General features: G+C 38.1%; 204 protein-coding genes, 4 tRNA genes and 2 pseudogenes (1 of these 210 cut by a window edge). 73 read left to right on the top strand and 137 right to left on the bottom strand.

The features are described 5' to 3' along the window. Window positions 1-187 (top strand): hypothetical protein (locus CYTFE_RS30955; protein ID WP_027473894.1); only part of this gene is annotated, 187 nt, incomplete at its 5' end. A gap of 267 nt (window positions 188-454) precedes the next feature. Here the strand turns inward: CYTFE_RS30955 and CYTFE_RS0123995 are convergent. From CYTFE_RS0123995 to CYTFE_RS0123915, 18 genes are all read right to left on the bottom strand, one after another. Then, a complete protein-coding gene (locus tag CYTFE_RS0123995) occupies window positions 455-1,501 on the bottom strand; it encodes a site-specific integrase (protein ID WP_027473893.1) in 1,047 nt (348 codons plus the stop codon). Continuing rightward, on the bottom strand, window positions 1,488-1,991 hold the full coding sequence (locus tag CYTFE_RS32105; RefSeq protein ID WP_052343418.1) for a tyrosine-type recombinase/integrase: 504 nt from the start codon (window positions 1,989-1,991) through the stop codon (window positions 1,488-1,490). The genes CYTFE_RS0123995 and CYTFE_RS32105 overlap by 14 nt, the downstream gene beginning before the upstream one ends. A 16-nt stretch (window positions 1,992-2,007) precedes the next feature. Next, window positions 2,008-2,478 carry a hypothetical protein gene (locus tag CYTFE_RS29195; RefSeq protein ID WP_052343417.1) on the bottom strand — a complete coding sequence of 157 codons (471 nt, stop codon included), beginning with the start codon at window positions 2,476-2,478 and terminating at the stop codon, window positions 2,008-2,010. A 3-nt stretch (window positions 2,479-2,481) separates the two neighbouring features. Then, window positions 2,482-3,726, bottom strand: coding sequence for a tyrosine-type recombinase/integrase (locus CYTFE_RS28055; RefSeq protein ID WP_161636268.1), 1,245 nt, complete (start codon window positions 3,724-3,726; stop codon window positions 2,482-2,484). A gap of 156 nt (window positions 3,727-3,882) precedes the next feature. Continuing rightward, window positions 3,883-4,053, bottom strand: a complete 171-nt coding sequence (locus CYTFE_RS30230) for a hypothetical protein (protein WP_154665725.1) — start codon at window positions 4,051-4,053, stop codon at window positions 3,883-3,885. After that, the gene (locus CYTFE_RS0123975; protein ID WP_027473892.1) at window positions 4,046-4,624 is read right to left on the bottom strand and encodes a DUF6088 family protein; all 579 of its coding nucleotides are present in this window, start codon (window positions 4,622-4,624) and stop codon (window positions 4,046-4,048) included. The genes CYTFE_RS30230 and CYTFE_RS0123975 overlap by 8 nt, the downstream gene beginning before the upstream one ends. Window positions 4,625-4,738: 114 nt before the next feature. After that, window positions 4,739-8,266 carry a DEAD/DEAH box helicase gene (locus CYTFE_RS0123970; RefSeq protein WP_027473891.1) on the bottom strand — a complete coding sequence of 1,176 codons (3,528 nt, stop codon included), beginning with the start codon at window positions 8,264-8,266 and terminating at the stop codon, window positions 4,739-4,741. Between the two features lie 205 nt (window positions 8,267-8,471). Further along, window positions 8,472-11,042 (bottom strand): SF1B family DNA helicase RecD2, encoded by a 2,571-nt coding sequence (gene recD2 / locus CYTFE_RS28050; protein WP_044213268.1) that lies wholly within the window; start codon window positions 11,040-11,042, stop codon window positions 8,472-8,474. 189 nt (window positions 11,043-11,231) lie between these two features. After that, entirely contained in the window at window positions 11,232-12,518 is a 1,287-nt protein-coding gene (locus CYTFE_RS28045) for a pectinesterase family protein (protein ID WP_161636269.1), read from the bottom strand. 227 nt (window positions 12,519-12,745) lie between these two features. After that, window positions 12,746-13,486 (bottom strand): rhamnogalacturonan acetylesterase, encoded by a 741-nt coding sequence (locus tag CYTFE_RS0123950; protein ID WP_027473889.1) that lies wholly within the window; start codon window positions 13,484-13,486, stop codon window positions 12,746-12,748. A 61-nt stretch (window positions 13,487-13,547) separates the two neighbouring features. Continuing rightward, window positions 13,548-15,254, bottom strand: a complete 1,707-nt coding sequence (locus tag CYTFE_RS0123945) for a glycoside hydrolase family 28 protein (protein ID WP_027473888.1) — start codon at window positions 15,252-15,254, stop codon at window positions 13,548-13,550. A gap of 19 nt (window positions 15,255-15,273) precedes the next feature. Further along, window positions 15,274-17,595: a pectinesterase family protein gene (locus CYTFE_RS29710; RefSeq protein WP_081736086.1), complete on the bottom strand. Its 2,322-nt coding sequence runs from the start codon at window positions 17,593-17,595 to the stop codon at window positions 15,274-15,276. A gap of 103 nt (window positions 17,596-17,698) precedes the next feature. Next, window positions 17,699-19,282: a DUF5123 domain-containing protein gene (locus CYTFE_RS0123935; RefSeq protein WP_161636270.1), complete on the bottom strand. Its 1,584-nt coding sequence runs from the start codon at window positions 19,280-19,282 to the stop codon at window positions 17,699-17,701. A 31-nt stretch (window positions 19,283-19,313) separates the two neighbouring features. Continuing rightward, a complete protein-coding gene (locus tag CYTFE_RS0123930) occupies window positions 19,314-21,086 on the bottom strand; it encodes a RagB/SusD family nutrient uptake outer membrane protein (RefSeq protein WP_027473886.1) in 1,773 nt (590 codons plus the stop codon). 18 nt (window positions 21,087-21,104) lie between these two features. Continuing rightward, window positions 21,105-22,919, bottom strand: coding sequence for a SusC/RagA family TonB-linked outer membrane protein (locus CYTFE_RS31620; RefSeq protein ID WP_235208196.1), 1,815 nt, complete (start codon window positions 22,917-22,919; stop codon window positions 21,105-21,107). A gap of 13 nt (window positions 22,920-22,932) precedes the next feature. Then, the gene (locus tag CYTFE_RS31615; RefSeq protein ID WP_200871332.1) at window positions 22,933-24,318 is read right to left on the bottom strand and encodes a SusC/RagA family TonB-linked outer membrane protein; all 1,386 of its coding nucleotides are present in this window, start codon (window positions 24,316-24,318) and stop codon (window positions 22,933-22,935) included. Between the two features lie 89 nt (window positions 24,319-24,407). Then, window positions 24,408-25,736, bottom strand: coding sequence for a pectate lyase family protein (locus tag CYTFE_RS0123920; RefSeq protein ID WP_027473885.1), 1,329 nt, complete (start codon window positions 25,734-25,736; stop codon window positions 24,408-24,410). Window positions 25,737-25,763: 27 nt separating this feature from the next. Beyond that, the gene (locus tag CYTFE_RS0123915) at window positions 25,764-26,954 is read right to left on the bottom strand and encodes a glycoside hydrolase family 88/105 protein (RefSeq protein WP_235208194.1); all 1,191 of its coding nucleotides are present in this window, start codon (window positions 26,952-26,954) and stop codon (window positions 25,764-25,766) included. 540 nt (window positions 26,955-27,494) lie between these two features. Here CYTFE_RS0123915 and CYTFE_RS0123910 point away from each other — a divergent pair. Beyond that, the gene (locus tag CYTFE_RS0123910) at window positions 27,495-31,877 is read left to right on the top strand and encodes a hybrid sensor histidine kinase/response regulator transcription factor (RefSeq protein ID WP_027473883.1); all 4,383 of its coding nucleotides are present in this window, start codon (window positions 27,495-27,497) and stop codon (window positions 31,875-31,877) included. 93 nt (window positions 31,878-31,970) lie between these two features. On the opposite strand, the gene CYTFE_RS28030 is transcribed toward CYTFE_RS0123910, so the two are convergent. The 27 genes from CYTFE_RS28030 to CYTFE_RS0123770 all read right to left on the bottom strand — a co-directional run bounded on the left by CYTFE_RS28030 (window position 31,971) and on the right by CYTFE_RS0123770 (window position 83,344). Next, a complete protein-coding gene (locus CYTFE_RS28030) occupies window positions 31,971-32,513 on the bottom strand; it encodes a hypothetical protein (RefSeq protein ID WP_052343414.1) in 543 nt (180 codons plus the stop codon). Window positions 32,514-32,518: 5 nt separating this feature from the next. Continuing rightward, complete coding sequence (locus tag CYTFE_RS28025) at window positions 32,519-33,601, bottom strand: carbohydrate-binding family 9-like protein (protein WP_052343413.1); 1,083 nt, start codon at window positions 33,599-33,601, stop codon at window positions 32,519-32,521. A 119-nt stretch (window positions 33,602-33,720) separates the two neighbouring features. After that, on the bottom strand, window positions 33,721-35,430 hold the full coding sequence (locus CYTFE_RS0123895) for a PNGase F N-terminal domain-containing protein (protein ID WP_027473882.1): 1,710 nt from the start codon (window positions 35,428-35,430) through the stop codon (window positions 33,721-33,723). Between the two features lie 221 nt (window positions 35,431-35,651). Beyond that, window positions 35,652-35,789, bottom strand: coding sequence for a SusD/RagB family nutrient-binding outer membrane lipoprotein (locus tag CYTFE_RS32100; RefSeq protein WP_407689953.1), 138 nt, complete (start codon window positions 35,787-35,789; stop codon window positions 35,652-35,654). 231 nt (window positions 35,790-36,020) lie between these two features. Next, on the bottom strand, window positions 36,021-37,388 hold the full coding sequence (locus tag CYTFE_RS28020) for a cellulase family glycosylhydrolase (RefSeq protein WP_052343412.1): 1,368 nt from the start codon (window positions 37,386-37,388) through the stop codon (window positions 36,021-36,023). A 212-nt stretch (window positions 37,389-37,600) separates the two neighbouring features. Next, the gene (locus CYTFE_RS0123880; protein ID WP_052343411.1) at window positions 37,601-38,797 is read right to left on the bottom strand and encodes an AGE family epimerase/isomerase; all 1,197 of its coding nucleotides are present in this window, start codon (window positions 38,795-38,797) and stop codon (window positions 37,601-37,603) included. Window positions 38,798-38,891: 94 nt separating this feature from the next. Next, window positions 38,892-41,018, bottom strand: coding sequence for a glycan-binding surface protein (locus tag CYTFE_RS28015; protein WP_152541774.1), 2,127 nt, complete (start codon window positions 41,016-41,018; stop codon window positions 38,892-38,894). Between the two features lie 128 nt (window positions 41,019-41,146). Continuing rightward, window positions 41,147-42,388: a glycan-binding surface protein gene (locus tag CYTFE_RS0123870; protein WP_027473880.1), complete on the bottom strand. Its 1,242-nt coding sequence runs from the start codon at window positions 42,386-42,388 to the stop codon at window positions 41,147-41,149. A 120-nt stretch (window positions 42,389-42,508) separates the two neighbouring features. Next, the gene (locus CYTFE_RS0123865) at window positions 42,509-44,206 is read right to left on the bottom strand and encodes a RagB/SusD family nutrient uptake outer membrane protein (RefSeq protein ID WP_027473879.1); all 1,698 of its coding nucleotides are present in this window, start codon (window positions 44,204-44,206) and stop codon (window positions 42,509-42,511) included. A gap of 11 nt (window positions 44,207-44,217) precedes the next feature. After that, entirely contained in the window at window positions 44,218-47,394 is a 3,177-nt protein-coding gene (locus tag CYTFE_RS0123860) for a SusC/RagA family TonB-linked outer membrane protein (RefSeq protein ID WP_044213280.1), read from the bottom strand. Window positions 47,395-47,616: 222 nt separating this feature from the next. Beyond that, window positions 47,617-50,193, bottom strand: a complete 2,577-nt coding sequence (locus tag CYTFE_RS28010) for a glycoside hydrolase family 2 protein (RefSeq protein ID WP_052343409.1) — start codon at window positions 50,191-50,193, stop codon at window positions 47,617-47,619. 22 nt (window positions 50,194-50,215) lie between these two features. Continuing rightward, a complete protein-coding gene (locus tag CYTFE_RS0123850; RefSeq protein ID WP_027473877.1) occupies window positions 50,216-50,452 on the bottom strand; it encodes an MFS transporter in 237 nt (78 codons plus the stop codon). 1 nt (window position 50,453) lies between these two features. Next, entirely contained in the window at window positions 50,454-50,855 is a 402-nt protein-coding gene (locus tag CYTFE_RS0123845) for a glycosyl hydrolase (RefSeq protein ID WP_211238198.1), read from the bottom strand. Window positions 50,856-50,950: 95 nt separating this feature from the next. Continuing rightward, window positions 50,951-51,790: a sialate O-acetylesterase gene (locus CYTFE_RS0123840; protein ID WP_027473875.1), complete on the bottom strand. Its 840-nt coding sequence runs from the start codon at window positions 51,788-51,790 to the stop codon at window positions 50,951-50,953. A gap of 214 nt (window positions 51,791-52,004) precedes the next feature. After that, window positions 52,005-56,096, bottom strand: a complete 4,092-nt coding sequence (locus tag CYTFE_RS0123835; protein ID WP_027473874.1) for a hybrid sensor histidine kinase/response regulator transcription factor — start codon at window positions 56,094-56,096, stop codon at window positions 52,005-52,007. A 46-nt stretch (window positions 56,097-56,142) separates the two neighbouring features. Continuing rightward, complete coding sequence (locus CYTFE_RS0123830; protein WP_027473873.1) at window positions 56,143-57,354, bottom strand: glycoside hydrolase family 27 protein; 1,212 nt, start codon at window positions 57,352-57,354, stop codon at window positions 56,143-56,145. 126 nt (window positions 57,355-57,480) lie between these two features. Then, entirely contained in the window at window positions 57,481-59,091 is a 1,611-nt protein-coding gene (locus CYTFE_RS0123825) for a glycoside hydrolase family 43 protein (RefSeq protein WP_027473872.1), read from the bottom strand. 379 nt (window positions 59,092-59,470) lie between these two features. Then, window positions 59,471-61,555 (bottom strand): beta-galactosidase, encoded by a 2,085-nt coding sequence (locus CYTFE_RS0123815; RefSeq protein WP_052343407.1) that lies wholly within the window; start codon window positions 61,553-61,555, stop codon window positions 59,471-59,473. 315 nt (window positions 61,556-61,870) lie between these two features. Next, window positions 61,871-62,959 (bottom strand): SGNH/GDSL hydrolase family protein, encoded by a 1,089-nt coding sequence (locus CYTFE_RS0123810; RefSeq protein WP_027473869.1) that lies wholly within the window; start codon window positions 62,957-62,959, stop codon window positions 61,871-61,873. 44 nt (window positions 62,960-63,003) lie between these two features. Beyond that, window positions 63,004-67,095: a hybrid sensor histidine kinase/response regulator gene (locus CYTFE_RS0123805; protein WP_027473868.1), complete on the bottom strand. Its 4,092-nt coding sequence runs from the start codon at window positions 67,093-67,095 to the stop codon at window positions 63,004-63,006. A 13-nt stretch (window positions 67,096-67,108) separates the two neighbouring features. Then, window positions 67,109-69,286, bottom strand: coding sequence for a glycoside hydrolase family 3 C-terminal domain-containing protein (locus CYTFE_RS0123800; protein ID WP_027473867.1), 2,178 nt, complete (start codon window positions 69,284-69,286; stop codon window positions 67,109-67,111). 19 nt (window positions 69,287-69,305) lie between these two features. After that, window positions 69,306-71,729, bottom strand: a complete 2,424-nt coding sequence (locus CYTFE_RS28005) for a glycosyl hydrolase family 95 catalytic domain-containing protein (RefSeq protein ID WP_052343406.1) — start codon at window positions 71,727-71,729, stop codon at window positions 69,306-69,308. A 265-nt stretch (window positions 71,730-71,994) separates the two neighbouring features. After that, the gene (locus tag CYTFE_RS28000) at window positions 71,995-74,856 is read right to left on the bottom strand and encodes a TIM-barrel domain-containing protein (protein WP_244880348.1); all 2,862 of its coding nucleotides are present in this window, start codon (window positions 74,854-74,856) and stop codon (window positions 71,995-71,997) included. Window positions 74,857-74,868: 12 nt separating this feature from the next. Further along, the gene (locus tag CYTFE_RS0123785; RefSeq protein WP_027473866.1) at window positions 74,869-76,554 is read right to left on the bottom strand and encodes a cellulase family glycosylhydrolase; all 1,686 of its coding nucleotides are present in this window, start codon (window positions 76,552-76,554) and stop codon (window positions 74,869-74,871) included. A gap of 78 nt (window positions 76,555-76,632) precedes the next feature. Continuing rightward, on the bottom strand, window positions 76,633-78,474 hold the full coding sequence (locus tag CYTFE_RS0123780) for a hypothetical protein (RefSeq protein ID WP_027473865.1): 1,842 nt from the start codon (window positions 78,472-78,474) through the stop codon (window positions 76,633-76,635). Window positions 78,475-78,492: 18 nt separating this feature from the next. Then, on the bottom strand, window positions 78,493-80,127 hold the full coding sequence (locus CYTFE_RS0123775) for a RagB/SusD family nutrient uptake outer membrane protein (RefSeq protein ID WP_027473864.1): 1,635 nt from the start codon (window positions 80,125-80,127) through the stop codon (window positions 78,493-78,495). Between the two features lie 19 nt (window positions 80,128-80,146). Beyond that, complete coding sequence (locus CYTFE_RS0123770) at window positions 80,147-83,344, bottom strand: SusC/RagA family TonB-linked outer membrane protein (protein ID WP_235208198.1); 3,198 nt, start codon at window positions 83,342-83,344, stop codon at window positions 80,147-80,149. Between the two features lie 644 nt (window positions 83,345-83,988). Here CYTFE_RS0123770 and CYTFE_RS0123760 point away from each other — a divergent pair. Further along, entirely contained in the window at window positions 83,989-84,861 is an 873-nt protein-coding gene (locus tag CYTFE_RS0123760; protein ID WP_027473861.1) for a DUF4861 family protein, read from the top strand. Window positions 84,862-84,958: 97 nt separating this feature from the next. Here the strand turns inward: CYTFE_RS0123760 and CYTFE_RS0123755 are convergent, their stop codons facing one another. The 7 genes from CYTFE_RS0123755 to CYTFE_RS0123725 form a co-directional block, all read right to left on the bottom strand. Beyond that, window positions 84,959-86,599: a GH39 family glycosyl hydrolase gene (locus CYTFE_RS0123755; RefSeq protein WP_027473860.1), complete on the bottom strand. Its 1,641-nt coding sequence runs from the start codon at window positions 86,597-86,599 to the stop codon at window positions 84,959-84,961. Between the two features lie 40 nt (window positions 86,600-86,639). Continuing rightward, complete coding sequence (locus CYTFE_RS29185) at window positions 86,640-87,995, bottom strand: family 43 glycosylhydrolase (RefSeq protein ID WP_052343405.1); 1,356 nt, start codon at window positions 87,993-87,995, stop codon at window positions 86,640-86,642. 79 nt (window positions 87,996-88,074) lie between these two features. Then, the gene (locus CYTFE_RS0123745; RefSeq protein ID WP_081736083.1) at window positions 88,075-90,603 is read right to left on the bottom strand and encodes a glycoside hydrolase family 95 protein; all 2,529 of its coding nucleotides are present in this window, start codon (window positions 90,601-90,603) and stop codon (window positions 88,075-88,077) included. A gap of 153 nt (window positions 90,604-90,756) precedes the next feature. After that, window positions 90,757-92,151 carry a glycoside hydrolase family 30 protein gene (locus CYTFE_RS27990; protein WP_081736082.1) on the bottom strand — a complete coding sequence of 465 codons (1,395 nt, stop codon included), beginning with the start codon at window positions 92,149-92,151 and terminating at the stop codon, window positions 90,757-90,759. Window positions 92,152-92,186: 35 nt separating this feature from the next. Continuing rightward, the gene (locus CYTFE_RS0123735; RefSeq protein ID WP_044213319.1) at window positions 92,187-93,281 is read right to left on the bottom strand and encodes a glycoside hydrolase family protein; all 1,095 of its coding nucleotides are present in this window, start codon (window positions 93,279-93,281) and stop codon (window positions 92,187-92,189) included. A 172-nt stretch (window positions 93,282-93,453) separates the two neighbouring features. Further along, window positions 93,454-96,939, bottom strand: coding sequence for a hypothetical protein (locus CYTFE_RS27985; protein WP_152541780.1), 3,486 nt, complete (start codon window positions 96,937-96,939; stop codon window positions 93,454-93,456). Window positions 96,940-96,969: 30 nt separating this feature from the next. After that, window positions 96,970-99,480, bottom strand: coding sequence for a glycoside hydrolase family 31 protein (locus CYTFE_RS0123725; protein WP_161636272.1), 2,511 nt, complete (start codon window positions 99,478-99,480; stop codon window positions 96,970-96,972). 580 nt (window positions 99,481-100,060) lie between these two features. Here CYTFE_RS0123725 and CYTFE_RS0123720 point away from each other — a divergent pair. The 3 genes from CYTFE_RS0123720 (at window position 100,061) to CYTFE_RS0123710 (ending at window position 104,124) form a co-directional block, all read left to right on the top strand. Continuing rightward, window positions 100,061-101,518: a tagaturonate reductase gene (locus tag CYTFE_RS0123720; protein ID WP_027473856.1), complete on the top strand. Its 1,458-nt coding sequence runs from the start codon at window positions 100,061-100,063 to the stop codon at window positions 101,516-101,518. Next, complete coding sequence (locus CYTFE_RS0123715; protein WP_027473855.1) at window positions 101,511-103,001, top strand: UxaA family hydrolase; 1,491 nt, start codon at window positions 101,511-101,513, stop codon at window positions 102,999-103,001. Before CYTFE_RS0123720 ends, CYTFE_RS0123715 begins: the two co-directional genes overlap by 8 nt. Before the next feature lie 67 nt (window positions 103,002-103,068). Further along, complete coding sequence (locus tag CYTFE_RS0123710; RefSeq protein ID WP_027473854.1) at window positions 103,069-104,124, top strand: substrate-binding domain-containing protein; 1,056 nt, start codon at window positions 103,069-103,071, stop codon at window positions 104,122-104,124. 60 nt (window positions 104,125-104,184) lie between these two features. Here the strand turns inward: CYTFE_RS0123710 and CYTFE_RS0123705 are convergent, their stop codons facing one another. The 10 genes from CYTFE_RS0123705 to CYTFE_RS0123660 all read right to left on the bottom strand — a co-directional run bounded on the left by CYTFE_RS0123705 (window position 104,185) and on the right by CYTFE_RS0123660 (window position 120,898). Beyond that, window positions 104,185-105,186 (bottom strand): L-rhamnose/proton symporter RhaT, encoded by a 1,002-nt coding sequence (locus CYTFE_RS0123705; RefSeq protein WP_027473853.1) that lies wholly within the window; start codon window positions 105,184-105,186, stop codon window positions 104,185-104,187. 98 nt (window positions 105,187-105,284) lie between these two features. Then, complete coding sequence (locus CYTFE_RS0123700) at window positions 105,285-106,334, bottom strand: aldose epimerase family protein (protein WP_200871342.1); 1,050 nt, start codon at window positions 106,332-106,334, stop codon at window positions 105,285-105,287. Between the two features lie 67 nt (window positions 106,335-106,401). Beyond that, entirely contained in the window at window positions 106,402-107,493 is a 1,092-nt protein-coding gene (locus CYTFE_RS0123695) for a mandelate racemase/muconate lactonizing enzyme family protein (protein ID WP_027473851.1), read from the bottom strand. An 88-nt stretch (window positions 107,494-107,581) separates the two neighbouring features. Further along, the gene (aldA, locus tag CYTFE_RS0123690) at window positions 107,582-109,024 is read right to left on the bottom strand and encodes an aldehyde dehydrogenase (RefSeq protein WP_027473850.1); all 1,443 of its coding nucleotides are present in this window, start codon (window positions 109,022-109,024) and stop codon (window positions 107,582-107,584) included. A gap of 117 nt (window positions 109,025-109,141) precedes the next feature. Then, a complete protein-coding gene (locus CYTFE_RS0123685) occupies window positions 109,142-109,912 on the bottom strand; it encodes an SDR family NAD(P)-dependent oxidoreductase (RefSeq protein WP_027473849.1) in 771 nt (256 codons plus the stop codon). Window positions 109,913-109,944: 32 nt separating this feature from the next. Next, window positions 109,945-110,958, bottom strand: coding sequence for a (R,R)-butanediol dehydrogenase (locus CYTFE_RS0123680; RefSeq protein ID WP_027473848.1), 1,014 nt, complete (start codon window positions 110,956-110,958; stop codon window positions 109,945-109,947). A gap of 345 nt (window positions 110,959-111,303) precedes the next feature. Beyond that, complete coding sequence (locus CYTFE_RS0123675; RefSeq protein ID WP_027473847.1) at window positions 111,304-113,823, bottom strand: glycoside hydrolase family 2 TIM barrel-domain containing protein; 2,520 nt, start codon at window positions 113,821-113,823, stop codon at window positions 111,304-111,306. Window positions 113,824-114,326: 503 nt separating this feature from the next. Beyond that, entirely contained in the window at window positions 114,327-115,820 is a 1,494-nt protein-coding gene (locus tag CYTFE_RS0123670) for a hypothetical protein (protein ID WP_027473846.1), read from the bottom strand. Window positions 115,821-115,831: 11 nt separating this feature from the next. After that, entirely contained in the window at window positions 115,832-117,595 is a 1,764-nt protein-coding gene (locus tag CYTFE_RS0123665) for a RagB/SusD family nutrient uptake outer membrane protein (protein WP_027473845.1), read from the bottom strand. Between the two features lie 192 nt (window positions 117,596-117,787). Then, window positions 117,788-120,898, bottom strand: coding sequence for a SusC/RagA family TonB-linked outer membrane protein (locus tag CYTFE_RS0123660; protein WP_027473844.1), 3,111 nt, complete (start codon window positions 120,896-120,898; stop codon window positions 117,788-117,790). Between the two features lie 452 nt (window positions 120,899-121,350). Between CYTFE_RS0123660 and CYTFE_RS0123655 the strand changes: the two genes are divergently transcribed. Continuing rightward, entirely contained in the window at window positions 121,351-125,010 is a 3,660-nt protein-coding gene (locus tag CYTFE_RS0123655) for a two-component regulator propeller domain-containing protein (RefSeq protein WP_027473843.1), read from the top strand. Here CYTFE_RS0123655 and CYTFE_RS0123650 read toward each other — a convergent pair. Beyond that, entirely contained in the window at window positions 124,999-126,306 is a 1,308-nt protein-coding gene (locus tag CYTFE_RS0123650) for an IS701 family transposase (protein ID WP_027470370.1), read from the bottom strand. The genes CYTFE_RS0123655 and CYTFE_RS0123650 overlap by 12 nt on opposite strands. Window positions 126,307-126,578: 272 nt before the next feature. Between CYTFE_RS0123650 and CYTFE_RS0123645 the strand changes: the two genes are divergently transcribed. The 4 genes from CYTFE_RS0123645 to CYTFE_RS27975 all read left to right on the top strand — a co-directional run bounded on the left by CYTFE_RS0123645 (window position 126,579) and on the right by CYTFE_RS27975 (window position 131,072). Then, window positions 126,579-127,016 (top strand): helix-turn-helix domain-containing protein, encoded by a 438-nt coding sequence (locus CYTFE_RS0123645; protein WP_027473842.1) that lies wholly within the window; start codon window positions 126,579-126,581, stop codon window positions 127,014-127,016. Window positions 127,017-127,195: 179 nt separating this feature from the next. Next, window positions 127,196-129,397, top strand: a complete 2,202-nt coding sequence (locus tag CYTFE_RS27980; RefSeq protein WP_052343401.1) for a T9SS type A sorting domain-containing protein — start codon at window positions 127,196-127,198, stop codon at window positions 129,395-129,397. A 216-nt stretch (window positions 129,398-129,613) separates the two neighbouring features. Beyond that, a complete protein-coding gene (locus CYTFE_RS0123635; RefSeq protein ID WP_052343400.1) occupies window positions 129,614-130,198 on the top strand; it encodes a phage tail protein in 585 nt (194 codons plus the stop codon). 223 nt (window positions 130,199-130,421) lie between these two features. Further along, window positions 130,422-131,072, top strand: coding sequence for a T9SS type A sorting domain-containing protein (locus CYTFE_RS27975; RefSeq protein ID WP_044213793.1), 651 nt, complete (start codon window positions 130,422-130,424; stop codon window positions 131,070-131,072). 195 nt (window positions 131,073-131,267) lie between these two features. On the opposite strand, the gene CYTFE_RS0123620 is transcribed toward CYTFE_RS27975, so the two are convergent. Then, window positions 131,268-133,778 (bottom strand): glycoside hydrolase family 2 protein, encoded by a 2,511-nt coding sequence (locus CYTFE_RS0123620; RefSeq protein WP_027473840.1) that lies wholly within the window; start codon window positions 133,776-133,778, stop codon window positions 131,268-131,270. A gap of 199 nt (window positions 133,779-133,977) precedes the next feature. On the opposite strand from CYTFE_RS0123620, the gene CYTFE_RS0123615 reads away from it, so the two are divergent. Then, window positions 133,978-134,739, top strand: a complete 762-nt coding sequence (locus CYTFE_RS0123615; protein WP_027473839.1) for an IclR family transcriptional regulator — start codon at window positions 133,978-133,980, stop codon at window positions 134,737-134,739. Window positions 134,740-134,924: 185 nt separating this feature from the next. Here CYTFE_RS0123615 and CYTFE_RS30220 read toward each other — a convergent pair whose 3' ends face one another. The 9 genes from CYTFE_RS30220 to CYTFE_RS0123570 all read right to left on the bottom strand — a co-directional run bounded on the left by CYTFE_RS30220 (window position 134,925) and on the right by CYTFE_RS0123570 (window position 146,190). After that, window positions 134,925-135,092, bottom strand: coding sequence for a hypothetical protein (locus CYTFE_RS30220; RefSeq protein WP_154665724.1), 168 nt, complete (start codon window positions 135,090-135,092; stop codon window positions 134,925-134,927). Window positions 135,093-135,317: 225 nt separating this feature from the next. Further along, entirely contained in the window at window positions 135,318-136,475 is a 1,158-nt protein-coding gene (locus CYTFE_RS0123605) for a CaiB/BaiF CoA transferase family protein (RefSeq protein ID WP_044213795.1), read from the bottom strand. Between the two features lie 73 nt (window positions 136,476-136,548). After that, window positions 136,549-137,694 carry a CaiB/BaiF CoA transferase family protein gene (locus CYTFE_RS0123600; RefSeq protein ID WP_027473837.1) on the bottom strand — a complete coding sequence of 382 codons (1,146 nt, stop codon included), beginning with the start codon at window positions 137,692-137,694 and terminating at the stop codon, window positions 136,549-136,551. A 282-nt stretch (window positions 137,695-137,976) separates the two neighbouring features. Beyond that, window positions 137,977-139,131 carry an extracellular solute-binding protein gene (locus CYTFE_RS0123595; protein ID WP_044213799.1) on the bottom strand — a complete coding sequence of 385 codons (1,155 nt, stop codon included), beginning with the start codon at window positions 139,129-139,131 and terminating at the stop codon, window positions 137,977-137,979. Window positions 139,132-139,211: 80 nt separating this feature from the next. Next, window positions 139,212-141,752: a beta-mannosidase gene (locus tag CYTFE_RS0123590; RefSeq protein ID WP_027473835.1), complete on the bottom strand. Its 2,541-nt coding sequence runs from the start codon at window positions 141,750-141,752 to the stop codon at window positions 139,212-139,214. Between the two features lie 126 nt (window positions 141,753-141,878). Next, the gene (aldA, locus tag CYTFE_RS0123585) at window positions 141,879-143,324 is read right to left on the bottom strand and encodes an aldehyde dehydrogenase (RefSeq protein ID WP_027473834.1); all 1,446 of its coding nucleotides are present in this window, start codon (window positions 143,322-143,324) and stop codon (window positions 141,879-141,881) included. Between the two features lie 49 nt (window positions 143,325-143,373). Beyond that, on the bottom strand, window positions 143,374-144,153 hold the full coding sequence (locus CYTFE_RS0123580) for an enoyl-CoA hydratase/isomerase family protein (protein WP_044263030.1): 780 nt from the start codon (window positions 144,151-144,153) through the stop codon (window positions 143,374-143,376). 300 nt (window positions 144,154-144,453) lie between these two features. After that, a complete protein-coding gene (locus CYTFE_RS0123575; protein ID WP_027473832.1) occupies window positions 144,454-145,674 on the bottom strand; it encodes a glycoside hydrolase family 117 protein in 1,221 nt (406 codons plus the stop codon). A gap of 258 nt (window positions 145,675-145,932) precedes the next feature. Next, window positions 145,933-146,190, bottom strand: a complete 258-nt coding sequence (locus CYTFE_RS0123570) for a hypothetical protein (RefSeq protein ID WP_152541823.1) — start codon at window positions 146,188-146,190, stop codon at window positions 145,933-145,935. A gap of 299 nt (window positions 146,191-146,489) precedes the next feature. Here CYTFE_RS0123570 and CYTFE_RS0123565 point away from each other — a divergent pair, with 299 nt between their 5' ends. After that, the gene (locus CYTFE_RS0123565) at window positions 146,490-147,140 is read left to right on the top strand and encodes a redox-sensing transcriptional repressor Rex (protein ID WP_027473830.1); all 651 of its coding nucleotides are present in this window, start codon (window positions 146,490-146,492) and stop codon (window positions 147,138-147,140) included. Window positions 147,141-147,157: 17 nt separating this feature from the next. Here CYTFE_RS0123565 and CYTFE_RS0123560 read toward each other — a convergent pair whose 3' ends face one another. Further along, a complete protein-coding gene (locus CYTFE_RS0123560) occupies window positions 147,158-148,474 on the bottom strand; it encodes a sensor histidine kinase (protein WP_244880366.1) in 1,317 nt (438 codons plus the stop codon). Window positions 148,475-148,508: 34 nt separating this feature from the next. Beyond that, the gene (locus tag CYTFE_RS0123555) at window positions 148,509-149,882 is read right to left on the bottom strand and encodes a sigma-54-dependent transcriptional regulator (protein WP_027473828.1); all 1,374 of its coding nucleotides are present in this window, start codon (window positions 149,880-149,882) and stop codon (window positions 148,509-148,511) included. A gap of 403 nt (window positions 149,883-150,285) precedes the next feature. Here CYTFE_RS0123555 and CYTFE_RS0123550 point away from each other — a divergent pair, with 403 nt between their 5' ends. From CYTFE_RS0123550 to CYTFE_RS0123505, 10 genes are all read left to right on the top strand, one after another. After that, a complete protein-coding gene (locus tag CYTFE_RS0123550) occupies window positions 150,286-150,975 on the top strand; it encodes an ABC transporter ATP-binding protein (protein ID WP_027473827.1) in 690 nt (229 codons plus the stop codon). Beyond that, window positions 150,966-153,407 (top strand): ABC transporter permease, encoded by a 2,442-nt coding sequence (locus CYTFE_RS0123545; RefSeq protein WP_027473826.1) that lies wholly within the window; start codon window positions 150,966-150,968, stop codon window positions 153,405-153,407. Before CYTFE_RS0123550 ends, CYTFE_RS0123545 begins: the two co-directional genes overlap by 10 nt. A gap of 196 nt (window positions 153,408-153,603) precedes the next feature. Next, a complete protein-coding gene (gene secDF, locus CYTFE_RS0123540; RefSeq protein ID WP_027473825.1) occupies window positions 153,604-156,606 on the top strand; it encodes a protein translocase subunit SecDF in 3,003 nt (1,000 codons plus the stop codon). Between the two features lie 104 nt (window positions 156,607-156,710). Next, on the top strand, window positions 156,711-157,130 hold the full coding sequence (locus tag CYTFE_RS29705; protein ID WP_154665723.1) for a Sec-independent protein translocase subunit TatA/TatB: 420 nt from the start codon (window positions 156,711-156,713) through the stop codon (window positions 157,128-157,130). A gap of 15 nt (window positions 157,131-157,145) precedes the next feature. Next, window positions 157,146-158,081 (top strand): calcium/sodium antiporter, encoded by a 936-nt coding sequence (locus CYTFE_RS0123530; protein ID WP_027473824.1) that lies wholly within the window; start codon window positions 157,146-157,148, stop codon window positions 158,079-158,081. A 12-nt stretch (window positions 158,082-158,093) separates the two neighbouring features. Then, window positions 158,094-158,744 (top strand): ABC transporter ATP-binding protein, encoded by a 651-nt coding sequence (locus CYTFE_RS0123525; RefSeq protein ID WP_027473823.1) that lies wholly within the window; start codon window positions 158,094-158,096, stop codon window positions 158,742-158,744. 6 nt (window positions 158,745-158,750) lie between these two features. Next, a complete protein-coding gene (locus tag CYTFE_RS0123520; protein WP_027473822.1) occupies window positions 158,751-159,512 on the top strand; it encodes a TIGR02757 family protein in 762 nt (253 codons plus the stop codon). Between the two features lie 2 nt (window positions 159,513-159,514). Next, window positions 159,515-160,225: a tRNA1(Val) (adenine(37)-N6)-methyltransferase gene (locus CYTFE_RS0123515; RefSeq protein ID WP_027473821.1), complete on the top strand. Its 711-nt coding sequence runs from the start codon at window positions 159,515-159,517 to the stop codon at window positions 160,223-160,225. Between the two features lie 4 nt (window positions 160,226-160,229). Next, a complete protein-coding gene (locus CYTFE_RS27965; RefSeq protein ID WP_235208277.1) occupies window positions 160,230-161,621 on the top strand; it encodes an MATE family efflux transporter in 1,392 nt (463 codons plus the stop codon). Window positions 161,622-161,707: 86 nt separating this feature from the next. Further along, window positions 161,708-162,424: a 2-phosphosulfolactate phosphatase gene (locus CYTFE_RS0123505; RefSeq protein WP_027473820.1), complete on the top strand. Its 717-nt coding sequence runs from the start codon at window positions 161,708-161,710 to the stop codon at window positions 162,422-162,424. A gap of 18 nt (window positions 162,425-162,442) precedes the next feature. Here the strand turns inward: CYTFE_RS0123505 and ispF are convergent, their stop codons facing one another. The 3 genes from ispF to porU all read right to left on the bottom strand — a co-directional run bounded on the left by ispF (window position 162,443) and on the right by porU (window position 168,059). Next, window positions 162,443-162,922: a 2-C-methyl-D-erythritol 2,4-cyclodiphosphate synthase gene (gene ispF / locus CYTFE_RS0123500; RefSeq protein WP_027473819.1), complete on the bottom strand. Its 480-nt coding sequence runs from the start codon at window positions 162,920-162,922 to the stop codon at window positions 162,443-162,445. 136 nt (window positions 162,923-163,058) lie between these two features. Next, window positions 163,059-164,180, bottom strand: a complete 1,122-nt coding sequence (gene porV / locus CYTFE_RS0123495) for a type IX secretion system outer membrane channel protein PorV (protein ID WP_235208278.1) — start codon at window positions 164,178-164,180, stop codon at window positions 163,059-163,061. A gap of 45 nt (window positions 164,181-164,225) precedes the next feature. Further along, entirely contained in the window at window positions 164,226-168,059 is a 3,834-nt protein-coding gene (gene porU / locus CYTFE_RS0123490; RefSeq protein WP_027473817.1) for a type IX secretion system sortase PorU, read from the bottom strand. Between the two features lie 406 nt (window positions 168,060-168,465). On the opposite strand from porU, the gene gldJ reads away from it, so the two are divergent. Both gldJ and CYTFE_RS0123475 read left to right on the top strand, forming a co-directional pair. Beyond that, entirely contained in the window at window positions 168,466-169,950 is a 1,485-nt protein-coding gene (gene gldJ / locus CYTFE_RS0123485) for a gliding motility lipoprotein GldJ (RefSeq protein ID WP_244880347.1), read from the top strand. Window positions 169,951-170,848: 898 nt separating this feature from the next. After that, window positions 170,849-172,147: a UDP-N-acetylmuramoyl-tripeptide--D-alanyl-D-alanine ligase gene (locus CYTFE_RS0123475; protein ID WP_027473814.1), complete on the top strand. Its 1,299-nt coding sequence runs from the start codon at window positions 170,849-170,851 to the stop codon at window positions 172,145-172,147. 29 nt (window positions 172,148-172,176) lie between these two features. On the opposite strand, the gene CYTFE_RS27960 is transcribed toward CYTFE_RS0123475, so the two are convergent. The 10 genes from CYTFE_RS27960 to CYTFE_RS0123420 all read right to left on the bottom strand — a co-directional run bounded on the left by CYTFE_RS27960 (window position 172,177) and on the right by CYTFE_RS0123420 (window position 182,342). After that, window positions 172,177-172,512 carry a winged helix-turn-helix domain-containing protein gene (locus tag CYTFE_RS27960; RefSeq protein ID WP_052343398.1) on the bottom strand — a complete coding sequence of 112 codons (336 nt, stop codon included), beginning with the start codon at window positions 172,510-172,512 and terminating at the stop codon, window positions 172,177-172,179. A gap of 31 nt (window positions 172,513-172,543) precedes the next feature. Continuing rightward, the gene (gene modC / locus CYTFE_RS0123465) at window positions 172,544-173,638 is read right to left on the bottom strand and encodes a molybdenum ABC transporter ATP-binding protein (protein ID WP_027473813.1); all 1,095 of its coding nucleotides are present in this window, start codon (window positions 173,636-173,638) and stop codon (window positions 172,544-172,546) included. 23 nt (window positions 173,639-173,661) lie between these two features. Continuing rightward, window positions 173,662-174,357, bottom strand: coding sequence for a molybdate ABC transporter permease subunit (gene modB / locus CYTFE_RS0123460; RefSeq protein ID WP_200871471.1), 696 nt, complete (start codon window positions 174,355-174,357; stop codon window positions 173,662-173,664). Window positions 174,358-174,364: 7 nt separating this feature from the next. Next, window positions 174,365-175,168 (bottom strand): molybdate ABC transporter substrate-binding protein, encoded by an 804-nt coding sequence (modA, locus tag CYTFE_RS0123455; RefSeq protein WP_052343397.1) that lies wholly within the window; start codon window positions 175,166-175,168, stop codon window positions 174,365-174,367. A gap of 22 nt (window positions 175,169-175,190) precedes the next feature. Then, window positions 175,191-176,426, bottom strand: a complete 1,236-nt coding sequence (locus CYTFE_RS0123450) for a porin (RefSeq protein ID WP_027473810.1) — start codon at window positions 176,424-176,426, stop codon at window positions 175,191-175,193. Between the two features lie 393 nt (window positions 176,427-176,819). Next, the gene (locus CYTFE_RS0123440; RefSeq protein ID WP_044214269.1) at window positions 176,820-177,848 is read right to left on the bottom strand and encodes a glycosyltransferase family 2 protein; all 1,029 of its coding nucleotides are present in this window, start codon (window positions 177,846-177,848) and stop codon (window positions 176,820-176,822) included. After that, on the bottom strand, window positions 177,845-178,723 hold the full coding sequence (locus CYTFE_RS0123435; protein ID WP_027473807.1) for a lysophospholipid acyltransferase family protein: 879 nt from the start codon (window positions 178,721-178,723) through the stop codon (window positions 177,845-177,847). Before CYTFE_RS0123435 ends, CYTFE_RS0123440 begins: the two co-directional genes overlap by 4 nt. Window positions 178,724-178,725: 2 nt before the next feature. After that, window positions 178,726-179,523 carry an inositol monophosphatase family protein gene (locus CYTFE_RS0123430; protein ID WP_027473806.1) on the bottom strand — a complete coding sequence of 266 codons (798 nt, stop codon included), beginning with the start codon at window positions 179,521-179,523 and terminating at the stop codon, window positions 178,726-178,728. 32 nt (window positions 179,524-179,555) lie between these two features. Next, a complete protein-coding gene (gene mtaB, locus CYTFE_RS0123425) occupies window positions 179,556-180,905 on the bottom strand; it encodes a tRNA (N(6)-L-threonylcarbamoyladenosine(37)-C(2))-methylthiotransferase MtaB (protein WP_244880346.1) in 1,350 nt (449 codons plus the stop codon). Window positions 180,906-181,019: 114 nt separating this feature from the next. Then, window positions 181,020-182,342 carry a PhoH family protein gene (locus CYTFE_RS0123420; protein ID WP_027473804.1) on the bottom strand — a complete coding sequence of 441 codons (1,323 nt, stop codon included), beginning with the start codon at window positions 182,340-182,342 and terminating at the stop codon, window positions 181,020-181,022. A gap of 91 nt (window positions 182,343-182,433) precedes the next feature. Here CYTFE_RS0123420 and CYTFE_RS0123415 point away from each other — a divergent pair, with 91 nt between their 5' ends. The 5 genes from CYTFE_RS0123415 (at window position 182,434) to CYTFE_RS0123400 (ending at window position 190,228) form a co-directional block, all read left to right on the top strand. Next, window positions 182,434-183,723 (top strand): bifunctional folylpolyglutamate synthase/dihydrofolate synthase, encoded by a 1,290-nt coding sequence (locus tag CYTFE_RS0123415; RefSeq protein WP_027473803.1) that lies wholly within the window; start codon window positions 182,434-182,436, stop codon window positions 183,721-183,723. 120 nt (window positions 183,724-183,843) lie between these two features. After that, window positions 183,844-183,918: transfer RNA gene (locus tag CYTFE_RS0123410), tRNA-Val, on the top strand. 50 nt (window positions 183,919-183,968) lie between these two features. Further along, a tRNA-Val gene (locus CYTFE_RS0123405) sits at window positions 183,969-184,043 on the top strand. 2,039 nt (window positions 184,044-186,082) lie between these two features. Then, window positions 186,083-186,259 carry a tyrosine-type recombinase/integrase gene (locus CYTFE_RS32095; RefSeq protein ID WP_407689952.1) on the top strand — a complete coding sequence of 59 codons (177 nt, stop codon included), beginning with the start codon at window positions 186,083-186,085 and terminating at the stop codon, window positions 186,257-186,259. Window positions 186,260-186,478: 219 nt separating this feature from the next. Continuing rightward, window positions 186,479-190,228, top strand: a complete 3,750-nt coding sequence (locus tag CYTFE_RS0123400) for an nSTAND3 domain-containing NTPase (protein WP_027473802.1) — start codon at window positions 186,479-186,481, stop codon at window positions 190,226-190,228. A 205-nt stretch (window positions 190,229-190,433) separates the two neighbouring features. Here the strand turns inward: CYTFE_RS0123400 and ltrA are convergent, their stop codons facing one another. Then, window positions 190,434-191,825, bottom strand: coding sequence for a group II intron reverse transcriptase/maturase (gene ltrA / locus CYTFE_RS27955; protein WP_044263028.1), 1,392 nt, complete (start codon window positions 191,823-191,825; stop codon window positions 190,434-190,436). Window positions 191,826-192,743: 918 nt separating this feature from the next. Between ltrA and CYTFE_RS27950 the strand changes: the two genes are divergently transcribed. The 6 genes from CYTFE_RS27950 (at window position 192,744) to CYTFE_RS0123355 (ending at window position 198,607) form a co-directional block, all read left to right on the top strand. After that, entirely contained in the window at window positions 192,744-193,415 is a 672-nt protein-coding gene (locus CYTFE_RS27950) for an RNA-directed DNA polymerase (protein ID WP_052343396.1), read from the top strand. Between the two features lie 179 nt (window positions 193,416-193,594). Then, window positions 193,595-194,902, top strand: coding sequence for an IS701 family transposase (locus CYTFE_RS0123380; protein WP_027470370.1), 1,308 nt, complete (start codon window positions 193,595-193,597; stop codon window positions 194,900-194,902). 59 nt (window positions 194,903-194,961) lie between these two features. Beyond that, window positions 194,962-195,600 (top strand): hypothetical protein, encoded by a 639-nt coding sequence (locus tag CYTFE_RS27945; protein WP_044214526.1) that lies wholly within the window; start codon window positions 194,962-194,964, stop codon window positions 195,598-195,600. A 129-nt stretch (window positions 195,601-195,729) separates the two neighbouring features. Then, window positions 195,730-196,338, top strand: coding sequence for an SLATT domain-containing protein (locus CYTFE_RS0123370; RefSeq protein ID WP_027473801.1), 609 nt, complete (start codon window positions 195,730-195,732; stop codon window positions 196,336-196,338). A gap of 857 nt (window positions 196,339-197,195) precedes the next feature. Continuing rightward, the gene (locus tag CYTFE_RS0123360) at window positions 197,196-197,813 is read left to right on the top strand and encodes a hypothetical protein (protein ID WP_027473800.1); all 618 of its coding nucleotides are present in this window, start codon (window positions 197,196-197,198) and stop codon (window positions 197,811-197,813) included. A gap of 11 nt (window positions 197,814-197,824) precedes the next feature. Further along, window positions 197,825-198,607 (top strand): ion transporter, encoded by a 783-nt coding sequence (locus CYTFE_RS0123355; RefSeq protein WP_027473799.1) that lies wholly within the window; start codon window positions 197,825-197,827, stop codon window positions 198,605-198,607. A gap of 306 nt (window positions 198,608-198,913) precedes the next feature. Here CYTFE_RS0123355 and CYTFE_RS0123350 read toward each other — a convergent pair whose 3' ends face one another. Next, window positions 198,914-199,135, bottom strand: coding sequence for an ATP-binding protein (locus tag CYTFE_RS0123350; protein WP_027473798.1), 222 nt, complete (start codon window positions 199,133-199,135; stop codon window positions 198,914-198,916). A gap of 176 nt (window positions 199,136-199,311) precedes the next feature. Here CYTFE_RS0123350 and CYTFE_RS32090 point away from each other — a divergent pair, with 176 nt between their 5' ends. The 12 genes from CYTFE_RS32090 (at window position 199,312) to CYTFE_RS0123280 (ending at window position 215,690) form a co-directional block, all read left to right on the top strand. Further along, window positions 199,312-199,590 carry an ABC transporter permease gene (locus CYTFE_RS32090; RefSeq protein WP_027473797.1) on the top strand — a complete coding sequence of 93 codons (279 nt, stop codon included), beginning with the start codon at window positions 199,312-199,314 and terminating at the stop codon, window positions 199,588-199,590. Window positions 199,591-200,245: 655 nt separating this feature from the next. After that, window positions 200,246-201,283, top strand: coding sequence for a PAAR domain-containing protein (locus CYTFE_RS29695; protein WP_081736080.1), 1,038 nt, complete (start codon window positions 200,246-200,248; stop codon window positions 201,281-201,283). Beyond that, window positions 201,273-204,098 (top strand): hypothetical protein, encoded by a 2,826-nt coding sequence (locus CYTFE_RS0123330; RefSeq protein WP_027473795.1) that lies wholly within the window; start codon window positions 201,273-201,275, stop codon window positions 204,096-204,098. Before CYTFE_RS29695 ends, CYTFE_RS0123330 begins: the two co-directional genes overlap by 11 nt. Then, window positions 204,085-204,771: a hypothetical protein gene (locus CYTFE_RS0123325; RefSeq protein WP_027473794.1), complete on the top strand. Its 687-nt coding sequence runs from the start codon at window positions 204,085-204,087 to the stop codon at window positions 204,769-204,771. Before CYTFE_RS0123330 ends, CYTFE_RS0123325 begins: the two co-directional genes overlap by 14 nt. Before the next feature lie 16 nt (window positions 204,772-204,787). Beyond that, window positions 204,788-205,060: a hypothetical protein gene (locus tag CYTFE_RS0123320; protein WP_027473793.1), complete on the top strand. Its 273-nt coding sequence runs from the start codon at window positions 204,788-204,790 to the stop codon at window positions 205,058-205,060. A 12-nt stretch (window positions 205,061-205,072) separates the two neighbouring features. Then, window positions 205,073-206,026, top strand: coding sequence for a hypothetical protein (locus CYTFE_RS0123315; RefSeq protein WP_027473792.1), 954 nt, complete (start codon window positions 205,073-205,075; stop codon window positions 206,024-206,026). Between the two features lie 340 nt (window positions 206,027-206,366). After that, entirely contained in the window at window positions 206,367-207,203 is an 837-nt protein-coding gene (locus CYTFE_RS0123305; protein ID WP_027473791.1) for a hypothetical protein, read from the top strand. 235 nt (window positions 207,204-207,438) lie between these two features. Beyond that, window positions 207,439-207,876 carry an ATP-dependent zinc protease family protein gene (locus tag CYTFE_RS0123300; protein ID WP_027473790.1) on the top strand — a complete coding sequence of 146 codons (438 nt, stop codon included), beginning with the start codon at window positions 207,439-207,441 and terminating at the stop codon, window positions 207,874-207,876. Window positions 207,877-207,962: 86 nt separating this feature from the next. Further along, on the top strand, window positions 207,963-208,865 hold the full coding sequence (gene rimK / locus CYTFE_RS0123295) for a 30S ribosomal protein S6--L-glutamate ligase (RefSeq protein ID WP_027473789.1): 903 nt from the start codon (window positions 207,963-207,965) through the stop codon (window positions 208,863-208,865). Between the two features lie 11 nt (window positions 208,866-208,876). Next, entirely contained in the window at window positions 208,877-209,812 is a 936-nt protein-coding gene (locus CYTFE_RS0123290) for a succinylglutamate desuccinylase/aspartoacylase family protein (protein WP_027473788.1), read from the top strand. A 123-nt stretch (window positions 209,813-209,935) separates the two neighbouring features. After that, window positions 209,936-214,951, top strand: coding sequence for an amino acid permease (locus CYTFE_RS29180; RefSeq protein ID WP_052343395.1), 5,016 nt, complete (start codon window positions 209,936-209,938; stop codon window positions 214,949-214,951). A gap of 16 nt (window positions 214,952-214,967) precedes the next feature. Next, the gene (locus CYTFE_RS0123280; RefSeq protein WP_027473787.1) at window positions 214,968-215,690 is read left to right on the top strand and encodes a mechanosensitive ion channel domain-containing protein; all 723 of its coding nucleotides are present in this window, start codon (window positions 214,968-214,970) and stop codon (window positions 215,688-215,690) included. A gap of 96 nt (window positions 215,691-215,786) precedes the next feature. Here the strand turns inward: CYTFE_RS0123280 and CYTFE_RS0123275 are convergent, their stop codons facing one another. From CYTFE_RS0123275 to CYTFE_RS0123230, 10 genes are all read right to left on the bottom strand, one after another. Next, window positions 215,787-216,734, bottom strand: a complete 948-nt coding sequence (locus tag CYTFE_RS0123275; RefSeq protein ID WP_027473786.1) for a sugar phosphate isomerase/epimerase family protein — start codon at window positions 216,732-216,734, stop codon at window positions 215,787-215,789. Window positions 216,735-216,802: 68 nt separating this feature from the next. Continuing rightward, a complete protein-coding gene (locus tag CYTFE_RS0123270; protein ID WP_027473785.1) occupies window positions 216,803-217,228 on the bottom strand; it encodes a DUF6695 family protein in 426 nt (141 codons plus the stop codon). Between the two features lie 36 nt (window positions 217,229-217,264). Further along, window positions 217,265-217,723: a DUF6695 family protein gene (locus CYTFE_RS29175; protein WP_027473784.1), complete on the bottom strand. Its 459-nt coding sequence runs from the start codon at window positions 217,721-217,723 to the stop codon at window positions 217,265-217,267. A 52-nt stretch (window positions 217,724-217,775) separates the two neighbouring features. Then, window positions 217,776-218,042: a hypothetical protein gene (locus tag CYTFE_RS27920; RefSeq protein ID WP_052343394.1), complete on the bottom strand. Its 267-nt coding sequence runs from the start codon at window positions 218,040-218,042 to the stop codon at window positions 217,776-217,778. A 181-nt stretch (window positions 218,043-218,223) separates the two neighbouring features. Next, window positions 218,224-220,170: a radical SAM protein gene (locus tag CYTFE_RS29170; protein WP_081736137.1), complete on the bottom strand. Its 1,947-nt coding sequence runs from the start codon at window positions 220,168-220,170 to the stop codon at window positions 218,224-218,226. A 450-nt stretch (window positions 220,171-220,620) separates the two neighbouring features. Beyond that, window positions 220,621-223,746 (bottom strand): glycoside hydrolase family 2 TIM barrel-domain containing protein, encoded by a 3,126-nt coding sequence (locus CYTFE_RS0123250; protein WP_081736079.1) that lies wholly within the window; start codon window positions 223,744-223,746, stop codon window positions 220,621-220,623. A gap of 184 nt (window positions 223,747-223,930) precedes the next feature. Further along, window positions 223,931-225,388 carry a sulfatase-like hydrolase/transferase gene (locus CYTFE_RS27910; RefSeq protein WP_052343393.1) on the bottom strand — a complete coding sequence of 486 codons (1,458 nt, stop codon included), beginning with the start codon at window positions 225,386-225,388 and terminating at the stop codon, window positions 223,931-223,933. A 50-nt stretch (window positions 225,389-225,438) separates the two neighbouring features. After that, window positions 225,439-227,652, bottom strand: coding sequence for a sulfatase-like hydrolase/transferase (locus CYTFE_RS29690; protein WP_081736078.1), 2,214 nt, complete (start codon window positions 227,650-227,652; stop codon window positions 225,439-225,441). Beyond that, a complete protein-coding gene (locus CYTFE_RS0123235) occupies window positions 227,645-228,790 on the bottom strand; it encodes a glycoside hydrolase family 43 protein (RefSeq protein ID WP_044212893.1) in 1,146 nt (381 codons plus the stop codon). The genes CYTFE_RS29690 and CYTFE_RS0123235 overlap by 8 nt, the downstream gene beginning before the upstream one ends. 606 nt (window positions 228,791-229,396) lie before the next feature. Then, a complete protein-coding gene (locus CYTFE_RS0123230) occupies window positions 229,397-233,437 on the bottom strand; it encodes a hybrid sensor histidine kinase/response regulator transcription factor (RefSeq protein ID WP_044212894.1) in 4,041 nt (1,346 codons plus the stop codon). A 586-nt stretch (window positions 233,438-234,023) separates the two neighbouring features. On the opposite strand from CYTFE_RS0123230, the gene CYTFE_RS0123225 reads away from it, so the two are divergent. Then, the gene (locus CYTFE_RS0123225; RefSeq protein WP_027473780.1) at window positions 234,024-235,484 is read left to right on the top strand and encodes a potassium/proton antiporter; all 1,461 of its coding nucleotides are present in this window, start codon (window positions 234,024-234,026) and stop codon (window positions 235,482-235,484) included. Window positions 235,485-235,553: 69 nt separating this feature from the next. On the opposite strand, the gene CYTFE_RS0123220 is transcribed toward CYTFE_RS0123225, so the two are convergent. Continuing rightward, window positions 235,554-239,621, bottom strand: coding sequence for a two-component regulator propeller domain-containing protein (locus CYTFE_RS0123220; protein WP_027473779.1), 4,068 nt, complete (start codon window positions 239,619-239,621; stop codon window positions 235,554-235,556). A gap of 328 nt (window positions 239,622-239,949) precedes the next feature. On the opposite strand from CYTFE_RS0123220, the gene CYTFE_RS0123215 reads away from it, so the two are divergent. From CYTFE_RS0123215 to CYTFE_RS0123140, 16 genes are all read left to right on the top strand, one after another. Further along, window positions 239,950-241,038 carry a glycoside hydrolase family 88 protein gene (locus CYTFE_RS0123215; protein ID WP_200871308.1) on the top strand — a complete coding sequence of 363 codons (1,089 nt, stop codon included), beginning with the start codon at window positions 239,950-239,952 and terminating at the stop codon, window positions 241,036-241,038. Window positions 241,039-241,064: 26 nt separating this feature from the next. Continuing rightward, window positions 241,065-242,483 carry a sulfatase-like hydrolase/transferase gene (locus CYTFE_RS0123210; protein ID WP_027473777.1) on the top strand — a complete coding sequence of 473 codons (1,419 nt, stop codon included), beginning with the start codon at window positions 241,065-241,067 and terminating at the stop codon, window positions 242,481-242,483. A gap of 60 nt (window positions 242,484-242,543) precedes the next feature. After that, window positions 242,544-243,986, top strand: coding sequence for an agarase (locus CYTFE_RS0123205; RefSeq protein ID WP_027473776.1), 1,443 nt, complete (start codon window positions 242,544-242,546; stop codon window positions 243,984-243,986). A gap of 45 nt (window positions 243,987-244,031) precedes the next feature. Beyond that, window positions 244,032-245,615 carry a sulfatase gene (locus tag CYTFE_RS27900; protein WP_052343392.1) on the top strand — a complete coding sequence of 528 codons (1,584 nt, stop codon included), beginning with the start codon at window positions 244,032-244,034 and terminating at the stop codon, window positions 245,613-245,615. 160 nt (window positions 245,616-245,775) lie between these two features. Next, window positions 245,776-247,374, top strand: a complete 1,599-nt coding sequence (locus CYTFE_RS27895) for a sulfatase (protein ID WP_052343391.1) — start codon at window positions 245,776-245,778, stop codon at window positions 247,372-247,374. 47 nt (window positions 247,375-247,421) lie between these two features. Continuing rightward, window positions 247,422-250,523, top strand: a complete 3,102-nt coding sequence (locus CYTFE_RS0123190) for a SusC/RagA family TonB-linked outer membrane protein (RefSeq protein WP_027473775.1) — start codon at window positions 247,422-247,424, stop codon at window positions 250,521-250,523. A 25-nt stretch (window positions 250,524-250,548) separates the two neighbouring features. Next, window positions 250,549-252,402, top strand: a complete 1,854-nt coding sequence (locus CYTFE_RS0123185) for a RagB/SusD family nutrient uptake outer membrane protein (RefSeq protein WP_027473774.1) — start codon at window positions 250,549-250,551, stop codon at window positions 252,400-252,402. Between the two features lie 11 nt (window positions 252,403-252,413). Further along, a complete protein-coding gene (locus tag CYTFE_RS0123180; protein WP_027473773.1) occupies window positions 252,414-255,401 on the top strand; it encodes a SusC/RagA family TonB-linked outer membrane protein in 2,988 nt (995 codons plus the stop codon). 11 nt (window positions 255,402-255,412) lie between these two features. After that, on the top strand, window positions 255,413-257,173 hold the full coding sequence (locus CYTFE_RS0123175; protein WP_027473772.1) for a RagB/SusD family nutrient uptake outer membrane protein: 1,761 nt from the start codon (window positions 255,413-255,415) through the stop codon (window positions 257,171-257,173). Window positions 257,174-257,269: 96 nt separating this feature from the next. Further along, complete coding sequence (locus CYTFE_RS0123170) at window positions 257,270-258,145, top strand: DUF1735 domain-containing protein (RefSeq protein ID WP_027473771.1); 876 nt, start codon at window positions 257,270-257,272, stop codon at window positions 258,143-258,145. Window positions 258,146-258,275: 130 nt separating this feature from the next. Continuing rightward, on the top strand, window positions 258,276-259,058 hold the full coding sequence (locus CYTFE_RS27890; RefSeq protein WP_044212924.1) for a sialate O-acetylesterase: 783 nt from the start codon (window positions 258,276-258,278) through the stop codon (window positions 259,056-259,058). Window positions 259,059-259,146: 88 nt separating this feature from the next. Further along, window positions 259,147-262,140: a CBM96 family carbohydrate-binding protein gene (locus CYTFE_RS0123160; RefSeq protein ID WP_027473770.1), complete on the top strand. Its 2,994-nt coding sequence runs from the start codon at window positions 259,147-259,149 to the stop codon at window positions 262,138-262,140. Between the two features lie 29 nt (window positions 262,141-262,169). Beyond that, the gene (locus tag CYTFE_RS0123155; RefSeq protein WP_027473769.1) at window positions 262,170-264,863 is read left to right on the top strand and encodes a glycoside hydrolase family 2 TIM barrel-domain containing protein; all 2,694 of its coding nucleotides are present in this window, start codon (window positions 262,170-262,172) and stop codon (window positions 264,861-264,863) included. Window positions 264,864-265,204: 341 nt separating this feature from the next. Further along, window positions 265,205-267,442 (top strand): hypothetical protein, encoded by a 2,238-nt coding sequence (locus tag CYTFE_RS0123150; RefSeq protein ID WP_027473768.1) that lies wholly within the window; start codon window positions 265,205-265,207, stop codon window positions 267,440-267,442. Between the two features lie 465 nt (window positions 267,443-267,907). After that, window positions 267,908-268,915 (top strand): IS110 family RNA-guided transposase, encoded by a 1,008-nt coding sequence (locus tag CYTFE_RS0123145; RefSeq protein ID WP_044262557.1) that lies wholly within the window; start codon window positions 267,908-267,910, stop codon window positions 268,913-268,915. Window positions 268,916-268,938: 23 nt separating this feature from the next. Then, on the top strand, window positions 268,939-270,099 hold the full coding sequence (locus CYTFE_RS0123140) for a hypothetical protein (protein WP_027473767.1): 1,161 nt from the start codon (window positions 268,939-268,941) through the stop codon (window positions 270,097-270,099). A gap of 163 nt (window positions 270,100-270,262) precedes the next feature. Here CYTFE_RS0123140 and CYTFE_RS31355 read toward each other — a convergent pair whose 3' ends face one another. From CYTFE_RS31355 to CYTFE_RS0123110, 6 genes and pseudogenes are all read right to left on the bottom strand, one after another. Further along, entirely contained in the window at window positions 270,263-270,502 is a 240-nt protein-coding gene (locus tag CYTFE_RS31355) for a toxin-antitoxin system HicB family antitoxin (RefSeq protein ID WP_081736075.1), read from the bottom strand. Window positions 270,503-270,544: 42 nt separating this feature from the next. Beyond that, entirely contained in the window at window positions 270,545-270,763 is a 219-nt protein-coding gene (locus CYTFE_RS0123130; protein ID WP_235208378.1) for an integrase, read from the bottom strand. A gap of 71 nt (window positions 270,764-270,834) precedes the next feature. After that, complete coding sequence (locus CYTFE_RS29165) at window positions 270,835-271,617, bottom strand: toprim domain-containing protein (protein ID WP_027473765.1); 783 nt, start codon at window positions 271,615-271,617, stop codon at window positions 270,835-270,837. A gap of 50 nt (window positions 271,618-271,667) precedes the next feature. Further along, window positions 271,668-273,179, bottom strand: a pseudogene (locus CYTFE_RS27870) (IS1634 family transposase); the annotation flags it as partial. Window positions 273,180-273,465: 286 nt separating this feature from the next. Further along, window positions 273,466-275,736: a glycoside hydrolase family 3 N-terminal domain-containing protein gene (locus CYTFE_RS27865; RefSeq protein WP_211238197.1), complete on the bottom strand. Its 2,271-nt coding sequence runs from the start codon at window positions 275,734-275,736 to the stop codon at window positions 273,466-273,468. Window positions 275,737-275,907: 171 nt separating this feature from the next. Continuing rightward, window positions 275,908-277,932 carry a glycoside hydrolase family 97 protein gene (locus CYTFE_RS0123110; protein ID WP_200871179.1) on the bottom strand — a complete coding sequence of 675 codons (2,025 nt, stop codon included), beginning with the start codon at window positions 277,930-277,932 and terminating at the stop codon, window positions 275,908-275,910. A gap of 232 nt (window positions 277,933-278,164) precedes the next feature. Between CYTFE_RS0123110 and CYTFE_RS0123105 the strand changes: the two genes are divergently transcribed. Together CYTFE_RS0123105 and CYTFE_RS27860 are read left to right on the top strand one after the other, a co-directional pair. Then, window positions 278,165-279,004, top strand: a complete 840-nt coding sequence (locus tag CYTFE_RS0123105) for an AraC family transcriptional regulator (RefSeq protein ID WP_044211818.1) — start codon at window positions 278,165-278,167, stop codon at window positions 279,002-279,004. Window positions 279,005-279,203: 199 nt separating this feature from the next. Further along, on the top strand, window positions 279,204-280,652 hold the full coding sequence (locus CYTFE_RS27860) for a glycoside hydrolase family 47 protein (protein ID WP_052343389.1): 1,449 nt from the start codon (window positions 279,204-279,206) through the stop codon (window positions 280,650-280,652). Window positions 280,653-280,722: 70 nt separating this feature from the next. On the opposite strand, the gene CYTFE_RS0123095 is transcribed toward CYTFE_RS27860, so the two are convergent. From CYTFE_RS0123095 to CYTFE_RS0123005, 20 genes are all read right to left on the bottom strand, one after another. Then, entirely contained in the window at window positions 280,723-283,851 is a 3,129-nt protein-coding gene (locus CYTFE_RS0123095; RefSeq protein WP_027473762.1) for a GH92 family glycosyl hydrolase, read from the bottom strand. Between the two features lie 88 nt (window positions 283,852-283,939). Then, the gene (locus CYTFE_RS0123090) at window positions 283,940-285,706 is read right to left on the bottom strand and encodes a class I mannose-6-phosphate isomerase (RefSeq protein WP_235207935.1); all 1,767 of its coding nucleotides are present in this window, start codon (window positions 285,704-285,706) and stop codon (window positions 283,940-283,942) included. A 167-nt stretch (window positions 285,707-285,873) separates the two neighbouring features. Further along, window positions 285,874-287,166 (bottom strand): glucosidase family protein, encoded by a 1,293-nt coding sequence (locus CYTFE_RS0123085; protein WP_200871176.1) that lies wholly within the window; start codon window positions 287,164-287,166, stop codon window positions 285,874-285,876. Window positions 287,167-287,277: 111 nt separating this feature from the next. Continuing rightward, window positions 287,278-289,455: a glucosidase family protein gene (locus CYTFE_RS0123080; RefSeq protein WP_044211814.1), complete on the bottom strand. Its 2,178-nt coding sequence runs from the start codon at window positions 289,453-289,455 to the stop codon at window positions 287,278-287,280. 201 nt (window positions 289,456-289,656) lie between these two features. Beyond that, the gene (locus CYTFE_RS27855; protein WP_052522034.1) at window positions 289,657-290,838 is read right to left on the bottom strand and encodes an MFS transporter; all 1,182 of its coding nucleotides are present in this window, start codon (window positions 290,836-290,838) and stop codon (window positions 289,657-289,659) included. 84 nt (window positions 290,839-290,922) lie between these two features. Next, window positions 290,923-291,858 (bottom strand): ROK family protein, encoded by a 936-nt coding sequence (locus CYTFE_RS0123070; RefSeq protein ID WP_044211812.1) that lies wholly within the window; start codon window positions 291,856-291,858, stop codon window positions 290,923-290,925. A 31-nt stretch (window positions 291,859-291,889) separates the two neighbouring features. After that, complete coding sequence (locus CYTFE_RS0123065; RefSeq protein WP_027473757.1) at window positions 291,890-292,621, bottom strand: GntR family transcriptional regulator; 732 nt, start codon at window positions 292,619-292,621, stop codon at window positions 291,890-291,892. Window positions 292,622-292,820: 199 nt separating this feature from the next. After that, on the bottom strand, window positions 292,821-295,457 hold the full coding sequence (locus tag CYTFE_RS0123060) for a GH92 family glycosyl hydrolase (RefSeq protein ID WP_052343387.1): 2,637 nt from the start codon (window positions 295,455-295,457) through the stop codon (window positions 292,821-292,823). A gap of 187 nt (window positions 295,458-295,644) precedes the next feature. Next, on the bottom strand, window positions 295,645-295,848 hold the full coding sequence (locus CYTFE_RS0123055; protein ID WP_027473755.1) for a type 1 periplasmic-binding domain-containing protein: 204 nt from the start codon (window positions 295,846-295,848) through the stop codon (window positions 295,645-295,647). Window positions 295,849-296,067: 219 nt separating this feature from the next. Then, window positions 296,068-296,289 carry a type 1 periplasmic-binding domain-containing protein gene (locus CYTFE_RS30210; RefSeq protein WP_027473754.1) on the bottom strand — a complete coding sequence of 74 codons (222 nt, stop codon included), beginning with the start codon at window positions 296,287-296,289 and terminating at the stop codon, window positions 296,068-296,070. 29 nt (window positions 296,290-296,318) lie between these two features. Further along, a complete protein-coding gene (locus CYTFE_RS29680) occupies window positions 296,319-296,444 on the bottom strand; it encodes a LacI family DNA-binding transcriptional regulator (protein WP_081736072.1) in 126 nt (41 codons plus the stop codon). Between the two features lie 194 nt (window positions 296,445-296,638). Then, window positions 296,639-298,954 carry a glucosamine-6-phosphate isomerase gene (locus CYTFE_RS0123045; RefSeq protein WP_027473753.1) on the bottom strand — a complete coding sequence of 772 codons (2,316 nt, stop codon included), beginning with the start codon at window positions 298,952-298,954 and terminating at the stop codon, window positions 296,639-296,641. 83 nt (window positions 298,955-299,037) lie between these two features. Then, the gene (locus CYTFE_RS0123040) at window positions 299,038-301,236 is read right to left on the bottom strand and encodes a GH92 family glycosyl hydrolase (RefSeq protein ID WP_027473752.1); all 2,199 of its coding nucleotides are present in this window, start codon (window positions 301,234-301,236) and stop codon (window positions 299,038-299,040) included. Between the two features lie 69 nt (window positions 301,237-301,305). Then, window positions 301,306-302,277 carry a glycoside hydrolase family 130 protein gene (locus CYTFE_RS0123035; RefSeq protein ID WP_027473751.1) on the bottom strand — a complete coding sequence of 324 codons (972 nt, stop codon included), beginning with the start codon at window positions 302,275-302,277 and terminating at the stop codon, window positions 301,306-301,308. Then, window positions 302,267-303,583: an MFS transporter gene (locus CYTFE_RS27850; protein WP_044211809.1), complete on the bottom strand. Its 1,317-nt coding sequence runs from the start codon at window positions 303,581-303,583 to the stop codon at window positions 302,267-302,269. The genes CYTFE_RS0123035 and CYTFE_RS27850 overlap by 11 nt, the downstream gene beginning before the upstream one ends. A 78-nt stretch (window positions 303,584-303,661) precedes the next feature. After that, window positions 303,662-306,250 carry a transglutaminase domain-containing protein gene (locus tag CYTFE_RS0123025; RefSeq protein ID WP_027473750.1) on the bottom strand — a complete coding sequence of 863 codons (2,589 nt, stop codon included), beginning with the start codon at window positions 306,248-306,250 and terminating at the stop codon, window positions 303,662-303,664. Then, window positions 306,247-307,002, bottom strand: a complete 756-nt coding sequence (locus tag CYTFE_RS0123020; protein WP_027473749.1) for a copper homeostasis protein CutC — start codon at window positions 307,000-307,002, stop codon at window positions 306,247-306,249. Before CYTFE_RS0123020 ends, CYTFE_RS0123025 begins: the two co-directional genes overlap by 4 nt. Before the next feature lie 58 nt (window positions 307,003-307,060). After that, entirely contained in the window at window positions 307,061-309,319 is a 2,259-nt protein-coding gene (locus CYTFE_RS0123015; RefSeq protein ID WP_152541636.1) for a GH92 family glycosyl hydrolase, read from the bottom strand. A 78-nt stretch (window positions 309,320-309,397) separates the two neighbouring features. Next, window positions 309,398-312,424, bottom strand: coding sequence for a GH92 family glycosyl hydrolase (locus CYTFE_RS27845; RefSeq protein WP_162150104.1), 3,027 nt, complete (start codon window positions 312,422-312,424; stop codon window positions 309,398-309,400). 114 nt (window positions 312,425-312,538) lie between these two features. Next, window positions 312,539-314,836, bottom strand: coding sequence for a GH92 family glycosyl hydrolase (locus CYTFE_RS0123005; protein WP_027473747.1), 2,298 nt, complete (start codon window positions 314,834-314,836; stop codon window positions 312,539-312,541). 525 nt (window positions 314,837-315,361) lie between these two features. Between CYTFE_RS0123005 and CYTFE_RS0123000 the strand changes: the two genes are divergently transcribed. After that, entirely contained in the window at window positions 315,362-316,213 is an 852-nt protein-coding gene (locus CYTFE_RS0123000) for an AraC family transcriptional regulator (protein WP_052343385.1), read from the top strand. 88 nt (window positions 316,214-316,301) lie between these two features. Here CYTFE_RS0123000 and CYTFE_RS0122995 read toward each other — a convergent pair whose 3' ends face one another. The 4 genes from CYTFE_RS0122995 to CYTFE_RS27840 all read right to left on the bottom strand — a co-directional run bounded on the left by CYTFE_RS0122995 (window position 316,302) and on the right by CYTFE_RS27840 (window position 325,325). Continuing rightward, window positions 316,302-318,158: a LamG domain-containing protein gene (locus CYTFE_RS0122995; protein WP_027473745.1), complete on the bottom strand. Its 1,857-nt coding sequence runs from the start codon at window positions 318,156-318,158 to the stop codon at window positions 316,302-316,304. An 18-nt stretch (window positions 318,159-318,176) separates the two neighbouring features. Beyond that, entirely contained in the window at window positions 318,177-319,745 is a 1,569-nt protein-coding gene (locus CYTFE_RS0122990; RefSeq protein ID WP_154665720.1) for a SusD/RagB family nutrient-binding outer membrane lipoprotein, read from the bottom strand. A gap of 16 nt (window positions 319,746-319,761) precedes the next feature. Next, window positions 319,762-322,842, bottom strand: a complete 3,081-nt coding sequence (locus tag CYTFE_RS0122985) for a SusC/RagA family TonB-linked outer membrane protein (protein WP_027473743.1) — start codon at window positions 322,840-322,842, stop codon at window positions 319,762-319,764. Window positions 322,843-323,333: 491 nt separating this feature from the next. Next, the gene (locus CYTFE_RS27840) at window positions 323,334-325,325 is read right to left on the bottom strand and encodes an endo-beta-N-acetylglucosaminidase (RefSeq protein ID WP_052343384.1); all 1,992 of its coding nucleotides are present in this window, start codon (window positions 325,323-325,325) and stop codon (window positions 323,334-323,336) included. Window positions 325,326-325,710: 385 nt separating this feature from the next. Between CYTFE_RS27840 and CYTFE_RS0122975 the strand changes: the two genes are divergently transcribed. Next, complete coding sequence (locus CYTFE_RS0122975) at window positions 325,711-327,996, top strand: GH92 family glycosyl hydrolase (protein WP_052343383.1); 2,286 nt, start codon at window positions 325,711-325,713, stop codon at window positions 327,994-327,996. Between the two features lie 439 nt (window positions 327,997-328,435). Here the strand turns inward: CYTFE_RS0122975 and CYTFE_RS0122970 are convergent, their stop codons facing one another. Continuing rightward, window positions 328,436-330,874 (bottom strand): DUF4982 domain-containing protein, encoded by a 2,439-nt coding sequence (locus CYTFE_RS0122970; protein ID WP_154665719.1) that lies wholly within the window; start codon window positions 330,872-330,874, stop codon window positions 328,436-328,438. A gap of 239 nt (window positions 330,875-331,113) precedes the next feature. Between CYTFE_RS0122970 and CYTFE_RS0122965 the strand changes: the two genes are divergently transcribed. After that, complete coding sequence (locus CYTFE_RS0122965; protein WP_027473740.1) at window positions 331,114-332,283, top strand: ATP-binding protein; 1,170 nt, start codon at window positions 331,114-331,116, stop codon at window positions 332,281-332,283. 402 nt (window positions 332,284-332,685) lie between these two features. Here CYTFE_RS0122965 and CYTFE_RS0122960 read toward each other — a convergent pair. The 4 genes from CYTFE_RS0122960 to mutS form a co-directional block, all read right to left on the bottom strand. Further along, window positions 332,686-332,769, bottom strand: a tRNA-Leu gene (locus tag CYTFE_RS0122960). A gap of 22 nt (window positions 332,770-332,791) precedes the next feature. Next, window positions 332,792-332,864: transfer RNA gene (locus CYTFE_RS0122955), tRNA-Gly, on the bottom strand. 168 nt (window positions 332,865-333,032) lie between these two features. Continuing rightward, window positions 333,033-334,049, bottom strand: a complete 1,017-nt coding sequence (locus tag CYTFE_RS31350; RefSeq protein ID WP_235207931.1) for a MutS-related protein — start codon at window positions 334,047-334,049, stop codon at window positions 333,033-333,035. A gap of 7 nt (window positions 334,050-334,056) precedes the next feature. After that, a complete protein-coding gene (mutS, locus tag CYTFE_RS31345; RefSeq protein ID WP_235207930.1) occupies window positions 334,057-335,655 on the bottom strand; it encodes a DNA mismatch repair protein MutS in 1,599 nt (532 codons plus the stop codon). A gap of 87 nt (window positions 335,656-335,742) precedes the next feature. On the opposite strand from mutS, the gene CYTFE_RS0122945 reads away from it, so the two are divergent. The 3 genes from CYTFE_RS0122945 to CYTFE_RS0122930 all read left to right on the top strand — a co-directional run bounded on the left by CYTFE_RS0122945 (window position 335,743) and on the right by CYTFE_RS0122930 (window position 338,223). Further along, window positions 335,743-337,164 (top strand): saccharopine dehydrogenase C-terminal domain-containing protein, encoded by a 1,422-nt coding sequence (locus CYTFE_RS0122945; RefSeq protein ID WP_027473739.1) that lies wholly within the window; start codon window positions 335,743-335,745, stop codon window positions 337,162-337,164. Window positions 337,165-337,500: 336 nt separating this feature from the next. Next, window positions 337,501-337,863 (top strand): CoA-binding protein, encoded by a 363-nt coding sequence (locus CYTFE_RS0122935; RefSeq protein ID WP_027473738.1) that lies wholly within the window; start codon window positions 337,501-337,503, stop codon window positions 337,861-337,863. Between the two features lie 9 nt (window positions 337,864-337,872). Continuing rightward, complete coding sequence (locus CYTFE_RS0122930; RefSeq protein ID WP_027473737.1) at window positions 337,873-338,223, top strand: thioredoxin family protein; 351 nt, start codon at window positions 337,873-337,875, stop codon at window positions 338,221-338,223. 208 nt (window positions 338,224-338,431) lie between these two features. Here CYTFE_RS0122930 and CYTFE_RS32085 read toward each other — a convergent pair. Next, window positions 338,432-339,052: pseudogene (locus CYTFE_RS32085) on the bottom strand (urocanate hydratase) (it continues 1,161 nt past the right edge of the window).

Here is a 339,052-nt window from a genome sequence, read left to right as displayed (position 1 = left end):
GCTACAAAAGAACCTCGAGGCCAACAACCCTTTTGATGGTGCAATTAAATATGAAATGCCTGTTAAGGTTAACCATAATGCCGGGTATACTGATATAATGCTTTGTAAGGGTAATACAAGCGTTTCAGGCTCATTGTGTCAACCAATATACCAAAGCACCACCACAGATAATAAAAGCAGCTATTAAGCTGCTTTTATTATCTTTACACATATTTTTAAAGGGACATTCCGATTTAAAAAAAGGGACATTCCGATTTTTCAATTATACTTGGTCTGCCGACGATACTCTTGTATAAATCACGGCATTATTACCTTACTTGAATTTTTCAGGGACTTTCGGTGCAAATTGTTGAAAAAGGGATAAATTGCTCACAAACTTCATTTTTAGACTTACCCTCTACAAACATACTGATTCCCTGTATTTTACACAACCCTATAACTCTTGCTCTACAACTTATTCCTTTGATAAGGACTCAAGAATCAATAAAGAAAAGGTTTCAGCGCAATCAAGTATATCCTCATTCCTTTCCCAAAGAGGAACGATTTCAGGAGAAACATTTTTATATGCTTTTTCGATGGCCTCTCGTTTCTGCTTTGAATCAGCCCTTGCATATATTTCTGTGGTTTGTATGGATACATGTCCTAATATATCCCTGATATATACTAAGTTTACCCCTGCTTGTAACAGGTGCATTGCCTTTGAGTGTCTTAGGGTGTGGCAACAAATACTTTTAGGCATAATTTCGTCATTTTCAGAGCGTGCCATCGCCGCATATTTTTTGACAATATGTGTTGTTCCACCTCGGGTTAGCTTTTCCTTTCTATTATTGGTAAATAGTGGATAAGGACGGCACTCACTTTTCAAGAGCCCATTTTCCTCCATGTAGGATAATAATATTTTCATTTGTTCTTCCAGCATCGGAACAGTTCGTATTTTCCGCCCTTTACCATGGATTGTGACGTAATATGGTTTCTCCTTGTGGAGATCTTGAACCGTCAGATCAGCGGCTTCTTGTACGCGAGCTCCGACATCATACATAACGGATAATAGGGCCAAGTCTCGACGACCTTTTCGAATCTTAGCATCCGGCATGGACAATAGCAACTTTATTCCGTCCAAGCTAAGATAGTTTACTTTACCCCGCTCGTGACGTTTGCTCTTGATAGCCAAAATTCTTTGGAACTCAAAAATATTATCAGGGTGATGATATTGAACATACTTGATGAAGGAATGGATGGCAACCAGGCGGTTATTTCTGGTGGATGCCCCCACTTTTTTCTCTTTCTGTATCCAATCCAAGAATGCAGCCACCCTGTCTCTTGTTATGGTGGATAGAGTGATCAGGTTTATGTTTATACCTTCAACTTTGTTGATATACCCAATAAGTTGGACAAAAGTGTCCCGATAAGACTTTATTGTATTCTCACTTGCCCCTCTTTCATCAACAAGGTATGTTGTGAGGAAGTCTGTTAGGTGCTTTGCAAAATCAGTCGTTCTCATAATCACATTCATTTTTTAGGCAAGGGAAGACGTTAACGAGCATGTCTTCCACATTGTGTATTAATTCTGGATATATTTCAGCCGTCAAGCGTACATAATTGTTTGTCGCTTCTATAGACTGATGACCTAGATAAGTCGATAAGATTGGTAAGGAACTGTACATGTCCATACCGTTTCTTACCATCTGTAGTAATGAACGCACAGCAAAAGTATGGCGAAGTTGATGGACATCCGGACCGTAATGATTCCCCTTAAATGGGATTCCGGATTCCTTCAGTACCAGCCTAAAGACTTTGTAAATCTGTCCACTATTACATTTTTTTCCTCTTGCAGTAATAAAGAAGTAAGGTTCGGATCTGTTTGGGTTTAGACAATCCCGGTGTGTACGATACTGCAAGAGAACATCGCAAAGTGATTTTGTAAAGGGAAGCAGTCTTTCTTTACCATTTTTCGAATCACGCAAAACAAACACTTTTTGTTTCAGGTCCATATCTTCATCCAATATGTCAAGTGCTTCCCCGATTCTCACCCCCCGTACAAACCAAAAAACGGAGTAAAGCAGGCATTACAAAACGAACAGAGTCTATTCTCATTGGTACACATATCAAACTGTCGCATATTTCCAGTATTTTATCTGTTTCAGAAACAGTATAGATATATGGAACAAAGGTTTTCCTGGGTTTGGGAACATGAGACCTTGCGGACGCTTTGCCGTTCTGGCTTAAATACAGTGCAAACTGGTTTAATGTAATACTGCGCTTATATCGATAAGCGTCAGATTCATTTTCCCGTTTTTTACTCCACGCCAAAGCCAGTTCCTTACTAATGCCAATACTTCTTTCTTTATGTTGTATGGTAAAATCGTCAAATAAACGTAGTATCTTTTCTTCTGTACAATACTTAAAACCGCAATGACGCTTAATATCAATAAAGGCTTTAATGTATTCAGCATATGTACCGTAAAAACGCATTGCCATGACTCACCACTTAAATTGTTCATAAAAACTTTCAGCTACCATATTCGTGTCCAATGGACATTCCCGTAGCGATGTCACGTCTATCCTTAAGTAATAAAGAGTTGATGTCGTATCTGCGTGCCCTAACACCTCTGATATTACAGGCATTGCCGTTTGGCTTTCCAACATTCTTGCCGCTAATGAGTGCCTTAACGCGTGTGGACCCCGACGACGTCTTCCCACGTCTATTTTTGCAGTTTTAATCGCGTTACTTGTAATGGTATAGATAGAGCCACTTTTCAATTTGACATATGGCTCCTTTGCACTTAGTACAATATATGGTAAATCAGATTTTAGACGTCCGTAACGAAGATAGTCAATAATAGCATTCCCCACTTCTGGAAGTAATGGTAGATTCAATGGGTTGGATGTCTTCACCTGTTCCAACTCAATAATGTTTTCTTCCCATTTAATATTTTCGAATCTCAAATTGCATATATCTGAGCTTCTTAGACCTAACCGTGCTCCAAGCAATAAAACAAGATAGTCTCTCTTTCCTGTTGAGTACCCTCTATCGACATTACCCAAAATCCTCGCGATCTCATCTTTAGTGTATACAGATGGGAGTTCCGATTGTTGGGTATATCTCCCACTTGGTATCATAATCGACAGATTAGACTGGATATAATGATTTTCAAACAGCCATTCTAAGAATCTCTTGATTACACTGATTGCAATGTAGGTGTTGCTTTTATGTTCAACAGGTAGATATTTTATATAACTATATAGGCAACTTGCGTTAATTGAAGTGACATCATCATTAATGAAGGTCTCTTTCTGGTATTTAAGAAAACGGGACAATTGAAGTTCATAAGTTTTAAGAGAGGATAATCTTAAATGCTCTCCTTCCTTCTTGCTGATAAACTCAAACATTCTTTGCCCGATAGAACCTGAAAAATCCGTTGTCTCAAGTGTGCTAAGGATTTTACCATCTCGGATATATTCCTGAAGTATGTTCAAAGAATAGCTCAGAGAAGTATTTTGTTCAAAATCCCCCGGAGAAGATAAAACATAATTAGAAATGAGTTTTCTAACACTCTCATAACTGTTGAAGTCAACACACACTTTCTTTGTTAGAGCAAATTCTTTGAGATTTTGCCAATTCTTGAAGTGTTTGTCAACTGTGAAACTGGAGAATTCAAGTTTCTCCGACAGGTACAGGGATGCTCGTTTAACGACATCCCATCCTCGAATCAATAAATCTTTCATAATTTCTATAAATTGGTGAGAATCAAAATATAGAAAATTACTATGTACAGTAAATGCTATTTGAAGAAGAAAATAGCGTTGATTATAAAATAGATAAAGAATCCAACTATGCATAATCATTTGCTATACATAAAAAGGTTAATGTGCATCTGCACATTAACCTTTAAATACCAAGTATTCGCCAATTTCCAACTCAAATAAAATGGAAAGTGTTTGAACAACCCACCAATCTTTTTCAACTGCAAATGCAGGAAGGTTGGTCTTTTCCCAAATCTGATTGTGTGCTACCTGTTTGTCTGCATCCGGAACACTATGCCATCTATTCATAATCTTCTTTTTTTAAGGCTTTTCTCATGATAATTCGTATCCACTCCGGGGCTAGTTTTATATCCTGTTCTAAACGATACTGCTCTTCTTTTTCTAATTGTTTTAGTACAATCTTTATTTCATCATCAGTTGCATTATCTTTTCCTATTTCTTTAAGTGCTTGTATGACTAGGCTACTAATAGCTCCAATCGTAGCAAGGTTTTTAGGAGAAGTTTTCTTGAATTTTATCGTTCGTTGCCCAATTTTAATAATCCGGGCAGAACCATCTGTCAGATAAACAATTTTTAATGGTACTTGAGTTGATAAACCAAGGGCATTTAATGCTAAAACTCCGGTAGGAACAATGCGAGCTTTATCTCTTTTAGCTATTGCATTTGCTATTTCTTCAACAGTTGGCTGAATCTCCCCAAATATTTCATGTTTCTTTAAGCGTGCATACATACCTCTGGCTACTCTGGATATTTCACCTCTCATAACAAGTCGCTCCAAAGCTTTCCCTGCTGCTTTCGACGAACCAAAGCGTAAAAAATCATCCACAAAAAACACCGAACCCCTCTTGGCTTTTTTTATTTTTCAATTATATGTATTTCAGTTGTTTTAAGCATCTATGATGTATTTTTATGTCGCAAATTTGGTGGATATTTGCGACAAAGCCATTCCTTACAAACACTCAGGCACTCAGCCTTAATCATTCATACTAACAAGGGTTTTAAGCTCTATGTTAGACAAATCTCCAATCCATTTTTCACCAGCTGAAACGGTTAAATCAGCCAAGTGTTTTTTATCCAGAAGCATTTCATTAATCTTTTCTTCAAAAGTCCCCTTGGAAATCATGCGATGCACCAATACATTTTTTTGCTGACCAATACGAAAAGCCCTGTCGGTAGCTTGAGCTTCAACAGCCGGATTCCACCACAAATCGTAATGGATAACATGATTAGCTGCGGTTAAGTTTAATCCTGTACCTCCGGCTTTTATGGAAAGGATAAATATTTTCTTATGCTTTTTAGTCTGAAAATCTTCAACCATGTCATCTCTTTTCTGACGAGAAACACCTCCATGTAAGAAAAGAGGTTGACTATCGAAAACATTTTCTAAAATGCGCACAAGAATTGTCCCCATTTCTTTGTATTGGGTAAATATCAGTACTTTTTCATCATTCTCGTAAATGGAACGAAGCAACTGAATCAACATCTCCGTTTTTCCTGATAATTCTATACGGTCATCTTCTTTCTTTAAGAATTGTGACGGGTGGTTACATACCTGTTTTAAAGCGGTCATCATTTTAAGCACCAGCCCTTTTCTTTCAATGGAGTCTTCTTCTGCATTTTCAAGCGTTTTCATCATCGAATCGACCACATTTTGATACAGTGCTGTTTGTTCTTTTGCAAGTTCAACAAAACAATCATGCTCAATTTTTTCGGGCAAATCAGATATGATTGATTTATCGGTTTTTAATCTTCTGAGGATAAAAGGTTCTGTTATTTTCCGGAACCTTTCAAGTTGTTCCTCATTATTGTCATTCTCGATAGGTGAGGCAAAAGCTTTCTTAAAATACTTTGCTGAACCCAGATAGCCCTTATTAACGAAATCAAATAAACTCCAATATTCACTTAGCCTGTTTTCAACTGGAGTTCCACTCATAGCGATTTTAACATCAGCTTTTATTTTTTTAACTGCTTTTGTTTGTTCCGTTCCCGGATTCTTTATGTTTTGAGCTTCATCAATGGCCAATACTTCCCACTTAATCTTCTGAAATTTAGATGCATCGCTACGTAACATTCCATAGGAAGTAATTACCAAATCGCATTCGTCGGTTTTAAATTCTCGTTTTGCACCATGATATATATGAGGCAACAATTGCGGTGCAAATCGTTCAATCTCCTTTTGCCAGTTAGTAATCAATGTTGTGGGAACAACAACCAATGCTTTCTTCTTATTTAAGCGACCTTCATTTTTGAATTGCAGTAATAAACTAATGACTTGCAATGTTTTTCCAAGTCCCATATCATCAGCAATAATGCTTCCAAATCCTACCTTACTGTTGTTGTATAGCCATTGGTATCCACGTTCCTGGTATGGACGCAATGTTGCATTCAATTCGGCAGGAGTTGCAATTCTGTCGCTTTGTAATAATTCATTTATCAATTGTCTTGCAGTATCTGAAAGCGATATTTTTGCTTCCTGATACTCCTCAGTCAAAGCAGACTGGAGCAATTCCGCATGAGAGAGCTGCTTACCTTCGTCAAGATTAGCGAGCAAGGTTGCCACTTCTTTTTGGTCAATTAGCACATATTCTCCCTTAATATTTACCACACCCGATGTGCCGTCAACCAACTTTTTAAATTCACTTACCGGAATGGTTTTGTCGCCAATGGCTATTTGCCATTCAAATTGCAGCATTTCGTTCAGGTTGAGATAACTTTTGCCGGATGAGTTTGAATTGTTGCTTTCTAATTTTAAAGATGCTTTAGGACGAGCCAGGCTCTTAAGTGAATTAGGCAATAAAATACGGATGCCCAGCAATTTTACTACAGGCAAGATGTTTAGTAAAACATCAGCAAAAGTATCTGAATCAAAGAATAGCTGATCTTTACCTGAGGATGATATTAATGGATTTATTGCTGTAAAATCATGCGATAAACTTGCCAATGATTGAAATAATGATGTCTTAAATTTATTATATGCTTTGTCTTTTATAAAATCAGCAAGTGATATTGGTTCCTGAATTGAATCCTTACGGTTTTCAACCCAAAGTTGAAATTCAAAGTTGTTTTCATCCTGATTATCATCAATTTTAATAAGTGGTACGTATGGCTTTTCGCTTATATAAAAACGTTGCAAGTATTGGTGAATGGCTTCCGGTATTTGTTTTTCTCCAAGATGATTAAAAGTATAGCATTCATTCCTGAAGAATAATTGTTCAATTTTTGTTTCTAAATATTGCGTTGCCCTAGCCTGAACGGAACTATTCTCTTTTATATAATGACTTAAGAAAAGTGACACGATGGTGATAGATTGCTCTCGAAATGATAAGTATTTTTGCTTTTTTGCACTAACCGACACTTTAACCAATGTCGGAGAAATACTTTGTTCAAGTGCTTCAAGTAATGCATTAACTTCTTCGTTTATGGTAGCCGGAATCCACCGTATTGCATATTCATCTTTTTTTGTTGCCAGAATTTGAGGCAAAAAAGCTCCACATTCGCCAAGTTTAACGCTTAAATACCAAGCTCTGTATAAGGTTTTTAAATCGGGTGATAGTCGTTGTTCATATTTTTTTGGCAATCGGGCTAGGAAGTTAATCAGGGAATCTATTCCATCGTCAGCTGCATTAAAAACCAAATCTCCTTTATCGGAATGGAAGCTTATTTTTTGGAAAGAGGAATCGTGATTAACCAATAGCTCCACCCTTTCAATGCTTTCAAAAACCTTTGGTTCGAACTCTACTACATCTTTATTCAGTAAGGTTTTTGCATGTCGGACAAGGGCTTTGTAATTTTTCCTGAGTAAAGGAACAAAAGGTTTATCGTAAAAAATACTTTTGGTTTCAAGCAACGACAAAAGATTTTCTGTTTGAGGTGTTACTTTTGACAAATCAAAGTGTTCATCATTTACTTCTATTGAATTGATATTTTCCAATGGACTATCCTGAAGCATGTGTTGAAAAAGCGGAATATCCATTTCACTTTCAAGGGTCATTCCGGTTTTGGTTAACTCTTTTAATATATCTAAACCATGAAGCTGAAAAATAAGGAAAGGGTTTCTGTCAATTTCAGCCGAAATCATATAAATAACCGATGCTAAATGTTTGCAGGGGACAGCCCAATCGGGGCATGAGCATTGCATGTTGAAATCAGACCACTTATTGGGGAATACGGCTATATTATGTGTTTTTGCTATTTTATTTAATTCATGTGGCAATTTCCGGTTAAGTAAATTAGAGAGCAACAAAGGGTCTTCACTAATAGCTTGTATTAACTTTTTCTTCTCGGTATCGGAAAACATTGGTACTGTAACCTGAACCGAGTAAGGTGTTCGACGACTTCCTTTAACTTTAGCTTCAATGTTGTTATTTACTATATTAATGGATGCTACATATCCATTACGAGCATAACTTCTACCTCTGGGTAATCTGTTTGAATAATCAATATCTGTAAGTGCTTTTAGGAAGTGTTCTCCCCACCACGTTTGTCCAAATTGCTGTGCCATCGCTATCTTATATTTTTATTGTTTGAAGTCAGAAGACGGAAGACAGAAGACGGAAGATGGAAGTCTGAAGCGCGGAGTTGACGAACAACCTTCCGCCTTCAACCTTCCAACTTACTTAATTCTCTTTTTGAATGCTATCATCATGTTCATTAGATTGAAAGCTTCTTCATAATAAATATTAAAGTCTTCTACTGTAATATATTCTCTATTTCCCGTCTTCCGACTTCAATCTTCTGACTTCCGACTCTCTTAATAAACTGTTCAACATCGTCTTTCTTGAACGATTATCAATATTTTTAACGGCTATCCCTAAAGCTTTTCTTGTTCCAACGAATATAGCCATCTTTTTTGCTCTTGTTAATGCTGTATATATCAGGTTTTGATATAGCATGTTAAAGTGTTGAAGTACAACCGGAATTATAACTGCATCAAACTCACTCCCCTGCGACTTATGTATGGTGATAGCATAAGCAAGGTCAATATCTAAGATATCTTGCTTCTCATAATGTATCTCCCTCGTATTATCTCCTGACGCATAGCTTATTTCCATGGTTATATTCTGACTATCAATGGATGTTATCTGTCCAATATCACCGTTAAAAACCTCAAGATCATAGTTATTACGACGCTGAATTACACGGTCGCCCGTACGAAAGGTCCTTTCACCCATTTGCAAACTTGCTTTTCCTGCATCAATGGGATTTGCTGCATCCTGAACCAGTTGATTCAGATTACGGGTCCCCATACTTCCAACAGTCATGGGAGTTAATATTTGCACCTCTGTATCACACCCTAATCGTTCTTTAATAGTTTTTACATATAGCCTGACAACCATTTCAGAAGCAGTAAAACCATAATTTAAACTTGACCAAGGATGAATACCTTTTATAATATTTTTTAAAGCCTCTGCATCACTCTCCGACTTTAATAAAGATTGAATATCTGCATGTAAGTAATTAGTAGGCACATTAAATATATACGAACGGACCCCTTTCTTTCGCAATTCTTCAATTTCTGATTCGGAGGTATTATTTATATAGATATCATTGGTCTGAGTAATGGATTTATAATGATCATCTACATCGTCAGCCCTTTGCTCACGAACAAAAGCAATGCCCTCACTCTCTATAACATAACGCATCGACTTCCTAATCTTCTTTATAAAAAGCAGTTGCTCCTTGTTGGCCTCTTCTGAATCGAGAAAAAGGCAATCGACCTTTTGATTCCAGATGTCAGGAACATGTATTGGCGATTCTATGGGAGGTATTTGTCTTCTAATGATTTGGTGGGCAAATTTTATAATCTGACTTTGATTAGCCTGACGAAAAATCTTTTCTAGATGAAAGTAAGGCACTTGCCCACTTTCTATTAAATCCTTAAGAACGTTTCCTGCTCCCACCGACGGAAGCTGATTGGGATCACCAATAAATAACACTTGAGCTGTTTCAGGTATAGCTCGTAACAAAGATGCTGATATGGAAATATCAAGCATGGAGCATTCATCAATTATAACAAAATCCGTTTCTAGAGGTTCCTCTTTGTTTTTTTTAAATTGCCCCGTATGAGGTTGCCAAACTAGCAAGCGATGAATGGTTTTTGCCTCCCTACCAATAACCTCACTCATGCGCTGTGCCGCCCGACCTGTTGGTGTAGCAAGCGTCACCCGCTTTTTCATGGCCAACAATAATTTCACCAAGGCCTTGGTGGTGGTTGTCTTTCCACAGCCAGGACCACCAGTTAATATAGAAAACGCTTGTTGACAAATCTTAAGAACCGCATTAAACTGCTCATCACTTAAGGGAAACTCTTGTTGTTCATTAAAACGGCTCAGCCAATCTTTAACCCTTTGCGAATCAACACTGATCTGTTTCGAAAGAAATGTTTTGATCGTTTCTGCAGTGTACAGCTCATCATAATAGAGCGATTTGGAATAATAACACTTAACCTGGATATCATTCTCTTGTTTCAACCTTATTTTCAGGTCGTTTCCCTCTTCCATTTGATGAACGACATCTACTAAAAGATCCGGAAAACCTTCCTTTAAAAGGGCTTCAACATCACTTTGTATATGTGGCAGCTCCAAATAACAATGACCTTGTTCTCGAGCTGCGGCAAGCACGTGGCTGACAGCTGCCTGCATACGTTTGGGGCTATCTTTTTCAACTCCCATACTCAGCGCTATCTTATCTGCCGAAAAAAAACCAATACCATAAATATCTTTTGATAGTTGATAAGGGTTATCTTTTACAATATTAATAGCTTCATTGCCATAAGTCTTGAAGATTTTAACGGCAAATAAAGTACTTACGCCGTACTCCTGTAAAAAAAGCATCACATTTCGTATTTCTCGATGTTCCGTCCAAGAAGACTGTATCTGGTCGAGCTTAGCTTGAGCTATGCCTGTAACTTCTTTCAGACGTTCAATATTATGCTCAAAAACATCCAGTGTTTCTTTTCCAAAATACTTTACAATACGTTTAGCAATCTTAGGACCAACACCATAAATCAGTCCCGAGCCTATGTATTTTTCCAATGCTGAGGCACTGGCTGGTTTACGTTCAAAAGAATTATGCGATTTAAATTGTTCACCATATTTGGGATGTTGCACCCACTCGCCCTCAAATTCAAAGGTAGCTCCCGCAAATACGTTGGCTTGATGAACGGTTACAGCTTTTAACTCATGCGGTTTATCCAACGGACTAACCTTTAATACAGTCCATCCATTTTCTTTGTTGTGATAAGTTACTCGTTGTATGATTCCGATGAGCTTTTCCATACTTGCATTAACTTCTGTACTTTATAAACTACGTTCCACTTCCACACAAACAAGGTTTATCCCCGCTTATATTTTTCCTGCACACCGTTTGTTATTCTCAAATCGCAGGACAGTAAATCCACACAACCCACAAAATTATGATTTATTTGTCATCTTTTATGGTGCAAGCAAATAATTTATATAAAAAAGTCATCTTCTATCAGTAAGCTCATTGTCTCTTTCAATAGTCACCTGCAGCACGCCAGTATCGTCACTGCTAAACAAATATTTAGCTTTAACAGTAGCCTTCACACTTTGCACATTCCCACTACATACATATACTTTACCTTGCATATCACCCAATACTTCTTCGCTATCTCTCATCAACTTCAACCTTTCGCTACCAGCTCCGGATGCATACGAATAGAGCTTCCCAAATGCTGACACCACTTTTAAATCACCCACAGGCATAACTATTTCATCAAACCACAAATACATACAATCTCCCTCATATTCCACTTTATCCAAGTATAAATTAGCTGTATCAATGGGATTCCATTGTCCATCGAAGGTCCACTCCGGGTCTATGGTATCAGGACCCAAGGAAGCCACGTTTAAATTATCAGCAAACCACGAGTAATTACCTCCTTCGCGCTTACAATGATAAAAATAATACCTATCTCCATAAAGGTAAGGCCTATTCTTTTCGGGTCGATTGGGATAGCGAACCCTTTCGATATTTTTGTCCCTTAGAAAAGATGAAAATTCACAACCAATAAAATAAAATTGGGCATCGTAGTGATGACGAGCCAAGTAAAAACTATCAAGGCCTAAAAAGCGACAAGCTTTTAATACCATTTTTTGTTTTTGGTTACCGGGGGCAGCATGCCAAATGGCGGCCGTATTTTTCAATTCATTAAAAATAGAATTAGAAATATAACACCAACCTCTGGGACAAACAAAGTCAACCGCACCCTCGAAATAACAATTGTGATGATAATACATTCCCGTTTTATGATTCCACAAAGAAACTGTATCTCCCCCATTACTGGTAACATTACAATTTACAATGATAGTTCTTGTTCCTTTACCCAGAATAGCAAAGGCATGAGGGCCTATTTTCGGTTGGGTATTCCGAATGGTCAGGTTATCCAAAATAATATCATCTGCATGAATATTAATGACTGCCGGACCAATATGATCTTTCTTTTGTTGCCAGTCTTCCCGCAATTGGGCATACTGAATAATTGTACTATCCCTGCTTTCTCCCCGAATAGTTATATAGTCACATTCCAATCTTATTTTTTCATTATAAACTCCATTTTTAACCAACACAACAATACGTTGGTAATTATAATAAGGTAAATCTTCAACAGCTTCACTGATGGAAATATAATCGCCCGACCCATCCTTTGCCACCACCATATCAGCATAAATATCAGCCCATAACGTTTGTGATAAGAATAAAAGAGTTAATACACAACAAATAAGTCTCATTATAAATATCATTTTTATTTAAGCTGTCCACAAAAGCATCCCTTCCTGCATGAAAACGAGCCAAAGAACTATTAACAAAGAGCGTTGGCGGCGTATTTTCTCCAACATCATTTACAGGCGCGGGGTAAGACGCTTCAAAACACAATCGATACGCAACAGTTATTGAACACACAATAATAAAACATGCCACAAACAGATATTTGTCTGCTCTCCTCATTAAAATACTATTAGGGGTGATTAACAATATGTTGCTTCAAATCACCAATTAACTTCCTCAATTCCTGAACCGCTAGCGCAGCTACTTTTTCAGCTCCCTGTACACTTAAGTGGGTATCATCCTGTCTCCCCTCCGGAAATAAATCACTGTTTTTTGTCCATACATACAGCACTTTGGATTTTTCACTTCCCAACGAGTCCACCAAGTGATGTGTCAATTTTTGAAGGTCAACCAACCCTACATTCAAATTCTCAGCCACTTTCCTCATGGCCTTTGGATAATCTCCATGCGTATCTATCAATTGACCATCTTCTGAAAATTTACGGCGTACTATTGAGGTCAATAAAATAGGAGTCGCTCCCTTCTGTCGACTTTCAACAACAAACTTTTTAAGGTTCCTATAATAATCACCATAAGGTTTAGTATATCGTTCTGGAGAATTATGCTTCTGGTCATTATGTCCGAACTGAATCAACACAAAATCGCCTTGCGTCAAACTATCCAACACATTTATCCACCTACCTTCAACGATAAAACTTTTAGTACTTCTACCATTTTTAGCATGATTTTTAATGATCACCGCATCATCGAAAAATGCCGACAAAACCATTCCCCATCCTGTTTCAGGCGCCACTTCTGGTTTTTTAACCGACATGGTTGAATCTCCAACCATGTATATGCATAAAGTATCTTTCTGATTACACGACAGCAAAATAACAGCCATCAACCCATACGCAAATATTTCCTTCATATGATTAAATTTAATTTTCAGCTTTTAAAAATTAGCGCAACATCACTCAGCAGAGCAAATATCAATCATTCACCACCGCTTTCACAGCACCCTCACGTACAGAATCTCCTATTTTCACCACATCCGATAATACAAGATTTGGATCAAGTTCAATGGAGACAGCATATGTTTTATCTCCACTTATTTCAAAGATACCCTCTTCTGCCCCTGTAACACTCAATCGTTGAACAACAAGGTCCTTAACATTAATAAAACTTACTGCCGGCAGCACTTCTGTTTTCAATAAGATACCATCCATTTGAACACCTTTAACATCCATGCAAAGCAAGCCGTTTTTCGCCTCCATATTAAGGTTTTTCAATGTTACATTTTCCAGGTTCATCTCAGGAAGACCTTGTAAATAAATTGCCGTTTGGGCACCTTTACATGTCACATTTTTAATATGAATATCTCTAAACTGAGGCGTTTCCTCTGTTACTTCAGGCACTTCCTCATCTTCTTCCTCATCTTCCTTCTTGGCTAAGCTCTCAGATACCGACAAGCCTCCATAATACATATTAAATGAGATGGCATTGGTAGGGATATGAATCATATCAACATCTGAGATATAGATTCCTTCCACAATTCCGCCTCTTCCTCGTGTACTCTTAAAACGCAAGCCCACATCTGTACCAATAAAAGTACATTTAGACACATGGAGATTTTTAACCCCGCCCGACATCTCGCTACCTACTGTGACTCCGCCATGTCCGTGATAAACAATACAGTTCTTGACGATTAAATTTTCATTGGAAATTCCACGCTCTCTACCATCTTTATCCTTACCCGATTTAATACAAATAGCATCGTCGCCCACATCGAAAGTTGAATTATACAAAACTGTATTTTTACAGGATTCGATGTCGATGCCATCTCCATTTTGAGAGTACCATGGGTTGCGAACATCAATATTTCTTACGGTCAGATTTTTACACATCAAAGGGTGGATATTCCAGGCCGGTGAATTTTGAAATACAGGCCCATCTAACAGCACTTTGTCACAATTTACCAGACTCACCATCACCGGGCGAAGAAAATCTCTAATTGCCTCAAACTCTTTCAACTCTTTAAAACGACGCGGCACATTCATATCGCTGATCTCGGCTCCCAATTTAAAATTCTCAGAAGGATACCATGTAGTTCCTTTATCATCAACGATACCTCCAGACGCAATCAGGTTTTTCCATTGAGAGATGGTTACCTTTGATTTCTTAACCATCCTCCACGCATCACCCGAACCGTCAATGACACCTTTGCCTGTAATTGCGATATTTTCCAGGTCTTTCCCATAAATTGGAGAATGACAACGAACGGTATTTAAACCTTCAAAATTTGTTTGAACCAAAGGATATAAATCCTTATCCGGACTAAAGACAACCAGCGCTCCTGCCTGAACATGAAGATTCACATTGCTTTTTAGCACTATCGGTCCTGTTAACCAAATACCCCTGGGTACAATAACTGTTCCTCCGCCATGAAGGACCACATCATTGATCGCCTCCTCTATGGCTTTTGTGTTCAATACCTGACCACCAGCTACGGCATTAAAGTCAACTATTGAAACCTGATAATCTCCAAACACAGGTTCAATCACCTCTGGCATTTGGAATTCAACACCATCATAAATCCATTTATTGGCTTCCTGTTTTGAATGGGGATTATTGCATGCAACCATCGTTATTAAAATCAGGTATACCAATCCACTTACCTTCTTTACTATCCCTGTCATAATTATATTGTATTAATCTTTATCTTTCAATGGGCATATGGAACACGCCTAGCTTAATCACCCCCCTATGTATGAATCCATTCTCATGGCACGTTTCATCATCTAATAAGTCATGTTCACAAGCCGGTGTCCAACCATTAAAAATATTTATCAACGTATATTCCTCGCGCTGTTTTTTAGAAAGCTGCTTCGACCAGCTCATGCGCTTTTGAGGTACAGCTCCCCTTCCTGAGTTATTATATTCAGCATAAAAAGCATTTTTTTCGGCCTCCGACTTATTCCAGTTATGCCATCCTTCATCTCTTATCACATCTCCCAGCTCACATTCAATAAAAACGGTTTTGGCATAAGGCCGCCATGGCCGGCCCAGGTACACAGATTTATCGGGTGCATTACCTGTTACTTTACAATTCAAAAAAACAAAGCCATATGGTTTCCCTTCCGGAGTAGCTGCCGCTGTAACATAACCTTTGTCCTTGCAAAATATCTCACATTTGTAAAATACAGCCGTTGCCCATCCAAATATAAAATCCACAGTACCTTCGATATAACAATTCTCATAATACTGCCTACTCTCTTTTCTATGCGGATAGAGCGTATCCTGAAATCCCAGAAAACGACAATTATAAAAACATGCTTTATCTCCATCCACACGCACAGCAACCGCCTGTCCCACTGGACCCGACGAATTTTCAAATGTTATGTTTCGTGCAGTAAATTCGTCACCAAAGACAAAAAAGCCAGACGATCCTGTTGTTCCCATCTCTTCCCCAAAACGATTTTTCTTAGCCGCAAAATCATCAAAAGTAATGATGGTAGTTCTGGCACTTTCTCCCAGGAGCGTAAGCCTGGTTTTTGAAGCCGGCAATACCAATTTCTCCTTATAAACACCATTTTTCACCCAAATGGTCGTAGTTATTTTTCTAAAATCAGGAACAGCATTTATTGCTTCCTGGACCGTAAGAAAATCGCCTGTCCCATCCTTAGCAACCACAAAATCAATACTCCTTCCAAAACAATTAAAACCAATACTATTCAGAATAAAAATAGTCAGCACAAAACATCGTTTTGCTGAATAAGAAAATACCCACATATTATTTTTTAGAGGCAAAATACCAAGGCCATTAAAGTTAGATTCAAAGGCACCCATATCAGGAGCCAAGTCATCGTACTCATATCCCAGATCCAAACCAGCATCAATCAAAGAGCTTCCTTCAGCAAGCTTAAACAGATCCAATTCAGGAAGACTACCATCAGCCTCTCTTGGTCCGGAAACACCAGTAGTATCCACACTTAAAAAATCATTCTGATCAAATGACACTCCATTCCAACTATTATTTTGCTGCTCAACAAAATTTCCCACTTTTACATTGTCGTCAATAGCTATACAGTTCTTCACCTCTGCCACATTTCCGTTGTTCAAAGCCCTGGGTATAGAATAATTACTTACCTTATTTCTAAAGGCAGTACAATTATAAAACTTCATATTACCCGTATTGTTATTTTGGTCAAAACCTTTTGATTTATTGTCAAAGGCAACACAGTTAACTAAGGTAAAATGATGTTCTAAGTCTTTATTTGAGCTACCTCCCACTTTAAATCCATTCCCATTGGCACTTTCACCTCCGTCACTACCATCCAAAAAATAACCATTCATCCAAGTCCAACAATTTTCCAACTGAGTATGAGCTTGGGTATTATCCTTCATATATCCATCCCAACCATCATCCACATTTAACCAAGCCCTGCACCCATAAAAATAATTATAATCACCCACGTCTATTTTACAAGCAAAACCATCAGCATCACCAAAATCCTCGGGGTCTGCATTCCCATAACTATCGCAATTGACAATCTTGTTATTGGAAGCCCCGTTCCCCAACTGTAAACCAGTATCCCGATTGGCAAAAAACACACAATTTTCAATCACATTATAATGTCCCGATATATGCATTCCATTATCTCCCGCCTTCATAATTTTCAATCCTTTTATTCTCCAATAATCTGCGCTTAAACTAAAGCCACGGTTACTGCTATTGAGGGACATGGGAGAAAAATCTATGACTACTTTTTCATTTTGATAATTCTCTAATCTAATGGGATTTTCTGAAGTACCATTTCGAGATATACTGATTTTAGCAGAATAAGCATATACCCCTCCTCTGATAAAAATGATATCTCCCGCTTGTGCCACTGAAACAGCCTTTGGTATTGAAGCCAAAGGAGAAGAAACACTAACTCCAGAATACTCATCACTACCTGAGGTAGACACATAATAAACAGCGGCATAGCTGTATACACAGACCACCATTAAGAAAATAAATATACTAAACTTTCGCATGTTAAATTTTTAAATTGTCCAGTGAGTTATCACTTCAACAACAACAAGTATGAGCATGGCACTAACACCATACCCATACTCTATTTGTGGTTGAAACAAATGCCTATCTCCAACGAGGATCACCAGCTGCAACAATATCCGTCACAAAACTAAAATCACCATTATCCGGATCACTCCACAAATCCATAGAACTCATCCCTAACGAATTACACATATCAACAATTGAGTAAGATGAATTTACAAAATCAGTGCATACATAAGAATCATTAACAGATAATACTATGTCATCCGACTTTCTGACACCGTAAATTGAAGCTTCATCACCATACGAAGTATTACCAAGAATACAGTTATTGATTTCCACACCATTGCTTATCACGGCATCTCTGATATCCATAAAATATCTACCTGATTTATAAGGAGCTTTATTAAAAGTACAATTTTCAACAATAATACTTTCGCAAGCTGTTGGTTTATCATACCTAATAAAATGACAGGCTAAACTATCTATGGTAGAATTACTTATTTGAACATGCGTAACATTTGTATTGGTACCCGTTCCACATAAGACACCATAGCTACCACTTGATTTACCCAGATTATGAATGATACAATCATCCAACACAAAGGCACCTACAGTTTGATCAGCACCGCCCCTCAGGCGCATAATTTGGCGTCCCATATCGTAAAGCTTACACCCTTGAAATTTCACCGATCCGATATGACATGCTTCACCTTCCATATCAAAAACGCCTCGAATTTGACCTTGAGAAGCATCATGATTTACGAATCCGCTCATATACAAATTTTCAAAAACCATAGAATCAGCAGGAGACATACTTGCTCCAATATAAAACATCCTATCGCCATCTGTAGTATAGAGCACCGGCATTTTACCATCTAATCCTTTTATCTTTATACTTTTATCTATCATATAATCTCCCACAAAACCATAACTTACACCTGCTTGTAGCAATATTACATCACCAGCAGAAGCTGCCGCAATGGCAGATGGAATATCAGCACCCTCATCTAACAAAACATCACCTTCTAAAACATAATCAATGGCTCCCCTAACCTTATCATTATTCATCAATTTAATACGATAAACAGCATTGGGCAGATCCACAAAACTCTTTAGTCCCGCAGCTATCTCATCATCCGTAACGGTATATGGCACATCACCCGAAGCCGAAGAAAACACGACTGAGGAAACTTCTTTTCCCGACTTCCAGTGAAGCGTAATAGCACCTATACCTGTCATCTCCACATCATAATTAGCAAATAAGTTTTCAGGCAGTGATTTAAAAGCCAGTGTAGCCCATTTAGAGTCATCCGCCTCACCACTGACGCCTTTTATCCTCACTGAATACTGACTATCACCAGCTGGCAACTCGTAAACATAGGGCGTTTGTTCAGGACTAAGAGATACCGAATGAATAATATTGGCAAACATCAAACTATCATCACTTATTTCCAACACATACGAATCTATTCCTTTATTAAACCCCCAATCAAATGCAACAGTGGTTTGATTACTAATTTTCGCCTCCAATTCCAACGGAGTAAAAACACGGTCAAAATCCAGCTCTTCCACAACCGGACTAATATCATCGTCACAGGCACTAAATACTAGCATAGCAATAAAGCCAGCTAAGACTCCTGTATATTTTAATATTTTAGTCATATGATTATTTTTAATATTTATTTGCATCCAACTATTCAATAGGATCGTTATTCAACATTCCGTTACTGTTATCAATAAACTCTTGCCAAATAGGCCAGAACTGGTTTTCATCCGGGTTATTGGTATAGATAGAATTTATTTTTTCATCATCTATTTTGGAAGCACTGATCCAAGTTGTCTGATAGTCGTAATCAGCTGACTTATCGTCACTCTCTCCTCTTTCCAGACCATATATATCGAGGGTTTCACCATCAGACAGATAACCATAATATATCGTAGACGGCACATCAAAATAATCACCCACCAAGTTGCGTAGCTCATCCATTTTTTGTTTGGCTTCATCCATTTTAGATTTCAGCATATTCCAACGAATCAAAGCCTGTTTTCTTTCCATTTCACCACACAATTCAAAGCCATGCTCTTTCACAATAGCCTCAAACATAGCTTCTTTAGTAGCCAACACATCCACATAAGCATCCACTTTTTCAGACCAATCAGTTGGCAAAAATGCTCTTTTTCGAATTTCTTTCAAGTAAGGAGCAGCAGCAGTTGGCCCATTTAGTTCATTTTCAATTTCAGCAGCCATTAACAATACCTCGGCATAGCGCATATAAATTTTATTTACACCATCATCATTAGTCGATGTTACATACCTTGTCATCCACTCATAGCGCCATTTTCCAAAATACCATATTTCAACCCCATCCAGCTCCTGGATTGCAGGATTAGACTTACTCCACAGATAAGGCACACAGGTTACATCCCTACGAGTATCCTTTGCATCAAAATCATAATATACATGAGGAAGAGGGCCAAATGTTCCTCCACGTGGCTGGCCTGTATATTGATCTGCTATTTGGTGCTTAACTCCATAAGTAAACAGATGACGCCCCCGGCCTTCGGAATAAGGAATTTCCCATAAAGACTCACCACCAGCAGTAATGACTTCTTCACAGTTCTTTCTCCATAAAGTTTCAAAACTACTTTCCAGCGCAACAGTATTACTTTCAATAACATCTTTACATTCCTGCAATGCAATAGGATAAAGAACCTCTGGTGCAAGTTCTGGATCCGTACTTCTGCGAATACTATTACCCCTTTGTGAAAAACCTGAAGCCATCAGGCATAGGCGCGCTCTAAAGGCCTTCACAAAGGCTTTGTTCACCATTTCAGTAGTCGAAGTTGCTTCTGTTTCATTGGGCCATGCCACTAAGCTTGCCGCTTCTTCTAAGTCAGCAATAAGCTGCTTATAAATAACATCCCTATTACTCTTGGGTAAGTAGATTGTTTCAGAAGTAATCGGTTCAAAGCGAGCCACAATATCGCCATGAGCTTTTAATAAGTCGGCATAATAAATGGCTCGTAAAGTAATGGCCTCTCCTAAAAGCTGCCCCATCTCAGTCCCAGGTTCAGGATTACCATAATTCCGTAGACCTCGAATACAGATATTAGCACGTTCAATGCCAGTATATAACATAGCCCAATACACATTACTCCTATTCATATCTGTATTGGTAGGAGAATTAATATATCTGGATAAATCTCCCCGGGCATTAGAACTTGTTGAGTTATTCCACTCAATATCGGTATTAGAACCATAATGAGTTAAGAAACGGCCTCTATATGAGTTGGTCTGTCCTATTACCTCTTTTATTCCATCAATCGCACCCTTAGCCAACTCATGTTTTGAGAATATCAAAGACTCATCCATCGTAGACTGTGTAGGCGCATCCAAGTAGTCTTCTTCGCATGATGACATGATCATTGCGAAAAATAATATTAATATATATGTTATCTTCTTCATGATTTTCAATTACTTCAATTAAAAATTAAGGTTTAAACCAAAAATAAACTGCCTGCTCTTAGGGTAAGGAGAATAATCTACTCCAGGAGTAAGCGGGGTTGACCTACGGGTTGATACCTCAGGGTCGAATCCACTATAATTGGTCAGCACAAACACATTGTTACAGGTGGCATAAAACCTCATGTTATTGATATGGACTTTTTGCGTGAGTGATTTAGGGATGGAATACCCCAGGGTTAATGTATTAAGACGAAGGAAAGATGCATCTTCAACCGCCCAATCACTCAATACATACCTATCCATGTAAGGCGACCACATGGTTGTATTTTCATTCATGGCTTCCAATTGCGCAGGATCATTAACCAGTTGTCCTTCATCATCAATATTTACCCATCTTTCACCCTCAGCCATCATATCAATCATATTACGATATGGGTATCTACTGGTGGAAGTATACTCAATTTTATTGGCATTATACACATCGTTTCCATAGCTATAGCTAAATACAGCAGAAAGATCAAAGCCATAAAAGCGACCCGCAATATTAAAACCTCCTGTTCCCAGCGGATTTACATCACCAATAATTCTCACATCATCCTGATCAACATCAAAATCGCCGTCTGTATCCTTCAGCTTCATCGATCCAGGGCGGATATCACCTATCAAATCCGTATTAGCTACGCCTTCTTTTAGCACCCACTTACCTGCCGAAGCATCATAACTTTCAAAATCGGACACCTCATATCTACCATCTGACAAATAACCTCTTATTTGTCCCACAGGAGCTCCTTTTGCAATCCAGTAATCGTTACCTATTTCGGTAGATGCCCAACCTGAGGATACTCCATAATCTTCCATCATACCAAGCGAATTAATCTGGTTACGATTCATCGCAATATTAAACCCTATACTCAAACCATATTTAGGTTGATCGATGGCGATCCAGTTGATAGATGCCTCAAAACCTTTATTTTCTGTTTCACCCATATTTCTGAACTGAGATGAATAACCAGTACCCGAAACCGGGAAGTCAATGAGTAAGTCGGTCGTGGTATTCAGGTAAGCTTCAAACGAACCATTTAGCCTATTATTAAACAAACCATAGTCTAATCCGGTATTACGTGTTACTGTTGTTTCCCACACCAAATCAGGGTTCGCCATACGAGAAGATACTGCCCAGTAAGAGTCAACATTATTAATATAAGTGGTAGAACCAGAATTGAATTCCTGCATCAACTGACCTGAAGGAATATTATTATTACCTGCTGTTCCGTAACTTAGTCGTAATTTTAGGTTACTCAGTATAGAGGCCGTGCTTTGCATAAAACCTTCCTCAGAGATTCGCCAGGCAACAGCCGCTGAGGGGAAATATCCCCAACGGTTTCCGTTTCCAAATTTACTGGATCCATCAGCTCTGAAGGTTGCAGAAAGCAAATATTTACCTTGATAACCATAATTTACCCTTCCAAAAAATGACAACAACTTATCATCTGCACTAATGATATTATCGGTACTCAATGGATTTCCCTGCGAAGTCAACCTAAACACTTCACTGGATGTAAAAAATGATGGATATCCCTGTATAATATTGGTCAATTCACTTTGTTCCGATTCTAAAAGCTCTTGCCCAATAAGTAGTTTTAAAGAATGCGTATCGTCATTTATTACATTTTTAAAATCATAATTTAAAGAGTTTGTATTTCTAAAGGAGTCTTTCTTTCTTTTGCGTATCCTAGCGGCTGGTGACCCCTGATAATCAGCCTCCACATTATTATTCACATAATAAGTACTGGTACCATAAAAACGATCTTCAGTATAGGTATAGGATTGCAGTCCCAGTTCTGTTTTAAAAGTTAATCCTTCTATGATTTCCCAAGAAAAGCTCCCCCCCCATATTCAGGGTAGTTCTTTCTTGTTTTTTATCATTATCATCAACGGCAGTAAGGGGGTTAATCATATAACTCGACACCTCCTCATCTGCGTAGTCCTCTAGTCCATTCAATGGAATTGGAGAATATATCATTGCATGCTTTACGCGAGAATCGGATGGTGTAGCCGTCGTTTGCTCAATGGCTCCTCCACCATTAATTTCCGTATCGGAATAACGCACCGAATAGGAAATTTTAATTTTCTCATTGGGCTTATGATCCAGCTTTAGGACTAAGTTTGTACGGTCAAAATCAGACCCCAACATAATTTCTTTGTTATTGACACCCGCATAGCTAAAGTTATAGGCAAATTTCTCTGATCCGCCCTTCACACTTAGGTCATTACTAAAGGTAGTTCCTGTTCGTCCATAAACCTGCTCCATCCAGTCATTCCCCTTTTGTCCATTATAAAGATCTATATCCTTATAATATCCAAAATACTTTTCATAGGAATCTAGCTCATCCATTCCATTCTTTAGCACTGCATACTCATATTGCCAACGAACAAAATCCTCCACGCTGAGCACATCCAATTCATTGGCTATTTTTTTTATACCAGTATAGGCATTATAACTCACAGAGACTTTCCCTTCTTTTCCGCTTTTAGTAGTAATAATGATCACACCATTGGCACCACGAGCTCCATAAATAGCAGTAGAGGAAGCATCTTTAAGTACATCGATGGATTGTATTTCGGAAGCAGGAATATCGGAAATTGTACTCACAGGAAAACCATCTACAATATACATAGGCGAATTATCCTGAGTAATAGAACCACCTCCACGTATACGAATATTAACTTCCGCATCAGGAGATCCTTCCGTTGTAGTGATATTAACTCCGGCCATCTGTCCGGCCATCGCCTGAGCAGCCGAAGTTACAGGTATGGCTTCCAGCGCATCACCCTTCACCGATGAAACAGAACCCGTAATATCTCTTTTCTTCACGGTTCCATATCCAACAGCCACAACTTCATCCAATTGAGTATAGGCGTCGGTCATCACTATATTAATTGTTGACCTACCATCCACGGCAATTTCTTGGGTTTCCATCCCAATAAAAGAAACAACAATTACATCTGATTTTAAATTATTTACTTTTAAAGTATACATTCCATTGATATCTGTAATTGTACCCACCGTAGAGGATCCTTTCAGCATCACCGTAACACCCGGTAACGGATCATCCTGAGTATCGGTTACCTTGCCATTTAGCACTTGTGCAAAGCCACTCATGCTGCAAAACATCAGCATCAGCCAACTAAGCATGACCATTCGGCCATTTTTCAAATGATTTTTTTTCATCTTCTTCATTTTTTGATTTAAATTTCAGTGCACAATAATTCCATAGAAATACCCAAAGGATATTGCCTAAGAATGGCATACTGTGCATTTCACTTGCTAACCAGACTGTTTAAGTAGATTTCTATATTTGTATATTCTTTATCCAGCATATAAACCGATGCATCAGATTTATCCTTTGGATTCAGATTATTCTTTATTTCCCACGAGTTTGGTATTCCGTCCTGATCGGTATCTTCTGGTGAATCAAGCGCTTCCATTACACCCCAGCCACCAGCATCTTGAGGCTTATCAATAATTCCATGGGATGTTCCATTGGCTGTTCCATTCCTAACTTCAGCAATAACTCTTTTGTCTATTTTATCCCGTACTTTACTGGCTCCTGCATATTTCAACACCCTTTCAAAGGCATGATAAGCTGACTCTATTTGATAATCAGAAGCACTCTTTATCGATTTCTTAAAATACATTGATATTGTATCTTTCTCGAGCTGTATACCTTTCAGATTATCTTTACTTACTTCATTGTTTCCCTCCAGTATATTTTTGCTAAATTGAAAAAAGGCATATGGGGCATAAGGCTCCAATAACCTGTATTTGGCCGATGCTTTTGTTGCCGGCCCGGGTTTAAAGTAATTGGCCGAAATAATATACCTTCCTTGCTCTCCCGCATACATGCACTTTGACTGCCAGTTATATATCACATTATTAACAATTTCTACATGTTCTGTTTGTGGAGAAGACAGTCTTCTGGCTCCCTGTAAACGCGGATTTCTACTGGTGTGATGGGCCAACAGGTTATGATGAAAAGTAGCTTTCATACCTCCCCATATTCCGCCATAACCATGTTTTCCTTTTGAATGGTAACTTTGATTTAAACTTTCACTGATAATGCACCATTGCACGCTCATGTTCTCATTATCATATAACGAACAAACCTCATCGGTAGCCCAGCTCAAACTACAATGATCCACGATTATATTCTTATGTCTCATACCTGTCAGTGCATCTAATTCGGTATGAGCAGCATCGCCAGGACGTATTCTTACATACCGGATGATCACATTATCAGCATTAATACGCAATCCAAATCCTCGCAAACATATTCCTTCGCCAGGGGCCGATTGCCCGGCAATGGTAACATCACCATAGTTAATATCTAACCTTGATTTCAAATCAATATAACCATTGACCGCAAAAACAATAATACGGGGCTCTTTTTTCTGTATACCATCACGCAAACTACCCGGCCCATCATCATTTAAGTTAGTAACCCTATAAACGATACCCCCTCTGCCACCTGTTGTTAATTTACCTGCTCCTTCCGCTCCGGGAAAGGCAAGTACTTCTTTATTCTTACAACAAGTAGCAGGAGGCATCAACCATAGCATCCCAAAGATGAACATTAAAAAATACTTCATTTTTTTATCATTTAACAGTAACGACCACTATCTATCTAACTCAATGGCAGCCAGAATAAATGGCGCTACACCTTTTGTATCATTGATAACTTTTTTTTCGGTGATATAATATTCAAACGAACCATCACGATATGGATCTCCGCCCAATCCACATCCCCCACATATATCTCTCATTTCGATGGTACCCTGAGGAGTATTAGCTATTAGATGCTCCACCATACCATTAAATGATTCATTCGCAAGTGCTAAAAACGCAGGTTTCAGATACCCTTTATTGGCTCCTTTGGCAAAAACATAAGTAAACATTGCTGATCCGGAGCCTTCGAGATAATTACCTTCTCTATTCGCCTGATCTAAGACCTGGTACCAAAGACCCGTTTCTCCATCCCTCACCTTAACAATGGCATCACATGTTTCTTGAAGAATACGCACGAGCTTAGCTCTATCCTCATGGTTCTCAGGCAAAAAATCCAACACATCCACAATTGCCATGACATACCACCCCATGGCTCTACTCCAAAAGTGCGGTGAGCAACCGGTATCAGGATTACTCCATTTCTGTTCTCTGCTCTCATCCCAGGCATGATAAAGCAATCCCGATGATTCATCTTTTGTTTTAGCATATATCAGTTGAATTTGAAAAGTAACCTTATCAAACCATGCAGGCTTATTAAATTCCTTGGCATATTGAGCTAAAAAAGGAGATGCCATATATATTCCATCTAACCACATTTGATAAGGATATACCTTTTTATGCCAGTAGCCCCCACTTTTTGTTTTAGGCTGTTCTTCCATTTGCTTCACCAACTGCTCAATGGCCTTTTTATACTTTTCTTTACCAGTCCTTTTATAAAGAGTTATCAAGTTCTTGCCGGGATTGATCCTGTCTATATTGTAAATCTGCTGCTTATATGTAGCAATAGAACCATCATCCCTTACAAAATAATCTATGTACGCTTCCATATAATGAGAGTACTTTTCATCTATATTACCCAATTTATCAATAGCTCCCCCAAGAAATGCGTAGTCATACTCCCACTTCACTTTACGCGGATTTAAATAATAAACCAAACTATCATATTCACACATCACGGCATCCGCCATCCTTACGGACCATTTTTCTTCAGCCATACGATGCGCATCTGTTTTTTTTGAATTAGGTTGTTGGCATCCTAACATAAATACCAAGCACGATATGTAGATTATATAATTCATCATTTAATAATTATTCTGTGTTATATTTTATGGTTTCTTATGGATATACTTTTTGCTCTCGTATTTTTATCATTGAAATAACATTTTTAAAATTATAAAATCCATAACCCTACAAGGGATATATTTCACCTAAATATAGTAGACAAATCGTCCAATATTAAGGTAGACATTTAGTCTATTCATTAATAATAAGCATGTTAACAAAATAAACACATGCCACAATACGATTCATCAACTATTAAAAATGCCATTAAATTGTTATATTTGTTTTAATCCGAATGAAGTATGAGAACTTCGTCACGAAAAGTAAAAGCACAATCAATCAATCACTTGTTGAATTGAGGTATCGCACCGCTAAGGTGGATTGAAACGAGCCAGGGGAAAGGATTTGCACATAAAGAGATCATTAATTCTGGCGAGTTCCACATGGCAACTGAGAGACAAATTATAACCATACGAAACAAGTTAGCCGGCTACTTGATGGATAGTAAATACAATACGTATTGTATTTTCTAATACATTTTTCGGGTTTAAGCAACGGATATGAGAAATATTAAAAAACAGTTTTTATTATATACTATTCTTATAATATCTTTGATAAGTAATGCACAAGATATTTACAGATTTGAACATTTTGATACCAAAGATGGACTATCACAAAGCTCCGTTTCAAGTATTTTGTGTGACAAGAAAGGATTCTTGTGGATTGGTACGCGGAATGGTTTAAACAGGTACGATGGATTTAACTTTAAAATATACAATCAACAATCTGAAGGCAAAAACAACTTCACGAACAATCGCATCATTAAATTGTGGCAAGATAGCTTAGATTATATCTGGTTAGAAACCTACGATCACTACTTCCATTCTTTTAATCCACGACGGGAAGTATTTACCAGTTTTCCTGACTACAACGATCCTGATTTTAATAAGGTAAAACAATCCTCGTTTTTCTTACAATACTCTACTAACGAGGTTTGGGTAGGTACTTCAGGAAGAGGGATCTATTATTTAAAGCATCAGCCTTCTGATGACGCATACGAACGCTTTCGTATTAGCGACAAAGGACGGTACACCATCACAAATAATAATGTTCGGTTTATTTTAGCCGATAAGGACTCAAATATTTGGGTGGGCACACAACATGGTATAAACTTGTTACCACATAAAGATTTTAGAAAAAACACCTTTAATTTCCAACACCTTTTCATTCATTATTCCTTTCATTCTGCAGTTGAAACAAACCAAGAGATATGGTTCTCCACCGAAAAATACGGCATTGTCGTCTATAATAAGAACACTTCTTCATACCGTATACTCAGTAATAGTAATAGCTCCTTTATCCAAAGCAACCATATTTTAAAACTATTTAAATCTCCTTCCCAAGATATTTTTATCGCATCTAAAAACCATGGTCTAACCATGGTACATCCATCCAACCACAAATGGAAAAACATTGATATTCATGGATATAATGTGGATAATATATATTTTGACTACTATAATAACGCATGGATTACCACCGACAAATATGGATTAACCAGGTATGATATAACCAAAGACACATCCGAAACCTATCAAATAGCAAAACACAAAGCCATTACCGACCTAGAACGTCATGTTTTTTATGAAGATAGAGATTCTAATCTTTGGATAGGCTTACATGGTGGGGCGCTTTCTTTCTACGACAGAAAAAACAACACCTTTATTAACCATTCCAACGAGCTTTCCAATGATCATTCTATAGCCTCGGACATTGTCCACTGCATTACAGAAGACAAAACTGGACTAATGTGGGTAGGCACCGGCCAATATAAGGGAGGCCTAGAAAAAGTCATAAAAAAGAATCCTGCCTTCCATCATATACTATTAAAGAAAAATATTCAACAGATCACAGACAATTTAGTAAGATCCATCACCCAAGACCCCAACGGTTGCATATGGACAGGAACCAAAAGCGGCGAATTATATGTTATTGATGAAGATTTACAAGAAGTTATTCGATACGACGCCAATAAGCCTATAGCCCCAGGCTTTACAAACACCAATATTTACACCATTTTTTTCGACAACAACCATTATGTTTGGATCGGAAGTAAAGGCCACGGTTTATTCGTAAGTACAAGTCCCTTACCCCCAAAAACAACTGACTATACGCACCTTCGGTTCATCAATTACCAGCACGCAGCCAAAAATCCTTATTCATTGTGTAACAATAACATATACAGCATCAAACAAGACCCTCTCCACAATATTTGGATAGGTACTTTTGGAAATGGCATAAGCATTACCAATGCACACACGATCAATTCACTAGAATTTGAAAACTATAATTCGAATAACAGTACCCTATCCAATAACCTGGTACGTGATATAGAAGTTGATACCGACTCTAATATTTGGGTAGCTACATCATTTGGGCTAAACGTACTACCAATGGACAGCCTTAGCAACCACAACATAAAGTTCAGGAGTTTCTTTAAGGATATCAACTCAGATAATTCTCTTAACTACAATGACATCATTGAAATATATGAAGACTCCAAAAAACGGTTATGGTTTGGCACCTCTGGAGGTGGTGTCAGCACAATCCAGTTACCCCTATGCGATTCACCTATTTTTTCAACCCTAACAAGCAAAGGCAATGGATTGTCAAACAATGCCGTTTTTGGCATCTTAGAAGACCTAAACCATAAAATTTGGTTCAGTACAGAATATGGGCTCAATAGATATGATAATGAAAAACATAGCATTGAGATTTTCAATACCAAAAACGGTCTGTCCTTTAATAGTTTCTCAGAAAACACAAGTTGCAAACTAAAGGATGGCGCATTATTATTTGGTGGCACACATGGAATAGAGTTACTGCATCCCAATATGATTGACATACCCAATATACAATGCAACATAGAATTTACTAACTTTCAATTATTCAATAAAGATGTTGTGATAGGGAAAAGCAAATCGCCACTTAACAAAAGCATTACCTTTACAAAAGAAATCCAGCTATCACATAAGCAATCCAGTTTCAGTATCCAATACAGAGCCTTGGACTTTCTGGATCCGGAAAAAACGCAATACGCCTTTATTCTTAAGGGATTCGAACACGATTGGAACTATGTAGGCAATCAAACAAAGGCTACATATACCAATCTACCCCATGGAATGTATACATTCATGGTAAAAAACACAAATAGAAACGGACAGTGGACCACCCACTATAAAACACTTACTATTGAAATATTACCTCCCTGGTGGAAAAGCTTTTGGGCATACAGCATTTATGCCATCATATTAATAATGCTGCTAATGATAGTTCGCTCCATTGTATTAAGAGTTCAAAAATACAGAAATGATTTACTACTTGAGAAAAAAATAAATGAGCTAAAACTTCGTTTCTTCACCAACATCTCCCATGAAATACGCACCCCTTTAACACTAATATTAGGGCCATTAGAAGATATTTTAGAAGAAAACACTATTGGTGAGCATATTCAAAAGCAGCTCATACTCATGCGTAAAAATACCAAAAGAATGCTACAGTTGGTGAACCAACTCCTTGATTTTAGACGAATTCAAAACAATAAGATGACCCTGAAGGTTCAGGAAATTGATTTAAACGAATTTGCACAGGATATCTACACTAGCTTTATTCCACTGGCTAAACACAATGGTATTCGATTTAAAATCAACCCATATCATGAAAGAATAAACATATGGGCAGATATCATTCAGATAGACAGCATTTTATACAATCTCATTTCCAATGCCTTAAAATACACCCCACGTGGCAAACAAGTAAGCATTACCATTTTTACAGATACAGAAGCAGATACAGCAAAAATACAAGTAATTGATGAAGGTCCGGGTATACCCAACGATCATATAGCAGATATCTTTAGTCGTTATGTTATTCTTAACAATAACAGCAATATGAGCAGTGGCATTGGACTTTCTTTGGCATTTGAATTGGCTAAACTCCATGGAGGCAATATCGAGCTAAAATCAGAAGTAGGCAAGGGTAGTACCTTTTGCTTATCACTGCCATTAAACAAGCAGGTAATTTTGGAAAAAGCAAACGTTTCTGCCATAGAAAACACAAATATAAGCCCTGTAGCAAATCATGATGAGGAACTAATCATGAATCCTCAACATCTGGAACAAAAACCTATTGATAAAAATATAGATACAATACTTATTGTGGAAGATAATACATCCATTGCTAGCTATATCAAAGATAAGTTATCATATAACTACAATTGTTTTGTCGCCGGTAACGGTATTCAAGGACTTCAACTGGCAGAAGTTCATAATCCGGATGTAATCATTACAGACATTATGATGCCTGAGTTAGATGGCATTGAGATGACTAAAAAATTAAAGGAGAATTTTAGCACTTGCCATATACCCATCATTATGATGACTGCCAAATGTGATACAAGGGACAAAATTTCGGGATTTGAAACAGGAGCAGAAGCATACATCACCAAACCACTAAATTCCAGCTACCTGAAAGCAGTTATACATAGTCTTATAAAACAACGTAAACTAGTGATCTCTAAGTTCCGAGACAACAAAACCATAGACCCTAAAACGTTAAAAGTTAATACCAAAGACGAAAAGTTTATGCAAGACTTAATGAAATACATCGAAACAAATTATTCAAAGGACTTAGGTGTTGAGGGCGTAGCAGAGCACTTTTTTGTTAGTAGAACCGTGTTTTATAACAAAGTAAAAGGCCTCACCGGTCTTAGTCCTTTGGAATACATACGGCAAGTAAAACTTAAGATTGCATTAGAACTATTACAAAAAGGATACACCGTTGCCGACGCAGCTTTTAAAATAGGATATACCGATGCCAAGTATTTCTCAAAACAATTTAAAATGATGTTTGGATACCCGCCCAGCAAAGTAAAACATCATTAATCGATTATAATTGCCTCCAAACACTAAAAACAACCTGCTCCTTTGGCTCTGTCATCCAAAACCAAAAGAGCAGTCATTTATTCATCAATGAGTCTAAAGCTCCTTGCTAAGTTTCTTAATAACCTGTTGCATCTCAATACTCAAGCCGTCAGCTGTAAATACAGACACTCCACTTGCTCCTTTTTCTTTAGCCAGGCGAATACCTTGTTCAAACGCTTTTGCATTGTTAAAGGCAGGTTCAAATAAGCCGGCAACTATAGGAAAATCCACATCATTAACAGCCTGTTCCGAAGCAAAGCCTATCCAATTGATATTCTGTCGGTAAAAATTCTGATAAAGCATTGGATAAGCAGCATCTAAATTCCAATCATTCCATGCCTGACGCACCATCTGACGTGACATCTCAGGAAAAGGAAACACAGCTGCGCTTAACTTATTGCCACTTTCATGTGCTATCACTACTAACTCATTCACTAAACGAGTAACAGCATTTAAACGATATTGGCGCCACTCGGTGCTCAGTTCTGGATTTTTCATTTCAATAGGATCAACATCAAATATCTTTTTCTCAGCGTCTTTGACAGCATTACAACTAATTAAAAGTGCCAATAAAATAGCAAAAATTGCGGCTTTCATAAAAATTAATTAATATTTAAATATCCGTTACTACTGATCACATAAGTATTTGATGGAGAAGAAATGGTGAAATAAAAATCCCCTTCTTTCTTGACATAATTTGCAGAAACATTTAAAACACCTGTTTTAATTATAAAATCTTCAGTATATCCAGAAGACTTGGCTAACAAACCTTTTAAGTCTCCAAATTGCGTCTTTCTAAATAAGGCGTAGGCCACTTGTTTATACAAAAAATCTGCATCTTTCATAAAAAAACTATCATTAGGCATTGTACTATCTGTAAACTGAACAACACCCCATTTTTCAGGTTCATGCATATTTATCACACCTTGATTACTCCAAACCCAATTATACTCCGGGAGGTATTTGCCCTTATTTTTTTTACGGTCATAACATCCATGAACGACATCAAAATCCCACTCCACACGTGAAAAATTTACTTTCCATTGTTCACCTTCTTTAGGATGATCCTCATTGCTATCTTTTAATTTCATCAATTTATCAATGGGGATTGCCATTTCAACATTCCAGCAACTATCAATATCATTGGGATTATTTAAAGTTCCGTAAATCTTCACCGCTGATACCAGCTCATTCAGATTCCAGCTATTGTCCGCATTACCTCCCACTCTGTATGGTTTATCCAGTTTCAAATCCCACACTGTATTTAACGCATTTATTTCAATCTCACCATAATGATATGTATCCATTGATGGATCTATAAACACCTCAAAATCATTATTATAAAAAATAACAGTATCACGCTGATACAGATCACCCCAAATATGTGGTTCCTGCATCGTAGAATAAACATAAAAATACTGTTCATCCCAAAGCATTTTTACTTTGGTATCAAATTTAGGTGTTTTCACACCTTCTATATCGATAAAAGAATTAGTAAACGGTACATTCTTCCATGCTTCATCATCTGCTAGACCATCAATTTTTATTGAACCTTCAGCTTTACATACAATATATTTTTGAGGAGAAATAATTTCATTACTTACATCGATCATCTTTAATTTAGATGATGTAAAATGACATGATGTTATAAAAAGGGTAGCAACTGCAAATAAAAATACTTTCATATGATTATATATTTCTTTCAATGGTCATATGAAACTCGCCAGAATTAATCACACTTCTGAGTGTAAAAAAAAACACATGGCTCGTTTCACATGTCTAAATTTATTTTTCTAAGGCTATACTATTCCTCCATCTCACCTACAAAGACACCTGATATATTCCATGCACTAAACATATTTCCTTCTGGTTCTCCCAGAGGGATATAAACTTGTATGCGATGTTTCCCTGGAGATAAACCATTTAAATGCATAAAAAATGGGTTCGCAACAGTTCCAGGACACCAACCAGATCTACTATAATCAGACGATGACATTCCATTTTTAAAATTTCCTGATGCAGGATTAAGCCTACGATAAGTTCCACAATCTACTCTCCAAGGTGTAAAGTTAAAAAAGGACTTTCCATCAAGAAATACTTTATTTTCTTTAGGAACAAATTCATCCCCCTGTTTCCAACCACCATGCCCCGTAGTTATATACTGAAATTGAATATTTTTCACACCTTTGGGCACTTCAAAATCTACGGTTAAAGTATCATTCCGAAACATAGTTCCATATTTTTGCCCAACCATTTCCATCACATTTACCGTATTAAACACGGGTTGAATCCAGTATTTTTTTTGGGCATTATTCTTTTTTTCATCAAGGTAATACTTAAGATTTAAGTTTACACAATGACCTCCCTTGGCGTAGTTACCTATATACATTCCTATCCAACATTCATCTTGTAATACAGGTAATAAATGGCTTACATCCATTTTATACACAGCAGAGTCTGCCCATTTGATTCCCACATCACGTTTCTCATTAAAGTAATTCACCCCAAAGGGAGTAAAAAAACGCATCAATTCAATCAAAGGCTCAAATTCATCATTAACAACTACCCCATGATACTTTTTACCTTCACCACTCATATATTCAGGCAAGTAATCAACACCATTCCTCAAGCCATCTAAAAAGCTCTTTTCTTTATTCACGGGTATTACGAAAACAGACCCTGTACGATCATAGGCATCACCATTTGATTTTTCTATAAGCTCTGCAAAAACCGGAGTTCCCAAAGGTACTTTGGGCAATTTCACTTTTTTAGCAAGCACTGTACCCCCGGCAAACCGATAAACAGTATCTAAGTACTCTTCATGGGCATTTTCTATTTTATCTCCCCAATTAATCACCTGATTTGAAAACAAAGAAACATCCTTTACTAAAGCATTGCGCAGGCGCTTATCAAAGTCTTGCGCATTTACTTTAACGCCCAAATTCATTGGCTCTGGGTTTATCATTTTTTTGGACTTCTTTATCTTCACATCCCTTGCTTCCCAACCATAATTCCCATTTCTAATATATTTAAGAACCAGTCCTTCTTTATGCGGAGTTCCCAGGAAAGGGGTTCCTTTTATACCAACCTCTTTAGCGACCCATATTTCTATTCTATTTGAAAATGAAGAACCTACATATTTTTGGCATTCATAACCTAATATCTTCACCAATTTACCTTCTGGTTTATACTCATCCAAATTTACAAAGTCACTTTCTTTGTAGCAAGTATCCTTTCCCTGAAATATAGCTTGCTGATACAATTTTTCATTTTCATAATCCAAATAATTAAATTTCAATGGCACCTCTGGCAACAAATCGCTATTGGTATTATCTATCCAACACTTGGCAATATCATTAGCAAACTCCAGAATAAATCTGTCTTCATGGCTTTGAACAGCTCCATTAATAAACTTCTCATACACTACCCTTCCAACATTGTTATTTGTTTTGCCCTGAGCAACAACAAATAGTTGAAATGATACAATCCATAATAATAAAATAATCTTTCTCATTTTCATACAGAACAAAGAGACCCAACACTTCGAAGGGTCTCTTACATAAACAATAATTAATAAAAATAAAACTTATTCCACATCCCAAAAGATATTTGTATCTCTGGTATCCTGGTCTTTAACTGCACTATAATTATTCGAATTATAAGATTTTTCATCATCCGGGTATAATAAGCTTGACGGGGGCAATTCATAACCCGACTTGGAGTCCTCTTCAAAAGTCAACTTAGGATACCCGTCCTTCTATACTCTGACCATGACTGAATAGACTGTAAAAAACCAAAATGAATCCACTTCTGAACATATATTTTTTCTAACCTGCCAACAGTTGAAGAAGCTGAATAATTCAAACTTGAAATAAAATTTTCTATAAAGGTTTCATTACAAAACTACAGTGACTCATAATTTTAAGCAAATGCATCTATTATCTAAAACTACTCATTTAATACGTTATTCCGTCATTCTGTAAGATTCACTAACCTTCGTATTAATGATTAATAACTTTATAACAAAAAAAGATATTCTATGATGTTCCTATCTCAAGATCTTACATTACCATTTTAATCTTTAGTAGATGTTTTAATACATTATTAATGTTCTACAATAGCATTTGCTATGTCGATATAAGCCCATTGATAAGTAGTTCTATCTATCAGTCCAAACTCACTTAAATTTCCATTATCCCACCAAATAGAAGGAATACCTCTGCTCAAACAAGCTGTGCTATAATAAGCCGCATGTCTTGTTCTATCCTCTAAATTGCCGTGATTTAAACTTCCCCACTCACCCATAACCACTGGAATTCCCTGGTCAATAAATTGATCCACCAAACGATTCAGTTCTGCATCTAGGGCTTGTTGTTCTGCCTCAGTACCCCAACTTGTAACATAATTATCCTCAGCCAAAGCAAAGGTATATGGAAAATAACTATGCACAGAAACAATAAGCCTTGTTGAAGTGGGTAACTGAAAGCTCTCAATTGCCACTTGACTCGAAGATGCAGCATAGGGCGATATCATTATATACCTACTGGCATTATTATCTCCCGTAGCCCTTATGGCTTCCACTGCCACACGATGCAGCTGATTCACACAGTCTCTCCCTTCTGCTGTTCCCCCGGTCCACTCTTGATTAGAACCGATAAGGCGCGGTTCATTCAATGTTTCAAAGATAAGTTTGTCGTCATAGGTCTTAAAATGCGCTGCAATTTGCGTCCAGACTCTTACAAGCTGCTCTTTAACATTATCCAGCCGCTCATACGTTGGAATAATCCAATCTTCATCATGGTGAATATTCACAATCACGTACATATCATTATCTAAACCATAGTTTACTACCTCTTCTACTCTGTTTAAAAAATCAGGCTCAATTACGTAATCAGGCGAACTCCCCATATTATACTGCCAGGTAACCGGCAGCCTTAATGTTTTAAATCCCTTGGCTCTTACAGCATCTATGAGCGCTTTGGTTACTGCTGGATTACCCCAGTTAGTTTTATCCTTATGTTTCGTATCCAAAGTATTACCTAAATTCCAACCCACTCCCATATCGGCCACAAATTCCATATCTTCGCTATTAGAAACATTTATTTCTTTGGTTGCAAACGAAATCTTTATATCAGTGGATAATGGCACTCCAAAAGTATTCACAACACTACCTTGAGGAATGATAATTTGATAAGTGGTATTACTTTGTAAATCGACTGTAAAAACCAATGTAGTAAATGACACTTCAACATTGGCTGCTGAATTATTAATGGTTATTCCATGATCTGGAGCCAATGTCACAACCTCATCAAATACCACTTTAACATCCGTATCCAGATAAACATCCTGAGCTCCATCCGCCGGCATGCTTGATTTAAATTCCGGTGCCGCCTTTTCTGTCTTATCGGACTTTTCACATGCCGAACAACAAGCCAGCATAACGGCCATTGTTATACAAAAAATATATTTCATAAAAATTCTAATTTCACATTAAACCTTCAAAAAATAACATTACTACTTAAAACCTATTGCAGCTCATTTTAACCCGACAAATGCATTAGAAGATCTATAACAAAGTTCTAATACATCATCCGGGTTTAATAAAAATTTCGTTTTTATCTTTCTATATTATACAGAAACAATTAAATACCTAAGATATATAACCTGTTGTTCGCGATACATCTTCATATCATACTAATGCGTCTAATGGCTTCCATAAGGGCTCTTGCGTTATGATACGGGCACTTCCAAAATCCCACTTTAGGCAGTAATCTATCTGGCACCCCCTCCTCATCCACTTTCCAAAACCATTCGCCATACTCCTTATCTCTCATATAATAAAGGATAAACACCCATACTTTTTCGACAGCTTTCAGATACTTTTCATCACTAAAATTTTGGTAAGCGTCCAAAAATCCAACCAATGCTTCGGCTTGTGGCCACCAATGTTTATCCTTATCTAAACAATTACCCTGCATCTCATAAAAAACACTACCGTCCTCATCTAAACCATCCAACATTGTAGCATTCGCTATTTTCAAGGACAGCTCCCTCACCTGAACCATCATTTCTTGATCCTGAATTACCTGAGCGGCTTCATTCAACAACCATGCGCCTTCAATATCGTGACCATAGGACACGATATTGGATTTTACCGACCAGTCCCGTTCAAAAAACAAGTTAAAATGAAATGTATTACCATCCACGATCTTATCTTTAAAAATAAACAACAAGTCTTCTATACTATTTTTCAAACGCTTACGAGGCCACACCTTATAAAGCTCCGTATAAGGTTCTATAATATGCAAGTGAGTATTCATAGATTTGGGTTCATTGGCATCCTTACTACTTAAGCGCATATCCTCCAACGGAAGCCAGTCATTTGACAAGGCTTCCATATACCCCCCAAATTCTTTATCCTTAAATTTAAATTCCAGCAATTGAAATAATCCAATGGCACATTCAAGACTTTCTTTACAACCTGTTGCTTTATAATATTCTGTAAAACCATATATACCAAAGCCCTGTGCATAAGCCTGCTTATGGTTATCGGTCACCACTCCTTTGGCATCTACCGACCAAAACAATCCTCCGTTTTTATAATCCCAGAAGTACCGAAGCAAGTAGCCATAAGCCTTTTCTGCTATTTTTAAATAAACAGATTCTTTAAAAAAGATATAAGCAGCCGAAAACGTATAGAGCAAGCGAGTATTCAACACTGCACTTTTATCAGCCTTTACATTTCTATGTCCATATGCATCCAGCTCACCTACAAAACCTTCGTTCGCAAAATCAATGGTATTTTCAGCCCAATATTTCAATATACTTCGTAGCTCTTTCTTCATATCAGGAGCTACTTTATTTTTAAAATGATCTATCATAATCCAATTTCATAAACGATGGTCATTCATGAAGCCATACATAACAAACACCAATGCCCTTTTACTACGATCTCAAGCGAACTCATCGCAACACCTACCTTTTTTCAAATCTTACATTATCGATGTCCATATGAACCTTCACAGCGCTTCCTGAAATAAATACAGCACCAAAATCTTTTGTTAGGCCCTGTAATTGAGCATCTGTAATTCCGAACTCAGTAAGTGGTATAGTTGCAGTGATCCATCCAACCGTCACAAATGAAGGATCCTCTTCCCATGGCTTATAAATAGCATTTGCGTCATAATCATCACCTCTGATGTTCAGTCGTAGTTCACCATCAAGCACAGGCTCGTGAATATTAATATCAAACTTCAGAACATCCCTATCCACTAACAAACCTTCTGTTTTAATATTATTACCTCCATTTCTCCAGAAAAAGCCTCCATCCCAGCCATAATCCGGCGTACTGTATCCGTTTATAGACCAATAAGGTGTACCATCAGCCATTGGTGCATCACTTGACACATCACTGCCCATTGCATTACCCCACCAGCTACCTTTTTCTGATCCGTTAAAATCAAAGAAAACATAGTCTGGATCGACAACTGGCTCAGTAGAACCCAAAAATATCTCCGGAAAAAAGCCCTCTTCTCCTTCATAGGTCAGCATGGTCAATCGACCGACACCCACAGGTACCTCTTCCGGAACATATACTTCTATGCGACTATCTGATTTTTCGCCATAAGCAGTAGCTGCTATACCACCCGGAAAGATTATTTTTTTCACCAAACTCAGGTTCATTCCATTAATCGTTAATATTTCTCCCGGAACTCCTTTAGCCTCACCATAAGAAGTAAATGTGGGTAGATTTTGTAGGACCTCCAAACTCGCAGAAGAAATGATTTCTGTTCCATTCACGGTTATCAAAGTGATGACACCTGTCACTGAACCCACAGGTATTGTTACCACAATTTCCGTCTCCGATTGAGAAACAATGGCCCCTTCCATATTACCCGCAAACCTAATTTTACTAACTAAATCCAAATCCATCCCGGTAATTACCACATCCACATTCGGTTTAGCAGATATCGGAGCCATATTCACAATACTAGGTTCCATCAGTACTAAATCGCCACCAGAAACCGTTTTAGCAGCTGTTGTATTAAAAATCACCTCACCGCTGATTGCAGCATCAGGCACTATAACCTTCATTTCTGTTGCGGTTCTCCCCTCTTGTATGGTTCCATTGGCTCCCCCCGCAAAAACAACCTCACTAATTAAACCAAGATCTTCTCCCGTCACCGTGAGTACAGCACCATTTTTTATGGTTGTAGGTGTCACTGAAACTGTAGGCACCACCATCACCAATTCTTCAGCTGATGTCACAATAATTCTCGAAGCCAGGTTCAACGAAACGTTGCCATCTTGGGTATTCATCGGTACAGTCAACCCGATGGCTGTACCATCTTCTTCCAAGGTAAAGTCTGTCACCTGCACATCTCCACCCAAACCTATACTTGTCACTAAATCCAAGTCTGTTCCCTTAATACGCAAGTCAGCACCTGCGACAATCGGATTTGGCGACAGTTCTGTTAATGTGGGTACCGTAACAGTTAGCTCATCCTCTGAGTAAATTACGATAGGATCATCGGCCCCATTTGACACCGCTATTTTTCCTGTTTGTGCTTGAGGAGGGACCATTAAGGTAATTTGCTTACGCGATATCGTCATAAAATCAGCACTATCAACAGCTATACGGTCTGTAAAAATCACCTCTCCAACTAAATTCAAATAATCACCTTCAATGGTCAACACCCCCCCGGGTTTAATGATTTTAGGAGTAAAAGAGCCATCTATATCTATGGGTTCTGAAAAGCCAATTTTAGTTTTTGTAGTAACAGTCACTTCTCCAGCCAACAAATTTACATACCCCTCTACGGCATCCTGAGGCACAGTAAGTTTTATACTTTTTTCAGTATGTTCCGTAAATTCAGTACTTATAACCTGCAAATCAGGAGGAAGTACTATACTACTCACCTTATCCAGATTGTCACCAATAAATCTAAGTTCAGCACCTCTTGCTATGGGCATAGGTCCATAGCTATATAATGTCACTTCATCTGCACCCTTATCTTCATCATCGCTACATGAAGCAAAAAACGTTGATAAGCTTAAAAAACCAAACAACGACAGAAGCAATAATATCTTTAACTTTTTCATGAGTTTATAATTTATTATTAAGATCACATGAAACTCACCTAAACCAACTATCCTACTGTATGTAAAACAATTACCACGACTCATTCCATGTATCTATATTTAATTTTAAATGATCATGCATCTAAGAATTACATAGGTACAATACGTATATTATCGATACACATATGAACGCTACAATCTTCACCTTCCACTCCTCCATTCCAAACAAAGAAAGTAAGACCTCCTAACATATCATTCGTTATTGCTGAACCAGCATCGGTACCGTCATGATAATAATGGAATTCAGACATGGGGATGGTTACAGTAGTCCACCCTTCGGTTCGGTAGCTACCTGACGAAGCCCAAGGTATCCACAATCCACGAGGGGTCATTCCATCTGCGATATAGCTATTTGTAGCACTAACGCTATAAGGTGTAAATATCATTTGCAATGCACTCGCCTTCCATTCTTCCACCACATAACATTCAAATTTAAGTACTGCTGCACTCAGATCACCCTCATAAAAAGGTTCATCACTTCTCCCATTAGAAGCATTCCAAAGATTAAAGCTATGAGCATCTTCGTTCCATGTTTCACCAACAGCGCCCGTCATATCACCATGAAAACGAACATAATTTCCACTAATACCAGTCGGTTCTGTACTTGCAATCACACCGGATCGCCAGCCTCCTGCTGCATCCAGATTGTCCCAATCGAGGATGTAGTTTCTATCATCACGAAAAAAGAAAGAAGAACGCGTAGATCCGTAAATACTTTTTACGGTAATTTGACCGACAGCTGCCCCTACAGGCACTTTAACAATTATTTCATCAAAATCATCACTTACACTAATCACTTCTCCTTCCACTTCTCCAGGAAAGATTACCTGCAAAGGCACATTCATGTCATCAATAAAATAATTTCCATAAATAACCGCCTCATCCCCATCTTCCACAAATTCGCAAAGCATCGACTTGGGAGCTGGAGGGGGAACAACCACATTAAAATCATAGGTGAGCGTATCTTTACCAGCCACCATGTATATTTTATCTGACACAACACCCGGAATCTCGTTAGGAATATTAACAATCAGTGCATTTGAAGTGATAAAACTCGTATTCAAATAGGCTTTTTTATCATTAAACCACATCTCGGTAATACTTCTTAAGTTCTCTCCAATAATAGTTATCGTACTATTTAGAGAAGCACTTATTATTAAAGAATCGGATTTTTCTGGCGTGGTTATCCTAATGTAATCTATCTTAGGTACACCGCCTGCCACTTCATACTCATGAGGATATTCCTCACATGATTGGAACATAAATGCCATCGCAAAGATCAACAGCAAGATATGTGTTCCACATATATTTAAGTTTCTGATAGTTTTCATGAATTTATAATTTACTTATTAAGGTTATCTGTAATGGTCAAAAAAAATGCACTCACCACCCTACATTTCAACAACATAAACACTCTTCCACGACCACCTCATATCCATCTTTGTGTAATGCTAATTATAGCCAATAGAACCAAAGTCAAAGTCAACTGGATCATCCATTAATCCCGGATTCAACGACAAGTCGACTTCAGGAAATGGAATTACAAAATCAACATCAGAAGGTGTTACAAACAACTCTCTTAGATTCAGGTTCGCATCGTTATCATTTGTATACAAATCATCAAGCCCATCCCAGGAACCCCTATTTTGAGCAGCAATCATTTGCTTAGCCTTTTCTGGTTTATAATAATGTAAACGAACCAGATCGTACCATCGGTCACCCTCGAAAGCTAACTCCAGGCGTCTTTCCTTATCTATATCATCAAAGGTAAATTCGGTTGCATCCACATGATTACCCTGAAGCGCTCTCGCTCTAACAGCATTTAGTGCACTCAGAGCAGCCGCATCTGTTGATGACGCATCATTCCCCAGGACAGCTTCAGCATATATCAGGTAAACGTCAGCCAAGCGAAGCAGATGCGTACTTAAGGGGGTATGCATACGATCCAGGTCACTATACCCCTGCGCCTTTGCATCAGCCAATCGGCCCACAATATGCTTGGCACAATTAGCTCCAGTGCCACTAACAAAGCTCAATGATCCTTTATACATACCTTCTTCTGAGCTATCCCAATTATAGATAAATCCCCCCATCTCAGTCCACCAATAATCATAAGTATCACCCACCATCATCATGGTTGCTTTGCGACGGGTATCTCTGTATTTTCGGGTAAGGCTAGTGGCATCTTCATCAAATTCATTTTGTAAATCGATGGTAGGATACACATATCCACCCCACGACTGCACAGCATCCGAAAAATTCGCCATTGACAAATCTGACTGCAAGGAATTTTGGCTTGTCCATTGTGCTCCAACGGTCCAATGCCATGCGATCAGACTCTCAGTATTAAAATTACCCTTTAATTGAAACAGCTCCTCGTATGCCGGGTGTAAAGATCTACCACTTTGGTCAATAACTAACTTTGCATATTTAGCCGCTTCAGCCAGGTCATCCTCATTGCGGGTGTTATTTTGTCCGTATCCTGCTTTAGTTAGGTATACTTTTGCCAACAAGCCACAAGCACTATATCTATCTATCCTTCCCGCATCATTACTTTCGGGCAACAGCTCTATGGCATCCTTTAATATCAAAGTAATATACTTATAAACATCCTGAATTTTATTTCTTTTTAGGGTAGTAGAAGAGTTACTGGAAATTATTTCGGCATTATCATGTATAATTGGTACAGCACCAAAACAGCGAACCAAATAAAAGTAGCTCATTGCTTTCCAAACCATTGCTTCGCCTTTAACTGTATTTTTAGCATATTGAGTTACTTCCGAACCTGATTTTGTATCAACGTTTTGTATAACGCCATTACAATAAGCGTTCACAGACCATAAAGAAGCAGAAGCATTAGCAATATCCACATCAGAATTATTCAAAGTAAAATTTGTATACCCATCCCCTACATCAAACACAATATTACCAGCCAACACATCCCCTATTTTCATAAAACCGCGTTGAAAGTCGTACCATGGGGAATTATAAATGGTATTAACCGCTTGAAACAACTGATCATCATCTTGATAGAAGCTATCAATTGTATAAGTATCTTCTGCGGCACGATCTAAAAAATCGTCACAAGACACGCCTATGCCCATTATTAAAATGGCAATTATAAAAGTCTTTATATTATATATTTTCATCACTATATATTTTAGAATGAAACATTTAAACCAAAAGTAAACACCTGAGGCGAAGGATAACGGCCATTATCTAAACCAAAGACATTAGGACTTTGAGTACTAGCTCCCACCTCTGGATCGAAGCCACTATAATCGGTAAAGGTGACCAGATTCTCTATACTCGCATACACCCTAGCATTACTGAGGTAAATATGTTTTAGCAGCTGTTTTGAAAAGGTATATCCTAGGGTAATATTCTTGATTCGTATAAAAGACCCATCTTCGATATACCTATCGGATATTCTATCATTGTCATTGGGATCAGTACCTGTTGCCCGAGGAATATGAGTGCTTGGATTAGAAACGCGAACAACACCATCCACTTCCTCTAATATGGCTCTTTTGTTCACCAGTGCTAATTGGTTATTCCATATACTTTTCATATTAGACAGGTTTATGGCTGTATAATTCATTACATCATTACCATACGAACCATTAATAAATATACTTAAATCGAAATTTCTATATGAAAAGACATTATTAAAGCCAAAAGTAAAATCCGGCATTGGAGATCCTATTTTAGTACGGTCATATGAATCAATGATACCATCCGGTTTACCGTCTGGCCCACTAATATCTTTATACTTCATATCTCCTGGATAAACCGTTGAAGCAGCATCAAATGACACTCCATCTGACGGATATGCATTTGTCCTTGGACTATTCTGAATATCATCAATATTTTGATATATACCATCCGTCACATACCCATAGAAATTAAACAAGGGATCTCCCACTTCGGATAAAGAAACCACATCACTCCATTGTCCATACCCTTCAATATGCGCAGATGGAGTTCCATCCAATGCAACTAATTTATTTTTGTTAAAGGAAATTTGAAAATCGGTATCCCATGAAAACGCATTTTTTACATTGTGTGTAGTGACTGAGACCTCCACACCTTTGTTATTGATTTCCCCATAATTTCCCCATGGGGCATTCAGCTTACTGGATTCATTTCCCCGGGTTCCCATATAAGATGGCAATTGGAGTTCCATAAGCATGTCTTTGGATGTTTTATCATATAATTCAACAACCAGATCAACTGTTTTATACAGCGACAAATCCAGACCAACATTAAGTTGCTCCTGCTTTTCCCATTGAATATAAGGGTTGGCAATATTGCTTTGGCGGTATCCTGCTCCCAGGCCCGTTTCCATTTTTGTAATACTAGCACCCCATAAATAACCATCTATATTCTGGTTTCCTACTTGTCCCCAGCCTACACGAAGCTTTGCATTATCAACAGCAGATTCAGCCCACTCCATAAATGGTTCATTGCTAATTCTCCACGACCCTGCAAAAGAATTAAAACCGGCCCATCTGTTCTCTGGTCCAAAATTCGATGAAGCATCTCTACGATGTGTATAGGTCATCATATAACGATTGTCGTAGTTATAACTAAGTCGTCCAAAAAAGGACACATTAGAAGAACTACCAAAACCATACGTGATTTGTGGAATGCCGTCACCCAGTGATGGGTTGTGTATATCATTACTGGGCAAGTTGGTATTATACACACTTTGGTAATCATATTCATTTTCCCAAGTATCCTGACCTATCATTAATGTACCACTATGTTTTCCAAAACTTCGTGCATACGTAAGGTAATTCTTTATTTGCCAATACGTATTTTTATTTTTCTGTGCCCGCATGGAGTTGATTGGTCTTTCCCAGTTTCCATAAACGACTTTAGGTCTAAATACACTGGCATTTGAAAAATCCATATTCAGCGTACCTTCGGTATGTAACACTAGATCCTTCATTATGGTAGCATCAAAGAACAGGGTACTTCCAAAAGAATTTCGTTTCAGCAAATTTTCATCATCCATGGCAATACCTATTGCATTAGGTTGACTGGTTTGTCCTTCTCTAAAGATGGTTGCATAAGACCCGTCCATATTATAGATTGGCATATCCGGAGTTGTTTGCAAAGCAATTCTGATAATTCCCGATTCAGAATCGGCCAAACCTAGATGTTCATCTGTTTGCGAGAAATTGATATTCACCCCTATTTTCAACCAATCTTTTAACTGAGCATCCAAATTGGTTCTCATCGAAAAACGCTCAAACTCAGTTCCAACAATTGTTCCCTCCTGGTTCAAATATCCCCCTGACACATAATATTTCAATTTATCACCACCGCCGGATGCACTCATCTGATGCTGTTGAATGGATGCCAATTGAAAAATCGCATCCTGCCAATCGGTTCCATGTCCTAGCAGTGAAACATCTTCAAATTCCGCACGTTCGTCATTTCTAAAAGATTCCTCGGCAACCGCCTGACTATAAGCCGCAAATTCCTTCAGATTCATCACATCAACCCGTGTATCCTGATGCTGAACGCCATAGGAACCGTTATATTCGAATTTGGCATCGCCTTTTTTTCCTCTTTTGGTGGTAATAATAATAACACCGTTTGCCCCCTGCGAACCGTAAATAGCCGTTGCAGAAGCATCCTTCAAAATCTCCATAGACACAATATCGCTTGGGTTAATTTTGGAGAGAGGTGAAACGCCCGATGTAGGAGAATTACCTAAGGCATCGGCCAATCCCAGGTCATGCCCCCCTGTTTTTGTATTTTGCATAGGTACACCATCTATCACATACAGCGGATCAGCACCAGCATTTATTGTACTCTGCCCACGTACACGAATACTCACAGCCCCTCCCGGCTGACCCGATGTAGAAACAGCAGACACCCCTGCAGCCCGTCCGGTTAATGCCTGGTCGAGATTAGCTAAACCGGCTGATTTTAATTTATCCGCATTTAATGATACGGAGGCACCAGAAAGGTCGCTCTTTTTCATCGTTCCATAACCCACCACTACCACTTCATCTATATCTGACACCTCAGGTTTTAATTGAATATTTACCTGTGTTAGCATAGTAACATCAACGCTTTGGTCGGTAAAACCAATAAAAGAAAATTGCAGCGTAACATTTCCCTGAGGAACAGCCAAACTAAAGTTACCATCTACATCAGTAATAGTACCGGTAGTAGTTCCTTCCATACGGATAGATACACCTGGCAAAGGTTCATTTGTATCATCCGTTACTGTACCAGTTATTGTTCTGTTTTGACCCACTATTACTTGGGTAATAAAAAACATCACAATAACAGTAAAGAGTCGCAGATTTGTTTTCATAAAAACTGTTTTAATTAATGATTTTACACTCTAATTGTACATGATACACTAAGTAAAATTTAAACAAGAAACACTACAACAGACACGCTTATCATCTGCTATAGTTTTTTAGATACTTTTTTTGTCCTTAAAAATATGTACTTGTCTTGCCTTAATAATATAACCAATACAATTAAGTATTCCAAAGATATGTTGCTCTATGTGAAATAGTGTGTTAATTTGTTAACGCCTTATGTACCTAAAGTTAACTCCTTCCACATCCAGTGGATTATTATGCCTTAAAACCCTGATACGCTGCACTTCACCCGGCAAGAGATCGAAATAATTATCGTCCAAAACAAAGGCCGACTGATCATCATATAAATATAAATTACGAACTAGGGTATTGGATTTCACATTTAAGTAGGTTTCCCCCTGTGCTTCTTCAATAGAAAGCTCTATTTGAGGCACATTGAGTCTTAAATCCTTAGTATGTACCAAGTAATGCAATCTGGAAGTGATCATTTCTCCATGACTCTCCAACCTAAAAACGAAGAAACACGACTCCTTATTAAAATTCTTGATTTCTTTGGTATCTAATGATAGTAACAATGCACTTGTATTCTCTTGAATAACAATATTATTATTTTTCTCATACAGCACATGCCCATCCATATCCATACATTGTATATTGAGTGTTGCTTCAACATCACTTTGTAAATCAGAAACCACATAAACAGCCACTGAATCCGATTTATTAACAGCACTAATAAGTACTGGCTCAAAGGCCTTTTTAACTGCATAATGCGCTGCTTTCCACTTATGATAGTAATCTGTACTACTCCAGCTGGCAACGGGCCAGCAATCATTGATTTGCCAGTACAAGGATCCCATACAGTAGGGCATTGCTCTGCGATGCGCTTCAATAGCCATTCCAATTCCCTTTGCCTGAAGTACTTGACTCAAATATAAAAATTCCTCAAAGTCATCCGGCACTTGATAATACCAACTCAAATAGCTTTTAATACGAAGATTACCGATACCACTGCGTTGATGAGCAGTCATCACATCTGATTCAATATCGTAATCTGCAGGAATTGCATAAGATTGTACCGACTTAAAATCAGGAAAAGACTGAAAACCATATTCGCTCATAAAGCGCGATTTATATTTATCAAAATCCTCAAAACGATGTAAAGCATGCCACACACCCCAATAATGGGTATCACCCGATGTTGATTCATAGCTGGCATGATTCTGGGGTTCATACCCTGCTTGCGGAGAAGAAGGCCAGTAATCAAGTTCAGTCAAATCTTCTACAACCTCAGGTAAAACACCATGAAAAATATCGATATATGCGTGATTCATTTCTTGTTGCTGCTCCTTTGTATAACGCTCTTTCCAGCCCCATCCTCCTGCACTATAATAATGCCAAGCCGTATTAATTTCATTATTACCACACCACAAAACGATAGACGGATGATTACGAAGTCTGGTGACATTATCGATAGCCTCCTGTTTAATATTCTGCAACATAGCATCGTTTCCGGGATACATGGAACAAGCAAACATAAAATCCTGCCAAACCATGATTCCATTACGGTCACATAAATCATAAAAATAGTCATCTTCATATATTCCTCCTCCCCATACGCGCAACATATTCATGTGGGCCTGAACGGCATCATCCACCACCTTGTCATAATCCTTTGGTGTCACCCTGGGTAAAAAAGAATCATTGGGAATATAATTGGCCCCTTTTGCAAAAACCCGGACTCCATTTAGCTCAAACAAAAAAGATTCTCCGTCCTTATCTGGTTCTCTGACTAATTTGACAGAGCGCAGGCCAACAGATACTTTCTGTGTAGAAACAGCACCTTCCTTTACTTTTACCTGCACCTGGAAATCATACATATTAGGATCTCCCAATCCATTACTCCACCACAGGTTAGGATGCAATATTTCAAAAGGAATAACAACCTTATTAAGGCCATTTTTTAACACCACCTTTGTATTGGCAGCAATAACATCTCCGTTTTCATAGCTTATACTTACTTCTGCCTCAGTTTCTTTAAGTACTTTTATATTTGTCTCCACAAGCAATTTGGCCAATTCAGAAGTAACTACCGGTTGCCGTATAAAAACAGACTCAATATTTACCCTACTCCAACTTCTCAGTTCCACTTTTCGCCAAATACCGGAGGTAACAAAGCGGGGCCCCCAATCCCAACCATAGTGATAACCCGCTTTTCGGGTAAACACGGAAATTTTCTTTTCTCCCAGGCCTCCATTTTCTGACTGATCATTATTTGCAGGATAGGCATAAGCCGACTGATCATACAGCTCTAATCCTTTTTTAATGGGCGAATGCAGGTATACCTTAAGCTGATTCTTCCCTTCCTTTAGAAAGTCTTTCACCTCCACCGACCATGTTCGGTGCATATTATTCGCCTTTAATACTAGCTTTCCGTTCAAATACACATCGGCATAAGTATCCAAGCCTTTAAAATTCAGCACAGAAACATCCTTACGAAGCGTTTCTATATCCACATCAAAAGTGGTTTTATAAATCCAGTCTTTCTTATCAATCCATTGCAAGTCCTTTTCATTGGTTCTATAAAATGGATCTTCAATCTGACCATTATGAAGTAAGTCGGTATGAATGGTTCCCGGAACCGTTGCATTACCGGTATGTGTTCCATCCACTTCTTGGTAAGTCCAACCCTTATTAATTTCCAATACAGACATAGAACCTTCGCCTTGCTGTACACAACCATTAAATAGGCATAAACAAAATACAAATACAGTAATATTCTTCATGTTAGATTTTTAGGGATTATCACTATTTACTTCTCAACTCTAAATCATTTATAATGCCTTCTACTTTTTGGTCGCTCAACGGATAAAACATGATGGCCAAACCAGACAGAAGAGCGGCTGCACCAGGCACAAAACTCATCATGTATTTAATACCCTGAATGGTATGCGCTGATTGTTCCACATTGGCCTCAAAACCATAAAAAGCCAACAGCCATAAAGTAACAGAACCACCGATGGTCCAGCCAAGCTTTTGAGACATACTAGAGGCTGAAAAAATAAGCCAACATATCCAGATCTCTTTTAAAAGCCTCATGATAAATTCCTCCCGGAATTATCTTTTCCACCACATGCTTTTCTGTACTCCACGAATCGGCTCTATCTATAACAGAGAAAGGATGCCAGCTAAAGGTATTCACTCCACCCTGCCGGAAGGCCTTCACTGCATATTTTCTAATATTCTCAAATAATACATTATCCAGATTAGCGCTTGCTCCTTTTTCAATGCCTCCCAATTCCCATCCAAACAGCGCCGGATAATCACCTGCCACGCGCTTCACATCAGATTCACCAGGAACATCATTCCAACTGATACCATAAGCATAGGTATCTTGGTGACCAAACAAAACGCCTTCACCTTTCATAGCTATCAGGAGATCGAACAATTTTTGTTTTCGCTATGTTCTTCTTGCTTTGTTTTACAACCAGCCAAGATGAATAGCACAATGTAACAAGCTAAAAATACTCTCATACGATCATTTTACTTATGTTTAGCACCCTTCAATTGCAACATCTTTTCAGCATATCTATTACCTAAAACCCGATAACCTTCGACATTAAAATGCACACTATCCGCTTTTGCTGTACATCCTCGCGACGAAACCACATGGGCGGTTTTAACCACCTCAGGTAAGGTGGCTATAATTTCGTTCATACTTGCACAGCTACCATGTTGTTCCTGGTGAACCACTTCACCTGCCAATAGTGGCACTTGTTTGGCTTTTAAATGTAAATCTTTCAACATATCATTATATATCTTTTTTACATACCAAGGCCATTGAGTATCGCCTGTGTTTGTTTCACCTTGATGAAGAAGAATTCCCTTAATAACACCATCACCTTGCGCTTGTCTCGCCAGCGATATCAGATGATGATAAGGATTCCCACCATAAGCCTGCACCTTTTCAACAAACCACTGATCGGTATAGGTACTGTCATAATTCATGTAAATATCCTTATCAAACAACCTGATATCACAGCCTCCAATGGCCACATTAATAACACCAATGGTAATATCATGAGGCAAATTATCCAGCATGGTTCGGCCAAAATAATCAACTGGCGACAATCCCGAATAGCATTGGCATAAGGGGGCTACTGCAGGATACCATTTTGCCTTTTCTCTATTTAAGTTGGAACAATCGATAGCTTGCATCACTTTAAATCGACTATTGGCCACACTATCTTGCTCTTCGATACGACCCTGACCTTCCATATTGGACTGCCCAAAACATAGATAAATGTAAAAATGAGGGTCTTGCGAAAAACCTTGTTTGTAAAAGAAAAACAGACACAATAAAACCAATACTTTAAATTTCATTTTAAATATATTTATATGAGTAATTTCAACATTCTCATCACTGTTGATGAACATCTATCCAATCATTCTACCTCCTTGTAGAATTCCTCTTGTTTTATAAACAATTCAAAAGTAAGCATGGGCAGTATATCTCAGCTGTCTATAATGTTTCTGAAGGGTGCTAATATGTTAAAAGGCGAGTTTAATCCGAAAAGTAAACGCTCAGTACTTGCGTTTATTTCTTATTGTGTGAAGGTACAGCGTGTGCTTTTACATAAGCGGTGGGTAACATTCCGTACTCTTCTTTGAAGTATTTACTAAAATAACGTGGGCTGTTAAAACCAACGGCATAGGCCACCTCTGCGATGCTCATTTGACTCTTCTCCAACAGTTGCGCACCGCGTTTTAAACGGATAATACGGATAAATTCAACGGGAGACTTTCCGGTAATTGCGGTTAGCTTTTTATACAAATGAACCCGACTCATCCCTAACTTTTTACTAAATTCTATCACACTAAAATCAGGTTCTGCTATATTTTCTTCAACCAGTTCAATGGCTTTTTTCATTAACTTCTCATCCATTGAAGTAATATGAACCTCGCTGGGATTTATTTCAATTGTTTTTTGAAATTCTTTTTGCATCTCACTTCTTTTTTGAAGCAAGCTATTAATTCTCAATATCAACAATTCCATATTAAACGGCTTGGTAATATAGTCATCTGCTCCATATTCCAATCCTCTAATTTTGTCTTCATCGGCTGTTCGGGCAGTCAACAATATCATCGGAATATGTGATGTTTTGATATCCGCTCTAAGCATTCGGCATAGGTCAAGACCATCTTTATTGGGCATCATCACATCGCTGATAATTAAATCAGGCATTTTTTGTTGCACCATTTCATAGCCAATCTCACCATCAGCGGCTTCCAATACCGTAAACTGATCATAGAGGGCATCTCTCATAAATGTTCTAAAATCATCATTATCCTCTACCAGGAGTACCAAAGGCTTTCCCTTTATACTTACATTCTTTTCTGAGTCCAGTGCGTGCTGCTCACTTTTACTCATTACATTTTCTTCGTTATCTTGGCTAATTTCAACAGGTAAACGCACGGTAAATGCAGCCCCTTCGCCTTCCGTACTTTCAACCGCAATGGTTCCTTTATGGAGCAGCACCATTTCTTTGGCAAGGTTGAGTCCAATTCCACTTCCGGACAAACCCAGTTTTTGATTATATGCCGATTGATAAAAACGTTCGAATATCTTATCCATATCCTCTTTCCTAATTCCAATACCATTGTCTTTGATGAGAATACAAACCATATTTAACTGTTGATCCACATTCAGCTTAAGCTTTACCATACCTTTAGGTGGCGTAAACTTTAATGCATTGGACAATAAATTCATGATAACCTTCTGCAGTTTATCACTATCAAAATTAAACATAAAAGAATCCTTGTCATGAAGAAACTGAAAATCAATATTCTTTTTCTCAAAAGCTTCTTGAAAATTACCAATTACACCATGCAAGAAGCTAACAATATCTCCATACGAAGGGTTATAACGCATTCCATGGAGTTCCAGTTTTCTAAAGTCCAGTAACTGATTCACAAGTCTAAGCAAGTGATGAGCATTCCGGTCTATGACCTCCAATAATTTTCGATTGGCCATTGAATTATCTTGCGCCAACAATTTATGAAGAGGAGTTAAGATAAGCGTCAAGGGGGTTCTGAATTCATGACTTACATTGGTTAAGAATCGCAATTTCATTTCATCCATTTCATGATTTTTTTTGGACAATAAGCGTTCCTGTTCAATCGAGAACTTCAGACGTTCTTTACTTAATGCTGAAAAACGATAATAAATCAGTATAAGAAAGAAGAAGAGGCCGTACATAACATAAGCGATCGGCGTTGCATAAAAAGGAGGCAATACACTAATCTTTAGCGACGTATAATCATCCCCCCATACACCATCATTGTTGGATGCTTTTACTTTAAATACATATTCACCTGCATTTAAATTCGTATAGCTCACCCTAGGCTGCACATTATTCAAGGTTAACCATTCCTCATTAAACCCTTCAAGCTTGTATTTATAATTAATCTTTTCAGGTATAAAGTAGTTCAACGCTGCAAAATCAATAGAAAACACATTCATGGAATGCTTTAATACAATTTGCTTTGTCGTGGTAATAGACTCATCCAGTAGTTTTACATTCCTGATGATATGATCTGGCAAAACATTTTGATTATACACCTGCAAACCAGTGAGCATGACTTTACACAAGGCTTTATTACTCTTGATATTCTTTGATTTAAACAAGTTGAAACCATTTACTCCTCCAAAAAGCAATTCGTTATTCTTTGTTTTATAGCCCGCATTAGGATTAAACTCATTGGCTTGAAGACCATCTGCCTCTGTAAAATGATAGATATGAAAATTATATTCCTTATCCCGGGAGGATTTATGGACAATTATTTGACTCAGACCAGTTGATTTACTAACCCAAATCGTTTGAAACTCATCTTCCACAATACAGTTCATAATATGCTCCGGCAATCCATCCTCTCGTGTAAACGCCTTAACATAAGACGAATGCGGATCAACAACGATCAACCCTTCATTCGTAGCCAACCAATATAATCCTCTTGAATCTTCAAAGACTGCATTGACCACTTTATTGACAAAGCTCAAGCCCTCGTTAAGCCCAGGAATCCTTTTATAGCGCTGTTCCTTGGTATCATACAAAAAAGCACCATAGGCAGTTCCTACTAACACATTTCCATTGGCTAGCTGATGTAAATCGGCAATATACTTAGTAGGTATATTGAACTGTCCATTATTATGCAATGGATAAAAAAGGTCCTTATCTTTATCGTAAATCTCTATTCCTCCACCATTGGTACCTATCCAAATCTGATGATCCTTATCTTCAATAATAGACCAAATATTATCATTCATTAATCCGCTATTCCAATGCGTTTTAAATTGATATCTTTTAAAATGATGCCCATCAAAGCGGTTGACACCACCGGCATATGTTCCAATCCAGAGATTTTCCTGACCATCAATAAAGAGGCTCATCACCACATTGCTACTTAAAGATAAAGTATCATACTTATTGTATTTGTAAGTCTTATAAGTATTTAATGCTCTGTTATAATAAACCAGCCCTCCTCCGTTGGTTCCAATCCATAAGTTACCAATTTTATCCTCCAGGAAACAATTTACATCATTAAAAGGCAAACTATTACTATCCGACAAAAGGTTTCTGTAATGCTGAAACTTATGGATACTCTCGTGATAATAACTCACACCGTTTTTATTGGTTGCTGCCCAAATAATATGGTTATCATCAACATACAAATCGGTAACAGAATTACCTGCTATGCTTTTGTCGTTATCTGATTGATGTTTCAGCTTCACAATTTCACCAGAGTATTTATTGATGATATTGATTCCTCCATGATCTGTAGCTACCCACATTAAGCCCTTATCATCTTGTATTACCTCATAAATAATATCACTGCTTAAGCCTCTATTTCCTTTATTCTTACTGTAATTAGTCCATTCTCCGGACAATGAATTATAATGAAAAACACCATTGTTATTACCATAAAACCAAATATCATTCTCTTTATCAACAAAGATGCCTGGTGTCAAGCTTCCTCCTTCCGCTTTACCCAATAAAAAATCGTTTGTAAATAAAAGATCAAATGTAAGCTCGTCATAGCACTCAATACGGCCATCACTAAACAGATAATAATAGGCATTGTTGGCATGTTTAAAATCTATCAATGGCGTCTCTTCCTTTATTGTTGATTGGAACTTATCCTCCAGTACATGCTTATCTCTATTCCATTTCTGGTAATAGCGTTGATGGTATGTCTTTATCCAAATTTCCTTATTACGATCACAATAAATCCCTTCTATATAAAGTGCTCCCGGCTTAATACCCAAATATTTATTGATATCCAGGCAAAATTTTTCCTTGTGAATATTATAAACAAAAAAAGCAGTTCCTGTTTGAATCAACAAGTTACCGCTGGCGTCTTCCTGAATTTTTATGATATAATTATTGGGCAATGAAGTAGAATCATTTGAATCGTGTTTATAATTAACGACCCGCACACCATCATATCTGCTTAAACCTGCCTTTGTCCCTATCCATATAAAACCTCTCGATCCTTTATGTATACAGGTAATTCGGTTACTCACCAAGCCATCAGCACTATTCACCTGTAAAAATGAATACTGCTGTTGTCCAGCTACCTCCAAAAGCAACATCAATGATATGGTGAGCGTAAGAATAAATTTATTCATAATAGCATCAACTAAGCAATACAATTCACTTTGCCCTCTAACAAACTTACTTATTATTTGGCTCAAGACGAAGCATTAACACATCATGTCCTTTAATATTTGATTTTAAAAATGACTGGGTGTTACCCAAATCCTTATGATGGTACAAATCACGTATTTTATAGATATTCTTATTTAGTTCCAGTGCCCTGCTCGACAAATCATCTTTAACAGGGTGCTTATTCCAATCGTAATTAATTTGAATATCTTTCTTAGCCATATTCACAAAAGCCAATGCCCACTCACCATTGGCTAGAGGTTTAGCCCATATCTCCATATCTCCCTCATCTGAATGACAATAGGCCTGTATACCTAAAGAGTCCTGATTAACAGCAATTACTTCTTCATTCGTTAATATCTCAATCGTTTCCTGTGCTGCAGAACGCAGATCATTACCCATGATTAAAGGTGAGGCTAGCATTGCCCACAGGCTAAAGTGCACACGATCTTCTGCAGCCGACATACCATTGCCCACTTCCATCATATCAAAATCATTCCAATGGCCAGGACCGGCATATTGACGGATATCTTTTCGTAATTTAACAATAGGCCACACGCCAAGAGACGACCATGTTCCATGACCAACCGTACAATCCCAACAATTAATAATATCGCCCGTCACACGCCACATATGCCCCATTTCTTCGCCCCATTTCCAGGGCTCATGATCGCCCCATTCACAAATACTGAATAAAATAGGTCGTCCTGTTGCATACAAAGCATCACGCATCGTTTCGTATGCACCTTTGGCATTCAGGTTTTCGGTATTACACCAGTCATATTTCAAAAAATCAACACCCCATTGTGCATATCTTTTGGCATCTTGATATTCAAAGCTTCGACTACCGGGGTATCCTGCACAGGTTTTGTTTCCGGCACAATTATAAATCCCAAACTTCAGTCTTCGAGCATGTACATAATCAACCACTTTCTTCATCCCATTGGGGAATTTATTCGGATCGGCCACCAGGTTATTATCCTCATCCCTTTCTTTGGCCATCCAACCATCATCCAGCACTAGATATTCATAACCAGCATCACGCAATCCTAAATCCACAAATGCATCTGCCATGTCCATTACCAATTGCTCATTAATTTCTGTGCCGAACGTATTCCAACTATTCCAGCCCATAGGAGGTGTTAAAGCAATATTTTGTACTTTCTGTCCCCAACCTATTAACGAACTTAACACCAACAATAAAGTAGCTATCTTTTTCATATGTTTATATTTTTCTTTCAAAAGTCATATGGAACTCGCCAGAAATAATCATCCCTCTGTGTGTGAAGCTATTCTCATGGCTCGTTTCATATGATTTTAATTAAATTTTCAATGGCCATATAGAACTCACAAACCCTTATACTCAAACCAATCAAAGATGGCCCAATTATCAGATTCTTTACCATTACTACTTGCATACATACCTATCCCAGGCCCATTGAATTGAGTATTGCCATGACCATCAGCAATCACTACTAAACTCTGCATACCTCCAATGGGTTTCAAATTATGCAACGATTTCCCTATACTAAACTGAACTTTCAAACCGCTTCCCTCCACATGCAAATAAACCTCTTTGCTTTTGTATGGCAACCGTTCTACGACTTCATTGTTTCCTTCAAAAGACTTTATGAGAACCAAACCCTCATCATCTTTCATCAACTTATAATTGTTTTCATTGGTTCTATACAAGGTAATACCTGCTTGCTCATGATGTTTGGATGTACGAAAGCTCATTTTAGTAGTCATCTCAAAGCAATGATGCTGAACACGCTGCAACAAAACAGATGAGTTAACCAAGCTATCCATCACCTGTTTTCTAAGCCTTAATCGTAATTTTCCCTCATCCACCCTATAAAATGTCTCTTGAGGAGTACGGATGGTACACCATTTCATCCCAAGAGATTCTCCTTGGAAATCATCTCTCGTCGCGTCTTCTTCCACAGGTGTCCAAGGTAAATCCGGTCGTAGTTGTTCCATTAACACCTTTCCTTCACCGGGGTTAAAAATAGGAGTTTGACCTTCAAAGATTACTTTCGAAAGGAAGGTCTCTCTACCCAAGGTGGTTTCTTTATGGATGCGACGTTTACCCAACATTATACACCACCACTCGCCATTTTGAGTCTGTATCAGGTCTCCATGCCCAATGGCATGCAACGGATAATCTTCGCCCAAATGACGATGGGTCATCACAGGATTGATATAATCAGAAACATAAGGTCCATTGATCGAATCGCTATGATGAGCTGTTAATGCATGATACAGTCCTGTTCCACCCTCCGAAACCAACAATAGATATTTGTCCTTTACTTTATATATATGTGGCCCCTCGGTATATGATGCATTATTGGCATGTCCATTCGTTAAGTAATAACGATCACCTACCAACTTCTGTTGTTGTAAATCTAATTCTTGGTTAAAAACGACCGTTTGCGTAGGCCACTCTTCCTTTTCTACTCCCGTCATGCCCGTATAGTAACAAGTACCATCCTCATCCCAATACAGCGAGGGATCAATACCCGGTGCATCAGTTAGCCATATCGGGTCAGACCACGGTCCTGCAGGATTACTGGCAGTTATATAGAAATTCATTTTACACCCCACACAGGTATTAACAATATAAAACAGACCATCATGATAGCGTATGGTTGGCGCAAACAGACCCAACTTATCAGGCAAACCATCTAAATTCACCTGATCAGGCCTATCAATAGCATGCCCTATTAATTTCCAGTTCACCAAATCTTTACTGTGATATATTGGCAAACCTGGAAACCACACAAAGGTTGAATTCACCAAATAATAATCATCCCCCACCCTACAAATAGAAGGATCAGGGTGAAAACCTGCCAGAATAGGATTCTTAAAGGTCGTAGGAAGCTCCTGCGCAGCAAGCCACCCAAGCATACACCACAACCATACGATGATCACACTCCATTTCTTTAATATCTTCTTCATTATGCTTGTATTTAATATGTTTATATTTTAATACATTGTCATATAAAACTCACCCAAACGAATCGTACTCCTGTTTGTCTAATTAGTGGCTGCAAGAAAACGACTGATTTTTCTGTCTTTGATAAGAAAGCTTCAAAGACAAGGCTTTCGATATTTTTGAAACCAAGGAGTTTACTGATTGTAAATGACTGTTTCAAAAATGAGAATAACGCAGTATTTGGAGTTTTCTTGCAAAGACTAATTATTGACACTGGCCATACTACTATCATATCATATTGTAGTCCAAAAATAGATTTAACAATTCGGTTGTACCTACGATTATGTTTTTGATATATGATCAAAATGATAAATACCATCACTTCCAGAATACCAATGATGATCATATGCCTTCATCAACCATCCACACAGCCACATCTGCTGGTTTTAGGATGCGATCTCCCACCAAATAATGACCTGCATACTGTAAAATATAGTCCTCTGAAGAATAGTTAACCGCCACCATAAAACCATCTCTATAACCTACAAGAACCCCTTCAGGATAACTTTCAACACCTACTTTACTTTGTTCATAAGCATTCCTTATCACATCCCTCTCCAGAAGGCCATCGCAAGACACCACTCCCAAATACCACACTTTTCCACGTCCTATTTCATTGGATATTACGCACGCGGTCCCCTGAAAGAACTGATCATCATAACTAGCCAGGACTCCGGCATGCTCATAAGGCCTCATATGTTCGCCCCATGCACTCCAGGAATACGCTTTACCATTCATCATGATACTACCCGTTTTTCCTTTAGGCAGCATATCAAAAGAAGTAAGCTCACCTCCAATCAGGCTATTCATAATGCCAGACAAGTTATCTTCCCACAGATGTGCATTTTTATTTTTGGCACCTGTCCGTGCACTAATAATCAGCTTTCCTCCCTGACGTACATACGCTTTCCATTTTTCCACCAAAGCCTCATCAACCATTTCATAGGCAGGAACTATTAAAAAGGGATATTCATTAAAATCATCCTGCTCTGAGATAAAAGAAACAGGAGCTCCCAGGGAATGCAAAACTTGCTGATAGCGCTGCATATGTTTCCATGTATTCCACTGATTAGTTTGTTTCTGCCGTTCCAGACTCCACAGATTATCAAAGGACCACAAAATAGCTGCTTTTCGTTGCTGTAATTTTTTCGGCATTGTCAAATGAGGTTGATACAATTCACGCAGACGTTTGATTTCCTGTATGACTTGGACATATTCCTTGCCTCCCTGACTCAAACTAAGCCCATCGGTGGAGGTAATACCATGATGATACTGTTCCGCTCCGTATAACACTTGTCGGTAACGATAAGTACAGGCAAAAGAATTGGAAGCGGCAAAACAATGCCATAACCACATACGCACAGTTCCTGGCTGAAGCAATGCATTATACTGTGCCCAATTTACCTGTCCCGGTTGCAGCTCCATAACGCCTGACGTACCATTTAGCGATGGGTAATAATCATTGGCAAACATCAATACAGAATAATCACCCAAACGAAAACCCAACTCCCCCAAGTTAGCACTTCCATAATTCGGATAAGCAGTAAAAGAAGCGAAATCCATTTGCTGGCTTCTTCCAGGATCAGACTGGCTTCCCTTTGCCACATAGTTTGTTGTGACAAATTGATATTTCGCGATATGTTTGCGCAACTCATGCGCCTGCAGATCCAGATAAGCCGCCTGTGTATCAGCCGTAAATCTTTTATAATCCAACAAAGCAATAGGATTCACACCCCACCAACCTACATTGGAGGCATTATGAATCCTAACCTCATCGATAGAAGCATAGCGCTGACTCCAAAATGCGGTTCCCCAAGCTTCATTTAATATCTCCACGGAACCATACTTATCCTTTAACCACAATCGAAAGGCTTGTTGAGCTGCTTCACTATAATCTTCCTTTGCCTCAGGCTCATTATCTATCTGCCAGCCCATTACCGTTTTACAGTTCCCATAGCGCCTGGCCATAGCCGTTACAATGCGCTTTGTATATTCCTTTACCCAAGGATTTGATAAGGATAAATTGGCTCTTGTTCCATGCTCTTTTCGCTGATAGTTGGCGTCCATCATATAAATATCAGGATATTTCTCACCTAACCAAACCGGAGGACAAGCTGTTGGCGTTCCCAATATTATTTTAAGACCATTTGCTTCAGCCAGTTCTACCATTCGATCGAGCCATGAAAAATCAAATTGTCTTTCGGTTGGTTCCATCTGCGCCCAGGCAAATTCTGCCATGTGAATAAATTCAAAACCGTGTTTAGCAATATTTTTCACATCTCGCTCCCACTGATCAGGCGACCAATGTTCAGGATAGTAATAAACCCCAACAGACATTAAGTCTTTTTTTGGAAAAAAATTCTGAGCTAATATGGAAGAACATACTCCCACCAAAAACATAGCTACTATCAACCTCTTTTTGATCATAATCATATCTTAAATCATTACAGTTCCCTACAACTCCACTGTCACAAAACTACCACTTGCACAGCAATTAAGAATGTATGTTTTGTTTACAAATTGTACAAAAATGTAAACAGCGGTGCCAATGCACCGCTGTTTAATTAGAACTTCGTTATGAGAATTGAAAAGTACCATTCATCAACGATTTATTATGAAGGATAATACCACTATGAAGAATGGGAACGAGTTAGCCGACAGGCTGCTTGGCAACAATTCTAATACGTAATAGATTTTGAAATGATTTTTCTTTTTTTGAAAACATACATTACCCAAAGCCGGTTACCATGCAATATTTTGATCAATAAAGCCAATCAATTGATTTGCCATGGCATGATGTTCATCCACCTTAGGATGCCCTCCTGTATTTTTAAAAGGGAAGAAACAGGTATACATCCGATCATCGTTTAATTGGTTCACAGCCGCCTGGATATAACCAGGCCACAAGGAACCTTCTATGGTCGCATCCATATTACCCAAAGCACAGATAATATACGATTGAGGATGTTTAGTTCGTAAAGAAGCAATAAAATTTTTATAGGCATTAATGATAAAATCCTCATTGGGTTTTTTCGTACCAAATCGACTAATAAACTGCTCATAATTAGGCCTATTAACGATCCACGAATCATTTTGAAAAAGATTTACAACCACAATATCTGGCGTATATTGAGAAAAATCCCAAACGGAGGTTGAATCAGTTGCATCTATTCTATCGAACATCTCTGACATAATCATTGGAAACCAGCTAACCGTTATCCCAATTCCACTTTTAGCAATGCAGTGATATTGCGCATTGTAATGACGAGCGGTGATAGCACCATAGGCCTCATAGTTATTCTGAAAGTATCCAAACGGACGATCTTTCCCGGTAAAATCTTCGTTGCCATATCCACAAGTAATAGAATTACCATAAAATGCCATTTTCCGTTTTTTGGGCGCAGGTGACGGCAATAGTCGTCCCCCTTTTTCTATTGTAAACCCATAAAAGAGAGTTTGACCTTTATCCCATTCTGTTCGTTTAAAAAGCTGAATTGTATGTTTGCCTTTGGGCAAACCCGAGGCCAATACATAGGCATGTTTCAAGGTGTCAATATGTATTTTAGATACCACTTCACCATCCAGAATTACATTATAATAATTGGCAGTATCCATATCCTGCAACAAGGCTGACACTCCTGTTCCTTTAAATTGCATTGTAACAGATGTTCCTGACCAAGAAAAAACAGCGGCATCCGCCCCATACTCAATCCTACCTTCATAATTCAAATCCGGATTATCAAATTGAATATTTTGTTCCTGCTCAGAACAAGAAATTAAAAAAATAAACATTAGATATATGGTAATACCTAAACTGAATCGATGTTTCATTATATATATGTTTTTAATTAAGTATCAAAATAAAGACCTATTACTCATTTATTTTGGGCTTTTGCATAAGCGGTAGGTAACATACCATATTCCTGTTTAAAATATTTAGAAAATAGTCTTGGACTATTAAATCCTACCTGATATGCCACTTCAGCAATTTGCATTTGGCTTTTCTCCAATAATTGGGCGCCTCGTTTTAGTCGTATAATACGTATAAACTCAATGGGCGACTTACCAGTGATGGCCATCATTTTCTTATACAGATAAACACGACTCATTCCCAATTCCTTACTCATATCTTCCACCGAGAAGTCGGCCTGAGACATTTTGTTCTCCACTAAAAGCACTGCTTTTTTAATAAGTTTTTCATCCATTGATGTGATCGTTACTTCGCCGGGAGATATATCTACAGTTTTCTGAAACTGCTTCTGTATCTTATTTCTTTTCTCTATCAGCTTATGGATTCTAAGCAAGAGCAATTCCATATTAAAAGGTTTGGTGATATAGTCATCAGCCCCAATTTCCAGCCCCTTTATTTTATCCTCATCGGCCGTGCGGGCAGTCAGTAGAATAATTGGAATATGCGAAGTTCTAATATCCTTTCTCAATATATCACACAATTCTAGGCCGTCCATATTAGGCATCATCACATCACTAATAATTAAATCAGGCAATATTTCATGTACCATCTCATAGGCCATTTTTCCATCCGAGGCCTCATGAACCAGGAAGTGATCTTGTAAAGTTTCTTTCATAAAAACCCGAAAATCCACATTGTCTTCAACCAACAGAATGATTGGCTTAGCATCACCTGTGGAGCTATTTCCTTCTATCTCCTTCCCTCCCTCATCCTTTCGCTCTTTCTCTGGTTCTTCCGTCATCACAGGCGTACCCTCCTGTCTTTCCACCGGCAGTGACACAATAAAGGTAGATCCTTTCCCTTCTTCACTTTCCAGACTTATTGTACCATGATGCAGCTGTACCATTTCACGCACCAAATTAAGACCGATACCACTCCCGGACACCCCTAATTTTTTATTATTTTCTGATTGATAAAAACGAACAAAAACCTTATCCTGATCCTCTTTTTTGATGCCAATACCAGTATCCTTCACTGAAATATGCACCATTTGATCATGTTTATCTTTACGCAACCAAATACTTACCTTCCCATTTTCAGATGTAAACTTTAGTGCATTTGACAAGAGGTTCATAATCACCTTATGCAATTTATCCTTATCAAAATGAAGCATATACTGTTCCATCTCACTATTAAAAGATAATTCAATCTGTTTTTTGGCAAAGGCATCTACAAAATGATCACTTATTTTTTGTAAAAACACCACAATATCGCCATAGGATGGGTTATATTTTAAGCCGTGTAACTCCAGCTTACGAAAATCGAGTAGCTGATTCACAAGGTCCAACAACTGACGCGCATTTCTATCAATCACTTCCAACAACTTACGTTCTTCCTTAGGCTTCACCAACTCCTGCAGTTTATACAAAGGAGTTAAAATAAGCGTAAGGGGAGTTCTAAATTCATGACTTATATTTGTCAAGAAGCGCAGCTTCATTTCATCCATCTCGTGATTACGTTTGGCTTGCAAGCGTTCCTGCTCCATGTCAAACTTGATCCGTTCTCTTTTCAACATCAAATAGCGAGAATAAACCAATGACAAAACAATCAAGACCAAATATAAAATATACGCAATGGATGTTGCATAAAACGGAGGCAACACTTTGATATGTAATTGGGCATAGTTATCATTCCATACGCCATCATTATTCGATGCTTTCACCTTAAAATAATAATCTCCTGCATTCAAATTGGTATAGGTAACTTTATGCGCACTATTCTCCAACATCAACCATTCATCATTAAAGCCTTCAAGCATATATTTAAACCGGTTTTTTTCCGGAATAAAAAACTCAAGAGCTGTAAAGTCAATGGTAAACACATTCATGGAATGTTTAATCTCAATTTTTCTTGTTGATGTAACAGAATTCTCTAATATTTTAATATTGCGCACCTTTGAATCGGGCGAAATACTCTGGTTGTATACCTGAAAATCGGTAAATACAACCTTTGGCAACACCTTATTATATTTTATCTCCTGAGGCTTAAACAAGTTAAATCCGTTGGCTCCTCCAAATATAAGCTCCTGATTACTGGTTTTATAACTTGCATTTGGGTTAAACTCTTTACCTTGCAGACCATCCTCTTCGGTATAATCGTAAATATAGAATGAATAGTTATTCTGAGGCGACAGCTCTTTTACTATAATCTGGCTAAGTCCGGTGGACTTGCTAACCCAAATTCTTCGGGACTCGTCTTCCTCAATACAATTAATAATATCTTGCGGTAGTCCATCCTCTTCGGTAAAACACTTAATAAAATCACTATTGGGATCAAAAACATACAAGCCCTCTCGTGTTGCTGTCCACAACAATCCTCTGGAATCTTCCAACACATCATTAACCGTTTTATTAGCTACCGGATAAGGCTTTGTGCGGTTATCAACGGGATGATATTTATATCTCTGCTCCGCAACATTATAAAATATTATTCCATTTGCGGTAGCTATAAACATGTTACCACTCGCTAATCTAGTGATTTTATTGACAAAGACTGTGGGCAGATTAACGATCCCTTTATTCGGAAGCGGCAAGAAAGTATCATCTTCTCTATGATAATAATAAATTCCTCCACCCAACGTTCCTACCCACAATTGCTGATTAGTATCTTCTACAATAGACCATATATTATTATTTCCCAAGCCCTGTGCAGAAGGACTCCCATATTGATAACGTTTAAATTGCTTACCATCAAATAGATTTAATCCCCCCGCAAAGGTACCAACCCAAAGTGCACCGTAGGCATCAATATAAAGCGATACAACCACATCGCTACTTAAAGAAACCGGATCATTTTTATCATGCCGATAAGAAGTGTAAGTGTTATTTTTTCGATCAAAATAGATGATACCTCCTCCATTGGTTCCAATCCATAGGTTTCCTTTTTTATCTTCCGCAAAACAATTCACATCACTATAAGGCAAACTGGTTTCATCAGAAAGCACATGCGTAAAATGCGGAAATTTATGTATGCTTTCATGATAATAGCTTAAGCCATTTTTGAATGTCCCAATCCATATGATGTTGTTATTATCCATATACAAATCCGTAATGGAGTTTTGCGCAACACTTTTATGATTATCTGAATGATGATAAATTTTATTTATTTGTCCTGAATACTTATTCAAAACATCCACACCACCATGATCCGTTCCAATCCAAATCAATCCCTTATCATCCTGAATGATTTTCTTTATCAAATTACTACTTAAACTGATAGGCTTACTATCTATGGTATAACGATTCCATTGACCAGACAAACTATTATAATGATAAATACCTTTATTGTTTCCATAATACCAGATATCTTTTTCCGCATCAATAAAAATAGAAGAACTCAGGCTATCTGTCCCTAACTTCCCCTGTAAAAAATCGGTCTCAAATATCCGCTTATAGCTTGAATCATTATAGCATTCTACCCTACCTGTATTAAACAGATAATAAATATTTTGATGAGTATGTACAAAGTCAACAACAAAATCATTCCCTTCCCGTTTTTCAACAAAAACATTTTTCACAGAAAAACGAAGTGAATCATATAGTCCGTAATACTTTTCCTGAAAGAACTTAATCCACAAACCTTTCTTATCACCGCAATACACACGTTCAATATCACTTCCTTTTGTATCTAGCTTAAGATACTGGCTTACATCCTTATAAAACTTTTCTTTATGAATATCATAGACCGTATAACCAAGACTTGTTTCAATCCATAGATTACCTTTAAAATCTTCCTGAATATTCACAATATAATTATCCACAATAGAGGCAGTATCCGTTGTGCTATGCTTATAATTAACAAATGAAGTGCCATCATACCGACTGATTCCGGCCATCGTACCAATCCAGATAAAACCGCGTGTATCCTTATGGATACAGGTCACCTGATTATTCACCAGGCCATCCGCATTGTCTACCTGCAAAAAAGAATATTGCTTTTGGGCAACAACAAACAGAAAACAGAAGATAAATATAAGGACTGCTAACGCTTTCTTCATTTATTAAGGATAACTAATCAATGGTTATTTTTTGTTTATATACAATATGATCCGATGAATTGCCCACATACAGCAGGTAGGAGCCTTTTTCCAACTTCCAATCCGATATACTTTCATCATAATAGGCCAGCTTACTCACAGGAATATCTATCTGAACATTCTTTTCTTGAGAAGTTTTAAGATATACCTTTTTAAATCCTTTCAGTTCTTTAACAGCCCTATCAACTTTTGATTTATGCTTACCTACATATACCTGAATCACTTCTGCGCCATCAACTTCTCCCTTATTTTTTGTACGACACATAACTCTTATCACATCATCGGGTGAATAGTTCTTTTTATCAGCACGTATATCTAAAATATCAAATTTAGTATAGGACAATCCATAACCAAAAGCAAAAAGAGGCTTTATTTTTTTTGTATCATGCCACCTGTAACCTACTAAAATATCTTCCTTATAAACCTGTTTAATACTATCTCCCGGATAAGATAGCATTCCAAAGTGATGAGCTGCATTATCGGATAACTGAACCGGATAGGAATAAGGTAGTTTACCCGATGGACTAACATCACCTGCAATAATATCAGCCAAAGCATTACCTGCTTCACTTCCATTATACCACGATTGAATCAGGGCCTTACAATCAGCAAGCCAAGGCATAGCTACAGCGTTACCGCTCACCAATACTACACCCAGATTGGCATTCACCTTTAAAAGTTTCGCAATCAACTCATTTTGACCAAAAGGCAATTCAAAATGTTTCCTATCATCACCTTCGCAATCTTGGTGATGATTTTTATTTAATCCTCCAACATACAATACCAGATCTGCTTTTTCAGCCACTTCGACCGCCGCTTGCACCAGTGAGTCCGCATCTAATTTAGAAGGGATTTCTTTTCCATAAGCCGACGGTCCAGATGCATAGCCCATAGAATAAAGAATAGTGGCATTGGCAAAACGTTTTTTAATTCCTTCCAATGGAGAAATTTCATATTTAGCTTTTAGTTCCGAAGAACCTCCCCCTACAGTTAACGACCGTGTTGCATTTTCGCCAATAACAGCTATTCTCATTTTTTTATTACTATCGAGCGGGAAAAAATCATTTTCATTTTTCAGCAGTACGATACCATCTCTTGCTACATTTCGTGCCACTTGGGCATGCTCCTGGTTATTGGCACAACCAAAACTGCGTGAGGATGCCATATTGGTTCTCAACATCAAACGCAATATTCTTCGTACTTTATCATCCAGCATCGACGTTTTAATTTCATTATTTTTCAACATTTTCAAAAACGGCTTTGCCAGATAATAATTATCATAAGCCAAATCGATAGACGATGTCAATCCGTTTGTCCAGGAACCCATTTCAATATCCAGACCATATAAGGCAGCCTCTTTTGTATCATGAGCACTTCCCCAGTCTGACACCACCACACCATCGAAGCCCCAATCTCCTTTTAAAACATCCTTGATCAACATCTTATGGTGAGTAGTATGTTGTCCTCTAAATTGGTTATAGGCACCCATAATAGCCCAGACTCCTCCCTCTTTAACTGCAGCTTTAAAAGCAGGCAAATAAATCTCATGCAAAGCGCGATCGCTAACATGCACGTCAATATGTCCACGCCAATGTTCCTGATTATTTAATGCATAATGTTTAACACAGGCAGCCACTCCATTACGCTGAACACCTTTGATATAAGGAACTACCATTTCTGATGCCAGCAAAGGATCTTCACCCATATATTCAAAGTTACGCCCATTGAGTGGTGTACGATAAATATTTACTCCTGGTCCTAATAATATATCTTTCTTACGATAACGAGCCTCCTCGCCTATGGCAACACCATAGGCATAAGATAACGCTGGATTAAATGTTGCTGCCAGACAGGTAAGAGCAGGGAAGGCGGTAATAGAATCGTTGGTCCACCCAGCATACCCCCAATTATCCCAGTTTATTTCACCCCGAACCCCATGCGGCCCATCAGACATCCATATTTCAGGTATTCCTAACCTTGGAACACCAGGAGAACTAAATTTAGATTGAGCATGGCACATAGCCACTTTCTCTTCTAATGTTAACTGACTGAGTATTTCATCAATACGCTTTTCCATATCTTGCTTATTCTGAGCTTTCAAACCCAAAGTGATCATCATAATGATGAGTAAACTAAAACTAAAACGATTCATGTACACTATTGTTATCTATCTATTTATTAATACTTAATTTAACAGGAAAGTCTGCCTGCAATGATAAAATTACACGATTATCACTAATCCTATATTTTGCGCCATCTACAACAATACCGGATAATTGAACATCACTACCAAAATCAAGGGTTATTATTTGCTGTTCTTTAGAAACAAAACAAACATCCGCTTTCTGTTCATCCCATCTAATATAGTCAAATTTCACACCTCCTCTGGCCAATACACCATTTAGCGCTCCACGATGCCACTCATCGGGCAAAGCAGCAAAAAGCGTTATATGACCCGGACGACTATTTACAATCATGCGTGTCATCAAAGAAGGAATTCCTCCACTAATATCCATATTAAAAAGTTGTCCCGGATTATGTGTGGTAGCCATAGCATTGGTCCAATAAAACTGAGACAAATATCGCAAAATTTCAACTGCTGTTTCTTTATCTTTCATGTTTACCGCTGCGAAACCCAGATGACACATCCCAAAAGCCATTTCTCCACCTTGATGCGCTTTTCTTATTTTCATCCGTTCATGGATAGTTTTTATGACGGCCTGCTGTAAGCTTTCGGATGCCAATATTTCTTTATCCGGGACTTCATACAAACCATACAGATGAGACGCGTGGCGATGCGCCTGATTGTCCGTTAAGCCTTCCCACAACCACTCCCTTAGTACTCCATCCTCACTAACTTGATAATCTGGGAGCAAACTAAAAAAAACTTCCTTTTCTTTTATCTCTTTCGCACTTAAACCTAATATTTTAGCAGCATTAATCCAATTATTTGTTAATTCCTTTATGATCATGACATCCATGGTGGCATTTATACAATTCTGCCAACGATGTTCCAGCGGGTTATTTTCAGGCGAATAGGATGGCACTATCATATATTTACCATCATCACCCATGGTTAAAAAATCCTCCCAAAAAAGCAAAGCCTCTGTCATAAAAGGAAAAGCTCTTTCCTTGAGAAAATCCCTATCTCCAGTAAACAAATAATAATCATAAAAATATGAAGCGGTCCAACCGGCACCTCCATTCCAATACTCCATACACCAAGTTTCATCGTAATGATTATTATAACCATGTGAACTGGTATGAGAAGGGATATGAATACCCCGTACTCCATACAGCTGTTTTGCATTGGTACGGTAATAAGCCATCATGCGTTCATGATAATTAAAATAAGCCATCATCAGCTCCGGCATATTGCCATTCAATAAATGAGATATAGCTACCTGTACATTACCATCATGCGTAAAATCAGAACTCCAGGGCGGCGTCCATGATCCACTCCATATTCCTTGCAAGTTGGGAGGATTGGTTCCTGTAGCGCACAATATATGGTAACGTGCCGCTTCAAACTGACGTTGCATAAATCCAGGAGTCGTATGATCTCTTATGGTAGAGACCAAAACCTCGGACGTCATCTGTTCTTCCTGTTCTGTACATGCCAAATCTAAAGATACGCTGTTATAAAGCAAACCATGTGTTTGCTTTTGCTTACTTAATAAGAAGGCATAACTATCACCTGCACTCCTCAGCCTTTCCTTTAAACGATCGATAGAAGAACTATTATCTGCTTTATAGGGCTCCATAGTCGTGAGTATCAATACTTCATCCGCATTTTTTATGGTATAAGCATCTCCTTCAACCACTTTTTCCCCACCTGTTATCATCACTTTCAGTAATCCATCGTACCCATCCGGTGAAGCAGAATGCGGCTGCCCGTATGCCACGTGATAATGCATAAAATCCTGATTAACATAAGTGTCTGATTCACTTATCAACTTATCAATAAGCTTATTTTGCTCCCATGAATGAGGATATTTTGCCAGTTGTATTTTCACTGAAACGGGTGCAGTGCCTTTAATTTGGGTTACAATAACACCATTCGGCCTTGAGGCAAATGTTTTACGTACATAGGATCCTTTTTGATCTGTCCATGCCACAATTGCTTCGGCTGTTTCATAATCTACACTTCTCTCATAAGCTTTGATGTTAGATGCTGGCATATGGATACTTAACTCGGCAGCTGGTACATAAGCATCAGTCCATTTTTTATTTCCATAACCTGCATCTCTCCATATCTGCGCACCCAGCTTTGCCACTTCACCGTATTTCCCATCCAACGATAACTTTTTTATTTGCTCCATATGAGATGCCATATCCGGAGGTATCACAGGTGCTTCAGAAGGTAGATATAACAATGCGTGATTCAGAATAATAGATTCTTCAAAGGGTTTACCCATCACCATGGCACCCATGGTACCATTACCCGTCAATAAAGCATCATCCCACTGAGCCGCAGGTAACCAGCTAACAAATCCTTTTTTAGGCGCAAGCCTATTTTGAGAAACCAAAGACAGCGCGATCCAGGAAATGAAGAATACAAACCCAAGCTTTTTATTCATCTTTAAAAAATTCATTATTCACCAAATTTTATACTCAAAGGAGTTCATGAATACTAGGTAACCACTCATGTACCCATGCATAAAATCGCTCCTATTTTAAACCCGGATGATGCATTAGAACTTACTCGTGAGCGTTAGAAGTGCCATGAAACAAGTTAGCTTGCTATTGGATTGGAAGCATTTCTATTGACTTATAGATTTTCCAAAGCATTTTTCGGGATAAATTAAATATCCCGGCAAATGATGCTTTGCCGGGATAAAATGATTCCCAATAAATAAGTTATTGGAATTGAATCACTAGTTGATCACCACGATAGGTTGCAGCCTTGTGATCAACTTCTTTAATGTCATCTATACTAATTTTATCAGGTGCAGAAACCAAAACCAATTTAAAAATACGCTCTTTTTGCATTTCTTTGTATGAACCTTTACGAGCATCTATTGTCAAAGTTTTATTTTTATCATCCCATTTAAAAGGAATCATAGTACATTCACCCTTTTCGTAGTTATAATTAAGACCTTCGTCCTCATATAAGGTAAACGAGCCGTCTGCGCCTTCATAAATAGCAATTGTAATGGCCTCGTTCAATTTCTGATCCGTATATTCAATTTCTGGTCCTACAGGTAATATTGAACCCGCTTTAATATACATTGGCATTCTTTCATAAGGTGCATCGGCTTCAATTTGCTGTCCACCTTTTATGCGTTCTCCGGTGTTGACATCATACCAATCAGTACCTTCAGGAAGATAAACCGCACGTTCCCTGGCTCCATAGGTATACACCGGACATATCATCAATGAAGGGCCAAACATATACTGATCATCCAAATTTACCACTTTTTTATCCTCGGGAAAATCCATCACCAGAGCACGCATAATGGTATAATCATCAAAATAAACCTGTCCCGCCAACGAATAAATATAGGGCATGAGTCGATATCGTAGTTTATTGTAATACAAAATACTTTGATAGGCGCTATGTGATTCTGGTGCAACATTAAACACTTCGCGATAAGGATACTGGCCATGTGCTCTAAACAAGGGAACAAAAGCACCAAACTGATACCAACGTGTGTTTAATTCGCGCCATTCCTTTAGGTCTTCACTTCCTTCTTTTGCAATTTCATAACGTTTCTCCACGCAAAAACCACCAATATCCATTGTCCAATAAGGGATGCCCGATAGGGCAAAATTCATCCCAGCAGTAATCTGTGCTTTCATATCTTCCCAACGTGTACCAATATCACCACTCCACGTAGCGGTCGCATAACGCTGCAATCCAGCAAAACCTGAACGTGTCAATAAAAATACACGTTTATTAGGATCAACACTTCTTTGTCCTTCATAAATAGCGTCTGCATTCATTAAAGCGTAGGTATTTAAATACTCAGTAGAAGAACCAATGGCTGTTGGAGTAGACAATTTTTTGCGATATTCAAGACTGGAATTGGACAAAATATCGGGTTCTGAGGCATCCATCCACCAAGCATCCATCCCATATTTATAAATGTTATTCTTCATCTGTTCCCAGAACAAATCACGTGCCTCCTGACTATAAGGGTCATAAAACGAACCCACATATCCTGGCCCAATCCAATCTTTCACACTATCTTTCACTGCCTGTTGATAAATATATCCTTTGGCATCTAATGCTTTATAATGATGGGTATTACAATAAAACTTGGGCCATACAGAGATCATACAATGGGCATTCATCCCATGGATATCATTCATCATCTTTTGTGGGTCGGGAAAGCGACTGACATCAAACTCATGACTTCCCCATTGGTCTTCTTCCCAATAGGACCAATCCTGCACAATATTATCAATGGGTATATGACGTTTACGAAACTCCGCCAACGTTTCTACAATTTCATCTTGAGTTTTGTAACGTTCGCGACTTTGCCAGAAACCATAGGCCCACCGGGGAAGTATGGTAGCTTTACCCGTTAGGTGACGATAACCACTTATTATCTTATCCATATTATCCCCATGAATAAAATAATAATCCATGTGCTGTCCCATCTCCGACCAAAGTGCTAATTTACTCTGCTCTGTTTCAGAACGTGGGCTCAGTGCTTTCAGACTAATATAAGATATTCCTCCATCAGGTTTCCAATCCAGTTTCACAGGAACCCTTTCCCCCGCTTTCAACTCAACTGTAAACTTATAGGTATTTGGATTCCAAGCTGTACGCCAACGTTCCTTCACCACCTCTTTACCACCAATTTGCACCTTGGTATAACCTGCATAATACAATTTAAAATGATACAAGCCGGTTTCTGGGGCTTCTATCTCTCCTTCCCAAACAATTTCTGCGTTGGCAAAGGGAAAATTATCAGGAAAACGCTGGATGGTTTCCAAATTTTCATAATCTATCTCAGCCTCATCCTGTTCGGTAAATACCTCACCTAAAGCAGTTATGTATTTAGCCGATAAGCCTCCCTCTTCGCCCTTACTATTATATAGTTTGAACTGCGACATTTGACCGTACTCCTCAGCATTACCAAAACGCGTCAATGAATAATTATCCCATAACAAACCATAATTTTTATTTGACACCACAAAAGGCACTGAAACCTTGGTGTTATATTGGTAAAGTTCTTCGTTTTTACTTTTATAATTCCATTCATCACTCTGGTGCTGACCTAAACCGTAAAAAGCTTCATCCTCCGGTGAATCAAATATCTGCTGAAAGGAATAACCATGATAACCATCGGCCTCTATGGGAGTAAAACTTTTGGACCTACCGTCCGCTTCTTTTAAAATAGAATGGCCATGTAAGTCATAAAATTCCACTTTACCATCTGACAAAGAGACCTGCGCCTGTATACGGGCCGTTTTTAAGGTAATAAACGCTCCCTTTTCCTCCACAGTAAAGGCCGTCTTATTTTCTTGCGGTATAACAATCAAACTCTCCCTGTTTGGAAAAGTATTTTCCGGAGTAGCACTCACCCGAATAATTTCATCAGAAATAACTTCTAGTTTGACCGTGGCCGCATCAGATTTTGTTTGCTGATCTAAAGATACCACCACTCCACTGGCTGACTTTTTATATCGTGGTTGCGAGCAGGATGCCATCGCCCCCAATATACCCAATGCAACACAAAATAAAATAAATTGCTTTTTATATATCATCATAAGTTATTTTTTCTAATTATTTGCACCTTCAATAATGGCAGCAACAGCCTCCGTATGAACAACCTCACCAGTACTGCGGTTAAACAAACCAAAACCATTGTTACCCGTACCCCCATTATCCCATATAAAAGGAACCATACCATTCATCTTGGCAGTTCGTGTAACCGTTTTTAAGTAATAATTTCTCGACGCCAAATGTTTTTCCAAGGCTTCACTCTTTAATTCGGCGCGCAACATAGCTCCATACTCTCCCAAAATAACAGGAACACCTTTATCATAAAAATGGGTCTTCATGGCACCAAACTGTTCCTCTAACCAGTCCTCCTGTCCCCAATCAGATACATCCGTATAAGCTTCACCCCACTGAGGAGTATAATCACTTTCTTGTCCACAAAAGTCCCATGGATCATAATAGTGAACTTCAACCCATAATCGATCTTCCACCATATCTGTTGGCATCTTATGATATTTAACCCCATACAAAATATTCGTATTAAATGTTTGTACAATCAAATTCCGATAAGCATTTTTACCTCCTGTGGCACGTACGGCATCCACAAAAGTTTGGTTAAAGGATTGTTGCACGCTTAAATACTCATTGGTAGGATCAGAATACACGCCTTCAACATGAACTTCGTTGGTTCCTGCAAACAACAATCGTTCATCATAATCTCTAAAAAACACAGCTATTTGCTGCCATAGAGCATACTGTTTCTCATTCACCTGATCCTGCTTATCATATGTTGGGTTATTTTCAAGCCATCCGCCATCCCAATGTATATTTAAAATCGCATACATATCATTTGTATAGCAATAGTCCACCACTTCTTTTACCCTAGCAAACCATGAATCCGAAATTTTATAGGTCTCTTGATCTACGATATAGCTATCCCATGCACAGGGAATCCGTACAGCATTGAAGCCTGCCGCTTTCACACCATCAATCAACACCTTAGAAACAATAGGGTTACCCCATCCTATTTCTCCGCCAGGCACTTCCATTGAATTACCTATATTCCATCCAGCGACCATTTTTGACGCCAAGGTCAATGCTTCACTTTCCACTCCATTTTTATCTGCCGGAATAAACAACTCTGCTCCCACTTGATTGATCACGGCTTTAGCTGTTATATCATTTAATGTAAAAGAGATATGTCCTACCCTACTTAAGAAAGAGCTATTGGCATCCACATCAAAAGAAATGGTTGAATCAGCAAGAGACTTTAGATCATTTCTTACAATCCAATCTACATCGATCGTTATTTCAAAATCATTTGATAATTGCATACCCACATTCACAGTACCCCCTTGAGCTGAAACGTCAAACGCACTTTGCTCAAGAGCCAAAAGATAATTCTCATTTTGCGTTAGCTCAAGTGTTTTACTCATATCACCTGCAGTAACTTTAATGCTTGAAGTTCTTACTTCATAAGTACTATTCTCTGACACAGTAAGCATAATCGCATTTGTTCCTGCGGATCCTGATGCAGGCACAATAGAGCACCATTCCTCTGAGCTTTCAATGGTCCAATTCACATTACTCTTAAGGTGAATCGTTTTTGTTTCTCCAGTCTGTGATACTTCAAGTTGAGCAACCGAAAGCACTAATTCCGGAGTAACACTGGCTTCATCCTTCGAACACCCTCCTAACGACATTAGGCTCATCAGAATAAACAATAACATATGATACAACTTCATAAGGTATATTTTTTTGAAAAAAAGCCAAGTTCGCCTCTATACAACGAGCCTGGCTTATCATTAAAAACAGAAATTAAACTAATACACTACAATTTTGTCAACCGTAGCAGTAATAGATGAAAGATCAGATACATCTGCGGCCAACCCTAAAACATCAACCACAAATACAACTGCACCCGTTGCAGCACCACTGGGTTCACAATAAACAGTGTAAGTACCATCGCCATTCACAGTTACTTCGCCAGGACCTGTACCATCACCCCAATAATCATACGTCCAGGTTGGATCTGAGTACGAAATAGCTGTTTGATAACTACCAACTGCACCTTCATCAAGTGCAATACCACCAAGTGTAAATGTTATTTCAATTCGTTTATTGTATACTATCGTTTCAGGATCTAATGGAGGATCTGTTACTGTACTTCCATATTCGTTATATAATTCCAACCGCAGGTTTCCCTTTTCTTCCAAGTCACCAAACACTAACTTTGAGTTATCAAATGCCAGTTCTGTTCCTTGCACTTCAGAATCTCCAGAACCAACTTGTGGAACCAATTTATAAACCATATATTCAGCTTTTTCCGGATCTCGGACACCAACCCACATACCCGTAACATGACCCGCCAAATCCTTTTCGATGGAAGTAATTCTCCATGTATTGTCAGAACTGGTATTAAGATTAACCCATGAACAAATATTAAATGATGGCGTAACACCGGTGAATGTATAAATTCCTTTTTCATCCAGTTCATAAGTTCCCGTTTCTACAGTTCCGTCGGGGGCTGTGTATTCTACCGTATTGTTTTGGGCATTCATTTTCAATGAAAAATTGGCATAAGTCGCTGGTACATCCCCATTAAAGCCTGTCCAATCCGCATATGTTTCCGGAGAAACCCAGTCTGCATTCAACAATGTACCGGATAAGTTAGCCCAATTAAAAGGCGTTTCAGCAGAGAGTACCCAATTTATATCATAACTCACAACTTTAGATACATCATCTAACCAGCCATCGGGTAATGTAGGTTCAGGATCTGGCAAATCCTCCGGCACATAATTCTCGGCATAATCATCTGATACAAAATTCCAGGCATATAAATAATCTCCTTCTTCATTGGTTCTTCTAACCCCTATCATTAATTGATTTTCTGTGAGTTCAAGAATAACCAAATCACTATTCCAGTTACTTGCATTTGCAATAAAATTATTGGACCGAAGGATGGTTGCATCGGTAGTTGTAATGGTATGGTTATCCACGTCTATTAAGAATGTTCCTACCTCATCAAGCCCTTCGGTAACCTTATGGGTAGTCATGACAGCCCCATCGATTAAACTAAAAGTCATCCTACTATCCTTATCTGCTTCTTCTATTATCCATTGATTATCACTCCACGAAGGTGCCCATCCAATAGCTGCGGTGCCTGCCTGCCACTCTGTCCATGTTGTATGAGGCTCACAATAAGTTAAAGGTCCAGCAGCCAGACCATAATCACCATAATCCAATCGCCACGTCTTTTTATTACCTACACCACCCGTTAGATATGTCCACAACTCATTATCAATAAAACCTGCATACATTTGATCAATTGAAAACCTGACTGTATCACCATACACATATCCACCTCTCGTTTGAACTCCAAACTGCACATCATATTCTCCAGCAAACGGAATTTTAAGTGTCACTTTATTTTCCTGACTTCGTCCTTGGGGATGATTCCACAGCGGAGTATACTTAGAATCCATTAGGCTAGTCAGGTATATGATATTTGGGTTATCAACATCATGTTCAATGGTATATGCAATACCCTCTACCAAATCCTCCTTACTTATATCTTTGGTTCCTAAGTCAAACTCATCCGGCGTACATGAAGCCATCAGAAACACCGCGATAAGCAATAATAATATTTTATTTATATTCTTCATTGTCTTACATTTTAACATTTATTTCCAACCTTCATTTTGCACCAACACACCATCACTTAAAGTTATTTGGGTATTCGGTATCTGCATAAATCCCTTTGTAGCAGTAATATTAGCCGATGAAATATTTACAAAATCCTCCACATTTCCACTCAACACTGAAACATTTGACTCTGCTATTTCTGTGGCAGCAAATGCTAAGCCCTGACGTAACAGATCCCAGTAACGTAAACCTTCAAAAGCAAACTCAGCTTGTCGCTCCGCCATTATATTATCTTTACTAACAGCTTTTGATTCCAAGCCAGCTCTGGCTCGCACCATATCAAAATAAGTTTGGGCATTCACACTTCCCATCTCAGCAGCCATCAACAACACATCTGCATATCGTATAACTACAAAATCCTGATATTGCGAGATCTGATTATCACCATCCCCAAGTCCTTCTACTGCTGTTGTTCCATCGGGTAGGCACATGGGCGTATACTTTTTGTTGCTATATCCAGTATACTCTCTTTGATCTTTCTTATCAAAGATATCGTCAATACCTTCAGCAGCTACATCAATAACCGAGGCCGTTTTCCTGGTATCACCAACTTCAAAAGCAGCGACTAGCTTAGGATTAACAGTACATGCGCCCCATCCTTTTCCATAAGGAGAGAAATTGGTATTTCTCATACCCATCATCACCAACCAGCGATTTCCATCCAAATTACCATTATAATCTTGGGTAAAGTTAAATTTCTGGGTAAATACAAATTCCTTATTTCCACGACCTGCCCAAGTTGTTTCAAGGCTATTCTCTTCCTCATTAGGAATAGAAGAAGCAGCTTCCCACAAATTTTTATACGCATCAACCAGACCATAACCACCATTCGCAATTACATCTTCTAATCCGGCAAGTACATAATTATGATCTACCACACCTTCAACATCTGTTGTTCCATAATACCCTGTATAAAATAAAAACACCCGCGCCAAAAGGCTCTTTGCTGCCCATTGCGTTACCATTCCGTCGTTTGCTGCCGCCCACGAAGAAGAATAAGCCTCCGCACTAATATTCTCTGCCGCGAATTTCAGATCTTCAGCAATCACTTTATAGGTTTCTGAGGCTTCAGCCTGGGGAACATTAGCGGTTGTTGGTTCCAATATTAAGGGTACTCGATTGAATAAACGCACCAAGTCAAAATATAGCTTGGCTCTCAAAAATCGTGTTTCTCCCTCAATGGTCTTCTTTTTTTCTTCATTTCCTTCCCAGTTAATACCACTCATTTTCTGAAGTAAAGTATTACATCGAAAGATGGCTGCATAATAATCACTCCATGTACCATTAAAGAGGTTATTTTCAGAAGGCGCCTGAGAAAGATCAAAACGATCCAGCAACTGATAAGAGCGGCTATCGGTATTTCCGGTACCACCAAAACAATTATCTGACAACACCTCTGAGGTTACATAAAATGCAAGATTTCCATTGGATGAAGTTCTTTGATACCCATCATAACATCCCACCAAAGCCATCTCAAAATCATCGATGGTCTGGTAAAAATTCGTATCAAAAATAGACGTTTCAGCTTCTACATCCAGAAAGGAATCTGCACAGGAAGCCAGGCCTAAGCCAACAACACCCAATGCTATAATATTTAGTTTCAACATATTCATAACAGTCATTCTTTTTTCATTAAAATTTAAGGTTTACTCCTATCAGGAAGGTTTTAGGACGAGGATAATATCCCAAATCAACACCCGATACCCAATCACTCGTTCCATATCCTATTTCAGGATCCATACCGTCATACTTTGTGAAAGTAAATGCATTTTGAACTGAGGCATATAGTCTACATTGACTAAATGGAGACCTCTTAATCAAAGAAGTAAAATCATAACCCAGAGAGATATTACTGATCCTCAAGAAATCTCCATCCTGAATATATAAATCAGAGAATTGCCAATTTATATTGGTTTCCGTTACCCGGGGCATCGCATTAGATGTACCAGTTCCTGTCCAACGATCCAGTATAGCTGATGAATAATTGGCCTGTTTGTTGGAATGATTGCGATAGGACTGTACTATTTTATTGCCAATAACACCATTGGCCGATAATGAAAAATCAAAGTGTTTATATGCCATACTTACATTCAATCCGTAAGTAATATCGGGAATACCAGAACCTAAATCCTTTTTATCATTGGCGTTTATCTCCCCATTCTTATCCTGATCCACATACTTCACGTCACCAGGCTTTACTTCAGCCTGTAGCACTCCATTTCCTGCACTGATCCAATTGGCTATATCAGCTTCACTCTGAAATATACCAGCTGTTTCGTACCCCCAGAAATATCCTATCTCGTGGCCATTTTCTGCACGATAAAATTCTTCTGAGTTATCGTATAACATATTTGTTAATCCATGGATAATTCCATCCTCTGTAGGAATACTTCCCACTTCATTTTTATTATAAGCTCCATTTATGCCAACGCTATAAGTAAAATCACCTATATTATCATTCCAGTTAAAGGCCAATTCAATACCTGTATTTTTAACATCGCCCCCATTCATATATGGAGCACCTGCTCCGGCAGTTGCTAAAATAGGTGCTTGAACCAACCAATCTTTGGTTGTTTTTATATAAAAATCGCCATTAAAACTTAAACGGCTATTCATAAAATAAGCATCAATACCAATATTGGTTTGTTCCGATGTTTCCCACTTAATATTTTCATTGGATAAACGACTTGGATAGGCTCCAGGGGTGTTTACTAACGAAGTTCCAAATACGTAATTTGCTGCAGGATCATCACCCGAATAACTGGTAGATGTATTCACTGGTGATGCATACTGAAAATTATCAATATTTTGATTACCTACCTGTCCCCAGCTTACTCTTAGCTTCAAATAATCCAACCAACTGTGCATATCTTGCATAAAATCTTCACTTGATATCAACCAACCTGCTGATACCGAAGGGAAGTATCCCCATCTATTTCCTTTAGAAAAACGGGAGGAACCATCTGCTCTGATCGTTGCATTAAACATGTATTTTTCGTTAAAACTATATCCTAAACGCCCAAAATAAGACACCTGACGCGTTTTTACAGCCGGTGCTCCTCCTACTCCCTTTGTTTCCACTACACCGGTAGCTGCACCATCATCATCTGTTTGTAAGGTAGCCTGACCTGTTGTATTATCAATATAAGCATGTGCAAAATCATCAAACTGACTTAATAAATTCCAATTAGAAGCAGAAAGATCGGTTCCTTGATAACGAATAGACTCCATACCCCCCAGTATATCAAACTTATGGCCCCCATCCAATTCAAAATGATAGCTCGCTGTATTGGTCCATGTCATGGTATGCCCCTTACTCATACTCTGATTAACAGAAGTATGATCATTATTGTATGAGTAAATCGAAAATTGATATAAAGGACTGTAGCTACGATACTCTGTTGCATAATAATTAAAACCAAAAAGTGTTTTTATTTTCAAATTCTTAAGAGGTTCTAATTCTGCATAAATATCAGCCAACATTTTTTGGGCATCATTTGCATTATTGGTGTTAGTCATCATAGCTCCATAAGGGTTTCCGTCCCCCTTAGACCATTGCGAGTTGGAGGTATCATTATAGGGACTATTGTAAATATTATTGTCGCTATATACAGGAGCTAACGGTGAGGTAGTAAAAGCACCCCTCAATGTATTGTTATATTGATTACCCACTGAAACACCATTATTTTTCACATAATTGAAATTCATATGCTGTCCAATCTTCAATACATCATCATACAAGTTCTGTTCAGTATTTATCCGAAAACCATAACGTTCATAGTTAGATACATCTGGACCTCCCACTATTCCTTCCTGACCCGTATAATTAAGTGACATAGCATACACCGATTTATCGGAACCGCCATTTATACCCAGTGAGTAATTCTCAGTCACCGCATTATCATAGAACATTTGGTCCACCCAGTCGGTGTTGGCGGCATCTTCAAATACGCTGGCATCATATAAGGCCGACCCCGAATTAAGCGCCTGTTCTTGCATTATCGTAATATATTCATCTTTATTCAGCATATCGGTAGTGCGTCCCACATTTTGAACACCATAATAGGCATCGAAAGTAATTTGAGCCTTACCCGACTTACCTTGTTTGGTTGTTACCAAAACGACTCCATTGGCGGCTTGTGAACCATAAATAGCAGCTGAAGCAGCATCCTTTAATATATCAATACTTTCAATATCCGAGGCGTTTAATAGGGTGATATCACCCTGTACACCGTCAATCATATACAAAGGAGAAGCATCGCCTACGGTACCCAATCCACGAATGGTTACCTTCATATCGGCTCCTGGCTGACCTGAAGTGGATGAAATACTAACCCCCGGCGTCTGTCCCTGCATGGCTTGTAATGGACTCGTAGTACTTTGTTTTTGAATTGCATCTCCTTTAACTTGGGTAGTGGCACCTGTCACCAGTTTCTTTTGCTGAACTCCATAACCCACCACCACAACTTCATCAAATTCTGATACATCCTCATGCATGGTAATGTACAAACTCTCCTGATCACTTATAATAACTTCCTGCGATCTGAAACCAATAAAAGAAAATAACAACACATCATTCTCCTCTACATTGATAGAATAGACTCCATCCATATTCGTTACTGTTCCATTCATCGTTCCTTTTATCAGAACATTTACACCAGGAACTGGTAATCCATCCATTGCCGAAACAACAGTTCCACGCAAGAGCCTCTGTGCCTGACCAAAAACGGGCGATGCTAATATTAATATTAGCATAATTCCACTATAGAATAGATACTGTCGTACTTTACTATACGTAGAAATTTCTTTTCTTACTTTTCTTTCATTCATAGAAAAATGATTTATAAAAACATAACTGATTTAATTCTTCACAAATCTATCTAAAGTAGCTAAAAGCCCCGTTTCGTATTGTTTTGCATATGGGTAAGAATGTTAACAAATATGGTACGCTTGTTTCCTTTATATGCAATAAATGTTAACATCCAAACAGAACTCCGCAGTATAAGTCATAGCCAACATCCTGCTTCATTCTCTTTTGGGGGAACAGGTTCCAAAATCCAGGTGTGGTATTTTGGGGATTGCATACAAAAATTTTCAGACAAGCTGAGAAATTAAATATCCACTTTATCTTAATAACGTCAACCATTGTGCCGATCTACCTGATGGTACTTGTATGGAAATCGAATATGCGTGTGCGCAAACTCAACGAGATATTTTATATATTTGTACAAATAACATTGGGCGCTCCTAATAAATTTTAACGCCCTATTAGGCATAAAAAACAAGTTTAGCGCATGAAACAAACCATGAAAATTGTTTCACACACAGGGGAATGATTAAGCTAGGCGAGTTCCATATAACCACTGAAAAATAAATATAATCATATGAAACGAGCCATGAGAGTGATCTCTCACACAGGAGAATGATTATCACGGTGAGTTCCATATGGCAACTGAAAAACAAATTATAATCATATGAAAACAACCTTATTTTTTTTCTTCATCAGCTTGCTATCGCTAGCCTTGGAGGCACAAAACAAAACCGACGCGAGTTTATTTTTGAGAATAGACTCCCTTTATGTTGATAAAATACAAGACGCTTCGGGCGATTTATACAAAAAAATCGGACATCATGGTCCTGCCATTGAGAATGAATGGATGGCATTACGATTATATTTTAATAATAAAGCCTGTGCCATTGACGTGTATAACAAACAACAACCTGGTCTTGAATTAAAAGAGGCAAAATGGTATCCCAGCGAACAAGAACAAAGAAATGGCTATGGAGCGGATTATTATAAAGCTGGATCTTCAGTAGGTTTGGGAGGAATACGATTATGGGACGGGGAAAAAATAATTCCACTTGCTCCTGTTTCAATGCGTACCGTCAAGGTCCGAAAAGAAAAATGCTATTCTCAAATGGAGATGCTCTCAGAAGACATTCCCTATAAAGGAAATAAGGTAGATATTTTGGTAAGAGTTACTTCGTATACTGGCATCCGAGAAATGAAGGTAGAGGCATTTGCTCTATGCAATGGACCCATTCAGTTTGTTACTGGCATTAACTATCATAAAGGGCAGAAAATTAAACAATCGGATCACTACATTATTTCGTGGGGATATCATCCTGAAGACGTAGCTGCCGAAAAAATTAAAGTAGGTGCTGCCATCCATATTGACCCGTCTACTTATCCAGAAAAAATAGATGACGGCACTCAATTCATTTTTATTTCAAAGCCCACCAAATACCTTAGTCATTGGGTGACTTCGACCATTGAAAAGGATAAAACAATGGGGCATTTAAAGGCATTTGAAGCCTATGTAAAACAAATCGCACAAAACAAATAAAAGCTTTCTGCACACCTCAGATTCTAAGAAAAAGAGCACTCAGTCCAGACCGATGCTCTTTTTTTCTATTTCAATAACCATTTTCATTGACTACCCACTAGTTAATCTGCTGAATCAACATAACATTCCAAGGGGCTATTTCTCTATTTATTGTAAGCCTTCCATCCTTATCTGCCACCACCGTTTCTGTTTTTAAATTTTCTGCTACATTTTTCAATACTTTGATCTGTTCACGCGTCGGAGGTTCCGGTTTTCCCATTTTCTCCCATGAGTGACACACATTACCATGATCCTTATCCAGTATTTCAATTTGAAACATCGCACCCGGTTTTAGATGCTTTAGTTCCAACTTCAATTGTTTGGATGAACCCTCACTTAAATACTCATAACTCTTATAACCAGCAGGAACCGATCCCTCATTTTCTTTGGGATAATTATAGGCCAAGGCCACAATCTTTCCATCGCCAGAATTACGACTTACGAACACAGCATCATCTTTATACAACTTTTCATCGCCCAATAAATGCAACATACGATAAGCATGGTAAGAAGGCTTTACCAATCCTTGAAAATTAATCATTCCAAATCCACCATGAAAGATACTTGCTGCACCACCCTTTTCCTCAAAAATATCAGTAAAAGTCCAAAAAGCCAAAGAATTAGTAAGGCCAATGCAATCGAGATTCGATTTTACAATATAGGCGGCTGCCGGTAATAAATCATGCATTCGGTCACGACTACTAGGGCTGGTATTCCATTCTGTTAGATGAATTTCAGCATTTGAATAGGCACTATTTTGAACGATTTTCTGCAACCACTCCAAGTCGTCTATAATAGAATGTACATGACGCGTCAGGCCTCTTCCTTTGCCGGTTTCCGGATTAAAAGCATAATCTGTGGGATATGGATGTGTACTAATAAAATCCACTGGTAGTTTTTCCTTTTCACAAAACTTCAGGAAATCCTCTATCCACACACCATGCCACTGAAGGGTATTGATATCCTCCACCTTAAAAACCTCCATCGACACCTCATTATTAATTATTTCGCCATCAAAACGAGTATCAGGGACAAAATTACTGGTAGCAGGACCTCCTATTTTCAATCGTTCATCAACCGATTTTACAGCCAAAGCAGATTGCTTATACAGCTCAAAATATTGCGATTTCTTTCCATGAAAAAAGAAAGGATATAAATTAGGTTCATTCCATACCTCAAAATACCATGTAAGCACCTCATCAATCCCATAACGATCTACAACATGTTGGGTAAAAGCCTCAATTAAGTCGTGCCATTGCGAGGCAAAATCAGGTCCAGGAGTTACTTTTGCCTCCCACCAAAACACCGTTTTTGAATCTTCTGCGGCAAACTCATTGGGAAAAAAGGCCAATTCAACAAAAGGACGTACATTCATATCCAACAAACGATCAAAAACATCATCAATATATTGCCAATTATATACCAGTTTTCCTTTTTCCCTCAATACGGGAAACATATCTTCATGGAAAAGCCCATGAAAGCGAACATACTCAAAACCGCAATTTTGTTGCACTTTCTCCATTTGTTCCAGCCAACCGGCGCGCAAAGCTTCATTCGCTCGACCCGCTCCTACACATTTACTCCAAAAATGTTCAAATTTTTCACCTTTGGTTCCCGCATCCACACGGATGCTTTTTTGCCCATAGTTAAATTGCGAAAGCACAAGAAAGCTCAGCAATACATAAAATTTACACTTCATATTTTTTATCTCTTTCAATTATTATTTATTGACAAACACACTAGTCTTCATCTTCAAACACCTGCTCCAGCTTGACATAATCAATGGCCAAATCTCCTTTCGAAGGCTTCCAATTTCGTTTGAAGATGCGTATTAAATTATCACCTTCTTTCAGTTCAACAATACCAAAATCTATTTCCCGAAAGGTCTTGGATGCAGGAAAAACAAAATCTCTATACAAATGACTATTTATCAAAACATCATGATTAGATTCTCCATCGGGTGAGGCGTACCTGACTTTAAAGCGAAATTTTGAAGGTCTTGCCACTTGAGCTAACATGGATACATGATCATACGGATTATCAAAATTAGTCACGTAGCCTTTCCCACTGTAGTCCTTGATCCATGTATCAACAATTACATTGTACAAATCACCTCCGGCAGCAAAGCCATTTTCAGCTTCCAATAATATCGTTGTTTTTGTCCGGTCAGCCAATCCTAAACCCTCTTTGGAAGGAACAATTGAAATAATATTTCCTTTTTCATCATAATTCAGATAATCAGCCATTACACAGCGTGTTTCGCTTAATCCACCCGATAGCCAGGCACTATGGTAAAACATGATATCTTTTCCTTTGTAAGTAACTGTACCGCCATGATTCGTTCCACTTTGCCCCTCAAAATCATCCATAAAACATCCTTTAAACTCATAGGGTCCTAAGGGTTGATCCGCAACACCATAAAACATTTTCTCTGGCCACTTACGAGGCGTCAGTCCCGGATAGCTTAAATAATATTTTCCTTTGAACTTATGAACCCATGGCCCTTCAAATACATATTTTAATTGAGAAGTCAGATCAACATATGTTTCCGGTTTAATAGACATAAGATCATCATTCAATGCTGCACCAAAACACTTTCTATCATGCCCCCAGAACAAATATGGGGTTTCATCATCATCGATAAAAATAGCTGGATCCTGACCAAATTCAACGCCCTTAATATAACCTAGGTCAGTAAAGGGGCCTTGCGGAACATCACTACGAGCAACTCCTGTTCTAAAAAGACCAATCCCGGCCTCTTTCATACAGTATATCAGATAGTACTTACCACGATAATAAGCGGCATCCATGGCCCAAGCATGGCTTTCTGCCCATTCCACGTTCTCCAAATGTAAGATACGACCATGATCTGTCCAATGAACCATATCTGTTGTTGAAAATGCATGATAACCCGTCATACCATAATGGTTATTAGACCCCGGCTCATCATGACTGGTATATACCCAAAGTCGGTCATCATTGGGCCACACATGAGGAGAGGGATCTGCGGTAAAAACATGTGTAAAAACCGGATTTTGAGCGTCACTCAAAACAACCATCACACTCATAATTAATACACTTATAAATATTTTCATGTACTTAGATTTAATTTCACATAGTCATTTGAAACTCACCATCTTCATCATTAAAAAAAAAGCATGGTTCGTTTTCTCATTATTTTTTTATTAAAACAAAAGATTCTCCCGGCTCTGTGGCCACATCATACAAATAAGTATCTTTCACATAAAACCCTTTAAGTTCGGCTTCATCCGAGATAATTGGTTTTTGAATATCTGGCACTTGAAAGAAAGGGTTTTCATTCACACCTTCGGCCAAAGTCAGTTCTTCTCCCCCCTTCATTGTCAGCGGAGAATAAGAACGAATTCGGCAATTTCCTCCCAATGATGATTTAATAATAACCCTTTCAATTACTCCATCCTTCCATTCCAGATCCTCTATTTCAAATCCACCACGCGCACGCAAGCCCTTTACACATCCAGCCTTCCAAACATCGGGCAAGGCAGGGATCAGATGAATCGCACCGTCATGACTTTGCAGCATCATTTCAGTTAAGCCAGCAGTAAAACCGAAATTTCCATCAATTTGGAAAGGAGGGTGCGCATCTAACATATTAGTATAAGTACCACCTCCTTTAGGAGAATCAGGCCTCCCAACCAACTTAATTTGATCTGTCATCATTTTATAGGCATGGTTACCGTCTAACAAACGAGCCCATTGATTAATCTTCCAGTTCATGGACCATCCTGTGGAAGGATCTCCACGGTAAATCAATACATTCCTGGCTGCTTCTGCTAAAACAGGCGTACGGAAAGGTGAGAATTGATTAGAAGGATGCATCCCATATAATTGAGAAATATGACGGTGCTTATCCTTGGGATCGTCCCAATCATGAATCCACTCCTGAATCTGTCCATGCTGACCAATTTGATTGGGGGCCAATTTCGGTATAGTAGACTCAATTTTTTTAACAAAGTCCTCATCCACACCTAAAAAACTGGCTGCCGCAGCTGTTTTGCTTAGCATATCAAAGATCAGTTGATTATCCATTGTGGTTCCATAAGCAATATTAACCATATTAGGATGATGTGCCGGTCTGTTTTCTGGGGAAGTAGACGGTGCAAAAATCAACCATCCATGATCGGGTTCTGGAGTCAAAAAACTCAGCACAAATTCTGCAGAACCCTTCATGGCAGGGTATACCTCTTTCAGGTAATTTATATCTCCATTGTATAAGAATTTCTCCCACAAGTGCTGGCTCAACCACAAACCACCACTGGGCCACATACCCCAAGTAGCGCCATCCACCGGACCGCAAATCCGCCAAAGGTCGGTATTATGATGGCATACCCACCCATCAGCACCATACATATCACGTGCCGTTTGACGACCTGCTTCAGATAGTTCCTTAACAAGATCTATAAGAGGTTCATGCATCTCGCCCAAATTTGTAGGCTCAGCAGGCCAATAATTCATTTCCGTATTGATATTTACCGTATAAGCACTTTTCCATGGTGGAGCCAAGTCCTTACACCATATACCCTGTAAGTTAGATGCTTGACCTCCCGGCTGTGAAGAACAGATTAACAAATAACGGCCGTACTGATAATACAGTTCAGCCAAAGCAGGATCATTTCCTTGAGCAAATTGTTGTATGCGTACATCTGTAGCATTTTTAATGGAATCAGTCTCTCCTAAATCAAGACTTACTCGATTAAAATAACCTTGATAAAATGCAGAATGATCTGCGATTAACTGTTCATAGCTTTTCTTTTCCGCTCCGGCCAAATAGGCCGTAACTCGCGCGTGCTCATCTGCACTAACATCTTGATAATTCACAAAATTAGTAGCAACAGATAAGTATAACGTTGCACTATTGGCGCCTTTTAAAACCAAAGTACTATCAGTAGCGCTTAAAGCGCCCCCTTCCGGTACAATCTTCAACCTCGATTCAAACTTCACACGGCCCTCAATAGGAGCTGCTCCTTTAGGTGTTCTTTTACTTTTTAAATCAGCTCCTTTACCCCTCATACTTAAAATATTATTCCCTTCAGTAGCTATATCTACTACTGCAGGTGCGGGACGATCCATTGCGGCAGAAAAGCTGATCTTACCTTTTTGACTGGCCGTTAATTTAATAACAATTACCTGATCAGTAAAAGAAGTAAAAATTTCTCGTTGATACTCCACTCCATCAACGATGTAAGCGGTTCTATTGACAGCATCCTCAATATCTAATTCACGGTAATAATTACTAAACGCGTCATCATGATCAAAATTTAATCTCAAATTTCCCACTGTTTCATAGTTCATTCCATGAGAAGTTTTAGAAATAATTCTCGCATTGGCCAAGTTATGGGCTTCTTTATACTTACCGTCAAACAACAATTGACGAATCTCTGGCAAAATATCTTTTGCTTCAGGGTTATCATTTCGATGTGGACCTCCGGCCCAAAGCGTACCCTCGTTTAACTGGATATTTTCTTGCACGGGAATACCGTACACCATAGCCCCCAATCGTCCATTTCCAATAGGTAAAGCTTCATTCCAGTCTGCCGCAGGTGCATCATACCAGAGTTTTAAATGACTTTTTTTTACAGGTTGGTTGCACCCACTCACAAGAAACAACATCATCATGCTTACAGAAAATAAGCACAACAATCTCCTGATAGATAGATTTTTCATATGTTTATATTTTTCTTTCAAAAGTTATATGGAATTCGCCAGAAATAATCATCACTGTGTGTGTGAAGCTATTCTCATGGCTCGTTTCATATACTTTAATTAAATTTCATTTTTAATGACTCAACGCAAAAACAAAACTACACCCACTACCTTTTAAAGTTTTACCTCGATGGCTGATAATGAATTAGCAGGCAATTGAACCTCAAATGAATCTTCATTACCCAGTTGCAACTGATGGGTTTTAGGAGTATCCTCATCATTCTGTATAAGCACATAAATACTACCCTCATTTTTCACTGAAATAATGGTTGCTCGCGAAAAATGTGCAATTCGCACCACGCCAGGTTGTAAGAATTTACTCATAAGTGCAAACACTGTAAAGTCAGGGTTATAGCTAACTGTTTTATTTTGTCGATCGATATTGATCAATGAATTTTGCTTCCAGTCCCAACCACTCTCGGTTGTTTCATTTAAAATCATATTCCAGTAACAATAATTAGTTACTCCATAATTAATATAGCTGGCCACTTCGCTTAGACGTTTCTTGGCTTGTGCCACCGTATTATTTCCGTTTTCACACCTTCCTTCGGTATGCATAATAGTGGTTGCTGGCATCAAATTTCTGATATCCTGTATATGCTGCGAAGCAGTATATTGAATACCCACACCATCAAATACATCATGATATTCTTTTTTAGCAGCAAACTCAATAGCATCCAGCTGTCCTGCTGTCCTAAAGGTTCCTGCCCATATTTCGGTGTTTATACGATCGGCATCAAAGCGTGGTTTTAGATAATTCTTCACAAATTTGCCCATTTGATCAACAGGCATCTCACACGAAGGATATTTAGTATTGGCATCATTTTCATTCTGTACTACCAAGCGATTTACCTGGATATTCTCTTTACGGTATGCTGTTATGTATTTTGAGAAATACAATGCATATGCCTTATATATTTCAGGTTCATCCTTCAAACTATTCTTGTCTGTAAATTCCACGCCTCTATCCATATAACCAGAATATTTCATCCATGCTGGAGGACTCCAAGGTGAAGCAAAAAGTTTCATTTCAGGATTATACTTATATGCCTTTTGAATATATGGAATCACTGTTTTCTTTTCTCGTTTGATGGAAAAGTGTTTCATCTCATAATCTCCTTCCTCCTCGTTATAACTGTATGCATCTATTCCGAAATCGCTGGCACCTACAGCGGTTCTGCAGAAAGAGAATCCAGCTCCATCCTGCACACTAAATATATTTTCCATCACCTCATCCTGCATTTTGGTAGGCAATGACATCAATGCTTCTCCGCCAATCTCATTAAATGCGCCTCCAATACCATCTAGTTTTTGAAATTCAATTTCAGGATATAATCTGATAGTACGAACCCGACCCTTATCTTCCAAAACCTGGGGCATATACTCTTTAATAAAGTTATTACCTACATTATTTCCCTTATTTAAATCCACATAGTGTACTTTCACACTCTTCTGAGCGGATATTGAATAAGCTATAACCATTAACACGCAGACTAGTAATATTTTCATCTTTTAACTCCTTAAGATATTTAACATATTTTTATTTATTCTTTTTTCAATGGTATCACCATATTCCAGGTTTTAGTTCCATTCCCAAAACCACCCGGACCATCCATGGTAGCGAAAAAAATATAAGTAGGCTCACCCTCTTCAACCAACACAAAAGGCCTTTCTAATTGTCCTTGTTCAATAACTTGTCCATCATCCCATTGAACAGTTCGGGTATAAGCCTGCGGACAAGCATCCAAAGTCCAATGAATCCCGTCTGAGGAATGAGCCAGCACTCCACCGTGACGACTTCCTATAATTTGACCAGTCATATCTTTAGCAATCATATGGTATCCATTTTTATCGCTCCATAAATGAGGATCTTCAACTTCACCAAATTTGTCTTTCGAGAACAAAGGCTCATTTCCAACAACCGTATAAGGTCCCTCAAAAGAAGGGGCCGTAGCCACTCCAATAAACTGACCAGTATGCGAAATACTATCCGTTTTATAACTACGTCCTTTAAACAGAAGAACCACCGATCCATCCTTTTTAATAAGAGGAGATGGATTCGAGGTTAAAAAGCTATAAAACGAGTTAGGCTTCACATCCAAAACAGGAGTATCAAGTCTGTGCCAAGGACCATCCGGACTTTTAGAAGTAGCCATACCCACGCGCTTACTCCATCTAGCGGCAATACACCACTTACTAGTAAGAGTAAGTTCACTGGCATTTTCCTGGTTTATATTTTCAAAAGGATGTGTGGATCCCATGTAATAAAGTATATATTGATCTTTATACTTTGTTATTTTGGGATTATGACACGAACGACCATCCCAAAACTGCGCACCCCGAGCACCCAAAGCCACATCTTTGAATTCATAAGGACCTTCAGGAGTATCAGATACTGCGTGGACAATTTCAGAAGCCATCATCCATCCCGGGTGAAATTTTAGATATTTAGGCCAACGCGAAGCATACATATGATATTGACCATCATCACCTTTAATCACTGAGCTACCCCATACCCAATAATCCGCCATCTCGAACCCCCCATTGACAGGCGCCTTTCCCCATTGATCAAAGATCATATTTTGGGCAGACACCTTTGAGCAACACGCCATCATCAAAAACAAAATAATATATCTCATATCTCTTACTTTAAACTCCATACAACAAACCCTAAGCCCACAGTCGTAACACAGCAATCATCATGTACAATTCGTGTTCTAACACAACAAGCCTACTAATGATGACTACCTTTTCCTACGATTCTCCATCCAAAATACAACTAAATCATCTTTCTTAAATACCCCAGATTGATCAATCACGTCTGTATTCATTGCTTTCTTCTTTGCGAATCACCTGTCCATCTTTGATTTCGGTTACAGCTACTTTTACTTGTCCATTTTTGCCTTCCATATTCGAAATTGAAATGTTTTGTATACGGCCATCCGTTAATACTACCCGCAATTCATCTGGAGATTCAGCTGTCACAGACCGAATCACCGACTCCGTTTCATAAGGCTCTATAACCGATAGATAACGAGCTTTCGAACCTGCACTTCTAACCGCCATATTTTTTAAACGAGAAGTTTCATCTCCCATTGGATAGTCACTTCCGATCTTGGCTTCGAACCGAACCACATCCAAACCAGAAAGGTCTACTGCTATTTTACCGGTCACTTTATCGTTCATCGGCATACCGGGAATTGAAAACTCCATTAATTCACCCTGAATTTTAATAGGGCCATTATAATAGTCCTTCCCTTCATGCGCTGGCAAAGCCATATTTTCATATTTTATCGGTAAAGAAGAAAGATAAATTTCGGATCCATCTTTCAGTACCACCTTGGCATTCCCCCAAAAAATGGTACGATTATTTATTTTCCCGGGTGTTCGGGTTGTCAGTTCCAATCTATTAGTTCCTTCAATATCAAGCGAAACATGTCGGCTCCCAAGAATCCAGGCTCCCGTACTATCACTAACCAAGGTATTACCATCCGCTATTACAGTATACCAAAGCTGTTTATTTACATAAAAGCTTTCATTGGAAGCCGCAATCATGATATCTTTTTTTAGAGGCCAGGCATTAAACACATCTATTTTCAATGGTCCCTCCAGACTATACGGCAAACGAACACCCGCATTATCACACCCCTCTCCCCAACACATCTCAAACTGAGTCCGTGAGGTTCCTTCTACGTTCCACCAGTCGCAATCGGTAATAAACTGAGCACTTCCCAATGGATCCGTACTTCTTTGGTTTGTATGGCGCAGATATACTTTTTTATCGGCCTCTATACCTTTAAAACCCTTGGCATTGAAAGTCCAGTCGAATTGATGTTCTTGTTCTCCTTCAAGATAATCAGCCAGCACCACATAATCATCCATGACCAACATCAAACGCCGCTGCATCACAGGCTCTGTAAAACCTGTACATTGGCCATAATCAGGCACATCCTCGGGAATAAAGATACTACGTCCTTCCTGCCACATCGCTTTTTCTAAATCATGACCTCCTCCATAAGGGGGATAGCTCCAGCGCGAATTCGTTTCTACAACTGTAGCCTGCATCATTTCACCTGCATGAAATAAAGTCCTGTAATTTTCAACCGGCTGTTGCATTTTCTCATCCACAACCACCATATTTTTATTGATGGAAGTTTGTTTTAAAAACTTATATAAATAGCTGCTATACCCATACCAATACATAAGAGTTCCATAAAAACTACGACCATAACGCATCATGCTTACCAAATTTGTACGATCAAAATGTCCATGATATCCCCCATGCGATCCATAATGCAAGGCTGCTTGAATTTGGTCTCTTTGTTCTCGGTTTTTTGTTTGAGAGCGTAACTGTACAATTCCCATATTATCAGCATAGGCCGATTGTTTCATTTTCTCTGAATTAACCTTGGGTAAATCAGGTACACCATACAATAAATCACGTTTTTCACTTCGGTTTACAATCGCTGCATATTCCGGATCACGATAGAGATAATAAGCTAACTCATAATCCTTACCTGAGAGTTTACCTTCTAAAGCATCATTGACCGCAAGCAACACCCCACGAAAATCAACAAAAGGAATAGCTGCATCCCACATATCCTTAATACCAATACTATTACGCTCAATATTGCCCCACTTTTCGAACTCCATCCCCATAATACCACTTTTTCTACGGCTTGCAAGCAAAGAGAAATGCTTTGAAGTACCCATCGGAAACTGCCTATCCTTAAAATTAATTCCCCAAGGTTGCAGCGCAATCGCTATTTCAGAAAACTCTGTAGCCACCCACGTATTATATCCCACTGCACATTCGTACCACCAGCCATCATTCATAATCCCATGTTCCAGGTGTTTATATACCCCTGTGGAAGAATTTAACAAGTGATCTATCAGGTACCAATCCTGTAAATTTAAAGCACAATAAAGTGCTGCTGTAATTTCTGCCACATTCCAATTACTAATGGCTCCTCTCGTGTTACCCTGTATCGTACGCGTAACAAATAAACGAAAGGTTTTCTCAAAGCGTTCATGATCACTTTCAGTAAGCACTTCACTGGTACGTATGAGATCGTAGGCACGTGCTGTAGCCTGCCAGAACTTTCCTTCTCCCACAAAAGAATTACTTCCTCCAACCAATCTGGCTGGATATCCCATCTTCTCATCCACCAAAGGACGCAAATATTCAATACATTTTTTTGCGTATATTTTATTCTGGGTGAGTTGATACGCTATCGCACAATTCAATATATTTTTGCTTTCTGCTTCACTCAATATGGGCTTCCCAAGAATAGATACGCCTTCCTTTTCGTTTAAATAGGCAGGTTTTCGAGGTTTCCAACGGTCAGCTTTCCCTACATAATCCATATAACTTTCTTTGGCCCAATCATATTTATCTACTTTATCTCTCACCTGCTGCCAACCTTCAACCGTAAACATGATATTTGGAAAAGGAATACGCACTGCCGTTATAAATTCCATACTTGCAAGAGAAGCTCCACTGCCATTGGAAATAGCCTTAACAAGCTGTTTTTCGCGAATACCGGCAGGTAACTTTGCGGGTATATTGACAGTTAGCCTGCATGTTTTGGTCTCGCCGGCTTCCAAATCCATCAAACTAGGCTGAATAATTGCCTCCATAGACTCCCATCCCTCGGTTTCAATTCTCAAGCTTACCCCTTGCGGTTCGGCAGTGGTATTGCTTACCTTCAATTCATAATACACAAGCGAACCTGCATGAGACGACTTTCCTTTAATGGGAGACTCCAAAGCAAGCGTTCTTCCCTTTGTCAAATACACGTTTCTAATCTGATAAATCGAATTACCCTTAGATTGAGCTGTGATTAAAAAATGCTTGACTGCAAAGAGTGTCCCCCATTTTTGTCCAGCATCTACCTCAAACATCTCCCATGGTATATACACTGAATGCCAACCGTTTCCATTCAATCTAATTTTTGCAGTGCTCACGGGGTTTTGTTCATCGTAATCAAGAGAATCCACCTTAAAAATAGCACAAACATCTGTACGCGCGTCTGACTTTAAATAAATATCAAAACAAACTCCCGAATAGGGAGTCCAGTCAGCTGCATCCCCATAATAATTCCTACCTATGTTTGGAAAGTAAGTCCTATTTTGATTGGCATAAGTATAGGATATGGTATCCCCATTGGGCATGCTTGCGCAGTTATTTTTCACCTTTGCAATTCCATTCCAATCTGAAAAATCAACCTTCCCAATACCCACTCTGCTCTGCGCCTGCGTAAAGCTTACAAGAACAATTGCGATAATTATCAACACGATCCTCATGATATATAAATCTCTAGCCAATTAAAAGTTAAATTCTATTCCTTTTCCCTTAAAAAATACTTGATGCTCTTTATCAGACCCTACCAGTTCCATCATTAATGGCATAGGGTTCCCTTGGAAATCCACATAATTTCCTCTTCCTTTTTCGATTTTCACACTCTTATCCGACTCAGAATAAGAAATCAGCAATTCTGCAAATACTCCATTTTCATAATCATAACTTTCGCTATCGTCGAAATACAAAGTATAAGAAGCATCCTTACCGGGGTAAATTTTTATGCAAGTAGGTTCATCGGTCTCTTGCGTTGCATATTGAATTTTAGGCCCCATAGGTATAATCGATCCTGCTTTTATAAAAATAGGGGTACTATTAAAAGGAGCTTCCACGGTCATAGTCACATTACCTTTGACCTTTTCATTGGTCCAGAAATTATACCAATCTCCCTCCGGTAAATAAACATCTTTAGTACGCTGCTTATATTCTGTAACAAAAGAGACCATCATAGATTCACCAAAGAAAAGTTGATCTTTAATTCCCCAGGTATTTTTATCCTCCGGAAAATAATATACCAAAGGACTCATCAACAAATGGCTCTCGTTGGTTACCTTCCATGCTTCTGAATAAATATATGGCATCAACTGATAACGCAGGTCGATAAATTTACGTGCCATCTCTTCAAATTCTTGACTATAACGCCATATTTCCGTTTCAGAAACATATCCATGAATACGAAAAACAGGGCTAAAAGTGCCGAATTGGAACCAACGTGTAAGCAGCTCAATATACTCCGAATTCGTATATTGGCTATCATATGTCGCATTAATAGATTTAGAATCTCTAAAGAATCCACCAATATCATGTGTCCAATAAGGGATTCCTGCCATGGTAAAATTTAGACCTGCTGCAATTTGTTCTGAGAATTGTTCCCATGAAGCCTCCACATCGCCAGACCAGGAGGTAGCTCCATAACGCTGTTGTCCTGCATACGCAGAACGAGTCAGGTTAAAAACACGCTCATTAGGAAATTCCTTTCTTCTCCCCTCGTACATAGCCCGGGTTACCTCCAACGAATATGGATTTTGAACCCTCTCATAGGGTCCTATGGCAGTATTCACTTTTGAATTAGTCACACCTTCTGGTTCTGTTCCATCAAGCCATATAGAATTAACACCTAGATGAAACATCGAATCACTTAACATTCTATAAAAACGTTCTCTTATTTCCGGGTCATAGATATCCACATAGTTACTACTCTCTATTTTAGCAAGTTCGTATTTTTCTTCCAGTTTGGTATTTTTCACTTCCGGCCAAACAGACACCATTAATTTAAGGTTGAGATCTTTTAACTCATCCACCATCGCCTTTGGATTGGGATACTTTTTTCTATCCCACTCGGGCCCTTTGGTTCCTTTAGGCCAGTAAAACCAATCCTGTACAATATTATCAAATGGTATTTTTCTTTTTCTCATCTCATGCGCATTCTCCAACAGCTCCTTTTGGTTATGATACCTTTCGCGACATTGCCAAAACCCATAAGCACTTTTAGGAAATAAGGGCGCCTTACCTGTTAATTTTTGGTATTGCGCTATCACCTCTGCAGGATTCTCTCCTTGTACCACATAATAATCAACTCTATTTCCCTGACTACTACTAAATACTGTTTTATTATAATCCGGTTCATTATAAAAAACACGCCCTGGTATTTTAGCCCCGGTATTTTGAAATACAACTTTATAAGACTTACCTGCTTCTAAATATTTTTTACCTGCATATCTTCGAGGCATCCAGATAGTAGAATAATTGACAATATCATCTCCATCAATGCTCAGATTGACTTCTCCACGCATACGGCCGTTGTGATCACTCAATACCTCAAAGGTATATTCTCCTGTTTGGGTAGGCGTAAAGATCGTCTCTCGTATATTTTTATCCACATTCTTTTTGATCGCATACGCTGCTACATTCTCCTTCTCTCCATCCTCTGGCACAACATGATCGTCCTCTGCTCCATTCACTGTACCTAAAGCCCCAAACGAAATCTCATTTTGTGGCTCATTAACATCCGTAAGACTATAATTATGCCAATAAATACCATACCCCTTGGTGGAAACCAAAAATGGAATGGCTATTTCCTGGTTATATTGCTGTAAACGTACAGGCACATTCTTCCAGTTCATGATACCACTTTGAAACTGTCCCAGTCCATATAAAGCTTCATCACCTGCCTCAAAGGCCTGCGAAACCCTGTTACCGACTTGCGCATCCGGTTTGATATAACTAAGCGCCCTGGTTTCTGCTAGCAAGGTCTCTCCCTTAGAATCCTGGTATTCTATTGTTCCATCACTTTTTACAATCACCCGAACTTTGTTTGTGATGATAGCCAACTGATCATTGTGCTCAACCATACTCCAATCAACATCTTGAGGATCTAAAATAGTTACATAATCAGGAATCTCATATTTAGCAATCCCTACCAATTCTTTTTCTATGTGAATGATAGATTCATCGACTATCTCAATTCTAATAGTCAAACTATCACTCTTAACAACGACTGTGTTAGCCGTCTTTTCAACATTATAAATAAACCTCTCCGCACAGGATGACAATAAAATTATCAGTCCGAAGAAACAGTACTGGATTATCCTTCTTAAATACAACATTAGGTAATTTTTTTTATTCATTCGATTGTAAAGTAGGAGTCGATACTCTCTTGTACAAAGAAAAAAAATTGCTTATACACACAATGCTAAAAAAGTCCCAAACATTGCAACGTAGGTTACATATGCCCACAACACCACTGACAGTTATAAATTACAACAAGCCCACAACTACCCACAATCACCTAATTATAAGATCGTTTCATTTAAAAAATCAACAATCACAAAAAAAGGCCAACTTCATATGATCAAACTTATCTTTCTTTGGTTCTTGGTCCACACAAGAATTGATCATCCTCCTGTGTGTGAAACAATTCCCTTGGCTCGTTTCATATATAAGATAAACTGAATCGAGCTTCGTTTCTTCCTAAAAAAATAATTGCGTGTGCGCACACTTTTTTTTTATATCTTTGTCAATAAATTACTGGATGTCTAAAAAATAAAAGATCATAACATGAATTTATTAAACAGAACAACTTACCAAAGCAAAACAAACTATCCGTTTAAGGTACTTCAGTTTGGCGAGGGTAATTTTCTTCGTGCATTTGTTGATTGGATGATTTACAAAATGAATAAGGAACTGGGAACCCCATACGGAGTAGTGGTGGTTCAACCGCTCGATAAAGGAATGGTTGAATATTTACAAAAGCAGGACAATCTATACCATGTAATACTTCAGGGCGTTAAAGATGGAACACCTATAGAAGAAAAAGAACTGGTTGACTGCATCATCGATTCGGTAAATCCCTATACCCATTATAAAAGATACCAGGAATACTTTCTCCACCCTGCATTAGAACTGGTGGTTTCAAATACCACAGAAGCAGGAATAAGCCGAATAGAAAACGAAGATATATTTGCAACACCTCCTCAATCATTTCCAGGAAAAGTATGTCAGTTACTATATCAGCGCTACTTGCACTTCAAAGGAGACAAGGATAAGGGACTTGATTTTATATGCTGCGAACTAATAGATAAAAACGCCACTCAATTAAAAGAAATAGTGCTTGAGCTCGCACTTAGCAACCATCTAGAGAAAGGCTTTATGATTTGGATAAACGACTCCTGTACCTTCTGTAGCTCACTGGTTGACAGAATTGTACCCGGGTTTCCGAAGGATAATATAGAACAAATTCAAAAAGAACTGGGATACAAGGACAATTTGGTGGTGATGGGTGAATATTTTCATTTATGGGCCATTGAGGCACCCCAACAAACCCGTGAAAAATACCCTTTTGATAAAGCAGGGCTTAACGTGGTTTGGTTAGAAGACATGACCCAATTTAGAGACAAGAAAGTCCGTATTTTAAATGGTTCACACACTGCATTGGTTCCCATTGGTTTATTAAGTGGATATGAAACGGTAAAAGAAGCCTTTGAAGATAGTAATATTTCCAGATTTATACACGACATGGTGGCATCGGAAGTAATTCCCAACATTCAGGGCTCACCAGAAACACTAAATAAATTTGCAGCTGATATCCTCGAAAGGTTTTACAATCCATATATACGTCACTTTTTAAAAGACATATCGCTTAATTCCTTATCCAAGTGGATGACACGTGATTACCCTTCCTTAATAGATGGTTATCAGGCAACAGGGAAAATACCACAAAAAATCACTTTCTCTTTGGCCGCCCTACTCATCCAATACAAAGGTGAATACAATGGAATTCCTTTTACCATTAACGACAATAACGCTCATATCACATTTATACAGGATGCCTGGAAAAACATGCAATCCTACACAGACCTTAGTAAACGTATACTAGCCAATAAGAAGATTTGGAACACAGACCTTACAACTATCAACGGACTAACAGAGGCCATCGCTACCAACATAGAAGATATCATGACAAATGGTATTCAATCAGCATTAGGTAAATTTATAAAATCCAGCAACCATGAATAATTATTTACAAATACATCCCGATGACAATGTGATAGTAGCCCTTGAACCAATCACCCAAGGATCGAGGATACAAGTGGGAACAAAAGAAATATTGGTTATTAACGATATTCCTCAAGGTCACAAAATAGCTTCATCTACCATCAAAAAAGAAGCGCACATTATAAAATATAGATATTCCATAGGTATAGCCAAAGAGGACATCACCATTGGACAGCATGTACATACGCACAATGTACGCACCGGTTTAAACGAAAATCTGGAATACAAATACAGTCCCAATGGCAAAGAACTTGCTGTAAAAAAAGAAGGATTAAGCTTTCATGGTTACCAACGTAAAAACGGAGATGTAGGAATCAGAAACGAGCTATGGGTAATACCCACTGTTGGATGCGTAAACGGCCAAGCAAAACTAATCGTAGAGCAGTTAAAAGCAGAAACAGACACCAGCCACATAGACGACATATTGGTATTGGGGCATCAGTATGGCTGTTCTCAACTGGGGGGTGACCACCTTAACACTCAAAAAGCCCTGGCAGCAGCCATCAAACATCCCAATGCCGGAGGCGTATTGGTATTAGGCTTGGGATGTGAAAACAACCAAATTTCACAATTAAAAAAAATTATAGGTCAATGGGATGAAGAAAGGGTGCATTTTCTCATATCACAAGAGGTGGAGGATGAAGTAGAGGAAGGACTGAAAATCATGAAAATGCTTAGTGAAAAGATGAAACAAGACCATCGTAGCCAGGTCCCTGTTTCCAAACTAAACATAGGCTTAAAATGTGGGGGAAGTGATGGGTTCTCAGGAATAACGGCCAATCCACTCTTGGGGCGCTTTTCAGATTGGTTAGTGGCACAAGGAGGCACCACTGTACTTACAGAAGTACCTGAAATGTTTGGTGCAGAAACCATATTGATGGAACGGGCTCAAACAGAAAACATTTTCGATAAAACCGTTGACCTGATCAATGGCTTTAAAGACTATTTCAGAACCAGTAATCAGCCCATCTACGAAAACCCCTCACCAGGCAATAAAAATGGAGGAATCACCACCCTGGAAGAAAAATCACTGGGCTGTGTTCAAAAGGGAGGTCATGCCATGGTTAGTGATGTGGTCGATTACGCAGAAAAAATAAAGACACCCGGATTAAACCTACTTTGGTCGCCAGGAAACGATTTGGTAGCCTGCTCTGCACTTGGATTTACAGGCTGCCAAATGGTGCTATTTACAACAGGAAGAGGAACGCCCTTTGGTAGTTTTGTCCCTACCATGAAGATTGCTACCAACTCTACCCTATTCAAACACAAAAATAACTGGATGGATTTTAATGCGGGTGGATTGATTGATGAAGGAAAGAGTATGGAAGCATTAAGGAAAGAACTGACCTCATTTATAATAGAAGTCGCCAGTGGAAAAAAACTAAAACATGAAATCGCTAAATTTAAAGAGATTGCTATATTCAAAAGTGGCGTCACCCTATAATAGAAGGTAAGGCATTGAAGACGGAAATTTTCTTACATCGTTTTTTTTTAGTTAATTCGGAGTTAGTATGAAGATTAGAATAGTAGACATTGCAGATAAAGCAGGCGTTTCAGCCGGAACCGTTGACCGCATCATCCACCAACGCGGAAGGTATTCTGAAAAAACGAAAGAAAAAGTAGAAAAAGCCATACAGGAGTTGGGGTACGCACCAGACATCATGGCTCGAAATCTAGCCTTAAAAAAAGAGCTTCATATTGTTTGCCTGATTCCCAACCCCAACGACACTAAATATTGGGAAAGGCCTATCTCTGGAATCCATAAAGCCATCTCGGAGTTAGCCTCATTTAAAGTAGACATAAAAACGGTTCTCTTCTTACCTAGAAAGGATGATTTTAAAATAGCTTGTGAACAAATACTCCAATCAAACCCTGATGGTGTTGTTTATGTACCCATGTTCCTACAAGAATCGTTAAGTTTCGCAGAACTTTTAAATGACAAGGGCATTCCTTTCGTTCACATCAACATACATCATTCACTGGCAAATCCACTATCCTATGTTGGACAAGATCCCATAGCAGCCGGAAAAACTGCTGCTAGTCTATGTGCGATGGCATTACAAAAAAACCATCACATTCTCATAGCATATATCTCAAAAGAAAAACAGGAATATTCACACCTCCAGGATCGAATCGACGGTTTTATCCAATACTTTGACCATAAACATTCGGACCAATCGCAGATATTCCATTTAGATATCAAGACCAATAAGGATGAGTCGGAATACGATAAACAATTGATGCAATATTTAAACAAACACCCCAATATTCAACTCATATATGTACCAAACTCCAGGGCATATAAAATTGCTTCTATTCTAAAGAAATACAAGCGAAAAGACTTTATTGTAATAGGTTTTGACACCCTCATCGAAAACATCACCTACCTCAAAGAAGGTTACATAGACCTGATCATAGGTCAACAATCCAAATCGCAAGGGTTCAATGCTGTCATGCTCTTATTCAATGCCTTGTTCCGAAAAGAAGCCGTCAATCCACAAAACCTGTTACCGGTAGATATATTAAATGCTGAAAATATAGATTTTTACGAAGGCTTGATGCAATAGACATCAAGCCTTCGTATAAGATACAGGAACAATAGAACTCGTGATGAGCCAATATTTATTTTATGCCATTCCGTTTCCTACGGCAATAATAACAACCCCAATGATCATGGCAGCCAAGCCAATATACAAAGATGATTTGGCTTTAGCCGGGGCAGTAAGCCACTCTTTGGTAATAATACCTCCAACAACAGCTACCACAACCGACATCGTATTAAATATAGCATAGCCTATTGTACCACCTTTATTTCCCAATACAAAAGCGGCATAAGCAAATAAAATAGAAGCAGTAAAATTTAACACAGCCATTAATGCCGTTAACGAAATATTTTTACCTACCCCCACTACATTAAAACTACCCCAAAGATTTTTACGAGATATTTGATAGATAAAATATGGAATTACAAACAGGCCACCGGACACATAGACAATAAACATAGAAGCAACAGAGGTTAACCAGCTCTCATTTCCATTTTGTGCCACCGCAGCAGCAATGGCATCCTTTCCAAACTCATTGGCCACATTAAAACCAGTACACAAGAGTCCACCTACGACAGCAATAACAATACCTACAGCCATTGAAGAAGCACCACTTTGTTGCGCCGACTGATGGCCTTCTCTTAAAATACCAGCACGACCATTCATGATAATACCTACCAAAATCACCAAAATACCCAATAATATAGTGATAAGAATATTCGTAGCCGGTAAGCCATGAATAAAAAATGGTAATACTGAACCAACAAACACAATGGTTCCAATAAAAATAGAGAATCCGAGAGACAAACCTATATGGTTAATTGCCTTACCCCACATGAGCATACCTATCCCCCACAAAAAACTAGGTATTAACATCTTCAGTAATATGGGCGTTCCCACATCAGCTAATACTTGTGTAAAGTTATTCACCAATGAAAACCCAATAATACAAGGCACTATCCAAAGCATAAACAAGAAACAAAAACCCCAAGTGTTCTCAAAATTAAAATTCTTCACAAACTTTTCGGGCATGGCATAAAATCCAAGCATAATTCCTGCAAAAATTGCAAACAATATTCCAATCATAAATTTAGATTTTTTTTAAAACTGATAGCTTTAGCTTTGGGCTATTATCTATCAGCTAATATTAATATTATTGATTGAGTAATAATTCCTAAATCTGGTTAATAAGCCAATTTGAATACAGTGGTACTTTTGAATACTTCATTTGGTTTTGTGAATGACCTCGGTGAGCCTTCAATGTTAGGACCGTTCTGCCAACGGTGTGTTTCGCAAGCAAAAGCACTATACTTACCGTAGATTTCGTCTTCCTTTCTTTTTAACTTATTGCTCATGTATTTGGCTGTATACAACAACATACACGGCTCTGTTGAAAAAACTTCCAGACTGCGTCCTGATGCAGGATCCTCAACCTTTGCCACTGGCTTAAGCTCTTCATGAGGATTCTCAAATATATAAAAATGCTCAAAGCCATCTCCCAGCTTTTCCTGAACATCACTAATCACTTTACCTGCACGTAAATCATTAACTGTACCACTTACATCTAAAATTTTTCCAGTACCAGCTCCTGTATGATCCATCTCCTGCAGTTTATTCGAATTTACCTGCACTTTAAAACCTTCTACACTACGTTCAAATCCTGATAAATTAAAATAACTATGATTCGTCATGGAGAGTGGTGTTGTTTGGTCAGTAGTCGCATTATAATTCAACACCAGTTCGTTGTCCTTGGTAAGCCACATCATCACAGTAGCTTCCACATTACCGGGGAATCCTTCATCACCATCTTTGCTTACCAAGTGAAATTGAACCCCTACTTTTCCTTGCGTATCAACAGGTGTAGCCTCCCATATACGCTTATCAAATCCAACTCGTCCACCATGAAGATTATTGTCTCCACAATTTTTAGCCAGCTGGTAGGATTTCCCCTCACAACTAAACTTAGCATCTTTTATTTGTGAGCAATAACGTCCAACAGTACACCCAAAATAAGGCGCATTACTCTTGTATTCATCCGAAAAATATCCATCCAAAGAATCAAAGCCACAAACAATACTGATGGGTTTCTTGTCTTTCCCCGGAATCGTAATAGAGCTAATGGTAGCCCCTAAATCCAATATTTTCACAACCATTCCGTTGTCATTTTCCAGAACAAATTGTGTTATTTCCTGATCCTGATACTTACCAAAAAAATTATGTGTAGATTTCATCATTTAGCTTTTAACTGATAACTAATGTCCACAAACTATCGTTCTGTGGACATTAGCAATAAGCAGATTTTTACTTTTCTTCATATTCTTTCAACTTATCCCATACAAACTCAACCCCTACTCCAGGAGTATCCGGAGCGACAGCCCTATGGTTTTCCACCACTAAAGGTCGGGTAGTATACTCATCTATGGGAAAACTATGTACTTCTATCCAACCGGCATTTGTTTGAGAAGAAACCAAACTCACATGAAGCTCCTGCATTCCATGAGAACAAACCGGGATATTATTTTCATCGGCCAGTTTTGCTGCTTTCAACCATCCACTCACTCCACCACAGTTAGAGGCATCCGGCTGTACAAAAGACAACTTGGCATCAGACATGGCATACTCAAACTCATGAATAGTATGCAAATTCTCACCCATGGCTAAGGGAACACCGGTTGCCTTAGCAATCTCACCAAAGCCCTTGTAATTATCTGGAATAGTAGGCTCCTCGAACCAATAAATATCATACTGCTTAAAGATATTGGCACAAGCAATGGCTTTTTCAACGCTCATGGAATAATTGGCATCTACCATGAAGATAATATCAGGACCAATAAATTCACGAACAGCCTTGATACGCTCAATATCTTCTTCCATATTTTCACGTCCAATCTTAATCTTAACAGCATTAAAACCTCTATCCAGGTAACCCTTTATATTATCCAATAATTTGGGTAAGGGAAACATCAAATCGATACCTCCACAATAGGCTTTACATGTATTATCAGATCCTCCGGCCATTTTCCAAAGAGCTTGTCCGGCTTTTTTACATCGGATATCCCAAAGAGCAATATCCACTGCTGAAATAGCAAAAGAAGCAATTCCACCACGACCCACATAATGAACATGCCACTCCATAAAGTCATACAGATGTTCAATATCATCCCCATTTTTCCCCATCAAGGCAGGCGCTAAATCATAATGAATCATTGCTTTGATAGCATGCCCCCCCTTACCTCCTGTGTATGTATAACCAGTACCGACACTACCATCTTCCAAAGTAATGGTTACCGTAATCAGTTCAAAGTGAAAATGATCACCATGCTTGGCATCCGAAAGGACTTCTGCAAGTGGCACCTTGAACAAGCGCGTTTTTATATTTTTAATTTTTGTCATTTTATCTTGGTATAAAGTATAAAGACCTAAGTATAAAGATGTGCATCCATTCGTATTATATCTTTATACTCAATACATAATTTATATATTACGCTTTAAACCTTACGTAAAAGGTCTTTTTCTCCAGGTACTGTTCAAAACCATATTTCCCGTCTTCTCCACCTGTTCCAGACATTTTATATCCGTTATGAAAACCTTGATGTAGTTCACCATGACCGCGATTAATATAAATTTCTCCAAAGTCGAGCTCGCTATTCAAACGCATCACACGATTCATATCATTGGTATAGACCATGGCTGCCAGTCCAAACTCACAATCATTGGCATATTTCACTACTTCATCAAATTCGCTGAACTTGATAACAGGAAGAATAGGTCCAAACGCTTCTTCATGCACAATCGTCATTTCTTGTTTCACATCCGTAAGAATCGTTGGCATAAACCAGTTTCCTTTCTCAAATTCCTTTCCTTCAGGTGTTTTACCACCATAAGCTAGGGTAGCGCCCTCCTTCACACTTGTCTCAACCAATTCTACCATATGCTTTAACTCGCTCTTATTCACCTTAGCACCCATATCCGATGTTGGATCAAAAGGATCGCCCACCTTAATTTCCTTTACCTTGGCCATAAATTTCTCCATAAAGACATCGTAGATCGCCTCATGGACATACATACGTTCATTACAAGTACATACCTGACCACAGTTATCAAAACGAGAATGAAGCGCTCCCGCCACTGCCGCATCGATATCACAGTCTTCGAATGCAATAAAAGGCGCCTTACCACCAAGTTCTAACTGAACATGCGCTAAGTTTTCAGAGGCTGCTTTGAAAATAGCCTGACCAGCGGGTGTACTACCTGTCATGGTTACCATCTTAGTAATTTCATTTTTACACAAGGCTGTACCCAAGGTACGACCTGGTCCGGTAACAATATTCAAAACGCCATCAGGAATACCTGCTTTTTTAGCCAGCTCCCCCAACATCAAGGTAGACATAGGTGTTTCTGTGGTTGGCTTAAGCACCATGGTATTACCAGCCACTAATGCCGGTCCCAATTTACGTCCGGCCAATGCCAATGGAAAATTCCATGCAGTAATAGCAACCACAACTCCCCTTGGAATCTTTTGTATCCAGATTTGTTCGTTTTCATTATCCGACGGTACAATATCTCCTTCTATCCTACGGGCCCACTCACAAGCATATTCAATAAAAGAACAACAAACATCCACTTCAAACTGTGCCACCTTAAACAGTTTTCCCTGTTCCTTAGTAAGTACCGTAGCTAATTCTTCACGGCTTGCTTTTATTTCCTTTACAAAAGCGTACATTAATTCAGCTCTCTTGCGCGCTGGTACCTTAGCCCACTCTTTACTTGCCGCCTGAGCAGCTTCCAATGCTATTTGGGCATCCTTTTCATTTCCATTGGCTACTGTTCCAACTACCTCATCATTAGAGGGGTTGAACACATTAGCTGTTTCGCCATTTGTGGGTTCTACCCACTGTCCGTTGATGTATTGTTTAAAATTCATATTTTTGTTGTTGGCTATTGGCTATAAAGCATTCATAATTCTTAATAATAGGAGCCATCACTGGCTCCTCTATATTTCTCAGATACAAGGCATATTCACCCTAAAACAAGGGCTAAATTATCTTCCCATCCAACCACCATCTACCAGCATAATAGATCCTTGCATATAAGCACCAGCTTCTGAACATAAGAACACGACCGGTCCACCAAAGTCTTCTGGCGTACCCCATCTTCCGGCAGGAATACGTGACAAAATTTGTTCTGAACGAACAGGATCCTTGCGCAATGCTTCAGTATTATCCGTATCAATATAACCTGGAGCTATTGCATTTACATTAACTCCTTTAGAAGCCCACTCGTTGGCAAAAGCCATTGTCATTTGGCCTATGGCTCCTTTGCTAGCCGCATACCCAGGAACAGTAATACCCCCCTGAAATGTAAGTAACGAAGCTGTAAACACTATTTTACCGGCACCACGTGCCACCATTTCCTTACCTATTTCTCGAGTAAGGATAAATTGTGCATTCTGGTTTACTTCAATCACCTTATCCCACATTTCATCGGGATGCTCAGCAGCTGGAGCACGAAGTATCGTTCCTGCATTATTAATTAATATATCAATCACAGGATTTTCGGCTTTCACTTCTTCTATAAAAGCATAAAGCGCCTTTCTATTACTAAAATCACAGGTATAAGCTTTGAACTTACGTCCCACTGCTTTTACCGCCTTCTCAACGGCACTACCCTCTTTTTCTAAAGATGCGCTAACGCCAATAATATCGGCACCTGCCTCAGCCAAAGCTATTGCCATACCCATGCCAATACCTCTTTTACATCCTGTTACCAAGGCTACTTTACCTTCTACGCTAAATTTATCTAATACACTCATTTTATATTTTGATTAATCGATCATTATAATTTTTATTGACAGTCCACCAAAAATTTCATTCCATCTGGAGTAGCATCTATACTTTCAAAAAGTTCCTGTATCTTCTCTAGGGGTTTAGTATCTGTAATAATGGTCTCAAATGGATATTTATTCTCTGTAATTAGGTCTATCGCTTCATCAAAGTCCTCTTTTTCATATACGCGGGCTCCAATCAAGGTTAATTCTTTCCAGAAATATTTAAATAAGTTGACTGGTTTAGGCTCCCCATAAATAGCCACCAACACGATACGTCCACGAATACCTACCACTTCAGTAGTAATATCCAATGAAGGTTGTACACCAGCTACCTCAAAAACAATATCAGCCATACCGCCATTTGTTTTTTTATCAACATATTCGATCAAATTCTCTTTTGCTGGATTCACAACTTCAAAGCCCATCTCTTGCGCCATTTTCACACGCACATCATTCACCTCAGAAAGTATAACATGGGCTCCTTTACTCTTGGCAACCATAGCTACCAATAAGCCAATAGGACCTCCACCTGATACCACAGCTGTTTCTCCGGCTTTCAAGGCACCTCGTCGTACATCATGACATGCCACCGACAAAGGTTCTATTAAGGCTGCCAATTTCAAATCGGTAGTATCCTTTAACTTATGCAATGTAAAGGCAGGAACGTTCCAATATTGCTGAAAAGCACCTGTACTATCGATACCTATAAATTTTAGCTTCTTAGCAATATGACTATGTCCTTTATCAGAAGGTTCTTCTAATCTGTTATCCAAAGGGCGAACTGTTATTTTATCACCTACTTTAAAACCAGAAACTCCTTCACCAAGAGCATCGATGGTTCCAGACATTTCATGTCCAATAGTTTCAGGAATATTCACTCTATTGTCCATCATTCCGTGATAAACATGCATATCAGTACCACAAACGCCACAGTACGCCACTTTAACACGCACCTCTCCAGCCTTAGGCTCCTCTTTTTCTTTTTCTACTACTGTGAAGGTCTTATTTCCTTCGTATAATGATGATTTCATATGTATAGTTTAAATATGTATTTCAATTTTGAAGCTACAATTACATGTGCCTTACTCATTCTACATGGGTATAGATCTGGTACCTAAAAGCAATTATTAACTGGTTCGCACTTGTGCTGAATATATGATGGTGCAGGCAGGTCAATCCTGTAATTTGATATCAAACTTAGGGTGAATATGATAAAACTTAGGGGTGTAAAATCTAAAAAACGAGATTTCAGCAAAGCAGCAAAAAACAACACATTAACCACCATATCAAACACTTACAAAATATGTTCAGTATTTGTTGAGTGAATCATTTACCACTAACCAGTCCAAAAGCTAAAATCTTATCTCTGATTCTGTTTATTCCACCTCTATATGAAGCTCCTCCGACTTCAAACTTCCTGATTTCACCTTTATGGTACCCATGCCCACTTGATCACTCGCCTGCACAATCATCAATGCTTTCCCCTTATGGGTAGTGATCTTATTTGAATGAAATGCTTGTACATTTTCTGGATTTCCATTATCCACTCCTAAACTCTTAAGAGAACCAGACACCTCAAACTCAACCACTTGCTCTGTATTAGTAACCGGATAACCTGCTTTATCAACCACCTGAACAACAATATGAGCCACATCATTTTTACTTCCCTCCAACTTATCATGATCCATATGTGCCTTGATAGCGTATGCTTCACCTGCCGTATAAATTTCAGCCGTACAATCTTCATCTACAGCTTTGGCCTCCAACCTTCCCGCTTCAAAGGGAAGTGCCCACTTATAAATACGATCCGGAAAGTCAGCCAATTTTTTAACACCCAGAGAATGGCCATTCAACAACAGTTCAACTTGAGGAGCATTAGAAATAACTTCTACAATGACGGGTTCCCCATTTTTATAATTCCAATGTTCATTGACATTGTACCAAAACCACAAAACATGTTCCCATGCACCTGGCTTTTTCTCCACCACTTTCCCCTTTACCTCGTGATATGACGATTGCTCTAATGTATTGGAGCATATATAAATATGCGGCTCATCAGACCATAAGGTTTTGTACATATGATAGGCTGGTTTAGGAAAGCCCGCTAAATCAAATAAGCCACTAGGTGTGGCCTTACGTGGCCATTTATCATTGGACTCACCCATATAATCAAAACCCGTCCAAAGAAAAGTACCTGAAATATGAGGGCGTTCTACAATCGCCTTCCACTCATGCCATTGGGGAACATTCTCAGTACCCATAACTATCTTATTCGGATAATATTCCTTTGCATAATCATACATGACCCTTCGGTAACTATACCCCACCACATCAAGCACATCCGCATAGCCACTCTCAAAGCTGGCCGAGGGAAGTATACAGTTCGCTATCACCGGACGTGATGTATCTAATGCTCTGGTCCAGGCAGCCAATTTATGTGCTGTCTTTCCTATTTCGTACGTCTGCTTAGGCAGGCTTTCATATTCTTTTCTAATTCTTTCCGGCGAGTAAGGAGGGCGCGACCAAAAATAGTTACCATCCCAGTTCATATTATCAAAAAAACCCGTAGCCTTTGCATTACGCGGATAAGTCCATTCTATTTCGTTCCCAATACTCCACTGAATGATACTTGGATGATTACGGTGTGCCAACATGGTATTTGTCAGATCTTTTTTTGCCCATTCCTGAAAATGCTCATTATATCCCCTGGTTATATAATCATTGTGACGCTCATTCATATTTAAGCGTTTATCTTTTGGGTAATCCCATTCATCAAAGAACTCGTCTTGCACCAGAAAACCCATCTCGTCACACAAGTCCAAAAACGCATCGGAACTTGGATTATGAGCTATTCTGATGGCATTACACCCCATATCCTTTAACAGTTGTAACCTACGCTTCCAAACACCATTAGGTACTGCTGCACCAACCAATCCTGCATCATGATGCAAACAAACACCTTTGATTTTCATATTCACCCCATTCAAGAAAAAGCCTTCGTCTTTATCAAATTTTATGGAGCGAATACCGAAGGTAGTAATATACTGATCAATGACTTCACCCTTATGAAGGATTGAAGACTTTGCCCTATACAGTTGTGGCTTATGAACATCCCAAAGCTGCGGCTTATTTAAGGATAGTTTTTGATGAATAACAGAGAGTCCTTCTTTTGAAAAACACTCTTCATCCACCATCCTTCCCACAACGGAACCAAGGGGATCTATAATTTCAGTAATAACATTACATGTTTGTGGAATGCCTGTGGTATTATTCAGACTTATACTCAAATGAATATCTGCGTTATCTTTTGTGACACTGGGAGTAGTAACAAAAGTTCCCCAAATGGGTATATGAAGTTTATGAACCTTTACCAGTTTTACATTACGATATATTCCAGAACCAGTGTACCAACGACTGTCTGCATAACGAGATCGATCCACCTTTACTACTAACTCATTCGTGATTTCATGTGAATTAAGGTGATTGGTTAAATCGAAATAAAAAGGTGAATAACCATACGGGTGTTCTCCTAACTTCTGACCGTTAATCCAATATTCGGAGTTATTATAAACACCATCAAACCATATATAAAGTCTTTCATCATTCTTCAAATCGACATTAAAAACCTTTTTATAATAACCAATACCTCCTGGCAGATACCCAGTACACCCCTCTCCGTTAACAGAGTCAAAAGGAAATTCCACACTCCAGTCATGTGGCAATTGAACAGTTTTCCAATCGGCTGTTTTTAAATCTATAGTGCTTGAGGTACTGTCTGTACTTAAAAAGAACTGCCAACCCGAATTAAAACACATATCTCTTTGTAAATTACGCTCATTTTTACAAGAGGAAACCAAGATTATAACTACGAGATATAAAACACTTTTGTACATCATCCTATTTTTTATGATTTTTACCCTATAATGACATTTCCACTAGGCTAAACCGCACTCAAACTTTAACCCAATACATTTTTTATCAGGTAGATTACTTAAAACCTCCATCCATTAAAACTTCTATCTCGAAATTCAATCAGCTCGCCAAAGGCCAATTCTACTGCAGAAATAAAATTATCATCATCCCTTAGCGTCCTTTATTGGACGGAATGGTGATAAACTTATTTCGTAACAATGACCTAACCTTGATGGTGTAATCTACGTCAACAAGCAAGCTGCTCATACATATCCGAATGATAAGCTCAGTGGATTTACAAGAAAGCTATCTTAGTCCATCCGTTTAGTGATTACTAAAAAAGCTTTATCTATAATGGGATGGCTACAATAGCCATCCCATGAAATAAATTTCCACCATAAAATTATGGTCGCTCAGTAACCTCTCTCACGGTGATATCATCGATATATACAACCACAGGAGCAGTACCTGCAGAATTTGTGAGTCTCTAATTAATAGTTTGTTCGCCACCTGAACCAAATGACTGGTTCCATCTACGATACACCCACTTACCCGTAGGGAATGTTGATGAATAGACACTACCACCAGCACCCCAATCGGTTTCTGGGAAGGTATAGAAACGCAAATCGGACAGGTTTACACCATCACCAACACTCTCAACATAAGACCACATTCCAATTTCGTATGTTTTACCGGCCTCAGCTGTAAACAAGGCAATATTACCGTTTCTATTCAGGATAGAGCCCTCACCAGCTCCCATTTCTATTTTCAGACTTGTAGAACCTGATTTCGCATGCGTATTACTAAGCTCCCATAGTACACCATCATCCCATGGAGCACCCCAGTTTCCAGCTGTCCAGTCCCCTATCGCAGTAGATTCAAAACTTCCATCAAACAAAGTATTGATTACATTATCCAACTCAAAGAATCCTTGCACATTATCATAATCAGGTGCTTCCATAAAATCAAGCGTTACTAAGTTACCTTTAGAAGCATCATATGACAATGTAAAGTCATCTGAACTATAGATTGGCGCACTTAAGGTTAGTACCACTTCGTTAGGTACCAATGGGTCTGTGGCCACTTCGGTTACATGAATACCCAGATCCATCGGCTCAATGGTAGAAGGCTGGGCTACAAAGATATCAAAGGCTTCAGGATCACATCCTGAGGCATCCTCCATGGCGCGACTGAACACAATACGAGCCTCATTCTCCGACAATACGATTTCATTAATCAATAACGGTTTACTAGAAGGACCCACCTCAAAAAGTTCAGTATAGCTGATTGTATCGGCATAATTTTCATTGAGGGTAGTTCTTGTAGGAACATAAGTAACATCATACTTACCCATTAAAATAAAATTATACACACCATTATTTTGCTCGTTGACAGTAAACTCACTTACCTGGCCTGATTCTGTATGGCGAAAGAAATAAGTCAAAACCGAAGGCGAGCCGTCGCTCATGTCAGTAAATGTGATATCAGATCCAGCTTCCACTAGGTGAAGAGCTCCATTTTCCTGGGTAAGGATTGTACCACTCTCATCAGAAACCTGAAATCCGGCCTTTATCTCATCTACAACCTCAAAACTAATGCTACCCTCATAAATACTTGTTTCAGAAACTTCCCCATTAAGGTAATATAATTCTCCAAAATCGATGGTCACTTTAGCCTCATAGGAACCCGGGTTACCAAAAGCAACCTTTGCATGTCGTTCGTTGGTTGTTAAAATGGTAGGATCCGATTCTTCAGGAAAAGACCAAGTGGTTTCCTCACCTCCCGATGAAAAATCATCAAAATACATCTCCACACCTTTCTGAATTGCTATGTCTTTACCAATACCAAATGAGGTACTTAAAAACACATCATTTCCCTCTGTTGCATCACTTGGCATTTCATAATCCTCTGTACACGAGAATGTAATCAATGCCACAGCCACAACTGCTATAAATACATTATATTTAAATATTCTTCTCATTACTCTATTTTTTATTCGTTAGCCAATGGGTTTGTTTGAATCTCTACATCAGGTATACCTAAAAAATCATGCTCTTCAGGGATATAATTTGCTGCAGGTCCTGCATATTGCGTTCTCACATACTCTTCAATATACCATGGATACACTACACTTTCTTTGTCGCTATCAATAGCTTGACTTACAGGATCCTCGGTACATAACTTACTAATCATCACCAATTCATCGGCGCGACGTGCTTTAAACACATCCTCCGTAATACCCCATCTTCTTAAATCGTGCCATCTATGTCCTTCAAAACAAAGCTCAAGCGGTCTCTCAACCATTTGAATATGTGTCATGATAGACGCAGCATTTACTTCGGTAAATGATCTTGAAGAAGGATCGTCACTATTAAAGCGCGATAGGTGTAATTGAGGGATCATACCCCCATTATCTGCCTGATATTGAGCCAAGGTTATTACACCAGCCCTTGCCCGCACTTTATCGATATACTCAATCGCAGTGGCTACATCGCCATTATCATTCAAGACAGCTTCGGCATACATCAAATAAATATCAGCCAAACGAATCACCTTATAGTTAACACCACATCCTGATCCCAAGCCTTGGTTCAAAGGACCGTCATTGGTATCCCAAGGAATGAATTTTTTAATTTTTGATGCCCATCCATATCGAAAAGCTGCATACGTTCCAGGATCGTCAGATCCAAAGTAGGGCCCTAATCCTTTTTCTGTTACAATAGAAGCATAGGTTCTTCTGGAATACACATTACTGCCCCATTTACCATAATTAGGATCTTTCTCGTCGGAATCAATAAACATCTCTTCAAGCCAATAAGTAGGCAAGCACGAATTATATCCACCTGCCTCATAACCAGCAAAAGAAACACCAATATTACTGGCTTCAGAACCTGTCCGGTCAGAATAATCATCTACAATACTGGCAAGGTTGTTTTCTTTGTAATTAAGGGTATAGTTTATCTCAAAAATAGACTCACTATTATACTCACCGGCCAATACAAAATTCTCCACAGGATCGCTCGCCAACGAATATGTTCCTGACTCAATCACCTCCAACAAAAGAGAGGCTGCTTTAGACCACTCCTTTTCATACAGGTAAGTTTTTGCAAGCAGTGATTTAGCTGCTCCTGTAGTAATCCGGCCTTTTTCTGACCACTCAACAGGTAAATTTTCTATGGCATACTCTAAATCTGGTATCACAACCTGAGAAAGAACATCTTCCTTACTCGAAGGAGCCTTTGTAAAATCTTCTATTTGCGATACAATATCTGTATGTATTATCGCTTTCCCATAATTATAAGCAAGCTGCCAATAAAAAAATGCTCTTAAAAATTTAGCCTGTGCTTCTACTTGATCTCTTTCTTCTTGGGTAAAATTATCATCAGCAACATTAGGTAAGTTAGACAACACCTGATTAGCTCTGTAAATTCCTACATAACAATCAGACCACAATAAGGGAATCGTCCCTGTATTGTTATTGTAAATAAATTCGTTGAATTGAGTATAGTCACCTCCCCAAATAGTCGTTGTGGTAACAATGTCTGACCGGGTTAATAATTTGGCACCCGCTGCTCCCCATATAGATTTAAACTGCAAAGCTGCATAAGTTGCATTTAATCCTTTCTCAAAATCCGATTCATTTTTCCAGAACGTATCAGCGGTTAAAGCACTCGGGTTGCTTTGATCCAGAAAATCATCTTCACAGGCACTCAGGCCCAGTAAAAGAATAAATAATAATAATATATAATTTTTCATCTGTTTAAATTTATTTTTATTTGTCAGATGGAACTTACCTGAATTAATCATTCCCCTATGTGAGAAACATTTTATCATGGCTCGTTTCATATGTCTATAATTTTTCTTTGAATGAACACTCCAAACGCGCTGCAAGATCATTTCTCCTATAAGAAATACTTTATCATAGCTCGTTCACACTCATCCTATAAATTAAAAATCAATTTGCACACCAGCAGTAAATGTTCTAGCGATAGGATATTTTCCAATATCAAGTCCTCTATCAAAAGGTCTACCTTCAGAAGCTCCCACCTCTGGGTCATAACCTTCGTACTTAGTAAAGGTGAATGGATTTTGTGCAGTGGTGTAAATTCTCACTTTCTCCACATTGCTATTCAACAGATTCTTAAAGGTATATCCCAAGGTTAAACCTCTTACTCTTAAGTAATCAGCATCTTCCAAATAATAGTCGGACCATGATCTATAGTTATTATGCTCAGAGGAACTTCTGACGGCAGGGATATTGCTATCTGTATTGGACTCTGAAAAAGCATAGTACATATCTTTATGTCTTCCTGTACCATAGGCAAACATTTTTGTTCCGTTATATACCTTTCCACCATGCGCATATAATAATTGAGCCGAAAAGTCAAATCCTTTGTAGTCGGCCGACAAAATCAAACCAGCTTCCCACTTAGGTTCGGCCGAACCACTATATACCCGGTCATCATCATTAATGGTACCATCCTCGTTTGTATCCAGGTATTTCACATCACCCAAGGCAGCACTTGGCATATAAGACTGCACTTCGGCTAGTTCTTCTTGGGTCTTAATGATTCCGTCTGTGGGTATCAAATAAAAAGCTCCGGCAGGCTTACCAACCACCATATATTTCACCGCGGACTGCTGAACTCTTCGCCAGTTGGCTGGTATTGCATCTGCTATAATCACCTTATCTTCACCTCCAAGACTGGTTACTTCATTGTCATTCATGGCAAAGGTACCAGTTGTTGTAAGGTTTAAACCCATTTTAGTTCTATGTTTATAAGTCATTGATAATTCAACTCCCTTATTTACCATATTACCTAGGTTTCTCACTACCGAATTAAACTGTGTATATGTAGAGCCATTGGTTGTTGGTGAAGTACCTGAAGAACTTGGAATACTTTGATTAAAAAGCATATCTTCCTTACTATTCTTGTATAAATCGAGGGTCATAGTCAACTTACTTCTAAACATAGATAAGTCAACACCTATGTTTCGGGATATATTGGTCTCCCAACCAATATTTTCATCCACGTACATTCTTTGTATGGCGCCATAACCTAGCTGATCATCACTTTCTGCGCCATATACATAATCGATATTGGCATCCACATATGGAGAATATTGATACGGAAGAATTCCCTCATTACCCACTTCGGCATAACTGATTCTTAATTTAAGATTATCAACATTCGTTAGGCCACTCATAAAAGGCTCCTCGCTAATATTCCAACCTAACGATGCACCCGGAAATGTTCCATATTTGCTACCCTCTTTAAACTTAGATGATCCATCATACCTGACACTTCCCGAAAACAGATATTTATTTTTATAATTATATTGCGCTCTAAACATTTTACCCGTTAAGGTATTTTCTCTGGAATAACCATTAATACCCACCATTGACGTCATCACATTAAAATCTCTAAGACTATTGTCTATTCCATCTTGTTTTGTGATATCAGTATATTCTTGGTTTGATTTCTCCATTGAATACACTGCGGTTAGTTTAATGCTATGCTCCCCAAATTTCTTATCATAATTAAGTACTGTCTCGGTTGTCCACTTTTCATAATCCGTTGAAACAATTCTTCTTTGAGAGAATAGTTGACTCGTTGTTCCTGGCTCGGTGGCACCTTGACTATAAAGCAACAATTTGGGTGTCCAGCGATCGTCATCCTGATTATTCACATAAAAGCCAACATTCTCTGCAATGGTTAAACCATCTATTATCTCGAATTTAAAATTACCACTTGTATTATAGGAGTCATTAGCTATTTCTCGCTCAAGACTCATTTGCTTGGCAAAATATCCATATTGCTCAATAAGAGCGGCTTCTCCATCGATATAAATCGCATCACTTGTTGTTGGTAATTCATTGGGAAGCGACCTCCAAGGTGATTGAAAAATAGAATACTCATAAATAGCGTACGGCTCTACCTCTTGCACCCGTTTTTGTACACCAAAACTAACAAAAGCATCGAATTTACCTTTACTATAAGATGTATTGGCTCTTGTACTAAACCTATTATAGCCTGATTTTTGTACCACACCAGCCTGATCATAGTAATTCACATTTAAACTAAATTTTAAATTCTCTGAACCAGAAGATAATGATAAGTTATGCGATTGAATAGCAGAGTTATTTTCTTCGATATAATCAACAAAATCTGTATTTTTATCAGACATATAAGGATTTGCCTGAGGCGTTAAAGAACTACCGCCACCTTGCAACGACTTTTGTTGTTCCACGTAAATTTGTTGTTCCGTATCATTTAATGGTGTGGAGGACACAATATTCTGAATACCTCCATATCCAGAATAAGAAACCCTTACTGCTCCAGCTTTTCCTTTTTTGGTGGTTATCACAATAACACCATTAGAAGCACGTGTTCCATAAATAGCGGCAGAAGCTCCATCCTTTAACACACTAATACTCTCAATTTCTTCGGAAGGAATATTAGGGTTATTTTCGAAAGGGATACCATCCACCACATATAGAGGGCTTTGGTTGGTACTGGCGTTAATAGATCCTATACCACGAATATTTATAGTAGCTTGATCACCTGGTCGCCCACTCATTTCTGTAACACGTACACCAGCAATTTGACCTTGTAATGCCTTGGTAAAATCAGAGGCAATCACCCTTTCCATCGATTCGTTTTTAATGGAAGAGACTGCACCCGTCAGCTCAATTTTTTTAGAAGTACCATAACCAACAGCGATCACCTCTTTTAAAGAAACCACATCCGCCTCCAATGCAACATTCACCTTGGTTTCCTGCCCCACAGTAATTTCAACAGGAGTAAAACCAATAAAAGAAAACACGACCACTTCTCCGGTCTGTACATTTAAATGATAATTTCCATCCATGTCTGTTATGGTTCCATTGGTTGTTCCCTTCACAACCACGCTCACACCCGGAACAGGATCTCCGGTTGCTTTTTCTGTAACTACCCCTGTTATTCCTTTTTCCTGTGCAAATAATGCACCCATAGAGGCAATCAGGAATGCTACCATAAGTAACAGCTTTCTTGATTTTGTTCGCATTTGTTTCATAAATTCAAATTTTGATTTTAATAGATTTCCTAATAGTGATTCTGTCTATCGCATTGCACGATATGTATATAAATGCTGAATCATGTTAACAAATGTACTTTGATTTTAATAGATTTCCTAATAGTGATTCTGTCTATCGCATTGCACGATATGTATATAAATGCTGAATCATGTTAACAAATGTAAATGGAAGATAAATCGCCATAGGGGAGTAAAACGTAATTTAAAGGATGCCATTTGAACACCAAAGGGGTATTTGAAAACATACTGGGGGCGTATGAGAACCCATAAAGAAACAACTTTTTACACTTGTTGTAAAAAGCGTTTTAATAATGTATAAAAAGAACTAAATTTGATTTTCAGATCAAGTAGGTACAGGCTATTAGATGTACTTCATTTTATGATCAACCAACAATCCATTACCACTTTATTTAGCATCTTAAAATATTAAAATGATATATTCGAATCGTTTCAAGCTATTAAACTTACTATTGGCAGCCGTCCTTTTTATTCTTCAAGCTAAACTCGTGGCACAGCCCCCCCATATAGATAGCGATTTTATCAAGATCAGAAATCTAACAGACCAACCACAGAACGATGTGAATCAAATATATAAAGACAAAAGCGGATATATGTGGATTGGCACCTTGGATGGCTTGCATAGATATGACGGATACAGTTACAAGACCTATAGAGTCAATGAAGGAGAACACAGCATATCCAGCAACCTGATCAAAAGCATTGATGAAGATAGTTTTGGTAATATATGGATAGGAACCTACGACAAGGGCATCTCAAAATTTGATCCTTTAACAGAAAAATTCACAAACTTTTATAATACACCCCACAACACCATTTTTAATAGTAATGATGTCACTTCATTGATTGTAGATAACAACAATATTCTCTGGTCAGGAAATATGTTAGGTATTAATCGGATTGAGTTAGATACCGCGATGAATAAGATCATAAAGGTAGACATCCTTAACGATCACAACCTAAAAAGAACAAATTTTGTAAATATTACAAAAGTCATTCATCAAGATAGAAATCAAAACATATGGATTGGAACAAACCAGTATTTATATCGGATCATAAATCCATATGTTTCTGTTGATAAAATGAAATTAGCCTCCTACGAACTCAATATAGAATCTATTTGTGACGGACCCCACGGAATTATAGCAGGTACCTTTTACAATGTTGTTGAAATCTCAAACCAAAACAATCAGCTTATCATCAACGACATATATCCACTAAGGGGCAGCTCCATACTTTACCATGAAAACATGATTTGGGTAGGAAACCGCAAAGGCTTATACACGCTCTCCCAAAAGGATAAGCAATGGATTCCTACGAATCATTTCAATGAAAACTTTACCGACAATAGCTTAAGTTGCAACTTGGTTACCTGGCTTACCAATGATATCAACGGACAAGTATGGATTGGAACAAGAGGAGGCGGTGTGAATATTGCATACACCCAAAACAAAAGGTTTCAACATTATAAACACACACCGACACCAGGTAGCTTAAGCAATAATTTATGTCGAAGCATTTTTGAAGATCATAAACAAAATCTATGGATTGGTACAGAGGAACAAGGTATTAGCTATTTACCTAAAGATGCCCATTACACCAATGGTTTTCAACAAATAAATGTAAATGCCAATCTCAATGCCAACAGAGCATACTGCATTGAAGAAACCATTTTACCCCATTCTACCAAACACAATAGTTTAGTCTGGGTAGGTACCAGTTACCCCACTTCATTGGTTGTGTATGACCAGGAAACATTACAAGCCAAACCTCGTCCTGACCTATTTAACGATTTTGGTTTTGTTTTTGCGCTGGAAGCGACGGATGACTCCACCATATGGATTGGCACCTATAGCTCAGGGCTGTTTCGGGTAAACTTTAATAAGGATGGAGATATCACCCGCTACATCCAGATGGTACCCGATGATTCAAATCCTCATTCTATTTCATCTTTTATCATCAGAAGCATTCTAAAGGACAGCCAAGGAAACATTTGGGTAGGTACCGACAAAGGAATAAACAGACTTAGCAAAGAAGAAGCCATAGCCCCCAACCCTCAGTTTGAAATCTTTACTACCGAGAACAAACACGCTAATTTAACCCATGATTATATTCTACAAATATTTGAAGCCAAAGATGGTACCATATGGATCGGAACCATGGGTGGAGGTCTTTTAAAATACAATGCCCCCCCAACCTACGACCAGGTATCATTTACAAACTACACAAGCGATAATCTACTCCCTAACAACACCATAAAATCCATTACCGAAGATCCATCGGGCTTTCTATGGCTTACCTCCAATAAAGGATTAACCCGCTTTAACCCCACCACAGCAGAAGTTATTAATTACGATATCACAGATGGCCTACAAGACAATGAGTTTTCAGAGATTTGTGCGCTCATCCGAAAAAATGGTCAAATCATACTAGGAGGCATCAAAGGATTTAATGTCTTTTATCCCAATCAAATCAAATCAGATCTTATAAAACCACGTATATACTTAACCGATCTTCAAATAAAAAACCAGTCAGTTAAGACCGGCGAAAATTCAATCCTAACACAATCTATGCAGTTTACGGATGAAATTAGATTAAAATACAAAGACAATAGCTTTAGTATAGGATTTGTTGGATTAAACTATAACGCCCCACAAAAAAACAATTACCAATATATTTTACAAGGATTTGATGAGCAATGGTACAAAGCAAGCCCCGACAACAGAACGGCCAAATATACCAATGTACCCCCTGGCGAATACATATTTAAAGTACTGGGTTCAAATAGTGATAATATCTGGAGTGACACACCTGCTTCCGTTAAAATAATTATCGCCCCTCCTTTTTTTCAAAGTCCACAGGCATTTGCACTTTATTTTTTAATTATTATTGGTTTTATATGGTTGCAAAGGTACTTATCTGCACAAAAAAACAAACAAAAAAATCAGCTACTATTGGCCAATATGGAAAAAGAAAAGGCCGAAGAAATATCACAAATGAAACTTCGCTTCTTTACAAATATATCTCATGAATTCAGAACGCCCCTTACCCTCATATCGGCTCCATTAGAAAAACTCATAAAAAACAACAGTTATTCAACCAATGAGGAGCGGCTTACCTTATATCAACTCATGAACCAAAACATCAAAATAATGATGCGATTGATTAATCAGCTTATGGATTTCAGAAAGCTAGAGCAGGACAAGCTCAGTCTGCAAGTAAGTCATATTAACCTATCCGAATTTATTGAGACTATTTTTAACTCATTCAAAGAGTTGGCCCACCAAAAACAAATTGATTATCAACTAAATGACAAGTATGCGCCCATCATGGTATGGGCTGATCCTGAAAAGCTGGAACGAGTGGTGTATAACATATTGGCCAATGCCTTTAAATATTCCCCTAACGGCAAATCAATATTAGTAAGCATTCTCAGTGATGAACAACATGTCTCCATCGCCGTTAAGGATACAGGAATCGGAATCAAACATGAAGTACAGGATCACATCTTCGAACGATATTTCAGAGACAATACGCAACCAGAACCCAATATTGGAGGAACAGGAATAGGTTTAGCCCTAAGCAAAGCAATGGTAGAACTGCACCACGGTACAATTAGCGTTGAAAGCGAAGAAAATAAAGGAAGTACCTTTACTGTTTCATTGCCTCATGGCAACACTCATTTTAAGTCCGAAGAAATAAATAAAACTGAACACCCATACCATTTCACCAGCCTTAGCACTGGAGCTAACAAAATTACCGATACAAACCATATTCTTAACAAGAACTCCCTTTCTAAATCAAAAGTATTGGTAGTGGAAGACAACCATGACCTAAGATTATTCATTGCCCAATCACTTAACAATGAATATGAAGTATATGAGGCAGAAGACGGACGGCAGGCCTTAGATATGTGCGAAGAAGTAATGCCAAACCTGATAGTCAGTGATATTATGATGCCACATATGACCGGAATACAACTCTGCAAATCCATAAAAACAACCGAGTTAACAAGCCACATCCCCGTTATCTTATTAACGGCTAATTCTACTTTAACAGATTTATTGCTTTGAATAACAGAGGTCTATGTCACGCTGTCGCTTTTCATGTCGCTGCTGCAGTTTTTCCAGCATCCGTTCATCGGTCATTTCACGATAAAATTTGTATACCATAAAATCCATAATGTCTCTTGCCGACAACAATGGGACTTCGTCTTGATTCAATAGTTTTTCTTTCAGCATAAAGCTGCCCACCATTAAGTTGAGGGCTACTTGGTGATGCCATGACAGCCATTTGCGGGTTTGGAACTGATCCAAGCCTACTATCTGTTTTTGCTCTTTGAAGCTATGCTCAATGAAAAAGCGTTGTGCCTGCATGTATGCCAGCGCCTGATGCGTGTATTGAGCAAGTTCTGCGTTAGTGAACGAATATTTTATTTCTACTCCCTGCTTTGTCTTTCTTTTCGAAATGACCAGCAACCGTTTCTCAACAATGTTCTGAACCTTATCCCAAATGTAAACTGTCTTAAAATGGAACAATCCCTTCAGCTTTCCCTTGGCAGAATCACGAATGTCAAGCTTTTTCCAGTCCTTGTTTGTAAGCGTTTCTATATATTCGTTAGCGTTTACCGATGGGGTGCTTGCCTTCGGCCTTTTGGGTGGGCGCCCACGATTGCTCTTTCGCTCTGGAATATGTAGTTCTGGTTTTTCAAGGTGGATTTTTTGATCGCTATGAATGTCAAGCATGTACACCAAACCCATATCCTCAACCGAACGGGTAAACGCAAGGTCATTGCCATAAAGTCCATCCCCCCCAACGTAATCGAACTCGATACCCATTTCCAGTTGGTGCTTCACAATATCTGTAGCCAGCTCCGGTTTTGTCTTGAAAACCCTGTCCTCTTTGGGGATGCCAGCAGTTTCACACCTGGCGTTGTTAGTACACCATGACCTTGGAAGGTACAGTCTCGTGTCGACCAACGCTGCATATTTGTCCGTGCACAAGCAACCAAAAACTGCAACCTGCGAGTTTGCAGTCTTCCCAACGTTCCCGCAATACTGGTGATCAACACCAATGCTTTTGTCACCTTTTTTCACCCATCCGCTTTCGTCTATGAGTAATCCTTTTAATTTTTGGTTTGGGAGTGATTGGTCTACCTGATTTGCTATTTGGTCGATGACAGCTCTTGCATCCCAATTGGATTCGGTGATAAAATGCTGCATCTTATGGTAGTCTGCGTTTAATGTCTCAGTGATGCGTTCGATGTTTTTCAAATCGCTTAAAGCTAGACCTTCGACGTATTGAGTAGCTTTGTCGAAGTTGGATTTTGTTCTATTTTTAAAATGGTGCTGAAATTCAGATAAATACACTTCAAGTCGGTTGTTGACCGCTAGCAGTGTTTTACCATTATTCGTATATTTTTTTAAGTTTTTCGCCCGTTACCCATTGCAAACTTGAGTTTTGTTCTTTGTTTCAATTGCAATATACTAATTTACTGTTTATTACGAAAGAAAAACAATACTAAATTATCGTTTTTTCAGTGATCATTTTAATCTGTTAAAGTAGAACTAAAAATACTGTAGAATCACAAATAGAAGGATATGAAACCGGAGCCGATGGATATCTGAATAAGCCTTTTAATATGGACGTACTGAAAGCCTCTATCCTGTCTATCTTAAAAAACAGAGAACAGCTCAAGCGTAAGTTTCAAAAAGAAATAGAAATAACACCCAATCTGGTTACCAATAATTCAACGGACTCAAAGTTCATGGATAAGATTCTGTCCATCATCGAAGAACATTTATCCGACTCCCAATTCACAGTGGAAATACTCGCCGAAAAATATGGTGTCTCCAGAATATACCTAAACAGAAAAATTAAAGCATTAACAGGGGAAACTTCCAACCAATTTATTCGAAATATACGCCTAAAACATGCCGCCGAATTATTAAAACGGGGCGAAATGAATGTGTCAGAAGTTACCTGGATGGTAGGATACAATGACTTAAAAACTTTCAGAACAAGATTCAAAGAAAAATTTGGTGTAAGTCCTTCAGAATTTGCCAATAATAACAAATAAACAGTATTCCCCATAATCATCACACTCTCCTATCACCCTAAAACGGGTGATAGGATATGTAAAACCCAGTGCATAAACGCATTTAGTTTTCAAACACACACCATATACATTCGTTATCCCTCCTGTGTTCAAGCCATTTTCATTTTACTTTTAAATCGTAATCATATAAAAAAGCAAAGATGAAAACTTGGTTAATTATTATTGGATTAGTAATAGGGTATCATGTATTAGCCCAGAATATAGATGTGGATATCCACTTGAACATTCAGCATACAGTTGGTGAGGTATCGCAATTTGAGAGAAAAAAATTCATTAATCTCCATGCTTCTTTAACTGAAAGTGATTGGGATGGTGAAGAAGACAAATTAAAATATATACTCGAGGACTTAGACGTATATTTGGGAAGAGACAATGGCTCATTGGGTTGGAACATGAATCAATCGACCGAAGATCCAGAAAATCCAGGTTTCGTAGATCCTTCATACATGATCTCTCAAGGCAAATATGTCCGAGAAACCGTCTATGGCATCAATAATGCATCACGTCATGCGTACGAGAGCAGAGCAGATATCTTGGTTGGCGGACAAGAAAAGCCCTTTTGGCCCGGACAAACTACCACTCCTTATACCGGTAACCCCGGATGGAAAATAACCAGTGCGAGTACATCCGGTGATTTTATGGGACAATTTTTTAATGAATTCTACAGAAACGATGGCGAACCTTCCTCCAAAGGACATCCACGCCCTCGATTTATGGAAATCATCAATGAGCCACTTTATGAACTTGTAGACGAGGGAGACCACACCCCCACAGAGGTCTTTGAATACCACAATGAAGTGGCTGCAGCTATCAGAACACACAATCAAAACATACTAATTGGGGGATACACTACTGCCTTTCCGTACTTTGACGAAAACAACTTTAATCGTTGGGACGAGAGGATGAAATTATTTTATGATATCGCAGGAGCCAATATGGATTTTTTCTCCATTCATTTATACGATTTTAATAAACATCATTATAATAATGGAACAGCCTTCCATGGCCCAATCAATTTCAAAGGAAGTCGTATAGAAGCTACATTCGATATGATGGAACAATATAGTCAGCTCAAGTTTGGAAAAGTAAAACCTATGCTTATATCAGAATTCGGTGGCCGTGACCATTCCATCGAATGGAAAGAATGGACACCCATAAGAGACTGGCAATTTATAAAAGCTGTCAGTCCTATGTGGTTACAATTTATGGACAGACCTAACCTAATACTAAAAACCATACCTTTTGTTGTGACAAAAGCAGAATGGGGACGCACCTCGGTACCATATCCATGGAGATTGATGCGCCAAGCCAAGGAAGCTGATGGTGAAACAGGAGAACAATGGGTATTCACCGAAATGATAAAGATATATGAATTATGGAGTCAGGTAAATGGATCCAGAGTAGTTAGCAAATCCGAGAATCCGGACATCCTGGTGGACAGTTATGTTGACGGAAACAAGGCATACTTTATTGCCAGCAACCTGAACTACGAGCCGGAAACAATCCACATGCACCTATTGGGCACAGATTCCAACACCCTGTTAAAGGTAGAAGTGAAACACTTACATTTAGCAGGTAACAGTCCGGTACTCGATACCAACACATTAACCCCAGATAAAAACATGACTTTCACCTTAGATACCGAAGCCACTGCTATCTTTGAATATACCTTTGATCAGGAGCTAAATACGGGTGAGTCCATGAAAGAAACAAAATACTATGCAGATGTATATAAACAAGAAATCGTATCATCTGCTCCGCAAGTTTTCCATATCAATTCACTGACCCTAACAGACCATAATCAGGCCACGCTTAGAGTAGCTTTTGGCCGGGCACACACCCTGTCCAAAAAACCACAGATTTTAGTAAACGGCACCGCAGTTGCTGTTCCTACAAACTATCGTGGAGATGATCAACACCTGCGCTCACAATTTTTTGGCATGCTCGAAATCCCAGTTCCCGATGATCTACTTAAAGCAAACAACACCATTTCAATACAATTTCCTGACAACGGAGGGTATATCAGTAGTGTAACCATGCGTGTCTACAATAGCACCATAGAAATCACAGGTCCTACTGACGTAGGAATAAAAAAAATAAACGTAAATGCAGATATAAAAATATATCCCAATCCCACCAACAATTATACAGATATAGTTATTCCTGAGGAATTAATGACCGGTAGCATATCGGTATTCAACACAAATGGTGTCGCATTATACAATGAAAAAATAACACAAAAAAAACACAGACTCTTAGTAAGCAAATATCCAGCAGGCATATACCTTATCACCATCCAAAACGAAAAATATATTGGTTCTCAAAGATTGGTTTTACAATAGTAAAAATGTATTCACGTGTTTAAATTATTTTTCGATAGTCAGATTATTCACCAAATTTTATGTTCAAAAGAGTTCATAAATACGGTGTATTTCATTCACCGGTATGTCAATTAAATGATTGAATTTTCATATTATTGAAACCTTTCGCATATTCAGATCGTTAACTCCTCAATAGCGTCCTTTTACAATTTACGATGCGCTAATAAACTTATTCATATGAAGAAAAACACATTAGTTTTATTGATGTTAGGATGCTTAGTCTGGGGTAATTCAAACAAAATTTTCTCACAAGAAAGTTATTTAGGAGATATTAAAATAACTGCCATAACCTTTGCTCAAGAAGGATGGATGGATTGTAACGGCCAAGTACTCCAAATCATTTCAAACCAGGCATTATTTTCATTATTGGGGACAACTTACGGAGGCGATGGAAGAACAACATTTGCTTTACCTGATTTACGAGGCAGAGTACCCATCCACACTGGAACAGGCAATGCACTAACCACCTATACACAAGGGGAAAGAGCCGGTTCTGAATTTGTTCACCTAACAGAAACCCAACTCCCTGCGCATAGTCATAGCGTCTCTGTTAATTCCCTGTCGGGTACAAGTAGTCAGGCGGAAGGCAACTATCTGGCCAACAGTGGTGTTTTCGACAAAGAATATGCCACATCAACAGACAAAACAAACACGGTAATGATTCAATCAACCGGAGGAGGAACTGCTATCGAAAACAGACCACCTTTACTAACCGTACGTTATGTAATTTGCACCCAAGGTCTTTATCCACCACGCAATTAGTTAAACCGATCTGTTAGTAAAGCCTTACTAATTTAGAAATTGATGAAACGAGCTAAGGAAATTATTTCACACAAAAGGGTATAATTCGTTTCAACAAGTTCCCTATAACCATGGAAAGATAAATTTAAACATGAAACTAACATGGCCGGCACAAATAATTAAACACACAGGTGAATGATTGAAATTTGTGCTAGCTAGTGATGTTTCGTTAATTTTTAAACGGATGAAGAATACTTTACAAAGAAGTAAAACAATAATGATGCTCTGCTTTTTGCTGGGTTCCATCCATGCATCGGCAGTTATGGCTCCAACAAGTACCATAGAAATATCGGGGCCTTGCATTACAGGAACAATAGTTCTTTATGAAGAAGGAGTATTAGATGGTAAAGCATACTATACTGGAACTGGCACTATCTGGAACTATCCCAACGTGTCCTTTGCTATTCATTGGGATATGGCAGAAAGCAAATGGTTTCTGTCTCTGAGCGGACAGCCATTCTGGTACAACGAGGATGATACAAATCAACCTAATTCGACCCTATTAAGCGGTAACTGGACACAGGCCATATTAAGCGAAGGATCGTGCGACGTAGTTATTCAAGGTTCTGCCACTAACTTACCAACTCCCACAAGCATTGAGACTACCACAGATGAAATGGTGAATATTTATGCCCACCAAAATACCATAAACGTTTCTATAGAAGAAGCAACAGAAGCCAGTATAACCGTTTTTGACATTAGCGGTCATAAAGTAAAAGAAATGAATACGTCGGATAAAAAAAATCAGATTAACGACCTACCCAATGGAATCTATATCATAAAAGTAAAAGCAGCTAATAAAATAGCAACCGAAAAAGTCATCTTAAAGGACTAGTTATATAAAAAATATCAGCGTTACACTAACAAAAAGAACGTGTAGATAAGGATATCATCTACACGTTCTTTTTTTCATTTTCAACAATACCAATACAACCGTTACTTGAACCGAAAAACACAATTGAATATCCATTACGAAGTTCCAATTCATCATCCGGTTTGAATGGTATCATGGTAAACAGTTCTCCAATACTTACTCATATTCGCTCGCCTTAGGGTGCTCAGTATCACTCTGGTAATCTTTTCCATTCTTACGCCCCATTTCATCAAAGAATCTAAAATAATTACCATAGGTAAATTCGGCATTGCGCTTACGCATAGCATCACCCATCTTTTTAAACTGAGCCGAAGCTTCTTTTTGGTCACCAATCAAAAATAAATATTCATTGGACGAAATAGAATTTCCGGCCTTATCTTTCATATTCAGATGAATCGTAAATTGCTGATTTACTTTAGACAACACATCCGCCTCAATATCAAAATACTTTTGGGCACTATTCTCATCTACCTTATCCATATTAAATGTCGATGAAAAGATTCGCTTCCCTTTATCATCTCTTACTTCCATTTCAACGGTACTTTTTCCGAAGGACTGATATAGATCATTCACTACCCAAAGTTCTCCTTTAAAAGGCTCCTCTCTATGCCAACGTCTCTTTTCAAAATTCAAATTTACCAACAATGGCTGATAAGCTCGCTTCACAAATTCATAAGAACGCTTTGGCTGCTGATAATTATCTATGATACCCCACTTCATATCGGGCCAATAGGTGATCCAATGGCACAGAGAAATACCACTTAAATTAGGTTTATGTCTTCTCAAGTACTCAACCCCATATTGAAATATCATTCCCTGCGCATCTTGTGTAGCATCAACAAACTCTTGCAATGAACCCAATTTCTCATCACCAAAGCTATCCCAATTTTGCATGCGTAATCTATCTAAGTCGGCCCAATGGTGTCCCCAGCTTAATCCAGGAGGCCACATTTCATTTTCCGGGATAAACTTCTTCAGACTTTCCACATTAGGTACCGAAGTAATGGCAAATTCAGGTATAATAGGATAATCCAGTGTTCTAAACCAGTCTTCCATCAACCATCTTCCCATACCATAAAAGTAGGCCAAGGCATGCTTAGCTTCTTTAGGTTTAAAACCTGCCTCTATAGACACCTCACAGGTAAGTGGTGAATCCGGCACATAAGGCAGTTTAGCATATCGTTGTAATGTATCGCCCAGCTCCTCCAAAAAAGCTCTACCAAAATGAGCATCTTGGGTACGCAACAACATTTCCTCTCCTCCTTCCATCATGATCAAAGAAGGATGATTACGTCGCTCCTTAATCACTGCGGCCGCCTCTTGCATGATCCGGTTAATTCCTTTTCTATCCTGTGGAATATTGCCCGTACCTAACGGAATCATATCTTGCCATACCGTCATACCCATCTCATTACAATATTCATAAAACTCGGGAATTTCGGGTGGATGCCATCCAAAAATACGGATATTGTTCAGATTGGCTTCTTTGGCCAAACGAATCAATGTTTTATATTCATCGGGATTGGTTCTTCCCACAAAGATATCTGGTGGACCTCCCCAGCAGGCTGACCGAATAAAATGAAACTTACCATTAATATAAGTAGAACGAGGAAAGCTTACGTCAACCCCTCTTTTGAATCCTGGATTCCACTTAGAACTTACTTCGCGTATCCCAAAAGTTATCTCTTGTGCATCATGATTTACGGCACCTTCTTTTAAAGAAACCTTGGCCGTATACAAATTCGGTTTTCCCAGATCCCAGGGCCACCAAAGCAAGGGTTTCTTCACATGAATAGTTTTCGTAACTATATGCTTTCCTGGTTTTACCCACTGAGTCATCTTCTCCATCAAGGACTTGGATTCAAAATTCTTACCCTCCATAGAAGCAACAATAGTCATCTCTTTGGGTTGGTCTGTCGTATTTTCCAACTCCACTTCCATACGTACGTCAGCACTACCATCCTTGTTTAAACTGGTGTTGGCATAAACATCCATAATACGAACCTTACCTGTGGAAACCATTTTAATCGTCCTACTTATTCCAAAGGGAATCAAATCGCGCCAGTAGTCTCCAAACCATGGCGTTTTCAACCCAGCCACCTTTGCATTGACTTTTGGGGGAGGATCCAACTTGATCATCAACATATTTTTACTATCGATGTTCTTTTTTGAAACCCGCAAAACGTCGTTAATATCAAACGAAAAAGAAGAAAAAGCTCCCTTATGACTTCCTAAATGCACTCCGTTCAACCACACATCACAACTATAATCCACCCCTTCAAAAACAAGCCGAACCACCTGATCAGTAACATCCTCGGTCACATTAAACTGGTAGGCATACCACCACTCATATTGCTGAACCCATTGAGCGCGCACGCTGTTTCTTCCAAAATAAGGATCATCAATAACACCACACTTCCATAAATCAGTATATACATCCCCAGGAACAAAGGCTGGATTCCAAAAGTTGGTTTCAATATCGGCAGGAGGAAGTTCATGCAAACCTTCTTTTACACCTTGCCCCGGTAACATCATCTTCATTTTCCAATGATGCCCTCCTAAATCACGCACCACCTGACTATTCTCAGTGTGCGAATTAATTGTTCCAGGCTGTGCCCACAACAATACCGGGAATATAATCCATAAAAAAAATACAATCTTTTTCATTCTTAAATTTTAAAATTCATTCCGCTTCATGATTCATTATTCAAATATGAACTTATTTGTTATATTTAAACTGGGGTAAAATAAACGAAAAACGTCCTCATATTAAGGTCTGCTCTCATTAGTCGTCTTGACTTTACATAGACAACAATGGATTTCGCATTATTTTAATAATTTTACCCATGAAAATAAACACACGGATATGACAAAATATGATGCTCCTGCCTTAGATAAAGGATTAGACATACTAGAATTTTTATCTTCACAATCGATACCACAATCACAATTGGAAATAGCAAACGGTATCAGCCGCAAGCCCAACGAAATATACCGCATGCTTATTAACCTTGAAAAAAGAGGTTATATAGTAAAAGATCCTGCTTCGGGAAAATTCAGTCTAACACTTCGTCTATTCCATTTAGCACACCACCATTCACCGGTGGACATTATGGTAAAAGCATCTGAAATGCATATGCAGAACTTGGCATACTGCATAAACCAATCGGTTCATTTAGCTGTTTTGCATCACAATAAATTAATGATCATAGCACAAGTACAAAGCCAAACGCCGGTTTCGTTATCGGTAGAGATAGGCAGCTTATTCCCCTTAGCAAAAACCGTATCCGGGAAAATAACTCTGGCACACCTAAAGGAAGAAAATAGAAAACAAATCCTCACATTATGTGATGATTACCAAGCCATGAAGGCATCTGAAAAAAAAGCCCTACTGAATGAGCTACAGGATATAAAAAAACATTCTTGTATTTGTAACAAAAGTATGCTAACAGAAGGAATAACAGATTTTGCAGCACCTATCTTCAATATGCATCAAGAGATGATTGCTGTATTGGCTGTTTCTACTTTAACATCACAAATGCGAAAGCTAGTGACTGCCGAAGAAATTGAAAATGAAATTTTAAAAACAGTGCATAAAATAAGAGAATCTTTGGGAATTATTAAGTAGTCTTTGCAAGAAAACTCCAAATACTGCGTTATTCTCATTTTTGAAACAGTTATTTACAATCAGTAAACTCCTTGGTTTCAAAAATATCGAAAGCCTTGTCTTTGAGGCTTTCTTATCAAAGACAGAAAAAACAGTCGTTTTCTTGCAGCCACTAAGTAAGACCGTAAGCGAAATTCTAGAACCGACTAGCGATAGGCCATAACAACCTGAATATCACCCATATCAACAATACATTCCATAAAAAGGCATCGTACGTTTATATGCCAAGGCTGAACTTTTTGACCCTTCCAAGCAAAACGATAAGAGATATCAGATATTTTATTAATTCCGAATAATACATTAGACTTCATCATAAAAATTAAGAATGCAATCAATCAAGACCATGTTAAGACGAGGCACAGCCACCTATAATAACTTAAAACAAGTTAGCTAGCTTGATTGGCAACAATATTAATTGTAATATATTTTCTAATGCATCATTCGGTTTCAAGGAGTTTTATAATCAAGCTACTAATCGAAAGGTGTTCAACCATCCATAAAACAGATTAGCCAATCGTACGCGTAAACACGACTCATTCTTACAAAGAAAACTTCTTTTTAATCTCTTCGGTATTCTCACCCAGTTTTGGGGTTCCACACTCAGAAGTTAACCACTCTCCATTTATTTGAATAGGACAACGTGTTGTTTTAAAGCGATACCCATCGCGCATAGTCACCTCTTGAATCATGTTTAACATTTTAAAAGCTTCAGTATCAAATAGTGTTTTCCAGTCCATCACTTCGGCACACCATATGTCAGCAGGCTCAAGCACGTCCAGCCAGTCTTGTGTATTTTTAGTTTTTAGATGATCACTCAGAATCTCCTTAATCTCATCCCGTTGCGTAAACCAACTAGCTGGCTGGGGATACTTCTTCAACGACGGACATCCCAACAGTTCTCCCAATACCGGAATTTGTCCCATAGCCAGTGCAATAAAACCATTATTAGTAGGATAAACCCCATATGGAGCGCCCAAATATGCATGCGCAGAATTTGTCTTGGGACGTACCGTAGGCTCACCTCCATCACAAAAATAAGCGGTTACCGATTCAAATTGGTATTCCAATGCCGACTCCAACATACTTACTTCGACGCGTCCTCCTTGTCCTCCCGAAGTTTTACGGAATAAACAAGCCAATATTCCCTGACACAGGTGGGCTCCAGACAATATATCAACCACCCCTAAACCAATGGGTACAGGTCCATCACCCTCATTGCCATTGAGCTGCGTCAAACCCGAAATCGACTGTATCAATAAATCCAATCCTGGTTTATCTTTCCAGACTCCTTCTTTGCCATAACCAGATAACTCAGCATACACAATGTCAGGCTGAATGGAAGTAATGGTATTATAATCGATACCTAAACGTTCCACTACGCCGGGACGAAAGTTATGAATCAAAACATCAGCCTGTTGAATTAACTTATAAACCTTTTCCCTCTCCGTCTGATTTTTCATATCAGCCTGATAACTCAGTTTATTTCTATTAATTGCATGAAACATGGACGATTCATCATTCATCACCAAGTTTGAAAAATAAAGACTTCGACAACGATCTCCTGTATTAGGCTGCTCTATTTTAATAACGCAAGCACCTAAATCCGCCAATCTCAAACTGGCCGAAGGTGCTGAAAGATATTGACTAAAATCAATTACCAATATCCCTTCCAATGGTTTATTTATTTTATTATTCATTTTTTTGATGTCAATACCGGCACGTAATTCTTATCCACATAGGGAGCTAAGAATATAAACGACCTATAGTAGGTTAAATACCAAATTCTTTTTCTATTAAAACATTATCTTCCCCAGGTTTAGGAGCCGATTTTCGATGAAAGCTTCGTTGTCCATCTATTCGAATGGGACAACGCGTGGTTCTCATGGTAATACCATCCGAAGTCTCCACTTCCTGATCCATTTTCAACACGCGATATCCTTCATGATTAAATAAATCGCGATAAGTATATATATCAGAACAACTCAAGTCGAGTCCTTCAAAAATACCCAGCCAATGAGCATTCGTTTCTTTTTCGAAATACGGCGAAAGAAAAGCCATAATTTCATCACGTTTCACAAACCAGGTTGCCTTATCTGCATATGCTTCGGGCAATTCAACACCCATTACTTTTGTCAATTCATCCAACGAAATAAGTGCAATTGCAATATAACTATCTTTGGTTTTATAGATCCCATAGGGAGCATCCAGATAAGCATGTGCATTACCCTTCTTAGCACGTTGTGGCAATTTATTACCATCGTTTAAATAAGTGGTAATCACCTCAAATTGAATATCTAAGGTTGACTCTAACAAACTGACCTCAACCAAGGCCCCTTTTCCTGTTTTATTACGTTGAATAAGTGCGGCCAAAATACCCTGTACCAAGTGTACACCAGTAAAAATATCTGATGTTGCCAAGCCACTTGGAGTTGGATTATCATCGGCATTTCCACTCAAATGAACTAAGCCGGATAAGGATTGAATTAACAAATCCTGGCCCGGTTTTTTAGCCCATGGTCCTTTGGCTCCATATCCCGAAACCACACCATACACTATTTTTGGATTAATCGCAGCTACTGTATCATAATCTAAACCAATTTTATCCATCACGCCAGGACGAAAGTTATGGGTCATCACATCAGCCTTTGCAATAAGTTTTTTCACCTTATCCAGATCGGCCGGATCTTTCAAGTTAGCTGCATAGGACTGTTTATTTCTATTGGCTGTATGAAAAACCATACTACTTTCATCAATAAACAAATTTTTTATGGCTATTTGCCTACCGGCCTCACCTGTTCCTGGGCGTTCTATTTTAATGACTCTTGCTCCCAGATCCGCCATCTTTAAACCAGCTGACGGTCCCGCCATAAATTGAGCAAACTCTAATACTGTTATTCCTTTTAATGGTAAATTCATATATTTTAGTGTGCGTAGATTAAACCCGAAAAATGCATTAGAAAATCCATTAAGAAGTTCTAATGCATCATTCGGATTAAAGTAAAGATGCGACAGGTCAATCAAGACCTATCGCAAGCAAAAATTCATCTACATATTAAACTCATTATACGCAAACGATCAAGTATCACATACGCATTATATCTGCCTTCATCATTGTTCGTACATTACTTATAAAACATAAACAGTCCCATCAACCAAACACGGTCCCTTCACTGTATTTGTCTGACCATGCTATGCCGTTCAGGACTTATCTAATTCCAAGGACTGATAATATAATTCATTTAATCCAGCTAAAAGCTTTGTTTCATCACCTCCCTTCATCATATACTCACGAATAGGAGCCCCTGCTCTATCCTGAAAGTACATATGTCCATAATAACGAGGACGAAGAAAAGAGCGATCCAAGGCCGGCAATGTATCTACAAAAAAATCCATGGTATCCGCATTATTTTGTTGATCCAACCAGGCCGCCCTATGCCCTGGCTGTCCTCCATTGGTAAAAAAGATTCCTCTCTGAATATCCGAGGAACCGGCATATTCAGCAAATTTAACAGCCATCTCACGATGTTTACAATTTGCAGAAACAGCCAAGCCGGTACCACCCAATGTTGTAATCAATTTCTGCCCATCCAGCGCTACCATATCATGAAACTTCAACAATTTACGAGCATATCCTCTACGAGAATAGTTCGTATATCCATAAGCAAAAGGACTATAAAGATAATCATCGCTTAATGTCATTTTTTCATATACTTTTATTGGGTTGAAGTCATAATTTTCAGCTTTTATATTCTCACCCAAATCTCTGAGCATCTGCAAAGCTTTAATACCCACATTATCCGACACCACGCAATCTTTACACACACAAACATCCTCACCCAATGTAGAACACAGCATATAAAAGCTCATTAAGATATCCTGTGGTATACCAGGAATGGCAACCTTACCTGTTTTGGACAGCTCAACCAACGCATCCCATGTTTTAGGTAATTTCCATCCTTCACTTTCAAATAAGTCAGGTCGACTAGCTGCCACAGGAGTAGCCGCATCAATAGGTAAAGCCCATTGTTTACCACTAAAATGGTAGCTCTCAAATGATTTACCTACAGCATTGGCTGCCTGATCTTCCATATAACTACTCGGCAAATAATCGCTCAATGGTATGATCACCTTACTACGAGCAGCAAAACCCGTCCATGGATGATCGATAATTAAAAAATCGAACCGCTCTGCAAGCTGATCTATGGGTTCATCGGCAAAAGCCTGTAAAGAGCGCTTCTCCCAGGAGATTTCCACACCTGGATTCAATTCAGAAAAACGCTGTGCACATGCCACAATAGACGTAAAACCGCGACTATGATTCCAGGTAATTCCTTTAAGTTTTATATTATTCATATGAATCTAATATTTCTCGTTTAATAAGGGAATAAGTGATGGATGCTCCCAAAGCATCCATCCAATAAAACTTCACCGAATTAAAACCCAATAGCTCGTGGAGTTTGAGTTTCGCTTTCTAATTTTTTTCCATTTTGTTCAGTAAACTCTTCAAAGAAATGATAGTAAGAACCATAACGGCCGTGAATATTCTCCTGATTAACCCTTTCTGTTTTCCATTCTTTGAATCGAGCGCTGGCTTTTTCTTGGTCACCAATTAAAAAGAAGTAATCATTTTTAGAAATTACCTCTCCTTTTTTGTTGGTCAACTCCAAATAAACAAAGAATTTCTCTTTCACCGATTTCAATACTTTTTCTTGAACAGGGAAAAATAATTTTGCGCTATTCTCTTGTATCACTGCAAGATCAAATTTCTTTTCCGAAAGCACTTTTCCCGCATCATCTCTCATTTGAAATTTTACTGTACAGTCTTTAAACTCCTGGTATAAATCATTGATTACCCATATATTCCCAACAAAAGGCTCTTTGTTATTCCAACGACGTTTTTTAAATTCAAAGTTGACCAATAAGGGCTGATAAGCCTTCTGAACAAAATAATAAGAATTTTTAGGTTTTTGATAATTATCCACGATGCCCCATTTCATATCCGGACAATAGGTAATATAGTGACAAAGAGCAATACCACTTAGGCTGGGTTTATGACGACGAAAATGTTCAATCCCATTTTGAAAGATAATACCTTGAGCATCTTGTGTTGCATTCACAAACTCTTCCAGTGAGCCTTTCATCTCGCTTCCAAAAACATCCCAATTTTGCATACGCAGGCGCGTTAAGTCTGCCCAATGATGTCCCCAACTCAATCCTGGAGGCCACATTTCATTTTCCGGGATAAATTTCTTGAGGCTTTCCACCGAAGGAATAGAGGTAATCGCAAACTCAGGCACAATAGGATAGCCATCACAATGTGTCTGATACCAATCTTCGTGTAACCAGCGTCCCATCTCATAGAAATAACGCAAGGCGTGAACAGCTTCTTTAGGTTTAAAACCAGCCTCTTGCGCCACAGGGTCAGTCATTGGAGAATCTGGCACATAGGGAAGATCTACATAGGCCTGAAGGGAGTCGCCCAATCGTTCCAGGAACTGCCTTCCAAATTGCGGATCACGTGTACGGAACAACATTTCTTCTCCTCCTTCCATCATAATCAACGACGGATGATTACGGCGTTCCTTCACTACTTTAACACCTTCATTAAAGATCTCAGCTAAATTTTCTTCTTCGGTAGGAATATTACCTGTTCCCAGCGGAATCATATCCTGCCAAACGGTCATTCCCATCTCATCACAGTATTGATAAAACTCTGGAATTTCTGGCGGATGCCATCCGAAAATACGAATATTATTCATATTCATTTCTTTGGCCATACGAATAAGCTCTTTATATTCGGCAGGAGAAGTACGTCCTACGAAAATATCCGGCGGACCACCCCAACATGCAGAACGAATAAAATGGAATTTACCATTGATATAAGTTGAGCGAGGAAAAGTAACATCCACGTCTTTTTTAAAACCAGGGTTCCATTTAGAAGTTACTTCACGAATACCAAAAACCGTTTCATGAACATCATGGTTAATATTTCCTTCTTGAATAGAAACATTGGCCACATAAAGATTTTGGTCTCCCAAATCCCAAGGCCACCAAAGCGCTGGTTTTTCCAAATGAATGTTTTTTTCAACCTTCGTAATACCAGGCTTCAGTACCTGAGTAAACTCCACCCTCATCTCCTTCATCTTAAAATTCTTACCATTCAATGAAGCCTGAAAGGTCATTTCTTTTGCTTGATCACTGGTATTTTCTACTTCCAGCTCAAGGTTTACATTTGCCGTACCATTTTTATTTAGCTTCTGATGCGCATACACATCCTTAAACCTCACTTTTCCTGTACGCACCATTTTAACGGGACGCCAAATACCTATGGGAGTAAGATCTCTGGTATAATCACCAAACCAAGGCGTTTTTTTACCAGCCACAAAAGCATTCACTTGCGGTGGTGGATCTAACTTTACCATCAACATATTCCTCCCTTTTTGGGCATCCCAAGGATGGGTGCGAAGGTAGTTGGTCACATCAAATGAAAACTTAGAGAAGACACCTTCATGTTTGCCGAGATAGTGACCATTCAACCATACTTCACAGCTATAGTCCACCCCCTCAAAAAGTATCTCAACAATTTCATCTTGTGGAATTTTCTGCACATCAAATTGAAGCGAGTACCACCATTCATATTGCTGAACCCATTGAGCTTTAACGCTATTACGCCCAAAATAGGGATCCTCTATTACGCCAGCTTTCCATAAATCAGTATATACATCCCCTGGAACCCGGGCATTATTCCAGACCAAGGTTTCAATATCTTCAGAAGGGATTTTATGTAATCCTTTTTTTACACCTTCGCCGGGCAGCATCATTTTAAAGCGCCATTTCATTCCGCTTAAATCACGTACCCGTTGGTTACTTTCTTGCTTTGCAAAGGTGGTATTAGGTTGAGACCATGCTGTTAAAACAAACATACTCATCCATACGACCAGAAAGCATCTCGTAATAGTTGTTATCTTTCGCATTGCATTATCATTTTATAATTACTTGTTATATTTTCTAAATTTGATTGCTGTAAAAAAATGCAGTTTTACAGACGAATTACCCACCGTATAACACTTCGTATAACGTTATCATCACAAGCCACAAGGTCACTCGTAATCCATATAAACAGTTCTCTTTTGCAGGTATTGTTCAATTCCATAAATACCATCTTCGCCGCCTATTCCTGACTTTTTATGCCCCGAATGAAAGCCTTGAATATAACCAACGATTTGCTTATTAATAAAGATGGTTCCAATTTGAAACTCCTGAATAGAGCGCATTATGTTTTTATGATTTTGGGTATACAAATAAGCCGATAGGCTGTCTTCTCTGCTGTTTAGTAGATCCCTAGCTTCTTCAAATCCAGCAACTCGAACAATAGGCAATATAGGACCAAACACTTCCTCTCGGATAGTGGCATGGTTCGGCTGAACATTGGTGAGAACGGTTGGTTCATACCAGTTTCCTCTTTCAAACAAGGCTCCTTCAGGCCTTTTCCCACCTAACACCAGCTCAGCTCCCTGTGCTATATTCTCTTTTACAATACCGTCCATCCTATCCAGTGCACTAGCACTTAAACTAGGTCCCATATCCACATCGGTCATAGGATCTCCCACCCTTATTTTTTTGATACGTGCAATCAATTTATCAGTAAACTCATCAGCCACTTTTTCATGCACAAAAACCATCTCGTTACATATGCATACCTGGCCACAATTAGCATAACGAGAAATTACAGCCGCGTCCACTGCTTTGTCCAGTTCGGCATCATCCATCACCATAAATGGTGCTTTTCCGCCCAGTTCAAGCACTAAACCGGCCACATTTTGCGAAGCAGCTTTATAGATAGCCTGTCCAGCCCTGGTACTTCCTGTCATCGAAACCAACCTAGTGATGGGACTCTCCACCAAATGAGACCCCACCGTATGTCCGTATCCCACAACCATATTAATGACGCCCTTGGGAAACCCTATCTCATGAATAATTCTACAAAATTCAGAAGCCGTCAGCGGCGTAAGCTCAGAAGGTTTAATGACCATAGTATTACCTGTAATAAGTGCAGGTCCTATTTTTCGACCAATCAAAGCCAGTGGATAATTAAAGGCCATCAGGCCTACAGTTACACCATACGGAACTTTATGAATAGACAGTTGCTCATTGGCAACATCCGAAGGAAAGATAGCCCCTTGGATTCTCCTACCCGCTTCGGCAGCGTAGGAAATATACCTGATAGTATCAGCAACCTCCCCATAAGCTTCTGCCAGGGTCTTACCTTGCTCCATTACCAATAGCTTGGCAAATAAGTCCTTTTCCTCCTCCAGCTTATCACATATCTTGTACAGCCACTGTGCACGTTCATAGGCAGGAAGCATTTGCCAGGCAAACTGCGCTTTTTCTGCCGTTTCTAAAGCATGTTGTGTTTCTTCAATGGTACTTACATGTATGGTGGCAAAAATTTCTCCGGTGGCCGGATTCTCCACCTCTATTTTATCCCCTTTACTTTTTTCAATCCATTCGCCATTGATGTAGCAGTTGTAGTTTTTGATTTCCATGTTTTTTAGATCTTAGTCATCAGTTGATATCCACTTTTAAGGTATATGATTATTTGAATTTGGGCACCCTTTTCTCCACAAAAGCGAGGCTTCCCTCCTTCGCATCTTCAGTATCATAAAGAGGTTCTACCAATTCCCCTTCCAGTTTCAGTCCTTCTTCCAAGGTCATTTCAATGCCCTTATTAACAGCCTTCTTTACTGCTATCAGGGCTTGCAGAGGACCCCTCGCCAATTTTTCGGCATACGCTTCCACTTGCTCTAAAAATTCATCCCTACCATAGATATGATTCACCAGTCCAATTTCATATGCCTCCTGAGGCTCCATATGATCTCCTGTCATGAGTAATTCCAATGCTTTACTTTTATCTATAAGCCGAATAAGCCTTTGTGATCCTCCATTGCCGGGCATTAAGCCCAATTTAATTTCTGGTAAACCCATAAAATATTTACCCTCTGATGCCAGCCGAAAATCACAAGCCATGGCCAACTCTAATCCTCCACCTAGAGCGTGTCCATTAATGGCTGCTATAGTTACTTTAGGGCTGTTTGATAATTTATCTGCTACCATTTGTGCATGTTTCACCATCACTTTATTCTCAGCAACTGTATTTGCTTCAAAAACCTTTATATCAGCACCTGCACAAAAGAATTTTTCCAATGCACTTTTTACAACAATTACTTTTATTTCGTCATCTGCATTGGCCTCTTCTAAACAAGCTATCAGTTGCTTGTGAAAGTTGATCTCGTAACAGTTGGCCTTGGGTCTGTTTATTACAATATAACCCACTCTATTTTTCCTCTCTAAGGTAATTACTCTTGCTTGTTTCATGATCCATGACTTTATTAAACCAGTCTTTCTTTTATTTATATTTGATATATGAATCCATTGTTTATATATGAATTACAAATAAATCACTTTTATTTTTGAAAACAAAATTTATATATAAATATTCTTCTTTATCCATATAATGTACAGGTAATTAAGCATAGCAGCGGGGGTATTCGAAACCAAATTAGTGGATTAAAATGGCTAAAAAAAAGCCACATCATGCAAACAAACAATGATGTGGCCTTATCTCTCAGAAATAGCTAAAATGCCCTTCAATACAACTATTGGTTTACATTACCCTTATTCACCTTTTTCACCAATTGCGGTATGATTTTTTACTTTTCTGGAACGGAAACCTCTTATATACTGCCAATCATATGTTTTGTATTCATGCGTTAATCCCCAACGCAGCACTTCTGTTGGATCCTTTTCATTATCTGCCGTTCTATTCAGACCTATGGCATGTGGTGCTCCCTTAATGGCGGCTTTTATGTCAAAGTTAATACCATCCGGTGACCATTGAATGGTATTTCGCTCAGGCCCGTCGGTGGTAATCAAAGAAGCAATACCGCCTTTATAAGGCCAGACACATATTTCATGTCCACTATTACTAATGGGGTTATAGGGAGACTTTACATACGGTCCCTTCGGATTATCGGCAATCGCAACACCATGACGTATTTGACGTCCACCAAAGGTAACCTCCTCACCCATTTGCTCTCCTTTATAGTACAAATAGAATTTTCCTTTATACGGAATAATACAAGGGTCGTGAACCTTATGACTATCAAAATCACCTTTCTTCTTCACTTTAAATCTATTTTGTTCTTCACCCTCCCAGATACCATTATCAGCAGGACTAAGAATTGGCTCTTTAGATTTGATCCAAGGTCCATCCGGACTATCAGCCCAAGCCAGGCCAACTTGATTTTTAACACGCACATTGTAAGGAGACTTGACTGTTTGGTAACACAAATAGTACTTTCCATCCCACTTCATAATTTCCACCGTAAAAACAGATCGGTCATCATAAGCGCCTTTTTCACCTCTTAAAACAGCGGGGCCTTCTTCTTTCCATGTGATTCCATCTTCGGAGGTCGCATACCAAATATCACATCTATCCCAGGGGAACACCTTATCTTTTTCAATATCACCACCAAAGCCATCCGTTTTTCCTGTACTTCTGGTATACCAAACGTAATACTTTCCATTTTCTTTGATCATTGCACTGGGATCACGTCTAACAACACCCTCTTCATAAGCAAAATCACCTTTCAAGTCGTACACCTCAAATTCAATATACCATTCATTACCCAAGTCGGGCCATTGCAATGCTCTTTTGGAAGCAGCGCTCAAATATTTTCGATGGGTAATACCCAACTTATCCATCTGCGCATCTGTGACCTCCACATCACTCGAAGATTCATCCTTTGTATCACTACTTTCGGTATTCACACATGACACCAACACCATTGTCATGGTCATGGTCATGCATACCATAGATTTAATTCGCTTCATCATATTTTTTCAGGTTAACAATTTACAATTATCTAAAAACAAATATAAATGAACGAACAAACCTTAAGGAGCTGTAAAACCAAATGGATATACGGGGCATATGAAAACGAACAGGGTAATCGATAACCCAAGGAGTGGTAAATGATAACCAAGGTCAATTACGAACCCTGGGTCTGAATAGAGCGCTAATATATCAGGTATAAAATTTCATAAAACGATGCCCCTAGTCCGACCGAAAATAATTACATTCTCAAAACACTTCTACACGATACAGGAGAGCAGTTCCTTCTCCACTTCCTTCGACTTCTCTTCCCCCAGCAAACACCTTACGTGTCCACACAAATTCCTCACCGCTTCCCGCTGTTCCTTTTCAGTCCCCGCAAGTAAATTAAAATAAGACATCACTATAGAGTCCGGAAATTCCACATCTCCATATTGACCCCACTCTACCAAATATCTCACAGCAATTTTCTCTGCTTTTGTAAAATCTCCCATAACATACTGTTTTGATTTCGACAAAATGATAGTCAAACCACATGCCAAAAAGCACAACTTCTAGCCTCACAATAAATGATACATACCAGAGACCGCTATTAATAGGGTACACACAATGAATTATTCAAGAGTCCCAAAAATATTTAAACCACTATGCAGAACGCTTTTAAATATATATTTTTGAGCCCAAGAATATATTTTTATATTATACAACATTTTCTTTAATAGAAAACTTACCTACTTTTGAAACTTGAATTTGAAGGTTAAACCCACAAGTTAAATCACCATAAACAAGTTAGTAAAAAGCAAGCATCATACATACAATGGCAGTAGTAGGCAGAAAAAAAGAAGGATTAGTACCAGAACCATCGTTACGCAGGTTACCTGTTTATTTGGCTTATCTAAAACTTGCCAAAAGAAGAAATCAGGAATTTGTATCATCAACCCATATAGCCAGAGATATGGGGGTTGATCCGACACAGGTAACAAAAGATTTATCCTATACCAGCATTGTTGGCAAAACAAGAGTGGGATATGAAGTAAACACCCTAATAGATGTATTAGAAGATTTTTTAGGTTTCCGTTCTTTAGACGAGGCTTACTTATTTGGTGCGGGCAGCCTTGGCAACGCATTACTTCATGACCACGGATTAGAGCAATACGGATTAAGAATAGTAGCTGCCTTTGACGTGGATCCTAAAATCATAGGCAGGGAGATTGAAGGAGTACCCATTTACCATATGGATGAATTTGAAAAAATGCAGGATCGAAATGTAAAAGTAGGCATACTGACTGTCCCCGCAGAATTTGCACAAAATGTAGCTCAAACTATGGCTACCGGGGGCATCAAGGGTATTTGGAATTTTACTCCCATCCGTATTCACTTGGATGAAAATGTTGTAATACAGGACACCTCATTATACGCCCACCTAGCAGTGATGTTTAACCGCATGCAAAACATCACCCCATCGTAAAATTGTATTAAGTATAATTAAAAAGTTAGGGTAAACTTTGTTTCTTTTTCGGGTTCCGAATAGGCATTAATCGTTCCGCCATGCAACCTTAATATTTGGCGAGACAAACTCAGCCCTATCCCGGAACCCTGCGGCTTGGTGGTGAAAAACGGGATAAAAACCCGATCCAAAACATTGGGTAAAATTCCCGGTCCATTATCCACTACCTGCATCACAATACGGCCTCGACTATTCATATAAGCATTAAGTCGGATACAAGCATCTTCTCTTCCTGTCACAGCATGAATCGCATTCTTTACTAGATTAATGATGACCTGTTCAATCAAATGTTCATCCGCAGATAACTCCATAGATTCAGGCTCAATTCTTATATCACACCGTATATTCTTACTTTTTATTTCCTCCTCAAAAAGATGATTAATATTACTAAACAATTGTCGCACCCTAAAAATGGAAAAATTTGGATTCGGTATTTTGGTTAAATTCCGATAAGTATTCACAAAATGAAGCAGACCATCCGTTCGCTTATGTATGGTTTTCAAAGCAGTTTCCACTTCTTCCAGAGTATCGACCTCATCCGTCCCAACACCTTGCGCACGAAGATTCTCCATAAGATCTTTTATAATCAATGTTACGGTAGACGACAAAGAAGAAATAGGTGTGATGGAATTCATTATTTCGTGAGTAAGCACACGTATGAGTTTCTGCCACGACTCCATTTCTTTTTCTTCCAGTTCTTGTTGAATGTTCTTAATCGAAACCAGCGTAATGGTACGATTGTGAATTCTAAACTCCGTGGCATATATCACCAACTGAAGCAGATTATCTTTCTCCTGTACTTTAATCAAGGTATTCTCTCCATGCTTAATACTAAACAGTTTCTCCACCATCTCCTGACTAAAACTATTTAAAGCTTGCACATTGCTTAGGTTACGTACCTGAAACAATTTTTTGGTAGCATTATTAATCAGCTCCACTTTCCCGTCTTTTTGAAAAGCAATCAGGGCTATACCAATATGCTGAATAACGGTTTGTAAGTAATAAAAATTCTCCTCCTTCTCGGCCCTCACTTCCTGAAAGTCCTTAATTACCTCATTAAAAGAATTCTTTAATTTTTCAAAGGACGACCCCTCCCCTTCCACATGAAACGTTCTGGTAAAATCAGAATAACGGATCGATTCCAAAAAATTATTTAAAATGCGATTGGTTCTATCTATATAATGGATAAAAGCAAAAATCTGAATCCCAATAAATCCACCAATCAAAAACAAGGTCATGGTAAGATCTGTATTATAGATAAGGTAGAACAACAAAAAAATCGATGCCGTCAACACCACTGTTCTTATGACAAAATTTACCCTGAAATTTTTATAAACCATACTTCTCCATTCTTCTGTAAAGCGATGTTCGTGTGAGACCCAGTTCTGATGCAGCCTTAGAAATATTCCCACTGTTCATACGTAGTACCTTTTCAATAATAGAACGTTCTACTTCATCCAGGTTATACGAAGCCAGCTCAATACCGTCCGAAGAAGACTTAGGAGGACTCAACTGCAAATCATCTTCACTCAATACCGGTCCTTCACTCAATATAACAGCCCTCTCCAATACGTGCTGAAACTCTCTCACATTGCCCGGCCATTGATAATGCAGCATTTTATTCAATGCACTTTTACCTACACGGGCTGTTTTCTTATATTTTTTAGAAAATATATTCAAAAAATGTTCTGCCAATACCGGAATATCTTCTGGTCTCTCGCGCAATGGCGGCAACTCAATCTCCACTGTATTTAAGCGATAAAGTAAGTCCATCCTAAACTCATCCTGACCGGCCATATCTTTTAATGGCATATTGGTAGCACTAATCAATCTGATATCAATAGGCTTTGGTTTATTAGCACCTACACGTGTTACCTCTCTTCGTTCCAGAACGGTCAATAACTTAGCCTGAAAAGGTAAAGAAAGATTTCCTATCTCATCCAAAAAAATGGTTCCTTGCTCAGCCAACTCAAAACGTCCGGGTCGATCAGCCTTTGCATCAGTAAATGCACCTTTAACATGTCCAAACAGCTCACTTTCAAAAAGCGTCTCACTCAAGGCCCCCAGATCCACACTGATAAAAGCCTCCTTATTTCTTACAGAATTCCTATGCAGTGCCCTGGCCACCAATTCCTTACCCGTGCCATTCTCTCCTAATATAAGCACATTAGCATCCGTTTGCGCCACTTTTTTAATTGTATTAAAAACCTTTTGCATAGCAGGAGACACTCCAATAAAATCAGCAAATGGCTGATCCATTATACTTTGCATCTCATGTTGCTTCTCTTTTAAGTCGTGAACCTCATTACGTGATTGTCGGAGTTTCACCGCCGATGATATGGTGGCCAATATTTTCTCATTCTGCCAAGGTTTTAAAATAAAGTCTGTGGCTCCTGCTTTAATAGCTTTCACTGATTTTTCAACATCTCCATAAGCAGTAATAAACAATACTACAGCAGCTGGATCGATATCTAATATTTTTTGAAGATACTGAAAGCCTTCCTGACCACTAATGGCATCCTTGGTGAAATTCATATCCAGAAGAATCACATCAAAAGTTTCGCTCTTCAGGATATTCTCAATATTAGCAGGATTACTCTCCGTTTTAACAACTTCGACATGTGATTTAAGTAGCAATTTTAATGCAAACAGTATATCCTCATTGTCATCTACAGCTAAAATTCTTCCGTTTTTCTTTTGCATCAATTTTTAGTTTTGGTTCTCATAAAGATATATATTTTCAGCTAAATGTTCAAAATCGTACGCTTTTTATTCAACGCCATGAATTCAGCCTGAAAAATACATTAGGAAGTCCTAATGCATCATTCGGACTCAAAAAGAATGCCGAAGGTGTAATATACTTGATTATAAGCCCTTAACACTGCTGGCATAAAAAATGATACGAATAATTAATTAAATAGTTAGATTGTTGCATGAAATAAAAGTTGGGGCCAGCATTCAATAACCACATACACAGTCAGATAGAACAATAAGCATCGTAAAATTAAGTTCATATTTAATGCATAAAGATGCCTTTTTACGTTCGCACACCGTACGATATCGAACAGATACTGTATCGAAACCGTACACTTATATGAAATAATTTATGTTACAAGCGATAGAAATATCAAAAGAATATAGAAAAGGACAAATTACGACGACGGTATTAAGCAATATCAACATAGAGATTAATGCCGGAGAGTACTTGATGGTGCTAGGTCCGTCCGGATCAGGAAAAACAACACTACTAAATATTTTAGGTTTTTTAGACAAACCCACCAAAGGGAGTCTTCATTTTAAGGGGCAGGACATTTGCCACCTAAGTGACAAAGAAAGATTAGCCTTACGCAGGCAAGAGATTGGTTATGTATTTAAGGAAGCCAATCTAATAGATGAACTAACCGTTTCCGAAAACATTGAATTACCTCTTTTATACCAAAAGATAAAAAAGAGAGCACGAACAGAACGGGTTAAAATATTGCTCGGTGAGATGAACTTATTGCACCGAAAAAAGAACTATCCCCATGAACTATCGGCATTAGAACAACAAAAGGTGGCCATAGCAAGAGCCATGGTGATTCGTCCATCCGTGATTTTTGCCGATGAGCCTACAGGAGATCTCAACTCAGCAGACGGCAGTGAAATTTTAGATGTATTGGGAAAAATTAATGACAATGGCACAGCACTCATCCTATTCACGCATGCAAAATCAATCATAGGAAGAGCCCAAAAACTCGTTCAGTTATTCGATGGACATTTGCTGTTGGACAATGTAATAAAACAAGAATGGAACTAATCATCAACTATATAAAAGTAGCCATTCGATCACTTTTCAAGAACCGATCAGATGCTATTTTAAATGTAATGGGCTTGTCCATTGGCATCACCATCAGCATACTTGTATTAATGTATGTTCGTTACGAACTCACCTACGACAAAACATACACATCAAACAACCGAACATACAGGGTAATTACAAAGGGTAATATTGGAGGAAATCCCTTTAGCAATGCCATGACACCTGAGCCGCTATCCGGATTTCTTCGGGAGGAATTTCCAGCAATAGAAAGCGCTGTAAAATTAGTAAGGGGAACCAACAAATTGGTCTCCTACAAGGAAAAAAAATTTAACGAAGACAATTTTTTTTACGCAGACACAGGTTTCTTTTCTGTGTTTAACATTCCTATTATAAAAGGAGACACCCAAAACCTTTTAAACGAAGACGATGACATCATTATCACCACTCCCATTGCCAAAAAATATTTTGGAAATGAAGACCCCATAGGTAAGCTATTAAAACTTGACAATGGTTTGCAATTTTACGTATCAGGCGTTTGCAGGCCACAACCCGCCAACTCCCATTTTCATTTCGATTTTATAGCCTCTCAGCAATCTATCAAGCAACTATACCAAGCACAAAACGAAGGCTACCAGCAGGAACAGCCCAATTGGTTAAGAATAAATTGGTACACCTACTTTGTGATCCGCAAAAACCAAGACATTAACACGCTCGAGCAACAGATACAAAAAGAACTGCACAAGAAGGTACAGCAACAGGTGGCCGATCACATGGAAAAGAACGACAGCATTGTACATACAATCAGGTCGCTTTCTTTCCACCTCCAGCCCATAGAAAGCATCCATTTACACTCTAATCTAGACGATGAGTTAGAAGCCAATTCCAAATTCATCTACGTTGCTTTATTTCTATCACTGGCCATATTTGTGTTACTGATCACTTGTATCAATTTCATGAATTTAACAACTGCCAGAGCCTCCATACGCATCAAAGAAATAGGCGTTCGCAAATTAGTGGGAGTCAACCGCAAATCGCTTATGACGCAATTTATGGTAGAGGCCATTACATATAGTTTTGTAGCCCTGTTTATGGGCTTAGTCATGGTGGAACTATTGTTACCGGCATTTAATTCCTTATTCAAACTACACTTAAGCTTAAATTGGCGAGAAGGGCGTATCGATCTGCTATACGTCATCTTACTCACGTTTTTCATAGGTATTCTTTCGGGTATTTATCCAGCTATTTCCTTCTCTCGACTAAAGGAAGCCTCTATTTTTAAAGATGGATTTAAACCCAAAAAAAAGGGCGTAATAGTACGCGGCGCTTTGGCTGCAGCTCAAATGACTGTCACAACCTTCCTGATTATTCTTTGTTTGTCAATGATATGGCAAATTCAATACTTGAAAAAGAAAGACCTGGGCTTCGACAGCAACAACATTGTAGTGGTAGAACGAGGATATTCCATCGGTAAAAAATTCGACCAATTTAAAGAACAAATCAAATCCATCCCCAAGGTACAAGAAGTATCGGCATGTGCGGTGTTACCCGGCAAAAAAGCTTCTCTTAATTCCATTAGATACACGAGCAAAAACGGCGATAAACTTGTATTAATCCCTCTAAATTACGTTGAAAAAGACTTCTTTAAAACTCTCGACATCAAACTAGAAGCCGGTTCCATATGGTATAACACAGATAACCATACTTCTGAACTTGTCATCAACAAAAAGGCACAGGAGTTTTTGCATATGAACAAGCCCCTGGGGCAGCGGATGACAATAATCAGCAATGATCCCCATGAATCATCCATTAAAGGAGTGGTGAAAAACTTTCATTTTGAACCCGTTCAATTCCCCATCAGACCATTGGTGCTAAAAAATTTTTCTAAAAATGATTATTACGACAATCTTCTTATCAAGGTAAATGCCAAAGAAGACATAAAACAGGTCATTCAACAAATAAACTTACAATGGAACAAATTTACAGATAACGACCCCTTTGAGTATAAAATGCTCAACAGTGTATTATCCGATAACCTGAAAGAAGAAACCCTTGTTTTAAAAATATCACTGGTCTTTATGCTTTTATCAATGTTGGTAGCTTGGTTGGGACTCAGGGCTTTCTCGGTATATATATGCGAAATGAAAGATAAAGAATTCAGAACAAGAAAAATGATAGGCGCCTATCCTAAACAGATATTATGGGAACTATTTATGTCAATCAGTCAATATATACTACCTGGCATTCTCCTTGCTATACCCGTATCCTTTTTTGTGGTTACACTATGGCTCAATGGCTTTGCCTACTATAGCCGCATGCCATTATTCTTTATGATGGTAACATCACTCATGGTCTGGGTCATGTGCTTTGTACTTGTGCTGGCACATTCGAGCAAAAACGTTCACGCAAGTCCGGTAGATATGGAATCATAAAGAAGGTATGCATCCATCTATTAGCATCAGGCATGCTGACGAACATATATTCTCCATTAATTTAGAACAAATCAAATCTAAATAAATAGGCTTATAATATATCAGGAGGTATTTCTAAAAAAAAACAATATATTTGCGCAATTCTAGTGAATAGAATCAAATTTAATACTACAATACAAATAAATCTTAAGTACAGATGCAAAACAAAGGAGCAATCAGGGTTTTTGCCATCCTTCTGGCTTTGGTAAGCTTATATCAGTTGATATTTACCTATCAAACCAGACAGGTGGAAAATGAGGCAAAAGAAATTGCATTGGGCGATCCGCAAGCAGAAATCAATTATCTGGATTCAATTGCTAACGAACCAGTATACAATTTCTTAGGATTAAGGAAATACACTTACAAAGAGTGTAAAGAAAAGGAAATCAACTTTGGTCTTGACCTTAAAGGGGGTATGAACCTTATCCTTGAGGTAAAAGTGGCCGATATCCTAAAAGCCCTTTCCAATTACAACACAGACCCTACATTTAACGAGGCTTTACAAATAGCTGAACAAAAGGAAAAAACAACATCGCAAGATTTTATCACACTATTTTATAGTGCGTTTAAAGAGTTAGATAGCGAAGCACGATTAGCAGCCATCTTCAACACTGTTGAACTAAAGGGCAGGATCGACTATAACACTTCCAATGAAGATGTTATCAAGGTGATCAGAGAAGAAGCGTCCAGTGCTATCGACAATGCCTTTAATATTCTACGCACACGTATTGACCGTTTTGGTGTAACACAACCTAACATACAACAACTTGAAAAAGCAGGTCGTGTGTTGGTTGAGCTTCCCGGAGTTAAGGATCCTCAAAGGGTTCGTAAACTATTACAAGGAACAGCAAGTCTGGAATTCTGGCAGACCTATGAAATTAGTGAATTGGTTCAGAACTTGATTAATGCCAATCAAAAAGTCATTGAAATAGAAACAGCAAAGGCTGAACTGGAAAAAGCAAACCAAGTAAGTTCAACACCACAGGAAACAGAGGCTGTTAAACCTGCAGAAGATACTACCAGCGATCTATTGAGCCAGTTGGATGCTGACAGCACTCAAGTTGACTCATTGGCTGCTCAAGAGATGAGCAGGTCACTTTTTAGCGTTCTTACGCCCAATCAACGTCAACAAGGACCACTTGTTGGTTATTCCTTGGCCAAAGATACATCAAAGGTAAATGCCTACTTACAAAACGAACACGTACGTGCTTTATTTCCAAAGAATGTGAAATTTATGTGGGGAGTAAAACCACTTCCTAAAAGAAAACTAGCCGACGGAACAACCAGCAAAGAGGAGATTTATGAGCTCTTAGCAATAAAGGTATCAAGTCAAGACGGCCGTCCTCCTTTGGAAGGCGATGTGGTGACCAGTGCTCGTGCCGAAACAGGGCAACGCGGAGACTATGAAATCAGCATGGGTATGAACACCGAAGGTGCCAACGTATGGGCTCGACTTACCAAAGAAAACATAGGCAAATCAATAGCTATTGTTTTAGATGGTTACGTATATAGTTACCCTACCGTAAACGTAGAAATTAAAGGTGGTAGAAGTTCCATAACCGGAAACTTCACTCCCGAAGAAGCAAAAGACCTTGCCAACATATTAAAATCAGGTAAACTTCCTGCACCAGCGCGTATTGTAGAGGATACTGTAGTAGGACCTTCTTTGGGAGCTGAGGCTGTTAGTTCCGGCCTTTCATCGTTCCTATGGGCATTCCTTGCCGTGTTATTATACATGATTTTCTTCTATGGTTTCAAAGCCGGATTGGTATCTGACCTTGCGCTATTGGCGAACATGTTCTTCATCATGGGTGTGCTAGCCTCCTTTGGTGCGGTGTTGACACTACCAGGTATAGCAGGTATTGTACTAACCATTGGTATGTCGGTAGATGCCAACGTACTTATTTACGAACGTATCCGTGAGGAAATGTCGGCTGGTAAGGGTGTTCGTCTGGCAATCACAGATGGTTATAAAAACGCATTCTCAGCAATTATTGACTCCAACATAACCACCTTTTTAACAGGTATCATTCTATTTATTTTTGGTACAGGCCCAATTAAAGGTTTTGCAACTACACTAATGATTGGTATTGCTACATCCTTCTTCTCGGCCATCTTTATCACGCGCTTAACCTATGAATGGTTATTGGGTAAAAAGATTGACGTTAAATTCGGCACCAAGCTAACCAATGGATTCATGAAGAATACCAAAGTTAAATTCTTGGAGAAAAAGAAAGCATTCTTTGTTATTTCCGGAGTTGTTATTCTGGCTAGTATTGCCTCACTAGCTATGCATGGACTCAAATTAGGTATCGACTTCTCTGGAGGACGTACTTATGTGGTTCGCTTTGATGAAAATGTTTCTGCATCAGATATTCAAAAGTCATTGGCAGTAGAATTTGAAGGAGCTCACGTTGAAGTAAAAACTTTTGGTGGTGAAAATCAAGTAAGAATTGCTACTAACTTTATGATTGAAGAGAATGGAACGGAAGTAGACAATACCATCGAAGAAAAACTCTTTAATGGATTAAAAACTACTTTAGGCGCCGATGTAACTTTTGAAGCGTTCATCAATGATTACCGTATGAGTTCACAAAAGGTGGGACCAACCATTGCTACTGATATTAAAACAAAAGCATATAGTGCAATTGCATTCTCACTTCTTGTAATCTTCTTATATATACTTATCCGTTTCCGCAACTGGGAATATGGCTTAGGAGCCTTGATTGCCTTGATGCATGATGTGATTGTTGTACTGGGCGTATTCTCTATGCTATACAGCATCGTACCATTTAGTCTTGAAATTGACCAGGCCTTTATTGCGGCCATATTGACGGTAATTGGATACTCAATCAATGATACCGTGGTTGTATTTGACCGTATCAGAGAATATTTAGGATTGCATCCTAAACGCGATAAGGTAGAAGTAGTCGATTCAGCTCTTAACTCCACAATTAGTCGTACCATCAATACATCGTTAACTACTTTTGTAGTATTATTGGTGATCTTCTTATTTGGAGGTGAAGTAATTCAAGGTTTTGTTTTTGCATTGATGCTAGGTGTTGTTGTTGGTACCTACTCTTCATTGTTCATCGCAACTCCTGTTGCTTTTTCTGTTATTGACGCTAGAAATAAAAAGAACCTGAAAGCTAAGAAATAAGCTTCCATTAACTTATAATACTTGCACCCTTTAAACCTTTATGTTTAAAGGGTGTTTTGTTTTTATTATCTTTGGGCTAATTAAATACACAAAAAAATAAAAATATGTATTTTGCTTTGTTTTCATTTGGAGGAGGAGAAATTTTTATCGTGTTGGTTGCGGTATTGGTATTGTTTGGCGCCAATAAGATTCCTGAGCTAGCCCGAATGCTAGGTAAAGGTATGAATGAATTCCGCAGAGCAACCGATGATATTAAACGTGAGTTTAGAGAAGGGGCCGACGAGTTTAAACAAGACCTGGAAGAAAGCAAAAGGGATATCAACCATCACATCCATGAGATAGGTGATACTATTTCAGAAACCAAGGACTATGATCCCTACGAGGAGATAGATGAAGAGGAAAATAGCACCCCGGAAGCAGCTCATACACTGGAAGAAAATAGCCCCGAACCAGAAGCTAAATCAGATATTAAAAGTATGGCGCAGCCACGTCCCAAGAAAACCAATTCGAAGCAAACCAAATAGACAAGAAAAAATAAGATGGCATTTTTAATGGTACTAGCAGGATTTGTCCTGCTTTTTTTTAGTGGCAACTGGTTGGTGAAAGCCAGCGTTCAAATTGCCAGACATTTCAAAATATCCACCTTAGTGGCAGGTATCACGGTAGTTGCTTTTGGCACATCAGCTCCGGAACTAATCGTCAGTCTTAACGCCGTATTTGATGGTGTACCTGACATCTCTGTTGGGAATGTCATCGGATCTAACATTGCCAATATAGCATTGGTACTCGGCATGGTAGCGCTAATCATGCCCATTAGTGTTAAAAAAGACAGCTCTGTTTTCTTTGATTGGCTTATCATGCTCATCGCCTCCCTCCTGTTTCTATTGTTTGTGCAAAATCACAAACTAGAACTGTACGAAGGCATCCTGTTTATGGTTTTTATTTCCCTGTATTTGTTCTATTCGGTATATAAATCACGCCAGAAGATGGGTAGATCGGGAGAGATCATCCTGGCTCCTGACATGAAAATGATATCCGCTATTGGATTACTGTCTATCGCTGCCATAGGTCTCTATTTCGGATCTGAATTGCTGGTAAAAGGTGTGATTGAAATAGCCAAAGGGTTTAATATTAGTGAACGCGTCATTGGTATTTCAGTGGTCGCTTTTGGCACCAGTGTACCAGAACTAGCTACATCTATCATAGCCGCCTTAAAAAAAGAAACCGCTATTTCCATCGGCAATATCATCGGATCTAATATTTTTAACATATTGGCTATCTTAGGTATAACATCCATACTCAAGCCCATTGGTGTTTCTCAAGAACTCATATCGGTAGATATATGGTGGATGATAGGAGTGGCAATATTACTACTCTTAACATTACTGCCCATGAAGCGAAGCATCATCACAAGATGGGAAGGCCTCATTATGATATGCACCTATATATTATATATGATTATACTTTTTACCTAACAAACAACGCAAATGATTTCAGCAAGAGGCATAAAAAAACAATTTGGTGATCTGCAAGTTTTAAAAGGCATTGACCTAGATATTAATAGTGGTGAAGTAGTATCCATTGTAGGCCCCAGCGGTGCCGGAAAAACCACCCTTTTGCAGATCCTGGGCACCTTGGATAAACCCAACGCCGGCGATGTGATCATTAACAATACCTCCATCCGCGATTTGTCTGAAAAAGAACTGGCTCAATTCAGAAATGAGAACATTGGATTTGTCTTTCAATTCCACCAACTTTTACCGGAGTTTAATGCCATTGAGAATATCACACTACCCGCACTGATTGCAGGAAAAAACAAAGCCAAAAGTGAAGAAAAAGCACGCTACCTTCTATCTTTTTTACAGCTTAATAACAGAGAAACACATAAACCTGCAGAGCTCAGCGGGGGAGAAAAACAAAGAGTGGCCATCGCCCGCGCGCTCATCAATAATCCAGCTGTCGTTTTTGCTGATGAGCCAACCGGAAGCTTAGATTCTCAAAACCAAGAAGAACTACACAAACTATTTTTTCAGTTGAGAGACGAATTTAAACAAACATTTGTGATCGTAACCCACGACCTTCACCTGGCTCACCTGAGCGATCGAGAAATTAAAATGAAAGATGGATTTGTACTATAACTACGGATGAAGCACCAAGAACTTAAAACTTTTTTAGACGAAAAAGTACTACAATATAATGCGCCCTCATTCATCGCCTCCGACCCCATATCCATACCTAAACTTTTTACACAAAAAGAAGACATTGAGATAGCTGGTTTTATCGCCGCTACCATTTCGTGGGGACAACGACAGGCCATTCTTAAAGCCGGCCATCGAATAGTAGACAAACTACAGCACGAACCCTTCAATTTTGTAATAGATGGTGATGTGGAGTCCATCCCCGACGGTCCGGTATACCGTACTTTTAATGGTGCAGACTTGCGGTATTTTCTAAAAGCCTTACGCAACATCTACTTAAACCATGGAGGACTAGAGACTGTTTTCACCGATGGCTATCTGCCCAACCAAAACATTCAAGAATCCATTGCTCACTTTCGAAAGATATTCATATCATTTCAAGACCCCCAACGAACCGCCAAACATGTAGCTAATGTACTTAAGGGCTCATCTGCCAAACGCATTTGCATGTATCTTAGATGGATGGTCAGGCAAGATAAGATGAAGGTGGATTTTGGACTCTGGAAAAAAATAAATAGCGCACATCTAATGCTGCCATTGGACGTACATACCGGCAATGTAGGAAGAAAACTAAATCTATTAACCCGAAAACAAAGCGACTGGAAAGCGGTGGAAGAAATCACCAATAATTTACGAAAGTTCGATACCACCGACCCTATTAAGTACGATTATGCACTATTTGGATTAGGTGTCTTTGAAAAATTTTAACAATGGCCAACAACTACTTTACTTTTAAACATTTTACCGTAAATCAGCATTTGGCCGCCATGAAAGTGGGTACCGATGGTGTTTTACTGGGCGCTTGGGCTCCTGTTGAAGGAGCAAAACACATATTAGATATCGGAACAGGAACAGGCCTTATTGCCTTAATGCTGGCACAAAGAAACCACCATGCCATCATTGATGCCATTGACATAGATGACCAAGCTTATCAGCAAGCCCTCATTAACTTTCAGCAATCGGCTTGGAAAAAACGATTAAAAGCCATTCATGGCAATCTACAATCGTATCAACCCAAGCTAAAATACGATCTCATTGTCAGCAATCCTCCCTATTTCAACCATGCATTAAAAAATCAATGTCAAAAAAAAGCACAGGCTCGACATACCGATAGTTTAAGCTATCACGAGTTAATACAAGGAGTGATTAAAAACCTGTCGAAAACAGGAAGATTTTGTGTAATTTTGCCAGCCGATGAGATGGAAAGCATACATCAGCTGGCCAGCTATCATAAACTTATTTTAAACAACATATTAAGAGTTAAACCAACCCCAAGTAAAGCGCCCAAAAGAGTGATACTGGAATTTTCATTTATGCACAAACAATTAGTACAAAATGAACTTATTATAGAAATGTTCGGAAGACACCAATATTCAGAAGAATATAAAATCTTAACAAAAGATTTTTATTTGGCCTTTTAAATGTATGATGCTAAAATATTTAAACAAATCCTTTTACCGAAAATACTCACCCCACTATTGGCCTAATTTAAAACTGGCTTTGCCTGTGGTATTATCACAAGCCGGACAAATGGTAGTTGGCTTGGCTGACACTATTATGGTAGGACAGCTGGGATCAACCGAGTTGGCTGCGGTATCCTTTGCCAATAGCATCTTTATCATTGGACTGGTGGTCAATATTGGTTTATCCATTGCCATTACCCCATTAATAGGAAAAGCACACGGTGCAGCCAACTCAACCCAATGCGGTTATTGGTTAAAACAAGGTTTAGCTGCAAACCTTATTTTTGCATTACTACAGATACTTGTTATGTATGGTATTTCCTTCGTCATGCCCTATATGGGACAAGACGAAGCTGTGATACAAACGGCCAACTCATACTATTTAATTCTGGTTTCATCTATTCTTCCCTTCAGTATTTTTATGGTATTCAAACAATTTACCGAAGGAATTGCAAATACCAGAATTGCCATGATCATCACCCTTGCTGCCAACATCATTAACCTAAGGCTTAACTACCTATTAATTTTTGGCAAGGGAGGATTTCCCCAGCTAGGCATTGATGGTGCTGGTTGGGCCACACTTATTTCAAGAATTATTATGCCCTTACTTTTTGTGGCAGCATTTATGTACCTACCCTTTTTTAAGGGTTACAAAAAAGCCTTTATAAAATCAAAAGTTCACATACAAGAAGTTTTCTCCATTATAAAAACAGGACTGTCCATTGGAGGACAAATGGTCATTGAGGTCTTTGCTTTTAGCATGGGCGCCATCATGATGGGATGGATCAGTGAAAAAGCCATAGCAGCCCATCAAATTGCAATATCCATAGCCAGCGTCACCTACATGATGTCCACCGGTTTAGCGTCTGCAGCCACCATCAAGGTAAGCAATTATCTAGGAGCAGGAGAATGGAATCACTTAAAGCATGCGGCCTATGCCATTATACATAAGGTGATCATATTTATGGTCTTTACAGCCATTCTCTTTATTTCATTACGCAACTTTTTACCCACCCTATTTGTGGCTGATCCAAATGTGATTTCCATTGCATCCAAGCTGTTGGTTGTAGCTGGTATTTTTCAGTTATTCGATGGTTTACAGGTGGTTTGGCTAGGCAGCTTGCGAGGATTAGAAGATGTAAAAATGCCTACTGTAATCGCATTTATTATCTGGATCATATGGGCACTACCCATTTCATATATCTGCGCCTTCATATTAAATTTAGGTCCAGTAGGCATCTGGATTGGATACCTCACTGGCTTAATGGCAGGAAGTATTCTGCTACAAATAAGATTTAAAAACACCTACCAAAAGCTAAGCAAATACAGCAAGCACAACGATACAAACATATGAAACGAGCCATGAGAGTGATCTCTCACACAGGTGAATGATTATCACGGCGAGTTCCATATGACCATTAAGAAACAAATTATAAACATATGAAACTAGATATTATACTAACAGCCCAAGAGGTATATCCTCAAAAAGTAAAAGGAAAGACCGTAATTGTAATAGATGTACTCAGGGCTACCTCCGTTATGACTACTGCATTAGCCAATGGAGCCCATCAAATCATACCTGTTTTATACCCAGAAGAGGCCTTTGCTTTGCAAAAAAAAATAGGAAAAGAAAATGTGATACTGGGTGGCGAACGCAATGCGATACCCATTGAAGGATTTGATTTCGGAAACTCCCCCTTTTCTTACCCACCCGAAATCATAAAAGATAAAACATTGATCATTACAACCACCAATGGTACACGAGCTATTATAAACTCCCGAAGTGCCTCCCAACTCTTAATTGGCTCATTCTTAAATGACCAAGCCATCATTGAAGCAGTAAAAAAACAGGAAGAAGTGGTCATCGTAGCTTCCGGGTCGAACAATCTATTCACGCTGGAGGATTCACTTTGTGCAGGAAAAATAGCACACCAGCTACAAGGTCTCGTCGATACAGACCTGAGTGATGCAGCTATCGCCATGGCTCATTTATATGAGCAAAATAAAAATAATTTACATGCTTTGGCATCCCAAGGGCAACACTTCAAGCGACTAAAAAAATTAGGTGCCACCAAAGACCTGGAATATTGCTTTCAATCGAACATAACAAAGGTAATTCCGACCTATACCCATGAAGGCACTTTGGTCTGCTTATAGTCCTATGCTATCTTCACTTTAATCCTTTTGTATCAACACGGTGGCATAAGCAGCAATACCCTCTTGTGTACCCACGAACCCAAGTTTTTCAGTTGTAGTTGCTTTTATGGCAATATCCTCCGAATCTATTGACAACACATTGGCCAAAACTGATTGCATTTCAGGAATCAAATACTTTAACTTGGGTTTTTCGAGGCATATAGTACTATCAATATTACCGATCTCGAATCCTTTGTTCCGTATTATCTCAATGGTTCTTTTCAGTAGTATTTTACTATCAATCCCCTTATAATCGTCGGAAGTATCCGGAAAATGAAAACCTATATCACGCATATTAGCGGCACCCAGCAATGCATCACAAATCGCATGTATCAGCACATCACCATCAGAATGCCCAATAGATCCTTTTGAGTGCGGAACGTGGATACCACCAATCCACAACTCCTCTCCCACACCTAGTTTATGCACATCATAGCCAAAACCTACTCTTATCTTCATACTTAAGCATTAATACAACCAAAATAACCGGCTCCTACCCTGGTCAAAAATTTCGCCAACCGGATTAATCATTATACGAATCGAATAGCTTCAGTCAGCTATACCCACTAACTGCACTAATTCCATCGATCAACCATTATTTCCCCATCTCATCCAAATTGAACCCCAAGGAAAAACGAATGGTATTGGCCAATGGATTATTCTGCGATACAGAAATAATATAGGATGCATCAAAAGTGAACATATTAAACTTAAGACCTGCACCGGCGGTGGCAAACTTCCTATTTCCAATCAACTCATCTTCGTGATAATAACCGGCTCTAATGGCAAATTGCTCGTTGTACCAGTATTCTCCCCCCACTGATATTCGTAGATCTTCCACAGCAAAATCACCAAAGGACTGAAAAAAAGATGCAGGAACAGAAAGCTCACTTTTATCTTCACCTACTTCATTTTTAGCCACCATATAACGATTCACATCCAACGAAAAACCCACTTTATTATACTTGTCTATTTCAACATTATAGGCACCTCCGATTCTTAAATTGGTAGGTAAGAACTCCTGTGTTCCGCCATCATCGTATGATATTTTCGAACCCACGTTTGAAATATTAATACCAGCCGAAAGATCACCTTCTCGTCCACCCCACTTCACTTGGTTCAAATAAAAAAAGTTTAAATCAGCGGCAAAGGCGTTTCCTGGAAGTCCGGCCTCCGTTCTTGTTCCATTATTAATATCAGAGCGTATGTACCTAAAGGCAACCGAGCCCGATATATGATCCGACAACATCAAAGCATAGGCGGCATCAATGGCAAATTCGTTGGGTTTACCTTCTGCTGTTCTGTCACCTGCTTCATCTGTAAAATAAATAGAACCCAAGGAAAAATACCTCAACGAAGCACTTACCGTTTGCTTTTTATCAATACGACGAAAGAAAGTCAAGTAGTACAAGTTAATATCATCTACCAGATCCCTTAACCATGGTGTATAAGAAAGAGACACTCCCATTTCCTGATCCAAGAAGGCATATTTAGATGAATTCCAATATTGCGAATAGATATCCGGAGAAGTAGCTGCTCCTACATCACCCATAGAACCACCTCTAGAGTCGGGTGTAATGGTTAAAAATGGTGTTGCTGTACGTGGAAAAGCTTCTTTCACCTCATCCTGCGCACTAACCCTAACTGCTGAGATCACAAAAAACGATAATATAATTAACGTTCTACTATATCTGTTACGCATAAAATAATTGTTCATAATTAATATAAGACTACAAATGTAAACTCTAAAATTTTAAAATTATTATGGCATTACCATAATTTTTCCTGAAACTTCTCCTTTTTTTTCTGTTTGAGAGGTTACTATAACTTTAAACAAATAAAGACCGGCATCCAAAGCACTTCCGTCACTGCTCAACGCTTTCATTTCGATAGGAGGAACACTTCCAACCAATGACACCACCGAACTGCTTTGTGAGGAAACGAGCCGTCCAGCCATATTAAACAACATGAGCTGCACATCCAAGCGGGCATTTGGCTCGTCATGATTAAAGGATACATAACTTACTCCACCCGGTACCACAGGATTTGGAAACACAACAACATCAGAAACAGCTAAACTTCCTCCTGATGAAACAGTAAAGTTTAAACTACTGGTGGATGAATTATTATGGGTATCCCAAGCCTTAAGCGTTAAGGTATGACTCCCTTCCTCCAATGATGACAACTGATAATTTATATATCCTTGCTTGTAGTTATCCATTTCAGCCTCAAAATAATTGTTCAACACAATAACATTCGTCTGATCTCCATCTATGACACAAGCAATATCATGTCCAATTCCGTTACCCGTGGTATTTATACCTGACTCATCAAAAATCTCGGCTAATAAAACCGGTGAAGAGCCTACCTTAGCTCCATTGCTGAAACTACTGCTATTCAACCACAAGTTAATCTGAGGACCTTCATCATCCTCCTCAGCATCATTATCAATACCTCCTATTACTATATCCGAAAATGCACCAAAGGCCTGCACTGTATTTTCATCAGAAAAAGCATAATAACTAATTTTTCCATTGTCAAAATTATACTTGATGTCCTTTGACACTACAAATTCAATTTCAAACTCACCATTATTTACACTGGCAGGACCTTTGAAAATAACATTATCATAGGCTTCATAGGTAAATGGTTCTGCACCATCATTCCCCCGGGTAGTTATTTGGCTTTGCTTATCAAAAACAGAAACAAAGATCTCACCATTAAAATCAACACGCGAAGTATCATACAGGTTCACGACCTCACCAACCAGACTGACCTTGCTCAGCGCACTGACGCTGTCCAGTAACTCTTTTTGGGTGTCATCAATCACTTTATCATTCAGTTTAAGTGTTCGCATTCCCAGTTGTGGGTATATCAGTCGAATGGCCGGATCACCCAATAATGAGAAATTTAATTTATTAACACTGGCCGAAATATTATTTTTGGTTTGCTTCATTATCTCTCCAAGAGTATAAGGCAAGCCATCCTCTCCACGCTCAAATACATAATTATAAAAACTGGTATTTAAGATCTTATTCTGACTTGAATATACAATACGCGTGGTGGTAAATAAGGCAATACCTCCCCCCAAGGGGTTAAGAAAAACCTCTTCCCCTGCCGAAGTATAATCCTTGTCATCGAAACGACTAAACTCACAAGTCGCGGTCACAAACAACGCCAGTTTATCAATGTTATTCCAAGATTCGATATGTTCTTTGGTAATCACCTTTTCATGTGCCAACAAAGAAGGGCCTCCATGTCCGGTATAATTGAATACCAAAGTACCGTCTTCAATGGCATTACCAATATCTTCTTCTAGGTCGGGTATAGAATGCCCCGAGATAGTGGTGATCTTTTCGTAATTATCGAAATAAAACTTAGATATATTAAACTCCGGATGATTCCTCTCCATCATAGTAGTTAAGCTATTGGCATCGCTCATATGTATATTGTTATCACCATCATCCCCTACGAAGGTCAAAAGGCTCTTCCATTGATCATTGGACTGCTCATAGTAATATTTATACGTCTTATCAACTGCATTCACAGCTTCTTCAATGGTGTTAACAGGGAAGCGACCAATACCAATATCTACCTTATCTAAAATTACATTATCACCTTCATTATCATCCAATAATCCCAAATAATCATCCGTCACATATGAGTTCGTTGAATGTATGGAGTTATCAGACTGATAAGTCAATATCTTATTGGTATTATCTGCAATTCCTTGCCTATTGTCATATGATCCATCTCCAAATAACAAGAGATTCTTAGGCTTTTTACTGGCATCTTTACCCGCCCTATCATACAACATCTTAACAAAACTACGTACGGCCGTAACATCTGGTTTTCCCGAGGAGAACTCATTATATACTTGATCGGTAGTCACCACCAAGTAAGTAGTACCATTATAATTATGATGTATCTCTCCAAGCCGTTTTGCCTCACTCTCAAAATCTGGATGACTGACGATGACATAATCTACGTTAGTACTGGCATGCAAATTCTGATTACTTACATTCTCCACGAATTGTGGGGCAGGGAAATCACCATCCGGATCAAAGGCCACAAACTCTCTCAGTTCCTCCGCCTCATAATTAAAACCATAAACAGATTCCAATGCCGACATACTAACATGTAAAGGCACCAAAGGATTGGTCACATCCCACACTTCCAGTCCCTCACCATTTTCAATCTCATACCTCACCGTATTACCGGAGGCCACAATATCTAAATTTCTAAATAACAATTCGTTTTTCACATAACTGAGCTCCCGATCAACATTGAGACATATGTAATCCAAATAACCAATGGCCGACGCAGTTTCCAAGTCTAATTCGTAATTAATGGTTAATTCAATCTCATTGGAATTATTGATGAACTTACCGTCCAAGACGCCTTCACGCGCATAATAGCTTGTAGTGCTTGTTGTATTAACGCTATAAATACTCACCTGATCAATAAAGTTTCCATTAGCCGATAAGGACAAAGAGCTTGTGTTACCTGACCGGGCAGCCAACTTAGCATATACCTTGGCATAAGAAGATTTTCTCACATGATCAAATGTAAAATTGAAACTCCTACTCGATTGCGAATAGTAGTCAAATTTTTCGCCATACCATACATTGCCTGATTTCAATAAATTAATCACATCCTCATCATGGTAATCATAATCCTGAAAATAATCTACCACCTCCTTATAATGATCTAATTGCAAGGTCGACTCCTCCAACTCAAGAGATGCGCTTTCTTTTTCCGTAATAAAGTAATAAGAATAATTACTATATCTATTCTTTTCGTGGGTAAACATACCAATGGAAGTATCATAATTCCATACCACAGGACCTTCGGCAAAGAAATAAACCGCGTTATCATGGTGCCATAAGGCATTTTCTACCAGATCATCATTACGAAACTCATCATTTGCTGCCGGTAACATTCTTCCACCATTCCCATATACAGCCACATTTTCAGGGTTCGAAATACCCCAGTCGGCAAGTGTGGAGTATGGAATCTTATGAATACCACTTTGCGCCACACTCACTTTTATCCAATCACCTGTACTTAAAACAGAATTGGAAGCATATTCTGACTGACTTTGCGCACTTTTTAATGATTTCTCCTCTGCAATATCGTAAGATATGTCAAGTGTATAAGCAACTAATTTTTTAAATGTAGGCGCATCATTAGGCTGAATCAATGGATTTAAAGTAAGGTCTAAAAAATATTGATTTCCACTTTGCGATAAGGAATAATCCACCTTGACTTCTGGTTGTAGACCTTTATTTCCCAACATCACATGTTCCTGAGGAGTAGGCCACACAAATTTCATATCATTCACCTGTACAACCACATTCTCTGGTTTACCTGGTGTCGAGAGCCGAATAGATTTTTTCAAGGCTGGTAAATCTGTTTCTGGACTGACATCACCCATATCAGAAAATTGAGGCAAAAAATGTTGTTCACCCCCCTCTTGAATCGTTAGAGGCTCCCACCATTCAACTTTATTTTCATATTTAAAGCTTATTTGACCATTAAGAACAATACTCAAAACACAAAAAAGCCCGCACAAACCAATCTTTCTAAATCTCATATATCAATATTTTCCAGCGCCACAAATCAATAACCTATTAACGCTTAAACCACATATGTTGTTTTATCCCCAACAAAAATAAAAAATTGTATAAAAAACACTTCCCATACAAGATTTCAAAAAATACAACGTTTACATGAATGAAATATTACATCATTCTGAATAGGTTCAACGAAATTATGATGGATGAAGTTTCCTTTATAGGAAAACTAATTGTTAATAATTCCTATTTTTATAGGTTGAGTTACAAAGCATCCATAAAAAATTGAAAAGAAAGATTTCAGGATTATAACCTTTTTCTATTTTTGCAGTATAAGGCTAAAGATGTAGATTCCAAAAGGGATTCGAACACATAAAATGAACAAAAGAGATAACTTAAAGATTATATTTCGCTATGAGGTTTAAAATGAGACTTTTCCACGTTATGCTTGCACTAGGAGTTGTAGCAATGACTTCTTGTAGTAAAGGTGGTTCCGGTAATGTTTCTTCCGCAACTGGATGGGAGTACAACGCTCCTGAAAACGGGGGATTTGAATATTATGATGGATATGAACAAGAACTAGGACCCGGACTAAGATTTGTTGAAGGTGGTACCTTTATCATGGGTAGAGTAGAACAAGATGTTCTTTACGATTGGAATAATGTACCCAGACGAGTAACCGTTCCTTCATTTTATATGGATGAGACGGAAGTTAAAAATGTTGATTACCGTGAATATTTATACTGGATCAACAGAGTTTTCGTTGAATATCCTGAGGTTTATAAAAAAGCTCTTCCTGACACCTTGGTATGGCGTAGGGCATTGGCATATAACGAACCTATGACAGAGAACTATTTCCGTCATACGGCCTATAGCGAATACCCCGTTGTTGGTGTTAACTGGCTACAAGCCAATGATTTTTGCCAATGGCGAACAGACCGGGTAAATGAAAACATACTTGTTAACATGGGTGTTCTTGAAATGGACGTAAACCAACAAGGAGAGAATAACTTTAATACAGAGGCCTATTTATACGGACAATATGATGGTATTGCCGGTAAAAAGCCCATAGAAGATTTAGATCCTAACAAAGATAGCAGACGCGTTCGTTGGGAAGACGGATACCTTTTACCTCGCTACCGCCTCCCTACCGAAGCAGAATGGGAATATGCAGCCCTGGGCTTAATTGGCAACTCGCAAGAAGAACGCATGACTAACCGTAGAATATATCCTTGGGATGGTCATATTACCAGAAATTCAGAAAAAGGTGAAAGAGGTAAAATGATGGCCAACTTTGTAAGAAGCCGAGGTGACTACATGGGTATGGCTGGCGATCTTAACGATGGTGGTGATATAACCGTTGATGTACACTCCTATTATCCCAACGATTATGGCTTATATTGCATGGCCGGTAACGTGAATGAGTGGGTAGCCGATGTGTATCGTCCACTATCATTTGACGAAGTTGATGAGTTTAGCCCCTTCAGAGGTAATGAATTCAAAACAAAAGTACTTGATGAAGAAGGTTATCTGGTAGAAAAAGACAGCTTGGGTAGAATTCGTTATAGAATTGAAACCGACAAAGATATACAGGATAGAAAAAATTACCGTACCGGTGACAACCGTAATTTTGGTGATGGCGACGCTCAATCAAACATTTCCTTAGGAAACCAGTGGTTAGACAATGAGCAGGATACAAAAAATATGTATGGTCAGCATACTGGAACAATGGGTTCTTTAATCTCAGACAGAACACGTGTGTATAAAGGTGGTTCATGGAGAGATAGAGCTTACTGGTTAAGTCCTGGTGCCAGAAGATATTTGGATGAACGTGAGGCGCGTGACGACTTAGGTTTCCGTTGTGCAATGACACGTGTTGGAAGTCCAATGACAAGCGGCAAGAAAAAATAATCATAAAACACCTCATAAAAAAAAGGCTGGAACAATTGTTCCAGCCTTTTTTTATGCCATTTAAACGCACATCATAATGACAAGAACACTTAAAAAAAGCGATAAAAAACGAGCAATTGAGACGTTTCGATCCCTTTCCAATAAAACCCTTCACCCCGGTAGTGATCTATTGTTATAGACTTTTTTGGCTCTTTTTGTGGCAATGACAATAACGAAGTTATCATGAGAACCTTTGAAAACAAGCCTTACCGAGTAATTCGGCGCAGCCTGATCATGAGGACCTTTGAAAACAAGCCTTCCCGAGTAAACTAGCGAAGCCTGATCATGAGGGCCTTTGGAAGTATACCTCCCCGAGTAAAAAGGACATTAACGGAAGTTTCAAAAGCAAAGAAAATTATCATATAAGTTAGAAACATTGCTCTCAATTAGATAACGGAAGTACCAATGCTGCAGCAGAATCTTTCAATGCAAAAGAAAAGGATTTTAGAAGACAATTCAGAGGTGTTGTTGAGGTAAAGTTCTTCTTGTTCAGATTAACAAAAATATCTGCATGATAGCTATAAACAACATTTATACCCAACTTTTGGCAATGACCCCACATCCCTTCACTTCAAAAAATATACCTAAGCAACTCAACTGTCCCATTAAATAGTGGCTGCAAGAAAACTACTGTTTTTTCTGTCTTTGATAAGAAAGCTTCAAAGACAAGGCTTTCGATATTTTTGAAACCAAGGAGTTTACTGATTGTAAATGACTGTTTCAAAAATGAGAATAACGCAGTATTTGGAGTTTTCTTGCAAAGACTAAATAGACAACTCACCCACTTAAAAAAAACGCCCCCTTATCCTATCCAACAATAATAAGCTGTATTTTATTAAAATAGTTCTATTTTTGTGACATGAAGGATATAAAGGATATTTACGATATTTTTAAGGCTTCCACAGGCATCTGTACCGACACAAGAAACATTCGGGAAAAGAGTTTGTTTTTTGCCCTCCGAGGAGCAAGTTTCAATGGCAACTTATTCGCTGCGCAAGCTCTAAAACAAGGGGCACTAAAGGTCGTCGTTGACGATCAAAATGTCGTTCAAGGTGAACAGTATATACTCGTAGACGACGTACTGAGCACCCTACAAAAATTAGCCACATATCATCGTAGATCATTAAATATCCCTATTATAGGAATTACCGGAACCAACGGCAAAACAACCACCAAAGAACTCTCCCAAGCAGTACTCAGTAAAAAATACACTTCATTTGCTACACGAGGAAACTTCAACAACCACATAGGCGTCCCCCTCACCCTCCTTGCAATGGATGAGCGTACCGAAATTGCAGTGGTAGAAATGGGAGCAAACCACCCGGGAGAAATAGATCTCCTATGTCAAATCGCAGAACCTAACCTAGGTTTAATAACAAACGTAGGCAAAGCCCACCTGGAAGGATTCGGATCCTTTGAGGGCGTAAAAAAGACCAAGGGAGAGCTGTACCGATATATCGAAAATAAAAAAGGGCTCTTATTTGTCCACAAATCCAACTCTCATTTATTAAGTATGTTGAAAACGGGTGCCCAACACTTTTACTATGGGAATGATGCCGATTGCAAGGTATGCATTACACATCTACATGAAAGCCCTAAGCTATCATTTACATGTAAAATAAATGGAGAAGAAGTTCAAGTAAACACCCAACTTATTGGAAGCTACAACTTGGAAAATGTACTTGCAGCCATATCAATAGGAAGCTATTTTGGTATTCAACCTCCACTCATTGCGGATGCCATATCTACGTATATCCCTGAAAACAACCGCTCTCAAATGGTTGTTTCTGACCAAAACAAAATACTATTTGATGCATACAATGCCAACCCCACAAGCATGAAAGCAGCCTTGGAAAATTTTGTGGCTTTACAAGAAGACAATAAAGTAGTGATGCTGGGAGAAATGAAAGAGTTAGGCAACGACAGCACACAAGAACACACTGAGATTCTGAACTTTTTACGGAGCAACCAGTTTGCTAAGGTGTATTTGGTGGGAAAAAATTACAAGGCACTGATAAATAAAAACGACGAATTTATCTGGATGGAGAACGTGGAAGCGCTTATCAAAGAGATTACCACCTCCCATATTCGTGATGCCTTTATTTTGGTAAAAGGCTCCCGAAGCAATAAACTTGAGCAGCTCAAGGGTATTTTATAACCAACAAAACCTACTCTTTTTCAACAAGATCATTCCATCAGATCTATCTTACAATCTCCCATAAGATGGATAAGAAGGCTTTCTAACTTTTGATATCTTTTCAGAAGTAACCTACCATTGCCTGTTAATGTGGCAATTCCCCCTCCATTGCCACCCCGTTTTGTTATCAGCAAGGGAGTTGCTAACTTGCAATTGGTCTTATAAATTAAATTCCAGGCATGCGAATAGGACATACCCAGTTTTTTCACTGCAGAATTTAGTGACCTAGAATGTTCAACTTCTTTCAGAATATCAATCACCCGGGGATGTATGACGAAACCATCACTGGTTTCAATGGAAAACGTTCCTTTTATCATTAACTCCATATCTCTTCTATTTATCTATTACAAACGCATATTAGCCTTGCCCAATCACATCTATAGCCACAGACTTAAACAAACACCAGACTGTACTTCCTTTTGAAACAGCAAGCTTTTTCACAGAATCACTGGTCACTTCCACAATCAAAGGAAACCCAACATCAACAATACACAATTTCAAATGCCCACGATCAATAATATCCGTAACGATACCCTTCAATTGGTTATGGATAGAGATATCTTCATGGTATACTTTTGACAAAGCAATATCATCGGCATTGATAAAAACTTTTATCATCTCCCCAGTCTGATACTTCTTTCTATTTTTCAGGCAATAAATGGTTACCTCTTTTTCTAAATCAACACCTTTAAGCGTCCTTAGTCCGTAATCAGGCTCCACTTCTGTCACCTGCATGTTGATGGCATTTAATAAACTATTGGCACCCAATATACCACTTAGCTCCTTCCTCTGTATCAATTGAAGATAATGATCATGTCCAATACATTTACCATCTTTCACCAAGAAAAGACGGTGACTCAATTTGAGAAGATCCGTGATATCATGACTAACCACCAAGATAGGGATATGCAATACTTGATGAATTTTAAGTAGAAAAGGAATGATTTGGTTACGAATATTTTTATCCAAAGCAGAAAAGGGCTCGTCTAATAACAACAACTTAGGACAAGCAAATAATGCGCGGGCCAAAGCTGTCCGTTGTCTTTCACCACCTGATATTTTGGCAGGTTTACAATGAAGCAAATGTCTGACAGATAGCATATCCACTATCTGATCAAAACCCAAGCCTTTGTTCCCAAACCTCTTTTCACCATAACGAATATTCTTCTCAACCGTCATATGCGGAAATAAACGTCCCTCCTGAAATACATATCCAATATTTCTTTTATCCACAGACACATTCTTATTTTCCGAAGCATTATAAACCACCTGCTTACCTACCTTGATACATCCGGTGTCAGGCTGAGCAAGTCCTGATATAGAATGAAGGATGGATGTTTTACCGGAGCCACTGGGGCCAAAAATACCAGTAATGCCATCATCAAAAACCTGATCCACTTCTATATCAAAGTTCTTACGTTTCAATTTTATATCAATATAAATCATCTTCATTTTTTAAGTATCCTACACCATCCTCATTTTTCCTTTTGCATACCTTTAATCATCCTCTCAGAAAGCACCATAGCCACCAAAGCAATGCTAACCGACACCAAAACCAAACGAAAGGTTGCATGTTCACCGTCTGGCACTTGCATATATGAATAAATAGCTAGGGGCAGGGTCTGGGTATGCCCTGGAATATTGCCCGCAAAAGTAATAGTAGCACCAAACTCACCCAAGGAGCGTGCAAAACACAATATTGTTCCCGAAATAATACCTGGTAAAGACAAGGGAACAGTAATCCGAAAAAAAGTCTTGAACCTCCCGGCTCCCAAAATCCTGGAGGCCTCCTCTAAACCAGGATCTACCATCTCAATAGCCGTCCGGACAGATCGTACAAACAGTGGAAAAGACACCACCAAAGATGCAATCACTGAAGCCTGAAAGGTAAAAGCTAATTTTATATGAAATACATCATAAAACCAACCTCCGATCATACCATTGGACCCCAGGATAAGCAGCAACAGATACCCTGTGGTTACAGGAGGCATCACAAGCGGAAGATGTATTATACTCTCAATGACTGACTTACCCCAGAAATGATGACGTGCCATGACATACCCTACCGTCAAAGCCAATGGTAAGGCTATTAGCGAACAATAAAACGCTACCTGAACAGACAGAACAACCGCTTGTAATTCTGCTTTACTTAAAGCCATCGTCTCATACATGCAAGTGCTATTTAAAACCATGTCGATCCCAAATAGGTTTACACATCTCCGATTGCATAAAAGCATAAAACTCTTTGGCTTTAGGCCTATCGTTGCAAACAGAAGCCACAAATAGGATAGGCTCATGTGAAACCAGCGGAAAGGCACCTACTATTTTCACTTTAGCCGATTCAATGGCATCCGTTAGATACACCACACCCAAAGGCGCTTCTCCAAGCTCAACAACCATCAGTGCCGAACGTACATCCTTGGCTGGAAGAATATGATTTATTAGCTCACCATACCAGCCGTAATAGCTCAGAGCCTGTTTTGCATATTTTCCTGCCGGCACATGCGATGGGTCTCCCATCGCCAGTCTTCCTTCACCCAAGGCCTCCAATATATTTAGTGAACTATCTATATGGGAAGTCTTTATGGTACTATTCAAGGGTGCAATAAGAACGAGTCTGTTGCTAGCTACTATGGATGTATATCCGGGCTGAACAACACCCAAACTATCGACATAATCTGCCCACTTTTTACTGGCCGAAACAAATACATCCGGCGCTTCCACCTGCTTTATTTGACGAGCTAAGGTACCACTGGAAGCAAAGTTAGTCTGAACCCTTACGCCATAACGTTTTTGATACGCATCAATTATTTCATTTAACACATTGCTTAAACTCGCACCAGCATAAAGCATCACAAAATCTTCATTTTTAAGGCTGGCCTCCGTCCTACGGGTGTTTGAAGAATGACAAGCAGCGATCAGAACCACCATGGCAATGGCGATTATATGGATCCTTGATTTTTTTAAAAAACGATATTCCATAAGATTATTTTATAATATTAACTTATAACTTCCATTGAAAACCCAAACCCAGATAATCTCCGGTATTTGAAGCTACACTTCCCTCTTGCACCAGATAATGCACCGACAATTTAAATCGCTCCTTATTCAAATACCAGTTCACACCCACATCCAGCGTATGATCATCACCCACATAATTATAGACAGACTTAGATCCAGAACCCTCGAAGCGATCATAGGTAAGCACCGGCTCAAAAAATTCATGACCCAACATCAAATTGTAAGCAAAGCGAATATGCCATTCCTTTCCATTAAAGTGACCATACCCCTCCGCAGTGCGCTTCAGCTTAAAGTATTCTCCATCCAATCTAAACCCCGAATAACAAAATAAAATATCCATCCCCCATGCGTATGACGAATCAAAACAAACGGAATCATTTGACATACCTGCAGCTTGAGAAGAAGCACCCAGCCCTAAGGAGATACCCTTCCGTTTACCCCAGTCATTTCCTCGCAAGCGATATTTATAGCTATCCTGTTCCAGATCTCCCAATGAAAAAATGAGATGGCTGGTATACAACCTCGCAGGATGTTGCGCCTCCATACTTTGTGTCGGTTCAAAGGTTCCCACGCGGTATGAGAATCCAAACCCATTCATATTTTTTTGTCCTCCCAGGGCCATACCACTTTCAATTCCATTTCCTTTACCCGTCAAAAACTTACGCAAATACCAATTGGCACGAGTTCTATCAAAAGAACCTTGTGTCCAGGCGACGGTACTATACTCCCGACTTATCTGCGCCCAGAAATAACCCACATGAAGATTCAACAAATCATGCTTTGGAGATAACTTAGCCGTCATATAGGCATTCCATATATCCACCCCTTGATACGAACCCTTGGTTGAGGCAAATGGATCCTCGCCTATCCTATCCATGCTCAGCTGTAAGCTATAACGAAGCCACGAGTATGGCGATCCACTTCCTCCAAAACGTAAACGCCTAAGAGAAATATCTCCGCGATTGGCATATGTACGATCTCCCTGCTCCTCATTGATACTATAAGTAGCCCAGGCTTCCATCACCACCCAAGGGCGAAAACACTTATCAGCCTGCCATTGATTCCATGCCCTCAAATGAGAAATATCCTCACTGGATGCTCCGTTTTTCGAGAACCCTGCCGTACACAGATGCGCCATAAAAACCAATACCATTAAACCAGTTCGCCCAGAAGCATGCCTGCGTTTCTTTTTATTTATTAAATATTTTAACCAGAACATATTTAAATGTTTTATTCGTAATAGACCTTCTACTATATTCTCCGGTTTTCTTCTAAACCACAGAAAATTTTCGTTATACCATTGGAGAATAACGGCGATATGCCGGTTTCAGATAACGTGCCAAACCAACAAACAACACAAAGCCACCAACAACACATCTACCTGTATATATGCCTATTACAAACAGTTTAAAACACAAAAAACAAAAGAATACCAATCCTTCATATACTACATTTTTGTAGTATAAAAAAGACACAATAAGACAGGAATGTCATATAAAACGAAAAGTAGGAAGAGCGGACCAAGTGTAAACTACGGATCCACATGTAGAATGAATATATCAAGCGTACATAAATGTTATCCTAAAAAGAAGAACGAAGAAATGGTCATACCCTATAACATACCATCCAACTCACTATATGAAGATTTCTTTTTTATAAAAAACTGAACGATAACAGAATGAGAATACATTTCAGGATGCTTATTACAAATTACATATTTTAAATTGTGCATTCTCTTTTTATAAACACTCAAGAAAGAAGCATAAAAACTAAAATGTGCTTTTAAAACGGACCAACAACTATATATCTTTCCTGAAAGAAGGAATTTAACAGCAGCTAAGCCATCTAATATCATTCTCAGAAACAACTTAAAAAACCACTTATTTTTGGGTAGATTTTTAATCAGTAAAAACAAGTTATTTCTGAAATTAAGATAGACTTTTTGAGGATTCGTATAATCGAGTGTTGCGCCTCCCAGATGAAAAACCTCACTATTGGCAATATAACGAATGTCCCATCCCCTATTCTTCAAACGCCAACAAAGGTCAATCTCCTCCATATGTGCGAAGAAATCCTCATCCAAACCACCAGTTTCAGTATATAATTTGGAACGTATCATCATAGCAGCACCACTGGCCCAAAAAACAGAAGCTGATTGATTATACTGACCTTTATCTTCCTCTATCACATCAAATATACGTCCCTTACAAAATGTAAAACCACATGGATCAATATACCCCCCTGCGGCTCCGGCATATTCAAAATAAGTAGGCTGACGATAACTCTTGATTTTAGGAACGCAAATAGCCGTTTGAGGATGAGTCTCCATCTCCTGAATCAAGGGTGGAAGCCAATTTATACCAGGTGCAACATCTGAATTCAGCAAAACAACGTATTCAGACTCCACTTGTTGGAGAGCCCGGTTATAGCCACCGGCAAAACCGTAATTATTATCCATACGAATAACTTTTACGCTCGGGAACTTATTCTCTATAACTTGTACAGAATGATCAGTAGAGGCATTATCAGCCACTACCACTTCCACTCCTTCAAGCTTTGAATGCTCAATAACGATCGGCAAAAACTCTTGCAGGAGTTTTTCTCCATTCCAATTTAGTATAACAACTGCTACTTTGGTCATTTCAATTTAAATACGTCTTCCCGTTTTCGCTTCCATCTTTTATGCGACCAAAGCCAAAATTCAGGTTTCTCCTTTATAATATTTTCCAGGTGTTTGGTATGCAGATTGGTTATTTCATACTCTTTGGTTTCTCTGGGGTTTTCCACCAACGGCTCCACTTTCAGCTTATAATAACCTCTTTTAATTTTATCAAAACGAAAAAAGACCACCGGACAATCAAGCTTAACCGCCATTTTCTCAGCCCCCAGGTGAAGGGGTGTATCCTGATTTAGAAAATCAGAAAAATATTGAATTTTATTTCTGGCTGGAGTCTGATCAGAGATAACGCCAATCACAAAACGCTTATTTTGCATTCTCAACTTATACACAGAACGATAAGATGTTTTCATACTAAAATTTAACGTTCCCCATTTAGAACGTAAACCCAGCATAAATTTGTCATAAGCCTCACTTCTCAAAACGTGATAAATTTCACAGCCTTGTGCTTTAATAAACAAATTAATAGACGGTATCCACTCCCAGTTACCATAATGTCCAAGCACGGCAATCACATCCTTACCTTGATCAAAATATTCATCCAATAGCTCCAGGTTCTCAACCTGCACATGTTCTTTCATTTGAGCCTCGGTCATACTAACCAGCTTAAAGGTCTCAAAAAACAAATCACAAAGGTGATGAAAAAACTTGGTAGCAATGCGCTTCAATTCATGTTCTGATTTCTCGGGAAAAGAATTACGCAAGTTATTCATAACCACCTTTCGTCTATAACCGGATATTCTGATCAAGAAATAAAAGCAATCTGAAATTATAAAAAGACCCCACAAAGGCAGGTGTCCTATCAGTTTTATAAATAGAAGGCCAATTTTTACGCCCATTTTTATTTTTTATCTTTACTCATTAGATGCTTGATAACCCCTTTAAACTCATCAAATATCGAGGCATTAGCAGCAATAATTTCCTGACCATATATGTAGTCTTCTCCTCCTGAAAAGTCGCAGTTATAGCCCCCCGCATTTTGCACCAGGATAACACCCGCTGCCACATCATAAGGTTTTAAGCCATATTCGTAGAATCCTTCAAACCTGCCACAAGCCACGTAGGCCATATCGGTGGCTGCCGATCCTAAGCGTCTGAGTCCATGGGAGTTTTTCATAAAATAATCCAACGATTCCATGAACCCATCCATTTTACTGTAATCGGAATAAGGAAAGCCTGTGGCCAACAGACTATCTTCCACTTTAGCAGCTTCAGAAACAGATATCTTCTCTCCATTCATATAGGCGGGGGCACCTTTCCATGTATAAAAACACTCATCTAAGCCTAGTTCATATATTACTCCCAGCACTATTTCCTTCCCATCTTCCAACGCCACACTAATGGCATGTGGTGACAAACCATGTATAAAATTTGTTGTACCATCGATAGGATCAATGATCCAATTATAACGCTCTCCTTTTTTATCAGAAGTACCCTCTTCTGCCACAAAGCCAGCTTCAGGCAGTAACTTAGACAAGCCGGCCACCAACCGTGCCTCTGAACCCTTATCTATATGAGTTACAAAATCGTTTTTCCCTTTTACTTCAATTCGTTTATTATGTGCTGACTCTTCTCTGATGTATTGTCCTGTATTTTTCACAAGAGCAATCACCAGCTGGCATAAATTTGCTAAATCCATTATTTATTAATTTTACACACAAATCTAAGAAATCAATCTGTTAATTCGGCATCAAATACCATTTCATCACTTACAAATGATTTCAGCTTGACTTTGCAAATCTTATTTTTCAAGGCCACATTATACGGAACCTTCACCTTTAGATAATTCTCAGTGAAACCATTCATCATACCTTCATTTTCGCTTCCTTCAAGCAACACATGTGCATATTGTCCCTCGAACTGCTGATAAAAATGTCTTGTTTTTTTATCTGAGACTTGATGCAATATCTGGCTTCTTAATTTCCTTTCGGAGATAGGAACCACATGATCAATGGTCAGAGCCTTTGTGTTGGGACGTTCTGAATAAGTAAAAACATGCAATTGCGATATATCCAGGCTCTGAATGAATTCCAAGGCCTCATTAAAATGAACACTGGTTTCTCCACGAACCCCCACAATGACATCTACACCAATAAAAGCGTGTGGTAGCAAGGACTTAATTTTTTCTACTCTATGGGCAAAAAGCTCCCTGTTGTATTTGCGCTTCATCAGCGCCAACACCTTGTTAGAACCAGATTGTAATGGTATATGAAAATGGGGCATAAACTTCTTGGAGGCGGCAACAAATTCAATGATTTCATCTGTCAGCAAATTAGGCTCAATACTTGAAATACGGAATCGCTCCACCCCATCAACAGCATCTAGCTGCTGAATAAGCTGAAAGAAATTCTCATTGGTGCTCTTCCCAAAATCACCTATATTAACACCTGTTAAAATAATTTCCCTGGCGCCTTCTGAAGCGGCCTTCTCGGCCAATGCCACAGTTGTTTTGATATCAGCGTTTCTGCTCTTACCGCGAGCCAATGGGATGGTGCAGTACGAACAAAAATAATCGCAACCATCCTGAACTTTCAAAAAAGTACGGGTCCTATCCCCCATGGAGTAAGAAGGAAAAAACTCTTTATTGGTCATTATTTTTCCAGCATGTACTTCTCCAGCGGCTTTTTTCTGAAGATCTCCCAGATAATCGGCTATTTTAAATTTCTCATTGGATCCCAATACCAAATCAACCCCCTCCATCTCTGCAATGGTCAATGGCTTTAATTGTGCATAACACCCTGTCACCACCACAAAAGCATTGGGATTTTGTTTGATGGCTTTTTTGATGAACTGTCGACACTTTTTATCCGCAATTTCAGTCACCGAACATGTATTAATCACATACACATCAGCAAAATCATCATATTTTACCTTTATAAACCCTTCGTCGGTCAATGCGCGGGCAATAGTTGAGGTCTCGCTAAAATTCAATTTGCACCCCAAGGTGTGAAAAGCAACTTTCTTCTCTAAAAACAACGACTTATCAATCATCTTAACTCTTTCTCCTATATTTAATAACACATCTGGGTTGTTACTTTTTCGAAATCACAAAAAAGCGCACAAAGTTAACGAAAAGAAGTTAATATCTATTTCTTTAGATTTGGAAATAAAAAAAGAAGCCCTGTTAATAGCCCCTTACAATAAATCACTGGCCAACTCTGCCAAGTAACTTCGCTCACCTTTGATCAAATTTACATGGGCAAAAATATCCTGTCCTTTCATTTTCTCAGTCAAAAAAGCCAAACCATTGGATGTCTTATCCAAGTAAGGTGAATCAATTTGTTCAACATCACCTGTAAAAACTATTTTCGTTCCAGCTGCAGCACGAGTTATAATGGTTTTCACCTCATGGGGTGTTAGGTTTTGCGCCTCATCTACAATAAAGAACACATCAGATAAACTTCGGCCTCTAATGTAAGCCAGTGGAGTAATCAAGAGTTGCTCATCACGCTGCATTTCTTCAATCAGTATGTTTTCGCGGCTTTTGGGATTGTGACAATGCTTAATCACACTCAAATTATCAAACAAAGGTTGCATATATGGCCCTATTTTATCGTTCACATCCCCCGGAAGAAAACCCATATCTCGATTAGCCAAAGGAACAATAGGGCGTGCCAATAATATTTGCTTAAAATTTTTAGTTTGCTGAAGTGCTGCTGCCAGCGCCAACAATGTTTTACCAGTACCTGCTTTCCCGGTTAAAGAAACCAGTTTCACATCCTGATTCATTAAAGCATTCAAGGCAAAGGTCTGCTCAGCATTTCGTGGTTCAATACCAAAAGCACCTTGTTTTTCCACTCGTTTTATCAAGTTAGTAAATGGGTCAAAGGTGGCCAGCACACTCTTACTGGCATTTCTAAGAACGAAATACTGGTTGGCAGGCAACTGTTGTATAGGAAAATCTTCTTGCGTAACACCTTCTGTGTTGTATAAGGACTCGATAGCCTTAGGATCAAAATCTTCATGTATCTGCACTCCTTTGTCTAAAACATCTATATCCTTCACTTTATCCGTGGTATAATCTTCACTATTCAGTCCCAGGGATTTGGCTTTCATCCTTAAGTTAATATCCTTGGTAACCAAAGTGACCACTCGTGTTTTGAACTCTTCCTTTACATACAATGCAATGGCCAATATGCGATGATCGGGTGACTTCTCAAAGAAAGAGTCCTGCATCGCTTGGGTGAATGGCTTTCCTGTTGCCACAAAGAGCTTCCCTTGCTTTGGACCTAATGGAATACCTTCCTTAAAAAGCTTTTCGCCGGATATTTTATTCAGATCGCGCACAAATTCCCTGGCCTGATAATGGATCTGATCATTGCCTTTTTTAAATTTATCGAGCTCCTCAAGCACAACTATTGGAAGTATTACATCATTATTTTCAAAGTTGTATATACATTTGTGGTCGTGAAGTACCACATTTGTATCCAGAATGAAAACTTTACGTTTTTTGGACATATTCAGCAGTTTTTAGGTTGAACGTTTATAAATATATTTATTTTCTACGAAAACATGCTGCTATTTCATGAATAATATAAAATTGAGATAAATGCTATATAAAGAGGTTTTGGAATTCCTGTTTTCACAATTACCCATGTACCAACGTACAGGCAAGGTTGCATATAAAGCCAACTTAGATAACACCCATCAGCTGGACGACTATTTTGAACATCCACATACCAGCTATAAAACCATCCATATTGCAGGAACCAACGGCAAAGGGTCGGTTTCTCATGCATTAAGCTCAATACTGCAGGAAGCGGGTTATAGTGTAGGCTTGTATACTTCACCGCACCTTAAGGACTTTAGAGAAAGGATAAAAATAAACGGCATTTGCATACCTGAAAAAGAAGTGATCGATTTCATTGAAAAGCACCAATCGTTTATACAACAGCTGAAACCATCCTTTTTTGAGATGACGGTGGCGATGGCCTTTCAATATTTTAAGAAGAAAATGGTGGATGTGGCCATCATTGAGGTAGGACTGGGAGGCCGGTTAGACTCTACGAATATTATTAATCCTGAATGTTCAGTGATTACCAATATCGGACTTGATCATGTGGCACTATTGGGAGATACCATAGAGAAAATTGCCCGTGAAAAGGGTGGCATCATAAAACCAGAAACACCCGTCATCATAGGAGAAAGCAACAGTCTGACCGAAAGCATCTTTACGGAAATTGCGCACGAAAATAATGCCCCCATATATTTTTCAGATAAGGATTATAGCATTCCTGTAGCAATGAATGGCATAGATGGCACCCAGATATTTCAAGTTTATAAAGACAAGCACCTACACTACGCCGACCTTAAACTAGATCTTCTGGGCATGTATCAACAAAAAAATATTAAAACAGTGCTAAAAGCCATAGATGTTTTAATGGAAAAAAACTTTAACATACAAACAAGTCACCTATACGAAGGTATCGGTAATGTTGTAAAAAACACAGGTTTGATGGGTAGATGGCAAATATTAGATGCAAACCCGGCCATCATATGCGACACTGGACACAACCAAGAGGGCGTGCAGGAATTGGTTAAACAAATCGCTCAAACGCCATACAAATCGCTACACATGGTTTGGGGGATGGTCAATGACAAAGACTTAAACAGCATACTCCCTCTTTTACCCAAACAAGCACAATATTACTTTGCCAAACCTAATATTCCACGAGGATTAGATGCCCAAATTTTAAAAATGGAAGCTGAGAAAATAGGATTATCAGGAGAAACCTATCCTTCCATCGCAGACGCTTTAAAAAAAGCGAAAAAAAATTCATCTCCTAACGATTTGATTTTCATCGGAGGAAGCACATTCGTCGTTGCCGAAGTGATATGAATTCAATAAAAAATTTTGCATATACAAAAAAGACATCTATATTTGCATCGCTTTTGAAAACAAGGGCAACACATTACAAAGGTAATTTGTTGAGTTTTTAAGAAAAGCATACCGTTTATCGGGCGATTAGCTCAGTTGGTTCAGAGCACTTGGTTTACACCCAAGGGGTCGGGGGTTCGACTCCCTCATCGCCCACATAACAATACAAACCTGGAAAGAAACAGGTGAAAGTTTTAAAAAAATCAGGGCGATTAGCTCAGTTGGTTCAGAGCACTTGGTTTACACCCAAGGGGTCGGGGGTTCGACTCCCTCATCGCCCACAAAGACTTGCAATTTATTGCAGGTCTTTTTTTTTTGCTACTAGGTTGGCGAGAAGATGGATCAGGGATCAGCTTTAAAAGTTGGGTCTGAAGAAATAGTATGTTAAATATTAAGCATAAATTTTAGTAAGTCTAAAAAGGAAGAACTTAATGTCTGCGACACCTTTGTATTGTCTTCTGAGATCCTATACTTTTGTATTGAAAGATTCTGTTGCAGCATTGGTACTTTCGTTATCTAATTGAGAGTAATGCTTCTAACTTATATGATAATTTTCTTTGCTTTTGAAACTTCCGTTAATGTCCTTTTTACTCGGAAAGGTATATTTTAAAAGGTCCTCATGATCAGGCTTCGCCGAATTACTCAGAAAGGTATATTTTAAAAGATCCTCATGAATAAGCTTCGCTAATTTACTCGGAAAGGCTTGTTTTCAAAGGTCCTCATGATAACTTCGTTATTATCATTGCCATAAAAAGGACCAAAAAGGTCTAGAACAATAGATCACTATCTGCCCTGCATCAACTTCCCTTTCCGTCCGGCGCACACTTCCTTCGCGCTAGGCCAACAGCACTACCACCTCAAGTGCGCCCAGAAACCCGGATGATGTATTAGAACTTCGTCATGAGCGTTGAAACGGCAATAAAAGAAGGATTTTCTAAGACGAGGCATAACACCAGCTATGGTGAGTTGAAGAAAAGTAACGAAATGACTTCTTTTGAAGCCATTTAAAGGCGTAATAGATTTTCTAATGCATTTTCCGCGTTACAGCTCTCGCCGCCGACCACGGCTATTGTTCTGGCCAACCCTGCGCTCGTTAACCTGATAGTTGAGCTTTCAAATGAGAATCACTCATTGATTGAAAATTATCGTCATGTCCTTTTTGTCATTGCCACAAAAAGGACCAAAAAAGTCTAGAACAATAGATCGCTATCAACCCGCACCGAGCTCCAATTCCATCCTGCATACTCTTCTTTCGCGCTAGGCCAGCCACACTACCACCTCGAGTGCAACCTTGAACCCGGATAATGTATTAGGACTTCGTCATGAGCATTAAAATGGCAATAAAAGAAGGCTTTTCTGAGACGAGGCATAGCACCGCTATGATGAGTTGAAGAAAAGCAACGAAGTGACTTCTTTTGAAGTCATTTTAAGGCGTAATAGATTTTCTAATGCATTTTCCGGGTTATAGCCTCTCGCCAACGCCGGCCCCGGGGCTATTGTTCCGGCCTGCCCTGCGGTCGTTTTATTGATAGTTTAATATTCAGTAAATATGCGGTCTGCTACATATTGCAAAGTAAAAAAACGCTCCAATCGGGATGTCGATTGGAGCGTTGGAATTCTCTAAGTTTTACTGGAATCTTTTGGAATTAATCGAAATTAGTGGGTGTTTTTTGGAATATTCTGACAACTATTAGACTTTTTCCAATTGTGCGGCAAAAGATCAGCCAAGTCTAAATCATAATTGCTTCTGTATAACGCAAACTTAGATAATACATCCGTAAGCCATTCGCGAGGATTTACATCACAGGTGGATATTCTGGAGCATGTAGACCCCTTAAAATGTTTTTGAAGGAATAATATTGCTCGGTGAGCAAAAAAAACGGAGCATATTGACCCCTCTCGCGAACAAATGCTTTTCGAAAAACGGAGCATGCTGACCCTTTGGATTTAGGTTTAATTAATTTGCCATTATGGATAGAATCGTGCATACCGCATACCGCTTCGATCTTAAAGGAGATACAAGGCGTAAATAACAGAATTAATAATTTTTTGTAAATTCATAGCTGATTTAAAAAAGTGAACGGGTATGGCCGTTTTCACTGGGTGGGTATAGACCATTTTTTCCAAATTGACGACAGAGATTAACTTCATCACCCCACAAAAATAGAATTTACAAACACTTGCATATAAACAGATTTTATATATTTGTATATATAAAAACATGATTTGATGCCTGTAAAGCCCAAAATAATCCTCTCTTTAGCACAACACCGGAAGATGGATGTTGTAAAAATAGGAATAAACAAAAAGGTGACTCCACATATGCTACGCCACTCATTTATTAGAACATGGTGTCGACCTTAGATACATTCAAACGTTTTTAGGTCATGTATCGAGTACCACAACAGAAATTTACACACACGTAAGCAAACGATCTCTTGCAAATATAAAAAGCCCTTTAGACCAAATTACAGAATATAAACAACTCAATAACTGATAATTAAACAAATATCGACATAATAGATATAAACACAATATGCATTTACACATACGTTACCAACAAGCCTAAGAAAGAATTGACAGTGGTAATTTTGCAGTTAGAGAAAAAAGATAAAATGAACAGCCAACGCACAAATAGCACATTTGCAAGCCCCAAAACACAGGCCGATTCTTCAGCTTGCAAAAGAGCTATTTCTTTGCCAACCCACTACAGCATATGATAGACTCCGTACAAATAGAAAATGCTTTGGATAGGATTAATGGAGACATCTTCCAAGAATTTTGTAATCATTTTTTGTACTTGAAACTAAATCCAAATACAATTACTCCGATTGGAAGTGTCATTGGTAAAGAAAAGTCAAGAAAGGGAATTCCTGATTCATATTTCACTAGTCCGGACAATCAATTAATTTTTGCTGAATATACTACAAGAGAAAGACTAGAAAAAGGGCAAAGTTTCTATAATAAACTAAAATCGGATATTGAAAACTGCTTCGAGACCTCAAAAACAGGATTAAAGAAAGAAGAAATTGATAAAGTAATATTATGCTTTACGGAACGTATTAAGCCAGTTGAAAAGAAAAATCTTGAAGAATTATGTAAAAAACACAACCCAAAGTGTATCCTTGAATTAAAAGGAATTCGAGATTTAGCATTTGCAGTACTAGATTATCCAATTTTAGGCGCTTATCTTGGAATCAAAGTTGGGACTGGTCAAATTCAAGAACCTTCTGAATTTATTGCTAATTACGAGAAAAACAAAATTTCAACACCATTAAGTAATACTTTCTTTGGTCGAGAAAAGGAATTAGAAGATGGAGAAAGCTATTTAGAAATAAACGATTTATTGCTAATCCATGGAGCACCTGGTACTGGAAAATCAAAATATGCAATTGAACTAGCAAAACTTTATTCAGATAGAAATAAATACTCCTTCTTATGTATTGGAAATAAAGGGATTCCAATTTGGGAAGACCTTAAAACTATTATAAGAACCGATAAAAATTATGTGCTGTTAGTTGATGATGCAAATAGACTAGCTAAGAACTTTCAGTGGATATTAAGTTTATTCGAGGAAAGGGATTCAAAAACTTTAAAAGTAATAGTAACTGTTAGAGATTATGCATTACCTCAGGTGAAGTCTATTGCTGTTAATTTCAATTATGCTTCAATTGAAATTAAAGCATTTTCAAATGATGAAATAAAAAATATTATTCAATCGGACGATTTTAAAATCAATGAACTATCATTCGTTGATAGAATTCTTAAAATTGCGCAAGGCAATGCACGTCTGGCGATTATGTGTGCTAAGGTAGCTCTTAAAGCCAAAAATATATTAGAGCTTGATGATGCATCCCAAATATATGATGAATACTATGAACCTTTGTTTAAAGAAGTCGAACTATTAAAAGAACCGATAGCTCAAAAATCATTAGCATTAATATCTTTCTTTTCTCGTATTGATAAAGAAAACAGAGAGTTTTGTGATTTCATTTTTAAAAGTCTTAATGTTGAAGAGAATAAGTTTTGGGAAATTTGTTATACTCTACACGAATCAGAATTAGTTGATTTATTCGAACAACAAGTTGTTAAAATATCCGACCAGATATTCTCGACCTATATTTTCTATAAAGCAGTAATTGATAATGAATCATTAAGTTTTAATTTCTTTCTTGACAATTATTTAGACTATGAAAATAGAATTACAGATACTATTGTACCAGTAATAAACACGTTCAACTACAAACAAATTGAGAAAAAATTAAAACCAATAATTCTTAAGAAATGGATAGATATTGAAAAGAAAGGGAATCATCAAGATTCTTTGAAATACCTTGATTTGTTTTGGTTTTATTTAAGTCCACAGGTATTAAACTTCATAAAAAAACAAATTGATAAGCAAGAAGCTGAAACAACAACTGAATTTCGCTATAGTTATGAATTAAATGAATTCTCATATGGGGCGGGAAAAGACCTTGAAATTTTATCCCGATTCAGATACCATAGTGATGAATTTTTTAAAGATGCGTTGGAACTTATATTTTATTATGCAATTAAAGTTCCATCAAAAATGCCGGCGGTAATTTATATTATAAAAGAGAAATTTAGCTTTTCAAGATTAGGTTATATGTATGGTGACCGAATTCAGCATTTGCTTTTTGACTTTTTAATTGCTAATGCTAAAAACAGCAATAATAAAACCATATATGAGAATATTTTAACCGAAATAATCCCCTCTTTTCTTAAAATTGAATATCACGGAAATGAAGGAAATGGAAGAGAAATAACTTTGTGGACTTTCCATTTATGGCTTTCAGAATCAATAAAATCATTTAGATATAAATGTTACAATTACCTTCTGCAAGATTCTAGTAAGACTTCTTTACTACAAATAATGTACAGGTTAAACTATTATGAATTCAAAGATTCGCAAGAAATATTACAATACGATTTAAAATACATTTATCAGATAATAAACAAGTATTTTAAACCTGACGAATTTGAAGACTGTTTCGTGTTGCAAAATATTTTAGAAGGTCTAGATTGGTTAAAAATTGACTATTCAAAAGAAATTAAGAAAGAATATAAAAGCAAGTTATATCAATTAGCTGAAGTATTAAAACAAGACAGGCAAAGGAAAAGAGAACTTGGTTGGGACGAAGAGGAAAAATTACATAAAGAAGAACTTCAAGAATATTGCCTTAATTTTGACATAAATAACTATGACTCACTTCTTACAAATGTTTCTTTAATTTTAGAGCATGTCAAAAAGGTAAGTAAGGGTAATTCTGTTTGGCAATATGAAAATTCTTTGAATACAATATTTGGTAATCTAGCCCAAACCAATGTAAAATTATTTTTGAATGTACTTGAACTAAATTTTACGAAATTTAATTTCAACCTCAATTTCACATATATTTTCAATTACTTTTTTCAAACTAATTCTGGCTACTATTTTGAGCTTTTTGAATTAATTCAAGATTTAGAAGTAAATCCAAAGTTCAGTTTTCATCACACATTAAAAATTGATGATGTTAACAAAGAGCATCTGAGTGTACTATATTCGGATTTATTGACTTCCATTAAATCCTTGAACACCCAATATATATTTTGGGATTTAACTTTCGTTAGCAAATATAAAAAGCTGAAAAATGAGAAAGATATTTATTCTGAGATTCTTGAAATTGCACTCACAAAAATTAAGAAAGAAGATGTTAAAATTAGTGTAGGTAAAAGTTTTATCGAGAAATGTCTATCGTTCAGTAATTTCCCATTTGACATATTAGTAGAAGTTTATTTGTATTCAAATAATATTGAACAAAGTTTTGATTATAAAAATGAAATTCTTAAAAAACTATTGGAACGTGACCCAAATATTATAATAAGGATTTTAAAGTTCAATTCCCCTAATAGAATTTCTTACCATGATTTAGAGCATGAACATTATGATTTTATATGGGAAATGGATAATTGTAATACAATAATCAATTCAATTTTTGAATACTTTATTGCTAGTGAAACTTATTATTTTTCGGAACGTGCAATATCAGCTTTCTTTTCAAATGCAAAGGAAAAATATGGCAAGAAACCAATAGAATACTTAGAAAATCTTATTGATGAGAAATATTTGAACGACAAGTATATGGATGTAGTCTTTAGCATAATATGCTATAAATATCCTGGTTTAAAAATGGAGTTCTTAGAGCGTTTTCTGAAACTAAATAGTGATTTTGAAATTTTTAAAAACTTAGAAATAATACATAGAAGCAAAAGTTGGTCAGGAAGCTATATTCCAATATTAGAAGGTGAGAAAAAAATATGGGAGAATGTTATCTCTGTACTTGATAGACTGCCTAATCGATTAAATTATTATGACCATAAAGAATATGCTAATCGCCAAATTGGATATTGCGATTTAAGAATAAAAGATGAGATGAAAAGAGAATTTTATGAAGATTTTAGATAGCCAGCGCTTCAAAGCCACACACATTGCCAAGTCGCTCAATAAGCCGAGCGCACGACCAAAACTTGTCAAAGAGTGTGTCTTTCCGAACGCACAAGGTACTGCAAAATTGATAGTTAATTGATTGAAAATGAATAAAGGCCAGTTGGTAATCGAGTACCCAGCCGATAGGCTATTAATTAGCCTATCGGAGAAGCTCTCACACCACCTAGCATACGGGTCTCGTACTGGGCGGTTCCTTATACCATGGGGAATCGAAGATCGGCGGAGCCAATAGTGTATTTGATTTAGTAGGTAAAGCAGAAGTAATTTGGTTGTACATAGAAGCTAAGGGAATGTAACCTCGTTTTTGGAGTCTTTCCACCGTAATGGTTGTACCTAAAATAGGACTTTGGGCGATAGCCCAACCACCCATGCGGCTTCTACTCCAAGCGTACGCCATGCCTGCTTCAACGCCCAACCGAATAAGGCTACGCCTTTTCTTGTCAGGCTTTTTCCAATGATGCCAAATGCAGTATCTAAGACGATTACGGAGCCAGCCATCCAACTCTTCCAGTTTTGTTTTGATATTGGCATATTTAAAGTTATTGATCCAACCACGTTGAATCTCAATAATCTTCTTTATGCGCTCATCGAAACTCTTGGGATTCGTTTTTCGGGTCTCTTCTTTGAGCTTTGCTTTAAAGCTCTGCCATCGTTTCTTAGTGACTACCAATTGGTATTTACCCTTGATACCTTTGCGGTAAATAGGTACAAAACCAAAGCCTAGTATCTGAAAGTTTACAGGTCGGCGAATACCACTTTTCTCTTTATTAATGGGAAGTTTTAATTTGTCCCGCAGAAATAAGTAGATCGTGTTACCTACCTTCTTTGCTTCAGCCTTAGTTTTGCAGTAAATACTAAAATCATCGGCATAACGTACAAAGCGGAGTCCTAGTCGTTCCATTTCTGAATCCAATTCATGAAGAATTATATTGGATAACAATGGGCTAATAGGACTGCCTTGCGGAACACCTATACGTCGTTTGATGAGTTTACCGTCTTTTTCAAGCGGAGCACGTAGCCAACGACGTATCAAACACATGGTTTGTTTGCATTTAATTTTACGGTACAGCAACTGTAACAATATTGTATGGTCAACCCTGTCGAAAAACTCTTTTAGGTCTATTTCAACAATATGCTGGTAGCCTGAATTAATATAACTCAGTGCTTTTCCTGTTGCTTGTTGCGTGTTACGTTCAGGACGAAATCCATAACTATAGGTAGAAAAATCTATCTCATAATACATCATTACCACCCGTGATACTGCCTGTTGCAGCATACGGTCAATAGCGGTAGGAATACCTAATAATCGGGTTTTACCACCTCCTTTAGGTATTTCCTTGCCACGTATTGGTTGTGGTAAGTACGCTTCGTTCATGATTTGTTCTACCAGTTGGTTACGGTTTTGGTCGAGATGGTCTTTAAGTTCGGAAACTTTCATACCATCAACACCGCCTGCACCTTTGTTACGTACTACATCCTTGCAAGCTATGGTTAAGTTTGCTGGATGTATTACCCGTTCAATTAAATTACTGGTGTTCCGTTTTCTTCTTTTCATTTCTTAGCTAATCCCTGTTCCCTGCTAATCTTCTTTGGGGCTGGAAAGGCTCGAATCCTTTTACCTCCGCCAAAGATTTATAGCGATATAAAGTTCAGCCCTTCACTTATCTATGAGACCTCCATGCTTAGCGTGGTATTCGTAAGAATGGCTCGTTTTCCAAAGCTACTATGGCTTTTGCTGACTGCTCTGCTCTATTAACTCGTAATTACAGAGCTCTCCCCTGGTAAGTGCTGTATATAATATTTGCTGCGCTAATCGCTCACAAATAACCTCCAATCCCTGCCGCATCTACTTTATAAATACTCGCCTCCTTGGAGTTTGGACGTTGCAATGATGTGTTTACTCATCCGATTTATAAAGCCTCATATGCGGTTTAGCTCAAAAGGTCTAATTTTAATGAATTTCGTGATTTCCGCTACGCTACAATTCTGTCCGTCAGTACCGGAATCGAAGATCGGCGGAGCCAATTTGCCGTCGGTATTTGTTGCGCTAATCGCTCACAAATAATCTTCACTGCATAGGTCACCCCATACCAGCTTGTCACTTGCTAACGGTTCGGAGCGTTACCTCCGCCCGTGATGGGACTTTCACCCTCTGGATATTAAATAATACTCCACATTCCGAGGTTTATTGAAGATAATTTGTATTTTCAAACTTTTTCAACAACTTCGGGTGTGGGTGTACTGCAGCACATGCAGGGCACACACAACGTATAAATCCAAGCCGGGGAAAGTGCTAAATTGCAACGAAATACCTATATTTAACAGCTTAACGGATTGATAGGTTTTGGCTATAAATTCCCGGCCAGTATTTATACAAAACGTTGTGTTTCATGCAAAGAGAGATAGTGCAACTAAAGCCAACGCACAATAAAGAATAGAATAATATGAGTGATACTTTTTTTCGGAGAGCTTTTTGACTAAGATTTTTGATGATAGAATCAAGAAGAAGAGCTTTAAAGGTATCGACAAGATTAGACCTACTCAATTCGAGAAAAATAAAGAGGTTGAAATAAAGCGGATTGCAGATAGATACAAAAACAAGGAATACAAGTTTATTCCTTATTTGGAGATATTAAGAAATAAGGGTCGGAATAAAGCTCCAAGAATGATTTCATCGCCTACTGTAAGAGACAAAATTACATTGACTGCTTTAAAAGAATATTTACATAGACAATTCCCTGAAAGTGTACCCAATAAACTTGCCAATTGCGTTGTTCGAGAATTAAAGCAAAAAATAGATTCGGATAACTATAATTTCTATTATCGTACGGATATTAAATCGTTTTACGATGAAATTAATAGGACAAGATTACTAGATTTCCTTGCTAAAAAGGTAACAAACTCAAAGACAATAAAAGTTCTTACGGATTCCATCGAGAATGTCACAATTCCTCATAATGAATCTAAAAGAAACAGTAACAATTATGTTACAGCTAAAGGAATTCCACAAGGTTTACCTATTTCGAATATACTAGCCCAGATATATTTAAAAAAGATTGATAATCACTTCTCCCAAAATAATATCTGTTATTTCAGATTTGTTGACGATATAATTATACTGACTAATTCTACTTTAACAGATTAAAATGATCACTGAAAAAACGATAATTTAGTATTGTTTTTCTTTCGTAATAAACAGTAAATTAGTATATTGCAATTGAAACAAAGAACAAAACTCAAGTTTGCAATGGGTAACGGGCGAAAAACTTAAAAAAATATACGAATAATGGTAAAACACTGCTAGCGGTCAACAACCGACTTGAAGTGTATTTATCTGAATTTCAGCACCATTTTAAAAATAGAACAAAATCCAACTTCGACAAAGCTACTCAATACGTCGAAGGTCTAGCTTTAAGCGATTTGAAAAACATCGAACGCATCACTGAGACATTAAACGCAGACTACCATAAGATGCAGCATTTTATCACCGAATCCAATTGGGATGCAAGAGCTGTCATCGACCAAATAGCAAATCAGGTAGACCAATCACTCCCAAACCAAAAATTAAAAGGATTACTCATAGACGAAAGCGGATGGGTGAAAAAAGGTGACAAAAGCATTGGTGTTGATCACCAGTATTGCGGGAACGTTGGGAAGACTGCAAACTCGCAGGTTGCAGTTTTTGGTTGCTTGTGCACGGACAAATATGCAGCGTTGGTCGACACGAGACTGTACCTTCCAAGGTCATGGTGTACTAACAACGCCAGGTGTGAAACTGCTGGCATCCCCAAAGAGGACAGGGTTTTCAAGACAAAACCGGAGCTGGCTACAGATATTGTGAAGCACCAACTGGAAATGGGTATCGAGTTCGATTACGTTGGGGGGGATGGACTTTATGGCAATGACCTTGCGTTTACCCGTTCGGTTGAGGATATGGGTTTGGTGTACATGCTTGACATTCATAGCGATCAAAAAATCCACCTTGAAAAACCAGAACTACATATTCCAGAGCGAAAGAGCAATCGTGGGCGCCCACCCAAAAGGCCGAAGGCAAGCACCCCATCGGTAAACGCTAACGAATATATAGAAACGCTTACAAACAAGGACTGGAAAAAGCTTGACATTCGTGATTCTGCCAAGGGAAAGCTGAAGGGATTGTTCCATTTTAAGACAGTTTACATTTGGGATAAGGTTCAGAACATTGTTGAGAAACGGTTGCTGGTCATTTCGAAAAGAAAGACAAAGCAGGGAGTAGAAATAAAATATTCGTTCACTAACGCAGAACTTGCTCAATACACGCATCAGGCGCTGGCATACATGCAGGCACAACGCTTTTTCATTGAGCATAGCTTCAAAGAGCAAAAACAGATAGTAGGCTTGGATCAGTTCCAAACCCGCAAATGGCTGTCATGGCATCACCAAGTAGCCCTCAACTTAATGGTGGGCAGCTTTATGCTGAAAGAAAAACTATTGAATCAAGACGAAGTCCCATTGTTGTCGGCAAGAGACATTATGGATTTTATGGTATACAAATTTTATCGTGAAATGACCGATGAACGGATGCTGGAAAAACTGCAGCAGCGACATGAAAAGCGACAGCGTGACATAGACCTCTGTTATTCAAAGCAATAAATCTGTTAAAGTAGAACTAAGCGCAAGCCTTATTTTACAAGCTTTCTTTTAAAATTAGGTTGTATAAACTAGGTTTAAAACTTAATAAGGACAAATCTCAAATTGGTAGTATTTCAACACCCTTTAGTTTTCTCGGTTATCAATTTAAAGGAACCAAGCTTACGCTTAGCGAAAAACAAATAAGTAAATTTATCACAAGAATTTCTGGTAAGTTTACTTGGTTTAAAAGGGGAATTGAAAATCCCGAATCCAGACCTGATTGGTTGATTAAAGATGTGGAATTATTTAAGGAAGCATTTATCAACGAACTAAACGAAAAGATTACTGGTGCTAAAGCTGGTAAAAAGAGATATGGTTGGCTTTTCTATTTTATTGAAATTGATGATTTGACGCTTTTATATCGTATAGATACTATCATCAGAAACCAGTTCAAAAATTTGGATGATTTTGACAATAAACCACCTAAAGAATTAAAAAGTATAGTTAAAGCCTATTTTGATATAAAATTCAAAAATGGAAATAACTATGTCCACAACTATAATGACTATGAAACAGTTGCTGAAAAAAGGCGATTTTTAGTAAGCAGGGGTAAATTGAACCCAACAGGAGCATATACAAAAGAACAAATTGAACGAGCATTTGAAAGATATAAAAACAAAAGGATTAGTATATTAGATAAAGATATAGGATATTATTGATGGCTGCCTTCTTCATTTGAAGAGACCTTGCTTGCAAGGTAATTTTAAACTATTACCCAAATGGGTTTTTAATCCTAATCGGATAAATTATTACATTTTTAGGCAGCCATCTTTTTAAAAATTACTGATATGAAAGAGAAATTTATTAAAGTGACATATCAACAAATATGGAAAACTAGAGGAGCTAGATTTGTTGCTCATGCTAATTATTTAAAGCAAAATAAGTCTTCAAGTTTTACAATTGCAATTCTATCAGCTTATGTAATTGTAATGAGTCTTTTTTTTATAAGTCCCTCTTTAAATTCAAAAATAAATAATGGAGATTTGAGCCTGATAACTCTTGCAGCATCTCTACTGACAGTTATTTTTAGCCAGATTGAAAGTTCAAAGGATTATAAATTAAAAGCAGAAAAGTTGCATCAAAATGCAATGGAATTATCAGACATTTATCATGAAAGTCAGGCTTTACTTTTCTCTGATGACGATTTAAACGATAGATATAAGATGGCTCAGGACATTTCAAAAAGATATAATTCAATAATTCAGAAATGTGATGAAAACCATAATGATTACGATTATAAATTCTTTTTAGCTTCCAACTGGACTGACGATGATATCAAATTGACAAAGCGACAAGCAGGCTGGACTAAGTTTTGTATTAGTATTCGGATTAGATATTATTACGCCATTTGGATATTGACACCTGTTATTCTATTTGCAATTTTGACTTGTTTGTAATGCCGACCCTTCGCAACCATACACATTGCCAAGTCGCTCAAAAAGCTGACCCACAAACCAAAACTTGTCAAAGAGTATGTCTGCCCCGACACACGGATAGGCTGCGGAGAATAAAGCACGAAAACACAAAGGAGTAGCCAGCCGATAGGCTATTAATTAGCCTATCGGAGAAGCTCTCACACCACCTAGCATACGGGTCTCGTACTGGGCGGTTCCTTATACCATGGGGAATCGAAGATCGGCGGAGCCAATAGTGTATTTGATTTAGTAGGTAAAGCAGAAGTAATTTGGTTGTACATAGAAGCTAAGGGAATGTAACCTCGTTTTTGGAGTCTTTCCACCGTAATGGTTGTACCTAAAATAGGACTTTGCCAACAATCTGTTTAATTTAATTTTCGTTGGCGATTTACACTGCGTTACAATTGAGCCAGTAGCTCCGATGATAGTTCTTCTTTCTCAATTTATTAAATCCGTTTCTATTTAACAGCTAAATAAATACTTTTTTTTAACAGACCCAACTTTTTTGCGTGATCCTTAATCCGTTTATTAGCTAAATGACTTACTTTTTTACCGTGAAGACTCTAAAGCATTCGTGAACTTCGTTTCACCCTATAGATATTAAATAAATACACCACATTCCGTGGTTTATTGAAGATAATTGGTATTTTCAAACTTTTTCAACAACTTCGGGTATAGTGTACTGTTAGCAAGTGCTAATTTTGAGCTTTTTCACTCACCCGTGTTTCGGTGCTGTTTAAAAAGGGAAAGTTCACGTAATCCGCCACGAAACCATACAATCCACCGTTACAAGCAAGCATTAAAGAACGACAGTGCGTTAAAAACATAATATTGATAACATGAGTGTAGGAGGACAATTTAAAAGAATTGGAGAAATTGGCATTGCTTTGGGGTTGTGGGGAATAGTTATTTGGCTGTTTTCTAAGCCTAAACGTATTCTATTTTTTTTATTGATAGTTTTTATAACAGCATTTTCTATTAGTTTAATATTTGATGATACTGGAGAAACATTTTACGTAAATACAAACACTTTAGAACTTTGTGATAAGCCATTCGGAACAACAAAGATTAAACTAAAAATGAATGACTCTCTTACTCTAATTAGGGAAATGAGCGATGATTGGATGCAAGTAGCTGTTGGTGTTGACACATTGTACTTTAAGGAAAATTTTTATAATGATAGTGAATTAGGTTATACATATAAGATTCAGAAAACTCCTTTTACAAAATGGAAAGCGCTACCAGGACAAAAGGTTTTACTAAACCATCCAGATGGTTATCTCGAAGCTGGTGGTTCCATGATAAAAAACGGAGATGTAATAACAATTCTTGATTATTCCGAATATGACAAGGAAATAAAGTTTAAGAATACTGGTGGTACTTTCACTAAAATTCCAATAGAATATCTTAAAATTAATTGGGAGAAAATTTTAAAAAACTATCCTAATATTCAGTAATCACCTTGACAATGAAATTTAAAAAGAGAATATACCGACTTGTTGAGAAAGGTTCACATGGTAAAAAAATCAACTTGATTTTTGACTATGTAATTATGAGTCTTATTGTATTGAGCATAACTTCAATAATATTAGAATCGATAAAGGAAATTAGTTCTGATTTTAAAATATTTTTGGAATGGTTTGATATATTTTCTGTAGCTGTATTTTCAATTGAATATTTAATGAGACTTTATGTTTCAAACCAAACTCATCCTGCAAGTAATAAGTTTAAATCAGTATTAAAGTTTGTTTTTTCAATGAATGGTTTAATAGACTTATTTGCGATTCTTCCATTCTATCTTCCTTTGCTGATTAAGATTGATTTGAGATTTTTAAGAACATTAAGATTAATTCGATTTCTGAGAATATTAAAAATCAATAGATATACAAAATCATTAAATCTAATTTGGGCTGTACTTAAGGATAAAAAATCAGAATTAGCAGTAACTGGATTTGTAACTCTTCTTCTTTTAATTTTCGCATCCTTTATAATGTATAATGTTGAAGGAGAAAAGCAACCTGATGCTTTCCCTAATATCTTAGCTGCATTTTGGTGGGCTGTTGCAACATTAACAACTGTGGGATATGGTGATGTTTATCCAATAACGGGGATTGGTAAATTTGTAAGTGGAATAATGGCATTAATGGGAATTGGAGTAGTCGCTTTACCAACTGGAATTATAGGTTCAGGATTTATGGACAGACTGAGAGATGATAAAAAATGTCCGCATTGTGGAAAAAAAATAGATTAATAAATACCCAACTTACTTAAAGAATTAAATAGAAAAGAAACTACAGTTGTTAGGCTCACTCATTCACATAGAGATTCTGATTTTGCACATCGTGTGATTAACCTATTTGATGACTGTGTAATAACAGAGGAAAACAAAAAAGAGGTTGAAAAATTAGAAATGATGTGAGAAATAAACATATTTATAATATATTTACTTATACGAAACCAAACTTCACCCAAAACTTTTCTTATGTACTTTTGGACATTCCGTTTTATTCGGACACTTTTTAGGTCTGCGATTTTTTCAAAAATAGGTATTATTTTTTTAACGTTTTGCTATCATTTTTCTCATTGATTCGCCTTGCATTTCGATACGGTATGACCCGTTAACCAACCTATCCATTACTGCATCGGCAACCACGGGGTCACCTATCGATTCAAACCACTGTTTTAAAGGAACTTGAGATGTTACCATTGTTGATTTTAGGTTATGTCTGTCGTCAATAATTTCAAGCAACATATTTCTTGAGCCGGTTTCATAAACCAATTCCTTCTCTTTGGAGTAAATGCAAACTTACTGGTGTATGTGAGAACTTTAATTATGAATCGCTTCATTCCGATATTGAACCGTTATGTTTAATATGTCAAAGAGATTATTGTAATGTAGCTTATGTCAAATATATTGGTCAACCAAGTTCTGTTCTTGAACATTTACAAAAAAGTGTGACTAAGTTCAACCCTGAACTTCCTTTTCAATATCATTTCTTAAAAGATACGTTTTTAAATTATTATAAAGAAGAGATTTACTTATTAAACCTGTTAAGTCTTTTCTGTGTAGTAGCTATCTTTATAACAATCATTGGTCTTCTCGGATTAACAAATGTACTTATACAAAAAAGAGTCAAAGAAATTGGTATTCGGAAAGCTAACGGTGCTAATGTAATTGATATAATGATTCTGATAAACAAGAATCTATTTTTCAGCTTTTCCTTGCTTTTATAATGGGTACTCCAATCGCTTATTTTATTTTAGATATTTGGCAGGAGAATTTCACATATAAAACTCCTTTGACAGGTTGGTATTTCATATTTTCTGGTTTAGGGATCCTATTGTTAACTTCTATCGCTATCTATCCCGTTTGTATTAATGCATCAAAAGCAAATCCGTCGAAAATACTAAAACAAATATAAAATATACCAACACTTATCTATAATAAGAATAAATAACAATTATTTTTAATTACGAACCGCTACTCCGATATTATCAGAGTTGCCGTTCGTAATTTTCTGTGTTCAAAAAATGGAAGGTGCTCCATTTTTTTAATGTAACCTGATTAATTCATAAATGTTTTTGTTGTGTTTTGGTATGTTCAGGGTATTATTCTTCCTATCGACTTCTCGCAATAACAACAAACCACCATCATTACTGATTTTTTCACCAGAAAAACTTATTTCGGTTTTTTTATTGGATATCGGGAAAAGTTCAAGAATTGGGCTCACGTTTTCAGAAATATTTTTTAATATTGTTCAAAAGTTTTTTTTTGTCAACACCCTAAAAATACTGATACTTCAGTAATTTTAGGGAACAAAATCCCTTTTTTTATGAATAATTCAGGGTAGAAAACTAAGTACATAAGCAACGTTTAAATTTTAACCAGATGGCCGGAAAACCGATAGCAACAGTGGGCAGTATGCATATGTGTCCCATGGTAACAGGTTATATTCCTCATATAGGAGGTCCCGTTTCAGGACCGGGAGCACCTAATGTATTAATCAACGGCAAACCTGCCGCATTGATGGGTGATATGTGTGTATGTTCAGGTCCTCCAGACACCATTGCACAAGGAGAACCCACAGTTCTAATTAATGGAACACCTGTGGCTACAATGGGAAGCATGACAGCCCATGGAGGTAGTATCACGGTAGGCGAACCAACCGTGATGGTGGGATCAGCCACCCCTGGTGCAAAAGCCAGTTTGCCACTAAATAGAATCCCTTTTCCGGAAATTAGAATCATTGATAGGATGGGTGCAATGATGAGGGGTAGAAGTTCGGATTTAAGACAGGCCGAAGCAAATCAGAATCAGATAAGGGAAGAGGCTGAAGAGTCTATTATGACGACAAATCTCCAATGGCAAAAAGAAGGAGATATTATTGAAACTGCAATGGTTGGAGAAGATGTAATTCTGTATGCTGAAGTAGATGGAGTTGATGACGGGAAATATATTTCTTTTAAAATATTTGAAAAAGATACTAATAGTGAAGATGATTTTGTTACATCGGTAAGTGGACGTGTACAAAATAGTATGGTAGAGATATCATGGAACGTGAAATATATTGAAGATAAGGATGATCAGGAGAGTGCTCAAGAAATGCAAGATAAAGGATATACCTTACCAGAGTATGTATTTAAATTTGATAATTGCGATGGAGAAACTGTAGAAAGTCAAATTCTAAAGGTAGAAGATTGTCTAGAAATTAAGGCTCTGGACGAAGAAACAGGCGAGCCTTTGGCAAATGCAAGTTACACCATATCATTACCAAATGGTGAGTTTATACAAGGAGAGTTGAATGACGAAGGGTATGCCAAATTAGAGCAATTAAGAGCCTCGAAAGATTATCCGATTGTTTTTTACACAGATATAAAAGTTTATTCCGCTCGATTACAACATAAAGCTAACAATTATGGAGTTTAATGTAATTACCTATAATGTAACAGAAGGCGATACCTATTACTCAATAGCCAAAAAACTAACGTTAAATGACCAAGAATATCGTGAATACAGCCATAAAGATTATTTTGTAAAAGCTGTAGAAGCTGGACTTAAGTGTGTTTTACGGAATAAAAAATTAGTGGTGGGCGAAAGCATTAAAGTAATAGATAATGTTCAATACTACATCAATATTACTTTTGCGTCCTCCACAGGAACTAAAAAGGGAACAAATACCATAAATAATATTACCACCTTTGGCGAAACCCTTTATTTTAATATTAGAGAGTATAAAGAGTATAATAATTATAATTGGCGTGAGGATGCAGAGAATGGTGAGATGCTATGCGGCGAAATGGGGCAAGAAGTTGAGGGCTATAATGGTGATAAATTAAATAATATAAAAGTTAAAAATGGCTATATCTATGTTTTTGATGCCGAAAATAACTTGAAATATTGCTTTGAGTTAAAAGATGGGGAATACCAAGAATTTGAAATAGCTAACGGCTTATGTAGTTTTAATACCCCTAGAGGAGAAAAAGCAGAGTATGCCACCATTAAAAGTTTTATTACTGATAATCCCGAAGATGAGCATCACGAATGTAAGTTTGTATTCTCTAAAGTTAAACTGTCAGCTGAACGCCTGCGAGGAGACGATGCCAGTGGTATTCCTAAACTTGACCCTAGGTGGTTTTACAGGCAGGTTCCTATGCTTAAATATGAATATCTGGGTTTGCAAGGTGAGCTAAAACCAGGAGTAATGCTGTTGCGCGATTATCGCAACGACACTGAAATGCCCACTCTGGCAACTTATCATTTGTTCTCAGAATCGTTTGGCAATAAAGAGGGTGTTTCTATTTATTATCCCGACCCCTTGAAAGAACTTACTCGTAGGGCTAAAATATTTCAAAAAAGGTTTGAAGATAAAGAAAATTGGGAAAATACAAAAAGTAGAGTACAACAGCTTTTTCTGCATACTACCATTAGTGAACTTATAAAAAATGATAGCAGTCTTCAAAGATATGCCGATAAAGAACGGATGGATTTATGGCAAAAAACCTATAAAGAGGATTTAGTACAACACACCCAAAAAGTACACAATGCTGCACAAAGCTTAATTAATTGGTTTAAAAGTCATATACTGCATCACACCTTACTTAACTACTTATCTTCTGATGATAAAAATGATTGGTGCGTAGCACTAGAGGTATATAATAATGCGCTAACCTATTTAAAAGATTGTCAATTAGGTAGAAGTTTTTTGTTAAATCAGGTAAGGTTAAAAGATTCATTTGTAAATCAGATACTAGGTTACTCTAGTTTAGAAGAGAATACATCTGCTAGTAGCATTGGTCAAATGGTGTTCCGTCAGGCATATTTAAATCAAGATAAGGAAACAGCCATTGCCATTGTTATACGTAAAACACAACAAAGTATTTTTGTGCTCACAAATAGTTTTATCCCTGCCTATATTGCATATAATGAGGTTAGAGCAAAAAAAATGATAAAAAAGTTTACTTTACTTTCTACCGGAGGAAAAGTGAAACTCAATATGACTTCCGTTACCCCGCTACAAAGCATCGATAAAAAAGTATCGATATTTGATATAGAGGAGCTTGGGAAGTTTAATAAAAAACTATCTGCAATAGATGTAAAAATAAAGAAAGGCCTTAATAGTAAAGTAGTATTTACTACAGTATCCTTAGTAGAAGCCTTTAATGTTTATTATAGTTTAAAAGTATTACTCGACGATACGGATAAGGAAAACAAAATGCGCAAAGCAGCCATCTTTTTTGGTTCCTTAATAGATTTTACCTCAAATGTAGCTAGTAATAGGCGAGCACAAGGTTGGATACTTAAGGCTGCAGCAAATAATAAACTCATTACATCTGGTGTAAAAGGTGTTTTAAAAGCAGTGCCCGTTTTAAATGTAATTAGTGGAGCGGTTGATATGTTTTCAGGCATGGACTCTGCTTTTGAAGCATATCAGGATGGTGAGATGGGGCTTGCGGCCGGTTATTCGTTAAACGCTGTGGGCGGTGCCATATGCATGGTTGGTGGTTTTATGGTTTTAGAAGCAGGCCAAGCAACAGTAGCTTCTGGAGGTACATTAGCTGTAGCAGGGGGCGTAACGGCAGCCATTGGAACAGGTGTGTATTTTATAGGTAGTGCGGTGGCCTATTATTACGATAACAGGGATACTAAAGAATGGATTGAAGAAAGTATTTTTGGGGATGATATTCGTCATCTAAAAGAGAATTTTTCTAATATTTTTAATCTCAACAATAAAGAGCTTGTAGCAGAGATGTTGAAATCAAAAAATCAGTCCACATTAGAAGAAATTTCAAATTCGCAAATAGAGGCTATAAACAAAATCATGTGCGACTACGAAGTTGACATACGATATAGAGGTATAGAATATGGAGGTACAGAAGTATACTTTATTATAAAACCGGGTATAATAACCGAGGCTGCCACTATTAGTTTTAATAATGTAGTTGCCTATGCACAAGCTCGCTTTTTTGAATACTTTCAAACAGAAAGCAACCGCAATGAGCGAGCTGTGGGTACTTACAAAACCTACTTACCTACTATTGAATTGGCCAAAATAAAGAACAATACGCAGATGGTAAAAAGAGACAAAAATGGTATTGTAGATCAAATAATTTACAAACACTACTACGATGTAGATATAGACCTTGTTGAAGGAACAGTGGATTTGCAATTAAATAGTGGAACGTTACAAGGCGTAGATCCAAAAATAATAAGTATTAAAGCACCTTACGATGAAACTAATTAACATAAGGTTTGAAAAAGAAAAACTAGAAAATGTACCAGGGTGTTTTGGTAGTATACTTATAATACTACCATTTGTACTGTTATTAATAACCCTACATACATTAGAACCGTTTATTTTTTGGGGTGTAGATGACACCCCCTTTCACTTTACCTTATTTGCTACATTCGCTATAGTAAGTTATGTATTTTTAAGCCTGTTTTTTGCAATTGCTAAAAAATGGCAAAGGTGGGTGATGTATATATATATAGCTATTTTGGTTCTGCAAACAGGCGTTGGATTTATATATAAATACTATAGGCCCCAAGGGCAATCCTTCTCAAATGAAGAAATGAACTCTATTAATCATTATATTTCATCCGACAAAGATTTGCCAAAAGGATTATCTGTACTAATATGGAATGATAGCATAGGTGTAATAGGAAAAAGCGTTGACTATTTGTACGCAAATTGTAGAACAAATTATAATAAACTTGAAATCACTAATACTGTTAAAAGAGGTTATACACTAAGTAAATTTAGCCCTAAAGAAGATTTTATTCATTACCGCAATTTAATATCAGGTAGCAAAGGGAATAAAAAAGAAATCCCGATTTTTTATGATTTTTGGCAGTGGCAGTTTCCTGATAGATTGATATATATATATAAAGAACTGCAATTGTACTTCGGGTCATAGAAGAGAACATTGCTATATGTATTTTAGCTCATACTTTCAACGTGGAGGGGATCGTTTCAAGCCCATCATTTGGGAAATCCTCGATGGTAAACTGGATGACCGCTACCGTAACTTTTATAAGTTTTTTCAAAAACTGGCTCATCCCACTTATGTGCGCACCGATTTAGCTAACGACCCATACTTTTTAATTTACCAAGGCAAATATAAAGAAGCACGCGAGGGCTTAAAAGACTTACCACCTGCACGGAGGGAGTTTTGTGAAAAAAAGCTGGAGGCTTTAGGGTATTAAGCAATTTGAATCATGAAATTTAAAAAAGAAAAACTAGAAAATGTACCAGGGTGTTTTGGTAGTATTCTTATAATACTACCATTTGTACTGTTACTAATAACCCTGCATACATTAGAACCATTTATTTTTTGGGGTGTAGATGACACCCCCTTTCACTTTACCTTATTTGCTACATTCGCTATAGTAAGTTATGTATTTTTAAGCCTGTTTTTTGCAATTGCTAAAAAATGGCAAAGGTGGGTGATGTATATCTATATTGCCGTATTGATGTTGCAAACAGGTGTAGGTTTGATGTATAAATACTACGAGCCACCTTTAGAAAAGTTTACAAAAGACGAATTAGTGAATATTGAACACTATATACAAGGATCAAATCACTTAGCTAAGGATCTAGAAATATTAGTTTGGAATGACAGTATTGGTATTATTGGAAAGAAAACAAAGAATGGAATTTGGAGATATCAATCAGAGCATAATGTTAACTCCAAAGAAAATGAATCCGAGACCTTCTACTATAAATACTCGGCTCCAGATGATTTTAGGTTTTATTTAAAACTTGCTGGACAAGACAAGATCCACAGAATGACCAATAATTATTTTTGGTTACTACAATACCCTAATCGCTATATATATATATATATTAAAGGATGTGATTGTGGAGTTCATAGCAAACATACTCCTTGCTATATATATTTCAATGAAGCCTTTTCCCGAGACCTTCACCTTTACCTTATCAAGCCCATCATTTGGGAAATCCTCGATGGCAAGCTCGATGACCGCTACCGAAATTTTTATAAGTTTTTTCAAAAGCTAGCTCATCCCACTTATGTGCGCACCGATTTAGCTAACGACCCATACTTTTTAATTTACCAAGGCAAGTATAAACAAGCACGAGAAGGATTAAAAGATTTACCACCTGCACGCAGAGAGTTTTGCGAGAAAAAGCTGGAGAAGTTGGGTTATTGACTTATGATGATAATGCCCAAGTGCTAATCGTAGACGGGTGACAGTCAAATGACCGCCAGTCCGCCTCTCACACCACGACTTTTTACTTCTTAAAAAGCACGTACCGGTAACTTTTCGTTATTCCTCTTCACAAATTAAAATATTTATTTTTATACTTTACCGCCATAAACTGTTGTTTCTTGGCTTGGGAATCATATTGTTTTATCGAACCCATTACATTTATATTTAAATACTTTTGTATCTTTCACCTTCATTTACTTAATCATCGTTTTATCACCGATCACCACAAGAAGAAGGAGCGGATAAAATGTTGCTATATTATTACCACACATTTGAATAGATGATATTAATTGCAGACAGTGGGTCAACAAAGACAGAATGGAGAGGCATTGACCATCATGAATCACAGTCGTGCATCACCAAAGGAATCAATCCATTTCACCAAAACACAGAAGAAATATTACAAATTTTAAGCGAAGATTTTTCCTTGGACCGTTCACTCATTAAAAAGATACATTTTTATGGAGCCGGATGTGCCAGCAAAGATAAGACACTTATCGTTTACAATGCTCTTACAAACTTTTTTCAGACAGAAACCATAGACATCGAGAGCGACCTGATGGGAGCTGCCCGATCACTCTGTGGCACACAATCCGGCATAGCCTGCATACTAGGTACAGGATCCAACTCTTGTGTCTATGACGGCCGCAACATCGTAGACAATGTTTCACCGCTGGGGTATATCCTAGGTGATGAAGGTAGTGGTGCCGTTATGGGCAAAAAACTCATTGCAGACATATTGAAGGGGCAATTCTCAAAGGAGCTTACAGCGCTATTTTATAAGGAACACGACACCAACCCAGTACAATTACTACACAACATATATAAAAAGCCATGGGCAAACCGATACATGGCCCAATTCGCCAGGTTTCTATGGAGGCACCAGGACTGGGATGAGATAGATAAATTTATCACCAACTCATTCGACGAATTTATCAAACGCAACCTACTTCAATACAATAAAGTTTTACAACTCAAAATAAATTTCACAGGCAGCATTGCCTATTATTTTGATTCGATTCTAAAAAAGGCATTACATAAAAATGGCTTAAAAGCAGGTGCAATCACTCAGAGTCCCATGGACGGATTACAGCAATATCATTCATTACAAAAATGACCTATCCTTTTCTACAAAAGACTCTAATAAAAACCAATAGCTACCACACCGTCAAAAACTTATTGGATAAAAGATTGTTTCAATAAAGAAAAAGTATTTTAGTCATTAGTGACCCCTCATTTTTTTTTAGTCCTAACAAGGTACTAGGAGGAAACCAGCATAGCCGCAGCAAAAAATCAAAAGGCTCAGAGAAGTCTATAAGCACCAAGTACCCGTATTTAAGAATTTACAACAAATGAATACTATTGGAAGAAAAGATAAAGTAAACTTACCTGACCTTGCGTTAAAAAATATTGATGCAAAAATAGACACGGGTGCCTATGGATGCACTTTACATTGCCATTCCATAGAATTAATCAGCCGGGATGGTAAAGATATACTCGCATTCAAGGTACTAGACCCAACTCATTCCTTATACGAGGACAAAGTCTTCTATTTTGAAGAATTCAGTGACAAATTAGTTAAAAATTCCGGTGGGCAAACAGAACATCGCTATACGATCAACACACCTATGATCATTTTTGGAAAGCGTAGAAACATCGACTTCTCACTTACGAATCGAAAAAAAATGAAATACCCAATACTTCTGGGAAGAGAATTTCTAACAGGTCGCTTTATCGTTGATGTCACATTAAAAGATTTATCTTATAAAGATAAAAAACACAAAAAATAAAACGAGCCCTGGAAATTAATTCTCACACATGAATATGATTGATTCCAGTGAGCTCCATGTGGTGCTTGAAAAATAAATTTTAACATATGAACATAGTAGTACTATCAAGAAACGCTAAACTATATTCCACACAACGGTTAATAGAAGCTATTGAACAAAGAGGACATAAAGGAACCGTTATAGACCATCTTAAATGCGACATAGTGATGGACGATGAGGGTCCCTCTATTTTTTACGCCGGCAAAAAATTAACAGGTATTGATGCCATCATTCCACGTATTGGATCATCAGTGACCTTTTATGGAGCAGCAGTTGTGAGGCAATTTGAGATGATGAAAGTATTCAGCACACTTGACTCACTTGCACTAACACGGTCCAGAGACAAGCTTAGGAGTCTACAAATACTATCACGAGAAGGAATTAGAATGCCCAAAACAGCCTTTACCAACTTCAGCAAAGAAGACAACAAAATTTTAACCCACGTAGGAGAAGCACCTCTTGTTATCAAACTATTAGAAGGTACACAAGGGGTTGGAGTTGTATTAGCAGAGACCAATAAAGCTGCCAAATCAGTTGTTCAAGCCTTTGACAGCTTAAAAACACGCGTCATACTACAAGAATTTATTGAAGAAGCAGGAGGAGCAGATATCCGCGCCTTTATTGTCAATGGAAAAGTTGTGGGAGCTATGAAGAGACAAGGTAAGGAAGGTGACTTTCGTTCTAATCTACACCAGGGAGGAAATGCCAGCCTCATCAAATTAAGTAGAGAAGAAAAATCCACTGCCTTAAAAGCCGCCAAAAGCATGGGTTTAGCAGTCTCAGGAGTTGATATGCTACAATCCAAAAGAGGCCCTATGGTATTGGAGGTAAATTCATCGCCCGGTCTGGAAGGCATCGAGAAAGCCACCAAGGTTGACATAGCAGGAAAAATAGTTGAATACATAGAGATCGCAGCCAAGACAAAAAGAACACCTAAAGTAAAGGCTTAACACATGTTCATATGATCATAAACAAAACTGAGATACAGCCGGGACAAAATGAAAAACTGGAAGTGAACATTGCCCGTCTTCCCTCCCATTCATCCATAGATATCGTGATAAACGTGGCCCAGGCTCATGAACCCGGGCCTGTTCTCCTTTTGATAGGCGGACTACATGGCGATGAGATCAATGGCATTGAGATTGTCCGACGAATCATCGAAGAAGGCAGGAATATACCTAAAAAAGGTACCATCATTTGTATTCCCATCATCAATGTATATGGCTTCATTCATTTTTCACGATATGTACCAGATGGAAAAGACGTGAACCGGTCATTCCCTGGCAGCAGAAACGGATCCTTGGCCAGCAGGGTAGCCAATTATTTAATGAAAGATATTATTCCTAAGATTGATTACGGCCTTGACTTTCATACAGGAGGGGCAGAACGCACCAATCACCCGCAAGTGCGATGCAACATGAAGAAAAGCGAAAATCAGAAATTGGCAAGTATCTTCAACGCACCTTTTACGGTGCATTCAGCGTATCGGCCAAAATCGCTGCGATATGCAGCCAACAAATTAAATAAGAACATACTTATATATGAAGGAGGAGAATCATCTCGTTTTGATGAATATGCGATTCAGCAAGGAATGAATGGCGCCATTCGGGTTATGAAACATCTAGGGATGACTACCTCGGAAGTGAGTCATCCTGATTATGAAAATCGAATCATCAAAAGCTCCTCCTGGATTAGAGCACACACTTCAGGGATGTTTCAAAGTATGGTTTCAAGTGGTGAAAAGGTACACAAGAATCAAGTGGTTGGAAACATTACAGATCCCTTTGGTGATTTTAAAATTCCTGTCAAATCACCCACCTCGGGTTTTGTAATTGGATTGAACAATAACCCCATCCTTCATCAGGGAGATGCCGTAATGCATATTGGCATAGTATAGATTTTACTGAGAGTTAAAGCTATTAAAGCCCAGGACATCAGCTAAAAACTAACATAAATTTAGTACTTTCACTACATAAAAATAGTTTTAAAAACTACTTGATATTTTTAAAGCCAACAAAATATGACCAAAGCAAAAAAGTTTGGAACCTTTAGCGGTGTTTTCACACCTTCCATACTAACAATCCTAGGGGTAATTATGTATTTGCGGTTCCCCGCCATCATAGGGCAGGCCGGATTAATCAACACAATCGGCATTATCATCATTGCGCATATTATTTCTATCACCACCAGTTTAAGTGTAGCTTCCCTAAGCACCGATAAGCCTGTGCAGAACGGAGGAACTTATTTTATGATATCCCGAAGTCTGGGGTTGCCCATTGGTGGCACACTCGGTTTAGCCCTATTTGTTGGACTCTCGTTCAGCGTAAGTTTGTACCTGATAGGATTTGCTGAGAGTTTTTTACAATACTGGGGTTTCTCAAATGATATCCAAACCATTCGGCTCACCGGCACCATTGTTTTGGTCATTGTAACCACCATCACATTTATCAGCACCTCACTGGCCATTAAATCGCAATACATTATTATGGTGGCCATTGCACTTTCACTGCTATCCATTCTTCTGGGCAAGCATGACTTTGCACCTTCCGAAATTAATTTGGCTCCATTGGCAACGGCAGCTCCTTTTATGGTGCTGTTCGGTATATTCTTCCCTGCAGTAACAGGTTTTGAAGCAGGGGTTTCCATGTCGGGTGACCTTAGCAATCCCAAGAAATCACTCCCTCTAGGTGCCATCATGGCCGTTGGCGTTGGCTTTGTTGTGTATATAGCCCTGGCCTTTTTTTATGCCTATACCGTTAATGCAGATGCATTGGTGAATGACCCACAAATACTCTTTAAGATATCTCTTGTTCCAGGACTAGTGATTGCGGGTATATGGGGAGCCACTCTGTCATCTGCCTTAGGGAGCATACTCGGTGCACCCCGCATTTTACAAGCCATAGCTATGGATAAGATTGCACCTAAGTTCTTAGCCAAGGGAACGGGAAAAACCAACGAACCGCGCAATGCCTTATTGGTAGCCTTTGTTATTGCTGAAGCGGGCATCCTGATTGGTGAACTGGATGTGATAGCCAGTATTGTATCCATGTTTTTTATCACAACCTATGCTTTTCTTAACCTGGCATCAGCCATTGAGAGTTGGTCCAGCTCCGACTTTAGACCAGCCTTTAAAATACCACGTTTTGTAAGCATACTGGGCGCCCTATCAGCCTTTTTTGTGATGATATTACTTGATTTCCTGGCACTAGCAGGAGCTACGGTGGTACTCGGACTACTCTATTTTTATTTGCAACGCAAAGAACTTATACTTGAAAGCGGCGATGCCTGGAGTAGCTTTTGGACCAACCTAGCCAAACAGGCCTTACTAAAACTCAGTATTCAAAAAACCGACAAACGCAATTGGCGACCTAATATAATCTTGTTTAGCGGGGGAGAAAAAGCCAGGCCACACCTAGTAGAAATGGGCCTTTCCTTAACAGGTAAGCTGGGCGCACTAACCGATTTCAATTTATCATACGGACAAGAGCCCATAAACAGAGAACCCAACATTGAAGAAAAGAAAAAAAATAAGAACATCCATCATTTCGTACGCGAGATAGCCTGTACAAACATCGAAGCAGGAATCAAAACAGTCACCAATGTCTATGGATTTAGCGGATTTGAACCCAACACAGTATTGATGGGCTGGAGTCGGGATTCCCAAAACATAGACTTTCTGGTATCCATATTAAAAGACCTAAAAAGCAAAAGATTAAATGCCTCCTTTCTTGATTACGATAAAAATGTAGGTTTTGGCAAAAAAGAAAAAATTGACATATGGTGGAATGGCAAAGGACGACATTTAAGTTTTGCCTTAAATTTATTGAGATTTTTACTGGCTGACACCAGCTGGCGCGATGCCCATGTGAGAATCCTGATTATTAATAGCGACACATCTCTTAACGATAGTATTTACAGAAACACCCATGCTGTTCTAGCTGATAAAAGAATTCGTGCAGAAGTAAAAGTATTGAGCGACGACTTCGGTTCAAGAACCAAGGAAGATATTATAAATTCTGAATCGATAGATGTAGATCTAATCATCCTGGGCATATCTCCCAAAAACACTGCACTTACCAATAACTATATAAACCGCATAAACAATATATGTAAGCTACCCGCCAGTTTACTTTTACTAAGTCCTTCTTCTGAATTTGAAGAAATCAACCTACTTGAACATTTACATACGGAGCACACCCAAGAATTGTATCCAAAATCAGTCCAACTGCCTGCTTTACCTGAAATATCCAACAAAGTTGTCAGAAACAAATTGGAAAAACTAGATCTGGATCTGCTTCAAATTGGGCAAAGCTTCATAGATAAAACATTAACTACATCCATCAAAAACCTCATCCAGTTATCACGTCATTTTCAAGAGTTTGTACAACAAAACGCAAACACCCTTGAAAAAGAATTGGCAGAGCAGGACAAACATGAACTTCCTAAAAGCTTCGTCAAAAATCACCAGGCCTTTTTGCGGAAGATTACAAGCATTATTGATGTCACAACCAAGGAAATAATCACAGAATCACAAGCCACCATAAACATCGGCATATCAGATATTCTGACCCGCTTGGGCAACTATGTATATGAATCTGCTGATTCCATACACATACCCTATTTAAGCGGATCAGACAACAAAGAAAAAATACATAAATACCCCTACCGGAAGGCTGTATCATTTTACCTGAATGAGATGATAAAACCTGCACTAAAAAAGCAGTTAGATCAATTAGAAGATGTCTCGGCATTTGTTATCACAGCATCCAGACAACAAATTTTAACCATCAACGATGCATACGAAAAAACAATATTATCGGCAGAGACAGAGAACAACAAACTACTTACCGATATTTATACTTGCATAGATCATTTCAAAGCAATTGAAAGTAAGCTCATTCATTTCAGGGAACATGCCGAAGGTGCACTTATGAGTGCACTGCGTAACTTATCTATAACGCTGACTCACGACCTGAACACTTACGAAAATCTAAAAAAATCAAAAAGAAAAATCAACGTCAAAAAAGAAAATACAGAAGAGCTCCTAAACGAATTTTCGGACAACTGGGGTAAGGGCATGCAGCTTTTAAGCAATACCCTCTATCTTGATTCTTTGGTTTTATCCAGAAAAAACATATTTAAAAATGTTATTTTAAAGGGTAACACCAAGATAAATACCTTAATAAACGACAACTTTTTAAAGACACTATCCCTTTTAGAACAAAACTTAGAAATAATGATAACTGGAGCTGAAACCAGTCTAAAACCGATCATATTAAACAACAAACTCAATATTCTAGATATTTATAACGAAACCTACCTGAAGGCATCTGAATTAATCAATGATTTTCCGGAAGAATTAAGTGTCCCGGAGTCAATACATCTGGATTCAAAGCTTATTCCATTTACACATCTCAATGAGCTCCCTGTTTCTCCGTTCAAAACGGCATCCTACTATATTGACATCCTATTTCACGAACCATTTTACAGAGAACTTGAAGCCTTGGATCGGAATCTTAGGTCTGCCATTGTAGAATGCAAAGAGGCCAACAGTATGCTGCTTTTTCATCTAAACAACATAAAAGAGTCCCATTCTGACGTGGCAACTGAAAAAAACACTGGCACTGAGCTCTATTCAAAACTAGCAGCCCAGGTACAAGTACAAAAAAACAAGGTAGAAACCTCGGTAGAGAAAGCAAAACATTATTCTGTGGTACATCTACAAGAAGCTTTTTCCAAATTATTTTATCATTCCATCATCGAAGCTGAAAAAAACATACACTCTGAAAAGCGCGAGCAAAAAGGAAAAAAAATAAATACGGCGGTATCCGATAAAATAAAAAACATACAGCTTTTTACAAACAAAATTCTTATTCACTTTTTTAACAGCATTAGCAGTGGTGTTATATTATCAAAAAAGTACCTGGCTGAACAACCAGAAAACAAACTTAAAAATCAACAGATACTTGAGCTGGTGGACCAAATAACGCCAGAAAAAAATAAGTTGAACTCTGTACCCGTTTTTTACCGTAAACTCATGAGCAGTAGCTCAAAAATCAATGATGAATTATGGGTTCCCCGCAATCGAGAAATGAATACGATTAAAGATACCCTTAAAAGACACAAAAACGGCTTAGGAGGGGCAACCATCATACGCGGCGTGCACGGAGCAGGTAAAACGGCATTGTCGAGATATGCCGCATACCATCTATTTAAACACAACCATGTATTTTGGATTGATGCACCCATTGGTGGTTCGGTAGAAACCCAAGACTTGCTTGCTTCCTTTGCCCAACAAACAGGTGGGCATGATGACTTTGCTGCTATTTTCGACAATATGCCCTTCGACAGCGCAGTCGTCATCAATAATCTGGAATTATGGTGGGAACGAAGGTTGGGAGGAGGAGCTGTGATTGAGAAAATAATTCAGCTCATAAGATCATATGGCCATAAGGTATTTTTTATATTAAACTGCCATACCTATTCATTTCGCATTTTAAGTCAACTCTTTCCTCTAGAAGATAATTGTCTGGGAATTATTGACTGCGAACCATTTTCGTCCAAGGAGCTTCAATCGCTCATTTTGAACCGTCATAAATCAAGCGGCTTATCGCTTTTTTACCATGGAAAACCCGAAAGCAATTTATCGCAACTAAGTTATTCCATTCTGTTTAACGCCTATTTCAATGCATCAGAAGGCATTCCCGGCATGGCCATGAATATATGGAAAGCAAATATTACAGATGCCAATCATGAGATGCTTAACATCAAAAAACCTCAAAAGGTAAACCCTGAAATACTTTATAACCTACAACATAACTGGCTCATCACCATCGCTCTTTTTATTCAGCACAAGAATATTGGGGTAGAAAAGCTTATGAGACTCACAGGATGGGAGAAAGAAAATGTTGAAAACCTATTGACTACCATTAAGAACGCAGGACTGATAGTTCATAAAACAGACGCACTTTATTGCTTAGGCAGAAATATTGAGCCTCTATTGGTGGCTGTATGTCAATCAAAAGGAATTATTTAAAACACGCACTATGATCATGAAATTTTTTATAACTGCATCTCTTGTATTTCTTGGATATCGCATTTTATTCTACCTAAAAAATAAACTTAATATATCCCATCGTTTTAAATACCAGCTGGACTATGTTTTATCGTTCACCGAATTGTTTTTCTGGATTGGATTTATTGTTTGGGTAACCAAACATGTGTATGAATCAAGAAACTACTTTATTCTTATCTCCATAGGGGTAACCATCTGTATATTTGCTGTACCCTTATTTTTGGTACTTCGTGATTTTATATCCGGCGCCTTTTTAAAAGTACAGAACAAGGTGAACATAGGCTGTTTTATTGAGATTGATGAGATGAAGGGACAGATAAAAAAAGCAGGACATTTGAGGTTGGACATAGAAGATGCACATGGTAATATCCATTCAATTCCCTATTATAATATTCGTTCAAAAACAATATTACAACACAGTAGTAATCAGCACCTGGATAAGGTTATACTAAAATTCTCATTCCCGGAAACCATAACTACTGATCTGCTCATTCCTCATCTTAAAAAACAAATTCTTAACACGCCATGGGTGTCTGTTTCACAAAGTCCTGTCATCAATAAAGTAAGCCATAAAAACAATCGACTAAACATCGAAGTAGGCGTTTACACCCTAAACAAATCGTATGCAGACTCCATCCATAACATGGTGACAGCTCAATTGAAGAATATGGACGGCGGCAGCAAGCAGTTTCAACACTGAAAAAGCATTACACAAAACAGGTCCAACCCGAATGATGCATGAGAACTTCGTCATATATTTTCAAATGCATTTTCCGGGTTCAACATCTCCCATTCATCAAGCCTGTCGCCAAAGCTTATGAACCGCTGTGAGATCTTTTCTCATGGCATCAAAAATCACCTTCTTATCAACCGAAATGGTTCTACTACCGCTTTCTGCACCTCCCAATGGATATTCCAGATGCAAGGAAACGGGTGGTTGCAAACCATCCTCTTTTAAACTTTTAAAATAGGTATTAAAATCCACCATTCCCTCACCAATAGGCACATTCACCAACTTCCATTTTCCGTTCACCCTCCCCCATTTAACATCTTTCAGCACCATTGTTTTAATATGATCTTTTAGCAAGCGAAGACCATTGGGCCATGACAATCCCCCTTCTACCATGGCATGCCGGATATCATATTGCGTACCAAAATATTTTGCATCTACTGTTTTTAACAGCTCTTTGATTTCCCAATACGAAGACCCGATTGCTGTCCCCGCATGGTTTTGATAACATCCCACTACCCCATGTTTCTTATTAACTTCGCCCAATTCACGGATTTTTTTCTGGTAGAAATGAAGTGACTCCTGCATGGTTTTTTCTTTGTGATACTTAAACCAATTACTACGATAAAATTTAACGCCCTCCTCAGCTGCCACACGAATAATCTCTACATCACAAGCATTATTCACATCTGTAATGGCGGTGGTAATCATATGACAAGATAAGCCACTCTTTTGCAAATCCTTGATAGCAATAGGCAAATCAGTTTTTACATTCTCTGGTAAAATATGCCCATGGGGACGAACCGTTAAGTCTAAACCATCAAACCCTAATTCAGCAGCTATTTGTCCGGCCTCCTGAACATCCATAAATTGCAAATGTTTAGAAAACAAATGCACCTTCAAGACACCAGCCTGGGTAGCTTGACTTAATGCCATGACTGGTGACGATACTAAAGGGGTAGCAATACTAACAACACCGGCATTTCTAATAAACCTTCTTCTTGAAATATCCATAGCCTAAAGGTAGAAAAATAAGTATTCAATTTTTAGCTCACTTTTTTATAAAATCGTACTTTATCTTCTTAAAGTTTTATGGTAACCCTATGGCAATGGCTGGGATAGGTCACTGTACAAGCATGTAAATCAACCCAATGAGAATAAACTTTTTTACTATCATAAAAACCTGTACATTCAATTGTTGCTGACGGTGAGTAACGGGTGATTTTAAGCAAGGCTTTTTCAGTTTCAACATGAAACCAGGATCCAGCTCCTTCGCCAGCCAACCATTGCGCATCTTCAGGAATATTAGGGTGCTTCGGAGGTTGTGGCAAAGTCGATTGCAAAAACTTCTTATGGGGTTTGAACGAGGGATAAGCAGGCTGCTTCCCACTTATATTTTTAATAATCGTTTGATTGTAAAAAGCATGCACATTAGTCAAGGGAGTAGGCGTAAGCCAAAATTTCAGTCTAAAACGCTGTCTCCAATTGGGTTTTCCTGCCCGTAACACCGCATTTACAAAGCGTGAGCAATTGCTTCCGTTGTATTAAAACGGACCATAAGGCATGGGACTCATAGCTTGCATTTCTAAGGCCTTTTCATAAGCCTTTTCAAAATAAATAGGAGCGTAGGAAGCATGCAGTTTACCATCTCCATGACACGATGGATTCTGTTGAAGTTCCTTCAATATTTCTGTGAAATTCAAAATCTCATTTCCATCTATTGATATCTCTGGCACAGTAAGTACTTTTAAATCAGGGTCGGTAATACTGCCTCGCACTCTTCCGTATTGAGAGGGTGAATGATAGCGGCCAAAATCAATGGTCAACAAGGTAAAAGGTTCGGTATATGCGAGCGATTCTGCAGAGAAAAGCACTTCGGGATTCAAGCTTGTCTTGGCAGCATCTATTAATACTTTCCCTCTACTATGGGTATGAAATACTTGTTTGACATGGGGAACAAAAGCCCCATTGAGTAAGCACACCACACGTCTATGATTACTCATAGCAATCCAAGAACCGCCTGCCAGCGCATCTTTAGGATAGCAAAGAATGATATCATCCTTTTGGTATTACCGCGGAACTATGGTGGCACGCAAAGGCTGTATCTTGCGCAATAATGTTGTTGCGCTTGCGAGAGTCGTAGCTGATTACACCAGCATTAGAACCTGAGACTAATAATAGATAAAACTCCAGAACATGTCTATAGTGCTCACCAATAGAGGCTCCCAATAATACTTCAGGACGAGTGGAATAATCATCATTGCTTAATTTTTCCAACAAATCGCGAAGTTGTTTTAAGTTATTTTTGGCTGTTTCTATCATGCAAAACTATTTAGTTTGTAATTTTTTGTGGTAGTCCAAATGTAATGAAATTGAATGGAAGACAGGGCGCATAAGGCAAAAGGGTTCAACGCCCAAGCAGATACCTGGAGCCACATTGCCATCACTGCCTACCTACATCCCCACGCAGGTTGTATAAAAAACTGCCATTATAGCACCCGTGTTAGCCTCTATGCTTTGCTGCCCTCTCTAGCGCAATCATTAATATCTTAGCATGGTCAAATGCAATTCCATTTGATTCAACCACCTTGTAATGCAGTATGTTATTATCATTTTTTACTTTTTCAATAACAGCTGTCAGCTTAATCTCTTTATGAGAAAGTGTTAGTATATACCTAAGCAAGTCCGTTGATGTAAGTTCAATCTTAAACAGCTGAACATCAATTGCATCATCTCCAAACTGCAAGTTTTGTTGATCTAAATTACCTATACCCCAAAAAGAACATGAGATGATCCACCCCCTTGGATCTCGTTTCGGTTCACTAAAAACATGAAGCTGTGAAAGTGTAAAATCCGAGATACCTGTTTCATCTTTCAACTCTCGATATGCAGCCATCTCCACCGTCTCATTTCTTTTGACAAATCCTCCAGGTAATGCCCAATCATTCATATACGGATGTTCACCACGTTTTATAAGAACAACAGAAAACTGCTTTTCCTGAGATTTATTTTCTGGCACTAACACAACCGTATCTGTAGCTACCGATGGTCGCTCAAACTCATTCATATGATAAGCTTTAAGAAATTCGGTTTCTCCTGTTGAAAGAATTTTACTCTTTTTATGTAATTCCAGTAATTCTGCTTTCGAACGCTCAGAATAGAACAATGGAATTATTCCATTTATATAATCGGCTCCCCGATTGGTCAAGATTAATCGCCCCTCGCTGATTACCATCAGGTTTTCTTGAAGAACAAAGTCAACCTCTTCTTTAAAATGCGCTACAAAAGACACGTTAAATCTCTTTTCAAATGCAATTAAATCAACGAATCCGAAATAAAATGCAACAGAAACCATTTTTGCAATAGACTCCTGTATATCGAGACAATAAAGATCCTGTATGGGTATCTGTTGACTGTCAATTTGTTGTTTATATTTAACTAATTGCTTATTTGCAGCACCTGAATTGTATGCCAAATAATCATTTCCAAATGATTGAGCACCAAGTCCCATACCCACATAAGGCACACCATCAATTACACGTTTAGTCAGGTAGTCACTTGTTCCATAATCCCCTTCTATTTTACTAAATGTATTCTTACCAACATTAGCCTTGTACCCATTTTTAATTAAAATACTGTAAGCTAGTCTATATTGTCGAATAATTTTAAATAACGAAACTCCTCCGGCTTCACCTTCAAGCTTTGTACCTTTATATCTGTTACGGTAAAGTGTAATATAATCAGGTTTTAGAGCAATGGCATACTTCAAGGTGTTTTCAAAATCTTCATCATTTTGGTGTAAAAAACCATACATAAGGTCGATATTAAACTTCTCAAATCCAGCTAAGCGAATGTTCTGAACTGCTTTTTCATAAATCTGAGTTGTTCCTTCCCTTCCCAAATCGTTTAGCAGCCTTTCGGAAACCGTTTGAATCCCCATACTAATTCTATGGTATCCAAGCTTGTAAATAGCTACTAATTTCTGAAATTCATTTGCGGCAATCACTGGTGTCGTTTCAATACTAAAAACCACATCTTTTTCGAAATCAAAAGAATCAACCAGCGCATTCGTTATTTTTTCTATGTTTTTTATCGAGAGCTTTGTTGGCGTTCCTCCTCCAAGATCATAACCAACTATCTTTTTGCCATGAAGAATTGTTTTATACATCTCTATTTCCTTCAGCAATAAAGAGACATATAAATCTTCTGTGTTTAGATCAGTACCTTCCAACACAACGTACTCACAAAATTTGCACCTCACTTTGCAAAAAGGGATGTGTACATAAAGACTTAATTTATCGGATTTATGCCAATCTCTTTTTAAAAAATCAACATATTCGGTTTGATTTTTTACCTTGAACTCTTTATAAGAATTAGGCGTCAACGGATATGCCGTATTAGCATAATGATGATATTGCAATCCTATTTCAAATATTTCTTTTGCCTTCATTGTTTTCTTTATTCTTTTTGTGTTAATAACATCGGGGCAAACCATGCTTTATGTACAACACGCAAATATAACGAAATACAGAACTTTTGCTTATTTTATGATATTGAAAATTTATTAAATAAACAGAACATCTTTTTTGTAATAGGCTTGCCCAAAAGTGGTGGCTCTTCAAAAATCAACGACCAAAAACTTTGCCGATTCTTTAAAGGTTTCCAACAATGCTCTGTTGAGTGATTTTTGCCTCGGGCTTCCTTCAGATTATACCTCACGGTAAGTATCCTTGCCATTGGCTAATGGTTGACTACTACAAACCCCCATAATGAACTTGCATCATCTAGTTAGTTACCATGCACGGCACACCAGACAAAGAAGGCAGGACTATAAATCAGTCCTGCCTTACCACACTACAATCGTTTACCAATGGCATACGACTTACAAGCCATCTTCCATTTATAAATTCTTTGGGCAAATGATAAATGAATAGCTATAATTTTTGTCCGCATAAAACAAATAGGATTCATGAGGTTTGGCTCCCCAACTATTATCACCTCCTACTCCCATCATTTTATGGTCGATATGCAACTCCACAAAGTCGGCTTCTTTAACATCCAAAGGCGTTCTCAGCTTTTTACTCATTCCAGGATCTAGTTCTTCTTTTGCCATTGGTAAAGCATTAAACTCAATCGTCTGGTCAACAGCAATCATTTTTAATCCCATTCCGGAATAGTTAAACAAGCCCAGCCATCGCACATCTGTTTTATGACCATTCTCCTGAGGTCTTCCATAAGCAAAATACTGATCTTCAACCTTTGAATGATAGATACCTACAAAGGATGCTGTATTTCTATCTATATAATTTTCCCATGGTCCCTTTCCATAATAACTCAAATTATCCAGGGTTTTATGTAACCTTAGTTTTAAACCAATTCGAGGAATCTCGGGAAGTTTTACCTTACTGGCCTCCATTTCATAATTCACTTTAATTTTTCCATCCCCATGAATGAGGTAGTCAAGATGAATAACCGTATTCACATTATCAATGGATAATACAGTATTAATCTTAAAAGTACTTTTATCTAAGCGTTCTTTTTGAAACGATGTTAATGACATGGAAGAAGAGGCTTCTTTCCACACATTACACCGCTTGGGCACTTTGCTTCCAAAATCATTATCCGTTGGAGCACGCCAAAAATCAGGAACCATAGGACTCTTCAACAGCTCCATACCATTGATCACATACGAACTCAATGCACCGTTTGATTTCGAAAAAGTAATAGCAAAATCGTTTCCAACAATGTTCACCCTATTTTCATCCTCTATTACATTTAAGGCATTTACATGCGCTGTCATCAAGGTGTTAGTCAACGGAGACACTGCCAAAGGAAATTGCTCTTGGGCCATAACATGCCCAAACGGGATTAAGGGTTTAAATCCCATATTCAAAGCATACATATTTAAAAAATACTCCTGACCATCTTTTAACTCTCCGTAGGGAATCGTATAACTTTCTTTAGACTGAGGAGCTAAGCCGTTGGAAGCAATATTTCCAGATTTAACCACGGAGCCATTTTCAACAAGTTCCCATTTAAATACAAGGTCAGACAAATCAGCAAAGAAACGACCATTATGAATAATAACATGACCATCTTTTATCTCACTTCCATCAAAATCAATGTTCTGATATACTTTTTTAACCTCATATAATCCGGGGTGAGGCGTACGGTCAGCATTAACAACACCATTAAAACAAAAGTTATTATCATGTCTATGTCCGGCAGGTTCAAAGTGGCCGCCATAAGCCGAATACTCCTGACCCTCCTTATAGGCGACTAAGCCTTGATCCATCCAGTCCCAAATAAATCCACCTTGTACTTGAGGATGCGAATGCACGAGGTCCCAATATTCTTTAAAATTTCCACTACTATTACCCATGGCATGAGCATATTCGCACCATATAAAAGGTCTTTTCAGCTCTCTATTCAGATATACTTTTTTAATATCCCATATTCTGCGGTACATATCGCCATGAATATCGGTATGTTGTTCAGTAATATTCGTTAATTTTTCAGCCCTCTCATAATGCACTGGTCTATCACCATCTCTTTTGTACACTTGCTTATATGCTTCCAGAAAGTTCATCCCGGTGCCGGCCTCATTACCCATACTCCAAACAATCACAGAAGGATGATTTTTATCCCGTTCCACCATATTAAGCACTCTACTTACATGGGCATTTTTCCATTCCGGTTTATTGGCCAAAGTTTCATCTATTTTGTAACCATAACCATGCGATTCTATATTTGCTTCATCATACAAATATATACCATATTTATCGCACAAGGCATACCATTTGGGGTCGTTTGGATAATGGCTGGTACGTACAGCATTGATATTAAACTGTTTCATCAGTTTGATATCCTCAATCATCGCTTGCTCACTGACGACATGTCCAAAAAGCGCATCATGTTCGTGACGGTTAACACCCTTCAGAAGGATGGGTTGGCCGTTGACTAATAGTTGTCCATTCTTTATTTCAGAAGTTCTAAAGCCAACATGGATAGATGTGGCCTCGACCACCTGCCCCTTAGAATTTTTCAAAGCAATAAGCAGCTGATACAGATTGGGCTCTTCAGCGGACCACTTCTTAACATTTTTGATGGTACCGTCAAATTGAAAATGAACACTTCCATTTTTTGATACCGATAGCTTATCCGACACACCCTGCAACCAGGTATTGGACTGAAGATCCATGAGTTTATATTCAATTACATTATTGTTCGCACTACGTTTGTTTTTATTAAGTAATTCAACATCCAAACTAAATACGCCATCTTGGTATTTCTCATCCAGTAATGCTTTCACAAAAAAATCGCGAATATGTGTTTTAGGACGAGCCAACAAGAATACATCACGCTGAATACCAGACAAACGCCAAAAATCCTGATCTTCCAAATAACTTCCATCGGTAAATTGAAAAACCTGGATGGCCAACTTATTCTTACCCTTTACCAGATAAGGTGTGAGGTTAAACTCCGACGGCAATTTTGAATCCTGGCTATAGCCTACCTTCTTGCCATTCAGCCAAAGATAATATCCAGACTTAACAGACCCCAACTGAAGGTACACCTCTCGCCCGCTCCAATTTTCGGGAACGTCAAACCAAGTCACGTAAGAACCTACAGGGCTATATTTATCTTCGATACGCGGTTGGTCTTTTTTAAAAGGGTAGATCCGATTCGTATAGTTTGGAAATCCATAACCATACAACTCCCAGTTACCTGGCACAACAATTTCGTCCCAAGCAGAAACATCATACTCTGTTTTATAAAAATCCAGTGGCCGTTCAGAAGCTTTTTCTACATAAGAGAACTTCCAATTACCATTTAAACATTTTATATAATCGGCCGAAGAAACATCATTCTTCAACGCCTTTTCCACATTTGAAAAGGCATGAAAAGTAGCACGCGCCTTCTCCCTATTTATTTGAAAAATCTCCGGGTTCTCCCAGTCATTTTGACCTGATACCACCGCATTCAGCATCAGAGTTAAAACCATTATTACATATAATCTCTTCATATATCTGAAAATTAATGATTTAATTTATATTTTATAACAACATTCGCATATTAACTATATATTCTGTCTTGACCGTACTTAGCATTAGATCTTTTAATGCACTTTTACAACTTTACGTCAGTGCTTAAAAAAATTAGCGCAACAACACGATGGTTCTATTGAAACAAAGCAACGAAGCACCTTTTTAAAGACGCGATATATCTTGCAATAAAAGCATATCTTTCGCTGATTCTCTTTTGCGCTTTCTCCATTCTTTAAGACTTCCTGGATCTTTCACACGCACCGGTCGATTTAGATAATAATCTTCATGAATCATCCAGGTGATGGTATCCCAAATAGCTCCTTCAGTCCAAAGAGGCTGAATCAATCCCTTTTCCCAAGATTGCAATTGGTTTTGCAGTTCATGAAGCGCAGTATTTTTAGCCTCACACAAATCATTACTTTCACCTAAATCCTCCTCTAAATCATACAAACGATAGCCCAACCTAGCTACGCGAATCATTTTATATTGACCACTACGCATAGCAGCCATTTGATCTTTACGCCAAAATAATTGTTTGTGAGGACTTTCTGCTATGCCATTTTTAACATATGGAATCAAGTTAACACCGTCCAAGGTTTTATTAGTATGTACCTGCTTACCAGTTACAGCAATGGAGGTGGCAAAAATATCCAGCGAAGAAGTTAATCCATTGTAGGTACCCTTCTCAATTTCTTCGGGCCAATGCATAAAAAATGCCACTCGATGTCCCCCTTCGTACTTATTGCCCTTAAAGCCTTTCAGTGGATAATTGGATGATTGATTATTGTGTGCACCCCCGTTATCACTTAAAAAGAAGATAAGTGTATTATTTAGAAGATCTTCATCTTTCAGTTTTTGTACAATCTTACCCACAGACCGGTCCAAAGCCCAGGTCATGGCAGCCAATTTCTGACGCGGATGACCTTTAAACAAAGCCATATCTTCCTCTGTAGCTTCCATAGGAGTATGTACTGCATTAGGTGCCCAATACATAAAAAAAGGATCCTTTTTATTTTTGTCGATAAACTCGACTGCCTTATCTCCCAACCGATCGGTCAAGTAGCCCTCAAAAGTGGTAAACTGGCCATTCTCCCGGATGGAATGTGTATGACCCGGCTGATCCTGTGTCTTATTCGAAAAATACCTTCGTCCACCGGATAGAAAACCCCATGAATAATCGAAACCACGTGCGTTGGGATTATATTCGGGCTCATACCCCAAGTGCCATTTACCAAAGGCTGCCGTTGTATACCCGGCTTGTTGCATGGCTTCTCCTATGGTTGTTTCACCTAGATCGACCCCACTATGATCACTAGAAGGATTACACTCAAACCCAAAACGTTGTTGATACCTACCTGTCATAATACCAGCTCTACTAGGGCCACACACCGAAGCACTTACATGTGCATCGGTAAATACCATGCCGTTATTGGCCAGCTTATCAATATTAGGTGTTTTTAGGTCTTTACTACCCGCAAATCCAAAATCAGCATATCCTGCGTCGTCAACCAACAAAACAATCACATTCGGTTGCTTTTTTGTTTTAGTGTCATCCGGTTGGCAGCTTAGCATCATCAACAGACAGGCCATAAAGCCTGCGACAAAAATTAATTTACTCATTTTTATATCTGGTTTCTTACAATTAAAAAAACGTTTCAATTCAATAGGCCTCACTTATCACTTATTTTCTTTTGAAAAACCCGCACATAATCAACCTCATATTTACGTGGAAATATGGTTTGTGAAGGATCTCCTCCTCGGGCACCAATGGCCAAATTTAATAATATATATTGTGCTTGGTGAAAAGGATTACTTCCATCTGCATTAATGGTTTGAGATAAGTCTATTTCGTTCAGCAACTCATCGTCCAAATATAAACGGATAAAATCCTCGGTCCAATGCATTTTCCACACATGAAATCGTCGTTCCCAATCTGGTTGTTTATTCACAAACTCAGACAAAGGTATTTTTTCCGAATCCCATTTGGCCCTTCCTCGTTGACTAGCCCAGGCTGCATTGGCCAGAATTTTAGCTTCACCATTATGGCGATAATACTCCATTTGGTCCACTTCACCATTAGCTGGCCAGGGCTTATGAACCCCCAAAGTCCATATAGCAGGCCACATACCCATACTGGTATCAATCCGGGCACGCACCTCCATAATTCCGTACTGAAAAGAAAATTTATCTACTGTTTTAATACAAGCCGAAGTATACGCTGCATATTTTCTATTTTTTCGCCAATTATTACTTCCTTTCTCATAAAATGTATTTTTAACTTTCTCCCTTTTCCCCTCAATAATAAGCAATCCTTCTTTAACCTTAGCATTATCTGGCTGATACCATTGCAATTCATTATTTCTCACGAACCCTTTCTCATAGGACCAATACTTTTCGTTGGGTTTTCCATCCTCATCAAACTCATCAGCCCAAACAAGTTCATAATGTTCAGGTTCCGATGCCTCTAAGCTATCCGGCTTGTAAGGATTTACCATTATAAAACGATTAGGATTTAAGCGAGTATATTCTTTATCCTGCATTAACCCCAGGAAGACAGGATTTTTCATCTCATCCTGCCACTCTTCGTATTTAACTTTAGCAGCCTGATATTTCTCCGTGAGAGGCAAGCGTGTGGTTTCTCCAATATCATCTTTCAAATTATAAAACGCATCCTTGTCTGTGCGATACTTAACCACCTTATTATCGCCATTGACAATTGCATAATCATTGGTATCAAATTTTCGCCAACATAAATAATCATGAGGCAGTTCTTTTTTCTCACCCTTCACATAAGGAATGATATTAACACCATCAAGCTCATTCTTAGCTGTTGCCCCGGCATAGTGAGCCGCTGTTGCGAATATATCCAGCGAAATAACAGGTTTATCATATACCATGCCGGAAGGTATTTTTCCAGGCCATTGCATGGCAAAAGGCACATGAATACCTCCTTCGTACAAGCTACTCTTTCCTTCGCGCAACACCCCATTATCAGATGCGTTGTGATGTTCAGGTCCTCCATTATCAGACAAGAAAAAGACCATGGTATTATCAGTCAGTTGTAACTCATCCAGTTTATTCAACAAGAGGCCCACACCATCATCTACTGCACTAACCATGGCAGCATAAGTTTTCCGTTTTTTATCCGTGATATGATCAAAACGCTTCAAGTATTTCTCAGTTGCCTGTAAGGGACCATGTGGAGCATTGTAGGCCAAATAAATAAAAAAAGGTTCATTGGCCTTACGTTGGATAAAAGAAACAGCTTCCCGCGAGAGAGCATCCGTTATGTATTCCCCTTCTTCTACCCTACCATTATTACGCATTAATTTTGTGCGATAACCATCATATTGCTTTTTCACTTCCGAGACATCATTGATGATCCATTCTTGAGGAAAATAGGAATGTCCTCCTTCCAGAAAACCAAAGAACTCATTAAAGCCTCTTTTTAAGGGATATTGAGACTTATGTGCTCCCAGATGCCACTTTCCCAAGGCCATGGAAGTATAACCCGATTGTTGCAACATCTCTGCCATTGTTTGTTCTGTTAAAGGCAGTCCTTGCATGGTATCATTAGGTGCCAACAAGGGATTCCTTCCAAAACCAAACCTATCCTGATATCGCCCCGTCATGATTCCAGCTCTACTTGGTCCACACACCGAATAAGTAACATATGCTCTGGAAAATCGGACGCCATTATTAGCTATACGATCAATATTAGGTGTTGGAATATCTCTACAACCATTAAAACCAACGTCAGCATAACCCTGATCGTCGGTTAAAATAATGATTACATTAGGCTTGATCATACTTTGCTGTGCCAGAACATGTGATGTCATCACACAACAAAACAATAAAGCCATCAAATAACTTAGTTTATTCATTTTCACCTTCGTTAAAAATTGACAAATCCCATTCTGCATACCATTTAACAATGGGTCTATCAGCCTCAAATTCCATAGGCAACCATATATATCTACCATCAATAGCATTATTGGGTACCCAACGATCGCCCATATACACATAAGCATCTTTTTGTCCAATCAAAGGAAGGACAAAAGTACTTTGCGAATGAAAGGTGGTTCTTACATCTTCTTCAGATCCCTGGCTAGGGTTACCCAACTCGGTCCATTTACCTAGTGGATGGGTTGCCATAGCCGATCTTGCAGGATTAGGTTTCCACCCGGTACAACCGGAACTTATCATATAATATTGATTCCCTCTCTTAAACAAGGCAGGAGCTTCATTTGCTTTACCCTCCAAAACCCTTGTATACTTATCTGAGAATCCTAAATAATCCTCTGTCAACTCAGATATATGTAAGGTCTGATTATTTTCTGATGAATGGATATGATAGGCCTTACCATCGTCATCCACAAACAAAGTCATATCTCTGGCCATTTGACCTTTTTCAAAATCGCGTCGCAAGAAATACCCTAATTCCACTTCTTTACGCCAGGTTGGCGACCACTGTTTAATGGTATCCATATCAACCTTCCTTGTTTTTAGAGAATCAGGATAGTTGATGGGCCAGACTCCAGCATTGGGGTTCATACTTTTAATATACTGATAAGGTCCGGTTACGTGATCACTCACTGCCAGACCAGTCATTGCGGCATCATATCCCATACCCTTTAACTCGTGGTGAAACCACATAACAAACTTTTTGGTCTTAGCATTAAATATAACCTTTGGTCTTTCTATCACACACCCCTTCACAATTAAACTTGTTGTATCAGATACTACAGACAAGGCAACACCTTCATCTTTCCAATTATATAAATCTTTCGAAGAATAACAATGCACGCCCACCAAGGCTTTATTGCCAGCTTTACCTTCTGTTTTATGTTCTCCAAACCAATAATAGGTATTATCATGGATCATTATTCCGCCTCCATGTGCGTTCAAGTGGACACCGTTATTATCAAGCCATAGCTGACCTGGCTTAAATACCCCTTTAGGTTTGCTGCATCCACCTATAACCAATACTGCCATCAAGATGGCCAATAAACTAATCTTCATTATATACACATTTTAAATCATTGCTACTATACCTTTGGTAGGTAAGCGTTGTGACACAAGAAGAACAGATACCATTGCTTGTGTCACACTACTTATATTTGTTATTTTATCCAAATGATGTATTAGAGCTTCGTCATAAGATATAATAACTTAATATATTCTCCTTCTTCCTCAGATGAATAACATGAACACCATACCTACAAAAAAAATCAACAGTACATATAAAGTAAGCTTAGCCTGCTTTCTTCTTTTTATAACTTTTAGTAATTCATCCATGGTTTAATGTATTTGCTATTTCCTGAGCATCGAGTCTTTTTAAGACTCACTCATTGACCTGTGCAATTTTACATTTATTAAGGTTTTATCATAGATTACAACATTCTTACAAGAGGGTTAAATAGGTCATAATAGAAAATAGAGGCTTATCACAGAGGAGGTGTAAACCAATCACACAAGAGAGACAAATTACTATATATAAGACCATTACATACCCATCCAGACAACAATCAAAAGAAAGGATCCCAAGTACTACCCATTTCTCAGACAGGCAATAAAACAGACATGGACAGCGCAAATAATAGATCGCACAGATGAATGATAAAAACCTTATTTTTTTTGTTCGCGAAATTCCGTAGGAGTCATATGATACTGCTGCTTAAAAATCTTTCTAAAACTCTTTAAATCCACATAGCCTATACTTTCTGCTATTTCAGAAATAGTAAGATTACTTTCTTCAATCAATTGAGCAGCCCTTTGAAAACGTATATACTTAATAAACTCAGCGGGAGATTTTTTGATGATCTTTTTTGTCTTCCTATAAAGAGTTGAGTTACTCATTGCCATTTCTTTGGCTAACTTCTGGGCATCAAAGTTCACATCACCCAAATATTGCTCCATCACTTTCATGGCCGACTGCAAAAACGCCTGCTCCTCGGATGTTATTGGCGCATTTGTTGGAGCCAACACTACCTTTTGAGTTAGTTCTACTGACATTTTTTTTCGGCCGGCAATCAACATCTTGCTTTTCTCAAGCAAAAGCTCCGGATCAAAGGGCTTAGTCATGTATACTTCAGCCCCCTTTTTAGCACCAAACAATTGATCCCGAGGTGTTGCTTTTGCTGTTAATAATATAACCGGAGTGAGCGATATCGTATCATTTAATTTAATTTTTTGGCAAAGCTCAAATCCATCCATCTTAGGCATCATAACATCTGATATCACCAAATCAGGCTTATGTTCCACCACAAGTTCATACCCTTCCAGTCCATTTTCTGCTTCCAGTACATGATAATGCACCTCTAACAATTCTACAATATAAGACCTAAGCTCCGCGTTGTCCTCCACCACCAATACCCGGGCACCTTTCGCACCCACATTCAGGGATCGTGTTAGCTTCTTATGGCTTGAATAAATAGGTTCAACAGGCAGGGCTGGCCTTTTGTCACACACTCGTATATCTTCATCCCTCAAATGCTCTCTTCCCTTCTTTAAGGTGATGACAAATGAAGTCAGCTCATTGCGCTTACTTTGTACTTTGATGACAGCTTGGTGCAGATCCAAATAATTTTTAATCAAGGAAAGTCCAATACCAGAACTTCCCATATGATGCTGTCCATCTGCCTGATAAAAACGTTCAAACAAATATTGTAATTCATCTTCTGAAATACCGCGGCCATTATTGATCACTTCTAAAACAATGGTATCTTCCAAAGACTTAGCCTTTACATTAACCATACCAGGTTGCCCGGCATACTTAAAAGCATTTGAAAGCAAATTATTTATCACCATACCCATCTTATCCGTATCCACAAAACAACGCCAGTCATCTCCATCAAACACTCCTGAATAAACCACCTGTTTACTCTTGGCCAACTCCGCAAAGCTTTCGACCACCGAACCTGCAAACTCCTTAAAATCAACCTCCTCAACTTCAAGCTTTAACTTTCCGGCTTCCATCTTTCTAAACTCCAACAATAAGTCAATCAGATTATGCAACTTTTTGGCATTCTGATAAATTAACCGAAGCTTATCCTTCAAATATCCAGACTCCCACTCCTGCGTTTCTTTTTTTATTAACTCATTAATGGGAGCCAGAATAAGGGTTAAAGGGGTCCGTAACTCATGGGATATATTCGTAAAAAACCTGAACTTATATTCATTCAATTCGGTCTCCTGTTGGCGCTGATATCGCTCCACTTCAATACTATTGGTCAAACGTTCTTGTCGCACACCAACCCAGCTAATCGCGACCACTCCTCCAAAAATAACGACTATATAAATTAAGATAGCATACCAAGTTTTCCACGGAGCAGGCTTAATCGTTATATCCACCTCATACTGCTTATCGCTCCATACCCCATTACTATTGGTACCTTTCAATATTAATGTATAATCACCAGGACTAAGATTATTAAAGGATACATGACGACGAGAACCAATATATACCATACGATCATTATACCCTTTAAGCTGATAGGCATAATGGTTTAACTTAGGCGCCTTATAATCTAAGGACGCAAATTCAATGGAAAATTCTTTTTCTTTATATCCCAATACAATACGTTGGGTTTCGTTGATATTTTTACTAAGGATACCTTTCTCATCATAATTCACTTCATGGTTTAATACCTTAAAACTGGTAACAACTATCTCCGGATTATAATCGTTATAGAGAATCGATTTCGGGTTAAAATAAACAACCCCTTCGTCCCCTGCAAAATATAGAACACCATCCTTTGCCTTACATCCTGCTGCCTCTATAAAAGAACTTCCTTCTATACCATCCAGTTGATTAAAGTTCGAAAACGCCTGTGTTTTCACATTTAATTTCGACAATCCACCATTGGTACTCACCCAAATATCCCCTCCATCATCCTCAATAATTGAATTAATATAATCATCAGGCAACCCGTCCGCCTGGGTATATTCTTTCAAGGAGAAGACATACTCATCACTCTGAACCAATTGATTCAACCCGCATGGAGTACCAAACCATATGTTATTATCCTGATCAACATATGAGCAAAGTATGATATCACATTGCAAACGCTTACCATCCTGCAAATAATCTTCAATGGAAATAAAAACGCTCTCATCGGAATTATATTTATACAATCCTTTGTAGGTGGATACCCACATTACATTGTTCTTGTCTCTAAAAACACCAGTCACACGTGTATCTTTGAGTTGGCCTTTCAAGTTGGCACCTGTAAAATTTCTTTTGAAAACATATTGATTCCCTTTCTTCACATATAAGTACAGACCCTTTTGTTGGGTTGCCAACCAAAGCTCATCGCCATAACGCTTAATATCCCTCACCTTATTAATCCCATTTAAGCCAGGAATCTTCAGTTCTTCTTGCGCATTGACAAAAACAAAGGAACCATCCTTATTCTTTTTTCCCAACAGAACACCCACATCAAAACAGACAAAAATATCTCCCTGATCGTATACTAACTGACCAATACCCACATTCGAAAATCCATCAATAGTGTTCCTCTTCATGTTGTATCGACGCAAGCGCTTATTCGAATACTGATACAAATAATCCGTGGTGGCCATCCACAACTTATCCTGAGAATCCACAACTATAGATGACACCATTTTTTCGTCACCCAATTCTCTCCAGCCTTTTGCAACATTAAACTGCCCTTTTGCAGAAAGCCGCACGATTCCCCTATGTGTACCTAGCCATATATCTCCATTATCTTCCTGAAATATATCTAAAATAACAGTTGGTTGTATCATTTCGTCAGCTTGAGAATACTGACTAAGATTAACCTTTTGAAAGGTATCATTATTCTGATCAAAGGTATATAACCCTTCCCCCCAGGTACCTACCCATATTTTTCCGTTCTTATCTTTTAATAAAGAATAGGAAGACAACTTTTTTCCTTTACTACCTCTAATTTCATATTCGGTATAACGAAGGTTTTTATAATCAAATTTCACCAAGCCCAAGTTCCAGCCTACACACCAAATACAATCTTCAGACTCATCATATGCCATCTCGGTAATCTCATAAAAACCAGCCTTCATGCGCTTTAATCGCTGCAATTCATGATCTTTTTCCTTCATCCATATAGATTCTCTACTTCCCAACCAAACTTTGCTGTCAGGCGTTTGAATTATAGCCGACACCTTTTTAATTTTCGAATAAAAATGCACCGAATCTTGATCTTGAGATAAGCTAATTAATCCACTAGACCAGGTGCCCGCCCAAATATTTTTTTGATGATCTTCATAAAATGAAATGATTCGCAAATCCGAATTCTCCATGAGATATTCGTTCGCCATAAACAACTCTTTATCTGGCCTATACAAACTGTAACCTGCAGACTTTGTACCTATATAAATTTCACCGTCTTTGGCTTTATACAGTACTTCAACCGATGGATGGTGCAATGTCTTATCACCCTTGTCCGATGGTTTATAATGTTTAAACTCATAACCATCATATCTATTCAGTCCACCACGTGTACCAAACCACATGAAACCATCATTATCTTTGATAATAGAAGTTACTTGATTATGCGAGAGCCCATCATTGACCGATAAATAACTTACTTGATATTCTTGTGCCAATGCAACACAAGAAAACACAAAAAAACAAAGCAACACCACCAATACACAATTCAATCTCCTCATTACCAATAGCATATTCAAGAATATATTACAGATTTGACATTATTATAACACTCATCACCCGGGTAGAAACAAACATTTGCTTGCGTATAATTAGCACAAGAATAGCTTTTATTCATAAAATACCCTACTTAAATGCTGCCTTTTTGAGGAGAATTTACATTTATTCGTTAATGAACATACATCATGTTGACTTTATCCGATACCTTCACAGGGTCTCATATAACATCAAAAACATAAATACGGGCATACATAGTGGCTGCAAGTAAACTACTGATTTCTCCATCTTTGATAAGAAAACTTCAAAGACTACATATGCGACTCTAACCTGACCTATTCCCAAATTATCTATTACAACAGATCATAACTAAATCTGTAATTTTCAGAAAAAAACATTTTTTTATGTAAATCACAATACTAGCTATCCTACAAAATTTGTACATTTACCTTCAACTAACGCCAGCTGTGTTAACGCACATTTTAGGAATACTTGCTGCAAAAGTGCAGCAATGATCCTTACGAAGACCTCTGGTAATTTCTAAAAAGAAGCCGTATTTTTAGATACAACAGATTAAAAATAAAATAAAGCATGAATTTATCCATCGAAAACATATTATTAATAGGATCCCTTCTACTATTTATTAGCATAATTGTAGGTAAAACCTCCTATAAATTCGGAGTTCCCACATTATTGCTGTTTCTGGCCATAGGAATGCTAGCAGGCACCGACGGTATTGGTGGCATTAACTTCGACAACAATAAAATAGCTCAATTCATTGGTATCGTATCCCTTAATTTTATTTTATTTTCGGGAGGGCTAGATACGGATTGGTCATCGGTAAAACCCATCTTAAAAGAAGGACTTGTATTATCAACATTGGGTGTTTTACTAACAGCACTAACCTTAGGCACATTTGTGTGGCTTATCACAGACTTTACCATATATGAGAGTTTGCTCCTGGGTTCCATAGTTTCATCCACAGATGCTGCAGCAGTATTTTCAATCTTACGGTCCAAAAGTCTTGCTTTAAAATCTAACCTACGCCCCACCTTAGAGATGGAGAGTGGAAGTAATGACCCCATGGCCTATGTACTTACAATAGCTTTTTTATCATTAGTCATCAATCAAGATCAAAGCATAGTCTCTATTATTCTTTTATTTCTGCAACAAATGATTGTGGGAGGCATTACTGGCTTTTTATTTGGGAAACTCAGTAAGATCATCATCAACAAAATAAAACTTGACTTTGAAGGCCTTTATCCCGTTTTAGTGATAGCGCTGATGTTTGTAACATTTTCTGTCACCGACTTTTTAGGAGGAAATGGTTTTCTGGCCATATATATCTGTGCAGTTTACCTAGGTAATCAAGATCTCATTCATAAGAAAACAATTCTTAGAATGTACGATGGTTTGGCCTGGTTGATGCAAATCGTTTTATTCCTCACATTAGGCTTACTTGTTTTTCCTACACAGGTTATTCCACTGATTGGTATAGGAATGCTCATATCCGTATTCTTAATACTTGTGGCTCGCCCCATGAGTATTTTCATTAGTCTTGCATTCTTCAAAATGAAAGTAAGACGACGTCTATACATTTCATGGGTAGGTTTACGCGGAGCTGTACCCATTGTATTTGCAACCTATCCACTAATAGCAGGAATTGATAAGGCAAATATGATTTTTAATATTGTATTTTTTATCTCCGTCACATCCATACTAATTCAAGGCACTACCCTGTCTGTATTTGCAAAATGGCTCCATGTGGCATTGCCTCAAAAAGTCAAACCCATTTCTGAAACGGACAGATTCTTAACCAACATGGCCAAAACAGCCATGAAAGAACTTGTTATTTTGCCAGATAGCAATGCGGTGAATAAGAAAATTGTAGACATCAGTTTCCCCAAGGAAGCGATTATTGCTATGATAAAAAGAGATAACAAATACCTAACCCCCAACGGATCAACCATTATCAAACCCAATGATGTATTACTCATCCTTTCAGATAATCAAAAGGGAATAGATAAAATAAACGATTGCCTATGTGATTAAGATAATCGTAGCACTGCAACAATACCACAAAAACTATGTTAAAACTAGAAATACCAACATGACAGCTAACTAACGCTTACTTTTTAAATATTCCTGAGGCGAAAGACCCACATACTTTTTGAATGATTTGGTAAAATACGTATGCGAATTAAAACCAACAGCAAAACCTATTTCATTAATCTTAAGCTCACCTTTGCTCATTAATTCTTTCGCTTTTTCTAATCTCGTATTACGAATAAACTCCGATGCAGATTGGTTGGTGATTGTTTTTAGTTTACGGTGTAAGTGCGTACGACTAAGTCCTATCTCCGCTGCGAGAGACTCTACCGAGAAATTCTCGTTAAGCATATTCTTATGGACTATTCTAAGAGCCTTCTCTACCAACTTCTTATCCATGGACAGGTCTGCAATTTTCTCTTCCCACAAACCTCCACCCGATGAGAATGCTTCACTTAATTTCTTTCTCGATTCTATCAGGTTATCTATTTGAACAATGAGCAATTCTTCCTTAAATGGTTTCGATATATATGCATCAGCACCTATACTTAATCCTGTAAATTTATCCTGTACAGAATTTAAGGCTGTTAATAAGATAACCGGGATATGACTCGTTTTTATATCATTTTTTATTTGCTGACAAAGTTCGCACCCATCCATTTCAGGCATCATCACGTCGCTAACAATTATATCCGGAAAAATTGTTTGAGCATATTCTATGCCTACCTTTCCGTTGGGCGCTTTAACGGTTTTAAAATATGGATGTAAAACCTCACTAATAAAATCGCATAATTCCACATTGTCCTCTACAATCAGTACCAAGGCATCCTTGTGTTTTATATTACCATTTAAATCCACACTCTCCCATTCGGCTGGCGCCCCTCCTTTATCCCAACCATTAGACATTTCACTTAACAATGTTTGATGATCAAAGCGAACATTGGAATCAATAGCAAACTGAACGGCAAAAACAGAACCTTTCTTTTCTTCCGTATAAACCTCCAACCTTCCTTGCATCATATTAACCAACTCTTTTGTCAATGACAATCCAATACCCACATTCGCATATTTACCTTCTTTTCCATGATAAAAACGATCAAAAATTCTTGATAAATCATCCCGTGCTATTCCACAACCATTGTCATGCACACTCACCTCCAAATAATCACCTTTAAACATTTTACCAATCACAAAGCTATCCTTAAACATATCCTTACCATAAACGGCATTTTTCCTCATCACCAGCTTAATCACACCATTATCAGGAGTATTTTTAAAAGCATTGGATAATAAATTAAATAAAATTTTATCAAATTTATCTTTGTCTATCTTAATGCTTATTTGAGACATGTCAACATCCATACTAAATGTAATATTTCGATAACGAGCATGTTCCTTAAAACTGTTATAAATATCAGAACAAAGATCTACAATATTTACATCAACCATTTCCAACTCCATTTTTCCAGTCTCAACCTTTCTAAAATCAATGATCTGGGTAACTAATTTCAACAATCGCAAAGCATTATTCCGCACTATGGTAAGTTGATCAGCCACCTGATCTTCGCCTGCATAGCTTTTCAATAATCTCTCAACTGGGCCTAATATGAGAGTCAGGGGCGTTCTGAACTCATGAGAAATATTGGTGAAAAACTGTAGCTTAAGTTGACTCAGCTTCTTTTCATTTTCCAAGTGAATTTTTTCTATGGTAACTTCATTCTTAAGCTTCTCCTTACTAATAATTTCAACCCTAATCAAATAAGCCAAAACAACAATAGTAATCAGATAAAATAAAAAAGCATACCATCGCTTCCAAAGAGGTGGCGACACCACAATTGCTAGGCTGGTTGGTTCATGGTTCCATACTTCATCGTTATTTGCAGCCAACACCTCAAATACGTATTTGCCAGGTGAAATATTGGTATATATGGCCTTACCAACAAAATCAGTTTCCAACCATTCTTCATCAAAACCCAGCAATCGATACCTAAACTTATTTTTAGAAGGAAATAAATAATTTGAAGCAACAAAATCAAAACTGAAGGAATTTTGCCGATGATGTAGTCGAATTTCCCGCGTATTACTAATATGGTCTTTCAATACAGAACCGATAGTATTGGGCATTACTTCACGATTATTAATAGAGAAATGGGAGATAATGGCAATGGGCGCAACTGGATTTGTCCTGATCATAAACGGCGAAAATCTAATAAACCCATTGGAACCTCCAAAAAACAATTCTCCTGATTTTGATTTATATCCTGCTGAGGGGTTAAACTTGTTATTATAAATACCAGCTTCACTAGTCATGTTACGCGTTTCTAAACTAACAGTATTGATCGAGGTAATTCCATTTTCTGTAGATATCCACAATAAACCATTATCATCCAAAACAATGGCATAAACTTCATTCCCCGACAAACCATCTTCCATAGTGAGTACTTCAAACTTATTATATTCCGGATTATATCTATTTAAGCCGTTTCCATTGGTGCCAATCCAGATAATTCCATCCTCATCCTCCTGTACCGAATAGATAAAATCATTTGACAAACTATTCGTGTCATTTTCCTTTTTGAAAAAACGATAAAATTTATCTTCGGAAGGTACATATTTGTTTAATCCGGATATGGTGGCTATCCAAATATTTCCTTGGCTATCGGAAATAATATTACGAACATAATCATTTGATATTGAATACAAATCTCTCGAACTATGTTTATAACTTCTGGTTTTTTTCGTCTCAAAAGAATAAAACAGCACTCCTTGCGAATAATTAGCAAACCATATACCTTCGTCTGTTGGTGTAATATCCACAATCTGCCATCCCAACTGATGGGGCGAATCAAATAATGAAAAATTCTTTTCAGTACTCTTTTTATACCATATACCATTTCCATAAGTACCTATCCAAATGGTATTCTCCTTATCAATAGCTATGGACTTAACATTTACATCACTTAACTGCCCCAATCTAATGCGCTCTAAATCGTTATTTTTTAAATTTAAACAATACACGCCCCCCCGCTCTGTTCCAAACCAAATGATATCCTCATCCTTACCCTCTGCAAAACAACTAATGACATCATCGGTCAATGTACTTAATAAGGCATTTTTATTATAATGATAAACTGTGTTCATATATTCATCATACATACACAAGCCCCCCATCCATGTTCCTACCCAAATGTTATTTTCAGAATCATTAAAAAAAGACCATATGGACTGATGTGGAATATTATACAAATCCTCATCAGACAAACTGGTTACAAAATGATAGTTATTAATAATATTAATTCCATCATAGGTAGCAACCCATACATTACCCTTCAGATCTTTGGTTAAATCGCGGACTTTCGAATTACTTAAGCAATAGGGAGGGGCATAACCATACTGGTAATGAAACATCTCTTCTCCGTCGGTTAAAGACAAACAAACCAATCCTTGGTTTCCATACCCAACCCATACCCCACTATCATCTACTAATAAAGCCCTGGGAGTATCTCTCAGTCCTTTTGAGAAAAGCACAAAATCCTGTTTGTGAGAATCAAATCTAAAAATTCTACCATCGTATGCGGTGACCCAAAGCTGCTTATTGTGATCTGTATACCCACGATTAACCCTTACATTATCCTCCGTAACAGGAAAGTATTCTACACTGTTTAACGAGGTATCCAGTTTACATACACCAATTTCATCAACAATCCAAAATTGACCGTCTTCATCCTGAAGAAAAGATTGTATGTTTTTTCCAACAATATCACGCTGATTATTTATCAATCTTAATGTTGTAAAACTATCAGTACATCTGTTATATTTACATAGACCATTCTCTGTAGCTATCCAAAATACCTTGCTATCATCTAAATAAAACTGATTAATCCTGTTGGTAGGAATAGCAGAACTATCAGAAGAGTTGGTAGCGTAGCGGGTAATATTCTTAGAATCGTATTTAAAAAGTCCATTATTAGTTCCAAACCAAATAAAACTCAAATCATCTTGCCCAATACACATAACTGAGCTATACCCAACACCCCCTTCCGGAGATATTTTAGCAAAGGTAAATTCACTCAAATCACTGGCACATATCTTAAAAACAAAGAAGAATAAAATCCAAATACAACTATATATTTTTTTCATACATCATAGCATATATCGCTAAAATAATTAAAAAAATCACAATCCTAATGACCTGCCCAACTATATGTAGAACTTATGTATTATACATGTAACATGTGTTCTATATGTTACATTATTTCAATGTATTTGCAACATACATCCTAGTCTCCATACCTATTTAGAGGGTATATTTGTATCGTTACCATTCTGAAATTTAACAACAACTTTTACACAAATGAAAATCACTCATCTACCATTTATTTTCTGCGCGTTTACCATTTCTTTGTCAACAATTTCTTGTTCACAAAGAAAAGTTGACTCCGCATTAAAGAAGAAAATAGAAACTAAAATGCAGGCATCTTATCAAACACATTCAAATGTGCTTACAAATAATACAAAAAACATATTTCCTCGAAGCATAAACCCGGATGGAAAAATTAGATATGTACAAGCTCGCGATTGGACCAGTGGATTTTATCCTGGCATGCTTTGGCTCACCTACGACCTTACAAAAGATTCGCAGTGGAAACATAACGCAAGGTTATACACTGAAAAATTAGAGAATGAGAAATTAAACAACAGAGACCACGATTTAGGATTCAAAATAATGTGCAGTTACGGGAATGGACTGCGCATAACAGCAAATCCAGCTTATAAGGATATCATTATTCAATCGGCAAAAACCCTCATCTCCCGATTTGACAAAAAAGTAGGATGCATAAAATCATGGGACCATCACCAAGAAAAATGGCAATTCCCAGTCATTATTGATAATTTAATGAATCTCGAGTTATTATTTACTGCATCTAAGTTATCCGATGATCCTATATATTATCAAGTAGCAGTGAGCCATGCCAACAAAACATTGGCCAACCACATGCGCGAAGATGGTAGTTGTTTTCATGTGGTAGACTATCATCCTACATCCGGACAAGTTATGCAGAAATGTACACATCAGGGATATGCAGACAATTCCTCATGGGCAAGAGGACAAGCATGGGCACTATACGGATTCACCATGATTTACAGGGAAACCCAGGACAGTAAATTTCTGAAACAAGCTGAAAAAACTGCCCAGTTCATTTTAAACCATCCCAGCTTGGCAAAGGACATCATACCATTATGGGACCTGGACGTACCTCAAAATGCAAACGAACCAAAAGATGCCTCAGCTGCTGCAATTATAGCTTCAGCTCTTTACGAACTAGGATCCTATAGCAAGAAAAACCGTCGTTTCTATTATCAAAAGGCCAACGATATCATAGATTCCTTAAGTAGCCAGACCTACTTCCCCGACAATACATATCAAAAAGGCTTCTTACTGCAACACTCTACCGGTCATAAACCTAAAAACAGCGAAATAAATACTCCATTGATATATGCCGATTACTATTACCTAGAGGCACTAAATCGGAAAAACAACCTTAACGATAAATAATAAATTTTGTTAAAACCTATTTTATCATGAAGCTTATCAATTACATCGTTCTAATATTTACCTTACTTACAACAAGTCCTCGTTTATTCTGTCAACACCCAAAACACCAGAACCCAAAAACAAATGTCATTTTACTGATGGCAGATGATTTAGGCTGGGGTGATGTAGGTTTTAATGGAAATAAGAATATTATCACTCCACATCTAGACCAGATGTCGAAAGAAGGTATTCGTTTTACCAATTTTTACGCTGCAGCACCCCTCTGTTCTCCAACAAGAGCAAGTTGCTTAACCGGTAGAAACCCTTTTCGACAAGGCATATTTGCTGCACACACAGGCGCCATGCGCCATGCGGAGAAGACCATACCTGAAATACTAAAAAAAGCAGGTTACCAAACAGGATTCTTTGGAAAATGGCACCTGGGGTGGATCGAAGCAGAAAAGATAGAATCGCGTGGTCACTTCTCTCCACCATGGCAGCATGGCTTTGATGAAACTTTTGCCACCAAAAGTGCTGTTCCCACTTGGAATCCAACACAAACACCATACAACTGGAAAGGCTTTGGATCAAAAGAAGATGGAAGCTGGGGAGGCTCTATCTATCTTCATAATGGAAAACCTGTCAAAGATAATTTAGACGGTGATGATAGTCGCATCATCATGGATCGGGCTATCCCCTTCATCGAAAAAGCAGTGAATGATGACAAGGCCTTTTTTGCAGCTATATGGTTTCACGCGCCTCATGAGCCTATTTTGGCTGGCCCGGAATATTTAGCCAAATACCCTGACTTGCCCGAAGGTCAGAAACATTACTACGGTTGTATAACAGCAATGGATGAACAAATTGGAAGATTAAGAGCCTATCTAAAACAAATAGGACAAGATAAAAATACACTTATATTCTTTTGCAGCGATAATGGACCAGCTGACCCTGTAACCAAAAAAGGCATCGCCTCTGCCGGTCCCTATCGTGGTCACAAACACCAAATGTGGGAAGGTGGTCTGCGTGTACCCTCCATCGCAATATGGCCCGGACAAATAAAAAGCAAACAAACAACCGACTATCAGGCCAATACAAACGATTACCTACCAACAATTATGGATATCTTGAATATTAATGTGAGTAAGAAAATTCCCTTAGATGGGGTAAGCCTGAAACACTTACTACTAGAAGGCAAAGCACCTAGTCGCTCAATCCCTTACGCTTCGGGTTATATGCGCTCCTATAGCGGTACTGAATTATATGCCTATATAAAAGGAGACTACAAAATATGCATCCCTCAGCAAAAAAGCGAGATGATGCTATTTAACCTTAAAAAGGATCCTGAAGAAAAACATAATCTGGCTTTAGAAAAGCCCCTCCTATTTAACGAAATGAAATCTGAATTAGAAAAAGTTAAACAATCATGGAGAGCAAGTAGAGAGGGAAAAGATTACAAATGGTAAAATCAGATGAACCGAAGCCATTCAAGACAGCACTATTAAGCAAATAAAATACACATCTTAATGAAGTCATTCACAAAATATTTCAACCCCACCGTTTCTTTTCTAATGGTTCTTTTATTAAGCTGCAGCATACATAATAGGCAAAAAAGCAAAGCATCCGAATACCTAATGGTAGACGCAAAGACCAAAGCATACCACAAGGATGGAACAAGGTCATACAATGACTACCAACCATTTAAAACAAGAACCATCAATTTACTGGCCGATTACCAGCAACCCAAACAAGCACCTGATCTTAGTATCTACGGAGGAGACATGAGTCAGCAAGTAGAAGCTACCGGATATTTTCATGTAAAAAAAGTAGGTAGCAGATGGTGGGCTATAGATCCGCTGGGTTACAAATACGTTAATATTGGGCTAAACAGTGTAAAAACAGGAAAAACCAAAGTAAGTAAAGATGCACTGCAACAAAAATTCGGATCCAAAGAAAACTGGACACAAGAAACAATGCAACTCTTACACAACCATGGCTTTAACTGTGCAGGCTCATGGTCCGATACCGAAGCCATTATTGCCTATAATAAAACAGCAGAAAGACCCATTGCCTATACCGTAAACTGGAGTTTCATGTCGAGCTACGGTAAAAAAAGAGGAGGAACCTATATGCAACCAGGCCATACAGGTTATCCCCAAGATGCCATCTTTGTTTTTGATCCTGAATTTGAATCCTTTTGCGATACACACGCCCAACAATTGGCAAAATTAAAAGACGATCCTCATCTATTTGGTCATTTCTCAGATAATGAAATGCCTTTTAAATTTAAGGCTTTAGACAACTACCTTTCTTTACCCACTGACGATTACGGCTATATGGCCGCCATAAAATGGTTAAAAGACAATGGCATCAGTAAAGATTCAATAAGCAATAAAAACAGAGCCGCTTTTATGGCCTTGGTGGCCGATAAATATTTTTCAACGGTTGCTAAAGCCATCAAAAAGTATGATCCCAACCATATGTATATTGGTGCACGCTTTTATAGTAATGAGAAAAACCATGCTGCATTTATGAAAGCAGCAGGTAAACACCTGGATCTTATTTCAACCAACTATTACAACTATTGGACGCCTGACTCTGCACAAATGGACAACTGGACCAAATGGACTAACAAACCATTCATTATAACAGAGTACTATACCAAAGGTGAAGATTCTGGCATGGGAAATACATCCGGTGCCGGTTGGATTGTGCGTACCCAAAAAGACAGAGGTCTATTTTATCAAAATTACACTTTAGCCTTATTGGAATCCAAAAACTGTGTAGGATGGCACTACTTCAAGTACATGGATAATGACCCCAATGCAAAAGGCGTAGACCCCTCTAATATAGATGCCAACAAAGGTATTGTTACGGCTACATACGAACCATGGACTCCCATGCTGGATGAAATGAAACCCCTCAACTTGCAAGTATATCACCTTATCAAATACCTTGATCATAAGTAAACCCATACAATCGGCAAAATCTAACTAAAAAATCAATTTTACGGGATGAAACTCACAAAAAATAAAATATTAAACACCATAGTTATTGCTATCTTATGGGCACAAACCACCACCTTCAAAGCCCAAAGTAATGACAATGATCACCCCAACGTAATCTTCATCTCCATTGACGATTTAAATGACTGGGCCGGCAAGCTAAATATACATTCCCAAGCCATTACACCCAATATGGATTACCTATTCAATCAAGGTGTCTTATTTACCAATGCCCATTGCTCTCAAGCAGTATGTACAGCCTCTCGTAATTCACTGCTAAGCGGAATACACCCCACCACTTCAGGTTGGTACAGTTCAACCAGTGCCATGCGCAAAACATACGATCAGGTGATGGGTGACCATAAAATGCTACCTCAATATTTTAAAGACAATGGTTACAAAACATTGGCTGTTGGAAAAGTTTTTCATGGTGGGGTATCTGATTACAAAAACAAAACACAGGATTTTTGGGACATTACTGCACCCAATTATAAAGTACCAAAGGACTTAAAAGATCGAGGTGATGGTTACGGGGGAACAAAATTCTACCCTTTCCCCCAAAAAGGCAGCCAGATCATTAACCATTACGGCAAAGAATATTCTAATGGTCACTCTTTATGCTATGGTGCCCTTGAGCGAGAAGATATGCCAGGAGGCAAAATGTTTGACGAACTAATTACGGAATGGGCAGTGGATCAACTACAAAAAGAGCATCAAAAACCATTTTTTATGGCGGTAGGCTTTGTTCGTCCTCACGTCCCCTATACAGCTCCAAAACATTTTTTTGATTTATACGATCTAAATAAAATAAAACTACCTGAAATACCAGAAAATGAATTTTCAGATATCCCTATCATGGGAAAATCAATAGCCTTTGGTACCATTAAAAACGGCGACCACAATGCTGTTGTTAACCTAAGTAACACTTATTGGAAAGAATTAATTTATGGCTATTTAGCATGTATATCATTCGTTGATAACGAATTAGGTAAAATAATCCAAGCCCTCGAAAATAGCAAATATGCCAACAATACACTTATTGTCTTATGGTCTGATCACGGACAGCACTTGGGAGAAAAGAGACATTGGCGCAAACAGGCCCTATGGGAAGAATCCACCCATGTACCCCTCTATTTCAAGCTTCCTGGAAACCAACAACAAAAAGCAAACTGTAATCAAGTGGTTAGTTTATTAGACATCTACCCTACTTTGGTCGACATATGCGGCCTGCCTGAAGCTCCCAAACTAGAGGGCAACAGCATTCTCCCCCTCATTAAGAATCCTAATTTAGAGTGGAATAAACCAGTACTAAGCACTTGGTATTATAAAAACCACGCTATCAGAAGTCAGAACTGGAGATATATCCAGTATCGTGATGGCAGCGAAGAGTTATATGATCACAAAATTGATCCGGGTGAACATACCAATCTAGCCAATGACCCAAAATATAAAAAGGTAATTGAAGAACACAAAAAATGGCTACCCACCCAAAATGCATTACCGGCAGGTAAAACTGAATGGAAAGGTGACAAACTGGATCAGCGCGCAAGCCAATGGATCAAAAACGATTCAATACCTGCATGGTTAAGATGATCAATACATCAAAAAAAGGTTTTGACCCGCAAGTCAAAACAACAAACGAACATTATATAATACAATACACATGAAACGAACCATGATAAAGTATTACGCACACAGGAGTGTGGGTAATTTAAGCCATTTCCATGTGATCTTAAAAATAAATTACAAACATATGAAACATCAGATAATCATTTTGTTAGGCCTACTCGTATGCACACAAAGCTGCTCTGATCATCATGAGAAAAAAGAAATAAAACAACCCAATGTATTATTTATTTCTGTTGATGATTTAAACGACTGGATAAAACCATTAGGTGGTCACTCACAAGCCATTACACCAAATTTAGACAAACTATTTAACCATGGTGTTTCTTTCACCAATGCACATTGCTCACAAGCAGTATGTACAGCATCTCGTAATTCTGTCTTAAGCGGACTGCATCCTACAACAACAGGATGGTACGCATCCACCAAAGCAATGCGCACAAATTACACTGAGGTAATGAAAGACCATATGATGCTACCCGAATATTTTAAAAACAACGGTTATAATACCTATGCAGCCGGTAAAGTATTCCACGATGGAGAATCTGATCATCCTTCTCAAACAGATAATTATTGGACTGAATATTCTCCTCACTTCTGGAACAATATGGAAGAACATATTAAGGAAGCTGGATTTGGTTATCGCGGTAGAATGTTTTACCCTTTTACCAAGGACGGAGGACAATTGGTTCAACTATATGGCGAAGACACTATTAATAATTACTATAAATCCAATAACCGATTTTATTCACTATGCGGTGGACCTCTTTCTGAAAAAGAAATACCCAAAGGCGGTATGTATGATGAACAGATCGCGTCTTGGACCATCGATAAGATATCAAAAAAGCAGGACAAACCATTCTTTATGGCTGCCGGATTTTTAAGACCTCATGTTCCATATACAGCTCCCCAAAAGTATTTTGACATGTACCATATTGACTCAATAAAAATACCCGATATTCCTGATGATGAAATGCATGACATCCCCTTGATGGGAAAATCCATCGCCTTCGGACGAACACCCAATGGAGGTTGGTATGATATCAGCAGAAAAAAAGAAATTTTACCGGAATTAGTTCATGCTTATTTGGCCTGTGTCACATTTGTAGACGACCAAATTGGAAAGGTATTAAATGCTCTAGAAAACAGTCCTAATGCAGATAACACAATCATTGTATTATGGTCTGACCATGGTCAACACCTAGGAGAAAAACGTCATTTCCGTAAACAAGCACTTTGGGAAGAATCAACGAGAGTACCATTATTCTTCAAAATACCCACCCCAAAAAATAAAAAAGCACAAAGCCATCAAGTGGTCAGCTTGCTTGATATTTACCCAACACTCGTTGATTTATGTCATTTACCCAAACTACCTAAACTGGAAGGTACCAGTTTAGTTCCCCTACTGGAAAATCCACAGACAATCTGGGATAAACCGGTTTTAAGCACATGGTATTATAAAAATCACGCCATACGAAGCAATAACTGGAGATATATACATTATCGCAATGGCGAGGAAGAACTATACAACCACCAAAACGATCCGGGAGAACACATCAATTTAGCCAGCGACCCCCAATATGCAGCGATTATTGAAGCTCACAAGAAATGGCTTCCCAAAAATAATGCAATCCCTGCCGGAAAAAATAAATATACGGAAGATACACTAGATAAACGAATCAAGGAATGGATAAAAAATGACTCTATCCCCTCATGGCTTAGATAAAAACTAAAATTAAGACCTATGATAATAATTTGTTAAACCTCAATGAAATGAAAGAAAATCTCAACTTAATTAAATCTACCATTCTGTTTCTGCTGCTCATATTTGCATCGGGTCAAATACTGGCACAAAACAGAATGATTACCGGAACCGTTATCGGTGAAGATGGCTTAGGAATTCCCGGAGCAACAATTGCCGAAAAAGGCACAGAGAACGGAACCATTTCGGATATGAATGGAAAATATTCCATTCGCGTAGCAAGCAAAACCCAAACGCTTGTATTTTCCTTTATTGGAATGGAAACCAAAGAAGTAGACATTGCTAACAGAAACATCATCGATGTAACCATGACTTCAACCATCGTAGGAATGGACGAAGTAATAGTGGTGGGTTATGGGGTACAAACCAAAGAGAGTATGCTTTCGGCCATCGATCAGGTAAGTGGCGACGAGCTCGAATCCCTGAGAGCCCCCAATGTTTCCAGTGCACTTTCTGGTATGTCTCCCGGACTGATCTCCGTTACCAGTTCTGGCCAGCCCGGAGAAGATGGTGCCAGCTTGTATATCAGAGGACGCTCATCGGTAAATAACGATGAGGCATTGGTAGTAGTAGATGGTGTAGAACAGCTATCCGATTTTTCCTACATGGATCCCAATGAAATCTCATCCATTAGTATATTAAAAGATGCAGCCGCAACAGCGGTTTATGGTGTTAAAGGAGCCAATGGAGTCATTATAATTACCACCAAGCGGGGTAGCATAAGCAAACCAAAGTTATCCTTCAACTCTACCTTCACCTTTAAACAGCCTACCAGTCCTGTAGAAATGGCTAATTCATACGAAACGCTTTCCTTATACAACATTGCCAGTAAGAATGATGGACAGTTTGACCAACTCATTTCTGATGAAGCACTTCAACATTATAAAGATCAGGACATGCCATACCTGTATCCCGATGTAGACTGGTATGATGTATTAACAAAGTCCTTTTCAACAGCTCAAAAACACAATTTTTCTGCACGTGGAGGAACTGCCAAAGTAAAATATTTTCTTTCCTTAGGGTATACCCACGAAGGTGATGCCTTTAAAGAAGTGGATTTAGATTTGGGCTATAAGTCAAAAAACACTTTTGATGTTTTGAGCTACCGTACCAATCTCGACTTTGACCTTAGTCCAAGCACCACATTCAAGACCGATTTTGCAGGAAGAATGCAGACTAAAAATGAAGCATCCTCCTTGAGTTTTACATCTGATTTCTATGACTATCCCTCGTGGGCATCTCCGGTCTATTATCCTGGGGAACTATTAGAAGAATATCCGGATGACAATCCCGTTCATCCCGATTCAAGTACAGACAGATGGGCTTACAACAACCTGATTCAAAACTCTAATAATCCATATACTATCCTCCATGGAAGTGGATTAGACACCCGGAGAAGGAATGTTCTTACCGCCAATTTTGAACTAACACAACAGCTAGATTTTATAAGCAAAGGATTATCCGTTTCGGGTAGATACAACTTTTCTCTTAATTATCTTTTTTTACAAGAAATTAATTACACCCCTCGAGATTTTTATTTATGGGAAGATGGCACTTGGGAAAATGTAGACGGTGAAGATGCGCAACAAGGCAATGCCTCCATTGGTACTGAAAAAAACACCTATAAACAAAACCAATCATATTATAATCTATCCCTAAATTATAAACGAAGTTTTGGCGCTCATAACATAAGTGCACTATGGCTTTGGAGTCGCAAAAAAAAAGAAACACAAAGCGATTTTCCTTTATTCAAGGAAGACCGCGTAGGACGCTTTACCTATAACTATAACAAACGATACTTTATCGAAGCCAGTGGTGCACAAAATGGTACCGATAAGTTTGCTCCCGGTAAAAAATTCGGTTTCTTTCCTGCTGTCTCCATCGGATGGAGTCTAGGCAATGAAACCTTTGTGAGAAACGCATTGCCCTTTGTCAACAAATTAAAAGTTCGGGCCAGCTATGGCCAGTCTGGCAGTGAATCAGGATCATCTGCAATGATGTATCTATCTACATTTGATTACATTAGCAGTGGAGACGAAGCCAATTACAGGATGAAATTTGGAGACGATTTTAATGACTCCGGAGACTTATTAACCCACTCCATTTTAGGAAATGAAAATGCCACATGGGAAACAGCGACCAAAAAAAATATAGGTGTTGATTTTACCCTCTTTAAAAACCATATAGTAGGTAACGTCGATTTCTACAATGAGGAAAGAGACGGTATTTTTGTAAGCCCTCAAGACATTCCATCCTATTTGGGTACTACCGCTAAAATACAAAAAGTAAACAGAGGTGAAACCAAAAAACACGGTTACGAAATTGAGCTCAAATATATCAAGCAGGTAAATAACGATTTCAACTATTCGATTACTGCGGCATACGGATTCAGCGAGAATAGAAGAGGAGATATGGCCGAAGGCATCTACGCCGAAGACTACTTAAAAGACCAGGGAAAACCGCTCAACACCAATAAAATATTAATGACAAATGGTTTATACCAAAACATCGACGAAGTTTTGAATTCTGTAATTCCAACTTTTGGAGGAAACTGGATGCCTGGCGACATCATGTATGTAGATTACAATGCTGATGGAGAGATAGATGAAGTAAAAGATAAAATATTTTATGGCGACCCCAAAACTGCCAGCACAATTTTCAGCCTAACACTAAGAGCGAATTATAAAAAATGGCACATCCAAGCCTTTATCTCAGGACAAGATGATGTAAGCGCCAGCGCTACCGGATTCTACTTTCCTTTCTATCAGGAAAGAGCCTCACAGGTACGTCCAGAACACTTTAATTACTGGAGTCCCGATAACGCAGATGCTTCATGGCCTATTACTCATTACACCTCTACTGCTTATAAAAACAGCACCACCAGTAATACATATACCTTACTGGATGCCAGCTTTATTCGACTAAAGAATGTAGAACTATCTTACGATTTACAATCTAACAATCGTATTCTTCCTTTTAACTGTACCTTATTTGTTAGCGCTTACAACTTATTCACCATCACCGATATGAAATACGGTGATCCAGAAGGTGGAAACGTAGGTAACTACCCCATATTAAAAAGGTACAACCTCGGCTTAAAAGTTAATTTCTAATGGTAACCTTCTTTAAAAATACAAAATGAAAAATATACTATATATTATCTTATTTACGCTAGTCTTTTTCAGTTGTGGAGAAGATTATCTGGATAAATCAGAAGATGTTGATATTATAACAGAAGAAGAAGTTTTTTCTACTTACTACAATATGCGCAAATATGCCGACAACATGTATAATATGATATTCAACACCAATGCCATAGAAGTAATGGGCGATAACAAGCACTATTCACACCCCATTGTATATAGTGATGAAGGAATTGCTTCCTATCCCCGTACACAATATGACGCAGGCATCGAAGGCAATTATTTATACTACACTCAAAAAGGTTCAGGTAATGGGTTATATGAATTCACCTTTCCATTTGAAGCAGGTTGGCAAGGTATCCGTATTGCGAACATAACCATAGAAAGAATAGATCAACCGGATGACATTACAGAAGAACAAAAAGACTTCTTAATTGGCGAATGTGCATTTGTTAGAGCCATGTGTTATTTTCAAATATTAAAACGCTATGGAGGAATGCCCTATTTCAGAAACTCCTTGGATTTAAATGAATATTTGGGTTACGATCGCTTAAGCTATTACCAAACGGCCCAAGAAATTGCTGCCGATTGTGATTTGGCTTTCGATAAGTTACCCCACACCTGGGATTCTTCTAATACCGGCAGACCCATAAAAGCTGCCGCCTTAGCATTAAAATCAAGGGTTCTGTTATATGCAGCAAGCCCCACTTACAATACCGAAAACGATTATTCAAAATGGGAAGAAGCAGCCGTAGCAGCCAATCAACTTATTGAATATATTGAAAGCGACAATACCTACCATTCTCTCATTGATGCATCGGAAGCCATAGAGTTGGATGTACAAACGGTAGATGGTGAAGACTATCTAAAAGGATCACCGGAGAAACTGACTGCTTATCGCGAAATATTTATGAATCACGTATTAAACAGCGAGATTATATTTAGTTACTATCGCGAAACAAACCACTATTACAACAACACCATGCCAGGTAGAGTCTTTTTTACCAAGGATTACTTGAAAAACAAATATAGTCTGGGTGCCTGTCCTACACAAGATGTAGTGGATTGGTTTGAAACACAAAACGGCCTTTCCACTGAAGATGATCCTACTTTTAACGAACAAAACCCTTATATAAATCGAGACCCCCGTTTCTATAACGACATCCTCTACAACCAGGTGTCGTGGCCCAATGGAAAGAATGGAGACGAAGTGCAGACTTACGCCACCGGTCCCGACGGCAGTGTAGGAAAAGATTACCGTAAAAAAAGTTCCGACTGGCCCAATTCATACACTGGCTATATGGCACGTAAGTTTTGGCCCGAAGGAATATCAGGAAGTACAACAGCAGGCAAGGTACCATTTATTGTACCCGCAGTATGGTTCAGAGTTTCGGAAGCTTATTTAAACTATGCTGAAGCGGCCTATGAGGCTTCCGGAAGAAATAACTTTGAGGCTACCTACCCTGCCAATGCCCTCTACTCTGCACAACAGGCGGTCAACAAAATAAGAAACCGCGTAGGAATGCCCAATATAAATAGTCAATATTTAAACCATAACGACTTCATACAACGCATTCGAAATGAAAGAAGTGTTGAGTTTTGCTTTGAAGATGGACATCGTTGGTGGGATATTCGCCGATGGCATATCGCACATACGGATGAAATCAGAACTGTTTACAGAACAAATCTCGATTGGGTGGGCGTCAGTCCTGAATATCCAACAGGATATATGTTCTCAAAAGTACAACATGAAATAGTGAAAGGATTTGAAGAACGCCACTATTTATATCCACTCAAAGATGATGATGTGGCAATACATATAGAATTTGATCAAAATCCAGGATGGTAAATTAAATCGCTATGAACAAGAAAAAAAACATATTACTACTTATCATTTTGCTTGGGGGCTTCTTATTGAGTCCAACACACGCTCAAAATAGTAAAAAAAGATCCACTTCCTTCACCAGCGGCTTGGTGGTGGACGACGCAGGAAAACCTGTATCAAACCTATTACTCACCGCTTATAAGAGCAGAAAAACGACCGTAACAGATCAAAATGGTCAGTTTGAAATAGAAGTTGAATTAGATGATTTTCTGGCTGTTCATGCCGAAGGATATAAGAACGCAAGTCACCCTGTACACCTTGGAAAATTACCAAACGACACATTAATCATACAACGAACTTCTTTTTTTAACGAAAAAGAAAAGGTAGCTATCCCTTTTGCACAGATTCCTTCCAGTCGTTCCACAGGAAGCGTTATTAAGGTAAGTGGAGATCAACTGGAAAAACATCCCAGCGGAATTTTCACAGAAGCTTTATGCGGACTGATACCCGGCTTAATGATCAAACAAACTTCCAGTAGACCCGGATACGAGGGGTTCAGCATCACCTATCATGGCCATGGCGTAGAAATATTGGTGGACGGTCTGCCTCAATCTTCACAAGTGAGTCTTCGGGAAATTGATGAAGTGATATTTATGAGAGGAGCTTCTGCAACAGCATTTATGGGCGATTTAGGGGCAAACGGTTTAATTTTAATTAAAACCAAAAGAGGAATAAGTGGAACCCGGGAAATGAGTTTCGAATATGAATACGGATCTGGAACACCCACTGTATTAGGCGAGTTTCTTCCTTCATATGACTATGCCAACGCAATTAACAAAGCCTGGTTAAATGATGGCCACTCTCAAGCTTTCTATAGTGAAGAGGCTCTAAGTGCCTATGAAAAGGGTTCCGATCCTATACGATATCCTGATGTTGACTATTTTGATACGTTTTTAAGAAACCATGTCATACGCCATCAATTTAACGCACAAGCATCTGGTGGAACAAAAGACAGCCGCTACTTTTTGAACATTGCCTACAACAATTTAGAAGGATTGGAAAAACTGTCAGAAAAAAGGTATTGCGACGATTTATCCTTTCGTTCGAATATCGATTTGAATCTATCCAACGCTATTATTTTAGATGCCGCACTAACCGGAACTTATCAAAAACAAAGAACTCCACAGTATGCCACCGGAAGTATGTTTGGCGTGATGAGTTCCTATGCTCCTAATGCATTTCCTTTAATGTTAGGTGACTCAATCTATATTACGAATCAAGACCTAGGTACAAACCTGATGTTTGAACTTAGTGAAGGAGGCTATATTGAACAAACAGACATGCGCATGGCATTCAACACAGGCTTATCCATTGATATGGATAAAATAGTAAAAGGACTGTCTTTTAAAACCCGCGGAAGCATCGATCTCTGGAATCAAATGTCAGTTGATATGGATCATTCATCAGATGAATATGAATTACTTTTCACCACCTCTGAAAATAGGAATGACACAATGCTGATCCATCAAACTTCGGTAGGAACCACCCAATTAAGTCCTTCTGATAACGGAGAAAGTGTATATAGAAAATATAATTCATATAGCATTTTTAGTTACACACATGCCTTCGACCAACATGCCATCTCGAGTGACTTAGCCTATTATTACAACTCCTACGAAATGGAAGGTCGACTAAATATTAACACACGGCAAATGTTAAACTGGAGAGCAAACTATTCACTATCGGATAAATACGCAATAGAAACAATATTGTCCTATGTAGGTACCAACATGTTAGACAATAAACGGTATAAATTATTTCCAACAGTAGGCGCCTCTTGGATCGTTAGCAACGAAAACTTTCTGAAAAGAAGTGATCAAATTGATTATCTAAAAATTCGTGGTTCTTACGGTCAACAAGGCTATATAAACGCTAGTAACTACTATACCTTCCTTGATCGTTGGGGCAGTGACGGAACCATTCGATTTGGCACCTATCCTACGAATAACAAAACAACTACAACATACGAGAAAAAACAAACAGGAAATCCGAATTTAGATTGGCCGGTGAAAAAGACCTTTAACATAGGTGCAGATGCCATATTTCTTAAGCGCTCATTAGCCGTTCAAATGGACTATTTTTATTCCAAAACAACAGGAATGTTTGATTACTATCAATACCCTTCCATGGCAGGAGGCGCTGCATTTACTTCTTACTACAATTTAGAAGAGGTTAGTGCAAACAGTATAGAATTAGGCATTACCTATAACGACGCTATCGGTGATTTACACTATAGCATGGGAATCAATGGAGCCTACTTTGTAGAAACAAATGAACTACTTAGCGAGCCTCAATATACAGATACTTACCGCATGCGAGAAGGAACTCCTACGGATGCTATTTATGGATTGGACGCAGATGGTCTATTCGTTAGTAATGAAGATGCGCTGGCTTCCAACCAAAATTTTGGAACGACCTACGCTGGTGATATTCGTTATTTGGATCATAACTCCGATGGGAAAGTAGACGAAAATGACGTACATGAGATTGGCAACTCCGACCCTCGTTTTATATATGGAATACAGCTCAATTTACGCTATAAAGGATTTAGTATATATGCTAATGCAAACGGTTTAGCTGGCTATGACATTAACCTAAACGGCGATAATTTTTATCAACCAGAAGGATTTGAGTCCCGATCAACACTCATAAATAAGGATCTTCCCAATGGAAACGTGATGCCTCGCTCAACCATCATGGGTAGTTCGAATAACGATCGAAATTCTACTTATTGGTTAGTAAATGGAGGGTTTTTCCGACTTAAAAATGTGGAATTAGCCTATACCATACCTTCGAGTAAACTAAGCAATTCGTTTTTAAGCAGTACAAAATTTTATGTGCGTGGAAAAAACCTATTAACCATTTCATCTCTAGAAGATCGGGATCCGGAAATGATGAGCGGGGGTTATACTGATTATCCTATGTTCAAAGAGTTATCTGCAGGTGTAATTCTAAAATTTTAAACTATACTGTAATGAAACAATTAAATATAAAAACAATACCCACAAAAATATGGACCGCTTTTACCTTTCTGTTTATCATTTCAGGTTGTTCTGACACATTAGACCCCTTAGAAAGAGGATGGGTAGACGACGAACAACTATGGAAGAATATCAGTTATACACACGCCGTATTAGATCAGGTATATGATAACATCCAGGATGATTGGGTGGATCAAATAGGAATTAGTAATGACTATTATACAGATAATGCAGTCCATAACTCCACTGAATCTATTTATGCAACAGGAGGTGGTAGTTCTTCTTACTATCCCATAGGAGAATGGAGCTTTGCCTATACCAATATACTTCAAATCAATTACTATCTCGAAAATGGACTTGATGTACATTTCACAGGTAGTGATGATGAATTAGACAGCATTGCTAAAGCCAGGTATTATGGTGAAGCTCATTTCCTAAGGGCATGGAACGAATCACTTTTGTTAAAGGAATATGCAGGCCCTGTGGATGCTGCTGGCCAACAAATAATGGGATATCCAATTGTAAAAAAAGTGTATGAAAACGATGAATATGCTAACCTAACTCGCAATACCTATGACGAATGCGTACAGTCCATTATTGACGATTTAGATACCGCCTATATATACCTACCTCAAAGCTACTTAAACGGCATAAGCGTATATGATGAAGAATTTCGTCATGGAAGAGCCACACAAAAAGCAGCCCTAGCACTGAAAGCCAGAGTGCTACTATACGCAGCGAGCGAAGCATATAATCCAACGAATAACAACCAAAAATGGATAGATGCGGCCATTGCTGCTTACAGAGCCATTCAGGAAGATGGAGGGTTTCAGACTCTGGAAGCCTATGGAGAGTTTGATCATACAGCAAGCGAAGATCACTATTGGAGAACAGGATATTCAGCCAGCTCGAGCACACTCGAAAACACTCACTTCCCCCCTTCTCGTTACGGCAAAGGGGAATGTAATCCTTCACAGAATTTAATTGACGCCTTCCCCATGGCCAACGGCTTGCCTGCAGATCTCAATGACCCTAACTACATAAGCAATCCTTATGAAGGCAGAGATGCGCGTTTTTATCACTTCATTGCTTACAACGGTGATCCCATGTTTGGAAACTTTGACCCAGTAGAGACTTTTGTGGACGGAGCCGATTACAACGGTGTGCTGCGAAACAATGCTACCAGAACCGGGTATTATATGAAACGATTCCTTAGCAATATTGCTGTTGGTAACGACCCCCGTAAACTCGACGGAGAAACAACCTCTTCTCAAAAATTTGCCGTACTTCTGGATCGAGAAGAGCTTTACCTAAACTTCGCTGAAGCGGTTAATGAAATAGCTGGTAGCGACCCTAAAACTGCTTTAAATGAGTGGGGCATCAACCATTCAGCCATGGATGCCTTACTAGCCATTAGAAATAGAGAAGGACTCGATAATGTAGACAACACCGAACTTACTAACAGTATTAATACCCAAGAACAATTTAGGGAATACATTAGAAATGAACGTAGAATTGAATTGTGTTTCCGTGGACATCGTTATTGGGATTTGAGACGCTGGAAAATCCCCATCGAAACAATCAATAATACCGTTCAGGGTGTGATGATAATCAAAAATGAAGCGTCTGGATCATTCACTTACCAAACAATTGATATTGAGGCTAGAAACTACGAATCCAATACCTATTACGGCCCAATACCTTATAGCGAAATAGCCAAGTCTAATCGTTTGGTTCAAAATTTCGGATGGTAAAAAAAAGAAGTAAAGCGCCCTGCCTCAAACTTTCTGAAACAGAGAATTTAGATAAAGGGCAAATTTTAAATGAGCAATAAACTAATACACAAGAATATGAAATATATAAATTTTAAATATCATATCCTCTTTGCGCTGATACTCATTGTGTCAGCTTGTAAATACGATGACTTTGTAGAAGATTATGAATATTGTGCCATCTATTTTGCCAATGAAACCATCGACAGAAGTATTATAGTAGATGAATATAATTATATTCAGGTAGGTGTAGTTCTAGGTGGAAAAATAGCCAATAACAAAGAGGAGTGGGTAAGCTATCACCTTAATCCGGATACAGCAACTAGCTTAGGATACACTATATTACCTGAAGCGTATTATACAATTACAAATTCATTGGAAGAAAAAGATGCCAACACCTTCTATATTCCCAAGGGAGATATGATGGGATTGATCAAAGTAACACTGACAGATGACTTTTTAAATGATACAATAGCACTATCCGGACAATATGCGCTAGGTTTTGAATTAGACAACAACACATCGGCCGATACCATACTGTCGGATAAAAACGTTACGATTATTACCTTTAAGTATATCAGCTCTCAGGAAGGAGTTTATTATCATTCTGGAATAGCAACCGCAACGGATACTTCTATTATTCACAATGAAAAAACATGGGACTTAACTACAGTAGGGGTTGGAGAAACACTACTGGAAACCTCAGGATGGGCAGGGTATACCGGAGGCGATTATAAGGCCCTGATCAAAATTAACGAAGATCATTCTGTAAATCTACTGCCCATAGATGGAGCATTTGATTTTACTGACTCTGGAGAGAGCACCTATGACCCCGAAACTCGTACCTTTTACTTGAAATACAATTATATTGATGACAATAGAGAATATCACTCTGTTGACACCCTAAAATTTAGAAATAGGGAGGTAGACGGTATTAATCAGTGGGATATATAAGTGGAAAAATCAGGAGGTAATACGCTTTGCTATTATCTCCTGTATTATAATGTAATGGAGCCTCAGGCTTATTACTGCCTAACTTCATTTTGAACATGATACAAAATCCGGCTTGAAAACAATTCAGACAATGAAAATCTACAAATTAATTATCTCATTTAGCATTATAGTACTAAGCCTTACCAGTTGTAAGAGCTTATCCAAAACAAGCACACAAAAAAAAGCAGCGCATTTAGATATTTATTTACTCATCGGTCAGTCGAACATGGCAGGCAGAGCTCCCTTCAAAGAGCATGATAAAGACACCCTTAAAAATGTATTCTTATATACAGGAAACGATTCCATCCTCTGGGAAAAAGCAGCCAATCCTCTCAACAAATACTCAACAATTAGAAAAAATATAAGCATGCAAAAAATGGGGCCTGGCTATACATTCGCTCAAACAATGGCTTCCCAAAGTAAAAACCCAATAGGCTTAGTCGTCAATGCCAAAGGAGGTTCAAACATCCAATCATGGGCACCTGGAACTACCTTCTACAACGAAGCAGTAAGAAGAACAAAAGAAGCTTTAAAACAAGGCCAGTTAAAAGGTATCATTTGGCACCAAGGAGAAGCCAACGCATCAAAATACAAACAATATATCCCTCAAATTATCGCTTTAATCCAAGCCCTACGCAAAGATTTTAATCAACCCAACCTACCATTTGTTGCCGGACAGCTGTCTGAAGATAAAATAAACAGAAAAAACTTCAATCAAATGATACTGACCTTGCCCGGTAAAATTAAAAATGTAGGAATAGCAACAAGCGAAAACATGACAACCATTGACCAAACGCATTTTAACAGCGCCAGTCAGCGTATATTGGGCAAGCGGTACGCGGCCGAAATGTTGAGACTATTGTCTATACAATAAATCAACCATGCAACCAATACTGCACAAAACAGCAGATCCACTATGAGGGCATAGTTGCGGTTTACTTTTATCTAACAATACCGATACAATGAAAAAATATACACGCTTAAAACACAAAGTCATTTATTTGATGAGCATCATGTTACTACTAAGCACCTTCATTCCTGCACAAATCATACTATCCCCTTCGCACGATGCTTACATTCAAGGTGGTGACAATTCAAATATCAACTATGGTTCAGAAACACTTATCCGCACAAAGGGAAGTGATAACGAAAATTTTTGCAGAAAAGGTTTATTACAGTTTGATTTATCATCATTAACTTCGGTTAGTTCTGCCATATTAAAAATATATGTAAGCAATGCAAACCCCTACTCCATTACAGCCTATCAAACGACCGATGACTGGGATGAAAACACGGTAACATGGAATTCTGCTCCTTCTCTTGGAGACGCTATTTCTACTACCACTATCTCCAACGAATATATTTATTACGAATGGGATGTTACATCTTTTATACAGGAACAATTGTTATCCGATGCAAAAGCAAGTATTTACCTTGTAGAAGCCAGCCTTTCTAAAAAAAACATTGACTTTAATAGTAAAGAAGCAGGACCCAACATGCCTGAATTGGTCATCTCAGAAGAGGAAATAAATTACGCCTCACTTCCTGCCCTCATGGATGCCCAAACATATTATTGGGGATCCCAAAAGTATATCGCCAATTATGGATCCGAAACTAACTTGAAAATTAAGCTAGATGGCTTATCGAAAGCCAGTGCAGATGCTTACTTAATGTTTGACATCAGTGATATAACAACTCCTCGCCAATCGGTGCTATTAAAAATGTTTGCAAATACAGTCCTACGTAATACGTTAGTTTCAATCTATGGTGTCAATGATAAGGAAACATGGGATGAGGCTAGTATCACCGGAAAAAATAAACCCATCGGCAATGAACGCATTGGGGTTTATCCATTGTCAGGCGAAGGCCTTGTTACCTTTGACATTACGGACCATTTTAATAAGGCAATTGCTAATAATCAGCAAAGCCTTACCCTTGTGCTCAAAGAAAATGAAGGTACTTCTGTGGCCTTTAATTCCAGTGAAGCAGCCACTAACCAGCCTGAAATACTATATGCAGAACAAACAAGCCCTTATCCCACCTCTACTACCCTACCTATATACGGAACATTCTATATTGACAACGAGGAGGGCAATGATGATAACGATGGTACGTCTGAAGACACGGCCTGGAAAAACATTTCAAAACTGAGTAAACTTAGCCTTGATGCCGGATCACGTATTTTACTCAAACGAGGATGCACGTGGGAACGACAAATGCTTTCCTTCAAAGGATCCGGAACAGAAGATAAGCCCATTGTAATTGACGCATACGGAAGCGGAACTAAGCCTTGTCTAAAAGGGAATGGGGCACTGTACAATGTCATCTATTTATTTAACCAGGAATACATCGAGATATCAAACCTGGATATACAAAACCAAGGCGCAACACTGGACAATCTCAGACGAGGTATTTATGTTTTAGCTGATAATTTCGGAGTGGTCCATCATCTAGAGTTTAAACAGATTGATTTTTCGAATATTAACGGAAGCGATGGACGCGTTAGCGGAACATATGGAAATTCAGATGATGAAAAACGTTCCAGTGGAATATTGATAGAGGTCAGAGGCGATGATATCCAAACCTATTACGACGGCTTGGTGATTGATCAGTGCTCATTTTATGAAATATCCAACACTGGTATTGCCAACTCTTCACATTGGACGCAAATGAATAGCGACTCAGACTGGGATTCTAATAATAGTGAAGGCACCTCAAATGCGCATTATGTGCATAATTTTGTACCCAATAAAAATGTATGGATCAAACGAAACCGTTTCGAAAATATAAATTCCCAGGGGCTCATTGTTAGAACAGCCGAAAACCCCATCATGGAATACAACCTCTTCTATTATTGCTCATTGGGCGATGGCTCAGACAATGCCTGTTTTAATTCTAAAACCACGAATGCTATCTGGCGATACAACGAATCCTGTTATACCCAGTGGGTAGAAGGACAAGGCGATGGTGCTGGTATTGATTCTGACATCCGCACAAAAAACACAATCATCGAATACAATTATTGTCATCACAATCAATATGGTGGCATCATAACAACAGGAGGAAGATTCGACGATTCATTCAATGACAACACCATAATCAGATACAACATACTAATCAATAACGGTCATAATAGTATTCGCCTATGCAACAACAACACCCATACTAAAATATACAACAACCTGGTATATTATGATGATGCCAGCGAAATAAACAGACTTATATTTCAACATTTACATAACGATACCCAATCAGGCCCTACCGACACCTATGTAAACAATAACATTTTCTATACCTCTAATAATAATGGACGATTTATGGCCGATGTGGAGTGGACAGACAGTAGGGTACAACGATGCAATTATTCCAATAATTTATTTTATGGCATCTATACTGATGATCCATATCCTGCTGATCCCCATAAAATCATAACCGATCCTCTTTTTGTAGATGCAACAGTACCTCCCCAGCAAACTGGTGGTTATATTCTACTAAACAAAGAAGGAATTCCAACGGGCGAAATAAATCCTGCTTTTTTAAGTGGCTTTACCCTAAGCGATGAATCTCCTGCGATTGATGCCGGCATATGGGATGATAACACAGCTAACGCATCGGTCGATTTTAACAAGCTATCCATCCCTCTGGGAACTTCTATTGAAATAGGACCTTTTGAGCACAAACCTTCTTCTTACACCAAAACAACGGAACTTAATGATGAACCAAATTCCATCCTGATCTATCCGATCCCTTCTAAAAACAAAACTATCGTGAACTGTCAATACCCCATGGATTACATTTCAATATACACCATAACCGGCCATGAAATTAAACACATCAACAAAATCAAAACAAACGATTACACCTTGGACTTACAGAGTTTTTCCAGTGGCATATACCTTATCAAAATTAAAGATACAAGGGGAACCTTAAGTACTGGAAAAATAATCGTAAAATAATTCGTAACACAATCTCAATTAACCTCAATATGAACAAACAAATATTTACTTTATTCCTTATATATATTCTTTTTTGTGGAGCAAATACCTTGGCACAATATAGTTCCCGTACAAAACAATCGATAAACGAAGACTGGAAGTTTTGTGGTACTCACATTGAAGGAGGGGAAGCTATTGAACTAAACGATTCTACTTGGACCAACATTACTATACCTCACACATGGAATAAACTAGATGCCATTGACGAGACAAAGGGCTATAGCAGAAAGGTATGTTGGTATAGAAAAACATTATTCATACCCAAAGAGAATGCCAAGGCTCATAGCTACTTGCTATTTGAAGGTGTCAACCAAATTGCAGATATATATGTCAATGGACAATGGGTAGGACAGCACAAAGGAGGATATACACAATTTAATTTTGAAATAACCCCATATATTGGGTATGATCGGAAAAATATCATTGCTATTAAAGTAGATAATCGCCACAATAAAGATATCCCTCCACTATCGGCTGACTTTACCTTTTGGGGTGGGATATATCGCGATGTATTCTTGGTACAAACCAACGATTTACATTTCAACAACAGCAATTATGCATCTGATGGTGTTTTTATCACCACCCCAAAAGTTGCCAAAGACAAGGCGAGTGTAAATATCCGGAGTCTGGTAACCAATCAATCCGCCACAAAACGCCCAATAAAGATGACTTACTCCATTGTTGACCAACAGGGACAAACCATCATTACAGCGAACAAGCAAGTAAACATTGAAAAAAAGGAGACCAAAGAAATCGTGATGAATCATATCGAGATTAAATCACCCAAATTATGGTCGCCACAATCTCCTTATCTATACACGGCAATCACCCAAATAATAGATGTAAAAACAGGTAGTACGCTGGATGAATCAGTGCTTCCTTTAGGTTTTAGATGGTTCGAATTCACTGCCGACAAAGGATTCTTTTTAAATGGACAACATCTAAAATTAATCGGCACCAATCGACATCAAGATTATTTGAGGATGGGAAATGCTCTTCCTGACGAGATGCATATCCGGGATATTAAGTTATTAAAAAAAATGGGTGCTAACTTCCTTCGCATAGCCCATTACCCACAAGATCCTACTATATTGGAGATGTGTGACAAATTGGGTATTATTGCTTCTGTTGAAATCCCTATTATCGACAAAATAACAGAAACACAAGCGTTCACCGATAACTGCCTTTATATGGCGCGTGAAATGATAAACCAAAACTTTAACCATCCTTCAGTGATCATATGGGCTTATATGAACGAAGTATTGTTACGTCCTCCCTTTAAAAAAGACAAAGAAAAACACGTAAAATACCTCCATCATGTTACACAACTTGCACAGAAAATAGAAGATGTTATTAGAACCGAAGATCCATCCCGATACACCATGATTCCTAATCATGGCGCTTTTGATACCTATAACAGTGCAAAACTCACTCAAATACCCATGATAGTAGGATGGAACCTCTATCAAGGATGGTATGGTGGTCAATTGGATGGTTTTGATAAATATCTGGATAGACACAAAAATGAATTACCCAACAAACCTGTCATCGTAACTGAATATGGTGCAGATGTACATACCCGTTTGCATTCCTTTCATCCTGAAAGGTTTGATTATACAGTAGAGTATGGAAACATGTATCACGAACACTACCTAAATACTATTCTAAAACGAGATTTTGTGGCGGGAGCTAATATCTGGAACCTGGCCGACTTTTATTCTGCGTTCCGTGGCAATGCCCGTCCTGCAGTAAACTGCAAAGGAATTGTTGGTTTAGACAGAGAATTAAAAGACTCCTACCTCTTATACAAGACAGCATTGCATGCTGAAACCGTTTTAGAAATAGGACAAAAGGAATGGAAAATACGTGGTGGTATAGCTCGTGAGGATGGAGACTACTGCATACAACCGGTAAATGTATATTCTAATTCAAAAGAAGTGGAACTATTTGCTAATGGTAAGAGCATGGGAAAAAGAAAAGTAAACGCCTACAAAGCGTCATGGGATATTCCTTTTGTAAATGGTGATAATCTACTGGAAGCGGTTTGTATTGAGAACGGAATAAAGTATCGCGACAGAAATATGATTGATTTTAGACTCGCTCCCTTAAAGCCTAAGAGCAGATCCCTTCCATTTACTGAAATAAATATATTATTGGGTTCAAAAAGATATTTCGAAGACAGACTCCTGGATATCATCTGGATTCCGGAAAAAGAATACCAAAAGGGAAGCTGGGGGTATATAGGGGGAACTCCATACCGAAAAAAAACAAAGTATGGCAGTTTCCCTTGTGCTGACATAAATATTAAAGATACCGACAAGGACCCCATATTCCAATCACAACGAGTAGGTTTAGATGCTGTTAAATTTGATGTACCTAATGGTAAATATACCCTATCCTTACTTTGGGCAGAACTGGTATCGGATATATATCATGAAAAATTAGCCTACAATTTAGGCCATGAGATTATTAAGGAAGAAGTCACCAACAGAATATTCAATATAACCATAAATGGAGAGACCGTTGAAAACAATCTAAATATCGCAGAAAAATACGGAGCAGAAAGAGCAATCACGAAAAAATATGAGATAACTGTTTCCGATGGAAAAGGGATAAACATCGAGTTTGAAGCGGTTTCGGGAAATCCCATTCTGAATGCCTTGAGATTGTATAAAATTCAGTAGGCCTATATAAAGGCAATCACATTATCTTTGTACAACATCAATAAAAACCAATGATTGTATTTTTTGTATACCAGCCTTTATCGTAGTTTCACATTATTCAAATAATAAAATGAGAGAAAAAGATAACGGCTGTTTAATGATCACTTTTTATGAATTTATTTAATCATACAGCAATGCCAATAGTAGCATGTACACTTTGCCTCTTTTTTGCATACTCTATTGCAACTTGGGCAAACAATGAGTCTTCTTATTTAACAGAATATAAGACATCATTCTGGCAGCCGCATCCCTATCTGCCTAACACTAATAGCTCCGGAAACAATAATATACATTCGTTCTGCATGCGAAAAGACGACACTTCCATGGGTTCAGATATCTTTACTGACAAGAAACATGGTAAGCTTACTTATGGCCATATTGTGGATACAACCGACTATGCATATTGGAGAGAATTAGCTAACAAATCACCCCTATTTGCTGCCATGAAAGCCAGTGCTCTTCATAATACCAGCACCGAGACATGTGATGTAATGGGAGCTAATGCCCTGGCTTACATTCTTGATCCGGCCAATAAAACCCGGTACATCGACCAAATACGGAACAAACTGGATACCCGCATCACAACCATGAACATCGCACCAAACGCCTCAGGCTCATCTGTACGCTCCCATGAGCTCTTTTTTACCCTGCTAGCACTGGATGTTATCCGCCACGACCTAGAGGCCGAGATTCTGGCCAAATACGATTCTATCGTGAAAAGCAAAATCATGCAATTGGTAATAGGCCGTTGGGATCCACATGGCTGGGCCATGAGAATGTTATATTACAAATTCACAGGAGATAAAGATAATTTTTTGACTGCAAAAGCTCAATGGGAAAACGGTTTAGCAGAACACTACATGCCAGGAGACGGTGTTTCACCCGCTGGCAACGGATATTGTGTACAGCGATGGAACAGTATTGAACGTTCGGCAAAAAACACCATGTTGGATATCATGGAGTATATGGGGTACCATGAGTATTACACAAACCCGGGAATCATAGGTCTCAAAGAATTTATATACGGTTATGCAGTATCACCATTTGGCAGAATTATCTTATATGGCGATTCCCGCGACACGGAAGCCCAGAAAGCATGGCATGTAAGAGGCGATACTATTTTATCACCACATATTGTTTCGGCTGCACGATTTTCTCCTGAGGCCTATAAGTACGCCATGTGGGTATTACGAGAAGGAGCCAACATCAACAAACCTACACTTATTGGCTATTTAAGCAATTACATCATCATGGCAGGTACAGCGGCTGGAAATAAGCCCCTAAAATTTGATTCCAATGATGCAAAACTAGCTCCCAGTAGACTGTTTAAAAATTATGCAGCGCTGATTACTGACGAACAATCCAGAGATGCACTGTACTTAAGTATGTTAAACTTAACAGGTAATACAGAGTATCATACCCATTACGAGACCAACGCTTTAGCCATGGCTGGATATGGAGAGATATTATTGCGCAATGCCGGCTACGATGGGCCTAACAATGATATTAACATAGACGGAGTAAAGGCCACATTCGACTTTATCCATTCAAACTCTGAATCGTCCAATACTTTGATGATAAATGGAGAAAGACACACCACAAAGACTGGAGATGGAATCACCGAAGGATTTATTGGACAAGATGTTGAATATTTTAGAGGTACCAGCTCAACAGCCATTGACGGAACACACTTTAGAGATGGTATTTTTGTACAGCCATCGAACGGTGCAAATGGATATTTCATTGTAATGGATCATGTGACGAGCAACAGCCCCAAAGGAACTGTCAATGTGATATGGCATCCCAATTCATCCAATATAAGGGTAATAAAAAACGAAACTGAATATTTTTCTGAAATAAAAGTTGAAGATGGTGCTGATGGCCCTCGCATATACACTAAAAATAAAGCTACCTTGACGACCCTACTGGCTACACCTCCATCTTCCGTCGAAATAAAAAGAACTGCAAATCAAGCGCGGTCGGGATATGCGTATGCTGCTGATTACATTTACGCTAACTACCATATTATTGACAATAAGGCTAACATCCTTACTGTTCTTTTTCCGGCAGATAAAAGACACCCAACAGCCCACATGACCAGAATTACGTCTGAGGATTATACGGGTAGTGAAATCACACAAAAAAAAGTGGTTGATGTAGCCCTCACTTCCAGCGGTACATCGGCTAATCATTACGACTCTAAATACTTCCAGGGAGAAGATATCTTATTCAGAACTGTTTCTGGAAAATTTACTTCTTACTTCACGAAAGGCACTTTCTTTTATAACAAGCAAAAAATAAAAATTGGTTTTGAAGCGGATCAGACCATAACACTTTACATGAATCATCATGAAAATAATACTGGCATGCGTGGAATAATTAATTCTGAGGGAGCAAAGGTGACTTTTTATTACCCAGCACTATCTACCGTGAAATTAAATGGAGATACAGCTAGAGTAGTGACATCCGGTCCCAATTGGATACAGGTCAATATCCCATCTGGCCATATAAGCATTGAATTAATATCACAAGAGAAATGATACTTAACACCCGAATAAACTTAGATCTTAAAGAACGTTTATTCAACTACTTGTTTAGATGAAATATAGCAGCGCTATGGCAAATTGAAACAAGTAAGCTGGAAACTTGACGGGCAGCAATTTAATGTCAATAAGCCTTTCTAATACTTTTTGCGCGTTAAAAGATGAAAAGGCCTATTTTTAAGATATGTACACGACTGCTAAATTATATCGACCATTGAAAAATAAATTTAATCATATCGTTAGTTTGTGGTACGTAAAATATTATTAGAAATGAATAAGAAATAATACCCTTATATTGGTTAAAAAGCTCCATCTGCTGCGTTAACTTTATTAAACAGATAGATTGAATCTAAGTTTCATATTAAGAACAGCAGATTATTGAGTAAAAGCCAGAGAGTATTTAGGGCAGAACCCACTATCACGATGTTAGCCACTCAATACGGAGCATAAAACAAAATGTTTATGCAAGTATATGGAATTGATTTATCAATGGAAAAGTTTGATGTAAACTTTATTGACAAGAATGGAAAAGAAAAGAAGAAACAAGTGAAGAACAGACTAAGTGCCATATCAAAGTTCTTAGAGAACGTATCAGAAGATGCCGTATTGTGTGTTGAGCATACAGGTTCCTATGGAGACTTATTGGTTTATTTATGCAACCAGTTAGGAATAGATATAGCCTTGATACCGGGTTATACCATAAAGCATAGCCTAGGTATGATAAAGGGAAAGTCTGATGATATAGATGCCGCTAGAATACGAGAATATGGAGAGCGATTCTTTGATAAGTTAAAATACAAGCAGTACGATTCAGAAGAGATAGTTGAATTGAAAAGTTTGTATACACTGCGTTCTCAATTAGTGAAGGCAAGAAAGGTTTTAAGAACAGGAGAGCACGGTCGTTCCAATGTGCCCATACAAAGCGTAAGTGCACATAAATATGCAGATAAAGCTATATTCAATTTAAACAAAGAGATAGAAGAAGTAGAAAGTGAAATAGAAGCTATAATAACGGCAAACAATGAACTGAACGACAATTATGAACTAGTTGTCAGCGTAAAAGGAATAGGGCCTGTTATAGCCACGGATTTGATTATTAAAACAGGGAACTTTCTTGTGATTGACACCGCTCGAAAGGCATCTTCATATGTGGGGATTTGCCCTTTCCCCAATGCGTCAGGAAAGATGGTCGGCAAAGCAAAAATAAGCCCGTTTGGAGATCGAAAACTAAAGGCTCTCCTTTATATGGGTGCTAAGTCTGCTGTCAAGCACAATAAAGAATATAGGCTGTATTACGAAAAGAAAAAGTTAGAGGGCAAACCTCATTATTTAATTATGAATAATGTGTCAAATAAAATGTTGAGAACAATTTATAGCGTTGTAAAAAATAAAACGCCTTACAGTCAAGATTACATATGTCTTGACCCGAGAGAGAAAAATATTAATAGCTCCACTGAAATAGTGGCTTAAAAATTTGTAATTAATTAGAGTATATGAAAAAAATAATATACAATATCATAATCATTCTACTGACTAGCATAACACTTCAGGCACAATCCAAGGTAACATATGAAGTTATCAGGGATGAAAATTCACAACCTATCATTACGCAAGAAATGTTTACTGCGGCTGGCATTCCTGAAGAAGGGGAAAATATAAATGGCCCCTCCGTGATTCGCATTCCGGAATGGATAACTCCTGAAAACAGAACAGCTCCAGAAGCAAAATACTACTTATACTTTGCGCATCACCACGGCAGCTATATTCGAATGGCGTGGGCCGCCACCTTAAAAGGGCCATGGCATCTATACCAGATGGGAGCAGATGTTGCAATAGGTAAACGGGGGGTATTGGATTTGGGCAACGATGTGATTAAACTTGAAAATGGTATCACCATCCCCAACAACCACCTAGCCTCTCCGGATGTTGTAGTAGATAATAAAAATCAACAAATCATTCTTTATTTTCATAGCGGATCATCTACCTATGTTCATGATAAAAGGGTGAAAAAACAACTAAGCTATGTCTCAACTTCAAAGTATGGGTTGAATTTTCGTGCACATATCCAGCCTGTTTTTCTCGGTTCATCCTACTTTAGGGTATTCACCTATCAACATAACATATTTGCCTTATCTAACTCAGGCACTCCCTACAAAGCTCCCAATACGGCAAAACCATGGTCTGCGCCAGAGGACTTTGATTTTTCTGTTCCTTTATGGCAATCACACCCCAACAATCCTTTTAGACACGACATCGTCAATGATGGCATTACATCAGGACTACGCGTACGGCACACAAGTGTCAGAGTTTATGGAGATGAGTTACATGTTTTTTACAGTAGACTGGGAGATACACCTGAGAGAATCCAGATGTCAACCATTGATCTAAGTGTTGGCAACTGGTTAAAATGGGACGCGAGCTATCCTCCCACAGAGCTCTTTAGTGCTGCTCCAGGATGGGAAGGTGGTCAATACACCCCAACTCCATCTAAAACATCCACTGCCCCAGAAAATGTAAATCAACTACGCGACCCCTATTTTTTTGAAGATAGCAATGGTTTGTTGTATTTGTTTTATACCGGATGTGGTGAGAATGCCATTGGTTATGTGCGACTAATATGCCACGATCCGTCTCTTAAAAACAAGCAAAAATAAAAAGCAAAATACAATGTACTGCATGTGCATGAGACAAAAAGCATCACGGAAAAAATTACAGAAGGGCTGGCGTAGGGGGTAATAAATAAAAAACAGAGAGAATGCCGCTTTTTCTGCGGCATGGCTGGGTTTTATTTGCTGTGGAATGTGGTGGTTTGTGGGATTAAATTGGGTTTCCTGTTTCTCTAAAGATTCTTTCACGGATAGATTCTGCAACAAAATTGTTTAATGACATTTTATCTTCCATTGCTAACAAGGCTGCACGCTGATGAAGCTTTGGTGATAATCTTACATTAAAACTTCCTTTAAAACCAAAGTAATCTAAGAGCTTAACCATTTCATCGTAATGAAAATCAGATGACATAGCCAAAAGTCTGGCTATTAGTTTTTCTTTCTTACTCATACGCAAAAGCAACTATATTTAGTTGCAAAATCAATTGTATTTTTATTTAAGTGGATGATATTTTTCCAACTCTTTCTGTAAATCCTCCAAATTATCCATTCTATATTTTTCTGTACTACTCACATATTTATGCCCAGCCATGTATTGAACCTCACGCAAATTGTAATGCTGCAGCCAGTTTGTAATAACCAAAGCTCTGATTTGTGCTATGTTATTCAATCTCGGTTTGTAGCGGTTTATCATCTTCTTTATTCTTGACATACCACGGATTAAACGCTTTTTATAGAACAGATAATTTCCTTCTATTTCATTATTTAGAAGTTTTCTTTCTGTTAAAAGATATTCATGCAACGGCAGCGATATTTTAAGCCAGTTTCTAAATCTTGAGCATCAAGGCTTACCTCCATACGGTCGAAGGTTTTAGGTAAAGATCCTTTTATGATGTATCGGGCGGTTTTAGTTTCGTAGATGATTTTGTTTGGGGTGTTGGTATTTAACTGTTGAGACGCAAAATTTTGCGTCTGTACTTTAATTTCTTTTTCAATTGAAGATTTTTCAATTGAAGAAAAGGAAGATTGATTTATCAGGCTGCCGGTGCTTAAAATCCGCTCTTCTATTAATTGCAGTATGGCTTCTTTGCCGTAGTTTACCCAAAGACTGTTTACATCTTCGTTTGGCGGTGTGCAAACAATACTTGTTTTAACACCTTGCTTTGCCAGTTCTTCGCTGTATTTGGCTGCGCCTTTTTGCCCTGCCTGATCTCCATCAAAGAAGAAGATTACTTCCTGTAAGTTTTTTAATTGGCTCACCGCCTCGGTGTGTTCGGTGGTTAAGCCATTGGTTCCGTAGGCGGATAGTATTGAGACGCACGGTAGTGCGTCTATACATTGCAGCAGCGAAGCTGCATCTATTATTGCCTCGGTTATGATTAAGGTTTCGGTATTTGCATTTGGGTAAGCTGGATATAATCCTTTGCGGTTCTCACTATAGTAATGTTTACCTACTTCTGCGGTGTAGGCTTTGGCTTGGGTTATTCTTCTGCCGTATAGGCTTACGATATTGCCGCTTTTGTCTTTTAGGGGGAAGGTGATGCATTGCTTGAGTGAAAATAGCAAATTTGAAATCGTAAAAAAACAACAGGACAGAGTTCAGCTAACATTCCCTAGTTTTCAAGTGAAGTGCGCAGAAAATATATTCCACTACGAGCATTGATTTCAATGTTTTCTTTTACAGACCATTTTATTGACGAGGCAAGTGGATGCTTTTGTGTCTTCTTGCCCCTTGTACCTTTTTCTTCCGCAAGGGCATTGACTTCAATATTATAATATCTTTGTATCGATGGGTATTTCTGCTTTAACCGACCTATGCGTTCATGAACTTTATCCAAGCGTTTTACGCCTCCTTTTTTGCTCAGGCTTTCGTTAATTTTTCGAAGTCCTTCTTCGAACCTAGCTTGGAACTGCTCGTTCATCGAACGCTCCTTCAGCTTTTTTGCTTCGCTTTTTACTTTGAGGTAATAATCATTGTTTCTTTCTGATTTAACCCGGCACAATTCAATTTTACGTTTTTTATTATCGTAAACTGATACCGTTTTTGCATTTGCATCAATAGTGTATTTAGTAAGGTGTACACGGCTTACGCACAAATAATCATATCCTTTTGAGGCAATCATTTTCAGGTTGTCATCCGTGGCTATCCCCGCATCGATTACCACCAATGCTTTTTTTGATGATGTGGATGTTTTTACCCGAAGATTGTTGATCATGCCTTCAAGTGTTTTTGAATCGGCCATATTACCTTCAAGTATGGATGAATATTTTATAAACCCTTCTACATTTATCACCAAGGCAAGCACCACCAACTTTGCATCGCTCCGTTTCTCCTTGCTCCGGCCAAATTTCGCTATACTGCTGTGTTCTTTTCGTCCTTCAAAATAAGTATTGGTAAGATCGTACAATACGATTTTGTCCTTAATGTCGAATAGTTCGTTGGTTCTGACAGAAAGGTGGTTTTCCAAAGCTTCTTTTACTTCATATAATTTATTGGAAATCCGATACAGCTTATCTTTAGTAACTTTTCCTATGTCGGTTCCCGTAATTTCGCATACCGATGAGTTTTCTTTTATCCATTTACTTGTTTTAAGTTCGGATGCAGGATATACGGCTCGGCTAATAAGATGTGTTTTTGCCAGATTTATATCGTGGTCGCTCCATCCTTGTTTTTCAAGAAAGCCTCCAAACTGGAGTTGTTCCAATGCCTGGTGGCACATCCACTCTGAACCAATTTCGCGGACATCTTTATTTTTGATGCTATTGACATCAATATTTTGAATATCCTTGCCTTTGTTTGCCTGTTGTTTTTTGTTTGTTTTTGAAACAATGTCAATTTTTTTCTTAGCTACCAGAATATCGTAAAACTCATCAACATACTTATTTACGAGGCTATCGTCACTTTCTTGATAAGTGAACAAAGGGTTATTGCAGTTTTCGGCCTTTTCTGTGATAAGCTTTTGTATTACAACTAATTGATCTGCATTCAAATCATCTAAGTATCCGGCATTGACCATGGTGCGGTGGCATACCCTACCGTCTTCGTTGCGGTAGCTCTCAACCAATCGATAATAACCAGAGTAAACTCCAGTTTCTGGATTTTTGCGCATGGATACTATGAAATACATGCCCCAAAGAAACTATCTAATTTATTCAAAATCAATACCCCCCTGTGTACTACAAATGGATTTTTGAAAAAGCTACAACTGATAACCAGCTACTTGCAAAATTAAACTGCCCCCAAACGACCGATTTCGCCTGAAAAAAAGCTGAAATTCGTTGAAAACGCTCAAAATGGGTTAGGACAGATCTGACTCATTATATATATAATTCAGATTGCTGCTCATACATATACAGCAACCTGAATTTATTCTTTTCAACATATGCTAACAGGATAAAAGCTCTGACCAACGACTACTTTAAAACATAACTCAACATTTGTTTGGTGTCAGAAGATCCCCCCACAAAAACATTGAAACGCCCAGCCTCTATTTGTCTTTGCATATTAACGCCGGTAAATGACATATCCTCGGGCTGTATCATAAAACGTAGTGTTTCTGTATCTCCAGGCATAAGCGTTACTTTTTTAAAACCAATGAGTGAACGAATAGGTTGTAGTACTGAGGCATATTCATCTTGTAAATACACCTGGCATACTTCCTTACCTAACACATCCCCCACATTAGAAATATCCACACATACCTCCACTGAATCTCCCACGTTGACAATGGTATCAGAGATAGCTAGATTAGAATAACGAAATTTCGTATAACTCAAACCGAACCCAAAGGGGAATATAGGTTCATTGGGGGCAAACAAATAACCTTTTTTATAATTGATATGCTTTTGGTAATAATAAGCAGGTAGCTGACCTACAGACTGAGGTATCGTAACCGTTAATTTTCCGGAAGGATTTACCTCACCCAGCAATATTTTTGCAATTGCTTCTTCACCTCGCTCACTTAAATCCCAGCAATCTATGATGGCATCCGCCTTCTCTTCAATTGTGTCAATAGACAAAGTTCTACGATGTTCCAAAACGACAATTATTCTTTTCCCAGTCTTCTTCAGTTCCTCCAGTAATAAATTTTGTTGCCCCACAGGATCTAGATCTGCTCTATCTCCATATTCGTCAGAAACAAAATATGCCTCTTTGGCCGTTTTATGATCACCTCCCACAAACAGTAAAACAATATCTGCCTGGTGCGCCAATTGTACTGCCTCTTTTATCAAGGGTTTATCCTCTTCTAAACTGTAAAGAGCAGGTATTCGTTGCGGCTTAGTAATTCCACATCCTTTAGCATAACTCAGTTTGACCTCTGCAGGAAGGTGGTTTTTGAGAGCCTTCATATTTCCTTTACTGGCATTGGGTCCTATGACTGCAATATGCTTATAAGCCATAGGATCTATAGGTAAAGTTTTATTATCATTCTTTAAAAGAATGATGGATTCCAGGTCCACTTCCAAAGCCAAATCTAATGTTTCTTTGGATCTTGTTTTTTGCTGAGCCGCAGAAACATCCACATAAGGGTTATCGAACAGACCTAGCTTAAACTTCGTTAACAAGACCCTTCTAACAGCCTCATCAATAAACGCTAGTAAATCCGGCTGATCATCTACCATATGTTCCAATAAGGCAAAACCCTCATTGCCATAAAGGTCTATATCCATACCTGCTCTCAGCGCCATCTCGGCCGCCCCCTCAAATGACTCGGCCACCTTCATAAAGTGATAAAGACGCTCAATATCAGTTGCATCAGAAACCACATATCCATCAAAACCCCAGTTTTTTTTCAGCGTATCAGTTAATAACTTGCCATTGGCATGACTGGCCACCCCATTAATATCTGCATGCGATGCCATCATACCCAATGTTTTAGCTTCTTTAACAGCCGCCTTAAAAGGAGGTAATATTTCATCAATAAAACTTCGTGGAGATATCTGTACGGAAGCAAAATTCGTTCCGCCCTGCACTTGTGCATAACCAGCGAAATGCTTAGTTACCGCTCCAATATGCGTACTTCTCAACCCCACATTATCTCCCTGCACACCCTTCACAGCACTCACCACCATGCGTGAAGTCAAATAAGGATCCTCTCCAAATGTTTCTGTCATTCGGCCAAAACGAGGGTCTCTCACCAAATCTGCCTCCGGAGAGTGACACATATGCAATCCCCGTACCCGAGCCTCACGCCCAAGTGCATCCCATAACTTCTTAACCAACTCAGTATTGAACGACGAAGCCATTGTGAGAGGTCGGCTAAAATGGGTATTTCCTTTCGCTTCAACGCCATTATAACATTCAATAATAAACATTGCAGGAATACCAAAGCGGTTATTTTCTATAATATACTTCTGAAGCTGATTACATAAATCAGCTCCTTGCCGGGGAGCATATCCCGTTCCGGCATTCTTTATACCGGCAATCCCATTTTCGATATAATCTTTAGCCTCATCATTTAAAGACAGCTCCCCTTGTTTGTTGAGATGTATTCGATTACCTGCATGAAAAATACGCATCTGACTGATCTTTTCCTGAAGATTTAACTGACGCAATAAATTTTCGGCACGTTGTTCGTCTGATAAAGCGCTGTTTTTATAGTCATCCGGATTAAAACGATTACATGCATTAAAGACAGACAAAGCCATCATCAAACTTAGGTAGAATGTAAATTTCAATTTCATTGATTGTAGATTAATTTTTCAAAAAAGCAAGATTGAACAAATAGAATTAAAATACAACTATTTGAATATAAAAATCAGCTATATTCTACAAATCAATAAGCACGAAATACGGTAAGAACAAAGCATCTATTTTCTTACAATAGAATCATACTCACTTAACAAATTAAATACTTATTCCATCCTCTCAAAATAGATAGCTTGTCCTCCACCGGGAGCCAACACTATTTCCCATTCAGTCGACTGCCCCACTTCAATGGTTTCAATCTGGTATGCATATGGATTTTCCTTCCAATCGGAATCATCGGAATCCTTATAAACATGTGCTAAATATCGTACACCCGCTTTTAAAAAGGAGAGATCTATTTTAAAGCTTCGGGCCTTTTCATTGGTAGCTGATCCCAAGAACCAATTCTCGCCAACACGTCGAGCCACGGTAATAAACTCACCTACCTCACCATTAATTACTTTTGACTCATCAATATCCGCATCAAAATCCACAAAAAATTGAAAAGTAGGATGTCCCTCATAATTTTTAGGCAAATCGCTTGCCATCTGAAGGGGGCTATAGAGAATCACAAAATTAGCCAATTGCTTACACAAGGTAGAATGCGTTCTGGTGCGTTCTATATCATCAGTATTCCATCTGATACGTTCTCCAGCATTCCTAAATAATAAGTCAAAAGTTCCAGGCGTATAGTCTATGGGGCCACCCAATCCACGCGTAAACGGAATGGTAACTGTATGCGAAGGGGGATTACCGTCGCTCCACGCATTCCATTCCATACCTCTTACTCCTTCACGTGTCATCATATTAGGCCATGTTCGCCTGATTCCTGTAGGCTTAATGGGCTCATGCACATCAAGCACTATTTTGTATTTAGCAGCCAACTCTACAATCTTTCGGTAATGCTCAACCATAAACTGACCATGATGATGTTCTCCTCTAGGGTATATACCTCCTGCATATCCGGTTTTTACAGCAAACATTCCGTTGTCAGCACACTGTTGAAAGGCTGTTTCAACGTACTTTTCGTATGCAGGTATATCGCCTCCCGTTTCGTGATGCCCTATTAGCATGACACCCTTTTCTTTAGCATAAGCTGTTACTTTCTTTAAGTCGTAATCTTTGGCAGGCGTTATATGATCAAAAGCATCTTTTCCACCCCAATTTTCCCATCCAGCATTCCAACCTTCAATAACAACCGCTTGAATATTATGCGCAGCTGCAAAATCGATATGTGCCATTGCATTTTCAGTTGTAGCTCCATGCCTAGGGCCTGCATACCATGTTTCCGTCCCCAAATGCATCCCCCACCAAATACCTATATACTTCATGGGCTCAATCCATGACACATCTTCAATTTTATTGGGTTCATTTAAATTCAATACCAGGTTACTTTCTATCAATTTGCTGGCAGAAGGACTCATTTGAATGGTCCGCCAAGGTGTTACAAAAGGGGTACTTGCGCGTACCTTATCTCCATTACTCCAAGGCACCAGTTCCGCTTGAAATTTCCCTACGGTACTTTGTTTAAGTGTCATGCCTGCATAATTGGTTAAAGCAGCCTCATGTATACTTAAATGAACACCATGGGCCGTTTTCATCGTTAAAGGAGTAGCCACCCACTCGGCCTTATCCATTGTAGTCTTTTGGTAAAGCTTTTCATATGTATCATAATCTGCCGGTATCCACCAGGTAAGGGGATTCCCAGAAACGTTAAACTCGCTTAATTCATCCATAATGACAAAATTCTTCAAACGCTCCTGCTCGGGAAACTCATATCTAAAAGCAACTCCATCATTAAAGGCACGAAAATACAATGTTAACAAACGATTTTCTTCATTAAGCTCCTGTAAATTAATCTTTAACTCATTATGTATATCCTGCACTTCTTTCGTCTGCCCCCAAGGCTGACGCCAGGTTTCATTGACCTCACAAACTTCATAACTTAATACGCTAAATTGATCCTTTAATGCAGGCTCATCTTTAAACACAAAACCCAACATAGATGGCTTAATAATTGTATCCCCCTTATAATATACCTCATAATAAGGACTACCTTCTTTCAATTGGAAATTCAAGACAATATTTTCGTCGGGAGAAATGACGGTATGCATTTCCGGATTTCTATTGCTACACGCCATTAAAACCAGTAAAACAATAGTATTTAAAAGAAATAAAAATTTATTCATCATTGTCAATTAAGTGATTAAAATAAGATCAATTGAATAAGAATTCAATTCAGTTCATAAATTTAACAGAATTAAGCCTTCACATCCGTCTAACATCGTTAAAACCCAACTAAAACTTGTCATCGAATAATAATTTCATTCCACCAACCAGCATAAAGATTATAAAATAGCACCTTACTTCTATTTAATATTAATTCCATTTACTAAATTAGCACAAGAATCACAAATTCTTCCTATGCTTGAAAAAAAATTTCAGTTAAATAATTTTATCGCTACTGAACAAGAAGCCTTTCACATCGCTCGTACAACGATTCACTCAAAAAATGACCTACGACTCCACAATCATGAATTCGCTGAAGTGTTCTGGATCAAAGAAGGAAATGGCATTCATTTGATCAACCAACAAGAAGTGCCCTTAACAAAGGGTACGTTATGCATGATTCGCCCCAATGACAAACACACTTTCAAACTAGACAAGAACCATGAGAATCTGGTCATTACCAATATCGCTTTTGACAAAAACAATCTCCAATCATACAAGCAAAGATACTTCTCCAACAATAATTCTTGCTTCTGGCTGAAAGAGGATCTTCCATTTACCGTTCAATTGGATATAGACCAACTTAACGAACTATCTGCTATTACAGACCGCCTTATCAGTCAACCCAGAGGTATTTTAGAACTGGATTATATCATGATTCATATATTCAGATTAGCAAACACCATCAAAGGAGAACAGTCCCACATTCCACATTGGCTAGCTTATGCATTGGAAAATTATAACACACCAGAAAAATTCAAAGGTGGAATCCAAGGCTTTGTAGCGTTGACCGAAAGATCTGTGGATCATGTAAACAGGATGCTCCAAAAACACCTAAAACAAACCCTTACCGAAACCGTTATAAAGGCCAAATTACTTTACGCAGGCCAACAACTATCAATGACAAACTCTCCCATCAAAACTATTTGTCACAATTGCGGTTTTGAATCAGTAAGCTATTTCTACCGTTTATTTAAAAAACAAGCCGGATGTACGCCAGTGGAGTTTCGAAAAAAAAATCATAAAATATTTTAAGAAGAATCGTATTAAAAAGTTACACATCGTCATAGAGCAACTTTTTCACTTCTCTCTCCAAAAATAAAATTTTTTACCATCCCACATTGACAGTAGCTTTGCATCACATAGTGAAGTTTCATTAATGATTAAACATGTAAGCATTGAAAATGAATGCTGAGGATCAATTTTTTCTTAAAAAAACCAATAAATTTTAAAAATGAATAAACTATCTATTGTATTTACCTTTGTAGTTTTGAGCCTTATATCGTGTCAAAACAACAACAAAACGCAGGACCACAAAAAAGAAGATAAATTAAATGTACTGGCGCAAGATGTAAAAGACGAATTCATACGCAGTTGGGAGGGATATAAAAAGTATGCATGGGGGCATGATGTATTACTGCCTCTCTCCAAAAGTCATCAAGACTGGTATGAAGAATCATTACACATCTCCCCCATTGACGCATATAGCACCATGAAAGTAATGGGATTAGACGCTTATGCCAAAGAAGTGGAAAGATATGTAACAGACAGCATCTTCTGGGATAAGGACCTATTTGTAAAAACATTTGAAGTAAATATTCGAATTTTAGGAGGCATGTTAGCCATGTATGAATATACAGGCGACCAGAAAATACTGGATAAAACAGAAGACTTTGGCAAACGTATGTTAAAAGCCTTTGATTCACCAACAGGCATCCCCTACTACTTCTTCAATTTAAAGACTGGGGAGGTTAAGGGAGAAAAGGTGAATGTTGCGGAAGCAGCATCTTACATGTTCGAGATGGGTATTCTTAGCTATTACACCAAGAACCCCATTTATTACCAAACTGCAAAAAAAGCCAATATGGCAGTTTGGGAACGCGTTTCACAAATCAATTTAGTGGGTGAAAACATCAATGTGGAAACTGGAGAATGGCTGAATAACAGTAGTCATATTTGTGCAGGGATTGATTCATACTATGAATATCTTGCCAAAAGTTATCTTCTGTTCAACGACAAAGAGTTACAACCTATCTGGGAAAAAAGTTTGGAAGCGGTAAATACATATTTAGTAGATGAAAGTGACACTTCACTGTGGTATCAACGCGTAGATATGAATACCGGTCTGAAGAAAACAAATCGCATGTATCCAGATAACCCCACTATTATTGAAGGAGGAATAGTAACCCTGTACGATGCTTTTTGGCCCGCAGTACTTACCTTAGCTGGTGACATGGAACGAGCTGAGAAGAACCAAACGACTTGGGACTGGCTTTGGAATAGATATGGCCTAGAACCAATGATATATGACTATGACAAAGCCATACCTACCTACCCGGTCTATGATCTAAACCCAGAGATCATAGAATCGGCCTATTACCTATACCATTACACTGGCAAAGAAAAGTACTACCAAATGGTAGAACAATATTGGAGTGACATTAAAAAATATTGTAAAACGGATGTGGCTTTTTCATCTGTAGAAGACGTTAGAACCATGAAGAAAAAAGATTATATGCCTACATTTTTCTTTGCTGAAACTATGAAATATTTGTATTTAACTTTTACACATGCTGATGGAACTTTTAATCTGGATGACTATATCATCAACACAGAAGCACATCCTTTCAAAAAAGCATCCTTCGATAAAGAAAAAGCTAAAAAAAGATTAGGACTAAACTAAATTTTAACACACCTAAAAAGGCCGTCTCTTTTCTTTAGAAGACGGCCTTTTTTTTGCTCTATTTTCTAATTCATTTCAGGGGTTTAACAACACCCCAACTCTTATTAGGCAATGCTCCCATCGTCAACTCCAGCTTACCACCCTTTAACAACTCGGAAGCAGGGAACTTAAAATCCTTTAGTTCTCTACCATTTAGGGTAGCCGACTGAACATATTTATTTAATCGAGAAGCATGTTTAGCTTCAATGACAAACGTATCACCTCTACCAAACCTTTTTCCAAGATCTATTTCAACCCTTTCAAATAGTGGGCTTGCAATTTCGTAAACCGGCTCGGTTCTACATCCTCCATCTGTCTGGAACAAACCTAGAGAAGCCATCACAAACCACGCACTCATCTGTCCTTGATCTTCATCTCCCAAGTAGGCATTAGAAACGCCATAACCATAATAACGTTCAATAATTGACCGGCTCCACTTCTGTGTTAGCCATGGTTTTCCAACCCAGTTAAATAAAAATGCAAAATGCATCGACTGCTGATTTCCTTGAATAACCGGATAGTTCCAATATTGGTCGTTCATACCATTATAACGAGTTTTATCACTCTCTTTAAATCCCCAATCCAAACGATCCACAAAACGATCTACTCCAATCACCTGTGCCAATTCAGGCACATCCTGAGGAACGAAATAGGTCAACTGCCAAGCGTTACCTTCCACATAATGATGATTGGCTCCTGACTTATACGGATCAAAATCCTCTTTCCAATTTCCTTTAGAATCTTTTAGACGTGCATAACCTATTTGGCTATCGATAACGTTTCTCCAGTTGCTACCTCTTTTCAAGAATTTCTTATAATCAGCATCTTTATTGAGTGATTTAGCCAGCTGCGAGACTGTCCAATCATCAAAGGCATACTCCAATGAGTTGGAAAAACGCCCCTCATCATAAGGCACATAACCATGCTTTAAATAAGTTACCAAATCGCGGTTTCCTGCAAATCCACCACCAACAGTTCTAGCTGGTGTCGTTTGCATTTTCTTGACTGCCTCAAAAGCCTTTTCCACATCATAATTCCTGATACCCATTTGATGAGCAGCAACAATCAATGGAATTTCATGCTCTGCCACCATTACCGGAACATACTCCATGGCAGCCGGACCTTTGGCCAACCAACCACCTGCATCATACATGGCTAACTGCGATTTCACCCATCTATTACTCCAATCCGGTGTAACCAGGTTCCAGAATTGGTTCAAATTCCAGAAAGTATTCCAAAAAGCATCACAACCTAAGGCTGGAGAAGAAGGATCTTCCATCTTCTGAATTTTTTCGTCAGCATCTCGCCATTCTCCATTTACGTCGCTAAAAATATTTCTACTACAAAGTGAACGGTACATGCAATTATAAAACCTACGTTTTTCAAGTTGATTATTCGATGTAATTTTTACGCGTCCAATTAAATTATCCCAGGCATCCACATTGGCTTGTCGAACCGATTCAAAATCCCAGTTATATGGCTCTGTAATTTCACTAGCCAAGTTTTCTTTCGCATTTTCAATGCTCACATACGATATTCCAGTTCTTAGTTGAACAACATTATTTTTCTTGGTATTAAACTCCACAATAGCTCCAATATCTTCAGCATTTTTCACTTTAATAGAAGTCATTTTCTGCACACCATCCTCCGTCCATATTTTAAAATCTGCGATGGGTTGATCAAATTCAGCGACAAAATAAACAACATACTCCTGGTTAATTCCTCCAGCCCAAGTATTTGGGGTAAGTTGATGACTATAGCCTTCTATCCTCTTATCGCTCACCTTTTTAACATAGGCCTCAACCGAGTTAAAATGATACTCTGCAGGAATTACCAAATCAAGCAAAACCCTGGAACTATCACGATCTTTCGGAAAACTATAACGCTGAAACCCACAACGCGTAGTCGAAGTTAATTCAGCTTTAATATCATAATCAATCAAATCAACACTATAATAACCAAGTGGTGCCTTTTCTGTTTCTTTATTGATGCGAGAACGATATCCACTATCCACATCTTTTTCATCACCTACCCATGTTTTCAATGGCCCATTGGTTGGCATGGTACCCAAACCTGCCACCGTCCATTCATGGATATGAGAAAATGTACCTACGGATTCAAAGACCGGTTCATACCCTCCTTGCCAAGCATCATTTTGATTATCGGGACTTAGCTTAACCATGCTAAAAGGCATCCAAGGTCCCGGTGCAATCATCCAGCGAGAATGACCAGTTCCCATTTTTGTATCAACATAGCCAGCTGGAGTAATCTTTTTTTGGGGACTTCTAAGAACATTACCTGACGCAATCCGATTTCCATCAACAAAAATTTCATACTTGCTTTTCTGTTTTTTTCGTACAGAAGGCATGGGAACTTCAAAAATATATCTACTCTGTTCAATTTCTTCATTAAATATTTCATCTCCATCCAGCATTACAGTCATGGACGGTTTTCCATTCAAATGCTCAACATCCAATAACAAGGGTTGCGATCCATCCACCTCGTAATCGGCAGCCTTTATATCTCTCAAATACACTTGATTAGGCTGTATCAACACTACATTAGCAGGCCCTTCTAATTTTATCTCATCAAACTTAATCCACGAACCTTCCAAAGTAGTGAAAGTAATCTCATTACCACCCTGCTTTAATAGAGATGACGACAAAGGAATTTCAATCAAATACTCGGATGAATCAGCAGGTTGCTCGTCTATTTTATGGCTACCCTCTAATAATGGCAGCCTATATTTCCATGCCCTACCATTAACCAATACTTTAAACAAAGGTCGATCTTCAACATTATAATCCAAAATATCTACCGTAAGTTTCCACGCGCCGTTGGTGGGTAACTCATCTATTCCGAACAATATATTCAAAGTACTTGAACGCCAGCCCGAAGTTCCCCAGGTGCCACCCCATGTATCACTTGTACCCGGAATAATGTAAGGCCAATCTGTTTTCTCATCAGAATGTCCCACCAAAAAGTATTTATCTTCCCAACCAAAATCATTGGCAATATAGTTGGCATAACCATTGTCCGACAAAGCAAATTCTGAGGCTGAATGATCGTTCTCACCAATTTGCCAAATTACTTTGGATTGCAGCGTATTGGATATAAATAACAAACCTGCAATGAATATAAATAATGTAGTTTTATTCATTTTATTTCTAATTAATTCTTCTTCAGTTACTCCCATTTAAGATTACTTCATCTTCGTTCCTCAAATTCGTAATGACGAGATGTAAAAGTTACTTCATAAAAGCTTTCACAACAATAGCTTCTTCAGCCGATTCATTAATGATTCTATAAGAACCCGCAGCAGCTGGAATCACGAATGTTTCTGCATAAGTAAAGCGCTGCTTCATTCCTTTCTCTGTCTCAACAACAATACTACTTCCGTCGACCAAAGAAAGAACATGACATCGATTATTTGTTTTCACACTAATTCCAGAACTAAAATGATACCGTTCGACATCATAACTATGTTTTTCATGAGTGGCCAAGTGATATCTTTTCCAATCGTCACCCTCCTCAATCAATAACGGCTTGGCAATTAGTTTATCCTTTACATATTGCCCTTTTCTATGCAAAGAAAGATTCTCCATCCCTCTTTCTACATTAATTGGACGAGGTTTCCCATCTAAATCTACACGAAGCCAATCATACATCTTAAAAGTAAAGATATACGGAGTTGTACTTATTTCCAGCACCAAATTTTCTGTTCCGGAACCATGAATGGTTCCAGGAGGAATCAAAAATAAATCGTGTTTATGAGAATCATGTATCTGAACATGTTTGGTAATATCAATTTCCTTTTTATGTTCGTAACTATATTTTAAATCCGCCTCAAAAGCCTTTGGATCTATATCTTCTTGTAATCCCAAATAACATTTTGCATCCTTACCTGCATCTAAGATATAATAAGTTTCTTCCTGAGTAATAGTTTCTCCAAAGTGCTTTTGGATATAATCTAATTGAGGATGGCATTGAATAGATAGGTTTCCTCCTCCAAAAGTATCAAGAAAATCGAAACGAATAGGAAACTCATATTTTAACTGCTCTGCATGTACACCCAAAACTGATTGATACTGCTGAAACATCAAACAATCAAACGAAGTTTCTAATAACTTACCATCACTCTCAAATAAAAGGCCGTTTTCAGGAACAATTAATTCAAAGGACCAGGCATAATTGATCACATCCTGATTTAACGACTTTATTCTATCCCTAATCCACTGACCTCCCCAGGCTCCAGGTTCAAACCAAGGACGAACTCGAAATACATTTTCAGACATTTTTTGTAAGCCCTTCCTAAAGTCATCTCCTTTCATCCATACAACTACATCCGTTTGCTGGCCGTCTACTACCATATCAATGTCGTTTATAATTGCTGCCTTATGTGCATTCAGCACCACCCAGTCCACAAAATAAAATCGTTTATACATCGCTTTACTCGCAAATGGCTTATCAGCTCCAAGGTTACAAACCGACTCAGCCCGAGCTCTAAACTGGAGTTCATTTTTGGGCAGGTCTATATAAATAACATATCCTTTCAAGGCCGATAATGTGGCTCCTGTACCAATAACAATATTAATATCATATTGAGGATCTGTTTTTATATTTTTAATTCTTTCCTCCACAAAAAAATCCATCAACCTCAGACTAGTCCTTTTTCCAAATATGGGATCATCACCCCCTAAAAAAGGAGCAATCATATCATCAATTTCTGATGATGATTTCATTAATTGAGAAGTAAAGATAAAGTTTACTTTTTTCCCCATCTGTACAAGCATATCTTCTAGATCCGAAGCATATTTGTCATAAAAAACACCTTCAAAGCCATCGATAAGCACCACCTTTTCATCCACCACCATCTCTGCCAACTCACGGATATCAGTACTAATTTTACCTCCCTCCATTTTTAGGCTGGGATAAATATCATAGGTACCATTTTCTACCTCCTGCTTAGTTGTTGGCAGAAGAAATTGTTTTGTTTCTCTTATTTTTTTCATCATTATATAAATATCACATTTTCAAACTCCCTGCCTTCATAGACTAGGCATAAACACTTGCCATACATAAACACTGTAATTTGACACCTTCATTATACCTATTTACAATTAAACATAAGAACCTTCATTCTCCACCCTTAATCCATAGTTCATATATCCAATGCTCAATTCTATTTTTCAACAGCACCTTCCAACATCTCAATAGCTTTGTACAATACGCCTGCCGACCCTCTAAAAGTGCCTGATCCTGTTGGTTTATTATCAACCGTGTACCACTCATAGAACCCTTTATTTTTCAAGACTCTGTCAGTCATTGGCACCAATTGGTCATATGCTTCCTGATAAAAACCATACCTTACCAATTGCTGAATCATTCTGGCACCGAACCATGTCCAATCTCCTCCATTCTGATAACCATAAGGAACCATACCTTTATTTTCAAAAGCCCAACTAGGATAAGGAGGATACATCGTTAAACCAATGGAGCCGGCACCAGAAGCTTTTACATTGGCAATCATCTTATCCAAGGAAACTTTAATTTGCGCTTTGCTTAATAAGCCAGCCTCAATGGCCACCGCCGTTCCCCCATGATAGAAGATCTCATTCTCATTAAAATCAACAGGATAAGGAGATTCTTTCAGGTAAACATGAGGAATAAATTTCTGCTTATCATTGTCCCAAAGGGTTTTCATTATATGATCAACCATATTATTTCGAATAGGCAACCATTTTTGCTGCGTTTCAGGGAGTAGTTCCATGATATTATTTAACGCAATGACCATCATGGCATTATCATAAATATCAATACAATATTTTGTTTCGTCGGTAACATAAACACCCCAAGGATGACAGTGCTGAACATCACCCCAATCGGCTGTGGTAGCACCATATACCAAGCCATATGCTTTGCTCCATCTATGGTTCATCAAAAATTCCATAGACCATTGCAATCTTTCGGCTACTGTTTTGTCTCCTATCTTTTCTCCCAGAAAAGCTTTATCACCCGTTTTGCGTACATACTTATAAACAGCCTGCACCAAAGAGGACTCATGATCTGTTTCTACGGTGTTTTTGTGCCCACAATAAACAGGTTCTAAATCATTATAAATATAGGTATATCCACCTTCAACGTCTTCAGCCTTTTCTTTTGGAATAAAACCATCAATTATATTCCCATCATTACCCTGTAAGCGAAAAAACACACGAAGATTCTCCTTCAGTTCTTCCTTAGGATAAACTTCAGCCGATAACTCTATAAATGTATTATAATCCCGAATCCAAACTTCACCATAACCATCTCCAGCATTAAAACCAGTCTTTACCACCTCCAATGCTTTCTTCTTTACAAATGCAAAACTTTCATTGCTCTGAATAGAAGCTCTAAGTTCTTTACTTATCGTTGATTTTGAATTACAAGCAAAAAGAACAGTTGCCATTAAGCCAATTAATAAACTAATTCTCATGATTTATATAGATTTTTTCAATATTACTTCCTTAACTAAAATCTTGAATCCACACACCAAACACTCAACACAACAATCTCCATTAAGGAGCATTTAATTCACACAAGACTATTATTTACACTCCACTTTTTCACCATAAAACTTAGTTGCAATCAGTTTTTTATTTTCAAATACAGAAAAAGTTTTCCTATTAAGTTGGATGCCATATATTTTACCATTGTACCTGATATTTTGAAGAGTAGCTTTCCCTATATCTTCATGATTGAAAGGCTTGATTGTTAATTGACCTTCCTCCATGGTAAGTCCAAAGGTCCCAAATATAATGGCTTCCATTCCTGCGCCTGCAGCAATCTGAACAGGCATGGATGATAAATCTTGCTCTGGTGTATCTATTCTTGGATTTTGAGGTAAATAAGGAAAGTAATCAACATACCGCATGTTTCTTTTTAATACATCCCAACCTTTTCCGGCAAAGCCTTTTTTGTAAAGGTTACGAGATATTCTGCCGGGCATTCCTGCGTATTGGCCACCACCGCCCCAATCAGAATCAATTAAATCCCAATGAACCGAATCTCTGCGGGCAATAGAATAAACACCAAACCTGCCCAGAAATTCACCTTCTTGCAGATGACTTACCAAACCATAAATTTGCTTATCCGAAAGATAATCAGCTCCTAACATATCAAAAAGATGATAAGTCCAAATGGTCTCTTTATTTCCATCAGGATATAAGTTATCAAACCACTTAAGTTCATCATTCCAAAGATATTTATCAACCAACACCTTTAAACTTTCTGCATCTGCAAAATACTTTTTTTGCATTCTTCTATCTCCTAATTTCTTCGCCCATTCAGCCATCGTATAAAGCAAATCAATAGTTAATGTATTTGTAATAGGAACAGCGTGATTATAACCGTCAGTTCTAATTTCGATAATCTTTTCAGTATTGTAGCCCACATCGATCAAACCCAAATCGTTGGTGTAATTTTCTTGTAGCTCATCCACCCAACCTTGCATCCATTCCCAAACTGATTTTCCCGATGCTTCTTCTTCGAACAATCTGTAATCACCCGTATGTCTAAAATAGGCCTCTATCATAATCTGTAAAGCAAAAGGCTCTTGGATGTATAAATTATCCCAATAAGCTCCGTTCCAGCCCACATATGTCCTTTTCATTTTTACATGTTCAAAATCTGTAAGAATAGCTCCTTTCAAACTTTCCGGATCAAGCATTGCCAAAACATCTGAGGAATAAGAATTATCCCAGCTTATTGTAAATGGCCATGTTCCAACAGCCCAAAATACATCTGAAATATAATTTGGGTTTTCAAACCGACACATCAAAACCGACAACATACAACGATAATAGTACTCTTCTAATTGTTTGTTATCGCTTGTGAACTGCGGAAGTTGATTATAGGCCCAATTCAACATTTCACGGGTCTTTTTATCTGCTGCCACCATTCTGCTCTTAATATCACTCTGAACAATTTCAGGAGCTTTGTCCGTTGCTTCATAAAACTTTACAGCAAAATAATAGGTCTCCGATTTCCCTGGAGCAATGCTAATTTCAAATCCACGATCACTTATCTTACTGATTGAAGAAGAAACCCTAACATGAGCAGTTGAACTGCCTATTGTAAATGCATCAATAGAATCAGCTACAGTAGAACCTTCCTTAAAATGACAAACTATATGATCTGCTACCTGATTAGGTATTAAGATCATATCTAAATCTTTTAAACTACGATTGGTCAACTTCAATTTAATAAAGACCTCATCATCGTCAAAAGCTACATTAGTCCAGCTTTTTGCTGAAAAACTAACCCAAGTATGATCATACTCCTTATGGAAGGTAGCAGAACGGAAGTATTGATTAGGTTGCCATTTCTCATCCTGAGTAACCATAACAGAAGGAGCATTAGGTCGAAAATTAGATCCTAAAGGATCATAACTTTCACCGTCATCAATCCAAGATTTCCATTTTGTTGGCACATCGTCTTCAATTAAACGCCCAGTCCCCTTATCAAAGAAGTTCAGATTAAAATTATAGCGCTGGGCCTGAAATGGTTGAAATTGCACATTCGTAAATTGAGTAATACTATACTGTTTTGGGGAAACGCTCCCTCTATAATTTACCAATAACACTTGTGAATCATCAAAAAGAATATGCTCTCTGTCCATTGCATAATATGCAGGATCAGCAGGCGTAATATTTATTTGTGCTGTCACAAACGAACTAACGGCCAGTAGTATAAGTAAGCATTGCTGCACCTCTCTCTTAAACATAACTTTAAAAATTAATGTGTTTATTTTCGTGTTATTAAATTTTATCTTTTGATCTAAATGATGTATCCTGATATTCTCATGAGATTTAAAATTGCTTATAACCAACAACTTGTTATGATAACAAACCGTACTACTAAGGTAAGTTTCAACAAGTTTAAATAGCACCTAATCAGCATTCATTTCAATTCGCAATAAATCCTTTTACTGTACTCTTGGGTTTACTTTCACAACACTAAGAATCAAAATAAAAGCCATCAACCCACCTATTATCCAAAGCCCACCATTCACATTGTAATTCATGGCTAAACCAACCAAAAACGGAAAAATAGCTCCACCCGAGATGGCCATCATCATCAAGCCTGATATTTCGTTGGAACGATCCGGAAAATTACCGACAGTAATGGAAAAAATCAACGGGAATACATTAGATACTCCCAAACTTACTATGCCTACTAATATCCATGCCGCAATATCATTCTGAACCAAGGTAAGTGCCCCAACAAATACCAAGGCAACAAGTGTTGATATCCGGAGAAAAACCTTTGCATTACCCTTCATTAACAGGACACCTCCCATAAAGGTCCCCACCATCTTTGCAAAGAAATAAACCGACTTACCGTATTTGGCTGTTTCTTCTCCCATTCCTATTTTTAGATGAAGGAAAGTTCCAATATTAGAGTTTATGGCAACATCGACACCCACAATGGCAAATATCCCCAAAACCATTAAGGCGATGTATCTATTGCTCAATAATTGAATGCACGATTTAAAAGATACCTGAGCACCCTTACTCTTTGTTTCTTCAATATCAGTTATTTGCAACCACACGTATGAAGCAAACGCAATGATTCCAAACAGGTATAATCCAAATCTCCAGGCACCTTCACCTTCAAAACCCAGCCTCCCAGCCAGAGATGGACCTACAACAGCTGCCACATAAGGTCCAACCATCGAACCTAGAGATTTCATAAATTGCGAAAAACTCAAAAATCCAGATCCTTTATCAGCAGGAACCACATCCATTAACAAGGGATTAGCTGCTACTTGCATAATGGTATTTCCAATACCTAAAAAGGAGAAAGAAATCAAGATAACAGCTAAAGAATTTCCTAAAACAGGAATAAAAAGTCCGGCAGCTGTTATAAGAATAGAAGTATTCAATACTTTCTTCTTTCCGACTTTAGCCTGCCAAATACCAGCGGGCACCGACAATAAGAAAAACCAAATAAAAGCCACAAACGGAATTAACTGCAACAGATAAGCAGGCGTTTCAGCACTTTGCTTAAGTTCGTCGACACCGGTACCAACCAGGTCGACGAAACTCACAATAAAAAATGAAAATAAAACAGGTAGTAATATTTTGGTTTTAGTGGTAGTCATCATACATTTATTTAGAAGATAAGAACACCGAAATTTTAAAAAACAGTATTCTATCCTTTATTAATTTTTGCACTTAATTCCTGGCCTTTACATAAATTTCAATTGTTCTTTGATACGCTCAAAGAACTCATCTTTTTGGAGATAGGCTGCTCCAATAAATGCGGCATCTTCCAATAATGCAGAAGCCTGTATCTGAAGTGTTATACCTTCTTTTCGAAAAGCTTCGGTAAGTGTTTCATCGAATAGCTTAAATGCTCTTGAGATATTTCCTCCAATCACCATGGCTTCGATCTCAAAACTCTTTACCCAAGGGGTTAAGAACTGAGCTAATTTTTCTCCAAAATCATCAAACACCATTTTTGCATTTTCATCTGTAGCATATAAATCAGCAACATCTTTAACACCAGTAACAGATCGTCCTGAAGCTTTCTCAAACCGTTCTTTCAAACCTCTGGTTGAGAAATATTCATCGGCAATACCACCCTCAAAAGGCAAATGCCAAAGACATCCCCCCTTGGGAACTCTTTGATCACATAATACGGGGATTCCATTTTCTATAAATGCAGCTCCAAAACCAGTTCCTAAAGTAATAGCTAAGCAGTTTTGAATACCTTTTAGCGTTCCATTAAAATATTCGCCCAATGCAAAGGCTGTTGCATCATTGATAAAACGAATTAAGTTTTCGTCAATTCTAAGTTTAAGACTTAACTCCTTACGGATATTCACCTGCCATAAATTTTCGTACTTAGCATTATTACCGGAAAATAGTCCAATACCTTTATCATAGTCTATAGGCCCTGGGAAGGCCATCCCAATACCCGCAAAACTACCCTTATCAATATCGTTGATGGCCGGGTTAATTAATTCAAAAAAGCAATCGAGAACATTCTCTTTACTGCCCTTATTATCCATAGGAAGGCTTCGGGTAGTTCCTTCAACCAATTTACCTTCCTTTAAATCGTAGGTGGTACAACTAATGTGACTACCTCCCACATCCACTCCAATTGAGAATCTCTTTTCCAAAACATCTATTTTTATGATTTGTGATAATATATTAGCGTTTAATAGTAATTGAATAGGTAAATTTTTCAGCGATATAAAAGCCGATGTTATATTCGATAGGTTTCATCCCAGGATCAGAAACGTATCGTTCCCTAACTAGAATTGGATCACCCACATTAATTTCAAGTTTGTCGGCTATTATTTTTGTAACTGCACAAGCCTTAATATTTTCCTTGGAAAAACTCGGAACAACGTGGTAGTCATTTTCTAAGATATCATACAACGGTCTATTAAAATCCTCTTTTATAGATAGGCCAATTTTAGGATGGAAATAACTTTCAAAATAAACAAAAGGACAATCATCCAAGCCTTTCAATCTAGATAAGTACAACACTTTCTGATTTTTAGGAATATTAAAAAAGGCAGCTATCTTGTCATTTGCATCTACCCACTTTGCCATCATCGCATAGTTTTTAAATTCTATACCTTTATCAGACATTTCTTGGGTAAAACTCAACCAATTGTCTAGATTAGTAGTAATGCCCTTTTCTGCTACCTTGGTACCCACCCCTTTCTTGCGAATAAGTAAACCTTCATACTCAAGTTTATTTGTTGCTTGTCGCAAGGTGTTCCGCGAAATGCCTAATCTTTTTGCTAAATCAACCTCCTTAGGCAGCAATCCACCTTTTTTATACTCAGGTTGCTCAATCAGCTGTCGTAACAATTTTTCAACCTGTGCATGCAAAGGCATTGAACTTGAATGATCAATTTTTAGTTTTTCCATACTCTCTCACTCTATATGTTCATATGTTTGAACATATGCAATATTGCAAATAAAACGATACAACCAAAGGGAACATCGCTAAAGAAGAATGATTCTCCGTATTAGCACAACAATGATCTTAGTTTCATAAAAAAGTGCTTCTTAAAATTAACTAAGAAGCACTCTCACTAAATCTAAATCAAATGAAACTATCACTATATTATTGCGTAAGTCCCCAATCTTTATTTGGCTTAGGTCCTAATTCAAAAACCAGTTCTCCCCCATTTACCAAGTCTTTATGATATAACCAACTTTTATTATAAGGTTTCCCATTTAAAGTAGCTGACTGGATGTACATATTGTCCTTTGAATTATTATTAGCTATAATGGTAAATATTTTTCCTTCTCCCACATTCATGGAGACTTTATCAAATACAGGACTACAAAGTTGGTAAATAGGGTCACCCGGACAAGCGGGGTAAAAGCCCATTGCACCAAAAACATACCATGACGAAACCTGCCCACAGTCGTCATTTCCCGGAAGTCCTCCCACATCATTAAAAAAATACTTAGCCAGCATCTCTCTCACTGTTTTTTGTGTTTTCCAAGGAGCACTAATAAAGTTATACATATAAGGCGCATGCATCGAAAACTCATCACCTACGTAATACATATTATTCGCAAAGAAATCATCTAGGTAAGCTTCTAGTTTATCTTGGCCACCCATAAAATTTGCTAGACCTGGAATATCGTGAGGAACTAATAAAGTATGGTTTTTATAATACACTTCGGTATCATGATCGCTTCCTTGCGCCCAAACGCTAATACTCTTGTCATAAGGAGCTAACCAATCTCCATTTTTTTTCTTTCCACGAACCAAACCTGTTTCCTTATCTAAAACATTCATGTAACGTTTCGAACGTTGCATAAACTCTTCATACTTATTTTTTTCCCCCAAAGCCTTTGCCATTTGGGCAATACAATAATCGTCATAAGAAAATTCGAGTGTTCTAGCCACAGGCTCTCCATAAAAGCCAAAAACATCAGCAGGAACATAGCCTAAAGCATTAAAATATTCAATTCCAACTCTTCCCGAAAAACCTCTATTCCCTTTCTCTGTTGCATTCTTAAGCATTGCTTTAAAGGCCAAGTCAGTATCAAAACCACGAATACCTTTAACATATGCATCGGCAATCACAGCATCGGCATGTGTTCCCATCATAATACTTCGATACCAAGGATTGGGCCATTTTGGTAACCAACCACCCTCTTTATATGCATTGAGCATACCATTGATAATATTGGTCGTTTCATCCGGCTTTAAAATTACCCATAACGGATGTAATGAACGAAATGTATCCCAGATAGAAAGATCTGTATACATCTCTCCTTCATGCACTTTAAAATCAAACGGACTAAAATATTTTCCATTCTCATTCAAATTACGAGGATTTACGAAACACTTGGTTAAAGCTGTATAAAAAATCGCTTTATCATCTTCGCCACCTTCTACCTGTATCTTATTTAATTCATTATCCCAAACATCGGCACTTTTAGCAACAGCTCTTTCAAAATCGAAATCAGGGAACTCTTCATTCATATTTGCACGAGCCTGTGATAAATCAATAAGAGAAGTCCCAACTTTCATCATTACTTCTTCCTGTTCTTTCGTAATAAAAGTTACATATACCGCGTTACCATCGGCTCCTTTCAACGCCAATTGTGAAGCCAAATCTGGATTTATTTTTATAGGCTCGGCACATCTTAAATGCATTTCCGTCGTACTGGAACCATCGTAATACTCGATACGTATTTTATATTTCTCGCCTTTTTTAAGATTAACTTTGTACACATTAGTACCCGTTGCTCTATATTTCCATTCGTCAATCACCAAAGCATCGTCGAAATACATTCGTGTACCGTCTTTTGTTGTTAATTCAAATGTATGTTCTCCTGAATATCGTGCGACAAACGCACCCGAATATCTCACCGAGAAAAAATCGGCAACCACACCCTCCACAGGTTCCTTCAACCAATCATAATTTAATTCAGTATGCGTTACTACCACATCCGGTTCTCCCTCTAATTTATCATTATTAAAATATTCAGCCTTAAAACCATCCGGAACTAATGTAGCATCAACTACATTGGGTAACAAATCGACATTGTACACTTTAAATGACTTATTAAACTTGGCCACAAAATAATTTTTAAAATGCCCAGCAATAACAGAATATCCTTCTATTTCATTTCTTTCTGGAATAACCCTATAGTTTCCAGGCACGTAAACGCCATCAATCAACACGGTGGATGATGAACTTTCAGGAAAGGTAAATTGGAAGAATGCCGTTTTTGCAGCAGCTGTATATTCTGCCTTTATAGCGTAATCATCTAAAAGAACAGAATAATAGTGGGGTTTAGCGATTTCATTATCATGACTAAATTTCGAAGCGCGGGCATCTGCATCTATCCTCACTTTACCTATCATTGGCATAACACACATGGCTCCCCAATCACCAACCACAGCACCATTGGGATAACGAGTTCCTCTAAAACCCTGAATTTTATCCTGATCGTACCAGTAAGGCACAGGAACAGTTATTACTCGTTTTGTCCATTCAGCTGTTTGGGGAGTCCAATGGGTTAATGCAGATGGATAACCTACAATAGGTGAAACATAGCCCATCGGTTCTTCTACCTCTGTAACTGTAATATCAGCAATACTTGCCGCTGTGCCAACGCGAGTGTCAACATAAGACAACTTAGAGTCTTTGCTTTTTGTATTTGGACCTCCGCAAGAAATCAAACTCAGACCTACACAAGTCAACTTCAGAAAATTTTTAATCAGTTTTTCCATTATATCCTATTTCTCAATCTGTATTTTAAATGACGCAAAATTGATTTTAATTTTAGATTAAATAAACATTCAATATTGTTTTCTCCTAAACACAATAGGTAAATACGAACACATCGGATGTTCCTTCTCAGAAAAAGATAAGAGTTAGGTGTCATTTTTTTAGGCTCATTTACATTTCCTTCAATCTCTAACTCGTACTGGATTTACGAGCGATAAAACCTGTATCAAGTATTTTTTTAGTTATTCCATTCGCTGTTAAGTTTAATTTTCCTAAAAGTATATTTACAGCACCATCCCCAATTTGAATAATAAGCTGTGTTATAGCTATTAGAGAAGGTTTTATAAAATCAAACGTATTATATTGGTCAAAGCTTAGCAAATTTAATTTCATCAGGAATTTTAATGTTTCTTGCTCGCAGCTCCCTTAGTCCACAAACCGCGAGGTAATGTGTAAAAAAACTATAGAATATACCCGATTGGGTGATCCCAGAAGCCTATGAATAACTAACTTTACTTGCCTTTGATAATCAGCATTCTCAACATATTGAATGTATGACGAATATCAATTTAGTCCATTTTCTTCAAGCCCATCTCTATATCCATAAAAAAGCTACTTAAGTACCTCTATTTCACTATGGAGAGTTACAAAACCAATCTTTTTTGAACCTTGCTCAACAAGATGATTAACTGCATGAATTACACCTCCTTTATTATCAGCAATTACATAATCGGTATTTAATTCGGGATAATGGCAATCAAATAACACAAAGGGAAACTTCATCTCTATTAGGTTCTTAATGTCCAAACTATTCCTTTGTGTCGATGCTATCATTAGCCTTATAATTTTTTCATGTGCCTACTTTATAATACGCGCTTGGTAATACTGCTAATCCTTTTCTCATCTCCTTTCTCATTCAAAACCAGAGAAACGGTAGAAACCGAAACGTTTAATTCTATAGCAATATCCTTTATCGAATTTTTCTTCAATTCACTGAATGTTAATTAGCTAAAACGTTTTAGCTAATTCGAAAATAAATCATTTTTCTATTAATAATATAAGATACTCGCCATAGAGGAATAATTATCGGTTATAAAAGAACAAGAAACCATGCACGAAAAAAAAGATGCTTCTTGAACATGTCAAGAAGCATCTTTATCAAAACCTAGTTCCAATCAATCACTTAACCCTCCATTGACTTTTCCAGTTCTCGTGCATGAAGTAAAAACTCTTCTACATTCATCTCCTTAAAAAAGATCAGTCCATGACTGGCTCTGATGCTTGGGTTTTCGTGTGTATAGAAGTAATCTTTACCTAACAAATACTGAACAGTTTCCAATTGCTCTACCCAAATATTTTTTGCCAGAGTACTAAATCTACCATCCAACTCATAACTAGGAAAAGAAGCATTGACCTGACTCAAATAACAATCACTAAATGATTTATCCAAAACATCCATGGCATTCAAACTTACAGGAACCATAACGTTGGCCTCTGAGGGAGCAAATTTAAACCAAACATTTCGATACCCCCAGATGCGCAGTTCACTCAAATCCGCTTCCTTATTCCACAATCGGATAGCATCAGCAATGGCCTGAAGAACCTTATAATGCGTATCCGGTCCACTTCCTTCCGGATCCAATGCCAAGCTGATCACATTAGGTTTCTCTTTCCTAAACTCTTCTAGGATAGGTGTAACATCTCGTTCTCTATTGGGTTGCTCCGTAAAGATATCTCCTGTATAAAAACCCAAACGAAGGTGACGAACATTTTTTACTTGCACTCCCGAGTGTGCCCAGACCAGTTCCTCCTCAAACTCACGAATCATGCCCTTTAACTTCTGTATTTTAGGCGGATTCTTTTGTCCATCGTAACTATCGCGTATATTAGATAAAATTGCATTGATAGTATTTCTAAGCTCTTCATAATCTCTTACAGCCCATATTTCAACAATAGCTCTGACCACCCTGTGACAAAGTCCCCTGACTCTCTCCAAAGATTCATCTGAAGCCACATGCAAAAGAAAATGATACACATCTTTGTCCCACTTGTACTTATAACCTGATTCAAAAAAATCAGGAAACTTAATCATCTGAATTCTTCCTTCATCCAATAATTTCTTGGTACAATCCAATGTTTCAGTCACAAAACGATTTGTAACCGCTGTAAACCCAGAAGTAAGCACCGAAAAAACAGATTTATTACTAGGCTCCCTCAGTATTCTGTTTACATGTGGTTGCATACCCAACGGTATATCATCATGATGCGGTCCGGTATGATAAAAAACCTGATTTTTCTCCTGTTGTATTCCTTTCAATAATTTAGACTGAACAGACTCCATCACTTCCTGAATCGTATCCAGCGATAAGTCAGGTATCATACTGCAGTAGGGATCCGACTTCAGATCTGCAAGTTCCAGTTTAGGACCATATTTATTAATTCTTTTACACAAATCAATAATAGCTCGCTCTGTTTTTTCCTTTGTCCACTCACCTGTTTTGTAGTAAGCCTCAACACTATCTTTCAACTTAACACCAGCACTTTTGGTAATATAGAACTTACTATTCGGCAAAGCCTGCAACACAGTAGCAGGGTATAACACCGACAGCTCACTTTCAAGGGCATTTTTTACCACAGGAGCCTTTGCTTCACCAGCAGCAAAAAGAATCGCCACAGCTTCCTTATTGTAAGTGATAGACTCCAGTCCTATGGTAATAACCAAACGATTACGTGACACTTCAATACCACCAAGATCTCCGGCAGCCTGTGCTTGCGTTTCAAAATTGGTACCCGTCAAACGAGTAGTGGAAAAATGATCAGAACCGCGTGTATTAAAAGCAATATGTCCATCTGGTCCAATACCGCCCAAAAAGAATCCAATACCACCCTTTTCTCTAATTTTTCGTTCATACTTCACACACCAATCATCAATCATAAAAATTGAGTCCTGCTGCTCTTTTTCCTTTTTGCTTTTCGCCTCACGATAACGCAATGACAAATCAACAATACTATCAGGAAAAACCTCTGCAAATTTTTTGCCATCAACCAAGGGAATCTGATCACAATTAATCAACAATGCCCGATCAGGATCAAGGCCAAACCCCTTGATGTAAAATTCATTTACATAATGATAAAAACTGTTTTTCTGAGAAGAACTCACCGGATAAAATTCATCAATCTGAACAAAATGTAGTTTACTTAAATCCGGTTTTTTGTCAATTTTCAAACCATGCTCTTCTCTAATTTTCTTCCCCTTTGCATTGTTCCAATTCTCCAACAAATATTGCGTCCAACGAATAAAATACTCAGGCGTTTTACCTGTAGGCAAACTGATTACACCCTCTGGGTTATCTGCAACCCACTCTAAAAACCGAAATGCTGTAAACATTCCAAGCTGAGGAAAATTATCAACCGTAATATACGGTATTTTAGTACTTGTTTTTTTAACGCCTGATTTATGAAAGAATAGCTCTTCAACGGGCGAAAATCTAGTAACCATATTAAATTTATTTTTTGTTTAAAACAATAACCTTATTCATTGCGCAGGATCTCAACCATCCAATCAATTGGCACAAACAAGCATTACTTCAACATAAAAAGCAATTCTCCTCCATCCATTAACTGTTGATGGGTAATTGTCAACATCTCCATTTCTTTTCCATTGAGATGAACTGCGTCTATCAATATTTTGTTCTCTCCTTTACTTTTCGTTTTAATGGAGAAATTTTTACCATTGGGCAGATGGATAGTGGCTTCCTCCACCCAAGGTGAAGTGAGGTGGTATACACCATTGGCAGGATTCACCGGATACAAACCCAATGCAGACATCACCAGCCAAGCAGACATCTGTCCACAGTCCTCATTTCCACAATAGCCATCCGGTTTAATACTATATTGTGATTCTATGATCTTACGAACCATCTTCTGTGTCTTCTCGGGCTGCCCTATTTGATTATACAAATAGGCTACGTGATGACTAGGCTCATTACCATGGGCATATTGTCCTATCATACCCGTTGAAAAAATAGGTAATTTATCACCTGCTTCGTGTTCATAACTAAACATAGAATCTAGTTTAGCCACAAATGCTTTCTTACCTAACAGTTGAATCAGACCTGGAATATCGTGTTGTACATGCCAAAAATACTGCCAGGCATTACTCTCACAATAATACTCAGTATATTCCTTGGGGCTAAAAGGTTTAACAAATGAGCCATCTTTCTTTCTTGGTCGAAAGAAAGTTGATTCCTTGTCATACAAATGCTTCCAATTATCGGCTCTCTGCTTAAAATACTTGTAATCTTCTATTTTATTTAATGCCTTTGCAAAAACAGCGATGCACCCATCATCATATGCATATTCTAGTGTTTTAGACACACTCCAATGTCCATTACTTTGATCATCAGCCGGCACATACCCATACTTCTTATAATCCTTCAAGCTCCATGCATCACTCATGGCAGTGGCTTTACAGGCCTCAAATGCTTTTTGGGCATTCATTGGGATTCCTTTAAAATAGGCATCCACAATAACAGGAACGGAATGGTAACCAATCATCATATTCGTTTCATTACCAGCCATACTCCAAACAGGGAGCAAGCCTGTTTCATCATAGTGACTTAAAAACGACCGTACCATATCACTGACCTTTTCAGGTGCCAGAATGGTATAGAGAGGATGTGCAGTTCGATAAGTATCCCAAAGCGAAAATGTTTCCATTTTTTCATACCCAATAGCCTGATGCATATGACCATCCGCTCCCTTATACATACCATCCACATCAGCGTGCAAGGACGGGGTTAAAAAGCAGTGGTATAAATTGGTATAAAATATCTTTTTTTGATCTTCACTTCCCTTTACTTCAACCATTCCCAACTGTCTGTTCCACGCTCTTAAAGCAGAAGACTTCACTTGGTCAAAATCCCAGTCTGGGCACTCCGACTCCATATTTCTTTTTGCGCCCTCAATGGAGTGAGAAGACAAAGCTAACTTAATGATTACCTGCTCATTTTCATCTGAAGAAAAAATAATTTCGGCCTTTGTTTTAGTGGCTTTTACTTTATGTGCATCCACTTTTTCTTCCCCCGCATAAAAAACAATATTTTTTATTGGCCTGGATATTTTTAAAACAAAATGCTCTCGCTGATCTGGTGCCCACCCCGTGGAATATCGATATCCCACAATAGTATGCTCATCTTCTAATTTTAAATACGTTTCTGTTGGCTCATCCCAGTTTAATTTATATCCAAGATCCAATAAAATCTTAGACTCCTTATCCTTGGGGAAAGTGTACCGATGAAGGCCCACTCTTTCAGTGGTCGTCAACTCAGCTTTTATACCAGAACTTAATAAATCAACAGCGTAATAGCCTGGAACAGCCTCTTCTTGATCATGACTAAACTGTGCGTAAGGACGATATTCCTTTTGATCAGGCCATAAATCCTTCGTAAACCTACTATTATATGGCATTATCAATATATCATATAAATCACCAGCACCTGTTCCACTTAAATGCTTATGACTAAAACCTGCAATGGTTGAATCCTGCCAGTAATAACCAGCTATTCTATCCCAGCCGGCCAGCCCATTATCCGGACTTAGTTGTACCATTCCCCAAGGCATAACAGCACCTGGATAAGTATTCCCTGGTCCATCAGTACCAATAAATGGATCAACATAAGATGTTAAAATATGGCCTTCCTTTGTTAAGTCAACATTTTTATTCTGGCATGAAAAGAAAGCCAGAACAGACAAAGATATATATATATGTAATCGTTTCATTATTTATTAGATTGGGCACCTATTTCACAACAATACAAACACTTAGCAATAAAAGATATGCTTAATCAACTAGATAGAATTATTTTTTAACCACTCAATAATCTCAGGGATACGACCAAAGGCGATTCCCACAACAGAGTCAGCGGCCCCATAGTACACCGTTACTTTTCCTTCTTCGTCGTGCAATGAAGCACACGGAAAAATCACGTTGGGCACATCACCATTCTGCTCATAATCAACCGCAGGGGCCAACAAATATGGTTGGGAGCGATACAATACTTTATCTGGCTGTTCCAAATCTAACAAAGCAGCTCCCATTGAATAACGGAACCCGCTACATGTTTTGATAACTCCATGGTAAAACATCAGCCATCCCTCATGGGTCTTAATAGGCACACCACCCGCACCTACTTTCAGACATTGCCAAGCACTATCCTCAAAAGCAGTTACTTTTAAAACAGAGCGATGCTCTCCCCAATATTTCATATCCGGACTATAACTTAAATGGATATTTCCAAAGGCAGTATGTCCATTATCACTTGGTCTGCTCAACATACAATACTTCCCATTTATTTTCTCAGGAAAGAGCACTCCATTTCTGTTAAAAGGTAAAAATGCATTTTCACACTGAAAAAATTCCTTAAAATCGAATGTATAAGCAATACCAATCGTTGGTCCATGATAACCATTACACCAGGTTACCCAATACCTATCCTCAATAAAAGTAACACGCGGGTCGTATTTATAATCAGAATCTATCATAGAAGTATTCCCTTCCTTCATCACAATGGGGTCATCCTCAATATTCCAATGTATTCCATCTTCACTAAAACCTGCATGTATATTCATTTGTACGGATTTATTATCACACCTAAACACACCCGCAAAACCATCTTCATAGGGAACAACAGCACTATTAAAAATACTATTAGACGTAGCTGTTTCATACCTTCCGATAATAGGATTCTCGGAATACCGCCACATAACATCCTTACTGCCTTCTGGTTTTTCTTGCCAGGGAATTCTATTTTTACTCAACATAATCTATTTCTTTATTCCTTTTAACATCATTCTGATTCTTTTCTGGATCCTCGTAGGTAAACGGCACAAAATAAGCCACCAATAAAGCAGGAACCGTAGCCACTAAAACCCAGATAAAAAACACTTTATATCCTAATAAATCACTTAAATAACCACTTAACATCGATGGAATCATAAAGCCTAAATTCATGATTCCTGACGCAAAAGCATAATGGGCTGTTTTATATTTTCCAGGCGCAATCTGCTGCATCATAAACAACATAAGACCCACAAAACCAAAGCCATATCCAAAATATTCTACTATCACAGCTCCTGAAATTATATAAATATTTTCGGGTTGATAAAAAGCCAAGAACAAGTAAACTCCAAATGGTATATTAAAAACCAATGCCAATTTAAAGAGTGTTCTTTTCAAACCTTTGGAGGAGATAAAATAGCCTCCCAGTAGGGATCCTAAAACAAAAGCTGCGGCACCAAATGTTCCATAAACCAAACCAATTTCCTTGGTTGGAAGATCTAACCCCCCCTCGGTATTAGCAGCCTTAAAAAACAATGGTGCAATTTTAATGGCAAATCCTTCGGCAAATCGAAACAGAACAATAAACATGATATACCAACCGATAAATTTTTTCTGAAAAAACGTCTTTATCACATCCACCAATGTTTCCACTCCCTCGCTAAACGACTTTACTTCTGTAGCTTCACCTCCACTTGGTAACATTTTAATATGATACAATCCCAACATAAACATTACTCCACCATAAATACCCATCACAATCATCCAAGCATATTTAACCCCCAAAGACTCCTCTAAAACTCCAGCTAAATAGACCACCCCTCCTGCAGATACAATTTTAGCAACATTATAAGCGGCCCCCTGCCAACCAATGTATTTAGCTTGTAACTTAGGAGAAAGGACACTTAGATAAAGACCATCTGTTGCAATATCATGCGTAGAACCACTAAATGCAATTACCCCTAACAATGCTATGGAATAACTAAAAAAATGATTCAATGGTAAAGACAAAGCAACTAAAGCAAAGGTAATTCCTGTAACCAACTGAGTCGCTACCACAAAATGCTTTTTTGTTTTAAACATCTCTAAAACTGGACTCCACAGGGGCTTCAATGTCCATGGAAGCATGATCAAGGAGGTCCACAAAGCAATTTGCGTATCACTTATACCCATGTTTTTATACATCAAAGCAGATGCCTGAGCAATGGCAATAAATGGTAATCCCATTGCAAAATATACCGAGGGAACCCAAAAAGCAGGATGCCCTTCCCTATTTCCTTTTTTTATCATCGATTTATTGTATTCGTTAAGTCACTATTTTTTAATACTATATCCTATGTTTATATTATAAAAAACATAGAACAGTATCTATTGCAAGAGTAACCGTTTATATATCTTTAATAGCTGTTCGGACGTGCCAATATTATATCCTGACGAATGATAATACACCTCACCATTATTATCTACCACCACAAATACCGGAAGCTGAATTTCACGGGACAATTTAGTTTGCTCATAAAACGCTTTAAGTACAATCAAGTCACTATCTTCCTTCACAATACAGCCCTCATAAGTATTTTCAACAATTTCTGCCTTCATACTTTTATCTGTACAGAAAAAAGTAAATGGCACTTTCGCCGATTCATAGGTATCTCTCAATGATTTAAAGTCATTAAAAAAATGATTCCCCGGTTCTGAACCAGGATCAATCCATCCTAACACAGAAAGACTATCATTTAGATTGAATGATTTACAACAGGCTATTTCCTTCAACGCTTTTCTGTCTTCATTTATCTTGATCTTTAACTCTTGTTGACTGCCAGGCTCTATATTGACAAATTGTTGATTTACCAGTACAGAACCATCCTCCATTCTATTTCCTGTCAGCAATTGGTAATAACCCGCCTCTATTTCAATTTCTTCAGGAAATGATGACAATGGTTTTTCCCAATCGTAATGAAGCGTCTGAAACCTTCCGTCCTTAAACTTTGCGATACTAAAATGAACACGATATAAAGGTTCTATATCATAATCTTCATCAGCTGCAAATTTCACTTTAGCCATCTCAGGCTGATCGTTTTTATAACTTTGATCAAAGCTTATATTAATCCATTTATTGTTAAAATACTGCGCCTCATGAGTTGCCGGCTCTAAACGAGCAGGGATACCCAACGAACGAAGAGTCGCGATAAAAAACAACTTACGACTAAAACTATCACATGTTTTCATATTAAAAACTCCTTGGGGAGAGATATTTACCTTGTAATAATTACTGCTTTCATCAACCATGATATGGCCATTGATCCAAACAACAACTTCTTTAACAGCTTTTGAGACATCATCTTTAGTAATCTGATCAAAAGCCTTTTGTAAAAAGGCACGGTAAGGAGAAAGCCCTTCTAAATAAATTCTAGGATTTAAAATATACTTATTAACCAATCTATGATCACACTCTATTCCATTAAATATTTTAAACCACTTTAAATGATCCAACAACACATCAGCAGAAACATCGTGCAAATCTTTTTTAGCAATAACTTGCAACAGCGGAATAAGGTTTTGCTTATTGACCTGTACACCCTTCTTTAAAAATAATTCAATTTCAGAATAGTTACCTCTTGCTTCTTTCATATAAGGCCAAAGCGTATCCGCATTTAGTCCTATCTCTTTGGCCAATACCTTTAGCCTCTCACGGTCGTAAAAAGAACTAATAAAATCACTCCTTATTTGATCTTCTTCTGACAAACGTTTTTTATTTGCTTGGGTTCCTACAGCATCAACAGAGGCTGGCTTTTTTTCAACCGGAGGAACATTTTCGAACGACATATTAAATTCATTACCCACCCTTTTATCCAGCTCGATAAAAACCGTGTCCACGTCTGATACGTTGATTTTTTTAATAGCAAAATGCCCCGATTTGTTGGAGGCAAAAACTCTTATATCTCCTAATCCTGTTTTAATATGTGCAAACGCTCCTGCCTTTATATCCTGGCTCTTGATAGGAAAAAATTCGGCATAATTATACAAACCAAACTCAATGTGAGTCTCTTCTTCTCCTTGAATTTTTACCCAAATATCCTTTGTTGGCGCATAATTATGAAGAGAATTAAGAGTGGCATACTTATTCTGTGAATCAATCACATTCTCTTCACCCATGTATTTTCCAAAAGCTTTTGTATACACCATCATAGCGCGTAATACCGGTGCGTCAAACCACCCCATATTTAAAACCGGCTCCGGCTCACAAGCTCCCAGATACTGCCATCTACCATTCACCCAAACTTCAACCCATGCGTGATTATCATCAACATGAGCCCAACGAGGGGTATAAACCTGCCGGGCAGGAATACCTACAGAACGCATCGCTGTTACTGCAAAAGTGGATTCTTCTCCACACCGACCATAAGCCGTTTTAATAGCTCCCAAAGGAGAAATAGTACGCGAATCTGTTGGCTGATAATTTACTTTTTCATGACACCAATGGTTTACCTCAAGGGCTGCTTGCTCAATCGGTAAATCCTTAATACGAGGATACAACTCTTTAAAAAATACGATCCGTGCAGTATCTAAGTTTTCATTATTTACCCTATACGGAAGCACAAAATGGAGAAAAACATCCTCAGAAATCGATGATCCCCAGCTAAATGAATCTCTGGCTGCCATGGCTAATCGCACATTATTTAGAAAAAATTCACCCGGATAATCAGCCATATCGTTCAGTGGCATATACGCATAAAGAAACTTCAGATAAAACTTTTCTTTTTCAGTCATTTTTTTTTGAAAAACAGAAAACAGCGTCTTATTCTGATCTTTATATTTCTTATATACTTGCTGAAAATCGCGTTCTATAACTCTACTATTGTCGTTACTTACACTATTATCGCATCCCATCTGTGGCAGCATTAATACCACCAATAAAAGAATAAACATAGGTTTTAGAATATCATTATATTTCATATTCTTTCTATTTCGCTAATTATACTTTTAATTCTCTTTATATTGGATGTCTTCACTTGGTTTTCTGGCAAATCCTTAGATCCATTAAACCTCACTTCGCTGCGTGTATAAACAGGTTCCTGCTTGTATATATCACGTAAAGAAGCATGAAAAGCTTTTACACCTGTTTGCTGTGCCAGCTTAGTGATATTATTTTCATCAATACCACTCCCGGGCATCACTTGTAAGCTATTTGCTGCACTTTTTTGCAACATACTTATCAAATCGACTCCATCTATAGCCTTATTCTTCTGTCCCGAGGTTAATAATCGTTTAACCCCCATAGATATTAATATCTCTAAGGCAACAAATGGCTGTTTACACTGATCGAAAGCACGGTGAAAAGTGATGGGCAATCCTCTGGCTGCTTCAATCAACCTACAACAAAAATCATAATCAATTGCTCCATTAACCGTTAAAGCTCCTATGACTATTCCATCTGCACCTCTTTCTACTGCCAGCTTTATATCCCGTAACATAATTTCCTGTTCAATATCATCATAAACAAAATTACCACCCCGTGGTCGAATCATGGGAAAAACATCCAGAGAAGCCATCTCTTTAGCCACAGAAATAATCCCTAAAGAAGGTGTTGTTCCTCCTTCTATTAAATTATCACAAAGCTCTACTCTATCAGCCCCACCTTTATCTGCCGCTATTACAGATTGGATATTCGCTGCACATATCTCAAGTTCAAAACTATTCCGCTTCATATCAATTAATTCAATCCTTCATTGGCACTACAGCACTCCCTCTCATATACTACCCCCATCATTCCTTTTCTCCCATATGAATTTCAAGCTTTCCTCCATTAACTACCCTATCATGATGAATGAAAAAAGATTTAACAGCTTGTCCATTCCACCTTATACTTTTAATATATTCCTTATCAGCTCCTGAATGCTTGATGATTTGAAATGTTGAATCGGCATAAAACCGAGCATCTAGCTCAATAGTTACTTTATCAAATACAGGTTTCGTAATCGTGTAATTCATATCTCCAGGACAAACGGGATAAAACCCCATCATACTATAGGCTACCCATGCACTCATGGTTCCACAATCATCATTCCCGGGAATACCTCCAGGTTCGTTTTTAAAATAAGTATCCAAAAGTCTTTGTACTTCTTTTTGCGCTCTCCATTCCTGACCTTTCACATAGTTAAACAAAAAAGGGTAATGCATATCCGGCTCATTGGCCATATCAAATAATTGATGGTCAAAAATATCTTGCAGCTTTTTTGCAAATTGCTTTCCTCCACCATTTAACTTGATTAAGCCATTGATATCATGGGGTACTCCAAAGGTATATTGCCAGGCAGTACCTTCATGAAAACCATGCACTGGTTCAAAATTCTGTCCTTGCAAGGGATCGAAATCAGCAATAAAAGTTCCATCTGCTTTTTTAGGTCGAAGCATTTTAAAAGTCTTCTTATCAAAGTAGTTTTTATATCCTTTGGATTGACTAATAAATCTTTTCCCTTCTTTTCTATATCCTAACTTGTTAGCCAAAACACCCAAATTCCAATCTGCCAGATAAAGCTCCAAAGCTATTGACACTGAGTTGTCATAATCCTCAGTAAAAGGCACATAGCCCTTCTGTAAATAAAAATCATTATTTGTCCTAATCTTATTATCCTTTTGAGGAGTTGTGGCAGACTTTAACATGGCCTCATAGGCCGTTTGTACATCAAAATCGGTTAATCCACGTAAATAAGTATCCGTTATAACAGGAAATGAAGGATCCCCATTCATCGTATAGGTCTCTTTGCTATTCAGTTCCCATTTAGGTAACCAGCCGCCTTCCTTGTACATATCCACCATAGAGCGAACCATATCCAACTGTTTTTCAGGATATAACAAACTCATCAAAGGATGGAAATTCCGGTACGTATCCCAAAGAGAAAAAACAGTATATCGATCCCTATCTTTCACTTCTCCAATACCATAACTTTCCATCATTGGATATTGTCCATTCACATCGTTGATGATGTTGGGATGAATATTCATATGGTATAAAGCCGTATAGAAAACAGTTTTCTGATCCTCAGTTCCTCCTTCCACTCTAACTTTTGAAAGAACATTATTCCATTCCTCTCGAGCCTCATTTCGGGTTTTTTCAAAAGAAAATCCATTGGATTCATATTCCAGATTCTGCCGGGCATTTGCAATACTTACATATGATATCCCTACTTGAACCATTACAGACTCACCGGCATCTGTATCAAAAGAAAAATATGCACCTATACTATCACCAGCTAGAGGATGAAGAAATTGTGTATAGTATTTAAACTTACCTGAGCTTGCAGACCAATCCTTTTCTGCCCCCATCATGGCAGGCATTTTTTTAAAAGCTCCAAAAGAGGTAGCTGGTTTATTGAAACGAGCCACAAAATAAACTGGACGCTCCGAATTTCCGTGGTAACAGAAGTTACCAGTCATTCTCCAACCTTCTACTTCGCGATCACTTACAACTTTTACATAAGCACCCGACTCATTGGTGAGACTGTTACCTAGGTCAATAATAATATTAGATTCTCCTTTCGGAAAAGTAAATTTACTCAAGCCCGTTCTTTTGGTCGAAGTAACTTCTGCTTTCACATTGTATTTCTCCAGCTTACAGGTATAATATCCGGGCTCTGCCCTTTGCCCGGACATTATAGATCCATAATGTTTAAGATTGGCATCAACAGTACCCGTCGTTGGCATTACCATTATTACCCCTAAATCAGGACACCCTACTCCACTAAGATTGACATGAGAAAAACCTGTTAAAAACTGATTATCCCAAGAATAAGGTGTTGACCACCAACGGGCGTCTTTATCCCACTTATTCAGATCTGAACCTGTAACATTAAATGGTACTACAGAAACCATTGCCTGTGGAACAATGGCTCCTGGATTTGTTGTACCAAAATTCGTTGTTCCTATAAATGGATTAACATATTGCGTATAATTCTGACAAAATGCAGCTACCTCAAATACCATTAATAGGACTACTATATATTTTAGTTTATTCACCATCATCATTTATCACACTTACTTTTTAGTTCTCTAACACATATCATCACCAATTCAGCCATTAGAACCCATACTCTCACATAATTTCTAATTAATCAAGATCTCATCAACAAACATCCAACCCTTATGTCCTGCTGCAGCATGCCAATCAGGTACTATCCCATAGTTTGAAACTTCAATATTAAGGTATCTGATTTTTTGACTCTTAAAAGTAAACTCTTCTCTTTTCACGAAAGGTCCTTCCAGCTCTTCTTGCGAAAACCTCCATTTCTTCGAACCTATTATTTCATATTTATCATCATCCAAGGAAGCTCTAATGACCATGGCTGATGGAGGAAAAATCCAAACTGCTGTATTGGATAAATATCCAATACTTACATTGTCGATGGATATTGCTTGCCCAAAATCAATGGTCGCTACCATATCTTCACCGTCAAATCCAGTCCATCTACCATCATTAAAACTTCCCGACCCCACTTTTAAATCCATCAACATATTACCATCTGAATCGCCGAACTTTTTAGGCCTGGTAATCATCGTAATTCGAGGAAATCCATCTTTCAAGTCTCCAAATCTTCTTCCTGCATAATAAGTGCGATCATAAACAAAACTAGGCTGCATACCATCAGCATATGCAATGGCTTTTAAATTTGTTGTTTTATGAATGACGAACGGCTTTTTGTAACGTTTACTATTTTTATGGGGTATGTCACCATTCAGGGTATAATAAATGTCAGCCTTCTCTGTATTACATACCAGTTTTACCTGATAGGCCTCTTCGAATACCTCACTCCTATCTTTATCAAATGGTTTATGAGTAATTTGAGGTAAGCGATTGGCCTTTTCGGTATGTACTTTAGATATTGGTCTATCTTCGGGTAAAACACCCCATTTTTTGTTAGGAGCAGCCCCCATTTCAAACACCAGATTACCACCATTCATTATCTGCTCATGGGTCAAGTATGATTTAGTATATGGCTCCCCATTCAATGTAACAGACTGAATATAAATATTTTTCTTTGGATCATTATTGGCTTTAATAATCCATTGCTTTCCATTCTCTAAGTTAATAACTACTTTTTTAAATAATGGAGAACCTATCATATATTTCATATCACCGGGACAGACAGGGTAAAACCCCATCGCACTAAACAAATACCAAGCTGACATCTGTCCCAAGTCATCGTTATTAACAAGGCCATCAGGTTTATCATGATAGAATTCAGATATTACTTGTCGAACTCTTTCTTGCGTTTTCCAAGGTTGACCAGCATAATTATACAAATAAGGCATATGTTGCGAAGGTTCATCTCCATGCCCATATTTTCCAATAAAACCTGAGATATCCACATGGGTATGTCCATCTATCGAAGTCGTATCTAAAAAAATATCATCCAACCACTTAGCAAATTCATCCTTACCTCCTATCAACTCCATTAGACCATTTACATCATGGGGCACGAATGCCGAATACCCCCAGATATTTCCAGAAACATAATTGGCAATTAAGTCATCCCACACATTCAATTTCATTTCCCGCCATTCTCCGGTTGTATATTTAGAATACAAACGTTTTTTATCGGATCTATACAAATTTTTATAACCAACACTTCGTTCAGCAAAAAGCGCCGCATCATCTTTCTTACCTAAGCGATCAGCCAAAGCTGAGATACACCAGTCATAATAATTTTGTTCGGTTGTTTTAGACACAGCACAATTCAACTCACCAGGAACATAGCCCATTTTTAAGTAATAATCCATCCCATTTTTGTCGTAGTTAGGAGAATGCTTCTCCAACGACATCGCAGCGGCCTTCACTGCTTCATATACTTCTTCAGGTTGAATTCCCTTTATATTTTTTAAAGCTGCATCTACCATTGGAGAAACAGCACTATATCCGATCATACAAACATTATCATGCCCCATACACTCCCAAACCGGCAATCCTACTTTTGTTTCTGTATATCTACTTGCCAAAGAGTTAACAAACTCAGCTGTTTTTTCTTGTTCAACAATAGTAAACAATGGATTTAAAGCACGGAAAGTATCCCAGGTAGAAAAATTTGAATACTGTGGAAAATCCGATTGATAGACCTTACCTTCTAACCAATATCTCCCATCCACATCTGAAATTAAGTTAGGTGATATAAATGAATGATACATCGCTGTATAAAAGGTTCTTTTATCGGCTTGTGACGAACCTGTAACGATCATCTTATTTAATTTCTCTTCCCACTTACTTTGAGCCAATCGTTTTACATCATCAAAGGACTTGCCTTGAACCTCGGCATTCAAATTTGCCTTTGCCCCTTGATATCCAACAAAAGATAAAGCCACCTGGATTTCAAGCACTTCATCATGCTTTAATTTCGCTTGGATATATGCTTTCGTATTTGTTCCCTTCAGCCTCTTTTCACCTTCCATTATACTATCTCCCTTGGCTACACCATAAGATACAAAAGGTTTAGAAAACTTCGCATAAAAATAAACAGTCCTTGCTCCTCCCTCCCCTTCACATCTTTTAAATCCCCTTAGTGTAGTATTTGAGACAATTTCAACACCTGTCTCTACAATCCTTTCCATGATATTATGGGTAGGATCTATGATAACATTCAACACTCCTGGTTTAGACATTGTGTATCTATGAAATCCAACTCTTTCAGAAGCTGTCAATTCAACTTTCACATTGTAATCGTCCAACAAAACAGAATAATAACCAGGCGTACTTTTTTCACTTTTATGCGAAAATCTGGAACGATAACCTGATGCCGGATCATCCTCTGTTCCTGGATTTAACTGAACTACCCCCACAGTTGGCATCAATAAAATATCTCCTAAGCCGGCCAATCCAGCTCCACTGATATGTGTATGTGCAAAACCTTTTAAAATAGTATCAGAATAATGGTAACCAGAACACCAGTTCCACGATTTAAAATCATTTGACGGACTCAGTTGTACCATTCCGAAAGGAACGGTAGCTCCCGGAAATGTATGTCCAATACCATCTGTACCAATCATCGGATCCACATATCCAATAAGATTAGCAGATTCTCTCTCACAGGCACAAAATATCACTGCAAAAAAGATGATTGTTAGGAGACTTTTAATATTCATTTTTGAATGTAATTCAAACTCATTCCACATAAATTCCAACACTTCGAACTTCTAAACTTCCTATTTTCAGTATTCGTATAACACAAACATTCACATATATCAAACGACTCAGAACTATTTACTCATAGAATATGGCGCTGCATCTTTGGTGACCCCTCTCTTTTTATTTGGAGTAGGCGACATTTCAATGGTAATTTTCCCACCACTCTGTAATTCTTCATGCGTATAATAATTACGATCTAACGAATTGCCATTAAAATCAACATGCTCAACATATTTATTTTCATCACTATTATTTACCGCTTCAATAATTAGTTCTTTGCCATCCTCGAGGGTTATGGTAGCCTTATCAAACAATGGAGCTCCAAGCACGTACTGATCAGTTCCCGGACATACAGGATAAAAACCCAAAGAACTAAAAACATACCAAGCTGATGTTTGTCCATTATCCTCATCTCCACAATACCCATCTGCATGGGGTGTATAAAGCTTATTCATTACCTCACGAACTTTTTCTTGCGTCTTCCACGGTTGTCCTGCGTAATTATATAGATACAACATATGCTGAATAGGTTGATTACCATGGGCATAATTTCCCATTCCTACAATCTGCATTTCACGAATCTCATGTATGGTAAAACCATAATAGGAATTATCAAAAACAGGAGGCAGATTAAAAACAGTATCCAGCTTACTTACAAAAGCCTCATCTCCTCCCATCAATCCAATCAGTCCCTCAACATCCTGAAAAACACTCCAGGTATAGTGCACACTATTTCCCTCAGTAAAAGCATCACCCCATTTAAAAGGATTAAAAGGAGCCTGAAAAGAACCATCTTTGTTACGACCTCGCATCCAACCTGATTCCCTATCAAAAACTTTTCTATAGTTCTGTGCTCTTTTCTTAAACAAATCTATTTCAGGCTGAGGCCGGCCCAACTTTTCAGCCAACTTCCAAATACAGTAATCAGCATAGGCGTATTCTAGTGTGCGTGCTACATTCTCATTTACACCTACATCATATGGTATATACCCCAATGAGTTATAATAATCATGACCATAACGTCCCACTGAATTTATTTGATTATTGACATGGTCCGTATTTTTAATAATCGCTTCATAAAGTTTTTCAATATCATAGCCTTTGATTCCCTTGAGGTAAGAATCGGCTATCAAGGATGCAGAATTGGAACCTATCATACAGCCTCTATGCCCTGGACTAGCCCACTCCGGCAACCAACCACTTTCATCGTAGGTATTTGCTAAACCTTCCATGATATGACTATTCAATTCTGGATACATCAATGTAAAAAATGGAAAAACAGCTCTAAAAGTATCCCAAAAGCCATTGTCGGTAAACATATAACCAGGAAGAACTTCCCCATTATAAGGACTATAATGAACAATCTGATCATCTTTATTAAACTCATAAAACTTACGAGGGAATAACAAAACACGATAAAGCGTAGAATAGAAAGTACGAATATGATCCACATTCTTTCCTTCAACCTTTATACGTCCTAATTCTTTGTTCCATTCTGTTTTACCTTCCTCTTTTACCTGAGCAAAAGACTTATTTCCCAATTCTCGATCAAGATTTAATTGAGCTTGTTCGGCACTTATAAATGAAGAAGCTACTTTTACATGAACTTCTTCACCTGCTTTGGTTTTAAAACCAATGACCGCCCCAACTTCATCTGCTTGAGCAAAAGCTGAACCCTTTTTCAATTGATCACCATCCCAAGTATGAATAATCTCAAAATCTTTATCAAACTCAGCCACAAAATAATTATGAAAATTATCTGGGACACCTCCACTATTGTTTCTACAGTAGCCAATAATTTTTCTTTCCTCGGGCAACACTTTGACCATAGCCCCCCCTTTAAAAGCATCTAATAAAATGTATGAATGCTCATTTTGTGGAAATGTAAATTTAAAAGCTGCAGCTCTCTCTGTTGGTGTAATTTCTACTCTTGTATCATAGTCAGCTAAATAAACACTATAATAGTGAGGTTTTACAATTTCTGCTTTATGCGAATACCACGAAGCTCTTTTTTCTGCCTCAAATTCCAAATCACCGGTAACAGCCATCAATGAAAATGCAGCATAATCATTGATCCAAGGACTCGGCTGATGGGTTTGTTTAAAACCGGTTAACTGATAGTCTCTATATTTATAAGTCCAACCATCACCAAATTTAGCCGTCATTGGTGTCCAAAAATTCATTCCCCACGGACGTGCAATCGCTGGATAGGTATTCCCATTGGAGAGCGAAAAATCAGAATCAGTTCCCATTAATGGATTCACATAACTGGTATAGTCAATGGGCGTATTTTCTTTCGATATTGTTTGATTGTGGCAGCAAGCACTAAATACAAATACCAGCCACAAAAAGAATATTAGATTCTTCATTATTAAAAAAAATTATTCAATGATTTGTATTATTAACAACATTCAAAGTTAAAATTAAACCACACACAGCACAATTAGATATATTGTGTCTCAACTGAAATTTATTGTGCTATTCCGTTGTAAATACATCCTCTCTATCATCACAACTCCAAAACATCGAAAAATTTTAATTTCAACGAATTACAGTATAAGTCATCCGTCAGCATTCTAACCCCAAATACACTAGCTAACTTTTAAACATAAAGTACTATTAATATCGTCATAATCGACCATTTTAAGTATGCGACCAACTGATGATTAACCAAGTAAATCACTTCCTGCGCAAAAAGTTGCACAAGAATAAGGCAGATACCAGCAAATGATGTTACTTTTGAATAGAAAATCTTATTCACAAACAAATGGATAAATATTTTCGAGATACGATGACTTCTGCTAGTCTTATTTACAACATGTTACATTTTTGTTGAGATAAGCCGATGGCAGAAGTAAGGAGATCTCACATACAGAAAATAAAACTATTTTGTAATGGATATTAAAAATAAAATAAGAATTAGCCTGCCTTCCTTTTTAATTGAACCCAAAGATGTTTTTCATATTGTACGTAGAACCATAACGGCAGATGAAAATTTGGAATATCATGATCATGATTATGCCGAAGTTTTTTGGATAAAAGAAGGATCAGGAATACACTATATAAATGGGGAAAAACATAATATAGAAAAAGGAACACTATGCCTAATACGACCTCAAGATACGCATACCTTTGTCTCCACGGGAAACAACACAGGTCTGGTTGTTACCAATATTGCTTTTTATTTAGAAAGCTTAAAACTATTTAAAGACCGATATTTCCCCGACTCGGAGACATTTTTTTGGACAAAGGAGAAAATGCCGTATATGGTTCAATTGAACGCCGATCAACTCAATGAAATATCTTCTCTCTCTGATTATATTCTTTCCAAAAAACGTTCATATATCAATTTAGACATCATCATACTGCAGATTTTTAGAATGTTAAGTGAATCGTTCGAAGACATGGCTAACGATATGCCCCATTGGTTAGCCCTTGCTCTAGAACAATATAATTCACCGCAATTATTCAGAGAGGGTGTACCTGGATTTGTAGCACTTACCAATCGAACTACCGATCATGTAAACAAAATTATAAAACAATACCTCAATCAAACGCTCACTGAAACAGTGACAAAAATAAAAATGAACTATGCTGCACAACGATTGACCATGACTAATGTACCCATCAAAACCATTTGCTATAATTGTGGATTTAATGCCATCGGACATTTCTATAAAGTATTCAAAAAATACAATGGCATGACTCCCAACGAATACCGAGCCATTAACCACAAAGTATTCTGATCATAAAAAAACCGCAAATCTCTCAATGCAGAGAGACTTGCGGCACGAAACACCGTTGACCACATCAGATCAACATCATCAATCAATTTTATTTATTCCATTCAATACCCCTCATATCTCCTGTAAAGTTTCCAGTTTCATCAGTAAACTGAACTCCTTTCACTTTTGTCAATGGGAAATACATTCTTAAATTAGCCTCTGATCCAGCTATTTGAGCATTTAAATCATTCGCATCCAAAGCCTCATCCCAAATACGGAATTCCTTAATAGAACCATTCATCTTACCTCCCCAGGAGTTCCCTAACCAGGTTTCACCCCAGCCAGACTCGTTAGGATAACTGATATCAGATTGGGAAACAACCATTACACCATCTACATAAATAGACGTGGTTAATGCGTCTTGATCATGAACAATGGCAACATGTTGCCAATTACCAGGTTTAAGCGCCAAAGCAGGAGATTCAGGCCCTGACCAACCACCACTCGTTTCTGTGAAATTCCATATACGACCGGCATTTAGAATAGCCTCTTCGGTATATTCGTTATACCCATAAACTCTTAATCCGTAAGTTCCATTACCGAAAATTTCTCCATCACTACCACTTTCGAAAAAAAGCGTTTTTAATTTTACATCAAACTCTACGGTATAACTTCCTTGTGGAGTATAATTAGGTGTAATTCTAAATCCCACAGCATCAGAATCTTCACGATCAACATAAATACCATCGGCATCACCTACCAACATAGAATTGATAATAGCTATTTGTTCGTCAATAGTTGTGGCAAAATCATCTAAAGCAGACTGACGAGTTTCATTAGCAAGCATATCATTGCCCTCTGCAATGATGTTATCAATATAATCCAATGTCCCAACTGGATAATCTCCGTCATTTTCACCCTCAGTCACATTAGCCTTAAGTGTTTCCATTTTTACAATTGCAGCATTCAAATTGTCATAATCTAACACTACAACAGGAGGCTCAGCTACCCACTCAATCTCACCTACAGTTGTTGCGGTATAATTACCTGTTACATCACTAAATTCAGTCCCCAAATCAGATCCAAAAGGAAAGTAACAAATAAGACCCGACTCGGTTCCTTCAAATGATTGAGTCCTGTTTGCATCGATGGTAGCGGCGTCCAACACCGAATCCCACACTTTAAAATCCTTAACCACAGCATTACAAACGCGATCTGTCCAAGTAGGACTGTTACCAATAACAAAAGAAGCATCTGCAGCTAATAAATGCGTATTATCAATAGCGGCTACTTTAGCTCCATTGATAAATAATTCATGATGAGTTCCATCACTGGTCATGGTAACATCCATCCATTCTCCAGACTTCATAGTTCCTGCACCAGCTTGATCACCGGAATCAACCCAGTTACTATTACCTGTTACAACCTGGATACTACCATCACTAAAGTACCTAACTCCAAATCCACTGTCTGGATCTGATTGTTCTGCCGAAAACAAGTTGTTTGAATAACCTTTTGAATTTAAATCAACGATATAGCATTTCAACTCTATTGTCCAGGCTCCATCTAACACAGATTTAATATTATCAGAGATCTGAATATAAGTATCATTTTCCTGTTTGATCCATGGCATAGCAACAGCTACTGTACTGGCTTTAAAAATATCGATATATTTCTGCAACTTAATGGCCGCATCAGCGATGTCATCCTGTGAATCAGAATTATCTATCCTCCAATAAACCCAATCTACCACTTCTTGCAATTGATCCTTCGAACCGAGCTTATAATCACCTGCATTAATACCTTCTTCTGCATTTTCCATTAAATTTTCCGCTTCCGTGATCAAGGCCTCTAAAGACTGTGTTTCCCAAGACCCTTTCGTCTCATCATCCTCACAAGAGCCCAACGAGATAGCTATAAAAACAGAAATTAATCCCAATAGCCACTTTAATTTATACGATTTCATAGTATATACTTTTTAATGTTAAAAGTTAGAATTCATTAACCCATCCGACTTTGTTTTTGTATCAGATACATCCCACCAAACTCTAATATCCATACGATCTGCATCTAAGGAATTGAGAGAGACTGGCATATTAGTTTCGTTCAAACGATGCTCGTTATCCGGATACCTGATTCGTTTCACATAAGTCCCTTCAGCCACACTAGAGCTACTGCTTACACCACCTGCAGGCAAAGTCAAATCAGGATAATCAGTTCTACGGAAGTCGGCCCAACCTTCCACACCATTGGGGAAGTTAGCCAACCACTTTTGGGTAATAATTTTCTTTAACTGTGCTTCATTAGATCCGGCTAAATCAGCCACACCTTCTATATAAGCTGTAGCATCATCACTTTCAACACCTACATAATCCATTGAAGCCTGAATGCCTGCCTTATAGTAAGTATTTGGATTTTCCGACACCCATCCTCTTAAGGCTGCTTCAGCTAACAGAAATTGCACCTCCGAATAAAACATCACGGGACATGACATCGCATCTTCTCCACTTTGCGTAAAATCAACATATCCACCGTCAAGATTAAGGGTAGCATAATCTTCCTTAAACGAATCATCAATCGTATTTAGCCCATTTTTCAAACCAAAATAACGTGTTTTACCCACCTCTTCTTTCGTCATTGCGGTAGCCGTACCCTCCACATCTCTTTGATAGGCAAACCAAATAGACGCACGAGGATCTTCATCTACAGAAGATTCACTATAACAATAGTTCGAGAATGTCTCTGACATACGAATATTATTCCAATTCCATCCCATCTGGTTTATGTAATCGTACCATCCTTCACTCCACATTGAAACTTTGGCCACATCATCATTACTTGTCATTAACCCTCCTGGACCGTCGATGGCTGCTTTAACTTCTGCCTCTGCCTGTTCTGGATTAACATTAGAAATACGCATGGCCAGACGTAAACGTAGCGAGTTACCAAACCTTTTCCACTTATCCACATCTCCATCAAAAATCAGATCATATCCATCGGAATACACATACTGATCTGCGCCCCCGGTGATACTGGTTACCGCATTATCTAGTACTTTAAATAAGTCGGTATAAATTTCCTCTTGTGAGGTATAAGCAACGGCCTCTCCGGAAGGCGTTCCAAAATACGGTATATCACCGTAAGTATCCGACATTCTCGACCACCAATAACACATCCAAATATCTTTAATGGCAATGGCATCTACATAATTTGGATTTTCGCCAAACATTTGCTCCATAGCATCTGCACGGCGCAACATAGCTGCATAATGCTCACTCCATTGGTTACCGATCCAATCATCCACATACTCATAGCGTGAGGCTTCAAAACCAGATACCGTATTGGCCCAATATTGACTATATACATCTGGATAAAGATTTACATTTCTTTGATAATTGTTATAAACACCTTGTTCCATTGCGTTTAAGAAAAACTTAGGCTCCACGACATCTGTTGCATTAGATGGAACATTCATGTCGCCAAAATCATCGGAACAGCTACTGATGATGCCTACCATCACCAATGATATTATTGCTAAATATATTTTTTTCATGCTATTCAATTTTTTATTAAAATCCAATATTTAAAGAAAAACCATAGGTTCTGGTTGCAGGTACCGACGAAACATCATATGCTTGCGCCGTATATTCGGTACTAAAGGCTCCTGCATCGGGTACAGTACCCGGTGTGTCCTTATAAAAATACAATAAATTCCTACCTACAAAAGAGATACGTGCTGACTTAACTGGATTATTAGGTATTTTATTAAAAAATGACTGAGGAATATTGTATCCCAAAACCACTTCCTTTAATTTCATATGTGATGCATCATAAACAAACTCCTCATCCACAGTAGCTATATGGCTGAAATAATCCTCAGCTGTAGTGATGGTATGATTTGCACTTCCATCCGCAGTAACTCCGTCCACAAAAAATGACATTCTATCATCTTTTAAAGTACGCTTTGCTGTACCTGCACTGGTGGCTCCTTGTTCAGCCAATGAAACAACATCTCCTCCTTGCTGCACCGATACTAGTGCGCCAAGAAAAATCCCTTTGTAATCAGCTCTTAAATTAATAGAACCCGTCCAATCTGCCTGCATATTTCCAATCACATTATCAGATGACTCAGTACGAATGGGTAATCCATCATCCTCACCAACAACAAGACGTCCTTGATCATCTCTAACATAAATAGTTCCTCGAATATCACCTAATTTACCTCCTTCAACAGCCCAAATACTCCTACCGAAAGTAAATTCTTTCAACGCAGTCGGATCATTCTTATCCTCTAATTCTTCCAAAGTGCCTTTATTCTTCGCAAAGTTGAAATCCAGTCCTAATTTAAAATCATTGGTTTTAATAGGCACTGTACTCAACATTACTTCAAGACCCTTATTTTGAATTAATCCGGCATTGATCAAACGATAGGGGTATCCTGAACTCTGAACCCCTTCAACTTCAAGAATTTGATTTTTTGTTTCTTCATTATAGTAGGTCATATCCAAACCTATACGTCCGTTAAACAAACGGACATCAGCACCAAGCTCCCAAGAAGTAGAAAGTTCTGGTTTCAAATCCTTAAACACCTGTGTGATGGGCACATTTCCAATAGTATATCCATAATTCCAAGTTTCCAAAGTATAGTTCTCACTTGTTTGGTATGGATCAGTAGCTTTACCCACTTTTGCCCATGATCCTCTTAATTTAGCAAAGGAAACCCAGCTTGGTAAGGCAATCATTTCGGATACAATACCTGACAAACTAACGGATGGGTAAAAATATGAATTATCAAAATCTGCATCCTGAGCTGTTAAAGTAGATGACCAATCATTACGCGCTGTAAGATCCAGATACAACATACCTCTATATGCCAACTGACCAAAACCATAAATAGAACGGGTTTCCTGTTCTGTAATATCTTCCCAGGCCTCAATATTAGCACCCGCTTCCAGGAAATAATCATCTTCAGACGAAAGTTTTCCCGAAGAAGTACTTAATCCTCGTTCATAACGATTCATCGTATTGGCTCCTACATTTAAACCCAATTGAAAATCCTCATTTAATTGCTTGTTATAGCTCAATAAGAATTCATAATTCTCTTCTTTAAAACTAGATTGTTCCGAACGATAACTTGGACGTCTGCTACTATCTACGTTATCAGAGTACAAATATCCTTCAGTAGCTCTAAAGTTGAAAAAATCCATACCATACTTGAATTTAGCTTTTAAATCTGATGTAATGGTGATATTTGCTGCTGCATAACCAAAAAATCTATTTTTTGTATCCTCATTAGTGGTTTGTGCTTGCAAAAAATATGGATTTCGATAATTTGGACCTGCTGTCGTATATAATTTTTCAACATGTTTTGCCTCAATAATATCATAACCCGGCTCTAAATCCTGGTTTCGAATATTCATAGGCATCGTATTGAAATAAGATACATAACTATAATTCCCTATCTCAGGTCTTTCTTTTCCTTCTGTTAAAAAGTAAGAAAACTTCGTATCCACATTTAACCAACTATTGATATTATAATCAGCTCTTAAGTCAAAACTCGTTTTATCAACCTCATGCCCTTCATAAATACCTTCTAACATATTTTTACCCACCGATACACGGTAACTACCATCATCATTTCCATTATGCATCGATATATTATGATTTTGACTAACTCCTGTTCTGGTAAAATCTTTTAATCGGTCTTTTTGTACTTCAAATGGAATCGTTTCTCCTGTCCAAGATTCAAACATTTGTCCTTCCATTTCTGGTCCCCAAGAACTTACAGCTTCGTTGCTATATTCTCCATCTGTACCTTGACCATATTTTTCCTGAAGATCAAGCATATAAGCAGCTTCCGAAATAGTAACAGACCCCGCATAATTAATTCCTAAGCCTGAACCTTTCGTTCCTTTTTTTGTAGTGACCAAAATAACTCCATTACCACCTCGTTCTCCATATAACGCAGCAGCACTAGGCCCCTTAAGAACCGAAACAGATTCAATATCCTCAGGATTCAAGTCAAATGCTCCTCCTGCTCGTGAAGTACCTCCCCACTCACTACCATTTCGGCTATTACCATCATCAAAAGGAACTCCATCCACAATCCAAAGCGGACTATTATTATCACTTAATGAACTTGCTCCACGTATTTCAATACGGGACGTTCCACCTACCCCAGTACCGGCTTGATTAATTTGCACACCAGCCACCTTACCTTGTAACGAACTTACCAGGTTAGCATCACCAGATTGTGTTAACTGCTCTGCTTTTACATCTTGCACAGCATACCCCAGTGCTTTTTTCTCCCTTTTTATTCCTAAAGCAGTCACCACCACTTCATCTAGACCTGTAATATCTGAGATCAAAGTTACATTAACAACGGATTGGCCTGCAATGGCTACCTCTTGTTGCTTAAACCCTATAAAAGAAAAAGTTAAAGATGCCTCTCCACTTTCTGCTTCAAGCGTATACACCCCATCAATATTAGTGATTGTACCATTAACATTGTTTCCTTTTTCAATTACATTTACCCCGGGAACGGGGTCCCCCATTTCATCTATCACTTTACCTGTAACTTTATGCTGAGCAACCAGAGTTGCCGAAACCAAAAAGACAAGTAAAAAAAGACTTAAAAAACTTTTCATCATGATTCTAATTTTTAATAGTTTTTCTTCTTTCTAAAATTCCATTCGTAATATGTTTCTGATTATTCTGACAGATGTAAGGCAAATTAAGCACAAACTGTCTTTTTGTATCCTACTGTGTATTCCATGTAGTTGATTTATGTTAAAAATAGTGTTAATTTATGTTTCCTTTTGTAAATTATTGTCAATTACAAATCTATAACTTGCCTCCCAGTTCAGCAAATTTATTAATTACTCTAAAACGGCTTTTTATTACCTTTTAGCGCCTTTGTTTTGATGTAAAAAATACTACTTCGTTTGACACAAGCTTTCATCGGTTATCTTTTTCTTTCATAAGTCATATGAAACTCGTCTAAATGAATCATCTCCTTATGTGCCAAACAATTCCCATGACTCGTTCCATTTCATTAAAATCAACCTTATTTTAAATTATTGAACCACAATTAATAACGCACAGTGCACATTAGTAACACATTCTAGATCATCAAAATACTTCACTCTACTTCCAATAATGAAAAGGGGGATAATACATAATCCATTCCGACGGCCTCAATAGCTAGTGTAAGTTTCTCATCTTTACGCTTTGGCACCATGGGTAAAAAGCATGCATTACTGGTTGTTCCCCCAAGAAAAGACTTTTGACCATTTGCGTTGATTTTATAAATGCGATAATAAAAAACATCCTGATTTAGCCTCTCCCATTTTACTCTCATATTTAATACTCCATGTTTAATTTCTGCCTTTTCCTCTATGGAAAAACCTGATACAGAAGGTAAAGAAGACACTCTATCTATAACACTTAATTGTCCTATTCGCACATGATGATTTTGTCCTTTCCCCAACATTAGCGCTATTCGACATAATTTCTGATCTTCATAATTTCCTATATTAAAAGAGTCTAAACACCACTCTTCTCCATTAGATTCATAAATTGGAATAATCTTTTCTTTACCATTTTCAAACGTCAACAATAAGTTCACGTCTGAATGACTTAATTTCTTACAACCGATACGTAGAACTGTACTATTCGTTACATCCAACCTAGTACCAAACAAAGGAATAATATCATTCTCATTGGAATAACCTTTTATTTCCAAGCAATTACCTCCATTATAAGCATCTGTAAAATCATAGCCAATACTTAATTTTTCGCTTTCAACCACCCACCTCCATGTTGGCTGTATATCTTGAAGAGATAGATTATTCCATCCGTTTCTCCAGTGTACAGAAGTAACATCCTCCCCATTACGAAAATATTTCTCTCCATGACCTGTACAAAAATTCGTTACAAAAGGTTTTTTTGTAACGGCTGTTTTTGCCGGAACATAATAAGCCACTCCCTTCCAATTATGGCTGGTTTCGGTCTTTGCAGGATTACCTTTTTCTCCCACCCAAAAGCGACTTTCTCGTTGATAAAAATCATAAATATTTTTAGCACTGGAAAAGGTCCATGAGGGAACATAAAAGGCCAATGAAGCCGCATGAGATTCTCCCTCAGGAAATAGAACATTAAAATTAGCTCCTTGGGGATAGGTATAACCTATTTCTGTTTCATATCCATTATTCTGCACATCGATACCTCCATAAACGTCATATATATTACGACCCAATTTTTCAACTTTCTTTTTTGTTCTTCGCAGATTTTCTGAATTATATCTAAAATCTAAAAACATCTGATCTGAAACCAAGGTATCTCCACTTTGAAAAAACATTTGATTACGATCATTAATTTCATGTTGCCAATTAACTGTTCCATCATTTAACATGGCATCGTACCACTGAATAGACAAATCTGAATGCTTTTTATAATATATCATAAATTCCTGCATGGCTTTAGCCAACGCAAAATCCTGCTCTACCTCTCCTTTTTTTCCGGTTTCCTGATTGATAAACCAACCATCAAAACCAAAATATTTAGCCACCTCAATTAGTTTATCAGCCACAGGAAAAATACCATCTTTATGTTGAACAAACTGAGATACCCATTCTCTCTTACCTCCATAAGCCATAGGAGGAAAAAAAACGGTTCCATAAACAGGAACTCCGTTTCGATGCGCTGCATCTATAACAGGTGCCGGGGGTGCAACAATCATTCCTTCATAAGATGATCCTCCCCAATACACCATCAAATCGCAATATTGCCAATATGTAAATGCATAATAATCTTTTACTAGAGAACCTTGGGAAGGATTAGATGATGTTGGTGCAAATATGGGTAATACCTCTACCTTTGCCTCGTTTGCTCTTGCATGACTATTAACCTTAAAATCAGGATTATAATATTTAGTTGCTAACGAGGTAAAGCTTCTATTATAAATTGCGTCAGCATCTTTACTTACATCCCACTCCAACAACTCATCTATAAACCAATAGGCCGAATATGGTTGTAAAGTATCAGCCAACTGGGCCTTTATAGCAACTGATACCATCGAAAAAAACATCAAAAACAATGCTTCTTTGAATAATATATTTTTCAATGATTGCATACTCTTTATTATAACTTAATTTTCGGTTTCAAAATTACAATCCTATTTAATGTTGATCAAAATTATATATTGTGTGCTAACATACTTTTTGTACTCTATTCCGTTATTTGTAAAAATCAGTTGCTAATCGTTAACATTCCTCAATATTTACTTGTCGGCTTTTAACAAATTAATATATCCCCCCATACCTCTAAATAATATTCTACGGCCACTATTTATTGTCATTTAACGATATTACACCTCTACAACTTTTATATAAGCCTTGGATTTTGAAACTTTGTCTTTTTATAAAAAAAGATCTATATACATTAAATATAAACTTAATAATTAGCTTAATTTACACCTGCTGCATACAGACTTCCAGCACATTAATAAATCAGATACAATGAAAACAGTTTTTTTGCCTCTAATTCTACTGGTACTATTCATTTCTTACTCTTGCGGAGATGAACAGGTGAACACCACAAATGTTGAAGATATCAACGCATTGGTAAACCCATTTATAGGAACCGATTTCCACGGACATATGTATCCCGGAGCCACTGTCCCTTTTGGAATGGTCCAACTGAGTCCGGATACACGCACCAAGGGTTGGGATGCTTGTTCAGGATACCATTATTCTGATTCAGTCATTCTTGGCTTTAGTCATACCCATCTGAGTGGCACAGGCATAGGTGATATGGGCGACATCTTACTAATGCCTTATACGGGCAAAGCATCTCTCCAATCCGGCGAAGGTGAACCCAAAGGTATTGGCTATAAATCATCCTTCAAAAAAGAAAACGAAGAAGCACACCCGGGCTACTACAGCGTATTTTTAGATGATCCACAGGTAAAAGTGGAACTATCCAGCACCCAAAGAGCAGGTATTCATAAATACACGTTTCCTAAATCAGATCATGCCGGTTTCATTCTCGACTTAGCACACAGCATTCATCAACAACCAGTTACAGAGGCCGACATACAGATAATAAGCAACACAGAAATAGCCGGTTATCGCAAAACAAAAGGATGGGCCATCAACCACTATGTCTATTTTAACGCAAAGTTTTCCAAACCTTTTACCGTCCAATTGTACAACAACGATGTCTTGATCAAAAATAAAAAGAGTATATCCGGCACCAAGGTAAAAGCAATCATCAGCTTTAACACAAGCGATAAAGAAGAAGTCTTTGTTAGTGTTGGAATTAGTCCTGTGGATCATCAGGGAGCTGCACAAAATTTAATGGCAGAAATACCTGATTTCAACTTCAACAAGGTAGTTAAAAACGCACAAGCCAGTTGGCAAAAAGAGCTTTCTAAAATCCAAATAAGTGGAGGTACTGCCGACGAACAAACCGTATTCTACACCGCTCTTTATCACACGAACCTCTCTCCCATTATTTATACCGATGCTGACGGTAGATACCGCGGGATGGATCACCAAATACACTCATCACAACAAAAGAGCTATACAATCTATTCTTTATGGGATACTTACAGAGCGCAACATCCCCTTTTCACCATTATTAAACCCGAATATAACCAAGATTTAATAAGAGATCTTTTACGTAAGAGTAAAGAGGGTGGAATATTACCCATGTGGGAATTAGCAGCCAACTACACAGGAACTATGATCGGCTCTCATGCTGTTCCAGTTATTGCTGATGCTTATATGAAAGGCAACCGTGATTTCGATGCTGATTTAGCATTACAAGCCATGATTGAAGCTGTTGAATACGATTCCATTAGACCAATTCAATACCCAACACCCGCATTTATCCCGGCACTCATGCCCAAAGCAAAACTGTATGATAAGCAATATGGATACATACCTAATGACCTGGAAATTTCATCAACATCCAAAGGATTAGAATTTGCCTATGATTATTGGTGTATTGCAACAATGGCAAAAGAAATGGGAAAAACGGATATTGCAAATCACTATTATAAACGATCACAGCATTATAAAGCCTATTTTGATAAGGAAACTGGCTTTATGCGAGGAAAAAACAGAGATGGCTCATGGAAAAAACCATTTAACCCTCGCTTTTCTGCACACTGGAAAACTCCCTATGCTGAAGGTAATGCATGGCAATGGACCTGGTATGTACCACATGATATAAATGGCTTAATGAATCTTTTGGGTGGCAAGAAGCAATTCGGCATAAAACTGGATTCCTTATTCACCATTACCTCCGAAGTATTAGGAGAAGAAAAATCAGCCGATATTACCGGACTAATCGGACAATATGCACATGGTAACGAACCTAGCCACCACATTGCCTACTTATTTAACTACGCCGACATGCCTTGGCGCACACAAGAAGTCGTTAGCGATATTCGTTCAAAATTTTATACCAACACACCCGATGGACTATGTGGAAACGAGGATTGCGGACAAATGTCGGCCTGGTATATTTTAAATGCCATGGGTTTTTACCCTGTTTGCCCCGGTGACAATATGTACTCCATAGGGGTTCCCGTTTTTGATCATATTCGTATTGCTGTTGGCAACAATAAAACATTTGAAGTAATCGCTAAAAATAACTCAACTGAAAACAAATATGTGCAAAAAGTATATTTAAATGGAAAAGCATTAGATAGCCATCTCATTCATCACGCTGACATCATGAAGGGCGGTGAACTAATTTTCGAGATGGGAAAAGAGAAAGTTATTTTCTGGAAATGAAACATATTTTTACCAGGACGAAGTATTAGAACATTGTCATGAGAATTTACAATACATCAATAAAAAACTTGTTGAAATGAAGCATAGCAATGCTATAGTGAGCTGAAACGAGCCATGGGAATGGTTTCACACACAGAAGAATGATTAATCCTGTTGAGTTCATATGATATTTGAAAGATAAATTCAGATATGTAAAACAAGTTAGCTGGCGACTTGATTGCCAGTAATTTTATTCGCAATAGATTTTCTAAGAAAATATTTAACACCAATGGCCTCATTGACTCATCGATGAGGCCATTGATATCTTATCAGAAAAACTATATTCTGCGGGTGCCAGCTCTATCTTAAAAATGATCAGCGAGAAAAAAAACATTAATCTTTAGGGGATATCAGTTACAGCAAATAAATGACACCCTTGATCGAAATTTAAAAATGAAACCTATAGGTCATGTGCATTTCCCGCAGCTATTGTAATTTTTTCTTTTTTCAATCCAGCACCTGTCACTGTCAGCTCAATATCTCCAGCTTTCATAGATGACTGAACCAACACCACCAACTTTCCACTAAAAGTTTTCATACTAGGTTGATGAAATAACTCCAAGGAGGTGGCATCTCCATTACAAGCTGCTCTAAATTTACCACTACCCTTCACTTTGAAGGAAAGCTTATTGATTGCGGCTGGACAAGGATTCCCTTCTTTATCAACAATTGTTGCTGTCACATAACTTATATCTTCTCCATTGGCATCTATTATGGATCTGTCTGCCTCCAATTTTATACCCCAAGGCTCTCCTGCGGTTACGATCGACTTCTCTGCTACGGCAATTCCATCATCATCATAAGCCACCACTGTTAATGTTCCTGGCTCATATTTAACATCCATCCACATCAGACGATAACGATTTAACTTAGTATCCTCATTCTTTCGTTGAATGCCCTGACTTTTCCCATTCACAAACAATTCTGCACTACGATAATTGGTATACACAAATACGGGTGTAATTTCACCTTCTCTCCCCTTCCAATTCCAGTGTGGAAGTATATGCAAAGTTTCCTCTTTAGTATTCCATCTACTACGATACAAATAATACCTATCCTTGGGCAAACCAGCCAAATCACAAATACCAAAATATGAACTACGTGAAGGCCAATACTTATCATAAGGAGTAGGCTCGCCTAGATAATCAAAACCTGTCCATACAAATTCACCAATCACCCAAGGTCTATCATCCTGCAAAACAAAATCATCTTCAGGAATATTGGACCAATTACAATATTCCAAATCATAAGAAGAACACTGTAAGTCAGCATATATTTTACCTGCTTCCTGTACCAGAGGGAACTTATAAACACCCCTTGAACTTACAGTAGAGGCTGTCTCAGAGCCCAAAAGAATACCTTGAGGAAATTTTTCATAGGCCTCATCATATAAATGTGTTCGATAATTTAATCCTGGAACATCCAATATAGCACCAAAACCGCTTTCCATCACAGCCTTCACCTGATCCATACCAACAGTAACAGGTCTGGTCGGATCTTCCCTGTGGAAAATATCCTGTAGCCATTTTGCTCTTTTAACACCTTCACTTCCGTACTGATCAGGAACCTCATTACCAGCACTCCACATTACAATACATGGGTGATTACGCGTTGCACGCACCAAATTAATAACATCTTTTTCAGCCCAATCGTCAAAATACAGATGATAACCATTGTTTACTTTGGGCTTTTTCCACTCATCAAAGCTTTCCGCCAAAAACAAAAAACCCATCTCATCACAGAGCTCCAATTGCTCAAACGATGGCATATTATGAGCCGAACGAATAGCATTACAGCCCATATCTTTAAGGATGGTAAGCTGCCTTTTTAGCGCTGCTCTATTCACTGCCGTGCCAAGGGGACCCAAATCGTGATGCAAACAGACCCCTTTAAACTTAGTCACCTTGCCATTTAACTCAAAACCATTAGTGGCTGAATATTTGATCTGCCTGATTCCGAAACGTATCTTCTCAGTATCTTTTAAAACATCATTTTGATATAATTTCAGTTCGGCAGTATATAAATACGGATTCTCAGGACTCCAAAGTCTTGGATTTGTAACCGCTATATTTTGTTCTATCTCGTCTGCAAACCTATCCGCCGCTTCATCTTTAGCAACAACATTTCCTTGCGCATCTTTAATAATAGTAATCACCTTAACATGATCGCCCTGTACCTGAGAGCGAATATTCACTTTACTAACATCCTCTGATACATAAGGAGTAGTAATAAAATGCCCCCAATGCTTAAAACTCACCTTATCTTTAACAATAAGCCTGACTTTACGATATAAACCTGCTCCGGGATACCAACGTGAAGAAAAAGCTTTATTTTTAAGACGGACAGCTATCACCACGTCCTTTTCTGAATCAAAGTAATCAGATATATCAAAATAAAAGTAACTATAACCATAGGGTCTAACACCAATCTTTTGACCATTTACATAGACTTCTGCCTGACTCATGGCACCATCAAAAGTAAGCAACGTTTGCTTTCCTTGTGCATATTCAGGCAACTGAACCTTTGTTCTATACCAACCAACTCCAATAAAAGGCAAAGCACCTGTCCGACCTGTCTTCTCTGTGGCCTTTTTTTCATTGTTCTGTACAATTCTCACAAGCTGTTTATCCACTTCCTGATCAAACGGACCATATATAGCCCAATCATGAGGAACTGTCACAGTTTCCCAATCAGAATCGTCAAAATCAACTTGTGAATTGGACGCATTATCTTCCCTTGAAAATTTCCATTGAACAAGTTCTTTATTAAATCGTTGAGCAAATAAACTTGAACCACAAACCAAAAACAGAAAAAACAAAACCTTACTTAGATTCATCATTACTATAGCCATTAAATTATTTCACACCAAACTTATATATATTTTTCACTTACAAGTCCATAAGTAAAATGTAAAACTACAAATTTATATAAATACAATATACATCAAGGTATTAAGATAATTCTTTAACTTTTATCACATAAAAAACAGCACTGCACTATTAATAGTGCAATATATTCAAATATTGCACATTTGGTTGTGCATTTTATTATATTTGTATAAACAAATTGTTTAACGCGATGAGAACTCTATATCAGAAATTTGAAATTTTATTACAAAATACGACTACAGATTTTAAGCGCTATCTGTATCAAGAAATTTCTTGGAATAGCAGAATGGTCGGGATTATTGGTCCTAGAGGTGTTGGAAAAACAACAATGATTCTACAGTATATAAAAGAGAATTTAGGTAGTAAACAAGCTTTGTACGTATCTGCTGACGATATGTACTTTAGCGAAAATAGATTAGTAGATTTAGCTGATATTTTTTATAAGAATGCTGGGGAATACTTATTTATTGATGAGATTCACAAATATGAAGATTGGTCTCGAGAATTAAAAAATATTTATGACTCATATCCAGACTTGAAGGTTGTATTTACGGGGTCTTCTGTACTCGACATACTAAAAGGTTCTGCTGACTTAAGTAGACGTGCATTAATATACAAATTACAAGGACTTTCTTTTAGAGAATACCTCCATTTCTTTCACAATAAAAAAGTTGAAACTTTCACTCTCGAAAATATTGTAAATAGAGAGATTCAGCTTGCGGATATAAAACACCCACTACCATTATTCAATGACTACCTGCAGCGAGGTTATTATCCATTTGGAATTGAAAATGAGCTTAATCTTCGCTTAGGACAAATAGTAGTTCAAACTTTAGAAACCGACATTCCTCAATATGCAAATATGAATGTTGGAACTAGCCGGAAATTGAAGCGTTTATTGTCTATAATCTCTGAAAGTGTACCATTCAAACCCAATTTATCAAAGATTGCCGAAATGATTAGTGTTAGCAGAAACTCTCTAGATGACTACTTTATGTATATGGAGAAGGCAGGCCTTATCAGTCAACTACGAAATGAAACCAGTGGAATTCGAAGTCTAGGTAAAGTTGACAAAGTCTATCTTGACAATACCAATTTAATTTATAGTTTAGCTGGCGAAAAATCTAATATAGGTAATATAAGAGAAACCTTTTTTCTGAATCAAATGAGAGTAAGAAATGAGGTTATATCATCAAAGAATGCTGATTTTGTTATCAAAGACTCCTCATTCGAAGTTGGAGGGAAGAATAAACAGCAAAAACAAATAGAAAAAAATGGAAAATCATATATCGTAAAAGATGACATTGAATTTGGGTATTTGAATGTATTACCTTTATGGGCTTTTGGCTTAAATTATTAGGAGTTTTGCTAATTGTTGTGTGTCTAAATGGAGATTATTCATTCATTGAGAGTTATTGAATATGGTTATGGATCAATTGTAACTACTTTTGTTTTACTTGAAGTCATTTCAAGGCTGGAATTCAACTCTCTAAACCTTTTAACGCGTCAACATAGCAACTCTACAACTTGGTAACTTAATATCCCTTCTGGTAAGAATAGAGCCAGTAGCTCCGATGATAGTTCTTCTTTCACAATTTATTTTTTCCGTTTCTATTTAACAGCTAAATAAATACTTATTTTTCAACAGACCCAACTTTTGCACGTGATCCACGACCCCTTGTATCATCTAGTTAGTTACCATGCACGGCACACCAAAAAAAAAAGCGCTTAAAACAAATGTTCTAAGCGCTTTTTAAACTTGTACTCGAGGCGGGACTTGAACCCGCACGTCCTAATGGACACAAGATTTTAAGTCTTGCGTGTCTACCAATTCCACCACTCGAGCATCCTGGACTTATCATCCGGAGAGCGAAAAACGGGACTCGAACCCGCGACCCCGACCTTGGCAAGGTCGTGCTCTACCAACTGAGCTATTTTCGCCTCTGTCAACACTCTACAACCGTTCATGCCTGTCGTTACTCGCATGTAGTATTTCGTGATTGCGGATGCAAATATAGAGCATTTTAAATTACTGACAAATTTTTTTTCCCTTTTGAACAAACTTTTTTTTTGCCCATTTTTCACTTTATTGATTACCAGAATAAAACATCAGCTAATACCTGTAAACTTTTTTATTTCGTTTAATTTATTGAGGGCTTCCATGGGGGTTAAATTATTAATATCGGTATTCGCAATCTCATCACGAATCTGTTTCAACACTGGATCATCCAGTTGGAAAAAGCTCATTTGATAGCCTTCGCGTTGTTGACCCAAATCGTTTACTGGCTTCGATAAGTTTCCTTTACGCTTCGTACCTTCCAGCTCCTCCAGTATTTCATTGGCTCTATTCACCACACTTTTGGGCATTCCTGCCATCCGTGCCACATGAATACCAAAGCTATGTTCACTACCTCCTCGCACCAACTTACGTAAGAATATTACCCTATTATCTACTTCTTTCACCGACACATTAAAGTTCTTACATCGCGCAAACGATCTCTCCATTTCGTTCAGCTCATGATAGTGAGTAGCAAACAAGGTCTTTGCCTTAGCTCGCTTATTTTCATGGATATATTCTACGATACTCCAAGCAATGGAGATACCATCATACGTACTCGTTCCACGTCCCAACTCATCAAATAGTATAAGACTACGTGCTGAAATATTATTCAAAATACTAGCTGCTTCATTCATCTCCACCATAAAAGTAGATTCCCCAGCTGAGATATTATCTGAAGCTCCAACACGGGTAAATACCTTATCAACCACACCGATTCTGGCCGATTCGGCCGGTACAAAACACCCTATTTGCCCCATCAACACAACCAAGGCTGTTTGACGAAGCAAGGCCGACTTACCAGCCATATTAGGTCCCGTAATAATGATAACCTGTTGCTTCTCGCTATCTAAGTAAACATCATTAGGCACATACTCCTCACCTGCAGGCAACTGCGTTTCGATTACAGGGTGGCGACCCGACTTAATATCAATCACATCACTATCTTCAATAACAGGACGAACATATTTATTTTGAGCGGCTATGGTTGAAAATGACAACAAACAATCAAGCTTGGCCAGCAAACTAGCATCCAATTGAATCGCTGCCAAATATTCCCCCAGACTCATCACCAGATTATTGAATAGTTGTTTCCAGCGTCAATATTTTTTCTTCAGCACCCAAGATCTTAGCCTCGTATTCCTTCAGCTCTTCAGTGATATAACGCTCTGCATTCACTAAAGTTTGCTTTCTGATCCACTCCTCAGGCACCTTGTCTTTATGTGTATTTCGTACCTCGATATAATAGCCAAAAACATTGTTAAAACTAATTTTAAGAGACGGAATACCTGTCCTTTCAATTTCTCGCTGAACCAGATTATTCAAATAATCCTTGCCTGAAAAAGCAATTTTACGAAGCTCATCCAGCTCTTCGGATACCCCTTCACCAATTACATTTCCTTTATTAATTTGAACAGGAGGATCTGCAGCAATTTCATTTTCTATTCTGGTTCTTATACTCACACAAGGATTGAGCTGCTCACCAATACCTTTCAAAGTTTCATTACTACTATCCTCACACCCTTTTTTGATAGGTTCAATTGCGGTCAGAGCCATTTTCACCTGCACCACCTCTCTAGGAGAAATTCTACCCACGGCCACTTTCGATACCAAACGCTCTAAATCTCCTACCGGACGCAACAAATCTTCCAAGTGTTCTTTAAAATCCGGCTCTTTAAAAAAGTACTCAACAGCCGATAATCGATCTTCAATCAACTTCACCTCTTTCAGAGGCAAAGCCACCCATCTTTTGAGCATACGACTCCCCATGGGAGAAACTGTTTTATCAATCACCGAAACCAAGGAATTACCACCCTCATTGACTGTCCCAAAGAGTTCTAGATTACGGATAGTAAACTTATCCAACCATACATATTTATCTTCCTCTATTCTGGATAAGCCTGTGATATGCTGCACCCTGTTATGCTGGGTTAAATCCAGATAATGCATCACTGCACCAGCAGCCACAATTCCATATTTCAAATTATGAACCCCATATCCCTTTAATGATTTGGTTTCAAAATGCTTTAGCAGTCTATCATGCGCAGAATCTTCAGTAAACACCCAGTCTTCTAAACCATAGGTATAAAATTTATCACCAAAATTTTCGATAAATTGACTCCTCTTGCTTTTTTCAAAAAGTACTTCTTTGGGTTTAAATCCATTCAACAACTTATCAATATACTCAAAACGACCTTCTGCAGTCAGAAACTCACCTGTTGAAATATCCAAAAAGGCAACACCTGCTACCTTTTTATCCATATGCACCGAGGCTAAAAAGTTATTCTCTTTATGTTCCAGCACATTATCGCCCATAGCCACCCCTGGCGTTACCAACTCAGTAACACCACGTTTCACAATATTTTTAGTCATCTTAGGATCTTCTAACTGATCACACACGGCCACCCTTTGACCGGCACGCACCAACTTAGGAAGATAAGTATCCAGGGCATGATGTGGAAAACCAGCCAGCTCAACATAAGAAGCTGCTCCATTAGCTCTTCTAGTCAAAGTAATTCCCAATATCTCCGCCGTTTTGATTGCATCGTCCGAAAATGTCTCATAAAAATCACCCACCCTGAATAATAATATTGCGTCTGGATGCTTATCTTTAATGGAATAATATTGCTTCATCAACGGAGTTTGCACCGCTTTCTTTCCTTCTTTTTTAGCCACCGAATCCCTTTTTATCTTGTTATAATCCTAATTTAAAACAAATACATTTCTGCATCATTCGTGCAAATATAAAATTAAAAATCGGTAATGATAAAGTTTAAAGAAGCTCGAATAAATATTGATTTTTTTAAGAATGAATTGTATATTATAGTAGATATGAACAATAACAACCAAATACTAATACTGGGCGCCGGAAAAGTAGCAGCCCCCCTTGTTAAATATCTGCTACGCAAAAAATACAAGATCACAGTTGCCTCCGAACTCCTTTACCAGGCGGAACTTATTATTGAAAACAACCCCCAAGGCACGGCTGTTGAATGGCATTCCGATGATATTAATAAATTACACACATTGGTTAAACAGCACTTGGTGATAGTAAGTCTATTACCCTACCACCTGCATCTTCTGGTATGTAAGGCCTGTATTCGTAACAAAAAGAATATGATCACCACATCCTACCAACAGGCGGGCATGGATGAATTACATTCCGAAGCGTACAGAAACAACATCTGTATATTAAACGAAATGGGACTAGATCCAGGCATAGACCATATGTGGGCTTCACAAATGATCGACACCATAAAAGAAAAAGGAGGTAAAGTTGAAAAATTTATTTCAGTTTGCGGTGCGCTTCCTTCTCCAGAATCTCTTGACAACCCTTTTAGGTACAAATTCTCATGGAGTCCCACAGGTGTAATGAAGGCAAGCTCATCTCACGCCACCTACCTTAAAAACAACACAATCATCGAACATGATGCCTCGGCACTAATGAAAAACACCCTTCTTCTCAATTTCGAAGGATTAGGCGAAATGGAAGCTTATGCCAACCGCAATGCATTAAAATACATCAGCCTATACAGAATTCCTGAAGCAGAAACTTTCTTCAGAGGAACCCTAAGATATAAAGGCTGGTGCGAAGTGATGGACACCCTCATTGAGTGCGGTTACCTTTCTGAACAATCTTTCCCAAAAGATATCACCACCTATGCCGAACTAACATCCTACCTCACTAAATTAGAAAATACAAAATATTTGAGAGATCATTTTGCACAAAAAATGGGACTCAAAACTCATTCATCCTCCATCATGTCAATGGAATGGATCGGACTTTTTTCTTCCGCTCATTTCAGTCCTTCCGCTCGCACCCCTCTCTCAGTACTCACCAACAAGATGCTTAGCAAAATGAAAATGCTACCGTCTGACAAAGACTTAATAGTACTTAACCACCAACTATTATACAAACTTCCCAACGGTACCAAAAAACTCCTGTCTGGCACCTTTAAATTGTCAGGCTCCGACAATGAAAACACGGCCATCGCCAACACCGTATCATACCCAGCTGCCTTAGGTGCCGAACTCTTATTACAGAATAAAATTGCACACAAAGGAATTATACGTCCTTTTTACAAAGAAATTTACGACCCCATACTTAAACAATTAAAAAAAGATTTTAATTTTGTTTTTATGGAAGAAGAATTAGACCCCAATAAATGGTCATCAAATTGGTAACAACTTACTTTAAACCAATAAACAATGAAACAGTTTTTTAAAAATATCGGCTTATTATTTATCCTGTCTGGAATTGTTTTATTATTATTCTACACTACTACACAAAATCGCATTGCCAACATACACCTTATCATTGCAGGTATCTTTGAGATAAGTGGCTTAATCATTTATATTTTAACCAATAAACATATTGAAAGCTAAAATTAAGTTTACCATAAAACCGGGTAAATAAACAATGGCCAGTTACTTGTTAAATGAATGATAATATCTATACATTTGGATATTTAAATATACCTTATTACATTTGTTACTTACAATTAAAATCAAAAAGGTAACATGAAGAAAAAAACATTAGTCATCGGAGCCAGTGAAAATCCCGAAAGATACGCACACAAAGCCATCAAAAAATTAAATGAAAACAACCACCCGGTAGTAGCTCTAGGCCTAAGAGAGGGCCATGTAGACGGCATTAAAATAAACACAGAAGTAGGTAATATTCAAGACATTCATACCATTACTATGTATGTAGGCCCCAAGAACCAACCCTCCTACTTCGACATAATCACAAAACTAAAACCGGAAAGAATTATATTAAACCCAGGCACCGAAAATGAGGCTTTGGAGAAACTAGCAGAAGACCACCAAATAGAGGTAGTTCATGGATGCACCTTGGTGATGCTAAGCACAAACCAGTACTAAGGCATACAAATGAAAAACATCTCTAATGTACAGGATTTTGAAAGATTAAAAGATACACACAATATCTTACTGGCTTATTTTTCGCACGACAAATGCAGTGTATGCAAAGTTTTATTGCCCAAGGTAAAAGAGTTAATACAGTCAGATTTTCCTCGGGTACTATTGACCTACTGTAATATAGAACACGCTCCATTTCTGGCTGCACAATTAAGCATATTTACTGTACCTGCCTTGGTTATTTATGTAAAAGGGAAAGAGTATGTCAGGTACACACGCAACATCGGACTAAACCAACTCGCTCAATCTATTGCTCGTCCATATGGCATTCTAATGGAAGTTGACAACGATCTATTGCTTTAAACCTTTTGTATTTTTTTATGGCAATGACAAACTAGCGAGGCTTGTTCATGAAGACCGTTAAAAATTAGCTTTCCCAAATAAAAAAGACATATATAGTGAGTAAGATTCATTTCAAATAATTAGCGTTATTCCTCTTCATTCATAAACCTAACTTTCAATCTTCAATAAGAATTCAAGTAAAACATCTTAAATTTTTCCAATAACAAAATCACTCCTCAAACAGCTGATCAATCATACCATCATCAGCAATAACAGGGAGTGTAACCCTAAGCTGAGGATTTAGCTCCATAGCTCTTTTAATGGCAAATACAGCCCCCTTATTTCTAGCCCAGCTTCTGCGCGAAATTCCATTATTCACATCCCAAAATAACATTGACTTCAAGCGCTGATCTGCCTCCGAACTGCCATCAATAACCATCCCAAAACCTCCATTGATAACCTCACCCCATCCAACACCACCTCCGTTATGTATAGATACCCATGTTGCTCCCCGAAAACTATCCCCAATCACATTCTGCACCGCCATATCAGCAGTAAAGCTGGAACCATCATAAATATTTGAAGTCTCGCGATAAGGACTATCTGTTCCCGAAACATCATGATGATCGCGACCCAGGACAATAGGTGCAGAGATTTCTCCATTTTTAATGGCCTCATTAAATGCTTCTGCTATGCGCATTCTTCCTTCAGCATCCGCATACAAGATACGAGCCTGTGACCCCACCACCAAGTTATTATCACCTGCCTCTTTGATCCAATGAATATTATCAGACATCTGCTGCCTTATCTCTTCGGGTGCTTTTTCACACAACTGCTCCAATACAGCGCA

Origin of the sequence: Saccharicrinis fermentans DSM 9555 = JCM 21142, assembly GCF_000517085.1 — a bacterium.
GTDB lineage: Bacteria > Bacteroidota > Bacteroidia > Bacteroidales > Marinilabiliaceae > Saccharicrinis > Saccharicrinis fermentans.
This window is presented reverse-complemented; position numbering and strand designations above follow the sequence as displayed.

Excerpts from the sequence above, each read along its gene's own strand:
- CYTFE_RS28020 (WP_052343412.1), bottom strand. The coding sequence starts at position 37,388 with ATGAAATATATTTTTTGTATAACAATGGCCGTTATGCTGGCTTGTTGT.
- CYTFE_RS0123680 (WP_027473848.1), bottom strand. The coding sequence starts at position 110,958 with ATGAAATCATCATTATACGAAGGAAATAAGACCTTCACAGTAGTAGAA.
- CYTFE_RS0123005 (WP_027473747.1), bottom strand. The coding sequence starts at position 314,836 with ATGAAGAATCTAATATTCTTTTTGTGGCTGGTATTTGTATTTAGTGCT.
- CYTFE_RS0123175 (WP_027473772.1), top strand. The coding sequence starts at position 255,413 with ATGAAACAATTAAATATAAAAACAATACCCACAAAAATATGGACCGCT.
- CYTFE_RS0123435 (WP_027473807.1), bottom strand. The coding sequence starts at position 178,723 with ATGGGCGTAAAAATTGGCCTTCTATTTATAAAACTGATAGGACACCTG.
- CYTFE_RS0123745 (WP_081736083.1), bottom strand. The coding sequence starts at position 90,603 with ATGAAAAATCTATCTATCAGGAGATTGTTGTGCTTATTTTCTGTAAGC.
- CYTFE_RS0123400 (WP_027473802.1), top strand. The coding sequence starts at position 186,479 with ATGATAGACTCCGTACAAATAGAAAATGCTTTGGATAGGATTAATGGA.
- CYTFE_RS0123950 (WP_027473889.1), bottom strand. The coding sequence starts at position 13,486 with ATGAAGGAAATATTTGCGTATGGGTTGATGGCTGTTATTTTGCTGTCG.
- rimK (WP_027473789.1), top strand. The coding sequence starts at position 207,963 with ATGAACATAGTAGTACTATCAAGAAACGCTAAACTATATTCCACACAA.
- aldA (WP_027473834.1), bottom strand. The coding sequence starts at position 143,324 with ATGGAAATCAAAAACTACAACTGCTACATCAATGGCGAATGGATTGAA.
- CYTFE_RS0123015 (WP_152541636.1), bottom strand. The coding sequence starts at position 309,319 with ATGATGATGGTGAATAAACTAAAATATATAGTAGTCCTATTAATGGTA.
- CYTFE_RS27895 (WP_052343391.1), top strand. The coding sequence starts at position 245,776 with ATGAAACATCAGATAATCATTTTGTTAGGCCTACTCGTATGCACACAA.
- CYTFE_RS0123035 (WP_027473751.1), bottom strand. The coding sequence starts at position 302,277 with ATGTTGAGTAAAAATAGAATTCCCTGGCAAGAAAAACCAGAAGGCAGT.
- CYTFE_RS0123055 (WP_027473755.1), bottom strand. The coding sequence starts at position 295,848 with ATGAAATTAAATTTGCTAAGCTTTGACCAATATAATACGTTTGATTTT.
- CYTFE_RS0123835 (WP_027473874.1), bottom strand. The coding sequence starts at position 56,096 with ATGAATAAATTTATTCTTACGCTCACCATATCATTGATGTTGCTTTTG.
- CYTFE_RS0123595 (WP_044213799.1), bottom strand. The coding sequence starts at position 139,131 with ATGAATAATATAAAACTTAAAGGAATTACCTGGAATCATAGTCGCGGT.
- CYTFE_RS0123450 (WP_027473810.1), bottom strand. The coding sequence starts at position 176,426 with ATGTTCTGGTTAAAATATTTAATAAATAAAAAGAAACGCAGGCATGCT.
- CYTFE_RS0123675 (WP_027473847.1), bottom strand. The coding sequence starts at position 113,823 with ATGATGTACAAAAGTGTTTTATATCTCGTAGTTATAATCTTGGTTTCC.
- CYTFE_RS29690 (WP_081736078.1), bottom strand. The coding sequence starts at position 227,652 with ATGAATAAACTAAGTTATTTGATGGCTTTATTGTTTTGTTGTGTGATG.
- ltrA (WP_044263028.1), bottom strand. The coding sequence starts at position 191,825 with ATGAAAAGAAGAAAACGGAACACCAGTAATTTAATTGAACGGGTAATA.
- CYTFE_RS0123830 (WP_027473873.1), bottom strand. The coding sequence starts at position 57,354 with ATGAAAAAGATAGCTACTTTATTGTTGGTGTTAAGTTCGTTAATAGGT.
- CYTFE_RS28015 (WP_152541774.1), bottom strand. The coding sequence starts at position 41,018 with ATGAAAAAGTTAAAGATATTATTGCTTCTGTCGTTGTTTGGTTTTTTA.
- CYTFE_RS0123840 (WP_027473875.1), bottom strand. The coding sequence starts at position 51,790 with ATGAAATTTAAAGTATTGGTTTTATTGTGTCTGTTTTTCTTTTACAAA.
- CYTFE_RS0123860 (WP_044213280.1), bottom strand. The coding sequence starts at position 47,394 with ATGAAAACAAATCTGCGACTCTTTACTGTTATTGTGATGTTTTTTATT.
- CYTFE_RS0123930 (WP_027473886.1), bottom strand. The coding sequence starts at position 21,086 with ATGAAGAAGATAACATATATATTAATATTATTTTTCGCAATGATCATG.
- CYTFE_RS0123615 (WP_027473839.1), top strand. The coding sequence starts at position 133,978 with ATGACAAAATATGATGCTCCTGCCTTAGATAAAGGATTAGACATACTA.
- modA (WP_052343397.1), bottom strand. The coding sequence starts at position 175,168 with ATGGAATATCGTTTTTTAAAAAAATCAAGGATCCATATAATCGCCATT.
- CYTFE_RS0123000 (WP_052343385.1), top strand. The coding sequence starts at position 315,362 with ATGGATATTAAAAATAAAATAAGAATTAGCCTGCCTTCCTTTTTAATT.
- CYTFE_RS0123970 (WP_027473891.1), bottom strand. The coding sequence starts at position 8,266 with ATGGCACAGCAATTTGGACAAACGTGGTGGGGAGAACACTTCCTAAAA.
- CYTFE_RS0122930 (WP_027473737.1), top strand. The coding sequence starts at position 337,873 with ATGAAAAACATCTCTAATGTACAGGATTTTGAAAGATTAAAAGATACA.
- CYTFE_RS0123095 (WP_027473762.1), bottom strand. The coding sequence starts at position 283,851 with ATGAATAAAACTACATTATTTATATTCATTGCAGGTTTGTTATTTATA.
- CYTFE_RS0123180 (WP_027473773.1), top strand. The coding sequence starts at position 252,414 with ATGAACAAGAAAAAAAACATATTACTACTTATCATTTTGCTTGGGGGC.
- CYTFE_RS31350 (WP_235207931.1), bottom strand. The coding sequence starts at position 334,049 with ATGAGTCTGGGGGAATATTTGGCAGCGATTCAATTGGATGCTAGTTTG.
- CYTFE_RS0123880 (WP_052343411.1), bottom strand. The coding sequence starts at position 38,797 with ATGATAGATCATTTTAAAAATAAAGTAGCTCCTGATATGAAGAAAGAG.
- CYTFE_RS0122985 (WP_027473743.1), bottom strand. The coding sequence starts at position 322,842 with ATGATGAAAAGTTTTTTAAGTCTTTTTTTACTTGTCTTTTTGGTTTCG.
- CYTFE_RS27960 (WP_052343398.1), bottom strand. The coding sequence starts at position 172,512 with ATGGAGTTAATGATAAAAGGAACGTTTTCCATTGAAACCAGTGATGGT.
- CYTFE_RS0122935 (WP_027473738.1), top strand. The coding sequence starts at position 337,501 with ATGAAGAAAAAAACATTAGTCATCGGAGCCAGTGAAAATCCCGAAAGA.
- CYTFE_RS0123620 (WP_027473840.1), bottom strand. The coding sequence starts at position 133,778 with ATGAAAAAGATTGTATTTTTTTTATGGATTATATTCCCGGTATTGTTG.
- CYTFE_RS28010 (WP_052343409.1), bottom strand. The coding sequence starts at position 50,193 with ATGAAGAATATTACTGTATTTGTATTTTGTTTATGCCTATTTAATGGT.
- CYTFE_RS0123305 (WP_027473791.1), top strand. The coding sequence starts at position 206,367 with ATGATATTAATTGCAGACAGTGGGTCAACAAAGACAGAATGGAGAGGC.
- CYTFE_RS27965 (WP_235208277.1), top strand. The coding sequence starts at position 160,230 with ATGATGCTAAAATATTTAAACAAATCCTTTTACCGAAAATACTCACCC.
- CYTFE_RS29170 (WP_081736137.1), bottom strand. The coding sequence starts at position 220,170 with ATGAAGGCAAAAGAAATATTTGAAATAGGATTGCAATATCATCATTAT.
- CYTFE_RS0123700 (WP_200871342.1), bottom strand. The coding sequence starts at position 106,334 with ATGATGAAATCTACACATAATTTTTTTGGTAAGTATCAGGATCAGGAA.
- CYTFE_RS27865 (WP_211238197.1), bottom strand. The coding sequence starts at position 275,736 with ATGAAATTGAAATTTACATTCTACCTAAGTTTGATGATGGCTTTGTCT.
- CYTFE_RS0123280 (WP_027473787.1), top strand. The coding sequence starts at position 214,968 with ATGAAATTTTTTATAACTGCATCTCTTGTATTTCTTGGATATCGCATT.
- CYTFE_RS0123590 (WP_027473835.1), bottom strand. The coding sequence starts at position 141,752 with ATGCGAAAGATAACAACTATTACGAGATGCTTTCTGGTCGTATGGATG.
- CYTFE_RS27840 (WP_052343384.1), bottom strand. The coding sequence starts at position 325,325 with ATGCAATCATTGAAAAATATATTATTCAAAGAAGCATTGTTTTTGATG.
- CYTFE_RS29695 (WP_081736080.1), top strand. The coding sequence starts at position 200,246 with ATGGCCGGAAAACCGATAGCAACAGTGGGCAGTATGCATATGTGTCCC.
- CYTFE_RS0123420 (WP_027473804.1), bottom strand. The coding sequence starts at position 182,342 with ATGTCCAAAAAACGTAAAGTTTTCATTCTGGATACAAATGTGGTACTT.
- CYTFE_RS28030 (WP_052343414.1), bottom strand. The coding sequence starts at position 32,513 with ATGAAAGCCGCAATTTTTGCTATTTTATTGGCACTTTTAATTAGTTGT.
- CYTFE_RS0123670 (WP_027473846.1), bottom strand. The coding sequence starts at position 115,820 with ATGAGAAGAATATTTAAATATAATGTATTTATAGCAGTTGTGGCTGTG.
- porV (WP_235208278.1), bottom strand. The coding sequence starts at position 164,180 with ATGAACAATTATTTTATGCGTAACAGATATAGTAGAACGTTAATTATA.
- CYTFE_RS0123645 (WP_027473842.1), top strand. The coding sequence starts at position 126,579 with ATGGACGTACTGAAAGCCTCTATCCTGTCTATCTTAAAAAACAGAGAA.
- CYTFE_RS0123065 (WP_027473757.1), bottom strand. The coding sequence starts at position 292,621 with ATGGAAAAACTAAAAATTGATCATTCAAGTTCAATGCCTTTGCATGCA.
- CYTFE_RS0123780 (WP_027473865.1), bottom strand. The coding sequence starts at position 78,474 with ATGAAGAATATAAATAAAATATTATTATTGCTTATCGCGGTGTTTCTG.
- CYTFE_RS0123150 (WP_027473768.1), top strand. The coding sequence starts at position 265,205 with ATGCGAAAAGACGACACTTCCATGGGTTCAGATATCTTTACTGACAAG.
- CYTFE_RS0123825 (WP_027473872.1), bottom strand. The coding sequence starts at position 59,091 with ATGAAGAAGATATTAAAGAAATGGAGTGTGATCATCGTATGGTTGTGG.
- CYTFE_RS28055 (WP_161636268.1), bottom strand. The coding sequence starts at position 3,726 with ATGAAAGATTTATTGATTCGAGGATGGGATGTCGTTAAACGAGCATCC.
- CYTFE_RS0123320 (WP_027473793.1), top strand. The coding sequence starts at position 204,788 with ATGTATTTTAGCTCATACTTTCAACGTGGAGGGGATCGTTTCAAGCCC.
- CYTFE_RS0123815 (WP_052343407.1), bottom strand. The coding sequence starts at position 61,555 with ATGATCAAAAAGAGGTTGATAGTAGCTATGTTTTTGGTGGGAGTATGT.
- CYTFE_RS27920 (WP_052343394.1), bottom strand. The coding sequence starts at position 218,042 with ATGATAGAAACAGCCAAAAATAACTTAAAACAACTTCGCGATTTGTTG.
- CYTFE_RS0123355 (WP_027473799.1), top strand. The coding sequence starts at position 197,825 with ATGAAATTTAAAAAGAGAATATACCGACTTGTTGAGAAAGGTTCACAT.
- CYTFE_RS27900 (WP_052343392.1), top strand. The coding sequence starts at position 244,032 with ATGAAACTCACAAAAAATAAAATATTAAACACCATAGTTATTGCTATC.
- CYTFE_RS0123475 (WP_027473814.1), top strand. The coding sequence starts at position 170,849 with ATGAAGGATATAAAGGATATTTACGATATTTTTAAGGCTTCCACAGGC.
- secDF (WP_027473825.1), top strand. The coding sequence starts at position 153,604 with ATGCAAAACAAAGGAGCAATCAGGGTTTTTGCCATCCTTCTGGCTTTG.
- CYTFE_RS0123145 (WP_044262557.1), top strand. The coding sequence starts at position 267,908 with ATGCAAGTATATGGAATTGATTTATCAATGGAAAAGTTTGATGTAAAC.
- CYTFE_RS29185 (WP_052343405.1), bottom strand. The coding sequence starts at position 87,995 with ATGAAAATATTTATAAGTGTATTAATTATGAGTGTGATGGTTGTTTTG.
- CYTFE_RS27975 (WP_044213793.1), top strand. The coding sequence starts at position 130,422 with ATGAAGAATACTTTACAAAGAAGTAAAACAATAATGATGCTCTGCTTT.
- CYTFE_RS0122970 (WP_154665719.1), bottom strand. The coding sequence starts at position 330,874 with ATGATGAATCTAAGTAAGGTTTTGTTTTTTCTGTTTTTGGTTTGTGGT.
- CYTFE_RS0123025 (WP_027473750.1), bottom strand. The coding sequence starts at position 306,250 with ATGAAATATAATGATATTCTAAAACCTATGTTTATTCTTTTATTGGTG.
- CYTFE_RS0123235 (WP_044212893.1), bottom strand. The coding sequence starts at position 228,790 with ATGAAGATTAGTTTATTGGCCATCTTGATGGCAGTATTGGTTATAGGT.
- CYTFE_RS0123915 (WP_235208194.1), bottom strand. The coding sequence starts at position 26,954 with ATGATGAATTATATAATCTACATATCGTGCTTGGTATTTATGTTAGGA.
- CYTFE_RS29180 (WP_052343395.1), top strand. The coding sequence starts at position 209,936 with ATGACCAAAGCAAAAAAGTTTGGAACCTTTAGCGGTGTTTTCACACCT.
- CYTFE_RS0123300 (WP_027473790.1), top strand. The coding sequence starts at position 207,439 with ATGAATACTATTGGAAGAAAAGATAAAGTAAACTTACCTGACCTTGCG.
- CYTFE_RS0123600 (WP_027473837.1), bottom strand. The coding sequence starts at position 137,694 with ATGAATTTACCATTAAAAGGAATAACAGTATTAGAGTTTGCTCAATTT.
- CYTFE_RS0123515 (WP_027473821.1), top strand. The coding sequence starts at position 159,515 with ATGGCCAACAACTACTTTACTTTTAAACATTTTACCGTAAATCAGCAT.
- CYTFE_RS0123800 (WP_027473867.1), bottom strand. The coding sequence starts at position 69,286 with ATGAATCGTTTTAGTTTTAGTTTACTCATCATTATGATGATCACTTTG.
- CYTFE_RS28025 (WP_052343413.1), bottom strand. The coding sequence starts at position 33,601 with ATGAAAGTATTTTTATTTGCAGTTGCTACCCTTTTTATAACATCATGT.
- CYTFE_RS0123370 (WP_027473801.1), top strand. The coding sequence starts at position 195,730 with ATGAAAGAGAAATTTATTAAAGTGACATATCAACAAATATGGAAAACT.
- CYTFE_RS27890 (WP_044212924.1), top strand. The coding sequence starts at position 258,276 with ATGAAAATCTACAAATTAATTATCTCATTTAGCATTATAGTACTAAGC.
- CYTFE_RS0122965 (WP_027473740.1), top strand. The coding sequence starts at position 331,114 with ATGAGAACTCTATATCAGAAATTTGAAATTTTATTACAAAATACGACT.
- CYTFE_RS0123945 (WP_027473888.1), bottom strand. The coding sequence starts at position 15,254 with ATGACAGGGATAGTAAAGAAGGTAAGTGGATTGGTATACCTGATTTTA.
- CYTFE_RS0123430 (WP_027473806.1), bottom strand. The coding sequence starts at position 179,523 with ATGGATTTAGCAAATTTATGCCAGCTGGTGATTGCTCTTGTGAAAAAT.
- CYTFE_RS0123210 (WP_027473777.1), top strand. The coding sequence starts at position 241,065 with ATGAAGCTTATCAATTACATCGTTCTAATATTTACCTTACTTACAACA.
- CYTFE_RS0123865 (WP_027473879.1), bottom strand. The coding sequence starts at position 44,206 with ATGAAAATATATAATATAAAGACTTTTATAATTGCCATTTTAATAATG.
- porU (WP_027473817.1), bottom strand. The coding sequence starts at position 168,059 with ATGAGATTTAGAAAGATTGGTTTGTGCGGGCTTTTTTGTGTTTTGAGT.
- CYTFE_RS0123720 (WP_027473856.1), top strand. The coding sequence starts at position 100,061 with ATGAATTTATTAAACAGAACAACTTACCAAAGCAAAACAAACTATCCG.
- CYTFE_RS0123080 (WP_044211814.1), bottom strand. The coding sequence starts at position 289,455 with ATGTTTAAGAGAGAGGTGCAGCAATGCTTACTTATACTACTGGCCGTT.
- CYTFE_RS0123685 (WP_027473849.1), bottom strand. The coding sequence starts at position 109,912 with ATGAGTGTATTAGATAAATTTAGCGTAGAAGGTAAAGTAGCCTTGGTA.
- CYTFE_RS30230 (WP_154665725.1), bottom strand. The coding sequence starts at position 4,053 with ATGAATAGATGGCATAGTGTTCCGGATGCAGACAAACAGGTAGCACAC.
- CYTFE_RS27845 (WP_162150104.1), bottom strand. The coding sequence starts at position 312,424 with ATGAATATTAAAAGTCTCCTAACAATCATCTTTTTTGCAGTGATATTT.
- gldJ (WP_244880347.1), top strand. The coding sequence starts at position 168,466 with ATGAGACTTTTCCACGTTATGCTTGCACTAGGAGTTGTAGCAATGACT.
- CYTFE_RS0123520 (WP_027473822.1), top strand. The coding sequence starts at position 158,751 with ATGAAGCACCAAGAACTTAAAACTTTTTTAGACGAAAAAGTACTACAA.
- CYTFE_RS29175 (WP_027473784.1), bottom strand. The coding sequence starts at position 217,723 with ATGAGTAATCATAGACGTGTGGTGTGCTTACTCAATGGGGCTTTTGTT.
- CYTFE_RS0123755 (WP_027473860.1), bottom strand. The coding sequence starts at position 86,599 with ATGAAGTGTAAATTTTATGTATTGCTGAGCTTTCTTGTGCTTTCGCAA.
- CYTFE_RS0123550 (WP_027473827.1), top strand. The coding sequence starts at position 150,286 with ATGTTACAAGCGATAGAAATATCAAAAGAATATAGAAAAGGACAAATT.
- CYTFE_RS0123325 (WP_027473794.1), top strand. The coding sequence starts at position 204,085 with ATGAAACTAATTAACATAAGGTTTGAAAAAGAAAAACTAGAAAATGTA.
- CYTFE_RS0123695 (WP_027473851.1), bottom strand. The coding sequence starts at position 107,493 with ATGACAAAAATTAAAAATATAAAAACGCGCTTGTTCAAGGTGCCACTT.
- CYTFE_RS0123140 (WP_027473767.1), top strand. The coding sequence starts at position 268,939 with ATGAAAAAAATAATATACAATATCATAATCATTCTACTGACTAGCATA.
- modC (WP_027473813.1), bottom strand. The coding sequence starts at position 173,638 with ATGAAGATGATTTATATTGATATAAAATTGAAACGTAAGAACTTTGAT.
- CYTFE_RS30220 (WP_154665724.1), bottom strand. The coding sequence starts at position 135,092 with ATGATGAAGTCTAATGTATTATTCGGAATTAATAAAATATCTGATATC.
- CYTFE_RS27860 (WP_052343389.1), top strand. The coding sequence starts at position 279,204 with ATGAATAAACTATCTATTGTATTTACCTTTGTAGTTTTGAGCCTTATA.
- CYTFE_RS0123995 (WP_027473893.1), bottom strand. The coding sequence starts at position 1,501 with ATGAGAACGACTGATTTTGCAAAGCACCTAACAGACTTCCTCACAACA.
- CYTFE_RS0123565 (WP_027473830.1), top strand. The coding sequence starts at position 146,490 with ATGGCAGTAGTAGGCAGAAAAAAAGAAGGATTAGTACCAGAACCATCG.
- CYTFE_RS0123870 (WP_027473880.1), bottom strand. The coding sequence starts at position 42,388 with ATGAAAACTATCAGAAACTTAAATATATGTGGAACACATATCTTGCTG.
- CYTFE_RS29705 (WP_154665723.1), top strand. The coding sequence starts at position 156,711 with ATGTATTTTGCTTTGTTTTCATTTGGAGGAGGAGAAATTTTTATCGTG.
- CYTFE_RS0122975 (WP_052343383.1), top strand. The coding sequence starts at position 325,711 with ATGAAAACAGTTTTTTTGCCTCTAATTCTACTGGTACTATTCATTTCT.
- CYTFE_RS0123850 (WP_027473877.1), bottom strand. The coding sequence starts at position 50,452 with ATGTCTCAAAAGCTTGGCTGGACCATCGGTGGTTCTGTTACTTTATGG.
- CYTFE_RS0123185 (WP_027473774.1), top strand. The coding sequence starts at position 250,549 with ATGAAAAATATACTATATATTATCTTATTTACGCTAGTCTTTTTCAGT.
- CYTFE_RS28000 (WP_244880348.1), bottom strand. The coding sequence starts at position 74,856 with ATGATGATATATAAAAAGCAATTTATTTTATTTTGTGTTGCATTGGGT.
- CYTFE_RS27990 (WP_081736082.1), bottom strand. The coding sequence starts at position 92,151 with ATGAAAATATTACTAGTCTGCGTGTTAATGGTTATAGCTTATTCAATA.
- CYTFE_RS0123040 (WP_027473752.1), bottom strand. The coding sequence starts at position 301,236 with ATGAAACGATTACATATATATATATCTTTGTCTGTTCTGGCTTTCTTT.
- CYTFE_RS0123580 (WP_044263030.1), bottom strand. The coding sequence starts at position 144,153 with ATGAAACAAGCAAGAGTAATTACCTTAGAGAGGAAAAATAGAGTGGGT.
- CYTFE_RS0123170 (WP_027473771.1), top strand. The coding sequence starts at position 257,270 with ATGAAATATATAAATTTTAAATATCATATCCTCTTTGCGCTGATACTC.
- CYTFE_RS0123330 (WP_027473795.1), top strand. The coding sequence starts at position 201,273 with ATGGAGTTTAATGTAATTACCTATAATGTAACAGAAGGCGATACCTAT.
- CYTFE_RS27850 (WP_044211809.1), bottom strand. The coding sequence starts at position 303,583 with ATGATAAAAAAAGGAAATAGGGAAGGGCATCCTGCTTTTTGGGTTCCC.
- CYTFE_RS0123605 (WP_044213795.1), bottom strand. The coding sequence starts at position 136,475 with ATGAATAATAAAATAAATAAACCATTGGAAGGGATATTGGTAATTGAT.
- CYTFE_RS0123020 (WP_027473749.1), bottom strand. The coding sequence starts at position 307,002 with ATGAAGCGGAATAGTTTTGAACTTGAGATATGTGCAGCGAATATCCAA.
- CYTFE_RS0123205 (WP_027473776.1), top strand. The coding sequence starts at position 242,544 with ATGAAGTCATTCACAAAATATTTCAACCCCACCGTTTCTTTTCTAATG.
- CYTFE_RS0123275 (WP_027473786.1), bottom strand. The coding sequence starts at position 216,734 with ATGGATATTTCAAGAAGAAGGTTTATTAGAAATGCCGGTGTTGTTAGT.
- CYTFE_RS0123575 (WP_027473832.1), bottom strand. The coding sequence starts at position 145,674 with ATGATGAAGCGAATTAAATCTATGGTATGCATGACCATGACCATGACA.
- CYTFE_RS0123290 (WP_027473788.1), top strand. The coding sequence starts at position 208,877 with ATGATCATAAACAAAACTGAGATACAGCCGGGACAAAATGAAAAACTG.
- CYTFE_RS0122995 (WP_027473745.1), bottom strand. The coding sequence starts at position 318,158 with ATGAAATCGTATAAATTAAAGTGGCTATTGGGATTAATTTCTGTTTTT.
- CYTFE_RS0123525 (WP_027473823.1), top strand. The coding sequence starts at position 158,094 with ATGATTTCAGCAAGAGGCATAAAAAAACAATTTGGTGATCTGCAAGTT.
- CYTFE_RS0123920 (WP_027473885.1), bottom strand. The coding sequence starts at position 25,736 with ATGAAGTATTTTTTAATGTTCATCTTTGGGATGCTATGGTTGATGCCT.
- CYTFE_RS0123060 (WP_052343387.1), bottom strand. The coding sequence starts at position 295,457 with ATGGAAAAACTGATTAAAAATTTTCTGAAGTTGACTTGTGTAGGTCTG.
- CYTFE_RS0123105 (WP_044211818.1), top strand. The coding sequence starts at position 278,165 with ATGCTTGAAAAAAAATTTCAGTTAAATAATTTTATCGCTACTGAACAA.
- CYTFE_RS0123655 (WP_027473843.1), top strand. The coding sequence starts at position 121,351 with ATGATATATTCGAATCGTTTCAAGCTATTAAACTTACTATTGGCAGCC.
- ispF (WP_027473819.1), bottom strand. The coding sequence starts at position 162,922 with ATGAAGATAAGAGTAGGTTTTGGCTATGATGTGCATAAACTAGGTGTG.
- CYTFE_RS0123085 (WP_200871176.1), bottom strand. The coding sequence starts at position 287,166 with ATGAGAATTAGTTTATTAATTGGCTTAATGGCAACTGTTCTTTTTGCT.
- CYTFE_RS31615 (WP_200871332.1), bottom strand. The coding sequence starts at position 24,318 with ATGAAAAAAAATCATTTGAAAAATGGCCGAATGGTCATGCTTAGTTGG.
- CYTFE_RS0123215 (WP_200871308.1), top strand. The coding sequence starts at position 239,950 with ATGCAGGCATCTTATCAAACACATTCAAATGTGCTTACAAATAATACA.
- CYTFE_RS0123555 (WP_027473828.1), bottom strand. The coding sequence starts at position 149,882 with ATGCAAAAGAAAAACGGAAGAATTTTAGCTGTAGATGACAATGAGGAT.
- CYTFE_RS0123090 (WP_235207935.1), bottom strand. The coding sequence starts at position 285,706 with ATGATGAAAAAAATAAGAGAAACAAAACAATTTCTTCTGCCAACAACT.
- CYTFE_RS27980 (WP_052343401.1), top strand. The coding sequence starts at position 127,196 with ATGAAAACTTGGTTAATTATTATTGGATTAGTAATAGGGTATCATGTA.
- CYTFE_RS0123190 (WP_027473775.1), top strand. The coding sequence starts at position 247,422 with ATGAAAGAAAATCTCAACTTAATTAAATCTACCATTCTGTTTCTGCTG.
- CYTFE_RS0123710 (WP_027473854.1), top strand. The coding sequence starts at position 103,069 with ATGAAGATTAGAATAGTAGACATTGCAGATAAAGCAGGCGTTTCAGCC.
- CYTFE_RS0123225 (WP_027473780.1), top strand. The coding sequence starts at position 234,024 with ATGAATTTATCCATCGAAAACATATTATTAATAGGATCCCTTCTACTA.
- CYTFE_RS0123360 (WP_027473800.1), top strand. The coding sequence starts at position 197,196 with ATGAGTGTAGGAGGACAATTTAAAAGAATTGGAGAAATTGGCATTGCT.
- CYTFE_RS0123660 (WP_027473844.1), bottom strand. The coding sequence starts at position 120,898 with ATGAAACAAATGCGAACAAAATCAAGAAAGCTGTTACTTATGGTAGCA.
- CYTFE_RS0123760 (WP_027473861.1), top strand. The coding sequence starts at position 83,989 with ATGAAAACAACCTTATTTTTTTTCTTCATCAGCTTGCTATCGCTAGCC.
- CYTFE_RS0123440 (WP_044214269.1), bottom strand. The coding sequence starts at position 177,848 with ATGACCAAAGTAGCAGTTGTTATACTAAATTGGAATGGAGAAAAACTC.
- CYTFE_RS0123705 (WP_027473853.1), bottom strand. The coding sequence starts at position 105,186 with ATGATTGGAATATTGTTTGCAATTTTTGCAGGAATTATGCTTGGATTT.
- CYTFE_RS0123530 (WP_027473824.1), top strand. The coding sequence starts at position 157,146 with ATGGCATTTTTAATGGTACTAGCAGGATTTGTCCTGCTTTTTTTTAGT.
- CYTFE_RS0123715 (WP_027473855.1), top strand. The coding sequence starts at position 101,511 with ATGAATAATTATTTACAAATACATCCCGATGACAATGTGATAGTAGCC.
- CYTFE_RS30210 (WP_027473754.1), bottom strand. The coding sequence starts at position 296,289 with ATGATAGCATCGACACAAAGGAATAGTTTGGACATTAAGAACCTAATA.
- CYTFE_RS0123805 (WP_027473868.1), bottom strand. The coding sequence starts at position 67,095 with ATGAAGAAAGCGTTAGCAGTCCTTATATTTATCTTCTGTTTTCTGTTT.
- CYTFE_RS27910 (WP_052343393.1), bottom strand. The coding sequence starts at position 225,388 with ATGAGTAAATTAATTTTTGTCGCAGGCTTTATGGCCTGTCTGTTGATG.
- CYTFE_RS0123775 (WP_027473864.1), bottom strand. The coding sequence starts at position 80,127 with ATGAATATGTTGAAACTAAATATTATAGCATTGGGTGTTGTTGGCTTA.
- CYTFE_RS0123130 (WP_235208378.1), bottom strand. The coding sequence starts at position 270,763 with ATGTCAAGAATAAAGAAGATGATAAACCGCTACAAACCGAGATTGAAT.
- CYTFE_RS28045 (WP_161636269.1), bottom strand. The coding sequence starts at position 12,518 with ATGAGACTTATTTGTTGTGTATTAACTCTTTTATTCTTATCACAAACG.
- CYTFE_RS0123810 (WP_027473869.1), bottom strand. The coding sequence starts at position 62,959 with ATGAAACATCGATTCAGTTTAGGTATTACCATATATCTAATGTTTATT.
- CYTFE_RS0123895 (WP_027473882.1), bottom strand. The coding sequence starts at position 35,430 with ATGAGAAAGATTATTTTATTATTATGGATTGTATCATTTCAACTATTT.
- aldA (WP_027473850.1), bottom strand. The coding sequence starts at position 109,024 with ATGAATTTTAAACAATACATCAACGGACAGTGGGTAGAACCCACAAAT.
- CYTFE_RS0123545 (WP_027473826.1), top strand. The coding sequence starts at position 150,966 with ATGGAACTAATCATCAACTATATAAAAGTAGCCATTCGATCACTTTTC.
- CYTFE_RS0122945 (WP_027473739.1), top strand. The coding sequence starts at position 335,743 with ATGATAAAGTTTAAAGAAGCTCGAATAAATATTGATTTTTTTAAGAAT.
- CYTFE_RS29195 (WP_052343417.1), bottom strand. The coding sequence starts at position 2,478 with ATGGCAATGCGTTTTTACGGTACATATGCTGAATACATTAAAGCCTTT.
- CYTFE_RS0123415 (WP_027473803.1), top strand. The coding sequence starts at position 182,434 with ATGCTATATAAAGAGGTTTTGGAATTCCTGTTTTCACAATTACCCATG.
- modB (WP_200871471.1), bottom strand. The coding sequence starts at position 174,357 with ATGTATGAGACGATGGCTTTAAGTAAAGCAGAATTACAAGCGGTTGTT.
- CYTFE_RS0123045 (WP_027473753.1), bottom strand. The coding sequence starts at position 298,954 with ATGGTTACTAGATTTTCGCCCGTTGAAGAGCTATTCTTTCATAAATCA.
- CYTFE_RS0123635 (WP_052343400.1), top strand. The coding sequence starts at position 129,614 with ATGAAGAAAAACACATTAGTTTTATTGATGTTAGGATGCTTAGTCTGG.
- CYTFE_RS0123160 (WP_027473770.1), top strand. The coding sequence starts at position 259,147 with ATGAAAAAATATACACGCTTAAAACACAAAGTCATTTATTTGATGAGC.
- CYTFE_RS0123250 (WP_081736079.1), bottom strand. The coding sequence starts at position 223,746 with ATGAAGAGATTATATGTAATAATGGTTTTAACTCTGATGCTGAATGCG.
- CYTFE_RS0123770 (WP_235208198.1), bottom strand. The coding sequence starts at position 83,344 with ATGAATGAAAGAAAAGTAAGAAAAGAAATTTCTACGTATAGTAAAGTA.
- CYTFE_RS0123155 (WP_027473769.1), top strand. The coding sequence starts at position 262,170 with ATGAACAAACAAATATTTACTTTATTCCTTATATATATTCTTTTTTGT.
- CYTFE_RS0123110 (WP_200871179.1), bottom strand. The coding sequence starts at position 277,932 with ATGATGAATAAATTTTTATTTCTTTTAAATACTATTGTTTTACTGGTT.
- CYTFE_RS0123505 (WP_027473820.1), top strand. The coding sequence starts at position 161,708 with ATGAAACTAGATATTATACTAACAGCCCAAGAGGTATATCCTCAAAAA.
- CYTFE_RS29710 (WP_081736086.1), bottom strand. The coding sequence starts at position 17,595 with ATGCGAAAGTTTAGTATATTTATTTTCTTAATGGTGGTCTGTGTATAC.
- CYTFE_RS0123315 (WP_027473792.1), top strand. The coding sequence starts at position 205,073 with ATGAAATTTAAAAAAGAAAAACTAGAAAATGTACCAGGGTGTTTTGGT.
- CYTFE_RS0123935 (WP_161636270.1), bottom strand. The coding sequence starts at position 19,282 with ATGACTAAAATATTAAAATATACAGGAGTCTTAGCTGGCTTTATTGCT.
- CYTFE_RS31355 (WP_081736075.1), bottom strand. The coding sequence starts at position 270,502 with ATGAGTAAGAAAGAAAAACTAATAGCCAGACTTTTGGCTATGTCATCT.
- CYTFE_RS0123665 (WP_027473845.1), bottom strand. The coding sequence starts at position 117,595 with ATGAAAAATTATATATTATTATTATTTATTCTTTTACTGGGCCTGAGT.
- CYTFE_RS0123220 (WP_027473779.1), bottom strand. The coding sequence starts at position 239,621 with ATGAAAAAAATATATAGTTGTATTTGGATTTTATTCTTCTTTGTTTTT.
- CYTFE_RS0122990 (WP_154665720.1), bottom strand. The coding sequence starts at position 319,745 with ATGAAAAAAATATATTTAGCAATAATATCATTGGTGATGGTAGGCATC.
- recD2 (WP_044213268.1), bottom strand. The coding sequence starts at position 11,042 with ATGGAAAAGCTCATCGGAATCATACAACGAGTAACTTATCACAACAAA.
- CYTFE_RS27855 (WP_052522034.1), bottom strand. The coding sequence starts at position 290,838 with ATGATGACTACCACTAAAACCAAAATATTACTACCTGTTTTATTTTCA.
- CYTFE_RS0123910 (WP_027473883.1), top strand. The coding sequence starts at position 27,495 with ATGAGAAATATTAAAAAACAGTTTTTATTATATACTATTCTTATAATA.
- CYTFE_RS0123735 (WP_044213319.1), bottom strand. The coding sequence starts at position 93,281 with ATGAGATATATTATTTTGTTTTTGATGATGGCGTGTTGCTCAAAGGTG.
- CYTFE_RS32105 (WP_052343418.1), bottom strand. The coding sequence starts at position 1,991 with ATGGACCTGAAACAAAAAGTGTTTGTTTTGCGTGATTCGAAAAATGGT.
- CYTFE_RS0123785 (WP_027473866.1), bottom strand. The coding sequence starts at position 76,554 with ATGAAGTTGTATCATATGTTATTGTTTATTCTGATGAGCCTAATGTCG.
- CYTFE_RS28005 (WP_052343406.1), bottom strand. The coding sequence starts at position 71,729 with ATGAATTTTTTAAAGATGAATAAAAAGCTTGGGTTTGTATTCTTCATT.
- CYTFE_RS0123230 (WP_044212894.1), bottom strand. The coding sequence starts at position 233,437 with ATGAGGAGATTGAATTGTGTATTGGTGGTGTTGCTTTGTTTTTTTGTG.